405 protein-coding genes, 2 tRNA genes, 1 other RNA gene, 9 pseudogenes and 1 riboswitch (2 of these 418 only partly in view) are annotated in these 461,373 nt (G+C 43.3%); of the genes and pseudogenes, 278 read left to right on the top strand and 139 right to left on the bottom strand.

Annotation, left to right across the window (positions count from 1 at the left end):
• From ACRRS1_RS08365 to ACRRS1_RS08750, 78 genes are all read left to right on the top strand, one after another.
• Positions 1-1,052, top strand: the end of a protein-coding gene (locus ACRRS1_RS08365; protein WP_432468026.1) for a putative bifunctional diguanylate cyclase/phosphodiesterase. 1,198 nt of this gene lie to the left of the window's left edge; the window shows 1,052 of its 2,250 coding nt (coding positions 1,199-2,250); its start codon lies off the left edge, out of view; it ends in the stop codon at positions 1,050-1,052.
• Positions 1,053-1,123: 71 nt separating this feature from the next.
• Complete coding sequence (gene fliE / locus ACRRS1_RS08370; protein ID WP_432453625.1) at positions 1,124-1,468, top strand: flagellar hook-basal body complex protein FliE; 345 nt, start codon at positions 1,124-1,126, stop codon at positions 1,466-1,468.
• Positions 1,469-1,510: 42 nt separating this feature from the next.
• Positions 1,511-3,205 carry a flagellar basal-body MS-ring/collar protein FliF gene (fliF, locus tag ACRRS1_RS08375; protein ID WP_432468025.1) on the top strand — a complete coding sequence of 565 codons (1,695 nt, stop codon included), beginning with the start codon at positions 1,511-1,513 and terminating at the stop codon, positions 3,203-3,205.
• Entirely contained in the window at positions 3,195-4,235 is a 1,041-nt protein-coding gene (fliG, locus tag ACRRS1_RS08380; RefSeq protein ID WP_432453623.1) for a flagellar motor switch protein FliG, read from the top strand. The genes fliF and fliG overlap by 11 nt, the downstream gene beginning before the upstream one ends.
• Positions 4,236-4,238: 3 nt before the next feature.
• Entirely contained in the window at positions 4,239-5,207 is a 969-nt protein-coding gene (locus tag ACRRS1_RS08385) for a flagellar assembly protein FliH (protein WP_432468024.1), read from the top strand.
• Complete coding sequence (gene fliI / locus ACRRS1_RS08390; RefSeq protein ID WP_432459115.1) at positions 5,182-6,531, top strand: flagellar protein export ATPase FliI; 1,350 nt, start codon at positions 5,182-5,184, stop codon at positions 6,529-6,531. The genes ACRRS1_RS08385 and fliI overlap by 26 nt, the downstream gene beginning before the upstream one ends.
• Positions 6,532-6,560: 29 nt before the next feature.
• A complete protein-coding gene (fliJ, locus tag ACRRS1_RS08395; RefSeq protein WP_432453620.1) occupies positions 6,561-7,001 on the top strand; it encodes a flagellar export protein FliJ in 441 nt (146 codons plus the stop codon).
• Positions 7,002-7,121: 120 nt separating this feature from the next.
• On the top strand, positions 7,122-9,272 hold the full coding sequence (locus ACRRS1_RS08400) for a flagellar hook-length control protein FliK (RefSeq protein ID WP_432468023.1): 2,151 nt from the start codon (positions 7,122-7,124) through the stop codon (positions 9,270-9,272).
• Between the two features lie 84 nt (positions 9,273-9,356).
• Positions 9,357-9,866 (top strand): flagellar basal body-associated protein FliL, encoded by a 510-nt coding sequence (fliL, locus tag ACRRS1_RS08405; RefSeq protein ID WP_432453618.1) that lies wholly within the window; start codon positions 9,357-9,359, stop codon positions 9,864-9,866.
• Between the two features lie 9 nt (positions 9,867-9,875).
• Positions 9,876-10,904 carry a flagellar motor switch protein FliM gene (fliM, locus tag ACRRS1_RS08410; protein ID WP_432453617.1) on the top strand — a complete coding sequence of 343 codons (1,029 nt, stop codon included), beginning with the start codon at positions 9,876-9,878 and terminating at the stop codon, positions 10,902-10,904.
• Between the two features lie 18 nt (positions 10,905-10,922).
• A complete protein-coding gene (gene fliN, locus ACRRS1_RS08415) occupies positions 10,923-11,294 on the top strand; it encodes a flagellar motor switch protein FliN (protein WP_432453616.1) in 372 nt (123 codons plus the stop codon).
• Positions 11,294-11,701, top strand: a complete 408-nt coding sequence (fliO, locus tag ACRRS1_RS08420) for a flagellar biosynthetic protein FliO (protein WP_432453615.1) — start codon at positions 11,294-11,296, stop codon at positions 11,699-11,701. Before fliN ends, fliO begins: the two co-directional genes overlap by 1 nt.
• Positions 11,691-12,437, top strand: coding sequence for a flagellar type III secretion system pore protein FliP (gene fliP, locus ACRRS1_RS08425; protein WP_432453614.1), 747 nt, complete (start codon positions 11,691-11,693; stop codon positions 12,435-12,437). The genes fliO and fliP overlap by 11 nt, the downstream gene beginning before the upstream one ends.
• Before the next feature lie 22 nt (positions 12,438-12,459).
• Positions 12,460-12,729, top strand: coding sequence for a flagellar biosynthesis protein FliQ (gene fliQ / locus ACRRS1_RS08430; protein WP_432453613.1), 270 nt, complete (start codon positions 12,460-12,462; stop codon positions 12,727-12,729).
• Positions 12,729-13,508 (top strand): flagellar biosynthetic protein FliR, encoded by a 780-nt coding sequence (fliR, locus tag ACRRS1_RS08435; RefSeq protein ID WP_432453612.1) that lies wholly within the window; start codon positions 12,729-12,731, stop codon positions 13,506-13,508. Before fliQ ends, fliR begins: the two co-directional genes overlap by 1 nt.
• A gap of 19 nt (positions 13,509-13,527) precedes the next feature.
• A complete protein-coding gene (gene flhB, locus ACRRS1_RS08440; protein WP_432453611.1) occupies positions 13,528-14,655 on the top strand; it encodes a flagellar biosynthesis protein FlhB in 1,128 nt (375 codons plus the stop codon).
• A 97-nt stretch (positions 14,656-14,752) separates the two neighbouring features.
• Positions 14,753-16,864 (top strand): flagellar biosynthesis protein FlhA, encoded by a 2,112-nt coding sequence (gene flhA, locus ACRRS1_RS08445; protein WP_432468022.1) that lies wholly within the window; start codon positions 14,753-14,755, stop codon positions 16,862-16,864.
• A gap of 37 nt (positions 16,865-16,901) precedes the next feature.
• A complete protein-coding gene (flhF, locus tag ACRRS1_RS08450; RefSeq protein WP_432453609.1) occupies positions 16,902-18,311 on the top strand; it encodes a flagellar biosynthesis protein FlhF in 1,410 nt (469 codons plus the stop codon).
• Positions 18,301-19,194, top strand: a complete 894-nt coding sequence (locus tag ACRRS1_RS08455; protein WP_432453608.1) for a MinD/ParA family protein — start codon at positions 18,301-18,303, stop codon at positions 19,192-19,194. The genes flhF and ACRRS1_RS08455 overlap by 11 nt, the downstream gene beginning before the upstream one ends.
• On the top strand, positions 19,187-19,912 hold the full coding sequence (locus ACRRS1_RS08460) for an RNA polymerase sigma factor FliA (RefSeq protein WP_432453607.1): 726 nt from the start codon (positions 19,187-19,189) through the stop codon (positions 19,910-19,912). The genes ACRRS1_RS08455 and ACRRS1_RS08460 overlap by 8 nt, the downstream gene beginning before the upstream one ends.
• Positions 19,913-20,038: 126 nt before the next feature.
• A complete protein-coding gene (cheY, locus tag ACRRS1_RS08465; protein ID WP_055734955.1) occupies positions 20,039-20,422 on the top strand; it encodes a chemotaxis response regulator CheY in 384 nt (127 codons plus the stop codon).
• A gap of 11 nt (positions 20,423-20,433) precedes the next feature.
• Positions 20,434-21,174 (top strand): protein phosphatase CheZ, encoded by a 741-nt coding sequence (locus ACRRS1_RS08470; protein ID WP_432453606.1) that lies wholly within the window; start codon positions 20,434-20,436, stop codon positions 21,172-21,174.
• Between the two features lie 11 nt (positions 21,175-21,185).
• Entirely contained in the window at positions 21,186-23,276 is a 2,091-nt protein-coding gene (locus tag ACRRS1_RS08475) for a chemotaxis protein CheW (RefSeq protein WP_432468021.1), read from the top strand.
• A gap of 31 nt (positions 23,277-23,307) precedes the next feature.
• Entirely contained in the window at positions 23,308-24,441 is a 1,134-nt protein-coding gene (locus ACRRS1_RS08480) for a protein-glutamate methylesterase/protein-glutamine glutaminase (protein WP_432453604.1), read from the top strand.
• Positions 24,434-25,180, top strand: coding sequence for a flagellar motor protein (locus ACRRS1_RS08485; protein ID WP_432453603.1), 747 nt, complete (start codon positions 24,434-24,436; stop codon positions 25,178-25,180). Before ACRRS1_RS08480 ends, ACRRS1_RS08485 begins: the two co-directional genes overlap by 8 nt.
• 1 nt (position 25,181) lies before the next feature.
• On the top strand, positions 25,182-26,096 hold the full coding sequence (locus ACRRS1_RS08490) for a flagellar motor protein MotB (RefSeq protein ID WP_432459123.1): 915 nt from the start codon (positions 25,182-25,184) through the stop codon (positions 26,094-26,096).
• Positions 26,097-26,882 carry a ParA family protein gene (locus ACRRS1_RS08495; protein ID WP_432453601.1) on the top strand — a complete coding sequence of 262 codons (786 nt, stop codon included), beginning with the start codon at positions 26,097-26,099 and terminating at the stop codon, positions 26,880-26,882. It begins immediately after the preceding gene.
• Positions 26,879-27,670 (top strand): chemotaxis protein CheW, encoded by a 792-nt coding sequence (locus tag ACRRS1_RS08500; RefSeq protein ID WP_432453600.1) that lies wholly within the window; start codon positions 26,879-26,881, stop codon positions 27,668-27,670. Before ACRRS1_RS08495 ends, ACRRS1_RS08500 begins: the two co-directional genes overlap by 4 nt.
• 137 nt (positions 27,671-27,807) lie before the next feature.
• Positions 27,808-28,296 carry a chemotaxis protein CheW gene (locus ACRRS1_RS08505; protein ID WP_432453599.1) on the top strand — a complete coding sequence of 163 codons (489 nt, stop codon included), beginning with the start codon at positions 27,808-27,810 and terminating at the stop codon, positions 28,294-28,296.
• A complete protein-coding gene (locus tag ACRRS1_RS08510) occupies positions 28,297-28,722 on the top strand; it encodes a DUF2802 domain-containing protein (protein ID WP_432468020.1) in 426 nt (141 codons plus the stop codon).
• 49 nt (positions 28,723-28,771) lie between these two features.
• Positions 28,772-29,980, top strand: a complete 1,209-nt coding sequence (locus tag ACRRS1_RS08515) for an IS256 family transposase (protein ID WP_432467449.1) — start codon at positions 28,772-28,774, stop codon at positions 29,978-29,980.
• A gap of 680 nt (positions 29,981-30,660) precedes the next feature.
• Entirely contained in the window at positions 30,661-31,296 is a 636-nt protein-coding gene (ccmA, locus tag ACRRS1_RS08520) for a cytochrome c biogenesis heme-transporting ATPase CcmA (protein WP_432462950.1), read from the top strand.
• Positions 31,296-31,961 (top strand): heme exporter protein CcmB, encoded by a 666-nt coding sequence (ccmB, locus tag ACRRS1_RS08525; protein ID WP_432453596.1) that lies wholly within the window; start codon positions 31,296-31,298, stop codon positions 31,959-31,961. The genes ccmA and ccmB overlap by 1 nt, the downstream gene beginning before the upstream one ends.
• Before the next feature lie 38 nt (positions 31,962-31,999).
• A complete protein-coding gene (locus ACRRS1_RS08530; protein ID WP_432453595.1) occupies positions 32,000-32,752 on the top strand; it encodes a heme ABC transporter permease in 753 nt (250 codons plus the stop codon).
• 1 nt (position 32,753) lies between these two features.
• The gene (gene ccmD, locus ACRRS1_RS08535; protein ID WP_432453594.1) at positions 32,754-32,963 is read left to right on the top strand and encodes a heme exporter protein CcmD; all 210 of its coding nucleotides are present in this window, start codon (positions 32,754-32,756) and stop codon (positions 32,961-32,963) included.
• A complete protein-coding gene (gene ccmE / locus ACRRS1_RS08540) occupies positions 32,960-33,454 on the top strand; it encodes a cytochrome c maturation protein CcmE (protein WP_432462951.1) in 495 nt (164 codons plus the stop codon). The genes ccmD and ccmE overlap by 4 nt, the downstream gene beginning before the upstream one ends.
• 11 nt (positions 33,455-33,465) lie before the next feature.
• Positions 33,466-35,460: a heme lyase CcmF/NrfE family subunit gene (locus ACRRS1_RS08545; RefSeq protein WP_432468019.1), complete on the top strand. Its 1,995-nt coding sequence runs from the start codon at positions 33,466-33,468 to the stop codon at positions 35,458-35,460.
• Positions 35,461-35,991, top strand: coding sequence for a DsbE family thiol:disulfide interchange protein (locus ACRRS1_RS08550; protein WP_432468018.1), 531 nt, complete (start codon positions 35,461-35,463; stop codon positions 35,989-35,991). It begins immediately after the preceding gene.
• 5 nt (positions 35,992-35,996) lie between these two features.
• Positions 35,997-36,467: a cytochrome c-type biogenesis protein gene (locus tag ACRRS1_RS08555; protein ID WP_432462953.1), complete on the top strand. Its 471-nt coding sequence runs from the start codon at positions 35,997-35,999 to the stop codon at positions 36,465-36,467.
• Positions 36,464-37,723 carry a c-type cytochrome biogenesis protein CcmI gene (ccmI, locus tag ACRRS1_RS08560; RefSeq protein WP_432468017.1) on the top strand — a complete coding sequence of 420 codons (1,260 nt, stop codon included), beginning with the start codon at positions 36,464-36,466 and terminating at the stop codon, positions 37,721-37,723. Before ACRRS1_RS08555 ends, ccmI begins: the two co-directional genes overlap by 4 nt.
• A 176-nt stretch (positions 37,724-37,899) precedes the next feature.
• Positions 37,900-38,661, top strand: a complete 762-nt coding sequence (locus ACRRS1_RS08565; protein ID WP_432462955.1) for an MlaA family lipoprotein — start codon at positions 37,900-37,902, stop codon at positions 38,659-38,661.
• Positions 38,662-39,070: 409 nt separating this feature from the next.
• Positions 39,071-40,072 carry a response regulator gene (locus ACRRS1_RS08570; RefSeq protein ID WP_432468016.1) on the top strand — a complete coding sequence of 334 codons (1,002 nt, stop codon included), beginning with the start codon at positions 39,071-39,073 and terminating at the stop codon, positions 40,070-40,072.
• A gap of 420 nt (positions 40,073-40,492) precedes the next feature.
• Positions 40,493-41,365 (top strand): glucose-1-phosphate thymidylyltransferase RfbA, encoded by an 873-nt coding sequence (gene rfbA / locus ACRRS1_RS08575; protein ID WP_432453586.1) that lies wholly within the window; start codon positions 40,493-40,495, stop codon positions 41,363-41,365.
• 23 nt (positions 41,366-41,388) lie between these two features.
• Positions 41,389-41,934 (top strand): dTDP-4-dehydrorhamnose 3,5-epimerase, encoded by a 546-nt coding sequence (gene rfbC / locus ACRRS1_RS08580; protein WP_432468015.1) that lies wholly within the window; start codon positions 41,389-41,391, stop codon positions 41,932-41,934.
• 31 nt (positions 41,935-41,965) lie between these two features.
• Positions 41,966-42,880, top strand: a complete 915-nt coding sequence (rfbD, locus tag ACRRS1_RS08585) for a dTDP-4-dehydrorhamnose reductase (RefSeq protein ID WP_432468014.1) — start codon at positions 41,966-41,968, stop codon at positions 42,878-42,880.
• A 51-nt stretch (positions 42,881-42,931) separates the two neighbouring features.
• Positions 42,932-44,008: a dTDP-glucose 4,6-dehydratase gene (gene rfbB, locus ACRRS1_RS08590; RefSeq protein WP_432453583.1), complete on the top strand. Its 1,077-nt coding sequence runs from the start codon at positions 42,932-42,934 to the stop codon at positions 44,006-44,008.
• 466 nt (positions 44,009-44,474) lie between these two features.
• A complete protein-coding gene (gene cysD / locus ACRRS1_RS08595) occupies positions 44,475-45,380 on the top strand; it encodes a sulfate adenylyltransferase subunit CysD (protein ID WP_432453582.1) in 906 nt (301 codons plus the stop codon).
• Between the two features lie 150 nt (positions 45,381-45,530).
• Positions 45,531-46,952, top strand: coding sequence for a sulfate adenylyltransferase subunit CysN (cysN, locus tag ACRRS1_RS08600; RefSeq protein WP_432453581.1), 1,422 nt, complete (start codon positions 45,531-45,533; stop codon positions 46,950-46,952).
• Positions 46,952-48,682, top strand: a complete 1,731-nt coding sequence (locus ACRRS1_RS08605; protein ID WP_432453580.1) for an SLC13 family permease — start codon at positions 46,952-46,954, stop codon at positions 48,680-48,682. The genes cysN and ACRRS1_RS08605 overlap by 1 nt, the downstream gene beginning before the upstream one ends.
• Before the next feature lie 110 nt (positions 48,683-48,792).
• Positions 48,793-49,398, top strand: a complete 606-nt coding sequence (gene cysC, locus ACRRS1_RS08610) for an adenylyl-sulfate kinase (RefSeq protein ID WP_432453579.1) — start codon at positions 48,793-48,795, stop codon at positions 49,396-49,398.
• A gap of 88 nt (positions 49,399-49,486) precedes the next feature.
• Positions 49,487-50,461 carry a DHH family phosphoesterase gene (locus ACRRS1_RS08615; RefSeq protein WP_432468013.1) on the top strand — a complete coding sequence of 325 codons (975 nt, stop codon included), beginning with the start codon at positions 49,487-49,489 and terminating at the stop codon, positions 50,459-50,461.
• A 326-nt stretch (positions 50,462-50,787) separates the two neighbouring features.
• Entirely contained in the window at positions 50,788-51,243 is a 456-nt protein-coding gene (locus ACRRS1_RS08620) for an outer membrane beta-barrel protein (protein WP_432453577.1), read from the top strand.
• Between the two features lie 9 nt (positions 51,244-51,252).
• Positions 51,253-51,759 (top strand): transcription/translation regulatory transformer protein RfaH, encoded by a 507-nt coding sequence (gene rfaH / locus ACRRS1_RS08625; RefSeq protein WP_432453576.1) that lies wholly within the window; start codon positions 51,253-51,255, stop codon positions 51,757-51,759.
• Between the two features lie 259 nt (positions 51,760-52,018).
• The gene (locus ACRRS1_RS08630; RefSeq protein WP_432468012.1) at positions 52,019-54,679 is read left to right on the top strand and encodes an SLBB domain-containing protein; all 2,661 of its coding nucleotides are present in this window, start codon (positions 52,019-52,021) and stop codon (positions 54,677-54,679) included.
• A 73-nt stretch (positions 54,680-54,752) separates the two neighbouring features.
• The gene (locus ACRRS1_RS08635; RefSeq protein ID WP_432468011.1) at positions 54,753-55,748 is read left to right on the top strand and encodes a Wzz/FepE/Etk N-terminal domain-containing protein; all 996 of its coding nucleotides are present in this window, start codon (positions 54,753-54,755) and stop codon (positions 55,746-55,748) included.
• 45 nt (positions 55,749-55,793) lie between these two features.
• Complete coding sequence (gene wecA, locus ACRRS1_RS08640; protein ID WP_432468010.1) at positions 55,794-56,918, top strand: UDP-N-acetylglucosamine--undecaprenyl-phosphate N-acetylglucosaminephosphotransferase; 1,125 nt, start codon at positions 55,794-55,796, stop codon at positions 56,916-56,918.
• A gap of 178 nt (positions 56,919-57,096) precedes the next feature.
• A complete protein-coding gene (locus ACRRS1_RS08645; protein ID WP_432468009.1) occupies positions 57,097-57,567 on the top strand; it encodes a GDP-mannose mannosyl hydrolase in 471 nt (156 codons plus the stop codon).
• A gap of 70 nt (positions 57,568-57,637) precedes the next feature.
• Positions 57,638-59,038, top strand: a complete 1,401-nt coding sequence (locus tag ACRRS1_RS08650; RefSeq protein WP_432468008.1) for a mannose-1-phosphate guanylyltransferase/mannose-6-phosphate isomerase — start codon at positions 57,638-57,640, stop codon at positions 59,036-59,038.
• Positions 59,039-59,047: 9 nt separating this feature from the next.
• Positions 59,048-60,481 carry a phosphomannomutase gene (locus ACRRS1_RS08655; RefSeq protein WP_432468007.1) on the top strand — a complete coding sequence of 478 codons (1,434 nt, stop codon included), beginning with the start codon at positions 59,048-59,050 and terminating at the stop codon, positions 60,479-60,481.
• Between the two features lie 52 nt (positions 60,482-60,533).
• The gene (gmd, locus tag ACRRS1_RS08660; RefSeq protein ID WP_432468006.1) at positions 60,534-61,667 is read left to right on the top strand and encodes a GDP-mannose 4,6-dehydratase; all 1,134 of its coding nucleotides are present in this window, start codon (positions 60,534-60,536) and stop codon (positions 61,665-61,667) included.
• A gap of 3 nt (positions 61,668-61,670) precedes the next feature.
• Positions 61,671-62,645 (top strand): GDP-L-fucose synthase, encoded by a 975-nt coding sequence (gene fcl / locus ACRRS1_RS08665; protein WP_432468005.1) that lies wholly within the window; start codon positions 61,671-61,673, stop codon positions 62,643-62,645.
• Positions 62,646-62,719: 74 nt separating this feature from the next.
• Positions 62,720-63,691 (top strand): FAD-binding oxidoreductase, encoded by a 972-nt coding sequence (locus ACRRS1_RS08670; protein WP_432468003.1) that lies wholly within the window; start codon positions 62,720-62,722, stop codon positions 63,689-63,691.
• Between the two features lie 12 nt (positions 63,692-63,703).
• On the top strand, positions 63,704-64,477 hold the full coding sequence (rfbF, locus tag ACRRS1_RS08675) for a glucose-1-phosphate cytidylyltransferase (RefSeq protein ID WP_432468001.1): 774 nt from the start codon (positions 63,704-63,706) through the stop codon (positions 64,475-64,477).
• A gap of 4 nt (positions 64,478-64,481) precedes the next feature.
• Positions 64,482-65,564 (top strand): CDP-glucose 4,6-dehydratase, encoded by a 1,083-nt coding sequence (rfbG, locus tag ACRRS1_RS08680; protein ID WP_432467999.1) that lies wholly within the window; start codon positions 64,482-64,484, stop codon positions 65,562-65,564.
• Complete coding sequence (gene rfbH / locus ACRRS1_RS08685; protein WP_432467997.1) at positions 65,564-66,877, top strand: lipopolysaccharide biosynthesis protein RfbH; 1,314 nt, start codon at positions 65,564-65,566, stop codon at positions 66,875-66,877. Before rfbG ends, rfbH begins: the two co-directional genes overlap by 1 nt.
• Before the next feature lie 48 nt (positions 66,878-66,925).
• Complete coding sequence (locus ACRRS1_RS08690) at positions 66,926-67,717, top strand: hypothetical protein (RefSeq protein ID WP_432467996.1); 792 nt, start codon at positions 66,926-66,928, stop codon at positions 67,715-67,717.
• Positions 67,718-67,727: 10 nt separating this feature from the next.
• Positions 67,728-68,552, top strand: coding sequence for an NAD-dependent epimerase/dehydratase family protein (locus tag ACRRS1_RS08695; RefSeq protein WP_432467994.1), 825 nt, complete (start codon positions 67,728-67,730; stop codon positions 68,550-68,552).
• Between the two features lie 8 nt (positions 68,553-68,560).
• Complete coding sequence (locus ACRRS1_RS08700; RefSeq protein ID WP_432467993.1) at positions 68,561-69,133, top strand: acyltransferase; 573 nt, start codon at positions 68,561-68,563, stop codon at positions 69,131-69,133.
• Positions 69,126-70,013 carry a glycosyltransferase family 2 protein gene (locus ACRRS1_RS08705; RefSeq protein ID WP_432467992.1) on the top strand — a complete coding sequence of 296 codons (888 nt, stop codon included), beginning with the start codon at positions 69,126-69,128 and terminating at the stop codon, positions 70,011-70,013. The genes ACRRS1_RS08700 and ACRRS1_RS08705 overlap by 8 nt, the downstream gene beginning before the upstream one ends.
• A complete protein-coding gene (locus tag ACRRS1_RS08710; protein ID WP_432467991.1) occupies positions 70,006-71,271 on the top strand; it encodes a hypothetical protein in 1,266 nt (421 codons plus the stop codon). Before ACRRS1_RS08705 ends, ACRRS1_RS08710 begins: the two co-directional genes overlap by 8 nt.
• 21 nt (positions 71,272-71,292) lie before the next feature.
• Entirely contained in the window at positions 71,293-72,465 is a 1,173-nt protein-coding gene (locus tag ACRRS1_RS08715) for a hypothetical protein (RefSeq protein WP_432467989.1), read from the top strand.
• The gene (locus tag ACRRS1_RS08720; RefSeq protein ID WP_432467988.1) at positions 72,458-73,372 is read left to right on the top strand and encodes a sugar transferase; all 915 of its coding nucleotides are present in this window, start codon (positions 72,458-72,460) and stop codon (positions 73,370-73,372) included. Before ACRRS1_RS08715 ends, ACRRS1_RS08720 begins: the two co-directional genes overlap by 8 nt.
• A complete protein-coding gene (locus ACRRS1_RS08725) occupies positions 73,369-74,496 on the top strand; it encodes a glycosyltransferase (protein ID WP_432467987.1) in 1,128 nt (375 codons plus the stop codon). Before ACRRS1_RS08720 ends, ACRRS1_RS08725 begins: the two co-directional genes overlap by 4 nt.
• Positions 74,489-75,544: a hypothetical protein gene (locus ACRRS1_RS08730; RefSeq protein ID WP_432467986.1), complete on the top strand. Its 1,056-nt coding sequence runs from the start codon at positions 74,489-74,491 to the stop codon at positions 75,542-75,544. Before ACRRS1_RS08725 ends, ACRRS1_RS08730 begins: the two co-directional genes overlap by 8 nt.
• The gene (locus tag ACRRS1_RS08735) at positions 75,544-76,641 is read left to right on the top strand and encodes an EpsG family protein (RefSeq protein WP_432467985.1); all 1,098 of its coding nucleotides are present in this window, start codon (positions 75,544-75,546) and stop codon (positions 76,639-76,641) included. Before ACRRS1_RS08730 ends, ACRRS1_RS08735 begins: the two co-directional genes overlap by 1 nt.
• On the top strand, positions 76,638-77,363 hold the full coding sequence (locus tag ACRRS1_RS08740) for a glycosyltransferase (protein WP_432467984.1): 726 nt from the start codon (positions 76,638-76,640) through the stop codon (positions 77,361-77,363). The genes ACRRS1_RS08735 and ACRRS1_RS08740 overlap by 4 nt, the downstream gene beginning before the upstream one ends.
• A gap of 119 nt (positions 77,364-77,482) precedes the next feature.
• The gene (locus ACRRS1_RS08745; protein WP_432467983.1) at positions 77,483-78,649 is read left to right on the top strand and encodes a nucleotide sugar dehydrogenase; all 1,167 of its coding nucleotides are present in this window, start codon (positions 77,483-77,485) and stop codon (positions 78,647-78,649) included.
• A 239-nt stretch (positions 78,650-78,888) separates the two neighbouring features.
• Entirely contained in the window at positions 78,889-82,437 is a 3,549-nt protein-coding gene (locus ACRRS1_RS08750) for a hypothetical protein (protein WP_439036008.1), read from the top strand.
• Positions 82,438-82,995: 558 nt separating this feature from the next.
• On the opposite strand, the gene ACRRS1_RS08755 is transcribed toward ACRRS1_RS08750, so the two are convergent.
• Genes ACRRS1_RS08755 through ACRRS1_RS08765 form a run of 3 tightly spaced genes read right to left on the bottom strand, consistent with a single transcriptional unit; the run spans position 82,996 to position 86,755 of the window.
• The gene (locus tag ACRRS1_RS08755; protein ID WP_432467980.1) at positions 82,996-85,152 is read right to left on the bottom strand and encodes a YjbH domain-containing protein; all 2,157 of its coding nucleotides are present in this window, start codon (positions 85,150-85,152) and stop codon (positions 82,996-82,998) included.
• Positions 85,145-86,053, bottom strand: coding sequence for a capsule biosynthesis GfcC family protein (locus ACRRS1_RS08760; RefSeq protein ID WP_432467979.1), 909 nt, complete (start codon positions 86,051-86,053; stop codon positions 85,145-85,147). The genes ACRRS1_RS08755 and ACRRS1_RS08760 overlap by 8 nt, the downstream gene beginning before the upstream one ends.
• Positions 86,054-86,086: 33 nt before the next feature.
• Entirely contained in the window at positions 86,087-86,755 is a 669-nt protein-coding gene (locus tag ACRRS1_RS08765; RefSeq protein ID WP_432467978.1) for a YjbF family lipoprotein, read from the bottom strand.
• A 407-nt stretch (positions 86,756-87,162) separates the two neighbouring features.
• On the opposite strand from ACRRS1_RS08765, the gene ppiC reads away from it, so the two are divergent.
• Entirely contained in the window at positions 87,163-87,441 is a 279-nt protein-coding gene (gene ppiC / locus ACRRS1_RS08770; RefSeq protein WP_432453550.1) for a peptidylprolyl isomerase PpiC, read from the top strand.
• A gap of 92 nt (positions 87,442-87,533) precedes the next feature.
• The gene (locus ACRRS1_RS08775; protein WP_432467977.1) at positions 87,534-87,905 is read left to right on the top strand and encodes an ATP-binding protein; all 372 of its coding nucleotides are present in this window, start codon (positions 87,534-87,536) and stop codon (positions 87,903-87,905) included.
• Between the two features lie 73 nt (positions 87,906-87,978).
• Here ACRRS1_RS08775 and ACRRS1_RS08780 read toward each other — a convergent pair whose 3' ends face one another.
• Positions 87,979-89,760, bottom strand: coding sequence for an AMP-dependent synthetase/ligase (locus tag ACRRS1_RS08780; RefSeq protein ID WP_432467976.1), 1,782 nt, complete (start codon positions 89,758-89,760; stop codon positions 87,979-87,981).
• Positions 89,761-90,470: 710 nt separating this feature from the next.
• Here ACRRS1_RS08780 and galE (ACRRS1_RS08785) point away from each other — a divergent pair.
• From galE (ACRRS1_RS08785) to galK, 3 genes are read left to right on the top strand one after another with little or no spacing between them, the layout of a single operon-like run.
• Positions 90,471-91,490, top strand: coding sequence for a UDP-glucose 4-epimerase GalE (galE, locus tag ACRRS1_RS08785; protein ID WP_432467975.1), 1,020 nt, complete (start codon positions 90,471-90,473; stop codon positions 91,488-91,490).
• Between the two features lie 54 nt (positions 91,491-91,544).
• Entirely contained in the window at positions 91,545-92,627 is a 1,083-nt protein-coding gene (locus ACRRS1_RS08790; RefSeq protein WP_432467974.1) for a UDP-glucose--hexose-1-phosphate uridylyltransferase, read from the top strand.
• Entirely contained in the window at positions 92,620-93,789 is a 1,170-nt protein-coding gene (gene galK / locus ACRRS1_RS08795; RefSeq protein ID WP_432467973.1) for a galactokinase, read from the top strand. Before ACRRS1_RS08790 ends, galK begins: the two co-directional genes overlap by 8 nt.
• A 187-nt stretch (positions 93,790-93,976) precedes the next feature.
• Here galK and ACRRS1_RS08800 read toward each other — a convergent pair.
• A tRNA-Arg gene (locus ACRRS1_RS08800) sits at positions 93,977-94,052 on the bottom strand.
• A gap of 358 nt (positions 94,053-94,410) precedes the next feature.
• Complete coding sequence (locus tag ACRRS1_RS08805; RefSeq protein WP_432467972.1) at positions 94,411-95,553, bottom strand: flagellar assembly protein T N-terminal domain-containing protein; 1,143 nt, start codon at positions 95,551-95,553, stop codon at positions 94,411-94,413.
• A gap of 105 nt (positions 95,554-95,658) precedes the next feature.
• Here ACRRS1_RS08805 and ACRRS1_RS08810 point away from each other — a divergent pair, with 105 nt between their 5' ends.
• From ACRRS1_RS08810 to ACRRS1_RS08820, 3 genes are read left to right on the top strand one after another with little or no spacing between them, the layout of a single operon-like run.
• The gene (locus tag ACRRS1_RS08810) at positions 95,659-96,243 is read left to right on the top strand and encodes a FlgO family outer membrane protein (RefSeq protein WP_432453543.1); all 585 of its coding nucleotides are present in this window, start codon (positions 95,659-95,661) and stop codon (positions 96,241-96,243) included.
• Positions 96,224-96,700: an LPP20 family lipoprotein gene (locus ACRRS1_RS08815; protein ID WP_432453542.1), complete on the top strand. Its 477-nt coding sequence runs from the start codon at positions 96,224-96,226 to the stop codon at positions 96,698-96,700. The genes ACRRS1_RS08810 and ACRRS1_RS08815 overlap by 20 nt, the downstream gene beginning before the upstream one ends.
• Positions 96,701-96,758: 58 nt before the next feature.
• Positions 96,759-97,505, top strand: a complete 747-nt coding sequence (locus ACRRS1_RS08820; protein ID WP_432453541.1) for a FlgO family outer membrane protein — start codon at positions 96,759-96,761, stop codon at positions 97,503-97,505.
• A 721-nt stretch (positions 97,506-98,226) separates the two neighbouring features.
• Here ACRRS1_RS08820 and flgN read toward each other — a convergent pair.
• From flgN to flgA, 3 genes are all read right to left on the bottom strand, one after another.
• A complete protein-coding gene (gene flgN, locus ACRRS1_RS08825; protein WP_432453540.1) occupies positions 98,227-98,646 on the bottom strand; it encodes a flagellar export chaperone FlgN in 420 nt (139 codons plus the stop codon).
• 7 nt (positions 98,647-98,653) lie between these two features.
• On the bottom strand, positions 98,654-98,977 hold the full coding sequence (flgM, locus tag ACRRS1_RS08830) for a flagellar biosynthesis anti-sigma factor FlgM (RefSeq protein WP_432453539.1): 324 nt from the start codon (positions 98,975-98,977) through the stop codon (positions 98,654-98,656).
• 76 nt (positions 98,978-99,053) lie between these two features.
• Positions 99,054-99,734 carry a flagellar basal body P-ring formation chaperone FlgA gene (gene flgA, locus ACRRS1_RS08835; RefSeq protein ID WP_432462994.1) on the bottom strand — a complete coding sequence of 227 codons (681 nt, stop codon included), beginning with the start codon at positions 99,732-99,734 and terminating at the stop codon, positions 99,054-99,056.
• Positions 99,735-99,908: 174 nt separating this feature from the next.
• Between flgA and ACRRS1_RS08840 the strand changes: the two genes are divergently transcribed.
• The 20 genes from ACRRS1_RS08840 to ACRRS1_RS08935 all read left to right on the top strand — a co-directional run bounded on the left by ACRRS1_RS08840 (position 99,909) and on the right by ACRRS1_RS08935 (position 120,499).
• The gene (locus tag ACRRS1_RS08840; RefSeq protein ID WP_432462995.1) at positions 99,909-100,820 is read left to right on the top strand and encodes a chemotaxis protein CheV; all 912 of its coding nucleotides are present in this window, start codon (positions 99,909-99,911) and stop codon (positions 100,818-100,820) included.
• Between the two features lie 18 nt (positions 100,821-100,838).
• Entirely contained in the window at positions 100,839-101,663 is an 825-nt protein-coding gene (locus ACRRS1_RS08845; protein WP_432462996.1) for a CheR family methyltransferase, read from the top strand.
• A 182-nt stretch (positions 101,664-101,845) separates the two neighbouring features.
• Positions 101,846-102,244 (top strand): flagellar basal body rod protein FlgB, encoded by a 399-nt coding sequence (gene flgB / locus ACRRS1_RS08850; protein ID WP_432453535.1) that lies wholly within the window; start codon positions 101,846-101,848, stop codon positions 102,242-102,244.
• The gene (gene flgC, locus ACRRS1_RS08855) at positions 102,244-102,663 is read left to right on the top strand and encodes a flagellar basal body rod protein FlgC (RefSeq protein WP_432453534.1); all 420 of its coding nucleotides are present in this window, start codon (positions 102,244-102,246) and stop codon (positions 102,661-102,663) included. The genes flgB and flgC overlap by 1 nt, the downstream gene beginning before the upstream one ends.
• Positions 102,664-102,673: 10 nt before the next feature.
• Positions 102,674-103,345: a flagellar hook assembly protein FlgD gene (locus ACRRS1_RS08860; protein WP_432453533.1), complete on the top strand. Its 672-nt coding sequence runs from the start codon at positions 102,674-102,676 to the stop codon at positions 103,343-103,345.
• 30 nt (positions 103,346-103,375) lie between these two features.
• Positions 103,376-104,713 carry a flagellar hook protein FlgE gene (gene flgE / locus ACRRS1_RS08865; RefSeq protein ID WP_432453532.1) on the top strand — a complete coding sequence of 446 codons (1,338 nt, stop codon included), beginning with the start codon at positions 103,376-103,378 and terminating at the stop codon, positions 104,711-104,713.
• 156 nt (positions 104,714-104,869) lie between these two features.
• Positions 104,870-105,616, top strand: a complete 747-nt coding sequence (gene flgF / locus ACRRS1_RS08870) for a flagellar basal-body rod protein FlgF (protein WP_432462997.1) — start codon at positions 104,870-104,872, stop codon at positions 105,614-105,616.
• 16 nt (positions 105,617-105,632) lie between these two features.
• Positions 105,633-106,421 (top strand): flagellar basal-body rod protein FlgG, encoded by a 789-nt coding sequence (gene flgG, locus ACRRS1_RS08875; protein WP_432453530.1) that lies wholly within the window; start codon positions 105,633-105,635, stop codon positions 106,419-106,421.
• Between the two features lie 26 nt (positions 106,422-106,447).
• Positions 106,448-107,122 carry a flagellar basal body L-ring protein FlgH gene (gene flgH, locus ACRRS1_RS08880; RefSeq protein ID WP_432453529.1) on the top strand — a complete coding sequence of 225 codons (675 nt, stop codon included), beginning with the start codon at positions 106,448-106,450 and terminating at the stop codon, positions 107,120-107,122.
• Between the two features lie 26 nt (positions 107,123-107,148).
• The gene (locus ACRRS1_RS08885; protein WP_432462998.1) at positions 107,149-108,249 is read left to right on the top strand and encodes a flagellar basal body P-ring protein FlgI; all 1,101 of its coding nucleotides are present in this window, start codon (positions 107,149-107,151) and stop codon (positions 108,247-108,249) included.
• 2 nt (positions 108,250-108,251) lie between these two features.
• Entirely contained in the window at positions 108,252-109,262 is a 1,011-nt protein-coding gene (flgJ, locus tag ACRRS1_RS08890) for a flagellar assembly peptidoglycan hydrolase FlgJ (protein WP_432467970.1), read from the top strand.
• Positions 109,263-109,267: 5 nt separating this feature from the next.
• Positions 109,268-111,241 carry a flagellar hook-associated protein FlgK gene (flgK, locus tag ACRRS1_RS08895; protein ID WP_432467969.1) on the top strand — a complete coding sequence of 658 codons (1,974 nt, stop codon included), beginning with the start codon at positions 109,268-109,270 and terminating at the stop codon, positions 111,239-111,241.
• 6 nt (positions 111,242-111,247) lie between these two features.
• Complete coding sequence (gene flgL, locus ACRRS1_RS08900; RefSeq protein ID WP_432467968.1) at positions 111,248-112,462, top strand: flagellar hook-associated protein FlgL; 1,215 nt, start codon at positions 111,248-111,250, stop codon at positions 112,460-112,462.
• A 212-nt stretch (positions 112,463-112,674) separates the two neighbouring features.
• Positions 112,675-113,493, top strand: a complete 819-nt coding sequence (locus ACRRS1_RS08905; protein WP_432467967.1) for a flagellin N-terminal helical domain-containing protein — start codon at positions 112,675-112,677, stop codon at positions 113,491-113,493.
• Positions 113,494-114,056: 563 nt separating this feature from the next.
• The gene (locus ACRRS1_RS08910; protein WP_432467966.1) at positions 114,057-114,872 is read left to right on the top strand and encodes a flagellin N-terminal helical domain-containing protein; all 816 of its coding nucleotides are present in this window, start codon (positions 114,057-114,059) and stop codon (positions 114,870-114,872) included.
• Positions 114,873-114,950: 78 nt separating this feature from the next.
• Positions 114,951-115,373: a flagellar protein FlaG gene (locus ACRRS1_RS08915; protein WP_432467965.1), complete on the top strand. Its 423-nt coding sequence runs from the start codon at positions 114,951-114,953 to the stop codon at positions 115,371-115,373.
• Positions 115,374-115,393: 20 nt separating this feature from the next.
• Entirely contained in the window at positions 115,394-116,806 is a 1,413-nt protein-coding gene (fliD, locus tag ACRRS1_RS08920; RefSeq protein WP_432467964.1) for a flagellar filament capping protein FliD, read from the top strand.
• A 13-nt stretch (positions 116,807-116,819) separates the two neighbouring features.
• On the top strand, positions 116,820-117,227 hold the full coding sequence (gene fliS, locus ACRRS1_RS08925; protein WP_432467963.1) for a flagellar export chaperone FliS: 408 nt from the start codon (positions 116,820-116,822) through the stop codon (positions 117,225-117,227).
• A gap of 2 nt (positions 117,228-117,229) precedes the next feature.
• Positions 117,230-117,562, top strand: coding sequence for a hypothetical protein (locus tag ACRRS1_RS08930; protein ID WP_432467962.1), 333 nt, complete (start codon positions 117,230-117,232; stop codon positions 117,560-117,562).
• 21 nt (positions 117,563-117,583) lie between these two features.
• Entirely contained in the window at positions 117,584-120,499 is a 2,916-nt protein-coding gene (locus ACRRS1_RS08935) for a motility associated factor glycosyltransferase family protein (protein WP_432467961.1), read from the top strand.
• Between the two features lie 57 nt (positions 120,500-120,556).
• On the opposite strand, the gene ACRRS1_RS08940 is transcribed toward ACRRS1_RS08935, so the two are convergent.
• The 6 genes from ACRRS1_RS08940 to pseB form a co-directional block, all read right to left on the bottom strand.
• Entirely contained in the window at positions 120,557-120,946 is a 390-nt protein-coding gene (locus tag ACRRS1_RS08940) for a hypothetical protein (protein WP_432467960.1), read from the bottom strand.
• Positions 120,947-121,036: 90 nt separating this feature from the next.
• On the bottom strand, positions 121,037-122,092 hold the full coding sequence (gene pseI / locus ACRRS1_RS08945; RefSeq protein WP_432467959.1) for a pseudaminic acid synthase: 1,056 nt from the start codon (positions 122,090-122,092) through the stop codon (positions 121,037-121,039).
• A complete protein-coding gene (pseG, locus tag ACRRS1_RS08950) occupies positions 122,092-123,630 on the bottom strand; it encodes a UDP-2,4-diacetamido-2,4,6-trideoxy-beta-L-altropyranose hydrolase (RefSeq protein WP_432467958.1) in 1,539 nt (512 codons plus the stop codon). Before pseG ends, pseI begins: the two co-directional genes overlap by 1 nt.
• Positions 123,627-124,316, bottom strand: a complete 690-nt coding sequence (pseF, locus tag ACRRS1_RS08955; RefSeq protein WP_432467956.1) for a pseudaminic acid cytidylyltransferase — start codon at positions 124,314-124,316, stop codon at positions 123,627-123,629. Before pseF ends, pseG begins: the two co-directional genes overlap by 4 nt.
• Entirely contained in the window at positions 124,313-125,461 is a 1,149-nt protein-coding gene (gene pseC / locus ACRRS1_RS08960) for a UDP-4-amino-4,6-dideoxy-N-acetyl-beta-L-altrosamine transaminase (protein WP_432467955.1), read from the bottom strand. Before pseC ends, pseF begins: the two co-directional genes overlap by 4 nt.
• Positions 125,458-126,459, bottom strand: a complete 1,002-nt coding sequence (gene pseB, locus ACRRS1_RS08965) for a UDP-N-acetylglucosamine 4,6-dehydratase (inverting) (RefSeq protein ID WP_432467954.1) — start codon at positions 126,457-126,459, stop codon at positions 125,458-125,460. Before pseB ends, pseC begins: the two co-directional genes overlap by 4 nt.
• A gap of 371 nt (positions 126,460-126,830) precedes the next feature.
• Between pseB and ACRRS1_RS08970 the strand changes: the two genes are divergently transcribed.
• Positions 126,831-128,483: a hypothetical protein gene (locus ACRRS1_RS08970; protein ID WP_432467953.1), complete on the top strand. Its 1,653-nt coding sequence runs from the start codon at positions 126,831-126,833 to the stop codon at positions 128,481-128,483.
• A 293-nt stretch (positions 128,484-128,776) separates the two neighbouring features.
• Here the strand turns inward: ACRRS1_RS08970 and ACRRS1_RS08975 are convergent, their stop codons facing one another.
• The 5 genes and pseudogenes from ACRRS1_RS08975 to ACRRS1_RS08995 form a co-directional block, all read right to left on the bottom strand.
• Positions 128,777-129,457 carry a WbqC family protein gene (locus tag ACRRS1_RS08975; RefSeq protein ID WP_432467952.1) on the bottom strand — a complete coding sequence of 227 codons (681 nt, stop codon included), beginning with the start codon at positions 129,455-129,457 and terminating at the stop codon, positions 128,777-128,779.
• Positions 129,454-130,116, bottom strand: coding sequence for an acetyltransferase (locus ACRRS1_RS08980; protein WP_432467951.1), 663 nt, complete (start codon positions 130,114-130,116; stop codon positions 129,454-129,456). The genes ACRRS1_RS08975 and ACRRS1_RS08980 overlap by 4 nt, the downstream gene beginning before the upstream one ends.
• 10 nt (positions 130,117-130,126) lie before the next feature.
• A complete protein-coding gene (locus ACRRS1_RS08985) occupies positions 130,127-130,882 on the bottom strand; it encodes a phytanoyl-CoA dioxygenase family protein (protein WP_432467950.1) in 756 nt (251 codons plus the stop codon).
• Between the two features lie 10 nt (positions 130,883-130,892).
• Positions 130,893-131,732, bottom strand: a complete 840-nt coding sequence (locus ACRRS1_RS08990; protein ID WP_432467948.1) for a class I SAM-dependent methyltransferase — start codon at positions 131,730-131,732, stop codon at positions 130,893-130,895.
• Between the two features lie 271 nt (positions 131,733-132,003).
• Positions 132,004-132,298 (bottom strand): annotated as a pseudogene (locus tag ACRRS1_RS08995) (hypothetical protein); the annotation flags it as partial.
• Here ACRRS1_RS08995 and ACRRS1_RS09000 point away from each other — a divergent pair.
• The 4 genes and pseudogenes from ACRRS1_RS09000 to ACRRS1_RS09015 form a co-directional block, all read left to right on the top strand.
• A pseudogene (locus tag ACRRS1_RS09000) lies at positions 132,299-132,505 on the top strand (transposase); the annotation flags it as partial.
• Positions 132,506-132,697: 192 nt separating this feature from the next.
• Positions 132,698-134,176: a sigma-54 dependent transcriptional regulator gene (locus ACRRS1_RS09005; protein WP_432463033.1), complete on the top strand. Its 1,479-nt coding sequence runs from the start codon at positions 132,698-132,700 to the stop codon at positions 134,174-134,176.
• Between the two features lie 101 nt (positions 134,177-134,277).
• Positions 134,278-135,321 (top strand): sensor histidine kinase, encoded by a 1,044-nt coding sequence (locus ACRRS1_RS09010; RefSeq protein ID WP_432453506.1) that lies wholly within the window; start codon positions 134,278-134,280, stop codon positions 135,319-135,321.
• 1 nt (position 135,322) lies between these two features.
• A complete protein-coding gene (locus tag ACRRS1_RS09015) occupies positions 135,323-136,657 on the top strand; it encodes a sigma-54-dependent transcriptional regulator (RefSeq protein ID WP_432467947.1) in 1,335 nt (444 codons plus the stop codon).
• 65 nt (positions 136,658-136,722) lie between these two features.
• On the opposite strand, the gene ACRRS1_RS09020 is transcribed toward ACRRS1_RS09015, so the two are convergent.
• Positions 136,723-136,914 carry a PEP-CTERM sorting domain-containing protein gene (locus tag ACRRS1_RS09020; protein WP_432453504.1) on the bottom strand — a complete coding sequence of 64 codons (192 nt, stop codon included), beginning with the start codon at positions 136,912-136,914 and terminating at the stop codon, positions 136,723-136,725.
• Between the two features lie 663 nt (positions 136,915-137,577).
• On the opposite strand from ACRRS1_RS09020, the gene cmk reads away from it, so the two are divergent.
• From cmk to pyrF, 6 genes are all read left to right on the top strand, one after another.
• Positions 137,578-138,258: a (d)CMP kinase gene (cmk, locus tag ACRRS1_RS09025; RefSeq protein WP_432459177.1), complete on the top strand. Its 681-nt coding sequence runs from the start codon at positions 137,578-137,580 to the stop codon at positions 138,256-138,258.
• A 105-nt stretch (positions 138,259-138,363) separates the two neighbouring features.
• The gene (rpsA, locus tag ACRRS1_RS09030) at positions 138,364-140,037 is read left to right on the top strand and encodes a 30S ribosomal protein S1 (RefSeq protein ID WP_432456190.1); all 1,674 of its coding nucleotides are present in this window, start codon (positions 138,364-138,366) and stop codon (positions 140,035-140,037) included.
• 109 nt (positions 140,038-140,146) lie between these two features.
• On the top strand, positions 140,147-140,431 hold the full coding sequence (locus ACRRS1_RS09035) for an integration host factor subunit beta (protein ID WP_432453502.1): 285 nt from the start codon (positions 140,147-140,149) through the stop codon (positions 140,429-140,431).
• A gap of 93 nt (positions 140,432-140,524) precedes the next feature.
• The gene (locus ACRRS1_RS09040; protein WP_432453501.1) at positions 140,525-140,815 is read left to right on the top strand and encodes a LapA family protein; all 291 of its coding nucleotides are present in this window, start codon (positions 140,525-140,527) and stop codon (positions 140,813-140,815) included.
• On the top strand, positions 140,815-141,984 hold the full coding sequence (gene lapB / locus ACRRS1_RS09045; protein ID WP_432453500.1) for a lipopolysaccharide assembly protein LapB: 1,170 nt from the start codon (positions 140,815-140,817) through the stop codon (positions 141,982-141,984). Before ACRRS1_RS09040 ends, lapB begins: the two co-directional genes overlap by 1 nt.
• Before the next feature lie 5 nt (positions 141,985-141,989).
• Positions 141,990-142,688, top strand: a complete 699-nt coding sequence (gene pyrF / locus ACRRS1_RS09050; protein WP_432459178.1) for an orotidine-5'-phosphate decarboxylase — start codon at positions 141,990-141,992, stop codon at positions 142,686-142,688.
• Here pyrF and rrtA read toward each other — a convergent pair.
• Together rrtA and queC are read right to left on the bottom strand one after the other, a co-directional pair.
• On the bottom strand, positions 142,677-143,252 hold the full coding sequence (gene rrtA, locus ACRRS1_RS09055) for a rhombosortase (protein WP_432467946.1): 576 nt from the start codon (positions 143,250-143,252) through the stop codon (positions 142,677-142,679). The genes pyrF and rrtA overlap by 12 nt on opposite strands.
• Positions 143,253-143,291: 39 nt before the next feature.
• Positions 143,292-143,954: a 7-cyano-7-deazaguanine synthase QueC gene (queC, locus tag ACRRS1_RS09060; RefSeq protein ID WP_432459180.1), complete on the bottom strand. Its 663-nt coding sequence runs from the start codon at positions 143,952-143,954 to the stop codon at positions 143,292-143,294.
• A gap of 66 nt (positions 143,955-144,020) precedes the next feature.
• On the opposite strand from queC, the gene queE reads away from it, so the two are divergent.
• Together queE and galE (ACRRS1_RS09070) are read left to right on the top strand one after the other, a co-directional pair.
• Positions 144,021-144,695, top strand: a complete 675-nt coding sequence (queE, locus tag ACRRS1_RS09065) for a 7-carboxy-7-deazaguanine synthase QueE (RefSeq protein ID WP_432459182.1) — start codon at positions 144,021-144,023, stop codon at positions 144,693-144,695.
• 54 nt (positions 144,696-144,749) lie between these two features.
• On the top strand, positions 144,750-145,763 hold the full coding sequence (gene galE / locus ACRRS1_RS09070) for a UDP-glucose 4-epimerase GalE (protein WP_432453495.1): 1,014 nt from the start codon (positions 144,750-144,752) through the stop codon (positions 145,761-145,763).
• Positions 145,764-145,807: 44 nt separating this feature from the next.
• On the opposite strand, the gene ACRRS1_RS09075 is transcribed toward galE (ACRRS1_RS09070), so the two are convergent.
• Positions 145,808-146,215, bottom strand: coding sequence for an H-NS family histone-like protein (locus ACRRS1_RS09075; protein WP_432453494.1), 408 nt, complete (start codon positions 146,213-146,215; stop codon positions 145,808-145,810).
• 178 nt (positions 146,216-146,393) lie between these two features.
• Positions 146,394-146,565, top strand: a riboswitch (Lysine riboswitch).
• A gap of 59 nt (positions 146,566-146,624) precedes the next feature.
• Here ACRRS1_RS09075 and ACRRS1_RS09080 point away from each other — a divergent pair.
• Together ACRRS1_RS09080 and ACRRS1_RS09085 are read left to right on the top strand one after the other, a co-directional pair.
• The gene (locus ACRRS1_RS09080; RefSeq protein WP_432453493.1) at positions 146,625-148,193 is read left to right on the top strand and encodes a Na+/H+ antiporter NhaC family protein; all 1,569 of its coding nucleotides are present in this window, start codon (positions 146,625-146,627) and stop codon (positions 148,191-148,193) included.
• Positions 148,194-148,236: 43 nt separating this feature from the next.
• The gene (locus ACRRS1_RS09085; protein WP_432453492.1) at positions 148,237-148,821 is read left to right on the top strand and encodes a thymidine kinase; all 585 of its coding nucleotides are present in this window, start codon (positions 148,237-148,239) and stop codon (positions 148,819-148,821) included.
• A gap of 21 nt (positions 148,822-148,842) precedes the next feature.
• Here ACRRS1_RS09085 and ACRRS1_RS09090 read toward each other — a convergent pair whose 3' ends face one another.
• The 4 genes from ACRRS1_RS09090 to ACRRS1_RS09105 form a co-directional block, all read right to left on the bottom strand.
• Positions 148,843-149,223: a MerR family transcriptional regulator gene (locus ACRRS1_RS09090; protein ID WP_432453491.1), complete on the bottom strand. Its 381-nt coding sequence runs from the start codon at positions 149,221-149,223 to the stop codon at positions 148,843-148,845.
• 100 nt (positions 149,224-149,323) lie between these two features.
• Positions 149,324-150,580, bottom strand: coding sequence for an outer membrane protein transport protein (locus tag ACRRS1_RS09095; RefSeq protein WP_432467945.1), 1,257 nt, complete (start codon positions 150,578-150,580; stop codon positions 149,324-149,326).
• A gap of 442 nt (positions 150,581-151,022) precedes the next feature.
• A complete protein-coding gene (locus ACRRS1_RS09100) occupies positions 151,023-151,742 on the bottom strand; it encodes a DUF3379 domain-containing protein (RefSeq protein WP_432453489.1) in 720 nt (239 codons plus the stop codon).
• The gene (locus ACRRS1_RS09105; RefSeq protein WP_432467944.1) at positions 151,735-152,301 is read right to left on the bottom strand and encodes a sigma-70 family RNA polymerase sigma factor; all 567 of its coding nucleotides are present in this window, start codon (positions 152,299-152,301) and stop codon (positions 151,735-151,737) included. The genes ACRRS1_RS09100 and ACRRS1_RS09105 overlap by 8 nt, the downstream gene beginning before the upstream one ends.
• 142 nt (positions 152,302-152,443) lie before the next feature.
• On the opposite strand from ACRRS1_RS09105, the gene ACRRS1_RS09110 reads away from it, so the two are divergent.
• Complete coding sequence (locus tag ACRRS1_RS09110) at positions 152,444-152,728, top strand: YfcZ/YiiS family protein (RefSeq protein ID WP_432467942.1); 285 nt, start codon at positions 152,444-152,446, stop codon at positions 152,726-152,728.
• Positions 152,729-152,735: 7 nt separating this feature from the next.
• On the opposite strand, the gene ACRRS1_RS09115 is transcribed toward ACRRS1_RS09110, so the two are convergent.
• From ACRRS1_RS09115 to ACRRS1_RS09140, 6 genes are read right to left on the bottom strand one after another with little or no spacing between them, the layout of a single operon-like run.
• Positions 152,736-154,346 carry a BatD family protein gene (locus ACRRS1_RS09115; protein WP_432467940.1) on the bottom strand — a complete coding sequence of 537 codons (1,611 nt, stop codon included), beginning with the start codon at positions 154,344-154,346 and terminating at the stop codon, positions 152,736-152,738.
• Positions 154,347-156,185, bottom strand: a complete 1,839-nt coding sequence (locus ACRRS1_RS09120; RefSeq protein WP_432467939.1) for a vWA domain-containing protein — start codon at positions 156,183-156,185, stop codon at positions 154,347-154,349.
• The gene (locus ACRRS1_RS09125) at positions 156,185-157,189 is read right to left on the bottom strand and encodes a VWA domain-containing protein (protein WP_432453484.1); all 1,005 of its coding nucleotides are present in this window, start codon (positions 157,187-157,189) and stop codon (positions 156,185-156,187) included. Before ACRRS1_RS09125 ends, ACRRS1_RS09120 begins: the two co-directional genes overlap by 1 nt.
• On the bottom strand, positions 157,182-157,727 hold the full coding sequence (locus ACRRS1_RS09130) for a DUF4381 domain-containing protein (protein ID WP_432467938.1): 546 nt from the start codon (positions 157,725-157,727) through the stop codon (positions 157,182-157,184). Before ACRRS1_RS09130 ends, ACRRS1_RS09125 begins: the two co-directional genes overlap by 8 nt.
• The gene (locus ACRRS1_RS09135; protein ID WP_432459187.1) at positions 157,720-158,634 is read right to left on the bottom strand and encodes a DUF58 domain-containing protein; all 915 of its coding nucleotides are present in this window, start codon (positions 158,632-158,634) and stop codon (positions 157,720-157,722) included. The genes ACRRS1_RS09130 and ACRRS1_RS09135 overlap by 8 nt, the downstream gene beginning before the upstream one ends.
• A complete protein-coding gene (locus ACRRS1_RS09140) occupies positions 158,634-159,590 on the bottom strand; it encodes an AAA family ATPase (protein WP_432453481.1) in 957 nt (318 codons plus the stop codon). The genes ACRRS1_RS09135 and ACRRS1_RS09140 overlap by 1 nt, the downstream gene beginning before the upstream one ends.
• 178 nt (positions 159,591-159,768) lie before the next feature.
• Here ACRRS1_RS09140 and fadI point away from each other — a divergent pair, with 178 nt between their 5' ends.
• Positions 159,769-161,076: an acetyl-CoA C-acyltransferase FadI gene (fadI, locus tag ACRRS1_RS09145; protein WP_432467937.1), complete on the top strand. Its 1,308-nt coding sequence runs from the start codon at positions 159,769-159,771 to the stop codon at positions 161,074-161,076.
• Entirely contained in the window at positions 161,076-163,199 is a 2,124-nt protein-coding gene (gene fadJ, locus ACRRS1_RS09150) for a fatty acid oxidation complex subunit alpha FadJ (protein ID WP_432467936.1), read from the top strand. Before fadI ends, fadJ begins: the two co-directional genes overlap by 1 nt.
• A 54-nt stretch (positions 163,200-163,253) precedes the next feature.
• Here fadJ and ACRRS1_RS09155 read toward each other — a convergent pair whose 3' ends face one another.
• Positions 163,254-166,043, bottom strand: coding sequence for an insulinase family protein (locus tag ACRRS1_RS09155; protein WP_432467935.1), 2,790 nt, complete (start codon positions 166,041-166,043; stop codon positions 163,254-163,256).
• Between the two features lie 156 nt (positions 166,044-166,199).
• Between ACRRS1_RS09155 and sixA the strand changes: the two genes are divergently transcribed.
• Together sixA and ACRRS1_RS09165 are read left to right on the top strand one after the other, a co-directional pair.
• Complete coding sequence (gene sixA, locus ACRRS1_RS09160) at positions 166,200-166,664, top strand: phosphohistidine phosphatase SixA (RefSeq protein ID WP_432467934.1); 465 nt, start codon at positions 166,200-166,202, stop codon at positions 166,662-166,664.
• A gap of 186 nt (positions 166,665-166,850) precedes the next feature.
• The gene (locus ACRRS1_RS09165; RefSeq protein WP_432453476.1) at positions 166,851-167,060 is read left to right on the top strand and encodes a DUF1107 family protein; all 210 of its coding nucleotides are present in this window, start codon (positions 166,851-166,853) and stop codon (positions 167,058-167,060) included.
• A 30-nt stretch (positions 167,061-167,090) separates the two neighbouring features.
• On the opposite strand, the gene smrB is transcribed toward ACRRS1_RS09165, so the two are convergent.
• Complete coding sequence (gene smrB / locus ACRRS1_RS09170) at positions 167,091-167,630, bottom strand: endonuclease SmrB (protein ID WP_432453475.1); 540 nt, start codon at positions 167,628-167,630, stop codon at positions 167,091-167,093.
• Between the two features lie 62 nt (positions 167,631-167,692).
• On the opposite strand from smrB, the gene prmB reads away from it, so the two are divergent.
• The 5 genes from prmB (at position 167,693) to ACRRS1_RS09195 (ending at position 171,734) form a co-directional block, all read left to right on the top strand.
• Positions 167,693-168,616, top strand: a complete 924-nt coding sequence (gene prmB / locus ACRRS1_RS09175) for a 50S ribosomal protein L3 N(5)-glutamine methyltransferase (protein ID WP_432453474.1) — start codon at positions 167,693-167,695, stop codon at positions 168,614-168,616.
• Between the two features lie 11 nt (positions 168,617-168,627).
• Positions 168,628-169,716: a chorismate synthase gene (aroC, locus tag ACRRS1_RS09180; protein ID WP_432453473.1), complete on the top strand. Its 1,089-nt coding sequence runs from the start codon at positions 168,628-168,630 to the stop codon at positions 169,714-169,716.
• A 54-nt stretch (positions 169,717-169,770) separates the two neighbouring features.
• On the top strand, positions 169,771-170,298 hold the full coding sequence (locus tag ACRRS1_RS09185) for an elongation factor P hydroxylase (RefSeq protein ID WP_432453472.1): 528 nt from the start codon (positions 169,771-169,773) through the stop codon (positions 170,296-170,298).
• Positions 170,299-170,311: 13 nt separating this feature from the next.
• Entirely contained in the window at positions 170,312-171,475 is a 1,164-nt protein-coding gene (locus ACRRS1_RS09190; RefSeq protein ID WP_432467933.1) for an ATP-NAD kinase family protein, read from the top strand.
• Positions 171,476-171,545: 70 nt separating this feature from the next.
• Positions 171,546-171,734 (top strand): hypothetical protein, encoded by a 189-nt coding sequence (locus tag ACRRS1_RS09195; protein WP_432459192.1) that lies wholly within the window; start codon positions 171,546-171,548, stop codon positions 171,732-171,734.
• Between the two features lie 167 nt (positions 171,735-171,901).
• Here ACRRS1_RS09195 and ACRRS1_RS09200 read toward each other — a convergent pair whose 3' ends face one another.
• Complete coding sequence (locus ACRRS1_RS09200) at positions 171,902-172,864, bottom strand: diguanylate cyclase (protein WP_432453470.1); 963 nt, start codon at positions 172,862-172,864, stop codon at positions 171,902-171,904.
• Entirely contained in the window at positions 172,845-173,906 is a 1,062-nt protein-coding gene (locus ACRRS1_RS09205) for a response regulator (RefSeq protein ID WP_432453469.1), read from the bottom strand. The genes ACRRS1_RS09200 and ACRRS1_RS09205 overlap by 20 nt, the downstream gene beginning before the upstream one ends.
• A 287-nt stretch (positions 173,907-174,193) precedes the next feature.
• On the opposite strand from ACRRS1_RS09205, the gene ACRRS1_RS09210 reads away from it, so the two are divergent.
• Entirely contained in the window at positions 174,194-174,766 is a 573-nt protein-coding gene (locus ACRRS1_RS09210; RefSeq protein ID WP_432467932.1) for a DUF922 domain-containing protein, read from the top strand.
• Here ACRRS1_RS09210 and mnmC read toward each other — a convergent pair.
• Complete coding sequence (gene mnmC / locus ACRRS1_RS09215) at positions 174,752-176,779, bottom strand: bifunctional tRNA (5-methylaminomethyl-2-thiouridine)(34)-methyltransferase MnmD/FAD-dependent 5-carboxymethylaminomethyl-2-thiouridine(34) oxidoreductase MnmC (protein ID WP_432467931.1); 2,028 nt, start codon at positions 176,777-176,779, stop codon at positions 174,752-174,754. The two genes, ACRRS1_RS09210 and mnmC, sit on opposite strands and share 15 nt — an antisense overlap.
• Positions 176,780-176,893: 114 nt before the next feature.
• Here mnmC and fabB point away from each other — a divergent pair, with 114 nt between their 5' ends.
• From fabB to purF, 10 genes are all read left to right on the top strand, one after another.
• Positions 176,894-178,111, top strand: coding sequence for a beta-ketoacyl-ACP synthase I (gene fabB / locus ACRRS1_RS09220; RefSeq protein ID WP_432459195.1), 1,218 nt, complete (start codon positions 176,894-176,896; stop codon positions 178,109-178,111).
• 176 nt (positions 178,112-178,287) lie between these two features.
• Positions 178,288-179,400: a 4-phosphoerythronate dehydrogenase gene (locus ACRRS1_RS09225; protein WP_432467930.1), complete on the top strand. Its 1,113-nt coding sequence runs from the start codon at positions 178,288-178,290 to the stop codon at positions 179,398-179,400.
• Positions 179,401-179,412: 12 nt separating this feature from the next.
• The gene (locus ACRRS1_RS09230; RefSeq protein WP_432467929.1) at positions 179,413-180,423 is read left to right on the top strand and encodes an Asd/ArgC dimerization domain-containing protein; all 1,011 of its coding nucleotides are present in this window, start codon (positions 179,413-179,415) and stop codon (positions 180,421-180,423) included.
• A 184-nt stretch (positions 180,424-180,607) separates the two neighbouring features.
• Positions 180,608-182,863: a FimV/HubP family polar landmark protein gene (locus ACRRS1_RS09235; protein ID WP_432459197.1), complete on the top strand. Its 2,256-nt coding sequence runs from the start codon at positions 180,608-180,610 to the stop codon at positions 182,861-182,863.
• A gap of 170 nt (positions 182,864-183,033) precedes the next feature.
• A complete protein-coding gene (gene truA / locus ACRRS1_RS09240; protein WP_432453462.1) occupies positions 183,034-183,822 on the top strand; it encodes a tRNA pseudouridine(38-40) synthase TruA in 789 nt (262 codons plus the stop codon).
• A gap of 131 nt (positions 183,823-183,953) precedes the next feature.
• A complete protein-coding gene (accD, locus tag ACRRS1_RS09245) occupies positions 183,954-184,892 on the top strand; it encodes an acetyl-CoA carboxylase, carboxyltransferase subunit beta (protein WP_432459198.1) in 939 nt (312 codons plus the stop codon).
• A 1-nt stretch (position 184,893) separates the two neighbouring features.
• Positions 184,894-186,156 (top strand): bifunctional tetrahydrofolate synthase/dihydrofolate synthase, encoded by a 1,263-nt coding sequence (folC, locus tag ACRRS1_RS09250; RefSeq protein ID WP_432453460.1) that lies wholly within the window; start codon positions 184,894-184,896, stop codon positions 186,154-186,156.
• Between the two features lie 13 nt (positions 186,157-186,169).
• On the top strand, positions 186,170-186,703 hold the full coding sequence (locus ACRRS1_RS09255) for an SPOR domain-containing protein (protein WP_432453459.1): 534 nt from the start codon (positions 186,170-186,172) through the stop codon (positions 186,701-186,703).
• 76 nt (positions 186,704-186,779) lie between these two features.
• A complete protein-coding gene (locus ACRRS1_RS09260; RefSeq protein WP_432453458.1) occupies positions 186,780-187,271 on the top strand; it encodes a CvpA family protein in 492 nt (163 codons plus the stop codon).
• Between the two features lie 14 nt (positions 187,272-187,285).
• Complete coding sequence (gene purF / locus ACRRS1_RS09265; protein WP_432453457.1) at positions 187,286-188,809, top strand: amidophosphoribosyltransferase; 1,524 nt, start codon at positions 187,286-187,288, stop codon at positions 188,807-188,809.
• An 85-nt stretch (positions 188,810-188,894) separates the two neighbouring features.
• On the opposite strand, the gene ACRRS1_RS09270 is transcribed toward purF, so the two are convergent.
• From ACRRS1_RS09270 to ACRRS1_RS09290, 5 genes are all read right to left on the bottom strand, one after another.
• Complete coding sequence (locus ACRRS1_RS09270; RefSeq protein WP_432453456.1) at positions 188,895-189,851, bottom strand: alpha-L-glutamate ligase-like protein; 957 nt, start codon at positions 189,849-189,851, stop codon at positions 188,895-188,897.
• Complete coding sequence (locus ACRRS1_RS09275) at positions 189,851-191,374, bottom strand: inactive transglutaminase family protein (protein WP_432453455.1); 1,524 nt, start codon at positions 191,372-191,374, stop codon at positions 189,851-189,853. The genes ACRRS1_RS09270 and ACRRS1_RS09275 overlap by 1 nt, the downstream gene beginning before the upstream one ends.
• Before the next feature lie 5 nt (positions 191,375-191,379).
• The gene (locus ACRRS1_RS09280; protein ID WP_432453454.1) at positions 191,380-192,096 is read right to left on the bottom strand and encodes an ATP-dependent zinc protease family protein; all 717 of its coding nucleotides are present in this window, start codon (positions 192,094-192,096) and stop codon (positions 191,380-191,382) included.
• A 71-nt stretch (positions 192,097-192,167) separates the two neighbouring features.
• Positions 192,168-193,142, bottom strand: coding sequence for a tRNA 5-methoxyuridine(34)/uridine 5-oxyacetic acid(34) synthase CmoB (gene cmoB / locus ACRRS1_RS09285; RefSeq protein WP_432467928.1), 975 nt, complete (start codon positions 193,140-193,142; stop codon positions 192,168-192,170).
• A gap of 124 nt (positions 193,143-193,266) precedes the next feature.
• Complete coding sequence (locus tag ACRRS1_RS09290) at positions 193,267-194,034, bottom strand: hypothetical protein (protein WP_432467927.1); 768 nt, start codon at positions 194,032-194,034, stop codon at positions 193,267-193,269.
• Between the two features lie 78 nt (positions 194,035-194,112).
• On the opposite strand from ACRRS1_RS09290, the gene ACRRS1_RS09295 reads away from it, so the two are divergent.
• Positions 194,113-195,978 carry a methyl-accepting chemotaxis protein gene (locus tag ACRRS1_RS09295; protein ID WP_432453451.1) on the top strand — a complete coding sequence of 622 codons (1,866 nt, stop codon included), beginning with the start codon at positions 194,113-194,115 and terminating at the stop codon, positions 195,976-195,978.
• Between the two features lie 278 nt (positions 195,979-196,256).
• A complete protein-coding gene (locus ACRRS1_RS09300) occupies positions 196,257-196,676 on the top strand; it encodes an HIT family protein (protein ID WP_432453450.1) in 420 nt (139 codons plus the stop codon).
• A gap of 33 nt (positions 196,677-196,709) precedes the next feature.
• Here ACRRS1_RS09300 and cmoA read toward each other — a convergent pair whose 3' ends face one another.
• Positions 196,710-197,438 (bottom strand): carboxy-S-adenosyl-L-methionine synthase CmoA, encoded by a 729-nt coding sequence (gene cmoA, locus ACRRS1_RS09305; protein WP_432453449.1) that lies wholly within the window; start codon positions 197,436-197,438, stop codon positions 196,710-196,712.
• A gap of 251 nt (positions 197,439-197,689) precedes the next feature.
• On the opposite strand from cmoA, the gene aspS reads away from it, so the two are divergent.
• Positions 197,690-199,450, top strand: coding sequence for an aspartate--tRNA ligase (gene aspS / locus ACRRS1_RS09310; protein ID WP_432459203.1), 1,761 nt, complete (start codon positions 197,690-197,692; stop codon positions 199,448-199,450).
• Between the two features lie 67 nt (positions 199,451-199,517).
• Here the strand turns inward: aspS and ACRRS1_RS09315 are convergent, their stop codons facing one another.
• The 3 genes from ACRRS1_RS09315 to ACRRS1_RS09325 all read right to left on the bottom strand — a co-directional run bounded on the left by ACRRS1_RS09315 (position 199,518) and on the right by ACRRS1_RS09325 (position 203,835).
• Positions 199,518-202,016: a putative bifunctional diguanylate cyclase/phosphodiesterase gene (locus ACRRS1_RS09315; RefSeq protein ID WP_432459204.1), complete on the bottom strand. Its 2,499-nt coding sequence runs from the start codon at positions 202,014-202,016 to the stop codon at positions 199,518-199,520.
• A 78-nt stretch (positions 202,017-202,094) separates the two neighbouring features.
• On the bottom strand, positions 202,095-203,300 hold the full coding sequence (locus ACRRS1_RS09320; RefSeq protein WP_432453446.1) for a hypothetical protein: 1,206 nt from the start codon (positions 203,298-203,300) through the stop codon (positions 202,095-202,097).
• Positions 203,269-203,835: a hypothetical protein gene (locus tag ACRRS1_RS09325; protein ID WP_432467926.1), complete on the bottom strand. Its 567-nt coding sequence runs from the start codon at positions 203,833-203,835 to the stop codon at positions 203,269-203,271. Before ACRRS1_RS09325 ends, ACRRS1_RS09320 begins: the two co-directional genes overlap by 32 nt.
• Before the next feature lie 305 nt (positions 203,836-204,140).
• Between ACRRS1_RS09325 and ACRRS1_RS09330 the strand changes: the two genes are divergently transcribed.
• The 6 genes from ACRRS1_RS09330 (at position 204,141) to ACRRS1_RS09355 (ending at position 210,777) form a co-directional block, all read left to right on the top strand.
• The gene (locus tag ACRRS1_RS09330) at positions 204,141-204,884 is read left to right on the top strand and encodes a YebC/PmpR family DNA-binding transcriptional regulator (protein ID WP_432453444.1); all 744 of its coding nucleotides are present in this window, start codon (positions 204,141-204,143) and stop codon (positions 204,882-204,884) included.
• Positions 204,885-204,890: 6 nt separating this feature from the next.
• Positions 204,891-205,412 (top strand): crossover junction endodeoxyribonuclease RuvC, encoded by a 522-nt coding sequence (ruvC, locus tag ACRRS1_RS09335; protein ID WP_432453443.1) that lies wholly within the window; start codon positions 204,891-204,893, stop codon positions 205,410-205,412.
• Positions 205,413-205,536: 124 nt separating this feature from the next.
• Positions 205,537-207,885: an endopeptidase La gene (lon, locus tag ACRRS1_RS09340; protein WP_432453442.1), complete on the top strand. Its 2,349-nt coding sequence runs from the start codon at positions 205,537-205,539 to the stop codon at positions 207,883-207,885.
• Between the two features lie 212 nt (positions 207,886-208,097).
• Positions 208,098-208,370 (top strand): nucleoid-associated protein HU-beta, encoded by a 273-nt coding sequence (hupB, locus tag ACRRS1_RS09345; RefSeq protein ID WP_432453441.1) that lies wholly within the window; start codon positions 208,098-208,100, stop codon positions 208,368-208,370.
• 88 nt (positions 208,371-208,458) lie between these two features.
• Complete coding sequence (gene ppiD / locus ACRRS1_RS09350) at positions 208,459-210,348, top strand: peptidylprolyl isomerase (RefSeq protein WP_432467925.1); 1,890 nt, start codon at positions 208,459-208,461, stop codon at positions 210,346-210,348.
• A gap of 66 nt (positions 210,349-210,414) precedes the next feature.
• The gene (locus tag ACRRS1_RS09355) at positions 210,415-210,777 is read left to right on the top strand and encodes a hypothetical protein (protein ID WP_432453439.1); all 363 of its coding nucleotides are present in this window, start codon (positions 210,415-210,417) and stop codon (positions 210,775-210,777) included.
• Positions 210,778-210,899: 122 nt separating this feature from the next.
• Here the strand turns inward: ACRRS1_RS09355 and fabV are convergent, their stop codons facing one another.
• The 4 genes from fabV to ACRRS1_RS09375 form a co-directional block, all read right to left on the bottom strand.
• On the bottom strand, positions 210,900-212,105 hold the full coding sequence (gene fabV, locus ACRRS1_RS09360; RefSeq protein ID WP_432453438.1) for an enoyl-ACP reductase FabV: 1,206 nt from the start codon (positions 212,103-212,105) through the stop codon (positions 210,900-210,902).
• Positions 212,106-212,603: 498 nt separating this feature from the next.
• Positions 212,604-212,680: transfer RNA gene (locus ACRRS1_RS09365), tRNA-Pro, on the bottom strand.
• 87 nt (positions 212,681-212,767) lie between these two features.
• Positions 212,768-214,582 carry a DUF3413 domain-containing protein gene (locus ACRRS1_RS09370; RefSeq protein ID WP_432467924.1) on the bottom strand — a complete coding sequence of 605 codons (1,815 nt, stop codon included), beginning with the start codon at positions 214,580-214,582 and terminating at the stop codon, positions 212,768-212,770.
• Positions 214,583-214,610: 28 nt separating this feature from the next.
• Positions 214,611-214,829, bottom strand: coding sequence for a DUF1414 domain-containing protein (locus tag ACRRS1_RS09375; protein WP_432453436.1), 219 nt, complete (start codon positions 214,827-214,829; stop codon positions 214,611-214,613).
• A 74-nt stretch (positions 214,830-214,903) separates the two neighbouring features.
• Between ACRRS1_RS09375 and yejK the strand changes: the two genes are divergently transcribed.
• From yejK to ACRRS1_RS09400, 5 genes are all read left to right on the top strand, one after another.
• On the top strand, positions 214,904-215,908 hold the full coding sequence (yejK, locus tag ACRRS1_RS09380) for a nucleoid-associated protein YejK (protein WP_432467923.1): 1,005 nt from the start codon (positions 214,904-214,906) through the stop codon (positions 215,906-215,908).
• A gap of 283 nt (positions 215,909-216,191) precedes the next feature.
• Positions 216,192-217,373, top strand: coding sequence for a maltose/maltodextrin ABC transporter substrate-binding protein MalE (malE, locus tag ACRRS1_RS09385; protein ID WP_432467922.1), 1,182 nt, complete (start codon positions 216,192-216,194; stop codon positions 217,371-217,373).
• An 86-nt stretch (positions 217,374-217,459) separates the two neighbouring features.
• Positions 217,460-219,091 (top strand): maltose ABC transporter permease MalF, encoded by a 1,632-nt coding sequence (malF, locus tag ACRRS1_RS09390; protein WP_432453433.1) that lies wholly within the window; start codon positions 217,460-217,462, stop codon positions 219,089-219,091.
• A 12-nt stretch (positions 219,092-219,103) separates the two neighbouring features.
• Positions 219,104-219,994, top strand: coding sequence for a maltose ABC transporter permease MalG (gene malG / locus ACRRS1_RS09395; RefSeq protein WP_432453432.1), 891 nt, complete (start codon positions 219,104-219,106; stop codon positions 219,992-219,994).
• 89 nt (positions 219,995-220,083) lie between these two features.
• Positions 220,084-221,220 carry an ABC transporter ATP-binding protein gene (locus ACRRS1_RS09400; protein ID WP_432453431.1) on the top strand — a complete coding sequence of 379 codons (1,137 nt, stop codon included), beginning with the start codon at positions 220,084-220,086 and terminating at the stop codon, positions 221,218-221,220.
• A 231-nt stretch (positions 221,221-221,451) separates the two neighbouring features.
• On the opposite strand, the gene ACRRS1_RS09405 is transcribed toward ACRRS1_RS09400, so the two are convergent.
• Positions 221,452-222,147, bottom strand: coding sequence for a PilZ domain-containing protein (locus ACRRS1_RS09405; RefSeq protein WP_432453430.1), 696 nt, complete (start codon positions 222,145-222,147; stop codon positions 221,452-221,454).
• 147 nt (positions 222,148-222,294) lie between these two features.
• Here ACRRS1_RS09405 and ACRRS1_RS09410 point away from each other — a divergent pair, with 147 nt between their 5' ends.
• A complete protein-coding gene (locus ACRRS1_RS09410; protein WP_432453429.1) occupies positions 222,295-223,176 on the top strand; it encodes a 6-carboxytetrahydropterin synthase in 882 nt (293 codons plus the stop codon).
• Between the two features lie 46 nt (positions 223,177-223,222).
• Here ACRRS1_RS09410 and ACRRS1_RS09415 read toward each other — a convergent pair whose 3' ends face one another.
• Positions 223,223-225,259 (bottom strand): methyl-accepting chemotaxis protein, encoded by a 2,037-nt coding sequence (locus ACRRS1_RS09415; RefSeq protein ID WP_432467921.1) that lies wholly within the window; start codon positions 225,257-225,259, stop codon positions 223,223-223,225.
• A gap of 639 nt (positions 225,260-225,898) precedes the next feature.
• On the opposite strand from ACRRS1_RS09415, the gene ACRRS1_RS09420 reads away from it, so the two are divergent.
• The 6 genes from ACRRS1_RS09420 (at position 225,899) to ACRRS1_RS09445 (ending at position 231,467) form a co-directional block, all read left to right on the top strand.
• Positions 225,899-227,338 (top strand): COG3014 family protein, encoded by a 1,440-nt coding sequence (locus ACRRS1_RS09420; protein WP_432467920.1) that lies wholly within the window; start codon positions 225,899-225,901, stop codon positions 227,336-227,338.
• A 14-nt stretch (positions 227,339-227,352) separates the two neighbouring features.
• Entirely contained in the window at positions 227,353-227,745 is a 393-nt protein-coding gene (locus ACRRS1_RS09425) for a YcfL family protein (protein ID WP_432453426.1), read from the top strand.
• 14 nt (positions 227,746-227,759) lie between these two features.
• Entirely contained in the window at positions 227,760-228,350 is a 591-nt protein-coding gene (lpoB, locus tag ACRRS1_RS09430) for a penicillin-binding protein activator LpoB (RefSeq protein WP_432453425.1), read from the top strand.
• A 13-nt stretch (positions 228,351-228,363) separates the two neighbouring features.
• A complete protein-coding gene (nagZ, locus tag ACRRS1_RS09435; protein WP_432467919.1) occupies positions 228,364-229,395 on the top strand; it encodes a beta-N-acetylhexosaminidase in 1,032 nt (343 codons plus the stop codon).
• Positions 229,396-229,439: 44 nt separating this feature from the next.
• Positions 229,440-229,988 carry an alpha/beta hydrolase YcfP gene (gene ycfP, locus ACRRS1_RS09440; RefSeq protein WP_432453423.1) on the top strand — a complete coding sequence of 183 codons (549 nt, stop codon included), beginning with the start codon at positions 229,440-229,442 and terminating at the stop codon, positions 229,986-229,988.
• A 183-nt stretch (positions 229,989-230,171) separates the two neighbouring features.
• Positions 230,172-231,467, top strand: coding sequence for an NAD(P)/FAD-dependent oxidoreductase (locus tag ACRRS1_RS09445; RefSeq protein ID WP_432453422.1), 1,296 nt, complete (start codon positions 230,172-230,174; stop codon positions 231,465-231,467).
• Positions 231,468-231,509: 42 nt separating this feature from the next.
• Here ACRRS1_RS09445 and ACRRS1_RS09450 read toward each other — a convergent pair whose 3' ends face one another.
• Genes ACRRS1_RS09450 through ACRRS1_RS09465 form a run of 4 tightly spaced genes read right to left on the bottom strand, consistent with a single transcriptional unit; the run spans position 231,510 to position 237,078 of the window.
• Positions 231,510-231,893 (bottom strand): DUF2919 family protein, encoded by a 384-nt coding sequence (locus tag ACRRS1_RS09450; protein ID WP_432453421.1) that lies wholly within the window; start codon positions 231,891-231,893, stop codon positions 231,510-231,512.
• An 8-nt stretch (positions 231,894-231,901) separates the two neighbouring features.
• Positions 231,902-233,050 (bottom strand): peptidoglycan binding protein CsiV, encoded by a 1,149-nt coding sequence (locus ACRRS1_RS09455; protein WP_432467918.1) that lies wholly within the window; start codon positions 233,048-233,050, stop codon positions 231,902-231,904.
• Positions 233,034-236,489: a transcription-repair coupling factor gene (gene mfd, locus ACRRS1_RS09460; protein ID WP_432459213.1), complete on the bottom strand. Its 3,456-nt coding sequence runs from the start codon at positions 236,487-236,489 to the stop codon at positions 233,034-233,036. Before mfd ends, ACRRS1_RS09455 begins: the two co-directional genes overlap by 17 nt.
• A gap of 7 nt (positions 236,490-236,496) precedes the next feature.
• Positions 236,497-237,078 carry a PilZ domain-containing protein gene (locus tag ACRRS1_RS09465; RefSeq protein ID WP_432467917.1) on the bottom strand — a complete coding sequence of 194 codons (582 nt, stop codon included), beginning with the start codon at positions 237,076-237,078 and terminating at the stop codon, positions 236,497-236,499.
• A gap of 170 nt (positions 237,079-237,248) precedes the next feature.
• Between ACRRS1_RS09465 and ACRRS1_RS09470 the strand changes: the two genes are divergently transcribed.
• The 3 genes from ACRRS1_RS09470 to lolE are packed head-to-tail and all read left to right on the top strand — an operon-like array spanning position 237,249 to position 240,407.
• Positions 237,249-238,475 carry a lipoprotein-releasing ABC transporter permease subunit gene (locus ACRRS1_RS09470; RefSeq protein WP_432453417.1) on the top strand — a complete coding sequence of 409 codons (1,227 nt, stop codon included), beginning with the start codon at positions 237,249-237,251 and terminating at the stop codon, positions 238,473-238,475.
• Complete coding sequence (lolD, locus tag ACRRS1_RS09475; RefSeq protein WP_432453416.1) at positions 238,468-239,166, top strand: lipoprotein-releasing ABC transporter ATP-binding protein LolD; 699 nt, start codon at positions 238,468-238,470, stop codon at positions 239,164-239,166. The genes ACRRS1_RS09470 and lolD overlap by 8 nt, the downstream gene beginning before the upstream one ends.
• A gap of 2 nt (positions 239,167-239,168) precedes the next feature.
• Positions 239,169-240,407 carry a lipoprotein-releasing ABC transporter permease subunit LolE gene (gene lolE / locus ACRRS1_RS09480; RefSeq protein WP_432453415.1) on the top strand — a complete coding sequence of 413 codons (1,239 nt, stop codon included), beginning with the start codon at positions 239,169-239,171 and terminating at the stop codon, positions 240,405-240,407.
• Positions 240,408-240,613: 206 nt separating this feature from the next.
• On the opposite strand, the gene ACRRS1_RS09485 is transcribed toward lolE, so the two are convergent.
• Positions 240,614-241,117 (bottom strand): DUF2062 domain-containing protein, encoded by a 504-nt coding sequence (locus ACRRS1_RS09485; RefSeq protein WP_432453414.1) that lies wholly within the window; start codon positions 241,115-241,117, stop codon positions 240,614-240,616.
• 68 nt (positions 241,118-241,185) lie between these two features.
• Here ACRRS1_RS09485 and ACRRS1_RS09490 point away from each other — a divergent pair, with 68 nt between their 5' ends.
• From ACRRS1_RS09490 to ACRRS1_RS09515, 6 genes are read left to right on the top strand one after another with little or no spacing between them, the layout of a single operon-like run.
• A complete protein-coding gene (locus ACRRS1_RS09490) occupies positions 241,186-243,369 on the top strand; it encodes a DNA internalization-related competence protein ComEC/Rec2 (protein WP_432459214.1) in 2,184 nt (727 codons plus the stop codon).
• Positions 243,370-243,425: 56 nt separating this feature from the next.
• A complete protein-coding gene (gene msbA, locus ACRRS1_RS09495; protein WP_432459216.1) occupies positions 243,426-245,174 on the top strand; it encodes a lipid A export permease/ATP-binding protein MsbA in 1,749 nt (582 codons plus the stop codon).
• The gene (gene lpxK, locus ACRRS1_RS09500) at positions 245,174-246,160 is read left to right on the top strand and encodes a tetraacyldisaccharide 4'-kinase (RefSeq protein ID WP_432453411.1); all 987 of its coding nucleotides are present in this window, start codon (positions 245,174-245,176) and stop codon (positions 246,158-246,160) included. Before msbA ends, lpxK begins: the two co-directional genes overlap by 1 nt.
• Positions 246,144-246,332 (top strand): Trm112 family protein, encoded by a 189-nt coding sequence (locus ACRRS1_RS09505; protein WP_432453410.1) that lies wholly within the window; start codon positions 246,144-246,146, stop codon positions 246,330-246,332. The genes lpxK and ACRRS1_RS09505 overlap by 17 nt, the downstream gene beginning before the upstream one ends.
• The gene (kdsB, locus tag ACRRS1_RS09510) at positions 246,329-247,093 is read left to right on the top strand and encodes a 3-deoxy-manno-octulosonate cytidylyltransferase (RefSeq protein WP_432463058.1); all 765 of its coding nucleotides are present in this window, start codon (positions 246,329-246,331) and stop codon (positions 247,091-247,093) included. Before ACRRS1_RS09505 ends, kdsB begins: the two co-directional genes overlap by 4 nt.
• A gap of 32 nt (positions 247,094-247,125) precedes the next feature.
• A complete protein-coding gene (locus ACRRS1_RS09515; RefSeq protein WP_432453408.1) occupies positions 247,126-247,602 on the top strand; it encodes a DUF2947 family protein in 477 nt (158 codons plus the stop codon).
• A gap of 84 nt (positions 247,603-247,686) precedes the next feature.
• Here ACRRS1_RS09515 and gltA read toward each other — a convergent pair whose 3' ends face one another.
• Complete coding sequence (gene gltA, locus ACRRS1_RS09520; RefSeq protein ID WP_432453407.1) at positions 247,687-248,958, bottom strand: citrate synthase; 1,272 nt, start codon at positions 248,956-248,958, stop codon at positions 247,687-247,689.
• Between the two features lie 402 nt (positions 248,959-249,360).
• Between gltA and sdhC the strand changes: the two genes are divergently transcribed.
• From sdhC to ACRRS1_RS09565, 9 genes are all read left to right on the top strand, one after another.
• Positions 249,361-249,738, top strand: coding sequence for a succinate dehydrogenase cytochrome b556 subunit (gene sdhC / locus ACRRS1_RS09525; RefSeq protein WP_432453406.1), 378 nt, complete (start codon positions 249,361-249,363; stop codon positions 249,736-249,738).
• A complete protein-coding gene (sdhD, locus tag ACRRS1_RS09530) occupies positions 249,732-250,073 on the top strand; it encodes a succinate dehydrogenase, hydrophobic membrane anchor protein (protein ID WP_432453405.1) in 342 nt (113 codons plus the stop codon). Before sdhC ends, sdhD begins: the two co-directional genes overlap by 7 nt.
• 5 nt (positions 250,074-250,078) lie before the next feature.
• A complete protein-coding gene (sdhA, locus tag ACRRS1_RS09535) occupies positions 250,079-251,848 on the top strand; it encodes a succinate dehydrogenase flavoprotein subunit (RefSeq protein WP_432453404.1) in 1,770 nt (589 codons plus the stop codon).
• Positions 251,849-251,857: 9 nt separating this feature from the next.
• Entirely contained in the window at positions 251,858-252,571 is a 714-nt protein-coding gene (locus ACRRS1_RS09540; RefSeq protein WP_432453403.1) for a succinate dehydrogenase iron-sulfur subunit, read from the top strand.
• Positions 252,572-252,692: 121 nt separating this feature from the next.
• Positions 252,693-255,494 (top strand): 2-oxoglutarate dehydrogenase E1 component, encoded by a 2,802-nt coding sequence (sucA, locus tag ACRRS1_RS09545; protein ID WP_432453402.1) that lies wholly within the window; start codon positions 252,693-252,695, stop codon positions 255,492-255,494.
• A 22-nt stretch (positions 255,495-255,516) separates the two neighbouring features.
• Positions 255,517-256,707 carry a 2-oxoglutarate dehydrogenase complex dihydrolipoyllysine-residue succinyltransferase gene (gene odhB / locus ACRRS1_RS09550; RefSeq protein ID WP_432453401.1) on the top strand — a complete coding sequence of 397 codons (1,191 nt, stop codon included), beginning with the start codon at positions 255,517-255,519 and terminating at the stop codon, positions 256,705-256,707.
• A gap of 92 nt (positions 256,708-256,799) precedes the next feature.
• A complete protein-coding gene (sucC, locus tag ACRRS1_RS09555; RefSeq protein WP_432453400.1) occupies positions 256,800-257,966 on the top strand; it encodes an ADP-forming succinate--CoA ligase subunit beta in 1,167 nt (388 codons plus the stop codon).
• Positions 257,966-258,838 (top strand): succinate--CoA ligase subunit alpha, encoded by an 873-nt coding sequence (gene sucD / locus ACRRS1_RS09560; protein WP_432459220.1) that lies wholly within the window; start codon positions 257,966-257,968, stop codon positions 258,836-258,838. The genes sucC and sucD overlap by 1 nt, the downstream gene beginning before the upstream one ends.
• 403 nt (positions 258,839-259,241) lie before the next feature.
• Positions 259,242-261,329, top strand: a complete 2,088-nt coding sequence (locus ACRRS1_RS09565; RefSeq protein ID WP_432453398.1) for a hypothetical protein — start codon at positions 259,242-259,244, stop codon at positions 261,327-261,329.
• 54 nt (positions 261,330-261,383) lie between these two features.
• Here ACRRS1_RS09565 and ACRRS1_RS09570 read toward each other — a convergent pair whose 3' ends face one another.
• The gene (locus ACRRS1_RS09570; protein WP_432453397.1) at positions 261,384-261,524 is read right to left on the bottom strand and encodes a hypothetical protein; all 141 of its coding nucleotides are present in this window, start codon (positions 261,522-261,524) and stop codon (positions 261,384-261,386) included.
• Positions 261,525-261,980: 456 nt separating this feature from the next.
• Here ACRRS1_RS09570 and pfkA point away from each other — a divergent pair, with 456 nt between their 5' ends.
• Positions 261,981-262,943 carry a 6-phosphofructokinase gene (gene pfkA, locus ACRRS1_RS09575; RefSeq protein ID WP_432456189.1) on the top strand — a complete coding sequence of 321 codons (963 nt, stop codon included), beginning with the start codon at positions 261,981-261,983 and terminating at the stop codon, positions 262,941-262,943.
• Positions 262,944-262,995: 52 nt separating this feature from the next.
• Here pfkA and ACRRS1_RS09580 read toward each other — a convergent pair whose 3' ends face one another.
• A complete protein-coding gene (locus tag ACRRS1_RS09580) occupies positions 262,996-263,724 on the bottom strand; it encodes a DUF547 domain-containing protein (RefSeq protein ID WP_432463060.1) in 729 nt (242 codons plus the stop codon).
• A gap of 122 nt (positions 263,725-263,846) precedes the next feature.
• Between ACRRS1_RS09580 and ffs the strand changes: the two genes are divergently transcribed.
• Positions 263,847-263,943, top strand: an RNA gene (ffs, locus tag ACRRS1_RS09585) — signal recognition particle sRNA small type.
• A gap of 177 nt (positions 263,944-264,120) precedes the next feature.
• Here the strand turns inward: ffs and ACRRS1_RS09590 are convergent.
• Both ACRRS1_RS09590 and parS read right to left on the bottom strand, forming a co-directional pair.
• Positions 264,121-264,582: an RES family NAD+ phosphorylase gene (locus ACRRS1_RS09590; protein WP_432459222.1), complete on the bottom strand. Its 462-nt coding sequence runs from the start codon at positions 264,580-264,582 to the stop codon at positions 264,121-264,123.
• The gene (gene parS / locus ACRRS1_RS09595; protein ID WP_432459223.1) at positions 264,582-265,004 is read right to left on the bottom strand and encodes a type II RES/Xre toxin-antitoxin system antitoxin; all 423 of its coding nucleotides are present in this window, start codon (positions 265,002-265,004) and stop codon (positions 264,582-264,584) included. The genes ACRRS1_RS09590 and parS overlap by 1 nt, the downstream gene beginning before the upstream one ends.
• Before the next feature lie 806 nt (positions 265,005-265,810).
• On the opposite strand from parS, the gene ACRRS1_RS09600 reads away from it, so the two are divergent.
• The gene (locus ACRRS1_RS09600) at positions 265,811-269,068 is read left to right on the top strand and encodes a hypothetical protein (protein ID WP_432467916.1); all 3,258 of its coding nucleotides are present in this window, start codon (positions 265,811-265,813) and stop codon (positions 269,066-269,068) included.
• A gap of 115 nt (positions 269,069-269,183) precedes the next feature.
• A complete protein-coding gene (locus ACRRS1_RS09605) occupies positions 269,184-269,516 on the top strand; it encodes a mobilome CxxCx(11)CxxC protein (protein WP_432467915.1) in 333 nt (110 codons plus the stop codon).
• A gap of 34 nt (positions 269,517-269,550) precedes the next feature.
• Here ACRRS1_RS09605 and ACRRS1_RS09610 read toward each other — a convergent pair.
• Positions 269,551-269,691: pseudogene (locus tag ACRRS1_RS09610) on the bottom strand (integrase core domain-containing protein); the annotation flags it as partial.
• A 1,035-nt stretch (positions 269,692-270,726) separates the two neighbouring features.
• Between ACRRS1_RS09610 and ACRRS1_RS09615 the strand changes: the two are divergent.
• From ACRRS1_RS09615 to ACRRS1_RS09635, 5 genes are all read left to right on the top strand, one after another.
• Positions 270,727-271,215 carry a MarR family winged helix-turn-helix transcriptional regulator gene (locus ACRRS1_RS09615; RefSeq protein WP_432453395.1) on the top strand — a complete coding sequence of 163 codons (489 nt, stop codon included), beginning with the start codon at positions 270,727-270,729 and terminating at the stop codon, positions 271,213-271,215.
• Entirely contained in the window at positions 271,212-272,657 is a 1,446-nt protein-coding gene (locus ACRRS1_RS09620) for an efflux transporter outer membrane subunit (protein ID WP_432463061.1), read from the top strand. The genes ACRRS1_RS09615 and ACRRS1_RS09620 overlap by 4 nt, the downstream gene beginning before the upstream one ends.
• A 20-nt stretch (positions 272,658-272,677) precedes the next feature.
• Positions 272,678-273,871: an efflux RND transporter periplasmic adaptor subunit gene (locus ACRRS1_RS09625; RefSeq protein ID WP_432459233.1), complete on the top strand. Its 1,194-nt coding sequence runs from the start codon at positions 272,678-272,680 to the stop codon at positions 273,869-273,871.
• Between the two features lie 12 nt (positions 273,872-273,883).
• Positions 273,884-275,380, top strand: coding sequence for a DHA2 family efflux MFS transporter permease subunit (locus ACRRS1_RS09630; protein ID WP_432459234.1), 1,497 nt, complete (start codon positions 273,884-273,886; stop codon positions 275,378-275,380).
• Positions 275,381-275,658: 278 nt separating this feature from the next.
• Positions 275,659-276,438 (top strand): phosphotransferase, encoded by a 780-nt coding sequence (locus ACRRS1_RS09635; RefSeq protein ID WP_432467914.1) that lies wholly within the window; start codon positions 275,659-275,661, stop codon positions 276,436-276,438.
• 505 nt (positions 276,439-276,943) lie between these two features.
• Here ACRRS1_RS09635 and ACRRS1_RS09640 read toward each other — a convergent pair.
• Positions 276,944-277,408, bottom strand: coding sequence for a GNAT family N-acetyltransferase (locus ACRRS1_RS09640; protein WP_432467913.1), 465 nt, complete (start codon positions 277,406-277,408; stop codon positions 276,944-276,946).
• A 392-nt stretch (positions 277,409-277,800) separates the two neighbouring features.
• A complete protein-coding gene (locus tag ACRRS1_RS09645) occupies positions 277,801-278,793 on the bottom strand; it encodes a transposase (protein ID WP_432467912.1) in 993 nt (330 codons plus the stop codon).
• Positions 278,794-279,167: 374 nt separating this feature from the next.
• On the opposite strand from ACRRS1_RS09645, the gene ACRRS1_RS09650 reads away from it, so the two are divergent.
• Complete coding sequence (locus ACRRS1_RS09650) at positions 279,168-279,764, top strand: hypothetical protein (RefSeq protein ID WP_432467910.1); 597 nt, start codon at positions 279,168-279,170, stop codon at positions 279,762-279,764.
• Between the two features lie 429 nt (positions 279,765-280,193).
• Here ACRRS1_RS09650 and ACRRS1_RS09655 read toward each other — a convergent pair whose 3' ends face one another.
• On the bottom strand, positions 280,194-282,203 hold the full coding sequence (locus ACRRS1_RS09655; RefSeq protein ID WP_432453387.1) for a TonB-dependent receptor domain-containing protein: 2,010 nt from the start codon (positions 282,201-282,203) through the stop codon (positions 280,194-280,196).
• 142 nt (positions 282,204-282,345) lie between these two features.
• Entirely contained in the window at positions 282,346-283,290 is a 945-nt protein-coding gene (locus tag ACRRS1_RS09660; RefSeq protein ID WP_432459245.1) for a LysR substrate-binding domain-containing protein, read from the bottom strand.
• Positions 283,291-283,505: 215 nt separating this feature from the next.
• Between ACRRS1_RS09660 and ACRRS1_RS09665 the strand changes: the two genes are divergently transcribed.
• From ACRRS1_RS09665 to ACRRS1_RS09680, 4 genes are read left to right on the top strand one after another with little or no spacing between them, the layout of a single operon-like run.
• Positions 283,506-284,438 carry a siderophore ABC transporter substrate-binding protein gene (locus ACRRS1_RS09665; protein ID WP_432467908.1) on the top strand — a complete coding sequence of 311 codons (933 nt, stop codon included), beginning with the start codon at positions 283,506-283,508 and terminating at the stop codon, positions 284,436-284,438.
• A 34-nt stretch (positions 284,439-284,472) separates the two neighbouring features.
• Positions 284,473-285,432 carry an ABC transporter permease gene (locus ACRRS1_RS09670; protein ID WP_432453384.1) on the top strand — a complete coding sequence of 320 codons (960 nt, stop codon included), beginning with the start codon at positions 284,473-284,475 and terminating at the stop codon, positions 285,430-285,432.
• Positions 285,425-286,375, top strand: a complete 951-nt coding sequence (locus tag ACRRS1_RS09675) for an iron chelate uptake ABC transporter family permease subunit (RefSeq protein WP_432467907.1) — start codon at positions 285,425-285,427, stop codon at positions 286,373-286,375. The genes ACRRS1_RS09670 and ACRRS1_RS09675 overlap by 8 nt, the downstream gene beginning before the upstream one ends.
• Before the next feature lie 20 nt (positions 286,376-286,395).
• On the top strand, positions 286,396-287,163 hold the full coding sequence (locus ACRRS1_RS09680) for an iron ABC transporter ATP-binding protein (protein ID WP_432453382.1): 768 nt from the start codon (positions 286,396-286,398) through the stop codon (positions 287,161-287,163).
• Between the two features lie 48 nt (positions 287,164-287,211).
• Here ACRRS1_RS09680 and ACRRS1_RS09685 read toward each other — a convergent pair whose 3' ends face one another.
• Genes ACRRS1_RS09685 through ACRRS1_RS09695 form a run of 3 tightly spaced genes read right to left on the bottom strand, consistent with a single transcriptional unit; the run spans position 287,212 to position 289,884 of the window.
• On the bottom strand, positions 287,212-288,429 hold the full coding sequence (locus tag ACRRS1_RS09685) for a multidrug effflux MFS transporter (RefSeq protein ID WP_432467906.1): 1,218 nt from the start codon (positions 288,427-288,429) through the stop codon (positions 287,212-287,214).
• 4 nt (positions 288,430-288,433) lie between these two features.
• A complete protein-coding gene (locus ACRRS1_RS09690) occupies positions 288,434-289,234 on the bottom strand; it encodes a siderophore-interacting protein (protein ID WP_432467905.1) in 801 nt (266 codons plus the stop codon).
• A gap of 2 nt (positions 289,235-289,236) precedes the next feature.
• Entirely contained in the window at positions 289,237-289,884 is a 648-nt protein-coding gene (locus ACRRS1_RS09695; protein WP_432463070.1) for a recombinase family protein, read from the bottom strand.
• A 339-nt stretch (positions 289,885-290,223) separates the two neighbouring features.
• Between ACRRS1_RS09695 and acuI the strand changes: the two genes are divergently transcribed.
• Positions 290,224-291,204, top strand: a complete 981-nt coding sequence (gene acuI / locus ACRRS1_RS09700; RefSeq protein WP_432467904.1) for an acrylyl-CoA reductase (NADPH) — start codon at positions 290,224-290,226, stop codon at positions 291,202-291,204.
• A 57-nt stretch (positions 291,205-291,261) separates the two neighbouring features.
• Here acuI and ACRRS1_RS09705 read toward each other — a convergent pair whose 3' ends face one another.
• Positions 291,262-292,203: a LysR family transcriptional regulator gene (locus ACRRS1_RS09705; RefSeq protein WP_432453377.1), complete on the bottom strand. Its 942-nt coding sequence runs from the start codon at positions 292,201-292,203 to the stop codon at positions 291,262-291,264.
• A 439-nt stretch (positions 292,204-292,642) separates the two neighbouring features.
• On the opposite strand from ACRRS1_RS09705, the gene ACRRS1_RS09710 reads away from it, so the two are divergent.
• Entirely contained in the window at positions 292,643-293,365 is a 723-nt protein-coding gene (locus ACRRS1_RS09710) for a FadR/GntR family transcriptional regulator (RefSeq protein WP_432453376.1), read from the top strand.
• Between the two features lie 49 nt (positions 293,366-293,414).
• Here ACRRS1_RS09710 and ACRRS1_RS09715 read toward each other — a convergent pair whose 3' ends face one another.
• On the bottom strand, positions 293,415-295,070 hold the full coding sequence (locus ACRRS1_RS09715) for a phospholipase A (protein WP_432463072.1): 1,656 nt from the start codon (positions 295,068-295,070) through the stop codon (positions 293,415-293,417).
• Between the two features lie 492 nt (positions 295,071-295,562).
• On the opposite strand from ACRRS1_RS09715, the gene ACRRS1_RS09720 reads away from it, so the two are divergent.
• The 4 genes from ACRRS1_RS09720 to ACRRS1_RS09735 all read left to right on the top strand — a co-directional run bounded on the left by ACRRS1_RS09720 (position 295,563) and on the right by ACRRS1_RS09735 (position 300,497).
• Positions 295,563-296,705: a GNAT family N-acetyltransferase gene (locus tag ACRRS1_RS09720; protein WP_432463073.1), complete on the top strand. Its 1,143-nt coding sequence runs from the start codon at positions 295,563-295,565 to the stop codon at positions 296,703-296,705.
• 69 nt (positions 296,706-296,774) lie between these two features.
• Positions 296,775-297,356: a DUF6151 family protein gene (locus ACRRS1_RS09725; RefSeq protein WP_432463074.1), complete on the top strand. Its 582-nt coding sequence runs from the start codon at positions 296,775-296,777 to the stop codon at positions 297,354-297,356.
• Between the two features lie 396 nt (positions 297,357-297,752).
• On the top strand, positions 297,753-299,645 hold the full coding sequence (locus ACRRS1_RS09730; RefSeq protein ID WP_432461109.1) for a methyl-accepting chemotaxis protein: 1,893 nt from the start codon (positions 297,753-297,755) through the stop codon (positions 299,643-299,645).
• 522 nt (positions 299,646-300,167) lie between these two features.
• On the top strand, positions 300,168-300,497 hold the full coding sequence (locus ACRRS1_RS09735) for a hypothetical protein (RefSeq protein ID WP_432467903.1): 330 nt from the start codon (positions 300,168-300,170) through the stop codon (positions 300,495-300,497).
• A gap of 152 nt (positions 300,498-300,649) precedes the next feature.
• Here ACRRS1_RS09735 and ACRRS1_RS09740 read toward each other — a convergent pair whose 3' ends face one another.
• From ACRRS1_RS09740 to ACRRS1_RS09750, 3 genes are all read right to left on the bottom strand, one after another.
• A complete protein-coding gene (locus ACRRS1_RS09740) occupies positions 300,650-303,247 on the bottom strand; it encodes a M14 family zinc carboxypeptidase (protein ID WP_432467902.1) in 2,598 nt (865 codons plus the stop codon).
• Positions 303,248-303,393: 146 nt separating this feature from the next.
• The gene (locus ACRRS1_RS09745) at positions 303,394-304,596 is read right to left on the bottom strand and encodes an ATP-grasp domain-containing protein (RefSeq protein WP_432467901.1); all 1,203 of its coding nucleotides are present in this window, start codon (positions 304,594-304,596) and stop codon (positions 303,394-303,396) included.
• Positions 304,574-305,566, bottom strand: a complete 993-nt coding sequence (locus tag ACRRS1_RS09750) for an ATP-grasp domain-containing protein (protein ID WP_432463078.1) — start codon at positions 305,564-305,566, stop codon at positions 304,574-304,576. Before ACRRS1_RS09750 ends, ACRRS1_RS09745 begins: the two co-directional genes overlap by 23 nt.
• A 256-nt stretch (positions 305,567-305,822) precedes the next feature.
• On the opposite strand from ACRRS1_RS09750, the gene ACRRS1_RS09755 reads away from it, so the two are divergent.
• Positions 305,823-306,926, top strand: coding sequence for a M20 family metallopeptidase (locus ACRRS1_RS09755; RefSeq protein WP_432459254.1), 1,104 nt, complete (start codon positions 305,823-305,825; stop codon positions 306,924-306,926).
• A 364-nt stretch (positions 306,927-307,290) separates the two neighbouring features.
• Here ACRRS1_RS09755 and accD (ACRRS1_RS09760) read toward each other — a convergent pair whose 3' ends face one another.
• A complete protein-coding gene (gene accD, locus ACRRS1_RS09760; RefSeq protein WP_432453367.1) occupies positions 307,291-308,157 on the bottom strand; it encodes an acetyl-CoA carboxylase, carboxyltransferase subunit beta in 867 nt (288 codons plus the stop codon).
• Between the two features lie 107 nt (positions 308,158-308,264).
• On the opposite strand from accD (ACRRS1_RS09760), the gene ACRRS1_RS09765 reads away from it, so the two are divergent.
• A complete protein-coding gene (locus ACRRS1_RS09765; protein WP_432467900.1) occupies positions 308,265-309,164 on the top strand; it encodes a LysR family transcriptional regulator in 900 nt (299 codons plus the stop codon).
• A gap of 476 nt (positions 309,165-309,640) precedes the next feature.
• Here ACRRS1_RS09765 and ACRRS1_RS09770 read toward each other — a convergent pair whose 3' ends face one another.
• Positions 309,641-310,030 (bottom strand): plasmid fertility inhibition factor family protein, encoded by a 390-nt coding sequence (locus ACRRS1_RS09770; RefSeq protein ID WP_439036011.1) that lies wholly within the window; start codon positions 310,028-310,030, stop codon positions 309,641-309,643.
• A 33-nt stretch (positions 310,031-310,063) separates the two neighbouring features.
• Here ACRRS1_RS09770 and ACRRS1_RS09775 point away from each other — a divergent pair.
• Positions 310,064-310,174 (top strand): annotated as a pseudogene (locus tag ACRRS1_RS09775) (IS5/IS1182 family transposase); the annotation flags it as partial.
• A gap of 560 nt (positions 310,175-310,734) precedes the next feature.
• Here ACRRS1_RS09775 and ACRRS1_RS09780 read toward each other — a convergent pair.
• From ACRRS1_RS09780 to leuC, 4 genes are all read right to left on the bottom strand, one after another.
• The gene (locus tag ACRRS1_RS09780) at positions 310,735-311,952 is read right to left on the bottom strand and encodes a DUF3644 domain-containing protein (protein ID WP_432467899.1); all 1,218 of its coding nucleotides are present in this window, start codon (positions 311,950-311,952) and stop codon (positions 310,735-310,737) included.
• Between the two features lie 669 nt (positions 311,953-312,621).
• A complete protein-coding gene (locus tag ACRRS1_RS09785; protein ID WP_432453365.1) occupies positions 312,622-314,157 on the bottom strand; it encodes an alpha-isopropylmalate synthase regulatory domain-containing protein in 1,536 nt (511 codons plus the stop codon).
• Between the two features lie 99 nt (positions 314,158-314,256).
• Entirely contained in the window at positions 314,257-314,874 is a 618-nt protein-coding gene (gene leuD, locus ACRRS1_RS09790) for a 3-isopropylmalate dehydratase small subunit (protein ID WP_432456187.1), read from the bottom strand.
• 48 nt (positions 314,875-314,922) lie between these two features.
• Complete coding sequence (gene leuC / locus ACRRS1_RS09795; protein ID WP_432467898.1) at positions 314,923-316,326, bottom strand: 3-isopropylmalate dehydratase large subunit; 1,404 nt, start codon at positions 316,324-316,326, stop codon at positions 314,923-314,925.
• A gap of 385 nt (positions 316,327-316,711) precedes the next feature.
• On the opposite strand from leuC, the gene ACRRS1_RS09800 reads away from it, so the two are divergent.
• Positions 316,712-318,850, top strand: coding sequence for an alpha-amylase (locus ACRRS1_RS09800; RefSeq protein ID WP_432467897.1), 2,139 nt, complete (start codon positions 316,712-316,714; stop codon positions 318,848-318,850).
• Positions 318,851-319,850: 1,000 nt separating this feature from the next.
• On the top strand, positions 319,851-321,830 hold the full coding sequence (locus ACRRS1_RS09805; protein WP_432467896.1) for a methyl-accepting chemotaxis protein: 1,980 nt from the start codon (positions 319,851-319,853) through the stop codon (positions 321,828-321,830).
• A gap of 90 nt (positions 321,831-321,920) precedes the next feature.
• Here ACRRS1_RS09805 and ACRRS1_RS09810 read toward each other — a convergent pair.
• A pseudogene (locus tag ACRRS1_RS09810) lies at positions 321,921-322,052 on the bottom strand (IS256 family transposase); the annotation flags it as partial.
• A gap of 25 nt (positions 322,053-322,077) precedes the next feature.
• Positions 322,078-322,962 carry a mechanosensitive ion channel family protein gene (locus ACRRS1_RS09815; protein WP_432467895.1) on the bottom strand — a complete coding sequence of 295 codons (885 nt, stop codon included), beginning with the start codon at positions 322,960-322,962 and terminating at the stop codon, positions 322,078-322,080.
• Between the two features lie 163 nt (positions 322,963-323,125).
• On the opposite strand from ACRRS1_RS09815, the gene ACRRS1_RS09820 reads away from it, so the two are divergent.
• The 3 genes from ACRRS1_RS09820 (at position 323,126) to msrA (ending at position 326,604) form a co-directional block, all read left to right on the top strand.
• Positions 323,126-323,965, top strand: coding sequence for a mechanosensitive ion channel family protein (locus ACRRS1_RS09820; protein ID WP_432453360.1), 840 nt, complete (start codon positions 323,126-323,128; stop codon positions 323,963-323,965).
• 290 nt (positions 323,966-324,255) lie between these two features.
• A complete protein-coding gene (gene glnS, locus ACRRS1_RS09825; protein ID WP_432453359.1) occupies positions 324,256-325,920 on the top strand; it encodes a glutamine--tRNA ligase in 1,665 nt (554 codons plus the stop codon).
• 48 nt (positions 325,921-325,968) lie between these two features.
• Positions 325,969-326,604 carry a peptide-methionine (S)-S-oxide reductase MsrA gene (gene msrA, locus ACRRS1_RS09830; RefSeq protein ID WP_432459263.1) on the top strand — a complete coding sequence of 212 codons (636 nt, stop codon included), beginning with the start codon at positions 325,969-325,971 and terminating at the stop codon, positions 326,602-326,604.
• Positions 326,605-327,002: 398 nt separating this feature from the next.
• Here the strand turns inward: msrA and ACRRS1_RS09835 are convergent, their stop codons facing one another.
• Both ACRRS1_RS09835 and ACRRS1_RS09840 read right to left on the bottom strand, forming a co-directional pair.
• Positions 327,003-327,230: a hypothetical protein gene (locus tag ACRRS1_RS09835; RefSeq protein WP_432453357.1), complete on the bottom strand. Its 228-nt coding sequence runs from the start codon at positions 327,228-327,230 to the stop codon at positions 327,003-327,005.
• Between the two features lie 287 nt (positions 327,231-327,517).
• Positions 327,518-328,087, bottom strand: a complete 570-nt coding sequence (locus ACRRS1_RS09840; RefSeq protein ID WP_432459264.1) for an LON peptidase substrate-binding domain-containing protein — start codon at positions 328,085-328,087, stop codon at positions 327,518-327,520.
• Between the two features lie 552 nt (positions 328,088-328,639).
• Here ACRRS1_RS09840 and ACRRS1_RS09845 point away from each other — a divergent pair.
• Complete coding sequence (locus ACRRS1_RS09845; RefSeq protein ID WP_432453355.1) at positions 328,640-328,822, top strand: hypothetical protein; 183 nt, start codon at positions 328,640-328,642, stop codon at positions 328,820-328,822.
• On the opposite strand, the gene ACRRS1_RS09850 is transcribed toward ACRRS1_RS09845, so the two are convergent.
• On the bottom strand, positions 328,819-329,604 hold the full coding sequence (locus ACRRS1_RS09850; RefSeq protein WP_432459265.1) for a J domain-containing protein: 786 nt from the start codon (positions 329,602-329,604) through the stop codon (positions 328,819-328,821). The two genes, ACRRS1_RS09845 and ACRRS1_RS09850, sit on opposite strands and share 4 nt — an antisense overlap.
• Before the next feature lie 504 nt (positions 329,605-330,108).
• Between ACRRS1_RS09850 and ACRRS1_RS09855 the strand changes: the two genes are divergently transcribed.
• Positions 330,109-331,215: a phosphoribosylaminoimidazolesuccinocarboxamide synthase gene (locus ACRRS1_RS09855; RefSeq protein WP_432467894.1), complete on the top strand. Its 1,107-nt coding sequence runs from the start codon at positions 330,109-330,111 to the stop codon at positions 331,213-331,215.
• Positions 331,216-331,390: 175 nt separating this feature from the next.
• Here the strand turns inward: ACRRS1_RS09855 and ACRRS1_RS09860 are convergent, their stop codons facing one another.
• Positions 331,391-334,261, bottom strand: coding sequence for a hypothetical protein (locus ACRRS1_RS09860; RefSeq protein WP_432467893.1), 2,871 nt, complete (start codon positions 334,259-334,261; stop codon positions 331,391-331,393).
• 195 nt (positions 334,262-334,456) lie between these two features.
• Between ACRRS1_RS09860 and recR the strand changes: the two genes are divergently transcribed.
• The 5 genes from recR (at position 334,457) to ACRRS1_RS09885 (ending at position 341,235) form a co-directional block, all read left to right on the top strand.
• The gene (gene recR / locus ACRRS1_RS09865) at positions 334,457-335,059 is read left to right on the top strand and encodes a recombination mediator RecR (protein ID WP_432453351.1); all 603 of its coding nucleotides are present in this window, start codon (positions 334,457-334,459) and stop codon (positions 335,057-335,059) included.
• 265 nt (positions 335,060-335,324) lie between these two features.
• The gene (locus ACRRS1_RS09870; protein ID WP_432467892.1) at positions 335,325-337,379 is read left to right on the top strand and encodes a glycosyl hydrolase family 28 protein; all 2,055 of its coding nucleotides are present in this window, start codon (positions 335,325-335,327) and stop codon (positions 337,377-337,379) included.
• A gap of 477 nt (positions 337,380-337,856) precedes the next feature.
• Positions 337,857-338,513 carry a Qnr family pentapeptide repeat protein gene (locus tag ACRRS1_RS09875; RefSeq protein WP_432459268.1) on the top strand — a complete coding sequence of 219 codons (657 nt, stop codon included), beginning with the start codon at positions 337,857-337,859 and terminating at the stop codon, positions 338,511-338,513.
• A 718-nt stretch (positions 338,514-339,231) separates the two neighbouring features.
• A complete protein-coding gene (locus tag ACRRS1_RS09880) occupies positions 339,232-340,464 on the top strand; it encodes a pepsin-like aspartic protease (RefSeq protein WP_432467891.1) in 1,233 nt (410 codons plus the stop codon).
• Between the two features lie 3 nt (positions 340,465-340,467).
• The gene (locus tag ACRRS1_RS09885) at positions 340,468-341,235 is read left to right on the top strand and encodes an avidin/streptavidin family protein (protein ID WP_432467890.1); all 768 of its coding nucleotides are present in this window, start codon (positions 340,468-340,470) and stop codon (positions 341,233-341,235) included.
• 119 nt (positions 341,236-341,354) lie between these two features.
• On the opposite strand, the gene ACRRS1_RS09890 is transcribed toward ACRRS1_RS09885, so the two are convergent.
• From ACRRS1_RS09890 to rsxA, 11 genes are all read right to left on the bottom strand, one after another.
• Positions 341,355-342,338, bottom strand: coding sequence for a diguanylate cyclase (locus tag ACRRS1_RS09890; protein ID WP_432463089.1), 984 nt, complete (start codon positions 342,336-342,338; stop codon positions 341,355-341,357).
• Between the two features lie 643 nt (positions 342,339-342,981).
• The gene (locus ACRRS1_RS09895; protein ID WP_432467889.1) at positions 342,982-343,965 is read right to left on the bottom strand and encodes a diguanylate cyclase; all 984 of its coding nucleotides are present in this window, start codon (positions 343,963-343,965) and stop codon (positions 342,982-342,984) included.
• A gap of 283 nt (positions 343,966-344,248) precedes the next feature.
• Positions 344,249-344,719, bottom strand: a complete 471-nt coding sequence (locus ACRRS1_RS09900; protein WP_432463091.1) for a DUF2780 domain-containing protein — start codon at positions 344,717-344,719, stop codon at positions 344,249-344,251.
• A gap of 473 nt (positions 344,720-345,192) precedes the next feature.
• Positions 345,193-345,732 (bottom strand): flavodoxin, encoded by a 540-nt coding sequence (locus tag ACRRS1_RS09905; protein WP_432467888.1) that lies wholly within the window; start codon positions 345,730-345,732, stop codon positions 345,193-345,195.
• A gap of 150 nt (positions 345,733-345,882) precedes the next feature.
• Positions 345,883-346,149 carry an RnfH family protein gene (locus tag ACRRS1_RS09910; RefSeq protein WP_432453342.1) on the bottom strand — a complete coding sequence of 89 codons (267 nt, stop codon included), beginning with the start codon at positions 346,147-346,149 and terminating at the stop codon, positions 345,883-345,885.
• Positions 346,150-346,161: 12 nt separating this feature from the next.
• Positions 346,162-346,848: an electron transport complex subunit E gene (locus ACRRS1_RS09915; RefSeq protein ID WP_432453341.1), complete on the bottom strand. Its 687-nt coding sequence runs from the start codon at positions 346,846-346,848 to the stop codon at positions 346,162-346,164.
• Positions 346,845-347,465, bottom strand: a complete 621-nt coding sequence (gene rsxG, locus ACRRS1_RS09920; RefSeq protein WP_432467887.1) for an electron transport complex subunit RsxG — start codon at positions 347,463-347,465, stop codon at positions 346,845-346,847. Before rsxG ends, ACRRS1_RS09915 begins: the two co-directional genes overlap by 4 nt.
• A gap of 2 nt (positions 347,466-347,467) precedes the next feature.
• Complete coding sequence (locus tag ACRRS1_RS09925; RefSeq protein ID WP_432459274.1) at positions 347,468-348,472, bottom strand: RnfABCDGE type electron transport complex subunit D; 1,005 nt, start codon at positions 348,470-348,472, stop codon at positions 347,468-347,470.
• Positions 348,472-349,941 (bottom strand): electron transport complex subunit RsxC, encoded by a 1,470-nt coding sequence (gene rsxC, locus ACRRS1_RS09930; protein WP_432459275.1) that lies wholly within the window; start codon positions 349,939-349,941, stop codon positions 348,472-348,474. Before rsxC ends, ACRRS1_RS09925 begins: the two co-directional genes overlap by 1 nt.
• Positions 349,942-349,950: 9 nt before the next feature.
• Positions 349,951-350,475: an RnfABCDGE type electron transport complex subunit B gene (locus ACRRS1_RS09935; RefSeq protein ID WP_432459277.1), complete on the bottom strand. Its 525-nt coding sequence runs from the start codon at positions 350,473-350,475 to the stop codon at positions 349,951-349,953.
• Between the two features lie 13 nt (positions 350,476-350,488).
• Positions 350,489-351,067, bottom strand: coding sequence for an electron transport complex subunit RsxA (gene rsxA / locus ACRRS1_RS09940; RefSeq protein ID WP_432453336.1), 579 nt, complete (start codon positions 351,065-351,067; stop codon positions 350,489-350,491).
• Between the two features lie 305 nt (positions 351,068-351,372).
• Here rsxA and nifL point away from each other — a divergent pair, with 305 nt between their 5' ends.
• The 6 genes from nifL to ACRRS1_RS09970 all read left to right on the top strand — a co-directional run bounded on the left by nifL (position 351,373) and on the right by ACRRS1_RS09970 (position 357,457).
• Positions 351,373-352,920 carry a nitrogen fixation negative regulator NifL gene (gene nifL, locus ACRRS1_RS09945; RefSeq protein ID WP_432453335.1) on the top strand — a complete coding sequence of 516 codons (1,548 nt, stop codon included), beginning with the start codon at positions 351,373-351,375 and terminating at the stop codon, positions 352,918-352,920.
• A gap of 2 nt (positions 352,921-352,922) precedes the next feature.
• Entirely contained in the window at positions 352,923-354,476 is a 1,554-nt protein-coding gene (nifA, locus tag ACRRS1_RS09950) for a nif-specific transcriptional activator NifA (protein WP_432453334.1), read from the top strand.
• Positions 354,477-354,623: 147 nt separating this feature from the next.
• Complete coding sequence (gene nifB / locus ACRRS1_RS09955; protein ID WP_432459278.1) at positions 354,624-355,940, top strand: nitrogenase cofactor biosynthesis protein NifB; 1,317 nt, start codon at positions 354,624-354,626, stop codon at positions 355,938-355,940.
• Positions 355,940-356,206: a ferredoxin gene (locus ACRRS1_RS09960; RefSeq protein ID WP_432459279.1), complete on the top strand. Its 267-nt coding sequence runs from the start codon at positions 355,940-355,942 to the stop codon at positions 356,204-356,206. The genes nifB and ACRRS1_RS09960 overlap by 1 nt, the downstream gene beginning before the upstream one ends.
• Positions 356,207-356,216: 10 nt before the next feature.
• The gene (locus ACRRS1_RS09965) at positions 356,217-356,840 is read left to right on the top strand and encodes a nitrogen fixation protein NifQ (protein WP_432459280.1); all 624 of its coding nucleotides are present in this window, start codon (positions 356,217-356,219) and stop codon (positions 356,838-356,840) included.
• 218 nt (positions 356,841-357,058) lie between these two features.
• A complete protein-coding gene (locus ACRRS1_RS09970; RefSeq protein ID WP_432467886.1) occupies positions 357,059-357,457 on the top strand; it encodes a hypothetical protein in 399 nt (132 codons plus the stop codon).
• A gap of 47 nt (positions 357,458-357,504) precedes the next feature.
• On the opposite strand, the gene ACRRS1_RS09975 is transcribed toward ACRRS1_RS09970, so the two are convergent.
• Positions 357,505-358,224, bottom strand: coding sequence for a DUF554 domain-containing protein (locus ACRRS1_RS09975; protein WP_432453329.1), 720 nt, complete (start codon positions 358,222-358,224; stop codon positions 357,505-357,507).
• Between the two features lie 709 nt (positions 358,225-358,933).
• Complete coding sequence (locus ACRRS1_RS09980) at positions 358,934-359,899, bottom strand: integron integrase (protein ID WP_432467885.1); 966 nt, start codon at positions 359,897-359,899, stop codon at positions 358,934-358,936.
• 234 nt (positions 359,900-360,133) lie between these two features.
• Here ACRRS1_RS09980 and ACRRS1_RS09985 point away from each other — a divergent pair, with 234 nt between their 5' ends.
• Entirely contained in the window at positions 360,134-360,481 is a 348-nt protein-coding gene (locus ACRRS1_RS09985; RefSeq protein ID WP_432467884.1) for a hypothetical protein, read from the top strand.
• Between the two features lie 68 nt (positions 360,482-360,549).
• Here the strand turns inward: ACRRS1_RS09985 and ltrA are convergent, their stop codons facing one another.
• Positions 360,550-361,881, bottom strand: a complete 1,332-nt coding sequence (gene ltrA / locus ACRRS1_RS09990) for a group II intron reverse transcriptase/maturase (RefSeq protein WP_432467883.1) — start codon at positions 361,879-361,881, stop codon at positions 360,550-360,552.
• 635 nt (positions 361,882-362,516) lie between these two features.
• Here ltrA and ACRRS1_RS09995 point away from each other — a divergent pair.
• On the top strand, positions 362,517-363,119 hold the full coding sequence (locus ACRRS1_RS09995; protein WP_432467882.1) for a hypothetical protein: 603 nt from the start codon (positions 362,517-362,519) through the stop codon (positions 363,117-363,119).
• A 34-nt stretch (positions 363,120-363,153) separates the two neighbouring features.
• On the opposite strand, the gene ACRRS1_RS10000 is transcribed toward ACRRS1_RS09995, so the two are convergent.
• On the bottom strand, positions 363,154-364,104 hold the full coding sequence (locus ACRRS1_RS10000) for an IS110 family transposase (RefSeq protein ID WP_432467577.1): 951 nt from the start codon (positions 364,102-364,104) through the stop codon (positions 363,154-363,156).
• Positions 364,105-364,582: 478 nt separating this feature from the next.
• Here ACRRS1_RS10000 and ACRRS1_RS10005 point away from each other — a divergent pair, with 478 nt between their 5' ends.
• The 6 genes and pseudogenes from ACRRS1_RS10005 to ACRRS1_RS10030 form a co-directional block, all read left to right on the top strand.
• Positions 364,583-365,575 (top strand): transposase, encoded by a 993-nt coding sequence (locus ACRRS1_RS10005; RefSeq protein WP_432467881.1) that lies wholly within the window; start codon positions 364,583-364,585, stop codon positions 365,573-365,575.
• Positions 365,576-365,802: 227 nt separating this feature from the next.
• Positions 365,803-366,717: pseudogene (locus tag ACRRS1_RS10010) on the top strand (IS3 family transposase); the annotation flags it as partial.
• A 365-nt stretch (positions 366,718-367,082) separates the two neighbouring features.
• The gene (locus tag ACRRS1_RS10015; protein WP_432467880.1) at positions 367,083-367,421 is read left to right on the top strand and encodes a hypothetical protein; all 339 of its coding nucleotides are present in this window, start codon (positions 367,083-367,085) and stop codon (positions 367,419-367,421) included.
• A 44-nt stretch (positions 367,422-367,465) separates the two neighbouring features.
• Positions 367,466-368,566: an ISAs1 family transposase gene (locus tag ACRRS1_RS10020; protein ID WP_432452595.1), complete on the top strand. Its 1,101-nt coding sequence runs from the start codon at positions 367,466-367,468 to the stop codon at positions 368,564-368,566.
• 1,247 nt (positions 368,567-369,813) lie between these two features.
• Positions 369,814-370,602 (top strand): Cthe_2314 family HEPN domain-containing protein, encoded by a 789-nt coding sequence (locus tag ACRRS1_RS10025; protein WP_432467879.1) that lies wholly within the window; start codon positions 369,814-369,816, stop codon positions 370,600-370,602.
• 76 nt (positions 370,603-370,678) lie between these two features.
• Positions 370,679-371,007, top strand: a pseudogene (locus tag ACRRS1_RS10030) (transposase); the annotation flags it as partial.
• Between the two features lie 211 nt (positions 371,008-371,218).
• Here the strand turns inward: ACRRS1_RS10030 and ACRRS1_RS10035 are convergent.
• Complete coding sequence (locus ACRRS1_RS10035; RefSeq protein ID WP_432467878.1) at positions 371,219-372,211, bottom strand: transposase; 993 nt, start codon at positions 372,209-372,211, stop codon at positions 371,219-371,221.
• A 75-nt stretch (positions 372,212-372,286) separates the two neighbouring features.
• On the opposite strand from ACRRS1_RS10035, the gene ACRRS1_RS10040 reads away from it, so the two are divergent.
• The 5 genes from ACRRS1_RS10040 (at position 372,287) to ACRRS1_RS10060 (ending at position 374,632) form a co-directional block, all read left to right on the top strand.
• Positions 372,287-372,673: a DUF2975 domain-containing protein gene (locus ACRRS1_RS10040; protein ID WP_432463300.1), complete on the top strand. Its 387-nt coding sequence runs from the start codon at positions 372,287-372,289 to the stop codon at positions 372,671-372,673.
• 1 nt (position 372,674) lies between these two features.
• Positions 372,675-372,890, top strand: coding sequence for a helix-turn-helix domain-containing protein (locus ACRRS1_RS10045; protein WP_432453324.1), 216 nt, complete (start codon positions 372,675-372,677; stop codon positions 372,888-372,890).
• Between the two features lie 176 nt (positions 372,891-373,066).
• Positions 373,067-373,699 (top strand): LysE family translocator, encoded by a 633-nt coding sequence (locus ACRRS1_RS10050; protein WP_432453323.1) that lies wholly within the window; start codon positions 373,067-373,069, stop codon positions 373,697-373,699.
• Positions 373,700-373,768: 69 nt separating this feature from the next.
• Positions 373,769-374,239: an NUDIX domain-containing protein gene (locus tag ACRRS1_RS10055; protein ID WP_432453322.1), complete on the top strand. Its 471-nt coding sequence runs from the start codon at positions 373,769-373,771 to the stop codon at positions 374,237-374,239.
• Between the two features lie 168 nt (positions 374,240-374,407).
• Positions 374,408-374,632 carry a transposase family protein gene (locus tag ACRRS1_RS10060; RefSeq protein ID WP_439036012.1) on the top strand — a complete coding sequence of 75 codons (225 nt, stop codon included), beginning with the start codon at positions 374,408-374,410 and terminating at the stop codon, positions 374,630-374,632.
• An 888-nt stretch (positions 374,633-375,520) separates the two neighbouring features.
• Here ACRRS1_RS10060 and ACRRS1_RS10065 read toward each other — a convergent pair.
• Positions 375,521-376,465: a LysR substrate-binding domain-containing protein gene (locus ACRRS1_RS10065; protein ID WP_432467877.1), complete on the bottom strand. Its 945-nt coding sequence runs from the start codon at positions 376,463-376,465 to the stop codon at positions 375,521-375,523.
• Positions 376,466-376,581: 116 nt separating this feature from the next.
• Here ACRRS1_RS10065 and ACRRS1_RS10070 point away from each other — a divergent pair, with 116 nt between their 5' ends.
• On the top strand, positions 376,582-377,895 hold the full coding sequence (locus tag ACRRS1_RS10070) for a 6-phospho-beta-glucosidase (RefSeq protein WP_432459290.1): 1,314 nt from the start codon (positions 376,582-376,584) through the stop codon (positions 377,893-377,895).
• Between the two features lie 179 nt (positions 377,896-378,074).
• Here the strand turns inward: ACRRS1_RS10070 and ACRRS1_RS10075 are convergent, their stop codons facing one another.
• Positions 378,075-378,665: an AAA family ATPase gene (locus ACRRS1_RS10075; protein WP_432459291.1), complete on the bottom strand. Its 591-nt coding sequence runs from the start codon at positions 378,663-378,665 to the stop codon at positions 378,075-378,077.
• 313 nt (positions 378,666-378,978) lie between these two features.
• Here ACRRS1_RS10075 and ACRRS1_RS10080 point away from each other — a divergent pair, with 313 nt between their 5' ends.
• On the top strand, positions 378,979-379,362 hold the full coding sequence (locus ACRRS1_RS10080; protein ID WP_432453318.1) for a VOC family protein: 384 nt from the start codon (positions 378,979-378,981) through the stop codon (positions 379,360-379,362).
• A gap of 96 nt (positions 379,363-379,458) precedes the next feature.
• Here ACRRS1_RS10080 and ACRRS1_RS10085 read toward each other — a convergent pair whose 3' ends face one another.
• Positions 379,459-380,046 carry a LysE family translocator gene (locus ACRRS1_RS10085; protein ID WP_432459294.1) on the bottom strand — a complete coding sequence of 196 codons (588 nt, stop codon included), beginning with the start codon at positions 380,044-380,046 and terminating at the stop codon, positions 379,459-379,461.
• Positions 380,047-380,156: 110 nt separating this feature from the next.
• On the opposite strand from ACRRS1_RS10085, the gene ACRRS1_RS10090 reads away from it, so the two are divergent.
• A complete protein-coding gene (locus ACRRS1_RS10090; RefSeq protein WP_432453316.1) occupies positions 380,157-380,600 on the top strand; it encodes an Lrp/AsnC family transcriptional regulator in 444 nt (147 codons plus the stop codon).
• 60 nt (positions 380,601-380,660) lie between these two features.
• Here ACRRS1_RS10090 and katG read toward each other — a convergent pair whose 3' ends face one another.
• Positions 380,661-382,871, bottom strand: a complete 2,211-nt coding sequence (katG, locus tag ACRRS1_RS10095) for a catalase/peroxidase HPI (protein ID WP_432459295.1) — start codon at positions 382,869-382,871, stop codon at positions 380,661-380,663.
• Positions 382,872-383,039: 168 nt separating this feature from the next.
• Here katG and ACRRS1_RS10100 point away from each other — a divergent pair, with 168 nt between their 5' ends.
• The gene (locus ACRRS1_RS10100; RefSeq protein WP_432459296.1) at positions 383,040-383,351 is read left to right on the top strand and encodes a TfoX/Sxy family protein; all 312 of its coding nucleotides are present in this window, start codon (positions 383,040-383,042) and stop codon (positions 383,349-383,351) included.
• 81 nt (positions 383,352-383,432) lie between these two features.
• Positions 383,433-384,125, top strand: a complete 693-nt coding sequence (locus ACRRS1_RS10105; RefSeq protein WP_432453313.1) for a DUF4336 domain-containing protein — start codon at positions 383,433-383,435, stop codon at positions 384,123-384,125.
• Positions 384,126-384,366: 241 nt separating this feature from the next.
• On the opposite strand, the gene ACRRS1_RS10110 is transcribed toward ACRRS1_RS10105, so the two are convergent.
• The gene (locus ACRRS1_RS10110) at positions 384,367-385,263 is read right to left on the bottom strand and encodes an AraC family transcriptional regulator N-terminal domain-containing protein (RefSeq protein WP_432467876.1); all 897 of its coding nucleotides are present in this window, start codon (positions 385,261-385,263) and stop codon (positions 384,367-384,369) included.
• Between the two features lie 168 nt (positions 385,264-385,431).
• On the opposite strand from ACRRS1_RS10110, the gene ACRRS1_RS10115 reads away from it, so the two are divergent.
• Positions 385,432-386,274: an SDR family NAD(P)-dependent oxidoreductase gene (locus ACRRS1_RS10115; protein WP_432467875.1), complete on the top strand. Its 843-nt coding sequence runs from the start codon at positions 385,432-385,434 to the stop codon at positions 386,272-386,274.
• 455 nt (positions 386,275-386,729) lie between these two features.
• Here the strand turns inward: ACRRS1_RS10115 and ACRRS1_RS10120 are convergent, their stop codons facing one another.
• Both ACRRS1_RS10120 and ACRRS1_RS10125 read right to left on the bottom strand, forming a co-directional pair.
• Complete coding sequence (locus ACRRS1_RS10120) at positions 386,730-387,347, bottom strand: GyrI-like domain-containing protein (RefSeq protein ID WP_432459300.1); 618 nt, start codon at positions 387,345-387,347, stop codon at positions 386,730-386,732.
• 814 nt (positions 387,348-388,161) lie between these two features.
• Complete coding sequence (locus ACRRS1_RS10125) at positions 388,162-388,731, bottom strand: NAD(P)H-dependent oxidoreductase (protein ID WP_432459301.1); 570 nt, start codon at positions 388,729-388,731, stop codon at positions 388,162-388,164.
• A gap of 154 nt (positions 388,732-388,885) precedes the next feature.
• Between ACRRS1_RS10125 and ACRRS1_RS10130 the strand changes: the two genes are divergently transcribed.
• Together ACRRS1_RS10130 and ACRRS1_RS10135 are read left to right on the top strand one after the other, a co-directional pair.
• Positions 388,886-389,212 carry a winged helix-turn-helix transcriptional regulator gene (locus tag ACRRS1_RS10130; RefSeq protein WP_432453308.1) on the top strand — a complete coding sequence of 109 codons (327 nt, stop codon included), beginning with the start codon at positions 388,886-388,888 and terminating at the stop codon, positions 389,210-389,212.
• Positions 389,213-389,285: 73 nt separating this feature from the next.
• Positions 389,286-389,855: pseudogene (locus ACRRS1_RS10135) on the top strand (IS5 family transposase); the annotation flags it as partial.
• Between the two features lie 133 nt (positions 389,856-389,988).
• Here the strand turns inward: ACRRS1_RS10135 and ACRRS1_RS10140 are convergent.
• Positions 389,989-390,222 (bottom strand): annotated as a pseudogene (locus ACRRS1_RS10140) (transposase); the annotation flags it as partial.
• A gap of 521 nt (positions 390,223-390,743) precedes the next feature.
• On the opposite strand from ACRRS1_RS10140, the gene ACRRS1_RS10145 reads away from it, so the two are divergent.
• From ACRRS1_RS10145 to ACRRS1_RS10185, 9 genes are all read left to right on the top strand, one after another.
• The gene (locus ACRRS1_RS10145; RefSeq protein WP_432467874.1) at positions 390,744-391,193 is read left to right on the top strand and encodes a hypothetical protein; all 450 of its coding nucleotides are present in this window, start codon (positions 390,744-390,746) and stop codon (positions 391,191-391,193) included.
• On the top strand, positions 391,183-391,695 hold the full coding sequence (locus tag ACRRS1_RS10150) for a hypothetical protein (protein ID WP_432453306.1): 513 nt from the start codon (positions 391,183-391,185) through the stop codon (positions 391,693-391,695). Before ACRRS1_RS10145 ends, ACRRS1_RS10150 begins: the two co-directional genes overlap by 11 nt.
• 819 nt (positions 391,696-392,514) lie before the next feature.
• Entirely contained in the window at positions 392,515-393,600 is a 1,086-nt protein-coding gene (locus ACRRS1_RS10155; protein WP_432467873.1) for an ABC transporter substrate-binding protein, read from the top strand.
• 1,172 nt (positions 393,601-394,772) lie between these two features.
• A complete protein-coding gene (gene nifH, locus ACRRS1_RS10160) occupies positions 394,773-395,651 on the top strand; it encodes a nitrogenase iron protein (protein ID WP_432463287.1) in 879 nt (292 codons plus the stop codon).
• A gap of 45 nt (positions 395,652-395,696) precedes the next feature.
• Positions 395,697-397,154 (top strand): nitrogenase molybdenum-iron protein alpha chain, encoded by a 1,458-nt coding sequence (nifD, locus tag ACRRS1_RS10165; protein ID WP_432453303.1) that lies wholly within the window; start codon positions 395,697-395,699, stop codon positions 397,152-397,154.
• Positions 397,155-397,258: 104 nt separating this feature from the next.
• Positions 397,259-398,830, top strand: a complete 1,572-nt coding sequence (gene nifK / locus ACRRS1_RS10170) for a nitrogenase molybdenum-iron protein subunit beta (protein WP_432453302.1) — start codon at positions 397,259-397,261, stop codon at positions 398,828-398,830.
• A 63-nt stretch (positions 398,831-398,893) separates the two neighbouring features.
• Positions 398,894-399,106: a putative nitrogen fixation protein NifT gene (nifT, locus tag ACRRS1_RS10175; protein ID WP_432453301.1), complete on the top strand. Its 213-nt coding sequence runs from the start codon at positions 398,894-398,896 to the stop codon at positions 399,104-399,106.
• Positions 399,107-399,134: 28 nt separating this feature from the next.
• A complete protein-coding gene (locus ACRRS1_RS10180; RefSeq protein WP_432459304.1) occupies positions 399,135-399,824 on the top strand; it encodes a NifB/NifX family molybdenum-iron cluster-binding protein in 690 nt (229 codons plus the stop codon).
• Positions 399,812-400,243: a hypothetical protein gene (locus ACRRS1_RS10185; RefSeq protein ID WP_432467872.1), complete on the top strand. Its 432-nt coding sequence runs from the start codon at positions 399,812-399,814 to the stop codon at positions 400,241-400,243. The genes ACRRS1_RS10180 and ACRRS1_RS10185 overlap by 13 nt, the downstream gene beginning before the upstream one ends.
• A gap of 260 nt (positions 400,244-400,503) precedes the next feature.
• On the opposite strand, the gene ACRRS1_RS10190 is transcribed toward ACRRS1_RS10185, so the two are convergent.
• Complete coding sequence (locus ACRRS1_RS10190; RefSeq protein WP_432467871.1) at positions 400,504-401,148, bottom strand: hypothetical protein; 645 nt, start codon at positions 401,146-401,148, stop codon at positions 400,504-400,506.
• Between the two features lie 674 nt (positions 401,149-401,822).
• Between ACRRS1_RS10190 and proV the strand changes: the two genes are divergently transcribed.
• Genes proV through proX form a run of 3 tightly spaced genes read left to right on the top strand, consistent with a single transcriptional unit; the run spans position 401,823 to position 405,160 of the window.
• Complete coding sequence (gene proV, locus ACRRS1_RS10195; RefSeq protein ID WP_432453291.1) at positions 401,823-403,010, top strand: glycine betaine/L-proline ABC transporter ATP-binding protein ProV; 1,188 nt, start codon at positions 401,823-401,825, stop codon at positions 403,008-403,010.
• Between the two features lie 2 nt (positions 403,011-403,012).
• On the top strand, positions 403,013-404,122 hold the full coding sequence (gene proW / locus ACRRS1_RS10200; protein ID WP_432467870.1) for a glycine betaine/L-proline ABC transporter permease ProW: 1,110 nt from the start codon (positions 403,013-403,015) through the stop codon (positions 404,120-404,122).
• A gap of 27 nt (positions 404,123-404,149) precedes the next feature.
• Positions 404,150-405,160, top strand: a complete 1,011-nt coding sequence (proX, locus tag ACRRS1_RS10205) for a glycine betaine/L-proline ABC transporter substrate-binding protein ProX (RefSeq protein WP_432453289.1) — start codon at positions 404,150-404,152, stop codon at positions 405,158-405,160.
• Between the two features lie 158 nt (positions 405,161-405,318).
• Here the strand turns inward: proX and ACRRS1_RS10210 are convergent, their stop codons facing one another.
• Together ACRRS1_RS10210 and ACRRS1_RS10215 are read right to left on the bottom strand one after the other, a co-directional pair.
• Positions 405,319-405,924, bottom strand: coding sequence for a LysE family translocator (locus ACRRS1_RS10210; RefSeq protein ID WP_432463283.1), 606 nt, complete (start codon positions 405,922-405,924; stop codon positions 405,319-405,321).
• A gap of 19 nt (positions 405,925-405,943) precedes the next feature.
• Positions 405,944-406,774: an AraC family transcriptional regulator gene (locus tag ACRRS1_RS10215; protein WP_432459310.1), complete on the bottom strand. Its 831-nt coding sequence runs from the start codon at positions 406,772-406,774 to the stop codon at positions 405,944-405,946.
• Positions 406,775-407,300: 526 nt separating this feature from the next.
• On the opposite strand from ACRRS1_RS10215, the gene ACRRS1_RS10220 reads away from it, so the two are divergent.
• Positions 407,301-407,888 carry a phospholipid scramblase-related protein gene (locus tag ACRRS1_RS10220; protein WP_432453285.1) on the top strand — a complete coding sequence of 196 codons (588 nt, stop codon included), beginning with the start codon at positions 407,301-407,303 and terminating at the stop codon, positions 407,886-407,888.
• 813 nt (positions 407,889-408,701) lie between these two features.
• Here ACRRS1_RS10220 and ushA read toward each other — a convergent pair.
• The gene (gene ushA, locus ACRRS1_RS10225) at positions 408,702-410,417 is read right to left on the bottom strand and encodes a bifunctional UDP-sugar hydrolase/5'-nucleotidase UshA (RefSeq protein WP_432453284.1); all 1,716 of its coding nucleotides are present in this window, start codon (positions 410,415-410,417) and stop codon (positions 408,702-408,704) included.
• 453 nt (positions 410,418-410,870) lie between these two features.
• Between ushA and ACRRS1_RS10230 the strand changes: the two genes are divergently transcribed.
• Both ACRRS1_RS10230 and ACRRS1_RS10235 read left to right on the top strand, forming a co-directional pair.
• Positions 410,871-412,094: a cystathionine gamma-synthase family protein gene (locus tag ACRRS1_RS10230; protein ID WP_432467869.1), complete on the top strand. Its 1,224-nt coding sequence runs from the start codon at positions 410,871-410,873 to the stop codon at positions 412,092-412,094.
• A gap of 40 nt (positions 412,095-412,134) precedes the next feature.
• On the top strand, positions 412,135-412,944 hold the full coding sequence (locus tag ACRRS1_RS10235) for a transporter substrate-binding domain-containing protein (protein ID WP_432453282.1): 810 nt from the start codon (positions 412,135-412,137) through the stop codon (positions 412,942-412,944).
• Between the two features lie 207 nt (positions 412,945-413,151).
• Here the strand turns inward: ACRRS1_RS10235 and ACRRS1_RS10240 are convergent, their stop codons facing one another.
• The gene (locus ACRRS1_RS10240) at positions 413,152-414,660 is read right to left on the bottom strand and encodes a methyl-accepting chemotaxis protein (protein WP_432467868.1); all 1,509 of its coding nucleotides are present in this window, start codon (positions 414,658-414,660) and stop codon (positions 413,152-413,154) included.
• A gap of 58 nt (positions 414,661-414,718) precedes the next feature.
• Here ACRRS1_RS10240 and ACRRS1_RS10245 point away from each other — a divergent pair, with 58 nt between their 5' ends.
• Entirely contained in the window at positions 414,719-415,948 is a 1,230-nt protein-coding gene (locus ACRRS1_RS10245) for an ISL3 family transposase (protein ID WP_432467308.1), read from the top strand.
• On the opposite strand, the gene ACRRS1_RS10250 is transcribed toward ACRRS1_RS10245, so the two are convergent.
• The 6 genes from ACRRS1_RS10250 to hydA form a co-directional block, all read right to left on the bottom strand.
• On the bottom strand, positions 415,901-416,449 hold the full coding sequence (locus ACRRS1_RS10250; protein WP_432467867.1) for a PDC sensor domain-containing protein: 549 nt from the start codon (positions 416,447-416,449) through the stop codon (positions 415,901-415,903). The genes ACRRS1_RS10245 and ACRRS1_RS10250 overlap by 48 nt on opposite strands.
• A 148-nt stretch (positions 416,450-416,597) precedes the next feature.
• On the bottom strand, positions 416,598-417,602 hold the full coding sequence (locus tag ACRRS1_RS10255) for an ABC transporter substrate-binding protein (protein WP_432459313.1): 1,005 nt from the start codon (positions 417,600-417,602) through the stop codon (positions 416,598-416,600).
• Positions 417,603-417,660: 58 nt separating this feature from the next.
• Positions 417,661-418,623, bottom strand: coding sequence for an ABC transporter permease (locus tag ACRRS1_RS10260; RefSeq protein ID WP_432459314.1), 963 nt, complete (start codon positions 418,621-418,623; stop codon positions 417,661-417,663).
• On the bottom strand, positions 418,616-419,503 hold the full coding sequence (locus ACRRS1_RS10265; RefSeq protein WP_432467866.1) for an ABC transporter permease: 888 nt from the start codon (positions 419,501-419,503) through the stop codon (positions 418,616-418,618). Before ACRRS1_RS10265 ends, ACRRS1_RS10260 begins: the two co-directional genes overlap by 8 nt.
• Positions 419,504-419,522: 19 nt before the next feature.
• Positions 419,523-420,356: an ABC transporter ATP-binding protein gene (locus ACRRS1_RS10270; RefSeq protein ID WP_432453277.1), complete on the bottom strand. Its 834-nt coding sequence runs from the start codon at positions 420,354-420,356 to the stop codon at positions 419,523-419,525.
• Between the two features lie 54 nt (positions 420,357-420,410).
• Positions 420,411-421,850 (bottom strand): dihydropyrimidinase, encoded by a 1,440-nt coding sequence (gene hydA, locus ACRRS1_RS10275; protein ID WP_432467864.1) that lies wholly within the window; start codon positions 421,848-421,850, stop codon positions 420,411-420,413.
• A gap of 437 nt (positions 421,851-422,287) precedes the next feature.
• On the opposite strand from hydA, the gene ACRRS1_RS10280 reads away from it, so the two are divergent.
• Complete coding sequence (locus ACRRS1_RS10280) at positions 422,288-423,559, top strand: Zn-dependent hydrolase (protein WP_432453275.1); 1,272 nt, start codon at positions 422,288-422,290, stop codon at positions 423,557-423,559.
• Between the two features lie 173 nt (positions 423,560-423,732).
• Here ACRRS1_RS10280 and ACRRS1_RS10285 read toward each other — a convergent pair whose 3' ends face one another.
• Positions 423,733-424,383 carry a TetR family transcriptional regulator C-terminal domain-containing protein gene (locus ACRRS1_RS10285; protein WP_432467863.1) on the bottom strand — a complete coding sequence of 217 codons (651 nt, stop codon included), beginning with the start codon at positions 424,381-424,383 and terminating at the stop codon, positions 423,733-423,735.
• Positions 424,384-424,687: 304 nt separating this feature from the next.
• Between ACRRS1_RS10285 and ACRRS1_RS10290 the strand changes: the two genes are divergently transcribed.
• The 3 genes from ACRRS1_RS10290 (at position 424,688) to ACRRS1_RS10300 (ending at position 429,177) form a co-directional block, all read left to right on the top strand.
• Positions 424,688-426,031, top strand: a complete 1,344-nt coding sequence (locus tag ACRRS1_RS10290; RefSeq protein WP_432467862.1) for an NAD(P)-dependent oxidoreductase — start codon at positions 424,688-424,690, stop codon at positions 426,029-426,031.
• Between the two features lie 4 nt (positions 426,032-426,035).
• The gene (gene preA, locus ACRRS1_RS10295; protein ID WP_432467861.1) at positions 426,036-427,310 is read left to right on the top strand and encodes an NAD-dependent dihydropyrimidine dehydrogenase subunit PreA; all 1,275 of its coding nucleotides are present in this window, start codon (positions 426,036-426,038) and stop codon (positions 427,308-427,310) included.
• A 256-nt stretch (positions 427,311-427,566) separates the two neighbouring features.
• Complete coding sequence (locus tag ACRRS1_RS10300; protein ID WP_432467860.1) at positions 427,567-429,177, top strand: ankyrin repeat domain-containing protein; 1,611 nt, start codon at positions 427,567-427,569, stop codon at positions 429,175-429,177.
• A 254-nt stretch (positions 429,178-429,431) separates the two neighbouring features.
• Here ACRRS1_RS10300 and ACRRS1_RS10305 read toward each other — a convergent pair whose 3' ends face one another.
• Positions 429,432-430,532 (bottom strand): alkene reductase, encoded by a 1,101-nt coding sequence (locus ACRRS1_RS10305; RefSeq protein ID WP_432467859.1) that lies wholly within the window; start codon positions 430,530-430,532, stop codon positions 429,432-429,434.
• A 121-nt stretch (positions 430,533-430,653) separates the two neighbouring features.
• Entirely contained in the window at positions 430,654-431,532 is an 879-nt protein-coding gene (locus ACRRS1_RS10310; RefSeq protein ID WP_432464717.1) for a LysR substrate-binding domain-containing protein, read from the bottom strand.
• Between the two features lie 247 nt (positions 431,533-431,779).
• Here ACRRS1_RS10310 and ACRRS1_RS10315 point away from each other — a divergent pair, with 247 nt between their 5' ends.
• Positions 431,780-432,256 carry a hypothetical protein gene (locus ACRRS1_RS10315; RefSeq protein ID WP_432453269.1) on the top strand — a complete coding sequence of 159 codons (477 nt, stop codon included), beginning with the start codon at positions 431,780-431,782 and terminating at the stop codon, positions 432,254-432,256.
• Positions 432,257-432,292: 36 nt separating this feature from the next.
• On the opposite strand, the gene ACRRS1_RS10320 is transcribed toward ACRRS1_RS10315, so the two are convergent.
• The gene (locus tag ACRRS1_RS10320; protein WP_432456183.1) at positions 432,293-432,922 is read right to left on the bottom strand and encodes an MBL fold metallo-hydrolase; all 630 of its coding nucleotides are present in this window, start codon (positions 432,920-432,922) and stop codon (positions 432,293-432,295) included.
• Between the two features lie 138 nt (positions 432,923-433,060).
• Here ACRRS1_RS10320 and ACRRS1_RS10325 point away from each other — a divergent pair, with 138 nt between their 5' ends.
• The 3 genes from ACRRS1_RS10325 (at position 433,061) to ACRRS1_RS10335 (ending at position 434,905) form a co-directional block, all read left to right on the top strand.
• The gene (locus tag ACRRS1_RS10325; RefSeq protein WP_432459322.1) at positions 433,061-433,480 is read left to right on the top strand and encodes a CBS domain-containing protein; all 420 of its coding nucleotides are present in this window, start codon (positions 433,061-433,063) and stop codon (positions 433,478-433,480) included.
• Positions 433,481-433,837: 357 nt separating this feature from the next.
• Positions 433,838-433,996: a hypothetical protein gene (locus ACRRS1_RS10330; protein ID WP_432459323.1), complete on the top strand. Its 159-nt coding sequence runs from the start codon at positions 433,838-433,840 to the stop codon at positions 433,994-433,996.
• Between the two features lie 78 nt (positions 433,997-434,074).
• A complete protein-coding gene (locus tag ACRRS1_RS10335) occupies positions 434,075-434,905 on the top strand; it encodes a hypothetical protein (protein WP_432459324.1) in 831 nt (276 codons plus the stop codon).
• 22 nt (positions 434,906-434,927) lie between these two features.
• On the opposite strand, the gene ACRRS1_RS10340 is transcribed toward ACRRS1_RS10335, so the two are convergent.
• Positions 434,928-435,890 (bottom strand): TAXI family TRAP transporter solute-binding subunit, encoded by a 963-nt coding sequence (locus tag ACRRS1_RS10340; RefSeq protein ID WP_432459325.1) that lies wholly within the window; start codon positions 435,888-435,890, stop codon positions 434,928-434,930.
• A gap of 451 nt (positions 435,891-436,341) precedes the next feature.
• On the opposite strand from ACRRS1_RS10340, the gene ACRRS1_RS10345 reads away from it, so the two are divergent.
• Positions 436,342-437,109 carry a copper homeostasis protein CutC gene (locus ACRRS1_RS10345; RefSeq protein ID WP_432453263.1) on the top strand — a complete coding sequence of 256 codons (768 nt, stop codon included), beginning with the start codon at positions 436,342-436,344 and terminating at the stop codon, positions 437,107-437,109.
• 4 nt (positions 437,110-437,113) lie between these two features.
• Entirely contained in the window at positions 437,114-438,958 is a 1,845-nt protein-coding gene (locus tag ACRRS1_RS10350; RefSeq protein ID WP_432453262.1) for a glycerophosphodiester phosphodiesterase family protein, read from the top strand.
• Here ACRRS1_RS10350 and ACRRS1_RS10355 read toward each other — a convergent pair.
• The 5 genes from ACRRS1_RS10355 to ACRRS1_RS10375 are packed head-to-tail and all read right to left on the bottom strand — an operon-like array spanning position 438,947 to position 443,019.
• Positions 438,947-439,900, bottom strand: coding sequence for a biotin-dependent carboxyltransferase family protein (locus ACRRS1_RS10355; protein WP_432467858.1), 954 nt, complete (start codon positions 439,898-439,900; stop codon positions 438,947-438,949). The genes ACRRS1_RS10350 and ACRRS1_RS10355 overlap by 12 nt on opposite strands.
• On the bottom strand, positions 439,888-440,553 hold the full coding sequence (locus ACRRS1_RS10360; protein ID WP_432467857.1) for a 5-oxoprolinase subunit B family protein: 666 nt from the start codon (positions 440,551-440,553) through the stop codon (positions 439,888-439,890). Before ACRRS1_RS10360 ends, ACRRS1_RS10355 begins: the two co-directional genes overlap by 13 nt.
• A gap of 3 nt (positions 440,554-440,556) precedes the next feature.
• Positions 440,557-441,300 carry a 5-oxoprolinase subunit PxpA gene (locus ACRRS1_RS10365; RefSeq protein ID WP_432467856.1) on the bottom strand — a complete coding sequence of 248 codons (744 nt, stop codon included), beginning with the start codon at positions 441,298-441,300 and terminating at the stop codon, positions 440,557-440,559.
• Between the two features lie 37 nt (positions 441,301-441,337).
• Positions 441,338-442,237 (bottom strand): LysR family transcriptional regulator, encoded by a 900-nt coding sequence (locus ACRRS1_RS10370; protein WP_432467855.1) that lies wholly within the window; start codon positions 442,235-442,237, stop codon positions 441,338-441,340.
• Between the two features lie 20 nt (positions 442,238-442,257).
• Positions 442,258-443,019: a YciK family oxidoreductase gene (locus ACRRS1_RS10375; protein ID WP_432453257.1), complete on the bottom strand. Its 762-nt coding sequence runs from the start codon at positions 443,017-443,019 to the stop codon at positions 442,258-442,260.
• A 148-nt stretch (positions 443,020-443,167) separates the two neighbouring features.
• Between ACRRS1_RS10375 and ACRRS1_RS10380 the strand changes: the two genes are divergently transcribed.
• Positions 443,168-445,624, top strand: a complete 2,457-nt coding sequence (locus tag ACRRS1_RS10380) for a VolA/Pla-1 family phospholipase (RefSeq protein WP_432463272.1) — start codon at positions 443,168-443,170, stop codon at positions 445,622-445,624.
• A 157-nt stretch (positions 445,625-445,781) separates the two neighbouring features.
• Here ACRRS1_RS10380 and ACRRS1_RS10385 read toward each other — a convergent pair whose 3' ends face one another.
• Positions 445,782-446,480 carry a GntR family transcriptional regulator gene (locus tag ACRRS1_RS10385; RefSeq protein WP_432463271.1) on the bottom strand — a complete coding sequence of 233 codons (699 nt, stop codon included), beginning with the start codon at positions 446,478-446,480 and terminating at the stop codon, positions 445,782-445,784.
• A 268-nt stretch (positions 446,481-446,748) separates the two neighbouring features.
• On the opposite strand from ACRRS1_RS10385, the gene ACRRS1_RS10390 reads away from it, so the two are divergent.
• The 3 genes from ACRRS1_RS10390 (at position 446,749) to sohB (ending at position 451,025) form a co-directional block, all read left to right on the top strand.
• The gene (locus tag ACRRS1_RS10390) at positions 446,749-448,284 is read left to right on the top strand and encodes a PTS transporter subunit EIIC (RefSeq protein ID WP_432463270.1); all 1,536 of its coding nucleotides are present in this window, start codon (positions 446,749-446,751) and stop codon (positions 448,282-448,284) included.
• A gap of 10 nt (positions 448,285-448,294) precedes the next feature.
• Positions 448,295-449,623, top strand: coding sequence for a 6-phospho-alpha-glucosidase (locus tag ACRRS1_RS10395; RefSeq protein ID WP_432463269.1), 1,329 nt, complete (start codon positions 448,295-448,297; stop codon positions 449,621-449,623).
• Between the two features lie 376 nt (positions 449,624-449,999).
• Positions 450,000-451,025, top strand: coding sequence for a protease SohB (sohB, locus tag ACRRS1_RS10400; protein ID WP_432463268.1), 1,026 nt, complete (start codon positions 450,000-450,002; stop codon positions 451,023-451,025).
• A gap of 131 nt (positions 451,026-451,156) precedes the next feature.
• Here sohB and astB read toward each other — a convergent pair whose 3' ends face one another.
• Positions 451,157-452,497, bottom strand: a complete 1,341-nt coding sequence (gene astB / locus ACRRS1_RS10405; protein WP_432467854.1) for an N-succinylarginine dihydrolase — start codon at positions 452,495-452,497, stop codon at positions 451,157-451,159.
• A gap of 300 nt (positions 452,498-452,797) precedes the next feature.
• Between astB and topA the strand changes: the two genes are divergently transcribed.
• Positions 452,798-455,440, top strand: a complete 2,643-nt coding sequence (gene topA / locus ACRRS1_RS10410; RefSeq protein ID WP_432453253.1) for a type I DNA topoisomerase — start codon at positions 452,798-452,800, stop codon at positions 455,438-455,440.
• Between the two features lie 72 nt (positions 455,441-455,512).
• Here the strand turns inward: topA and ACRRS1_RS10415 are convergent, their stop codons facing one another.
• The 3 genes from ACRRS1_RS10415 to ACRRS1_RS10425 all read right to left on the bottom strand — a co-directional run bounded on the left by ACRRS1_RS10415 (position 455,513) and on the right by ACRRS1_RS10425 (position 458,061).
• On the bottom strand, positions 455,513-456,469 hold the full coding sequence (locus tag ACRRS1_RS10415; protein ID WP_432459328.1) for a methylenetetrahydrofolate reductase: 957 nt from the start codon (positions 456,467-456,469) through the stop codon (positions 455,513-455,515).
• A 98-nt stretch (positions 456,470-456,567) separates the two neighbouring features.
• Positions 456,568-457,335 carry a DNA repair protein gene (locus ACRRS1_RS10420; RefSeq protein ID WP_432453251.1) on the bottom strand — a complete coding sequence of 256 codons (768 nt, stop codon included), beginning with the start codon at positions 457,333-457,335 and terminating at the stop codon, positions 456,568-456,570.
• A gap of 33 nt (positions 457,336-457,368) precedes the next feature.
• On the bottom strand, positions 457,369-458,061 hold the full coding sequence (locus ACRRS1_RS10425) for a sensor histidine kinase (protein WP_432453250.1): 693 nt from the start codon (positions 458,059-458,061) through the stop codon (positions 457,369-457,371).
• 250 nt (positions 458,062-458,311) lie between these two features.
• On the opposite strand from ACRRS1_RS10425, the gene ACRRS1_RS10430 reads away from it, so the two are divergent.
• The 4 genes from ACRRS1_RS10430 to ACRRS1_RS10445 form a co-directional block, all read left to right on the top strand.
• Complete coding sequence (locus ACRRS1_RS10430; protein ID WP_432463265.1) at positions 458,312-459,322, top strand: DUF2817 domain-containing protein; 1,011 nt, start codon at positions 458,312-458,314, stop codon at positions 459,320-459,322.
• Between the two features lie 44 nt (positions 459,323-459,366).
• Positions 459,367-460,110 (top strand): alpha/beta fold hydrolase, encoded by a 744-nt coding sequence (locus tag ACRRS1_RS10435; RefSeq protein WP_432467853.1) that lies wholly within the window; start codon positions 459,367-459,369, stop codon positions 460,108-460,110.
• A 57-nt stretch (positions 460,111-460,167) separates the two neighbouring features.
• Positions 460,168-460,728 (top strand): hypothetical protein, encoded by a 561-nt coding sequence (locus ACRRS1_RS10440; protein WP_439036009.1) that lies wholly within the window; start codon positions 460,168-460,170, stop codon positions 460,726-460,728.
• Between the two features lie 90 nt (positions 460,729-460,818).
• Positions 460,819-461,373, top strand: partial view of a lipase family protein gene (locus ACRRS1_RS10445; RefSeq protein WP_432453246.1) — the 5' portion only. Its footprint extends 267 nt past the window's final position; the window shows 555 of its 822 coding nt (coding positions 1-555); its start codon is at positions 460,819-460,821; its stop codon lies beyond the right edge, outside the window.

Here is a 461,373-nt window from a genome sequence, read left to right on the forward strand (position 1 = left end):
CAACGGTGAATCGTGATAAAGAAGTCATTGCGATCGCCAAACAGATCATTCAAAGCTGTCGAGGTTGGTTGCGTTTAGAGCAATTACAGTTGTTAACTCGCTGTCATGTTGGCTATAGCTGTTTTCATCCTGGTCGAGATGCGATCCACAGCGATGCTTTACTGGCAAATGCATTTACCGCTTTAAATCATGCGGTAAAAGATGGCAGTAGTATCTGCCGTTATCATCCCGACTTTAGTCAGGCAAGCCTCGTTAAACTGACCCTTGAATCTAAATTACGTAAAGCGATTGCCAATGATGAATTGGAGTTATTTTATCAACCTCAGTATTGCTTGCTTTCGAACCAAGTGATCGGCGCTGAAGTATTATTGCGCTGGTTTACCGATGGGGGGGCGATTTCTCCTGATGAATTTGTGCCTGTCGCTGAAGAAACAGGCTTAGTGCTGCAATTAGATAAATGGGTGTTTGAGAATGCGATGCGGTTCATGGCGCGCTACGCAAGTCAATTGGCGAAAGACTTCAAATTATCCGTTAACTTTTCCGCTGCAACGGTGTCTTTAGGTCACGCGGAGAAAATCGCGATTAGTTATGCCCAGCAATGGCAGGTGAATCCGCAACGGATCTGTATTGAAATTACTGAATCTGCCATGATGGAACAACCAGATGAAGCGAAGGCAAGCATTCAACGAATGCGAGATGCGGGTTTTGGAATTGCGATTGACGATTTTGGGACCGGTTACTCGTCTATGGCCTATCTGAAACACCTACCAGTCACCTTGTTGAAAATTGACCGTGCCTTTGTGAGTGGTTTGGAAGATAACCTGTCCGATCAACATATTGTTAAAGCGATGGTTATGGTTGCACGTAGCATGAAATTCCAAGTATTAATCGAAGGTATTGAAACGCAGAATCAAGCCAATATTGCGTCGGTGATGGGTTGTGAGCAAGCCCAAGGTTTCTTTTTTGCCAGACCGCAAGCTGAGGTTGATTTTGTACAACATTACTTACCTAAACCCCACGTGAAGGAGCCGCTTCGTTTAGTGGGTAGTTAATCTTGGCTCGCCTTTTGCTTTCCCTTGAGTAACAACGATAAATGCCATTAATCTGGCGGGAGAGGGAAATCATGAGAGTTGAGTCAGCAAATCTATTTAGCGAACTCCAATCAATGGCCGGTGAAATGAAAACTGGCGGTATTGCTCAGGATATAAATCAAGCTAACGCACCGCTAGGCCTCTCAAAAGTTAATAGTGACTTTGGCAGTTTATTAAGTGACGCCATTAATAATGTGAATGGCTTACAGTCGAATGCCAATGATTTACGAACCCGTTTCGATTTAGGCGATCGTAACGTTGGTATTGGTGATGTGATGATTGCTAGTCAAAAATCCAGTATTGCTTTCGACGCAACGGTGCAGGTGAGAAATAAATTAGTTGATGCTTACAAACAAATTATGTCTATGCCCGTTTAATGGGACTAGGAGTATATTGTGGCGAGCGAAGGGAGTAACGCAATGAGTCAAGAACAAGCACTACTAGGCTCCGATAGCGATAGTGATAATTTAGAAGCAACGGAACAACAGAGTTCTGCACTATCATTTTTGAGTAACGGTGATGTTCTGCGCCAAATTATTATGATTTTGGCCCTCGCAATATGTTTGGCAATGGCGGTGTTTTTGCTGATGTGGGCGAAAGAACCAGAGATGCGACCACTGGGGACCATGACCACCAATGAACTGGTTGAGACCCTTGATTTTCTCGATCAGGCAAAAATACCTTATACCATTGAAGGTAACTCGGTATTAGTCAATGCTGAACAATACCAAGATATTAAGTTAAAACTTCGTCGCTCAGGGTTGAGTGAGGCTGCGCCAGCTGGAGAGCAAATTCTGCTCAATGATATGGGCTTTGGTGTCAGTCAGCGTTTAGAAGGCGAGCGTTTAAAACTGAGTCGCGAACGTCAGTTGGCGACAGCCATTGAACAAATGAAGTCGGTGAATAAAGCTCAAGTTCTATTGGCCATTCCCAAAAGTAATGTATTTGCCCGTCAGGAGCAAAAACCTTCTGCCACCGTGGTTCTCAGCCTGCGTAATAATAATGGTCTGGTGCAAGAAGAAATCGATTCGATTGTTGATATTGTCGCCTCAGCGGTACAGGGTCTTATTCCAAGCCGAGTGACGGTGACCGATCATAATGGCCGTTTGTTAAATTCTGGCAGTCAAGATCCGTTATCTTCGCGTACTCGTAAAGAATTTGAAATGGAGCGTAAGCGAGAATCTGAATATAAAAACAAGATTGACGCTATTTTGATCCCCGTTGTAGGCTTAGGTAATTATACAGCTGAAGTTGATGTGACCTTAGACTTCACTGCTGTAGAGCAAACGCAGAAGCGCTATAACCCCGATTTACCGGCAGTTCGTAGTGAATTCACGGTTGAAAATAGTAATGTTGGTGCTGGCGCGATAGGGATCCCTGGAGCCTTAACCAATCAACCACCAGTCGCTGCACAGATCCCAGAACAAGCAGGTGGCGCAAATGCACAAACTCAGTCTGGAAGTAGTCACAAAGAGGCCACGCGTAACTATGAACTGGATACAACAATTAGTCATACCCGTTCTCAAGTGGGGGTGGTGAGGCGAGTGAGTGTTTCGGTGGCATTGGACTATAATAGTCAAGTTTCTGACAGTGGTGAAACGACACGTGAGCCACGTTCTGCAGAACAGCTCGCTAGCATTCGCCGTTTGTTGCAAGGTGGCGTGGGTTTCAATTTAAGCCGTGGTGATACACTCGAGGTTGTGAGCGTACCATTTACTCGACCTGAAATATTAAGCGAAGCTGACTTGCCGTTATGGGAGCAGGCATGGTTTTGGCGCGCAATGCGGATTGCGGGCAGTGTATTAGTTCTGATTGTATTGATTGTGGCCGTGGTTCGTCCGATGTTAAATCGTATTCTTTCTAGCGGTGAAGAGAGTGAGCATGCTGAAACTGATTTAGATGCGGCACTTGCAGCTTATGAAAATGATGATGATTTACAATTGATTTCGGCCGACAATACCGAAACAGATTTTGGGATCCGTGATGGACAGCTTAAACTACCGGACCTACATAAAGATGAAGACATGTTAAAAGCGGTGCGAGCCTTGGTCGCGAATGAACCTGACTTAGCCGCGATGGTAATCAAAGACTGGGTAATTAACGATGCCAAATGAAAATGAAAATGATATGGATCCAGAAGTCGTTCTGGAAGGAATGAGCGGCATTGAGCGAGCCGCGATTCTGATGCTGAGTTTAAATGAAGATGACGCAGCGACCATATTCCGCCATTTAGAACCCAAACAAGTACAACGTTTGGGGATGGCAATGGCATCGCTCGAGGATTTTTCCCATGAGCGAGTGGTTGCGGTGCATCGTTTATTTATCGACGACATTCAGAAATACACCAATATTGGAATTGGCAGTCAAGACTTTGTACGTAAGGCGCTTACAGCAGCCTTAGGTGAAGATCGCGCCTCCAGTCTGGTTGACCAAATTATTATGGGCAGTGGTGCTAAGGGCTTGGACTCTCTGAAATGGATGGATGCGCGTCAAGTGGCGAATATCATTCAAAATGAACACCCACAAATTCAAACCATTGTTCTCTCTTATCTTGAAGCTGAGCAGTCGGCTGAGATTATGTCGCAATTTGCCGAGAAAGTACGGCTTGATTTAATGATGCGGATTGCCAACTTGGAAGAAGTTCAACCCGCTGCCTTAACCGAATTAAACGAAATCATGGAAAAACAGTTTGCAGGGCAAGCTGGAGCTCAAGCGGCCAAAATGGGCGGCTTGAAGGCGGCAGCCAATATTATGAACTTCCTCGATACCAACATGGAAGGCATGCTCATGGATTCGATCCGCGACAGCGACGAAGAGATGGCGCAGCAAATACAAGATCTGATGTTTGTTTTCGAGAACTTGGTCGATATCGACGATCGTGGTATTCAAACCTTGCTGCGTGATGTTCCTGGTGAGTTACTACAAAAAGCATTGAAAGGTGCCGATGATGGGCTGAAAGAGAAAATCTTTAATAACATGTCGAAACGTGCCGCTGAAATGCTAAAAGATGATTTGGAAGCGATGGGCCCAATTAAAGTCAGTGAAGTTGAAACCGCGCAGAAAGAAATCCTTGGTATTGCTCGCCGCTTATCCGAAGCTGGCGAAATTATGATTGGTGGTGGCGGTGGTGATGAGTTCCTATAATCGATGACAGAACAAGATAAAAGTGAATCAACAGACGAGCATGACTCTGAAGTAAAACAAGACGCCAGCCAATCATCTATGGATGATGACGAGATTGCGGCTTTATTGGCTGAGACTCAAGGTTCACCAGTTGAAGTTGCCGACCAAGAATCACAGGCGATGATTGATGATGTTCTGGCAGATACTTCCGTCGGCCCTGAGCCTGACGATATCGTCTGGCCTTTGCCCAATTTTTCAGACGCAGAGCACCGCCAGCATGGGCAATCGAGTAACGCATATGGTGTTAAGCCGTCTTGGGTTGATCAGCCAGAACCAGAAGTAGAGCCTGAAATTCAGTTCGAGCCGATGACCATCGAAGAGTTAGAAGCGCTTCGCCAATCGGCTTACGATGAAGGTTTTGCTGAAGGCAAATTGGCGGGCCATGAGGCCGGTTTACTTAGTGGCCATGAAGAAGGGCTTGCAAAGGGGCTTGAGGCCGGACAACAACAAGGTTTAAGCCAAGGCTTAACTGAAGGCCAACAACAGATCGATGAATTAAGTGCCCATTGGGCTGGTTTGGTGGGGCAGTTACATCAGCCAAAGGCGCAAATAGATGCGGAGGTTGAGCAACAAATAGTTGATCTTGCGATGAAGTTAGCGGCAGAAATCGTTCAAGTGGAATTGCAGACAAACCCTGAGATTATTGTTAAAACAGTGAAACAAGCAGTGGCCGCTTTACCGTTACAACAGCAGAGTATTCAAATCCACCTTCACCCTCTAGATTTAGCTATTGTTGAGCAGGTCTTTCCTCCCGAAACCCAACAGAAGAAAGGTTGGCAGCTATTGACTGATGGTAGCCTTACTCAAGGTGATTGCCTGATTGAAAATGACTTATCTTCGGTGACTGTAGAGATGAGTGAAGTGATTCAGCAGAGCTTACGCTCATTTATTCGTCAAAATGGTCAAGATGATGACTCTGATCCAACGGCTTAAACGTTATCAAACAAGCCACGTGCGCAATAACCCAACAGTGGCGGGTAAGTTAACTCGTGTGGTGGGGCTGACTCTTGAAGCCATTGGCTGCCGTGCTCCGCTCGGATCTTTATGTGCAGTCGAGACCTTAGATGGATTTTTAGAAGCCGAGGTGGTTGGTTTTTCTGGCGATAAACTATTTCTTATGCCTAGTGAGCAGTTAACCGGTGTATTACCAGGGGCTCGGGTGATCCCTTTACATGAACACCATGGTATTCCGGTTGGTATGGAGCTATTAGGTCGGGTGATCGACGGGGTAGGTAAACCCCTCGACGGTTTAGGCGAAATTCATTGCAAGCAAGTGGATAATTTAAGTTCAGTCCGTTTAAATCCCATGGCACGAAAGCCAATTAAGCAACCACTTGATGTCGGTGTGCGTTCAATAAACGCGGTGCTTACCGTGGGGCAGGGTCAACGAATGGGATTGTTTGCCGGATCGGGGGTCGGTAAAAGTGTCTTGATGGGCATGATGACTCGAGGCACCACGGCCGATGTTGTCGTGGTGGGTTTGATTGGTGAACGTGGTCGAGAAGTGAAAGAGTTTATCGATGAAATCTTGGGAGAGGAAGGGCGTCAACGCGCGGTTGTCATCGCCGCCCCTGCCGATGCTTCGCCGTTAATGCGATTGAAGGGCTGTGATACAACCTTAACTATTGCTGAGTATTTTCGAGATCAGGGTTTGAATGTTTTACTGTTAATGGATTCATTGACTCGTTATGCTCAAGCGCAGCGCGAAATTGCTTTGGCCATTGGCGAGCCGCCAGCGACCAAGGGCTATCCGCCTTCGGTATTTGCCAAGTTGCCACGTTTGGTGGAGCGGGCAGGTAATGGCGGGGAAGGCCAAGGGTCGATTACTGCATTTTTCACGGTACTCACCGAAGGGGACGACTTACAAGATCCTATTGCTGATGCCGCCCGTGCTATTTTAGATGGCCATATCGTTTTGTCGCGTGAACTCGCCGATGCTGGCCACTATCCTGCGGTCGATATAGAAAAATCGATTAGTCGCGTTATGCCAGCCGTGACCAGTGATAACCATCAATTATTGGCCCGCCAATTGAAGTCCTTAAATTCTTCTTACCAACAAAATCAAGATCTTATCGCAATTGGTGCCTATCAGCGAGGCGCCGATAAACGAATTGATTTAGCCATTGCCATGAAGCCTCATTTGGATCAGTTCTTGCAACAAGAAATGAAAGAAGTTGTAGCTTATGACGAAAGTCTGACGCGGATGCAGCGTACCATGCAAATGGCTAACATCAACGCCCAAGGTCCGCTCAACTAGCTACCAATAGAACCGACTAGGAGAGTACCATGGCGAGGCGAGCGTTATATTTAATGGTTGAGCGTTTGCAGGAACAAGAGCAAGATGCGGCGACTGAAATGGCTCAAGCTCAACAACAACTCAATGAATTTGAGACTCAACTGGCGCACTTACAGCAATACCGTCGTTCTTATCTTGAGCAAGCTTTAGCGAAGGGAGTTGATGGTTTGCACGCCGATAGTTTCCATCAATATCAATTGTTTATTCAAAAGTTGGAACAGGCGAGTGTTCAACAAGGTAAGAGCATTGAACAAATTAAAAAAAATGTGATGTTGAAACGCAAGCAATGGTTGGATCTGCAGGCTAAAAGAAAGGCGATGGAGTTGCTGATTGATAAACAGCTGAAATTGAAACAACAGCAGCAAATGCGCGAAGAGCAAAAGTTGCTTGATGAATATGCTTTATATGCCCATTTACGTGGTCAAGCATAATTGGCGTATTTTTTGCCTAATACTTATATGTGCTATCGCTTTGCCGCTTTGCTCGATGGAGACTCTGTGTTTCTTTGCTCGCATGGTAAATAAAGATAATTTTTAAGGGTAAGCAACAATATGGAATTATTGTTAACAGATACCGCCGGGGCTAATCAATTCTCGGCCTTAAGCAGCGCTTCGCTAAGCCCTTCTGCTGGAGCTGGCGAGTTTGCAAAAATGGTTAGTGAGTTGGATAACTTACCTAAGGCTGAAAATGCCCTTGGTTCTTTAGTTAAAGAGCAGTTTGTTAAACCGCAAACCGAGCAGAATGCCTCTCAGTCATCGCTTGAGTCGCAAAGCCCTTCAGATTTACTGAAACAGTTGACTGACGCAAAACAAGTTGTAGTTGATTTAAATCAGACTGGTGCTGTGGAAGGAGAGGCTGAATCTGAAGAGCCTCAGTCGACAGCTAAACTTACGGATTTAACCACTTTATCTGAGAAAGAGGATACCGATGTGAAGGCAAGCGGCAGGGATCTGCCGCTCGATATCGAAACTGATGACGTGGACCTTTCTCTTGAAGACTCGAACAGCGCCGTTGAAGCTCATGCAAAGGCTAGCTTTGACAGTGAAGAATTGTTGAACCTCGACGAAAAAGTAACTGAGGATAAAACAGCAGCGGACTCTGATGAGACCGATCCCGACAGCGATCTCATCGCGATGCTAACTAAGGATAGCTCGTTGGCAGAAGTGACGGCTTCGAGTAAGTCGCAATCATCGGATCAAGTTGACAGTGAAAGTGTTGAAACTGCAAACACGAAACTCAGTAATGGAACTCCAACTCAGCTGGAAAAACAAAATGTCACCGAGGGCTCTAGTGTTCCCAAACAAGCCGTCAGCACGGTCGTTGATGATGCTGCGGCTAAGGATGTAACTACTCAGGCCAGCGATCGTCCTCAGCAAAAAGTAGCGAGTGATTTGAGCAAGGCTGAAGTATCAAGCAGTGGTACACCGCCAGAGAACAAAACTGATGATAAACAATCAGTTAATGCCCAATCAACGCCACTCAGTGGGCATGGTAAGCTCGAGCAAGTTGAGTTAGCAAAAAATCAGTCAACTCATGCGACTGGTAGGCTTGAACAAACCGATATAACTAAGGCGCAGAATAGTAAGCTTGAACAAGCCGAGTTAGCCAAGTCTCAATCAGCTCAATCTGCCCAAGCCAACAGCATTGCTGATAAGTCGGCAGGTTCGGATACGGTGAAAGCCGATCCTGGTCAGCAAGCTGCGACTGTGACTTCAAAAGTCGAGTCGAATTTGAATGCTGTCGCAACAAGCGGCGAACGCCGCTCTGTGAATCAAACCTCAACGTCTAGCGGTGATACAGTGGTTGCGGCGCAGCAGAGTGGGACGACTAACGACACTAAATTAAACGCCAATCTTAGCCAAGCGAAAGAAATCACGCCTGAGCAACAGCAGCCAACACCACATCGGGTTGTCGATGCAAAAGTTCAGAGCTTTAGTCAAGTTGCAGAATCAGCGAATAAAACTCAAAGTGGGACTGCTGAATCAGGTGCCCAAGCTGATAAGTTCGCAAGTTCAGCGTTTGCAGATGGGCGTGCCACGAGCGAAGGTAAGCATAGTGATGATCATCAACAACAAGGGCAGGCTCAACAGCATACGGCAGCTCAACTTGGCTTAACTGAATCGGCTAGAGCACAGCAGACGAATCATCACTTTAATGGTGTCTCTGGAGCAGAGTCCGTTAATCGAACTGAGCAAAATGGCGAGATAAGCCTGAAGCAAGCTCAACAAGCGAATCAACTCAATGACAAAAATGGGCTGATGAATCAACGTTTAAATCCTAGTCAATATCAAGCGCCTGCAGAATTAAATCAACGCGTGCAATATATGCTAAGCCAAGGCATGCATAAAGCTGAAATCCGTTTAGATCCTGCAGAGCTAGGTAGTATGCATGTGCGCTTGCAAATGAATCATGAGCAACAAGTATCGGTACATATTCAGGTGCAAAACCCGCAAGCACGAGAAGCCTTAGAGCAAACCATGCCTCGGTTGCGTGAAATGCTTCAACAACAAGGCATAGAGCTTGGTCAAAGTTCGGTCAATCAGCAGCATCAAGGGAGTTCTTCTAATCAAGGCCAAGGTCAATCTTTAGCGGGTGGTGGGACAGAGAGTCTGCGTCGCGGTATTGAGGGCGGTGTTGAACAAGAGCTAGACAGTTCGCAGATAAATCAATCAAGTCGTGACGGAATCGACTTCTACGCATAGTTTATTTGCTGCTAAGGCTGTTGTCGTCCATCCTAACTATGTAATAATCAAATCAGTTTTAGTTATTAATTCATGGAAGCATAAATGGCTGAAGAAACAGAACTAAAAGTAGAGGAAGAGGGCTCAGGGAGTAAGAAGAAGCTAATCATCATTGTTGCCATTGTTGCCGTATTGGTGATCGGAGGTGTGGTTGGCTTTCTGTTAATGAGCGGCGGTGGGGATGAAGCACCAGCTGCAGCCACGCCTTCAGAAGAAGCCACGTCGAGCGTTACCCATAGTGCCTTATATGTTGGTATGCCTCGGCCATTTGTATTTAATATTGTCGGCGATAGTCGGGACCGTTTGGTACAGATCAAGGTGCAGTTATTAGTGAGAGGCACGGTCAACGAAGAGTTAGCGAAGCTACATATCCCATTGATTGAAGGCACCTTGTTGAATGTGTTTAGTTCCGCGTCGGTTGACGATTTGTCGACGCAACAAGGGAAAGATGCTTTGCGAGAGAATTCGCTCGTTGAAACACAAAAAGCATTAAAAGAAATTACTGGTAAAGTAGTGGTTGAGAAAATTCTCTTCACCGGTTTTGTGATGCAATAAAGGAATACCGTGAGCGATTTATTAAGCCAAGACGAAATTGATGCGCTGTTACATGGTGTCGATGACATAGAAGAGGACATTATTGAGCCAGAAATGTCTGGCAGTGTGGTTGAGTTTGACTTCTCTTCCCAAGATAGGATTGTGCGTGGTCGGATGCCAACGCTTGAGTTGGTGAATGAACGCTTTGCTCGACATATGCGGATTAGTTTATTTAACATGATGCGCCGCACCGCAGAGGTGTCGATTAATGGCGTACAAATGATTAAGTTTGGTGAATACGTCCATACCTTGTTTGTTCCTACGAGTTTGAATATGGTTCGTTTCCGTCCATTGAAGGGGACGGCCTTGATCACCATGGAAGCTCGCTTGGTGTTTATTTTAGTGGAAAACTTTTTTGGCGGTGATGGCCGTTATCATGCCAAAATTGAAGGTCGAGAATTTACACCCACCGAGCGCCGCATCATCCAGATGCTGCTGAAGTTAATTTTTGAAGATTATGTTGAAGCTTGGGCGCCAGTTATGGATGTGGGCTTTGATTATCTGGATTCTGAAGTGAATCCAGCGATGGCCAATATTGTTAGCCCTACCGAAGTGATCGTTGTCAGTTCATTTCATATTGAGTTAGATGGCGGTGGCGGAGATTTTCATATTGCCATGCCATACTCGATGTTGGAACCGATTCGTGAACTACTCGACGCGGGTGTGCAAAGTGACAAACAAGATACCGATCAACGCTGGAGTTCGGCGCTTAGAGACGAAATAATGGATGTTCCGGTTGGTTTACACACCAAGTTATTAGAGACCGATGTCACTTTACGACAGTTGATGCATTTAAAAGTGGGGGATGTTATTCCGGTCGTGATGCCCGAAACCGCAATGTTATTTGTAGAAGACTTACCAAGTTACCGAGTCAAAATTGGCCAAAGCAACGAGAAAATGGCACTGAAAATTGAAACTCAATTAAAACGTCCGGACACTGTGAAGAGTGATTTGGAATTGGTCGTCAGTAGCAGCCGTCGACTTACTAGCGATGATTGAGATAAATGAGGAAAAACAATGAGTGATCAAGATGATATGGCTGATGAGTGGGCAGCAGCAATGGCCGAAGCAGAGCCAGCTCCGTTAGAAGAGTTTGTCGATGAATCTAAGCCTATCTCAGAGGAAGAACAACGTAAACTCGATTCAATCATGGATATTCCGGTCACGATTTCCATGGAAGTTGGTCGTAGTAATATTAGTATTCGTAATTTGTTACAACTTAACCAAGGCTCGGTGGTTGAGCTGGATAGGGTGGCAGGCGAACCCCTCGATGTATTAGTGAATGGTACTTTAATCGCACATGGCGAAGTGGTGGTGGTAAATGATAAGTTTGGTATCCGTCTCACCGATGTGATTAGCCAAACCGAACGGATTAAAAAGCTCAAGTGATGCAATTGCGCAAATTAGCTTATTTATTGGCTTGTAGCATGGTATTACCTGTATATGCAGAGCAGACGACGGCAAGTACCTCTAACAGTCAGGTGGAATTGGTCTCTTGGCTGATGTCTTTTGCTTTGGTCTTGGTGACTATTTTTGTTTGTGCTTGGGTTTTAAAGAAAACCCGTTTGAGTCAATTTGCTGGCGGTCAAGCGAAGGTTGTCGCAAATTTGGCTCTGGGAACACGAGAGCGAGTAATGGTCGTGGAGATTGGCCAGCAACAATATCTGTTAGGGGTAACTGCACAATCAATTAACCTGTTGGATAAATTAGAACAACCTCTAGAGGTCAAGAATAATTCTGCCAACGGAAACTTCGCAAAACAGCTGCAAGGAATGTTATTTAAAAATGAAAAGTAAGTGGCTGTTATGGCTTTTGGGTATTGGTTTAGTTTTTAGCTTACCCAGTTACGCCCAGAATGGGATCCTGCCAGCGATTACTATGACGACCAGTCCCGATGGCGGGCAAGAGTATTCAGTCACACTACAAGTTTTAGCCTTAATGACTGCATTGTCATTTTTGCCAGCTTTGGTGATTATGATGACCTCTTTCACCCGTATCGTCGTGGTGATGTCTATCTTACGTCAAGCCATGGGGTTGCAGCAAAGCCCGTCGAATCAAGTCATCATTGGCATTGCGCTATTTTTGACTTTTTTCATTATGTCACCCGTGATTGATAAGGTGAATGAGAACGCGGTACAGCCCTATCTCAATGAGCAGCTAAGTTCAACCGAAGCTTTTGAGCAGGCCAAGCAGCCGCTGAAAGAGTTTATGTTGGCGCAAACGCGTTTGACTGATTTAGATACTTTTATCCGGATCTCAAAAATTGAAGTCGGCTCTCCTGAAGAAGTTCCGATGACGGTGCTTATACCAGCCTTTATTACTTCAGAACTGAAAACCGCTTTTCAAATTGGCTTTATGTTATTTATTCCTTTTTTGGTGATTGATTTGGTTGTCGCTAGTATTTTGATGGCGATGGGAATGATGATGTTATCGCCGATGATTGTATCCTTGCCTTTTAAGTTAATGTTGTTTGTATTAGTGGACGGTTGGAGCTTAGTGATGGGCACTCTCGCCAATAGCTTTGGTGTGTGATAGATAAGCAAGGAGTAAGGTAATGCAACCAGAAGTCTTTGTTGATGTATTCCGGATGGCACTTGGGCAGGTGGTTATTTTGGTTTCAGCGGCGATTATCCCTAGCTTATTAGTTGGTTTAGTGGTCTCTATTTTTCAAGCGGCAACCTCCATTAATGAACAAACCTTAAGTTTTCTGCCTCGCTTACTGGTTACTTTGGCATCGCTGATGTTTGCGGGTCATTGGTTTACAGAAAAGCTCATGGAATTATTTTTTACCATGGTTGATATGATCCCGCAGGTTGTTGGCTGATGGAATTTTCTGCCGAGTTGATCATGGCTTGGATTGGACAATATTTATGGGCCTTTACGCGTATTGCGGCGATGTTGATGGTGCTAGCCAGTTTTGGCGGAAAGACGGTCCCAACTCGAGTCCGGATATTGTTGGCTTTAGCGATTACTTTTGCTTTGGTACCAGTATTACCCGATGTGCAAGGTATAGAGTTATTCTCGTTACAATCTTTTATTGTGGTATTGCAGCAAATATTAATTGGGGTCGCGATAGGTTTTATTTCTCAATTACTGATGCAAACGTTTGTCGTGGGCGGACAAATTATTGCGATGCAAACCAGTTTGGGTTTTGCTTCTATGGTTGACCCCAATAATGGTCAGAGCACTCCGGTAGTGGGACAGTTTTATCTATTGCTGGCAACGTTATTGTTTTTGGCGATTGACGGTCATTTACAGTTAATTAGCTTAATTGCGATGAGTTTCGAAACGCTGCCGATCGGTATGCATGGTTTAAGTAGTATCGATTATCAGCAACTGGCCGGCTGGTATTCGCAACTATTTCTTGCAGCTTTAGCCTTGTCGATTTCTTCAGTTGTGGCAATGTTGTTGATCAACTTCTCTTTTGGCATCATGACTCGGGCTGCGCCGCAGTTGAATATTTTTAGTATTGGCTTTGCGGTAAGCATGCTATTTGGTTTATTTATTTTATGGTTAACCATTGGTGGCTTCCTGGCTCATTTTCAACGACAGTGGGAGGTAGGCCGAAGCATGGCATGTACCATGCTTCGTATTGGTTGTTGACCAATAAGGCTAAGATACGATGGCTGATGATGATCAAGAACGTACCGAAGAACCCACGGCGAAAAAGCTTGATGAAGCTCGTAACAAGGGGCAAATTGCTCGCTCTAAGGAGTTGGGTACTGCGGCAGTTTTGATTACGGCTGCAATCGCAATTATGGCTTTTGGTGGCATGCTAGCCGAGTCAATGGTGAAAGTCTTTGAAGTTGCTTTTACTCTGAGTCGTGAGCAAGTATTCGATGTTCACCTATTGTTTAAAAATATTGGCTCGATTGCTTGGCTGTTGTTTAAGCCGATGTTGTGGATCATGGGGTTTATTGCTTTGGCAGCCCTGCTCGGAAATACCTTATTAGGTGGTATATCGTTTAGCTGGGAAGCTGCGATGCCCAAGGCGAATAAGTTATCTCCCTTGCAAGGGTTTAAAAGAATGGTTGGCGTACAAGCTTTGGTAGAGTTTGTTAAAAGTGTTGCCAAAGTGATAGTGATAGCTGGTGTTGTTTGGATTGTATTACGCTGGAAATTTGCCGATATCTTGTCTTTAAGCCTACAGTCAATTCCGGGCTCTATTGTCAATGCTTTAGATATGTTGCAATGGATGTTGTTAGCGCTGGTTTGTAGTTTAATTATTATTGTTATCATTGATGTCCCTTACCAGATATGGAATCACAATAACCAGCTCAAAATGTCTAAGCAGGAAGTGAAAGACGAGCACAAAAATATGGAAGGAAGCCCTGAAGTTAAGGGGCGGATCCGTCGTTTGCAAATGGAAATGGCTGCTCGTCGTATGATGGCAGATGTGCCGCAAGCGGATGTGGTTGTCACCAACCCGACTCATTTTTCGGTTGCGCTTCAGTATGACAGCAAGGCGGGTGGGGCGCCGAAAGTGGTGGCTAAGGGTGTGGATGAGGTGGCGATGAAAATCAGAGAGATCGCTCGTCATTACGAAGTCCCTATTTTAGAAGCGCCAGCCTTAACGCGTTCTCTGTACCATACCACGAAGCTCGGTCAGGATATTCCTGATGGGCTATATGTCGCAGTGGCTCAAGTATTAGCCTTTGTGTTCCAGTTGGAACAGTATCGTAAAGGCCGAGGACAACGACCTAAACCTGTGGCTGATGATTTACCTATCCCCGACGAATTGCGATACTAAGTTCAATTCTATGATTTCTCTAGGTGTACCTTTGTTGTTGGCTTAGTTATTGCTTTTCTAGATTATCTCTTGCTCTACAGTCAGTATTTCGTCATTTATGGAAATCATTAATCGTCTCACTAGCTTGAAGCTTCAAGACTTCAAAAAGATAGATGCCAGTCTCATCAAAGGTTTTGGTACGCCAATGGTGGTATTGGCTACCCTTGGCATGGTGGTTCTGCCAATGGCGGCATGGCTACTGGATATCTTGTTTGCATTTAATATTTCCTTAGCCTTGGTGGTGCTTTTGGTTGCAGTCTATACCAAGCGACCCTTGGATTTTGCGGTATTTCCTACGGTGCTGCTGGTTGCCACTTTATTGCGTTTAGCCCTAAACGTTGCATCTACTCGAGTGGTCCTTTTGGAAGGACACAATGGCGGAAATGCTGCGGGTAATGTGATTGAAGCCTTTGGTTCGGTAGTGATTGGTGGAAACTATGCTGTCGGCTTGGTGGTCTTTCTTATCTTGATGATCATTAACTTTGTTGTGGTGACCAAAGGTGCGGGTCGGATTGCCGAGGTGAGCGCGCGTTTTACTTTGGATGCGATGCCGGGTAAGCAAATGGCGATTGATGCGGATCTTAATGCTGGCATTATCGACCAAGAGCAGGCACGTGTTCGTCGTAGTGAAGTGACTGGCGAAGCCGATTTTTATGGATCGATGGATGGCGCGAGTAAATTTGTAAAGGGCGATGCGATTGCTGGGATCCTGATTCTTTTTATTAATATTTTAGGTGGTTTCATTATTGGTGTGGCCCAACACGATCTGAGTTTTTCGCAAGCGGCAGAAGTTTACACTCTGTTAACCATCGGTGATGGTTTAGTCGCGCAAATTCCATCGTTACTACTATCTATCGCTGCTGCTCTGATCGTGACTCGTCAAAATACCGAAGCCGATATGGGCGAGCAAGTTAGCTTGCAGCTGTTTAAAGATCCACGGGTTATGATTATCTGTGGTTCTATTTTATTGGTGATGGGGATTGTTCCGGGAATGCCGCATTTGGCATTCTTAAGTTGTGCTGCGGTGTGTTTGGTGACCGCGTGGTTACGGCATAAAGCCGATGTTAAAAAAGCTGCAGATACAGCCTTACAGCCAGCCAGCTCTCATCCTCGTAATAGTAATGAGCCTAAAGAGTTGGGGTGGGATGATGTACAACCAGTTGATGTGATTGGTCTGGAAGTTGGTTATCGATTAATCCCGCTAGTTGATAAGACTCAAGGCGGAGAATTGCTTGCTCGGATTAAAGGTGTACGTAAAAAGTTATCTCAAGATTTAGGCTTTTTGGTGCCAGCGGTACATATTCGTGACAATCTGGATTTAGGTCCGAATCAATATCGAATTACCTTGATGGGGGTTACTTATGGTGAATCTGAAGTATTCCATGATCGAGAAATGGCGATAAATCCGGGCCAAGTATTTGGTAAAATTGAAGGCCAGCCAACCACCGATCCTGCATTTGGTTTAGAGGCGGCTTGGGTTGCAACCGAGCAGCGTGAACACGCCCAAACCCTTGGCTATACGGTTGTTGATTCGGCGACAGTGGTTGCCACCCACCTTAGTCAATTGTTAACCAATAATGCAGCTAATTTATTGGGACATGAAGAAGTACAAAATTTGTTAGACATGTTAGGGAATAGTTTACCTAAGCTTGTTGAAGGTTTAATCCCAGATACCCTGAACTTATCTACTGTTGTTAAAGTGCTGCAAAATTTACTGAGTGAAGGGGTGCCAATTAGGGATGTACGGAGTATCGTTCAGACCTTGGTGGAATACGGACCGAAGAGCCAGGATGCCGATATTCTGACCGCAGCTTGTCGTATTTCTTTAAAACGTTTAATCGTTCAAGAGCTAATTGGTAGTGAAGCAGAGTTACCGGTCATTACTTTGTCACCAGACTTGGAGCAAATATTGCATCAATCTATGCAGGCAGGTGGTAACGATGGTGCAGGAATGGAACCAGGTTTGGCCGAAAAACTGCAAGTATCTTTAACTGAAGCATGCCAAAATCAAGAATTAGCAGGCCAACCAGCGATATTATTGACATCCGGTATATTGCGTTCGAGTATGTCGAGGTTCGTTAAAACAGCAATGCCTGCATTACGTGTACTGTCGTATCAAGAAGTGCCGGAAGATAAACAAATACGTATTGTGAGTTCAGTTGGGCAATAGGTCCAATGGGTAAGCAAAAGGAAGGTGACCAGTGAAAATGAAACGCTTTTTTGCAAAAGACATGCGGACCGCGTTAGCCGAGGTGAAAGAGACTCTTGGTAGTGATGCCGTGATCATGTCCAACAAAAAGGTGACCGGAGGCATAGAGATTGTTGCTGCGGTGGAGCCTTCCAAGACTAATGCTAAGGGAGAAAACTCATCACGAGAGTTAGCCGATGATAGCGTCAATTTATCGTCCGTCAAACCTAAGCACAGTTCTAAAACGTCAACAAACCAACAGCTTGGTCATGATTTTGACGAAAATGCGAGCCTCAAAGATAATTTGACTAATTTTATGCAGCGCCATCAAAAGCGTCAGCAAGAAAATTTGCAACAATCCAGCTTAAATAAATCGCAACGGCCTCGAACCGTTCAGGCTCCTCGCTCCTTGGCTCAGCAGCAAGGGTGGATACAGCAAGGTTCAGCAGCCAAACCTGCGGCAAGCCGTATTGCAACGCCAAGCGCAGAGGCGAATCACAGTGAAGTGGGTGAATTAAAGAAAGAAATGGCGGCGATGCGAAAGTTGTTGGAACATCAAGTGTCGGGATTAATGTGGCAGGAAGTTGAGCGGCAAGAGCCTGTTCGAGCGATGTTAATCAAACAGTTACAGTTGGTTGGTTTTGATGAGGATATGGCCGATCAGGTGGCTGGTTATATCCCCGAAGAGCTAGGCGTACAAGAAGGCTGGCAGCATTTACGGGAATTACTGGCAAATCAGCTCCCTGTCGGCCAAGATGAAATATTGTTAAAAGGTGGAGCGGTTGCCTTATTGGGCCCGACGGGGGTCGGTAAAACAACCACTATCGCCAAATTAGCTGCGCAGTTTGCTATGCGCCATGGCCCCGATAGCGTGGCGATGATTACCACAGATACTTATCGTATTGGTGCTCATGAGCAACTGGCAACTTATGGTAAAATTATGGGCTGTGCAGTTCGAGTGGCGAATGATGAAGCTGAGTTGTCCCAGCTTTTATACCAGTTTAAAGATAAAAAGTTAGTCTTAATCGATACCGCTGGTATGAGCCAAAGAGATATCCGTCTACATGAACAATTAGACAAGTTAGTCAAAAATAGCCAAGTTAATATCCGTAATTATTTGGTGATGTCAGCCAATGCTCAGCGACGGGTAATTGAAGAAACTGTAAATCAATTTAAGCGAATTCCTTTGGCTGGTACCATACTTACTAAATTAGATGAAAGTTTAGCGTTAGGTGAAGTGTTAAATGTAACCTTGCGTCATGCTATACCAATCAGTTACGTTACTCATGGTCAGCAAGTACCAGAAGATATTGCAGTGGCGGTGCCTAGCGAATTAGTTGAGCAAGCTTTGTCGGTGATAGATAAGCATTCTCAGCAACACTTTTGGTTTAGTGAAACCGAACAACAGAAGGTTTCGGATGTATTCTAAACATAATGATTTTGATCAAGCTAGCGGCTTACGAATGATGCAACAAAAAAATAATGTGAAAGTAATCGCAGTGACTGGTGGAAAGGGTGGGGTTGGTAAAACCAACGTGACGCTTAACATGGGAATTGCAATGGCGGGTCAAGGCAAGCGAGTCATGGTCCTTGATGCGGACTTAGGTTTGGCGAATGTTGATGTGCTACTTGGGCTGCGCGTGACTAAAAATCTGTCGCATGTGCTATCGGGAGAGTGCACTCTTGACGAAGTATTAGTTGAGGGACCAAATGGGATTCTGATTGCGCCAGCAACTTCAGGAACTCAATCCATGGTTGAATTAAGCCCTGCGGAACATGCAGGTTTAATTCGCGCTTTTAGTAGTATGAAAACACCGATAGATGTTTTGCTGGTTGATACCGCAGCGGGCATCTCTGATATGGTGTTGAGTTTTGCAAAAGCGTCGCAAGATATTTTAGTCGTCGTGTGTGACGAACCAACGTCAATTACCGATGCTTATGCCCTGATTAAACTACTCTCTAATAATCATGGGGTGTATAAATTTAAAGTAGTTGCCAATATGGTTCGTAGTTTAAGAGAAGGTCAGGAGTTATTTACCAAGCTGACTCGGGTGACGGAACGATTTTTAGATGCCACTCTCGAGTTAGTGTCTTGTATTCCCTATGATAACAATGTCCGATTGGCCGTTCGCAAACAACGTGTTGTGGTTGAAGCCTATCCTAAGTCACCAGCGTCTCTGGCATTTCGTTCTTTAGCCAGCAAAGCGGCTACTTGGCCGATACCTGAGCAAGCGGGAGGACATTTAGAATTTTTCATCGAGAATCTTCTCGAATTTGGACAACGCAAGAATAGAGAGCAGCTTAGTGAATAAAGTTGCCGCCTACGCCAATACCAGCGTTAACGACACTAATGCGTTAGTGGAGCGTCACGCCATTTTGGTTAAACGGATTGCCCATCACTTAATGGCTAGGTTACCGGCTAGTGTTATTGTGGATGATTTAATCCAATCTGGAATGATCGGGCTGATAGAAGCCGCTCGTAATTTTGATGGCTCTAAAGGTGCTAGCTTTGAAACCTATGCAGGGATCCGAATTCGCGGCGCGATGCTTGATGAAATACGCCGTGGCGATTGGGTTCCGCGTTCTGTACATAAAAATAGTCGCGCGATTAGTGACGCTATAGCTGCTGTTGAAAGAGAAAAAAATGGTGACGCTAAAGACGCTGAAGTTGCTGAAAAACTCGGGGTTTCTCTTCGCGAATACCATACGATGCTAGCGGATGTTAATTGCGGGCGAATTTTAGGCATTGAGGACCTTGGGGTAAACGAGGATGTCATTTCTAACGAAGAAAGTCGCGAGCAAAATCGTCCTTTCGAAGGTTTTGCAAATCAACGATTTCAACAATCTTTGGCGGAGTGCATCAAAGGGCTACCTGAACGAGAAGCCTTAGTATTATCGCTTTATTACGATGAAGAGCTTAATCTTAAAGAAATTGGTGAAGTATTAAGCGTTAGTGAGTCGAGAGTGAGTCAAATTCATAGTCAAGCGCTTGCCAGAGTGAAAACTCGAATGCGAGATTGGACACAATAGAGAAATTCATCCTTACAAAACTTATAAAAGATGGACTAAAATTGTGTTTATTAAGGCATAATAATGTATTACATAAATTTGTGACCCGTTTGTGGGCTAGTAAAACATCCAGCTGGGGGACGTACCTTGGATAAAAATATGAAAATTCTGGTTGTTGATGATTTTTCAACAATGAGAAGGATTATTAAGAACTTGTTGAGAGATTTAGGTTTCAACAATACACATGAGGCCGATGACGGTAACACCGCGCTACCAATGCTTAAGGGTGGCGATTTTGAGTTTGTAGTGACTGATTGGAATATGCCTGGTATGGAAGGTATCGATTTGTTGAAAAACATTCGTGCCGATGAGAGTTTAGCTCACCTGCCTGTATTGATGGTCACCGCGGAAGCGAAACGTGAACAGATTATTGAAGCCGCACAAGCCGGAGTAAATGGTTATATTGTAAAACCTTTTACAGCAGCTACTTTAAAAGAGAAGCTCGATAAGATTTTCGAAAGATTACAATAAAAGGAAGACGCGTGAGCACCGATACTCCGATTATTTCATTAGCGGATGCGCAACAACTGGTGATGCTACTTGAAATGGGAAAGGTCGCCGAGGCGAACCAACTAGTCAGTGAGCTATGTGCTCCAAAAGCTAACTTGCTGTTTGATAAAGTTGGCCAGCTCACTCGTCAACTTCACGATTCATTAAATGATTTCAAATTGGATATTCGGATCAATGAACTCGCGAACCAAGAAATCCCCGATGCCAAAGAACGTTTAAATTATGTCATCGAAATGACCGATCAAGCTGCTAATAAAACGATGGATGCAGTCGAGTCGGGTTTGCCGATTGCTGATAAATTAACCAATGATATCAATGATATTATGCCTGTATGGCAAAATTTGATGGATCGGAAAATTGAGTTAGGCCAATTTAAAGCGCTGTGTCACCAAATCGATATTTTTCTGACTAGTTCTTCATCTGATGCCGATAAACTACGTAACATGCTTACTGAAATTTTAATGGCACAGGATTTTCAGGATCTTACCGGGCAAATGATTCGAAAGGTGATCACTTTAGTTCAGGAGGTTGAAGAGAATTTAGTTGAGATGCTCACCTTGTTTGGCACTGACATGGTGGATGTCGCTCCTGGTCAAGATGATAAAAAATCGGGTGTTGAAGCAGAAGGCCCTATAATTAATAAAGAACAAAGGGATGACGTTGTTAACGATCAAGACGATGTTGATGACTTGTTGTCTAGTTTAGGATTTTAAGGGAGTAGCGCATGTCGTTTGATGTAGATGAAGACATCTTACAAGACTTTCTGGTAGAAGCGGCAGAGATCCTAGAGCAGCTTTCTGAACAGCTTGTTGATCTAGAAAAACGTCCTGATGATAGTAACTTATTGAATGCTATATTTAGGGGTTTTCATACCGTTAAAGGTGGTGCTGGTTTCTTATCATTAACTGAACTCGTTGACGTTTGTCATGGTGCGGAAAATGTGTTTGACACATTACGTAACGGTGGCCGCGGGGTGTCATCAGAGTTAATGGATGTCATACTTGAAGCACTTGATTCCGTGAATGATATGTTTGCTAAGGTGCAAGCAAGAGAACCTTTAACACCAGCTTCGCCAGAGCTTATTGAGCGATTGCATCAATTATCTCGGCCTGCTTCAGAAGATCAGGTGGTGGTTGAGCCGGAATCTGAGCCCGAGCCCGAGCAAATTCCAGAGAGTAAATCAGCTACTGGCACTGGTATTGATGATATTTCTGATGACGAATTTGAAAGCTTACTCGATGAGTTGCATGGCTCTGGTGCTCCAAAAGCGGCTTCTCAAGCGAGTCCGGTAAGTGCTGCAGCCCCTAGCGAAACTGCGAGTGGTGGCGATATTTCTGATGATGAGTTTGAAAAGCTACTCGACGAGCTACATGGCTCTAAAGCACCAAGTGCTAAACCTGCCGCTGTTACGCCAGTGGAAACGGCGACGAACAGTGACGAAATTGGCGATGATGAATTCGAAAAGTTATTAGATCAGCTGCATGGTGCCGGTAAAGCGCCTGAGGTTAAGGCGGCAGCCAAGCCCGAAGTCACCCCGAAGGTCGAGCCGAAGAAAGTTGCACCAACAAAAGTTGCAGCTACTCCGAAAGCTGCTGCTCCAGCCAAGTCTGAGCCGGCAAAAGCAGCGCCCAAACAAGCCCCTCAGGGGGAAACGACGGTTCGCGTCGATACCCGTACTCTCGACGAAATCATGAATATGGTTGGGGAATTAGTTTTAGTCCGTAATCGTTTGGTTAGTCTTGGTTTAACCAGTAATGATGAGGATATGGCTAAGGCGACCTCTAACCTTGACGTTGTGACCGCTGATTTACAGGGTGCAGTGATGAAAACTCGAATGCAGCCTATTAAGAAGGTGTTCGGTCGTTTTCCTCGAGTCGTTCGTGATTTAGCTCGTAGTTTGAAGAAAGATATTAACTTGGAATTGGTCGGTGAAGATACCGATTTAGACAAAAACCTAGTGGAAGCGTTAGCCGATCCACTGGTGCATTTAGTGCGAAACTCGGTTGATCACGGCATTGAAATGCCAGACCAACGTGAAGCGGCAGGAAAACCGCGTACTGGTGTCATTCGTTTGTCAGCCTCGCAAGAGGGTGATCATATCTTGCTGATGATCGAAGATGACGGCGCGGGGATGAATGCAGATAAGCTTAAATCTATCGCTATAGAGCGCGGTGTTTTAGATGCCGATGCGGCGGCAAGAATGCCAGACAAAGATGCTTATAGTTTGATTTTTGCACCAGGTTTTTCGACAAAAACTGAGATTTCTGATATTTCGGGGCGTGGTGTTGGCATGGATGTGGTCAAAACCAGTATCACCCAGCTGAACGGTTCTGTGGATATTGATTCTAAGCTTGGAGGCGGTACTACTTTACAAATCAAAGTACCATTAACGTTAGCTATTCTACCCACTTTGATGGTTGATGTAGGTAAACAGACTTTTGCTTTACCACTCACCAGTGTAAATGAAATCTTTCATCTGGATTTAACCAAAACCAATGTTGTTGACGGTCAGGAAACCGTTATTGTCCGTAATAAAGCTATACCTCTATTTTATTTGCAAGATTGGTTGATCCGTAATAGTCAATCTGGACAGAGAAGTTCTCAAGGACATGTGGTTATCGTACAGATAGGCCAACAACAGGTGGGATTTGTCGTTGACAACCTCATTGGGCAGGAAGAAGTTGTGATAAAAGCGCTTGACCAGTTATTGCAAGGTACCCCTGGAATGGCCGGGGCGACGATTACCAGTGATGGTCGTATCGCACTCATACTCGATATTCCTAGTTTACTAAAACGCTACGCTCGTAAGTTATAACGCCGAGCACAGCCCTTAAAAAGAATTGAGTATGGCAATAAAAGTATTAGTTGTTGATGATTCTAGTTTTTTCAGACGTCGAGTCAGCGAGATTATTAACGCTGACCCAAGCCTTGAGGTGATAGGTGCAGCTAAGAATGGCCGCGAGGCCATTGAAATGGTTGCAAGTTTAAAACCTGACGTGATTACCATGGATATTGAAATGCCAGTTATGGATGGCATTACGGCTGTAAAAGAAATTATGGCCAAACATCCCACGCCAGTGCTGATGTTTTCATCGTTAACCCACGATGGTGCTAAAGCGACCTTAGATGCTCTAGATGCTGGTGCACTTGATTTTATCCCCAAAAAATTTGAAGACATTGCTCGTGATCGTGAAGAAGCCGTCAGCTTGTTACAACAACGAGTAAAGGCCATTGCCAGACGCCGAGTGATAGCGCGTCGAGCGCCATCGAGTCTGACTCCCCGAGCCGACAAACCTTTGACGCCAAGCGCCCGGACGCCACTAAGGCCGACGACCGCGGCAAGCAGCCAACCTTCGGTAGAGCGCAAGGTTCGTACGTCTGGTGTGTTTAAACCTTCAGGAAAACGCTATAAATTAGTCGCGATAGGGACCTCTACCGGTGGTCCGGTGGCTTTGCAAACAATTTTAACGCAGTTGCCGGCTGGGTTTCCTAAGCCCATTTTATTAGTTCAGCATATGCCAGCTACATTTACAGCTGCATTTGCTCAACGCTTAAATACACTGTCACGGGTTAATGTGAAGCAGGCCGAGGATGGAGATGAATTGCGACCGGGTTGTGCTTATCTCGCACCCGGTGGCAAACAGATGTTAGTTGAGCCTCGCGGTCAGTATGGTCGCTTACGAATTATTGATGGCAATGACAAAGTCAACTATAAACCTTGTGTCGATATTACTTTTGCTTCTTTGGCGAAAAGTCATCAGGGCGACGTTTTAGCCATGATTTTGACTGGTATGGGGGCTGATGGGCGAGATGGTTGCCGTTTATTGAAAGATAAAGGCTCAACGATCTGGGCTCAGGATGAAGCCAGTTGTGTTGTTTATGGTATGCCACAGGCCGTCGCAAGTGCTGGACTCGCCTCCAATCAAATGCCTCTCGATCGTTTTTCTGAAGCGATAGTTATGGAAATTGGTAATGGATAAACTTAGCATCTTTGGCGTTATTTTAGCGTTCTCAGCTGTTGGGTTTGGTCATGTTTTTGCTGGTGGGTCGTTAGACGATTTAGTCAATGTACATGCATTAACAATTGTATTGGGGGGGACTATCGGCGCGGTGATGTTACAAACGCCGAGCAAACAATTTGTGCAAGCTCTGAAAGTGATACCGAAGGTTTGGTTTCAGTCGCAAGATAATGTACAGAACCAAATTCAATTGATATTGAATTGGTCTCATATTGTTCGTAAAGATGGTTATTTGGGCCTAGAACAACAGCAAAAACATGCAGATTCGTTTACTTTACGCGGTTTACAAATGCTGATAGACGGTGCCGAAGCTCAACAATTACAACAATCCTTAGAAGATGTCATCGACTTAGAACAAAGTCGTTTGGAACGTCAGGCGGGGGTGTTTGAAGCCATGGGGGGGTACTGCCCTACGGTGGGTATTATCGGTGCAGTACTTGGTTTGATTCAGGCTATGGATTTTTTAAGCAGTCCTGAGTTACTTGGAAAGGGAATTGCGGTTGCATTTGTCGCGACCATTTATGGTGTTGGTTTCGCCAATTTTATTTTCTTGCCTTTTGCCAATAAACTTCGCTCGCAAGCGGGGGATCGCGCTATTTATCAGGAAATGACTTTAGCTGGATTGGTTTCAATCGCTGAAGGTGCCAGTAGTATTGAAGTAAAGCGTCGCTTACATAGCTTCGTTGTGGATATCGACTAGTATGCGTCATCGCTATGCTGCAGCTGCTAAGCGAAATGCAAACACAGAGCGTTGGTTAGTCTCCTACGCTGATTATATGACATTGATGTTTGCGTTGTTTGTAGTACTTTACGCGATGGCGATTACCAATGAAAAAGATTACCCCGAATTGCAACAACGCTTACAACAGGCGATTGCCTTATTTGAAGTTTCTGATGGGCAAGCTGAACGGAATGAAACGGTCTCGTCAACGGAATTGCTGATGGAATATGGTCACTCGATTTTGGATGGTCAAGTTATCATGCCTAACGTGCCGCCAACGACTTCAAACTCAGTTGCTCAGTCTAATCTAACCGAACTCGCAAGCCAATTGGCTATTGAACTTAAAGATATTTTCAAAACTGACGACATAGTAATAAATAGTGATGAAGACTGGCTAACCATTGAGTTAGATAGTCGACTTTTTTTTGCTAGTGGTAGTGCTTACTTGCTTAAGCCTGCTGAACAGTTGGTTTTACGTTTGTCCGAAAAGCTTAAAATGGTCGATAATTATATACGAGTGCGTGGTTATACCGACGAGCAAAGTATTGATAGTGAACTCTATCCAAGCAATTGGGAGTTGTCAGCCGCTCGGGCCACAAGAGTTGTTCGGGAATTGCAGTCAGATGGGATTCAACCGCAGCGAATGGCTATCGAAGCCTACGCTCAATATGCCCCGTTATCCGTGAACGGAAAACTGCAAAGCGATAAACAAAATCGAAGGGTGGTCATTGCACTCTCTAAATACATTTGGGACTCTTCAATTGCCCAATCGTCAGTTGTCGAACAAGCGCCAGCGGGAGATGAGCAGAAAGTTGTTAAGCCAGATAGTGAGACAATGTTAGCGGTGCCATTGGAAGGTGGTGGGGTGCGATTTACGACAAGGCAGGAAGAATAGGTGAAAGTTTGGACGGTTGCTAATCAAAAAGGCGGTGTCGGTAAAACTACAACGGTGATATCTCTGGCTGGTCTACTAGCGCAACAAGGAAAACGTGTCCTATTACTCGACACTGATCCCCATGCGTCGCTCACCAGTTATTTGGGATTTGATGTTGATAGTGTTCAGGGCACTCTTTATGAACTTTATCAAAACAGTCAACTCGATGATGCGATGGTGACTCATAGTATTCAAGCGACTTCGTTTGATAATTTAGATTTAATTCCTGCAAGTATGGCTTTAGCTACTTTGGATAAAGTGTTGGGGCAGCGTGAGGGAATGGGCTTGATTTTAAAGCGCATTTTGGCGCGTATTGAACATAAGTATGATTATGTGTTAGTTGATTGCCCACCAGTTCTGGGGGTGATGATGGTTAATGCTTTAGCTGCGAGTGAGCGAGTATTAGTGCCTGTTCAAACAGAGTTTTTAGCCATTAAAGGTTTGGAGCGCATGGTTAAAACCTTGAGTATTATGCAACGCTCTTGTCCTAACCGCTTACGCTATACAGTTGTTCCAACGATGTATGACAAGCGAACTCGTGCTTCATTAGCGGCCTTAAAGGAACTACAAGAAACTTATCCGAACAACATTTGGAATTCAGTGATACCCATCGACACCAAATTTAGAGATGCTAGCCTACGGCATGCGCCACCTTCCTATCATATAAAAAATTGCCGCGGGGTATTTGCTTATCAAACCTTACTCGCTCATCTTCTGCAGATGACCGATGAGCAGGGGCTATTATGAATAGCGATACCTTGATGGAGCAGGCTTTAGGGAGTTATTTTGATTCTTTATTGAAAGAACCTGAAAGTGTGCCTCTCAGCCCTGTTAGTGAAACCTTGAATCAGTCTTCGTTTGCCCCTGAACCTCAAGTGAAGCCGCTTGCGACTTTGTTCGCAGAAGCCGAGCAACGAGTTGCCGCTGTTGCGGAGGCTAAGCCGGTATTACTCCCTATTAAAGAGTTACCAGAACAGCCTGCACCAAAAGTTGAACCCGAGCATATAGCGCCTGCTGATGAGTCTTTGCCAGCAACGAGTATTCAAGTAGAAGAGCAGCTTGTTGAAGCGCCTTTACCGGAAGAATGGCACAATATCGAAACCGATAATGAGTTTCAGGTTCTATTTTTTGAAGTTGCAGGCGTTACTTTTGGAGTGCCCTTGACTGAGTTGGGCGGAATTCATCGTATTAGTGAAGTTAGCCCACTCTTTGGTAAGCCAGATTGGTTCGCTGGCATTATGATCGAGCGTGAACAAAAGTTAACGGTTGTCGATACCGCTAAGTGGGTGATGCCGAATCAGCCTTTTGAACCTGACTATAAATACCTGGTTATGCTTGGTGAAAGTAGTTGGGGTTTGAGCTGCGAGAAGCTATTTGGTACCGAGCGGTTGAATAAAGATGATGTAAAGTGGCGTGTTGATCCCGGTAAACGTCGTTGGTTAGCGGGAATGGTCAAACAAAGGATGTGTGCTTTATTGCATGTTGAAGAGCTACAACGAATGCTTTCTCAGGGGGTAAATATAGATGGATGTTAGAACTGTGAGGTAGAGCGAGCTCTGTTTAATTGAAAGACTAGGTAAATCCGCCGTTTAGTTTTATAACTTATGATATATACTTGAATAGATAAGAGTTGCGAGATCCAATTGGACTCATGAATAAAAAGGACATGCAGATGAGCGAGCAGCGTAACGTCGCAGAAAATATTGCCGAGGATGAAGTTCTACAATGGGTAACTTTTCAGTTGGAAAGTGAGACCTATGGTATTAACGTGATGCAGGTACAAGAAGTATTACGTTATACAGAAATAGCGCCGGTGCCAGGAGCGCCAAACTATGTTTTAGGCATTATCAACTTGCGTGGTAATGTGGTCACGGTGATCGATACGCGTTCCCGGTTTGGTTTGCCTTCATCAGATATTACCGAAAATTCACGGATCGTGATTATAGAAGCTGAATCACAAGTCATCGGGATTTTAGTGGATAGTGTTGCTGAGGTGGTTTACTTACGTTCTTCTGAAATAGATGCCGCACCAAACGTGGGTACTGAAGAGAGCGCGAAGTTCATTCAAGGTGTTAGTAATCGGGATGGACAGTTATTAATTTTGGTTGATCTCAATAAGCTGCTTTCTGATGAAGAGTGGGATGAAGTAAGCTCAATATAAATGGATTGGATTAATCTTGTTGCGTTATTGGTTATGTTGCTTGGCCTTGTGGGTGTTTACTGGTTAACACACAAGGCTAATCGACATATAGATTCCAGTGAAGCCAAAATGGCGAGTTTGGAACTGGTTATTAAAAATTTGTTAAGTAAGCATCGAGCCGCTGAAAAAGAGCTGCAAGAGTTACACGTAGCCAATGCTTCTTTAGTTCAAGAATTAGAACGTCAGGCTGAGCAAGTCGAGCAAGCGTTTATTCGTAGCGCTCAAATTGAGTCACAAGATCCTGACAGCAAGTTGTACACCCGTGCCGTCAAATTGGTCGAGTTAGGCGCTGATTTAGAAGAGGTGATGCGCGAATGTGAATTACCTAAAGCCGAGGCTGAACTTCTATTAAGTCTACGGAATAAAATGAAAGAGCCTGTAAATTAAATTGTGTAATTGCTTATAATTAGGCCTGAACAGGCTAAGGATAAGCAACATGGATAAGAAAGCTCTCGAAGCATTTGCTCGTGAAGCCGCTAAGTCAATCAAGACCCCTTCAGATCTAGATGACTTTCGTAAAATGTTAACCAAGGTGACTGTTGAGACAGCGTTAAATGCTGAGCTTGATGACCACCTCGGTTATCAGAAACACGCTGAAAAGCCCGATAAGAATAGTCGTAATGGTTATTCATCCAAGACCTTGATCACCGACGATGGTGAGATTGAACTGGATGTACCTCGAGACCGAGATGCCTCGTTTGAACCGAAGCTTGTTCGTAAGCATCAAACTCGATTTCAATCGATGGATGACAAGATATTAAGCCTTTACGCCAAAGGCATGACAACTCGTGAAATCGTCGCTACGTTCAAAGAAATGTACGATGCTGATGTCTCTGCAAGCCTCATATCTAAAGTTACCGACTCAGTTCTAGAGCAGGTTGTTGAATGGCAATCACGGCCACTGGATGTAGTCTATCCCATCGTCTACCTTGATTGCATCGTGGTGAAAATCCGCCAAAACAAACAGGTCGTCAATAAGGCGATTTACTTGGCTCTGGGCGTAAATATCGAAGGTCAGAAAGAACTTTTGGGGATGTGGATATCTGAAACGGAAGGTGCGAAGTTCTGGCTCAGCGTTCTCACTGAACTCCAGACTCGAGGTATCAACGACATTCTTATCGCTTGTGTTGATGGCTTGAAGGGCTTTCCAGATGCTATTAACGCCGTATTCCCAAAAACCCAAATACAGCTCTGTATCGTCCACATGGTGCGCAATTCAATGAAGTATGTCCCTTGGAAAGACTACAAGGCTGTAACGGCAGATCTCAAAGGTATTTACCAGTCGAATACCGAGGAAGAAGCGCTTCTGGCCCTCGAACAATTTGGTGACCAGTGGGATGATAAATACCCACAGATAAGCCGCTCTTGGACAGCGCATTGGGATAATTTAAATACATTGTTCAGCTACCCTCAGGACATTCGTAAAGCCATTTACACGACGAATGCGATAGAGTCCTTGAACAGTGTGATACGCAAAGCGACAAAGAAGCGTAAGCTATTCCCCACGGATGAATCAGCGAGGAAAGTTGTCTATCTTGCAATTATGGATGCATCGAAACGCTGGTCGATGCCAATAAGAAACTGGCGACAGGCTCTCAATCGCTTTATGATTATGTTTGAAGACCGACTTACTGATTACTTGTAACCCAAAGCAGTTACACAGAATTATTTACAGGGTCAAATGAAAGGGCAAGCAAGCTAGCCTTGCCTTCTCTTCTCTCTGAACCACTGCACTTGCCAAGCCCCGTTTGCTGTTTGTTCCACAAAATCCTATTATCATGATTGAGTCAGAGTCGCTACAATGCTCGTTTAAAGTAGACTAAATGGTAGGTCTTCGGAACTGAATTGAGTGGTATTTGATTCAGCTAAATTAATTGTTCAGGGCAAGGTTGTTGTATTGTCCTGCGTTGTTGCTGCATGAATCTGCTATTTTATATGTTCTTATTGTAATCGGTAGGGGGGCTGCTGTAGTTGTTTTAGCTTGATTGGTTTTTCTTTGTATTTTGGACTGTTATCTCGATCTGCTTATCTTTTACATCTATTTTCTGAGTCAGTTGTCAGTTGTTCTTAATTACAGCCTTATGCGCTCGAGCTCCTAGTCGGCGGCCATGATCTATACACGAACGGCCGACCATATTCGATTGCTTCTGTATTTTGCGGAATGGTGTTTATTTCATCGTTGCTGGTCCGACTGAATATCTATTTTTATTTGGCTTTACTTTGATGGAACATCTCCTTAACATATTCGTTATTTCAATTGCTTGCCTAGATTTACGATCTAGCTGTGATACCATCCCGACACTTATTATATCAAGACACATTTGAATGCTGGAAGCTATTGGACTTTGCTGTGTTAGAGAAGAGCGCGTTCTTTTTGACAATTTATCGTTTACCTTAAACGCTGGCGATATCCTGCAGGTAGCGGGTCCCAACGGTGCGGGGAAAACTAGTTTATTACGTTTGCTTGCAGGTTTGTCTCGTCCTGAGCAGGGAGAGATCCATTGGCAAGGGCAGAGCATTAATCAAATCTCTGATAGCTTTCATCAACACTGCCTGTATCTGGGGCATCATGTTGGGGTAAAGGCAGAGTTAAGTGCCGTAGAAAACCTACAGTTTTATTTGGGGTTGGCGGGTCAGTCCATGTCATTGGGGCAGCTATACGACTTGTTGGCTCGAGTCGGTTTAGCGGGTTTGGAAGATGAACCAACAGCACACTTGTCGGCTGGACAGCAGCGCCGAGTTGGATTGGCTAGGTTATGGCTTGTGGAACGTCAATTATGGATCCTAGATGAGCCCTTTACCGCAATCGATAAGCAAGGTGTTACTTATTTAGAAGCCGTACTGAAGCAACATGCAGAGGCCGGCGGAATGATATTGCTCACGACGCATCAAACTTTAAATATCGATAGTGCCCATTATCGCGTGTTAAACATTGAGCCTGCTTATGAGGAAATTGTTTAATGCGGGTTTTTGTGAGTGTTGTTAAACGTGAGTTGTTAGCTGCATTTAGACAAAAGTCAGAAGTTGTCAATCCGTTATGGTTTATTTTGATTGTGATAACTTTGTTTCCTATTGCCGTTGGGCCAGAGCCGCAGTTATTGGCGAAAATTGCGCCTGGAATTTTATGGGTAGCGGCTTTACTCTCCTCATTATTGTCTTTAGAGCGCTTATTTCGAGATGATTATGCCGATGGCTCATTAGAACAGATGTTGTTGAGTGGCTCGTCTTTAGCGTTGATCGCTTTAGCAAAAACAGTGGCGCATTGGATGATTACAGGCTTACCTATTTTACTGCTATCACCGCTGCTTGCAGTTTTGTTATCCCTAGAATGGCAAAGTTTTAAGGCTACATTCTATACCTTATTATTAGGAACCCCTGTACTGAGTTTAATTGGTGCAGTGGGTGTAGCCTTAACAGTGGGCTTGCGTAAAGGTGGTGTATTGCTGAGCCTATTAGTTTTACCTTTGTATATTCCTATATTGATTTTTGCGACTTCTGCGATTGAAGCCGCATCATTAAACTTGCCCTATACGGGCCATTTAGCGATTATGGGTGCGATTAGCTTATTGGCGCTCACTTTGGCTCCCTTCGCTACCGCCGCGGCATTAAGAGTTAGCGTTAACTAAATATAATAATAAATTATTGTCAGAGAGTACTTACCCTAATGTGGAAATGGTTACATCCTTATGCAAAACCGCAAGCCAGCTATGAACTTGCTGGAAAATTTGTACCTTGGTTGAGTGTATTGGCCCTTATTAGTTTTGTGGTGGGCTTAATTTGGGGCTTGGCCTTTGCGCCCGCCGACTATCAGCAAGGCGATAGTTTCAGAATTATTTATATTCATGTTCCTTCGGCAATATTATCGATGGCGGCTTATTCGTCGATGGCAATTGCCGCTTTTATCGGCTTGGTGTGGCAAATTAAACAAGCTGATATTTATGTGGCTGCAGTCGCTCCTGTTGGCGCTGTCCTTACCTTTGTTGCTCTATTTACTGGGGCTGCTTGGGGGAAACCAATGTGGGGGGCATGGTGGGTATGGGACGCTCGTTTAACCTCTGAGTTGATTTTGTTGTTTTTGTACTTAGGTGTCATCGCCCTATACAACGCATTTTCGGATAAAGTTATGGCTGGCAGAGCCGCTGGGATCTTGAGTCTAGTGGGCGTTATTAATTTGCCAATCATTCACTATTCTGTGGAATGGTGGAATACCCTACATCAAGGGGCCACGATTACCAAGTTCGCGAAACCGTCGATTGATTCTCAAATGTTATGGCCCTTATTGCTGAACATATTTGCTTTTGGGTTTTTCTTGGTTGCGGTCAGTTTGGTTCGCTTTAGAACCGAGCTGTTAAGGCGAGAACGCCGCCGCCCTTGGGTACAACAACTTCTTATCAAGCCAGATCAACGGGAGGGTTAATATGATGCAATTTGATTCAGTCGCTGATTTTTTTGCGATGGGTGGTTACGCGTATTACGTATGGCTGGCCTATGGCGTGAGTGCTCTCGCCATGGGAGCGTTGGTCATCGATAGTTTGATTAAACGAAGAGCGATTATTAAATCGGTGACGCATTATTCGGTGCGGCGAAAACGGGTACAAGCAGCGAAAGAGATGAGCGAGCACTTATGAATCCTAGACGTAAAAAACGCTTAACCATTGTTATCTCTATTGTGTTGGGTTTAGGGGCATCCATTGGTTTGTTGCTTTATGCACTGGCGCAAAATATCGACTTGTTTTATACCCCCACAGAATTAGTTAAGGGGAAAGGTCCACAGGCACTTAAACCGGAACTGGGTCAGAGATTGCGGATTGGTGGTTTGGTATTGCCTGGCACTGTTGAGCGTTCTGCAACAAGTTTACAAGTGAGCTTTAAACTGAGTGATGCCGGCGGTGAGATTGTGATTGTTAATTACGAAGGTATTTTGCCGGATCTATTTCGCGAGGGGCAGGGAATTGTCGCGCAAGGTGTATTGACCGCAGCTAACACCGTGTCGGCCTTCGAAGTATTGGCTAAACATGATGAAGAATACATGCCGCCCGAGGTTGCCGAATCTTTGATTGGAATGGAACATTTTAAACCTGAATATACTGAAGCCCAATTGCAGGGCTCTGCTCACTAGAGATATCTATTATGATTCCAGAACTTGGACATTATGCGTTGATCCTAGCGGTCACATTGGCCATTTTACAAAGTGTTTACCCTTTGTGGGGGGCTAGTAAAAATAGTGTTTTGCTGATGCAGTCGGCAAGACCTTTAGCTTTGGCCCAATTTGCTTTTGTTGGATTGTCGTTTGCGATTTTGAGTTATGCCTTCGCGGTCAATGATTTTTCAGTCGCTTATGTCGCGAATAACTCAAATAGCCATTTACCTCTATATTTTCGTTTATCTGCGGTTTGGGGAGCTCACGAAGGCTCCCTATTGCTTTGGGCACTCATTTTATCTGCTTGGGGAGCAGCGGTTGCATTATTTAGTCGAAGCTTGCCGCTAGATGCTGTGGCGCGAGTGGTCGCGGTGATGGGGATGATATCGGTCGGTTTCTATTTATTCATTTTACTTACTTCAAATCCCTTCGAGCGCACGCTGCCGTTTTTCCCAGTTGATGGTCACGATCTTAATCCATTGTTGCAAGATGTCGGATTAATCTTCCATCCCCCGCTATTGTATATGGGGTATGTGGGCTTCTCGGTGGCCTTTGCTTTCGCTATTGCGGCCTTAATCTCAGGACGTTTAGATTCAACTTGGGCTCGTTGGTCTCGTCCTTGGACAATGGCTGCTTGGGTATTTCTTACTGTCGGTATTGCGCTCGGTAGCTGGTGGGCGTATTACGAGTTAGGTTGGGGTGGTTGGTGGTTCTGGGATCCAGTTGAAAATGCTTCTTTTATGCCGTGGTTGGTAGGAACTGCTTTGTTGCATTCTTTGGCGGCAAGTGAAAAGCGTGGGGTGTTTAAAGCGTGGACGGTGCTATTAGCGATTTCAGCTTTTTCTTTAAGTTTACTGGGCACCTTTCTGGTTCGCTCCGGTGTATTGGTGTCGGTACATGCATTTGCTAGCGATCCGGCCAGAGGACTATTTATTTTGGCCTTTCTGCTGGTGGTTGTGGGCGGTTCGCTATTGCTGTTCGCGCTGCGTGCTTCAAAGGTTAAGAGCCGTGGATCTTATCGTCTGTTCTCGCGAGAAACTTTTCTGCTGGTCAACAATGTATTGTTGGTGGCTGGCTTGGTTGTCGTGTTACTTGGCACTTTATTGCCGTTGATCCATAAGGAAATTGGCTTAGGAAGCATTTCGATTGGTGCCGCTTTCTTTAACCGAATGTTTAGCTGGATGATCGTTCCCTTTGCCGTTGCTTTGGGGATTGGCCCATTGCTGCGTTGGAAGCATCAAGATCCTCGGTCATTAAAAAAGCCCTTAGTTTGGCTTGCTCTGGTGAGCCTGTTATTGCCAGCCATACTGATGTTCATTATGGCACCGCAGTTCTATGCGCTGGCATACATGGCCTTAGTACTGGCGATTTGGATCATCACATGTACCGCTTTAGAAGTCTATTTACGGGCAACCCATCGTCATCGTTTTTCTAAGGGCTTGAGTACCTTAAGTCGCTCTCATTGGGCGATGGTATTAGGACATATAGGCTTAGCTGTATCGATCATTGGTATTTCGATGACCAGTCATTACAGTATTGAGCGAGATTTGCGTTTAGAGGCAGGGGACTCGGTGACTTTTGCCGCTTATCGTTTTCACTTCAAGCGTGTGGAACCCTTACAGGGGCCGAATTATCAGGGGCATGTGGCAATTATTGACGTTTATAAAGGCGCTGACTTGAGTACCACCTTACGTGCCGAGAAACGCTTTTATCGAGTACAGCGAAATATGATGACCGAGGCAGCTATCGACGCTGGTTTATGGCGTGATTTATACGCAGCCATGGGCGAGCAATTACCCGGTGGCGCTTGGGCGGTCCGTTTATACTATAAGCCATTTATTCGCTGGATATGGTTTGGAGCGCTGATTATGGCGATCGGTGGATTGTTTGCCATGAGCGATAAACGTTATCGTTTTAAGGTGAAGCGAACACACCACAAAGATACGCTTGCTCATGAAACAAAAGCTTATGTGGAAGGTGTTTAAATGAATAAGCGATTATTTTATTTTCTACTGCCTTTGTTACTTTTTTTGTTAGTCACCATATTTTTATATCGTGGCTTATATAGTGATGCAACAAAATTGGAATCGGTATTGGTGGGGAAACCTGTGCCAGTTTTTACCCTACAAGATCTTTATCAACAAGATAAGCAGCATAGTGCTGATATTTTTAAAGGACAACCGTTGCTACTCAATGTGTGGGCGACTTGGTGTCCGACTTGTCGCGCTGAACATGCTTTTCTGAATAGCTTATCCGAACAAGGGGTGAAAATCGTAGGTCTTAATTATAAAGATGACCAACAAAAAGCCATTGATTGGTTAACTCAGCTTGGTAATCCCTATCAAATTAATCTATTTGATGGAAAAGGACTACTTGCCTTAGATTTGGGCGTATATGGGGCTCCCGAAACTTATTTCATCGATAGTCAAGGTATCATTCGGTATCGCCATGTTGGTGATGTAAATGCTCGTAACTGGCAGCAGGAATTAGGCGCTATATACAGTCGCTTGGAGTAATGACGATGAGATTAAGGCAAGCCTTTCATCTTATATTATTGGTAATGCTGCCGCAGTTTGCGATGGCGGCGATTGAGGTCCATGAGTTTGACTCTGTACAGCAAGAAACCTTGTTTAGAGAGTTGACTCAAGAGCTTCGTTGTCCAAAGTGTCAGAATAACAATATTGCTGATTCAAATGCGGGCTTGGCGCAAGATCTGCGAGAGAAAACCTACCAGATGGTCAAAGCGGGTCGCTCTAAACAACAAGTCTTGGATTATATGGTGGCCCGTTATGGTAATTTTGTGCGTTATGATCCTCCGTTGACTCCCGCGGTTCTGCTGTTATGGTTGGCACCAGCTTTTATTATTATTTTTGGCTGTTTCACTATATGGCGTTTAGCTAGGCGCAAACCAGCCCCAGTCGTTGATTTAGATGAACAAGAACAAAAGCGATTAGCTGAGCTAATTAAACAAACGGAGCGAGAGTCAGAATGATAGTTTTTTGGTTAGCTGTAGTGGCTTTAACCTTACTTGCCTTGGCCGCAGTGGTTTTACCACTCTGGTTGCGCCGCCAGCAAGCATCACTTACCCAAACCGATTTAAATAAAGCATTGTATAAAGATCGGCTGTTAGAAATCGAGCAAGAAAATCAGCAGGGCTTAGCGGATGATCGTGAACAGCTGGTGACGGAGCTACAACACAATCTGTTAGACGATATTCCTGAAAGTTCGCTTAAAGCAGAAACTCGTTATTCAGCTTGGGTATTGTTAGTCAGTTTGGTCTTCGTTGCCACAGTTCCTGTGGGACTCTATTATTATTTGGGGAGTGCGAAACAAGTTCAACATTGGCAATCGATCATCCAGCAAATGCCAGAATTGAGTAATAAGGTGTTGTTAGCTCAAGGTGGACCGGTTAGTGAGCAGGAACTCACCGATTTTGCTTTGGGTTTACGAACCAAGCTTTATCAAGATCCGAATGATAGCCGAGGTTGGTTTTTATTGGCGAAGGTAGGCCAAGCAATGAATCGTTTGGATGTGATGACCGATGCGGCTGAAAAAGCCTACGCGCTAGATGCCGATAGTCCCAATGTGTTAGTCGTTTATCTTCAGTCATTGTTTTATAGTGGTGATGCGATGGCAAAGGCTCGAGCCCAGCGTTTGTTGGTGGCGGCTTTACAGAAAATGCCAAATCAACTGGAATTGTGGTCATTATATTCTTTTTTAGCAGTCGAGCAGCAACAGTACTCATTGGCGATCGAGCGTTGGCAAAAAATGCTAAGCCTCGTTGATTCTGGTTCAGAACGCGCTCAAATGTTGAATAAAAATATTCAATTTGCCCAAGCGCAAATTGCTCAGCAGAGCCAAGCGCAAGCGCAACAGCAATCATCTTTATCAATAGAAACTCCCACCTCAGAGCCAAACTACAGCGTGACGGTGAACCTGCAAGATGGTTTAGTCGCACCAGAATCGAGTTTCTTATTTGTGTTCGCAAAGGCTGTGAATGGGCCGCCAATGCCATTAGCCGCCAAGAGAATTGCCCACCCTAAGTTCCCATTAACCGTTACACTTTCAGATAAAGATAGTATGATGGAAGGCTTGAAATTATCACAACAAGCTGAATTCTATATAACCGCTAGATTGTCTTACGATAATAATGCACAGACAACCACTGGTGATTGGGAAGGGAAGTCGTCAACGATTTCCCAAGGCAGTGATTTACCTATTTCTTTATTAATTAATACTCCCTTGTAGTTTTGTAGGTGTATTGTCAGTATTTAAAGTTTGCGCTATTAAGCGATTGAACTTAATGACATAATAAATGGCTGCTGAAAGGCAGCTTTAATTTTTGTATGATTGGATTGCGTTAAACAAGAGCACTTTGTTTGTTAAGTTCTATAGTTGTAACGTTACCAAGGAAGGAGCATTCAGTGCTACGTCATGTTGTATTTGCGTTTTTGACGTTTACCGCGATTTTTTCAACTGCTTTATCGGCAGCGGAACAAGGTGAGCCAGTTACCGGTTTTTCTGATCCTTTTGAAGGGTTTAATCGCAGCATGTGGGAGTTTAACTACAATTATCTAGATAAACCCATCTATCGCCCGGTCACTCATGTGTATGCTGATTATGTGCCCTTTGGTTTGCGTGAAGCCTTAAACAATGTGATCCGAAATTTGGAAGAGCCCGCTAGTTTTGCAAACAATTTATTGCAAGGAAAAGTTGAGCGTGCCTCGAATAATTTAGTTCGATTTTTGTTTAATTCCAGTTTTGGGATATTTGGAATTTTTGATCTGATGGGACGTTCAGGAGCCAAGCGAGACATCGAAGAGTTTGGTGATGTAATGGGCTTTTATGGCGTCCCTGAAGGGCCATTTGTCATGATACCGGTATTAGGACCGACGACCGTGCGTAAAGAGGTGGGGGACTGGGTTGATGCCTTTGCTTCTCCGTTGTCTAACTTAAGTTATGCGGAGCAAGCGGTAAAATGGGGTTTAGATGGACTGTATAAACGGGCTTCAGTGATTGAACAAGAACCGCTACTAGACAACTCTCTTGATAGTTACACCTTTATCAAAGACGCTTATCTACAATACCGACTATATCGTTTTTATAATGGTAAGCCTCCGACTCAGTCGAAACAGGATATCGATTCCGCCCTTGAAGGCTATTTAGATGAAATCGAAGGTTACTAAAAGCGATTGGATTTTTGTTGGAATGGCCTTTGCTCGGCCCTTGGTCTAGGTTCATTTTGATCTGAATTGTGAGCGTTTTGCTCACAATTTAGGGCGATATAAGAGCTTTTATTGCTATAAAAATAAAGCCTGATAAATAAATTTACCTATAACATTAATCGCGATGATTATGCCTAATGGAGTCACAGTTCTCATTTTACTGAGCTATGCTTATTGAAGCAAAGCTCGGTTCTGCTGTATCGCAAACCCTCAATCTCCTCGCTTAAGGTTATGTTTCAGTTAGTTTTTGGTTGTTTTTATTTTTTGTAAGCAAGCTAGCGTTCTCGAGTTATTACTTATATAGTCAAGCTGTTAAGCCTTAAAATACGTTATTAACTTATTAATAAATAAGGAAAAAGGTTGTCGATTAATGCCTCAGCATGATGAGAATCCACTTTATGGAATTTCTATATTAGTTGTAGAGGACGAACCTGTGTTTCGTCAGCAACTGCTTGCCTTCTTGACTCAGCAGGGTGCTTTAGTATGCACTGTTGAAGATGGTTATGAGGCCTTGCAAGCGATTGCTCAGCAGTCTTATCAACTGATATTGATGGATCTACAAATGCCGAGGATGAACGGGCTTGAGTTGTTGGAACATCTTGATAGTTTTCCGGGAATTATTATTGTTATTTCTGGAAAAAGTAGCATGGCCGATTTACGTAAAGTATTACAACTCGGTGCCAGTGATTTTTTGGTGAAACCATTAATCGACTTTAGAGAATTAACGCATACGATTCTTTCTAGTTTATCGATGCTGGAGCAACAAGATTCACAAATGGAATTTGCTGAATTTAGTGAGCATAAGGCACATTTTAAGGCGAATGATTCGCAAGCAAGCTTGGTTTTAAGAGAAATGTTGCCCAAAACCACGCAAGAAATTGTGGGTTTCTTTTGTCATTATCGTCTAAAAGGACAAACTTTATTTCCGCTTATCAAGCAAATCGATCAACATCATGTTGGTTTTTTAGTGGTAGATATTTGTTTGTTGGGCGACGAAGGGGTTATTGCTGCAGTCATTATTAACGGTTTCTTTCAAGATATGTGGAACCGTTTCTTAGTGAATGATCGCTCAGCTCTGCAACCCAGTATGGCATTAAGTACTTTAAATAAGATTATTAAAGCTGCCGATTTAAGAGCTTCTGTGGGCTGCTTGTACGGCATTATCGCCCATGATAATGTGCACTTTGCTAATGCTGGTCTACTTGATGCCCCCTCGCCATTTGATGCTGCTCATCCAGGTTTGGCTTTAGGCTTGAATGTTGATGCGCATTATCAAGAAGGGGCGGCAAAGCTGTCAGATATTGGGTTTAGCCTACGATTTAGAAACCTAGCCGAAGACCATATTAATTTAAAATTATTTCCGGTGACTTAATTTACCTTGGACGATCTTATAAGGGGGCTCGAACCGCAATCTAGACCGAGCTTGACGGTTAAATAGTCTTTTGAAACATCCAGTATTGAAACTAACCCAAATTGCTTGATCTCCTCTTTTGTAACGCGCCATGCGGTCGTATTGCACTTCTCGGCAAGGATTCAGTTTTTATTTAGTCTATAATTTTTGCTTTCAATGAAAGGTTACAGCGCAAATGCTGTCTCTAAGGGCATGGCAAAATAAATGAATACATTGCTTGTGAAAGAGGTTAATTAGACGTCATAACAACGAACCGGCATCCTTCATGCCATCATCACTATTTCAGTATGTGCTTCTGCTATTCTTTGTTTGTTGCTGTACTCAATCTGTCAAAATCAGTAGTATTGCAGCCATTTAGACGAATCAGGGTAAAGGCGTAGCATGAACAGAAAAGGTATTATCTTAGCGGGAGGCTCGGGAACTCGACTTCACCCGCTTACCAAAGTGATTAGTAAGCAATTAATGCCTGTTTATGATAAACCCATGATCTATTATCCGGTCTCAACACTATTGCTTGCGGGGATACGAGATATATTGATTATTTCAACGCCGGAAGAGTTACCTCGCTTTAAAGAATTGCTGGGTAGTGGTCGTCAGTGGGGCGTGCGGTTTGAATATGTCGAGCAGCCTTCACCGGATGGCTTGGCACAAGCATTTATTTTAGCGGAAGATTTTCTCGATGGCGCTCCCGCTTGTTTAGTGCTGGGTGACAATATATTTTATGGGCATGACTTAATTAAGTCTTTGAGAAAAGCTAATCAGCATAAAACTGGTGCAAGTGTATTTGGTTATCATGTTACCGATCCTGAGCGTTACGGTGTGGTTGAGTTCGATGATTCGGGGAAAGCGATTTCTATCGAAGAGAAACCAAGCACTCCTAAATCTAATTATGCGGTCACAGGTCTATATTTTTATGATGAGAAAGTGGTTGAGTTGGCAAAGACCATTCAGCCTTCTGCTCGTGGCGAACTAGAAATTACCGACTTAAATAATCTCTATCTTCAACGAAATGAGTTGAGCGTTGAATTAATGGGGCGTGGCAGTGCTTGGTTAGATACTGGTACACACGACTCTTTACTGGAAGCGTCTCAGTTCATTTCGGTGTTAGAAAAGCGCCAAGGATTAAAGGTTTGCTGCCCTGAAGAAATAGCCTATCGGCAGGGTTTTATTGATATTCAGCAATTAAAAGCGCTCGCCGAACCGATGTTAAAAAATGGTTATGGGCAATACTTGATGAACCTAGCAAACGACTAAGCATGTAGCCAAGAGATGGTCAAATGAAATTTATTGAAACAGTAATCCCTGATGTGAAAATTATAGAACCAAGTGTATTTGGTGATGAACGTGGTTTTTTTATGGAAACTTTTCGTCAAACGCTTTTTTCTGAATTTTGTACTCAGCAAGCTTTAGTGCAAGACAATCACTCCAAATCTAAACAAGGAATATTGCGGGGTTTACATTATCAAACCGAACATACCCAAGGAAAGTTAGTGCGGGTGGTCAGCGGTGAAGTGTTTGATGTAGCCGTTGATATGCGAGCCAATTCAGCTACGCTTGGTCAATGGATTGGCGTGATATTATCCGCCGAGAATAAACGCCAGTTATGGGTTCCCGAAGGATTTTCCCACGGCTTTTATGTGGTGAGTGCGGAAGCAGAGTTTGTTTACAAATGTACTGATTATTATGATCCCAGCTCTGAAGTGTCAGTGGCTTGGGATGACCCTGATATTGGTATACAGTGGCCTCTCGTGAATGGTTTAGCGCCATCTTTATCAGCGAAGGACCAACAGGCCATTCAATTTGTCGATGCGCCTCGTTTATAAATCAATTTACATGTCGTTTTGTGAGTAAATAATGAAAGTACTAGTTACCGGGAAAGGTGGCCAATTAGCTTGGGAATTACAGCAAGCTAAGCCTGAAGGCGTAGAGTTATTTAGCCTTGGCATTGATGAGCTGGACATTACTGATCAGTCAGCGGTTGAGCTGGCATTCGCAACAATTAAACCTAATGTTGTGATCAATGCTGCGGCTTATACCGCAGTTGACTTGGCCGAGTCACATCAAGATATTGCTTACGCAGTTAACCAACAGGGGCCTCGATTTATTGCCCAAAGTTGTAAGAAAACAAACGCTTATTTACTACATGTTTCAACCGACTTTGTTTTTTCGGGTGATAAGGCGACGCCTTACTCGGTGGACGCTGTGGCTAAACCTCTTAATGTATATGGCGCATCTAAGTTAGCGGGTGATTTAGCTGTGGCAGAGGTGCTTGCGGATCAGGCCTTGATCGTACGCACTGCATGGGTGTACTCAGTGCATGGTAATAATTTTGTGAAAGGCATGATCAAGCTGATGGAAAGCAAGTCAGAACTAGGGATTATTTACGATCAAGTCGGCACGCCAACTTGGGCCAAGGGACTTGCCTTGTGGTTATGGACCATGGTAGCGAAATTGAATAAAGATGAAAACACTGCTGGAGCTTATCAGTTGGCGGGTACAGCTAAAGGGCAAGTTTCTACTTTTCATTGGACTGATGCCGGGCTTGCGTCTTGGTATGATTTTGCGATCGCGATTCAGGAGTTAGGGCTTGAAAAAGGTTTACTTAGTCAGGCGATCCCCATTAAGGCGATCCCCGCCAGTGCTTATCCTTTACCCGCAGTTCGCCCCTCATTTACGGTACTCAACAAAATCACAGCCGAGCAGGCTTCAGGTATAGAGACCATACATTGGCGTAAGCAATTAAGCCTCATGATGGATCAATTAGTTTAAGTATCAGAAGTATTAATCATAGATTTAGAGAAACGATTACAGTTGGATATTATGAATTCAAGAAAAATGTTGGTGACGGGTGGCGCTGGTTTTATTGGTGCTAACTTTGTGCACTATTGGTTGGTAAATCATCCTGGCGACAAAATCGTCGTATTAGATGCACTTACCTATGCAGGTAATCGCGCTAGCCTTAAACCAGTTGAAACGGATCCGAATTTTAACTTTGTACAGGGTGATATTTGCGATACGGCATTGGTTGAGTCGTTGTTGAAAGAGCATCAATTAAATACAATTGTGCATTTTGCGGCTGAATCACACGTCGATCGCTCAATTACTGGGCCGGATGCCTTTATCGAAACCAATATTATTGGCAGTTATAGTTTGCTTAAAGCCGCAAAAAAGGTATGGATAGATGAGCCTAAAAGCCAAGGTTTAGAGACCATCCCACATCGTTTTCACCATGTCAGCACTGATGAAGTATATGGCACTCTTGGGCCCAGCGATCCAGCTTTTACTGAAGAGACTCAATACGCACCAAATTCCCCTTATTCAGCCAGTAAGGCAGCTAGCGACCATTTGGTACGCGCTTATCACCATACTTACGGTTTACAGGTAACCACCTCAAACTGCTCAAATAATTATGGCCCTTATCATTTTCCTGAGAAATTAATTCCGCTAATCATTACCAATATCTTAAACAATAAGCCTTTACCTGTTTATGGCGATGGCCAGCAGATCCGTGACTGGTTGTATGTCGAAGATCATGCCAGAGGTATCGATTTGGTGTTGAACAAAGGGCGAGTAGGCGAAAACTATAACATCGGGGGCCACAACGAATGGGCTAATATAGAGATCGTGAAGTTGGTGTGCCAATTGTTAAATCAACGATTTAGCCAAAACCCAATTTTAGCTGTTCAATATCCGCAGGCTACGGCAGCCATCGCAAACAAGGCAGAAAGTTTAATTACTTTTGTTGAAGACCGAGCAGGGCATGATCAGCGCTATGCTATCGACGCTAAGAAAACTCAACAAGAATTAGCTTATGTACCTCAAGTTTCTTTTGAACAAGGAATCGATCTAACCATTGATTGGTATCTCAATGCTCAAGATTGGCTAAAGACATTGTAGTTATCTTTATTGAACCGAGAGTTCTGAATGAAATGGAACTCTCATTTGCAATTTCTGTTAGAGACAAATTTGATTTATTACGGTGATGGTATTTGCTTTGTGGTGAGAGTAAATACCGTATATGTTGCTCATCAATGAGTTAGACCTAACACACTTAACTCGGTTTCTTTATCGCCACTTCCTATCACGAATTTCTAGCTTCAGTCACCAATACTCAGTTTTAGTCTTAATTTTTAAGCGATTGCGGCACTATAAACCAGAAAGAACTCCACCGATTGTATTTATTTGCTCTAAACTAAAAAGCAATCGACAGTATGTAAAATAACCTGTCGATTGCTTAGAATTCGAAGTTATTAAAAGTAGCATAATGTTATAGCAGCGTTGCTAGTAGTTGTTAGTCACATAAGTTAATCTGATTCTGTTTTATATTCTATAACGATATAACGAACTAAGAGCTAAAGACTAAATGGAAAATTATAACTTAACTCATCTAAAAGCATTAGAAGCTGAGAGCATCCATATCATTCGCGAAGTCGCGGCTGAATTTGATAAGCCGGTGATGCTTTATTCTGTGGGTAAAGACTCTGCGGTAATGCTTCATTTAGCGCGCAAAGCTTTCTTCCCAGGCAAAATTCCCTTTCCTTTATTACATGTCGATACTAACTGGAAATTCAAAGAAATGATCCAGTTTAGAGACCAAATGGCCAAAAAATATGGCTTTGAGTTATTGGTTTTCAAAAATCCCGAAGGGCTAGAAATGGGGATCAACCCATTTGTGCATGGCAGCGCGGTTCATACCGATATCATGAAAACTCAGGGACTTAAAAAAGCCTTAGATCAATATCAGTTTGATGCCGCTTTTGGTGGTGCGCGTCGCGACGAAGAAAAATCTCGGGCAAAAGAGCGGGTTTATTCTTTCCGCGATAAAAATCACCGTTGGGATCCTAAGTCACAACGCCCCGAGTTATGGAATAGCTATAACTCAAAAGTAAATAAAGGGGAGAGTATTCGAGTATTTCCTTTATCTAACTGGACAGAGTTAGATATTTGGCAATATATCTACCTCGAAAATATCGATATCGTTCCGCTTTATTTAGCGGCTAAACGTCCGGTAGTGGAACGTGACGGTACCCTGATTATGGTTGATGATGAGCGTATGCCTGTCGAAGAGGGTGATATTCAACATAAGATGGTGCGTTTTAGAACGCTAGGCTGTTACCCCTTAACTGGTGCAGTAGAGTCAGAGGCCGATACCTTGCAAGATGTGATTCAAGAGATGCTGTTAACTAAAACTTCCGAGCGTCAGGGCAGAGTGATCGATCATGACAGCGCGGGCTCAATGGAAAAGAAAAAGATGGAAGGTTATTTTTAGCACTTGGAGACCAACCAAGCGTGATAGAAAAACTAAACCAAACAGTAGCTTGCGAGCATCGAACGACGAATATCAGAGTATTCCGTTAATATATAAATATTTTTTTGAGCTGTAAGATGCCCCGTGCTGACAGCTCGAAGTGAGGGAACCATGTCACACCAGTCAGATTTAATTGCTTCAGATATTGAAGAATATTTACAACAACATGAACAAAAGCAACTACTACGCTTATTAACTTGCGGCAGTGTAGATGACGGTAAGAGTACCTTGATTGGGCGCTTGTTACATGATTCAAAAATGATTTTTGAAGATCAATTGGCCAGTATTAAAAATGACTCGAAACGATTTAATACCACCGATGGAGAGTTTGATTTAGCACTACTGGTTGATGGTTTGCAATCAGAGCGAGAGCAAGGCATTACAATTGATGTTGCCTATCGTTATTTCTCAACGGATAAACGTAAGTTTATTATTGCCGATACCCCAGGGCATGAACAATATACCCGCAATATGGCCACTGGCGCCTCGAATTGTGAATTGGCGATCGTGATGATTGACGCACGCTACGGCGTGCAGGTTCAAACGCGGCGCCATAGTTTTATCGTTTCGTCTTTAGGTATTAAACAGGTTGTTGTTGCAATTAATAAAATGGATCTGGTTGATTTTTCTGAACAGCGATATGAAGAAATTAAAGCAGAGTATCAACAATTCGCTGAAAATCTAAAAATCGAGAACATTAAGTTTGTGCCAATTTCGGCGCTCAATGGAGACAACGTTGTCGAGCGCAGCGAGCAAAGTGCTTGGTATCATGGTGAAACTTTAATGGGCATGCTAGAAAGTGCGCCGATTAGCTCTGGTTTAAATTTCGACGATTTCCGTTTTCCCGTGCAATATGTCAATCGGCCAAATTTAGATTTTCGTGGCTTTTGCGGCACCATTAGTTCCGGTGTTGTGCGTAAGGGGGATGAAGTTACGTCATTGCCTTCGGGGAAAGTTTCCAAAGTGAAGAGCATCGTTACCTTTGATGGTGAGCTAGATGAAGCATACGCGCCGATGGCGGTAACGCTCACTTTAGAGGATGAAATTGATGCCAGCCGTGGAAATATGCTGGTTCATAGCAATAACAAGCCATGGGTTGCAAGCAGTGCCGAAGCAATGATCGTTTGGATGGCAGACGATCCTTTAATTGCCAATAAGCAATATGATTTTAAACTAGCAAGCAAAACGACCTCGGGTTCAATTGCGCAAATTGAGCACCAAATTGATGTGAATACACTGGAAGAAAAACCCGCAGTGCGCTTAGCTTTAAACGAGATCGGTGTTTGCCAAGTGCAGTTTAGTCAGCAGGTCGCATTTGACGCTTACAGTCGCGCGCATGGTACTGGTTCATTTATTATCATTGACCGAATTAGCAATGTGACCGTAGGCGCGGGGATGATCCAAGCCAAGGGCAAGCTTGAAGAACAAACGGTAAACAGTGAGTTTTCAGCTTTTGAAATCGAACTTAATGCGCTGGTTCGTAAGCATTTCCCTCATTGGGATGCGAAAGACCTTCGCGAATTGTTAAAATAATGTCGATACAAGCAATTCTAGTGCTAGTTATTTTTACTGGCACTATTGCTGCTCTGATTCGGTATCAGCAATATCCGGCTAAAATATTTGGCGGGGTTATGTTGATATTGTTTATATTAAACTTAGTTAGTTCTGAGCAAATATTGGCCAATATCGCAAATCAAGGATTGATGACGCTGGTATTGCTGATGCTTTGTTCGATCGCCTTAGAAAAAACCCGCTTATTACGCTTATTAGCGGCCTCGATTATTAAGCCTTCGTTGCGGGCAACTTGGTTGCGTCTTTTTGCAAGCACTGTGCTGTCGTCGGCTGCGCTCAATAATACTGCTGTGGTGGCTACGTTGTTGGCGCCGATCCGTAATAACCCGTACCATAGCGCTAGTAAGTTGCTGTTGCCTCTGTCTTATGCGGCGATATTAGGTGGAACTTTGACCCTCATCGGTACCTCTACCAATTTAATCGTGAACAGCTTATTACTTGAAAGCACCGGCCAAGAACTCGGATTTTTTGATTTTACATTGATTGGCCTCGCGGCTGTGGTTTGTTGCGGACTTACCTTGGCATTTTTCTCTCGTTATTTACCCGATCATCAGCGTGAGGTCGATAGTTATCAAAGCTATTTTATCGATGCCAAGATCCAACAGGACTCGGGTCTCATTGGTAAAAGTGTCGAAGATAACGGCTTAAGGCACCTCGAATCATTATTTTTGGTGGAAATCGTCCGTCAAGGGAAGTTGATTAGCCCCGTTTCTCCCAGTGAAGTGCTTAGTCAAAATGATCGTTTAATATTTAGTGGTGATGTCACCAAAGTCATGCAATTAAATCAATTCTCGGGATTACAAACTTTCGCGGATTCAAATGGTTTGTTGGGGACCAATTTAACCGAAGTCGTGATTCGGCCTGAAAGTATTTTGGTGGGTAAAAGCCTTAAAAGAATGGGGTTTCGGGCGCTATTTGATGCAGCTGTCGTGGCAATCAAGCGTGACGGCGAACAAGTGTCTGGAAAGCTTGGAGAGTTAGTCTTGCAAGCGGGTGATTTTTTAGTACTTGCTGTAGGAGACGATTTTAAATCTCGGAGCAACTTAACTAAGAATTTTATTGTAGTTAGCGGTGTTGAACCAGATACACGGCTTAATGGTTGGTCTGAGCTGATCGCGATTGCTGGCTTTGCTATCGCCGTCATCTCCGCGGCAGTTGGTGTACTGAGCCTATTTAAGGCGATGGTATTGCTGCTGGGTGGTTTATTGTTTTTTCGTTGCTTAACCCCAAGTGAGATAGTTCGACGTTTTCCTAAAGACATCTGGCTGATCGTCGCTTCTGCGCTTACTTTGTCACAAGCTTTATATAATGTTGGTCTGGTCTCTTTACTTACCGAAAGTTTTGGTCAAATCTTAAGCCCTCAGTGGGTGATGGTGACCTTAATCATTATGTACTTATTAACCTGGTTGTTTACGGAATTAGTCACCAATAATGCAGCTGCTGCTTTGATGTTTCCGGTGGCCTATGGTGTAGCAAATGCAATTGGTGCAAATCCAATGACCTTTATTATGACCGTTGCCTTTGCCGCCAGCGCTAGCTTTGTGAGCCCTTATGGTTATCAAACGAATCTCATGGTATATAACGCCGGGCGATACAACTTAAAAGATTTTGTAAAACTGGGCTTACCGGTGGCGATTGTATACGCAGTCGTGGTGATTGGCTTAGTTCCATTATTGTTTCCTTTACACTAGCAGAAGAGTGCAAAGAACTTTAGTGGATAATAAGTCATCCAAATTACAAGCTATCGCTGACTTGAGCTATTTACAGTTCGAATTTTTATTTAATATTTTTTGAGGTTGTTATGAACAATAAAAGTGAAAATGTAGTTTGGCATCATCACAGTGTAAGCCGAGATTTACGGATCACTCAAAAGGGACATAAGCCTTGTGTGCTTTGGTTTACCGGTTTAAGTGGCTCGGGTAAATCTACAGTTGCAAATGAGGTCGATTATTTATTACATCAGCGAGGTGTTCATACTTATGTGCTCGATGGTGATAATGTTCGCCATGGACTAAATGGTGACTTAGGGTTTTCAGATAAAGACCGTGTAGAAAATATTCGCCGTATTGGTGAAGTTGCCAAGCTTTTTGTCGATGCAGGGATGGTGGTTTCAACTGCGTTCATTTCGCCGTTTAAAGCAGACCGAAGTATGGTTCGTAAGCAGCTAACGGAAGGTGAGTTTTTTGAAGTGTTTATTGATACACCTATCGAAGTCTGTGAGACGCGTGATCCAAAAGGTTTATATAAGAAGGCTCGTGCAGGAGAGATAAAAAACTTTACTGGAATTAGTTCTGCCTATGAGGCTCCGGAACAAGCCGATGTACATGTGAAAACCGAGGGTAAAACGGTTGAAGAATGTGCCGCGGTGGTCATCCAAGCCTTGCTAAAAGCAGGTATCATCGACTAGGGCGTTGAATTTGCTTGAACTCCAAATAAGCAATTAATGAACTATATTTTGTTCGCGTGTCGAAGTGCTGACTCAAGTAGAGGTTGTTGTGCGATATATCGATATTTTTAACGGTGATGCCGATGGTATCTTGGCTTTGTTGCAATTGCGCTTAGCCGAGCCTCGGCAAAGTTTGTTAGTCACAGGGGTGAAGCGAGATAACCAGTTAGCTGTGAAACCACAATATGAAGAAGGGGATGTGGTCACCGTTCTTGACTTATCTTTAGAAAAAAATATTGATGGGGTGAATCGTGCACTTAAGGCCGGTGCGAGAGTGCATTACGTTGACCACCATCGGCCTGGAAATATTCCGGAGCATGAGTTGTTAACCACCCAAATAGATACTAGCGTTGATGTCTGTACTGCGTTATTAATCGACAAGCAGCTCAATGGTCGTTTTCATTTGTGGGCGATTACTGCTGCCTATGGAGATAATTTACTTGAGGTGGCTGAGGGCTTGGCTGTCGCCCAAGGTTTAAGTCTTCAACAGAGAACGCAATTAAAAGACTTAGGTGTACTGATTAATTATAATAGTTACGGGCACTCTATTGCTGATTTGCATATTGCACCAGCAGCGCTGTATCAAGCTTTATTGGCTTATTACTCTCCTTTTGATGCGATAGCTGACCTAAGCTCGCCATATCATCGTCTAAGAATTGCCTATGCTGAGGATATGCAAAAAGCACAACTCGCCGAAGTTTATTATAAGAGTGATATCTTAAAAGTCGTTAAATTGCCTGACCAAGCATGGGCGAGACGGGTAAGTGGTGTGTTAGGAAATGATTTGGCCAACAGTGACCCTGAGCGGGCTCATATCGTACTCAGTCAGAGCTGCAGCGGTGATTTTATGGTGAGCCTACGGGCACCCAAAAATAATAAACAGGGTGCAAGTCAAATATGTAGCACATTTAAAACAGGTGGCGGCAGAGAAGCCGCTGCGGGTATTAATTGCTTACCAGCTGACAATATAGAGGCGTTACTTTCCGTGACGGAACAGTTTTATGCTAGCTCAAGCGGTGAATAATTAGGCGAATTACTTATTTGTTATTCACACATTCACTAAAAATAAGTTTGAGGCTTAAATATATTTAATGAATTTGTAAATAGTAAGTTTGCCTTTAAAAATACTGAGGCTCCATAACTATTTGATTTAATTGTCTATATCTGTTTTCTTTAGGCATTAGCTCAGCTTTTATTGATATTTATCGACGGTCTGCTTTACTTTATCCCTCAATTCAGTGTGATATACTTCCCGCGATTTCAATTTGAGTTTAGGGAACGTTCTCTGTGATGTGTTTTAAAAAAACGCTTTGTTTAGTTGTTGTTAGTGTTAGCTTTTTTTGTAGCTCAATGGCAAATGCTAGCTACTATGGCGGCGCGATATTGAGTTATTCTTCGGCTGAATATACTGCCTCAGCAGGGGCGGAGAATGCAGACGGTAACCCGTTTGTTTTACAAGCTCAAGTTGGACGATTTTTTAATGATTATATCGCCTTAGAAGGTCGTTATGGTTTATCTACTGGGCGTTCTGATGGTATATCAATCGATAGTTTAGCTTCTATATTGGTAAGAGCGAATCTGCCAGTATCAGAGCAAACGGCCATGTATGCACTGGTGGGGGCTTCCTCGGCTAAACTAAACCAGCAAAATGTTGGCAGTAGTACCGAAAGCGGTACCAGTTTTGGCTTAGGCGTGCATTACGCGTTTGACTCTTCGCGCGCGATGACGATTGAGTATCTCAGTAGTTTGAATAAAGATAAAACTAAGGTCGCAGGGCTAAGCTTAGCCTTTCAGTACCGCTTCTAAACTTTCGATATGAATCAGCTACAAGCTACTTGGTACCTACTTTATTGCAAAGCGGGTCAAGAGGCTCGCGCACAATTGCACCTCGCTAATCAAGCTTACGTTTCCTATTGTCCTTATATCTGTGTAGAGCGAATTAATAAAGGAAAACTTAGACACAAACAAGAAGCGCTATTTCCTAACTATTTGTTTGTGCAACTGAATGAAGAAAGCAATTTTAACGCTGTACGCTCAACTCGAGGCGTGATTGATTTTGTTAAGGTTGGCCGAAACTATCAAGTGGTTGCTGATGACATAATTGCTCAAATAAAAAGTAGTGAGCACGCCCACAGTCAGCCAACGATTGAGCAGGTATATCAGCCAGGGATGAAAGTAGCTGTTCAGCAAGGTGCTTTTCAATCACTTGAGGCAATTTATCAGCGAGCCGATGGTTTAGAGCGCTCGGTAATTTTGGTTCGTTTATTGAATCAGCAAGCGTCCTTAGTTGTTAACAATAGAGATATTTGTCTCACCTGTTAATTTTATGTTGCAAAAGTATAACCAAGCATGGATGGCGAATTGGGGGCCGAAACCTAAGGGCGGTAGCGTTTTTAATTTGATGTTCTATCTAAAGTACTATATTTCAACAAATCAATTTATCTACTTAGAAAATGAGCGTATTAATCACTTTGTAAGTTTACGTAAGCAACGTAGTTGAAGTAATATGTAGCCAGTTATTATTAACGTTTTAATTTGATTGAAACTCCGCAACCTAGTTTGAGAAAGAGAATATAACGGAATGAAATTTGGACTAAAAAGTCTTATCGCGATCTGCTTGGTAGCTTGTTCACAGAATGTTTTCGCTGTAAATGTAAGCCCAGAACAGATGCAGATGCTTAAGGCGCTTCCCGCAGAGCAACAGGCGGCACTTGCGAAGCAATATGGCGTGGATGTTTCTCAACTTAATTCGTCAAATGCATCTCAGGAGGAAGTTTTGGCTGCTCCAAAACTTCCCGAAAAACGCAATACTCAGGAAGACGAAGAGCAAAATATAGCAAAAAAGAATAGTGCGGGGCAGGTTGAAGAACTACAGCGCTTTGGTTTAGACGTATTTGCGACCCAACCGGCAACTTTTGCTCCCTTAAGCAATGTGCCAGTAACCGATAATTATCGACTAGGGCCTGGTGACACCTTAGTTGTTCAATTATTTGGTAAAGAAAACAGTAAATTTGAATTTCGGGTGAATCGTTATGGCTCGATTAGTTTTCCCGAATTGGGTCCGGTTAATGTCGCGGGCTTAAGTTTTTCAGAAGTAAAAGAGTTACTCACTAAGACGATTTCGGAGAAGAAAATTGGAGTGCGCAGCAGTATCACCATGGGTGAACTGCGCAGCATCGAAGTTTTTGTGCTTGGCGAAGCCTATCAGCCGGGTAAATATTTAGTCAGTTCTTTGTCGACGATGACACATGCCTTATACGCCAGTGGAGGGGTCAATGGTAAGGGCAGCTTAAGAGATATTCGTTTACTTCGAGACGGTAAGTTAGTGAATCGTTTGGATGTGTATGATTTGCTGATTAATGGAGATACTTCTGATGACTTGCAGCTACGTTCTGGCGATGTGATTTTCATTGCCCCTTTGGGACCGACTGCGAGCATAGATGGAGAAGTCGTCCGCCCTGCAATTTATGAGCTAAATGACCATGAAACGGTAAAAGACCTTGTCTCTATGGCTGGTGGATATACAACCAAAGCTTATAAAAATTCAGTCAGTTTTGAGCGGATTACTAAAGAAGGTTTAATTGATTTAAATACCCTCGATTTAAACAACAAAACAGATTTATCTAAAAGACTGAATAATGGCGATTTTTTAACTATAGACGCTATCGTCAAACATACCAAAAATTATGTTTCAGTGAAAGGTAACGTGGTTCGCGAAGGCCGTTTTCAGTGGCGAGCAGGTATCAAAGTGTCAGACCTGTTTCCGAGCATTCATCGCAGTTTGTATCAAAGTAGTGACCTCAATTATGCCTTGGTCGTGAGGCGTAAACCGGATCAAACGATTAAAGTTCTACAAATCAATTTAGGTCTGGCGATTAGTAATAAACAATCACAAAGCAATATTGAATTAAACGCCGAAGATGAGATATTAGTCTTCACCAAATATGACCTCGCTAAGTTTGACGATGCTTTTTCCATCGCGACTAACGAAAAGGATGTATTGTCAGTTGATGCTGCCGAAATTAATGCCAAGGTAGAAGAGACTGAACACGCGCAGAATAAAACCGTTGGTAACATCCAAGGTGATGACGGTTATGACTTTGAGCGTGCATCTCAGTTAACTCGTATACCCGTGGAGCAAATTAAAAAAGCATTCGCATCCACCCGAGAAAAGTTACTTGCACCAGTGTTAACGCTGCTGCAGGGTCAGTCATCTATTCATGATGATGCCCATCTCGTAGAAATATTTGGTGAAGTGAAATTTCCAGGTGTTTATCCCATCACTGATAAAAACACCATTAAAGACTTAATTACGGCAGCTGGCGGACTAAATAATGGTGCTTATGCGCAACATAGCGAACTTTCGCGCACTGTTGTTCGGGATGGCCATGCGAAAGTTAACGTATTGCGTTTAAATCTTAATGATGCCTTGCAAAATAATCCGGCGGATAATTTGGTGTTGCAGTCGCGTGACCGACTCAATGTATTGGCGGTTCCTAATTTACGTAAACAACGTACCGTGAATATACAAGGGGAAGTGCGTTTTCCTGGAACATACGTGATTAAACGCGGCGAGACTTTGGGGGCGGTGATTAAGCGTGCGGGTGGCTTAACCGACTACGCTCACGAAGACGGTGCGGTATTTACGCGTGAGGCGTTGCGTTTACGAGAACAAAAACAGATTGACTCCTATGCTGAGGCGATCCGCCAAGAGGTAGCGAAGAAGAGTTTACGGCAAACCGGACCCGGCAGTTTTTCTTCATCGGCATCGCCTTCCGAGCAGTTGGCTCTAATTGAAGAGATGAGTTCAACCAAGGCTTTGGGGCGAATGGTGGTTGATTTACCGGCTATTTTGGCACATGACGATTCCAAAGATTTTATGTTGGAAGATCAAGATTTACTTTATGTGCCGCAATATCGCAATACAGTCACGATTATGGGTGAAGTACAAATCTCGACATCTTATTTGTTAGACGAGAAGTATAGCTATAAAGATTATATTAATTTTGCTGGTGGGACTAAAAAACAAGCCGATGAAGATCGGGTGTTTGTGGTTAAAGCAAATGGAGCAGTCTATAAACCCGAATCAGGATTTTGGTTTAAAAACAACTCTCAAGATTTACAACCGGGTGACACAATTGTAGTCCCTATTGATACCGACTACCGTGATGCGTTAAGTATGTGGACGGCGGTAACTCAAATTATGTATCAAATAGGTGTTGCGGTTAACGTTATTAAGTAACTGTACATTATTTCGGGCCTTGGTTTGCGCTAAGGCTATTGCTTTATCTAACTTATCGGTATTTGACTTAACTATGAACAGCAGTACGCCACAGCAACATCAGCAGCGGTTTCAAGATTATCCGCCTCAGTTTCAGCAGCAAGAGGATGAAATTGACTTACGTGAGTTATTTGCTGTTATTTGGCGTGGTAAATGGCTAATTTTAGCCTGTACCACGCTTTTTGCAGTGGCAGCGGTTTTTTTTGCAATTAGCCAACCCAATATTTACCGTGCAAACGCCTTGTTGGCGGCGACTAATCAAGACAATAATAAACTCAATAGTATGGCTTCGCAGTTTGGTGGTTTGGCATCTTTGGCGGGGATTAACCTTGGCAGCGGAGGCGGAACCGATCAAACAACGCTGGCCATCGAAGTACTCAAATCCAGGCAGTTCTTTAGTGAATTTGTTAATAAATACCATATAAAACCACAGTTGATGGCTGCCTTATCATGGGATCCGATTAGTGGAAAATTGGATTTAAATCCGGAATTATATGATGCAGACTCAAAGGTCTGGGTGCGCGAGGCCAAACCGCCACAACAGCCAGAACCCTCCATGCAAGTTAGCCATGAGTTCTTCTTGAACGGAATTCTGAGCGTCTCTACGAACAAAGAAACTGGTTTAATCACTCTAGCAGTGCAGCATATTTCGCCAGTGGTTGCCCAACAGTGGGTGAGTTGGTTGATTGAAGATATTAACCAAGTGATGAAACAACGTGCTCGTTTAGAAACCATGGCAAATATTAATTATTTAAAACAGCAGCTGGAAAAAACTTCGGTTGCGCAGATGCAGAGTGTTTTCTATCAATTGATTGAAGAGCAGACCAAAACGTTAATGTTAGCCGAGGCCAATGAGGACTTTGTGTTTAAAGTGATTGATCCACCAGTTGTTGCAGAAAAAAAAGTAAAACCTAAACGAGCGTTAATCTGTGTATTAGGGACCTTGTTGGGTGGAATGCTTGGTGTGATGCTGGTACTTATTCGCCATTTTTCTCGAAGCGAACAACAAAGTACAGAAAACAATGAGTAAAATACTCGTGATAGCTTTAAGCTTAAATTTCAAAGGTTGGCAGGGATGAGCATCTTCGTTTTGTCTTTATTTGTAGCATTTGGTGGTACTTTTAGTGCCATTAAATTGTTAAAACCGATTGCGGTGAAACACCAGCTAGTAGATAAACCAAATGAGCGAAAATTGCACGTAGGTGCCATTCCGTTGATTGGTGGGATTGCGGTATATGTGGGTTTTGTATTGTCACTGATGGTGATCGCTCACGGTTATGATGTATCTTTTAAGTATTTTTTACTGGCTTCTGGTGGGATCTTGTTAGTCGGAATGTTGGATGATAAATACGATTTAAGTGTACGCCTCCGGATGTTTTGTCAAGCCGTGGCTGCTAGTGTCATGATGTTTGCCAGTGGAGATAGAATTGAAAATTTAGGTAACTTACTTGCTTTTGGTGATATTCATTTAGGATGGATTTCTATCCCCTTTACTTTGTTAGCGGTTATGGGCGCGATTAATGCCTATAACATGGTGGATGGTATCGATGGTCTTGTGGGCGGCGTAACTTTTAGTAGTATGTTGTCGTTGTCTTTGCTGTTTATATTGGAAGGCTATCTAATCGAATCATGGATAGCAATGTGTTTGGTAGTATCGCTGATCCCTTATCTTATTTTTAACCTCACACGTGCCGATAACCCCAACCGTACAAAGATTTTCATGGGGGACGCGGGTTCAATGTTTGTAGGCCTGAGTGTGGTTTGGTTACTAGCCATTGGCTCTCAAGGGGAATCAGCAGCATTTAATCCAGTGACTTCACTATGGGTTATTGCGATTCCTCTGATGGATATGGCCGGAGTGATGATCCGTCGCAAACGTAAAGGCTGCTCTCCTTTTAAGCCTGACCGAGATCATCTTCACCACATTTTCATGCGTGCAGGCTTTAACTCCAAACAAACACTTATTTGTATTACTAGTTTAAGTTTTACTATTTCTATGTTTGGCGTGCTACTCAATCACTTCAACGTCCCTGATTGGTTCTCCTTTGGGCTGTTTCTCGCGGTTTTTGCTGGGTACTTGACGGCTTTACGATATATTTGGCGTTTGCTAAAAGCATTTCGAAAAATCGAAGCATTTCGGCGAATGCGACGTGTGAATCAAATAAAGCTATCGAGAAGTTATAAGCACAAAAGCGTTTAGAATAAGACAGTGCATATGGTGGTCAGCTGTTGCGGGCGAAAATCCTAAATTCGAAGACATCAGAATATTACAAGGGCTGGCAATAAATAACCTGCCTTAAAACGAATAAAGTGTGCCGTGGCAAGCAGGCTATGTCTAGGTCGGCTTTATCAAATATGATTAATAAGATAGTGTAGCAATGCTTGAAGTAGAAACATTTAAAACCGTTATTCAATCGACACCTTTGGTGTCGATTGATCTTATTGTGCGTAATGCGAGCGGTCAAATACTATTAGGTAAACGCAACAATCGCCCAGCCAAAGGTTATTGGTTTGTGCCAGGCGGTCGCGTATTGAAAGACGAGCCCTTGGATACAGCATTCCCACGCTTGATGAGGCAAGAGCTTGGCTTAGATAACGCACCTTCAAGCTTTAAAGGTGTTTACCAGCATTTTTATGAAGATAACTTTTTATCTGATGATTTTAGCACGCACTATGTGGCGCTCGCTTACGAAATAGTGGTCGACGGCGAATTGCCTAAGTTACCTGAAGAACAGCATTGCGAATATCATTGGTTCGATGAAGCTGACTTATTAAGCAATGAGTTGGTACATCGTCATACTCAGTGGTACTTTCAAGCAGATAAACGCGCCGATCAATTTTTTATGTAACGAATTTAGCGTAGGCATAGTTGTTTGTATTTAGCTTAAACGAATTAATTTAGTAAATAAGGTTTATTCTATGATTACTCCAGTGATTATGGCTGGTGGCACAGGTTCGCGCTTGTGGCCATTAAGTCGTGCTCTATATCCAAAACAGTTTTTGGCCTTAACCAGTGAACATTCGATGCTCCAAGAAACGCTGGCGCGTATGGCGGGTGTAGAGACCAATAAGCCGTTGATTATTTGTAATGAAGAGCACCGTTTTATTGTAGCTGAGCAGTTAAGAGCGATGGAGCAGCCAGCATCAATAATTCTCGAACCGGTTGGTCGAAATACCGCTCCTGCGGTTGCTATCGCTGCTGAGGCTGTGGAGGGTGATGATCCTATATTATTAGTATTGGCTGCGGATCACGTTATTCAAGACCCTGCTGCTTTTCGTGAGGTTATCAATAATGCTATTCCCTTAGCAGAAGCTGGTAAATTGGTCACTTTTGGCATTGTAGCCGATAAAGCGCACACTGGTTATGGCTATATTCAACGCGGTGAGTCTATCGCGGATACAACTGGTTATGTAGTTGAACATTTTATTGAAAAACCTGATGCGGACACTGCGGCTGAGTACGTAAAAAGTGGTGAGTTTTATTGGAACAGCGGCATGTTTTTATTTAAAGCTAGTCGCTATTTGGAAGAGCTTACAGCGTTTAGGCCCGATATAGCCCAAGCTTGCACTCAAGCTATGAATAATACCGTGCAAGACCAAGACTTTATCCGCCTAGATAGCGAAGCATTTGCTTTGTGCCCCGATGAATCTATTGATTATGCGGTGATGGAGCAGACTAAAGATGCAGTCGTGGTGCCTTTAGATGCAGGTTGGAATGATATCGGTTCGTGGTCTTCCTTATGGGAAGTGAACGCAAAAGATGAAAATGAAAATGTATGTTCGGGGGATGCGTTGCTGCACGATACAAGCAACTGCTTGGTGCATGGCGGTGACCGTCTTATTGCTACCATTGGGCTAAACGATGTGGTAGTTATAGATACTAAAGACGCATTACTAGTAGCCGAAAAATCCCGAGTACAAGAAGTTAAAACGATCGTTGAGCGACTTAAGTTGGATAAACGCTGTGAGTTTGAAAACCATCGTGAAGTTTACCGACCTTGGGGAAAATATGACTCTATTGGTATTGGTGCCCGCGATCAAGTTAAACGTATTACGGTAAAGCCGGGTGGTAAGTTGTCGATTCAAAAACATTATCACCGTGCCGAGCATTGGATTGTGGTATCGGGAACTGCGAGTGTACTGCGAGGCGAAGAAACGCAATTAGTTACTGAAAACCAATCTATTTATATTCCCTTGGGTACCGTTCATGCCTTAGAAAACCCAGGAAAGATCCCCTTAGAAATGATTGAAGTGCAAACTGGTAGTTATCTTGGAGAAGATGACATTGTTCGCTTCGAAGATAAGTATGGTCGAGTATAAGGAGCGAGCATGTCAACGGTAAGTAATTTAACCAGCAGTAAAATAATTGAAGATAGTGGTGTTGCCTTTGGTACTAGTGGTGCGAGGGGCTTAGTGACGCAGTTGACAGCGAATGTATGTGCTGCATTTACACATGCGTTTATCGAGAGTATGCGTGCTAATTTTAGCTTTGATATGGTCGGCATAGCGATAGATAATCGCCCTAGCAGCTATGCCATGGCACAGGCTTGTGTTATAGCCCTTAAGCAGCAAGGTATCCAGTTTGTCTATTATGGGGTGGTGCCAACACCTGCGCTTGCATATGTGGCGCAAGAAGACAACATGCCGGCTATTATGGTCACCGGTAGCCATATCCCTTTTGATAGAAATGGCCTTAAATTTTATCGTCCGGATGGCGAGATCTCAAAAGTTGACGAACAGACCATTATTAAAGCATCTGTATCCTTTGGACCGCTTGAGTGCCTACCAGAACTAGAGGTGAATAGCCGCGCTGCAGATGAATACATCACACGTTATACCTCGCTGTTTCATGAACCGTTTTTAACTGGTAAGCGAATTGGTGTTTACGAACATTCGAGTGCGGGTAGAGACTTATATTATCGAATTTTTGAAGCCTTAGGTGCAGAGGTGGTGGCTATCGAACGTAGCGACAGTTTTGTACCTATTGATACTGAGGCAGTATCGCAAGAGGATAAGCAAAAAGCGAGAGAGTGGGCGCAACAGTACAGCCTTGATTTAGTGTTCTCTACGGATGGCGATGGTGATAGACCGTTAGTAGCAGATGAGAATGGTGATTGGTTACGCGGCGATATTTTGGGGCTGCTATGTGCAGAAGCACTAAATATTAGTGCCTTGGCCATTCCGGTGAGCTGTAATACTTCAATTGAATTAAGTCAAAAATTTGAATGTGTTAAGCGCACTAAAATTGGTTCGCCTTATGTTATCGGAGAATTCGAGCCATTGAGCAAGCAGTACAGATCCGTCGCGGGCTTTGAAGCTAATGGTGGTTTTTTACTAGGCAGCGATACACTAGTCTACGGTAAGGTGTTAAAAGCCCTACCAACCAGAGACGCGGTATTACCAGCAATCATGTTGTTAGTGGCAGCGCAAAACACGAGTATTAGCGCGTTGGTCGCAGGCTTACCCCAACGGTTTACCGATAGTGACCGGATCCAAAATTTTGCGACAGCAAAAAGCCAGCAAATCGTCGCAGATGGCGTAAAAGATCCGCAGTTATTAATACAACAGTTGGGTTTTGGCGACTTCGATGTAGTATCTGTGGATACTACTGACGGCTTGAGAATTGAGCTTGCCAATCAGCTGTTTGTACATTTACGCCCGTCAGGCAATGCCCCTGAATTACGCTGTTATGCCGAGGCTGCTACTGCTGAGCAAGCTATTGAGTGTGTACAAAGAAGTTTAACTAATATTAGGTCTCTATAAACCTACTATTAGAAAGTTTAATTGATTAAAAATGTCGAGTTGGAATTAAGTAATGTCTAAAAATAAAGTTGCCTTAATTACGGGTGTGACCGGTCAAGATGGTTCTTACTTAGCAGAGCTGTTGTTAGAAAAAGGCTATGAAGTTCATGGTATTAAGCGACGTGCATCCTCACTGAATACCGAGCGTGTTGACCATATTTATCAAGATAATCATGAACAGAATCAAAAGTTCTTTTTGCATTATGGTGATTTAACGGATTCGTCTAACCTTACGCGTATTATCAAGGATGTGCAGCCTGATGAAGTCTATAACTTAGGTGCTCAGTCACATGTTGCTGTTTCGTTTGAGTGCCCAGAGTACACTGCAGATGTTGATGCAATGGGAACATTGCGTTTATTAGAAGCAATACGTTTTTTAGGCTTGGAAAAGAAAACTAAATTTTACCAAGCCTCGACTTCAGAACTTTACGGTGAAGTTCAAGAAATCCCACAAAAAGAAACCACGCCTTTTCATCCTCGTTCACCGTATGCGGTAGCCAAAATGTATGCTTACTGGATCGTGGTGAACTACCGTGAGTCCTACGGTATGTATGCCTGTAACGGCATTTTGTTTAATCATGAATCGCCTCGCCGTGGTGAAACATTTGTGACCCGTAAGATTACACGTGCCATCTCGAATATTGCTCAGGGTTTAGAAAAATGTTTGTACTTAGGTAATATGGATGCGCTACGTGACTGGGGCCATGCAAAAGATTATGTGCGTATGCAATGGATGATGTTGCAACAAGATAACGCAGATGATTTTGTTATCGCTACAGGTAAACAAATTAGTGTACGTGAGTTTGTTTCCTTAGCGGCCAAAGAAGCTGGCATTGAACTTGAATTCTCAGGCGAGGGTATAGAAGAAATCGCTAGGGTTAAATCAATTACCGGTGATAACGCCCCAGCGTTAAAAGCCGGTGATGTTATAGTACGCGTTGATCCGCGTTACTTCCGACCCGCCGAGGTTGAGACTCTTTTAGGTGATCCGTCTAAAGCTAAAGATAAGTTAGGGTGGGTACCGCAAATTACCGTAGAGCAAATGTGTGCTGAAATGGTTCAATATGACTTAGGTAAAGCAAAGCAATACGCTTTGTTGAAAGCGCATGGCCACAAAGTATCAATTGCTATTGAAAATCAAGGTTAGTTTATGACGGGTCTGAATAATAAAATCTATGTGGCCGGACACCGAGGTATGGTGGGCTCGGCGTTAGTGCGACAACTTAAAGCAAACGGTTATACTCATATCGTCACGCGTACGCGAAGTGAGTTGGATTTAACCAATCAGCAAGCGGTTGCTGATTTTTTTAAGAGCGAGAAGATAGACCAAGTCTACTTAGCGGCTGCTAAGGTGGGAGGGATTGTGGCGAACAATATTTACCCGGCTGATTTCATCTATGAAAACTTGATGATTCAATCCAATATCATTCATAGCGCTCATGCCAACGATATTCAAAAGCTACTCTTCTTAGGCTCGTCTTGTATTTACCCCAAGTTAGCACCGCAGCCAATGAAAGAATCGGCATTGTTGACAGGTTATCTTGAAGAAACCAATGAACCTTATGCTATAGCCAAAATCGCTGGCATCAAGCTGTGTGAAAGTTATAATCGCCAATATGGTCGTGATTACCGTAGCGTAATGCCGACTAATTTGTACGGGCCTAATGATAATTTTCACCCAGAGAATAGTCATGTTATCCCCGCCCTCATTCGACGTTTCCATGAAGCAAAAATAAATGGAGACAAAGAAGTGATTGCTTGGGGTAGTGGTAAACCGATGCGTGAGTTTTTATATGTGGATGACATGGCTGCAGCTTCTATTCATGTTATGAACTTGGATTCAACTATTTATGCCGAAAATACTAAGCCAATGTTAAGCCATATCAATGTGGGCACTGGTGTTGATTGTACTATACGGGAGCTGGTTCAAACCGTAGCTAGAGTTGTTGGTTATAAAGGAACTATCGGCTTTGATGCTAGCAAACCTGATGGAACACCTAGAAAACTAATGAATGTGGATAGATTGAATAGTATGGGATGGTGCTCGTCAATCCATTTAGAAGCGGGACTAAATATGACTTACCAGTGGTTTATTAATAATGAACTCGAGATGAGAAGCGCGTGAAAAGTAATTATCCGATTAATGGTTGTCAAAAATAATTGGTTTTTAGTTTTTTTTATAAAACAGTAATATTTTAAATGTCATATAAAATAGAAGTACTACCATCTGGTGTTAGTTTTAAGTCTGATAAAAATTTATTAGATGATGCTATTTCTCAATCTACACCTCTAGAGCACAGTTGTAAAACAGGTGAGTGCGGGGTGTGTAGTGCGGAGCTAGTGACGGGTTCCGTCCAAAATGAACATGGTGATATTGTCACGGAAGGCAGAGTGCTAACTTGTCAGTCCAAAGCACTTTCTGATGTGACTCTAAAGGCTAATTATTATCCCGAATTAGCCCATATTAAAGCATGTACATTGCCTTGTAAGGTATCGGACGTAGTGTATCCAACCGATGATATTGTAGTCTTGACTTTGCGGGTCCCTCCTACGGCTAAGTTTGATTATTTGCCTGGTCAGTATATTGATTTGAGCTTTAAGGGGGTAAAGCGCAGTTATTCAATAGCAAATGCAATGGCTGGCACTAAAGAACTTGAACTTCACATTCGTCAGGTTCCCGATGGGAAAATGTCGGAACTGCTATTTGGTCAAGTTAAAGAAAATCAATTGATGCGTTTAGAAGGACCAAAAGGAACATTTTTTCTTCGCGGCAATAATAAGCCCATAATCATGTTGGCTACGGGGACAGGTATTGCACCTATAAAAGCGATGGTAGAGCAGCTGGTTATTGCAGAGAATAGGCGTGAGGTTTTCATCTATTGGGGAATGCGATTCGAAAATGAGTTGTATTGTAGAGAGTTAGAAAACATGAGTGCGTGCTATCAACATATACATTTCTTTCCTGTGTTGTCACGGGAAACAAATTGGGGTGGGCGAAAAGGATATGTTCAAGATGTTGTTTGTAATCAATTCCCTTCGTTAGAGCATTACGAGGTCTACGCATGTGGTGCGTTAGACATGATTAATGATGCTAAAAACAAATTTTTAAATCGAAATTTGCCAAAAGATGCATTTCATTCTGATGCATTTACTCCGGCAAAAACTAATTAGTTGGAGATACCAATGAAAGCAGTAATCCTAGCCGGTGGTTTAGGTACGCGCCTTAGTGAAGAAACTTCGGTAAAGCCTAAGCCTATGGTTGAAATTGGCGGTAAGCCGATACTGTGGCATATCATGAAACAGTATTCTGCCCATGGAATCAATGATTTTGTTATCTGTTGTGGTTACAAGGGCTACGTGATCAAGGAATATTTTGCTAATTATTTCTTACACATGTCAGACGTTACTTTTGATATGAAACAAAATGAAATGGTTGTACATCGTAAGCGCGCGGAACCATGGTCTGTCACTTTAGTTGACACCGGTGATAACTCTATGACTGGAGGGCGCTTAGCGAGAGTAGCTGAGCATGTTAAAGAAGAAGATGCTTTTTGTTTTACTTATGGTGATGGTGTTGGAGATATGGACATATCTGCAACTATCGATTTTCATAAAACCCACGGTAAGAAAGCGACCTTAACCGCGACTTATCCCCCCGGCCGATTTGGTGCTTTAGATATCAGCGGTGGTAAAGTTAATAGCTTTAAAGAAAAACCTAAAGGCGATGGTGCCATGATTAACGGTGGTTTCTTCGTGCTGTCCCCAGAAGTACTTGATTACATCGATGGTGATGCGTGTGTGTGGGAGCAGGAACCGTTAAATAAGTTAGCCGCTAGTGGAGAGTTAATGGCTTATGAACATCAAGGTTTTTGGCAACCGATGGATACGCTTAGAGATAAGGTTTTGTTAGAAGAATTGTGGCAAGCCAAGAAAGCTCCGTGGAAAATTTGGAAATAATTTAATGAACCCAAAATTTTGGAAAGGGAAAAAGGTATTTGTTACCGGCCATACCGGGTTTAAGGGTGGTTGGTTATGCCTATGGCTTCAAGAAATGGGCGCTGTGGTTAAGGGTTACGCGTTAGCGGCGCCAACGACACCTAGTCTATTTATAGAAGCTAACGTCGCTGAAGGTATGGAGTCAGAAGAAGGTGATATCCGAGATTTTTATCAGCTATTGAAATCAATCTCAGATTTTAAGCCTGAAATTGTAATCCATATGGCAGCGCAACCGCTTGTGCGATTATCATATGATGCACCGATAGATACATACTCGACTAACGTAATGGGAACGGTACACTTACTGGAAGCTGTAAGGCAAGTTGGTGGGATTAAAGCCGTAGTGAATGTCACTTCAGACAAGTGTTATGAAAATCGTGAGTGGGTATGGGGTTACCGAGAAGATGAAGCAATGGGCGGTTATGACCCTTATAGCAACAGTAAAGGGTGCGCTGAATTAGTAGCATCCTCATATCGGCAATCCTTTTTTAATAAGGCTAATTACCACGAACATGGTTGTGCTTTGGCTTCAGCTAGGGCTGGCAATGTGATTGGAGGGGGAGATTGGGCTGAGGATCGTTTAATCCCTGATATGCTAAATGCCTTTTCTGATAATAAATCAGTAGAAATTCGTAGTCCGTATGCAATTCGACCTTGGCAGCACGTCCTAGAGCCGCTGTCGGGTTATTTGAGTGTGGCTGAGCATTTATATGCTCAAGGCTGTGAATTTGCAGAAGGCTGGAACTTTGGCCCTAGAGATGAAGATGCCAAGCCTGTGGAATGGATTGTTGATAAATTGGTATCTAACTGGGGAGAAGGCGCGAGCTGGACTCTGAGTGATGGTAAACACCCTCATGAAGCTCATTACCTCAAATTAGATTGTTCAAAGGCAAAAATGCGTCTGAATTGGCAAGCTGTCTGGAGTTTAGAGTATACACTAACCAAAATTGTTGGTTGGCAGAAAGCATGGTTAAACGCAGGTGATATGAAACAATACACCGTTAATGAAATTAAAGAATATATGGCAGCAAGAGTAGGAACTAAATAATGTCTAAAGAACAACTAAGAACTCAAATCGCAGATCTCGTAGAGCAATACGCTGCCTTAGAATACGCGCCTAAAGCTTTTGTTGGCGGGGAGTCAGTCGTGCCGCCATCGGGCAAGGTGTTAGGCGCTAACGAGCTAAAAATGATGGTTGAGGCTTCTTTAGATGGTTGGTTAACTACCGGGCGTTTTAATGACGCTTTTGAGAAGCGTTTAGGCGAATACCTTGGCGTTCCGTATGTGTTAACCACCACATCGGGTTCATCGGCAAATTTGCTTGCGATGACTGCTTTAACATCGCCTACATTAGGTGAGCGCCAGTTAAAGCCGGGAGATGAAGTAATTACTGTAGCCGCAGGTTTTCCAACAACAGTGAACCCTGCAATTCAAAACGGCTTAGTTCCTGTATTTGTAGATGTAGATATTCCAACGTATCAAATATTGCCAGAGATGATTGAAGCGGCTGTTTCTGATAAAACCAAAGCAATTATGGTCGCTCACACTTTAGGTAATACCTTCGACCTAACCGAAGCGCGTAGAGTTGCTGATAAATATAACTTGTGGTTAATCGAAGATTGTTGCGATGCGCTAGGCTCTACCTACGATGGTAAAATGGTGGGTACTTTTGGTGATATCGCTACAGTTAGCTTCTATCCTGCACACCATATTACTATGGGTGAAGGCGGTGCTGTATTTACTAAAAATAAAGAACTTCGCAAGTTAATTGAATCATTCAGAGATTGGGGACGTGACTGCTATTGTGCCCCTGGTTGTGATAACACTTGTGGTAAACGTTTTGACCAACAACTTGGCACATTACCAGAAGGTTATGACCATAAATACACTTATTCGCACCTTGGGTACAATTTAAAAATTACTGATATGCAAGCTGCATGTGGTTTAGCTCAAATGGATAGGGTTGAGGATTTAGTTCAGGCTCGTAAAGATAATTTTGTTTATCTTAAAGAAGGACTAGCCTCATGTGGAGAGTTTATCATTTTACCGGAAGCGACCGAAAAGTCTGAGCCATCATGGTTTGGTTTCCCCATTACCATAAAGCCTGATAGTGGAATAGATCGTGTAGAGCTATTAAAGTTTATGGATCAGGTTAAAATTGGTACTCGTTTGTTATTTGCAGGTAACTTGACTCGCCAACCATACTTCGAAAATGTGGAATACCGTGTCGTAGGGGCTTTGACTAATACTGATCTTATTATGAACAATACATTTTGGATTGGGGTATTCCCAGGGTTAACTAAGCAACATTTAGATTTTGTTATTGAAAAATTCGAAGAGTTTTTTGGCGTTAACTTTTAGTCATACCTGAATTCCCATTAGTTGATAAGGTCTTTCTCTATGAACTCTATGTTTGAATTAAGTTATCATCGTGAGGCTAGAAAAAAAAATAATTTCAAAGTTGTAAAGGGTAGTTTAACTAATGGGAAATGTTTAGTTTGCTTTTCTAGTAATGCTATATTTTTTCCTCATACTAATGAAAATTTACACAAACTAATACTGAGTGATTATTATGAGTGGGAGCGAGTAGTAGATAAAGCTAAGTTCGAGAAGTTAATTTTTATTCGCGATATTTATAAACAATGGTATTTAAATGGTATTAATGAAAGTGTTGCCTCGGTTGAAGCTTTAGGTAAGTTAATTAAATATCATACCCAAGGTTTAGAATGCACATATGTCGGGTCTAGTGCGGGAGGGTATGCTGCTGTCATGTTTGGTGAGATTTGTGGCGCGGATAAAATCTTTTCTTTTTCCGGCCAGTTTGAATTAAGCCGAGAAGCTTCAATGGTGAAAAACCCGATTTTGGCTAGTGCTTATACCAATGATTTCGATTACGTTTCGGTTAGTAAAGAGGTTTTTTACTTTTACCCAGCTCATAGTGAAGATGATAAATATCAAGCTAAAAGTGTCGAGAAAAACGGAAAAGTGATTACTGTTAAAATTAATGACGATTTTCATGGTATTCCAATATACCCATTTTCTTTAAAAAAAATACTCCAGTTGGAGTTAAAGGATGTAAGACGGTTATCGGAGAGGCAGCATAATAAATTAATAATATCCCTGAGTTTTATTACTTGGCGAGATTTATTTATCTTTTCTTATAAACGTATTCAAAAGTTAATTAGAACTATTAAGGACTAAATATATAGTTATGAAAATCTTGACTACAGGGGGAACAGGCTTTCTTGGTAGAGAGATAATTACACAACTTTTGGTAGCCAAGCATTCCGTCGTTAATATTGGCAGGCGGTCATTTGGTGATTCAAGAGTGGTAGATTTAAATGTATATGATAATTATGAAGAGTCTGTACGCGAATTTAAGCCTGACTATATTATTCATCTCGCCGCTGCTTTTGATAATACAAATGTTGATGAAATTCTAGATGTAAATATTAAATTCCCACTAAAGCTGCTTGAGTTAGCGAGTCACGTCGGTAGCAATTTTGTATATATCAATACTTATTGGCAACTAGGTTGTGATAATAAAATTCATGCACCTATCGATCTGTATTCAGCTTCAAAGAAGTCAATGACGTCGTTTATGGAATTATACAGTGGATATAAAAGAGTACACTGCAAAGAAATGATGATCTATGGGACCTATGGTTCGACTGATAATCGTGGCAAGTTATTAGACATTTTGATCAACGCTGCTATGTCACAGCAGGCAGTAAAACTATCTCCTGGGGAACAAAAACTTAACTTATTAAATGTGAGAACACTCGCAGCGGAGATCATTAATCATTTAATAATGGAAAATGATTGTATGTATGAGAAGTTGGCTTTTTTCTCAGAACAGAATTATAGCCCGATCGAGTTGGTGGAACTAATTAGAAAAAATAGAGATATAGATGTTGAGTTTGGTGCTATAAAATATCGTGAAACAGAAGTTATGAAACCTGTCTTTGACCCAACATTTAGGTTTGTTATTATGCGTGATGATATTCCAGATTACATTAAGCGATCTTTAAAATGAGAATTACTATGAAAATACTGCATAAATTGCAGTTTTTTATAAATTTTTATTTCAATTTATTTATTCTTAAAGCTAAAAGAGTTCAATATGAAAGCTTCCCCAAAATAAATGGAAGACTATTTGTTATTAATGGTGGGAATATTGTGCTTGGTCGAGATGTTAGAATTAATTCAGGCATGAAGGCCAATCCAATCGGCGGTGACAATATATGCTTATTGAAAACATTTACTGGAGGGCGTATCTCTATTGGTGATAACTGCGGCTTATCAAATTGTACTATTGTAGCAATGAATGCTGTTTTTATTGGAGAGCATACAAAAATTGGAGGAGGCGTGAAAATGTATGATTCTGATTTTCATAGTCTTAATTATTTTCACCGTCGAGATTCTTTGACTGATAAGCCTTTATCAAACACTATAAATATTGGTAAAGACGTTTTTATAGGCGCGCACTCCATAATTCTTAAAGGCGTTTGTATTGGTGATAGAGTTATTGTAGGAGCTGGTAGCGTAGTCACAAAAAATATACCTAACGGTCAAGTTTGGGCTGGTAATCCAGCTAAAAGGATAGGCGATGTGTAGTTTAACTATCTATATTCCTAGTTATAATAGAAGTGAGTATTTAACTAGAACATTAAATCATTTATGTACAAGTATCGAAAGATTTGGCTTGGAATCCGAAGTTTGTATAGTTGTTAGTGATAATTGTTCTGAAGATTCTGGTTATTCGGAAATAGTCGAAAATTACTCAAGTAAAAAGTATTTTTCATATGTCAGGCAAACTGTAAATATTGGGCTGGCAGCAAATATTACTTTCGGTTTCTCAAATTTAGATTTTGAATATATATGGGTGTTATCAGATGACGATACGTTAGATCTTTCGTTTATTCCTAAGTTGATGTCATATATTCAAAATGAAACGTTCGATCATTTTTACATTCGTAGTTCGATAACAGGTGATTCCCGTTGTGACGAGATTCATGGTGGAGAGTTAAATAACAGTAAGAATATACTAGAGACATATTCATGTTTTGCTATGCTGGGTCTGATATCGGCTAATATATATTCAAAACGTATTTGTAAGTATTGTTACGTAGGTTACGATCTTTGTTGGACGCTGTTCCCACACGTTGCAATGTTTTTGGAAATGGTAGATAAAAACACTGATATCAAATCTAGGATTCTTGGAGGTAATGAGAATAAACTGGTGTGGGATGGCCGTCGAAGAAGTTATTCCCCTAGAAATGCATACGCAGGGATGATGCGATTAGGAGGAGAGTTGAGCCCTGCTAACAGGACAGTTTTTTTAAACACAATGCTGAATGATTTTGGTAGGAGTCATATTTTTAATCTTTTCTTCTCTGACAGATTATTTCGCTTTTATTATATTAATAGTTTCGGTTACTTGGCGTTGTGGAAGTTACTTGTAAAAGTTTTTCATGGGAAGCTTAAGATTGGTTAATCGATGGGATCTTCCTTTGTCATGGGGAGCGAGATTTTTTGGACTGTTTGTTTCTATCTTTACCATACCCTATATCATAGAAAATGTTGGTGTTGAGGGATATTCAAGTATAGCTTTGATTCAGGCTCTACTACCTTGGTTATTGTTGCTTGATATGGGGAGTGGTAACTATCTAAAAAATATATTAACGATTAGGAGACGTTCTTTTTTATTGAAGAAAATTGTTGTTAGTGTTTCCTTTTTTTTATTCATCTTAATGTTATTGTTTTTTCTTATATTGTGTTTTTCTTGGGGGGTCGTCGATAAAATATATTTATCTGGGGATGGGGGGTATGTCTTTTTTTATCCATTTTTACTATTATCGCTCGTAGCACTATTGGAATTGTATACTAAGTTTTTATATTCCTTTTTCAAATCAAGCGTTGCTAACCTAACAAACATCTTGAGTCTTATTGTTGTTTTTTTACTCGTTACTCAATCGAAATCTACTAATCCAGCTGATTATTTATTGATGATGCTGTTGCCAGTGTTGTTTTCTAAGTTGTTTCTTATGTTTTACTTTTTCGTTGAGCTAGATGTCGGCTCTTCTTGTTTTAAACTCCCTGTACGTAGATATGTAAGACTTGCTTGTCTTAGCTTAAAAAAATCTAATGGATTTTGGATTCTTGCTATTATGGGTACATTCATAGTTAGTACTGATGTTTTTATTGCGTCACAATTGTTGGGCGCTAGAGAAATAGCAGTATATCTTATTGTATTGAGGTTATATTTAACGGGTTATACAGTAATTTCTAGCTTTATACATATATATTGGCCAAAGATTACAATTATTATTACCGAAAGGCAGAAGGGGGATTTCTATCGGCTTATATCTAAAGTCTTCGTTTTTTTTTCGATTGGGATAGTGGGTTCAACTACTCTTCTTGATTTTTCAATATTTCATTTCGATGATATAAATATAATGCAAGAATTGAAGGGTAGTGACATTGATATAACTAATCTTTTATTTGGTTTTGCTTTGCTATTCATTGTAAGGCTTTGGGTTGATTTGTTTTCTACGGCAATGCAAAGTGTCGGAGATACAAGATTAATTATAAAGTTACTGCCTTTACAATTGGTTTGTAGTTTGGTTTTTCAAGTTTTATTGGCTAAGCTATTTGGTGCTGTAGGTCTAGTGTTAGGTTTAGCTTTTTCTTATTTATTAATAATGGCTTACCCCCTTCCTAGGGAAGTGTATCTTAAATTGACTAGAGTGTAGTACTATTTCATAGGAGTTACTTTGAAAATTGTAATTGTTTCAGGTATGGCTGTAGGGAAATCAGGTGTCGGCCAATTTTTAGAAGCGTTTAAAGGTGATGGCCGATTTGAATTGATTTGTAGGCGGAATAGAAAATCATTACGGAACCTTATTATAAATAAAAAATACATACAAATTTTCCAAGAAATCACAACTCGTCTCTTTAATGACTTGTATTTTTATTTTCAGTTGAGAACTATTAAAAATCAAACCGTAATTATTGTACACCCTCAAACACTAGGATACGCAAATTTCAGATTTTTGAGTAAAAATAATTTCTCATATTTGTATTTGTTAGATTCATGGTATTTTTGTATACGTTCGTATAATTATATTGAAGGAAATAAGGAATGTTTGAAATGTATCGAGTGTACCGCTAGTGATCGTTCTAAAGTGATTTCAAAAATTGGCTGCCGTTCTTTTCCTACGGCTATGTCTCGTAGAAAGTATTTGCTTTACTCTCAATATGTTAAAGAAACTATTGAGTCAGATAACTTGAGATTGCTCTATCAAAATGACTCTCAGAAGCAATTGGCGAGTAGATACTTTAAGACTAATCGGGCGGCAGTAGTTGGTATGCCCGCAGTTAAAGACCTAGAAGGTAGTTCTTATGTTAGCTTAGAGTTTGGTGATTTTGATTTTGTTTATCACGGTTCAAAGGAGGCTGCGAAAGGTGTTGACTATTTTTTGTCGATCGCAGCTCTGATTCCTGAAAAGACTTTTTTTGTTCCGATTGAGCGTTCTTTGGTATTTGATAATCATAAATCTAATCAAAAAAAGTTAAGCTCTTTAGATAACGTTACTTTTTTTGACTGTACCTGGGAGTCTGGGTTAGCTGATATTGTCACACGAGCTGGTTTGGTAATTAATCCGACATTGTGGTCAGCGCCTGTTGAGGGAGCACTGATTAAATCTATGTTGATGAATGATAATGTTGCTACCGTCGTGTCTAGTTACTCTTTTAGCTCTGAAATTCCGAAAAGGGCTATTGTTGTTTTGCCTAGATGTGAAAGAACAGCAGCTGAGCAGTTAAGAAATTTAGATGGTGATTGGAAGCTCGATAAAGAAATAAAAGATAAATGGATCTCTAGCTTTATGCTTAAACACAATGTTAATAGTATATTCGAGGCAGTATGGAATGACTACCATGAATGATGAATGCGCGCCAGTCGTAATTTTTGTATTTAATCGCCCTCTTCATACTCAAAAAGTATTAAAGGCTTTGTCTCAATGTATATTAGCCGAGTCTACAGAGCTTTATATATACGCTGATGGTCCTCGAACTAATGAAGACTCCAAACTTGTGCAGTTAACCCGCGAGTGTATTCGAAAGGTAAACGGTTTCAAAAAAGTAAATATTATTGAGTCGAGTACCAATCGAGGTTTGGCTGAAAGTATAATTAGTGGGGTCACTGAAATTGTGCTTAAGCAAGGGAAAATCATAGTGCTTGAGGATGACATTGTTGTTGCCCAAAACTTCTTACTCTACATGAATCAGAGTCTTAATTACTATCGTGATAACAATAGAGTGTGGCAAGTTTCTTCGTACAGCTTTGCTCCCTTGGCTAAGATGGCTGAAAGTAAATGTTTGTTACCACTAACTAATTGTTGGGGGTGGGCTACATGGGCTGACAGGTGGGCACATTTCGAGCGTAATCCTACAAAGTTAATAAAATCGTATGACAAGCAACAGCGTTATGAGTTCGATTTGCAAGGTCGCTTTAACTTTTGGGAACAAGTTAAAGCTAACTATGCCGGTCGTACTAAAACATGGGCTGTATTCTGGTATGCAACAGTATATGAAAAAGGAGGACTTACTGTTTACCCAAGAGAAGTTTATTCTGAGAATATCGGGCTTGATGGTTCGGGTGTCCATTGTGAAGACCTAAATTTCATACCTAGGGAACTTAGTAAGCTTCCTGTAGATAGTTTTTATCCTAAGGTTGTTGATTACAACGTTTACGATGAAGTTTGTGCGCATTTAGCTAAAGATGTGCTTGGATTATATGAACGAATGTACAGAAAAATTAATCGTTTATTCAAGAGATATTTAAGTTTATGATTTTGCATTTAAGTAAGTTCTATCATCCTTATTTTGGTGGTTTAGAAAAGGTTGTTCAAGATTTAGCTGAGAGTTCAACTCAAGATGATTCTGTAACTGTTATTTGTAACAGTTATGAGGCGAAAAAGACTGAAGTAGAAAATATTAACGGGGTTAAAGTTGTAAAATGTCCGATAAATTTCACTTTAATGTCTAGTCAGTTTTCTGTCGCTTATTTTTCTGAGTTGGGAAAAAGAATCGAAAATAGTATTTTGCATATACATTTGCCAAATCCATTTTCAACTTTTTTTGTCTTGTTTTATCTATTTTTGAGAAAAAAATGTAAAGGGGTTGTTGTACATTGGCATAGTGATGTGGTTTCTCAAAAGGTAGGATGGTTTTTTTTAAGACCTTTTGTAAATAAACTTTTAGAACTGAGTGATAAGATAGTAGTTACTAGCCCTCCTTATCTAGATTCTTCAAAACAACTAATGAAATTTAAACATAAATGTGAAGTAATTCCTATTGGCATTGAATCTATTGAATCGAAGGTAAACTCAAAGATAGTAGAGGACATCAGAGAAAGATATAAAGGAAAAAAAGTAATTTTCTCTGTGGGGCGGCATACATACTATAAAGGGTTTGAAATATTGATCGAAGCTGTCCGCTCTGGTTTTGAGGATTGCGTTTTTTTGATCGGGGGGGTTGGCGAATTGACGGCCAGTTATCAGAAATTGATTGATAAGTATGGTTTGTCAGAGCAAGTTTTTCTAATTGGGAAATTGACAGAAAAAGATCTTGCTTCTTATTTTTTTTCCGCTGAAGTGTTTTGTTTTCCTTCTTGTGAAAGAAGCGAGGCATACGGCCTTGTGCAATTGGAAGCAATGTCTGTAGGTACACCTGTGATTAGTGCTAACATCTTGGGTAGTGGCGTGCCTTGGGTAAATAAGCATCTAGAGTCAGGGCTTATTTTTAAAAATGGCTCTGTTAGTGAACTTAAAGACGCATTGTTACTCATTTTAAATGATTCAGATTTGCGTCATCAACTGTCTTTAGGTGCAAAGAATCGATTTGAAAATAACTTTACAATAAGAGATATGAATAATAAAACAGCTCAGCTGTACTTGGATGTGATTAATGGTTAGTGTTAATAAAAAAGTCTATATAATGGACTTCGGAAATCATTATAAACAGATAATGCACTCTGCTAGACTCTATAATTTTGATGGCGAAGTTAGAGTCGTCTGTACAAAAAACCAAAAGGCTAAGTATTGTAGCTTTTTAAGCTCAGATCGTATTGATGTAGTTGATAGTATCCCCTCCGTTTTTAGTTTGTTTTTTAAGTTTTTTTTTGCTAGTAAATTTGTTTTGCTTACAGGACCTTTTTATGGGAGTAAGCTTAAAAATACATTTTCCTCCATTTTTCTTTTTCTTGTGTTTCTAGGGCGGCACGTACTTAATAAGTACAGTGTTATCTATGTAAAGGACATTCGTTGTTACACGAAAGGGGGGGGGGTAAATAAAGCGAGTTTGCATTTAGTTGATAATGTTTTTTTTGAATCAGAGTCTCTCACGAACCTTGCGCTAACTATAGGGGTTGGAAGTGAGTCTAAAAATAGAACATCTTATGTGTATTTTTCCGATACGCTATCAGAGCAAGCTAGATGTAGTAATGTTGATATCTCTCTTATACGCGCGGCTAAGCAAAAAGGATACTCAGTAGTTGGGGTAATCGGACAATTTGATTCAGTCAAAAGAGACTACTCATGGCTAAAAAAATCTGAATTAAAGAAGGTGTTTTTTGTACAGGTTGGTCGTTTTGTAGACTCTACAGATAATCAGGTATGCGCAAAGCAGTTGCAAGGTGTTTTGCACTTTCTTCAAGCTGATTTTTCAAATGACGATTTGGATTGTGTTTTACTGCAATGTGATGTTTTATTGAGTCTAAACACTAGTGATTTGGGTTACGATAAATATAAGGGGACTGCAGCTTTTGGAGAAGCTATCTCTGTCAGTAAGCCCTTGGTTATCCCTAGTTTTTGTGATTTGAACCTCGAGTTTGAAGAGTTTAGCTTTTATTATGATAGTGAGCAGTCTTTTGATTCTTCTCTAGCTGCCGCAATAGACTTCGGGAGCTCAACCGCTTTTGACTACTTTACTGTTGAAGAAGTTAGAAAGAGGCTTTTCGAATAATGAAGTTATTTTTAATTCTGGCTTTTTTTTTATTTTTTCTTATTTTCTATATTAAGAAACCTAAACATCTCGCAACAAGCTTTCTTTGTTTTTGTTTAGTTATTTTATTTTCGTTTTTGGCAAGCTCAAGGGAATTTGGGGTTGTTAGTTCTGACGATGCCGTCGAGTATTTCTGGTATTATAAATACTTGAGAGAAGGCGGCGTTGAAAATTTTTTTAGGGAGGTTACTTTCGAACCTGTCTTTTCTTTGTTTTATATTGTAAGCTCTCACTTTGTTTCTACAGAGCGAGAAATGTTGTTTTTTTTCTCGCTGTTGTGTAATTTTATCCTATGTCTTTGTTTTTATAATTATAAAGGCAAGTATGAGTCTGTTTTTATTTGTTTTTTACTCTTTTCTAACACTTCTTTGTTGTTTTATGAGACGCAACTTATTAGGCAAACTTTGTCATTAGCACTTTTTTTATGTTTTCTCTCATCTAGACGATATCGGCGAGCTTTTTTGTTTCTTTCATTTTTTACGCATTTTTCAGTTTTATTTTTTTACTTGTTTTTTATTTTGGGGGGCAAAGTATTAGATTGTAAGAAAACAGTAAGGTTGCCTCTTTTTTTTATGGCGACTTTTTTTACTTATACGCTGGTTACTATAGTGTTTAGTTACATTTTGTCGTTTATGGGAGGTTTAGCTCCAGTTCTAGCAAATAAAGCTGATTATTATAATGTCGTTTCATCAAGTCACTTTAATTATAAGTTGGTTGTGGTTGTGGGTTTACCATCTTTGATTTTCTTGTTTTTTGGGAAAAAAGGGGATGAATTTCAAAAGAATGTTGTTTCATTTTATACTGGTTGTGTTTTGTTTACTTTGGGGGGAAGTGCGGTCCCTCAATTGTCCGAACGTTTTTTTGTAGCATGTTTGATTCTTTTCCCATTGGCTGTGTTTTATTGTATTAAAAGTTATGTCAAATTAGCGGTTTACGCTCGCTACTCATTATATGTAGGGATGTTTATTTTGTTCTTTTATAAGTTGTTTTTTTCAATTACATCGTCGCAAAGTGGCTTCAGTTTACTTAATGGTGATTTAGCAGGTAAAGTGTTTTGATTCTTTCAGTAGTCGTTCCAACTTATGGTAATTTCTCTTCTGTTCAAAAATTTTGTTTCGAATTGAATCAGTCAGATTTCGACAGTGTCGAAGTTGTAGTCGTAGATGGCGCGTGTTGTCCAGAAATGTTGATGTTAGCAGATGTATTTTCTAATGTTAGTGTTGTTTCGGAGGAAGATCGCGGGATTTACGATGCTATGAATAAGGGGATTGAGCGTGCGAGAGGCGATTGGATTACTTTTTTCGGGGATGATGACAGGTTTTTTAGTCATCATCTTTTGAATTCCATTTTCGAACGCAATCTAGATGGTTATGATTTAGTTTTGGGGGATGCGGTATATGACAATGGTCGCTATTTTTCAAGTTGCTTTAATCATAGGATGTTATTCAAGCATACGTTGTGCCATCAATCAGTACTTTATAGAAGAACTGTCTTCGAAACGTTAAGATATAGCTTAGATTATAGGTTAGCGGGCGATTATCACCTAAATTTGCGTCTGCTGAAGCTTAAGGCAAACGCGTTATACTTGAAAGAGCCTTTTTCAATTTGCGGCTCCGATGGGTTATCTAGTAAGGGCCTGTATGTGGGGTATTTTGAAGAGTATTCTGCAGTTAAGACAATTTATGGGTGGCCAGCCAGTATGGTTGCACTTCTCTCTGGAACTATGCGTTTCTTAATTAAGAAAATTAGAAGTTTGCTTAGGTTTAAGGGTCATGGATAATGGAGTAAATGTAATATAGCTGTGTGCTAGGCTGGAGATGAAACGGGCAGATTACCCAAGGATTTTATTATTTATCAATGTAGTGAAGCCGTTTAAATATTGAAAGAAAGGACATGTTAATGAAAATTGCTGTTGCCGGGACCGGCTACGTAGGTTTATCTAACGCGATGCTGATTTCTCAACATCATGAGGTGGTTGCTGTCGATATTGTTCCTGAGAAAGTAGAAATGCTTAACAATCATCGCTCGCCAATTGTAGACGTAGAGATAGAAGCATTTTTGGCCAAGGAATCGTTAAGTTTTACCGCCACGTTAGATAAGCAACAGGCCTATAAAGACGCTGATTATGTCATTATTTCTACACCGACTGATTACGATCCCGAGACTAATTACTTTAATACCCAGTCGGTTGAAGCGGTGATTAAAGATGTACTTGAGATTAACCCTTCAGCGGTGATGGTGATTAAATCAACGGTGCCAGTTGGTTACACCAAGTCCGTTCGCGAAAAATTTGCTGTAGATAATATTATTTTCTCACCTGAGTTTTTACGAGAAGGGCGGGCTCTTTACGACAACTTGCATCCTTCTCGGATTGTGGTGGGCGAGGTCTCGGAGCGCGCGGAAACTTTTGCCAACTTGTTGGTCGAAGGAGCAATAAAAGAAAACATCGATGTATTATTGACCGACTCAACTGAGGCAGAAGCGATTAAATTATTTGCCAATACTTATTTGGCGCTGCGCGTGGCTTATTTTAACGAGTTAGACACCTATGCTGAGACACATGGTCTGAGTAGTCGTCATATTATACAAGGTGTCGGTCTAGACCCACGTATTGGCAGTCATTATAACAATCCTTCTTTTGGTTACGGGGGTTATTGTTTACCTAAAGATACCAAACAGCTATTGGCCAACTATAAAAACGTACCTAATAATATTATTGGCGCAATCGTGGATGCCAATACTACCCGTAAAAATTTTATCGCTGAGTCGATTGTGAAGCGTAACCCTCAACGAGTAGGGGTATATCGCCTGATCATGAAGTCGGGGTCGGATAATTTCCGGGCTTCGAGTATTCAAGGCATTATGAAACGAATTAAAGCCAAAGGTATTGAAGTGGTGATTTATGAACCGGTAATGGCGCAAAATGAGTTTTATCGCTCTAAGGTTATACGTGACCTAAATGAGTTTAAACAAAGCTGCGACGTGATTATCGCCAATCGGATGGTGGATGAAATTAAAGACGTAGCCGATAAAGTCTATACCCGCGATTTGTTTGGTAGCGATTAGTGCCACCTTAAAAAATATTAGGGCTCGGTATTTTTAATTCTCTGGGTTATTACAAATAGCTGCCGAGCCATTTTTGAATAAAAAATAAGATAATTAAGCTCCCTCTCATATAAAACTAACTAGTCTAGCCTTTCTTACTCTTGTTTCTGCGTCGCCATTACGTTGTATTTTGTTATTGATCACTAGAATAGCATTAGTATTTTGTTACTATCTTTTTATTATTTATTCACGGATGAACTATGAAACACATTGGGCGAATTTTGCTGCTTAGCTGCAGCGCTGTATACATAGTTGCCTGTGGAGGGGGCGGTTCGGAATCTACCACCCCACCGGCTAACACTTCATCAAGCGATATGATTAAGAATCCATTGGCCTACTCTGTTAAGCAGTTAAATCAAGCAGCAGAAAGCTTGGTGGATTTGCGTTATACCGGGGCGCAGGTTAATGCGCCAATGGATGTTGCGCTCGCACAACAGCTGTTCACAAACCTATTTGGTGACTCGGTAAATGCTTTGCCCAGCTTACTCAGTTATCGGCTTATAGAGCAGGTGGTGGAAGCTAAAGGCGAGGTTAATTCCATCGCGCAGTGTACTAATGGTGGAACGCTAACTTATAAAGGTTATATGGACTCGAACTACCAAGGCACGATATCTCTTGACTACGATGCCTGTATAGATGACGCCGGGGCTCAGTTAGACGGGCAAGCAGCCTTTAGAATGGTTCAGCTAAATGAAAATATAGTCGACTATGTGCTTTATTACGATAACCTTAACTGGCAGCGTTCAGAACTGTTTACCGTGATAACAGGTTACTCGCGACAAGTCGAGGATTCTGATTCATTAACTCAAAGCCAACGGTTATTGTTTTCCTCAAATGACCATGCACCAGTAATGCTTCATTCTGCATACAACGAAGACAGTGGCGGTAGTTGGTCGGTCAGCGGTGATCTGTTTATCGCCGACAAAGGAAAAGTAGCCTTTTCCTCTGATGAGCTCTCTGGAAGCATATCTGATTTCGGTGAGGGGAGCTTGTTGTTAGTGGGTGACAAAGCCACGGCACTACAGTTTGATAATAAGTACATTCGTTACGTTGAAGATATAAACAGCGATAAGCTCTATGACGTGGGTACCTATTTTAGCAACGTGCAAGAGCTACTCGTTGGTGACGTCAGTGCTAAGCAATTAGTTGCCCTCTCTGAGCTTTCTCTTCCGCCTTTGGTGTCTGAACCTTATTGGAATATGTATGGTGGTGATGAAGTTGACACCACAACGCCAATTACGGTTGAGCAGGGCTACTATGAAGACCCCGATACTTCCGATGAACTGCTCAATATAAGCTATCACTGGTATGTGAATGGTACACGTTTAGCTGAAACCAGCAGTACTTTGGCTCCTTATCAAGCGATATATGGCGATCTGTTGGAAGTGAGTATGGTGGTGTTTGATGGCGTCAATAGTGTTGAAGGGCCGCGCTTGACCATTGAATTAAGCGACTCTCCCGTACAGGTGGCTATTTCTAATCTACCAGAAAACGTTGTTCGCGGTGAGTTGGTTAGTTTTTCTGTAAATATGGTTGACCCTGACCTGCAAGGAGTGCAAGCCCCAGTCGTAATGGCTTCAGGCCCATCTGGGGCCACAATGGATGAGCAAGGAGAAGTAAATTGGCAAGTTCCTGATAATCTACTCTTTCCGGTTCAACAGTACACTTTCAGTTTCTCTTTGCCCGGTTCTGATGACGTTGAGCTGGTGACTGTAGAAGCGCACAGTAACGATAATTTCCCCATTGTACGCACTGGCACAGAAGTACCTTACCATGACCATTCGACTTGGATCGGGAACTTTGATCAGTTTGAAGGTAACGAAATTCTCACCGTTGGCCATAATTCAACGGTATATTTGATGGAATACGTTAACGAGGGCTATCAGCAAAAGTGGGTTTATCCCTTTGCGCTGCCAGCAGCGGGCAAGATAAAACAAGCGATACCTGCTGATATTGATAATGATGGCCAACAAGAAATTATCGTTGTATCAGACCATGGCATTAGCCTTATTAGTGATTTAACGAGTATGGCAACATTATTATTGTATAGTGATAAATACTTGCAACATGCCCGTATTGTTGAGACAGAGAGTGGTTGGTTACTGGGCTATTTAGAAGCGAATAGCGAGTATTCTTATGATCATGTTGTGCTTAAAGTAGTGAATATTGAACAGCCTAATACGCTTTTATTTAGTCGTGATTTGTTAAGCGCAAAACAGTTTGTTTTTGCCAATGTTGATGGTGATGCTCAGCTTGAAATAGTCACCAATAACGGTTTTGTGTATGACACCGAAACCTGGGAAAACCAATGGTTTTATAGTGATGGATTTGGCAGGTCTTTGGTTGCTGCTGGTGATATTGATGGCGATGGAATCGCCGAAATTATCGGGGATACGGTCAATCATCTATCTATTTATTCTGCGATTGATAAATCACAACGCTATCAATACTCGGGTAATGGCTATTGTGATTTAATCACTGCTGACGTATCAAAAGATGGTGTTGATGAAGTGATATTAGGTGGATGCCAATGGGGAAATATAGAGGTTCTTCAATGGGATGGTGCTAGTTTGTTAGCTCTATCACAGGTGTCAAGTCAAGGGTATGGCATTGCGTCTCTTGCCGTGGGAGATTCTGACAACGATGGCCTGTTAGAGATGCACTGGGCCTCAGATGTAGGGAGCTCTGGAGAAGACCTCTTTATAATCGCCGACCTCACTGAAGGTGCTGCAACTATTAAACCCCGTACTCGTGTTCAGCTTGATAACTACAGTACTGCAGGGTGGTCAACCATTACTGATAATATCGAAAAGGCGGTCTTCTTTGTTCCTTCTTCTGAGAGTGGTTATGGTGGAGGGCGAATATTTACTCTGGATAAGCAAGGTCACACAACAGTGAGTGACGAGCTATCTTCCAATTGGGACAAGAGTAAATACGCCATTACCAGCGACTTTAACCATGATGGCTTTGGTGATATGTTTGTGCCAATTACGGAAACCTATTATGGAGGTATTGCTGCGCTGCAGCTATTTGATAATAGTGTGCATTGGCAGTTAGCTGGAGATTATGACACTGATATAGGAGTTATTGAGGCTAGCGATCTTAATGGCGATGGTAAAGATGATTTGATTTATGACGAAGGTTCTGCAATTCGTGTCATCGATATTGATAATCAAACCATACTGGGTTCGTATCGTTTCGATCAATACGTCAAGGATATTACTAGTTATAGCTCAAATGACGGTAACTATGTGATTGTGGGGTTATCTGAGAATGTATCGCTATTAAAAGTACAAAATGGTGTGATTACGCTTTTAAGTAGCCAACAGCAGGCTTGTCGTCGTGTAGAAATGTTTAATTATGATAATGATGATGCTCTGGAGCTGATGTGTTTTGATGAAGGTACGTTTTATGACCAAACGTCGACTTTTATCGTGTATGAGATAAACAATGAAACCTTGATTGAAGTATCTCGTGTTAGGCTGTTAGATAACGTGTTAGATATTGCGATAGATCCTTCCTCTCGCTCGCAACAAAATGTGTTTGCAGCAATAAAAGTACCAGAGGATTATCAATATGATATTGAAGAAAAATATTATATTCAAAAGATGAGCGCTAAAGGACTGGCTATTTGGTCTAGTCCGTATATTGTGGGGGAGCCTCAGCATCGAGGTATTAATTTGAGATATTCGCAAGGGGCGCTTGAAATGCTAATATCGACCAACAAGGCCGCTTATTGGCTCCATTAAGTCAAATTGTTTGTCCTGAAAGCCCGCGAAAGCGGGTTTTTGTTAAAAGTGATTGTTGTATCCGACATTTCGCAGCTAATTTCAGAATAAAAAGCCTCATATAGTTGACTAAGGAGCCAGAGCAGTTGGGTTTGATAGTCGCGGACTCCGGTGATAAATCGTTGGTCAACCAGTGACCTGAATATCCCTAGCCAATCTTAGTCAACAGCTCTGGCTGCAACGCAAGGGCGGTTCGAAAACGGTCACTGATCACATTATTATTCCTGAAATAGTTGTGGAATGACGGTGTATACGCCAGTTAAAGTGTTAACTATGGCAGCTGATTTAATCTGTGAACTGCTCTGTCTTGCGATAAAACTATGTTGTATACGCAGTGTTATATACCTAATAATTCAAATAGTGAAACTATAGCGGCATAGTAAATCTGGCGATCAGTTTAGTCGTCATTAAGTCGGCCAAACTACACTGGTTTTAACTAAAAAAACGGCGCTAATTAGCGCCGTTTTTTTAGTAGGTGATTAACGCTTACTTATTTGTAGCTGCGGGCTTTGCACACAGTTATTCAAAGTGAGTCCCAACGCTGTTTCTTCCTTTGGCTTTGGTGAGGTCGTACAAGCTGTACTTGCGTATTAGTTTTTGACCACCGTCACGCGTTAAGGGAACCCAGCTAAAGGCTGCATACTTGGTGCTGGAGCGAGTAAGCATCATGTCGAAAGGAATTTTAATGTAAAAGCCTTTGTTAAAGCTGCCTTCACCATAGTCTTTCGCGCTTACATCTGTTTTGGTGAAAAATATACCTGCGATGGTGCCATTGTCGAATTCTCTTGATAAATTAACGGTAAAACCGCGATCTCCAGAGAGGTATTGACCCGCAGATAGCTCGGTATGGATGTTGTACCAGGGAGTCTGCCAATAGAGTGCCGCATGGCCTGTGGTTACTTCGTAATCTCTGAAGCCGAAACCGCGGTTAAAATCACGCTGTTTCACTCGGTTCATATCCACCCCAAAGGCAAAAGCGCTATTATAGGGCCGATACAGCCATTCACCACCAATTCCACCATACATAAATTCAAGGTAACCGCCATAATATTGGGCATAAAGGTTTTTACCATAACTATCGAACCAAGTGAGTTGTAAGTTAGATAAACCTACATCACTGTCGGTGAGGTATTCGCGAATATAGGTGCGAGAGCGGGGGATTGCGCCAGTGGTTTGATCAACTTTGTAATTGAATTTGTCGTAGTTATCGGCAACCGTCCATGAGGTGATTCCGTCAGCTTTAAGCTTATCAGTCAGTTGGTACTCACCGGCTAAATGTAGCGATAAGGCATAAAAGTAGAAAGTTTCGGGGCTACCGAGGCTTTGGGTTAAACCGGGATATAAGGATACATTCCAAGGTTTATGTTTGACCTCGGTGATAGAGCGTTTGTCGTTCGCTTGATGCGTATCTTCAAGCGCTTGTGTTTCGGCATACTTTAATGTTTGTAGCGGATCGAGTTGGTTGTTGGCCACTTGTAAAAATTTGTCCCGCTGGATGGTGGTTTGATAAAGCGGTAAATTTTGAGCATTTTCTATGATGTTAAATTCAGTGACAGACTCTGGCAGTCGATTACTGAGTACTCGGGCGATCCGCTGATCCGCTTCGCTACGGTCACGATATTTTATTTGCTCCCCAGTAATATCGGCTTGCTTTTCTGTGACGACCACTTGTTTTGCTAGTAGGCCCGCATTATCTGCAAGCGCCTCGACCAGTTCATCATAATCGGTGGTTGTGTGATTTGGTACTGTTTGGGCCTTAATCGGCTCTGGTGGTGCATCAAGTTTAATTTGATTGGGGACAGTTTGATAATTGGTGCGTAGTGTAAAACCAGCCATCACGGTATTGCCGCGCTCGTAACCGAGGCTGAATTGTACATAGTCTCCCCAAGAATATACCGCGCCAACATTGATCGGCAAGCTTTGAGTAAATTGGTTGCTTAAGCCTTCGTTTTGATAGTCATTCGAGTCATATTCGAGCTTGAGACTCAAACCCTGAATCGGCGTTTGATACTCTAGGCCAGCAAATAGGCCCACTTGCTCACCGCGGAAAAAATTACCAAAACCGACTTTGCCGCCCCGGTCATCATCACTAGCGGTCCAGGCTGGTCGATTACAAGCCCCTTCTTTAAGCTTACAGAAGGGATTGCTGATGCTGCTGCCATGGGCTAAGTAGCCCCAGCCCATGCCGAGAGTAAAATCAACTTTACCCCAGCGTTTACTCGCGGCGAGATATTCACTAGAGAATAAGCCTGTTCCACCAATATCTCGGAATCCAACGGCGACTTCAGGTAAATAATAGGATTCTTGCCAAAGCCTAAACTTGGCATCGAAGCCCTTATCTTTATAGCTTTGATCGCCACTATAGCCAGGGTAGGGGCTATATAAACGGTTTTCTACCGAGGTGTAGCGAATTACCCCTTCGAACCAAGGCACTGGCGTGACTGCTACGGCGCCTCGAATGTAAGGGTCAACGTAATTAATATTAAACGCAAACTCGCCCTCCGGACTCATTCTTGCCGACGGCATTTGCATCAAGCCTGCGCCACCATAGTCTGATTGGCTGGGGGCTGCCAAGCTAATATTGCTGCAGAGCGCGCAACTGATGGCGATGCTGACCAAGGAGATAGTATTGTTGCTTGTTATTGCGTTTATTCTGGGACGGTTGAATTTATTCACCTTGAGCGCTTCCTATGTATTGGTTCTGTAAAAGCTCAAGGTAGAGCTGGTTGATTTGTTGGTATTGCTTTGAAAACAGCTGAGACTTGGCTGGCACATAAATGATGCTACCTGGCGCAATTGGCTGGCTTTGCTGTTTGTTCCAATAAGCGATTGGCAGTTGTTGAATACTGCTATCGGGTTTAATCAGCAAAACATAGCTATTGTCCGCAAGATCGAAGGGCTGGTAAGTACTTAGGTACTTGGTGATATCTTGTTTGGGCTGGTGTGCCAGTTGTTGTGTCGGAATAAATCCAGTCATGCGGACAGTGCTTGGTCGAGTTGGAATGACCAATTGGTCATGCGCCTTAAGCAAGTAGTTTTGCTCTGGTGCCGCAAACACGCGATCGGGGTGCACAGGTACCGTATAGCGATTAGTGGGAATTATTGCAGAAACTTGTTGTTTGACTAAGCGCCATTGGTCGGCATATTTATCTTGCTCCATTTGTTGCTCAATTAATGCCAACAATTGCGTTTTTTTATCTTGGTAAATGGCTTGGTTGGTCGGACGTAGCCAAGCCATGGCATACCAATAATCATTGTCGCTGAGTTCAACTTGCATCATCACTTGGCTTAAACGTGAGTCAAGGGGGAGAGTATAGTCTTGAGTTGCTTGGCCTTGTTGAACGCTAACCACCATCGATGCGGCTGTTTGCTCATTTGCTGGCGCTTGACTTAAAGTTTCGGCGTCGCTTGTTACTATATGAAGGCTGGCAAGGGCTAGGCCTACATAAAGCAATTGGTTGGCGGCTTGAAAGGCTTTGTTATAAACCCGACGGCTCAGCGGTAAGTCCTTTGGTTGAGATGAAATAGCCAGATTTGGAGAGCTGCTCTCCTGTCGTTGGTTACGCAATAAGCGCATAAAATTCTTCCTTGTTAGCTCTGCAATGACGAATTAAATATCATCGTAATAAGGCATTAGCGTTTCTAAAAATATGATTGGTTGGTCGGGGCCAAGCTGTTGTTCGCTGCGCCAAACCACTTGTTTGTGATTGCTTTGTTCGACCCAGTACTGATTCGTGGTGTGAAAGTTGAGGCTGGGCACCGCTAATTGTTCGCTGATCCGTTGTACTCTTCGCTCGCTACCCGCGATCATTTGTGTGCTGGTTTCATGTGCTGTGAACGTGGAACGACTTGGTACGCTAAATAAACCTTCAGAAATAAAATCTCGGGTGGCTGAGAACGTGGCTTGTTTGCTTGCCGAGATTAATCCTAAAGTGAATGGATTTTGCCCTTGGTAGCGTACCCCGCTATTTGCAAAAGGGAGGCCGTCACTGCGAATGATTTGTCCGTTGCGAGTTACCAGGGTTATCCCGTCGGTGGCCGCCCAAACTCTTTCATCTTGATTGGCTTTGGCAAGGGCGATATAGGTTCGAGGATGCTCGCCGTATTTAATATAGAGGGCAGCGAAGCCCAAATCGAGACGTTGTTGTTCAGTGAGTTGCGCTTCGGGGAGGCCGTTGATGGCGATATCGACTAGTTCTTGACCACTTTTATAGTCTTGAGTACACCCTAACATGGTGCTTGAAAACAGGGCTGAAATTAATAATTTGCTTAAACGCATTTCCATTGCCTAAGGCTGTAAATATCGGCTTAGCTTAGCATTAGATGACAGCCGCTAAAAGAGTATGCTGCTGATTATCTTGACTCTTTAGTTATTTTGTTGATTGTTTACGCAATGCTTGTTGGTCTTGGGGGCAGATTTGAGTTGTAAGGGGGGCGCGGGACTATTGATCGCCAAGCTGCTAAACTTTGTCGATAGTTTATCGTAATAACTGAACTTGGGATAAGCCTTAGCGCCAATACGGCTTTTAAACTCTTATTTGCCTTAAATTGGTTTGCAATCTCGGTATTGTGAGCCAATTTATCTTGCTGAGAGCTTTAAGTTTGGTATTCGCTCACAGCCTTCAACAACGCGATTGCTATCGCTTTGTTGACGCTCATTATTCTAAGTGATGGATAGGAACATAGATGGCAAGTACCGCAGCTGCTTTACATATTTTGGTAAAGCACAAACAACAAGCAGAAGACATTATTCAGCAACTAAAAAAAGGGGCAAAGTTTCAGAGCTTAGCGAAGAAATATTCATCTTGTCCTTCGGGGAAAAAGGGCGGTGATTTAGGTGAGTTTCGTCGCGGCCAAATGGTGCCTCAGTTTGATAAGGTGTGTTTTAGTGGCGAGCTATTGGTGCCTCATTTGGTGAAAACCAAGTTTGGCTGGCATGTGGTTAAAGTGCTTTATCGAACCTAATTCGTTTATTTGGGCGCATGGTTTAAGATGAAGGGAGCGAACCATGGCGGTTTTTATCTAGGTTGGTCGAGCTAGCCTGAGGTTTCTCTGATATGCAGACTTTAACATTGATCCGCGGCTTACCCGGTAGCGGAAAATCAAGCCTTGCTGCTAGCTTAGCTGCGGTGCATCTCGAAGCCGATATGTACTTTGTCGATGCGCTGGGAAACTATCATTATCGGGGCGAAGAAATTGCACAGGCCCACCAGTGGTGTCAGCAGCAAACCGCAGCTTATTTAGCTTTAGCTAAGGATGTGGTAGTGGCTAATACCTTTGTTCGGCAATGGGAAATGGCGCCTTATCGGGCGTTGGCTAAACAATACGGTGCAACGCTCAAGATTATTTGCTGCACCGCAAATTATTCGAATATTCATGGCGTGAGTCTAGATACCATTGAAAAAATGCGTCAGCAATGGGAAGCCTAGTTTATCTCATTCTTCACAAATGAATCGACTGATAAAAAAGACGCCATTCGCGTCTTTTTTATCGCTTGTATATTTATGCTGGAGCCCTCTCTGCATACATGGCATTAATTTGTTCGGCAAAGCGATTCTCGATCACGGCACGGCGTAGTTTTAGGGTAGGGGTTAATTCACCTTGCTTCATACAGAATTCTCGAGGTAACAGGGTAAATTGTTTCACTTGCTCAAAGCGAGCGAGGTTGGTTTGTACCTGCTTGAGTTTGCTGGATATGAGGGCTTTGATTTCAGCATGTTCTAATAACTCGCTACGATGTTGCCATTTTATCCCGAGCTGTTTGGCGTGTAACTCCAAGGCTTCAAACGCGGGGACGATTAGCGCCGAGACAAAATGTCGTGCATCGGCAATAATTGCCACTTGTTCAAATAAGGGTTCACGGATCAGTGCGCCTTCTACCCGTTGCGGTGCTATATACTTACCACCCGAGGTTTTCATTAATTCTTTGATTCGCTCGGTCAATACCAGATTACCTTGCGCATCGATGGTTCCCGCATCGCCAGTATGCAACCAACCCCCAACAATCGTTTCGGCGGTGGCTTCTGGTTTATTAAAGTAGCCGCGCATGACGGTAGGGCCTTTGAGTAAAATTTCTCCTTGCTGGGAAATTTTAACTTGTAAGCCTTCGAGTGCTTGGCCAATCGAGCCCAGCTTTTGATGTCCTTCAGTGTAACAGGCGATGGTTGCGGTGGATTCGGTCATACCATATCCATAAACAATGGGAACTTCTATGCTTTGAAAGAACCGATTGATGTCATCGGCCAAACGCGCACCCGAGCAGGGGAGGATCCGCGCGGGTCCAAAGAAGCCGCGAATTTTGCTTAATACTAATCGGTCGGCGATTTGGTAGCGAAGCCTTAACCAAGGCGACTGCTTAGTTTGGTTTTGCTTGGCCTGCAGGCGGCTTTGGGCCACCGACATCGCCCAATAGAACAGGGTTTGGCGTGGTTTGGATGCCGTCGCGACTTTTTGCAAAATAGCTGCGTGAATTTTTTCGTATAAACGCGGTACGCTGCACATCAGTGTGGGTTGGGTTCTTGGTAAGGCTTGTTGTACCAGTGAAGGGTCTTCCAAATAGACGTTGGTTGCACCTTGAGATAGAACGTAATAGGTCCAGGCGCGTTCAAAAACATGACTAAGTGGTAAAAAACTTAATGAGGTATCGTTGCTTGTGACTTTGATCCGTTGTTGATGCATGGCAAAGGCTGCGGAAAAATTCGCATGATCGAGCATCACGCCTTTGGGATCGCCTGTTGTGCCAGAGGTGTAGATCAGCGTTGCCAAATCATCTGTTCGAAGGTTTTTTTGGCGAGCGTTAAACGGTTGTTCATCGGCGCTGTTGGCTAGGCTTAGTAGCTGTTGCCAGCTAAGAATGTTGGGCTGTTCCGTATATTCGCTGTCTTCAAAACAAATTACGGTTTCGATGTGTCCAGCTGCAAGTAACGCCACACCAGATTCAACTTGTTCGGCTTGCCCTACAAACAAGATCTTACAATTGGCATCAGCTAAGATGTATTGGCTTTGTTCTAGGGTATTGGTGGGGTAGATGGGTACCACGCAGCCGCCAGCCGCCAAAATACCGACATCCGCAATGGTCCATTCTGGCATGTTGGGCGACATAATCGCCACCCGTTCACCCTGCTGGTGACCTAAGTGAATTAAACCTTTGGCAATTTGAGTCCATTGCTGAGAAAAATCTTTCCATGAAAAACATTGCCAAGCTTGGTCCCGCCAGATCTTGAGCGCGACTTGTTGCGCTTGTAATTGCGCTTGCTGGCTGAGCAAGGTAACGATGTGTTGCATGTGTTCTTACCTGTAAATCGATGAAGGCAAACTGCCCAAATGTGGCTGCATTTTAGTGAGATTTAGTTCGGCGAACAAGTGTAAGCTAAAGTTATTTTGGAATAATGTTTCATTTAGTGAAATAGCAGCATAAAAGCTTCGCTATTTTAGTTGAGTTTGGGGGCTTGAGCGATGAGGCTTATTCTGAGCGCCATCCATTCACGGGCTAAATTTACAGAGTTGTTCAATCGAATTTTTCGAAACTGAGCCTGCTCCCAGTCTTGTGACTAGTGAATACATGCCATCACTGTTTTGAGTCCATGCTCTGCATATGTTGAGTGAGTTTGTTTCACGATTCTTCAATAGATGAGGCACTTAAGGTAAACGTTAACATTGCTGGGCTTGTTTGTTTTGTTTTGGGATTGGGCGTGGCAGAGAGTTAGTTGTGTTAAATATGCCTGATGAGCTAGCTCTATAGTTCTCGCTTTAATGCTCATTTGTAACAACTTCATCATTACATGCCCTTTGTTGTAGCAAAAATGTTTCGCTATCTTTAATTATTATCTCCAACTTTTAGGAAAGGATGACCGAGATCTCAACTCTTGAATGAATGGAGTGGAAACGTTTACCCTTTCATGTTTCAATAACGCAATTGGTAAGCTGAGTTATGTATTCTACTCAAGTTGAGTCGATCTACCTTCAGCTGCAGCGCATTGTAAATGGAGTATGTGATGAAAAAGATCTTGGTGACTGGCGGTATGGGCTACATTGGCAGTCATACTTGCGTGCAGATGATAGAGGCTGGCTTTACGCCGATCATCTTGGACAACCTAGCGAATAGTAAGCCAGAAGTACTCCTACGGATTGCCCGTCTTAGTGGTCATAAACCGATGTTTTACGAAGGTGATGTACGCGATCGTCGCTTATTAGACCAAATTTTCAGTGAACATCAAATTGAGTCCGTGATCCATTTTGCGGGACTAAAGGCGGTGGGAGAGTCGGTGCTAAAACCGTTTGAATACTATGATAACAATGTTTATGGCTCGTTAGTTTTAGCGGATGTGATGCGCCAGTCTGGTGTAAAAAGCCTGATTTTTAGCTCTTCTGCGACAGTTTATGGCGAACCGGAACATATGCCTATTGATGAAAGTTTTACGACCGGCGCGGTAACAAATCCCTATGGTCGAAGTAAATACATGGTGGAAGAATGCTTGCGAGATATTCAGCAAGCCGCGCCTGATTTGAGTATTGCCTTGCTACGTTACTTTAATCCAGTTGGTGCTCATCCGAGTGGTTTAATCGGGGAAGACCCTCAGGGGATCCCTAATAATTTAATGCCATTTATTGCGCAAGTGGCGGTAGGACGCCGGGAAAGTTTGTCTATATTTGGTGATGATTACCTTACCGCCGATGGTACCGGGGTGCGTGATTACATTCATGTGATGGACTTAGCCGATGGGCATATCGCGACCTTAAAGGCGGTAGCTCAAACGGCCGGCTTGCATATCTTCAATTTGGGCACAGGAAAGGGAAGTTCGGTCTTGGAAATGGTGAAAGCATTTGAGGAAGCCTGTGGACATCCAATTCCCTATCAAATTTGCCCTCGTCGCGGCGGTGATATTAGTGAATGTTGGGCCGCGACCGATAAGGCGGCACAGTTATTGGGCTGGAAAGCTAGTCGAAGTATTGAGCAGATGAGTGCTGACACATGGCACTGGCAATCGAAGAATCCTAATGGTTATGAGCAATAAACATTTATTTAGAGTGCGTCTAGATCGACGCCTTTAACGGAGTAGAGAACAATTATGTTAGATCAGGTATTTGACCCAACTGAACATCCGCATCGTCGGTATAACCCCTTAAGTGGCCAGTGGATTTTAGTTTCGCCGCATCGGGCTAAGCGCCCATGGAGCGGTCAAGATGAAACGCCCTCAAAGGAAGCACTGGCCAGTTATGATGCGGGTTGCTTCTTGTGCCCTACTAATACGCGTATCTCTGGGGACAAAAATCCAGACTACCAAGGCACTTATGTTTTTAGTAACGATTTCGCTGCTTTGATGACCGATTCTCCTGATGTTCCAAAATCAGACAACCCTTTATTTGTGAGTCAACAAGCACGGGGTTTAAGTCGAGTGATTTGTTTCTCGCCAGATCACAGTAAAACCTTACCTGAGTTGCCAGTGAGCGCGATCCGTAGCGTTATCGATACATGGAATGAGCAGATTGAAGCGCTGGGTAAGGACTATTTATGGGTACAAGCCTTCGAAAATAAAGGCGAAACCATGGGTTGTTCTCAACCACATCCGCATGGGCAAATTTGGGCGAACAGTTTTTTACCCAATGAAATTGAGCGCAAAGACCAACATTTGCGAGCCTACTATCAGCAGCATGGTCGCAATTTACTCTTGGATTATGTGACTCAGGAGCAAGCCAAAGGGATCCGCATCGTGGTTGAGACTGAACATTGGTTAGCGTTGGTACCTTACTGGGCGGCTTGGCCATTTGAAACCATGTTGTTACCCAAAACTCATATTCGCCGGATGAGTGAGTTGTCGAACGAACAGCGTGATGATTTGGCTCTTGCCATTAAAAAATTGACCAGCCGTTATGACAATTTGTTTCAGTGTTCCTTCCCATATTCGATGGGCTGGCACTACGCCCCTTTCTTTAAAGACGGGGATACCTCAACAGAACATTGGCAGTTGCATGCTTTGTTCTATCCACCTTTGCTGCGTTCTGCCAGTGTTCGCAAGTTTATGGTGGGTTATGAAATGTTGGCGGAAAGCCAACGAGATTTGACTGCGGAACAAGCCGCCGCTCGTTTACGAGATCTAAGTGACGTGCATTATAAACAACAAGATCAACCACAAGGGGTTAACCATGACTAATCGCACTCAACGATTGATTGACAAAGTCTCCGCGGCTTTTATGGAAATGACCGGGGCCTCTGCGAGTTATTTTATTCAGGCGCCAGGGCGAGTGAATCTAATTGGTGAGCATACCGATTATAACGATGGTTTTGTATTGCCCTGTGCCATTGATTATCAAGCCGTCGTCGCGGCAGCACCGCGTAGTGATAGCATGGTACGAGTGATATCGGTAGATTATAATAATCAAATTAATGAGTTTGATATTACTCAGGCCTTGCTGTTTGATCAAAACTGTATGTGGGTGAACTATGTTAGAGGCGTGATTAGCTGTCTATTAAATAAAGGCTATCAATTGGGTGGTGCCGATATTGCCGTGAGTGGCAATGTCCCACAAGGCGCGGGTTTAAGTTCATCGGCTGCTTTAGAAGTGGTTATTGGACAAACCTTTAAGACTCTATTTGATTTAGCTATTACTCAGCAAGAAATCGCTTTAATTGGTCAGGCCGCGGAGAATAACTTCGTCGGTTGTAATTGCGGCATTATGGATCAGCTGATTTCGGCAGAGGGACAGGCCAATCATGCATTATTAATTGATTGCCGCTCTTTAGAGACTACCGCAGTCGCCATGCCCGAAGAAATGGCGGTGGTGATTATTAACTCCAATAAAAAACGCGGCCTGGTTGACAGTGAATACAATACTCGCCGCGAGCAGTGTGAAGCAGCGGCACGCGGTTTGGGGGTAAGCGCTTTACGGGATGTGAGCGAAACCTTATTTAACGAGAAAGCAGCGACGCTTGAGCCGATAGTAGCCAAACGAGCTAGACACGTCATTACTGAAAATGCCCGTACTTTGGCCGCAGCCGAGGCCCTAAAAGCCAATGATATGGCTAAGCTGAGTGTGTTAATGGAGCAATCACATGCCTCGATGCGTGATGATTTTGAAATTACCGTGCCTGAGGTGGACGCGCTGGTGGATATTGTGAAGCAACAAATTGGCGCGCAAGGCGGAGTAAGAATGACTGGTGGTGGCTTTGGTGGTTGCGTTGTTGCTCTTATGCCACCGTCTTTGGTCGATGGTGTATGCCAAGCGGTCGAGCAATATTATCAGGCTCAAACTGGTTTAAAAGAAACTATTTACGTGTGTAAAGCGATGACGGGCGCGGGAACTATCGTGTCATAGCTGTTCATTCGTTGACTGCTCTATTTGGCGCAGGGTTAGCGATGAGCCGTTGTTATCATTTACTTGGTGTTTTTCAACATAAACCTCGACGTCGTTCGAGGTTTTTGATTTTCTAAGTTGTTATACATCTACGAGTCTCGGCAAAATTTTAGTTTGCGCCGAAGATCTTGAGGAAAGTAAAACGAAATGGCGTCCCCTGCGAGATTCGAACTCACGTCTAAGACTTAGGAGGTCCTTGTTCTATCCAACTGAACTAAGGGGACGGGATGGTTCTGCAAACCCTATATTACAGTACTTGGTGTTGCGGCGTTCATTATACCCAGCTTTAAACGTATGAAAAGCTTCGGCTAACTGTTTGATTACTTCATCGCCAAGTTAAAAGCTAGGGATTTTACGTTTCCCAGAGCATTAGCATAAGTTGAACTACAAGTATGTCACTTGGTTTTATAAGCCAAGTACGCTCAAGCTTTCTTTCAAGGAAAAAGGACCGGGATCTTTGGCTCCTTCGGAGCGGGTCGAATATTTAGTTAAGTCATTTTTTCATCGTTCGTGGCTTAGCCTCTGTTCAATGGATCTAAAGCGATTGGTATGGCAATCATCAAAGACAGACAGCGCTAACTTTTATTGTTTACTCACCAAATCGCCAAGTTGGATGTTAGCAGTCATGGTTGGATCGACGGCGACCACAATGGCACTTTGTTGGTAAATCTGCTCAATGCGTACCATGCTATCGGCAATATGTTGTTCTTGTCTGGGAATCTCCCATTGTCCCCAATGATAATTTTGATGGATCAGACTTAATAACATCCCCGGATTTAGTTGATTGGCATGACCTAGGTTAATTTGCCAGCGGTCCGGTCCGAGAACCTTCACGATACTCCCCTGTAAAGGCTGGCAGGCGAGTAAGGCATCCACCTCCGAAATCACCGTTTGCAGGGTATCATTCACCGTTTGCCCATAAGCTGAGCGCCAAAATTTAGCCGAGTGAGGTGAGACAATTTCACGCGCGTCAAATTCCCAAGGGGCATTCACCGAAAAACGTTTGTTGTAAATCTCTTCTAGGTCGATGGCGTTATAGACTCGCACATTAATAATGAAATAGCGTTGGGGGTAACTAAAGTTAAAGTGTTTGGGAGCGTAGTCTTGATCTAGTGAAATATTTTCCAGCTCGATCCCTAAAAGGTATTGGGCACCATAACGATGAGCAATATCTTTAATCGCAATAAAGTCATGCACTCCCGGTTGATGGTAGTTTAATGGTAATTTGGGAGGGTGCTTAATATTAAACTGACTCCCTAACTGGCGGGCAATATCATAGGTCCGTTGCTCCACGGCGGGTGATATTTCGTGAATTTGTCCTACTCGTACTTGATTCTGTTGTTTTAAGTAAGGAGGGAGTAACAACAGGTTTTTACTAAAGCCACTGGCTTTACATTGGCCTGTGGCCGGGAAAACATCGGCCTGTAAGACCACAAAGTACTGCTGTCCCCGACGGCCTTCATCTAATACTTTTAAGTTATGCAACGAGCCTTTCGAGACAACTTCCAATTGATCAAGGGTGAGTCTGCCTTCGGTCACCTGACTAATACTGGTTACCGAGGCGCCAGAATACAGAAGTAGCTGTTTGACCGCTTCTTGGGTGGCATTGCTGCGTGCCTGCTCAACATCTTGGCTGATGATGGTCGCGTGACCTTTTGCCTCGTACCACACTGCTTGACTGGGAATGCTAACTAGCATCGCGATCATTAAAATTAATAGTTTCATAAGGCCCTCCTCGTCACTAACTAGCAATAACTGTACCTAAAAAAAGCGTTATTTTTTTGACTGGAATGGTTATTGCTTAATAGTGTTTAGTCGGAGGAGATTACTATGCGTTATACGACTTTACTACTGGCGGTGCTTGCGTTACAAGGATGCAATACCAGCTTACACCATATTACTAATTATCCTTATGTTGAACCAAGGGAACAACAAGATGCAGTATTGTACGCACATGTCGATAATCTTTCTAAGCAGTTAACCGATGATTTAGAGTTGAGTGCTACAGATACGGTCGCGATTAGTTCAGTGGTTGATTTGGACAACTTGCAATCCAGTGATGGATTTGGGCGGCAAATTGCAGAGGCAATGTTTGCCGCTTTATCCCGAGAGGGGATCCATACGGTTGAGGCAAGACTCACCGGACGTTTACAGATGGACCCCGGCTACGGTGAATTTTCTTTATCGCGCGATGCCGAACTTTTACGCGAACAAATGCAAATAAGCTATGTGGTAGTTGGTAGTTTTCAACGAACAACCTCTGGGCGGCATGTGAATTTGCGGCTAGTAAATTTAGCCAGTCAACAAGTGGTGTCGGCCGCTTATCAATTTATTCCAAATAGCGCAGGAGCAAGCTCTCCTCGAGTCACAAGCATGAATGGGAGCTTACAACGCCATGAACAAACTGTACTTTAAAATATGGTCTTTTAGCTTAGCACTATTGTTATTGCTATCTTGTACTCCGACGACTCAGGTCAAGCAGGTTGAATGGACTTATCAGCCTCCTGGCGATTTTACGGTAGTGAATGCGGTTGGTTATGCGCCAATTAGTCAACAAAGGGGAGCCGATAAATCAACCAAGCAATTACGGGCGATGAAAGCCTCTAAGCTGGATGCTTACCGTGAATTATCCGAGCAAGTTTATGGGCAACACATTGATAGTACCGCTACTGTGAGTGATTTGGTGTTAGGCAATGAACGTTTAGCGGCTTCGGTGGCTGGGGTAATTCGAGGTGCGAAGGTGATTAATGCCTATGCTGTTGATGATGTGTATGTGACCGAATTACAACTTGATTTTAGGGAGGTATATCGGGTTACTATGTCAATGGCTCCAACTCGGCACCTAGAGAGTCAAAAAACCATACAATTTTAGTAAAGAATTTCGCTTTCATGCCGATATCTTAAGCGTAATGGACGATTAAGGACGTGACATGAAAGGTATTATACTGGTTGCCATGACCACCTCGATGTTGTTGGGGTGCTCCAATAGCTCTTCGATGCAGAAAGTGATGGTGGTGGATCCTTCGAATAACGTAAGTCCGGCTAAAAATGCGCGTTATCTAGAGGGACTGGTGGATGAAGATGGCCAACTGTTTTTAAGCAGTGCACCGAGCCGCTTAGCAAATCCGCCAGAGACTATGAAGAGTGACCCTGATGCTAAAAAAACATTGACCGATTATGTCAATATGATGTCACAGCGTTTGGTTTCTAGCTCTCAATTTGTAAACGCAGACACACCAATCGGGGTTGCCTCATTTGTGCCTCTTGATAACCTACGTACCACCGACCTGTTTGGTATGCAAATTGCCGAAAGTTTTGTGTATGAGATGCAGCAAAGTGGCTTTTCTGTGATTGACTATAAAACCACTGGCTTTATTCGTATTACGCCTGAAGGTGATTTTGTTTACAGCCGAAATGTGAAAGAGTTAGCTAAACGTTTACCAATAGAATACCTGTTAGTGGGCACTTTTAGTAAGTCTAACGATGGGATCTTAGTGAACGCGAGAATTGTTGGTGCTCAATCTAAAGTGGTGGTTGCATCGGCGCAAGAATGGATCCCCAATGAAGTTTACCAAAGTAAAGTGCCAACTCCAGTGAAGCGCGATGGTGTGATGATCATCGAAGCGCGTAAACAAGCTGCGAGTAAACCGATGGCTCCAATGGGGGAGCGGGGGTAGCGTTTCTCGTCTATTACATTCATGGAAAACCGCACCTTGCAGTGCGGTTTTTTGTTTTTAAAGTCTGCCTATCTTTTTCGATTGATTTTTGTCTAATATAAAAAGTGTTTTAACTAAGCCTGAAATATGAAATTCAGTCAGTGAAGCTCTCTTCATAGAGCGAATGTTGCATTTTACTGGGTGATACTTTTTGCGGTGACTTTCGATATATTTGCCCTCTGTTCCGTTCGTCTGACAGCTTTTGATTTAACAGTCAATAATCAGTAATCATGGTCATACTCCTATTTTTAACGGCATTAAAATCTAGCGCTTAAGTTGCTATCAATGGTGGCTTACCATTGATGGTTTATCGCTGACAAAGCTCGCAGTACATCTGAAGTAGTGAAGCTGATTATATGACTAGGTCCTTTAGGGGATACCTTTAACACCATGAACTTGCCGTCAAAAGTAAGACCATGAACTTGATGATATCTCCTATTTTATTCAGCGAATGGAGATCTCACGGTGAAGAGATAATATATCGTAGAACAATTAGGCCTTATGGATTAGATGGTATGGTCGATGATATTTGTTTGCCGTAAAACCTCTGGTATTTTTTATTATTGGCGGAGTATATTTGTGGGATTTGAAGTCAATGAAGCTAAGCTAGCGATTTAATTTAGGGGGAGCTTTTCTTGTGGGAGTAAGGGGTCTAATTACATGGCTGTTCGAGCAATCACAGCTAGGCTTTAAAGCCTTTTCCCATACGCTGTGAGCTATGTTTCTTGCCTAATTTATCGTAAGTTGTGGCATTTTGGTTTTGTAGCTGGTCAATCACCGCGCTCAGTTGGCGAACTTTTTCGTTGCTTGCTTGAATAATTTCGCCATTAATGGTGTTTAACTCTTGGCACTGCTTGAGTAATTGTTGGATCCGCTCAACTTGCTCGGCTAACTCAGGAACGTCAATTAATTGTTGAGTTTGTTCCGACGATTCTAAATCATGATCAGCCTGAGTGATTGCAGTTAAAGCTTGTTCTTTTTGTGAAGCGATTGCGTATAAGGCAATTGTATCATCACCAGCTAAGGCGTGCTTTTCTTGTTCTAAAAGAGAAAGCAGCAAATTAAGTTGCTGCTCTTGAGTATTCAGTAGGGCTACGATCATTGGCTAATTATCCAAAAGCTTTATTAAACTCACTTTCAAAGTCACCCATTTTTTGGGCTACCTTATTGGCATCAATTTGATAAGTACCATCGGTCACAGCTTGCTTGATTGATTCTAACTTAGAACTTCTGCTGTCAGAATCGTTGAGCAAATTCTGCTGAATACGGTTGAGTTGTTGTGCTTCGTTGGTAAGCATAACTGAATCCTGGGCTGCAGCAGAACTAGCAGTTGAACGTTGTTCAGTGCTTTCTTTCGTCCCTTTGTCGGTGACTCGGTTAGAGTCAAGCTGACTTGGACGGCTTCCACCTAAGTTATTAATGTTTAAAGCCATAATGGCGCCCCACAGTTAATCAATTTTCGTATTCAATATAGCTATCGGCTTTCAATGTCAAAACTTGAGAAAAAATTTAAAGTTTTATCTCAACTAAACCTAAGGCCTTTATCCGACCAGTGACTAGGCGTTGTGACTTATTGTTTCTCACTTTTATGGTATCACCGATACTACCACTAGACAAAGCCGTTCCCTGAGTGCTAACACTTAAACCGCCTGCACCGGCAGAAATTATCACAGCATCTCCTTTACATACTAAGCAAATATCGCGCCCATTTATTATTTGGTCTTTTCTTAAACTCCGTTTAAGCTTAGCACCTAATAGCGAGCTAAGTTCGGTAAAGTAGCTTCCGCGTAAGCGATTTTCCGGTAAATAAGATAGACTTAAGTGTTGTTTAGTTAATACGGCTCCTTCTTGAAGAGGACCGTTGGCAATCACAACCAATAATAATACTTGTTTTCTGACAGGGATGTATAATCGCCAATTGGTTTCGTCTGTGCAACTGACGAGAACACTAGTATTACGCCTTATCTCACCGTTTGCTAAGCTGTAGCTAAAGCCACTAGGGCAGTTAGGTATAGCGATGCGTTCATCCAATTGATTAGCGGTTAACTCAATTTTTTGATCGGGCTTGTGAGTGATGTGAGAGTCGACAAAATCGATAGCTGATTGTTCCAGCTGCTGGTGTAACTCGCTAGTGTGAGCTATAAGACTAAAGAAAATTAATAGTAACGCGGTGATAAATTTTTTTAGCATTTCTTATATGATACCGATTAAAGCAAAGTAACAATTGGCTTTTTTGTCTATGCTTAACAAGTTGGCACTAGGTTAAACGGCGTCAAAAAAACGGCTATTAAGTAAGATTAAGTATTAGTATACAGGGGTAAGCAAAGTTAATGCCCTTTTCTAGGTCTAAGGAGTGACAAACGTATGGCGGGTATTTTAGATTCGGTAAACCAACGGACTCAGTTGGTTGGGCAAAATCGCCTAGAATTGTTGTTGTTTAGGTTAAATGGTTCTCAGCGCTACGGTATTAATGTTTTTAAAGTGAAAGAGGTATTACAATGTCCTCCGCTAACTGCATTACCTAAGCTTAATCCTGTGATCCGCGGTGTGGCGCATATTCGAGGTCAAACCATCTCCGTTATCGACTTAAGTTCAGCGACTGGCGGCCGACCTATCGAAGATCTTTCTAAGTGTTTTATTATTATTTCTGAGTATAACCGTTCGGTCCAAGGCTTTTTAGTGGGCTCAGTTGAAAGAATTGTTAATATGAATTGGGAAGATATTCTGCCACCACCAAAAGGAGCTGGTAAATTTAACTATCTGACAGCGGTTACCGAAGTAGAAAAAGAATTGGTTTCTATTTTGGATGTAGAAAAAATCTTAGACGAAATTTCTCCTGTAAGCACTACCGTGAGTCAGACGATTGTCGATGAAGCAACCGAAAATGTTAAAAACGACAAAAAAGTATTGGTGGTTGATGATTCATCGGTTGCGCGTAATCAGGTTAAAAGAGCGGTGACGTCTTTGGGTGTTGAGACGATCCTTTGCCAAGATGGGCGTGAAGCTTATGAATTATTGGTGAACATGGCAAAAGATGGGCCGATTACTGATCAAATAGCTTTAGTTATTTCAGATATAGAAATGCCAGAGATGGATGGTTATACATTGACCGCAGAGGTGCGCTCTCATCCAGACTTAAAGAATTTACATATAATCTTACATACTTCGCTCAGTGGAGTATTCAATCAGGCGATGGTAAATAAAGTTGGTGCTAATGCCTTCGTTGCTAAATTTAATCCTGACGAGTTGGCTGCGGCTGTTCGTCAATCGTTATAGAAGAGTGTGGACGCATTTGTGAGAACAATCACTGACGATGTATATAAACAGTTCTGTGGCTTTTTAGAGAAGCAATGTGGAATTGTATTAGGCGATAACAAACAGTATTTAGTGAAAAGTCGTCTGTCTCCGCTAATGGCTCAGTACTCTATCGCAAGTTTAACCGAGTTGGTTCAAAAAGCGATGAGTTTACGCGAGCGAGATCTCCGTGCTTCGGTGGTCGATGCGATGACAACCAACGAAACCTTATGGTTTCGTGATACTTATCCTTTTCAGTTATTGGGTGATAAGCTTTTTCCTGAATTTCAAAAACTCACTCGGCCAGTTAAAATTTGGTCGGCGGCTAGTTCATCGGGACAAGAGCCTTATTCAATCATGATGACCGCTCTTGAATATCAAGCGAGAAAACCTGGTGCTTTATCGATGGGCGTTCAAGTGGTAGGGACCGATATTTCGCCGTCAATGTTGGAACATTGTAAGCGTGGAGAATACGATTCTTTAGCTTTAGCGCGTGGTTTATCGCCTGAACGTAAACGTCAATTTTTTGAAGCCACCAGTGATGGTCGTTTTCGAGTGAATGACAAAGTTAGAAAGAATGTCAATTTTCGCCCCCTAAATTTACTCGATAGTTATTCATTAATGGGTAAGTTTGACATTATTTTCTGTCGAAATGTGCTTATCTATTTTAACGCTGAAGTAAAATCTAAGATTTTGAATCAATTTGCTCAGGCTTTAAATCCTAATGGCTATTTGATGCTGGGCGCTTCCGAGTCAATTACTGGTTTAACCGATCGATTTAATATGTTGCGATGTAATCCCGGCATTGTATATCAACTGAAATAATTTCAACGATAGAGCGGCAGAATAGGCAACTCTTGCCGCTTTTTGCCGCTAAAGGTCCTTAAGTATTCAGTGCTTCGCCTTACTCAGGCTTTACTTTCCTATTTACTCTGTATTCCCAACGTCAAAAAAACACTGGCACAGCTTTTGCATTTTTCCATTTGTAATTGTGTGAAGAGGTGTGTATGGCAATAACTTTCGATAAAGCATTAGGTGTTCATCAGTATACGGTTGGGGTAAGAGCTCGGCGGTCTGAGGTTCTCGCGAGTAATATCGCTAATGCCGATACACCTAATTATAAAGCACAGGATATTGACTTTAATAAGGCTTTTGCAGCCGCTAAGGCTGGACAGCACAGTGGCATGCAGCTTACCAATGATCGTCATATGGGCGGTGGTAGCAGCCAATTTTCAGAATTGGGTTTTCGCATCCCCAACCAGCCCGACACGGGCGATGGTAACACCGTCGATATACAGCAGGAAAAAGCAGATTTTATGCAAAATGGTCTGGAATACCAAGCTGGTATCGGCTTTTTGTCTAGTAAATTTTCTGGTTTACGTAATGCGATTAAAGGAGGTCAATAATGAGTTTCTTCAACGTGTTTGATATCTCGGCTTCAGCGATGAAGGCCCAGTCGGTGAGATTGAATACTACCGCCAGTAATTTGGCGAATGCTGACAGCATCAGCTCTAGTATTGACCAAACCTATCGTGCTCGAAAGCCAGTGTTTGCTGCAGAGTTAGAACGTGCGGGTAACGCTCAAGGCGAGTCGGCAAAAGTTAAAGTTGCTGGTATTGTCGAGTCGGATGCCCCTTTGCGTAAAGAGTATTACCCAGAACATCCCATGGCGAATGAAGATGGTTATATCTTTAAACCAAATGTTAATGTGATTGAAGAAATGGCCGATATGATGAGTGCCTCGCGCTCCTATCAAGCGAATGTGCAGGTCACTGAAGCTGCGAAGCAAATGCTAAATAGCACTCTCAATCTGGGTAAAAGTTAAGGAGTAGGTCGTGTCTACTATTGATCCACTACAAGGTAACCGTTGGCAACCTGAGTCGATTGTTCCGGAAAGTAATAATAATCAGTCATTAGGGCAGGAAGACTTTTTCGCGCTATTGACCACCCAGTTGCAATATCAAGATCCGAGTAAGCCAGTTGATAACGCTGAAATGATCGCGCAAATGGCTTCCTTCCAGACTTCTGAAGGTATCGCCGAGCTGGGAACCAAATTTGACACGATGAACTCGATTATGAATTCGTCTGCAGCTTTGCAAGCCTCAACGCTAGTGGGGCAAAAAGTATTGGTACCCTTGGACTATGCCCACAATACGGGCAGTGGTTTTGAAGGGGTAGCGGTGACAGGCGCTGCAACGACCAATGTTAAAGTGACGATTGAAAATGAAGCTGGAGAAGTCGTTACAGTTATCGATTTAGGTGAGGGGAGTGGCAATATGAACTTCTCTTGGGACGGTACTGATTCCAACGGGAATCAAATGCCAGATGGAAAATATAACGTCAAAGTAAATGGCGTTCAGGGCGGTAAAGAGATCAGTTTACCCACCGCAACTTTCGCGAATGTAAGTAGTGTAAGTTTGGCTGGTGGTACATCTGGCGTAGTCGTCAATTTAGAAGGTTTGGGTGGTATCGCGATGAGCGATGTCCTTGAAGTTGCCAAAGCCTAGTAAAGTATATAAACGATAGGAGATTGAGAGATGTCATTTAATATCGCGTTGAGCGGCATCAATGCCTCGCAAAAGGATCTTGACGTAACCGCGAATAACATTGCGAACGTCAATACCGTTGGTTTTAAAGAGTCGCGGGCAGAGTTTGCCGATGTGTATGCAACATCGATTTTCTCAAATGCTCGTACTGCAGTGGGTAACGGAACCAAAACGGTGGATGTTGCACAGCAGTTCCACCAGGGAAGTTTGAACTTTACCCAGAATGCTTTGGATTTAGCGATTAGTGGAGAAGGTTTTTTTGTTACGGCTGCTGATTTGACTACCCAGACTCGCGAATTTACGCGTGCTGGAGCCTTCAAATTAAATGCGGATAACTTTATTGTGAATTCGCAAGGCCAGTATTTACAGGGATATACGGTTAATAATAGTGGTACTCCTTCGGCAGTGAGTATGGCGGCGACAAACGCCATTCAGATCAGCGCTGAAGTTGGTACACCGACCCAAACCAGTGAAGTCAATATGAGCTTTAACTTGCCCTCTAGTGGCACGACTCATGATATTGGTGACTTCGATCCTTCTGATAGTAATACTTATACCTCAGCAACTTCGGTGACTGTGTATGATTCTCAGGGTGGTTCTCATGTTGCGGAAACCTTCTTTGTAAAAGATTCCTCTGTGGCAAATACTTGGCATAAGTTGATCTATGTTGATGGTGAACCGACCGACGTGAGTGGAGGCACTGCTCATGTGCCAAACGCGGGTAATACCAACGCGACGATTCCGGCTTCGGCTACTTTAACATTTGATAGTACGGGGGCCTTAGCATCAACAGTGCCTGCGGTTATTGAAACGGTCGCTTTAGGAACTGCGCCACCAAATGGCCCAGGTGGGGTTTGGGATGCGGCGACGGGTTCGGTAGATTCTACGCAAACGCTTATCTTTAATTTGAACGGACCGACTCAGTATAACGCAGCTTTCGAAGTGTCTAGTCTTTCGCAGGATGGATCGACAGTTGGTAAATTAACTGGGATTGATATTGGGCCTGACGGTTTAGTGGTTGCGTCTTATAGTAATGGTCAAACTTCGAATATTGCTAAAGTTTCAGTGGCTAAGTTTGCGAACAATCAGGGCTTATCACAAATCGGTGATACATCCTGGCAACAAACACAATTAAGTGGTGAAGCGATTGCAGGTGAAGGTAACTCTGGCACTTTTGGTAAAATTAACTCTGCTTCCTTAGAACAAGCCAACGTGAACCTCACTGAACAGTTAGTTAACTTAATTAGTGCGCAACGAAACTTCCAAGCGAACTCTCGAGCACTGGAAGTGAATTCAACTCTACAGCAAACTATTATTCAAATTCGATAATCATATCGGATGACATAATAATAAAAAGGCAGCCTTTGCTGCCTTTTTATTTACTTGATTTATATGGTTTTTTATTGGTTTTGTCATAAGTTTTTATTGTTTGGCACCATAATTGCTCTATTTCTCATGAGTCAGCTATTTGACGAAGGGAATAAGATGGACCAATTACTTTATATATCGATGACCGGCGCAAAACAAAATATGCAGTCGCTCGCGGTGCGAGGCAATAATCTAGCGAATGCAAACACGACTGGCTTTAAAGCCGATCTAGAAAACGCACGAGCGATGCAGGCATTTGGCCCTGGTTTACCGTCGCGAGTATTTGCCATGACTGAGACCCCTAGTCAAAATTTTGCCAACGGTATGTTAAAAACCACGGGTCGTGATTTAGATGTTGCGATTAAGGGAGAAGGTTGGATTTCGGTTCAAGATAAAGATGGTCAAGAAGCATTGTCTAGAAATGGCAACTTTACGATTTCGGCGGCAGGGGTTCTACAAACCATGCAAGGTCAGCCAGTGTTGGGTAATCAAAATGCACCGATTATTATCCCTTTACCTGTTGAAAAGCTTGAAATTAGTGAAGATGGCACCATCGAAATACGACCTGAAGGTGCGCCAGGTGATGCCCTGGAAGAAGTTAACCGAATCAAATTGAGTAAGCCTTTTGCTGGAGATTTAAGCAAAGGCGGTGATGGTTTATTTAGAAGTACCACAGGTGCTGTATACCAACCAGACGCTACGGTTGAACTGACTAAAGGTGCATTAGAAGGCAGTAATGTAAATCCAGTCCAAGAGATGACTCATATGATTAGCATGCAACGCCAATTCGAAATGCAAATAAAAATGATGAAAACTGCTGAAGAAAACGAAAAAGCGACTAACAGTTTGTTGCGCTTAAGCTAGCAATAAGGAGTGTACTATGCATCCCGCATTATGGATCAGTAAAACTGGCTTAGATGCCCAGCAAACCAATGTATCGGTTATTTCTAATAACCTCGCTAACGCTAGTACTATTGGTTATAAAAAAAGCCGAGCGGTGTTTGAAGATTTACTTTATCAAACTGTGAATCAGCCTGGCGGGCGTTCTTCACAAAACACCAAAATGCCTTCCGGTCTAATGATTGGCGCCGGCGCAAAGGTGATTGCCACCCAAAAGAATCACGATCAAGGTAATGTGCAAACCACGGACAATTCCTTTGACATGATGATCGACGGTCGTGGCTTTTTCGAAGTATTAATGCCTGATGGCACGACTGCTTACACTCGTAATGGTCAATTTAGTTTGAATGACGAAGGCACGATAGTGACTCCGGGATCTGGTTATCCGCTGCAACCCGAAATCCAAGTACCAGCCGATGCACAAAGTTTTACGGTGGGTGAAGATGGTGAAGTGAGTGTTCGCTTGCCCGGTCAAACCGATAGTCAGGTAATTGGCCAAATTACCCTGAGTGACTTTGTGAATCCTTCGGGCTTAGAGCCTCAAGGTCAGAACTTATATTTAGAAACTGGTGCCAGTGGTGCACCGCAAAATGGGATTGCTTCCGAAAATGGCCTTGGTTCTATTCGCCAAGGAGCCTTAGAAACATCCAATGTTAATGTTACCGAAGAGTTGGTGAATTTGATTGAAGCACAGCGTGTTTATGAGATGAACTCAAAGGTTATATCTACCGTCGATCAAATGTTAAGTTTTGCAACTCAACAATTGTAAACACAGATCAGAGAGAGGGATGACTGATGTATAGATTAGTCGTAGCGTTGATGAGTATAACGATGGTGGGATGTGCAAGCGTCAATCATGCCGTGGTTCCCGATGACCCGACTTATGCACCTGTTTATCCAGAAGAAGTTGCAATAGAAGCGCGCGTGACTGGTTCGTTATTCGCTGAAGCTGTTGCAAATAACCTATATGCAGACAAAAAAGCCCATCGCGTTGGTGATATTATTGTGGTTAACCTTGCAGAACGAACTCAAGCAAGTAAGTCGGCTAGTAATGATTTAGCCAAAGATAAAAATTTCAATCTCAATCCAATTACCGTACCGGGCGGGGTGGCAACCATTGGTGGCAACCCAATTGAGCTTGGCTTAACTCAAAATAGTGCCTTTACTGGGGAAGCTGATGCCGCTCAGAGCAACAGTTTAGCAGGTAATATTTCAGTGAATGTGGTCAAAGTATTGGCCAATGGCAACATGCTCATTAGTGGTGAGAAGTGGCTGATGCTTAATAATGGCAATGAATATATTCGCTTAACCGGGATTATTCGTTCCGATGATGTGTCACCAGACAATACCATTCCTTCATTACGTATTGCCAATGCGAGAATTCAATATGGTGGTACTGGTGATTTTGCCAATACGACCGAACAAGGTTGGTTGTCTAAGTTCTTTAATAGTCCTGTATGGCCGTTTTAAGCGTCGTTAGCTCGAGGAGTCGTCCCATGTTTAAACGCAGCATTATGATGTTCAGTATCGCTTTGTGTTTGTTGGCAAACACCGTGAGTGCTGCGCGAGTAAAAGATGTCGCCGATGTCGCAGGTGTGCGAGCCAACCAACTCACGGGCTATGGCTTGGTGGTTGGTTTACCTGGCACTGGTGAAAAGAATAGTGAATTTGCTAAGCAATCATTTGCGACGATGTTACGCAACTTTGGCATTGTATTGCCTGCGGGCACAAATTTAAAAATTAAAAATGTCGCGCCAGTTGCTGTATATGCAGAGCTTCCCGCTTTTGTGAAACCGGGGCAGACCATTGATATCACGGTATCTGCGATTGGTGAAGCGAAGAGCTTACGTGGCGGCGCATTGATTCAGACTTTTTTAAAGGGGGCCGATGGTGAAGTGTATGCCTTGGCTCAAGGCAGTCTTATTGTTGGTGGTTTTGGTGCTGAAGGTGCGGATGGTTCCAAGGTGATCTCTAATACTCCTACGGTTGGGCGTATTCCCAATGGTGCGATTGTTGAACGAGCAGTGCCTTCGCCATTTATGAGTGGTGATACCATCACTTTTAACCTAAAACGTTCTGATTTTACTAGCGCGAAACGTCTTGCCGATACCATTAATAGTTTGGTTGGGCCTAATACGGCGACACCGATGGATGCATCTTCGGTACAGGTTTTCGCGCCTCGAGATCCTGGGCAACGAGTCGCCTATTTATCAACCTTAGAAAATCTTACTTTTGAACCTGCATCAGAGTCAGCCAAAATTATTGTCAATTCACGTACTGGTACCATTGTAATTGGTAAAGATGTGCGCTTATTACCGGCTGCCATCACTCATGGCGGGCTGACGGTGAAAATATCTGAGACCCCGGTTATTTCGCAGCCAAATGCGTTGTCTGATGGCGAAACGGTAGAAACGACAGCGAGTACCATTGAGGTGACTCAAGAAGATTCTCGGATGTTTAACTTTGACACCGGTGCATCTTTAGATGATTTAGTTCGAGCGGTTAATCGGGTGGGGGTTGCGCCTGGTGATTTGGTCTCCATTCTGGAGGCGCTGAAGCAAGCTGGTGCCATTCAAGGCGAGTTATTGGTGATTTAATCATGGCAATGGACGCAGTCAAACAAAGTGCAAACTACAATGACTTGGCCAGTTTGGATGAGCTCAGAAGTGCAGCTCAGAAGGATCCGAACAAGGCCTTAAAACAGGTTGCAAACCAGTTTGAAGCATTGTTTATGCAGATGCTGTTAAAACAGATGCGTAAAAGTAATGCCGCGTTTGAAAGCGATTCACCACTGAATAATCGACATACCCAAACCTACCGAGACATGCATGATAGCCAAATGGCCTTGGAATTATCGTCTTCTGGCGCTCTAGGTTTAGCGGATCTTATCGTTGCGCAACTTAATCCCTCGGCCGCAAATATTACGCCTGCCTCGGTATTACGAGGGGGCCAGGAGATTGATTTAACGGCTCGCTCGCTTGAGCAGCCTTCAGCACTTGGCAAGGATATTGCTGTATCGACTCATGTAACGGCAGCAAGTAGTGAAACTTTAGAGAAAACTCACGCTAATCTGGATATAGACTCGAATCAAACGGGTTCGGAGTCATCGGAACGGCAAACATTTGCCACGCCGAAAGAATTTATTGAAACCCTATTGCCGCTTGCTAAAAAGCTGGCTGTGGATAAAGGGGTGGAGCCAATGGCGATTGTTGCACAGGCGGCTTTAGAATCTGGCTGGGGCAAAAAAGTGATCACCAATCATGATGGAACAAGTAGCTATAACCTATTTGGAATTAAAGCAGATAGGCGCTGGCAGGGAGATAAGGCAATGGTAAACACTTTGGAGTTTAGGGGTGGGCAAGCTAGACAAGAGCGCGCTGCGTTTCGTGCTTATGATTCCTATGAAGCCAGTGTGAAAGATTATTTATCTTTTATCGATGGCCCTCGTTATCAGCAAGCCTTGGCGAATGGTATGGATGCTAAGCAGTATGCGCGTGAGTTACAAGCCGCTGGTTATGCGACCGACCCTCAATATGCGAGTAAAATTAGTCAAATTTTGGATGGTCAGCATTTTGATGATTATCGTAACACCTTGGTTGAAGGGGAGTAGATAGCATGGCAATGAATGACTTACTCACCATTGGTTCGTCTGGGCTTGCTGCCCATCAGCGTTTGCTGATGACCACCGGTAGTAATATTGCCAATGTGAATACCCCAGGCTATAGCCTACAGCGAACTTTTTTTACCGCTGATACCTTGGGAGGTGTGAGAGATGGAAATACTTCTCGGGTACTCAATGGTTTTGCTCAGGCACAAATGTTCCGCGATACCTCAACCTTGGCAAACCGCAATGCCTATTTAGATTCGGTGAGTCAAATTGATGCCATTGTGAGTGATGATGCCTTATCTCTTAGTTCGAAATTTGATGATATGTTTACTCAATTGCATGCGACCACCGATAATCCGACGGCGTTATCAACCCGAGAACTAGCCCTAGCTCAGTTTGACGCACTCACCGATCGTTATCGAACGCTAAATGAGCAATACCAGCTTCAAGAAAAAAATATTAGTCAAGATTTGATCGAAAAAGCCAATGAATCGAATGCTTTGATTGTGAATATTGCCGACATCAATAAAGAAATTGTAGCATCTGGCGGAAACCCGCTAGACGGTGATGTTGCGGTGTTATCTGATAAACGAGATCAAGCGATTAATGATTTAGCCGAATTGATTGATATTAATACGATTGTGCAAGATGACGGTTCAACGTTGGTATTTATGCGTACTGGTCAGGCTTTGGTGCTGCAAGATGATTATACCACATTGAGCATGGTTGACGGTGACCCCGATAGTACCCAAAAAGAGATGACTATTTCTCTTGCTGGTTCGAGTCGAATTATAGGCCATGAAGAAATCGGTAGTACGATTGGCGGCTTGATGGAGTACCGGAAAACAACGTTGGATGTGAGCCGTAATCAGCTTGGTCAGTTGTCTATTTCGATGGCCGATGCTTTTAATGCCCAAAATAAATTGGGCATGGATTTAAACGGTGACATTGGGGCGGACATATTTACTTTGCCCACTTTTGCGGGAAAAGAATTTTCAACAAATACTGCTGCGGGGTCGATCTCAGGCTCCTTTATCTCTGGAAAAGGCAGCGAAGTCACGCCTTACGATTATCGAATAAGCTTTCTTTCGGCAAGCACTTTTGAAGTACAGCGTTATGATGGTGATAGTACGGTGGGTTCAGTGGTTAATGGCTCCATTCCGCCAACAGCTTTCGAGCTTGATGGGATGGAGTGGGATTTTTCTTCGGGGCCCTTTGCCGCCGGTGATAAGCATTTAATTCAGCCGACGCGTGACGTGGCCGCACAAATGACGGTGAGTATGAGTCAACCTGAGAAGTTGGCCCTCGCGGCTCCTATCAGGGTTGAACGTGACTTAGTTAATCGTGGCAACGCCACAATAAGTATTCAATCTGTTTATGATACTGACCCGACCACTTCCGATTTCACAGTACCTGGTGGCTATGATCCAGCGGCTCCCCATCAAGTTGTGATTAATGCTGGTGGTGACTATGAAATTTATGACGATAGCGGCACGTTGTTGGCAACCGCCGCCGCTGCAACCGCTGGTCAGCAACTGTTTGCTAATGCCGTTCCGCCTTTAACGCCGGGTTATGACATTAATATTGATGGTGATGTGCAAGAAGGTGATGTATTCACCATGGACTACAACACCGATGGTTTCAACGATAATTACAATGCCTTACGCTTAGTTGATTTACAGCAGAAAGACTTGGTTAGAAAGAGCTTGGCCAGTACTGGTGACAACAAAATGACCATGAATGATGCCTATGCTAGCTTGGTGAGTTTTATTGGTGGTAAAACCAGTGAGGCTCGAGTGTCGGCGTCAGCAGCTACATCTTTGTTGGAGCAGAGTACCCAGCGGCATAATTCTATCTCGGGGGTCAACCTTGATGAAGAAGCATCTAACTTGATCCGCTTTCAGCAAGCTTATGCTGCATCGGCACGTGTCATCAGTACAGCCCAAGAAACCTTTCAAACACTATTAAGTTCATTGAGGTAATTTGTTATGCGTGTATCGAGTATGAACTTGTATCAAAATTCTTTGAATGGCGTGCTTAATTCTCAGCAACAAGTTGAGAAAATGAATGAGCACTTAATTACCAATAAAAAGTTGCTGACTTCTGCAGATGGCCCTTCAGATATGAGTAAGTCAATGTTTTTGAGCACCGAAATCACTCTGACTGAACAGCATTTAAAGAATGGGACCTTATTGGAAAATGCTCTTAATTTTGAAGAAACGACACTCGACGGGGTCATGAACTCGATGCAGCGAGCGAGAGTATTGGGCGTTCAGGCTGGAGATGGTTTAAATGGTGATACTGAACGAACGTCTCTCGCCCAAGAGTTGAGACAGATCCGAGACCAGTTGGTTGATTTTATGAATAGCCAAAATGCGGATGGTAGTTATGTGTTTTCGGGTTTTCAAACTCAAAAACAACCCTATGTTTATGATGGGAGTAATTACAATTATCAAGGTGATACAGGTATTAATGAATTAAAAGTATCATCTTCGGTTTATATTCAAACTAATGATACCGGCCAGGAAATTTTTGATAATGTATTTAAACGTCTCGAGACCAATGACTTAAGTGCGAATATTACGACTGCTATTAATGACCAAAAAGCTTATGATTCATTCCATAAGCTTAATTATGACCCAATTACACCAGCTAATAATACTTATCAAGTACAAACGGTCGCTGGAGTACCGGATACCTATGAAGTACTCGATAGTGTTGGTGCTTCGTTAGTTCCACCAGTGACTGGTAATTATGTTCCAGGCGAGTCTTTTAATTTTAATGGTGTGGACATTAGAGTGGCATCTGTTGCGGGGAGTCCAAACGAGCAGTTTGAGTTGGCTCCGCCAGATAAAGATAACGTGCTCAACATGTTATCTGATTTTATTGTTGCATTAGAAGATCCTAGTTTAGTTGGTAGTTCTTTTACGGAAAAGCAATCAGACTTTATGGTGGGTCTGGATAACTCAATGGAAAGTGTTAATTTAACCTTAGGTTCTATTGGTGCGCGAGGGAACTCGTTGGAGTCAGTAAGAACGGCGGCTTCATCTATGGATATCATCAATCAGAAATCTAGAGCGTCTCTGAGTGAAGTTGATTTCGCAGAAGCGGTCAGTAACTTGCAGAAGGCAGAGCTTGCGTTGAATACCTCCTATTCATCTTATAGCCGAATAAGCCAATTATCTTTGTTTAATTATCTATAAAACGCTAAAGAATACTTTTTTACTGCCGTTATAAAGGTTGCTTCGATATTGAAGCAACCTTTTTTGTTTTGATGGTTTTATTTAAAGTAGAAAATAAAAATAAGTGCTAAAGATAATTGAAGCGTTGCCGTTATATAGGGTAAGTCAGGCGAACATAATAACTGACAAAAAATAAAACCTATAAATGGTTAAATATAGATAGGAGAAATATCATGGCTTTATACGTAAATACAAATGTGTCATCTTTAAATGCTCAACGTCAGCTAACGCAATCAGGCTGGTCATTAGATACTTCATTTCAACGTTTATCATCGGGTTTGCGTATTAATAGTGCAAAGGATGATGCGGCAGGTCTACAAATTTCTAATCGAATGACTTCGCAAATTCAGGGCTTAGATCGCGCAGTGATGAATGCCCAAGATGGTATTTCATTAGCGCAAACCGCTGAAGGCGCGATGGATGAAGTAACAAATATGTTACAACGTATGCGTACCTTAGCTATTCAGTCACAAGATGGTGTGAATAACACAGATGATAGAATCGCTCTTCAATCCGAGGTTTCGCAACTAAAATCTGAAATTAGTCGTGTAGGTACGACCACTAAGTTTGGTAATATTGCTCTATTAGATGGGCAATATAGTGCTAACTTTTTGGTTGGCGCAAATGCTGGCGAAAACATTTTGTTAACCATCGCAACCACGGTTAGCCAAGCGGGCTTGGGTATTAACGGTTTATCAGTATCCAGTCCGACAGGTGCCAGTGCGGCAATGGCCAAGATTGACTCAGCGGTTAAAATTATTGATAGTCAGCGAGCTGAGTTAGGTGCGGTACAAAACCGTTTTCAATCGACGATCCGTAATTTATCAAGTATTTCTGAAAATGTAACAGCGGCCCGTTCGCGAATTAAGGATACTGATTTTGCAAAAGAAACTGCAGAATTAACGCGTAATCAGATTATTCAACAAACCTCCACAACCATTTTGGCTCAGGCAAATCAACGTCCTCAGGCTGCTCTATCTCTCCTTGGATAAGAAAAAGAAAAGGACGGTGGGGGTTCAATCCACCGTCCTCAGGCTGTAACCGCGCAATTAGTACTCTTAGGAGGCTCAATTCCATACCAATAATAAGTTGCGCTTTAGTTTCGCTCTCAATCTCCTATCGTTTCGAGCGATACGGCCAAGTGATGCATTCTCACTTGGCCTTTTTTCGCAGCAGTTCAGGCTGCGTAAATAATAAAGCAATACCTATGCCAATTTGAAATGTCGAATAATTGACGGCTAAATGATCTCAAATTTCTATAAATATAGCTGATTGATACTTATCGAGGAGTTTTATCTTCCTTTATTTTCGCCTCTGAAGTCGCTGATAGTATGGATTGCCGTAGTAGGCGGCAAAGTTTTTCCGCTTTTCTTGTTTTTTCCTCTAAAGTTATTTTTATTCTTGCCGCTAACAGTTATGAAGTTAATAAAACTTTGGTCCATTTTAAAGTTGTCTTGATTTAGGGTTCATAGATCAAGGGTTCAACAACTAAAGGTGGTTTGGTCGTCCTGACATAGTTCAATCAGGTCGAACAATTTCTTAGGAGGCTCAAAATATGGCATTAGTTGTCAACTCAAATGTGTCGTCATTGAACGCACAACGTCAGTTATATAATTCTGGCAGCACACTAGATACTGCATATCAACGTTTAAGCTCTGGTTTCCGAATTAACAGTGCGAAAGATGATGCAGCAGGTCTACAAATCTCAAACCGTATGACATCACAAATTCAAGGTCTAGACCGAGCAGTAATGAATGCCCAAGATGGTATTTCTGTGGCGCAAACGGCGGAAGGTGCAATGGATGAAGTGACCAATATGCTTCAGCGTATGCGTACCCTCGCAGTTCAGTCACAAGATGGTATTAATAACACTGATGATCGAATTGCACTTCAATCGGAAGTTTCGCAACTTAAATCTGAAATTAGCCGCGTTGGCACCACCACCAAATTTGGTGGAACAAAGCTGTTAGATGGTTCATATAGTGCTAACTTCTTAGTAGGCGCTAATGCTGGAGAGAACATTCTTTTAAGTATTGACCAAACCATTTCTCAAGCTGGTTTAGGCATTAATGGCTTATCGGTATCAAGTCCTGGTGGTGCGAGTGCGGCAATGGCCAAGATTGATTCTGCAATTAAAGCTGTTGATTCAGAACGTGCTGGCCTTGGTGCTATTCAGAATCGATTCCAGTCTACTATCCGCAATTTATCTAGTATTTCGGAAAACGTAACAAGTGCTCGTTCTCGAATTAAAGATACTGATTTTGCAAAAGAAACGGCTGATTTAACCAAAGCTCAGATCTTGCAACAAACCAGTACGTCGATTTTAGCGCAAGCGAATACACGACCACAGGCTGCATTGTCGTTGGTTTAATAGCCAAAAATGTAATGAAGAAAGATGCAGCCACGCTTATACTGTAAGCGTGGCTTGCTTTTTTGAGGAGACTCGAAAATGGAAAATAATATTGGTTCAGTACTTTCTTCTGTCATCGTTCCCAGTATTGTGAAGGAGCAAGAGGCAGAAGTCATTCAAGGTTCTTCAGTAGAAGTGGCACAGTTATCGCTTCAGAAGCAACAACAAGAAGTTAAAGAGCAGCAAAGCACTGAGAAAGAACAGCGACAAGTTGACGATAAAGAGCAAGTTGAAGAAGTGGTGGCTTCTATTAATCAGTTACTCGAGGTGCAAAATCGCGATGTTAAGTTTGTTGTTGATGAACGTGATGGGCAATTTTTTACTTCGGTGTTAAATAAAAATACCGACGAGTTAATTCGAGAAATTCCCAGTGAAGAATATCGGCAATTACAAGAAAGGTTAAGAAATTTTCAAGAAGCAATTGGTGAAACAACCGGATTGTTTGTCGATCAATTGGTTTAGGGCAGATACGGTAGGTTATTATGACAGGAATTACAGCAGCCGGTATTGGTAGTGGTTTGGATTTGGAAGCTCTTATTGACGTTTCTGTACAGGCAGAGCGTGCAGGGAAAGATGATCGTTTAAAACAAACCAAAGCAACTTTGGATGTCACCCTATCTGCTGTTGGTTCGGTAAAATCAGCTTTGAGCTCCTTCCTCGCTATTCTCGAAAAAGCCAAAGAACCGTCAACATTTATCCCTCGAGTTGCGACAACTGGTGAAGCAGAAGGAAACGAGTCACTGATAGTTGATTTGGGGAGCGACGCTACAAATGGTAATTACTCGATACAGGTTCAGCAGCTTGCTAAAGGATCGACTTTGACATCTATTGATGCGACCGCGAATGGCGGTACGGCTTTGTATTCATCTCAAGATGATGTCATTGCTACCAGTGATGGGCAGTTAACCTTTAGTACTGCAAATGGCGAATCTATGGTTTTGGATGTTGCCGCAGGAACAACACTCAAAGAATTACGCGAGCAAATTAACAGTCATGAAAATAATTTTGGTATTTCAGCTAATTTAATTGATACCGGAACTGAGATCCGTTTAGCCATTTCATCCGAAGAAACCGGTGACGGCAATACGCTTACATTAACGAATACAGGCGCTAATTCAGAGTTAGATAACTTTACTAATGCGTCGGGTAAAATGGATGTGGTTGACGCAACTTCCGCATCAATTACTATTGACGGCATTGAAGCAACAAGTAGTACCAACGATTTCAAAGATGTTATATCTGGTATCAGTATTAATGTCAAAAAAGTGACTAGCTCTCCGGTCTCGGTTGGTATTGCGCCTAGTGAAGACAAAGCAATTGAGAATATGAAAGCTTTTGTTGACGCTTATAATAAGGTTGTTTCTGAGATTGATAAATATTCAAAACCGGAAGCCGTTGTTGAAGGAGAAGATGGAGCATCTTCTCGTAAAGAGTTAAGCGGTGATGCGATGTTCCGTTCACTTCGTTACACATTAGGCAGAATCGCAAGTAATGGCTATGATGATGCAGCACCAGGCATGAGAACTCTTTATGGTATTGGTGTGGAAATGGATAAGGATGGGGTGCTCTCGCTTAATGAAACCACTTTTAAAGAACATTTAGCTGATAACATGGACGGTGTTGGCGAGGTTTTTGCAATGTCTGGTGGTATTGCTGAATCTTTTTCCAGCACTGTCAAAAGTTACGAAAAATCTGACGGTGTTCTCGCTTCTAGAGAGGATAGTATTAAGAGTCAGCTTAGAGATTATGAGCAGGAAAAGTTAGATTTCGAAGAACGAATGACTTCTTACGAAAAGACTATGCGGGATAAATATACTGCTTTTGATGTTGCTATGGGTAATTTAAATAGCCAGATGTCTTATATTACAGGACAACTCGCTCAACTGAATAAATAACGGGACAGAATTCATGTATCAAAAAGGCATTAATCAATATCGTCAAGTTGGTGTGAAAGATCAAATAGCAACGGCAGACCCGCATGGCGTCACTCAAATATTAATGCAGACGGCATTGGAAAATTTAGCGGTTGCTAAGGGGTGCTTAGAACGTAACGATATGGCAAATAAAGGTAAATCAATTGGTAAAGCAACCTCAATTATTGCTTCTCTAAAAGATAGTTTGGATCATGAACGTGGTGGAGAGATCGCTGCAAATTTAGATAACTTATATGCTTATATGCTTGAATTACTCTCTGAAGCATCAGTATCTAATAAAGCTGAATTAGTCGCTGATGTAATGGATATATTTCTCCCAATAAAATCAGCGTGGGACCAAATACCAGAATCAGCAAAGCAAGACGCTTACCAACGGAGCTAGTGGTGGTCGAGTTCATTTCTGATTTCGAAGAACAATTGGCTAAAGCAAAAGAGTTGTTGGTGCTATTACGTGCCGCGCTGGATGAAGATAAAGTTGATTTACAGCTTGTCCAAGCATTAACTCAACAGCATAGCACTTTGCTATCTTCTATTTTTGAACTAGTTACCAATAGTAATTTTTCTACATCTGAAAAAATACAACAAATCAATACTCATTTGAAATCAATGTCTATGTTGTATGATTACTGTGAGCAACGACGCTCGGATATTAATTCTAAACTTGGTTCTCTTAAGCAAGGTAAAAAAGTTATTAATGCTTATTTTCAAAATATCTAAATATTTGCTTAGGAATATTTAATGCTAAAAAATATTGATTATCAGATATCATCTGATGAAGAAATTCAAAAGCAATATGAATCTCAACTTGCACCATATATTCAGAAACGATTTACTAATAACTTAAAAGCATTCGCAAGTTTTGATTCTGAATTAGCACAAACCTTATCAACTCATCATTCGGTTACGTTTTCTCCTTTTGTTACTCATAAAAAACGTTTGAGTATCATGAACGTTTTAAAGGGTAGAGCTCTCTATGAGTTAATTCCTGAACGACAAGTGAATGAACAGGTTGAGCACTTTCGTGGAAAAGCATTAATTTTTGATAGCTCTCAACCATCAATCAAAAGCTCTATAAATAAGCAATATGGAGCAACTTTAAATTCTATCTTACCTGGCGTTATCTCTAATTATCAGCCGATTAATGAGCAAAGTGAAAATTTAGTCATTTTGGGGTGTGGTTTAGGCTTACACCTCAAGCAGCTTGCTACTTTATCTCATTGGAAAAACATTTTAATTGTTGAACCAGAGTTGGATTTATTACATGTTTCTTTATTAAGTGCTCCATGGCGGGAGTTATTAGGACATGTTTCCGAAAATGACATTAAGTTAAATATCGTATCAGGTGTGAAAGGGCGGAGCTCGATAGAGTCAATAAAAGAGTGGAAAAATAAACTTGATATTTCAAAGTTTCATGTTTATCGACACTATAATTATGTAGAGTTCAATTACTTTGAGTATGATTTAGCTCTTGGTCTGGATCCTTTTTCGAGTGATATCCTTGAAAAGAGAGCTCCTCAAAATGGAGAACAAAACTTTGAATTTAGTCATTCATTAAGCTACTACTATTTTGACCGTCAGGCTGTTGTTGAGCAAGTTGAAGCAGAAAACTCTTTATTGATTAAGAATAAATTTAATCATAACCTCCAATCGTTTAAGCGCTATTTCCCCGATATTTTTGAATTCGCTTCTGGCTATGAAAGTGTTCGCTGGCAGTTGATCAGTACAGATATTGGAAAGTTTAATCTATTTGACTTGGAACAAGGTGTTGTTTTCAGTACCGATGATCCACAAAATGCTAGTAAGTGTTACTTCGAGCATTATTCAGGTCATCCTAGAATAGAGGCCTTAGATGCAAGACAGACTTTTCACAAACCCAGTCCTTTTATCCATTATGAAAAGTCGGCCCAATTAAAAAGCCTAGTTCAAGCTATTCCTGACTCTAAAAGAAACAAACTGCCCTATAAGCTTCCCTCATTTATAATGTACGGTGCAGGCCTCGCTTATCAAATCGAGTTATTATTGAATAACCATATGATTGATAACTTTATTCTTTATGAACCGAACATTGACTTCTTTTTTTCATCTTTATCAACTATTGATTGGTCGAATATTTTGGAAAAGTATGATGAGCGCGGAGCGAAGTTATACTTAAATATAGGTGACGACGGTACTCATATGTTTGATGATATACACCTTCGTTTACAGAGTTATGGAATTCATATCCTTTCTTATACTTTTTTCTATGTGAGTTATTTTCAGCATGAAATGGATAAAAACATTAAACTTACTCGCGAGCAGTTTAAAGTTTTGCTTAATGTTAGCGAATTTTATGATCATGCTTTTTATAATTTGAACCATACCCGTGATTCCTTTATGAAGAATTGCCGTTATATGCTTCGGAATAAACCTAAGTCGCTAGCTAAAACTTTAGCTGACACTCCGGTTTTTATCATTGGTAACGGCCCCTCTTTAGATGTTAGTGCTGAGGTTATTCGTCATTATCAAGATAAAGTGATTATTATTTCTGTTGGAACTAGTCTTAAGGCACTATATCAGTTAGGTATTAAACCTGATTATCATGCAGAAGTTGAACAAACTAGAGCGACTTTACACTGGGTTTGCCAAGTGCCTGATCCCGATTGGTTAAAGCAAATAGATATTATTAGTGTCAATGGACTACATCCAGAAGTTGCCGATATGTTCGGAGATGCTCTTTATTGTTTAAAAACTGGTGAGGCCGGCTCGCTTAGTTATTTAGAGGTTGCTGACGAAGTTAATAATTTGGATTCTATTCTATATTCTTATCCTACAGTTTCTAATTGTGCATTATCTTACGCTCTTCGATTGGGTTTTCGGCAGATATATTTGTTTGGTGTTGATTTAGGTTTTATTAATCCGGCTCAGCATCACAGTAAGCATTCAGCTTATTTTAATGCAAAAGCGGGAGGAGGGGAGTTATATGATTATAACACTCATGGTACAGGGCTTAGGGTTAAAGGTAATTTTGAGAACTACGTGTTCACAAAGCATGAATTTAAATATTCGGCTGAGATATTGAGCAAATCGATTGCTGAATTTGGAGATGCTGAAGTTTACAATACAGCAAATGGTGCATTTATCGATGGTACTACCCCGCTAAAACTTGAACAAGTTTTAATCCTTGGGGATGATATAGATAAGTTAGGTTTAAAGAATAAGATAAAAGATGAAGCTTATTTCGATAATACAGCTGGTTTTGTTGATTTATTTGATAAAAAATATCTCCCTACACATCTTGAGAAGCACTGTGATCAGTTGCTGGAAATTATTAGGGAGGAGGCTCATAGTTGGGATGATGTTTTAAGTATTTTAGATAGGCAAGTTGTCTTGGTTAAGTCATCTGCTAGGGATCCCCACTCGCTATTTTATTATTTAATGAGAGGAAGTGCTTCATTCTGCTTAACTTACCTGACCCGTTTAGCTTACTCGTCAGACGATGAAAAAGATTGTATGCAACGTTTCAAAGAGGGGAAAGAAGTTTGGGAGCAGTATATTATCGAAATGAAGAATAAATCACTCTATAGCCTGGGTGAATTTGATCAAACCCCGCGTCCAGTGCCAGATAACGACTTTGAGTCTATGCCTGCACTTGATATTTTAAATAAAAGAAAATAATTTTTAAAAATAAGTAAGATTAAGAGTTAAGTGCTTTGTTGCGCTTAACTCTCATTATTAAGATTCAAGTAGCTGCTGTATATACTCGGATATTGTCACATCTTCCTGTCCCAATAACGCGTGATAAATTTTCCCAGGAAATGCAATAGACCTTTCGCCGTTCTTAAAAAATGTTTGAGGCGGCTCGTTTTCACTTCCGTCAATGAATACCCACTCTCCGCCAGCTTCTTTTTTATACACCTCCCCCGCATACGCTCCCAGCATATATGAGTATGTGAACAACTCTTTTTCATTTAGGTGCTGTTGATTCAGTGAGTTGATGAGTTGGTCTACCAAAGTGAGACTGTTCAATGAATAATCGGGATGCTGGGGACCCGTACTTTCAATGAAAGAAATCGCGTCTTTAGCAGTATCCATCATTAACTGTGAGAATTGTTCATTGTCCATTGTTTAGTGGTCCTCTATCCGTAAGTAAATATTCGCGATGAAATGTTAACGTTTTGAATGTGTAATTATGTTATCCGCGTAGTCATATTATCATCTTTTACTGATCACTTCCCAAGAAAGTGGACTAGCAAAATCTAAATCAGCTAATGCGGTTTTGCCTATGATTTTATCAAGGTATTTAGGGGGTAAGCCATACCCAGGCCGCACGCTCCGAATGTTGTTGGTGGTGAACATTTCACCTTTCTTTATTGCTTGAGTAACATAGAGTGAGCGTCTAAATTGAACATTTTGTTGTTCGCTACTCGTTCTAGCGTAGGAGATTTCTCCTAACGCAGACCAAGCGACGTAGCTTGCTTGGCATAGCTGTTTAAGTTCTTGAGGCTCCAGAGAAAAACTATCGTCTGGCCCTCCTCCGAGTCGATTTAATGTAATATGTTTTTCAATTATTGATGCTCCTAAAGATACTGCCGCTATTGCCGTTGTATTATCAATCGTATGGTCAGATAAACCCGTAACGACGTTAAATCGCTGGCGCATATCGTGTAACGTTCGCAGGTTATATTCTTCGGGGAGAGCTGGATAAGCGCTGACACAATGTAGAATTGCAAGCTGTTTGCAGCCAGAAGAATAGGCCGTTTCAATTGCTTCTTCGATCTCCTGTGCGTTAGCCATTCCTGTTGAAATAATCATGGGTTTGCCAGTTGAAGCAACGTACTTTATCAACGGTAAATCTATCGCCTCAAAAGATGCGATTTTGTAGGCTGGCGCATTTAGATCCTCTAAAAGATCTACAGCGGTATTATCAAAGGGTGAGCTAAATAGGGTTATATCGATAGTTCTGGCATACTCGAATAGTTGTGGATGCCAATCCCACGGCGTGTAGGCTGATTCATAGAGTTGATAAAGTGTATTCCCATCCCATAATCCGCCACTTATCATAAAATCTTCTTTATTGCTATTTAACGTAATTGTATCGGCGCGATAGGTTTGAATTTTCACCGCGTTAGCACCTGCAGATTTTGCTACTTTGATGAGAGACAATGCATCATGAATACTGCCGTTATGATTGGCGGATAGTTCTGCAATGATATAGGGTGGCAGATTCTTTCCAATACGTTTTTTGTCAATCATTATTTCTTGGGTCATCAATGGCTCCCATCCGCTTTTTGTCGGTAGCGGTTGCTTTGGATATGGTGGTAATTTTGTTTTTGAAACAATTGGTTAGAGGCTTTATTTTCGGGTAGAACCGTGGCGTAAAAATCGGCTTTTGGAAAACAGTCTCTTGCTAATTGTAAGGCCGCTTTTGCTACACCTGTTCGTCTAACATTAGGGGCTGTAATTATTGATATCTCGTATTGGGATTGATCGGCTAATTGGTCTAGCCGAAGCATACCTAAAGGTTCTCCGGTACTTACGAGCATATATAAATAACTATTAGTTTTAGACAATTGATTATAGAACCACTGTTTATGTTCGACCCAGCTAGGAGCGTGTGGGTTTAATGCATATTGCCGTGTTGATGGCTCGCATTGCCACTGATAAAGCAGTTTACAATCAGTTGTGCTGGCTAATTTTAAGTGAGCAAGTCGCCCATCTAATAGTGGTCGTCGATATAAACTTAGTGTTGTTCTAGTAACGCCTTTTCCATCAATTAAATCTAAAGCACTATTCACCATTTCTGAGTAATGTTCTTGGCAATATTGTATTGCTTGCTCTAATGTTTCAGAGTTAATATGTTGAGGTTCTCCTAACGATAGGGCGGCACCTTGCTTAGCAAGTACAGCGCATATTTCTTTTTGGTTACTTGCTAGTTCAATATTTATACTCGGTAGGCCCAGAGAACAGCGTTCCCAAGCACTAGCTCCACTGGCACCTATCGCCAAGTCATAATGGCTTAATATTTCAGCCATGTTGCTGATAGAATTTAATACTGTACATTGTTGAAATCGTGATTGAGCGGTTGCGTTTATTAGCGATCGATGGTTAGGATTATTTGGGCCCACAATAATTGCAATTTTTATATCGTTTGCTATTGATGAGTGGTTGAGGAGTTTTAGTAAAAATTCACTCACATTGGTTCGGTCGGTCCCTCCAAGATTTATTAATATTTTTTTTATTTGAGTACATAAAGATCTATTCGTTAATGCTGAAGGCTTAGCGATTAAGAATTCATCTCTTATGAGTGCATAGTCGCTACCCAACAGTAATTCAGTCTCTGGGCTCACTAGTGAGTGGTAATTTTGCTTAATTCGCCCATAGGTTTGATCTATTAATATATCGCAGTTGTGGCTTCTATTGGCGAGGTCATCTATCACTAATATATTTTTTACGCTATCTCGCAACCGTGTCTCCCAGCGGCTATTTATCCCATAGTGATCGATGATCAAGTAATCAATTTGCGTAACTTGATTAAGATATCTGATTGTTTCATTAGCGTCTACTTGGAGATCACGTCCCAACCAACTATTGGAGTTTTCGGGATCGATACTTAACATAGGTTCCGAAATGGTGAAAACTGAGAATCCAGCACGAGTGATTAAGGCGTTTAAGTGGCCTGGTTGTTCAGCTGAAATAAAGTAAACTTGATGGCCATTTTTTTTAAGCTGATGGGCTAATGACAAACATCGGTATACATGGCCACTGCCAATGATGAAAGAAGCATCAACGCGAAATGCAACATTCATGCACGTTGCCTATAATCATATAGAAACTCTGCTAATGCCCAGTCTTGTATGTCATCGATGTCTACGCAGCTATTTTTAGCCACCACCAAACCAATTGATTTTTCGCTATATATAGGCGTATGGTTTAAAAACGCGCCAGCTCTTCCCCAGTAAAATTGGCCAGTGTCATAAAATGCTTCACTTAAGTCTTGGCTGCGAGTATTTAAATGCTCTGCTTGTCTCATTGATATAAAACCGCTTGTATTTAGATGTAATGCGCGTTGGATAGGGGCGGGGTATCGTGAAACAGGAAGCAGGTAGTCGGCATTTTGTTGTATGAGTAGCTTTTTGCCTTCAATTAATTGTGTTGATGTTACAAAAGGTGCCGTTGCGTAAATACAACAAACATTGTCAATTTTCGAATTGTTATTTAATGTTGCTATGGCATGCTGGATCACATCAATTGTTGTTGCATAGTCGTTAGCTAATTCCGAAGGCCTAATAAATGGCACTTCTGCCCCATATTTTATGGCGATATCTGCAATTTCTTTATCATCCGTTGACACAATCACTCGTTCAAAGCATTCACTTGCCAAAGCGGCTTCAATACTATAGGCAATAATCGGTTTACCATGAAACAATTTGATGTTTTTTCTAGGGATCCGTTTGCTTCCACCGCGAGCTGGAATTATTGCAATATTTGTCATGTTAATGCCTTGGCTAGCGTTGCGACTATAAAATCTTGTTGTTGATTAGTTAGTGCTGGGAAAAGCGGTAAACTTAAGGCTGCTTGGTAATACTTTTCAGCATTTGGGTAATCCCCCAATCGATGACCTAGTGCCTGATAATAGGGTTGAGTATGAACTGGGATATAATGTATGTTCACGCCAATCCCCGCGGCTTGCATCGCCAGATATACAGACAATCGTTGTTCTGGCTGCTGTAGTTGAATAACGTATAGGTGTCTGGCTGATATCCCATCAGGGTGTTGTTTTGGTGCTGTGACTGCGAGTGGCATTAACAGTTTATCGTAGTGATTGGCTAGTTCGTTTCTCCGTGTGACCCATTGATCAATACGTTGAAGTTGTGATAAGCCCAAAGCGCCTTGTAGCTCAGTCATTCGATAATTAAAGCCCAAGTCCAATTGCTGATAAAACCAGGGACCGTCGGGTTCTTGGGTCATTTTGTTGGGGTCACGGGTTACCCCATGGCTTCTTAATAACGCGATTTTTTGCGCTAAAGTATCTGAGTTTGTTAAGGTCGCACCGCCTTCACCGGTGGTGATTATTTTTACAGGGTGAAAACTAAACACCGTAATATCACTAAACTCACAACGACCGATTGGCTGATTTAAATATCGAGCGCCAATGGCATGTGAAGCATCTTCAATGATCTTGAATTTGTATTGCAGACTTAAACGATGAATAGCCTTTATATCACAAGGTTGACCACACATATGAACGATAATAAGCGCTTTTGGCAAACAATTATTTAGCGCCGCTTGCTCGAGTTTATTTTTGAGCTTGTTAGGGCAAATGTTGAATGACCTAGGGTCAATGTCAACAAAATCTACTTGAGCACCGCAGTAAAGAACACAATTGGCGGATGCGACAAAGGTAATTGGGCTGGTCCAAACTATGTCACCGACACTAATATCGAGGGCACGGCAAGCCAGATGCAGAGCACTGGTTGCCGAGTTAACCGCTAGTGCATACTTTGCTCCGGTATAAGCACATAAGGCCTGTTCAAATTCAGGAACTTTAGGTCCTTGGGTTAGGTAGTCAGATCGCAATATATCTACAACGGCATCAATATCCTGCTGAGATATCTGCTGTTTACCATAAGGAATCATGATTCTGCCAATTGATCGAAAGCTAAAATTTGTTCTGAATCGAGAAAATTTGGATTAGTTTGTGAGTGGTATTCAAAGCCTTGCGGGACAGGGGTTCCTGTCTCATCAATTAGATTTCGAGAATAGTTGTGGTCATCATTATAAAATTTAATACTGGGGCAAATTACGAAATGGTCTTCAAATTCCAAAGTGAGATGAGAGTCATCACCGGGACACATAATCTCATGCAGTTTTTCTCCGGGTCGAATACCGATAATCTTGATCGGCAAATCAGAAGCATAGGTTTTGGCTAAGTCGACAATTTTCACCGAAGGAATTTTGGGAATAAAAATTTCACCGCCATACATACGGCTAAAGTTTTTTAGAACAAAGTCCACGCCTTGCTGTAAGGTAATCCAAAATCGAGTCATATCTTGATGTGTAATGGGTAAGTGGTCACTTCCATTTGCGATTAATTGCTTGAAAAATGGTACAACTGAACCGCGAGAGCCGACTACGTTGCCATATCTCACAACAGCGAACCGTGTGTTACCTTGACCGACCATATTATTAGCAGCTACAAATAATTTGTCAGAGGCTAGTTTTGTGGCACCGTAGAGGTTTATCGGCGCCGCCGCTTTATCTGTAGATAATGCAATTACTTTGGTCACGTTGTTTTCTATGGCCGCTTTTATTACATTTTCGGCCCCATGAATATTGGTTTTAATACATTCCATTGGATTGTATTCGGCGGCAGGTACTTGTTTGAGTGCGGCAGCATGAATCACATAATCAACCCCATTCATTGCTTGGATTAAGCGTTCTCTATCTCGAACATCGCCAATAAAATAGCGCATACACGGGGCATTAAACTGTTGTTGCATTTCGTATTGTTTAAGCTCGTCACGAGAATAAATGATTAAACGCTTTGGGTTGTAACGCTCTAAGATGGTTTTTGTGTATTTTTTACCAAAAGAACCCGTTCCACCAGTAATCAAAATCGATTTATTATCAAACATAAGCACCCTTAATTTTCGAACACAAGTATTTTAAGCATAAATTAAGCCAAAGAATAGGTTGTAGGCATTTTTACGCGTCGGTGCAAAAAATATCGCAAATATAATCATGAGATCGGATATTGAGCCTTAAGTCGTTCATTGCACCTTGCTCTGACTCTGGCAAAACAATAACTTCTGGTTCTATTATGCATTGCGTCAAAAAAATGGCAATCGGTTCGTGATTACTTAGCTAGTTAAACTTGAAATAGTGACTTATTTGTTAACACTAATCAAATTAGATAGAAAAAGATAGCGTGTGACTGGGTGGCATTAAATTTGCTTTTGAATTATAGGATGGGTAAATTGAAACACTGTATTTGTATGGATAAATAATGATGACAGAGTTGGTTGACTGGAAAGGAAGTAAAGTCCTAGAAGAAGTTTTTTCTCAAGATGAGAACCTAAGCTCCCTCAGAGGTAAATCAAATCAATTGACATTATTTCTGCAGGAGCTAGAGCGTAATAGTGATTGTGATAGTGAAGCAAGTAATCGCGTGTTTCATATGTTACTTCAAGATTTAGAACAGTTGGCAAAGAAAGATCAAAAATGGTTGATTTGTTTGCTGTCTATACATTTGGTGTACGGTGAAAAAAAAGATGCGATTGGCCAGCTGGTTCATATCTTATGCCATAGCAATTTAAACTTTGATATTAAATGGTTCGTGTATTGGGCTCTTGTCAGGCATTTCTTCCTTAATAATTTAGATTATGATGAGAGTTTTAGATTTAAAACGTTATCTGAATCTTACAAAGCTATATTTAATGACTTCTATATTGGGTTAGGTAAGGCTGTAAATAAAGTTGATAGTATTGTAAGTGTCCTAATGGAACCTGAATATTTATCCAAGAAATCATTAAAAAATAAAATAGTTTTGGTTACAAATCAGTTTTTAACAGAAAGTCATGCTCCAACTTCTTTGTGCTTGAATATGGCGAGAGAATATATTGAGCTTGGTTTTCATGTTTCAATAATAAATTTAGCTATGTTACCTTCTGATTTCCCTGTTATATTTGTAGGAGGAAACACGTTTAATAACATTTTGCAATATAATTTACCTCAAAATAAAATATACATTGATGGTGGTGATGTGAATTTAAGAGCTACATCTGATTCTCAGACTACTATTTGTTATTGTGGGATTGATATACCGTTTTGTCAGTTGGAAAATGTTGAGCAGATGGCGGTTGTAGTTTCTAATTTGTTGATTGAAAAGCCCAAATTGGTTGTTTCCATATCCGATAATAATTTACTGGCAGATGCTCTCGCAAAGATCGGAGGAAATGAATTTCCAGTAGTTACTCATCCTACCTCTTCTGGGTTGCCTATACAGCTTGATACAATACCTATGTATCTAAATCATCCAGTGGCGGGGATGAGTGAACTAGAGAAGGATAACTCACTCACTTTGACTCGTTCATATTCAACTCGTCACTTTTCATCTGGATTAACTAGAGCTGAATTAAAGCTGCCTAGCGATAAGTTTTTAATATCAGTTGTGGGTAATCGTTTGAAGAGTGAATTAAGTGAAGAATGGATTGATAGTGCGAAAAAAATATTGAATGATTTTGATGATATTGTTTTCGTATTTATTGGTTCGCTTGAACATGAGATATGCCATTTTTTTGAAAAAGAAATAGACCAAGTTGTATTTTTGAATTATCAGCCAGATCTATATTCGGTTATTAATCTAACTAATCTATATTATAACCCGGATCGCTCTGGCGGGGGGATTAGTGCATTAATGGCCCTCGGTGCTGGGATTCCAGTTGCTACACTCTCTCGTATATATAGCGATGTGGCTTGGTGGGTTCAAGAACGATTTTCTTTTAATACTTATGATGATATTTTTTCGTATATTGTCAATTGCAAAGTTGACCTGAATTTTTATGAAAAAGAGTGTAAAGAAGCACGGATAGAATATAATAGTATACTTAACGCGCCATCTTCATTTAAAACGATTCTCGTTGATTGCGGCTTGATTTGACAACTGTATTGTTGATCAATTCCTAGCTTAGGACGCAAGTATCCTAAGCTATTTCGCTATTTAGTCGGTGAGCCAAGCTTAGCCATTTTGTTCATCGCCCCCGTGCTTGTCATCACTCTTGCCACTTGTGCATTGTACTTAGTCGTGTGTCTAGAAGTAGTTCTAGGGTCAACTAAGATTAGAATATTGATGAAACAGAACGCGCAGCATAATGAACTCCGCTTTCTTGTGGCTGGATTTAGGTCCGCGTAAATTATAACTACTGATGCGGATACCCTGGGGACCCTCCAGATTTAAATGTAATCTCTTGAATTTGGTCCAACATTGAAAATTAAATCTATAATTGATAGGTTTTCATCATCGATTTTATTTACTTGTGGGTAGTTAGAATAATGAGAGTAATCCATCCATTGTACCTCTATTGATTTTTCTGCAAATAGCCTATTGTTTATATACCCCTTGGCTGCAGGACCACTAAGATATATGTCTGCCTCTAATATTTTACACATGTCTACAATTTTTTGGTTTCTATCTGTGTTTGGTGGGATTTGTAATTCATTCGAATTTAGTATTTTTGTTTTAATGTTTAAGCATTTGTTTATTTCTAAGATTAATGCATAATTTAGCTCTGACAAATATTTCCAATCTTGCTGATATATAGGCTTGAATCTAGAATGATATTCATCGAAGTGTGGGTGGTTTTTATAATTTTGCTCAAGTGTTTTCCAGTGTTTTTTGTTCCATTTATCGTTATGTATTTCTATTGAGTAAATGCTTTGATTTAAATGTTTGTGTTTAACAGGAATGGTTAACCATTGAGAGCCTTGTTTTGTTGATATTTTATTTCTGTTACGCCAGTCATTTTTAGTGTATTGAGCTGTATCGTATATAACAAATATATCTGAACGAGCAATAATATCAAAATAACCACGCCATGGAATATAATTAGATTGTGAAATAGATATAACTTTCATATCATTATTCCTGATGATATATGCTTTTCAATAGGCTTTGCTGGTACCCCATAGTATTTGGTGTTTGGTTCGGTTGAGCTAACAACTACAGAACCTGCGCCAATTAGTGTTTCATCGGTAATTTCGAGTTGTTGAATAATTGTTGCGTTGAATCCAATAAAGCAGCTGTTACCTAAGTAAGTTTTTCCTCCTAGAGTAGCATTGGCAGCAATAAAGTTGTGATCTCCAATTATGCAATCATGACAGATTGTTGCTCCCGACCATAAGATATTATTATCTCCTATATTACAAAATGGTTCTATTATCGTTCCAGGAAATATAATGCTATTCTCTCCTAACTTAACTGATGAATCGATATGTGCACTTTCACTAACATAACTTGCCATTGAATAGCCTTTTGATTTTATAATATCAAAAGCTTCTTTCCTGATTCTCATGTTTTTATACCCTATCGCTAGTAATATTTTTGTGTTGCTGGTCGAGATTATGGATGACAAATCATTAAATGGTATTAGGGGCTTTCCATATGCACTATTTTTAATACAGTATTTTTTATCGGCGGTATATGCTATTATACTATTATGCTTTGAATTTGAATTATTGATATATTGTGTGAGTAACTTGGCTAAGTCTCCTATTCCATAGATGACAATGTCCATTTTATATCCTCTATCCTTGACCAGACTTATAAAGTCGAATTTCTTCAGGTAAATAAAATTCTTTCAGTGAGGTAGGTACTCTAACATTCATACCTAAGAATTGCTTTCCTATATTACCTAATTGGCTTATCATTTCTTCTGGTACTAGTCTTGGAAAATCAAATCGTTGTCGCATATATGAGCGGCAAAAATTGATCGTTAGTGCATATCTTCCTTGGTTGGTTATGTTTTCTCCCGCAGCATGAACGAGCCTAGCATTAAAAATGATCATATCCCCTTTTTTACATACGACTTGTTTAGCATTTTTATAGAATGTATTTTCATCTGGAATGTTTTTCTTTAGGTGAGAACCAGGAAGGTAAAGTGTTGCACCATTGTCGATATTGAAGTCATCTAAAGGAAAAATCACCCCGATGTTAGTTATATAGTTTTCAATGAACCTAGGGCAATCTACATGTATTCGGCTTCCATAGTTTTTGCTTTTAGGGAAAAGGGTGGATGACTGATAAGCATAAACAATACTCGAATTATCTAAAAAGATAGAAACATATTTATACAAAATAGGATGATCTAGTAGTTTAAGAAGGTTTTCACCATGTATCATACAATTGTGAACCATACCTTTATCAAAACGATCACTATTTGAACGAAGGTTTTTTTCTGTCGCTTGTAGTAATTCACATTTTAGTTTTGAAATTAAATCAATTGACAAAACTGAAGGGATTATTGAAATTCCATTTTTCATAAAATCTTCGTTTGTTTTCATGTTTACATTCCTATTTAACCAAAATTATTCTTAAATATTTATACAGAGAGGATGACATGGGTAAAAGTGACGTTAGGTATTGATTTATTTTTTCTGCTTCTTCAGGACTATTATTATGAAATATTGAACCTTGGTTTATGTACCATTCATATTCGATATGACATTCCTTGAATCCGATTTTCGTTGCTATATGTCGCACTTCACTTTCGAGAAATCCCTTTTTATAAGTTTTTATAGGTTCTGCTTTAGCTAACAGTTCTGGGTCAATGCCGAATTTCTTTTCATAATGAGAACCATTATGAAGCCCTGCCTGGATTTCTCGGGTTATAATTGAATTGTGCGTTATATCTTTTTTCTCAGCGCGTTCTAGTGCTTGAATGAACATTCTATTTGGATTTAAATCTGTATAAAATACGCCATTGCTGGCTAATACTCTATAAACTTCCTCCAGAAATATTTCATAGTTAGCTAAGTGGTCCATAAATGAATAAGCTGTTGCAAAAGTAAAACTATTATCTGGGTAAGGCGTTGCTTCAGCAATACTGTTAGTTAAAGTGATGTTGCCATTTGATATATCAACCTCATCCATCATTTCTTGAGTTATGTCTACACCATGAACTTCATCAAACAAGTCTTTGGTTAAGTTTATGATGAAACCTGTTCCACAACCAAAGTCTATTAAGCGTTTTGTCCCCGCTCCATTCTTTATCAATGCCATAATGATGTTTCTTACCTTATCTTGATTTTCCTGTCTAAAATGTGGACTTCTTTGATAGTCACCATTTTTAAGAAGTAGAGTATGGATTTCTCTATTAGAATTTAGAGTTTGATTATGAGTAGCTTCTGACATTGAGCACCTGTGATGTGAATCATAAATAGCTATTTATTTAATATATGAGCGATAGACTCGCGAATCAAGTCGGGTTAGTCGTATTTTTTGAGTAGATATAAGTTTGTTTGACGGGTAGTACTAATAGTATTCAGGGGCGTTGTTGCTCAAATAAGATTGAACCTTCTAGCCTTTTCGCGATCTGATCGTTAAACCGAAACAGTCTGGTCGCATCATGGGCGAAGCAAAAGGTAACATCGTTAACTGGAAACAATACAACACAGTGTTCTGGTTAACTTAAATTGGACACTTTTAATTTAGTATTTTCAAGCTCTACGGATAACTGATCACCGTTGGCTGAATGAAGCCACTCTAAGTTGTAATATTTCGTGTAAGTAACCACATCCTGCAAGGCAAGCTCGCGAACGTTCTGAACACTTATGAATGATCGATTTGAAGATCATATTTAGCAGTGTTCATATATTCTTTTTTAAAGAAAGAGATTAACCCAAATCGAGCTTTAAACTGCTAAATAATCGTTCGGCTACCGCATTGTTCCAGCATGCGCCTATGTCTCCCATGTTTGAGATAGAGCAATGCTCTCTAAGCGTTTCATTATTGAAACGATTAACGCTCAATTGAAAAATATTGCTCAAATATAGCATTCTCGTTATCGAAGTTTACACGGATTTATGCTCAATCTTTTGGGTGGCTTGATTGCCTATTGCTTAAAGCCAGAAAAGTCATCACTAAATCCCCCTGTTGAAAAAACGGGTCTAACGGCAATGGCTTAAACCGATCTCAGATTAACTATGCAATGATGGGGATGTTATTGCTCTATAATTTTCTAGTTTAAGCGAGCGTCATATTTTTGTCGGTTTTGTGGCTTATGGCTTGCGAATTTTTGACGCCTGTTTACAATAGTTGCAATCGATATAGAAAATGTGATGTCGCAAGGTAGCTGAGATTATATGCAGAGATTAGGGATGCAAGCATCCAAAATGGTTTTAGTGTTGGATGGAGAGCCGACGCGAGCAAAAGAGCTTGAAACGGTGCTGGGTTTTATTGGTCAACAGTTTAGCATTTGTGAGCGTAGCAGTATTGAACAGCAACTCAACGGCATTGAAACGGTTATTGTTATCAGTAATGAGACCCCTCAGGCATTTGATATTATCAGCCAGTTTCCTCAGTGCCCTTTTATTAGTGTTGGTGATGGTGACGCGATTGATACAGTACCAAACTTAATTGGCCATTTAGACCGTCCTTTCAGTTATGAGCAGCTGACTCAGCTATTACATCATTGCGATGCTTATCTGACTCATTTACCCGGTAAAGTCTCGCCAGCGAAAAGCGAAAGGTTAAAGCAAAACTTGATTGGTAAAGGGATAGCTATTCAAGAGATCCGCCATCTAATTGAACAGGTAGCAAGTAAAGAAGCCAATGTACTGATCCTTGGTGAATCAGGTACCGGTAAAGAGGTGGTTGCGAAGGCGATTCATGACCATTCACCGCGTAGTGGTGGTCCGTTTGTTCCAATTAATTGCGGGGCGATCCCTCCTGATCTGCTCGAGAGTGAGTTGTTTGGGCATGAAAAAGGCGCATTTACTGGCGCCTTTGCTATGCGTAAGGGGCGTTTTGAATTAGCCGAAGGGGGGACGCTGTTCCTCGATGAAATTGGTGATATGCCAATGCCAATGCAGGTTAAATTACTGCGAGTATTACAGGAGCGCCAGTTTGAGCGAGTTGGTGGTAGTAAAGAGATTCACGCTAATGTCAGAGTCGTGGCGGCTACTCACCGTAAATTAGAACGAATGATCGAGCAAGAGAAGTTTCGAGAAGACTTATATTATCGTTTGAATGTTTTTCCTATTGAAATGCCTTCGTTACGGGAACGCCAAGATGATATTCCACTATTATTGCAGGAATTAGTCAATCGCCATGAGGAAGAACATGCTGCCGTAGTGCGTTTTACGCAACGAGCGGTGGAGTCCTTGATGCAACATCAGTGGCCGGGTAATGTTCGTGAGCTATCGAATTTAGTCGAACGCTTGTTGATTTTGCATCCAAATCAGATCGTTGATGTGAATGATTTACCACCTAAGTATCGGCATATTGAGGCTGATGTTTACGAACCCAATTATAGTCCTGAGTTAGCCGAACGAGATGCCTTGCTCGCGATATTTAGTGATGAAGATGCTTCGGTATTTTCAGAGCCAAACCCAGAACTGTTATTTCCGGTCGAAGATGAGGTCGAATTGGCGGACGATGGCTGGGGAGGAGGGCAGCAATTACCAGATGAAGGTGTCAACTTGAAAGAGTTATTGGCTGAATTGGAAGTCGACCTGATCCGTCAAGCACTTGAGCAGCAAGATGGGGTTGTGGCTCGCGCCGCCGAGCAACTAGGGATGCGCCGAACCACCCTCGTAGAAAAGATGCGAAAATACGGTTTAAATAAAGACGGTTGAGTTATTTCCCATGTAATGCACTGAATAATAGTCTTTTTTTTGTGGCATGATATTTGATTGTACAAGTACTGATAACGGTTTTATGACGCGGAGCAATTGTCATGCCTTCAGTACTTATACAACAGCAACCAGCTAGTCTTTCTGAGCATAATCTCGCTCAAATTTTTGATGTAATGCCCTCTGGCTTGATCTTGCTAGACAATAAAGGTTTTGTCTCTCGCGCTAATCCAGTCGCTAAACAACTGCTGGGAGATGATATTGAGCAGCGGCGATGGGCAGAAGCCGTTCCCAAATTATTTGCACCGAAAGCCGATGATGGTCACGAGTTATCTCTGGTTGATGGGCGGCGAGTTAAGTTGAGCTTGTCCCCATTACAAGATACGCAAGGCCAACTCATTGTTCTCACTGATATGACTCATACTCGGCAATTGCAGGCGAATGTTGCAAAGCTCCAGCGAATGTCAGCACTTGGTAATATGGTTGCGTCATTAGCCCATCAAATTCGAACCCCACTCTCCGCAGCAATGCTATATGGCTCAAATCTTTCTAATAAAACCTTATCCGATGCGTCTCGAGAAAGCTTTCAAATCAAAATGATGGCCCGTTTAAATGATTTAGAAACGCAGGTCAATGACATGTTGTTATTTGCTAAAAGCGGCCAAAAAATGGTTGTGAGTACGGTGTCCGTTCAACAACTATTGGAGCAGTTGCAGGCGGCAACTGATGCTTGTGTTCGCCAATATAAAGTGCGGTTGAGTATCGTTTGTTGTCCGCAAGAGATCGATATTCTGGTGAATGCGAACGCTTTGGTGTCGGCGCTCGCGAATCTTATTGAAAATGCAGCGCAACTTAGTGAAGAAGGTCAAGAGATCCGAGTCTCGGCTGGATTGAGGGAGCATATGTTGGTGATTGCAGTAGAAGATCAAGCCGGAGGGATAGCTATGGACCAAGCGGATAAGATTTTTGAACCCTTTTATACGACCAAGCAAAATGGTACAGGTTTAGGTCTCGCCGTTGTGAAATCGGTGGTTAAGGCTCATCAAGGCGATATTTGTTTAGAGGATACTCCATTAGGGACTCGTTTTTTGGTGAGCTTACCACTTGCTGAACCTTATCATCATGAGCTTGCTGTGGGAGGGCAATAATATGAGTCAATCTAGAATTCTCATCGTAGAAGATGATTCTGGTCTTCGTGAAGCTTTGGTGGATACTCTGTCTTTGGCGGGTTATTTATGTGAACAGGCGAATAGTGCTGAGGCGGCCTTACTCACGCTCGCTGATGAACCGATTGATCTGGTGATTAGTGATGTGCAAATGGGCGGTATGGATGGTTTGAATTTATTAAAAAATATCAAACAGAAATGGCCACAACTCCCAGTATTGCTGATGACTGCTTATGCAAAAATTGATGATGCGGTTTCGGCGATGCGTGATGGCGCGATCGACTACTTATCAAAGCCCTTTGCACCTGAAGTTTTACTCAATCAGGTTGGGCGTTACGCGCCATCAATTAAGGTTGAAAAGCGGGAGCCTATCTACGGTGATCCATCTACCGAAGCCTTATTAGAGTTGAGCAAAAAGGTGGCTGCATCAGAAGCCTCTGTCTTGATTAGTGGCCCTAGTGGTGCAGGTAAAGAAGTACTGTCACGTTATATTCACGATAGCTCGGCACGCGCCGAGCAGCCCTTTGTTGCGATTAACTGCGCGGCTATTCCGGAAAATATGTTGGAAGCCACGTTATTTGGTTATGAAAAAGGCGCTTTTACCGGGGCGATTAAAGCCTGTCCTGGCAAGTTTGAGCAGGCGCAGGGCGGGACTATTTTGTTGGATGAAATCAGCGAGATGGATCTTGCTTTGCAAGCCAAGTTACTGCGGGTGTTGCAAGAGAAAGAAGTAGAGCGTTTAGGCAGCCGCAAGATGATCCAACTTGATGTACGTGTTATCGCAACCAGCAACCGAGATATGCGTGAGATTGTTAGTCAAGGACGATTTAGAGAAGACTTGTATTATCGTTTAAACGTGTTTCCATTATCGTGGCGGCCTCTGAATCAGCGTCCCGGCGACATATTACCTCTGGCGCAGCATTTGCTGTTTCGTCATAGTAAACGTCACTGTGAGCTGAGTTTAAGTGCCCAACATAAGTTATTAAACCATAGCTGGCCGGGCAATGTACGAGAACTGGACAATGTAATGCAAAGGGCGCTTATCTTGGCTAATGCCGAAATAATTGATAGTGACTGCTTGGTGATCGAGAACCAATTAGAACCCAGTCAAATACAATCGGTACTGGCTGAATCAACCGCCAATAGCGAGCCTTTAGGTAATGAATTGCGTCAGCAGGAGCAACAGATTATTTTAGAGACGCTAAAATCCTGCAAAGGAAAGCGTAAAGATGTGGCCGAAAAGTTAGGAATTAGCCCAAGAACCTTACGTTATAAACTGGCTCGAATTAAAGACTCGGGGATTGAGTTGCCAGCTTAACTTTAAGTGCATCGGCCTACCGGTGTTGGTAGGTTGAAGACTTAAGCACCAACATCATGCATGCGCTAGGCTGTTTGCTTAAGCCTAAAACCGCCAAGGAAAATCAAAGCAAGTGCCATAAGCAGGATTGTTTGTGGCTCAGGAACTGAGCTTGTGCCTATGCTGAGAGTATAAAGTTGGAAATACTCGTTGCTGTGGGTTGCGCCGTCTTGTTCTCTGACTTGAATTTTGTTGAAGGGGGCGTTGATAAAACCCATAAATAACTCAATATTGAAGAAGCGGTGGTGAACATCGTTTGGCCGATATTGCTCTCATCATTGAAAAAGTTGATGGTGAAGGTACTGGCTTTCGAGTCGTCTTCATCGCCAGAGGCAAGCGCCTGAAATAGTATGTCAAAGTTTTCATCGTCATTAACGCCCTAGGATAAGCCATCTCAGACCCTCGTTGAGGTGTAAAGATATGTGGACTGGTTGCGGGGTTACCAACAGCAATTGGCATTGTTGATAGTGATGTTGCCACTTTGACTAACAAGATATTGATTGGTTAAGCCAGAACCTCTTGCGAATTGCTCCTGCTGCCACGTATTGCCGCCAGAGGCTGTGGTGGTAATATTGGCAGAAAGGGGGTGTGAAACAAGTAACAAAACTGTCGCGATCAAAGGAAATTTTTCATCGAAAATTAATCATCTTTATTGAATTTTTATATAAGCTTTTTAATTTATAGTTTCTTTTGTTTTTACGTGTTATCTAAATCAAAATCATTGATGTATAAGGTTTTTATTCTGGCTGGCTCGTAACTTTTTATTAAAATGTGCTTGTTATCAAAAAAGCTGAAGCGAAATATTTCCATTTCACGTACAATGAGGCGCATTTTTAGCTGGGGCCTTTTAGGCTCATGTTGTTTCATGTTGAGGGGGACTGATGACTCAAAACGTTCCGGTAGTGACTATCGATGGTCCAAGTGGGGCAGGTAAGGGAACTCTATGCCAACGTTTAGCGAAGCATTATCAATGGCAATTGTTAGATAGCGGTGCCATTTATCGGGTATTGGCGCTTGCGGCCATTCATCATAACGTAGAATTAGACAATGAAGAGGCCTTGAGTTTATTAGCCGCACATTTAGATGTCCGTTTTGAAGCGCAGGATGGTCAAACCATCGTGATTTTAGAAGGTGAAGATGTCTCTTTGGAAATTCGCCAGGAAACCGCGGGGAATGCAGCATCTAAAGTGGCCGCTTTTCCGCGAGTAAGGGAAGCGTTGCTGCGGCGTCAACGTGGCTTTAAAGCTGCACCCGGTTTGATTGCCGATGGTCGCGATATGGGAACAGTGGTATTTGTTGATGCTCCCGCTAAGATTTTTTTGGACGCTAGTGCGGCAGAACGCGCGCAACGACGTTATAATCAGTTGCAAGATAAAGGCTTTGATGTTAGTTTTGACCACCTTTTGAGCGAAATTGAAGAACGAGACCAACGAGATAGAAACCGTTCGGTTGCTCCTTTAGTTCCTGCTCAAGATGCGTTAGTCATTGATTCTACGTCACTTTCTATTGATGACGTCGTTTCAATGTCGATAGATTTTATCGACAAACAATTAACCCAGTAATCACTGGGACTTGGTGCGCCTATAACATGGATGAAATAGGTGTTTATTATTAACCCCATTTAGCGGGATTGCTGAGTGGCCGTTTCTATATGTGTAAATTATAAAATGACTGAATCTTTTGCTCAACTCTTTGAAGAGTCTCTACAGAATTTGGAATTTCGTTCTGGTTCTATTGTTAAAGGTACTGTAGTAGGTATCGAAAACGGTATGGTATTAGTAGACGCTGGCCTGAAGTCAGAATCTGCAATTCCTGCCGAGCAGTTTAAAAATGCTGCTGGTGAATTAGAAATTGAAGTCGGCGCGGAAGTTGATGTAGCCCTTGACGCAGTAGAAGATGGTTTCGGTGAAACTGTTCTTTCTCGCGAAAAAGCGAAACGTCATGAATCGTGGATCCAACTTGAGAGTGCTTACGAAGAGCAAGCAACGGTTGTTGGTATCATCAATGGCAAAGTTAAAGGCGGCTTTACAGTTGAAGTTAACACCATCCGTGCATTCTTGCCTGGTTCACTAGTTGACGTTCGCCCAGTTCGCGATACCGCTCACCTAGAAGGCAAAGAGCTTGAATTTAAAGTTATCAAGCTTGACCAGAAACGTAACAACGTTGTGGTATCTCGTCGTGCTGTTATCGAAACTGAAAACAGTGTTGAACGTGATCAACTTCTTGAGAACCTACAAGAAGGTCAAGAAGTTAAAGGTATCGTTAAGAACCTTACTGACTACGGTGCATTCGTTGATCTTGGCGGTGTTGACGGTCTTCTACACATCACTGACATGGCTTGGAAACGCGTTAAGCACCCAAGCGAAATTGTTAATGTTGGTGATGAAATCAACGTTAAAGTACTTAAGTTTGACCGTGAGCGCACACGTGTATCTCTAGGTCTTAAACAGTTGGGTGAAGATCCATGGGTAGCAATTGCTAACCGTTACCCAGAAGGTGCTCGTCTTGAAGGTCGCGTAACTAACTTAACTGACTACGGTTGTTTCGTTGAAATCGAAGACGGTGTTGAAGGTCTAGTTCACGTTTCTGAAATGGATTGGACTAACAAAAACATCCACCCATCTAAAGTTGTTAACGTGGGTGACCTTGTTGAAGTTATGGTACTTGATATTGACGAAGAACGTCGTCGTATCTCGCTTGGTTTGAAACAGTGTAAAGTTAATCCATGGGAGCTATTCGCTAGCACTCATGATAAAAACGACAAAGTTTCAGGTAAGATCAAGTCTATCACTGACTTTGGTATCTTCATCGGCCTTGACGGCGGTATTGACGGCCTTGTTCACTTATCTGACATCTCTTGGGATGCTCAAGGTGAAGAAGCGGTTCGCGACTTTAAGAAAGGCGACGAAATCGAAGCTGTTGTACTACAAGTTGATGCAGAACGTGAGCGTATTAGCCTAGGTGTTAAGCAGCTTGCTGAAGACCCATTCAACAACTACCTTGCAGATCTTAAGAAAGGTGCTCTAGTTAACGGTACCGTGACTGAAGTTGATGCGAAAGGTGCAACTGTTGAACTAGCTGGTGGTGTTGAAGGTTACTTACGTGCTGGTGATGTAAGCCGAGACCGTGTTGAAGATGCTTCACTGGTTCTTTCTGTTGGCGACAAGCTTGAAGCCAAGTTTGTTGGTGTTGACCGTAAGAATCGCGTAATCAGCCTTTCTATCCGTGCTAAAGATGAAGCGGATGAGAAAGAAGCAATGGCTACTCTGAACAAGAAAGAAGATGCTCAGATTGGTAACGCAATGGCTGACGCGTTCAAATCAGCGCTTAAAGGCGAATAATCAACAAATCTTATAGATTTAATTGATTGAATATTGGGGGGGACTTGTCCCCCCCAAGTTCTTTATCTACACTGGTATAAGTTCCCTTTATCAATAGCTTGGAGAATCCATGACTAAATCTGATTTGATTGAAATACTCGCGAGTAAACATATTCAATTTACCAGTAAAGAAATTGAGTCGGCGATTAAAGAAATTCTAGAGCAAATGACTAGCTCTTTGCAGGAAGGCGATCGGATTGAGATCCGTGGTTTTGGTAGTTTTTCTCTGCATTTTAGAGCACCACGGGTTGGGCGAAATCCTAAAACGGGTGAAAAAGTCGAACTCTCTGGAAAGCACGTGCCTCACTTTAAACCCGGTAAAGAATTAAGAGAACGAGTAAATATAGGTCTATAGTATTGTTTGTTGTACAAATAGACGATCTTGGCTGGTTAAATTAAGGTGATTACTGCATAATTTCCCTAGCTTTTATTTGGCTTAGGAGGTTGTGTGAAGGCGATATTTTCTACCTTACTTTTAGTTGTATTGTTTGTGCTTGCTTTAGCGCTTGGCGCTCAAAACGAACAGATCGTGAGCGTAAATTATCTTATTGCAGAATCAAGTATACGGCTATCATGGTTAATGGCTGGCCTCTTTATTAGTGGCTTCGTTTGTTGCTTGTTGTTCTTGTTAGCTTTTTATACCCGTATTCGGATAGAAAAAGTCAGCTTGAAGCGACGTTTAGTTAAGCAGCAGAAACAGTTGAATAAGTTGCAGAACGAGACGGTCAAGGATAATTAATGCTTGGCTTGTTGTTTTTGCTATTACCTGTTGCTGCGGCCTACGGCTGGTATATGGGCCAGCGCAGTGTTCGACAAAATCAACAACAACAAGCCAATCATGTTTCTAAACAATATGTTGAAGGTTTAAATCTACTCTTAGCCAATCAGTCTGACAAAGCGGTCGATTTATTTATTGACTTGCTTCAGGTTGATGCCGAAACCATCGATACTCACCTCGCCTTAGGTAACCTTTTTCGACAACGCGGAGAAGTTGACCGAGCTATTCGCATTCATCAGAATCTTATCGCCCGAGAAGGGATCGATATTGAACAGCGTAACTTAGCCCTACAACAACTTGCGAAAGACTATCTTGCCGCAGGTTTATTCGACCGCGCAGAAGCCTTATTGTTGGAATTGCAAGACGAGCCTGACTATCGGCAGTTGGCACTTAAGCAGTTGTTGAATATTTACCAGCAAACCCGAGAGTGGCAGCAAGCCATCGATATTGCGAAGAAACTTAGCCCTAAAGATCTTTCAGATGTGGCCCAACAAATCGCTCATTTTTATTGTGAACAAGCTCAAGAGTATGAAACGGCAGGCAAAACCTCCAAGAGTTTAGCCTTGCTTAAGAAAGCTTTATCTAGCGATAAAAATTGTGTTCGTGCAAGTCTCCATTTGGCGCAAATTCAAGCCAGCCAAGGGGATTATAAGACTGCGTTAAAATATCTTAATCAGATCCCAGAACAAGATATTGATTTTGCTCCTGATGCTTTAGCCATTTATAAGCGATGTAGTGAGCAGTTAGCAAAGCCTGAATATTACCGGGAATTTTTGGAATATAGCCTTGCGATTAAAGGGAGTGCTAGTGTGGTCGTTGAGCTTTCCGCGTTATATCAAGAAATGAATGGTGCTGAACAAGCTCAAGATTTCTTGGTTGACGAATTAAAGCGCCACCCTACTATGAAAGGATTTCATCATTTAATGGGGCTTCATCTTGATTCTGCTGAAGAAGGCCAAGCCAAGCAGAGCTTACAGGTACTAAGAAGCCTCGTGACCCAACAGTTAAAAATTAAACCTCATTATCAATGTCGACGTTGTGGATTTTCGTCGCATTCTATTTATTGGCACTGTCCCTCGTGTAAAAGCTGGGGCACAGTGAAACCGATAGTCGGGTTAGATGGAGAATAGAGTTAATGCAAGATCCGAAAGTATTAGTCGCCTTAGATTATGCCGATCTAAAGCAATGTATGGCCTTTGTTGAACAATTAGAGCCCGGCTCTTGTCGACTCAAGGTGGGTAAAGAAATGTTTACCTTGTTTGGTCCGCATTTAGTGAAAGAGCTTCATCAACGAGGGTTTGAGGTGTTTCTTGACCTTAAATTTCATGACATCCCCAATACAGTGGCTAAGGCTGTTGCAGCAGCGGCTGAGCTCGGGGTGTGGATGGTGAATGTTCATGCTAGCGGTGGCCGCAGAATGATGGAAGCAGCCAAAGCGGCATTAGTGCCATTTGGTGACAAAAAACCTAAGCTAATAGCGGTTACGGTGTTAACCAGTATGGAGCAAGCCGATTTAGCTGAGATAGGGATTGATTTAGATCCGCAGCAGCAAGTTGAGCGCCTTGCGACCTTAGCCAAGCAGTGTGGTCTTGATGGGGTGGTCTGTTCTGCGCAAGAAGCCGCTGCATTGAAGGCGATGTTAGGTAATGATTTTTCACTGGTTACGCCTGGTATTCGACCAGAGGGGAGCGCTCCAGGCGATCAACGACGAATCATGACACCTTCGCAAGCGATGGCTGTCGGTTCCGACTATTTAGTAATTGGCCGACCGATAACTCAAGCAGAATCGCCGGCACAAGTGTTGTCGTCAATTAACCAGCAGCTATTGGACTGAACGGTTTCGCCATAAAGGCAGCCATGATAGTGGTGCTAGGCTAAGGCCAATTAAGGTATAGATGAGATGAGCATCAATAGCGATATCGATGCCTATCATTTGTTTTATCCATGGGTCAGCACCATAGATTTGTTCGAATAATAGTTTCATCGCTAAGCCTAGCACAACAACCATCCCAATTTTTGCTCTGCCCTTGATGATATCAATACAGGCCGCATAGGCGATTAAGCCATGGATGAGAGCTGACAAACCAACATACTCGCTGTAAGGTCCATAAAGTAGGGCATAGCCCCCTAAACCAGAAATAATTAAACTTAATTGTAAAAACTGCCGGTTAGAGAGGCGATCATTGTAACAAAAATAAATGAGGATGAGGGCCGCAATATTCATCAGCCAATGGGTAAAATTGTTATGGCAAAAGTTACCACTTAGTAGGCGCCAATAGTGACCACCTAAAATGGCGCTACGTTGCCAACTGGCGGTATCGGCATGGGGTAACAATAACCACGAAACACTTAACATGAGCCATAAGAACCAATGTTGCTTTAGGATTAGTTTAAACATTAAAGTCCATAGTTTGCAGGGTTAAAGCGCGCAATTGGATTATCCCATCTCATAGTCTATCGGATCGGTGACTTGATTTAAGTGAAAGGCTTCTAGTCTTTCCTGACAGGCGCCACACTTACCGCAGGCTTGCTCTCTGCCATTATAGCAAGTCCATGTTTTGCTATAATCTAGTTTCATCGCTAAGCCATCTGCTAGGATTTCTACTTTGGATAGTTCTAGGTAGGGGCTTATTACCTCAACTGCCTGATAGTTGGCGATAAGACTAACATCATTCATTTTTTTGACGAATTCTGGACGGCAGTCAGGGTAGATGGCATGGTCTCCAGAATGCGCGCCGTAAAAGACTTTTTTCGCACCGATTGAAACGGCATAAGCTATTGCTAACGACAGTAAAATCATGTTGCGGTTAGGGACCACTGTCGATTTCATGGATTCTTCTTGATAATTGCCTTCCGGTATATCGATGTCTGAAGTGAGCGAAGAGCCAGCAAGTAACTGATTGATACTACTAATATCGACAATCTTATGGTCAATTGCTAAGTCTGAGCAAACATTTTTGGCAAAGTCGAGCTCTTTGAGATGGCGTTGTCCATAATTAAAGCTTAAGGCATAAGCTTGTAAGCCTTGCTGTAAAGTTTTATGCAGCACGGTATAAGAATCCATTCCACCAGAATAGATAACAACGGCTTTTTCTTTCATTGTTTGCTCTTTAAAATGTGTTTTAATACAGAGTTAGATTCTCGCTTATTATCTATTAGGATACAAATGTCGCAACGCTATTTACCGATCAATGAAATTTTTGAAACCATTCAAGGAGAAGGTTACTACACTGGCGTTCCCGCTATATTTATTCGTTTGCAAGGATGCGATGTTGGTTGTTCGTGGTGCGATACAAAGCATACTTGGGGGTTTGAACCCTCACAACAGTGCGAGTTTGGTGAGATTATCGGTGTGTCTGGGGATAAGCCGCGTTGGGCCAATGCTTCTGTAGAGAACTTAGTGGCACAATTACAAACGTATTCGGCAACGCATGTGGTGCTTACTGGTGGTGAGCCCTGTATTTATGATTTGAGAGACCTTTGTGAACGCTTGTTACAACGTTCTTATACGGTGCAAGTTGAAACCAGTGGCACTTACCCTATTTTAGTTAGTAGCAAGGCTTGGGTCACTGTATCTCCCAAAGTGGCGATGCAAGGAGGCAAGCCTATCCTTGAGCAAGCTTTGTTGCGGGCTGATGAAATAAAGCATCCCGTGGCCAGAGAAAAAGATATTGAGAATTTGCATGAATTGTTGTCTGGCGTGTCTGGTGATAAAGATTTGACGATTTGTTTGCAACCTATAAGCCAACAAGCTCGTGCCACTCAATTATGCATTCAAACTTGTATTAAGAATAACTGGCGTTTGTCATTACAAACCCATAAATATCTGGGAATAGATTAATCTGTCTATTGTTACTTTCTAATTAAATAAATTTCAGCGTAATTAAGGATTATTATGGCTATATTGGTTACTGGTGGTGCCGGATATATTGGCAGTCATACTGTCGTTGAGTTATTGACCCAAGGTGAAGAGGTTATTGTGGTCGATAATTTGTGTAACTCACATCTTGCCGCACTCGACCGAGTGGAGCAAATAACAACAAAAAGACCTATTTTCTATCAACTTGATGTTATGGATAAATCGGCATTAGATGCCGTTTTTAGTAAGCATGATATTAGTGCGGTTATTCATTTTGCAGGCTTAAAAGCAGTGGGGGAATCGACAACGATACCCTTGCATTATTATCAAAATAATGTATCAGGAACCTTAACTTTATGTGAAGTGATGGCAAAGTATCAGGTTAAAAATTTAGTATTTAGTTCTTCTGCGACGGTATATGGCGACCCACACGAGGTTCCCATCTTAGAAAGTTTTCCGACTGGTGCGACAAATCCTTATGGTCGTTCTAAATTGATAGTAGAGCAAATGTTAGGGGATTTATATGCGTCAGACAATAGTTGGAATATTGCTTTGTTACGCTATTTTAATCCAGTTGGTGCACATCCATCGGGTTTAATCGGTGAGGATCCAAATGGTATCCCTAATAATTTGGTGCCTTATATTACGCAGGTTGCAGTGGGTCGCCTAGCACAATTGAGTGTCTTTGGTGATGATTATGATACCGTTGATGGTACTGGGGTGCGTGATTATATTCATGTGGTTGATTTGGCCAAGGGGCACTTGAAGGCGCTTACGAAGTTAGCAACTAAACCTGGGTTAGTCACCTATAATTTGGGCACGGGACAAGGCTATAGCGTGCTGGAAATGATTAAAGCTTTTGAAGCAGTCTCAGGTGTGACGATCAACTATCAAATTTCAGCTCGTCGTCCCGGAGATATTGCGAAGTGTTACTCTGATCCGAGTCTGGCCAAACAACAGTTGGATTGGCAAGCAGAATTAACCTTGGATAATATGGCTGAAGATTCTTGGCGCTGGCAGCAAGCAAATCCGCAAGGATTTAGTGCTTAACTATAATAAATAAAAGCGAGCTTTAAAGCTCGCTTTTCAATTACTTAAATAAGGAAATCCGCTTTGGTTTTGCCTTCATTTTTAATCGCTTTTTGAATCGGTGAAGGTGTGCGGCCTTGTCCGGTCCAAGTTTTCTCTTCGCCATTTTCGTCTACGAATTTATATTTTGCAGGTAATGGCTCGCGTTTTTTTCTTTCTTTAACGGGAGCTTGTTCAATCATCGATAATAATTCATTCGGATCGATGCCATCTTGTTCTAGTAAGGCTTTGTATTTTTCTAATTTTTCTTGTTTTTCTCGTTGTTGCTGTTCTTCTTCAGCGCGAACTTGGTAACGTTCATCTAAAATAGATTTAAGCTTGTTGTAGCTTTCTTCTATCTGTTCAATTGATAATTCTTTAGTCGCCGCTTTCAGGCTTCTAGCATTTAAAAATACTTTGATAAAATCGGTCATGTTTGTCCCGCTTATATTAATTAGCTTTATTTAATCGACATCTAAATTTTAATTAGATCTATGCGCTTGTCAATTATGTCTTTATAAATAATGAAATGAATATTTAAATAGGTCGCTTTTTCCTTTTAAAGTTTAGGTTGAAAATTCTGTATATAAGGGTAAAATCCAGCTCCTAACGCTAGTATGTAGAGGTGCTCTGACCAAAAGTAGTGCAAAATGGGGTGATGCCATTGGTTTTGTACAAAAGGGGTCAGTGCCGAAGTAATAGGTGCTATCAACGCCGATTGCTGGTGCAGTATTTAATAGATGCTGCATTGTCATAGTAAAAACTATGGAGAGCTACAGGGTTTTTAGCTGCATCAAGTGCGGCGGGCTCGGTTTGCTCTCAGAAATAATAGACCGAGAAGCCATGCAAACACTTTCTTATTCAGATTCTTTATTGTCAATTTTGCCGCCAACTATTGCCTTATTAGTGGCGCTAATAACCCGTCGCGTTATTACCGCCCTATGCTGTGGTATTTTAAGTGGTGCATATTTGCTCAGTGACTACTCCATTAATGATAGTTTTGTTTATCTATCTCAACTAGCTGTAGGCTTGGTTTGGGATGAGGGCGAAGCTAATTTCTGGAATTTGCAAATCATTCTGTTTTTATTATTGCTGGGGGGGATGACCAGTTTAATGAGTGCAGCTGGCTCCACTCAAGCCTTTGCCGAATGGGCAAAACGAAGAATTAAAACTCAGCGCCATGCCACCATCGCCACTGCTTTATTAAGCTTTGTGGTATTTGTGGATGACTACTTTCATAGTTTGGCGGTTGGCAGTGTCGCTCGTCCGCTCACCGATCAGGCGGGCGTCTCGCGCGCCAAGCTTGCTTATTTATTGGATTCTACTGCGGCGCCGGTATGTGTATTGATGCCTTTATCGAGTTGGGGCGCTTATATCATTGCTTTGGTTGGAGGCTTGTTAGTCAGTCATGGAATCACCAATATTACGCCCTTAGCGGCTTTTGCTACCATGATTCCCTTAAATTTTTATGCAGTTTTTGCTTTACTAATGGCCCTAACTGTCGCCTATTTTAATCTGAATATTGGTCCCATGAAGCAACATGAAGATGCGGCCGCGGCGGGGCAGTTATTTGACCCAGCCAAGGGCACGCCACCAGGCAGCATAAACCATGACTTTCAAGCGAGTAATGGCTCACCTTTAGGCTTGGTATTACCGATCATCATATTAACGTTGGTCACTTTTAGCTGTTTTGTTGTAACTGGTGCAGCAACGATTGAATCGCAGGTCTCCTTTAGCCTGTTACTGGCATTGGAAAATACAGATGTTACTTTATCGCTGGTGATTGGAGGTGCTGCCGCATTGTTGCTAAGTATGGGCTTTGCTGCCAAACAGAGTTTAAGCCTGCAGCAGATTATTAATGCTCTCTGGCTTGGTATTAAAGCGATGAGCCCGGCGATTGCTATTCTGTTGTTTGCTTGGTCAATTAGTGGTGTGATTGGTGATATTGAGACGGGTAAATACTTGGCCTCGAGACTCACTGGTTCGATAGATCCAAGCATGTTACCAGTGTTGCTGTTTATTCTTGCTGGTGTGATGGCTTTTGCTACGGGTACCAGCTGGGGGACATTTGGTATTATGCTGCCCATTGCTGCAGACATGGCGGTGGCCAGTGATGTGAGTCTCATATTGCCGATGTTGTCGGCGGTGTTAGCTGGGGCGGTTTTTGGTGATCATTGCTCGCCGATTTCGGATACCACTATTTTGTCATCGACAGGTGCTGCCTGTCATCATTTAGACCATGTGGCGACTCAACTTCCCTATGCTTTATTAGTTGCATTGATCAGCATTGCTAGTTACATCGTGATGGGAATCACCGGAAATGTGATGGCGGCCTTATCGATTGGTCTAGGCTTATTTGCTATCTCCACCGCGGGTTTATATTATCTGCAGCAAACACCTGTCAAAGCTTAAAGGCTAGGCAGATCGAACAATAATTTTAGGGACTTTGTTGTAGATGGCTTCATTACATTTTAAATATGCGGCAATGAATTCGGGAAAATCGACTCAATTAATTCAGGCTCATTTTAATTATCAGGAGCGAGGCATGAACCCATTGGCTTTGCTTCCTGCAATGGATACAAGAGATGGTGAAGGGATCATCAAGGCTCGAGTCGGCTTGTCACTGCGTGCCGAAACTTTTTGCACACAACAAGATCTGTTTGAATTAGTACTGACTAAACAGCGCCAACAGTCTTTAGATGTGGTGATAGTTGACGAAGGGCAGTTTTTAAGTCGCGCTCAAGTCTACCAACTTGCAAACGTTGTTGATGAGCTAAATATACCAGTCATGGTTTATGGTTTGAAAACGGACTTTTTAGGGGAGTTGTTTGAGGGGGCTTATCATCTGTTATGCTTGGCAGATAAACTTGAGGAACTGAAAAGTATTTGTTGGTGCGGCAACAAAGGGCATTTCAACGCCAGAATAGATCTCAATGGACAGGTGGTTCATGAAGGTAAACAGATCGAAATTGGTGGTAATGAGCGTTATGTCTCTTTATGTCGTAAGCATTTTATTCAAGGGAATGCGGGAGAGCATTAAGGCTTATTGATCTTTGGTGGGTCATTTAGAGAGTGCGTCGTGGCAACGGCGCTCAGCAGATTTAAGTTCCATTAATACAACTTGAATATCTTCTAATTGCTGCAATAAGCTGTGTTTTCTCGATTTTATTTTTTCGATCAATTGCAATACCTCATCACTGTTATTTAGTTTGGCATCGTAAAGATTAAATAATTCTCTGATTTCACTTAGCGAAAATCCTAAACGTTTACCTCTTAAAGTGAGTTTGAGTCTTAATTTGTCATGTTTGTTATAGAGACGTTTGTTGCCAAGGCGCTGTGGCTCAAGCAATCCTTGGTCTTCATAATAACGAATACTGCGGGTACTAATGGCAAATTCTTTGGCAAGTTCACTTATGGTAAATAATGTTGAGCTACGACTCATGTTTCCTCTGTTAACGGTTACTTTTCGAGGGGAATTAACGGGCTTGCTCAAGCCTCAGTAAAAGGTAGCCAGACTTAACTGACTACCTAAATTTAAATGTCTAGAAGCTATGGTTATATTGCATCGCAAAGATGTAAGCATCGCCTTTTGAGATAAATTCTACACCTTCTTCGTTAAAGCCACCTTCTTTACCTTGTATATAAGTAAACCCGGTATCGAAGCTACTGTACTCACTTAAGCTATAGGTAAATCCTAGTCCGTAATTGTAGCGATCATTATCGGGGATGCTGATGGTTTTATGAGTGCGCGAAGGACTTTGGTCGTAAGCCATTCCTGCGCGTAACTGCCATTGTGGGTTCAGGTACCAAGTGCCACCCAGTGCAAGTCGATAAGAGTTACTAAACTTCTCGTCTTTTTGCAACATCGTCGTGCCTTCAGAGTTGGTTGCTCTGATCTCCTGAAAGGTGCTCCAACCGGTCCATAAGTAGCTGTAATGAATTGCAAAGGCCTGATTTAATCGGTGATATCCAGAGAATTCAAAAATGTCGGGCAGGTTCAGGGTGAGCTCTCCCGGGATCACTTGTCCCCCAGTACCATAGGGGTTACTACTTAAGCCTTCAGGGATCTCTGAAAAGTAATCCCCGTCAAAGTCCAAGTCGACTTTAGAACGATAACTCACTCCAAAACGGTGGTCTTGATTAATTTCCCACATTGCACCAATGTTCCAGCCATACCCCCAACCATCACCCTCTACTGAGGCTGCGGTACCCGTCGCGGGAAAGGGACTACTACTACTGCCAAAGTTACGGATCAGCTTGGCGGTACCGTAAACAGCATTTACGCCGGCGCCAATGCTAAGCTGGGAATTAATTCGATAAGACACATTTGGGTTAAAGCTCATTGTCACCAGTTCGGTGTTACCACCGATCTTACCTGCAGCATAGTCACTGGGGTATTCGGTTGAAAGCCCAAAATTGGTAAATAGGCCAACTCCCCAAGCCCACTTGTCATTCAAGGGTTGAATGAAATATCCAGCAGGGACCAGTGCACTAGGAGCGACATCTTGATTGCTTAAGGCATTATCAAGACTAGCTACGCCATTGTTACCTTTTACATAAACGTCGGGCGAGATGTAGCTGAGCGCTCCAGATACGGCAATGCTGTCAAACATCGACATGGCTGCTGGATTACGAGCGAGAACTGCAGCATTGTCGGCGATTGCAGCTTCTCCGGCAAAAGCGCGGCCTAAACCGCTTGCGGAGTGTTCAACTAACTGAAAACCTGCCGCGTGTATCTGTGTTGCGGTTAGTGCACTTGATGCGGTGATAAGCGCGAGTGGCAATATCCTTATCTTCATCGTTTCCCTCTCTAATACGGCAAAAGTTTATCGTTATGGGTCTTGGTTAAGCTTTGCTTATCTATATTGCTCCATTTTTTCAGGCTAAAAACGGTTTAGCTGAACTTTTAAAGCAAACAAACACCGTGAATGATTGTTTGCTTAAGTCGCATTCTTCGACCCTACTTGCTCTGTTTTGTATCAAGCGCTGACAAACAGTTGCAAATAATCTCGAAAGATAAGCAGGCCTCTAGTGAGCTGACCTCTGACCAGATTAAGAGAAAATGAACAAAATGTTAAGCTGATGTTAATTGAGAATGTTAAAAGTTGGAGCTAACGCACAAAGTTAAACAAGTGTTTGATAATGATATTGGCCGATGTGGAGTGCTTGAGCTTGCCTCAATAAAAGAAATACTTCTAATAAAATAGTAAGTTAAGCTGAGTTCTCAGCTTAACTTGATGACTAAATCGATTGATTAAGGTCTTGAGTTAAAATTTCTACCGATTTTTCTATTGGTTCGTTGCGCTCACCAACCACGACTAAGCTGGCGTTTTGTAAGCGGGTGACGGTGCCGCGCATCTTTTTGTCAGCAAAATTTTCTTCCATCGCTAACTCTGTGGATTGAGGAACCACAAAGACATTAATGTTCGAGCCCATCTTGCCTTTCATCACCATATGAAAGGCTGGGCTGCCACCATAGGAGCAATGATTCACATAAACCACTTCACCGGGCAGTTGTTTAAAACTGGCTCCGTAGCGTTCAAGCTTGGCATTTACGGTTTGCAGGGATGGCTGCTCATCGACCCCGTTAATAAAGGGCATTTCTTCGTAAACATGGTTCAGGGCTATTTGCCCAATGTCTCCGGGAGCGGTTGTGTGCCAGTTTATCAAGCTAAAACTTAAACCCAGAACAAAGGCGACAGAGGCGGCCATTGCCATATGAAAGCGGGTTTTACGGCGGTAACGCGATTGTGAATCGTCAAAACTCTGGCGTAAAATGAGCCGTTCAGCAAGCCCTTCTGGAACCTCCACGTTGAAAGCTTGTTCCAGTTTATTTTCGAAGTGCTGCATTTCGTCATAAAGTTTTTTGTTTTTAGCCGTTTGATTGGCTTCCTGAATGAACGCTTCATCACGCTCACGAGGATTGGTATACAGCTGGCGGCGGAATTCTAGCTCATCCATTACTTTGTCCTCGATTTTGGTTATCTTCTAAGGCGTCTTTTAACTGATTACGCGCACGGAATAAGCGAGTCATAACGGTGTTCTTATTTAGCTCTAACATCTCGGCGATTTCATCTCCATTAAACCCGCCGATAAGTTGTAGTAGCAAAGGCTCTTTATATTCCGGTGCGAGTTTATCAATTTGTCGCCTTAACCACTCATTTTCAATTTGTTGCTCACTCGAAAGTGAGTGGGCATCAGCGACCGAATGGTCTTCAATATCCACTAAGTTCAATTGCTTACGTTCAAATCGGCGTGCATTTTCACGTCGCAATATAGTGATCAACCATGATTTAGCGGCCTTTTCATCCTTTAAACTATCGAGCGAACGCCATGCTCGGAGAAAAGTCTCTTGCACAATGTCTTCAGCGATATGTTTGTCACGAACTAACCAGTAGGCGTAACGGTATACATCTCGATTGTATGCCTGAACGAGGGCTTCATAACGTTTTTGTTTTGTTTGCATACCCGATACGACCGAGGTACTAGGATTTTTCTTTCGAAAAAAATTAATTTGCATGTAAATTCCTAGATAATACCTTACCTACTAATCTGTTATGATGACTCACAATAAAACATCCGAGGCTCATGTTATCGTCGCTCCAGTTTCCATGTAGATGGAGTGTTATAACTAAGGCTGACCGTAAAATAAAGGAAAATAGATGAAAACTAAGTTAGAAGAATCTAAAACTTGCTGTTGTGTCGATGTTGGCGCAGTGATTGATGGTGAAGACTGTAGTGTTGTGTTAGAAGAATTATTCGCCGATAAAGCTCAGGCAGAAAGTCGTTTAAATCTGCTGATTGAAAAGGCGCGTAAGGCAGAGTCAGATCCTTGTGAGATAACGAGTGAATTCACAGAAGTAGAAGGTGGTGTTCAACTTAATGCATCATTTACCTTCTGTTGTCAGGCAGAAAGCCTAATTTTTCAATTAGGCTTAAACCGCTAATTGTGATTCATGGATTGAGCGAGGCAAGTGATTGATGGGCTTGCTTTGCTTGATTTTCTAGCGTGTTTTTCATGGCTAAGCAACGCTGATAGTAGTCCTTTAAATCTAAGTCTGGTTGATTCTCTTTGCCCCAGTTGATCGCGCTTAGCTCTGCTTGTAGATCCGAAAACTGTTTTGTAAGCTGCTGTTGGCTTACCCAGCGATTTAACATCTGTTCGGCTAGTTGTGTTTGATTTTGTTGGCAGTACGAGCTAAAGCTTGACCATGAGTCTGAGGGCTGCTCTTTGGCTTGAGTGTGTCGGTCTTTAGAGACCTTATGCTTATGACTCTGTGGTTGATAACGCCACCAAATGAAAATGAGCGCAGCGAGGGTGCTTAACCACGCCAAGGCAAAGAACCAAGTCCATAATGATGTCTTACTCGCTCGCTCGTCGCCCTGCGCTGTGGTGATGGCGCTGGTCGTGCTTGCGGGTGGCATCGAGTTAAGTTGGCTACTCATTGGTGCTGGACTCACTTTAATTTCTCGTTTCTCAATTTCAGCATAGGCGAGCTTATCTTTACTTAGGTCCCACCACGGCAGCTTCCATGCGGGTAGCGTTAATTGGCCACTATTGATGGGGATGAGCGCTACGTGCAGGGTACGCTGCGCAAAAACGATGCCGTCTTTAACGATGGTTCTATCTTGATAGGGTTCGGGGTATACCCGAAAATTATCACCATAATCGAGTTCAATCTCTGGGAGTTGTTTTTCGGTGATACCAGCGACGGTGAGATTAATGATCCGAGTAAAGGCCTGGCCTTGTTGGTAGTCACTTTGTAGCGGCTGAACTTCTTCGCTGAGTAGCAAATCGCTGGACGGTAGCCAAGTTCCAGGAAAGTTAGCTGGCGGCGGGTTTACCTTGAGTGACAGGTTTTGCGCTGCAATATCAATAGGTCTGGTACGATAGTTTCCATCATTAACCAAGCCGCTTAAATGTGCCCCTTTGATGTCAAATTGACCTGCCTTTTCTGGGGTGATCAGCCATTGGCGGATCAAGGTTCGATAGCGTTTTCCATCGACGATTTCTAAGTCTTGTTTGTCATCCCCTAGTTTGTCTATTTTAGCGTTTAGCATGTTAGGGGCAATAATGTTGGCTTGGTCTAAACTATTCGCGACCCAAATTTTACTGGTGTAGCGAACCGGTTGTCCTAAGTAGACTTGGTGTTGGTCGATGCTGACCTCCATGCGCACTTGGTCGTTACTGGGGTCTAGTTTGTCGATAACTTTAGCTTTTAACTTAATTGGGATGGTCGCTTGTCCGCCAATCGTAAAGGAAGGGATCAAATAACTACCTTCTTCACGCACCAACAGGGTGGTAGTCCAGCGGGTTTGGGTGGAAGACTTACCGTTAATACTGGTGTGTTGGCGGCCAGTTGCGGTGCTACCTACCACAAAGTTTTGTCTGAGCAAGACCGACGGGTCAAACTCGTTAACTGGCAGAGTATCATCGGCAACAACCTCTAAAGTAAAGGCTTGGCCAACTGCCACTGGGTTTTGACTGACTGAGGCGGTGACTTTAGTGGTGGCATAACTGCTAAAGCTAAGTAAAAGAGTGAATAGTAAACTGAGCGCTTTCACTTACCAATTCTCCTGATTGTTGCTGGGTTGGCGACGACGTTTTTGATATTCGAGGTACATTTTGTTTCGTAGCAGCAAACTGGGATCATTGGGGAGTGTATTGAGCCATTGCTGTAACTCTTTTTGGTCGAGCGTTGCTTGGTCTTGGGCATTTGTCGGATGAGCCTGCTGCGCTGTTGATGTTTCTGTTGGTTGTTCTTCACTGGCTGGTTGCTCTGCTGCGGACTGTTGGGGCGAGTCTTGGTCCGCCTGTTGTGGTTCTTGTTCTGTTTGTTGCGCGGCAGTTTGTTGTTCGGTCGATTCTGATTCTGAGGAAGACGAGGACTGTTGCGGCGTTTGTTCAGACGACTGCTGCTGGGCCCGCTCTGAGTCTTGAGCTTGCTGGTCTGAGTGTTGTGCCGATTGTTGCTGTGGCGACGGTTTAGATTGCTCAGAATCTTGCTGTTGCTGTTGCTGTTGCTGTTGCTGTTGCTGTTGCTGTTGCTGTTGCTGTTGCTGTTGCTGTTGCTTTAATTTTTCTATTAAAGCCTTATTTTCGGCCGCTTCAGGGAATTTAGGCTGCAAACTTAAGGCTTGCTGATAGGCGTTAATGGCTTGTTGATAATCACCCAATTGGGCAAGCGCATTACCTTGATTAAACCAGCCTGTGGCGCTATGGTCTTGCGCAAATAGCTGTTGGGCTTGCTGATATTTCCCGGCTTTGTAGAGTGCCGAAGCTTGCCATTGTGGATCGCGAAATTGTTCTGCGGCTTGCTGATAGTCACCTTGCTCGAAAGCCTGTTGTGCTTGTTGAGCTTGATTTTGCCATAATTCGATAGCGAAACTGGTTTTGGGCACGCCCAAGCAGGTGATGAATAAACAAACCAAAAGTAGGTCTGCGCGCCGGAGGTTGAGCAACAGCAATAACATGATTAACGGCAATAGCAGATAGCCAATATCTTTGCGGCCTTGCGTTTGTTGCTTAGCACTTTGCTGTGAGTTCGCTTCTCGGTGACGTAAGGATGCTAAATGTTCAATGTCGCTATTATCGGCACTGATAAATTGGCAAATACCGCCAGTTTGCTGGCATAAGGGGAGGAAGTTTTCGGCCTTTATTTCTGGGATCACAATGCTGCCGTATTGATCCTTAAGCATGCTGCCGTCTTCTAAGGGAATGGGGGCGCCTTGTTCGGTGCCTACCGCCAACATCGAAAAACGCAAGTGCTGTTTTTTTAGTATGTTCAGACTATTTTGTATTTGCTGTTCACTTAGACCATCGCCAACTACCACCACATCACCTTGGTCATATCCCGCTTGCTGGATCAATTCGGCAGCTTTACTTAAAGCAAGGGGCAGCATGGAGCCATGCACTGGCATTAATTCTGGTTTTAAATGTGGCACCAAGTTGGCTAAGGTATTGCTATCACTACTCAAGGGGCTCAGCACAAAAGCATCGCCAGCGTAGGCGATTAAAGCGGTCTCGCCGTCTCGCCATTGTTTGAGTAGATCGAGGGCTTTAAACTTCGCTAGTTCGACCCGGTCGGGTTTTACGTCACGGGCGCGCATCGAGTAGGACATATCCATAATTAATACCCGGGCGCTGCCATCTCGATAGAGCGGGATATTATCTGTCACGATACTGGGTCCAGAGAGACTGATAATAATGCAGCCCAATAGACTCGCTAAATGCCATTGTGAGTGTTTTGTATGGCTGGGTTTACTGAGTAAGTATTTCGCCATACCGGGGCTCAGTAGTTGTCCCCAAGCCGATGATTCTCGACGTTGTTTGTTGATTAACAATCCCAGTAATATGGGACTAAGCAGTAACCACTCGGGGCGTAAAAAGCTAAGTGACCACACTAATTTGGCTCCTTGAAGTGAAAGCGGCGATTGAATATTGGACGGGCCAGCATTGCCAACAATAGGATGATCACAAAGGCAAGCGGCCAATAATATAACTCGTACTGTGGCCGGTAATATTGCTGAGCTTCAGAGATTGGATTGAGTGCGCCAATGGTTTGATAAATTTTCGCCAAATCTTCGCTGCTGCGTGCGCGATAGTATTTACCGCCAGTGAGTTTGGCGATTTGTTGCAGGGTGGCTTCGTCTAAGTCATGCGAAGGATTGACTTTACGTGTTCCAAACAAAGTTTGTTGGTAGAGTTCGTCGGCACCAATACCAATGGTATAAATCACCACTTTGTTTTTTGCTGCAATTTCAGCCGCTTGTATAGGCTCAACGGTGCCTGAAGTATTTTGGCCATCGGTTAGCAAAATTAATATCCGCTGTTCCGCGGGATGATCCATGAGTTGCTTGATGCCTTGACCAATCCCCTCGCCGATGGCGGTTCTATCACCCACTAAACCATGAACTAGCTCATCGACTTGAGTAAGTAAGGAATCTAAATCGAAGCTTAAGGGGGAGGCGAGGTAGGCGTGGTCTGCGAATAAAATCATGCCAATTCGGTCACCATGGCGCTGATCAATGAATTCTTTTAATAGGTGTTTTACGACCGTTAAACGGTCTACGCTTTGCCCCTGTAATTGCATATCTTGTACTTGCATGCTTCCCGACATGTCTACCGACAATAGTAGGTCTCGACCTTGTTCGTTAATCCCTTGCGTTTGTTCATCTAACCAAACCGGACGGGCGAGGGCGACCACTAAGCAGCACCATACCAGCCATTTAACGCCTCGCTTTAAGCGGGAGATTTGCGGCTGGAATACCACTTGTGTTTGGGCATATGGAAGGCTGGTATTGAGCAGCTGTTCCACTTGACCTTGTTGCTGGGCTGGTCGATTTCGCTCGATCAGCCATAACAGTGGTAAACATAGGAAGGCATAGGGCCACAGGAATTCAAACATTACTCGCCTCTTTACGACTGGCTTGGTTGGTGATTCCCAAAGGGGGTGAGATTTTACCTGTCAATAAAGTTGCCCAACTGAGCGGAGGAGCAACGTGTTTTAACCAGTACTCACATAAGTGCAGGGTTGCAGGTTCCAAAGCGATGGTTTCTGCGGTATAGAGTTGTCGCTGCCATTCAGCCTCTAAGGCGGTAAACTTACCGGGGGCGCGGGTGAGTTTGCTATCTAAGAAAGCTAACCAAGCCTGGCCAGTGAGAGAGGCGACCTGATGTCGTGGAAAATAACTAAGGGCCACCCGCTTCATTAGGATATTTAGCTGGACCAAATCGATGCTGGGATAGCTTTTTAATTCACGCAGCGCGGTTCGGCGCGTGCTGGTGAGTGTCCAATAGCGCCAGCTAATGAATAATAGGAGCGCTAAAACTACCAGACTTAAGCCTGCGACCAACCACCAACCAACAGCGGGTAAACCGGTTTCCAATTGGCTGGGCAAAATAATATCTTTGAGTGCGGCGAGGGGATTGTATTGCTCAGGCATAGTCTTGCCACTCTAAGGCTGTTGAAAAGTGCTGATGAGGAATTCGAGCTTGCTGTAACATGGCTTGAATGTGTTGCTGGCGTTGACTCGCTCGCTGTTGATATTGCTCCCGAAAGGCTTTGTTATTTGGCTGCAGGTAAGCACTCGAAAGCCCTCGGTTCACTTTTAATTGTTGAGCGCCAGATGTGCTGGGTAGGGCTTGCTCCAGTGGATCGCTGATTTGCCAGGCAAATACTTGATTGTGGTTAGACAAACGTTGGAGTTGCAGCGCGGCGTCTTGGTCAAAGTGATAAAAGTCGCTGATAAGATGCACCTGATAACCAGTTTTAACTAGCTGGCATAGGGTGTCTAGGCTCGTATTCGGTTCCGACGGCGCTAATTGGGCGTGATTGAGCTGTTCAAATTGATGATTGTGTTGCTGGCAGATCACTTGCAATTGATTCAACCAGTGGCTTTTACTGGCGGCGGGTTTTTCATTGTGGCTGTGTTGCCCAAGATGCAACATCATGGCTACTCGCTCACCTAGGCCTTGGGCATACCAGCCCAAACAGGCAGCCAGTTCACTGGCAAATACTGACTTTAATTTATTGCCGCTGCCAAAATACATTGAATGCGATAGATCTAAGAAAATAAACACCGGATGTTCACGATCTTCCCTAAACAGCTTGGTATGAGTCTTCCCCGTTCGTGCAGTCACTCGCCAGTCGATACAGCGAATATCATCGCCCGGTTGATAATGCCGAACTTCATCAAACTCCATGCCTCGTCCGCGAACCTTGCTTAAGCGGTTGCCATGGCGATGACTGGTAATCTGCCGCCATGGCGGCAGGTTGAGATGCAGGGCGCGGGCCTCAATTAACTGCTCAATTGCCAATGTCACCGGTGACTGACGATTGATTTTATTCATTAAGCAAAGGCCACCAATTCGAGTAAACGAGCAATGACAGTATCGGCTTGGATCCCTTTTGCCTGTGCTTGATAGCTGAGTAATAAGCGATGTCTAAGCACTGGGTAGGCGAGTTGTTGGATATCTTCTGGGCTGACAAAATCTCTTCCGTGTAACCAAGCTCGTGCTCTGGCGGCTCTGGCGAGGGCAATACTGGCTCGCGGACTGGCACCAAATTCCAACCATTGACTAAATTCGTCGGTATAGCGTTCTGGTTGGCGAGTTGCGACCACTAAGTCAACAATATATTGAGTGAGGGAGGGGGCGATATGCACTTCGAGAATAGCACGACGCAGGGCAAATAGTTTTTGCTGGGTGAGTGCTTCTGGTTGACGCAGATGAACCTGCTTGGCTTCACGCTCGGTGAGCTGCAAAATTTTCAATTCTGTTTCTGCATCAGGATAGCTCAAGCATAACTTAAACATAAAACGGTCGAGTTGCGCTTCGGGAAGCGGGTAGGTCCCTTCTTGCTCAATCGGGTTTTGGGTGGCCATCACCATGAATAACTTCGGTAGCGCATAGCTTTTACTGCCTACGGTGATTTGTTGTTCAGCCATGGCTTCTAACAATGCCGATTGCACCTTAGCAGGGGCCCGGTTAATTTCATCGGCGAGCACTAAATTATGGAAAATAGGCCCTTTTTGAAAACTGAAGCTCGCGGTTTCTGGATGAAAAATGTCGGTACCAGTTAAATCTGCGGGTAATAAATCAGGAGTAAATTGAACCCGGTGAAAGTCACCTTCAATACACTCCGATAAGGCTTTGACAGCTCGGGTCTTTGCCAGTCCTGGAGGGCCTTCAACCAGTATGTGACCATCGGCGAGTAGGGCGATAAGTAGTTGATCAATAAACTCTGTTTGGCCAACAATGCTTTGATTAAGATAATCGCGAATGGCTGATAAATTGTTATTGCTCATTGCATCCTCTAAATTGTCTGTCGCTTGCGGATAATAAAGCACTCTTGCTTAGGTCTCAAAAAATTTCCTTTAAATTTGGTAATTTAATATCAGTTTTAAGCGCTTGTTTGAAATTTGTAAATAAAAGGTTAATATACTGTCGTGAGGTCTGACCTCTTCATCGATGAAGGATACTTGAATGCACCAACAACAATCTTTAAGCACGGCCAATGGCGCTCGTATCGCCGTAGTCGCCGGTTTGCGCACCCCTTTTGCTCGTCAAGCGACAGCCTACCATGGTGTTCCTGCAGTTGACCTAGGAAAAATGGTGGTGAATGAATTAATTAAACGCGTTGATCTGGATGTGAAGCAGATCCAGCAGCTGGTGTTTGGTCAGGTGGTGCAAATGCCCGAAGCACCAAATATCGCTCGTGAGATTGTGTTAGGTACTCAATTGGATGTCTCAACCGATGCTTATAGCGTGTCGCGCGCCTGTGCCACCAGCTTTCAGGCAGCGGTTAATGTGGCGGAATCGATTATGGCCGGAACCATTGATTGTGGCATTGCAGGGGGCGCTGATTCTTCCTCGGTATTACCCATAGGGGTGAGTAAAACCCTGGCCAGAAGTTTGTTGGATTTGTCGAAGGCTCGCAGCGTTGCCCAGCGCTGGCGTATTATAAAGAAGCTGCGTTTTAAAGACATGTTGCCGGTTCCGCCAGCCGTCGCAGAGTACTCGACTGGAATGTCTATGGGGCAAACGGCGGAACAAATGGCCAAAAAACACGGTATTGCACGTGCCGCTCAAGATCAATTAGCCGTACGTTCCCATCGTTTCGCCCATCAAGCTTGGCAAGAAGGCAAACTTGATGGAGAGGTGATGACCGCCTATTCAGAGCCATATCGTAGCTTTCTGAGTCGGGATAATAATGTGCGTGGTGATTCCAATGAGGAGAAATTGGCTCAGTTAAAGCCGGTCTTTGACCGTAAACATGGTTCCGTTACTGCGGCCAATGCCAGTCCGCTGACTGATGGTGCTGCGGCGGTACTGTTGATGCGCGAAGATAAGGCCAAACAAATGGGTTTGCCTATTTTAGGATATATTCGTAGTTATGCCTTCTCTGCTATTGACGTCCATGAAGACATGTTGATGGGCCCCTCCTATGCAACCCCTATCGCCTTAGATAGAGCTGGAATTAGCTTACAAGATCTGGACTTGATTGAAATGCATGAGGCTTTTTCGGCGCAAACTCTGGCCAATATTAAAATGTTTGCCAGCGATGAGTTTGCCAAGTCGATCGGCCGTGAGAGAGCCTTAGGTGAAATCGATATGGATAAATTTAATGTACTGGGTAGCTCTATTGCCTATGGGCATCCCTTTGCAGCGACAGGGGCTAGAATGATCACCCAGATGTTAAATGAATTGGGCCGCAGAGGGGGGGGGTTAGGCTTAACCACTGCCTGCGCCGCGGGTGGTTTAGGGCTTGCAATGGTATTGGAGGTTGAATAATGGAAGCGGCAAATTTTAGTTTAAGCATCGAAGCGCAGCTTGGGCTGTTAAAAATTGATGTTCAAGGCGATAGCATGAATACCCTTAAAGCTGAGTTTGGCCCTCAGTTAGATGTCATCTTGGCTGAATTGGAAGGGCAAAGCCAGTTAAGAGCTTTGGTTATTTATAGTGGAAAACCGGATTCTTTCATTGCTGGCGCTGATATTAGTATGCTCGACGCCTGCGCGACTGAGCAAGCCGCGCAGGCTCTCTCTCAGGCTGGCCATCAAGTATTCGCGCGTTTAGCTGGCTTACCTTTTCCGGTGATTGCGGCAATTCATGGTCCTTGTTTGGGAGGCGGTTTAGAGCTGGCGCTTGCTTGTGATTATCGTGTTTGTAGTACCGCAGAAAAAACTAACCTTGGCCTACCAGAAGTACAGCTAGGCTTGCTTCCTGGTGGTGGTGGTACTCAGCGTTTACCTAAATTAATTGGTTTACAGCGGGCTTTGGAAATGATGTTAACCGGTAAGCAGCTTCGCCCTAAACAAGCCTTGAAAAGTGGATTGGTGGATGACATTGTGCCGCAGAGCATTTTGCTGGAAGCGGCCAAGAAGTATGTGGGCAAGCCAAAACGGAAGCCGAAGGCTAAGTTGAGTTTGTTATCACGATTGTTGGAAGGTAATCCCTTGGGCCGTCAATTGTTATTCTCGCAAGTGAGCAAACAAACCTTGAATAAAACACGGGGCAATTATCCGGCACCGCCGCAGATTATCGCCTGTGTACGATCGAGTGTTGAGCAAAGCGCTGAGCGGGCTTATCAACAGGAAGCTGAACGTTTTGCAAGTTTAGTGATGAGCCCAGAATCGGCCGCTTTACGTCGTTTATTTTTTGCCGTCAATGCGCTAAAGAAAGATCAGCTGTTTGCTGGGGTTTCTCCCCATCCAGTTGAGCGAGTCGCGGTGCTAGGCGGCGGCTTAATGGGAGCCGGAATTGCCTTTGTCTCTGCCACTAAAGCTAAGGCTCAGGTTCGGATTAAAGATGTCAGTGAACAAGGCGTGGCGGGGGCTTTAAATTATGCCTATCGATTGCTCGATAAAAAGCGGCGACGTCGCTTCATTAGTCATGCTCAATTGCAAAAACAAATGAGTGCGCTGAGTGGAACCACTGATTTTAGTGGTATGAGCAATGCTCAAATGGTTGTTGAGGCGGTATTTGAAGATTTGCCGTTGAAGCAGCAGATGGTTGCTGATATCGAGCAACATTGTCAGCCGAAGACTATTTTTGCCAGTAATACTTCATCCTTACCGATTGCTCAAATCGCGGTAAATGCGGCTCGCCCAGCGCAGGTGATTGGTTTGCATTATTTCAGCCCGGTAGAAAAAATGCCCTTGGTCGAGATTATTCCGCATCAAGGCACCAGCGAGCAAACCATTGTAGATACCTTGCAGTTTGCTCGTCAGCAGGGGAAAACGGCGATCGTGGTGAAAGATGTGGCAGGTTTTTATGTGAACCGTATTTTGGCCCCTTATATCAATGAAGCGGCCCGCTTGTTATTAGAGGGACAAGCGGTTGAACACATCGATAAGACTATGCTTGATTATGGTTTTCCTGTGGGGCCGATGAGCTTGCTCGATGAAGTTGGGATTGATGTTGGCTCGAAGATTGCGCCGATCTTGGAAGCCGAATTTGGCGCTCGATTTAAAGCCCCAGAGGCTTTTGCAAAATTGATTGAAGATAAGCGTTTAGGCAAGAAAAATGGCCGTGGCTTTTACTTATACAGCAAGCATAAAAAATCCAAAGCGAAATCGGTCGACCACGCGGTGTATAAGCTGCTTGGGGTGACGCCACAGCCGGCGATTGAAGCCTCACAGGTGAGTGAGCGTTGTGTTTATATGATGTTAAATGAAGCGGCTCGCTGTTTGGACGAAGGAGTGATCCGCAGTGCTCGCGACGGTGACTTAGGCGCCATATTTGGCATTGGATTTCCGCCTTTCTTAGGAGGGCCATTTCGCGCCATGGACCAGATCGGTATTACAAGATTAGTCGATCAGCTCAGAGCGATGGAAGCGAACTATGGGGAACGATTTAGGCCCTGTGAGTCTTTGCTGAAGATGGCAGAGCAAGAGTTACGCTATTATCCGTAAAGAGCGGTCCAGAGCCCAAGCGAAGGCTTGGGCTCTGCAGCGTTTGGATTTCGCCTAGTTATAACTATACAACTTAGATGCTTGCTGAAATTTGACCCGACTGGTAATTGTATCACCGGTTTCTAAACGATGGGTATTCAGGGCATCCTGATTGTGATTTCCTCCACCATGACTATAAACCACCACCCGGTCACGCTTTTTACTCTTTAAGCTCATCATAAAGCGGACTAAATCCCGTCGTTCTAGTTTTTCAATACAAGCGGCCGCTGCTTGGCGCTGATTAAAGCTGAGATCTTTATTACCAATGCTGACCCAAAAGCGCTGGGCGCGGGTGCGCATGTTACTTTCCCGCTCTAGTATTTGAGCAATTAAACCCTGTTTACTATGACGCCATTGGGCATCACTTAGTTCAAACATCAGTACAGGGAAATCATCGAGAAAATCGTTGATGGCATCAAGCAAGGTTTGTGGGCGGCCATGCGGGGATTGCACATAAAAAATAATCCCAGGGTGGCGATTTAGGGGAAGATTACCGGTGCCAACGATGTAGCCCAATTGCTGTTTGGTTCGTAATTCGTTGAAGAAGGTAGAAGTCATTATATGATTACTGAGGGTATATAGGGCGATATTTTCAGAGCTTAGATCATCACTTTGGTAATAAATCATTAAGGCAGAGTCACTTTGTTGGCAATCAACCTCATATAGCAGTGTACCTTGACCTTGAATACTAATCAGTTTTCGCGGTGTTTCTTTTGAGGGGATGGTATTTGGAGAGACCTCTTGTAGGATAAATGTGCCTAACTCAAGGATTTCTGATTGCGGCCAATTTCCATAGGCAAGCATTTCTATATGAATGTTTTGGTAGAGCGTTTTCACAAAATCAGGCAAGTGTTCTAACTCGACGTCGTTAAGTGCAGCTAATAATTCGCTGGGTGGCGGATTGTTTGGTTGTAGTAAAGATGTGAGCTGACTGAACAGTTGTGAGATTGGTTTTATTTGAGTTTGATTTTGCCAATGCTTACGCAATTGCTGCTTAATGATGTCAAAACGGGCGCGTTCAAAGTGACCAAACTTGCGATTATTTAAGATCATTTTAAGCAATAGAATTTGTTTATCGCTGAAACCGGATAAATGTAAAGTATAGCCCCCCTGATGAGCATAAAGCTGATAAGACATTCCAGCTATCTCTGCCTGATAAGTCATTTCGCTGAGATGATCGAGCATCAACTCAACCATCAGCCGAGTACAAACAATATTTCGTACCGAGGCGACAGCATAACTCGAGTCAACCGATAAATAGAGATGGCCCTTAGGTACTTTAAACTCGGGTTCATTGCTGAACCATAAACGAAAACCAGCTTGATCGATTAACAGTTGTGGTTTTGCTTCGTGACCATCAACTTTGGTGAGTGGGGCCTTATTGTAGCTGAGAAAAGGGTTGCTGCTGGGGAGTTGCAAACCATTCAGTAATTTTGGGCTATTCCAGCGCGCTAAACGCTCAGCTTCGATGCTTTTTACCGCATAAGGGGTGAAGTACCATTTTGCTACTTTGTCACATTGTTGATTGGGGGATACCACATTGATCCGCATATTGTGTGGTTCTAATTTACTTAGGCAGTGCTTGATTAAATCGTGATCATAAGACTCCATAGCATAGTCTGCGTATATCACGTCTTCTGCGGGGTAGTGCTGGAGATTAATTGCAAGATGTGAGACGAAGTCGATTGCTCTCGATTTTTCTTGATATAAAAAAGCACGTTCAAAAACTTGTTGTTTTTCTTGATAGCGCCAAGCTTGCAAACCTTGTTGGTTAATGAGCTTTAAATAACTAAAAGTGGCATCAACAATTTGATCAATACATTCGACACCTTGATCGGTAAGACTATAGCTAATCGAAAAATCTTTAAAATTATGACCGCTAATCCCCCCTCCGGCAGCCATCGAATTAATTAGGCCTGCGTGACGTAATAAGGCCACTAAGCTGCCTGGTCCTTCATAGCCGAGTAAATGGGCGATATAGGTGAGCGGTTTAGTGCGATAGAACTTATCCATATTGCTAAAAGCAAAACTTAAGCTTAATTTTTTTACTTCTTTGACCGCTTGAATATGGCTTTCTATGCCGAGTTGTTCAGCCAAATATAAAGGGGGGAAGCTCAGTGGTGAGACATTTAAGCGTTGGATTGGACTAAATAATTGTTCTACGTAGAGTTCCAAGGTATCTAAAGTTTGAGGGCTAATTAATGCAAGAGTCATTAAATCGGCGGAATAGTGGCTTTGATAAAAGTTAATTAAATCATCGCGAATCGAAGACTCGGCATTGTCGCTTAAGGTATCAAGGTTACCTACCGAGAATTGACTAAAGGGGTGCGCTGGATTAACCGTTTCTTTGTGTACTTGGTAAATTCGACGTACATCATCTTTGAGTTTGAGCTGGTATTCAGAATTTACCGCCTGGCGTTCACGTTCCACTAAATCGGGATTAAAACAGGGGCAAATGAAAAATTGACTAAAGCGGTCTAATGCTTCATCGAACCATTGATGTTCAATATCGAAATAGTAGTTAGTATGTTCGGTCCCTGTCCATGCGTTGTTGCTGCCACCATGACGATTAATGAAATTTTGATATTCGCCAGCCACAGGGTAAGAATCCGTACCCAAAAATAACATATGTTCGAGGAAGTGAGCCAAGCCCTCTCGTCCCTTTGGATCGTTAAAATGACCAATGTTTACCGCCAGAGAAGCGGCTGACTTTTGCACGCTTTCATCTTGAATTAACAGCACCTTAAGACCATTGTCGAGGGTGATTGAACGATAATTTTTCGGATCATTGGGGCTGATACGCAAGGCAAGTGTCCTTGTTGAAGTGAGTCATATGATTATCAGTCTCTTGCGAGGAGCTTGCAAACTCTGATGGATGTTTTGTGGCATTTCAATTAAATTAGCAGCCGAAGAATCAAATATACGCGTTTATTCACCCTTATTAAAAAGAAGAATCATTCTATGCAAGTTTTTATTATGCGCCATGGCGAAGCAGAGATGTTTGCTAACACGGACAGCGAACGGGCGCTTAATCAAGCAGGCTTACAAGAAGTTGGCAAAATGGCGGCGTACCTAGCATCTAAACTGACCAAGCTTGACTATGTCTTGCTCAGTCCTTATTTGCGCGCGCAACAAACATGGCAGTGTTTGGCTGAATACTTACCTGAGCCATCTAGATTAATTGAAATGGAAGAGTTGACGCCTTCAGGAGATGAAGCTGCAGTGATTGGTTTAATTCATGAGCTCGGGATTGAACAACCGACAGCAACCGTGCTTGTCGTATCACATTTACCCCTGGTGGGTTATCTGGTGGGGGGGCTGGCTGCGGAAGCTGGTGCACCTTTGTTTAGTACCGCGGCCGTGGCTGAATTGAGCCTTACGGATAGTCATGATTTAGTTTCCTTACAACATCCAATTAGCTTGTGATATTCGGTTTTATATACTATGACAGTGTTGTTTGACCAGTTTATTGTTTAAAATCACAAAGGTTCCTAGTTTTTTGTACTTTTGGGATCTGGCTCGCGGAACCATTAATTAAGCTGCGAAAGTCTTAGAACAAGCTAAACTCTACTTGTATCATGATTGTGTTGAAACAAGTAGTGGACGCCTCAAATGAAAATATTTTCACGTTATTCGCCAGTTAAAATAGCTCGTTATGTTAAAGCATTTTTTAAAGGACGCTTGTATATCCGAGGACGCGGAGCTTATCAATTTCAAAATGGCAAGTTAGCCACACTACCGAATTATAAAACAGGCAAGCATCGGCAAACCGTGGCTGAAGTCAATCAACAAATTGATGACTTCAGAAAAAAAGCGGCTTAAAGCCGATCTGTATTTGATGAAAAAACCACTCTAAAGAGTGGTTTTTTCATATCCGGACTGAACCAATATGAGTAAGGCACTGGAGCCGCCGTGGTCTTTCGGCGCTTGATGAAAGGCTAATACCGCAGGATGCTGAGCAAGCCACTGCGGCACCTTGGTTTTCAGTATCTGTTGTCCATGACCATGCATTACCGAGGCAACATGGTAATGTTGTTGTTGGCATTCCACCAGCAGAGCGGCGATTTCTTGTTTGGCCTGACGCTGTGTGAGTCCGTGTAAATCTAACAAAATTTCAGGTTCGTAATCGCCCCGGCGTAATTTTTTTAGCTCATAGGGATCACAATCTGTACTTTGCCAGCGCATTGGTCCTTCGTCGGGCAGTAGCGGATGGTATTCATCAGAAAAGAAGAATTGCGCATTATTTAACAGAGCGCGTTGCTGTTTTTCCCTTTGTTGGCTTTTTTGCTTGATTCGTGTGGGCTCAAGACTTATTTTATCTTGTTTTATCTGGCGAACCCCTTTGAGGGCTTCCTTGAAGGCTAAAAAATCTTCGTCAGTTGGTTTTTTCATTTATTAATATCAGTTGTGCCTGAAGCCATTTATGGGTGATTGTACTTAATCTGGAGGCCAAATTGGAAAAGATATTTATCGAAGAAGCAATCGATGACTTACACACTATTCAAGATATGATCCGCTGGGCGGTGAGTCGATTTAATGCTTCAGGCGTTTTCTATGGTCATGGAACAGATAATGCCTGGGATGAAGCTGTGCAATTGGTGTTACCAAGCCTTCACTTACCCTTAGATGTTGATCCCGAAGTGCGACATGCTCGATTGACTCGTCAAGAACGTGGCCTGCTGGTGGAATTAGTGGTGAAGCGAGTTCAAGAGCGTTTACCCGTTGCTTATTTAACCAACAAAGCATGGTTTGCTGGACTCGAGTTTTATGTGGATGAGCGGGTATTAGTGCCTCGCTCGCCCTTTGCTGAATTGATTGAGACCCAATTTTCTCCTTGGTTAATTGAGTCTCCGCAGCGAATTTTAGACTTATGTACGGGGAGTGGTTGTATTGCGATTGGTTGTGCTTATGCCTTTGCAGAGGCTGAAGTCGATGCAGTGGATATATCTGAAGATGCGCTTGCAGTTGCAGAAATTAATATTCAAAACCATGGATTAGAGCAGCAAGTTACGCCAATCTTGTCGGATGGTTTTAAGGCACTACAAGGCTTAACTTATGATTTGATTGTGAGTAACCCGCCTTATGTTGACGCCGAAGATATGGGCAATTTGCCTGAAGAGTTTAAACATGAGCCCGAGTTAGGCTTAGCTTCTGGGTTTGATGGTTTACAATTAACTAAACAAATCTTGGCTGAAGCAGCAGCACATTTAAACCCGAACGGCTTATTGATTGTTGAGATCGGTAATAGTCAAGTTCATATGCAGCAGCAATTCCCAGAAGTTCCTTTTACTTGGATCGAATTTAGTAATGGCGGGCATGGGGTTTTCATTATTAGTCGTGAGCAATTGTTAGACTGCGGCTCGCTATTTAAACAGTAAGGATAGAGTGAATGGCAGGAAATAGCATCGGCCAACTTTTTAGGGTGACGACTTTTGGTGAAAGTCATGGTGCAGCATTGGGCTGTATTATTGACGGTTGTCCTCCAGGCTTAGAAATCAGTGAAGCGATTATTCAGCAAGATCTGGATCGTCGTAAACCAGGTACCTCTCGTTACACCACCCAACGTCGTGAAGCGGATCAAGTAAAGATATTAGCAGGTGTTTTTGAAGGCAAAACTACTGGTACTTCAATTGGTTTAATGATTGAAAATACCGATCAGCGTTCGAAAGATTATTCGAACATTAAAGATATGTTTCGACCGGGGCATGCCGATTATACCTACCATCAAAAATATGGTACTCGTGATTATCGGGGTGGTGGTCGTTCTTCGGCACGAGAAACTGCAATGCGGGTTGCTGCTGGGGTGATTGCGAAACAATATCTTAAGCAACAGTTTGGCGTGGAAATCCATGCTTACTTGAGCGAATTGGGTCCAATTAAAGCCGAAATTATTGATTTTGAACAAATCGAGCAAAATCCATTTTTCTTTCCCGATGTGAGTAAGCTCGATCAATTAGATGAGTTTATGCGAGACCTTAAAAAAGAAGGTAATTCTATTGGCGCCCGTTTAAGTGTGGTGGCTACGCAAGTACCTGTAGGACTTGGTGAACCCGTGTTTGATCGATTGGATGCCGATATTGCGCATGCATTAATGGGCATTAATGCGGTTAAAGCGGTAGAAATTGGTGATGGTTTTGCCGTCGTCAATCAAAGAGGCAGCGAACATCGAGATGAAATGACTCCCGAGGGCTTCAGTTCGAATCATGCTGGCGGAATTCTGGGGGGGATATCTTCGGGTCAAGATGTGATCGCCCATATTGCGTTAAAACCAACCTCCAGCATTACCGTTCCGGGTAAAACTATTGATAAATATGGTCAGCCGATCGAAGTTGTCACCAAGGGGCGTCATGATCCTTGTGTGGGGATCCGTGCAGTGCCAATTGCCGAAGCGATGTTAGCGATTGTATTAATGGATCATTGCTTGCGTCAAAGAGGGCAAAATGGCACGGTAAACACCGAAACGCCCATTTTGCGCTAAGTTAAATTTTGACGCGATATAGAGCCCTTAAGTTATCGACTTAGGGGCTTTATTTTGCCTAAACTGAGAGGCTCAGTGATGATTCTTGATGATGTCGAACAGTTGATTGGTTTGTTTAATCAAACTTTTGTGTCTTTTAATACGATTTTGGTCGAAGGCGACGAAGAACCAATTTACTTACCCGCCGATCAACGCTTTAGTCAACATCGGGTGGTATTTGCGCATGGCTTTTACGCCAGTGCCTTACACGAAATTGCTCACTGGTGTATTGCTGGTAATGCTCGACGTCAACTGGAAGATTATGGTTACTGGTATCATCCTGATGGTCGTGATCAATCGTTGCAGCAAAAGTTTGAACGAGTTGAGGTAAAACCACAAGCTATCGAATGTGCATTTTCTAAAGTGGCGGGTCGTACTTTTCAAGTGAGTGTAGACAACTTATCGGGTTATCAAAGCGATCGGCAAGCTTTTAGCCAAGCGGTACAGCAGCAGTTTTTAGATTTTCAAAAACAAGGTTTTCCATCTCGTGCTCAACAGTTTATTGAGGCTTTAGCAAAGCTACGAGCATCATTAAGCGGGTAACTCTGAGGGACTCATGATTAAAATTGGTTTGTTGATTAATCCGGTGGCTGGCATTGGTGGTAGTGTTGCTTTGAAGGGATCCGACGAAGTGGTTGAGCGCGCTTTAGCGATGGGAGCAGAAAAGAAAGCGATGCAGCGTGCGGTTCAGGCTTTGCAATGTTTAGTACCTTTGGCGGAGCGTTTTTGTGTCTTGACCGCATCGGGTGAAATGGGCGAACAAGTATGTCAGCAATTGGATTTTAATCATCGCGTACTCTATCAAGCCAATTCGCCAAGCAGCGCTGTGGATACCAAGGAGGCTGCTGCCCTGCTCAGCGAACAACGACTGGATCTACTGGTTTTTGTTGGTGGAGATGGCACCGCCCGCGATGTGCTTAGTGTTGTTGGATCGCAACAAAACTGTTTGGGTATTCCTGCCGGATGTAAGATCCACTCTGCCGTATATGGGGTCACGCCAAAGGCGACCGGGATGGTGATTGCAAAGTTGCTACGTGGTGAGATCTTGAGTTTGAAAGTTGCTGAGGTGATGGATATCGATGAACAGGCTTTTCGTCAGGGGCGGGTGCGAGCTAAGTGTTTTGGTGAAATGCGAGTGCCTGATGAGCTTCATTATGTACAAGCGACTAAACAGGGCGGCATGGAAGTCGAAGACCTTGTGTTACAAGATATTGCCGCAGAAGTTATCGAATTAATGGACGACCAGCAGTTTATTGCAGGATCGGGGTCGACTGTTGCCGCAATAATGCAGGAGTTATCACTAGCTAATACGCTTCTGGGAGTAGATTTGGTTAAAGATCGTCAAATCCTTCAACAGGATTTGACCGAAGCGGAGTTGATAAATAGAATAGCCTCCGTAAAAACGCAGTTATTACTAACAATTATTGGTGGCCAAGGTCATTTGTTTGGTCGAGGCAATCAGCAACTCAGCCCTCGGGTGTTGCGATTGATTGGCCGAGAAAATATTGTTGTGGTAGCGACTAAAACTAAACTTAAATCTTTGCATGGACGCCCGTTGATAGTTGATACTGGCGATACAGAACTAGATAAATATTTATCTGGAAGCATCAAGGTAATTACTGGTTACCGCGATTATATTATGTATCGAGTATCGAACCCTGAAAATGAGGTTACCGATGCTCAAAAATTATGTCTCCCTACTTCAGTTGTTCCTGAATAGTTACGAAAATAATCTTAATGCGCCGCCAAAAAATGTGGTGCAGTATTTGAACGATCACTTGGGAGTCGCTGTGACTCAAACAGAGTTAAGTCGCTGTCCGATGATCCATAGTTTAAAGTCTCACATGCATATGGCCTTACTTGATGCTTACTTTAATGGTGAGACTGATGAGACCATGCAGCTGCAAGCAGAAGCATTGTGGCGTGATATGATTCAATTTGCCGACAAACAACAGCAAGACATTACTGCGGTTGCTTAAAAATGGATTCAAGTCGATTTTAGTGTCTGGGTAGGATTATCGTTATACTAAACTCATTACTGATTGATTTTGCTTGCTCAGGTCCACTATGACTAGGTTTAAGTCGATAATTTAATGAGTCGAATGGCTAAAAAAGCAAAGCCTTGGCTTTGCTTTTTTTATTTGTTTTACTCTGGTTGATGGACGCTGGTTTGATTACGGCCTTGATCTTTACTTCGGTACAAGGCTTGGTCGGTATTGCTTAGCCATTCTTTCTCACTCGCTGTCTGTTTGTCTAGTTGGGCGATGCCTAAACTAATCGTAAAGGGGACTTCTACACCTTTAACTAACGGGTTCATCTGAGCTACTTCCAGACGTAACCGTTCAGCAAAAACTAAAGCATGTTTGGCGTCAGTATTGGTGAGGATGATTGCAAACTCTTCTCCGCCATAACGCCCCGCAATATCGGTTTTACGCATAATGTTGCGTAATGTCTCTCCAAGTAAGCTGAGGATTTTGTCTCCCGTGGGGTGGCCATAGTTATCGTTGATATGTTTAAAATGGTCAATATCAAACATCAGCAGCGATGTTGGTTGAGCCGTTCTGACATAGCGCTCATATTCTTGTTCCAAGCGATCTTGCCAGTAGCCACGATTGTAAAGTTGAGTGAGCTTGTCGGTACGACTGAGCACCTTAAGTTTTTCGTTTACTTTTATGGTTTCGAGTCTGTTGACTGCGCTATCGGTAACATCATAAATAATTAAACTAATATGAGTTACCACGCCGGTTAGAGAGGTGAGCGGGATAATGGTGATATTTTGATACATAAAATCTACCGTACCAGTGATTGGCCGATAGTTTTTAAATGGAAATACATGAGGACGTTGCTCCCAGGTTGTGAAAGCGCGGTTTTTTAAAAAAAATACCGAATCGATCTTATGTTTTAACCAGTCTTCGGGAAGCTCTGGAAATAAGCTAAATATGCTTTGGCGCTGGGCTTGGTCGGCGCGAAGACCACTATGCGCCTCCATAAAATTGTTCCAAATTTGAACATTATAGTCTTTGTCTAGTACGACCAAACCGACATCGATGGTTTGTATCATGTCTAGCATCCAGTGGAACTCGTTCATTTCATTTTGATGTTGGTTCATGATGATCAAATAAGTAAGAGATTTTATTGTTAAGTGTTGGCAAGGAATCTTCGGTAATCAACAGTAACAAGTCACATTGAATATTGTGCTTTTCAATGGTGTAGTTGATCTCAATAGCTAAAGTTTTTTGCCAGCGATGGGTATTGTTTGCGATTAGTTCACTAAGATTACAATGTTGACCTAATACAACGGGGTGTCCTTGTGAAAAGCCAAGGTCGAGTTGATCAGAGACGCCTTGTAAACATGCCCCAATCAGAATATTGGCGATGTCCATCAGCACTTCCAGTTGACCGTTATCGTCAAGTTGTCCTTTATATTTCATTAATTTAGACATATCGGTGAAGCTTGAATCATGAAATAGCAGTAACGCCTCTCCGGCAATACCTGCACCAATGAAACCTTGGCATACAGCTGACATTTGTTCATTTTCTTCAACCGAGCTCAGTGCCATATGTAGTTCACTGGTTTCCAAAATGTTGACATTGGGGATGGGTAATACAATAAATGTATCGAGCAAGCGAGCGAGTAAATCAGCGGCTCTGCCCATGGCAACGTTGGCTATTTCCTGATAATGGTCTCGATAATCAACGATTTTGGGTGACAAAGTGTCTTTTGCAGGCGCGGGCATTTGGTCTAAAGCCGCTAAATCGCTCTCTAACTCGAGTAATTGCTGGGACTCAACGATGCCATAAGCCAATAGTATTTCGTCAATTTTGGCTTTGTTTGTCGGTTTTTTTATAAAATCTAAGGCGCCGAGTTGTTTTACGCGAGAGTAGGCTTCTGGCTGAATATCTCCAGAGACTACAATGATCAGTGCTGGTAAATCATTGCTTTGAACTTGCTGTAGTACTTCGTAGCCATCCATGATTGGCATGTTTAGGTCGAGAAACACCACATCGCCTTTTCCTTGGCGAATTAAGTCTAAGCCTTCTTGTCCATTTGTGGCAAAGCTGATCTCGACATCCCAGCCTGGCGGTAGACTACGTGCCATTTGTTTTCTAGCGAGATTGGAATCATCGCAGATTAAAATAGGTAACGACATAATATATTATCAACTCTCCCTGTCTTTTTACAGTATGAGACGAAATGCCTTGTTTGCTAAGGCGGAAGCGGTAAAAGTTTACATTGAGGGGCTGCGCTTTGACGTTCTTCACAAAAACAGCCTTGGTTTTATATCTAAAGATAAGTTTAGTCGAGAAGTATTTGATTATTCGTTAAAGTTTTATGCTTAACTAAAACAGCTGATATGCTGAAAGCTCAAGTATTTAATATGTCCAATGACTTAAATCTCGATTTCGTGCCGATAATCGATTATCTAGAGGACCAAATGTGAGACGAGCGAAATGGAATGGTAGAGTTATCCTATTGGTTTTTATATTATTTTATCCAGTAGTCCATGCTGCGTCGGTACAAAGCGAGATCGAATATTATGATGTTAATGCGGGGGATTTAAAGCAACTTCGCGCTCAACTTATGTCTGAAGGCCCGCTGAAAAGAGGGCATCATTATAGTATTTCTGGACAATATTTGTTTAATTGGACTCCGAAAGTTGCGCGTAGAAATGCGCGTTGTGAGTCTTTAAGTCCCGAACTATTGTTACGCGCCGAGTTAATTATGCCGCGCTGGATAAGCCAAAGTAAAGCTGACTTTGCGACTCAACAATCATGGATAAGCTATATTGCTGCGGCCCAGCAATATCATCAAAAAATTGCTTGGCTCATTGAACAAAGTGCAGAACGTTTTGTTCAACAAACCAAAGGCTTGTCGGCTGCTGGTTGCCAACAACTAGAAGCGCTTATCAATGCTAAAGGGCGAGCTGCTTTAGCGAATGCGCGGCAAAAAATCCGAACCTACCAACGTCAAACTGCCTATGGTGAATCATTAGGTTTAACGATACCTTAATTCTAAGGGGCGATTTTTAAGTAGGCGTCGATTCCAAAATCGGTGTGGATGCAGATTATTTAAGGTGGATAGCTTCACAGGGATCGGTTCTTCACAAAGCTGAGCAGCTAACAATTCACCAGCAAAAGGCGCACTACAAATACCACGTGAACCAAAGCCTGTGGCAACAAAACAGCGAGGATAGGCGGGAGGACTTTGCTTCTGCCAGTTCAGTAAATAGTCGGGGTGATAGATCCGTTCTAGATCTGGTAATTGTCCTAATAGCGGGAAGTGGTCTCGCACTACACAGCGTATCGCGGCTCGGCCTTTTAGGTCCGCAAATTCAAGTTGTGTATTCCAACTTTGGGCTTGGCAATCGCGCAACGACTGTAAGTTCTCTTGGCCTTCTTGCTCATTGAGCTGGGTCTCTAAGTTGTTTCTTTTATAGCTCGCGCCAATGCAGTGTTGTTGATGATTGGCTGGCGTGAGGTAACCCTCATAACATAAGATTTTCTTTAGTTTAGAAAGCTGCGGGCTGCTCTGAATATGGCTCACTTGGCCACGCACTGGAGTGAGTGGTAATTGACGGCCTTGCTCTAACGCTAACAATTGGTGCGCATTGCAAAAAACTAGATTGTCATGCTCAATAGTGGCGTTTTCGAAGTGCAGTTGAACGCCTTGCTCTGCAATATCGAGTTTTTTAAGCTGATGCTGATATTGAATATTTAGTAGACCGCTATTTTGTGCCGCAATTAATAGCGCCTCAACACATTGCTTGGCATTGATCCAGCCAGCTTTAGGATAATATAAGGCTTCACTGGATAATTTTAAGCCCGCCAATTCACTCGCTAGTTCGGCAGAAACTATATCGACCAGCTCCTTAGGATAACCTGCTTGCACAATATTTTGATTTTTTTTGGCTGATTTACTATCGTGGCTTAATTGCAGTAGCCCACAATACTGATGTTCGATACTCAAGTTCTGTTGTGTTAACTGGGCAATGATTTGCCGTTGGTAGTTGAAGGCGTGTTGAAAAAAGTCACTCACATGTGGCTGATTAGGACTGAGCAGGGGGTAAACCGCACCTTGTCGATTCCCCGACGCTTCGGCTGCAGCTTGTGTCGCTTGTTCGTAAATGGTGACTTTGATGCCCCGCTTAACTAGCGCATAGGCGAGGCTGGCACCTGCAATGCCAGCTCCGATAATCGCAACATCGTCCTTTGCCTGGATGCCTTTACGATGATATAAACCTTGCGCTAGGCTAGGCAGCTCTTGAGCTGCCTGATATTGGCCGATTAGCATTTCTCGCTTTCGACCATAGCCTTTGGTTTTTCTTGCCTCAAAGCCTGCACTGATTAAGCCTCGTCTGACAAAACCTGCGGCGGTGAAGGTGGCGAAATTAGCTTCAGGAACGGACAATTTTGCCATACCATTAAATAAATCCTGCGACCACATGTCGGGATTTTTACTGGGAGCGAAGCCGTCGAGAAACCAGCTATGAACTAAACCTTCGTCAGGGCACGGTATTTCGGGAAGGTGCTGATGCACATCGCCGACCCAAATATCTAAGGTGATCGCAACCGGGCGGCTAAAATTTATGCGATGACATCCTGGTGTCATAATCTCTGGATAATATTTCACTAGCTGGCTGGCAAATTCATTTAATTCGGGCCACTGAGCTAAGGCTTGGCTTAGATCTTTTACTGCTAAAGGATGTTTTTCAAAGCTAATAAAATGCAGTCGTTTGACAGCCGTTGATGGCTGCTGAACTAAAAATTGTTGGTAGTGTTGCCAGGTGGCTAGAAAATTAAGGCCAGTTCCAAACCCAGTCTCGGCAATGACATAGCTGGTTTTATTGTGGTTAAGCCAACGTTCAGTAAGTTGATTTTGTTCAATAAATACATAACGACTTTCGGCTAATCCATCATCGATAGAGAAATAGACATCGTCGTAGTCGGTCGCCACTGGTGTGCCTTCGGGACTCCAATGGATGGTTGCAATGGTGCTGTTGTTCTCATTATTTGTCGAAGACAAAATTTAACCTCGATTTTTACTAGAAAGTTTAAGCGTACACGTGTACTCTCATCCGACCAGATTAAGCTGCAAAATGGGTAACATAGCAGCAAATACAATCCGTGAGACCATCTGATGAAAAGAGCAGTTATCACCGGGCTAGGTATTATATCTAGTATCGGTAACAATAAAGAAGAAGTATTAGCATCATTGCAGGCTGGTAAGTCAGGCATTACTCATTCAGCTGAATTTGAAGAAATGAAGTTGCGTAGCCAAGTATGGGGTGATTTAAAAATTAATCCTGCGGAGCATATTGATCGTAAGGTCATGCGTTTTATGGGCGATGCTGCTGCGTTTTCATATATGTCTATGGAGCAGGCGATAGCCGATGCGGGTTTAGGCGAAGCTCATGTATCTAACGAGCGCACCGGTTTAGTGGTGGGTTCCGGTGGTGCGTCTTCGAAAAACCAAACTGAAGCTGCCGATATCTTACGGACTAAAGGTGTTCGTCGTATCGGCCCCTACATGGTGCCGAGAACGATGTCGAGCACCACCTCAGCCTGTTTAGCAACACCTTTTAAAATAAAAGGTGTGAACTATTCAATTAGTAGTGCTTGTGCAACCAGTGCTCACTGTATCGGTCATGCTCTTGAGTTAATTCAATTAGGTAAGCAAGACGTGGTATTTGCGGGCGGTGGGGAAGAGTTGCATTGGAGCCTGGCTATGGAATTTGACGCCATGGGCGCTTTATCAACCAAGTTTAATGAGACACCAGAACTTGCTTCTCGTACCTATGATACAGACCGTGATGGTTTTGTCATTTCAGGTGGTGGCGGTATGGTGGTGGTTGAAGAGCTTGAACATGCACTGGCTCGGGGCGCTAAAATTTACGCTGAAATCGTCGGTTATGGCGCAACTTCTGATGGTTATGACATGGTTGCGCCTTCGGGCGAGGGCGCAGTACGCTGTATGCGTCAAGCCATGCAGAATCTGACGGGTGATATTGATTATGTGAATACTCATGGTACCTCTACTCCTGTCGGTGATGTGAAAGAGTTAGGGGCGATTCAAGAAGTGTTTGCTGGTAATAGCCCTCTGATTAGTGCAACTAAAGCGATGACGGGTCATGCGCTAGGGGCCGCCGGTGTACATGAAGCAATATATTCTTTATTGATGATGGAAAATGACTTTGTTGCACCGAGCATCAACATCAATACCTTGGACGATCAAGCCGAAGGTCTGAATATTGTGGCCAATCAAGCTCAACCGGCCAAATTAAATCGTGTGATGTCGAACAGTTTTGGTTTTGGTGGCACAAATGCCACTTTAGTGATGGAACGCTTTCAAGACTAAAAACCTAGTGCTAGGTGAATGAGCCGCCAGCAGGCGGCTTTTTTGTTTTTTAGATCTCTGAACTGGTATTTTTCACTAAAAAATAACGCCGTGTATCTGCAAGCTTAAAGTTCACCGAACTCTCGCTTGTGTTATATTGCTGCTATTGAAAATCGTGGATTGCAGTTGAACGCGAAATGAAAATAGTTGTAGATGAAAATATCCCCTTCGCCCAGCAAATATTAAGTCAACATGGCAAAGTTGTGCCAGTCGATGGACGGACGATGCGGGCTGAGCAGTTGCTTGATGCGGATGCGCTGCTGGTGCGCTCGGTAACCCAAGTAAATCGAGCATTGCTTGCGCAGGCGCAACATCTGAAGTTTGTTGGCACCGCAACCATTGGTACCGAACATGTCGATCAATGCTATTTGGCGCAGCAAGGGATTGCCTTTGCTAGCGCGCCGGGCTGTAATGCCGTTGCGGTTGGTGAATATGTTATTACTGCTTTGCTGGCTGCGGCTGATTTTCGTCAGCAGCCTTTACAAGGTCAAACGATAGCGATTGTTGGCGCAGGTAATACCGGGAGCCAAGTTGCGAAATGTGCAGCTGCAGTTGGCATGCAAGTGTTGTTGTATGATCCACCTCTGGCCGACCTGGGACAGCTAAGTCACTCGGTAAGCTTTGAACAAGTGCTCGCTGCAGATATCATTAGCTTACACGTACCTTCGACTAAAACTGGCGAATATCCAAGCTACCATTTGTTTAATCAAACGGTGTTAAGTCAGCTGCAGCCTCGGCAAATTTTAGTCAATGCTTGTCGTGGAGAAGTCATCGATAACCAAGCGTTATTAGCTTTGGCCGAGCAGCAATTGGCACCATTACTTATTTTAGATGTTTGGGAAGGAGAACCAGCGGTGCTGACTCCTTTGGTTAAGCATGCATTTATCGCTACACCACATATTGCTGGCTATAGCCTTGAAGGAAAAATGCGTGGCACTAGTATGGTTTATCAGGCCATGTGTCAAGCTTTAGGCTTAAAGGTGAATGATATTAGTGACCAGCTATTGCCGTTGGCCGAGTTTAATGAGATCCGTGTTGCGGCATTATCTAGTGAGGCACAACTGACCAAACTGAGTCAGTTGGTGTACGATATTTTTGCCGACGATCGACGCTTTCGAAGCCATGGTTTAAGCCCAGAAGGCTTTGACCAATTAAGAAAACATTACCCGCAGCGCCGCGAATTTAGTGTATTGCGGGTGGTTAATCAAGAGAAGCAAGCTGAGTTAGCTCAACTTGGTTTTAATCGTTAAGAGAAAAAATAGATGCAACAGTTTCATAATGTCGCCATTATTGGCGCCGAAAGTGAGTTAAGCCAACATTTGTTGAGTGAGCTTGAACAACGTGAGTTTCCTCTGGCGCAGCTTTTTCCCATCAATGTAGAAGCTGAGGTCGAAGAAGATCGCCAGTTAAAGTGGCAAGGGCAGTCAATAGATGCGGCTGATCCGCAATTAGTGAATTGGTCAGAATTGAGTATTGCTTGGTTAATGTCTAATCAGGAATCCGCTCTCGATCTGGCTGAACAAGCCTGTCAGCTGGGTTGTATCGTGATTGATATGGTTGACGCGAAACCTGAGACTGCGACTTGGGTTCATGCAGACCTTAACCCCGAACATATTGCTGAGGGGGTCACCGAGCGTTGGTTGTCTTGTCCTTCTAGTTTGGCCGGACAGCTGTCTTTGTTGTTGCATATCATTCAGCAAGATGTCGAGCTTGAGCGGGTCGAAGTGAACGCGCTGCTTAGTGCGGCCAACAAAGGCAAAGCGGGGGTTGATGAGTTAGCGGGACAAACAGCGCGTTTGTTAAATGGTCTTCCTGTAGAAGCCAAGCTTTTCCCTCAGCAATTAGCCTTTAATATGCTACCTGAACAGGGAAATGAGCTGCTACAGGGGAGCAGTGAGTTTGAAGCTGAGTTAAGTTTGCAATGTCGCTATCTGTTGCAAGCCCCTGAATTAAGTATCAATGTTAGTGCTATGCATGTTCCAGTATTTTATGGTGATAGCTTGTCTGTGCATCTACATGCGACTTATGCTTTAGATAGGCTGACTATTTGTGAATACTTGGAGCAACACTCCGCTTTTGAATTGATAGAAAACGAATTGGTGACCCCCGTTAGCAATATTGCGAATAGCGATACCATCTCGATTAGCCGTTTAAGGCAGAATTTGAGTGATGAACGTGGCTTGAATCTTTGCTTGATGGCTAATAATCCATTAGCGGGGGTGGTGAAGAATGCTGCGCAGATCGGCGAAACCTTGATAAAACAATATATTTAATTGAGTAAGCGGTTTAGATTATTGACACTGCGCCGATAACTCTAGTTGAGGAAAAGCGCAGTAAAATGGGATCTAGGCGTAAACTGTTAGCTGTTTAGCTAGATCAGCTTTTGTTAGCTGGTTATATTAAAGAGATAACAAGGATTGAGTTATTCAGTCTAAAGGATGAACACAAGGAAATACTATGGGGCGGAAGATTTCCCTCGTTGCATTGTCAGCCGTTTTATCACTGATGGTATTAAGACCTGCCATTGCCGAAGACAATGGAACCTTTTATGTCGAGTTAGTTGGCCCCGACGAAGTCGTTGGAGAGCCTGAGCCGCAAATTTATGGCCCAGTACGCAGCAACGATACCTTATGGGCGATTGCCAGCCTAAATCGGCCCTCCCGCTCAGTCAGCGTATATCAGATGATGTACGCAATCTTGAAAAAAAACCCACAAGCCTTCAATAACGGTAATATAGATTCGATTATTAATGGTAGCTTCTTAACCTTGCCTGTTGCGGCAGAGGTGGAGTCTGTTAACCATCAAATGGCGGTGAATGCATTAGCGCCAAAACCTAAACCGAAACCTGTCAAAAAGACTGTTGTTACCAATCCTACAGCTAGTTCAGCGGTTGAAAAACCAGTAATGGCCGAGTCAGTAAAGGTTAATGCAGCGGCTTTAGAGCAAACAGAGCACAATTTAGATTCCTTGCGTGACAAGTTAGAAACTCGTATCGACGAGTTAGAACAACTGAAACGTCAAGAATTTGATGTATTAAAACAGCAAATGGATGAGTCTAGCCAACAAATGATGGGTTTGGCTGAAGTCAATCATCGGATGAAGATGCGCATCCAAGAGTTAAGCGATGAATTGGCTGGTATCCGTGAAGAATTAAATGAAAACCGTAAGAATCAGACGCAAATATTACAATTATTAGAAAAGCCCAAAGTTGATGTTCTCGAGAACCAACCGGAAACCTCCTGGATGTCTGAGTTTTTCTCCTCGCCGCTGAATATTGGCTTAGTTGTCTTTATTCCTATTTTGCTCATTGCTTTAGTGATCACCTTAGTGCTTCGGCGTAAGGCTAAACGAGAGTTGGAAGAGCAAGATAAAGAAATGGCTGAGTCGACGATTTCGTTAATGGATGAAGAAGATGAATTTTCTAAGTTATTTAGTGAAAATCTAGATCCTGAAGATGAATCCTCAGATGAATTTGCGAGTGACTTTGCTGAAGAACCCGATTTAAGTGTTGAAGACGCAGCATTGGTCGCCGACGAAGACTCGGATGATTTAGAGCCAGAAACAGAGGAAGCTAGTTTTGAAGATTTTGCATCCACTCAGCAGAATTTAGAAGATGAGATAGCGCTTGATGAAAGCGAAATGTCAGCTTTAGATGATTTTGAGATGGATGATTTGGTGCCTGATGATACTGATGCCCCGCTAAATACATCAGAGCCAGAGGAGGACTCCGATTCGATCATTAGTGCCGATGATTTAGCCGCGGCTTTAGCTTTGGACGATGATGAAGATCTATTTGATGTTGCCAAAAGCGAACCACTCGATGAATCTGAAGAGATATCTTTTGAAGATGCGTTAAAGCAGCAGCAAGCAATGGAGGCGGAACTTTCAGAGGTTAGCGATCAAGATAAAATAGACCTCGATAATATTGATTTATCAGAAGACTTGGTTAATGACGAGCTAACCGAGCAGGCGAGTACTGCAGCGCCTGAAATTCAGGAAGAGTCTCCGGAAGCTGAAGTTGGATCGGAAGATGAGTTTGAAACTGAAACTGAAACTGAAACGCCGCTCGCTACAGAGCTGGAATCTGAGTTGGTCGACTTTGATTTAGATGATGATCAAGTCGACTTGGCAGATATAGAATTAGCAGATCCGACTATCGAAGATGAGAGCGATAGTAACCAGTTTGCTGAAGCAAGCCAACCAGAAGCGCCATTAGACGTCGATTTAGCTAACTTAGAGCTTGAGAACAACGTCGTTGACATTGCTGCGGAGCCAGAGGTTTCAGCTGAGCAGGCTATGGATGCTGATGACGATATCGATGGGATGTTTGCTGATTTTGGTGAAGATATCTTTAAGCAAGATGCGGAACCAACGGATAGTGAGCTTCCCTCCCGTAGCGAAATCGAAGCACGCGAGTTTGTGGATATCGACATGTTGCTAAATGATGCCGATGAGCAGGAGGGTGATGATAATGATCCCTACGATAAGCCAAGTTTAGATCTGGAATTAGACTCTTTCCCAGACGTCTTACCGCAGGATGATAAGACTGATGTTGATATTAATGCAGAACTTGCTTCGAAGTTAGATTTGGCGAGAGCCTATTTAGAAATTGATGATCAAGATGGTGCGAAAAAGATTTTACAGGAAGTCATGGTCAGTGATGATCAGTCACTGAAAAAGGAAGCCGAAGACTTACTCGCTCGTTTTAGTTAGCATTAAGACCAACAATGGTTTTATACCATTGTTGGTTCAATTCTGTTCCGACCCGTCCGGCTCGATATTTACAGCATATTGTCGCTATCCCCCTTAACGTTGAATAAGCGGTGACTTTATTCAGTCATTTTTTTATTATATGCGGCTAAAGTTATTACTAGTGGAAAATTATGCGCATTGCTCTGGGCATCGAATATGATGGTGCCGGTTATTTTGGTTGGCAGCGCCAACGAGAAGTAAAATCAATTCAACAAGAATTGGAAGCCAGCTTATCGGTCGTGGCAAATACGAGTATTGGAGTACAGTGTGCAGGACGTACCGATGCTGGCGTGCATGCCACGGGGCAGGTGGTTCACTTTGATTCGCCTGTTGAGCGAAAGATGGCTGCATGGACCCTAGGTGTTAATGCCAATTTACCTAAAAATATTGCGGTACGTTGGGCCCAGCCTGTGAGTGATGAATTTCATGCTCGCTTTAGCGCAACGGCTAGGCGTTATCGGTATGTTATTTATAATAGTCGTTATCGCCCTGCGGTGTTGTCCCAAGGGTTGAGTTTCTACCATCATCCTTTAGATGTAGAATTAATGGAGCAGGCTGGACAAGCATTATTGGGTGAGCAAGACTTTACTTCATTTCGTGCGCTACAATGTCAAAGTCGTAGCCCCTGTCGTCGCTTGGAGCACTTGAAGGTGACCCGGTATAACGATTATGTTGTCGTAGACATTAAAGCGAATGCCTTTGTGCATCATATGGTGCGCAATATCGTGGGTAGCTTACTCAAAGTCGGGCAAAAAGAACGTCCCATTGAATGGATCGCTGAATTGTTGGCCCTGAAGGATCGAGCACAAGCTGCTGCAACCGCGAAAGCTGCGGGCCTATACCTGGTAAAGGTTGATTATCCGCAGCAATTTAATTTACCGGAACAAGCAATGGGGCCGTTGTTTTTGCCAGCAAGTTAAAAAAAATGTAACGTGATGAAGGGTTAGACCAGTTTTAAGTAAAACATTGTGGCTAATTGTGGTTTAATTGCGGCCATTCGATGCATTCTGTATTTTCGGCGTTTAGCGCCTATTGAGAAGTAAGGTTCCCGATGAGTTGGTTAGAGAAAATTCTTCCTAAGAGTAAAAGTGCTTCTGGTAAGCGACGTAACATACCAGAAGGTGTATGGACAAAGTGTGCTTCATGTGAGCAAACTTTGTACCGTGCAGAGGTTGAACGTAACCATAATGTATGCCCTAAATGTGATCATCACATGCGGATTGGGGCGCGTGAGCGTCTAGACGCATTCTTAGATAAAGATGGTCGCGAAGAATTAGCGGCTGATTTAGAGCCGCGTGATAAATTAAAGTTTAGAGATAGCAAAAAGTATAAAGACCGCTTAGTTGCCGCACAGCGTAATACTGATGAAACAGATGCTTTGGTGGTTATCAAGGGTGAACTAAAAGGTTTACCGGTCGTGGCCTGTGCATTTGAATTTGCATTTATGGGCGGTTCTATGGGTTCTGTGGTGGGCGCTCGCTTTGTTGCCGCGGTAGATAAATGTTTAGCGGAAAACCGCGCTTTAATTTGCTTTTCAGCAAGCGGTGGCGCTAGGATGCAAGAAGCGTTGTTTTCGCTGATGCAAATGGCAAAAACTGCAGCTGCCTTAGCAAAAATGAGAGAACAAGGTTTACCTTATTTTTCGGTGCTCACCGACCCTACCATGGGCGGCGTCTCAGCAAGTTTTGCGATGTTAGGTGATATTAACATTGCTGAGCCTAAAGCCTTAATTGGCTTTGCTGGGCCTCGAGTGATTGAACAAACTGTTCGAGAAAAATTACCCGAAGGTTTCCAACGCAGTGAGTTCCTGCTCGAGAAAGGAGCCATCGATATTATTATTGATCGGCGGAATATGCGGGACCGAATCGCGAGCATGGCTTCTAAAATGATGGGGATCGTAGAAAATGAGGTGGCTGTTGAAGTGGTCATCGACACCATCGAAGCCAATGAAGACGCCGTGTTTGCCGAACCGGCCAACGAAAAAGATTAATATGCCAGTTACAACTGAACCATCAAGCCGGTCTCTTGCAGACTGGCTTTGTTATTTGGAAAATCAGCACCATAGTGCCATTGACTTGGGCTTGGAGCGAGTTGAAAAAGTCGCTAAACAGGGTGGTTTGTGTCACGTCAATGCGACGGTTATCACAGTTGCGGGGACGAATGGGAAAGGCTCCAGTTGTGCGTTGTTAGAACAAATATTGTTGTCTCAGGGTTTTCGAGTTGGGGTTTATAGTTCTCCACATATTATTGATTATCGAGAACGGGTTCGAATTAATGGCAACTCACCCGAGGCCGAAGTATTTTGTCGCTCCTTCGCTGCCATTGAGCAGTTACGAGGTGATACTAGTTTAAGTTATTTTGAATTTGGTACCTTGGCCGCAGTGTGGTTATTGGCTCAGTCTCAACTCGATTATTTGATCCTAGAGGTTGGATTGGGAGGGCGTTTAGATGCGACGAATATTGTTGAGCCCGATGTGAGTGTTGTAACCACAGTGGCAATGGATCATATTGATTGGCTAGGTGATGATTTAGCCCAAATTGGTCGAGAAAAGGCTGGGATCTTCCGCCCAAAAGGGAAGGTGGTGATCGGTGATGAAGATATCGTCAGTAGTGTATTGCAATGTTCTGAATCGCTCAACTGCCAGCAGTTGGCTGCGGGTCGAGAATATCATGTCGTGAAGTCCGCTAATAGTTGGAGTTATCAAGGAGAGACACTTTGTTATCAGGAGCTACCTTATCCATTGCTACCTTTAAGCAATGCGGCGACGGTGTTGGCAGTTCTTGAACAGCTGGGCTTAAATATCGACCCCTTGCTTATTCAGCAGGCGATTAGTGAGTGGCGTTTAGCGGGGCGTTTACAAACGATTTCGCAACAGCCTCTGATTGTTGCAGATGTCGCCCATAATCCCCAGTCGGCCACTTATTTAGCATCACAGTTACCTAAATTGGCGCAGGGTCGTAAGGTGTTCGCTTTATGCGCGATGCTTTCTGATAAGGATATTGCTGCATCGGTAGCACCTTTGTTAAGTTTGGTTGAATGCTGGTATATCAGTGGTCTGGAAGGTGCTCGAGGCGATGATGGTACGAGTTTGGCAGCATGCTTAGCGCCTCCAATTAAGCAGCAGCGCTTTACATCGCTGACCGAAGCTTACCAGTCTGCTCGGCGCAGTTTGGATGAACACTCAATGTTAATTGTATTTGGTTCTTTTTTTACGGTTGCAGAGGTATTAGAATTCTCTTCAGCCCCTACTTAGCAGAGAGTCTATTTTGACTGCACAGTTTAAGAATCGCCTCGTGGGCACCATTATTTTGGTAGCTTTGGGGGTGATCATAATTCCTGATATTCTTGATGGGAAAAAAACGAGGGTAGAGGAAGAGTTTAATGCGATCCCCTTTGCGCCGACCGTAAACTCTTTGCCGCCGTTGCTTATTGAACTCGAGAATGAGCAAACCTTAGTCGAATCGTCTGACCAGATAGAGGCTAAATCTAGGGAACAACAAGTCACAGATAAACCTTCTGTTAGTGAAGTTGTCCCTAAGGTTAAATTTGAAAAACCAGCCTATATTGTTCAGCTAGGTACTTTTAAGAATGCCCAAAACGTGCTGCGTTTAGTGACTAAGTTACGCGATGCAGGTTTTCAGGCTCATTCTTTCCCGGAGCCAGCGGTTGAAGGGGAGTTGAATCGGGTATTTGTTGGACCCAACGTGTCGAAACCGACCTTGGCGCAGCAACAAAAAAAATTGAAAGAGCTGACGGGCTTGAGTGGTTCAATTCGCCAGTTTGACCCTTTATTTAAATGAAGATAAAAAAATACATAGACGCATTTGTTTTTGTTTCTGGTAGAATTCGCAGCGTTTTTCAACAAGTAGAAAATTTATGACTTGGGTAGACTACGTCATTCTTGGCGTAATAGTATTATCAGCATTAATCAGCTTGGTTCGTGGCTTTATCAAGGAAGCGCTTTCCTTAGTTTCTTGGGTCGCTGCGTTTTTTATCGCCAGTCAGTTTTATCATGATTTATCTAGTTATTTCACGCTTATCGAAAACCCCTATTATCGCAGTGGTTTAGCCATTGTTTTGCTATTCGTGGCCACCTTAGTGCTTGGCGCATTAGTGAATTACTTATTCAGTCATCTCGTCACTTCCACCGGACTAACTGGGACCGATAGGGTCTTGGGTATTTGTTTTGGTGCAATTCGCGGTGTTTTGGTGGTAAGCGCTTTGCTCTTTGTGTTGTCGTTTACCGGATTTCCAGAATCACTTTGGTGGAAGGGCTCAATATTGATCCCTGAGTTCACCGTGATTGTTCAATGGTTTTTTGAATTTTTAAAAGATTCTTCTAGTTTTTTGCATAACTACCAATCTTAATAAGGAAAAGCTTCATGTGTGGTATTGTCGGTATTGTCGGTGCTAGTCCCGTTAACCAAGCCATTTACGATGCACTAACCGTGTTACAACATCGAGGTCAAGACGCCGCGGGGATTGTGACGATTACCGAAGGAATGTTTAAGCAACGTAAAGCCAACGGATTGGTCAGAGATGTGTTTGAAGTCAAACATATGCAGCGTTTACGCGGTAATTTGGGTATTGGTCACGTGCGTTATCCAACTGCGGGTAGTTCTAGTGCTGCAGAAGCTCAGCCATTTTATGTGAACTCTCCTTTTGGCTTAGCCTTAGCGCATAATGGTAATTTAACCAACGCCAAAGAGTTACGAGAAGAAATGGCACAAAGTGCGCGTCGCCATATTAATACGACTTCGGATTCTGAAGTATTGTTAAATGTGTTGGCCCATGAGTTAGACAACATCGTTCAAGACGAACTTTGTGAAAAACAAGTTTTTCGAGCCATTAGTGCAGTACACAAGAAAGTCCGTGGTGCATATGCGGTTGCGGCCTTAATTATCGGTCAGGGTATGGTCGCTTTTCGTGATCCTCATGGGATCCGCCCTTTGGTCTTGGGTCAAAAAGTTAGTGATGTTGATGCAAATAAGATGGAATATATGGTTGCATCTGAGAGTGTTGCTCTAGATGCCGTGGGTTTTGAGTTTGTCCGTAGTGTCGCTCCTGGTGAAGCGCTGTATGTAACCGAAGCGGGTCAACTCTATACTCAGCAATGTGCAGAGAACCCTAGCTACAATCCTTGTATTTTTGAATATGTCTATTTTGCGCGACCAGATTCGACGATTGATAAAATCTCAGTTTATGGTGCTCGAGTGAACATGGGAACTAAGTTGGGAGAAAAAATTAGCAGAGAGTGGGACGATTTGGATATCGATGTGGTGATCCCAATCCCTGAAACTTCTTGTGATACCGCCTTGCAGATTGCGATGCATTTAAATCTCCCTTATCGTCAAGGTTTTGTAAAAAACCGCTATATTGGTCGTACTTTTATTATGCCAGGCCAAGTTCAGCGTCGTAAATCGGTACGTCGCAAGCTCAACGCAATTGACGTGGAATTTAAAGGTAAAAACGTATTGTTGGTTGATGACTCGATCGTGCGTGGTACAACCTCGGAGCAAATTATCGAAATGGCCCGAGAAGCTGGCGCGAATAAGGTGTATTTTGCATCAGCCTCACCAGAGATCCGCTTCCCTAACGTATATGGGATTGATATGCCTTCGGCTAATGAGTTGGTGGCCCATGGACGTGAAGTTGATGAAATTTGTCAGCTAATAGGGGCTGATGGGCTCATCTTCCAAGATCTCGATGACTTAATTGAAGCCTGTCGACAAAGTAATCCTGAAATTCATAATTTTGAGACCTCGGTATTTAATGGTAAGTACGTCACCAATGATATTGACCAAGACTATTTGAATTACCTCGATCAGCTACGAAATAACGACTCTAAAGCGTTACAAGCAGAAGAAGATGTCGTTAGCTTAGAAATCCATAACGAAGATAGTTAAGCAGACTGGAAACAGCTGTTGATTGCTACTGTGATAAAAAAGCACCTTGTTTGGTGCTTTTTTTAAGTACAGGTATTAAATAAACTTAGCGCGAGAAATGCTGTTTACTAAATTCAACACGTTCTATGGCGGAACGTTTGAGACCTTGTTTGGCTTGTTCTTCAACCAGCTTCAAACGAGGTAAAATGCCTTCACCGTTGGCGATTTGGATGGCTAAGCCTGGGCGAGCATTCAGCTCGAGCAACATCGGTCCATCAGACTTATCTAGAACCATATCCGTTCCCAAGTAACCCATTCCAGACATTTCGTAGCAGCTGGATGCCAGTTCTAGCAAGCGTTGCCAATGAGGAACTATCAGCTCTTTTAAGGGCCGATCGGTATCGGGGTGGACTTCGACTGGGCGATCAAACTGTACTGCGTGCAAGGCGCGACCGCTGCCTATATCGATACCGACGCCTACGGCACCTTGGTGTAAGTTGGCTTTGCCATCGGAAGCGGCAGTTGATAGGCGCATCATCGCCATCACAGGGTAGCCCTGAAAAACGATGACTCGTACATCGGGGACGCCTTCAAAACTAAAGCCTTCAAAACAGGAATCAAACTCGATTAAGGCTTCAATTACCGCTACATCTGGGCTACCTCCTAAGGAAAATAAGCCTGCCAGGATGTTTGAGCAGTGTCGTTTTATATCTTCATCATGGCTAGGAGCTCCACTGGGCTTATAAAACACCCCAGATTTTTGTTTGGTGATCACCAAAATACCTTTGCCACCAGAGCCTTTAGCAGGCTTGATGACAAATCCTGAGTGTTTGCGTAACATCGGAATAATGGAGCGAATATCATGTTGGGTACGTACTACACCAATCAGAGCAGGGATGGTGACGTTATCCCGCTGAGCGATAATTTTGGTCTTAAGTTTGTTGTCCACCAGCGGAAAAAGTTTACGTGGATTATAACGGCTAATATATCCGGTATTTCGCTGGTTCATGCCCATAATACCTTTACGAGCAAGGGCAAATGGACTGCAAAATTGATTAAACATCAGTCCTCCCTATCAGCCAATGGTTTGAAGCGACGTAATTCCAATAAGCGATATCCGGTGTAATTTCCTAAAATGAGGATAATGCCAAGAACGATAAATTGAATACCCATGAAGTTAAAGGTTAAGTGGCGTACATATTCGTTGTTCATTGCTAGGAACGCGAGTACCGCAACTAATAAGCTCCCACCGCCTTGTAGTACAACTTCTTTAGGACCTTCTTCTTCCCATAACACCGACATCCGTTCAATCGTCCAAGATAAAATAATCATTGGGAAGAAGGTGATTTTTAAACCTTCGGTCAATCCAACTTTAAAACTAATCACACTAAATATTGAAATAATACCAATCACGGTAATAATGACCGCCGATATTCGCGAGACCAGCAGTAGGTTAAGGTGAGATAAATACCCGCGGATGATTAAACCAGTCCCAACTACCAATAAAAAGCCGATTAAACCGGTGATTAATGAGGTTTGCATAAAGGCCATTGCAATCAGTACGGGCATAAAAGTACCCGAGGTCTTTAAACCGACTAAAACTCGAAGCAATACCACAATCAGCACCCCAATTGGGATTAATAAAATCCCCTTAAATAGGGCTTGTTCTTCCAAGGGTAAGCTGTCGATAGAGAAATTAAGGAAATCAGCCTCGCTAATTTTCGGTGCAACTGCAGATTGAGCGCTTTGTTCCACCAGCAACATCGAAAAGCTGACCCGCGAATTTTGCGCTCCGATGACTTCTAGTAAGCTGTTACCGTTATACTCCCACAATAAAGTATTCTCGGGACGACCTTGGGTCCCAGTGTTTAAGTCGAATATTTGCCAATTATTTTCGTCTTTAAATACCTGGATGTATTCGGTAATTGTTTGCCTGCGTCGGCCATCTTCGAGATGCAAGCCCCTTACAATTCGTGCTGGGACATCGGCATTATTTAACAAATCTACAATTAGGCGATTTTTGGGTTTGTAATCTAAGATGAGGCCAGTATTTTGGTTGCTACTGGCTGCGTCGATAGTCAGCGCTTTGATGAGTTCTCGCGCAAAGCTATAAGCATCTGCAGAGACTTCTTTTGCCTGCTTTGCTAAATGGTTAGCCGCGGTAAAGTAGGGTTCGGGATACTCGGTAAATAGAGTCTCGGGCATTTGACTTTGGTAGGTATCACCAGCCTTTGGATCCACTAAGAAGTCTACTTTGTAATACATTTCTTGATGACCGTTGGCTTGTCGCTTGGTCCAGATCGCGCGAGGGTTGTTTTGCTCATTCACAAAAGACAAGCCGTAAGCTAATGAAGCCGTTGATTCATGGATCCGAGTGTAACCTTGCTGAGTTTGAGGTAGGGCTAGTACGGCTTCAACGCTATCGCCTTTAGCATCAAACTCAACCTTTGCTTCAATTGACCATATTTGGCGTTTTTCTCCTGGAAACCAAGGTACTTCAAAGCTGATATGTCGATAGAAGGTCATGCTGATCCCTAGCAGCATACACAGAGTGACGATGAGGTAAAAAATATGACGAGAACTCATGTAAGTTAATCCTTAAAAGTCGGCTTTGGCTGGCTAAACTTGTGACTGATATCAACGACAGAAATGTCTTTCAAGAAGCTTCGTCCAAGTAATACCGGATAACTTAGATGAGAGCGATCGCTTAGGGTAAACTGCACTTTTTCGGAAATTGGCCCCAGTTTGACTAACATCGATACAACGGGGCGTTTCTCAGCACTATTGCTGGACGATTGAATCACTTCTGCAGTTCTAATTACTGGACGCTCAATCATGATATCTTGTTTAATTGTGTCATGGCGAAGGTTGAAACGAACCCAGTTCTTGCCATCACGTTCAAATTTTACGATATCGACAGCATTGAGAGAGGAGGTTGCTGCGCCAGTGTCGATCCGCGCTTGAAAGGCCATTTTTTGATGCTCGAGGCTGACCCATTCTGTTTCACCGATTACAGTTTTATTACCCAGTTGGTAGCGACTGATATTGCTGCAACTTGGTTTTGTTTGGGGTTCGCTGATAATTACTGGAGCGGGGGTGATCTCGGAAACTTTTTGTTCGAGTTGTTTAAAATGTTGCTCTTGCTTCAACAATTGACCATTGATGGCTTCACATTGACTTAATATCGTGGTTTGTTGCTGACTGAGCTGGCTTAACTGTTGTGTTAGTTGTTCAGCTTGTTGGTTCGGTTGCTGAATCGCACAAGCGGTGAGAGCGAGTGAAAATGAAATTACGGAAAGCTTTTTCATAGTTTGAATCCGTCGAATAAAGTAAAAATGACAGTCTAATTATTGCTTTTAGCATAGTCTAACAGCAGTTATTAGTCTGGATTAATGGCAATTAAAACAGCACGTTTGGGGGCTGGTAAGCCTTCCACTGTTCTCGTTTTGTCGCTTGGATCTAGGTAGTCGTTTAAAGACTCATGAGTCATCCAAGGTGTGCTGCGTTGCTCATCGGTGGAGGTGATGTCGATATCGACAATACGCACGTCGACAAAGCCGACTTTTTCCAACCAAAGTTTTAATGCAGCAGTACTCGGTAAAAACCAAACATTCGGCATCTTGCCATAACGACCGGCGGGAACTAGCACTTGTTGTTCATCACCATCGATCACCAAGGTTTCAAGAACTAACTCTCCTCCAGGTTGGAGTTGTTCTTTCAGCTGGATTAGATGATCCATTGGCGAACGGCGGTGGTAGAGTACTCCCATCGAGAATACAGTATCGAAGGCCTTTAATTTAGGTAGCTCTTGGATCCCCAATGGCAGCAGGTGAATGCGTTGATCGCGGTTGGCAAAATTACGAATGGCTTCAAATTGCATCAAAAATAAAGTCGAAGGGTCGATCCCAACGACAAATTCAGCGCCATCCCCCAACATTCGCCACATGTGGTAGCCACTGCCGCAGCCTACATCGAGAACATAGCGGTGCTGAAGCGGGGATATGTGCTTGCGCAGACGTTCCCATTTCCAGTCGGAGCGCCATTCGGTGTCAATATGAATACCGTAGATATTGAAGGGTCCTTTGCGCCAAGGATGAAAGTGGCGTAATAGACTCTCAATTTTTTTTCGTTCGCCCGGTTGGATATCTTCTGCTTTACCTATACTGACTTGGCTTGTTAGATCAATATCAGAGCTGGTTAATCTCGGGAGCTTATTGAGTACTCGCTGCCAGCGAGGAAAATCGCCGTGGGCATGTTCATTTTGCCAATCACCTAACTGGGCTGGGAGCGTATATAACCAATGCTTGAGGCGGTTTTTAGCGATAATTTGGTAGAAGTCAGAAAAATCTATCATGGAGGACAAAGGCTTGATACTGCTTAATTATTTAGTCGGTAATTATAGCAAGTTTTAGCTCAATTGGGCGAGAATTGAGCCTATAAAAGTCGATGATTTATGGTTTTTATCAATCTTTGTTTGTTTATTGCGCTAAGTCTATTTTAATCCAAGCCAATCGATTTGATTTTTGATCTCCGATATAGCCGCTATCACACACTGGGATATTCTTACTCGCAATCAGCTGTTGTCCAAATTGATGTACTTTAAAGTGCTGGGCTTTGAGCCGAGCCAAGTCGGATTGCCTAAATGCTTGTTCACTGGACACAAATAACAAGAGCGGACTGCGTTGTTGAATAAAATCATCCATCAATAGGGTTGTGAGCTGTTGTGGATGACTTAACAAGGCGCTCGCACTAGCCCAAGTTTGTTTATTAATTCGCATTAAAGCCAGGTAAGGACGAGGAGATAATGAACTCTGATTGGAGCGATAGGCTGTAAACCATTCAAAATCGCTAGTTTGCCAAAAATAACTGAGTCTGGTATTCGGTGATTTTGTATTGTTTTGGCTGATGTTTTTATTTGGTAATAAGAAATCGTTATAGGTTTTGCTTTGTCCGTCGATACTTAGCTGGGGAAAACGATTGACCAAGGTGCTGTCATCGATTAACGCTTTTGTTTCGGTATTTTCATTTCTCAATTGTTGTAACTGCGACTCGTAAGTACTACTGATTGTTATGGCGGCACGAGAGCAGTCATTTGTCAGTAACGAGTCGTAGTCTAAGTGACTTATTTCTACGGCCGCTCCAACAGGAGAAATACAGCAAATCAGGGCTGTTAAAAGTAGTTTTCTGCTAAAGTTATTCATAAATCGAGATAATTTGTAAACGTAAGTAAAGACCAACATTAACATAAATTTGCCTCTTGGTTGTTGGCTTTATATGTTCATTCTATAGATAAGACTGCTAGGTTCGTAAAAGGAAAAACAATAATGGGTAATTTGTCAATTAAGCAGCGCCTGATATTAACGGTGCTGATATTACTAGCGGTATTAAGTGGTTTTCAAGCTTGGTTTCAGGCTAGAAATTTATCAGAGGAAACTCGAGCCGATATTGCGAGTGATGCCAAGCAGTTGGCTCAGGCTGCCAGTGACCAAGTGAGCTTATGGTTTGACTCTAAATTGGCGGTTGCGAAAGCGATGTCGGTCAAACCGAGTTCTAAAGAGTTTTTGTCCTATTTGGTTCAAGCGAAGCAAAGTGGTGATTTCCTATATTTTTACTTTGGCAGTGAGCAAGGTGAAATGACGATGAATGACCCGAATGACACTTTACCCGAGGGTTACGATCCTCGTACCAGACCTTGGTATAAAGGTGCGCAGAGTAACGGATCATATATTTCTGAACCTTATGTTGATGTCACTTCGGGGACGATGGTGATCTCGGTTGCTCAGAGAGTCGCTGGGGGGGTATATGCGGGCGACTTGAGTTTAGATGTGGTCACTCAGCGAGTGCTTAATTTAGCTAATAAACAAGTTTATCCGGTCATTGTGAATACCCAAGGCTCAATCATTATTCATTCGGATAAAAACTTGGTTCTTAAGAATGTCTCAGAACTTTCTGCAGATATGAATGCGAACTTTTTGGCTCAGGAAGCACGTAATGCGCACATGAGCGAGTTGCAGGTTAATGGGAAAGACAGTTTTGTTAGTGTGACGACAATTAGTGGCACCGATTGGTACTTATTATTTGTTTATGATAAACAGCAAGCGATGGCGCCAGTTGTCGATATGGTGAAAAGTTCGGTCATATTTGCAGTGGTTTTATTTGTCCTTGTGGCTTTGGTTATGTTTAAGGTAATTACCGTCATGTTGAAGCCAATCCAAGTCCTCGGGGACGCTATCCAAGATCTTTCTTCTGGCGATGGTGATTTAACCAAGCGTATTAACTTACAACGCAGTGATGAAATTGGTGCACTTGCCGAGGGCGTTGATCGGTTCATTGAGCAGTTACATGACTTAATGATAGAGATTTCTGAGGACGCTGATCATCTGCAACGAGCAGCGGCCTTAACCAGTAAGTCAACCGCTGAGTCGAATACCCAAATTGAGCGTCAGCAGGGTGAGGTGACCCAAGTGGCTACTGCGGTCAACGAGATGGCTGCGACGGCCAATGAAGTGGCAAATAATGCGGAGCAAACGGCCGAAGCGGCTCGACAATCAGCCGATTCTTGTGCACAAGGTAAAGTTTTGATCGGTCGTAATCAGCAGCAAGTCAATAGTTTGGCTGGGCAGTTGGATGGTGCTGCAGATACCGTTCAAGAGTTGGAACGAAACACCAAAGAAATTAGTGATATTTTAACCACGATCCAAGGTATTGCCGAGCAAACCAACTTACTTGCGTTGAATGCTGCTATCGAAGCCGCGCGAGCCGGTGAGCAAGGTCGAGGATTTGCGGTTGTTGCTGATGAAGTTCGTCATCTATCTCAACGAACTCAAAGCTCTACTGAAGAAATTAAAGCGATGTTGGAGCGTTTACAAAGTAACACCCAAAGCACCGTACAAACCATGGACGAAAGTCAGCAGTTAGTCAGAATTAGTGTTGAGGAAGCAACCAAAGCTGCAGAAATGCTAGAAAATATCACCAGCTCGATTACTCATATTAGTGATATGGCGACCCAGATTTCTAGTGCTGCCGAAGAGCAGCGGGCGGTTACTGAAGAAGTTGGGCGAAATACTCAAGGGATCCAAGATGCTTCCCTTGAGTTAGCCGAACAAGCTTCCGGAAGCTCTAAACGTGCGACAGAGTTGGATGCTATTGCCGACAAGTTGCACAAAGAAGTGAGTGCTTTCAAAATCTAAGCTTATAGTGGCTTATTGAGTATGAATGCTGATGAAAAACCGATCAATGCATCGGTTTTTTTATTGATCATGTGACCCTTTGCGTCTGTAGAACGTTGATGGTCAATTGTTGTCATTCTTCCTTGCGTTAAAGGCCAAACCAGCTGTGGTGCGAATATTTTTTACTCGTTGAAATGAATTGTTCACTGATGAATTTGGTATTGCTCTTAGTGGCTGTGTCATAATGCACTTGCTAGCAAGCAGTAATAATGTGACCAAAATTTTAAGGAATCGAGTTGATGAGTTACGACGATAATAATATTTTTGCGAAAATAATTCGCGGAGAAATGGATTGTTTAAAAGTCTACGAAGACCAACATACTTTGGCATTTATGGATATCATGCCACAAGCCGACGGACACACATTAGTATTACCTAAAGAGTCCGCAGAAACACTGTTTGAGCTTTCAGATGAAGGCGCTGCTGCGACCATCAAAACAGTTAAAAAAGTAGCCTCGGCGGTTAAGCAAGTGATGCAGGCTGAAGGCATCAGCCTCGTCCAGTTTAATGGAGAGGCAGCAGGGCAGACTGTGCCGCATTTACATTTTCATATTATTCCTGGCTCACTCTCGGCGGCACGTAGTCACGCACGAACGGTGGTTGATAGTGACACGCTTAAACCTATTGCGGAAAAAATTGCGGCTTTGCTCGCCAATTAATAGTATGAGAGGGAGCGGGCGGGTGACGCTCGCCTATTTAATCGCGACTAAAGAACCAAAGTTAAAACATTGGAACCACAACTCACTGGCACTAAAGCCTGCGTCTTTAAAGCGTTGTTTGTGTTGAGCAATGGTATCAGGGACTAAGACATTGTCTAAAGAACTGCGCTTTTGGCTAATTTCTAACTCGCTGTAGCCATTTGCGCGTTTAAAATCTATGTGTAATTCGCTAATTAGTTCTTGTACTGCTGGCTCCGCAAAAAGAAACTTTTCACTCAGTACCAATAAACCACCTTTCAGCATACCTTGATAAATTTTTTTGAGCAGCGTTAAACGTTGCTCGGGCGCAATAAATTGCAGGGTGAAGTTAAGCACTACCATTGATGCGTTGCTGATCTCAACATCGTTGATGTCTTCACAGATGACACTGACCGAAGTCTCGGCGCGAAATGCATCTAAGTGTTTCTGGCAGCGTTCGACCATTGCTGGTGAGTTGTCTACTGCGATAATATTTACATTTTTTTGCGTCACGGCACGCCGCATCGCCAGGCTAGCCGCCCCCAACGAACAGCCTAGATCATAGATATTGCTATTGGCTTGATGAAATTGACCACAGAGGTGGCCTATGGTTGAGATAATGTTGCTGTAACCCGGTACCGAGCGTTGGATCATATCAGGGAAAACTTCAGCGACTTGTTCGTCGAAGCGAAATTCTCCAAGTTGGGTTATGGGTTGTGAAAATAGTTTATCTTTGCCTTGCATTGCGGCTTCTCGTACCAGTAATAATGAAAAGATGGCTTAAAGCATCACTTGGCGCGCATTGTAACCAGCTAATCGTGGCTTGTCTTTGTCAAATATAGCTTTTAGTAAAGATTTATTACGGTCTATCTATTCTTATTTACGGCAGATTTCCTTTATACTATCGCCTTTTCTCTCGGTGACAGTTAATTTTGTAGCTGTTATTGGAGTAGAATACTCGCTGAATTTTTAAAACGTAAAACGGGAAAGGCCAAATGCGCACTGTTTACTGTGGACAAGTCACCAAAGAGTTAGTTGATCAAGAAATAAATTTAGTCGGTTGGGTTAACCGTCGTCGTGATTTGGGTGGTGTTATCTTTATTGATTTGCGCGACCGAGAAGGCATTGTACAAGTCGTCTTTGATCCAGATCGTGCTGCGGTGTTCGATACAGCGAATAGCTTGCGGAATGAGTTTTGTGTGCGTTTAAAAGGTCGTGTTCGTGCTCGCCCTAATAGCCAAATTAATCCAGATATGACAACTGGTGAAATAGAATTGTTAGGTTTGGAGTTAGAAGTATTAAACCGTTCTGCGCCATTACCTCTGGATAGTAATCAAGATAATTCAGAAGAACAACGTCTTAAATATCGTTACTTGGATTTACGTCGTCCAGAGATGACTCAACGGATGATGTTCCGTGCAAAAGTCACCGGTTTTGTGCGTCGCTTCATGGAAGAGCATGGCTTCTTAGACATTGAAACCCCTATTTTGACTAAAGCTACGCCTGAAGGTGCGCGTGATTACTTGGTTCCCAGTCGAACTCATAAAGGACAGTTTTTTGCGTTGCCTCAGTCTCCGCAAATCTTTAAGCAATTACTGATGATGTCCGGCATGGATCGTTATTATCAAATCGTTAAATGTTTCCGTGATGAAGATTTACGTGCTGACCGCCAACCTGAATTCACCCAGATTGATATCGAGACTTCATTTATGACTTCGGATGAAGTTATGGCGGTTACGGAGCAAATGGTCCGTGAATTATTTATTGCGATGTTAGGTGTCGATCTCGGTAAGTTTCCAAAGATGACCTATGCCGAAGCGATGCGTTTATACGGCTCAGATAAACCTGATTTACGTAATCCGATGCAACTGGTTGATGTAGCTGACTTACTACAAGAGGTTGAGTTTAAAGTATTTTCTGGCCCCGCAAATGATGAAAAAGGTCGAGTAGCGGTATTACGAGTCCCGGGAGGCGCTTCGCTCTCACGTAAGCAAATTGATGATTATGGTAAGTATGTTGGGATCTACGGCGCGAAAGGCTTAGCGTGGATGAAGGTTAATGATCTTGCTGCTGGTATCGGGGGTTTGCAATCACCGATCCTTAAGTTTTTAACGGAAGATGTTGCCAAGGCCATTGTTGAGCGCTGTAAGGCACAAGATGGCGATTTAATCTTATTTGGTGCTGATAAGGCAACCATTGTTTCCGAGGCGATGGGGGCTTTGCGTCTTAAAGTTGGCGAAGATTTAGGTCTAGTCAGTGATCAATGGAAACCGCTATGGGTGGTCGATTTCCCAATGTTTGAAGAAGTTGACGGTCAATTCCATGCGATTCATCACCCGTTTACCGCGCCTGTTGTAGGCGTGAGTGCTGAACAGCTGGCCCAAAGCCCAGCGGGTGTATTATCGAACGCTTATGATATGGTGCTCAATGGTTGTGAACTTGGCGGCGGTAGTGTTCGTATTCATAAACAGGATATGCAAGCAGCGGCCTTCAAGGTGTTAGGCATAAGCGATGAAGAGGCCCAAGAAAAATTTGGCTTCTTATTAGAAGCGTTACAATACGGCGCTCCACCGCATGCTGGTTTAGCTTTTGGTTTGGATCGTTTGTTGATGTTGATGACAGGAGCCAGTTCGATCCGTGATGTGATGGCATTTCCAAAGACCACGACTGCGGCATGCCCTCTCACGAGTGCTCCGAGTGCCGCTAACCCATTGGCTTTGGCTGAGTTGGCTTTGAGTATCAACAAACCCGCTTAGCAGAGTGGTGCGGTTTTATGTATCAACGGCGAGCTAAGCTCGTCGTTTTTTTATCAGTATTTATTTTTCAGCTTTTGTTGATTGATGATGGTGATTGGTTTCTTTGCGGTGGGTCAGCTGGCTTCGGTAGTTCAATTACGGGGTAAAGCTTTATCAGTTTACCGTCTTTATCTAACAGGCCGCCTTTATCGCAGCAAGCTTGATAAAAGGCAAGGGCTGCCTCCTTGGTTTGCGGTCGACCAAATAAATAGCCTTGAACTTTGTCAAAACCATTCTTGATTAGCCAATTGGCATGCTCTATGGTTTCCACTCCTTCCACTAATATCTCGTAATTTAAGGTGTACATTAATTTACGCATACTGAGTACGATATTCTGAGTCGGTATGGAAGTGATCGCATTATGACCAAATTCTCGGTCGAATTTTATTTTGTCACAGGCTAGATTACTTAAATAACTGAGTGAGGTGAAGCCTTTACCAAAATCATCGAAGGCAACTCTAATGCCAGCGCCTCGAATTTCCTTGAGTTGATTTTTTACTTGGGGATAGTTTTGTACCGCGACACTCTCGGTAATTTCCAGTTCTAGTAAGTTATTTCCAGGACTAATGGTCCTATATTTACTAATTAGTTTTTGAGCAAAGAGTTTGTCTTCAAACTGGTGGCCGCTAATGTTAAAAGCAACGGTGAGGCCTTGGTAACCAAGAGCATTGAATTCTTCTAACAGTGCCAAAGATTTATCGATGACCCAATAGCCCAGAGGCAGGATGTGACGGCCGGATTCGACAATATCTAAGAACTGGCCTGGGTTCATTAAACCTTGGGTCGGGTGATTCCAGCGAAGTAGTAATTCAAAACCAGTTATTTTCTGTTGTTGCATCGATACTTGAGGCTGCAAGAACAGTTCCAGTTCATTGTTACTCATTGCATTTTGAAATTGGTTTTCAATGGTGAACACCATGTCGTTGTTGCGTGCTAATTCGATATCAAAGTGAGTACAGCAATTGCGACCCTTTCGTTTGGAAGAGTACATGGCTAGGTCAGCATATTTTACCAACAACTGTGGCTCATACTCGGCCTGTTTCGCAGTCGCGATCCCAATACTGAGGGTGACCCGCATCGACACTCCGGAAATTGTAATATCCCGAGATATTTCTCGCGCCAAGCTATAGGCGTAACCTAATACACTGTCTTTATCCTGTTGATTGACTAAGAGGGTGAATTCATCACCACCAAGGCGAAAGGTGTTGGAGGCAAATTGACTTAAACGTAAGATCCGTTTAGCGACTTGAATTAAAAGCAAATCGCCAAAGTCGTGGCCGAGTGTGTCGTTAATTGTTTTAAAGTTGTCGAGGTCTATATAGATGAGGCAGAGCTCTTCGTCTTTTTGTTCAGCGTTTTTTAGGGCCTTGGTTAAGTGTTGTAAGAAGGCACTGCGATTCGGTAATTCGGTCAATGGATCTTCCATTGCCATTTTTTCGAGCACTTTTGTATTCGCAGCAATGTTGGTTCGCATTTCAGTAAAGCTATTGGCTAGCTGAATAGAGATCGAATCTAAGGCATCAAACTCATCATTGAATAGGTGGATATGCTTTTGTGGCTGGTATCCCTTGCCTTCCAATATGCTCGGTAAGTGAGTGGTATGGTAACGTAAACTTTTGACGGGACGGCGCATCAGCAGTAAGCCTATGGAGATACTTAAAAGCATGGTAAACAGCAATAGCAGTGCGAGTTTATTGCGGAAGTCGGTGAGCTGAGAGACTTGCTCACTCCAATCTTTAAGTACCACTAGTTTTAGACTATTCGAAGCACTGTCTTGGATTGAGTAAAGTTTGCCGACAATGGTTTTGTCTTCAACCATAAAGGTTAAATCATCGTGGTTACGGTATTCTATTGCACTGTCAAACCATTTTTGACTCAGTACTTGAGTATTGGTTGCGAGTAGCACGCTTTTGTAGATCGGTCGGTCAACATCAACGATCGCCAATTCTATGTCATCGAGTTGAGTTACATTGATGAGTGCATCGGCCAATTCTAATTGAAATGCCAGAACCCCTAGTTCAGCACTGCGAGTGCGCACCGGGAGTGAAACCCAGAGAAAACATCGTTCTTCACATTCGAGTAATTTCATCGGTTTCGTGTGTATTGTGACCTGTTCGAGTAAGCTTTTAGGTGGCATTATTTCTGGCAAGCTACAAGAATAATTGTCGAGATCGTATACGGTGCAACCATTTACAATGGGAAGTAGCCACTGTAATTCAGGTAATTGTTGGCTTAAATAGTGATCCAACTGAACCATATTCTCAGCCTTGCTAAACAAGGTTTGGGTTTCAAAAATGTAGGTGATGCTGTCACTTAAGCGGTCAATTTGGTCTTTAAATTCCAATGCATAGTTATCAAGATAACTTTGTTTTAATTGAGTTTGTTGATGTTTGTTGTGCTCCATGGCTGTCAAGCCAAAGATAGAGACGACTACGCCAGCAGCTAATACCCATATCAAGGTTAGTTTCAGTCTTACACTGATATAGCGATTTTTAATATCAATTAATGGGAATTTACGGAGCTTCATTGACCATCCCGATGTTTATTATTTTTACTGCGTGGTAAAACAGTCGCCACTTTAATTTATTAAGCATAGAGTTAATTGTCAAAAACGATAACTAAGTTGTATCGCGAATAAGCGCCAATAACGTTCTGGGTTGTTGACTGCGTTTGAATTTAGATCGTTAACTGGGGGGATCATGGAGGTTCCCGTGAGCCAGTGGTGTTCTATTTTTAGTTGGAAATGCTGATGAAAATTCCAGCTAGCTCCGAGGGCTAAATCATCGATATCCCTTAGGTTAGGAGTGATATCCGCATCAACAAAATGGCTATTATCGTAGCGTGCAAACAGGCTCCATTGAGGAGTCAACATGTAAATACCTTGAAGATAATAGGTATTCATGTCGATACTGCCGTCAAAATTAGACGCTAAGCCTTGGGCCATAGCATTTTTCCCTTTTGCATAGGTACCACCTCGACGTAGGCTGTATTCAGCCGTGAGCTCATATTTTTTTTGAGCATACTGTAAAGAGAGTATGTACTGGTCAAGGTCGATAAAAAAATCAAAGGGTGCATAAACTAATTCACCATTAGGAGGAATTGGGATGGCAAGGTTAATCGCATCGATAAGTTGAGTTTTTAAGCGTCGATAGTCGAAGGCCACGGACCAATTGGCATTAGGTTGGATGGATAAATGCAGTGATGTGTTCCAATCGGCGGTGAATTTACCTTCTTGACTTCGCCCAAAAAAACGTCGGCTAAAGCTTTCATCGAAGGCTTCTTTGCCAATTGATGCAGCAAAATTGTATTGTTGCCCAGAAGGGCTGAAATAATCGATATCCATACGGAGTCCATCTGCACGTAAGCTTTGTTCTTTAAAAACATGCGGATAAACAGAAAATGGCAAGATAATACTTGGTCGGGTAAACGGAACATCGCGAGTTGCACCGTAAATGCCATTGGCGAGCTTAAAGCGTCCTAACTTAAATGCCAGAGCCCAGTCTTCGCTGGTTTGTGGTTGATAGTTTAGGCTAAGGTAATCGATTGCAAGGCCTGTTTCAAACCAATCGCCACTCTCACGAGCAATCAATAAACCTGACAGCGACCAACGAGGATCGATGTACCAATAGCCATGTAAACCGGCCTCATATAGAGGGCCACTATCACCGGAATTATAGCCATAGTAATTATTTGCACTTACATCGATATAACTGGCAGAGATAAACCCTCCCCAGTATATTTTCGCTTGTGCGAAAGAAACAGGAAGTAAGGTTAGTAAGCTAGTCAAGATTAAAAGAATGAAGTTCTTCATTTTCCACCTCTTGGCTGGCATACCCAATGGCATTAGGATTTAGCTTAATCATATTTAACATGTCATGCTCGGTAGATACAACGATGGGGGCGATGGCGGTACCTGTATAAATTTGTCTCTCCCAGATACGGCTTAATTGATAAGGAAATAATTTAAGGGCATCTAAACAAAAGTCTTTGTGTAATTCGCTGTTGTTTTCCATAACCACGACTTGAATAGCTCGTCCATTGGACCAATTTTTTTGACGTAAGGAGAAAATTGAACGAATGCTCTTAGGCGTCACTTCTGTTTGATGACTGGGATTACTTACAATCCAAGTTTGGGCATCAATGGCGAAGCTTAAACTGAATAAGCTACAGAACACCATTGTTCTTGTTGCTACCCATATATGTCTCATGAGCAGACTGATAAGTGGCCAACAAATTGCTGTCATAACCTTCCATGGAATACTATTGATAATTTCTTCATCTATACAAATATAGGCTGATTTTATCAGCTCGTTAACTTTAGTGATAAATAGTTGTTTATGGCTCACAAATGAACAGTAGAACCGAGACTATCAAAGGTTATTTATCGATGGGTATCAAAAATAATAATAATAATAGAGTTACTATATTAACTATCTAGTCAGTATTTGACTTGGTGCAAGGTGTAAAGTCAATGCTATGACTAGGATTAAGATCCATGTTATGTAAAGATTGCTTTGCTCTTGTAGCCTATTATCACCTTAATTATCAGTATGATAAGGCGCTTTAAGTTCGATGGAGAGGAAGATAATGCTAGGCTTGTCGCGTTTATCGAGTTTATCATTGCAATGTATATTACTTTATAGGGATAACGATGGCCGGTCATAGTAAATGGGCAAATATAAAACACCGCAAAGCTGCTCAAGATGCTAAACGCGGGAAAATTTTTACAAAATTTATTCGAGAACTTACGGTCGCAGCCAGAGAAGGGGGCTCCGATCCCGATGCGAACCCTCGATTAAGAGCCGCAATTGATAAAGCGCTATCTAATAATATGACTCGGGACACTGTGAATCGGGCGGTACAACGTGGAGCTGGTGAGCTTGATGGACAACAACTGGAAACGGTTATCTATGAAGGTTATGGGCCAGGAGGTACTGCGGTCCTAGTGGAAACGATGACCGATAATCGAAATCGTACTGTATCAAGTGTGAGACATGCTTTTAGTAAGAGTGGTGGGAACTTAGGTACTGACGGAAGTGTTGCATATTTATTCGAGAAAAAAGGTATTATTTGTTTTACGGCAGGCAGCGACGAAGAACGGATTATTGAGGTCGCGTTAGACAGTGGTGCGGAAGATATTCAGAGTCACGATGACGGAAGCATTGACGTTATCACTTCCCCCAATGAGTTTGGGACAGTGAAAGATGCGTTCGATGCGATTGGATTTATCGCAGAAAATGCCGAAGTGACAATGATCGCTTCTGTTCAAGCTGAATTAGATGCGACCACCGCGCCTAAACTATTACGTTTAATTGACATGTTAGAAGACGACGACGATGTTCAAGAGGTTTATCATAATGGGGATATTTCTGATGATGTTGCGGCACAGTTATAAGTTATTGTGAGTATAATTTTAGGCATCGATCCAGGCTCTCGGATTACGGGTTATGGTTTAGTTCAGCAAGTTCATGGGAAAATAACTTACTTGGGCAGTGGTTGTATTCGTATTAAAGCGGAGGCATTACCATTACGATTAAAGCAAATTCATGCGGGTGTGAGCGAAATAATTGAACAATTCACTCCTGACGAGTTTGCGATTGAACAAGTATTTATGGCCAAAAATGCCGATTCGGCATTGAAGCTTGGTCAAGCGCGAGGGGCTGCAATTGTTGCAGCAGTTTCTCGTGACATCCCAGTATCGGAATACTCGGCTCGGCAAATCAAGCAAGCCGTAGTGGGTACTGGTGCGGCAGATAAATCACAGGTTCAACATATGGTAACCCAGCTATTAAGTTTGTCGGCTAGCCCTCAAGCCGATGCAGCAGATGCTTTGGCAGTCGCTTTGTGTCATTGTCATACTCGGCAAAGTTTAATTAGTATGGCTGGTAAAGTAACTGGTACTGTTCGGCGCCGTTTACGGTAAGTGATTGATTAAAAAAGCAGCGGCCTGCAGTTTTTTTGTTAAAAATACTCCAGGTCGAATTGAAACACGAAAAATTGACCCAATATAGCTGATAGAGTCTATTAGCTAAGGTAAAGAGGACGACATGACCTTAGAGCGTTCAGAACGATTTGAAATTCCTGTATTGCCGCTACGTGATGTAGTGGTATATCCACACATGGTTATTCCACTATTTGTTGGTCGTGAAAAGTCTATTCGTTGCTTAGAAAGCGCGATGAACCAAGACAAACAAGTCTTATTAGTGGCGCAAAAAGATGCAAGCAATGATAATCCACAAGTGGAAGATTTATACACTGTAGGCACGGTGGCTAATATTCTGCAGCTCTTAAAACTGCCTGACGGCACTGTAAAAGTGTTGGTTGAAGGTAGCCAACGGGCTAAGTTAGAAGAAATTATTCAGGAAGACGAGTACTATGTGGCCTCTGCTGAGTATGTTGTCTCTGTGCTGCCTGATGAGAAAGAGCAAGAAGTTATGGTTCGTTCAGCGATTAGCCAATTTGAAGGTTACATCAAGCTGAACAAAAAAATTCCACCTGAAGTATTAACCTCAGTCTCTGGAATTGATGACGCTGCACGTCTAGCGGATACCATGGCTGCGCATATGCCGTTGAAGCTTGAAGATAAGCAATCAGTATTGGAGCTCTCTAGTATCCCCGAGCGACTCGAATATTTGATGGCCATGATGGAGTCAGAGATTGATTTGTTGCAGGTTGAGAAAAAAATTCGAGGCCGTGTTAAGAAGCAAATGGAAAAGAGCCAGCGCGAATATTATTTGAATGAGCAAATGAAGGCGATTCAAAAAGAGCTGGGTGAATCTGAAGATGGTCAAGATGAATTTGAACAGCTTTCTTTGCGGATTGACGAAGCTCGCATGCCCAAGGAAGCCAAAGAAAAAACTTTGGCCGAATTAAATAAGTTGAAAATGATGTCGCCCATGTCAGCTGAAGCGACCGTGGTGCGTGGTTATGTTGATTGGATGCTCAGTGTTCCTTGGGTAAAACGCTCCAAAGTTAAACGTGATTTAGCCAAAGCTGAGGAAGTACTGAATCAAGACCACTATGGTTTAGAAAAAGTTAAAGAGCGCATTTTGGAATACTTGGCGGTGCAAAGCCGAGTGAACAAATTGAAAGGACCCATTTTATGCTTAGTGGGGCCTCCTGGCGTAGGTAAGACCTCCTTAGGACAATCGATTGCTAAGTCCACCGGGCGTAAGTACGTTCGTATGGCTTTAGGTGGCGTTCGCGATGAAGCCGAAATTCGTGGGCATCGTAGAACTTATATTGGTTCTATGCCGGGTAAGTTGATTCAAAAAATGTCGAAGGTTGCGGTGAAAAACCCACTTTTCTTGTTGGATGAAATCGACAAAATGGCCTCTGATATGCGTGGCGATCCTGCTTCTGCGCTACTCGAAGTTCTCGATCCGGAGCAAAACAATAGTTTTAACGATCACTATCTAGAAGTTGACTACGACCTTTCTGATGTCATGTTTGTGGCAACTTCAAACTCAATGAATATTCCGGGTCCTTTGCTCGATCGAATGGAAGTGATTCGGCTATCGGGTTATACCGAGGATGAAAAGCTTAATATTGCCAAACAGCACCTCATTAGTAAGCAAATTAAGCGCAATGGTTTGAAAGAGCATGAGATCGTCATTGACGATAGTGCCATTATTGGCATTATCCGTTATTACACCCGAGAAGCTGGGGTTCGTAACTTAGAACGCGAGATTTCTAAGTTATGCCGTAAAGCGGTAAAAGAAATTTTGTTGGATAAATCGATCAAGAAAGTCGAAATTAGCCAAAAGAATCTCAGTCAGTATTTAGGTGTGCAACGCTGCGATTATGGTAAAGCCGATGAGAATAACCGTGTGGGTATGGTCACAGGCCTTGCATGGACTGAAGTTGGTGGGGATCTACTTACCATCGAAACCGCCTCTGTTCCGGGTAAAGGCAAGTTAACTTATACCGGTTCCTTGGGTGACGTGATGCAGGAGTCAATTCAAGCTGCGATGACAGTGGTTCGTTCGAGAGCCGATAAATGGCGGATCAATAGTGATTTTTATGAGAAGCGCGATATCCATGTGCATGTTCCTGAAGGTGCAACTCCAAAGGATGGACCAAGTGCGGGTGTCGCAATGTGTACTGCTTTGGTGTCTAGTTTAACGGGAAATCCAGTGAAAGCCGAAGTTGCGATGACTGGCGAAATTACCTTACGCGGAGAAGTATTGCCGATTGGTGGTTTAAAAGAGAAACTGTTGGCAGCTCACCGTGGTGGAATTAAAACGGTGCTTATTCCAAAGGAAAATGAACGAGATCTGGAAGAAATACCACAAAATGTCATTGGAGACTTAAAAATCATCCCAGTGCGCTGGATTGAGCAGGTGTTAGAAGCTGCTTTAGAGCAAAATCCTGAAGCCTTTGAGGTAAAAGCTTGAGTCAATGCAAATAAACGCAATTCAATCGTAAAATAATTCTTGCCAGCCTTGTTTAAGGGCTATAGCCTAAGGCTGGCATATAAGCCGTTATGACAAATTAATAGTATATAAATTAACTAACTGTAGACTGACTAGCCTGGTTCTGAGCCGCAAATAATAGGGAACTTTTCCCGCGGTAAAATGAAAAGGAATAACAACAAGGGGAACCCATTGTGAATAAAGCTCAACTCGTAGACAAAATCGCTGAAGGTGCAGATATTTCTAAGGCCGCTGCCGGTCGTGCTCTTGATTCTTTTATCGAAGCTATTTCTGATTCGTTGAAAGAAGGCGATAATGTTGCCTTAGTAGGTTTTGGTACTTTTCAAGTGAAAGAACGTTCGGCTCGTACTGGCCGTAACCCACAAACCGGTGCAGAAATTCAAATTGCCGCTGCTAACGTACCTTCGTTTAAAGCCGGCAAAGCGTTGAAAGACGCAGTAAACTAATTGTCAGCTGTAGATTGATTTGCGGTCTGTCAAAGGCGCATCCTACGATGCGCTTTTTCATTATTTATGTGGTAAAGAGTAACTAAGCATGTTGGAAAAGCTCCGTGAAGGAAGCCAAGGTCCGGTAGCCAAGATCATCCTCGGTCTGGTCATTTTATCTTTTGCACTGGCTGGTGTTGGTAGTTATATTGCGAGTCCAAGCGAACAATTAGCAGCAACCGTGAATGGCGAATCAATTAGTCGTGCCGAATTTGATAAAGCCTATCAAAATGAACGGGCGCGATTAGAAAATCAATTTGGTGACGCCTTTAATCAATTAGCCGCTGACCCAAGCTATATGGCCCAATTTAGAAATAACGTGTTAGACCGTATGGTGTCAGAACGTTTACTTGATCAAGCCGCTGAACAGTATGGACTCAGAATCAGTGATGCACAGCTTAAGTCGCAAATTCTCAAAATGCCAGAGTTCCAAGTTGACGGGCGTTTTGATAATGACCGCTATTTAGCGGTACTTTCTCGAGCACATTTTCAGCCGAGTCAATTTCGCGATATGATGCGTAATGACTTGACTCGTCAACAGTTGCAAAACGCTTTATTAGGCAGTGAGTTTGCGTTACCGAGTGAAGCAGAGCTACTGGCGAAGTTAAATCAACAAACTCGTGATGTTCGCTATGTGACGATCCCAACTGCAAATTTCGTTGCGGCAGAGAAGCCTTCAAGCGAAGATTTAAAGGCTTATTATCAAGCACATAAAGATAGCTTCAAAACAGAAGAGTCGGTTGATGTTGAGTATATTTTAGTTGATGCTGATGAATTGGCTAAAACTATCGCAGTAAGTCCTGAGGAAATAGATCAATTCTATAAGGCAAATAGTCAAACTTATACTCAGCCAGAAAAGCGTAAAGTTGCCCATATTTTGGTTAATTTTGGTGACGACGAAACCGCTGCGCTAACAAAAGCAGAACAGTTATTAGCCAAACTCAATCAAGGTGAAGATTTTGCGGCCTTAGCTGCAGAGTCATCCGACGATAGCTTTAGTGGTGAAAAAGGCGGTGAGCTTGATTGGTTCGAAAGTGGAGTGATGGACCCAGCATTTGATGAGGCCGCCTTCGCGCTTGCACAGAAAGGCGATGTGAGTCCAATTGTTAAATCCGCTTTTGGTTACCATTTAATTAAGTTGCTTGATGTACAAACTGCACAAGTGAAGCCGCTCGACCAAGTGAGTGAGCAAATCAGCCAACAATTACGACATGAAAAGGCACAAACAGCGTTTTATGAACAAGCGCAAAAAGTGGCTGAGCTGTCTTTTGAAGTTCCTGATTCTTTAGTTGAAGTGGCTAGCGAGACAGGCCTTAAGCTTGAAACGGTTAAGGGTTTAAGTCGTACTAATGCAAATGCAGTTTTAGGGCAAGCGCAGGTGATAAGTAAGCTATTCGACCCAGAATTTATTGCTGAAGGTTTAAATAGTGATGTTATTCAACTGGCGGATAATAGCTCTGTAGTGGTTCGTGTTACTGGGCATTCGGCGGCGACCGTGAAACCTTTCGAAGTCGTTGAATCGCAAATTGCCAGTAATTTAACCCAAACTAGAGCGACTCAAGCAGCCCAAGCATATGCAGACAAGTTGATTGCTGCGCTAAAATCTGGTGAAGGCTTAGATGATTTGCTTTATCAGCAACACTTACAGTTTACGACTAAGACTCAATTGACTCGGGATAGCCAAGAGTTAGAGCCGCAAGTTATTCGGCATTTATTTATGATGGCTAAGCCGTTAGCGCAGAAAGTTGCCGGGCGAATAAGCACAATGAATGGTGATCAGCTAGTATTACAGCTTACCGCTGTCAATGAGGTGGAAACCGTAGAAAGCACAGAGACTCAACGTTGGTTACAACAGCTGGCCAGCATTAAAACAGAAGCGAGTTACCAAACCTTGATTGACTTATTAAAGAGTAAAGCAGAGATTAAAACTTTGCTGTAAACCTTATGTTGAGTTAACAAGCGAATAGAAGGGCGGTTTCGCCCTTTTTATTTATCGGAGACGTTGGTGAAAAAATCCTTAGTATTAATTTCGGCTTTGGTGGTTATCGCCCTAGGGGTGTTAGCATTTTTGTATTTTTCTTATCCTGAGTTAGTTGGAGCAAAGCGAAGAGTGACGATTAATCCTTTAATCGGAACTTGGGAATCTGAGCAGGCATTTTATGGCAAGAAAGATCGCTTGGTATTTGATCAAATAGGACAGCTAAAGTCTGGGAGTCGGGTCGCCACTCAATACGAAATCAAAGGTGAACGCGTGATCGTCACTTCGGCAGACAAAGTGGTAGAGTATAAAATCGCAAAAGACGGTTTATATCTTGATGCTTATTTACCGAGAGCGGGTCGAGTGAGATATAACAAGGTGAATAAATAACATAAATTGAACTCGGGATAATCAATCGCTTGATGACGTTGGTATTACTCTTTCTATATTCCGAATTCTGTTTAAAGTGAAAGAATAAAGAGCCGCTCAATTGTTGGGCGGCTCTTTTGTCATTAGGCGACTTCAATCACGTTGAAAGGAACCAAGGTATTGACGTCTGCTTCATAGTCAATTCCGGCAATACCAAAACCAAATAGTTTCAAAAACTCGGCTTTATAGTAGTCGTAATCCGTATGTTGACGCAGGTTTTCGGTGGTGATTTGTGGCCATAAATCAACACAAGCTTGTTGAATATCTTCGGCTAACTCCCAATCATCAAGACGTAAGCGATTGCTCTCATCAAGCTCTGGAGCATTGCCGTCTGTACGATAGAGGCGTTGACTAAACATCCGATAGATTTGTTCCATACAGCCTTCATGAACGCCTTTTTGTTTCATGATCTTAAACACCATTGAGATGTAAAGTGGCATCACAGGGATCGCTGAGCTAGCTTGAGTCACGACACTCTTCAGTACCGCAACGTTGGCGCTGCCATCACGTGTGGCTAATTTTTCATTTAAAGATACGGCGGCACGATCTAAATCCATTTTGGCTTTACCCAAAGCGCCATCCCAGTAAATTGGCCAAGTTAATGCGGTGCCAATATAACTATAGGCAACGGTTTTACAGCCTTGGGCGAGTACGCCCGCTTCATCCAGCGCTTTAATCCAAAGCTCCCAGTCTTCGCCACCCATTACCGTGATTGTATCTGCTATCTCTTGTTCTGTCGCAGGCTCAACACTGGTTTCAATAATGGTATCTTTATTGGTATCTACGGCGGTTGCGCTGTAGGTTTCACCAATAGGTTTTAGGCTGGAGCGTATTAGTTCTCCGGTATCTGGGAGCTTCCTTACTGGAGACGCTAAGGAATAAACTACTAAGTCAATTTGTCCTAGATCTTGCTTAATCAAGTCAACAGCTGCCTGCTTGGCTTGATGTGAGAAGGCATCACCATTAATGCTTTTGGCATATAAACCAGCTTCGTGAGCTTTTTGATCGAAGGCCGCAGCATTATACCAACCAGCAGTTCCTGGTTTCTTTTCGGTTGCTGCTTTCTCAAAGAAAACACCAATGGTTGCGGCGCCATTGCCGAAGGCCGCTGCGATACGTGAAGATAAACCATAACCGCTGGATGACCCGACAACCAATACTCTTTTTGGCCCATTTTTTATTGGGCCTTGCTGTTTGGTGTAGTCAATTTGCTCTTGGACATTGGCAGCACAACCAAGCGGATGGGTGGTTGTACAAATAAAACCACGGATCTTAGGTTTGATAATCATATTCGTTCCTTAAAGTCACCCAAAGAGGGGGAAGTAGTTTGTTTCATCACTATTTTTTATGCGCCGATTTTAGCACGTTTGTTTATAAAGTGGCATGGCAGCGGGCTGATCAGAGCAGTTGCCTAAAATATTCTGAAGAAAGGTAGATTTGGTTTATTTAAGGTGCTCTTACTGATTATTACAATGCGTCACGCTGGCTTATTGAGTACCAATTACGCGCGTGTACTATCGTCTATTATTATGACATTTATGACTTTAAACTTTGGGTTGGTAGGTAATAGAATTTCTCAATTTATATACTTTGATTTTACTCATGGCAGCGGGTCGTTTTGCAGTTACGCATACAAAGATATGAGTGGTGGACTTATAGCCGCTATTGGTGAGTTCAAGCAAACTTAAAACGATGGCCGACGATTCATAGGCAAAGGGCTTAAACAGCCGAAGATAATAGCCTTTGAAAAGCGAAAGCCCGTCGCGATTAGGCGACGGGCTTTAATGTGGTCGGTACGAGAGGATTTGAACCTCCGACCCCTGACACCCCATGACAGTGCGCTACCAAGCTGCGCTACGTACCGATTTGAGCTGTGAATTTACTTAGGTATCGCTCCGCTGTCAATACACGGCCTACTAATTTGTGTTCGATTGCTCAGTGAATAGGCAAATTAGGGCTGTGGCTGATAAAAACGTTTTAAATCGTTCAATACTTGTACCAACATCGGGACTGAAACAGGGGCATTACTCGGCTCTAGTTCCCGATTAAATACCCGATAACTTCCGGATTTATTAAACAAGGTAATTTGATTTTGCTGAACAACGGCTTGTTGTTCCTGGTTGCCAATTAATATCCAATCACGCTTGCGTTTTTTGAAGATATTTTGCCCACTGCTATAGCCATTTGGGTTTGAGTTTACGCCGAGCAAACCTTCTAATAGGGTGGGTGCTAGATCGTTATGACTGGTATCACCATGTTGTAGCGTTGGTGTTTGCTTGGGCCAAGATATAAATAACGGAACTTGCGTTTGATAGCGGCTAAAGTTGCTACCATTACCCCAGTAGTTGCTGTTGTTATCGCCTAATTCGTTACCATAATCAGAGGTGAAGATGAGTATGGTTTTCTCTAGTTGGCCACTTTGGCTTAGTTGTTCATAAACTTTTGCAAGTTGTCGATCGAGCAGCTGGGCTGCTTGTTGATAGCCGCTACGTAATGAGTCGGGGGTGACGACTTGGATGGCGTCACCGTTACCATTATCAAACGCAGCAACGCCATTTAAATAAAGAAAGTTAAACCAAGGTAATTGGGAGAACTTGCTTTGCTGCCAGATTAACCATTTTTGAATCGCTTGTTTATCGCCTTTCGCCCCGCTTGGCCATTCGGTCATGTCGAGGTTTTTAACACCGGCGAAGCTGGTTCCGGCGAGTTCAGGGTGGTTTACTCCACGGCTACTGAAGAGCTCGATTTGGTAGTTATGTGCTTGCAGTGCGGATATGAGTACTGGGCTTTGATGTTGCTTGATAATATTAGACCAATAGCTGCTTGGGATGCCATAGAACAAGCTAAATAAGCCTTCTTGTGCTCGATTACCACCGCTATAGTGACTAAAAAACTGACTAGAACGTTTGGCCTGTTTCCAGCTGTTGGGCATTGTTTGTTGATTGAGGGCGTCCCAGCGTAGGCCTTCTACGACAATCAGCATCACATTGTAGTGTTGTGCCGTAGGTGCATATTTCAGTGAAGAAATAGGGTAGCGCAATCCGCCTAGCTTTGCTGTCTCGCGTTTACTGACTTGTTGGTAATATGCATCAACATCGAAAATCCCTTGTTCTTGTAAAAAACTACGAGCAGTGAGTGGGTAGAACAATGGGTAGTTGTTTTTTTGTTGAGTAATCGAGCGATAATCGGTTGCGTCTGCCCAAGCGTGCACCAGATGAGTAAGCAAAAAACAAATAAATAGTAATACTGCGATAGGTACGCCTAAATGAGCATGCTCTAAACGTCGTAAATATTTCCAACAGAGTCGGGCCAGCCATAACTCTAGCAAGAAGATGAACGGTACCGCGACAAATAGTAAGTTAAGGGTGTTTGCTTGGCTATTTTGCTCTTTATCGACTAAGAGTTCCAGTAAGACTGGATTAAGATGAAGATTAAAGGAGGCGAATACCTCGGTATCAACAATCAGTAGACTAACCCCTAAAGTGGCAAAGAGCGCGCCAACAAAACGAAGGGTGCGATTGCTGGGGAATACAAAACTGAGGGGGAATAGGGTCACCAAAAAAAGTACAAAGCCAATAAATGAAAATTGGCCCAACCAACTGATCAGTAAATAACTCTGGCCTAAAAATGTCTCTGGCGCTGCGGCCAACACTAAATAACGTAAGCCTACAATTAATGAAAGAATGATATTAGACAAACAAAACCAATGTCCCCAGCTGATTAACTGTGACACCTTGTCTCGGTACTGCTTTGAGTTATTTACCATTGATTGTTCTTAAGTCCTTCAGGGTAGCCTATGATTCACTGATTGAACTTTTCAGTGCTTTTGAGAAACCTTCGGCAAGAGTCTTCCTTTGCTCTGGAGCAACACGTTGATTAATCAGGCAAGTCGTTGCATTACCTAACACCATTAATGCTAAATCGGTGGTTACATTATGGTTGTTGACTACTTTGAGTACATCATTTAGTAATTGTTCCACTTGCTCTGTGGAATATTTTGAAACTATTGCCATTTCTTCTCTGCAAAATTAACGATAAAGACGCGTATAATACCCCACCTTGTCAGTAAACACTAACAGCAAAAACTATGAGTATTTCATTAAAACATCTTATTTTACATTCATTAGAATTGGCAGCCGACGGCCAAATCGCCTTACAAGCCCGCAGCGAAGAAATGCTGCATAGCGAGCAGGCGCTCAGTCTCATTGAGAGCTTACACTTGAACTTTAGTGGCCGTGCAGCCAAAGGCTTTGGCTACTACCCGCCAGAAAACACCAGTACCTTTAAAGAGAAGCTCGATCTGTTATTGAGTCGCGAGTTGGATTTTCATCGATTTAGTGTTGATAGCGGCTCAGTACTGGTTGAAGAACTCAAAAAATATGAGTTTATAGAGCAGGGGGTTTTGTTACTGGCTCATTATGAACATGTCGCTGGCGAGTATTTATTAATTATGTTGCTCGAAAATAAAACTTCACCGGCGGTTGATGAAAGTCTAGAGCTGACCGCGAGTCGTTATTTGGAAACCAGTGCAATTCAATTAGCAGCCCGGATCGATATTACCGATATGCAGCGTAACGCTGAATCGAGACGTTATGTTTCTTATGTGAAAGGTCGGGCTGGGCGTAAAATTGCAGATTTTTTTGTTGAGTTTCTTGGTTGTGATGATGGTCTTGATGTGAAGTTGCAAAATACCGTATTGATGCAAGCGGTCGATGATTATTGCCAAGCGACGCAGTTAGATAAAGAAGAGAAACAAGCTTATAAAGCTGAAGTGAAAAGTTATTGTGAGCAGCAGCTTAAAGATGGTGAAGAAATCGTTGTGGGTGAACTTGCTAAGGCCTTACCGACCGACGATGAAAATGTCGATTTTTATCAGTTTGCGGCCGAAAACTATCCTTTGGAAGAGCAGTTTCCAGCAGACCGCAGCACTTTGAAAAAACTTGCTAAGTGTTTTGGTCAAGGGAAAGGCGTTTCTATTAGCTTCGAGCAAAAGCTGTTAGGAGAGCGGGTATTTTATGATGAGGCGAGCGATACTTTGACAATTGTTGGTATCCCGCCTAATTTGAGAGAACAACTTAAAAATAACAATTAAGTCAGTAGCTATGTTTGAAAAGGTTGTCAGTTTCATTGTTGTTGTAAAATTACCACATGCAAAGGTTTTCAAGTGCTAATGTAGTTAATTTTGTTGTTTTATTACCAACTTATTGAGATTGGATTGCCTTTAAGGCCCCGTCTTTCCTTGCTTTTTCGTTATGTAGTATAGTTTCAAAATTGCGAGCTGAGTCATGTGAGTTTCAGTTCTGTTGAGCTAGAATCAAGTTCAGCAAGTTACTCTTGCGACTACAATAATCATAACGACAGTTAAGGAAAGGCTAATGAAAAAGACAATTCTTGCATCTGCTATTGCGGTTGCTTCTTTGGGCATGGTATCGAATGCTTTTGCTGCAATTGAGGAAGGTCAGCTCACTATTTGGATTAATGGTGATAAAGGCTATAACGGCTTAGCAGAAGTAGGCAAACGCTTTGAAGCCGATACCGGCATTAAAGTGAGTGTTGCTCACCCAGACGACGCCCCTGGTAAATTTCAACAGGCTGCTTCAACTGGTTCAGGCCCAGATATCTTCTTATGGCCACATGACCGTTTCGGCGATTGGGTTGATGCCGGTCTATTAGCAGAACTGAAACCGAGCGCCGAGAAAAAAGCGGCTATAGAGGACTTTGCTTGGAATGCGGTCACGATTAATGGCAAAGTTTATGGTTACCCTATCTCGATTGAATCAATTGGTCTTATTTATAATAAAGATTTAGTACCGACTCCCCCAAAAACTTGGGAAGAAATTCCAGCCTTAGATGCTCAACTACAAAAAGATGGTAAACACGCTATTTTATGGGATTACAACAACACTTATTTTTCATGGCCGATATTGGCAGCCAATGGTGGCTACATCTTCAAATTTGAGAATGGTGCTTACGACGTAAAAGATACCGGTGTAGCGAATGCTGGCGCGAAAATGGGCGCGAAAGTGATTAAAGACCTGATCGATGGTGGTCAAATGCCGAAGGGAGCTGATTACGGGGTGATGGATTCAGCCTTCAATAAAGGCGAAGTGGCGATGATGATTAATGGTCCCTGGGCTTGGGATAACCTCGATAAAAGTGGCATTAATTACGGTGTAACTTACATCCCAACGGTTAATGGACAAAAAGCTAAGCCAATGGTTGGTGTATTGGCTGGTGCAATTAACGCGGCCTCACCCAATGCTGATTTAGCGGTAGAGTTTTTAGAAAACTATCTGGTCACCGATGAAGGTTTGAAAACGGTAAACGATGATGTGCCGTTAGGTGCTGTTGCTCTTAAATCATTTATGAAACAGTTAGCGGGTGATCCTCGTATTGCAGCGACCTTTGCGAATGCTGAGGATGGCGAGCCAATGCCTAATGTTGCGGCCATGGGTAAATTTTGGTCGGCGATGGCAACATCTCTCACCAACATTACCAGCGGTCGTCAGCCGATTGATAAAGCATTAGACGCCGCTGCGCGTCGTATAGCGAAATAATACGGTCATATTATTTCGATTAGGGGGAGGGGCTTGGTCTACCCTCCTCTTGTTAATTTCGGTCTAACTCAAAGGTTGTACATAAGATGGGTCATTCTGCGTCTCCAGGTTTTATGCAGGGCAAGTATGCTTGGCTAAAACTGCTACTGGTTTCAGCGATTGTGTTGCTCAACGGCTACGCAATTGTGCTGATGTATGCAGGTGGTGAGTATGCATTTGCATTGCTCACCCTTGTTGTTGTTTCTACTGGTGTGTATGTTTTTGTGAATAAAAAAATGTATGCACATCGCTATATTTTCCCCGGCATTGCCGGCATGGTTGTGTTTATTATTTTCCCTTTGGCCTATACCATTGGTATTGCGTTTACCAATTACAGCGGAACAAATTTGTTATCGTTGGAGCGGGTAGAACAATTACATACACAGAAAATATATATGGCGAAAGGTGGCTCGTTTGGCTTTCAATTGCATCGAGCTGAGGATGGGAAGTATATTCTTGCGCTGAAGCAAGATGAAGTGATGTTTATTACACGTCCCATTGACGCTATTTCTAATGCGGACATTAAGGCTAAAAAGCTTAGTTTGGAAACGTCACGACTTAAATTGAAAGTTGTTGATAGTTTGCCAAATTCTCCCGTAACCCCAATTAAGGACATTATTACTCATCGGCAGTTTTTAGGTAGTTTAATTCTTGTGACTCCGAATGGTGATGAGTTAGTGATGAATGGCTTGCGTAAATTTTCTGCGATGAAGCCTTTATACTCTCGTTTACAAGACGGCGTGGTACTGAAAGATAGTGGTGTTATTCTGCCTGGCCCTTCGATCTTACGGAATAACCAGACGGGTCAACTGATGTTACCGAATATGGAAACTGGTTATTTTCAGTATATTGATGGTGATGGTGAGTTCGTTGGTGAGCGTTTAGCCCCTGGTTTTACTGTGAAAGTGGGTTGGAAGAATTTTGATCGAGTGATGACCGATAAGGGGATTAAAGAACCTTTTATTGAGATCTTTATTTGGACGGTTATTTTTGCGGCTGCTTCCGTTGCCTTCACTCTGGCGATCGGTATGGTTCTCGCCTGCCTCATTCAATGGGAAGAGCTCAAAGGTCGAGCGATTTATCGCGTGGTGCTCATTCTGCCTTATGCTATCCCTGCATTTATCTCTATCTTGGTGTTTAAAGGTTTATTTAATCAAAACTTTGGGGAAATAAACGGCATTTTGGAATCTTTGTTTGGCATCAAGCCGGATTGGTTCACCGATCCCCTTATGGCCAAGTCGATGATTCTGATCGTGAATACCTGGCTAGGCTACCCATACATGATGATCTTATGTTTAGGGATGCTTAAGTCTATTCCTGAAGATCTTTATGAAGCCTCTGCAATGGATGGTGCAGGCCCTATCAGTAATTTTTTAAATATTACTGTGCCGCTGCTGATGAAACCATTGACGCCTTTGTTAGTCGCTTCATTTGCCTTTAACTTTAATAACTTCGTGTTGATTCAGTTACTCACCAATGGTGGGCCCGATATTATCGGCGCCTCAACCCCAGCGGGTACCACCGATTTACTTGTAAGTTATACCTACCGCATTGCCTTCCAAGGCGATGGTGGACAAGACTATGGACTTGCCAGTGCGATTGCCACCCTGATCTTCTTGGTGGTTGGCGCGTTAGCCTTAGTCAATTTGAAATTAACAAAAGCTGATAAAACGGCATAAGGAGGAGTTGTTATGGCAATGGTTCAAGCTAAGTCTTTGAAGTATAGAAAACTAGCAACTCACGTTAGCTTATGTTTATTTCTATGTTTAATAATTTTTCCATTATTGATGGTAATCACTATTTCTTTTCGTACTGGTAACTTTGCTGTTGGAGAGTTGATTCCGTCAAATCCCACGCTCGATCACTGGCGTTTGGCTTTAGGTATTTCGGTTTTGAATCCGGATGGTTCAACCACGCCACCACCATTTCCGGTACTGATTTGGTTATGGAACTCGATTAAAGTTGCGGGCATTTCAGCATTACTGATTGTAGCCCTATCGACGACCAGTGCTTATGCCTTTGCGCGGATGCGCTTTAAAGGCAAGGCAACCATTTTAAATGGGATGTTGATCTTTCAAATGTTCCCCTCGGTATTGGCCTTGGTCGCGATTTATGCCTTGTTCAATAAGATTGGTGAGTATGTCCCATGGTTAGGTTTAAATACTCACGGTGGTTTGATATTGGCTTATCTTGGGGGGATTGCACTACACGTCTGGACGATTAAAGGTTACTTCGAAACTATCGACCCGGCCTTAGAGGAATCTGCAGCAATTGATGGCGCAACACCTTGGCAGGCATTTAGGTTGGTCTTGTTGCCGCTGTCTGTGCCAATTTTAGCGGTCGTGTTTATCCTTGCATTTATTGGTGTGATTACCGAAGTGCCTATGGCTTCTGTATTGATGCAAGATGTCGATAAGCTCACCCTTGCTGTTGGTGCTCAGCAATACTTATACCCGCAAAACTACTTATGGGGTGATTTCGCCGCAGCGGCAGTATTGTCAGGTTTCCCTATTACCTTGGTATTCCTCATGGCGCAACGATGGTTGGTTGGAGGTTTAACTGCGGGTGGTGTGAAAGGTTAAATTATTTGGGCGTAGTTGCAGGTGTAACGACGCAATACAAAATCGATTGATGAATAAAGCAAAGCGCTTTATTCAGTTTGGAGCTGATAATGGCTGATGTAATTTTAAACAATGTACGTAAAAACTATGATCCGAGTATTCACCAAGACACTTTGCGTGATATTAACTTAGATATCAAAGATGGTGAGTTTGTGGTGTTTGTGGGTCCGTCAGGTTGTGGCAAATCAACTTTATTACGAATGATTGCCGGACTTGAAGATATCACTAGCGGCGAGTTAAAGATTGGCGGCAACTACATGAACGACGTACCGCCAGTAGAACGTAATGTTGGTATGGTGTTCCAGTCTTATGCTTTATACCCACATATGGATTTACGTGAGAATATGTCTTTCGGTCTGAAATTGAAGAAAGTCGATAAGGCGATTATTGAAAAACGTGTCTCTAATGCCTCAGATATCTTGGGTTTAGACCCTTTACTTGACCGTAAACCTAAAGAATTAAGTGGTGGTCAACGCCAACGTGTTGCCATTGGTCGTTGTATTGTCCAACAGCCAGGAGTGTTCCTATTTGATGAGCCTTTGTCAAACTTAGATGCAGCGCTTCGAGTGAAAATGCGCATCGAGATAGCGAAGTTACACAAAGAACTTCAATCTACCATTATTTACGTGACTCATGATCAAGTGGAAGCGATGACGTTAGCGGATAAGATTGTGGTCCTTAGCCCTCTAGAGCCAAATGCCTCCAGTAATTTGGAGCAATATGGTTCGCCATTAGAGCTATATCATAATCCGACCAATAAATTTGTTGCTGGCTTTATTGGTTCACCTAAAATGAATTTTATCGAAGGCAAGCTGATTGAAGTCGGTGAGCAAGAAAGCAAAATAAAATTGGTGACAGGTGACATCATTAGTGCTGCAATTGACACCACCCGAGCTAAAATGGGCGATACGGTTGAGTTAGGTTGTCGTCCCGAGCACTTGGTAGAAGATACCCATGCTCATGCAGAGAACTTCATTACAGGTACGGTTGTAGTTGCCGAGCATTTAGGTTCCGAGTCTTACGTTTATATGGACGTGAAAGGCTTTGATTTCACCTTTAAAGCACGTAGCGAATTTCCATCTAACAATGGTGATGATCTTCGTGTTGGCTTGCCAACTAAAGCATGTTACTTGTTTGATAGTAAAGGCAATGCGTTCCCACGTACTGCTAAGTACAACAAAGACTAGAAGTTGACCAGTAATAGCAAAGCGGCCCTTCGGTCGCTTTTTTTATAAGCGTTTAATTATAGCCAATCTAACTCATTATCTGTTGATTCTTGCGGGCCTAAATCATCGCTAACTGGCTTACGTATTTTGTAATTAAAGCCACGAGTTACTGCACTTCATGCCTCGTTATCGGCAGGTTTATTCTGCGCAACAAGTTGAGCATATCATTAATCAGATTGCTATTATTTGGCTTTATGGGTTGGTTTTATTCTCACGTTGCATCATTTCCAGTAATGCCATTTGAACAAAATTTTTCTTTTCGGCGTTCTTGGCGTTAAAGGTTAAGCCGTAGTGCAGACGTTCCGGTGTTCTTTGCTCTAAGTGCTGATTACAAATACTCGCATCAATACTGATGCTTGGATTATTATCGAGGTTTAGTTGTAATTTAAAAGGCAATGAACTCAAAGGTAATGGGATTGGCTCACAAACAAAACCGCCTCCATTAAGTGATAAATCTTTTAAGACCCCATGAAACGACGTCTGTGCTTGGTGCTGACAAAGTAGTGTGCTAGCTAAGGCAATGGGCATGCGGCTATGCTGACGCAAACTTATTTTTTGGATCCGACGAGGGTAATCCACCACCAACCATCGGCCAACACTACTCATCAGTTTTGATATATTGCCTCGATAAGCAAAAATGGTCGCGTTAGGATCGCCTTGATTAACTAGGCGAATCACAATCGACTGACCTTCTCGAATTTTCTCTTTAGCGGCTTCCCACTGTTGATCTATTCCCCTCGAAAGGATCAAACACATACCAGGTTCAATTCCGATTAAACGACTACGTAAACGCAAGGGTTTTGTGGCCGTCGGAATTTGTAAATGGACCTCGGTTTGACAGGGCAGGGCATTGAATTCAGCTAATAAATCTGGGGAAATCGGTTCCACGGCTGGTTCTGTATCTTTTGATAATCTTATAACAATATCATATAAATCGTGTTTGTGTTTTAGTGCTGATGAGAAATGTGTAACAAACGGACTATTAGGGCAGCTTACGGTTATAATTAGCGACCTTGGTTAATATGGAAAGTTCTGATGAAATTGTTTGTAAAAGATTTGACCGTAATCGACTCCACCTACCTGTGCCCAGACCGTGGTTTAGTGGGAGAAAGTTGGTTAGTAGACATAGAATTAGCTGGCGCTTTGAATGATATGGATATGTTGTTAGATTTTGGCCAAGTGAAGAAACTAATCAAGCAACTCATTGATCAGGAAGTCGATCATAAGTTGTTAGTGCCTCAGCGGTCACCTTTATGCAAAACCGAAACCCTTAATGGTTATACTCATATTGATTTTGCGCGGCCAAATGGTGGAAGCATCCAGCTGCGTTGTCCTACTCAAGCGTTTGCGTTTATTGACACTCTAGAAGTGACCAACGATGCTTTGACTACTTATGTACAGCGGATCATTTTACAAAAGCTACCTTCGAATATTCAAGATTTAAAAGTTAAATTACGCCATGAAGCGATCGATGGACCTTATTATCATTATTCTCATGGCTTAAAAAAGCATGACGGTAATTGTCAACGGATCGCTCATGGGCACCGTTCGACTCTCGAAATTATGGTTGACGGTGAGCAAGATTTGGACTTAGCAACAAGTTGGGCGATGAAGTGGCGAAATATATATTTGGCGAGCAAAGCTGACCAAATTGAGCCAAGCAATATAAGCTTTTATCAGGCTCAAAATTGGCAAAAGCACTATGCTTTTGCATATCAATCTCCACAGGGTTTTTTTGAGTTGGTATTACCCCAACATGAGACTGATATTCTTCCCTGCGAGACAACTGTTGAGAACTTGGCCGCTTATATTGCAAGTACTTTGTCTGCCGCGATGCCAGAACACTCAATTGAAGTAATTGCTTATGAAGGAGTTGGGAAAGGCGCTATTTCAGAGGTTCATGGTTCGTCATGGTAAATAAAAAGCGCCTGTTGATAGGCGCTTTGAGTGTCATTGAGCGGCGTTATAAAGTAAATCGTTTGACTAACGCATCTTGCTCTTGAGCTAATCCACCTAGTTCTTCACTGGTGCTCGCCACGATTTCAATACTTTCATAGTTTTCGTCACTAATGTCTGAAATTCTATTGAGGTTCGCAGAAATTTCAGCTCCGGTGGCTTGTTGTTGTTCGGCGGCGGCGGCGATCTGACTACTCATATCTGAAATTTGAGTAATAATCCCTTGGATCTCTTCCATTGCTCCATTTGCATCAGAAGTTTGATCAATACTGGCTTGCATTTCTGAAGAACATTCAGACATGACTGTGACTGCGCGTTGTGCACTTTTTTGTAAGTTCTCAATCATGGTTTGAATCTCGGTGGTTGAATTCGTCGTTTTTTGGGCCAGAACTCTAACCTCATCGGCGACGACAGCGAAACCGCGCCCTTGTTCCCCAGCTCTTGCTGCTTCGATAGCTGCATTTAACGCTAGCAAGTTGGTTTGATCGGCGATACCTCGGATCACATCTAAGATTGAACCAATATTGTTGCTCATTGCATCTACCTCACCAATTACCGCGCTACTATCGTCGAGTCGCTCTGATAACTGATGGGTGGTGGTTATATTGTTACTCATTACAGAGCGCCCTGAATTGGCCGCGGCCTCTACTTCCATCACTTTTTCAAGGGTCATATTGGCACTCTGGGCAACTTCACGAACCGATTGTTCCATTTCAGTCATTGCGGCTGCGACCGACGCAGTTTCTTGCCGTTGATTGTTGAGTTCGGTGGTCGCGGTATGCAACGTCACTGAGTTTCCTTGGGATACATTGGATAAGCTTTCGGCAGCTTCGCTAATATCGTGCAGTACTGATCGCATCTGTTTCATCATGCTATTCGCTGAATCCGCAAGTTGACCAAATTCGTTACTACTTTGATAATCGACGGTTTCAGTCATATTACCTGCAGCCGCAGATTTCAAGGTTTTAAGTAGTAGTTGCAAGGGTACTTTAATCGCACTTGCTACATTCCAGGCAACCAAGAAGGCTAAAGGGATAACGATTGCCATTGCGATATATAATCGTAGCCGACTGGTCGCTAGCATTGTATTCGCATTGGCCGACGCTTCGTCAACCAATTTATTGGCGATTTGATTAATGTTGGTGAGTTGTTCGATGGCTTCGGTAATCAGCAACGCTGTTTCGTCGGTTCGGCGTGAAATTGCCTCTTTGTCTTGTGAGACTTTTAAGTGCTGGGCTAATACACCATCCTTTGCAGTGGTATCTTTAATAAATTGATCGATTTGATGGCCCATGTCGTTGCGCAAGTCTGGGATTTCATCCTCAAGATCGGCATTGGCTGAGTTGAAGTTTTTAAGCAACTTTTGATTACGTTGCAAAATCACTGCAATTTTTTCTGATTCGCTGGTATTGAGTCCATCGAGGGTATTCAATTCGATCACTACCATCGCATTGAGAAAGCTTTCAGAGGCCCAGCGAATATAATCGTCATCTAATTCAACGACTTTATCTGACAAATTTTTCTTCAATTGAGGCAGCATGACTGATAGCTGATTGGTACTGCGTTTTACTGTTTGTAAATCAGCTAGATATTTAATGTTATCTGCCATGACCTGCTTGGCAACTTGAAAGTAACGTTCATCCAGATTGCTTAAGGAATCTAAATGAGAGCCTAATTCGCTATTCCCCTGAGCCATCTTGCGTAAGGTTGCGAGTGAAGAAACGAACTCTTGTTCGCTCTGTTCAAAGGCTTTGCTACTGACTTTAATCGCATCAGGTTTAGTCGATGTTAATGCATCTTTAAAAAACTTATCCGCGGTGAGTAAATCAACAGCAAAGTCGCTGCTCTGCAGTACCAGTGGTGTTGCTTCTTCGGTAACAACATTTAACTGTAGTTTGAATTGATTCCCCGTTTGTAGGGAAAGGACATTTGTTAGCACCATCATGAGTACTAAAAAACCGAAACCTATATTGACTCGGTGAACAATAGATATGTGTTTATAAAACTGGAGCGATACGCCTAAGCGAGTTGACTTTTTATTCATAATTCCTCGACAAATTTTTTGCTAGCTATTTATAGTTATTATGTTTTTTTATTTATTAAAATTATGCCTTTACTCGTGCTGATATACTAGGTATTAGATCACAACTCTACTCGGATAAACCCTTTGTTTATCAGCTTCGATATAGAAAGCTTCGATAATTGAGTGTTTGCTATCGTTAGGCGAAAAAATTGTCTGAATATTCACCGGTTAGATGTTTAGAGGTGGTAAATTGGCGCGAAGGTTAGGCGTGGACCGAAAAATGGTTTATAAATAGGCTTTGGACTGCTTATCAATTTGTCGTCTGTTAATTTATGCTAGCTTGATAAGCGAGTTATATGTAGATGTGTTTTACTACATATTGCGACAAACTTAAAATCCAAGTGATCTGGTTCCTCTGTATTAATTAGTCATTATTGCTTTTTGTTTCAATAGGATAGATGGGCGATTGCTCAGCTAGAGGCTTTCTCTCAGTAGTTTGTCTGTCTTCGTTCTTTGGAACATAAATGCATAGCGAAAGACGAACAGTTTAGGGTTTATTCTCGAGAATGCTTATATTGATTGAATCATAGACTTGTTGTTCCATCATGATTAATTCTATGTTGCGAGCATTTGTATTTGGGTATTTTGGGATAGTAAATAATGCATCAATTTTGGCGTGTCGATAGCAACATTGGGGACCGCCGTAGCCAGTTGCGGTGTACTTGGCCGAAAATTGCAATATTTGTTATTGCGGCGCTCGTTACTGGTTGTTCAACAGCAGTGTTCAGTGATCTTTTTACCACTTATTCTGAACAGTTAAGAGCGAGTCGTTATCAATTGACCGCAGGACAATTTGAACACGCGGCCGAGTTACTGGCAGAGGGAAAGGTAACGGACAATAGCTATTATTTAAAGCAGTTGGAACTTGGTCGAATGTTGTTTTTAGCGGGAGACTTTGAGGCGAGTCAGCAACACTTTAGTCGCGTCGATCAACAGTTAAAATGGTTATCGAGTCAAGCCGAATATCGCCTTTCGACAGGCTTACAACAGTTTTCTACCTTAGCGACCAACGATAATTTTATTCGCTACCATATTCCAGTGTATGAACAAGTCATGTTGCACCATTACCAAGCGATCAATTACTTGCATAGCGGTGGTTTGGAGTCCGCATTGGTTGAAATTCGCCGCGCAGGACAACTACAACAGTTGGCGATGGAAGAACAGCCAGTGAGCTTAGAGACGCAATTGCAAGACTATCAACAGCAATACGATGAACTGTTGAAGCAATATCCCAGTCCCGATACAAAGCTTCCAAATGCTTATCAGAACGGCCTTAGTTATGCTTTGTCTGCAGTTTTGTATTTGGCGGCGGGTCAAGATAATGATGCCTATATTGATTATCGTAAAGCCTTAGCTTTAGCGCCTAATAATCATTATTTGCAGGCTGAAGTTGCTCGATTGGGGCAAAAACTGGCGATGAGTGATTATCAGCAATATACCCCATTGAAAGCTCAGCCGCTGACTGAAGATCAAGGCTTACTCGTTGTTTTACATGAACAATCTATAGTGGCTGCAAGGCAAGAAGTACGCTTTACTTTACCTCTCTATCACCAGCAGCGTTGGCAAACTTATACCTTGGCACTTCCGGTTATTTCTACCAAACCTCAACTGGCGATCCCGTTAGCTTTGTCTTTGGAAGGACACGATTTTGCAACGCAACAATTAGTTCAAATCGATGCTTTAGCTGCCAAGCAACTACAACAAGATTTACCTGCAGTATTGGTGCGGCAAATTTTACGAGTGCTGGCTAAAGACCAGCTGCGTCGAGAAGTGAACCAAGGCGACGCAAAGAAAGGGGAGAATTGGGCGAATGTTTTCGCAAATGTATACAATATAGTGTCTGAGCGAGCGGATACTCGAAGTTGGCAAAGCTTACCAGCATTGGCGCAAATAGCGATTAAACCGTTTGCTGTGGGAAAACATAAATTGACGATGTCTGGTCTGGGTGAATCAGAAGTTTCGGTTAACATAAGGCCAGGTCGAGTGACCTTGGTGTTGACCAACGATCTTGGTTCTACAGTTCAGTTATTTAACTTATAAAAGAGGAGTTGGTTATGAAATATATACTGATAATGCTGTCGTTATTGCTGGTGGCTTGTACTGCCGATACATCTGGTATGATAGCCAATTCACAAAAGCCAGAGGGGAAACAATGGCTGATTGTTGATAACTTAAATTTAGGACGAAAGTTAACCATCACAGAGGCGAGGAGTACTCAAAGTGCCGATCGACTACTGGGTATCGCAACGCTTCAATCTTTATTTAAAGGCGACTTGAGTTTGCAATATCGATTCAACTGGTATGATAGCGATAATATTCAAATCAATGATGCGAGATCCGCATGGACACCGCTCACTCTACATGGTCGTGAACAGGTTCAGATTCAGTCGGTCGCGTTAGTTGCTAATGCCCACCATTTCAAAGTTTATGTTAGAGAAGTTCAATAACAGAGAGATAAGTTATGAAAACATATGTTTTAGCCGTTTCGATGGCAGCCCTTATGCTAAGTGGTTGTTCTAGCCAGGTAAGTTATGGTGATCCGCAAGCCGTAGAAACGGTGGATGTGGCCTTTGGCTCTACGGATTTACAGACAATTGCAGGTCAAATGACAGACTCAATGGTTGCGTCGCCCTTATTAACGGAACTAACTCGTAACAAACGGCCAATCGTATTTGTTGATAAAATAAAAAATAAAACGAGTGAGCATATCGATACTGAATCTGTTAGCGATACTATCAGTACCCGCTTGTTACAGTCAGGTAAGTTTCGATTTGTAGATATGACCACGGTGAACCAAGTGCGTGAACAGTTGAACTTTCAAAATGACGGTGGTTTAGTTGATCCCGCTAAAGCAATTGCGTTCGGTCAACAAGTCGGGGCAGAGTATATGCTGTATGGCAACTTAGCGAGTATTGTTAAAACCAACAAAAAGACCAAAGATGTTTATTATAAGATGACGATGCGTTTACTTGATCTTAAAACTGGTTTAGTAGAATGGGCCGATGAAACCGAGATCCGTAAGGCTGAAACTAAATCTACCTTTGGCTGGTAGGAGTATCGAGCCGATGGGACCGCTGTTTTTAGATTTATTGGGCGCCGAGCTGAGTGCTGAAGAGCGAGATATGTTACAGCATCCCCTTGTGGGAGGTGTCATTTTATTTAGTCGTAATTATCAGGAGCGTGCCCAGTTAATTGAACTGGTTCGCTCAATAAGAGCTGCGAGTAAACAGTATTTATTGATTGCTGTGGATCAAGAAGGAGGACGTGTACAACGTTTTCGGCATCAGTTTTCTTGCATACCTGCGATGGGGGATATTGATGCATGGGCAAGGCAACTGAGGATGGCTAGTGTCGATCTGGCTGAACAGTTGGGTTGGTTAATGGCCGTTGAGCTCAGAGCTTGCGATATTGATATTAGTTTCGCTCCGGTGCTGGATATCAACGGTTGTAGTGATGTGATTGGTACTCGTGCTTTTAGTTCTAACCCTGAACAGATCGTTAGTGATGCGGGTGGTTTTATCTCTGGAATGCATCACGCAGGGATGAAGGCAACTGGCAAGCACTTTCCCGGACATGGGAATGTTAAAGCAGACACTCATCACTTTGAAGCCACTGACTCGCGCTCATTTGATGAGATTAAACGTTATGATTTAAGTGTATTTAGGCGTTTAATTAGTCAAAATAAATTGGACGCAGTGATGCCCGCACACGTAATTTATAGTGATGTTGACGATAAACCCGCAGGATTTTCTAAGCGGTGGTTACAACAAGTATTGCGTAAAGATTTAGGTTTCAAGGGGGTTATATTTAGTGATGATTTGTCGATGCAGGGCGCAGCCCTTGCTGGTGATCATGTGCAACGAGCCGAGCAAGCCTTGACCGCGGGCTGTGATTACCTTTTGGCCTGCAACGATCGAGATGCCAGTATTCGCTTATTAGATGGCTTACCACATACTCAGGTTGCACACCCCGATGCCTTGCGAGCAAAAGCTTATCCTATGACTTGGTCGGAGCTCACAGCATTGACTCAATATCGACAAATCGCTGCGCGCGCCCTAGAAATTCAGCAAATTAGTAGTGAACTGAGTGAGAACTAAATACACTTAGTATTCATGCGGGAATATAAACAAGGAATCGCATCATGATTATTTATTTACACGGCTTTGATTCTACAAGTCCGGGTAACCATGAAAAAGTACTACAGCTTCAGTTTGTCGATAGCGATGTGCGTCAAATCAGTTACAGTACCATTCATCCTCGACACGATATGAGTCACTTACTCAAAGAAGTCCACAAACAGTTAATGTTGAGTGCTGAAGAGGAAGTGGTGATTTGTGGTGTTGGTTTAGGCGGGTATTGGAGTGAGCGGATTGGTTATCTATGTGGAATTCCCTCCGTTTTGTTTAACCCGAATTTGCACCCAGAGCGGAACATGCAGGGCAAAATAGAGCGGCCCGAGGAGTATTTAGATATTGCGACTAAATGTGTTGCAGAGTTTAGAGACAAAAATCGTGGTAATTGTACGGTTGTGTTGTCTGAAAATGATGGTGTGTTAGATAGCCAACTTTCAGCTGAAGAGTTACAAGATTATTATCCGATTATTTGGGATAGCCAGCAAGCACATAAATTTCAAGATATTAGTCGTCATTTACAATTAATTAAGTCATTGCGGAGTCTACCTCGTCTATGAAATGATTGAGATCAGCGAATAGAGGCATTTCCCCCTCGTTTTTATAAGCCTTTTTTTTGTGATCCTACTCTCATTACGTATAATATGACGCAGCAGAGCGATTATTCAAAGGCGTAGTACATAATGATAAAGCCTTTTAAAAAGCGCTAAACACTTCAAGTTGTGAGAAGGAAATAAGCAAGAATGACTAAAATTGTTGTTGTAGGTGGTGGCGCAGGTGGCTTAGAACTCGCGACGAGTTTGGGTCACAAACTTGGCAAACGAGGTAAAGCCAAGATAGTTCTCATTGATAAAAATAGAACGCATTTGTGGAAACCATTACTACATGAAGTCGCGACGGGGTCGCTAGATGCCGGAATCGATGCCTTAAGCTATCGTTCTCATGCGGCCAATCACGGTTTTGAGTTTCAATTAGGTGAAGTTGCTGATATTGATCGCGAAGAGCAGTTGGTGACGCTAAAAGCCATGGTCGAAGAGGAGCAGGAAGTATTACCAGCTCGGCAGATCGACTATGACTATTTAGTGATGGCAATCGGTTCCGTGTCCAATGACTTTAATACGAAGGGTGTCAAAGAGCATTGCATTTTCTTAGATAATCCGAGTCGCGCCAATTTATTCCACTCTCGAATGTTAAATCGATTCTTGCAGTATTCTCAAGGCGATGAATCACAACAGGGAGAAAAGGTCAGAATTTCCATTGTTGGGGCTGGTGCCACAGGTGTTGAGTTATCGGCGGAGTTATACAACGCGCTTGATCAACTGCGGGCTTATGGTGTACCAAATCTTAGCAGTTCAAGTTTGGCGGTTACGCTGGTTGAAGCGGGTGATAAAATTTTGCCAGCATTACCGGTTAGAATTTCTTCGTCAGCGCATTCAGAATTGCAAAAAATGGGCGTTGATGTTCGCACCAGCACCATGATTACCGAAGCCACTGCGGAAGGGTTAACGACAAAAGATGGCGAGTTAATTAAAGCCGATTTGATGGTGTGGGCGGCTGGCATTAAGTGCCCTGAATTTATGAAAGAAATCGGTGGGCTAGAAACCAACCGGATTAATCAGTTAGTGGTTAGGCCTACGCTACAAAGTTCACGTGACAGTAATGTTTATGCGATAGGTGATTGTGCCAGTTGTGCCTTGGGTGAGAAAGGCTTTGTTCCTCCGAGGGCTCAATCTGCACATCAGATGGCTTCCTTAGTTTACAAAAACATCCTACGTCAGCTTGAAGAAAAACCGTTACTTGAATTTGAGTACAAAGATCATGGTTCGTTGGTGTCTTTAAGTCGTTATTCTACCGTTGGGTCACTGATGGGTAACTTGATGCAAGGCTCTATGATGATTGAAGGGCGGATTGCTAGAATGGTCTATATCTCTTTATACCGGATGCACCAAATTGCTTTACATGGTTATTTTAAAACAGGATTAATGATGCTCGTTGGGCGAATTAATCAGGTATTAAGACCGAAGTTAAAGCTCCACTAAATACAGGCTTTAAGATTCTATTAGAAAGGCAATAACTACTGGTTATTGCCTTTCTAATCCGGCTTTTACTACGATAAAAGCGAACATCAAACTCAACCACAGTGTGAGCGCACTCAGCGCTTCAAATCGCCAATGATGTAAATTCATTAAATAGGCCTGGCTGAGAATATCGGCCAGCAATAACACGAATACCCCCCATAACTGAAACGTTAAAGAGACCGTCTGCCACAGCTTGGGCAAGAGAAGACGAGATAGCGGAAGTGCGCCTAAAGCTAAGCCGACATAAAACCAATGATGGTCGGGATATAGTAAGCTGAGCAGCTTTTCTCCCATTTGACGAGAGCTAGCCGCGATTGCTAGCAATAGCCAGGTGCGACTTAATAAGGCGCAGCTGAATAGCACACTTGGTTGGTTCGCAACGACCACTGCAGCGCTTACGAAGCCGTTTGGCTCGCGGGAGCCGTGAATACTGCTTCAGTAGTGGCTGACTCGGCTGAGTTGCCCTCGAGTGATTTCTGTTCTGGTGCAATAATCTCTGCCATGTCGTTGTCCTGACCATCCGCTATGGATGTTGGTGAAAGTGCACTTTGATTTTCTGGACTACGACGAATTTGGATCAGCATGCCCATTAGTGGATGGTCGAAATAATGTATTTCTCCGGAACGGACACGACGTTTTTGATCAAACTTAAAGCTATGTAGCTCCTCTTCTGTTTGATAATTCGCAATTAAACTGCCATCTTCAACTCCCTTTTGTTCTCCACTTAATATCACCACTTGCTGCGGTTCATTATTTGGCAGGGGATTGGGGGGGGTGAGCTGTGTTTGGCGATCAGAGGGAAGAACCTCTCTTTCAACTTCAACAGGACGTTTTAGGATCAGTTGACTCTCGATATACAAGTAGTGTTGCAAGTAAATTCTAATCCCACCGTTTAGCTCCCAAATTTCGGCCGGTACCTGAGCAACGGCGTCGCTGCTAGTTTCACCATTTAGCGGCGTTGCTTGCTCAAACAAGCTGGTTTCACCAAGCTTATTCTGCTCATTGCTCTTGGCGTTAACGATTGCGTCATTATGAGCTGCAAAGTTAATCAGGTGGCCATCGGCTTGAAAGCGTTGCGAAAAGTCTTGGCCTGCTTGCAACTGATAAAATTTGGCTCGATGACGGGGTGCAACGACTTCCCGCCAAGCTAGATGTATGAGCGGTGTAAAGGCTGCGTGCTGATTTAATTTGGCAAATTGTTCACCTAACTCTAGTTGGTCGGCATTCAGCATCTGTCGATGGGTCGCACCAGTGATAGGCCAACCGCGTCCGTCAATGGTTACAGGTAACTGTTCAAATCGAGGCCGAATGCAGGGCTCGGTGTTACAAGCAAACAACGGTGCGAGCAACGGTTCACTGGTATTTACGCTGAACGTTTGTGGTTGCGGCCAATATTCTTGACTGCTTTCGACACTAACATTACGTTTAAAAACGATGACTTCAATGTCAAACCAACGCGGTCCATCTGCCATGCTAGGCGCGCTGGTCGTAACGATTGCGGCCAAGCCAAGAAGCTGTATAGCCTGTTTAAGAGTTGCTCGCATTGGCGTTAAATTGCTCCAATATAGATTCTATGAGGGTGAGGCGCTGTTCGGGACCGTCGCTTGGAACCGCAAATTTTAGCTTGTTGGCGCCTTCCATTCGATAAATAGCTGGCTGAGATTGTAGCAGGCTTACCAGAAAAGCGGCATTAACTTTTGTTGATTCGGCAAACTCGATAACGCCGCCTTTCGGTCCGGCCTCTAAGCGCTTAATACCGAGGTGGTCGGCTTCAATTTTAAGCCTTTGCACGTTGAACAAGTTTTGAGCAGGTTCCGGTAATAAGCCAAAACGGTCAATCAGCTCGACTTGTAATTCGCGCATTTCTGCAGAATTCCCGCAATTAGCAATGCGTTTGTACATAGTGAGTCGAGTTGTGACATCAAAAATATAATCGTCAGGCAGTAGTGCTGGTAAGCGTAATTCAATCTCACATTGTTCGCTTTGACTGAGATCCCAATTGAGATCTTGACCATTTTTGAGGGCTGTTACCGCTCGGTCTAACATTTCCATATATAGGGTAAAGCCAACGGCTTCTATTTGTCCACTTTGGTCATCTCCTAAGAGTTCACCAGCTCCGCGAATTTCCAGGTCGTGGGTAGCTAAGGTAAAGCCTGCGCCTAAGTCCTCTAGTTGAGCGATCGCCTCTAAACGTTTACGTGCGTCTTTACTCAATAGTTTTGGTGGTGGAGTGAGTAAATAGGCATAGGCTTGGTGATGAGAACGGCCAACTCGACCGCGTAATTGGTGTAACTGAGCCAAGCCAAAATTATCAGCACGATTGATAATAATGGTATTAGCACTGGCGATATCAATCCCAGTCTCGATAATGGTAGTACAAACCAGAACGTTAAAACGTTGATGGTGAAAGTCTCCCATAATGCGCTCTAGCTCACGTTCGCGCATTTGTCCGTGGGCCACAGTAATACGTGCCTGTGGCAGCGATTCAGAGAGTTCTTGGGCGACTCGCTCAATGGTTTCAACCTTATTGTGTAGAAAGTAAACCTGCCCCCCGCGCATTATTTCGCGACTAATCGCTTCCTTAATTAGTGCATTATCATATTGGCGCACAAAGGTTTTTACCGCTAAGCGTTTTGCCGGAGGGGTCGCAATGATCGATAGATCACGCATGCCACTCATTGCCATATTCAGGGTTCTAGGTATTGGTGTTGCGGTGAGTGTGAGAATATCAACATTCGCCCGCATCGCTTTTATTTGCTCTTTTTGACGCACTCCAAAGCGGTGTTCTTCATCAATAACCAGCAGCCCTAAATCAGAAAATTTCACATCCTTGCTTAATAACTTATGGGTTCCGATTACGATATCGACACGACCATCAGCCAGTTTTGTGAGTACTTGATTTTGTTCTTTGGTGGTGTTGAAGCGTGATAAAGAAGCGACTTCAATCGGCCAATTGGCAAAGCGGTCACTAAAGTTGTCAAAGTGTTGCTGGGCAAGCAGGGTGGTCGGGACGAGCACGGCCACCTGTTTTCCGCTGTTCACGGCGACAAATGCGGCACGCATCGCCACCTCTGTCTTACCAAAACCAACATCGCCACAAACCAGCCGGTCCATTGCGTTTGGCGTCTGCATGTCTTGTAACATCGCAGTAATAGCTTGCTGTTGGTCGTCGGTTTCTTCAAAGGGGAAATCGGCGCTAAATTGTTGATAGGCCGCTTCGTCAAGTTGATATCCATACCCAGGTTTAGCGGCGCGTTTGGCATATACTTCTAGCAGCTCTGCGGCGACATCACGGATTTTCTCGGCCGCTTTTTGCTTGGCTTTTTGCCATTGTTCATTGCCTAGCTTGTGCAGTGGCGCCGTTTCGTCGTTGGCTCCAGAGTAACGGCTAATTAAATGGAGTGCATTTACAGGTACATATAATTTTGCCTGATTGGCATATTCAAGGCTTAAAAATTCAGTTTTTATGCCGCCGTTTTCAAAGCTGGTTAAGCCCAGATAACGGCCCACGCCGTGTTCTAGGTGCACCACTGGTTGACCAATCGATAGTTCTGCTAAATTGCGGATCAGAACATCGGGATTGAGCGTTTTACTTGAGGCCTTGCGCTGTTTAGCGCGAACTTTGTCACCGAGTAAGTCGGTTTCAGTAATCAACTGCAAAGTTGGTGTGTTTAGTTCAAAGCCTTTTTCGATAGGCGCGACCACAATCGCCAGACTATCGTTACTCGCAACAAAGTTAAAAATGCTTTGATGATTTTTAAGCTTTAACTTGAGGGGGCGAAGTAAATTCTTGAGTGCTTCTCTGCGTCCCTCGGTTTCGGCAATAAAGCAGGTTTTAGGATGCGGGTGATGCTCTAGGTAATGGCTTAGGGCCTGCAATGGTAAATTGAGTCGATGATTGACGCTGAGGTCTGGTAATGCATGAGCGGCTAAATTGAGCCGTCCTTGGGCATTTTTGGCCGGTCCGCTACGCAGCTTAATGCCAGCAAAACTTTTTAATTCCTTAAAACACTGATCAACATTTAAATAGAGTTCATCTGGCGGCAAAATGGGCCGAGAGCGGTCATGGCGACGGTTTTGATAGCGTTCTTCGAGATCTTGCCAAAACTGTTTTCCAGCATGCTCTAAGTCGCCAATTTTTAAGATGATGGTATTGGCCGATAGTTGGTCACTCAGGCTTTCTGTATGTGAGTGAAATAGCGGCAGGTAGTATTCGATACCCGCTGGCATGATCCCTTTTGATACCTGCTGGTAGATTGATTCCGCCTCTCGGCTTGGCTCGAATCGATCACGCCATTGTTGGCGAAAGGTTTCGATGCCGGCTTGATCAGTGGGGAACTCATGAGCTGGCAGCAAGGTAATTTGTTGCTGCGTTTGCTCACTGCGTTGGGTGTCGGGATCAAACTGACGAATGGTGTCTAGCTCATCATCGAAAAAGTCTAAACGAAATGGTTGGCGACTGCCCATGGGGTAAAGATCGAGTAAGCTTCCGCGTAGCGCAAATTCGCCATGTTCCATGACTTGGTCGACATGTTGATAACCCGCGCTAACCAAGCGTTCTTTAAAAGCCGTGATGTTGAGCTGCTGGCCAACCTTAAGTTGCAAACTATGTTTGGCTAAAAATTCGGCCGGAGCACAGCGCTGTAACCAGGTTGCAATCGGTGCGATGACGACACTGTTCTTGTCCTGACTAAGCTGATTAAGACTGAGGATCCGCTGGGAAATGATATCTTGGTGTGGTGAGAAGGTATCGTAAGGAAGCGTTTCCCAATCTGGAAGTAAGTGCACTGCGCGTTGCGGTTGTAAGCCATTCACTTCTCGTTCTATTTGCAGCGCGCTGCGGGTATCTTCCGTTAAAATAACTAAGGGCGCATCTAAGGTGGTTACATATTGATGGACCACCAAGGCCAACGCACTGCCCGGTAAATTAGTGACTTGTTTATTGTCGCCCGCATGCTCAGGGCAAGGTAGATTTAATAACACGACTGACTCATTTTTTTTCGGCTAATAGGCGAGCGTCGGCTCGCGCTTTTAATTGTTGGCTTTGCACATGAAGACTGGCACGGACCAAGGTTTCAATATCTTCATCACGGATCCAGTGGTAATTGATATGCAGTAATTGTTGCTGGCTGTGGGCCACCGATTGTGAACCTTGAACTTGACCATAACAAAATACCGCGCTGGATTCTTCAGGTAAGAATATTTTTAATCTCACCATTTGTCCGGCCTTTAAGGGGCTATCCCAAAAACAGTGGATTTCTGAGCCTCCAAACTGATGGCTGGTGGTGCGATGTTCACTACTATCTTGCTGGACTAAGACATAGCTTAAAACCCGATTCAGTTTCTGTTCTTGAGCTTGTAGATAAGCGAGTAGTTGTTCGCCAGCTTCGCCGAGTTGTTTTAGCGCACGTAAACCAAGCAAACCATGGTGGTGGCTACTATTAGCGAGGGTGAATGGCTCTGGAATTAGGGCCTCAAACTCGCTGTACGAAGAGGGTAAGTTATCATCTTCAATGAGCTCTAAATTCACATTAAGCTGATGAGTCACACTAAAGTAATGTTGATCTTGCATATTTTCCTACAAGTGCCACGCGGCGAAGTTATTCCATAAAAGCATGCATAAAGCCTAGTTGAGGTAGAAATTACAACAAGTTGTGTCATGGAATGCAAATAAACTAATTATCTTTATGTTTTACCGGATTAAGCTTGGGCTGTCACTTGTTGACGGATCATGGGCGCGGTATGATGACCGCGTTTTTTCGCCTACGGATGACCTTAGCCTCGATGAATTTGATTGGCTTTATAGCATGGCGCTTCTCTCGAGGAGCCAAACAGCAACGTTTTGCATCATTTGTGAGTTGGTTTTCAACGCTAGGAATTACGCTTGGCGTGGCGGCATTGATCACCGTCATTTCAGTGATGAACGGTTTTGAGAATCAACTCAAACAACGTATTTTAAACTTGGTCCCTCATCTTACGTTTAGCCAGCAAGTTGAACTACCGCCGTTTTTAGCTAAGTTCCCTCATTCGCCCTTAGTGCTAAGTGAAGTTGTTTTGCAAAGCAGTCATCAACTGACGGCGGTAACGTTGCAAGGAATTGATCCTAAGCAACAGGCCGACATTGATTTATTGCGACAACATTTGTTAATCGGCGAGCTGGATAGTCTTAAGCCAGGTTCTTACAAGGTGGTCATCGGGATTGGTGTCGCAAATGCGCTTGGCGTTCGTTTAGGCGATAGCATTCGTTTGATGGCAACCGACCGGGTGCTATTCACGCCACTTGGTGAAATGCCTTCACAACGTAATTTTGTGGTCTCCGGTATTTTTGAGTTTGCAGCAGAAGTTGATAAGCAGTTTGTTCTGGTGAATATCGATGATAGTGCTCGGCTGTTGCGAAGTTCTGTGGCAGCGGTGAGCCAACAGCGACTCTTCCTCGATGACCCTTTCCAGATCGAGTCTCTCAGTGTTGCCTTGGATCAACAAGGTATTCAATATCAAGATTGGCGGCGTTTTTATGGTGAATTATTTGCTGCGGTTAAGATGGAAAAAAACATGATGGGGATGTTGTTTTGTTTAATTATTGCGGTGGCTGCCTTCAATATCTTATCTAGTCTGGTGATGATGGTTGGAGAAAAACGCAGTGACGTTGCGATCTTACAAACTCTAGGTTTGACGCAACAGAAAGTCGTTTTGGTATTTATGGTTCAAGGTGCCTGGAGCGGTTGTATTGGTGCGGGGGTTGGTGCTTTCGCAGGCTGGCTTTTAAGTCATCATATTAACGGCGTGATGTCTGCCATTGGCTTGAATTTCGCCGCGAGTCTCGGTGGTGCAGGTTTACCAGTATTGCAACGTAGTGAGCAAATCATCTTTATTACGGTGGTTGCAATGTTATTAAGTATTTTAGCAACCATTTATCCTGCTTGGCGCGCCAGCAAAATTTTACCCGCAGAGGCACTTCGTTATGAGTGAGCAAACAGCTCAGCCCGTTTTAGTGGCAACAAATATTGTTAAAACTTATCAAGATGGTAGCCAATTTACTGAAGTATTACATGGCGTCGATTTCACTGTATATCCCGGTGAAGCGGTGGCTATTGTGGGAAGTTCCGGTTCCGGTAAAAGTACTTTGTTGCATATTTTGGGCGGCCTGGATGATGCTAATCAGGGCGAAGTTAGTATTGATAATCAAGCGCTTAACCAAATGAATTCCAAACAGCTTGCTAAGTTGCGTAATCAAAAACTAGGGTTTATTTATCAATTTCATCACCTATTAGGAGAATTTTCAGCCTTAGAGAATGTGGCAATGCCGCTATTGATCGCCGGTGAGACAAAAAAAGTTGCGATGGCTAAGGCCCAAAAGTTATTAGACAGAGTGGGTTTGGGGCATCGATTAGCACATCGACCCGCCGAGTTATCGGGAGGGGAGCGTCAACGAACGGCGATTGCACGAGCTCTGGTGAACCAGCCTCGTTTGGTGTTGGCAGATGAGCCTACGGGGAATTTGGATAGCCATAGCTCCGACGCAATTTACCAATTAATCTTGGAGCTCAACCAAGATTTGGGCACCGCCTTCGTGGTTGTGACTCATGATTTAGCTTTAGCTGCCAAATTTAATCGTCAAGCCTTTATGCAAGATGGCAACTTTAGTGAAGAGGCGCAGTAACGATGCGGCTTCCTTTATCGATTTTAATTGGTTTGCGTTACCACCGCGCTAAACATAGTAATGGGTTTATTTCCTTTATCTCCCGTTCTTCCACTTTAGGGATTGTACTGGGTGTCGCAGTACTCATTATCGGTTTATCGGTGATGAACGGCTTCGAGCGGGAACTTCGGGATCGGTTTTTGGGCATCGTGAGTCATGGCGAATTAGAAGCCGTTAATCCGCCGCTGGTTGATCATCAAGATTTGCTGACCCAAGCAACCAGACACTCCGAAGTTTTAGGTGCAGCACCTTACGTGACGCTGAGCGCCTTAGCGCAAAAAGGGAGGAAGATGAAAGCGATTGCCTTGAAAGGGATCGATCCCGCTATTGAACGCACGGTGACGGACTTACATCAGTATATTGGAGACGATGCGTGGCAAGCGTTACAGTCGGATCTGCCACAAGTTGTGTTGGGTGCCGGTATTGCCCGTTTACTCGAGGTTAGCGTAGGTGATCCGGTGACGCTATTATTACCTAAAGCTGGAACCCGTCAGCATTTGAGCGCGCCCCAGCGAGTTAGAGTTAAGGTGGTTGGCTTAATGAATGCTGGTGGTCAGTTAGATAATCAGCTGGCTTTCATTAACTTAGCTTATGCCCAAAAGTTGATGCAATGGCAAGATGGGGTATCTGGCATCAGTTTGCGCTTAGTGGATCCGCTTGATGCAGACCGCGTGGTTCGCTTAGTCGCCAAAGGGTTTCCCCAACTAGTGTATATTAAAAGTTGGACTCGCCAGCATGGCTATTTATATCAAGATATTCAGTTGGTTAGAACAATCATGTATGCAATTATGTTGCTGATTGTTGCAGTGGCAAGTTTTAATATCATTTCCACACTGATCTTGGCGGTGAGTGAAAAAAGAGGGGATATCGCCATTTTGAAAACAATGGGGGCCACCGATGCAAGTTTGGTGAGAAGCTTTATTGTTTATGGTTCATACAATGGCGTGATCGGCTGTTGTTGGGGGGCAATATTGGGGATCTTAGGCAGTTTAGGACTTCCTAAGTTGGCTGCTGTTGTCGAAAGTATACTGGGTCACAGTCTGTTGTCGGCAGATATCTACTTTATTGATTTTTTACCCACTCAGTTACTATGGCGTGATGTCATTGCAGTGGTGTGCGCAGCTTTGCTACTGAGTATTTTTGCCACGATTTGGCCTGCATGGCAGGCGGCTCGAGTTAAACCAGCGCAAGAACTTGCTTAAGGCTGAAGCACTGTGAACGATTTGAGGTGAGGAGACCCTATGCTATAAGTCTTTTCATTGTGTTTCGTGAGCAACCGTATAAATTACTTTTTGTGACTTCTTCGGGTCCCGAGGTAGCTCTTTTTCATACACAAAAGTGTTCGCATATCCAACAAGTGACACAAGCGCTTCAAAGTTCAATTCACCTTCACCGCATCAAGGTTTGTTTATCGACGTTTTTTATAGCGTCGTCTGACCGAGTAACGCCAAGCAGCATTAATTGAAAAATAGCCGAGTGCTGAAAAGAAGATTGAACAAACAAGACAACCTAACAAAAATGCCGGGCCAATAGTGGCTATCAAATGCTCGATACTATGCCATGAAAATTTAAAATGATAGTACTCAATAGGTTGCTGCAATATGCTTGCGCCCACTAAATAGCAAAGATAAAAGATCGGTGGGATGGTTAAGGGGTTGGATACCCATACTAAGGCAACCGATAAAGGTAAATTCACCCGAAACATGATTGCCAATGCAGCCGCAATCACCATTTGTGATGGTAAAGGGACAAACGCAACAAATAAACCGACTGCAAATGCGCCAGCCGCAGAGCGACGATTGAGATGCCATAGGTTTGGGTTATGAAGCCACTGACCAAAAAACTTGAGATGTTTACTGGATTTTAAATCTTCAGTTTTTGGAATAAATCGTTGTAAGGTTTTTTTTGGCATATAGTTTGTTATTGACAATAAACTTTTTATCGCACATGAATGCATTTTTACTAGCAAGTTTGCTAGCTATGACATCATCGTTATTATGGGCTAATTTACTTAGCATACCATCGTTGTATAGTTGCTACATCGCTCTATTTGCTTTGTTTTGGCGGCGAAGATATTTTTTAGCAGGCCTCGTATTCGGGATCTGCTGGATAACTAGCCATGCGCTATATTATCAATCTTGGATTGAGAGCATCCATCAAAAAGCGCACAACTCTAGCATAATTGGTCAGGTGTTGGCAGTTCAAAATAACGTTTATGGTCAAAAAATTACTTTAGAAATACATCAGTTAGATGGACGCTCTAGTTGGCTGTGGTGGCGGCCTAAGTTGGTATTGTATCAGTCTAAGCTTAGTGACCGATCGCAGATCGTGCTTGCTGGGCAGACCATTGATGTTGGGGCGCGTTTAAAACCAGCGTTTGCTAGTTTAAATCCTGCGGGTTTTAATTATGCCCGTTGGTTGGTTTCCCAGTCGATTATCGCCCGAGGTTCGGTATTGTCGCTTCGCATTGCGCAGGCGGAAAGCTCTAGTCGGGAGCGATGGCTTGGCTTTCTCAACCAGCAATTACAAGGCCTTGAATACGGCGGCGAGATCCTCGCGTTGATGGTAGGGGATAAGCGCAGCTTGAATCACCAGCATATGCAGTTGTATCGCCAATCGGGTCTGAGTCATCTATTTGTATTATCCGGCTTACACCTTGGCATCGTGGCGTTGTGGTCATGGTATATGGCTAATTTGTTGTTTTTGCTGATGCGTCGGCAGGAACGGTTGTGGTCCTTGACGCTGAGTTTAATGTGTTGCGGGTTTTATTGTTGGTTAGCCAATTGGCAACTGCCGATGTTACGTGCGTTGTTGATGTACAGCTGCGTTATTATAAGTATTGGATTGTTCAATCGGCGGCGAGCTTGGCACGGGGTGCTGATCAGTTTATTTATTATTTTAACGCTATGGCCATTTAGTATGTATGGCAACAGTCTGTGGTTGTCGTTTGCCGCCGTTGTGGTGGTATTACTGGCACTGTGGTGCGGTCCCAGTCACAAACTAATGATGTTGGTATTTATTCAGTTGATGGTTGGTATCATCTTGATGCCGCTTCAAGTCTTGATGTTTGGTGTGATTCCGAGTTGTGCGCTGTTGGTCAATCTTATTGCGGTACCACTGTTTAGCGTGCTTTTGGTACCTGCGGTCATGGCATTATTTGTTCTATATATCGTCGGTTTACCATTGGCTGACTGGTGGGCCGATTTACTCAATGATGTTTTTGGTCTCTTCCATCAAAGTTTGATGGCTTTAAATCAGTGGCAGTTACTTAGCTTTCATTTACCGCGTTTTACTATTGCTATGCTGTTATTGTTTGCTGCTTATGTTTGGGCCTTTGGTTTGTTTAGGAGGCAAGTCCATCTGGCTTGGCTAAGCTTGCTCATGTTCGTACCTGTTTGGCCGTCATCTCTTGCTCCAGACGACTCGTGGCAAATCATAGTATTAGATGTTGGACAAGGCCTATCGGTGGTGGTTATTCAGCAAGATGAAGCGCTGATTTATGACAGTGGTCCTCGCTACCGAAGTGGCTTTAGTTATGCGCAAAGTGTCACCATTCCTTTGTTGGTTGACCAATCGGTGAATCGACTTCCTTGGTTGGTGTTTAGTCATGGAGATAACGATCATGCCGGTGGGCGATTTGTTCTGGAACAGCATTATCCGGAAGCGAAGCGCTATTATGGTAGAGATCCGCGTTTGCCTGAGGCGAATTGTATGGGGGTTCATCAATGGAAAAAACTGCGACTTCAGTTTTGGTTGGCTGAGCGAGGGGAGGGTAATAATGGTTCTTGTGTGCTGAGAATCGATGATGGACATTATAGTTTATTACTTCCTGGAGACATTGAACAAGTGATTGAAGTTGAATTACTGAGCCAGTTTACGGCGCCCGTCACCATGTTGCTTAGCCCTCATCATGGCAGCAATAGTTCTTCTTCTGAGGCATTTGTTCAGCAATTTAAACCCGAAATAGTCATTCACAGCAGTGCTGCTTTTAACCGTTTTGGTTTCCCCAAACCTCAAGTGACACAACGATATGCGGCAAGCCAGCAATTCATAACCGGCAAGGTGGGCGCGATAAACATTAAAATCGATGACCGTTCATATCAAATTAGCTCGCAGCGAGATAAATTATTTAGCCCTTGGTACCAAAAAATCATCAGTTGGTGATTTGTCTATAAACCGCTAAACTAAGGCAATTTTTCCGATGGAATAACTCTGTTCTTATGATTCCAGATACAGCTACTGATACAAAAGCTAACTTTATCCGTTTATTAGGCTATGTGAAAGACCGCAAAATTGGCTTGATTGTTGCCGTTATTGGCATGATTGGTTACGGCGCGGTAGATACTATGTTTGTTTATTCAATTAAACCGTTAATCGATGAGGGATTGTCTGGCAGTAACCCTGCAGTATTAACCTATATGCCGATTTTTGTTCTCGGTATTGTGTTATTGCGGGGAATATGTGGTTTTGCTAGCGGTTACGGTATGTCTTGGGTGGGTGGCCATTTGGTGATGAAAATCCAGCGACAGATTTTTAATCATCTGATGCTCATGCCAGTGTCATTTTTTGATAAAAACCCAACGGGGAGCTTACTCTCAAAAATTACTTATGATTCGAACCAAGTGAGTACTGCTGCCACCGCTAGTTTGGTGAATCTAGTTCGAGAAGGCGCTACCATTATCGGTTTGCTGTGCTTAATGTTTTATAACAGCTGGCAGTTATCCCTGATCTTTTTCTTGATTGGTCCACCAGTTGGTTTTGCAATTAATCTCGTTAGTCGTCGTTTTCGTAAAATTAGCACTCATTTACAACACGCTGTCGGTAATGTGACCACCACTACCGAACAAATGTTGAATGGCCATCGTGAAATTTTGTCTTTTGGTGGCCAGAACAAAGAAGCACAGCGCTTTGATCATGCCAGTAATATGATCCGTCGCCAGCAAATGAAAATGGCAACGGTCAGCGCCATTGCCAACCCTGCTATTCAATTTATTGCCTCGATTGGTTTATCCGTTGTGCTATATGTGGCGTCATTTCCTGAGTTAGTTGACAAATTAACGCCGGGTACGTTTACGATTATTGTCACCTCGATGATGATGTTGTTAAAGCCGTTAAGGGTGGTGACTCAGTTGAACAATGATGTGCAACGTGCGATGGCGGCTTGTACTAGTCTGTTTACGGTCATGGATATGAATACTGAATCCGATACAGGCAGCTACAAAACCAAACGGGCGCAAGGCGACATTTGTTTAAAGCAAGTGAACTTTAAGTACCCGACTAAAAACGAATTAGTACTCAAAGGGATCGATTTAACGATTCAAGCGGGCCAAACCGTTGCTTTGGTCGGGCGTTCGGGCAGTGGTAAAAGCACCATTGCCAGTTTGTTACCCAAGTTTTATGAAGTTACGGCTGGTGAAATCACTTTAGATGGACGTTTATTGCAAGACTATGAGTTGAAGAATTTACGTGACCAGTTTTCTCAAGTGTCTCAAATGGTTCACTTATTTAGTGGTACTATCGCCGAAAATATTGGTTACGCCAAAGATGATGCTACTCGAGAAGAAATAGAGCGGGTGGCCGAGATGGCTAACGTAAGCGCCTTTGTTGATCAATTTGAAGAAGGTTACGATACCATCATTGGCGAAAAAGGGGTGATGTTATCTGGTGGACAACGACAGCGCATTGCCATTGCTCGTGCCTTGTTAAAAGATGCCCCGGTGCTGATCCTCGATGAGGCCACCTCAGCTTTAGATACTGAATCAGAACGTAAAATCCAACAAGCCATCGATCGCGTATGCTCTGACAGGACTGCGATTGTGATTGCGCATCGCCTTTCCACCATTGAGAATGCCGACATCATTGTGGTGATTGATGAGGGATGTATTGTAGAACAAGGTAGTCACTCCGAGCTTATGGCTTTAAAAGGGACCTATTATCAGTTACATCAAATTCAATTTGGCCAAAAATAGTGAAGTTTTGGTACCAAAGCGCTAAGCAGCACTGGTTTAAAATTGTCCCATTGCTGCTATTCAGTTATCTATTTCGCTTCATTGCGAGGCTGCGTCGTTTGGCTTATCAGCAAGGATGGCTGGGTCAATATGTTTGTCCCGTACCGGTGGTGGTCGTGGGGAATATTAGCGTTGGAGGGAATGGCAAAACACCGGTTGTACTGGCCTTAGTGGAAGCTGCAAAAAAGCATGGCTTCAAACCTGGTGTGGTGAGCCGAGGGTATGGGGCCAAGGCTCCACATTATCCTTTTCAAGTCGATGCCTCAAGCGACAGCGAACATTGTGGTGATGAGCCTTTACTGATTTATTTGCGTAGTCGATGTCCGGTGATGGTGGACCCAAACCGAAGTCGTGCTTGCCATGCTATTTTGCAAGCTGGCGTTGACCTTATTATTTGTGATGATGGCATGCAACATTATGCCTTAGCGCGAGATATTGAAATTGCCGTAATTGATGCGCAACGTGGTTTGGGGAATGGCTTGTGTTTACCGGCAGGTCCGTTACGAGAACCAGCTTCGCGTTTAGCTCGCACCGATATTGTGATTAGCAATGGGGAGCCAGCATTCTCGGCGGAGAGTTACATTTTAAGCTTGCAGGCTTCTGCAATTCGAAAAGTAATGGATGATTCGGTGGTGCAAAACTTATCTACGGTAGATCTTGCGCTCGCGGGGATTGGTAATCCCCAACGCTTTTTTTCATCGCTTATCCCTTTAGGGATTCATGCAATAGAGCATATGGCTTTAGATGACCACCGACCCTTAACTTTGCAACAACAACGTGAACTGTTTAATAAAACACTGATTATGACGGAAAAAGATGCGATAAAATATCGCCATACGGCAGGTACTGATTGGTATTATTTGCCTGTAGATAGTGTGCTGCCAGCTGCATTTTATCAGCACTTTTTCTCTTTATTACAGGAAAAAACCAATGTCAGTCGAACATAATTTACTTGAAATAGTCGCTTGCCCTTTGTGTAAAGGTAAGCTTCATTATGATAAACCAAACAACGAATTAGTCTGTAAGTTTGATCGCCTTGCTTATCCCATAAAAGACGCTATTCCGGTGTTATTAACCAGTGAAGCCCGTGAGATGTCTTTAAATGAGTTACCGCAATGAAGTTTGTCGTGGTGATTCCGGCGCGTTATCAGTCAACTCGACTACCAGCTAAACCTTTGCAAGATATTGCTGGTAAAACCATGATCGAGCGAGTTTATCAGCAAGCTTTATTGTCAGGTGCCGAACGAGTCGTGATTGCTACTGATGACCAACGAATTGTTGATGTCGCAGAGTCCTTTCAAGCCGAGGTCGTACTCACGGCCCAGAGCCATGAGTCGGGCACTGAACGTTTAGCCGAAGTATGTCAGCGTTTAGCGTTTGCCGCCGATACTATCGTGGTTAATGTTCAGGGGGATGAGCCAATGATCCCACCGAAGGTGATTGCTCAGGTAGCTGGCTTATTAGAAGACGCACCAGCAGTAAAAATGGCTAGCCTTTCAGTGCCTATTCTTGAAGACACTGACATTCATGATCCAAACGTGGTCAAGGTGGTGTGTGACAAGGATAATCACGCTCTCTATTTTAGCCGCGCCCCGATCCCTTTTGAACGGGATGGTCAGTGGCAAGCTGATCTTTATTCAAGGCATATTGGAATTTATGCTTATCGGGCTCATTTCGTGGATGAATATATACAGCTGTCGCCTTCTCCTCTGGAAAAAATGGAAAAGTTAGAACAGTTGCGAGTATTGTGGCATGGCTACAAGATAAAAATGGCAAGGGCTTTAGAAACGCCGGCACACGGGGTTGATACTCCGGAAGATCTTGAAAAAGTCAGAGCCTTATTTAAGCTAAAGTGCTCTTCAATTAAGTCTTTAGACTGATTGAGTGATTTCATTTATTAATTAGAATTATTATGAATTACATTTCTTTAACTGAACATAAAAAATCGTGGATCTTTAGTCGAGCCGATATGCCGATTAGCGAGCAAGATGCTATTGCGATAAAACCAATGACTGAAACTAGGGCGAGTATGCTGTGGAAAGAGTTAGTCAGTAAGCAAGTTGATCATCCTGATTTTTTTCGTAAGGGAGATTGGGCTTTCAGTATCGAAACTTGGCAAGGACAAGGGAACTGGGAGAATGTTTGGGACAGTGAACAAGCGAGTCTTCCTGAAGAATTAGTCACGCATTTACAATGGCAAGACAACACTGTGGTTTATTACTGTAACGATCAACGTCATATTATTGAAACGACATGGAGCACATTTCAACGTTGTTGGAAAAACTTCTTATTTATGGATGATGGCGCTCTGTTGATAGGAAAAAAGCGTAACGAGGTGGTTCAGTTCTTGGCGAACGGTAGTTTTCAGTGGGGAAGTAAGGCCAGCTAAACATATTTGGTCTTTGATTCGAATAAAAAATCCGAGAACTGGGTCTCGGATTTTTGTGTATATTGATTAGACTAAAATAACAACTTACTTAAACGGTCGTTGAGGCTCACCAGTATAAAGCTGGCGAGGTCGACCAATCCGTTGAGTATCTTCTTCCATCATTTCTTTCCAATGGGCGATCCAACCCACGGTACGAGAAAGTGCGAAAATCACGGTAAACATGCTCACAGGAATACCAATCGCTTTCAGTACGATGCCTGAGTAAAAGTCGACGTTGGGGAACAACTTCTTCTCTTTAAAGTAAGGGTCGGATAGTGCAATACGTTCCAACTCCATCGCCACATCTAATAGTGGATCATCAATGTTTAATTCATTGAGAACTTCATGGCAGCTTTCGCGCATTACGGTGGCTCGAGGATCGTAGTTTTTGTAGACGCGATGACCGAAGCCCATCAGGCGGAATGGATCATTTTTGTCTTTCGCGCGTTTAAGAAACTCTGGAATGCGATCAACCGAACCGATTTCTTCTAGCATATTGAGACAGGCTTCGTTAGCACCGCCATGAGCGGGACCCCATAAACAGGCAATACCTGCTGCGATGCAAGCAAATGGATTGGCCCCAGAAGAACCTGCCAAACGGACCGTTGAAGTCGAGGCATTTTGTTCATGATCGGCATGCAGCGTAAATATCCGATCCATCGCACGTTCTACCACTGGACTCACTTTATATTCTTCAGTTGGTACCGAGAACATCATATTGAGAAAGTTTGCAGCGTAGCTCAAATCGTTACGAGGATAGACAAAAGGTTGGCCTGCTGAATATTTGTAGCTCATTGCCGCGAGGGTTGGCATTTTAGAGATCAAACGGTAGGCCGCAATTTCACGGTGACGCACATTCGTGATATCCATAGAATCATGATAAAACGCAGATAGCGCACCAACAACACCGACCATGATTGCCATGGGATGAGAGTCACGACGAAATCCTTGGAAAAAGTGGATTAATTGTTCATGCACCATGGTATGGCGGGTAACAGTTGTCTTAAATCTTTCGTATTGCTCAACGTTTGGTCGTTCACCGAACAATAAAATGTAACAAACTTCAAGGTAATCGGCATGTTTTGCTAATTCTTCTATCGAGTAACCCCGATGTAACAAAATGCCTTTTTCACCGTCGATATAGGTGATTTTTGACTCGCATGAAGCAGTCGCTAAAAAGCCTGGATCGAAAGTAAAATAACCTTTCGAACCTAGAGTTCGAACATCTATTACGTCGTGTCCTGCGGTACCTGACATGATGGGCATTTCGTATGCATCTTGTCCTGGCAGCTTGAGGGTGGCTTTCTTATCAGCCATAGCATGTCTCCCTTGCTTATTCTAATTGTATTAATTTTTTTGGATACAAAGCGAGGTACATTCTGACCTAGAATGACTTCAATTGTCAATTGGCTGTTGTTATGATTTGTGGTTGTTTGTGTCGGATGTGTTAATATTTAGCTTTAATTCGGCTGTTTAGTTGCATTGAAATAGCTAAATGAAGGAAATGTTAATTGTATTTGTGTTATGTGGGCGTTATAATTCTTGCGAAGTATGGCGCTGGCACGAGCATTTTTTGCACAATGGAAATGTATTTTTTAGACTTTAGTCTAGTTTTAGAGCTTAAGTTCACAAAATTAACATTATCGCAACTCAATGCCCTATACTGAGCCTAACTTTATCATCATAATAAAACTCTAGGAACTGAGTGGGCAGAGAACCGTGAAAACAAAACAAAGACCAGTAAACCTCGACCTACAAACCATCCAACTTCCCATCACTGCCATTGCATCTATTTTGCATCGTGTTTCCGGTGTGATTACCTTTTTCGCCTTAGCTATTTTGTTAGGCCTGCTTGCCGAATCCCTTCAATCGGCAGAAGGTTTTGCGAATGTTTTGTCCATCATTGACAATTTCTTTGTGAAATTGATTCTATGGGCGAGCCTAAGTGCGTTGATGTATCACATTGTTGGTGGAATACGTCATTTCATTATGGATATGGGCTATTGGGAAGAGCTAGATACAGCATCTTCTAGCGCTAAAGTCTCATTCATCATCACCGCTGTATTGGCGTTGTTAATGGGAGTAATTGTATGGTAACTAATGCTGCAACATTTGGCCGGAGCGGAGTACATGATTTTATACTCATTCGCGCAACCGCCATCATCTTAACTTTATATACCCTCTATATGCTTGGTTTCATTGCGTGTACCGACGTGACTTACCAATCATGGAGTGGTTTTTTTGCTTGGCTCCCAACTAAGGTATTCACTTTGCTAGCACTCATTTCCATGCTGATACATGCTTGGATTGGTTTATGGCAAGTTTTGACCGATTACGTGAAATTTACAGCATTACGAATGGGTCTGCAGTTTTCTTTAACAGTACTAGCGCTTATTTATGTTGCTAGTGGCTTGTTCATTATTTGGGGGTAGGTCGAGTGGCCATTTCTATCAGAGAATTCGACGCCGTAGTGGTCGGCGCAGGCGGCGCGGGTATGCGCGCAGCTTTACAAATTTCTAAAGAGGGCAAGTCTTGCGCTCTTATTTCTAAGGTATTTCCGACACGTTCTCATACTGTATCAGCTCAGGGTGGAATTACAGTTGCTTTAGGCAATTCGCATAAAGATAACTGGCAATGGCATATGTACGACACCGTAAAGGGCTCTGATTATATCGGTGACCAAGATGCGATCGAATATATGTGTAATGTCGGACCGGAAGTGGTCATTGAACTAGAGAAGATGGGCTTACCGTTTTCTCGTTTTGATGATGGCTCCATTTATCAACGTCCTTTTGGTGGTCAGTCGAAAGAGTTTGGTGGTGAGCAAGCTGCACGGACAGCCGCTGCCGCAGACCGAACTGGTCATGCTTTATTACACACGCTTTACCAACAGAATGTAAAAAATAAGACGACGATTTTTTCCGAATGGTACGCATTGGATTTAGTGAAGAATGCTGATGGCGATGTGGTGGGTTGTACAGCCATGGATATCGAAAGTGGTGAAGTCGTTTATTTCAAAGCGAAAGCAACCGTATTAGCGACTGGTGGGGCTGGACGAATTTTTGCCTCAACGACCAATGCACATATTAATACCGGTGATGGTGTGGGTATGGCGCTACGAGCAGGCGTACCAATTCAAGATATGGAAATGTGGCAATTCCATCCCACAGGCATTGCTGGCGCGGGGGTTTTGGTTACAGAAGGTTGCCGTGGTGAAGGCGGTTACCTGCTCAATAAAGACGGCGAACGTTTTATGGAGCGTTACGCGCCTAACGCGAAAGACTTGGCTGGTCGAGATGTGGTTGCTCGTTCAATGATGACCGAAATTCGTGAAGGCCGTGGCTGTGATGGCCCCTGGGGTCCACATCTTAAGTTGAAGTTGGATCATTTGGGTGAGCAAGTCTTAGAAAGTCGTTTGCCAGGGATCTGTGAATTGTCTCGTACATTTGCACACGTAGATCCTGTGAAGGAACCCATTCCAGTGATCCCAACCTGTCATTATCAGATGGGTGGCATTCCTTGTAACGTGAATGGTCAAGCGATTAGGCAAAATGACAAAGGTGAAGATCAAATCGTAAATGGTTTATTTGCGGTTGGCGAAATCGCCTGTGTATCGGTTCACGGTGCAAACCGCCTCGGAGGTAACTCTTTACTCGACTTAGTGGTATTTGGCCGCGCTGCGGGTAAATTCTTGGGTGAATACCTGAGCCGAGATATCGATATGGCTGATGCTTCAGAAGCAGATCTGGAAGCGGCAATGCAGCGTTATAATCGCTGGGAAAATTCGAGCCATGATGGTGAAGATCCAGTGCAAATTCGTAAAGACTTGCAGCAATGCATGCAACTTAATTTTTCGGTGTTCCGTGAAGGCGAGTCAATGGCCGAAGGTTTAAAAGAGCTGCAAGAGATCCGTAAACGTTTGGAAAACGCTCGCCTCGATGATAAATCGGTAGACTTCAATACCCAGCGGGTTGAGTGCTTAGAGTTAGATAATTTGATGGCAACCGCTATTGCGACTGCTCATGCGGCTAATTTCCGTACCGAGAGTCGTGGTGCTCATAGCCGGTTCGATTACCCCGAGCGTGATGACGCACAATGGTTATGCCACTCTATATTTGAACCGAGCACTGAAACTATGGGACGTAGAGAGGTGAATATGTCACCCAATCTACGTGAAGCTTTTGAACCTAAAATTCGCACTTATTAGGAGGCGGCAATGAACGTTAACTTTTCTTTGTACCGCTATAATCCAGAAACAGATACAAAACCCCATATGAAGTCATATCATCTTGAGGTCCCTGAAGGCTCTGATATGATGGTGCTGGATGCATTAATTCAGCTGAAAGAACAAGATCCTAGCATTGCATTTCGACGTTCTTGTCGAGAAGGCGTGTGTGGTTCAGATGGGCTTAACATGAACGGCAAAAATGGTTTAGCCTGCATCACGCCTTTGTCAGATTTATTAGGTAAAGGTGATATTGTGATACGCCCGTTACCTGGCTTGCCTGTTGTTCGTGACTTAGTTGTCGATATGGGACAGTTTTATGATAATTATGCCCGTATTAAACCCTATTTAATCAGCGAACAGAAAATGCCTCCGGCTCGCGAAAATTTGCAGAGCCCTGAAGAACGTGAAAAATTGGATGGTATGTATGAGTGTATTCTCTGTGCTTGCTGTTCTACGGCTTGTCCTTCATTTTGGTGGAACCCTGATAAGTTTGTTGGTCCAGCGGGTTTGCTTGCCGCTTATCGTTGGTTGGCAGACAGTCGAGATACGGCGACTGATGAACGTTTATCAGAATTAGATGATGCTTTTAGCGTTTTTCGTTGCCATGGCATTATGAATTGTGTAAGTGTTTGTCCTAAGGGATTAAACCCTACAAAAGCGATTGGTCACATTAAGTCGATGCTGATCAAACGGGCTGTTTAGTAATATAGTTAATTTTTAATTAACTGGTTCTAAATAGCCATTTTACCTCGGTAGAATGGCTATTTTTTTATCAAACCCTACAAAGTCTAATATGACGCAAAAAGAAAGGGATAGCGTTTAAATGCAAAATGGCGTAATGAAAGCCTGGCTAGATTCCTCGCATTTAGCTGGTGCTAATTCGACCTATGTCGAAGATCTTTATGAGGCATTTTTAGAAGACCCTTCATCTGTATCTGAACAATGGCAGGCAGTATTTTCAGAGCTCCCTGCAGTCAACGGTGCAGTCGAAGACACCCCCCACGCTCCAATCCGTGATTATTTCCGCCGTTTAGCTAAAGATAATTCACGCTTTAGCTCACCGGTTGAAGACCCTCAGCATAGTGCCAAGCAAGTTAAAGTACTGCAATTGATTAACGCCTATCGTTTTCGTGGCCATCAGCATGCTCAACTTGATCCACTCGGTTTATGGCAGCAAGAGCGTGTAGCCGATTTATCTCCAGAGTTTCATGCCCTAGATAGCGCTGATTTTGAAGAAACCTTCAATGTTGGTTCTTATGCTATTGGTAAAGAAACGATGGCATTAAAAGACCTGCACAAATCTTTACTCAAAACCTATTGTGGTTCGATTGGTGCGGAATACATGCACATTACCGACACTGAAGAAAAACGATGGATCCAAAGTCGTTTAGAATCTGTTGAAGGTCAGGGTGAATTCACTCAAGAGGATCGGTTGCGCTTATTAAAAAGCTTAACTGCCGCTGAAGGTTTAGAGAAATATCTTGGTGCGAAATTTCCCGGAGCTAAACGATTTTCTCTTGAAGGTGGCGATAGCCTATTAGTGATGCTCAAGGAAATTGTTCGTTCTGCTGGGATCCAAGGTACTAAAGAAGTGGTTGTGGGCATGGCTCACCGAGGGCGCTTGAACGTTCTAGTTAATGTTCTAGGCAAAAACCCTTCAGAATTGTTTGATGAATTCGCCGGTAAGCATGATGAAAGTTGGGGCACCGGGGATGTTAAATATCACCAAGGTTTTAGCTCCGATTTTGAAACCCCCGGTGGTAAAGTTCATATGTCTTTGGCATTTAACCCTTCGCATCTGGAAATTGTTAATCCGGTGGTGATGGGGTCAGTTCGAGCTCGACAGGATCGTCGGGAAGGCGAGAACTGCTTACCAATTACCATTCATGGTGACTCGGCTATTGCTGGGCAAGGTGTGGTGCAAGAAACCTTTAATATGTCGCAAGCGCGTGGCTTTAAGGTGGGAGGGACAGTGCGTATTGTGGTAAACAACCAAGTCGGTTTTACCACCTCGAATCCTCGAGATACGCGTTCTACCCAATATTGTACCGATATTGCAAAAATGGTTCAGGCGCCTATTTTCCATGTTAATGGTGACGACCCTGAGGCCGTTGCCTTTGTTAGCCGTATGGCTTTGGACTACCGTAATACTTTTAAACGTGATGTGGTGATTGATTTAGTTTGTTACCGTCGTCATGGTCACAATGAAGCGGATGAACCGAACGCAACTCAACCTTTGATGTATCAACAAATCAAAAAACATCCGACGCCGCGTAAAGTTTATGCTGATTTGTTAATACAGCGTGGACAGCTTGAAAGCACCGATGCGACAGCGCTAGTCAATGGATACCGTGACCAATTGGATAACGGCGATTGCGTGGTTGAAGAATGGCGTCCGATGACACAGCACAGTGTGGATTGGCGGCCATATCTTGGGCATGAATGGGATATGGCTTACGATTCTAGTTTACCCATCGAGGATATTTATAGCTTGGGTGAGCGATTAACCACTGTACCAGAAACGCACAAGTTGCATCCGCGGGTTAAGAAAATTAATGATGACCGGATCTTAATGAGCCGTGGTGAGAAGGCGGTTGATTGGGGCTTTGCTGAAAACTTGGCATATGCCAGTTTATTAGACGCTAAGCAGAATATTCGATTTACTGGACAAGATTCTGGTCGTGGTACTTTCTTCCATCGCCATGCGGTGTTGCATAGCCAAAATGACGCTTCTACCTATATCCCACTCAAGCACCTATCTGAGCAGCAAGGGCACCTGGCCTTATTTGACTCGGTATTATCGGAAGAGGCTGTGCTCGCATTTGAGTATGGTTATACCACTGCAGAGCCCTCAACCTTAGTTATTTGGGAAGCTCAATTTGGTGATTTTGCCAATGGTGCACAAGTGGTGATCGATCAGTTCTTGTCTTCTGGTGAGCAAAAGTGGGGTCGGATGTGTGGTTTAGTGATGTTATTACCTCATGGTTATGAGGGGCAGGGTCCTGAACACTCATCTGCGCGTTTAGAACGTTACTTACAGTTGTGTGCTGAACATAACATGCAGGTGTGTGTGCCTTCTACTCCCGCTCAGGTTTATCATATGTTGCGTCGTCAGCAAATCAGACCGATGCGTCGACCTTTAGTCGTGATGTCTCCTAAATCGTTACTGCGTCACCCTCTGGCGGTGTCTTCTCTGGATGAGCTCGCCAATGGTCAGTTCTGCAACGCGATTGATGAGGTGGATGAACTGGATCCGAGCCAAGTTCGTCAAATTGTCATGTGTTCAGGTAAAGTTTACTATGATTTGCTCGAGCAGCGTCGTAAAAATGAACAGACAGATGTTGCGTTAATACGGATTGAGCAATTGTACCCATTCCCAGAGCAAGATGTGAAACAGATTTTTGAGCAATATCAGCATGTTGAACGTTTTGTTTGGTGTCAGGAAGAGCCGCTTAATCAAGGTGCTTGGTATAGCAGCCAGCATAATTTCAAATCGGTTATCCCAGCAGGTGCAAATTTACGTTACGCTGGACGACCAGCCTCGGCGTCGCCAGCAGTGGGTTACATGTCCCTTCACTTGAAACAACAACGCGCCCTAGTTACTGATGCGTTGACCGTTGAATAATTAAGAATTAAAGGAAGCCTTAATGAGCATTGAAATAAAAGTGCCAGACCTACCCGAATCAGTAGCTGACGCAACCATCGCAGTTTGGCATAAGCAACCCGGTGATGCCGTCGCGCGTGATGAAGTGATTGTGGATATCGAGACCGACAAAGTTGTACTTGAAGTTCCAGCAATGGAAGACGGTGTACTTGAAGAAATTATCGAAGCCGAAGGGGCCACGGTATTAGGTCAACAATTAATTGGTAAAATGAAAGCGGGCGCGGTCGCAGGTGAAGAAGCGAAACCTGCAGAAACGGTCGTAGAGAATAAACAAAGTAACGAAGAGCTTTCTCCTTCAGTTCGCCGTTTGGTGGCAGAAAAAGGCCTCGATGCCTCTGCAATTAAAGGAACGGGCCCGAGTGGGAGAATTACTAAAGAAGATGTTGAAGCGCATGTCGCTAAGCCAGCAGCTGCATCAGCCCCTCAAGCTGTTAAAGCTCAAGCTCCGGCTGTCGCTCAACCACCATTATCCTCGCGCAGCCAAAAACGCGTGCCAATGACACGTTTACGTAAACGTGTGGCAGAACGTTTATTAGAAGCTAAAAACACCACTGCGATGTTAACGACGTTTAATGAAGTGAACATGAAACCGATCATGAAGTTGCGCAAGCAATATCAAGAGGTGTTTGAAAAACGTCATGATATTCGACTTGGATTTATGTCGTTTTATGTGAAAGCCGTGGTTGAGGCTCTAAAACGTTTTCCAGAAGTCAATGCATCAATCGATGGGGACGAGATTGTCTATCATAATTATTTTGATGTGAGCATTGCCGTTTCAACGCCACGTGGTTTGGTTACTCCAGTCCTTCGTGACTGTGACTTGCTGAGTGTTGCAGATATCGAAAAAGGGATCCGTGAACTAGCGATTAAAGGCCGTGACGGTAAGTTAACCGTTGATGAGCTGATGGGTGGAAATTTCACAATTACCAATGGCGGGGTGTTTGGTTCATTGATGTCTACACCAATTATTAACCCACCTCAAAGCGCTATTTTAGGGATGCATAAAATTCAAGATCGGCCAATGGCGGTGAATGGGCAAGTGGAAATTTTGCCAATGATGTACCTCGCATTGTCTTATGATCATCGTTTGGTGGATGGAAAAGAGTCGGTTGGGTTTTTAGTCACCATTAAAGAGTTACTCGAAGACCCAACTCGCCTGTTGCTAGACGTTTAACACAAGTTTGTTTTGGGCCTGATCTTCAGGCCCTATTTCGGAAAGGTGTATTACACCTCTAATGTATCCCCTAACACTATGGATAGAACATCATGAATTTGCATGAATATCAGGCCAAGCAATTATTTGCCGATTATGGCTTGCCAGTGCCAGAAGGTTACGCCTGCGATACCCCACAAGAAGCAGCTGAAGCTGCAGGTAAAATCCCTGGTTCAACTTGGGTTGTAAAATGTCAGGTTCACGCGGGTGGACGTGGTAAAGCAGGGGGCGTAAAAGTCACTTCTGATAAAGAAGAGATCAAAGCTTTCGCGCAGCAGTGGTTAGGCAAAAACTTAGTCACTTATCAAACGGATGCGAATGGTCAACCAGTCTCTAAAATTTTGGTTGAAGAAGCTTCCGATATCGCCAATGAGCTATATTTAGGTGCTGTTGTCGATCGCGCTTCTCGTCGAGTGGTTTTTATGGCTTCAACAGAAGGTGGTATGGAGATTGAAAAAGTCGCCGAAGAAACGCCTGAGTTGATCCATCAAATGGCAATAGACCCATTGGTCGGGCCTCAGCCATATCAAGCCCGCGAGCTTGCATTTAAATTAGGTTTAGTTGGGAATCAAATTCGCCAATTTACTAAAATCTTTATTGGTTTGGCTGACATGTTTACCGATCACGATTTAGCCTTACTAGAAATTAACCCGTTAGTGGTCACTGGTAGTGGCGACTTAATTTGTCTCGATGGAAAAATTAATATCGATTCAAACGCGATGTACCGTCAGCCTAAACTGCGTGAAATGCACGATGCTTCGCAAGAAGACGAGCGTGAGGCGCATGCTGCTCAATGGGAGCTTAATTATGTCGCTCTTGATGGTAGCATTGGTTGTATGGTGAATGGTGCTGGTCTTGCGATGGGAACCATGGATATCGTGCAATTGCATGGCGGCTCACCCGCTAACTTCTTAGATGTTGGCGGCGGTGCGACCAAAGAGCGGGTTACTGAGGCGTTCAAGATTATTTTGTCTGATGACAAAGTGAAAGCGGTACTGGTAAACATCTTCGGTGGCATTGTTCGTTGTGATTTAATTGCCGATGGTATTATTGGTGCGGTTGAAGAAGTTGGCGTGAATGTTCCGGTGGTCGTTCGCCTTGAGGGCAACAACGCTGAATTAGGAACCCAACGTTTGGCTGAGTCTGGCCTTAACATTATTGCAGCGACCAGCTTAACGGATGCTGCAGAGCAAGTCGTTAAAGCTGCGGAGGCCAAATAATGAGCATTTTAATCGACAAAAATACCAAAGTAATCTGTCAAGGTTTCACTGGTGGACAAGGTACTTTCCACTCAGAGCAAGCGATAGAGTACGGAACCCAAATGGTTGGCGGAGTATCACCAGGTAAAGGCGGTCAAACGCATTTAGGCCTACCGGTATTTAATACTGTAAGTGAAGCCGTACAAGCAACAGGCGCCGATGCAACTGTTATCTATGTACCAGCCCCATTTTGTAAAGACGCTATCTTAGAAGCGATTGCTGCTGGCATTAAAATCATCATTACGATTACCGAAGGTATTCCAACCTTGGATATGCTTGAAGTAAAAGTGAAGTTAGATGAAGCTGGGGCGCGTATGATTGGCCCTAACTGTCCGGGTGTAATTACGCCTGATGAATGTAAAATAGGTATTATGCCTGGCCATATTCATAAAGCGGGTAAAGTGGGGATTGTATCGCGCTCTGGTACGCTCACTTACGAAGCGGTTAAGCAAACTACCGATGAGGGCTTTGGCCAGTCAACTTGTGTTGGTATTGGCGGAGACCCCATCCCAGGTTCAAACTTTATCGACATTCTAGAAATGTTTCAGAATGATGCTAAAACGGAAGCCATCGTGATGATCGGTGAAATTGGTGGTAGCGCGGAAGAAGAAGCTGCCGCATACATTAAAGCGAATGTCACCAAGCCCGTTGTTTCTTATATTGCGGGTGTTACTGCGCCTCCTGGTAAACGTATGGGCCACGCCGGTGCGATTATTGCCGGTGGTAAAGGAACGGCAGCGGATAAATTTGCTGCTCTTGAAGATGCAGGTGTAAAAACAGTGCGAAGTTTAGCTGATATTGGCAAAGCCTTACGTGAAGTCACCGGCTGGTAATTTCTATTAATCTTATAAAGCGCCTAAGGGCGCTTTTTTTATGTCTCGAATCGTATGACTGACCAGTCATACCAATCTAATTCATTATATGATCAACTTATTGCGCAGAATAAATCTGCCGATAACGAGGCATTAAGTGCAGTAACTAGTGGCTCTAATGACTCGATACATCACGCAGTTAGTGGTTATTTAGGTCAGCAAGAATGAAGCGATAATAAGTTAGATGGGTATCACGAAGAGGTTTATGCGAGTCATTCAGTTTCAAATGTCACATCACTTATTCTTAATATCACAATAAGTGATGTTAGCGAGCTGAATCACTTGATTTTATCAAGCGGATCAACAACGATGGGGTACACGGATGCAAATATAATAATCAATAGACTAACGACAAGGAGGCATCATGAAGGATTCTCTGCCTATAGAACATTTGTATTACACGGAAAGTAGCTTAGAAAAGATTTTGAGCAACTTGGATAAGGTGAGACAAAATATCTTTCCCAATTTATCCGAAGAAAAAGACATATTGGAGCAAAGCTTCCCCTCGGTTTGCTTGATTGGCCTCGGCCGATGTGGCTCAAATATCGCGTTGGATGTAGCCACTTTAGTATACAACTCTCGAACGCATTATCTTAAAGAAATTGAGTATCAAGACCAGTTGGCGCAGGAGCGAGAGTTTAAGCCGATGCGCTGGATTAAAAATCATTTACCGATTGATTCTGGTAATGAAGACAATCCTGTTTTCTTAATTGAACCAGTAGTATTAGTCGGAGATTTAGACAAGGATATCGCGGGCCGAATCAAGTATTCCTCACAGTCAGGTCGTCAACAGTTTTTAGACGAATATAAAAAGCTGCAGTTAATGGATTTGTCGGAGGTGCACGCGGGTGGTGCCGGTAATGCACCGATCCTAGGGCAATATCTTGCGAAAATCATTTTAAACAAAGACACCGGAAGCTTTAGAAACGAAGATTGGCGGCATATTCATTCTTATTTGGTTGATTCTTGTGGGATAAAAGCTAATCAGTCACGCTTGTATTTTTATATTTTTAGTGCGGGAGGTGGCACAGGCTCAGGCATGGCTTCTGAGTTTGGTTTAGCCCAACAATTTTCCTACCTTAGTAAAACGTTTGATTATCAAGTCAATCCATCAAATCAACCAGACAAGCGCGACTCATTTGTATTTGAGCCTATTTTTACTTCCGGTATCTGTATTTTGCCAAACATCTCAGGTAATAGTATTGAGGTATCCGAAGCCTTACATATTAATGCTGGACGTCTGCTTTGTAAGTATCTATCGGAAGAGTGGGATTTTTCTTATAACGTTGAACGAGAGAGCATTGATACGCCAGACGATGTCATGCGGCGGATCCGTCCATGGAACTCAATGATGTTGATTTCTAACGATATTATGCGCTATGTCGAACAGGACGAGAGTGACATTGCTAAAGATATTGATGTCAATACGATGGAGAAACACGCCAACCAATATATCTCTCAGCAGATCTTTAATATTCTAACTGCGCAAGCTGTTACAACCGATTATGATGAAAATTACTTTAGGCGAGCGGGGATTGATATTTCAGAAACCGTTCGTTTAGACGCCAATGATCTATTTATGAGTATGGCGGGTCCCGTGGCCGTTGCCTATGCTGAGAGTGTGGTGAACAAAGCAGTACATGATGATATAGATATTGATGAATTATTCTTTCGGTCTATTGATCTTCCTCATTTCAATCAAGATACGCAAGCCATCGAAGGCATTAGTATTTTGCCGATTGAGTCGCAACGTTATAAGCAGTCATTAAAGAAATATCAAGATAGCCACTACGATGCAGAACAGTTAAATCAATTACACTTCTTCAAGCATTGTTCGTCGGTGATTTCCATTATTTCTCTACCGAAAGACTATAAATTGTCATTCATGGACCTAAATAAATTAAAAGTACATATCAATAAGTTGTTTCCAAATACTACTTTAAAGCGTTATGCCTTGGTGATTGGGGCTTCAGCGAATTTGTCCTTAACGACACTGGTTGCGAAAAGCCCATGTTTGAGTGATGACTTTTTAACCTTGGTTGTCGCTTATATTAAGCGCTGCTTTGCGAAAGATGAGTTCCGTTATAATGACGACATTGATCAAGCTATATTGCGCTTTATTATGGAAGATGAGTTTAAGCCCGAAGAGTTACATGCATTTTTGTGGGAGTTTGAAAATCCGGCTAAAATTCTTGATACGAATTGGTATGCGATTAAGCCTATGTATGAAAAAAAATATCGAGAGCTGATTGGAGACTCAAATAAGTTTGTGTCAATTAACGATATTCGTCTTGGCTTTAAAAATGTGGAGAATGCGGTGAAATATCTACGCGAGATATATCGTCATCGAATTAGTAAGACAAATATTCTTTCCTTGGATACTCAAGCCGATGGCGTGATTCATTTATCACCAACGTTACATGCAATAGATCCGGTCATTAAAGCTAAGTAAATACAAATACCAGAGGGGGCTGCAAAGCCTCCTTTTTGGTATCTGTGCGCTTGCTTATGCAGAGGTTGTGGTGGCTGCTGTTTGGGACTCGGGCGTAGTATCTTGCTGTTGTTGTTTTAGTAAATTGTAATTCATCACGGCTTTGCGGTTAGTTGCGATGTTTCGTTCAATAATATAGTGAAGTTCAGACTTCATGTGATCTCCTTTTAAAGCATAAAAACTGAAAAATCATTTGTATGACATTCAGTATGTGGGCGCCATGCTACATAAATGTGAATCAAAAATGAACTATTTACTTCGTTTTGTGGTTTAAATTGATGTTTAACTAAATAAATGCGCTGTATGCCTGAATCAATTGGCGATTGCTAATGAGGCTCAGATTAACTTTGGACAAGTATGAGAATTTGTTCCAAAATGTCGGCGTTATCTGATTAGGGTCATAAAAGGTTAACCTTGTGCATGGCACAATGCCGACACAAAAAAGAGTCTCTAATGGCGATGTATATCGCAATAACTCTATTATTTTAAAGATTTTTTGTTCTGATAGATCTGTTTATCACGGTATATCTTTGGTTTAGAAATGATCCTATCGGACATATTTGTTGAATTATTTTTGTAAATTTGGTCAATTCAGCTTTTAGTGAGGGAATGATGGTTAAAAAAATTGGTGTTTTAACTAGTGGTGGTGATGCCCCTGGTATGAATGCAGCCGTACGAGCAGTGGTACGTAGTGCCTTGTCTCAAGGCATTGAAGTTTATGGTATTTATGATGGTTATATGGGCCTGCATGAAGACAATATTAAAAAATTGGATCGCTTCAGTGTTTCCGATGTTATTAACCGTGGTGGTACTTTTCTAGGCTCCGCTCGTTTTCCTGAGTTTAAAGAACTCGCGGTTCGGGAAGTTGCCGTTAAAAACTTAGAAAAACACGGTATTGAAGCTTTAGTTGTCATCGGTGGTGATGGTTCATACATGGGCGCCAAAAAGTTAACTGAAATGGGTTTTCCATGTATTGGTTTGCCAGGTACCATCGATAATGATATTGCAGGGACTGACTATACGATTGGTTTTGATACGGCACTCAATGTTGTGATTGATGCGATTGACCGTATTCGGGATACTTCTTCTTCACATAATCGTATTTCGGTGATCGAGATCATGGGACGTTACTGTGGCGATCTTGCGATGCAGGCGAGTATTGCAGGTGGTGCAGAGTATGTGATTATTCCTGAAAAGGGCTTTAGTCGCGAAGAGTTGCTCAAAAGCTTAAAAGATGGCCAGAAAAAAGGTAAAAAACATGCGATTATTGCCATCACCGAACATATCACTAATGTGAATGAGTTGGCGGCAGGTATTGAAATGGCGACGGGTCGGGAAACTCGAGCGACGATTCTGGGCCATATTCAGCGTGGTGGTACACCAACCGGTCGTGACCGAGTGATGGCCAGTCGTATGGGGGCTTACGCGGTCGACTTGCTACTTGAAGGCGAGGGTGGTCGTTGCATTGGTATTCAAAATAATAAAATGGTCCATCACGATATTATTGATTGTATCGAAAATATGAAACGTCCATTTAATGAAGACTTATACGAACTATCTCGTCGTTTGTTTTAAGCTTTTATTCTAACAAAAACCTGCGGATGCAGGTTTTTTTATGTTTATTGCCTTACTCATAAGCATTGAGTGACCAATCATAATCCAGATAAACAATTGAGGCGGCTTGGAGCTCCCGCGGTTCAGCCTTTAATTCTTTCGAATAATGACTTAAGTAACGTTTTAAGTCAGCACCAAAATCTTCTTTGTACCACTTAAATATCGATGATAACTGTAGCTGGTTATTTGTTGCATGGTAAGTATTTTTGTCACTGTTTAAGAAAGCTCGAAACGCGCGCTCTAGTTGTTGTTGCAGATGCTCCGCACGATAGGCTGTGCTTTGTAAGGGCGGGCAGCTTTTTGCGGCACAAACGACTGCGCTATGGATCCATGGATTATTGTAAACAGGCCTAATCAATTCATGTTCTATATCATCAAGGCTGACCTTTTCCCCAAATAGATCAAAGCGCTTTTTCTTCCAGGGCGATTGAAACCACGATCCTAAGTCTCGAATAGAAGTAATGTTTGGGTAGGCACTTAAGACGAATTGCACTGTATAAGCGTTATAAGCATTAATTAGAAAGGCCAGTTGTTGATCTTGAGTCCAGGCATTAAATTGGACTTGGCTTACCTTCGCAACGGATACCAAGTAACGCTGCAATTTAGCTTGATCAAAATTGCTGTAATCAACTCGACTTTCATTATTAGCAACTGGCCAATGCACATATTCTTGTAGTAATTCATCCCATAGTTGTTGATCAAAGGGCTGGGCAACCGCCATAGGTTGACTAAATAGACTCATAAGGATTAAAACTTGAGCAAACAGACCGATTCTAGGGTGGAAAAGTACTTTTAGCGTTTGCAATAAGGGAAGGCTTAAGCGAGAATAGCCTCGCTTCTTCGGAAGCTCATCTATGGTGGCCCTGTTGGTCCTCCCGCATTGATACTCTGTGAACTCGGCCAGGCCCGGAAGGGAGCAACCGCAGCAGACGACTCGAGTGCCGGGATGTGGCTGATAGGGTTGCCACCCAATTCCATATATTTGTTGTTTGCAATTGAAGTTGACATAAATTGCAACATAACATGACATAGCCTATCCTTAAGTTGTAAATTTACAATATATGAGTGCTGGTTATGAAGTCTAGAGTTATTGGCCCTTCTACCCACAAAAGTATTTTTAAGTTTTTGCTAGATTATTTTATCGAATCATTTTCTGAAGTCTTGCATCGTAAAAGTAATCTCTTGTCTCAACGACTTTGATCTTACCTGAATCTTTGTGCCGAGGATTAATAATGTAGTTGTACTCCTCAGAAATTATGGCGCTTGGTACTTGCATCAGAAGAGATTCACCCCTTGAAAAGAAATCCTGCCCGATTGACCGGCCCTCTCCTGAATCTGGAATGCTGTCCCAACCTTCTGGGAGTTGCTTACTTGAATAGCGTTCTATGCTTACATCATCTGGGATCCATAGAGTCAACATAACCAAGCTTGGTAGGTCTTCTAATGCCTCGTGCACCATTCGTTCTAAAACACATAGAGCTCTTGCTGAAGCCGTATAGCAAGCAAGAACCCCTTTTTCATGCCAGCGACCAGAGCCATATAAGCCACCAGCACCAGATAAGTCAGGGAAATCTGCATGTGACAATCTGAACATTTCCATTATGCAGTAAACCCATATTTCATTTTGTTGATTTCTTCCATCGCCACATTAATGCCTGTAACAGTGTCACAGACAGACAATGGTGAATAATGACCGAAAGCCAATGAAGGGCGGTTAAGCCAGCGTAAAGTGGCATCTCTGTCCTTAAAGTATTCGTCGGCAAGCCGAACTAACTCAGCAAGCATCAACGCATGCTCGCTGGATGCGGGACTTAGCTTTCCACTTGTTTGTTGCTTACGCTGAATGCTTCGAAGGTTTGCTCCTATCAATTGAGCGTATTCGGTTTTATTTACGCCAAGCAAATCGGTGCCACTATCAAGAATAGATACAGGTAGACCCGTTCGAATAATCGTAAGTATCTCTGGCACTGAACCAATTTTAACTTTTGTACCGCTCAGCATTTGATAAGCACTTTCATACATAATCTAATCCTCATTTAGAATTTACACGACAAGTATAGGCGACAGATGTCGCCATATCAAGCGACATTGTACGGAGTGGTCTAAGCATCGCTCTCAAACAGCTGCTTAAACATACAATCGGACAATAGGCGGAACTTTCCATTCCCAAGTCGAATGATGTATGACCCGTTGATATCGCAGAGTTCCTAGTGAATCGGCGGGGTCTCAAATAAAAAAGGACTTCCACCGAAATGATAGATGAGTTCCTGATCAATGCCATGACCGGGAATGCCACAGAATGGTAAGGCCTGAGGACTCTCGACACTTTCCGGGTTCTAAGAAACGATTAACCGTAACTCAAAATTGCCCCAAAGCTTGTTACGCCTTCTTATGAAAAACACAATCTCCCATGGCTCTTTCCATAGCAAAACTAATGGTTTTAAATCTCGACTTTACTAGTTGTTAACGAGAAAATTTTGAATTAGTTGAGCTTCCAAGGTTTGCACACTTTTTAACTGTGTATTTGCACAGTATTTCTGGTTTTGTTTGCGTCATTTGTCAAAGCAATCAATGAAAGAAATGGATCGACGATTGATTGATGCCGAGTAAAAAACTATGGTAGACAATGGGTTAATATCAAATCACTAATTGATGAGCGAATGTGATGAAGGTCATGTTTTTTGTGATAGGCCGCGCGCTCATTGAATGGGATAGACCGCACGTGCGGCCTACTTAGCGTTATAGGGCTTATTGATGGTTTAAAGGCTCACTAAACGTTGAACCTTTAAGAGAATGGCTTTAAATATTCACAGTAAAAAGGGTGAAAAATGGAAGCAAAGATAGCAAGTATTTCACCAAAATCATTTCTAAAAGCTAGAAGACCAGAGCGTTTTTCCGATTCAATAACAAAGGATGTAGGTAAACTAGATCGTTCTGTTTTGGAATTTCAGTTGTCTACGCTTAATAGAAGAAATATGGAGTTGGCATTCGAAGATTTCGCTAAAAGACTCTGTGAAAAAGTCATTTGTCCAAATCTGCTAGAGCAAACAGGTCCGGTTGCGGGTGGTGATGGAAAGGTAGATACACAAACCTTTCCCGTATCAGAGCAATCTAAAGTTCTTTGGTATATTGGAGTTGATGAAAATTCCAACAACGAACGATGGGCTTTTGCAGTAAGCACACAAGAAGCTTGGAAAGCTAAGTGTAGGAAAGATGTTCGAAAAATAAAAGCCACTGACCGAGATTACAAAAAAGCATTTTGTGTAACAAATATGTATGCAAAAGCTAATCAGCGAAGTGAGTTGGAAGACTCGTTAAGGGAAGAAACTGGAATTGATGTAAGAATTTTAGATATCTCTTGGATACTAGATCAAATCTTTTCCAATGGCTACGAACAATTGGCGATTGATTGTTTGTCGATTGACATAGACTGGCGCCGAGAAATAGAAATCGGAGTTAATGACTACGCTAGAAATGTAAGGCTAAATGAGCTCGAAGAATTAATTAAAAATAAAATAGACACTGGTAAAGTGCTCCCTCACCAATTGGATTGGTTATTAGAGGTCGCGGTATTGTCAAAGGAACTTGAAAAGCCTTCAATTGAAACACAGGGTCTTTTTCTAAGAGCTATTAAAGCGGCTGAAAAATTTGGCACTAATTTCCATCGATTTAATGCTCATTATCAGTATGCTTGGGCTGCCTATTGGTGGTTTGAAGACATTGCTATATTTGGCGAGCAGCTATCGTTATGTTTGCAGATAGCGAAAGGAATTGAGCAATCGGCTCAATGGGGAGATACAGTATCGCTTCTTGGTCTCTATTCGAGCTACTATCGAGGTAGTGAAGGTGAAAGTGATTTGGATATCGAATCGCTTCTGTTAGAGGCAAACGGCGAACTCAATAAGCTTGCAAAAAAGGATGAACGCCCCAGTAATTCTCTGATGTCTCGGATCTATATTGAATTGCTAAATTTGCATTCCATCAAGAATATAGACCAAGCTTCAGCCATATTTTCATCAATGCACGAAATTATAAAAGAAGGTGAGAAGTTAGTAGGCTTCTCATTTAATGAAGTATCCGATTTGGTTACCGAGTTGGATAGTTTGTTTGGTGAATTAGAAAGTTATGAAAATTTACTTGACTATATCACAGAGTGCACTTCACGTCGTGAGGGCGAGGTTAGGGGAGCTGTTCTCTGGCTAAAAAGGGGTGCAAGGCGCCTAGAATCTAATGAACCATATCAATCAATAAAGTTAATTGGTAAATCTCTTGCGGCGCTATACAAAAAGGAGTCCAAGAAAGACCTTTATGCTGCATTAAATATTCTTTCAGCGGCTTACAGGAAAGTTGGTTTGCTTTGGGCATCGCGTGCGAATTTATTGCTCGCTGCATCAATAGCTACAGATGAATTTTGGCGTAGCGGTGACATTCTATCTGCTCAAGTATATGCATATGTACGGCTTGCTAAAGTTGAACTTCAGTTAGGCCGCGTAAATTACGCTCTCGCATGGTGGGAGCTGGCATATGCTGTCTCGTCTCAAGTTGAAGAAGAAACCATATCAGAAACGGAATACCTTTCTTTCGATGCATATTTGTCTCAATGCATACTCAATACCCCTATCGATGGGCCACGTTCTATTCAACGATTACCCGATCTTTTGGATAAGGCGCAATTATTCGTTAGCAGATCTATGTTGTTATATTCACTGGGTCATGAAGATCTTGTAAAAAAAGAGTATGAACTGAATATAGACAACGAGTATATAGATTATCTAAAAATGGTTAGAGATACAGATTTAGGTGCGCCTGTGCCAGAAATAATTAATTGTGAAGAAAGATATGGTCACTTGAAAAGTTATGTTATGGGTTGTGAAATTGGAGTTTCTTTTCCGTTTAGAAGTCCTTTGGTGGAACTAGCGGAAACACTACTTTCTGTTATAGAAGGTTTTTTATCAACAGGAATGGTTGATCAAGTATTTGTATACGAGCCTCGCCTTGAAATTGAAATTACAGCCGATGATGATGACGAAATTGAGATATCACATGAAGTAGATGATGCAAGTGGAACTCTGAAAATGAATGTTCTGTGTTCATCATTCACCTCTGATATGTTGAACGTTTCTGGGCAAAGAATTATTCAAGAATGGCTTCATGATTTTGTAATTGATGTATTCTCACGCATGGTTAGGCCCAAAGATACTGAGAGGACTATGGAATCTATGCTTGGTGAAGACAGGGCTCTAGAGCGTTCCGTATCATTTGGGTCATGCTTTGTTGGTTTACAAAACATAATGGGTAATGATGCAGTTAGTCGTATTAAGTCCCTACTGCGTGATCCTGAATACAAAAATTACGACATGCTCCGTACTTTGCCATGGGATTCTAGCTTTCCAAAGCCTAAACCGGCGATCAAACCATTGATCGATTTGAAGCCTGGTAAGGGAGAACCACCCGAAGGCTTGATTGATGGTGAAAGCTTGACTCATAAAGATACGAAGGTACAGGGTCTTATCAAAATAAGGTTGTGGGATAGAACTGTATGGCGTGGAACTGGATATGCTCTTTATCCCAATGGAGATATTGAATTAACTTTACTTTATGAAGATGGACAAGCTGCAGAAGCGATTTTCGCAGATTTGGAAAATGAAATTGGTAATGAAGACAGAGAAGATCGTTTAAGAATATCAATTATTAGAAATATTGACCGAAAAAAACCTGCACATTACAGAGTTTGTATTAGTGAAAACTTCAGTTTTGACTCTAACAAAACTGTACAGATGATTGCCAGAATAAACACAATGACCCCTTCGACACCTGAAAACCTTGATAGATTTCTATCTGCATTTGACGAGCGAAAAAGCTATATGTTGAGCTATTCAGTAGTTAAGAATGAACGGATTATAGAGAACTCATCAGCGAAGAAAAAATCAATCCGAAAGTTTGACATTAATGTTTTGGAAGCATGGAAGATAGGGCCAAATGATATAGAAGTGATGGCCATTCAATCAGATGATGACCCTTTAATTCCAGAAGGGGTAAGTAATGCTCCAATAATTGAGACTCTAAAAAGGAAGTTTGGTCTGTGAAGCCCTATAACAAGTCAAAGCACGCGGACTTACCAAAGCTGTCACCTTTTTTGTTCCAAAAAAGCCGCCATCTCCGCCAAGCCGGTGTTTGAGGCGTTAGCTTATAGGAGAAATCGTGTCAGATTTAGATCTAAAAAAGAGTATCAAAGATTATGAATTTTATTGCTTTGGTACGACTAGAATATTCGAGAAAAGAGCTAATCAATTAAAGCAGTTGAGGACTTGGATTACTTTTTTAGGGCTTGTAACACCTGTTATTGTAGGCGGTATCGTATTATCGTTTGGTGTTAATGAAAAGGTAATGCCATATCTTATACTTGTAGCAGGTATTGTCGGCACTTTTCAATTAGTATTGTCCGCATGGTCAATAGTAGCTAGATGGGATGAACGTTATGAGTACTCGGTAGAGTCTTTGAGGGCTAATACTGAACTGTATAATTCATGGTGATCCTCCCATTATTAACCGCATTTATTCGTAGAATTCATGCTGCCGTTTTTAGTGGTGGGAACCCTCCATTTGCAAGGTGTGGTCGTTGATGATTGTAGAACCATAACCATTGGGTCGCCCGATCTTGAACCTCTTCAAGTGTGTCAAACAAATACTTACTCACTAAGCCAAACCTCATAGTACGGTTCTTAGGAGGGCGGCACTTGGTAACAAGTGTCGCCTATCCGACAAAAACGTGCTTCAGCGGTTGAACTAGGCGATTCATAAATACCTAATTATTAGTGCGGTGCAAGCGTTAGGAGAATTACATTTACCCTTACCAAAATACCTTTTTGGCAGGGCGGTGGGTTCATACAATAAAGTAATCTCTGATAAGTTGTAAGTTAATTTCTTTCATTCGTTTTAATCTAAATTGATGAAAGCAGAATTATGTCATCTTTTACTGCAATTCTATGCCAATATCATATGCAAAATGTTGGCTAATCGCTTGATTCTTAGCTACCCCATATGTCAACTTCAATTGCAAGCCACATATTCTATTACATTCCATAAATTTCAATTGAATCAGTCGATTGCTTATATCACTTAGCTTAGTCTTTTTTGCGGCGTAGGCTATATCAATAGCGTTTTGGAGTTTGGGCTGGCCTAATGCCAATCGAACTCATTAATTGTTCATTCTTGTTAACCTAAATCAGCGCTAAATGTATGATGTATATTGTAATTAGAGTCACTAGTTACTGCACTTCATGGCTGGTTATCGGCAGATTTACTCGGCGCAATAAGTTGATCATATAATGAATCAGATTGGTATAAGCTTGCCTCACTAGCACTATTTGAACGTCTATTTATTTGAATAGCGGTCCAAACTTAGTTTTTCTTAGCTTCAATCCGATAGATACGCCTTCGCTAAATGCTTTCTACTTATCATTTAAATTAATGCCTTCATCGAGCTTAAAACTTAGTTTAACACCTGATAAATAACACATTCTATTTTGTGTGAAAGTGATGCTCGTGTTTTATCAGCCTCATTCAGATATAGCGCAGCTTCAGCAATCGTGAAGGTTTTTACAGGCATTTTCCCAATGAGTTATAGCCGGTTTTATCCTCAAATGAGATATATCGATTGACATCACATTTTTTGCAATTATCATTGCAGTAACAATAATTGCATAGGCAACTAGTGCAGTGGCAATCATTTTGTGAGTGAGTGATGACCGTAACCAAAGAACAAAAAGATTTTATGCTAGATAATATCGGCTTTTTGCTAGGTAAAAGCTGTTACATCAAAGATAGGCTTTTAGACCAACATCTTATCCCCGAGGACATTACGTCTACCCAGGCAAAGGTCTTGTTTCAGATTTATCATTTTCGCCTGAATAGGCCTTCAGAAATAGGAAAATCGCTCAATGTTGATAATAGTGCGATTACTCGAATGTTGGATAGACTTGAAAAAAAATCACTTATAGAACGAGTCCCAGACCCGACGGATCGTCGTTCGCAGATCATCCATTTAACCCCGACAGGGAGTTCGGTGGTCGAACGTTCGCTACCGCTTGCGAAAAGTGCTATCGATGAGTTAACTCAAGCGCTATCGAAGCAAGAAATCGAGCAATTTCGTCATTGTCTGATAAAGATTGTCACTTCTAAAATTCCTGAGAATTGCCAGAAAAAATATTTGAAAGGTACAGACCCTGAATGAGAAAATATACAAAGTTAACGCCAGTGATGGTGACGCTGCTGTTATATGGTTGTGCTGCGCCGAAAAATATCCAGCCCCACAATCAATTGGCCGAAAAATCGATAATTGAGCACAGTGAAGTTCTTAATGCACAGCATTTATCACCTGCACTATGGCCAGCCGAAAATTGGTGGCTACCACTTGATGACCCTCAATTAGAGCGTTTGATTAAAACAGCTTTAAAAAATAGCCCAGATATTCAGTTAGCAAATGCAGCTTTAGTCAATGCGTCGTCGATGGTGATGGCGGCAGACGCTCAATTTGATCCGGTGATTACCGCCGACGCCGGTGTATCAAGAGCGCGTTTATCCCGTTCCCAAGATTATAGTTTGCAGGGGAATCGCTATGGCACTGTTTATAACCTTGGTTTGAATGGCTATTACTCATTTGATTTGTGGGGGGGAGAGCGCGATAGCTGGGAAGCTGCGGTGAATAATCAGCGGGCGGCTGAAGTTGATCATCAGGCCGCGAAAATTACCCTGTCGACAGCGATTGTTCATCGCTATGTTCAACTCTCGAATGCCTACGCTTTGCAAGATTTGGCGCAGAAAGATTTAGATCGTACTGTGGGGATTGTTGATATTACATCACGCCTGTTTAAACACGGTTTAACTTCTGAAGATCGACTCTACACTGCACAAAGCGGTGCTGCGTCGGCTAAGCAAACCCTAAAGAAACGCACACTGGCGGTGAAGCAACTTAAAAATGTCTTAGCGACTTTAGTTGGCCAAGGTCCTGATATTGCTACGAGCATTCATCGTCCAAGCGTCCATATGGATACTCACTTAGCGTTACCGCGCGAGGTGCCTGCAAACTTACTTTCTCACCGTCCCGATATTGTGGCTGCGAAGTGGCGGGTAGAAGCCATGAGTAAAGAAATTGATTCTGCAAAAACGCGTTTTTATCCAAATGTGAATCTTAGTGCGACCGCTGGATTTAAAGCCATGCTTGGTGATGCAGTGTTTGAAGATGCGAGTCGTGCTTGGAGCGTGCAACCTGCGATTTCTCTGCCGCTATTCACCACTGGCTTAAAAGCAACATTAATCGAAAAAACAGCGGGTTACGATACTGCTGTCGCGCAGTACAACAAAACCTTGGTGAATGCGCTGGGTGAAGTCAGTGATAGCATTTTGTCCCTCCAGTCTATTCAGACTCAGCTCAAAGATGCTCACGAAAGTATGCACTTGGCAGACAAGAGTTACGTGATCACCGAAAAACGTTACGAAGCTGGGATGGGAAGCCAGCTTGAAGTTCTTATGGCGGAGCAGCAACTTATTTTGGCTGAATCGTCGTTTACATTGTTAAAAAATCAGCAGCAAGAACAGCAAGTGCTACTGGTGCGGGCTTTAGGCGGTGGCTTTCGCCAAGAGCAATCAGTTCCCTCTACTCGTGCTGATAACTAGTCGTTATTAAGGTTATAAGAATGCAAGATACACATATTGAAAATGTAGCGTCTCCCCAAAAAGGTAAGCGTAAAAAAAGTTTCACTATTTTTGCAGCAGTGCTGTTGCTTGCGGGTGTAGGCGTGAGTTATTACTACACAAATTATGTCGTAGACAATGAAGAAACCGAAGATGCTTATGTGAATGGTAACGTGGTTCAAATCACCCCAGAAATCAGCGGGACTGTGACTAAAATTGTGGCCGACGACGGTGATTATGTTGAAAAAGGCCAAGAATTGGTTCGTCTTGATGATGCCGATGCCGAAGTCGCTTTTGAAAGTTCGATGGCAAACCTAGCACAAACGGTTCGCCAAGTTCGTGGTTTGTTTAACAATGTTGCACAAGCAAAAGCCGTGGTTGATGAGAAGACCATCGCTTTAAATAAAGCTAAAAGTGATTTAAAACGTCGCGCAGATATGGTGAAAGCGGGTGGCCTTTCTCAAGAAGATTTAAGCCATGCCAAAGACATGGTGAATTCAGCCAAGAAAACACTGGCAGTTGCAGAGCAGCAGTTGAAATCCCACCAAGCGATGATCCATAACACCACTGTTGAAACCCATCCCTTGGTCAAAACTGCAATCACTAAAGTGAAACAAGCTTATTTGGCGAAGCAACGTACTCGTTTGGTTGCTCCGGTTTCAGGTTATGTCGCACAGCGCAATGTGCAAGTGGGTCAACGGATTAATCAAAGTTCAACCTTAATGGCTGTGGTTCCATTGGATGAAGTATGGATTGATGCCAACTTCAAAGAGACGCAACTCAATGATATGCGGATTGGTCAGCCAGTGACTCTCACCTCTGATTTGTATGGTGATGAGGTGGAGTTTCACGGGTCGGTTGAGAGTTTAGGGATTGGTACTGGTAGTGCCTTTTCTATCCTCCCGGCGCAAAACGCCACTGGTAACTGGATTAAAGTGGTACAGCGCTTACCGGTGCGAATTGCCTTAGATAAACGCGAAATTGAAAAATCGCCACTGCGGATCGGTTTATCGATGATGGTACACGTTGATACCAAAGACACCAGTGGTCAGTTATTGGCGCAAAAGAACTCAAAGGCGGTAGCGCGTTACCAAACCGATGTATACGCACAATCGTTGCAAGGCGTTGATGATTTGATCGTTCACATTATTTCTGAAAACGATATTTTGGGCGAGTTATACGTTGCCCAGAAATAGAAAGGTAGTGAAATGAGTGAACAACAGGGGTTTCGACCCGCCAATATGGGCCTGTGTGTATTTGCAATTGCGCTTGGTGTGTTCATGCAAGTACTCGACACTACGATCGCCAACGTATCACTACCGACAATTGCGGGGAATATGGGCGTGAGTCTCAATCAAGGGACTTGGGTCATTACCTCCTTCACCGTGAGTAATGCCATTGGTTTGCCGATTACCGCGTGGTTGAGTCGTAGAGTGGGGGAAGTACAGTTGTATGTTGGTGCGCTAATCGCCTTTAGTGTCACTTCCTTCCTCTGCGGTATTTCGCAAAGTATGGGCGAGCTGGTGTTATTCCGTACTTTGCAAGGTTTTGCCGCTGCACCGCTGTTTCCGATGAGTCAAGTCTTGCTGTTGTCTATCTTTCCCAAAGAAAAACGCAGTATGGCTTTGGCATTGCTGGGGATGGTGGCGGTAGTGGGTCCGATTGTTGGGCCTATCTTAGGTGGGTGGTTAACCTACGACTATAGTTGGCCATGGATCTTCTTAATCAATATTCCTATCGGTATATTTACCGTGATGGTTATTTTGACCCAGCTCAAAGACCGTCCACATAAGCCGGTTAAGTCAAGACTGGATATTATTGGTTTAGCAACCATGGCTTTAGGGGTTGGTGCCTTACAAATTGTACTGGATAAAGGAAATGAGCTGGATTGGTTTGCAAACCCATGGATCATTGGCGGCACCGTATTTGCGGTGATTATGCTGGTATTTATGGTGATTTGGGAGCTCACCGATGAGAATCCAATCATCAACCTGCGCCTTTTTGCCAATCGTAATTTTTGCATTGGTACTATTTTATTGACCTTGGGGTATTCTGGCTTTTTTAGTATTAACTTGATCCTGCCGCAGTGGTTACAAAGTCAAATGGGCTATACAGCTTTATGGGCTGGGTTTGCAGCGGCACCATTGGGCGTGATACCGCTATTTATGACTCCTATTCTGGGACGGTTTGGTAGTCATCTTGATATGCGGAAATTAGCCGCGACATCATTTCTGGTCATTGGGATCAGTTGTTACGCGCGTGCTAAATTCAATATCGAGATTGATTTTGCGAGCATCGCGGCGGTTCAACTGTTTATGGGGATCGGTATTTCGTTGTTCTTTATGCCGATGACAACTATTTTGTTGTCAGATCTTAGTGGGCCCGATGTCTCTGATGCCGCCTCATTGTCGACCTTTATACGCACCATTGGCGCTAGCTTTGCTTCGTCGTTGACCACTTGGATTTGGTCGAGAAATGCTAGCTTACACCATTCGGTTATGGCGGAGCATATCTCTCCGTATAATCCTTTGATTGCGCCTTCGCTACAGAGACATTCTGAAACTACCTTAGCCATTTTAAATGGTTCAATTACGACGCAATCATTCATGATGTCGACGATTGACTTGTTTACCATTTTGATGGTGTTATTTATCGCCTTAGTTCCGTTTATCTTCTTGACCAGGAAGGCGGTGAAACATGCTTAAATACTGTTGCTGAGTAAGCTTTCAATCGCTCTTTTAAGTGTAGAGCCAGTCAATTGAAATGACTGGCTTTTCTTTATATTTGGGGGTTTTCTGTTTTGCAGGTGAGTACTATTTTAACTGTGATTTTTACTTGGTTCTTAATGTTGTTCTTCCATCGACAATAACCCTTTTTAGCGTAACTTAGTTGTAGATTTATGATTGATGCTACTGAAATCGATATGAAGTCGTGATACCACACCTAGTAGTCAATGCATCAAATATGAGACAGCAGGAGCCTTATGGAAGAACTTCAAGGTGGCCGAAAAGGCTCGGTTTTTCGTTTAGCAGACAAGGTTTATCGTCCCTGTGGATTTTGGTCGCAATCGATTCATCAATTACTCAGGCACTTAAAACGTGAGCAGTTTTACGGCGCTCCAGAATCATTTGGTTTCGATGAGCAGGGACATGAGATCCTATCTTATATACTTGGTGATGTTTACAACTACCCATTGGTCGGTGCTATCGCAACGAAAGCTGCATTATGTTCTGCAGCCGCTGTTTTACGTCTATATCACGATGCCACCGTTTCATTTGTTCAGTGTGGACAAAGCAATCAATTAAAGTGGTTGCTACCGGCAAGAGAACCACAAGAAGTCATCTGCCACGGTGATTATGCACCGTACAATGTGGCATTAAATGGAAATACAGTGGTTGGTATTTTTGATTTTGATACCGCGCATCCAGCTCCAAGAATTTGGGATGTAGCTTACGCTGTTTATTGCTGGGCACCATTTAAGACTAAACCGAATGATGCCTTGGGGGATTTAAGGCTGCAATCCATTCGTGCAAAGCAATTTTGTGATTCATATGGCTTGCCATATTCCGAGCGTGTCCAGTTAGTTGATGTGATGATATCGAGGATACAAGCCTTACTTGATTTTATGCACGACCAAGCAGCCCAAAGGAATGAGGCATTTATTGCTAATCTCAAGGATGACCATCATTTGGCTTATATAGCAGACATTGAATATTTAAAGCTGCATAAAAAAATAATTACGGACAGTCTAAATGGTGATTAGTTCGGCCAATTGTTGGCGTACAATAAAGTCTGATTAATTTTTGCTATAAGTGAATAGTTCAGCATTCATGATTTATCTCATTGTTGTCGTATTACTTGTTACGACAAGCCAAAGCAATACTCCTGAAAAACCAGCTTACGCTTAGCTTTTCTTTTTTTATGGGTAAACTACTGTGATGGTATACAGCTTGGTTGGTTCCCATCTTTTTGCAAATACATGACCACCTTTCACGCATGGTCAAAATGCTGATAGGTTGGTATGCTGTTGATAAATTTTAATATTAAAGAGTGTTTGAATTTCTGTGGTGCGTGATAGGTGGTAACTTCGCATGCGTGAAAGATGGGAATTTGCATATTAATATACTGTTAGCTATCCAAGTCATGAGGTACAAATAAGTTTGGAATCGGAATTCAATATAAGAGAAGCGACATTAGACGATCGGGCTTGTTCAACATCCGAATAAAGTGTTGGCTGCGTGACACCTATTCTAATTTGTATGGATTTTCTAATCAAGGGCGATTCTCATTTCAAGTAGGCTACTTTCAAAACCTGCTTTTTCGTAAGCTCGAATTGCAGCTTGATTGTCAGCATATACATCTAGATATAAATGATGAACATTTTTAGTTTTACTCCAGCGCTTAAGGGAGTTAAGAATCAACTTATTGATACCTTTGCCTCGATAAGCAGGGGCTACATACATAAAACCAAGATAAGAATGATATTCATGTTCCACATATGGCTTTGACTCTTTAATATCCGCGTATCCTGAACCTACAATATTATTATCCATTTCAGCTACAATAACTTTAGCATTTTCAGACAAAATTAATTCTTTTAAATCATAATATGAAATAGGTTCATCTTTTAAATGTTTATCAAATGAGCGCTCTACAGAAATTATATATTGCTCAAATTCAAGCAGCGTATTCATATCATTTAAATTTGCAGTTCTGATAATAACATCAGTCATATATTACTCCGTGATGGTTAGGAGGATAAACTAACACATAACGTCCACTTCTAGCGACCCCCTGTATCACCAGGGCGGGAGCATACTTTGATGGATTTATAACCCAAAGAAGACTCGTGCCCGATAATCGTCGCTCCATCCCGCTTTCTTCAACTTCACTTTGTGGTGTTAAAGTGGACATCCATATTAAAAACCATAAATACAGTAACAACGTTAGTGAAGTGAACACCACTACAATCATTTAGTTCTGAGGCGATTGTCATGCCGATTAACGGCTAAATTCACAGTAGGTGACTCAGTTTGGTGATTTCTGGGCCAATGTGCGCCTCAGCAAGGTATCACCACCGATACAATACTGATGATTAAGACATAGTTCGAAAGTAAGCTCGCGCTTAAGCGCGATTTAGCAAACGTTTGCAGCAACTTAAACCGGCCGTTCGTTTATGTCCCATATGCTGATGGTATTGCCTGAGCAAGCGCTCTTGACCGACTGCGCCAGAAAAGTGCCGTTCAAACTCACCGCTTAAAGTCAGCCACTGCGCTTCATTTATCCCTAAGCGTTGGATGATGGAACTTTCTCCACTGTCGATGTAACCCCGTTTATCTTCTCTTACCATGCGTCCGGTCATATCGACTAACTCAAGGTAGTCTTTCAGCTCAAAGGGTAAGCCTTGGGGCATCGGCTCTCTTGGGTTACCCACAAAGGGAAACAGGTTTGTTGCCTGGGCTTGTTTTAGCTGAGCTGCTTTTGCTCGTCGCTGTACGCTGGTATGGGCCGAGTCCTCTGGTGTACTTGCCATCTTGGCTCTGATGGGGTTTAAGTCTACGTAAGCCATACACGCCATGAGGGCGGCTTCATCCAAAAGCGCTTGGGATTTAAAGCGTCCTTCCCAAAATCGACCGGTACATTGGTCTTCTTGATTGGCGGCTCGCGCAATGTGTTCGTTTAAATGGCGCATAAACCAGCTTAAGTCATACAGGCGAGTCCGATACACTTCGGCGGTGGCGCGAATGGCTTGTAGTTGCACCTCACTCAACTGCGGACGTAATTCAAGGTTGAGATACATCTGAGTCAGTAAGGTGCCCTGATGCAAGCTATGCCAGCGTTCTAACACTTCATCCATTGACCAGGCTTCTGCTTGTTGCGGATTAACATGTAGCACGAGGTGGGTATGATTACTCATGACGGCATAAGCACAAACATCAATGGCGAACACTGACGCTAATTTGAGTAGATAATCCTCGACCCACTGGCGGCGGTGCTCATAGCTTTTGCCGGTTTGTTGGTCTTCGCCACACAGAAACGCCCGTCGAACACAACGGGAAACACAATGATAGTAGGGGGTATCCGATAAGCTCACTTGCGAGCGTCTTGGCCGAGGCATAATGATAACTCCCCAAATAAATCACTATTGACAGTTTAGACTGTAATGAGCATTTCGTTAGTTGGGGTGGGTGTCTTCTTTGACGTTTTTTCTTTGACGACTTCGACGGTTCTTTGACCACCATCTAATAGTAACAACTCTCGGAGAGTTAAGGCATTTTTTATAAATATTATGACGTAGCTCAATAAGTATTTGGTGTAGAATTTGAATTTCGCGCATCCCGACTGCCTCTGTGTAGGGTTTGATAGAAAAGGTTTTTGGCGAAATTAATGAGATTAAACAACGGGGGGCGCGTCTACTTATATGAATTTCCTAGGGATTATGAGGGGACTCGCTAGATATAGGCGTTATATGAATATACAAGGTAGATAGATATGGATTTTTTTGACAATAAGATTGTGCAATATGTAACGTTTTCAATCCCATTTATAGCTTTACTTGTTTCTTTGATTGCACGTAAATTTTTAGTTGCGCAATTAGACGAACCAGCGCGGTCTTTATATAAAAAACTATCTAAAGATGCTTTAGTAAAAACATTTTTAATGTTTTCAGGAGCCTTGATGTTTGGTTTTTTTAGTTATTTAAAGAGTGCTGATTTAACAGAGTCAATTATGTCTAGTTTATTTTCATTGACTTTATTTACAGGAATAAATCTTTTGTGGGTTAATCGGAAAAATTCAGAGTTAATCCAAGAGGCAAAGAAAACGTCCTCTCAAGGTGAAAGAGCAAAGCGTATTAGTTTAATAGAAAAAATGCACTTACAGAAAGTATTTAAAAACACGATTATTTCAATTGTTTGGGGCGGTGTTGGGGTTATCTATACATGGTTCTTCGTCATTGACTATCCATTGAATTTTATGTGGTTAATTGCATTTATGGGAACATCTCCTGCAATTACTGCTTCTAGGTATGCTGATAATGTAACTTTCGCCGCATCAAAATTTGTAAACGACAAAGACTTATGCGTTTAAATTCACATACAATAAGAATAGGTGTCGCGCAGCCGCCACCTTATTCGGGTGTTGAACAAAAAGAGCATGGACATCCATGATAAAAATCACAGGTGCAGTAACAGTGTTAGCGAAGTGAAGACCACCCATACAGACTGATGATTAAAACATCGTTCGAAAGCAAGCTCGCGCTTAAGCGCGATTTAGCAAATGTCTGCAGCAACTTAAACTAAAGATAACAAGACATCCATCTTAACTAGCGAAATGTTAGTCAATATCTAAAATTATCATTGCGTTTCCCGCAGCGTTCGTTGGACTTTTTTGTGTGGCGAAGACTAACATGCTGGTAAACGCTATGGTAATTCATCCGCAGTGATGACCTTGATTGATGACATTTGATAGGCGCTTCGCCTCTTTTAAGTAGGGCGAAGCCGCTTATTAAACTTTCTCCTAGAAATTAGCAGACATACCAACATAATAAGTGCGTGGCGATTCCACATGACCTAAGGCAATAATATCGTCGCTTAGCTTTTGGTTACTTAGGTTGTCGATCCCTGCGCGAAACTTAAAGCTGTCGTTTAGCTGATAATTTAAGCCGATGTTGATGAGGGTATAGGGTGCTTGGATTAGTTCTTCCCCATTGTCATTTTGTTCGATTATTTTTCGACCGCGATAGTTGGCACTGGTGAATGCTGATAAGTGCTCGCTTGGCTTCCAGTTGAGTTGCAACAGTGAAGAATGCTTATAGCGATTGGTGAGCTGTTGATTGGTAGTCGCATCGCGAGCATCGGTAAAGCTATAGTTTGCTTTAATACTCAACTGTGCTGAAAGCTCAACACTGCTTTCGAGTTCTAAGCCTTGAAATAGGGCTTGCTCTACATTTTCATAGTATTCATAGGGTCTATCGTATTGGCCATCATCGATTTGAGTACCACTACGTTGGATCAGGTTATCGACTTCATTTCTAAATATTGTGGCGGCGAGTGACCACGAGTGCTGATGATATAAAGCCGAGAGTTCGTAGTTGACACTGGTTTCTGGCTGGAGATCTGGGGTACCAACCACATAACAATGGCCGCCACAGCTAGAGAGCGTAAAATCTGGATTCAGCTGTACCATGGTTGGTGCCTTAAAGGCTTTGCCCACACCGCCTTTAATCACTAGATTTGGATTAACTTGGTTAACCAAATAGGCGCGAGGGCTTAGCTCGGTCCCAAAGTCTTGGTGATGGTCGACACGAGCACCTAGCGTGGCGGTCCAGTCTCTCGCAAAGGCCCATTCATCTTGCACAAATAGCGCTTGCTGCTGAACACTAGTTTGTTTGCTATTCGGTAAGTTATTGGGGTCGTCAAGGGAACTATAACGGGCATCACCACCAAAGGTTAAGCTGTGGGTAGCCAGATAAGTGGTGGCTGAAGATTCGAAAATATGATTGGTTTCTAGCGCGTCTTCGCTAGTGGCTTGGCCTTCAACTTTGACTTGTTCGTGAGAATAGCGCGTTTGGCTATCTCCCCAGCGCCAAAAACCGCTGTGAGTCAGTGCTTGACTATGGCGTATTACTTTCTGTTCACTGGCGGTAATCGACGGTTGGCCGCCTTTATTCCCTTCGATTAGGGAGTCTCGAAAGTCATCGCTATAGCTGAGATCCAAATCGATAATTTGCTGATCGTTAAGATACCAAGACAGCGCTCCTTGCATACTTAGAGTATCGCGTTTCTCGATAGCGGTTACATCGGCTCGGTCGTAGGAGCCGTTGCTGGTATTGCCAGTGCCTGTGTAGGGGTTCCAAGAATTTCGATAGCTTTCGTTGAGCGCAAAGCGAGCATATAGCTTGTCGTTGATTAATGCGCCGCCAGTATTTAAGCCAAGTAAGTATTGCTCGCCACCGTTGCCATCGGCTGGGCTTGATAAATTGCCGTTGAGGGTAGATTGCCAAGCATTTTGTGGTGTTTTGGTGATGATATTAATGGTACCGCCCATCCCATCCGAGCCATAGAGCGCCGACATTGGCCCGCGAATAATTTCGATGCGTTCGATGCTGTCGACCGGAATTGTGGAAAGGTCGAAGTCATTTCCTCGCACAATCGCACTGCTAGAGCTCATTCGTCGACCATTCACTAGTACTAAGGTATATTTAGCATCCATACCACGAATACTGACTTGCTCACGCCCAGCTCGGCCACTTTCTTTGATGGATTCTACGCCCACCGCTTCTTTAACTATATCTGCCAAGTTGATGTTGGGTTTACTTTGAATTTGTTCGGCGCTAATCACTGAAATAGAGGCAGGGGCTTTTGCCACGCTCGCTTGGGTACGCGATGCCGTGATAACTATCTGTTCAAATTTCTCAGTGGTTTGCTCGCCCTCGTTGGCCAATATGCTGGGGCTACTAAGTGTTGTAAGTGCAGCGACGAAGTAAGTCGGAGCAGTGCGTAAGCGAGCGTTTCCTGACAATGTCATTGGTATATCCATAATGCTAATGAGAATAATTTGCGCTAAAGTCGGTGAATTTCCCGATGAAGTCAACGCGAGTGCCATTGTAAATTTGTATGGTAACTATTCATCTATTGCATACTGGCTCTGATAAGACTAAGCAAAACGTTTAGTTGAGCGGCTTGTCAGCTTTGTTATTGTAAAGTGCTTTAAACTGTTCCCTTACCCAACAACACATTGCGTCGTTATGATGGCGCTTATGCCAGTACAAATAGATGATTGGGTTATTGATTTTTAGTGCTTTTAGGTTTGAGCGGGCCACCAAATTTCGTCCTTGGCAAATGCTGTCGGCAAAGTGGGCAGGCAGCTGGAAAATAATATCACTCACCTCGGCTAGGCAGGCGGCTGCGTTAAAGTTGGTCAGTGTCAGCGGAACTCGAAGCTGTTGCTGCTTTGTTAGTAAGCCGTTATTTCGGAGTTGTTGTTCTAAGGTAAAGCGTTTATCACCTTGAATGGAAATTGCCCCAAAATTGCACTCAAGTAGGTTGTCCAAGTTGATCACTTGCTTGGCTAAGGGGTGATCCTGATTCATCACCAATTTAAATTCCAATTGAGCGATGGGCATGCGATAGAGCTCTTGTTGGCTAGAACTAGGTGTAAATGCAGAGAGTACAAAGTGGGTGTCACCATTTTCCAGGGGACTAAAATGATCTTGCGGGATAGTGTCAACGTCTAGCGTCATATTGGGGGCTTGTTGACGCAGCAGTTTAAAAAAGGGCGGTAGTAGATAGTTGATATCTGGCAGTAGACCGAACATTTTGATGGTTTTTCTACTGTTGGCTGGCTCAAATTGTTGGCCGTCAAACAGGGTTTCCATCTCCGCAATCAGACGCTCTAAATCCTTGAGTAAAACTTTAGCACGGTTAGTTAAATCGTAACCTTGATTGGTTCTGACCAGTAGTTCATCTTTAAAAATGACTCTGAGCTTTTGTAGTGCGCGACTCACCGAGGGTTGACTGATGTTGAGAGACCGAGCGGTTTTGGAGACATGCTTTTGATTTAACAGTTGCTGCAATATCAGCAGTAGGTTGAGATCGATACTTCGTAAATTCATAAGATGGATAGCTACTATTAACAATATTCAGTTGACGGATGAAGTCTATTTGTTACTGTTGATGTCAACAAGAATGATTTGCATTTAAATTTAACTTTAAGTTGATCTAGCGCGTGGCTTTGCGATTATTTTTTAGTTTAACTATTTGGATGCTTTATTTTGAACGTGTAATCACGTTGCATATTTTTTGATCTTATAGAGAGTTTGAGTTGAACATGTCTGTCAAAAATCGGTTGTTAGTTTGGGGTAAAGCAGTGCTGGTTACTGCGCTATGTTTGGTGTCTGGCGCAGTATTGGCAGAAAGTCTCACGGTACGTCACCACATGGGGGAACTAACCCTTGAGAGTTCACCTAAAAGAGTGGTGGTTTTGGGGCATGCCAGCTTAGATTTGGTGGATGCGCTAGGAATTAAGCCCGTGGGTGTTGTTAAAAGCTTGTTACCCGATTACCTAAAGCAATATCAAACTGAGCAATATGGTAGCGCAGGAAGTAACACCGAGGCAGATTTTGAAGCGATATATTCGCTTAAGCCAGACCTGATTATTGCAGAAGCGCGAATGATGAAGGTTTATCAAGAGCTCTCAGCGATTGCACCCACCTATATGTTTTATGTGGAGCCCGGCCACTATTGGCGAGACACCCAAACTAACTGGCGTAATTTAGCCAAGTTGTTCGGTAAGTCAGCTGAAGCAGAAACTTTAATTCAAGGTTTCTCTCAACAATTCACCGCGCAACATCACTTGAGTGAGCAACAACAATTAACAGCGCTCACGGTGATGAATAATGGAAACAATTTAGCCAGTTTCGGAGATAACAGTCGTTTTTCTTTGGTATATCAAGAATTGGGTTTTTTGTCTTCGTTAGCTAAAAATGTTGAATCGACAGTGGGTCCTCACGGAAATCTCATTTCTTTCGAATATATTGCCGATGCAGCGCCCGATGTTTTATTGGTACTAGACCGCGAACAAGCAATAGGACGCAGCTCTGGACGTGCTAAATCACTATTTAATAATCCGTTGGTGGCGAGTACGCCTGCCGCCAAACATCAGCGGATTGTGTTTGTTGATCCCGCAGCTTGGTATTTAAGCGCCGGAGGGCCAAGGGCTACTCAAATCATGTTGGATGATGTTCATAAGGCATTCAATTAATTTAAGGTAGTCCCCTGTCTGGGCAATTTTTACTATGAAAATAAATCGCGTATTGTGCGCGCTGCTTGCTTTGTTTAGCTTAGCAAGCTGTTCGCTATTTGTCGGGGTGGCGAGCATTAGCCCGCAAGCCTTATTGCAAGGTGATCACCAAGCTTGGCTTATCTTTATAACAAGCCGCATCCCAAGACTATTGGCCGTTTGTTTGGCGGGTGCTGGTTTAAGCATCGCTGGTTTAATCATGCAGCAAATCGTACAAAATCGTTTTGCTGCACCGTCGACCACTGGAACCATCGATTGCGCGATGTTGGGTTATGTGTTGAGCATTATGCTGTTTAGTGATGCGAACAGTTTAGTTCAGCTTGGGGTGATCCTATTATTCTCGCTGCTGGGCACTTTAATCTTTGTACGTTTCCTGCAGCGCTTAAAGTTCAAGAATACGGTGCTGGTTCCGCTCATTGGGATTATGTATGGCAATGTTATTTCTTCGTTAAGCACCTTCATCGCTTATAAATACGATTTAATGCAAACCTTGTCTTCATGGACCGTTGCAAACTTCGCTTCGGTGCTACAGGGGAATTACGAAATTCTCTACTTAGCCTTACCTGTATCACTAGTCGCCTACTATTACGCAAGTCAATTTAGTGCCGCTAGCATTGGTGAAAGCTTCGCTAAAAATATAGGTTTGGATTACCAGAAAATCATCTTGATAGGCGTCATGATTGTTGCATTGTTGGCATCGTCGGTGGTGATGATTGTTGGTGTTATTCCATTTTTAGGTTTAATTGTTCCCAATTTGGTCTCGCTATTCATGGGCGATAATATGAAGCGAAATTTACCTTGGACGGCTTTTTGGGGAGTGGTTTTAGTTCTAATTTGTGATGTACTTGGCCGAGTCATATTGTTTCCCTATGAAGTTCCTATTTCAATGATTATTAGCATTTTGGGTGGGATAACTTTTATTGGATTAGTGTTAAAGGATAAGTCCAATGGCTAATTCGATGAAGGTGACATTACTGGCAATAGCGGCCGCGATTATTATTGCATTTTTTTTGTCAAAGGGATTAACCCTCGATAATTATCAATTCTTTTTGTCACGGCGGATCCCTAAAGTACTTGCAATGATGCTGGCTGCAGCCGCGATTGGAGCCTCTTCGTTGGCTTTTCAAACCATTACTCATAATAGAATTTTAACGCCTTCTATCCTAGGCTTTGACTCCCTTTACGTGCTGATACAAGTGCTGATTTTACTGCTATTTGGCAGTGCCAGCAGCTTGATGCTGAATAGCAAACTTAACTTTTTAATTGCGACCTTGAGCATGGTGGTTTTAGCCATGGGCCTGTTTACACTTTATTTTCGGCGTAAAAGCAACGATGTGTTTACTTTATTGCTAATTGGCATTGTGTGTAGCAGCTTATTTAGCAGTATGACTAACTTTTTTACGCTGGTGGTGGATCCGAGTGAATTTTCGCTCATTCAGGGGTCGATGTTCGCCAGCTTTAATAATGTGAACGGTGAGTTGGTCTATTGGTGTATCGCTCCCTTACTTTTGGCGCTTAGCTACTTGTATCGACTGTCTGGTCAATTGGATGTATTGCTCTTGGGCGCAGATAACGCCAAAAGCTTAGGGATTGATACACAGCGGCTTACCATGAAAGTGATGTTTGTGGTCACAATATTAGTTTCAATCTCTACCGCACTGGTGGGACCGATCTTGTTTTTTGGATTGATTGTGGTGAGTTTGACACATCAATTATTTACGACTTTCAACCATCGTTTCCTGCTGATCGCCTGCTCGTTGTTAGCAACCGTATTGTTGGTTGGTGGACAGTGGTTGGTGGAAAACCTCCTGAGTTTTGAAACCACTCTCAGTGTGATCATTAATTTTATCGGTGGCAGCTACTTTTTGCTGTTGCTGATGCGTAACAAATTTAACTAACGGCTCTCAAGACTAGTCCTATGATAAAACTAACCAGCTTGTCAAAAATCTACAGTAATCACTATGTGGTAAACAACGCCAGTGCACTATTTCCCTTGGGGGAAGTGAGTGCAATCATCGGCCCCAATGGCGCGGGTAAAAGTACCTTGTTGTCGATGGCTAGTCGCTTAACGGACTGTGATGCAGGGGAGGTGCTCATTGCTGGTAAAGAACTGGCGCAGTGGGATAGTGAAGCGCTGGCAAAGCGTTTAGCAGTCTTAAGGCAAGCCAACAATATTCATATGCGTTTTACCGTGCGAGAGTTAGTGGCTTTTGGCCGTTTTCCTCACTCGAAGGGGCGGTTAAACCAGCAAGATCAGCAAATTATTGATCAAGCTTTAGAACATTTAGATATCGAGCATATTCAACAGAGTTATTTAGATCAGCTTAGTGGCGGTCAGCGACAAATGGCTTTTATTGCTATGGTGGTGGCACAAGATACCGATTACATTTTTTTAGATGAACCCCTAAATAATCTGGATATTAAACATTCGGTCGAGATCATGAGTACGCTGCGTCGCTTGGCTCATCAGATGAATAAGGCGGTGGTGATTGTGATCCACGATATTAACTTCGCCTCTTGTTATGCCGATAACATCGTCGCAATGAAAAAGGGCGAGGTGATTAAAAGTGGACCGGTGGCGGAAGTCATCGATGAACAAGTGCTCTCTCAAATTTATGAGATTCCCTTTAAGATCCGGGAAATCGATGGTGAGCGGATCTGCATGTATTATGGAACGGCTATTTAATCGCCTTAAGGCACTGTAATAAAAAGAGTTTAACTCGTATTCCACTCGTTAAACTGAACTCGATAATACCGTTGCCTCGGACTTTGATTTTGGAGGCGAGGCCTTAAAGCCGTAATAAATATTAAAGCTGCTTAGTAAGGCAAATAGTCCGATAACTAATCCTAAATGCCAGGCGTAATGCATGCCCATTTTGAGCAATAGCATACTCGCCAGGGCGGCAAACAGCATCTGGCAGCCACCGGCTAAAGCGGCGACAGTACCAGCCTTATCTTTAAAAGGTAATAGTAATAATGTCATGGCGCAGGGCAGGGCAATTCCATTGCCAAGAGCCATTAAAAATTGGCCGCTCATCATCGCCAGCGGTGTTAATGGAGCCATAATCAACCAGATTGCAGCGCAAAGATGAACCACTGGTGAGCAGAACAACATTGCTTTGGTTCCTATTTTTGGCCGAACTCGATTACAAATGAGGCTGCCAGTGAGTAGACCACTGGCCGGTATTAAGGCCCATAAAGCGTATTCTTCCGAAGTCATCCCAATCTGGACTTGCATGATGAAAGGCATCAGTGATACTGAGATCACCACCAAACTGAAGTTAAGCCAATTAATTGCCGCAAAACTGACAAAGTAGCGCGAACGAAACAGTTCAACATAGTCACACACTATTTTTTGTGGCTTAGCCAAAGCAGACTTGGTTTGTAGGGTCTCTGTGAATAAGAAATACAGCAAAACCCAAACTAGCGAAATGTAGCAAAGCAAGCAGATAAACACGCTAAGCCAGCCTAAATTATGATTGATAAACCCACCAATGACAGGCGCGACAATTGGCGTGAATGAGGCGACAACGGTAATCCACGATAGCGCGTTAGGAAGCTCATCCTTAGAATAACTATCTCTTAGCGAGGCTCGTCCTAAAACGGCGCAGCAACCTGCCCCCAAGCCTTGGATAAAGCGGCCTAGCACCAGTAGTTCGAAGTGTTGGCTACCGACCACCGCTACACTTAAACCAAACAAGGCAAGTAACAGTCCAAATAACAACACCTTACGTCTACCAATTGCATCTGATACCGGGCCATAAATAAATTGTGATGGACCAAAGCCTAGTAGATAAATGGCTATCAGTTGTTGTGCTTCATCGACGCTAATCGAAAAATCTTTGGCTATCCAAGGCAGCGAAGGAAAAACTAAACCCATGCTGAGTTGACCAATACTTACGACTAAGCTGGCCAACAGAACGGGTTTCCAGTTAAATGAGCTGTTTGTCATCGCGTTACTTCATGTTGTGAGAGAAGGCGTCTGAGTCTTCTTTTTTCAATACTTTGTGACCATCTTCGGTCATCCCTTGTTTCCAATAACTACTGAAATAAGAATTTGAGCGCGGGACTTTTAGCTGGCTAATATACGCCCGTATCTTGCGCATGTCAGTAAATTCGCAAGCACACCAAACAGCAACACTGCCTTGAGGCCATGGATGATTGATCACTACATCTGCTAGCGTTTGCCTGTTGTCTTCTTCAATCAGCCAGTGAATTTGAATGCCTTCAGGTGTTTGGATTGACTGCTTATCGGCTTGATGCTTGAGCAATACGAAGGCTGTTCCTTGGGTGTTGCTCGGCAGTTGAGCTAGTTTTGCTTGCATTGCGGGCAAAGCAGTCATGTCGGCGATCAGCAATACGCTATCGGTATTCATGTCAATCGCTGCATTTGAGTTAGGGCCTGCCAGCTGAATGCTATCACCTACTTTGCAGTGCTGCGCCCAATGGTTGGCATAGCCGCCATTTTCTGGGCTCGGCTGGGCATCGCCATGACGCACAAAATCGATGCTCAAGATTTGTGTGCTTTGATCTAAGGCTTGTACCGTGTAGGTACGTACCACTGGGCGTTGTTCTTCGCTTAACGAACTCAGATCACTGCCACCTTGCGGATGAAATAATAGTTTTAGGTATTGACCTGCGCTATCTTCAGCAAACGATTTGATTGCTTCTCCACTGAGAGTGACCCGCTGCATATTCGGCGATATGGTCTCACTTTTGACCACGGTGAGTTGTTTTAACTGTAATTTTCTTTTCATGATTATTCACTTTGATTCTGTTTGTTGGATTTACGTTTGAGCCGCATATCGCCTAAGTTGCCTTGTTCCGCAATTTTGGCTTTTACGCGCTTCACCGTCGACAGACTGGCGCCACTCTCATCGGCAGCCTGTTGTAAGGTTTTCCCCTCAATTAAGGCTGCTGCGATTTTTTGATGCTTTTCTTGGTCACATTTGCGACCTTGATATTTCTTATTCCATTCGCTTGGATTTTGTCGCAATGCTTCACGGCTCAGTGCTGCTGCTGCGAGTCTGCGACAGCGCTGGTTATTGGCAAAGCCAGTCAATAAAGCATTTATTAAGGATAATTGTTTGCTGTCGGCATGGATGCTGAGTTGTTGGTCATAGGTTTTAATTGTGACCCCTTGTGTCAGCAGTTGGCTTATGGTGCTATGAATATCAGTAAAACTACTACCTAAGCAGTTAATCCACCAAACAATCAGCGTATCTCCAGTTTTGAGTTGCGCCATTAGGGTGCTTAATACCGGACGCTCAAGGGCTGGCACATTACCGCGGATCCCTGTTTCTAACTTCAGTTCGGCTTCCGGGTACTGGCTTTGAATGGTTTGATTTTGTGCTGCCTGCTGTATAAATTTGGGTGACATGCGCGCATAAATATAACTGCGTTCCATGTTTACTCCTCGAGCGTTCGCTGGGTTCTTTTGGTTGAATGGCTCACAATGTACTCCGGTTCATATGGAGTGTAAAGTTAATTTTGAACCCATTTGTTTTTCACTGTTCTATTTCGGTGGTTGTTTGACGACGAAGCTATCCGTTACTTAGCCTGTGATAAGGTATAAGCTAGACCCTGAAAATCGTGTGTATACCCAGCAAAACAATTTCGCTCATGTTGGCTAAGTTATGCGTTATGTACATCTATTAAATGATAAAAATTCATTTAATACATTATTCAACAAGGATTACACTTCACCTTTGTTTTGTTATTTCAGTCATTTATTCGGAGCATATTTATGTTTAAGGCACTCGTACTCGATCTTGCTGATAAGAAAACCTGCGCTAGCATTTGTCAACTGGAAGACTCGGCGCTTCCAGAGGGAGACGTGGTGGTTAAAGTTGATTATTCCTCGTTGAATTATAAAGACGGCCTCGCAATTACCGGCAAAGGCAGAATTGTTCGTAATTTTCCAATGGTCCCTGGAATTGATTTAACAGGCACCGTAGAAAACTCTTTAGATCCGCGTTATGCCGAAGGTGATAAAGTGGTATTAACTGGTTGGGGCGTCGGTGAAGGGCATTGGGGTGGAATGGCAGAGAAGGCCAGTTTAAAAGCAGACTGGCTGGTGCCTTTACCCAAAGGATTTGATGGTAAACAAGCCATGATGGTTGGTACGGCTGGTTTCACCGCGATGTTATGTGTACAAGCCTTAATTGATGCGGGGGTCACGCCTGAATCTGGTGAAATACTGGTGACGGGTGCTAGCGGTGGCGTAGGCTCGGTGGCCGTTTGTCTATTGGCCCAACTTGGATATAGCGTGGCTGCTGTTACTGGGCGTGTTGAACAAAACGGCGAGTTATTGCGTTCTTTAGGTGCCTCTCGGATTATTGATCGAGATGAATTTGCCGAAGCTGCGCGTCCCTTAGAAAAGCAATTGTGGGCAGGTGCGGTAGACACGGTTGGTAGCAACGTATTGGCAAAAGTGTTGGCGCAAATTGATTACAATGGTGCGGTGGCAGCCTGTGGTCTGGCGGGTGGTTTTGACTTACCAACCACCGTGATGCCATTTATTTTGCGTAGTGTGAGCTTATTAGGTATTGATTCAGTGAGTTGTCCGACGGCCAAGCGCATTAAAGCTTGGCAACGTTTAGCTGAATTACTTCCACAAAGCTATTTCCAGCAAGCATGTACCGAAATTGAACTACCGGAAGTTGCTGCATATGCAGAAGCCATTACCCTCGGTCAGGTAACTGGTCGAGTGGTGATTAAGTTATAAGAATTGAGAGCCCTGCGATTGAATACGCCGACAAAGATCGGCGTATTGATTGACGCTTTAGACCAAGCCCATGTCTTGAACTCGTTTACTGATCAGCCGGCTGCACTCTTGTTTAATCAGATTTCGTAGCCACTGCTGTGGCGCAGCATGTTCACAGCGTAAAGGCCAAATTAGTGAATAATCGAAGGGTTCAAATTTAAAGGGTAAAGGTTTAATGAGTAGCTGATGTTTGTCTGCTTGCAAATAAGCTAAATCTGCGGGAACGGTAATGATGATGGGTTGCTTATCGGCAATGGCGATGGCGGCATCTAGGTGATAAGCACGTAATAATAATTTAGGTTTAGGGTGTCCAATCAGGGCTTCGTCAATCAACTGTTTTACGCCGTCACTGATTGCAATCATCGCATGTGGGTAATGGAGATAATTTTGTAAACTGAGTGCTTGCTTGGCTAAAGGATGATGCTTTGAGAGTAAGCAAAATACACTGACTAAGCCTAAGCTTTCACTGAGCAAAGGTGCAACAGGCTTTGTTGGTCGACTTATCGCCATGTCGTAGCCATCACTGGTTAACTGTTTGTTTAATTGGTCGTGTTGTAGCGGAACAAACTCGAGAGTGATGTTAGGCGCTTCTTGATAAATTCGTGGCAAGGCAAAGGGAAGGATCGTTTGCATCGCATAGTCGGTGGTGGCGATCGTGAAGTGTTGTTGGCATTCACTGGGATTAAAATCACTAGGGCTTAAAATTTGCCTTAGCTCTTCTAGGGGATGCTGTAAATGTTGATTCAGCTCGATGGCTCTTTGGGTTGGCACTAAGCCCTGACCTTGACGAATAAACAAGGGATCGTTGAGTAACTCACGTAGACGAGTTAATACTCGACTCATGGCAGATTGGCTTAAATTTAACCTTTGAGCCGCACCGCTTACGCTGCCTTCTTCTAAAAGTATTTTTAATCCGATCAGAAGATTCAGATCGCGTCGATAAATGTCTTCTAATTCCATAGACTAATTTTTCACTGTTGCTTTACTTGCTCCGTGACACCCTCAAGCGAGACATTTGTATGAATGACTCTGCATGGTCATTGAATGGAGAGGCCAATGACTAGGCTCGTACATGGGTTTCACTATTATTCGCCCAACACTATGCAATTCGAGCCATCACCACTCGGTTTTTGGATTGTAAGTTTAGTCCTGAATAATAAGTATTATCTTAGGCTCTGCTTATCGGCAAGAGATCATCATACTAAACGAGTTATTATTTGGCTATTGGCCTCAATATGGTAATAAATTTGTCGCTTATCTCTGTGTTTAAGTATTTTTTATGTATGTTGCTCGATATATTGGTTACTATTAGTCATACTAAAGCCGAATAGTTAATAGCAGTAAAGTGAGTGATAGTTCAGGTCGCTTTATTACTATTAATTTTTATAAAGGTTGTTACATGTCTAACGAATTCAATCAAATAGAAGGGGCATCACGAAGTCTGCATTTACAAGTAGCTAGAGAAATCGCGAGAGGGATCTTATCCGGCGCTTTGGCTCAAGGAAGTATTATTCCTGGAGAAATAGCCCTTTGTGAACAATTTGGCGTTAGCCGAACGGCTTTGCGTGAAGCGATTAAATTGCTCAATTCTAAAGGTTTATTGGAATCTAGGCCGAAGATAGGCACGCGTGTTCGTGATCGGGAACATTGGAACTTCCTCGATGCACAGTTACTCGACTGGATGATGGGTTTGAGTAATACCGAGAGCGCTTATCATGAATTTTTGACACTACGTTGTGCTATTGAGCCTGAAGCAGCGGCTTTAGCCGCGCGTAATGCAAGTGCAGAACAGCGGATGCAGTTATCTGCGGTATTTCAGCAAATGTCGAATGTTGCGAGTGGAGTTGACTCGGAGACAAAATGGACCGATGTAGATATGGAATTCCATCGCTTGGTCTTTTTATCAACCGGAAATAGTTTTTATATTCCTTTTGCAAATGTATTGCGTACGATGTTTGTTGGTTTTATTGATCATGCCTCTCAAGAAGGGGATAAAACTTGTATCGAAGAGCATAAAGCGGTTTACGATGCGATTATGGCGGGTAATGCCGAAAAGGCACGTCAGGCGAATATCGATTTGCTGAACATTAGTAAGGCACAGCTGGCAAGCGGTGTAGCTTAGTGTTAAGGCCGAGTTTATGAATATAAACTCGGCCATTTTATTGGTTTGCTTAGTGGTTAATGGCAAAACCTAAACCCAAACTTTGGTTGTGTTTATTGTAATCAATCAGTGATTCCCCATAACCGTTAAAATACTTTAGGTATATCGACAGTTCAGAGCTGATTGGATAAGACCAGCGCACATCGATGGCACCTTTGTTATCTCGTTTTAGATTGTTACGGGCGAGTAGGTTTAAACGATGATACTTACTAAATTCTAAATCTACGCTTAGCTCGCCATAACCGTAATAGTCCTCCATATTAGGGTTATCATCATCCTCAGCCTCTTCTTTAAATCGATACCAAGGTTTGATTGCCAGATTGAGTTTGCCAATATCTAATGGTTCTCCTAAATCGAAATTAAACTCAGTGTAGATCCGGTTCCAAGAGCGTGAACGTAGCTGTGCCTGTCCGTTTGATTCGTGCACCAAACCTAGCCTTACCCAGCTTGGCGACCATGCGGTTTGACTTAAATCGTTGTCTGGTTGATTCCATTGATAGAATATCTCTGGCTCATAGTTGGTTTCTCTGATTGAATCGCCAGAGCGTTTGTAGGGTTGCCAGAACGTTTGCTGGCTATAAGCAATGTTTATATTGTCGTTGTCGGTGAACAGCTTGAAGGGTAGCATGATCCCAAAGCTAATTTGAAACTCAACTTCCATGTTCTCGGGCTGTTCGCCGCTGAGCCCACCTTTTAAATCGGGAATACTGGGCGAGGGATTGTATTTGACAGGAAGAATGTAGTTATCGCGGAAAAGACTCATTCCTGCATATTGCCATATTTCGTGATTTTGGATGAGGTCATCACTGGCTGGGATACGGTTTAGACTGAGCCCTAATCCAAAGGATTGATTGTGGAAATTGTAGTCGAGTAAAGATTCACCATAACCATTAAAGTATTTAGCATATAGGGAAAAAGACTGAGAGACGCAGTAGGATAAACGTAAGTCAAATGCGCCTTTGTTATTTGATTTTAGGTTGTTTCGCCCCATGACACTGACTTTATTTGGGCAGGTCGGCTCTCCAAATAGATAGGCCATTGATAATTCACCGTAACCATAATAATCAGTAAACTCTTCGCCTTGATTCGTTTCTGGTCCAACTGGTAGCCAAGGTTTGAAACTGAGTTGAAAATTGTTATATGCGGCATCAAATTGTGCATAGACACGTTCCCAAGAGCGAGATAATTCGTCTTGAGAGCCGTTGGCTTGATGACTAAATCCTAGACTAACAGCTTTCAGTTGCCAGCGATTATTGACGATGCTTTTGTCATTTGGTAACCAAGTGTAGATGAGTTCTGGTTCGTAGTTGGTATCACGGAAGGGCGCAGATACCGGCTTGTTGTAGACTTGCCAGAAGCTTTGTTGCGTATAGGCAATACTCAGGTAATCTCGATTGTTGAATAGTGTACTCTTAAGAATTAATTTGCCGCTGATCTGAAACTCGGACTCCAATTTGTCAATCACCTGTTCATCTGTTGAGAGTTCGCTGGCCAGACGGGTTGAGTAATCTGCTAAGGCGGGCGGATTCGGATTGTATTTGGCAAATAGAATGTAAGTATCTCTATAAGCGACCAATCTGGGGGGGGGATCCGCATTATTCGCTTTTGCTATTGTTACGTTAAAAATGATAACCAACATAAGCGAGGTAATCGTTAATTTAGCCATATCTTCCCTGATGGTTAATCGTGTGAGCTGAAAGGTTCACTTATTTTTGGTGTTTAAATTTTGTTCAATTTAAAGGCGTTTTGGCTACGGAGTAGACATAAATTGACTCATTATTTTTCGATGGTAGCGGTAAATGGGGAAAGATGCGAGTTAAGGTAAAGTAATTTTTTGGGGTTTTGGGGCGGATTTTAGACACTAATATTTAAGTTATTCTGATTTCATACGCTAGATTTGGATATTGATGCTGCGATGAGTCATCGTGCAGCGAAAATATCAGCTTGCGTATAGGCTTGCTCAAGTTTGAGTCCATACCTTCCAATGTAAATTGGGGCAAACCTCTCCTTCAAAGTAAACTTACCCGCAGGATCTTGCTATCCATCTTGTTATGCTGATATTTGCTTGACTAGCTTTTGCTGCACAGCAGTGGTATCAATAAACCGAGAACAATAAATTAGCTTGTGTGAGTTGATTGAAGAAAAACTGGGCAAGTAAATGAAAGATAAGGTTTTAGCGTTTAGTCAAATGTCTCCGGATTACTTAGTGCATCAACAATTCCCGACAGCTTATCAAGCTGGCTGTTCGTTATTTAATTCACCTATATTTCTACAAGCACTGGAACAACAGCGTTGTGTTGGCGATAACAGCGGTTGGTTGCCGCGTCATATAGAATTGTGTGACGCTCAAATACTTATTCCAAGTTATATCAAACAACACAGTTATGGGGAGTATGTATTTGATTGGAGCTGGGCCGATGCTTACCATCGTTATGGCTTGCAGTATTACCCAAAGTTGGTCTCGGCAATTCCCTTTACGCCAATCACTAGCGAAAAGCATCTGGGTCAGCGATTGTCTGAGGCCGCAGTTAAAGATTGGGTGCAAGTGGTGATAAGTATTTGCCAAGAGCAACAACTCAGTTCGTGGCACTGTAACTTTATTGATGTTGATTTAGCTGAGCAATTGGCAGCGCTTGGCTTAATGATTCGTCATGGAGTGCAGTTTGAGTGGTTCAATCACCAGTATCATCATTTCGATGATTTTTTACAGACTTTTACGTCGCGAAAACGGAAAAACACCAATAAGGAGCGGCGCACTGCACAAGGTAGTGTTGAGCATATAAATCGTTTAGTCGGTCAACAAATTAGTCAAACAGCACTCGAAGCCTTTTATCGATGTTATCAAAGTACTTATTTAAAACGTGGACAACAAGGCTACCTTTCTTTTAGCTTCTTTCAGCAGTTGCTCGAACAACTGGGCGATTCTATGTTGCTCGTGACTGCAGAAAATAATCAGCAAATTGTTGCTTCGGCACTATTCTTTTTTGATGCTGATAACTTGTATGGACGATACTGGGGTTGCCTTGAAGAATACCCCTGCTTACATTTCGAACTGTGCTTTTATCAAGGGATCGAGTTTGCAATAGAGCGAGGTTTAAAACGTTTTAACCCCGGTACCCAAGGCGAGCATAAACTGTTACGGGGCTTCGAACCGGTCACAACTTACTCGGCGCATTATATTAAACAAGCTGACTTTGCGCAGGTTATCGCCGACTTTTGTGCCCAAGAACGCCAACAAATGGTTGAATATAGCCGCCAATGCCAACAACTGTTACCCTTCAAAACAAAACCCGAAATGTAGCTTTATGCTATCTTTAGGCTCGCAAGGATAGTGATTGCCGCAGATGGTCCATATACTAAGGAAGCGAAGATGGCACAATTAGAACTAAAATGTAAATGTGGTCAAGTGAGGGGGCTTGTACAACAGCTTAAGCCCAATCAAGGCACTCATTTATGCTGTTATTGTAAAGATTGCCAAGCTTTTGCCGCTCAGTTGCAAGCTGAAACGGCCACCCTCAATGAGTTTGGGGGAACCGCTTTATTTCAGATCTATCCCGCTGCAGTTCAAATTATACAGGGCCAAGAGCATTTGGCTTGTCTTCGTTTACATAAAAAAGGCTTATATCGCTGGTATACCAGTTGTTGTGACACGCCCGTGGCTAATACTGTTGGTTTGAATGTCCCCTTTGTTGGACTTATCCATAGCTTTATTGCACCAGAGCAAGATATTCAAGAGATTATTGGCCCGTTATATGGTTCAGCTTACCAGCAACAGGCAACCAGTCATTTACCTGAGTCCTTATGGGGTAATAAGTCTCGAGCTCGGATCATTTTTCGGATAATCAGTAAAATGTTACTGTGGAAACTAATGCGCAGGGGGAAACCAAACCCATTTTTTAATGCCAATGGACAGGCGCGAGTTAAACCTAAAATTATTAGCGATGGTCATTAATACCAATCAGATCCATAACCCAGTTAGCGGTGATTTAAGCCCGCAAAAATTAACCGATAAGCAGTTAGATTGGTATAAAAACCTGTAATTTAAGTTGTGATAGCGCTATTTCAAAGCTGCGTATTTATTTATGCGTTCTTTGTTCACGGTATTTTTTCTGGTATCTGTTTTTCGCCACCCAGTATCTGATTTGTTCAATTCAATTTCATCTTCATGTCATTAAGGTCAGCCATGATCTTCTAGTGCGGGTTCATGGTTTGAGGGGTTTTAGATCTTAGAACGAGTCTCTAATGTTAGTTTTGTTTGCTTAAAGGCTCATTTTTATCGTTTGAAATACGCCAATTTTATTATTGTTACTATACTGAAAAAGCTTAATATTTTAATAAGGAAGTGATGATGCGAACAACACTTAAGACTCGCCTACTGTTAAGTAGTCTGTTTGCAGTATTGATCACTGTGGCGGTATTGGTGAGTATTTCCAGTTACTTCATTCGTAGCAATGCTCTCACCAATACTCAGCTCGAAATTGAACATTTGGCGACTACCTTTACTCAAGGAATAGGCCATTGGATTTATGATCGCAAAAAAGCCATTACGGGCCTTAAATCAACCATTGAGGCGCAACCAGATCTCGATCCTGTTCCTTATTTATTGCAAGCGCATAATAGTATCGGTTTTGCTTTAACCTATTTTGGTGATGAGCAAGGCAATATGTATCGTCAAGATCCTCGCTTGAATAAGCCAAATTACGATCCTAGAGTCAGACCCTGGTATAAGAGTGCAAAGGCTGCTGGCAGCATGATTATGACGGCGCCTTATGTGAGTGTGACCTTGCAGAAGCAAGTGGTGACGATTGCCGAGCCGGTGATGGTGGCTGGCCGATTTTACGGGGTTGCAGCGGCTAATTTAACACTTGATCAATTAACGGACGCAGTTCGACAACTAAAGGTCCCTGGAGAAGGTTACTCTATTTTGGTCGATAGCGCTGGTTTGATTATTAGTCACCCAGATAGTGAATTGAATAATCAACAACTAAGCACGATTGATGGTGAGATGAATCAAAACTGGGTTAAAGCGCGCGCCAATACCAATCTCATAGAAAATCGCATTTTGGATGATACAGCTAAGCTGGTATATGTAGAAGCGGTACCAGAAAGTGATTGGTCTTTAATATTCATCATGGGCAAACAGCAAATTATGTCACAGGCTGCTAGCCTCGCATGGTGGATGTCGGCGATGGGCTTTATTTTATTGATTCTATTCGGGTTGGTTTTAGTCGCGATTTTCAAATTTCAATTTAGAGGTCTCGAGCGAGTCGCTCAGGCGCTGAATGATATTGCCGAAGGTGAAGGGGACTTAACAGTACGTATTCAAACAACGAATAGTTACGATGAAATCGGCCAGTTGGCTGGCGGTTTTAACCGTTTTGTTGAACGGGTTCACGGTATGATCTCTCGGATGCATGAAATTGCGGGTCAATTGGGAGGACAAGCCACAACAACCAGTGCATCAGCCACCGATAATAGTCAGCGAATCGCGGTTCAACAAGATGAAGTGACCATGGTTGCCACCGCAGTGACTGAGATGGCCAGCGCAACCGAAGAAATTGCTAGCCATGCAGAGCTTACGGCGAATACCGCACAAGAAGCGGTGACTCTCTCTAGTCATGGTCAAACTCAAGTGATGCAGAGCCAGCAGTCGATTCGCAGTTTGGCGGACGAAGTGGCGACCGCTGGACAGATTATTGGTGAGTTGAACGAGCACTCACAGAAAATTAATAGTATCTTGTTAACGATTAGTGGTATTGCTGAGCAAACCAACTTGCTGGCTCTAAATGCCGCCATTGAAGCAGCTCGAGCTGGCGAACAAGGTCGTGGATTTGCTGTTGTGGCAGATGAGGTCCGAGTATTGTCGCAACGTACCCATTCATCGACCCAAGAAATTCAGGCGATGATCGAGACCTTACAACAGACGGCTGGTAAAGCAGTCACCTCGATGACCCAGAGTCATGATATGGCCGAAACTAGCGTTACCGATGCAAATTCTGCTAGCGAAAGCTTGTCTCAAATTAGTAAGGCGATCAACGATATCTCTGATATGGCGACGCAGATCGCGACGGCAGCAGAAGAACAAACTTCTGTGACCAGTGAAATCAATCGAAATACCGAATCGATTCGTGAAGTGTCGGAAAACTTATCTCAAGAGGCGCAAACCTCGATGACACAAGCCCAGGAACTGGCAAATTTAGCCGAATCGCTACAACAAGAAGTGAGCCGATTTAAATTATAGATTATTGTCGCAATTTCTTAATCCCGTTGAAGGTTGCTATTTAACGGGATTTTTTATGGTTGGCTTGTGATGGTTCTCAAATCAAATGAGCATAAATGCTAAATTACTTCATGCCATTCTCCTTTGTACCGCGATTCAATATACCGTTTTGAATTCGAATCGAAAACACTCAAAGCTGACAATCTCGATATAATGTTTTATTAAACAAATGCTTAAAAATAGGTTCTAAGAGATTCATAGCGTATTATTTTTTTGTCGTAAGTATTACATCCCTTTTCATTTCACTGACTGAACGTTTGCTCGTGGATGCGTTTCGTTATGAGGTGAGCTGACAGGCACGCTTAGACCTTTCTATAGCTTTGGAAAAATTTTTATAACTTAATTAAGGATTATTAAATGAAAATATCGACGATTTTTGTCATGTTACTGGCTTTTTTATCCTCCGCAAGCTTTGCTGAGAGCATGGGGTCGGCATACATTCCTTAAAACTTGTCAGCAACTTCAAAGGCCAGTGAGATGGGGGTGACGATTTCAAATATTACTGACGAAACCGTTAGTGTTGAACTTGAAATGTACGATCTTAATGGCAGTTTAATTAGCAGCCCTTCGGCATTTACGAATTTAAACGGGGTTGCGATAAACATCAGTACTTCACCGGCTGATGCGACGATTAGTTTTGATATTCCAGCTAACGCGACCGCTGCGTTTACCTATGGCAACTGGAATGGTCATGGTTATGGCAAAATCACTTGGAAACAAGACAGTAACAGGCGTACCGCATTATTAGCCCATGCCTTGAGAAATAATAATGAATCATTTTCAATACCAATTAATGCCGGATTACCATTCTGAAGTTAACTCTAGGAACTGTTTAAGCTAAATATTAGCGCCAAGCCAGCGAAAACAGTGGTATTTCGCTGGGTCGGCACTAGCAGTTTAAGGATTATCTAAACTTTGAAAATACTCATCTTGTTGAGGCTCCCAGTCTTCAGGGTCAAGTTCGACTACCGGGACGCCTGATTTGCACTGAAATAAATACAAGCGGGAGCGGAATATAAGGGGACACCATCGTAAGAAAATATCGAGTAGTACTTAGGAATATTGGGATTACCAAAATCATCAAAAGTGTATTCATCCTTACCGCCATAAATTTTTACGCCATCTTGAGGTGATTTGGGAGGATGAAAGCGATTCCGCACCACAAAGGCACCCACAAAATCGTCATTGTCAGGGTTTTTCCAGGTGAGTTTCGCTAAGTTTTTTTCAAGCGTGACCGTGAAGTTTGTCGGGGCAGCTAAAGGGGTCTTCGGACGTTCGATATACTCGATGATTAATTTTGGTTGTTGCTGATTACTCGGATCATTAAGCCAATTTATCAGATCATCTTGGCCTTTTTTGCTGGCAGAGGTGGAGCGGATCACAAAACAAATGGGGCTATGTTCACTATATAAACGCTCCAGTTCTCCACGACTAAAGCTATCAAAATTGAAGAAGTGTGGCTTTTTATCGCGTAGCTCAGTATGACTGACTTCGTATCCAATATATTGAATTCGTTGACGTTCTTTAACTGATTGGTAGCTCAAGTTGTCCACTTCGGCCAATTCGACCGTGAATCGAATATCTTTTTTGGGGCCCAAGAAGTTGGTGTTTTGAATGACGAGATAGGCATCGGTAATCACGGTTCGTTGCGGGTCGGGCATCGCCTGCATAGCGAAGGCCAGTTGCCCATAAACTTTTTCACCTTCAGGGTCATAACCCGAAGCTAATTTGCCATTTTCAATTCCTTGTCGATAGATACTATTGACCATTGTAGGGTAGAGTTCTACACGCTGTGGTCGACGTGTATAGGTGAGTTCAATACTGGGTCGATAGTGAATGCCTGAACCAAAGCGACCAAAGCCAATATCAAACTGCATCATCTGCGATTCGTGCCCTCGGGGAAGCGTCGTGGGGCCGTCGATACGGATCACCAGACTGCCTTGTTCGATAAACTGTTCAAGTAATTTGCGCTCTGCACCGTTAAACGACCAATGACTCCAGACCCCTTGGGTTAACTTATCTGATTCGATGGCTTGACCGGTGTGTAGTACTTTGGCGTTTTTGATGGCTTCAAAGTCGCGAATATCGGAAATACTCGCGGGATCGAGTATTGAAATCCCCCATTCTCCGTAGTTTTCTATTTTTGCACCAACACGGTTGAGAGGGTAAAGCGAGAATGATGCGGCTTCAATTTGAGCATCGTCGGGGACTCTATCTAGTTTAAATTCAATGACGCCGTAGCAAACGCCTCGAGATTTATTCACTCCAATAAATAACGAGTTGTTCCCAAAATGTTCTCGATTTTTTTCTTGAGTGTATTGCCCTAGATAGCCAATATCGTTGCGCAGCGGAAATAAGGTTCGGCTAAATTGATGTTGCGCGAGGTCGGTTTTTAATTTCACTTCTGGCGCATAGGGGCCGCAGATCTGCTGTTTTGCATGAACCGCCCTAATTTTGTAGTAATAGTAGCTGCCGCTTTGCAGTTGAACATCGGTAAAGCTGGTGGATTTGGTGATGCCCACTAAGTTGTCATCTGTACAGGGACTTTTATGTTGCTGGTTGCGATAAATTTCGAAATAAACATCCTCGTCACCGGAATATTCCCACTCTAAAGTGGCTTCATTGGCGGCAAGTGCGTTAATCGTGAAGTTGCTCACTCGCTGCGGCGCGAGGGACGAGTAACTGATTGCTGAGTTAAGTGCGAGTACCAGCGCGGGAATGTTTTCGTTCACGCTTTGGGTCATGTTTTCCATGTAATCGGGAATATTACGAGTGCCTACCTCAACAACGGTGGCAATGATGCCTTTGTCGTAATAGTACTCTCGGCCGCTACCATTAATTAAATTGGTGGGGGGCTTGCCACGATGTATCCCATATTGGGTACCCGAGACTTTTTGGATTTCATGTGCCATGTTGGCGCATAGGGTATTTAAGTCAGTGGTATCGACTTCGGCTTCATGATTAAATTTATGCGCAGGGAAAAATACGTTGCCTTGCGAGTGGTAATCTAGCTCGATCGTAATATTGTGATGGTTGTCGACAAAGTCTCTAATCGCTCGAGTTTCTGGTTCAGAAAAGGCTTCAGGACCACCATAGGTGGTGGCATTGGTATCGTTACGGTGTTTGAAACGAGTGCCAAAATTGCGGTTTAGATCGACGCCAAAGCTACCATCGCCGTTATCTCTGCGGTTTTTTCGCCAAAAAGAAAAATGAGTGCGAGAAAATTCAAAACCATCGGGGTTAAGGCAGGGCACAATATATAGGGTATTGCGACTCAAGGCTTGCTGAAGCTTTGGGTTAAACTGATGATTGTCGATAATGTATTTGATGAAGCTATTGGCCAGTTCGATACCAATCCATTCTCGGGCATGAATGGTTCCCGTATATAACAGTGCAGGCTTGGTGTTGGCATTGGCTAAACCTAAGGAGAGAGTGGCTAGAACAATAGGGCGATTTTCCCAAGTATTCCCAATGCTTTGCACGTGGATTAAGTCTGGGTAGTCAGCCATTGCTTGTTCAAGAAAAGCCATCGTATCTTTATAAGAAGTATATTGTTTTTTCATATTTGGCCTATTGCCAGGTTTTTTGCAAAGCCTGCATTTCTTCCTTGAGAGTGTACTTTAGTTACTGTTGTGGTGTTCAATCATCATACGAAGCAAGCTCCGTTCCCCCTTAGTTTACAGAATAAGGGGGATGGTTCGTCAATCATTTAGTCTGGTTGTTGTTGCGGGCTTGATTCGTCTGCTTCTTCTGCAGAGGGAACGTCGCCTTGGCTTTGCGTATCAGCACTTTGCATGGTCGCTTGCCGGGGACTTGTGGATGATTGATTTCGCGGGTAGTTATCCTGACGATTCCAAACTTCGCTTGGCCACTCTTCTGCACCGGGGATCGGATTTGTTGACACAATCGGGTAATTATCCTCGCTAAGTGCGGTAAAGGTTTCACCACTGTCACAGCTGGGAAAGTACTTTCGGCCAAAGGTGATATACCGCATCGTTCGCAGGATCGAAGCGCTCATTTTGCCTAGCTCTTCCCAGTTGTATAGTGGAATATTAGGCAATTTAAATTGCCCGTCGGATAAGTGCCACATCAGGTATTGGCCTATCCAGTCTCGAATATAGGGGAAGGCGGCAAAGGCGGTGGCGCATTCTAGAATGCGCAATTTACCATCGATACCAACAGCGATGTCACAGGCCCAATACTCGGCCTTGGCGGCTTTGGAGACTTGCACCGCCAAATCTAACACCTCTTTGGGGACATCCTGATAATCCATGCTGCCGCCTTGGCTGGTATTGGTTAGCCAATCGCCTTCGGGAGGACGGCGCCAAAATGCGCATACCGGTTTATGGCCAATCAGCATCACCCGTATATCGGCGCTCATGGGGACAAAGTTTTGCAGGTAAACCGGATAGTATTTTTTTTCGGCGAGTAAGGCTTTGGCTTCTTGAAAGTTGTCTACCTTATGGACAAAGTAACCACCGTAGTTTGATGGCCCGTAAGATTTTTTGATGATCTTGGGGTAAGTAGTGGTCTTTAAGAATGCTTCGGCTTCGGCATATTCATAAAAAATATCGGTGGGCGGAATGGGGATTTGGTATTTTTCACAAAAATGAGTGACATTTTCTTTCGATTTATTGCTGAATTGAGTATCTAGTGAGGGAATAAATCGAACCTCTGGCAATTCGCGTGCAATTTGTCGAAAAGTTTCGTAGGCCGTTGCGGGAATATTACCAATGAGTACTTCGATTTTTTTTTGCTTCACTTCTTCGATAAAGCGATTTTTATCGTGTCCCCAATGGTAAACCACGGTTTCAATTGTATTTGGCCAGCCTTTAAAATTAGATTTGTCGAAAAATCTTAAGACGTGGTCTAGATAAAGTAGGCCTAGTTTAGGCAGTCTGCTGTTGCTCATATATGCTGTCTTCTATTCGGTCAACTAAGGGGAGAGGTTGGGTGTTGGTAAATATAGTGCGCTCTACTAATTCAACAATGGCATCAATTTTTCTCGAGTTAAAATCGATCCCCAGTTTTTCTTGTTCCGGTGTGGCAAAGGCAGGAATGCCGTTGACTTCCAACACTACATATTCTTCGGTATCTAAGTCATAAAGTAGGTCGACGCCAGCAATCTCTAAGCCGGTAACCTTAGCTGCCTGTATGGCGAGTTCAATTACTTCATCTGAGGGATGGCGGGTAATCACGCTGCCACCACTGGTGATGTTGGTCTTCCAGCTATCGGTGGGCGCTTTACGGCCGTAACAACCGATGTACTTACCGTCGACAACGTCGACACGATAATCAGTTTTATCGTAATTGATGTATTTTTCTAAGTAAAAGTGCGGGACATCGAGTCGATTTAAAAACGGTACCAGCACATCTAAAGAACGCTCGTCTTCGATCTTAACGATCCCTGTTCCGCCCCAGCCATCGGTTGGTTTGTATACAACTCGGCCATTCCATTCACGAACCGTGTCGCGTAGCCCAGAAAAATCTTCACGATTAAATAAGCGATAATCGGCACTGCGTATGCCGGCTTGATTGAGCGCGTAAGCGGTTAAAAATTTATCTTCGGACAGAGAAAAGGCTTCAAAATTATTGATAGTTGGCACCAATTTATTGATCGCTTGATATAAATACATTTGGAAAGGTGTTTGTTGGCCTGCATTATAAGAGAAGAATAAATCGAGTTGCTCCATGGCAATACCATTACAGATAATCTCGCCATTTTGCGCTGAGGCTTGTGCTAAATCTAAGCCGGTAATTACGTTAATCCCACGCTGTGCTAATTGCTTGATAATGTTGTTCTGGATGGTGTCCCCACCACTGTTTTGATACATCCACATCCCTATGGTAGGGCCATTTTTATCTACTAGATTCTTACCCATAAAAGCCCCTTAAGACCAGAATTCATCACGTTCAAGGTTTATTTCCATTAAACCTATGGTCTAAATCAGCAATATTAATGCCATTAGATGTCGTTACCATTTCAATGGTTCACTTTTTGCAGTAGACAAATGGCTTCGAATGATATGGGGGCTTAGGGGCGCTTAAGGTTTGCGAGCGTTAGCGACCTATAAGGGCCGCTCCTTAAGGGAATATAGCGATTTTTAAGGCTTTAAAAATAATGAGGAACAAAGCGAGATGCTGAACTTTGCCCAATTGAAAAGTATTATCGATTTAAACTCTTATACAAAAAATAAAGCGGGGGTTGACCAAAATGGTGCAGTGTTTCGCGCTTGGATGGAGCAACTCGGCTATATCACCGAAGTTTTTCGGCGAGAGCATATTGGGGATCATTTGCTATTTACCAGTCGATATAACTCGGCATTACCACGGGTATTGCTATTAGGCCATCTTGATACCGTATTTCCTCCCAATAGCTTTGAAGGGTTTCGTGAAGACTCCGATTGGGTGTATGGGCCCGGCGTATGTGATATGAAAGGCGGTAATATTGTTGCTTTAGAATCGCTTAAGGCTGTGCGCTTGGCTCACGGCGGACTGGCTAATATTGATATGTTGTTGGTTAGTGATGAAGAAAGCGGCAGTGATGACAGCAAATACCTGAGTGCGGAATTGGCTAAAAATTATGACATTTGCTTGGTATTTGAAGCTGCTGGGGCCGAGCATGAAGTGGTGACTGAGCGTAAAGGTGTCGGCACGTTTACCATTCACTTTGAAGGCAAGGCTGCTCATGCGGGGAATCATTACGCCGATGGTTGCAATGCTAATTTGGCGGCGGCACAGATGCTGATTGCCTTGACCGATTTAACGGATCTGGCTGCTGGTAGCACCGTAAATGTTGGAAAAATTTCGGGAGGGATAGGTGCCAATACGATTTCACCGAAAGCTTCAATTGTTGTTGAGCTGCGCTATACCCAAATCAAGGAACGAGACCGTTTACTTGCCGGACTTGAACGCATTGTCGCCGAGCCAAAGGTTGCCGGTGTAATCGCTTCGCTGGAAGGGGGGATCCAACGCGATGTGATGCAGGCATCCGCTGAGCAAGCTGAATTACTATCAACGATAGCCGAAATTTTAGATTATCCATTAAAAACCGAGAAGCGAGGTGGGGTGAGTGATGCTAACATCGTGTCGTCAGCCGGGGTGGCGACTCTGGATGGTTTTGGGCCGTATGGTGATGGTGACCACACGGTTCATGAACGCGCCAGTAAACAGAGTTTTGTGCGACGGATCGACGAGGTCACTAAAATCTTGTTAGCTTTTAATGCGAATGCTTCGCTATAGGTGCCGGAAGATAACAGTGTTTTTAGCATTGTAAATGCTAAAAACAGATCAGTGACGGGGCTATTGTTCTAATACTCACGATTGGCCAAAACGAGTTTGAGCGGCCACTTATGCAACGGTGTTTGGAATTAGCGTTAGTATGGAATCGTTGACGGTGACGCGCTTAGCATGGGGGCTGGAAGCGAGTTCAGCCCTCGCTTTTTGTGGGTGGTTTTGAGTTCTGTATTCATGTTTTTTAGTACTTGGGTATTTGACGCCAGTTTACCAGGGAGTGGCATAATAATTTGGACACTGATGGGTGACACGAGGATTTGAGAGGTTTTAATTCAGTGAACTCAATCTGTTTTGTTACCGCATTGACAAGCTATACATCCTGCTGAATCGTTGTATTTGTCATTTTAGCGATGAGTCCACCAACTCGTTTGCGCATCTCACGTCTATCCACAATCATATCTAGAGCACCATGCTCTAAGAGGAACTCACTCTGCTGAAAACTCTCGGGTAATTTTTCTCGAACGGTTTGCTCGATAACACGACGCCCCGCGAATCCGATCCTTGCTTTAGGCTCGCCAATGTTAATGTCACCCAACATAGCTAAGCTAGCTGAGACACCACCAAAAGTTTGATCTGTTAGTACCGATATGTAGGGGAGTTTAGCCATTGATAATTGATTCAAGGCAGCGCTGGTTTTGGCCATTTGCATCAGAGCCATTAGCGACTCTTGCATTCGAGCACCGCCACAAGCAGAAAAGCATACGAACCCACAATTTGCATCAATGGCAGCGTCAACTGCCTGAACGAAACGAGCCCCTACAACTGACCCCATCGACCCTGCCATAAATGAGAACTCGAATGCGCAGGTCACAACAGGTATCCCCATTAGTTTTCCTTTCATCACCACGAGCGCATCTTTTTCTCCGGTGCTTTTTTGAGCTAGAGCAAGGCGTTCCTTATATCGCTTCAGATCCTTAAAATTTAGCAAATCTTTCGGTTCATGTTCACTGCCAATTTCAGTTCGTTCCCCTTTATCCAGAAAACTTTCTATTCGTTGGCGTGCAGCCATCCGCATGTGGTGTTCACATTTTGGACACACCGCCAGATTCTTTTCAAGAGCTATACGGTATAAGATCTGATCACAAGAAGGGCATTTAGTCCATACTCCCTCAGGAATCGACGCTTTACGTGTACGAATGATGTTCTTCTTCTCTAGTAGCTTTTCTAGCCAACTCATGGGAAACCTTATTCAGATACCTTTAGTGAAGGGTATTGTATTAGCCTGTATTTGGTAATAAAGTGGCAATTATTGGTTTAATAATCCCACTTTATGGGACAAATGAGATGTTAGACAAGATTGAACAGCAGTGGTTAAAAAGCTTTCACTGTGTCTATGAGAACAATAGCTTTAAACGGGCTGCAGAATTTCTAGGTTTGCCGACATCAAATGTTAGTCGCCACATCGCTTTGCTGGAAGATCGACTGGATACACGACTATTTGACCGAACGACCCGCAGAATCGCTCCAACAGATGCGGGAGAACATCTTTATTTACGCACACAGCCATTGCTGGACAAGCTTAATGATGCTCTTGAGGAAGTGACTCAGCACTCTCATCAGGTTATGGGTCAGCTGAAAGTCTTAATGCCTGATTCGCCTGCTTTAGCCCAAGCATTGGTTTCTTTTTGTATCCAGCATCCCTCGGTTTCATTATGTTGTGATACCAGCATCAGTCCGAAAGAAGATTTACTTGATGGATTTGACATCGTTCTAAGTTTTCATCGTGGGAAGCTCGAAGACAATAATTGGGTAGCGAAGGAGATTCAATGCTGGCCAAGTGCTGTAGTGGCATCCCCCAAAATCTTACAAAGCTTTCCTAGGCCTTTTCAGATTACCGATTTGAAACATGTTCCGTGTATCAGTAGCTTTACCGCGATAAATGGAACTCCGTGGATATTCAAAAACGCTAAAGGTGAGCTTATCACTCAAAAGGTACAGTCTTCCTTTAAAGTGAACAGCGGGCACCTTGCCAAAACAGGGGCAATATCTGGTTTAGGGTTTGCGATCCTACCTATCGAATTTTGCCAGACTGAGATATGCTCGGGCGCTTTGGAGGTGGTTGAGATGGAGTATCAGCCTGATAATTTAGTGCTGTATGCTTTTTATTCTTCTCGAAAGCACTTGGCTAAAAAAATTCCGATGTTCATTGAGCATCTCAAATACCACGCAAATATAGCCAATTGAACCTAAAGTACAATCCTAAAGGCTAGGGTTAGAGCACGCTGACAATCCTTAGTATGTTCTTTTTCTAGCTTAGTATGGGCCGAAACGTGTTTTTATGTCCTAGCCAGCTTGCTGGCGAATTGATGCAGAGCTCATCGATCTAACTACCGGTAAGCTTTGATAGTCCTATGCACTTTCTAAATACTCCAAACACTGTGCTTGTTCGCGTCATTATTAGTATGTAAGCTCTTAGCCTACCCATTGAATAGAGATTGTGACCGCGAGATTCTAATTGACCCTTTGTTCACTTAATTAGCATTTGAGTGCTACGTCCCGAAATGGTTCCGACTGACTCGTTTTTTGGACAATGGTGAGCTAGTGAAAGCGGCAACTTAAGAGTGAGCCTGATTACCTAGAGTATTGAAAAATATCTAATCTGACGACTAAGTTCAGCATGAATAGTCTCTTCCATGATTATCCTGATAATCTCGTAATACTTATGCTACTGATATAATCTTTGTACCATCAGCCCCTGCAATTTCAAACAATAGCTTTGCAATGCTGTTTAGACATAATACTGGGTATTTTGACGCTTCATTAGCTAACAGCCAGATGGTTCTTGTTATCCCATTAATAAAACCAACATAATTTCCCAGTTCGCATTTACCGAATGCAATTGTAGCTAAAGGAACTGGTTTGTCTTTCCCAAAAATGACCCCCTTTTCAGCTTCGCCATATTTGTAGTCATCTTTCCAAGCACTTTTTCCTCCATAAGCCAATTTGGGTTCGGGGTGATATGGCTCAGATTGCCAAAGTTTTAATAATTTTTGTGCCTCTACAAGGCGTTGTTGCTTAAATAGGATTGAACCTTTCAGCCTCTCTGCGATCTGATCGTTAAACCACTATAGTCAGGTCGTATCATGGGTAAAGCAAAAGGCAACATCGTCAACTGGAAGCAATACAACAAGGCCTTAACCCAGCGAGGCTCAATAACTTTTTGGCTGGATGACGCTGCGATAACACACTGGCACGAATAAACTAGACACCCATTCTAAAAAAAACCTTTCACACTCTCGATAGCCAAGATTACGCTTTTAAATCCCATCACCTTCGCCGAGTAGCGCAAATGAACAAGGGAGCAAAGTTGAAGTTTGTTTGAGCGTAGTGTTTACTTCAACGCCCTTGAGAATAAGCAACGCAGGGTTTAAGAAGATGCAGGGCGAGCTTTCTTTTTGCTTAGCTAAGCTTTTCTCGTTGAAGCTTAATGACGTCGCCGTAGGCGAAAGCTTTTACCCCGTTGCTAACACAGGGCGGGGCAGCGATGAGATAACTCATGGGTACAGAACGATTCATTCACGGCTAAAGAATAAACTAGACATCCATTCTAAAAACAATATCTAGAATCGAACGAACCCAGTTGTAACGTGAAATATTCCCAAGAGGAGGTTCGACCGGAAGATTCGCTAGTGACAATAGTTGGTAGATAGTTTCGAGTGACTGGAATGTATCGTTCAGGGCATTTGCCCTGTGATGGGCGTGCAGTACATCGCTCACGTTGGGAGGCTCACTATCAAACTTTATATCTGACATATCAGCGCTTGTTCCTAAGTTGGCTGCGCCTAAATTCCTTAGCGGATTCCAGCCATTTGGGTTGCTTTAAGTTGTATACAAACCATCTGATGAATTTTTCAGAATAACGAGGTCTTCCATCAATAACCCAACGCATATCGGACTTTGTCTGATTATTAATTTTGTGTTTATTCAGCACGGCCTGAAAAGCGCCACTCTTAATTGAAATGGTTGCTTGCCGTTTGTTTATTTCATCAAGAGCCTCGTTCATATGGTAGGGGTGAGTAGCATCTGGGTCCTTAGTCTTCGTGATGATAACAGCTCCTTCACCGACATCTCCAACACTAAGCGACAGATCACTTTCATCTTCCCGCTTAACGAGAGCAAGCCTGTAATCAATAGGAATTGAGAACTCTGTAGAATCAATTTTTTTCGATGTTTCGTCAAAACGTTGAATGAATTTAGCTACTGATTGAGCAGCATATTTACCATACAACTTTTGAATTAATGCTACTTCTGGAGCGGGGCCATCTACTACCAAACTCAGCATACCCACACTTTGTCCAGCAAGAGGTGCATTCCCCATTTCGTTCCTATAACGTGTTTGATAGTTCAGAACGGTTGCTTGAAAAAGTCGGGATAATTGTGGCTGTAACTCTGGTATCAGCAAATGGATGGCGTGGTCACGTAAATCAATAATCGTCTCTAAATTTATTCTGACGGGATCTTTTTCTTGCAGCCTCCGTTTAACCGCATCTGAAATGGATATACTTTTATCCCCATCGTAAAAGATTCTTTCATACCCTTCAGCCTTGAGGACCTCTGCTTTAAGTAGCAGCTCCCAAGCATTGACCATCATGATTGCAAAGGCTTCAACGCGATTTTTCATACTAGGTCGGTTATATACCTCCAGCGCCAAAGTGAAAGCATCGAGGCTCCGACTAACCAGTTTGTCGTGAAACTGCTCTTCAGGTGTTTTCTGCTTAACCTTTGCTGACTGACTCATTACCGCAAGGAATGCGTCATTTGATAAGGCGCTTATCCCTTCAATACGGTATTTGGTACGCGAACCAGCATGATAAACGTACTTATCAAGCAACTTCTCATTAATGTACTTGTTGATGGAGTTTTTACTATACGTGGTGCGTTGGGCTACCATCTCAGCGGTAAAGGTAGTGCCGTTGTCTTCATACTCCCTTAAAACATCAGCCAACGCGATCTGGTTATTATTCCTTGCCAATTAATTCACATCCTTCTGTAGGTTTTGATAGAAGTGTACTGGTCAACCCAAACTGGACTAAGTCAACAGGCAAGTACCTACCAAAGCTAGTTCAGTCATGCGATAAAATAAACTGATAAAATAAACTAGATACCCATTCTAAAAACAAAACTAACAATAACACCTTTTCGCGACACTTACCTAGGCTAAAGCTCAAAAAACTAAGCAATTTAACGACATAAGTTTAATTGCGTGCTGAAAATAAAAATAAACTAGACACCCATTCTAAAAACAAAAACATTTCACACTCTCGATAGCTAAGATTACGCTTTTAAATCCCATCATCTTCGCCGAGTAGCGCAAATGAACAAGGGAGCAAAGTTGAAGTCTGTTTGAGCGTAGTGTTTACTTCAACGCCCTTGTGAGTGAGCAACGCAGGGTTTAAGAAGATGCAGGGCGAGTTTTCTTTTTGCTTAGCTAAGCTTTGCTCGTTGAAGCTTAATGACGTCGCCGTAGGCGAAAGCTTTTACCCCGTTGCTAACCCAGAGCGGGGCAGCGATGAGTTAGCCCATGGGTACGGAAATGGCTAAAAGACGGTCGAAATTTAATCTATTGTGCAAACTTTGTTGTTTGCCGACAATAAGAGCCTTTGTGATTAAACGATAACGGCAAGCGATGCTTGCCGTTGATTTAGTTTGACTGACGTTGGTGTAAACGTACGTTCAGCATTCGCAAGGTTGCTTGAATACCCGCAAATACCTGGTTTGAGTTGATTCCGCGCGTATGGAACTGTTTGTTTTCATCGCGCCATTGAATCACACATTCGGTTAAAGCGTTGGCTTGACCGCCCGGTGGGATGCGTACTTCATAATCAAGCAGCTCAGGCATGCTCAACTTAGCTTCTGATAAAGGATAAGTTAAGGCCTTCATAAAGGCATCAAAGCCACCATTACCATGGCCAGAGCTTTTATAGATCTCATCTCCAATTCGCAGACGGATGTTGGCCGAAGACTCGAGATCTAAACCACTGGTAATTGAACAGTTAAGCAACTCAATGTGAGCAAAATCGTTACTCTCCATGATGTCTGCAATAATAAAGGGTAGGTCGTCGGGCGTAATGGTCGCCTTCTGGTCACCAAGTTGAACAATCTTTTGGAGTAGTTTCTTTTGATTTTCGGGAGACAGCTCGATCTCCATCGCTTCTAAATTCTTCACGATAGAAGCTTTGCCGGCCATCTTGCCCAGCGCATATTTTCGCTCGCGGCCAAAACGTTCGGGGCTTAATTCGGTAATATATAAGCCCCCTTTATGATCGCCATCGGCATGGATCCCAGCGGTTTGGGTAAACACATCGGCTCCTACAATAGGCGTATTGGCAGCTAAACGTTTACCGGAAAAGCTCTCAACTAATTTAGCAATATTGTGGATCTCTTTCTCATCAATATTAAGTTGAAAGCCGAGTTTATCTTTAAGGACCACCGAGACTTCGGCCAGCGAAGCATTACCGGCGCGTTCGCCCAAACAATTCATGGTGCAGTGCAGGGCTGCGACCCCCGCCTCGGCGGCGGCCATACTATTGGCTGTTGCCAGACCATAGTCATTGTGGGGGTGAAAATTAAATTTGATTTGTGGGAAGCGAGTAATCATCTCTGAGATACTGATATACACTTCTTTGGGTGCCATCACACCTAAGGTGTCTGGCAGCATGAAGTGCTCAATGTCGAGGTTGCTGAGCGCTTCTACCAATTGAAAAACATAGTCGGGGCTATCGGCGTAGCCATTTGACCAATCCTCTAAGTAAACATTGACCGATAAACCTTGGCTTTTGGCATAGTCTACGGTTTGTTTGATATCGATAATATGTTGTTCAAGGCTTTTACCTAACTGATTGGTACAGTGGTTTAAGCTGCCTTTGGTAAGCAAGTTGATGATTTTTGCACCTGAGTCTACGATCCAGTCGACACTCTTAGTGTGGTCAACAAAGCCCAGAATTTCGATTTGCTGTAAATAGCCAGTGGTTTTTGCCCAAGCGGTGAGTTGTTGTACCGCTGCCTTTTCGCCTTCTGAGACACGTGCCGAAGCGACTTCGATGCGGTCAACTTTTAGTGATTGGAGTAAGGCTTTGCCAATACTGACTTTTTCTTGTGGAAAATAAGATACACCTTGAGTTTGCTCGCCATCGCGTAGCGTGGTATCCATGAGTTGAATTGAGCGGTTTTGCTCCATAAAGCCGATCTCTCAGTAAAGAATTAGCTTAAAGAAGTAGGCGCAACCTGAGCTGCGCCTGCTAGATAACGATTGATGTACAAAACGGTACATCGTTGATTAGGCGTTAGGCCATAACCAAGGAAGTTGTTGTTTGTGTTTGGCTTCAAATTCAGAGATCTTGTCTTCGAATTTTAAAGTCCAGCCAATGTCGTCTAGACCTTTAGATAAAGTCTCTTTACGGAATGGGTCCACATCAAATGCTATTTCTTTACCGGCAGGGGTTTGAATGACTTGATTCTCTAAATCAATGGTAATTGAAATCCCAGGGGCCGCTTCGACTTCATCCATTAATGCTTGTAATGTTTCAGCATCAACGATGATTGGCAATATGCCATTTTTAAAGCAGTTACTAAAGAAAATGTCAGCGTAGCTAGTTGAAATAATAGTATTAAAACCGTAATCGGCAATTGACCAAGGTGCGTGCTCACGTGAGCTACCACAACCAAAGTTATCCCCGGCGATTAGGATTTTTGAACCTTTAAACTCGGGTCGGTTTAATTCAAACTCTGGGTTGTCAGAGCCATCTTCTAGGTAGCGCCAATCGTGGAAAAGGTGAACGCCAAAACCGGTACGCTCCACTTTTTTCAAAAATTGCTTGGCAATGATTTGGTCTGTATCTACGTTGCTACGATTCATTACCGCAGCAACAGAGCTGTGTTTTTTATATGCTTGCATCATAAACTCCAAAAATTTCACTCACATTGATTAATCAACGTGTTTACATTATTTCCAAGTACGTAAATCGACGAACTTACCTTCAATGGCCGCTGCTGCTGCCATTGCGGGTGATACAAGGTGGGTTCGCCCCCCTTTACCTTGTCGTCCTTCGAAGTTTCTGTTTGAAGTTGATGCGCAACGCTGTTCAGGTTGAAGATAATCACCATTCATCGCGAGACACATTGAGCAGCCTGGCTCACGCCATTCCCAGCCAGCTTCGATAAGCACTTTATCAATGCCTTCTTTTTCAGCTTGTTCTTTCACAGGGTAAGAACCTGGTACCGCAATCGCTTGCACACCTGATGCTACTTTTTTACCTTTAGATACAGCGGCAATGGCACGGAAGTCTTCGATACGGCCATTGGTGCATGAACCCACAAATACAACATCTACCGGAAAGTCGGTCATTTTCTTACCGGCTTCTAAACCCATGTAGCTAAGCGCACTTTTAGCCGCTAAAGATTTAATTGAATCTTCGATTTGAGTCGGATCTGGAATTGGTTGATCCACTGGTAGTACTTGCTCTGGTGAAGTACCCCAAGTCACTTGTGGCGCAATTTCTGCTGCGTTTAATTCTACTACAGCGTCGTACTCGGCACCTTCGTCGGTGGTCAATGACTGCCAATAGGCAACTGCTTGATCCCAGTATTCAGCTTTAGGAGCGAACTCTTTGCCCTTGAGGAAATCAAAGGTTTTTTGGTCTGGTGCAATCAAACCCGCTCGTGCTCCACCTTCAATGGCCATATTACAAACGGTCATGCGGCCTTCCATCGAAAGAGCTTCAATTGCAGAGCCTGCAAATTCGATGACGTAACCGGTGCCTCCGGCAGTACCAATTTTACCGATAATGGCCAACACAATGTCTTTGGCGGTGACAAACTCGGGTAACTCACCATCCACTTTCACCAGCATAGTTTTTGATTTGCCTTGTTGGATGGTCTGAGTTGCCATAATGTGTTCAACTTCAGAAGTACCAATACCGAAGGCGAGGGCGCCAAAGGCTCCGTGAGTTGCGGTGTGACTATCACCACAACAAACCACCATGCCGGGATGAACAAATCCGTGCTCTGGTACAACGATATGAATTACACCGTTGTTAGCATTGTTCATGTCGTACAGATTAATGCTGTTATCGGCACAGTTTTGCGCCATCACTTGAATTTGTTTCTTGCCAATCGGATCAGGGAGCGTTGCTCGGTCGGCTGCTTTGGTTGGAACACAGTGATCCATTGTTGCCAGAATGCTGTGGGGATTACGAACTGGGCGATTCGAGATGCGTAAACCTTCGAAGGCTTGCGGGCTTGTTACTTCGTGCATGAGGTGACGATCAACAAAAAGGATAGATGCGCTACCTTTAGGTTCGTGGACTACATGCGCGTCCCAGATCTTTTCGTACATTGTTTTTTTCATTGCTTCCTTTACACCCTGTCTGTTGCTCTCACTCGCGCTGTTTTTATTCTTTGTCAAGCTTTAAGCGACTACTAGTAAACTTAAACTGTCTATTTTTTCTGTCTGCAAATTATGCTCATTAGGTAAATTAGACGACCAAATCAGCATAATTAAGACTGTTCATCATAAAACAACATGCTAGGTGCAGCAAGGGGCTGCACCGAATCAATGCGTGATTATTCGCGAACTTGCTGTTTTGCCAAATGAAAGCGCTGTCAGTCATAAAATTAGCAAATAATCGTGCTTTGTTAGTGAAAACTTAACTAGCTTTTGTTTTCATCACTGTTATTGACGGAAAATAGGCCTTTGCAGCTTGTTTTTAGTGCTAAAACGCCAAGGAGTTTGGATGAAAGGTTTTAAATTAGGTCTAATCAGCGCTGCCTTAGTCATGTCCGCAGGTTCGGCGAACGTATCAGCGGCAATGATTAAAAGTCCCCTTTACTTGAATTACGCTGACAGTGGTGTGAATGCCGCACAACGTTTAAAGTTTTCAGGTAAAAGTCGCTATAAGATCACGCTACCGTTTGAAAAAGGCATTTACAAAATTCAAGTTTCAGACCAAGGGCAAAGTTGTGGACTTCGTTTTGGGCCAGAAGATGGTAGCAAGTTTGCTTTTTCTAAGCCTCTAGCGCTGAACGCATGCGCTAATGACCGTTATTTTGAGTTGAATATTCGCTTCGCGGGAAATTATGAACTGATTTTAGATAACTCACAAAGCGATAAACCAACGCTACAAGTGGCACGTAAGGCCAAGGCCTCAAGTTTTAAACGTAGCCCCCCTGCAGTTGACTGCATTCAGTGGGACGGGCAGCCAATTACGGTTGATGTAAGTTCTACTTTTAATAACGGTCAATTGGTGAAAGATTTTTATTCGGGCCAAACTCAGACGGTGACGAATGGTCAAGTGAGTATGCAGCCCGACCCCGCCAGCGGGGGACTGCTGTTATTAGAAGCTGCTGATGGCAAAGCCAGTGAGTTTTCTTGGGACAATGCTAGCGTTTATTTCATTATGACCGATCGTTTCAATAATGGGGATACGAGTAACGACTTTCCTTTTCATCGTAAAGCAGACGGCAAGCAAGAAGCCGGTACTTTTCAAGGTGGAGACTTTAGCGGCATCACTGCCAAACTGGATTACATCAAAGATCTTGGCATGAACGCAATTTGGGTCACTCCCATTGTTGAGCAAATTCATGGCTTTATTGGTGGAGGCGATCACGGTCGTTTTCCATTTTATGGCTACCATGGTTATTGGGCCTTAGATTTTACCAAGATAGATCCGAACCTCGGCAGCGAACAAGATTTTGGACGTTTCGTTGATGAAGCTCATAAACGAGGTATTCGCGTGCTGGTTGATGTCGTCATGAATCATGTTGGCTACCCAACGCTGGATGATATGCAAACTATGGGCATTGATGCCTTAGCGCCCCATGCGCCAGTACCTAAGCAATGGACCGATTGGCAGCCAGATTTGAGCAAGGGCCAAAATTGGTATCGCTACACTAATTTTATTCGTTGGAGCTCTAGTGAATGGGTCGATAAATGGTGGGGCCCGGATTGGGTTCGTAGCGGTATGGCGGGTTATACGGCGCCAGGGGGGGATGATATCATGATGAACTTGTCAGGGCTGCCGGATTTAATCACCGAAGGAACCAAGTCGGTGAGTTTGCCACCATTTCTTAAACATAAAAAAGATACCAAAGCCGTCGAACGTGAAGGTTATACGGTGTCGGACTACTTGATTGAATGGCATACCAATTGGGTTCGTGACTATGGTGTTGATGGCTTTAGAGCGGATACAGTGAAGCATGTTGAGCCTGAGGTTTGGGGTAAACTCAAGCAAGCTGGAGTTGAAGCTTTGGCTGATTGGAAAGCCAAACACCCGGATAAAAAATTAGACGACAAACCCTTTTGGATGGTCGGTGAAGTTTGGCATCATGGAGCCTATAAAGATTTTTATTTTGATAATGGCATGGATAGTTTAATTAACTTCGAATATGGCGGTGGTAAAGCGGCGCTGAAAGGGGCGCAATGTCTTCCCCAAAACGAAGGTATCTATGCTAGTTACGCGAAAGAGATTAATCGAGACCCTGACTATAACTTGCTCACCTATATCAGTTCACATGATACCAAGTTGTTCTATTCCAATTATGAAGATTTAACGCTACAGGCTGGGGCCGGAACGGCCTTGATGATGATGCCCGGTGGTATACAGCTTTACTATGGAGATGAGAGTGCCCGCCCACGAGGGACTCAATCCGATGCCTTTGATGCGCCTACGCGCTCATTTATGAACTGGCAGCAAATTACTAAAGAAGCGGATCGACAAGCGTTACTGAAACACTGGCAAACGCTGGGGCAATTCAGGAAACGTCACGTAGCCATTGGTGCAGGAGAACACCATAAGATAAGTGATAAACCCTATGCATTTAGCCGCAGCAAGGGTAATGATAAGGTTGTAGTGGTGTTTGCGGGGCTTCAGTAGTCACTCTCACTTAAATTTGAAAAAAGCGGCTTAATTGAGCCGCTTTTTTATTTGAAATAACTCATTAATTGCGCAGCCATTGCTTGACTGGAAATACGTATGCTAACGAGTTGTTGTTGGCGCTGGACTGGTTGTTACCTCTTAAAAAGATATCATTTCACAGTCGCAATCTCGTTTGTAAGAGGATGCGCTGCTTGCGACTCCGACGAAAATTATGATGCTGCTAAGCACGATGCTTGGGTTTAGCGAAGTCTATTGCTTGTCTTTCTTTCAGAAGGAGACTGGAGCGTTTACATGGCAGTAGAAAAGCCTGATAAATAGTTAAGGAGTATTTATTGTTGGCTATCATTCAATAAAGTTTGGATATCTTCAAATTTCAGTTTCTTCTTCTCGTTCGTCATAAGTGAACTTATATCAATTGTTTTGCTTATCCAGTCATTTTTTCCAGTTATTAATTCGTTTGACAATGAAGATACATTTTTTTTGGCAAGAGTTGATTATGCAAACTACGCTTTAGGTTTTACACCTACTAAGACAAGCGCTTGAATATTATTTGAATACGAATAGTTCAATAATTAAACAGGTGAAGCATTGGTTTTATATCCGCACCGCTTTAAATGGAGTCAATATGTTTATATTTTTTAAAAATGTACTCGTGTCATCGCTCTGGTATTAACCACTGTATTTTGTATGAGTATGTTTGCTCGCTCTTAATGTCAGAGTGAAATTGTGAATATTTTCGCTCAAATTTCGCTTAAACATTACTCATTTTTTACTCTCAAAATCAGTGAGTTAACCGCGCATCTTTGAATAACGGATGACTATAGAGTTGTGCCGTTCGATGAATAAGCACTCATGCTTTTGTCCTGCCATTCATGTGCTGCTGGGGGAAATGCTACTTATTGTTAATTACGGTGTGAATTTTTATTTAATGACCAAATGATTATTAAAAGGGATGAGAGTTTATTACTCTATATGTCAATAAAAGTGGAGTTATATCGTGTTTGGATTTTCTAAAAAATTATATTTAGGTTTTTCGGTGGTGCTTATTCTTCTCTGTGTCGTGGGAAGCAGTGCTTATTTTGCCCTAATAAATGCGTCATCGGGATTTGAAGATTACCGATCTTTGGCTCGAGCCACTAATGCTGTCAGCCGTATTCAGGCTAATATGCTGATGGTGCGAATGAATGTGAAAGATTTTATTACGACCTCGGCCCAAAAAGATAAAGATGAGTTTGAATCGTATTGGCAGAAAACTCAAAACTATATGAATGAGGCAAAAGGAATTATTTCTGACTCTAAACGTATTGGGGTTATTAAGGATATTGATGGTTTGCTTAATGAATATAAAGCAGGTTTTTCACAGGTTGTTGTTCTTAAGGAACAAAGAAATGCACTGGTCAAAAATGTTTTAGATATCAATGGTCCTTCAATTGAAAAAACACTGACTAAAATACTAATGTCAGCAGCAGCTGAAGAAGATATGCATGTTGCACATAAAACTGCATTAGCGACTCGCAGTTTATTATTGGCTCGATTATATGTTGTAAAATTTTTGATTTCTAATGAGCAATCTGATGTTGATCGAATACATAAAGAGTTTTCTGATATAGATATGGAAATCAATAAGTTGGCTGATTCTTTGCAGGGTCAAGTACAGGCGGAATTGCTCAAGGATGCACAAAAAAGTATCAGCGAATATGAGACAGTGTTTGATGAGGTTGTTCAGGCAATAGCTGATCGTAATGTAATTATTAATGGCACACTAAATCGAATTGGTCCATCGGTTGCAAAAATGACAGAAGATCTAAAACTGTCGATTAAGAAAGATCAAGACATCCTTGGTCCTCAATTGCAAGAAAGTAATCATAGTGCAGTCGTTATTATCGAGAGCATTGTGGCTGTTGCTTTAATCTTTGGTATTGCTATTGCCTTCTTTATTACTCGTTCGACAATGAATAGTTTAGGCGGTGATCCGTTATTGGTCACAAATATTGTTAGGCGTGTTGCCGAGGGGGATTTAGCGGTTGATTTACCCAGTCATAATGAACTCGATACTAGCTTGTATGCTGGTGTACGTATCATGGTTAAAAGTTTGCAAGATAAAGCAGTTCTTGCTCAGAAAATAGCTGATGGGGACCTCTCTTCTAAGATTGTGTTAGCGTCTGATAAAGATGTATTAGGCCTTGCTTTGCAAGAAATGGTACAGAACTTAAATGATATCTTAAGTGAGATCCAAAGCTCGGGAGATCAAATTGCAGCTGGCAGTGCAGAGGTCTCAAGTGTAAGCCAGTCACTTGCACAGGGGGCTACAATACAAAAAGATAGCTTACAAACCATTTCTGTAGCATTAGAGCAGTTGTCAACACAAACAGGCTTAAACGCAAATGGCGCCAATGATGCTCGAAAATTAGCTGAGACGGCTCAGCAAGCGGTATCTGATGGGCAGAATCATATGAAAGAGATGGTTGAAGCGATGAGTGAGATTAAGGAAGCGGGTGAAAGTATCGCCGTGTTTATTCAAACTATTGATGGCATCGCAGAGCAAACAAATCTACTCGCTTTAAATGCAGCGATAGAAGCGGCACGAGCAGGAGAGCAAGGTCGAGGGTTCGCAGTTGTTGCCGATGAAGTGAGGGGGTTAGCTTCGAGAAGTACCCAAGCGGCATCAGAAACCGCTAAATTGATACAGTTGTCATCAACTAAAACACTCAACGGTGTTGTGATTGCAGAAAAAACAGAGAAAGCACTGCTCGCTGTGTTTAGCGGTATTAACGAGACCACTGATTTGGTGGCGGGCATTGCTGCGGCCAGCAATGAACAAGCACTTGCGGTTGATGAAGTAACCCAATCAATTGCATCGGTTGGAGATGTTGTTGATCAAAATGCAGCAGCTTCGGTTGAAGGAGCCGCAGCAGCCGAAGAGTTAAGCGGTCAAAGTATTGCGATGAAAGAGGCATTGGCTCATTTCACCTTATAATAAATGATGGGAATAAAACGAATAGAATAAAATGGGTGCTCTTCTTAGTAGGTTTGAGAGCACTCATCATTCTTTGTTCGCTAATTTTGATTAGATGTTTAGGATATCATCCAGACGTCTATCAAAGTGAATTGCCAGTTGAGGCAATGTTATATTTCAATTCGGAATTGGCATTGTCCATTTACTGCAATTTACTATGCCTGCATAAAGAAGCTTAAGAACCTGCTTTAATCAGGTAACTCCGCTTTTATATGACATGATTATCGATACTTTTTTTACGATTTAATGTTAGCTCGCCATCGATGTGGATGTCTCGCTGTGGGAAAGCAATTACAATATTTTGTTCTGCAAATAGTTCATCGATCCGAAAGCGGATTTCACTGCTTACCTGTCTAAGTTGCCCTTCCATGTTGGCGTCCATCCAGAAGTACACGATAAACGCTAAAGCATTGTCACCAAAATCATTAAATATCACCGTTGGTGCGGGGGTCGTCAGCACTGAAGTTTGTTCTTTTACTGCTTGTTCTATCAGTTGAGCGACTTTTCGGCAAGGAGAGCGATAGGCTACGCCAATGCTAATTGAAGTGCGAGTTTTGTTGTCAATGAGAGTCCAATTAACCACGGTATTTTCAAGTAATTTACTATTCGGAATGAGCAAGTGGACGCCATCAGTGCGTCGGATCCGAGTGGAGCGGGTATTGATGGCCTCTACATTCCCTTTTACATTATCGACTTCCAAAAAATCACCAATTTTAATCGGTCTCTCCCACATTAATATCCAACCGCTTATAAAGTTATTGATGATATTCTGAGCACCAAAACCGACGCCAATTGCAACCGCACCAGAGAGAAAGGCAAAAGCAGTAATCGGGACATTGATCAAATCTAGAGTGGTGATCCCCATGACTAATATACCGAGTACATAGGTGATGCGCGTGACTAAATGAATTAAATCAGGGGCGACTTTTTGCCGAGTCATGCGATTTGTGAGTAGCTTTACAATGGTTCTAAGGGATAAATACCCAACGAATAACAAACAAGGAATGATGAGCAAGTCACCAGCACTAATTGCTTTGTCTTGAATGTGGAATATAGGTGTCTTCAGTAAGCTTGCTAAACTGTCAATGGTCACGGACTATCCTTGTGAAAAATTTGTAGCCGCGTCGGGACGGCCTTTGCCTGTATCTAGCAGCATCTATAAATCAAAGTTAACTTGTAATCAATTGTGTCTAGTTTAAATAAGATGCTAGAGTTGTGAATTAATTTTTACTGCGTGAATGAGTCAGTATTGTGTTATGAACTATTTAAGTCAATTTGTCCAAAATAAACTAGTGCTAACCGTTGGGGTGATTCTTTTTACCTTCCTGGTCAAATTTGTTGCTGTTAAATTGATAGATAAACAGCAAAAAAATAATGGTAAGGACCATCGAGACCTGATTAGTAACGTTAAAAATTTTCTTATTTTCATATTAGTCTTATTGCTATTCAATTTATGGGCTGGCGAATTGCAAAAATTTGCATTTTCTTTAGCGGCATTTGCAGTTGCGATAGTGCTAGCAACCAAAGAGTTTATTCAATGCATCATTGGTTTTTTCTATCTGATGTCAACTCGTCCCTTTCGGGCGGGGGAGTGGATCCAAGTTGATAACACTGTAGGGGAGGTTTCCCAATTGGATTGGATAAAAACCACAGTATTGGAAATTAATATCAATACTTATCAATACACAGGTAAAACCCTGTTTATTCCCAATAATAAATTAATTACCAGCACAATCAAAAACTTAAACTTTATGAAGCGTTATGCGGTGCATCATTTTGTGCTGGTGCGAGATACCATGATTAACCCTTTTAGTTTTGTTGCTCAATTGGCTGAAAATGCTGAAAGCTACTGTAATGACTTTGAAGACGTCGCAGCTCGTTACAACCAGTCTATCGAGCGAAAAATGGGGGGCGCAATCGTTGGGCCGAAACCGCAATTGGAAGTTGGCACCACTGAACTTGGTTATATGAAAATAGAGTTTACAGTGTTTTGTCCGACCGAAAAGGCAATGGAAATAGAGCAACAACTAACTGCTGATTTCATGCGTTTATGTTTGGCTGAGCAACAAAAACTAGGAGAAGTTTTGGCTAAATAAGAGGCCGCTTTTATAAAGCCTATTGAGATAGCGGGTCTTACTATCGATTGAAAGCCCTTTGTTGGGCTTTTTGTCTATGTGTGGTCGAGCACATCATAAGGGATGTGTTTATGCAGGGGGCTCTGCGGAGTCAAAACACTCAAAACAGACACATAGCGGTAAATCGTCGCTTTTATTCGCGCTTTGCGATGATCTTTTCAACGCTTAGTTGATGGTCGCTTGTACTAAGTTAAAGAATCAGGGATTATACGGAATTATTTTGTATGAACTGTTTTTATAGGTAGGCTGGTATGAGTGAGGCGGAAAATCGCCCTAGCAATTTCATTCGTCATATTATTGATGAAGATCTTAAGTCAGGAAAACACACTAGCGTTCATACGCGTTTTCCTCCAGAGCCAAATGGCTATTTACACATCGGCCATGCGAAGTCGATCTGTTTAAATTTTGGAATTGCTCAGGATTACCATGGCGCGTGTAATCTACGTTTTGACGACACGAACCCAGAAAAAGAAGATATCGATTACGTTAACTCGATCCAGCAAGACGTTAAGTGGCTAGGATTCGACTGGGATGGCGAGGTTCGTTATTCATCAAATTACTTTGACCAGTTGTATGGCTATGCGCTAGAGCTGATTGAAAAAGGCTTGGCTTATGTTTGTTTCTTAAACGGAGATGAAGCTCGGGAATATCGTGGCACCTTGAACAAGCCAGGGAAGAACAGCCCATATCGTGATACTTCGGTTGAAGAAAATTTAAGTCTGTTCGAAAAAATGCGCGCTGGTGGATTTAAAGAAGGCGAGTGTTCATTGCGAGCCAAGATCGATATGAGTTCATCGTTCATGTGTATGCGAGATCCGATCATTTATCGAATTCGTTTTGCTCACCACCATCAAACGGCAGATAAATGGTGCATCTACCCGATGTACGATTTTACGCATTGTATTTCTGATGCTATCGAAGGCATCACTCATTCGCTATGTACCTTAGAATTTCAAGACAATCGTCGTTTATACGATTGGGTATTAGAGAATATTACGATTGATAGCATTCCACATCAGTATGAATTTTCACGTTTAAATCTCGAATATACCGTGATGTCTAAGCGCAAGCTAAATACCTTGGTGACAGACCATCATGTAAATGGTTGGAATGACCCTCGTATGTTAACTATTGCTGGCTTACGTCGCCGTGGTTATACCTCAGCTTCTATTGTCGAGTTCTGTAAACGGATTGGTGTCACTAAGATGGAAAACATGGTTGAGATGCCAATGTTGGAAGCTTGTATTCGTGAAGACCTCAATACCAATGCACCTCGAGCGATGGCAGTATTGGATCCGATTAAAGTGGTGATTGAAAATTACCCAGAAAATCAAACTGAGAATTTGCTTGCACCAATTCATCCAAGCGAAGATCGGGGAGAGCGAGTCGTTCCATTTAGTCGAGAACTATATATTGAAGCGGAAGATTTCCGCGAAGAAGCCAATAAGAAATTTAAACGTTTAGTCTTGGGTAAAGAAGTTCGCTTACGTAACGCTTATATGATCAAAGCAGAGCGTTGTGACAAAGACGCAGACGGCAAAGTGACCACGGTTTATTGTAGTTACGATGACACGACGTTAGGTAAAAATCCGGCTGATGGACGCAAGCCTAAAGGGGTGATCCATTGGGTTTCTGCAAAACATGCTAAACCGGCTGAGATCCGTCTTTATGATCGTTTATTCACGGTGCCAAATCCTGCTGCGGAAGAGGATTTCACCAAAGTACTAAATCCTGAGTCCTTGGTCGTTAAAAAGGCTTTTGTAGAACCGAGTTTAATTGATGCGGTTGCCGAACAAGCCTACCAATTTGAACGTCAAGGTTATTTTTGTGCTGATAATGTTGATTCCAGTCGCGAGCATTTAGTGTTTAATCGCACCGTGGGTTTGCGGGATACTTGGGCTAAAACCGGTGAGTAATGCTTTTTGTCAGCTTACAACTCTCAATGATTTGAAGGAATTCTGTCGATGGGCAAGAACCAAATAGTTAGCCAAGCGGATGCCTTAAAAGGCCGAGAGGAGGCGATTTGCTTAGATGGCATTCATGCAGTAAACGGGAGTGATTACCTTGCTGGCGTTTCTAATGGCTTGAGCGAAGCCTATTTTGCTTTGGGTTGTTTTTGGGGCGCCGAGCGTTTGTTTTGGCAACAGCAGGGGGTGGTGTCCACAGCGGTTGGTTACGCGGGGGGCTACACGCCTAATCCTAGCTATGACGAAGTCTGTACTGGGTTAACTGCGCATGCTGAAGCCGTGCGAGTCATTTATGACCCAACGGTGATTACTTATCAAGCGCTGTTAACTTGTTTTTTTGAGCAGCATGATCCCACTCAGGGAATGCGCCAAGGTGGTGATGTTGGCAGCCAATATCGTTCGATGATTTTTACTTTGAGTCGCGAACAGGCAGCACTTGCGGAGCAAGCGCAACGAAGCTACCAGCAGGCATTGAACAGCGAGGGCTTGGCGAAGGCAATTAGTACTGAAATTGTTGAGTTTGATAAATTTTATTATGCTGAGTCAGAACATCAGCAGTATTTGCACAAGAACCCTAATGGCTATTGTGGTTTGGGTGGTTTAGGGGTTTGCCTACCGCCTTGGCTGCAATAAGACTTTGTTGGTTTAAAAAAGCAGCGTATACGCTGCTTTTTTTATTAGCGATGAGGTTAATACCAATCTGATTACTTATATGTATATGATTAATTTATTGCGCAGAATAAATCTGTCGATAACAAGGCATGCAACGCAGTAACTGGTGGCTCTAATTACAAGATACATTACGCAGTTAGCGCTGATTTAGATCCGCAAGAATGAACCGATAATGAGTTAGATTGGTATCAATCGAACTGTCGGAGAGTTATTTATTTTTAGTGGATATTCGCGACGTTATTCAGCTGATTCACCGAGAAATTTAATTTATGAGTGAGAGTACAAGGCGAGCTTTCGGGCTTAAGGCGACCAAATAAAACGATAGACAAAGGGGAGTAAGAACTCCCCTTTGCTTTGGACTAGCCGCGCAGTTTTAAGATACTAATTTGGTGGTTAATACCAAACTGTTCGGCTGCCTGTTTAAATCCGAGCTCCAAGCTTTCAAAACTCAAGCTTGATGTAAACTCCATACACAAAATGTCGCGTTCTTGCTCGATATTCCATAATACGGCTTCATCGGCAGTGGCACTTTGGAGTAATGGTAGAGCTTGGGTAATTGCTGCGCAAATTTTTGCTTTATATCTCATGAATCACCTTTAGGAAAGTAAACTTCGCAGACGGTCTACTTTCTAACATCTAGATATTAATCATTCCAAGGGTAATAGGGTGTAAGCAAATCAGGACTTTTGCCCTGATAACAGACTTCCGCAAACACGCCTGTCATCATCCATGACTGAATTATAATAAAGCAATTTGCCATTTAAGGCTGTGTAAAAGTTCGCAAATTATAATCAAAATGACACGATTGACTATTTCTTGAGCGTGATGACCTTTTTTTGTGACTGTAGGTCGATGATGTAGAACTGAAACTAAGCTAATCTTCGTCGATGTCAATTTCTGGAAGTAAGTGTAAAACTAAATTACTCAGAGTAGGAAAGCTATTTTCTTTTAAAATTTGGTTCTTTGCGGTGGTTGAAAATGGTAATAGTTCTAGCCAGCGTAATACCACCCAGCGTGGATCTTCATAGTCGAGATAATCTGGATGTTGTTTGTAGATTGGATGACGTTCAAGCACTTCTTTGAGTTTGCTTGTCATTTGTTGATTGTTTATTGCCTCCGAGCTGTCTTCCCACTCGGGGATTTTTAGAATGAGTCCACTAAGAAGGTTATCGTCAGCTTGGCTGATATCGGTGATAGAAACACGTTCGATAGCCTGAATGGAAATGCCTAACATCCCATCTTTTAACTGTTCAAAATCTTCGATAAGACAGAGTACACCGATGTCATTATCGGTGTTGTTGTGAGTTGGTTGGCATAATACAAATCCCTGTTGATTTTCACTTGCTAAGGCGACTAAGCGGAGATAACGAGGTTCAAAAATCCGCAGTTTACTTCGTCCGCCGGGCAGCATAAAAAGAGCTAAAGGGAATAAGGGTAGTCGCATAGTTCACCTAAATGGGGCTTGGCTTATTTGGTGCCTGTTGAGCTTTATGTTTTGGGTCAGGGGCAACGCGCGGTTGTCGCGATGCATATCGTTTAATCAGTTAAGCACACATATTGTAACTTTTCCTTGAAAGAATAAGAAACGAGTTTTCTACCGTACCGTTATTACTTGGATGTTTCCTCGGTGAAAAAACGATGAAATCCTTGTATCAACTAGGTTCACCGAGATATTTGGAATAAAATGAGTGATAAAGGAGTCATGTTGGCAAGGCTATTTTTGTTCAGGCATTGCAAATAGTCTGCCGGCTAATAAGTAGGGATTCCTCCCAAGTTCGCAGTAAAGGTGATTTGGTATGTTTTACAATGAGAGTTTTACGCCATAGCTAATGTCTGGTTGTCGAGATGAAGTCTAACTTGGGATGCGAGTATGTCATTGACTAAGAAATTGTATTTATGGGTATTATGAGATTTAAATAGTGTTTTGAGTATTTGTTTGTTCAATTTAATAATTCTTAGAGTTATTATTCTAAGGTCTATTGAGAGAGAGCCAATTATGCAACAGATCCATCGAGAGTTTGATCAGTTACTATCTCCGCTCGAACAACTTCAATCGCTGTGTGATAGATTACCTGATGCAGAACTAAGATCGCAGTTAATCAAACAAATTGCTTCAATCAGAGAGCAAAATGAACAAGCTAAACAAGAGCTATGTTCGCTGTTAAATCGTAATTCCTAGTGGTTGATATCTATCTGCATATCAATGTCCATAAATGGATCTTCTACTATAAATAGGTCTTCTAGTAGTACGTTATCCATGTTTATCGTTCCCTCGTAGAGGCTTGCCATTGACTGTATTTGATGCTGGGTTAAAAACTGGCGTTGTTCCTGAGTTAAACGACCAAGTTGGTCGGCGGTTAATAATTGGCTGATAAGCTGTTTGCTCTGTTCAAAATCTGTTTGTAAATATTGTTGGCGGGCTGAGCTAAGGCGCAGTTTCTGCTTCAGCTCCCATAGCTTGTAAGAGTTGTCCAAGGCATTGTCGGTCTGTGCTAGGGGTGGCATTGCTTGCTTGCTTGGGGAGATATCTGCCAAGGAGGGGGGCGTTTGGGGAACATCAGCTGCTTGACTGGTGTACCAAGCCCACGCCAAAGCAACATTCATCAGAATTAATAATGCTGCTAATAGTGGCATGGTGACTCTTTTTAAAGCCTTGTTTTCTTTTTCTTGTTGCCGTTTAGCGATGGCAATACTGAGCTTTTGAATCGCAAACTGCTGTTGATGAATCGTTTTTTTTAAACTCTGGATCAGTTGTTTATCTTGTTGATTGACCGCTAGGCTTAATTGCAGAGCCCCTTCACCTAAGATCAATTTGTGATAACTATTTTGGATCATCACCATTAGCGCCGCCGAACCACCTTTATCGGGGTGGCAACGCATCGCCAATTGCTTATATCGCGTTTTAATTTGTTGCTCGTCGGCATCTTCATTTAAAGCAAAAAGCTGGAAGTGAGTAGTCATTTAGCGTGTAACAATTCCATTTATACAGGCTATTAGAATACAAAGTTTTGTTGTGCTTGTCTTAATATTTAAATGTGTTGTTACTGAGGATTGATTTGTCGATATTCTCATATTTATGACGAATGACTGGCGGAACTGGTGTTTATCATTTATTGCTGAAGCCATGAACCAATGGGCGATGCTGGTTGTGTTCACGTCAAACTTTGTGCTTTGGCTTAATGCTCACTGATGTTGACAGATCCTTCGTCGGGGAGGAGAGGCGAGCCAGTTAGTGCTGATTTATTCGGCGTTGCTGGTGATTTATTTTGGTTGGCACACGTCAACGAGCCTGCCTTGTCTAAATATACAACAGCTCGCCGCAAAAACACGGATCAAAGTTTAACAGGCTCTAGTAGTTGCCACACTTTCTGGTAAAATCTTTGCGCAAATAATCGTTCCCTGTAAAACGCTCATCCTAATTACGGTTAGCGTCGCGTTTTCACTTTCTAAATAGGACTGTTTACCATGAGCCTCGCTGATAAAGTATTAGCAGTGAATAACGATCTTCCCATACGCACCGATAGCCCCGTTCACAGCGGTAAAGTTCGCTCGGTTTATTGGTTGACTGACGCCGATAGCAAACGGTTAATTTTAGAGAAGGGCTATGATGTTGCGCCTGACACTCCATTAGCGATTATGGTGATCAGTGATCGCATTTCTGCTTTCGACTGCATATGGCATGGCGAAGAGGGCCTCAAGGGCGTACCTGGCAAAGGGGCTGCTTTAAACGCTATTTCTAATTATTGGTTTAAGTTATTTAAACAACAGGGATTGGCCGATAGTCATATTTTGGATATTCCGCATCCCTTTGTTTGGATAGTGCAAAAAGCACGTCCAGTGATGATCGAAGCGATCTGTCGCCAATACATTACCGGGTCAATGTGGCGAGCCTACGAAAAAGGTGAACGAAACTTCTGTGGTATCAAATTACCCGAAGGCTTAAAACGCGATCAGAAGTTGCCAGAATTGCTGATTACCCCTTCGACTAAAGGCATTCTTAAAGGGATCCTTGGGGTGCCTGAAGCGGATGATGTGAATGTAACACGGCAAAATATTGCAGATAATTTTAGCGCCTTTAAGTTTCAATCGGCCGATGACATTAGTGTTTATGAAAACTTATTAAAACAAGGGTTTCAGCTGATTAGTCAAGCATTAAGCGAGGTTGATCAAGTGTTTGTTGATACCAAGTTTGAGTTTGGTTATGTGACGGATGCTGATGGAAACGATAAGTTGATCTATATGGATGAGGTTGGGACGCCAGATTCATCGCGGATCTGGGATGGCCCAGAATATCGCCAAGGAAAGGTTGTAGAAAATTCGAAAGAAGACTTCCGTCAAACGCTGTTAAATTATTTCCCCGACCCCGACATTTTGTTAAATAAAAATCGCATGGATGAACGTGAAGCCTTAGCGCGAGATAATAGTTTGCCTGTAGAGGTATTAATGAAGATCTCTAGTACTTATATTGGTATTGCTGAAAAAATTACCGGAAGTGAGATTGTGATAGGCGATAATCCTAAACAAGAGGTGATTGATATTTTGCGTAAAGAATATGACTTGATTGTCGATTAACTTTCTCTTCTCCTTCGACGCCAAATTATACTGGTGTTGTGCGCTGTTATGACCAGCTGAAGTTGGTCATAACAGCATATCGATTTAGCTCCCGCTTGTATGCATCACCTTAAAGCCGCCGTGGCTTTGCGCAGTTGGCAGCGGTAGACTGATAGCGTTAAGCTAAACCGCGCTTTTACAAATATTCACTCAAATTTGCTTGGCAAAGCTCTAGGGCGTGGCTGTCTTTGTTTAAACTTGCCTGAAGCATTTCGCCTAACAATGTGCTTAGTTTTACATCATCAAATTTTTGAGCACTGAGGATAATTTCTTGAACTTGTTTTTGCACTTCAGGCCATTGTTGTGCTTGCAATTGCCGATTGATCTGCGATAGCCGTTGCCGAGCTTCGCTGCTAAAGATGGGGTATAAGGCCTTTAGGTAACTCGCTGGTGTGCTAGCAGTGACTTGGTTCTCTATCTCTTCTGGGGGGGCTTGTTCTGTTGATGTACAGAGTTGATTAATTATCTGGCTATATTGCTGCTCGGTTTGGTTCAGAGTATCGAGTAGTTGTTCATCTTGAAATAACTGTTCGAAGAGCGATGATTTAAGTTGTTGCTGACTAATCACAGTGTATAGCTGCTCAGCAGTAACGGGTAATTCAATCTGTTGATAGCTTAGTTTTGCAAGGTATTTCGGCAGCTCTTGGAAAGACGAATCCTGAAGAATAATCAAATTTTGCAGTTTATGTTTTAAGGCTAATTGTGCGAGTTGAGGAGAGTGCACTTGGCTGGCATTGATGATTACACTTTCGATAGAGGCCAGATTAGCCAGCCGTTGCTGAGCTTGGTTAATGGTGCAATATTCAGCTTTTAAACCATAGCTTTCATTGAGAACGGCTATATAGTCTGGCGCTTGCGACTCGGTTCCTAGTGAGAAAACCAACCGTGCTTTTTCATTCGATTGGGCCAGCCCTTCTGCTGCGATAGCGGCCAAAGATGAGGCTTTTACTTCACGTTGTTGCTGTTGTTCGCTTTCAGGATTGCTAGTTATGAGTTGTTCATAAAGAAAACTACTCAGTCGTGGCCGTAAACAGTAACGGTGTTCCGATTCTAGTTGTGCCAATGGCGGCGGGGTGTCGACATAGATGAAGTGTTTTAACGATGTCGCAGCTAATTTAGTTATAAATTCAGGCAGCTCCGCTCGCTCACTGACATACCATAATGTTTGTGTGGTATCGATTTGCTCGAGTTGCTCTTGGGTGAGTAGTTGTAAACCAAATAATTGTAGCTGTAGATTAAGACACTGCTGGGCAAAACCGGGTTCTATATCGATAAGTACTTGGATTTGTTTTGCTTGAGTTTTTACCTGCTCGAGCATTGATGTTTTAGCGGTACTCTCTAGAGACATCGTTAAACACAAAGAGTCTTGGTGTTGCTGTTGCTCGCCACCAATCTGTTCCAACAAGACTGAACTACAAGCTAACAGGGATTGTTGTATTGGCTGTAAGTGGTTGGCTTGTTCAACATCAATATTCAACTGTATTTGCTGTTGTTGTAAATCGAATTGAAATAGTACCTGAGTTCCCTCTGGATATAAGGAAATTAAATACAGCTGTAGGTCAAATATTGCCTGAGTGAGCGCAAGGTTTAACTGGTAGTAGGGCTTCATTTCAGGGTTAATAACTAAGCCCCAGTCAATATTTTTACAGGCTAACAGAGGGGCAAATGTGCTGAGGCGCTGTTCAAATAGGTGAATCACAGAATAGGCATCGGTATTGAGTGTTACTGCTTTGTTTTGTACCCAAGGTAAACAGCGTAGCAAGCTCGATAAGCGCAAGCTGCTATCGAGCGCTAGACCTTTGTTGAGGTGATCCGCCAGTAAGGTGTTATTTAACTGGTGCAAGGTGCTGAAACATGCGGCTTTTAGTGGTGAATAAAGCTCAGCTAACTGTAACTGCTGGACGCTACTAGCCAAGCTTGTTTGGCTTGGTTTGGCTTTCGTTATTGTTGGTATTGGCACTAAACGAACTAAATACAAGGCATCGTCATGAAAGTTCAGCGTGATGTGAGTCGCATAGAATTGTTGATCGGAATGTTTACCACGGACTAACAAACAAAATTGTTCTGGGTAGGAGACTAAGAGCTCGATAAAATCAGCTGAATTTTCTGTATCTTGTTGGGCTTTAGGCTGAAAGTGCTCGTTTAAATTAGTGCGCGTTAGTTGCTCTGCAGCGATCCCCAAATAGCTTAAAGCGGATGGGCTCGCTTCGATCACATGATTATGTTCGTCGACCACATAGTAAGCTTGATTCAGCTGTTCTAAGAGGGCTTTTTTTAGACTATTGGCTCGACTTGATAGTGCAACTAATTGTTTGAGCTTTTGCTGATTTTGCAGTTGTTCACTATTAGCTTTACTGAGTTGTTGCTTAAGTTCTTGATATTGTTGTTCTACGGAAGCCGCTGATTGCTGATTTGTCTGTTGCGGTGCTTTTGTTGCATTTGATGTGGTTAAGGGCTTTGCTTGGGAAGTAACTTTGGGCCTGAGTATTCGTGCTGCGATTAAACTAAGTATTAATTGTAGAAAGGCGAGCAGAATAATTGGACGAGCTAATGGTTGTTGATTGGATTTCAACCAATCGACTAGCCTCGTTGGACTACTGAATTCAATTTCAACCCAAGCTAAAGGGTTGATCTGCTTGGCTGGGATCTGCTGATTATTAAATTTTTGGGCTAATTTATGGGCCTTCAGATAATTTTCACGGCCCTGTTGCAAGGGTTTTCCGGCCTCCACCATTAGCTGCTGGCTGCTCTCATCTGTCACTTTCACGTAGTTGATACTAGGTGAAAGCAACAGTTGTTGAGCTAACGCTTCCAGCTGGGCTTTATTTTGACTATTTACCGCTTTTCTGGCACTGATTTCAAATAAACTTAAGGCCGTTTTCACTTCATTGACGCTAGCGTTACGTTGTTGTTCAAATAAGACCGGCAGACAAACAAAGCCTAGGCTGGTAATAATGACAAAGCTAACTAAGTTGATGATCAATACAGTTCTAAAAAAGTTATTCACAGTCGTCCTTGCAGTGAAAATATGCGTTTAGGCAAAGCGTTATTTGTGGATCATGATAACTCAAATTCATTGTCTCAGCAGTAATCTTGGCTCGCTTGTTGTTATCGCGGATAATAATAAAATTGTTGAGCTAGGTGAATTTTGCCAAACACACTGTTACATTAGCCTCGCAAAAACCAGTTTAGCGGAATGCCAATGAAATATAGTCCGAGTATCGATCATCTAATCAAATCATTACAAGTCTTACCTGGCGTGGGCCCACGCAGTGCTCAGCGGATGGCTTTTCATTTGCTAGAGCGCAAACGCCAAGATGGTTTGCAATTAGCCGCCAGTATTAATCAAGCCATGGAAGTCGTTGGGCATTGTGAATGTTGTCGTAATTTTGCTGAGGATGATTTATGTCCGATATGCCAGTCGACAAAGCGGATGAACAAGGGGCAGATCTGTGTGGTTGAAACCCCGGCAGACGTTGCCGCGATAGAACAAACGGCGCAGTTTTATGGTAGCTATTTTGTATTGATGGGCCATTTATCTCCCTTAGATGGGATCGGACCAAGTGAGTTAAACTTGGATAAATTGGAGAATCGGCTGCAAAACGAACCTATATCGGAACTGATCCTCGCCACTAATCCGACGGTTGAGGGCGAAGCAACCGCCTATTATATCTCTGATATGGCAAAACGTTACCAGGTAAAAGTGTCGCGTATTGCTCATGGCGTACCGTTGGGGGGAGAGTTAGACAGTGTTGATGGGACAACTTTGTCTCATTCTTTTATTGGTCGTCAGTCTTTCGATTAATTGCTGCCAGCCCCCGTGATCTTTAGACTCCTGCTTCGGCAGCTGTGTTTGTTTATAAGTCTATGTTTTTACAAAATATCTCTTGCGAATTTGGAATTAACTTGCAGATATTTCGAGTCGCCTCACATAATCAAAAATAATTAGTGACCAGAAACAGTGATTACTGATAAATAGTACTTCATATTTGAAACGCTATTTTATTTTTAAGAGGACTGTTATGGGCTCTGCAAAATGTATGCTCGCTGTTTTGGTTTTAGGCCAGACGATGTTGTTAACAGCTTGTCAATCTCTGGATGTGGGATCGGTACAAGGTTCCGAGAAGATGGAGCCTCAGCTGAGTCACCAGACTGTAGAGCCTTCGGTCAGTCCGTTGCTTTTGAGTCGACCGATGGTCCCTACCTTAGCCTATGATGACCGCTCCTTGGTATTGGCTTGGAACAAACCCGATAATGGACAACAGATTGTTGATTATCGGGTTTATCAAAATGGGCAGCCATTGGGCTTGTCGAGTCAAAATAACACTACTCACAATCCAGCAAAGCCTTATATGGACAAGTTTTTTGCCGAAGATAAGGCTGGTTTTCACCAACGCAGTGTTTATCTAAACTTCAAGGTAAAGCATTTACAGCCAGCCACTGAATATCATTTCTCGGTTGCTGCTATCTATGCCGATGGTCGTGAATCGCCTCGCAGCCCGGTTCTCACAACCGAAACGGCAGCCCCCTTTAGCAGAGTGGTTGATATCCGAGACTTTGGTGCAATTGCAGATGGCCTAACGGTGAATACAAAAGCTATTCAGGCGGCAATTGACACTTGCTCGGTGGCCTCGACCAGTGCTTATGGATGTAAGGTGCTTATTCCATCAACAAACAGTGGCAAGGCTTTTGTGAGTGGGGCATTGTTCTTAAAAAGTAATATGACTCTGGAGATTGCAGCAGGGGCTGTTTTGAAGGGCTCGGAAAATGCCGATGACTATCCTTTAGGCCAGGGTTATCAACTGTATAGCTATCGAACCAATACGACCGATGCACGCCGTCCTCCATCATTACTGAACGCCCTCAACCCGCATCAGATGAATGCTGAAAATCACAGCCAACATGGTTACGATTATCGTCGCGGTCGCTTTAACAATATCCGAATTGTTGGTGAAGGAACCATCGATGGTGGCGGCTGGTTAAGGGGGAAGGACACTCAAGATGAACTAGGTCGATCGCTGGCATATTATCCGGCAGGGAGTCGGGCGAAAGTATATCGCTTGGGATTATTGGCAAAAGACCAAATGCAAAAAGCTTATCGACAATTTAACCCCGCTTGGGATGGTGATACCGATGAGATTGACTATCAGGCGCAGTTACATCGTGACTTGTACTCGAATCGGCGCTCTAGCCTGGCAACCTTTCGTGGGGTGCGAGATATTTACTTTGCGGGTTTAACGCTACTCAACCCGGCCTATCACGGGGTGATGTTTCTAGAAGCCGAAAACACGGTGTTTGCTTATAATTCGGTTCAAACCTTTGATATTAACAATGCCGATGGGGTGGAGTTTGGTAATAGTGAAAACTCTCTGATCTTTGCTAATTTTATCGATAGTGGTGACGACTGTATAAACTTCGCTGCTGGTCAGGGGGCGGATTATCATTTGGGCTCTGCACATGTACAGGCCACCGACGGCGCTTGGATTTTTAATAACTATACCCGCGAAGGGCATGGCATGGTGGTTGCTGGCAGTCATACTGGTGCCTGGATCCAAAACATTCTGGCAGAAGAGAATGTTGCCTTTATGACCGATAATGGATTGCGAATGAAGAGCACCCCGGCTACTGGCGGGGGAGCGCGCAATATTACTTTTCGCAATAACGCGATGAAAGATATTGGTACCCAAAATTCCCATCAGATTGATGGCCTGATCATTGAAAATCGTGGCCGAGTCGGGAATCCATTTGTATTTACCTTGGCCTATAAAATGGGGGATAACGTATTTGAATCGGCACCCAAGGCTGCTCAATTTCGCGATATTGTGGTGCAGGATGTGAGCTTAGATAATGTTGATAGTGAAAGCCCGGCAAATTATTGGCTCAAAATCGATGGTTACGACGGTGCCGATCAAAGTTTGGTTTATCCAGAAACCTTTCAACAAAACTTTTTGTTTGAACATGTGCGAGTAAAAAATACTAAAGTTAGCCATATCAGTCGTCTGAAAGATGCAGTCTTTCGTGATGTGACGATTGAAAGTTGGGAAAATGCCGCGACTTCCCCATGGCAGCTCAGTGACTCAGAAAACATTCAGTTTATTGACGTCACGCCACCAATCAACCACTAATCATGCACTCATCAGGCAAGCGATCTTGAATGGCTTGCCTTGTTGTTCGCTTTAACGAGCATCGGAACGTTTAACCCTATATGTTTTAGCCATTCAAAACATATATTCAGATTGACGACTAGCGCTTATACCCATCTGATTCATCATATGATTAATTTATTACGCAGAATAAATCTGCCGATAACCAGGCATTAAGTGCAGCAACTCGTGGTCCTAGTAACAAGATACATCACGCAGTTAGCGGTAATTTAGGCCCCCAAGAACGGCCAGATAATTAGTTCTATTGGATTAGTTAGCCATAAACATTTCACGCGATGCTGGCCTTACTGACCGTCCAAACCTTGTTCTAGGTGTCGGTTTGGTAGCCAATATTAGCCATTTGAGCACCTTTAAAGGGTTGTTTTTAAAAGCTTTGTTTTTGTTGCGATTTCGGGGGTAGCTGTTAGTCTTCAGGCTCGTGTGGCGCAAGGGCTAGTTATGAACGAAGAATATGAAGTGTTTAATCAAGTTGATTTTTCTCACCAGGATTTGGGTGATGCCCTTTTTAAACGTTGTAAGTTTTATCAATGTGATTTTAGTCGTACAAATCTAAGGGATGCGCAGTTTGTCGATTGTATGTTTATAGAACAAGGTGCGATTGAAGGTTGCGATTTTAATTATAGTGACCTTCGTGACAGTTCTTTTAAAAACTGCCAGCTATCCATGGCTAATTTCACTGGGGCGAAATGCTTCGGCATTGAATTTAGGGGCTGTGATTTGAAGGGGGCTAATTTCATCCAAGCGAGTTTCTCAAATCAAGTGAGTCATCGTATGTACTTTTGTGCTGCGTATATCACGGGATGTAATTTATCCTATGCTAACTTGGAACGCCAATGTATAGAGAAATGTGACTTATTTGAAAATAACTGGATTGGAGCTAATCTACAAGGCGCCTCTTTCAAAGAGTCGGACTTAAGCCGAGGTTTATTTTCTGAAGATTGTTGGACCCATTTTCAGCTGCAAGGTTGTAATTTGAGTCATTCAGAATTGAATGGTTTGGACCCTAGAAAAGTCGACCTTAGTGGTGTAAAAATTTGCGCTTGGCAGCAAGAGCAGTTACTTGAGCAACTTGGGTTGATTGTTTTACCTGATTAGTTGCACTGATATAGTGGCATAGTACATCACAGAATTTATCATTTGGATCCGTCACAATTCCGGTCGTCAGTTCTCATGCGTCGTTGTGACAGGAACTGTCTGCTTATCCTAAGCAGGTTTAGCTTCAACAACTTCGCTCAGAGCGCTGTGGTGAATCTTCTAAGGCGACACCCATGACGGGTGAGCCGCGTCGTATTTGCGAGTCAGAGAGGCGAGTTAAGCGCCTTGAAATGGAAAAAGACATTCTAAAAACGGCTTCTGTCAATGTCTTTCTCCATGCGTAATTCTTTGTTTTATTAACGTCATCATTTAAGTTCATCCCGCTCAGACTCTTCCAAGGTAATACCTAGTTGTTGAGCTTCATCTCTAAATTCCTGCGGATAGCTCTTGTGTGATTTTTCAAACTCATATAGGTCTCTTAACGGATTAACAATACGGTCTCAAAATTAAGTGTCCGATGGCATTAGACCAAAACAGGCTTGTTTTAATCTGAATTGATCTACGGAATTTATGAATAAATGTGTTCATTTCATCTTCAACGGTCTTGCCAGTCATTTAAGTTTCACTGGCCATTTTTGCTCTTCAACTCACAAATTAAGCCTTTGAGATGTTGAGTGAATATAGTTTTGACTATTTATTGATTTTTGGTGTAGATAATTTTATCAAATTATGATTGATTTATATGTCATTACAAACAACTATTTAAAAAGGATTGGCGATGTCTGAACAACTGAGTGAAACATGCTGTGGAATTAGCTTGCCGTTATCGAAAGGGCCATTTCAAAATAATGGCGCTTCGCCTTGGTATGCGACACTGACTCTGGGGACCGCAAAACCGGGAACCGAAATTCAGCAATTAAAATTTAGTGTTGATACTGGCAGTAACTTTGTTTGGGTGAGCTCTTCGCTATGTGTAGAGAATGAGTGTAAAGAAAATAAATGCCAACATTATGGCGGTGATTTGTTTAATTACCATAATTCAAGCTCTTTTCAGTTCATCTCTCAGCAACCACAAATGGTCGATTTTGGCCCATGGGGGGAGATGCAGGTAGAGCTGGGTGAAGATGTATTCCATTTTATCGATAACCAGCCAACACAAAGTGAGCTTTATCTATCTCGAGCATTTGTTGATAAAGATAGTCAATTTAAGGAGTTAGATTGGGATGGTGGCATCGGTATGCCAAGTTATACTATTCCGACTGACGGGAAATCGGAACACCAAGCGAAGGCTGGTCATTATGGTCTTCGTGCGGTCAATAAATTAGAACCTTCATTTCACATCATGGCTAGCCTGATAGAGCAGCAGCTAGTGGAAGCGCATATGCCGTATGTCGCCTTTGAAACGGATGGGCCAAGCGGGGAAGGAAGTGTTAGTTTGGGCCGACTCGAACGGAGTTATCAAACCAGTAGAGAGTATTTATTTTTGCCATGGAAAGAATCTTTGATCCCAAGCGTTTCCTACTTATGGTCGACGCAGCTGGAAAGCTTTGCACTGGGTGATCAGATCTTAGCCAAGGATGCAGATTTTATACTCGATTCTGGTTCCTCTCAATATAAAGGCGATGTAGAAGTGATGAATGCGGCGCTTAAAGCCGTGGCTAAAAGTCCAGAAGAGTTAATTATTACTTTCGGTGATACGGGTGAAACGCCTAATGGTGAGCTACGCATTCCTGCCAGTACATATTTGGTGAAGATAGAGGCCGGTCAAGATGAAGGGCAAGTTCAACCTCAATTTAAGCCAATGGAAGGGATCCCTGGGCTAATCTTAACCGGGTCAGTTCTGATGGATTATCTATACACCGTTTATGAATATCGAGTCAGACATATTGCCGGCAAGGTTGCTTTGTTTCCGGTGGGGACTTGGATATTTAATAAACCTGGCGGCTTAAACATTATTCAAAACCGTCAATCTTCTCCCGCAAGAATATTTACCCAAAACGAAGAGAACTAATTTATGACTCACGCAATCGATGGAATGTGGCAAAACAGTTATGGCTCTCAGATGAGACTGAGCGTTCAAAAAGATGGTTTATTATTGGGAGATTACAGTTCTACGACTGGTTCTTCAGGACGTTATTTAATTATTGGCTATGTGAGTGGTCATGAACCAAATCCTTCGCTGGGCCAAGGCGTCGTGATCTCTATTTATTGGCGATCTGTGGAACGCTCTGCTCCTGACGCTAGTTGGCATTGGGTGTCAACTTATTGTGGTCAGCTTCAAGCGAATCAGCAGATGGAAGTGATTAATTCGCTGGTTGCATCAACCCAGTTTGAACAAATTATCGTTGGGGACTACATTGATAAACTTGGTTTTCATAAGGTTGAATCAAATGTTAACTTGCAACCCTTCGAGCTAAGTATTAAGGGAGAGCATCCGGATTTGATTAATGGTACTTGGAGTGATCCAAGTAACGCTCTTAGTATCCAATTGGCTGTGACAAACCCTGAGTTAGGTATTGTGAGTGGGTCAGCAAGCTTCCAGCAACAGTGCTTTCCAATTTATGGTTTTACCGATACGCATCGGGCCGATCTTGATTTACAAAGTTTATCGATTAGTGGTTTGATACCTAATGATAAGCAGCCCATCTCGATTAGTGGGACTCTCGATGTCGTGAGCCAACAGTTAAATGTGTCGGCCTGGTTAGGTAATGGCACCGCGCCAGAAGAGAGTTACTTGCAGGCGAGTATGTCTGCTTGGGTTTTAAATAAGAGCTCTAAGTAGCAAGCTATAAGCTGCAGTGTAGTAAAACTACTGCTCTGCAGTTTGGCTTTAGCGCATATTTTCCTACTGATGAGGGGATTAGATAAATGTTCATTCAGAACACGAAGCTTCGATTCAAATTAAGGTTTAGTGCGATAAATATGGTTATTTTCCGCTAATTCAATCTCATTATCGTGCATGTCTTCATTGAAGATGCTCACTCTATCTCTGCCTTGTTTTTTTGAGAAATACATTGCTTCATCCGCTCTAGAAATGATCTGCTCCGAGCTATCATCTTGCACTTCTATTTGGGACAAACCAATACTCACAGTGACATGAACGGTATAGTTTTCGACGACACAAGGGCTATTTGATATTTTTCGCCTTAAGCGTTCGGCCATTTCAAGTGCTTGTTGTAGGCTGGTATTACTCAATATGATGGCGAACTCCTCACCGCCGAGCCGGCCAATATAATCCACAGTTCTTATTTCTTTAGAACAGATATCAGTGACATGCTTAATCGCTTGATCTCCTGATTTATGTCCAAGTAAATCATTGATGCTTTTGAATTTATCGATATCAAGCATTAGTAAACAAGTGTCATTCTTGTAGCGTTGATAGCGATGTAATTCGCCAGCCAGTTTTTCCATGAAAGCACGGCGATTTAAAATGCCTGTTAGTTCATCTGTTTCAGATAATTTCTTTAGTTGCTCTTGCAGGTGATGCCGTAAGGTGATGTTTCTTGCTGTCCATACTACCCGTTTCAATCCATTTACGAGTGTTGGAAGTGGTTTGATGGTGCTTTCTATCCATAAGGTATCAGGAACAATAAAGCTGTCAGGTAGTTTTAACATGGTCTCATTGGCAAAGTGATAGCGTACTACCAATGTTGTGTCACTTTGGATTGTTTTCTTAATATAACCCAGAAATTCAGTCGCTCTATCGTGCGAGAGCACGTCATGTAAGGTTTTACCAATATAGTCTTTAAAATCAAAACCTGTCTCGTTTTCTTCGCCTCCAAATACTTCCAAATATTCACCTGCTTCTGAAAATACGAATACATGGTCGGGTAAGGCATCTAATATTTGGTAATAGTTTTTAGATAATGAGTATTTTTCATCCATAATATGACTTATTTTCTAACTGGTTAGACATCTGTTTGATACATTATCATTAGTGATGTATTTATTCTCTATACACTGAGCTCGGTATGAATAATGCGGTTTTTTTTCAGTAAAAATGAAGCTAAATCATAGATTTTTAGACTTCAATGATCAGATCCTATCTGATGAAAAAATATTCATAAGTGTACATTTTTAAGTGAATATTCGATTAATAGTAGACCTATTTTTTATTACATGCGAAATACAGAGCTGCATATTTAGAAATAGATCAATAAAGTGAAATGAAATTTTGTCCGTTTTTTCAAATGATTACCTTGATGTGAATCGATGATGTTAGTCGTGGATGTGTGTCGTTTGCATATTTTGATACCCGCTGTTTCACCAACGGAGCCATAGCACTTGGTATAGACAATGGTATGTACCCACTAGGAGTCAGCCGTTTTTAATTGAAAATGATGACTTGGCGCTTAGCCGTCGCAATCAGTGAGCAGCTAAGCTTGGGAAGAGGATTATCATCAGACTTGACTCGCGAGCTTATCAAGCATTGGTTTTTAGGGCGAAAGTTTATAAGTTTTCCACGGTGAATGGCTAGCTTAATGAATGGGAATAACGCGATGAAGGTATCGATAAACGCTCGAGTTCATTAAGCTTTATTTTTACGAATATGGCTATGCTGAGTTAATTCAATCTCATGATTGCAAAGCTCGTCGTGGAAAATTCTAACTTGGTCTCGGCCTTGTTTTTTGGCGTGATACATAGCTTTATCGGCTCTCGATATCAGATATTCTGAGCTATCAGCTTCGGTTTCTATTTGAGACAAGCCAATACTCACGGTGATATGAATGGTATAGTCTTCAACGACACACGGAGAACGCGCTATTTTTTGCCTTAAACGTTCAGCCATTTCAATAGCTTGTAGTAGATTGGCATTGCTGAGTAGGATCGCGAACTCTTCACCACCGAGCCGACCAATATAATCGACTTCTCGGATTTCTTTGGAGCAAATATCTGTGACATGTTTAATCACCCGATCACCGGATTGATGGCCTAGTAGATCATTGATACTTTTAAACCTGTCAATATCCAGCATCAATAAGCTGGTATTTTGCTTGTAGCGTTGGTAGCGGTGTAGTTCGATGGTCAATTTTGCCATGAAAGCGCGACGATTTAGAATGCCTGTTAGTTCATCGGTTTCAGACAACTTTTTTAGCTGTTCTTCCAGGTTATGTCGCAGAGTGATATTTCTTGCTGTCCATACGACTCGTTTTTGTCCGTCTTCGAGTAATGGTAGTGGTTTAATAATACCTTCAAACCATAGCTCGTTGGGTACAGAGATACCGTCAGGCAGCGTTAGCATATTCTCATTGGCAAAATGGTAGTGCACCACCAGTGTTTTATTGGTTGCTAGTGTTTTCTTAATATAGCCATGAAATTCTTCAGCCATATCTTGGGAGGTAACATCGTATAAACTCTTACCAATAAACGGCTTGCAATCAAAGCCGGCATCATTGTCTTCGCCACCAAAAACATCTAAGTACACCCCTGATTCCGAAAAAATAAATACATGATCCGGCAAGGCGTCCAATATCTGGTAATAGTTGCGAGATAATGAGTGTTGATCATCCATAATTCTACTCATTTTATAGCGTTTTAGTTATCCAATTTGTACATTAACATTGACATTATTATTATTCACCCTGCATTTTTCCATTCTTTGAGCAGGGGAGGTTTTATAAGATGTAGTTGTGTGATATTGAATCGAAATGCTGGGTGGCTATTTTATGGTTAATATCACTAGTTATATATATATTTATTGATTGAAAAGCCGTCTTATGTGGCGCTTGGTTAAATGTTGAACCAAAATATATGCCAAATATTATTGATGCGGTCAATATTACTTCGCTTCATCATTAAGACCAAATTTTACTCAAGCCATCCACTAAGCTTGAGCCGCCGTTATTACCAACATATTGTAAAATAATGGGTGCAAACTGTTCTATCATACTTGCGTCTAAGCCCAATGCTGAAAAAGCACTTTTAACACTGTCCATGCTGCTAATTTTCTGGAGTAGTTGAGCGCTGAGTGAAGCGCTGTTTCCACTTGGAATAATGTCGTTCAACAAAGAGCTTTCGCTACCAGATAGCTGTTGTTGGGCAAGCGCCAGCAAGGCTGCTGTACCACCAGTAGCTTGAGTGTCACTCACGCCTAGCTGGCTAGTTAAATTGTTTAGTAGCTCACTGTTTATGGTGCTTTCTTGGTTACCGGTTAGCGCGGATGCTGAATCAAGCAGTGAACCCAAACCGGCGCTGTGTAGCTGAGGGCTCATGGTAAATAGCCAAGCGCAGATCACTAATCGCGCATATTTTATTTGCTTATTCATTATTATTCCCTCGTTAATGGCTGGATAAACAGGGTTGCTTAGCAAGAGCAACGATCATGCATTGTGCTATGAAATAGTGATATTGGGAACAATTTCACGAAATTATTGTATGGATTAACTGCAAATAAAAATGAACATTGACCAGATAAGCCATGATGCTTATTCAATATTTTGTTTTTTTTGCACTACTTTTGTTTACTAAAGCTTGGAATGGGACGGTATATATTGATTCGTTTAGCTTGCGAGAAATAGATTGGTCTGAAATGGTGGTTTGAGTGGCTGGAACTATTGCCCGCTCATATATAATAGTTGGAAGATTAACGTTGTCATGAACGCGGATGATCGATTAACCGTTGGCGATCCGAGTCTGTAGCGCTGAGAAGCTAGAAGTCGACCAAAACTGTTCTATTCACTTACTCTTCGGATCTTGAAAGAGGCTTTAATACGAGCAAAGCCCGTATTAAAGCCTGCGCTTACAAATTAAATTCAGATTTTATTTGCTCTAACCAACCGCTAATGCGTTCGGGGTGTAATTCACTTTGATTATCGTTATCTAAGACTAATCCGGCAAATTTACCATTTTCTAACAGAGCTGCTGAATCGTCGAAAGTATAGCCATCAGCGGGCCATTCTCCGATCAATTCTGCACCAGTCTCGGCCATCGCGTCGTATAGCTCGCCAAGACCATCGACAAACTCACTGGCGTAGTTCACTTGATCGCCTAGCCCGTATAAAGCAACTTTAATACTGGCAAAATCAGCGTCTTCTAGCTGGGGTAAAAACTCATCCCAGCTTTCTGCCTGGCAGTCAGAAGCCAAGCCTGGGAGCTGTCCTTCGCCTAGGGTTGGGGTACCTAGGATCAGCATCTTATAGCTGGTGAGGGTATCTACGTCTACTCGGTTAATATTGAGGGGTTTGTCGCATAAATCCGCTCCGAGTTGTTGCTGGATCATTTTTGCGATTTTGCGGGTTGTACCGGTATCAGTACCAAAAAAAATGCCTATATCTGCCATGGTTAACTCCTTAAAGATCAGACCAATTAGTGTTTTGCAATATTTAAACCAAATAAAAATACCTATATTACAAGGGGTTATTAATATATAGGATGAAGGTTTCTCACAATGTCACCAACACTGATGTCGTAAAGCTCACAAAGTGTTGATTTATTCGTCATCGTCATCATCATCTAGGTCTTCAGGTTGCCAAGTAATCGGTCGATAAATTTCTATTCGGTCACCTTCTACCAATTGGTTTTCTAAGGTGACAAACCTGCCAAAAATGCCTACTTTTTGTTTATCTAAAGCGATTTCTGGACATAGGTCTAAGATCCCCGATTGATGCAGCGCGTTTATTACGCTGCTGTCTTGCACCACATCAACATTGATACATAGTTGCTGGTGAGGGGTGGCATAAGCAATAGAGACTAACATCTTGGTAAGCTCCTAATTTGAGGCCGAAGGATCGACGCAGCAAGCGGCTTGAGTGGTTTGTTTTTGCGCTAAAATTCTTTGGACCTGTCGATGAATGCTAAGCAAACCGCCCAGTACCAAGAAGCCTCCAGGCGGTAGAATTACCAATAGCAAGCCGTGATAGTCGGGAATAACCGTGAGCTCAATCGCACTAAAGGCTGGGCCCAATAAAATATGGGCGTTCGCAAATAGGGTGCCGGAGCCAATAATTTCGCGGATCCCACCGAGTAATACCAAGACCCAAGTAAAGCCGATCCCCATGGCCAAACCATCCACGATGGCTGGCATTACTTTTTGTCGACTGGCGAAGGATTCGACTCGGCCTAAGATAGCGCAGTTGGTCACAATCAGCGGAATAAACAGGCCGAGCACCTTATGCAGTGGGTGAACCCAAGCGTTGAGTACCAGATCGGTGATCGTCACCAGAGTCGCAATCATTAAAATGTTAATTGGGATCCGAACTGCGCGGCTCACATAGTTTTTAATTAGTGCACTAACCGCGTTAGAACTGACCATTACCGCGAGAGTCGCTAAACCTAAACCTAAACCATTGGTGGCGCTAGAGGTTACGGCTAACAACGGACACAGGGCTAAACATTGCCCCAAAACCACGTTGTTATTCCAAAGACCGTCGGCAATAATTTGAGAATAGCGGCTCATTGTTGGCCTCCTTGCTGAGTTTGGATCTGTAAATCGAGTAGTGCTTGGTGTACGGTGTTCACCACTGCACGAGGCGTGATGGTAGCACCGGTAAATTGGTCAAATTCACCACCATCTTTTTTTACTGCCCAGGCTTTTTGGCTGGTATTGTCTAAACTTTTGCCATTAAAACTGAGCACCCAAGGGGTTTTCTCAAATTCAATTTTGTCGCCCAGCCCTGGCGTTTCGCTGTGGCTTAATACTCGTACGCCCAAAATCGCAAGATCGGCGTCGACCCCAACTAGAAGGTCAATCGGCCCGGCATAACCATTGGCTTGAGTTTGTACCACATAACCGCTAATTTGCTGTTGCTGATTTAAAGCGGTATATAGGGTGTATTGTTGTTTGCCAATGGTAAATGTTTGTTCGGTAGATAACATCGGGTTTTGATAGAGCTGTTTTGGCATAACTAAGTCAATTGCCGCGAGTTTGTCTTCGTTGAGTCGTTCTGCGATAGCGGGGGCAGTGAAGCTATTTAAGGTTAGTAGTAAGATACTGGCGATAGCGACAGCAGCAGCCAACGAGAGCGATTGATACACGGTACTATCGATATGTTTTTCAATACTGGGAAGGGTCATGTTTAGGCTCCTTTTGATCGGCTAAAAGGCTTGGCCATACCAAATATGGTGGGACGTAAATAATGGTCGATGACTGGTGTACAGGCATTCATGATGAGTATGGCAAAGGCGACACCTTCCGGGTAGCTGCCAAAGCAGCGAATTAACCAAATTAATAGGCCGCAAGTTAAACCAAATAACCATTGTCCGCGGGGGCTAGTGGGTGAGGTCACCATGTCGGTGGCAATAAAAAATGCGGCTAACATCGCTCCGCCACTAAATACATGTAATATTGGCGAGGCGAATTGATTTGGGTCGATGAGGTGAGCGATGCTGGCTGGAAGCACCAAGCCACAAATTAAGGCCGTTGGTATATAGGGGCGGATCACTCCCCGCCAAATCAGAAACAAACCGCCAATGGCGATTAAAATTGCACTGGTTTCTCCCATGCTGCCCGCGTGTTGTCCTGTGATCAGCATGCTCAAATCGTGTATTTGACCGAGATCGGCCAGTGGGGTTGCCGCACTGCTACCGTCGATACCAGTCCATTGTGAGTTAAATATTAGGCCGGTTTCGCTTAAAGTTGGTGGAGCAATCGCGCGCCAGTCGGTGAGTTCTACTGGAAAACAAATCAATAACATGACCCGACCCAACATCGCTGGGTTAAAGGGATTGTGCCCCAATCCGCCGTAAACATGCTTGCCTAAGAAAATTGCAAAGCCACAACCTAAGGCGGCGACCCACCAAGGGGTTGCCGGCGGTAAACTCATTGCCAGTAGTAGTGCGGTTAATAAAGCCGAACCATCGAAACTGTGTTGCCAGTTTTTGTTTTGTAGCAGTAAGCAGATTAGCTCACATAACCAGGCGGTGAGGCAACAGCTCACTATCACACTAAGCGCTGGCAGGCCAAACAGCCATACGCCATAAATAGCGGCGGGACTTAGGGCCAAAATCACTAAATACATGATGTTGGTCGTTGAGGTACCGGAGTGGGTATGTGGGGCGGCAACCGGATTGTATTGGGCCATTAGCTTTCTCCTTGAGTACGGCGGGCTCTGGCTGGGCGTTTACGTTTAGATGCCTTGGCTGCTTTTTTCGCTGCGGCTTCTTTAGCCAAGCGTAACTGACGAGCTTCAGTCAACTGGCGAGCTTGATTAGATTTTTGTAGCATGCTGCGCTGCGCATTGACGTTAGATTTAGCGTGTTGAAAATATTGCACCAAGGGAATGCTAGAGGGACAAATATAGCTACAGGCACCGCATAGTAAGCAGGCGTCTAAACCAAATTGTTGAGCGCTTGCAAAATCACCATGATTACTATGAGCCGCCATTTGGAAGGGCATTAAACCCATCGGGCAAACTTTGACGCAGTTTCCACAGCGCACGCAATCTTGGCGTTCACGTTGGTTAATTTGAGAATCGCTAAGCGCTAATAGTCCACCAATACTTTTGTCGATAGGCACGAAGGGAGAGGGCAGTACTTGGCCCATCATCGGCCCTCCAGCGATCATTCGGTTCGCTTCAACTTTTAGGCCTCCACATTCGGCTAATACCTGCGATACCAAACTACCAATGGGAACCAGCAAATTGGTTGGGTGTTCAATGGCATCTCCCGACACTGTGAGTACTCGTTCAATTAAAGGACGCTGAAAACGTACTGCTTGGAAAACCGCCTTAGCGGTCGCTACGTTATGCACCAATATGCCTTTGGCGGTACTCAGTTGTCCGGGGGGAATGGCCAGTCCGGTCACAGCTTTGATTAGATGGCGCTCCGATCCCATCGGGTAGAGACTCGGAACCATCTTTATTTCCAGCTTGGGCTGTTCCGCACACGCCGATGCCATGGCCGCGATCGCATCAGGCTTGTTATCTTCGATGGCAATAATTGCTTTATTGGCCCCAATTGCTTTGAGCATCATGTTGATACCGCCAATAATCTCGGCAGCGTGTTCTTGCATCAAACGGTCATCACAGGTGAGGTAGGGTTCACACTCGCCGCCATTAATGAGCAGGGTGTGTACCTTGGCTTGTCGGGCGAGCCTGAGCTTGATGCCGCTGGGGAAACCTGCGCCACCTAGACCGACGACGCCAGCATCTAATACGCGCTGGACAATTTGTTCCGGCTCTAGCTTTGTATAGTCAGAGGGAGGGTGAGCGTCTCCCCAACAATTGTCGCCATTATTAACTATCACCAAGGTTTGACATTTGATCCCCGCTGGATGGCTACTTAAATAGGGCTTAATTTCAAGTACTTGACCGTTCACTGGTGAATGCAGCGGTACGGTCATGTCGTTACTTCCTTTGGCGATTAATTGTCCTTTGAAAACCATGTCTCCAGCGGCAACTAAACACTGTAACATTGAGCCATTCCGCTGCTGCATGCCAAGGTAAACCCGATCAGGGCGAAAGCCTTTGGCAATGCTTTGCTGTTCAGTGAGTTCTTTAAAACCTTTGGGATGGACGCCGCCACTAAATGGTCTGGGTTTGAATGCAAACATACTGTCTCCTTAGGCAACTTGGGGTTTTGGCCATTGCCAGGTATTGAGTTTGACGGCGGGAGCTTGCATTGTTAAACAACCTTGACTACAAGCCTTTTCGCAGAGGCGGCAACCAGTACAAACATCGCTAATCACGGTATGCATTTGTTTACTGGCTCCAACGATGGCATCGAAGGGGCAGGCTTTAAAGCAACGAGTACAACCGCTGCAGTTGCTTTCATCGATATAAGCGACTAAAGGCCCACTGCCTTGCTCGGCGCTTAGTTCCACACCAAGCAATGCCGCAATGCTGCTGGCTAAGCCCGCGCCCCCAGGAGGGCAGCTCTGAGCCGACAAACGCCCAGCGACCATGGCTTCCGCGGCTTGTCGACAACCAGGCTCACCACACTGACCACATTGTCCTCCGGGCAGCATTGCTTCCAATTCATCGACTCTTGGATCCCCCTCAACTTTTAAGGCTTTTGATGCCCAACCTAGCAGTCCGCCTAAACAGCCACCCACTAGCATTAGCAAAAAAATGGATAAGTAGATCATTGCTCGTCTCCTGTTATTTGACCATGCCGCTAAAACCAAGAAAGGCCATCGATAATAGTCCAGCGGTTATAAACGCGATCGGTAGGCCTGCAAATGCTGCGGGTACTTTGGCCAGCTTGATCCGCTGGCGTAATCCGGCAAACAGCACGATCACCAGACTAAATCCCAATGCCGAGCCAAAGGCATAACATAGGGTTGCTAAAAAATTCATGTTGTTTTGTACAACTAACAAAGCCACTCCCAATACCGCGCAGTTGGTGGTAATTAAAGGCAGAAAAATACCAAGCGCTTGGTATAAGTCGGGACTATTTTTTTGGATGAGTAGCTCGGTCAGTTGCACCACTGCTGCAATCACAATAATCAAGACCAGAATACGCATCACTTGCAAGCCTAGTGGTGCCAATAATAAGACTTCGATTAACCAGGCGGCGACGGCGGCTAAACATAGTACAAAGGTGGTTGCTAGCCCCATGCCTAAGGCGCTGTCGATGCGATTGGATACGCCCATGAATGGACATAAGCCAAGAAATTTACCCAGCACCACATTATTCACGACCGCGGTGCTAATAAAGATTAAGAGATATTCAGCCATTTGTTTGTTCCAAGGATCACCATGCTTAGTTAATTGCAGGTGTTGTACCAATATGGGGAGTTGAACCAAATTAGGGAGAAAAGCCTTGTGACAGAGCGGATTAGTTCGCTAGGTGGACTGATTATGGCACTTGAATTTTGGTGTTAAAGCTAACAATTTTTACTGATAAATATCTTATTTTTGTTGTAAATCAAACAATGAATGGTTAATGGAGGCTGAATTTAGGGGCTTTGGCACATGGGAATACCCTTTGCATTGAACAAGGTTAGTCACAACAAGCAGCAATGCAAAAGGTAACAATGACGATGAGCGAACTTCAATCTAAGTTAGAGCAGGCCTTGGCCGTTGTGGGGGATGGCACAATGAGCGATGTCTCTGAGCAGTATTTGCAAGTGGTAGAGCAAGCCCCCATGGCCATATCGATTAGCGACCTAAGTGCTAACATTCTCTACGTAAACCGATATTTTACTGAAATTACCGGATATTCAGTGGAAGAGTTGGAGGGGAAAAAACATTCGGTTTTGAGTTATAAAACCACTCCCATCGAGGTCTACCAACAATTATGGGGGTGTATTTCAGCTGGAAAAAATTGGCAAGGGACCTTGATTAATCGTAAGAAGAATGGTCAGCGTTACTTAGCCGAAGTTTCAATCAAAGGGCTGTATAACCGAGCTGGGGAAATTACTCATTACGTTGGAATGCATCGTGATATTAGCCAACGGCATGATAATCAAACCAAGGTTGCCAATCAAAAAGCGATGGTGGAAGCGGTGTTAAACACGGCACCAGTTGCGATTGCCTTAATTGATGAACATCAATCCGTATTACTCGACAATCTTTCTTATAAAACTCTGGCCTCTGATTTTGGCCGAGAGCCGGTTGATATTGTGTTGCAACAATTAAAACAATCGGCGGGGGATGATGATGAAGGATTATTACACCTCGCCGAAGGGCAGCAATTTAATGTTGAGGTCGGTAGTGGAGGGCACAAACGTTGGTTTTCTTGTTGCTTATCCAGTGTGGAACTTAATGATGGCAATGTTGATGATTATTTTACGCCAACGGTGAGTCGCTTCTTAGTGCTCACACTGAGCGAATTTACTCGGGAGCGACGTCGCCAGGAACGTCAGCGGCTGATTGAATTACAACGCTCAACTGAAGAATCGGAAGCTTTGCACGTGATGCAAGAGGTATTACATGCTGCGATTCACCAGATCCAGGGGCCGATTAATATGATTGATTCGGCCTTAAATATGTTCTGTGGCGGTGCGACCCAATGCGCTCGGATTGATGCCATGCAAGCCGGTTTAAAGGCTGGGCATGCAGCGGTTGATCAATTACAGAATGCTTTACCTGAGCGCCCTCATGAGCCGATGCAGTCGGTCAATATCAACCAGTTAGTTCATGAAGTCACCGAAATGAGTAATCAGCGGCTGCTGGCTCGTAGTATCAGCATGCAACTTAGTTTAAACGGTACGCTACCCGCGTTTACCGGTCAGCCTTCGCGGATCCGAGTGGCCTTAAAGCAATTATTAGATAATGCCATCGATGCCATCGATTACGCCAAAATGCCACGTAGAGAAATTATCTGTTGCACCCAGCGAGTAGATGACGATATTGAAATCACCTTCGAAGATAGTGGCCCAGGGCTTAAAAAGGAATTACAGCTGAAGATATTTGAACCATTTTATAGCACCAAGCCCTTGTCTAGTAACAGTTGCCGTGGCGTGGGTTTAAGCATCGTTCAACAGGTGGTGAGTGAACACAATGGTACGGTGCAATATCAATCAACGTCGTTGGGTGGATGTAAAGCCAAGTTAGTGCTTCCTCTACGAGTTACAAAAAGGGCTTAATCATGGAATATTCAACCGCGAGAGAATCAAAAATAGCCGAACAACACTTGTTGGCGCTCTACGAGGTGAGTAGCGTACTTACCGACAGTTTAGACTACAAACAAAGTGTCACTAAGGTGCTACAGGTGCTGCACGAAAAGGCCATGCTTCAGCATGCGATGTTGGCGCTTATTGCCGAAAATGACCAAATGTTGACCATCGATACGGTACACACACCGAGTCATATTAGTGACAGCATTACTAAAAATGTGCGCTATCGTCCCGGTGAAGGCATTGTCGGAACGGTGTTAACCCAAAAACAGCCGATCGTGCTGAGTCGTGTTTCCAATGATCTACGTTTTGCCGACAAGTTAGACTTATACGCCCTAGATCTGCCTTTTATAGCGGTGCCAATAAAGAAATCAAGTGAAGTGCTCGGGGTACTTGCTGCTCAGCCGCAACTGGATGATCCTCAAAAATTGGCATCCTTTACCCGTTTTTTAGAAATGACCGCTAACCTTATTGCTAAAAGTGTATTGTTGGCAAAAGACGTGGCAGTGCAAACGACTCAGTTAGAAGCAGAGCGCGATCGACTGCGACGGAAAGTGAGAAGTAATTACAGCTTAGACAACATCGTTGGTCATAGTCAGGTGATGCGTAAGGTCTTTGAACAAATTCGTTTAGTGTCAAAATGGGATAGCACAGTATTAATTCGTGGAGAGTCGGGTACCGGTAAAGAGTTGATTGCCAACGCGATCCATTATAATTCCCCGCGAGCTACTGGGCCTTTCATTAAGCTCAATTGCGCAGCCTTACCAGATAACTTATTAGAATCGGAGTTATTTGGTCATGAAAAAGGAGCTTTCACTGGGGCAGTGAAGCAGCGTAAAGGTCGTTTTGAAATGGCCGACGGTGGTACTTTGTTCTTGGATGAAATCGGTGAAATATCAGCGGCCTTTCAGGCGAAGCTATTAAGAGTCTTACAAGAAGGTGAATTTGAGCGTATTGGTAGTACTCAAACTCTGCATGTTGATGTACGGATCTTAGCTGCAACCAATCGCAATCTAGAAGAAGAAGTAAAACAAGAACGCTTTAGGGAAGATTTGTATTATCGACTGAATGTGATGCCGATGTTCCCACCACCACTACGAGATCGGATTGAAGATTTACCTGAACTCGCTGATTTTTTAATCGAAAAATTGAGTAAGCAGCAGCGTCGAAAGTTGTCATTAACCGATAGTGCCATCCGAATGATGATGGCTTACGATTGGCCGGGTAATGTGCGCCAACTAGAAAATTTATTGGAGCGCGCCTCGGTGATGAGTGAAAGCGGTATGATTGATCAGGATCTCATCGTGATTGATGGTCTTGAAGGCCAAAGTTTTACTCGCCGACCGAGTATCGGTGCAGACAAAGCGCTGTTAGACGATTCAGAGATGGACGAACGGGAACGAGTGATAGCGGCCTTGGAGCAAGCGGGTTGGGTACAAGCGAAGGCGGCTCGCTTACTAAACATGACTCCTCGGCAAATTGCTTACCGGATCCAAGTGATGAATATTAATATGCGTCAGCTTTGACAAAAATGTACTGTCGCATTTGTGACAAATGCGACAGTTGTTAGTTTTTTACCTGAATGATTTTGCTTAACCTGTTGTTTTTAATGATTATATTTTCTGGAATGCGCTTTGCAGACTCTAAGTTAAGTCAATTTAGGGAAGCTCTTTATGAAAATCCAGCAACTTAATCATGGCGCGACGGCCAGTTCTTCCCAATCAAAAGCCGATATTCAAACGGCTTTGGTTGCCACCCATCCGTGTTTTTCAAAAGAGGGACATCAATACGCGAGGATGCACCTTCCGGTTGCGCCCGCTTGTAATATTCAATGCAACTATTGCAACAGAAAATTTGATTGTAGCAATGAAACGCGTCCCGGAGTGGTGTCTAAACTACTCTCGCCAGCGATGGCGGCGAAGCGCTTTGCGAAGGTAAAGCAACACGTCCCAGAAACCAGAGTTGTAGGTATTGCAGGGCCGGGAGATCCATTGGCAAATCCCAAGGCGACCATTGCGAGTTTAAAAGCAATTGCCGCGGTCGATCCCGATGTGCACTTATGTATTTCGACCAATGGTCTCGCCTTGATTGACCATTTGGACAAGTTACTTGCTGTCGGGGTGAAACACCTCACTATCACCATTAACTGTATCGATGCCGCAATTGGAGAAAAGATTTACCCTTGGGTCTATTTCAAGCAGCAGCGTTTGCGTGGGCGGGCAGGCGCGCAGGCCTTAATCGACCAGCAGCTACTGGGTTTAGAAGCCGCCATAAATGCCGGTATGTTAGTGAAGGTGAATACGGTATTGATCCCCGGCATCAATGACCAGCACATCGAGGCATTGGCCATGGAGCTGGGGCGTTATGGCGCGTTTATTCACAATATTATGCCGCTGATTTCGGATCCTGCTCATGGCACTTATTTTGGATTAAAGGGCCAAGCCGAACCCAACAAAGAACAGTTAAATCAGGCGCGTACTTTGGCCGGGCAAAGTATGCAGCAAATGACTCATTGTCAGCAGTGTCGTGCTGATGCAGTGGGTAAGCTGGGGCAAGATCTCGATCTCGAAGCTCTTGGCTCGAAAGTGGCGCAACCTGTGCAACAAATTCGGGTGGCGGTGGCGAGTCAAAGTCAGCAACTGGTCGATCAACACTTTGGCCATGCCAATCAGTTTCAACATTATGTAATTACGCCAGACGGTATCACTCAGCAAGCGGCGTTTAGTTGGCAACAATATTGCGAAGGCAGTAGCAGCTGCGATGAAGCGCTAGAAGACAACCGCCGAGAGCTGAGTCTATTAAGTGAGTTTGATGTGTTGCTCTGTAGCCGGATCGGTTTAAGCCCTCGTCAGGAACTAGAAGAATTAGGCATCACGGTAAATACGCAATTTGCCCTTCGTGATATCCAGCCAAGTTTGCAGCAGTTGCAGGCGGACTTGCTTGCAAGTTTGGCTGGGTCTTCGGCTTGCAATTCGAAGGAGTGTGGCTAATGGCTTTAACCATCACTCAAGCCTGTATTGGCTGTTTCGCCTGTAAAGAGGTTTGCCCCAACAACGCCGTGAAGGCTAGTGAACAGGGTTTTAGTATTGTGGCGCATCGCTGTAACGAATGCGCGAACAATGTTCATGGACCGCAGTGCGCACAAATTTGTCCGGTGGAAACGGCGATCACCGATAGCGAAGGGGTGGCGCTGAACCCTCCCGGTTCGCTGTGTGGTTTGCCACCGCAGAGTCGTATTATTACCATTGCGAAGTAGGAGTGTTGATATGAGTAGTGCAAACACCCATCTACAAACCCCGTTTATTGGGGCAAGTTGGTTAGAAGCATTATCTAACATCTGTAAGCCTTTGTCGGTGGCAAACCGACATTGGTTTCGCCAAATCATCTTAGCGCAACTCAAGGGCGATACTGCTTTACCGCATGGTCTGGGTTTAGACAATGCGAGTTATTTGGAGCTTAAGCGCGCAATTTGTAGCGGTACGGTTGATAAGCAAGAACGTGCTTGGCTTAAACCAGTGCATAGCCTCTTACGTAAACGCGCCGATACCTTAGATGAACTCATTGATTTGCGTGCTAAGGAGCGTAATGAGCTGATAGCGTTATTGTTTCAGTACGCTAACCAAGATGAGCCCTTTGCTTTAGAAATGGCAATCGTGCTGGCCAGTGCCAGTTTGTCTGCATCCCATCTTTGGCGGAGTTTGGGTCTTAAGCAGCGTAGCGATCTAAGTGCTTTGATTAAGCATAATTTTCCTCAGTTACATGCCTTAAACCACGAAAATATGCGCTGGAAACGCTTCTTTTATCGCAGCTTATGTGAACAGGGAGGGGATTATATTTGCCGTGCTCCCAGTTGTGGCGAGTGTAGTAGCTACGACGAGTGTTTTGTGTAGGGCTAACGGCTTTTTGAAACGGTGTTAGTCGTATTACGGTGAAGCGAGCGCTGAGGCGGATTGTTTAAGTATTACGGGTATAAACCGGCAGTTAAACGGCTAAATCGTTGTTGTGTGCTTGGTTCAGGGGGAAAACAGTTGGCAGCTGCCTCTAAGTTAGTTATTTTAGTCTCCGATTTTAGCCTCAGTTAGGGGTGATAACGTTTAAGGGGACTAAGTTGCTTAAGTGGAAAGTTATTTTTTGGTTGTTAGCTGGATTAACAACCTCTGATTTTTTTAGCGTCCCAACTTCTGATTCGGTTGATTTACTTGGTGTATTGGGGCTAGTGGCGAGTGCGGTAATGTTAGTACCGTTTTTTGGCTATGCCTACAACGCGATCATTGGCGCTAAGAAAATTTGGCAAGTCGCATTTTGTATTGCGATGCCGATTTTAGCCTGTCAGTTTGTGGTTGAAATTTCGTTTATGTCGGATTTGTTTGTTGCGAATCCCTCTGGCCCTGCAGTTTTTGGCGCGGTGTTTGGTGGCTTGGCTTATTTATTATTATTGCTTCCTGCTTATCGTTACGCTTTCAAATCGAATGAGTTTTGGCTTCAGGCTGAAAAAACAGAGTCTTAAAGGCTATCCGTTAGGGTAGTCGTCGACTACCCGTCGCTTTATTGCTGTTACGTTGGGAAAAATTCACGCCATAAATAGGTAAATGGTAATACTAAGATCAGCGCAGGTAAAAAGTTTACCACTGCAAAGTGCATGATTTTTGCGATACGTAATCCAACTGCGAGCATGATAATACCGCCCACCGCCGAGAAATCTGCATAAGCAATAGCGTCCATGTAAGGCATAATCGATTGAGCTAGCAAGAATAGTGAGGCTTGAACAACAAACTGTACGACCGCGAGTAATACCACTCCAGGCCCCAACGTGACCGCAAAGATCATCGCGGTGACGAAATCCATCAATGATTTCACTAATAACAGTTGGTAGTTGCCATTGAGACCTTCGGTCATGGCCCCGATGACCCCCAATCCACTGGCCCCAAACAATACAATCAGCGCGGTAAACTGATGGGAAAACTCTTGTTTGCTTAAGCCTCTAGGCAGTGGCAAAAAACCTTCGCATTTACGCTGGATAAAACTAGCCGCTTTGCTTACGCCTGATTCAAGGTAAATTAATTCGCCTAAAGCGGTGCCTAAGATTAAGGCCATCACGACCACGGTGAGATTATTGACTTTAACAATCATCGAAATACCAATTGCGATAGCCGACAGAGCAAATGTGGCAGGTAAACCTTTTTGGAGCCGTTTGGGAATATAACGAGCCAAAGACGCGCCACCTAAGCCGCCTAAAATAATCGCGCAACTGTTCATAATTGGACCAATCATCATTGGTTAATTTCTCCTTGAATAAAGCAATATCAGTTTGCGTAAAGATAGGTTTCGACCGCAGGTTCAATTCATAAGCCGCATAGCGAGAGCGCTAATTAGCTTTGCTAAGTAGCGAAAAGGGCCCGCGTTGAAAGTAAACTGATAGTTCAGTAAGACCATGTATCGGAGGAGCGAACAGATTTGTAGGACAAGCTCCGATAGAAAGTGGTGATTCTATCATAGGCTATGTCATGTATTTTGATTTAGCTTGGGTAAATTGATTATTCCCTTTGTTTTTACAGAGAATTATTTAATCTTAGTTTAATTTTACTCATCAGGGGGGCGTAGAATATTCAAACAGACAGTATTTATCATGGTGTCTTCCTAGATGACGATCCCAATGTAGGTAGAACGTTTCTGTGGGTTGGGGCGCTGTTGCTCAAATAAGATTGACCCTTCTAGTTTCTGCTAGACTCGATCGTGAAGTCTAAATAGTCTGTATAACAGGCAAAGTAAAAGGAAATATCGCCTCTTCAAGGCCCAGTCTGGATGATGGTGCTTAGGAGGATAGCCATCATGTGATTCTCTTAGCACAGCTACCACCCAAAATTTGGGGACAATTTGTGTGATAAACTGTCAATAGGGGCACAAATGTAAGTTTTTTCCGCCTTAGGTAGGCGCTCGTTTTTGTGGCCAAGTAAAAAGTTATTTATCGCTTATGCCACGCGTCTTAGGTTAAACGATCTAAGGGGCTGGTGACGCCATCAGCGCCCATATTCAAAACATGAGTATAAATTTGCGTCGTACGAATATCACTATGCCCTAGTTGGGCCTGGATAGTGCGAATATCGGCACCTGCTTGTAATAGGTGGGTAGCAAAAGAGTGGCGAAGGGTATGGCAAGTAATTGCTTTGCTTATTTTTGCTTGGTGTTTTGCCTGTTTTATAGCTCGGCTAATGTTAGAGGGATCGAGGTAGTGGCGGCGCAAGTGCCTAGCACCGTGCTCGTAACTTAAGCGACTAGAAGGGAAAAGGTAATGCCAGCTTAATTCAAAAGCAGCCTTGGGGTACTTTTTGGATAATGAGTAGGGCAAATATACTCCTGCATATTCCAGATTGGTTTTATCACTAAGGTAATACTGTTCACTGATTGATATTTGTTGCTTTAAGGCGGGGAGTAAATTTCTGGCTAGGGTTACTCTTCTATGCTTACCGCCTTTCCCATCCCAAATAGTGAGGCCAAGGTAATCAAAATCAATATCTTTTACTCGTAGCCTTAGAGCTTCCATTTTGCGTAAGCCACTACCGTACATTAGTTGAGCTAATAAAAGATTGGGAGGTGATAATGCCGCTAAAAGACGTTCAATTTCTGCCTGTGTTAAAACGACTGGTAACTTAGTTTGCTGGTGGCTTGGCTGAAAATTTAACGCGAGTGATAAGGGGTGGTTGATGATGTCTTGGTAAAGAAAAACCAATGCATTTAATGCAATCGCTTGGGTCTTTGGCGCTAAATGCTGTGCACTCGCCATGTGAGATAGGAAGGCCTCGACCTGTTGGTTATGCAATTCGCTAGGATGCCGCTTATGATTGAAAATGATGAAACGTTTGATCCTCAGCAAATAGGTTTTGATAGTTGCCTCACGATAGTGGCGCGTACGCATATGTTCGCTGATATAAGTCAAAAATGGAGATGACATAAATAGCACCCGACACTGTTTTTTTATATACAGTTCAATGGGTTCCCATCTTTCTGCAAATGCATTACCATTTTTCACGCATGGTCAAAATGGTGATTCACTGATATGCTGTTGATAAATTTAAATATTAAAGGGTGCGTGAATTTCTGTGGTGCGTGATAGGTGGTAACTTCGCATGCGTGAAAGGTGGGAATTTGCATATTAATATACTGTTAGCTGCCATAAGGAGGCAAAATGTTAAAAATTCGTCATTTAATTGCAATTGCACTATTAAGCTTTTCTTCAACTTCAATTGCTGAAAGTTACTCTGACCCATCTGTTATTACGGCATTAACTTTTGGAACTGATGGAGTACGAGTAAGACTGGAAAGCATGAAGGCAGCCGAATCATGCGAAACACAAAATTATTATTTTCTGCATACCCCTGACGAAAGTCACGATAAGCTTATATCAGTTTTACTGAGTGCTAAGGTTGCTCAGCAGAAAGTTTCTTTACAACTTGCAGGTTGCCATCAATTAGGTGCAAATAATTACCCTAAAATTAGTCATATATATTTTTGTGACACGTCGTTTTGCAGCTAATCGGGTAGCCGAAGGTATCTAGCCTCCAGCCCCCACAACACCCTGCATGCGGCTCCGCACAGGGCGTTTCACTTAGAATGGTGAAGCTTAATCCATCCATCTCGAAGCGCAAATAGACCTTGGGATGCTAAATAAGCATTCGATAATGCTTGTTGGATCCCCGGTGTTTTCGAGCTTCTCCATGGGCCTTTACTGGTTATGCCACAGGCTACCGCGGCTTGAACATGTACTCCTCTACGCATCAGATTTCTTACTTTGGTTCTCGGTTTTCGCCACTGTCGCCAGTAGGCCATTCGCACTCTGCGCCTTATCCAGTGATCTAGATCTACGCACAGTTGATAGCAATTCGCGATCCCAAAGTAGTTTATCCATCCTCGCAAGTATTGGCTTACTTTAAATAGCTGATAGCCCATCGACACGCCCCAGTTACGGTTTGTTAGACGCCTAATTTGTTGTTTAAAACGGTGTAACGTTTTGGCGTGAATTTGCAGCCGTCCCGCTTTAAAGGTAAACCCTAAGAACTTACTCTTCGCCGTTTTAACCACCTGACTTTTGGCTGTATTAACCACAAGTTTTAAGCGCCGTTGCAAGAAGCTACTAATGCTCGTAAGCACTCGTTCACCCGCACGCTGACTTCTCAGCAAAATGGTAAAATCATCGGCGTAACGAGCAAACTTGTGCCCTCGCTTTTCCAGCTCTTTGTCCAATGGATCGAGCATGATATTGGCCAGCAAGGGCGATAATGGTCCCCCTTGCGGTACACCTTCTCGACTTTCCTGATAGCACTGGTTATGGATAAAACCCGCTCTCAGGTATTTTCCAATCAGTGTAAGTAGCCGTTTATCTTGAACTCGATTTCCCAGCTGACTCATGAGCAGATCATGGTTAACTCGGTCAAAGAATTTAGATAAGTCCACATCAACCGCAAAACGTCGGCCTTGCTTGATGATGCCTTGAACTTGCTTCACCGCTTGCTGCCCATTCTTGTTTGGCCTAAATCCAAAGCTATTAGCTGAGAAACTAGGGTCAAAAATGGGCGTAAGCACTTGAGCTATGGCCTGTTGAATAACACGGTCTAGCACCGTTGGGATCCCCAGTTGGCGTTTACCGCCATCGGGTTTGTCAATCTCCACACGGCGAACCGGTTTAGGCTGATACTGGCCATTACGCAGCGCAGCAGCAACCTGCTTCCAGTGTAGTTTTGCCCAAGAAGGAAATGCATCAATGGACATGTTATCCACTCCAGCAGCCCCTTTATTGGCTCGAACACCTTGCCACGCGAGCTGAATATTCTGCCGCGTTAGCATATGTTCGAATAGATGTTGGCTAAAGGTTGGCTGCGAGTTATTACGCTGAATCGCATCTACGCCGGCCGGCGAATGGGTGTTCAAGTTTAACAAGGCTCCTCCTTTATTCTAAGTGTTCAGGCCTTCACCGTGTCCCAACCATTACGATGGGCGTTGGGCTACTATGCCGTCTGCTGACTTCTGCTTAATCACCGTTTGAGTTACCCCAAATAGCGCTATCGTTGTTCATCGTATTTGCTCACTTAAGTTGATGAGAATTAAGTGCCAGGCCTGTTGAACTAGCGGCCAAGCTAGTCAGTTTAACGATCGCCTGTTAAGCAGATCTCCCCAGATAAGAACATGCACTGTCTCTGCACTGCTGCATCATTTACGGTGGCCGTTAGATCACATGGCTTCGTTGTCTTGTGCCAACTCGCCTCCAGCCTACGCCTCATATGATGTTTTTGTTCATCAGCTCGCAGATTTGCGTCCGGCTTCCTTCAGACATTCCCTCACGGTAACGCCCTTGCCATTCGCTAGTAGTTAGCGTTTAATAATCAAAGTGTTATTAAACGGTGACCTTCCTACAGAGGACTTTCACCTCATTAGTTCATGCCCATGCTGGGCGTACACAAGCAGCTCAATCGGATTCCGCAAAGTCAGCACATTTTTTGCGAAGCAAAAATATGCGCCCACTTTGCTTCACCGTTTAGCTGAGCGTTATAGCTATTCAAATTAGGAAGTATTAAATGACAATGGAAGAGATTAGGTTTTATGGGGTTATCGTCGCGGCAATAGGATCACTGCTAAGCTTTTTGGGAGTTGTGTACGTAGCTAGAGTTAACCGTCAGCACACATTGAGCCTACAACAATATTCTCAAGAAAATGAGAGGCGCTTTGAAGACATTAAGCATTCCAATGCTGAAAAACTTGCCTCATTGCAAGCAGAACTTTCTGCCCAATCACATCGCTCACAAAAGAACTACGAAAAAAAGTTGGAAGTGTTGAGCGGTGCCTTCGATAAACTTGGTAAAATTCAGTCCTTGGTTGAAAGCTATGTAGTGCCTTATACCGTACATACTCAATCACGAGATCCACAGAAACTAGTCGAAGCTTCAAAGGTATTCGAAGAACTTAGAGAGTATCATTTAAGGAATGCAATTTTCTTTGATAAAGATGACAAGCTCGGGTCTTCGATGAGTGAAATCATGGGTCAATTAAACTACCTCAATAATCTTTCTGATTCAGACGGTATGGATGTAGTGGCGGAGAGACAGAAAGCATTTAGTCAAAAGATCAATCCTGCCATTTATTCTGTTAAAGAGCAGTACCAAAGAGCTACGGCAGCATAGCTATAACAAACGACTATGGTGTCAATAAGTTAGATTAAATTATTTTTGCATCCCATAAGGCGCCATCTCGTAGCATTGAGTTTAGGATGGTTACCATCTTTCTTACGCATGCAATGATGGCTACTTTTTTAGGTTTCCCTTCAGCTAAAAGCCTCTGATATGTGCTCTTAAAAATGGGGTTACATTGGATGGCTGACATCATGGCCATGTATAAAACGGTTCTTACTTGAGCTCGTCCCCCTTGAATTTTTCTGAGCCCTTTATAGCGGCCACTTTCTCGGTTCATTGGGGCCACTCCGACGAGAGATGAGGCTTGTTTATTGGTTATTAACCCTAACTCTGGAAGGTTACTAATGATAGACGCCGCTGCAATTTTCCCTATTCCTGGCATGCTTTGTAATATCTCATTCTTGGCTTGATACTCAGGGTTACTTTCAATTAGCTTGATAATCTTGCTTTCAATTTTCTCTATCTGATTTTTAAACGCAGTTAAAATAGGTTTAATCGTCAGAATGAGTTGCGAGGGCATAATTTTCATGCGATTTTTTTCCATTGTTTGCATCGAAAGAAGCTGGTTTCTTCGGATGACTAAATCTGCCATGAGTCGCATAGAATCTGGCTTTAGTGTAGTTAAATTGGGCTTTATAGCTTCGGCGTAGTGCGCGATAAGTTTTGCGTCAAGTTTGTCTGTTTTAGCCCTCTGCCCGATAGCGCCTGCAAAACGTCTTACATGAACAGGGTTGGCTATTACATAAGGTAGTTTGCCATTGTGACAAGCTATAATAAAAGGCATTTCTAATCGACCTGTAGCTTCAATCACGACTCGTAATGGCGTGTGTTTTTGAATGATTTTTATTGCTTGCTTGATACCTTTATCATCGTTGGAGACAGTGAAGAAAATGTCGAGGGGTCTAATATAAACATCAAGTTGTTCTTTACCTGTATCGACACCGACGTTAATACATTTATTTGTTACTGTATTCATAATAAGCTGACTCTATATTGCGTAATACGGGTTCTAGACCCTGTAGACTATTCGAGTGTGGTGCTTGGAGTTCCACTTAATGCTCACGTTTGTTATCGGCCTTTGAAAGGAGCCTTAAGAATATCGAGCTATTAAATAGAAGCTTAAGTTGCTGCTTAAGCCTGAGTCTCACTTTACTCATATTTCTTAATAATTATCCATACAACAAGAATAGGTGTCGCGCAGCCGACACCTTATTCGGGTGTTGAACAAGCCCGATGCTCCCTTCTATAGTAAATAACGGTGTTTATGTTGGCGGGGCCAAGGTCCTGTTACTTTTCCCAAGGCGAGTTTGGCTAAGACAGGTTGAACGGCGCGAAACCCTTCCCCGTCTTGTGTGGTGCTAAGCTATGTAGAATTATATTAGACACCCATGATTGTGGCGAAATATTCGCCACGCTTCTACGCTTAAGTAAAGCCTTCGCGTCGAGTGGTTGTTATGCCTCAGCCTAGAAAATCGCAAGTAAGCTTGGATGATACGCCTTATTACCACTGTGTTTCCCGCTGTGTACGTCGGGCTTATTTGTGTGGTGAGGATAAGCAAACAGGCAACAGTTATGACCATCGTCGCCAATGGGTAGAAGACTATTTGCTAAAGTTGGCGGAGGTGTTCGCCATTGATGTGTGCGCCTATGCGGTGATGAGCAATCACACGCATATCGTACTGCATGTGAATCAACAACAAGCTGAGGTTTGGTCAATACAAGAGGTGCTTGAACGCTGGCATCGCTTGCACAAGGGCACCTTACTGACTCAAATGTATTTAAACCGGGAACGGCGTCGTCAACTAGATGCAAGCCAGCTTCAATGCATTTATGATACCGCCGAAGTTTACCGCCAGCGTCTCTATGACTTAAGTTGGTTTATGCGCCAGCTCAATGAACATATTGCTAGAGACGCCAATAAAGAAGACCAATGCACGGGCAGGTTTTGGGAGGGACGTTTTAAATCTCAAGCCTTGCTGGATGAAGCTGCGCTAATGGCCTGTATGGCTTATGTCGATTTAAACCCAGTCAGGGCGAAAATGGCAAAAACGCCCGAATCCTCTCAACACACCAGTGTTAGGTTAAGAGCTAAAGCAGTACAACAACACAAAGCCCAACCGAAAGCGCTGTTTCCCTTTGTGGGTAACCCAAGAAACAACATGCCACAAGGCTTACCTTTTCAACTGCACCATTATTTGGAATTGGTTGATAGCACTGGTCGTATGGTTCGAGAAGACAAACGAGGCCACCTCAAGCTAGAGGCCAGCCCCATGATGCAACGCTTAGGCATAGCCGCAGAGCAATGGCTGAGTCTAAGTTGCGAGTTTGAACAGCACTTTTCAGGAGCGGTGGGTAAAGAGCACCGATTACGGAAATACCACCAACACCTCGGCCATAAGCGCACAACGGGTTTAGCTCGAAGTCGCTGCTTGCTAAACAGCGCTTAATTTCCTTCATTGGTTTTTTTATCTAATCATCAGCCATGTTGAGACTTTGGCTCGCCTAGCTTATGGTGAGGGCTAAGTTCATCCACGCACTTAAACTTATCTCGTTAAATTGCTTAGTTTTTTGAGCTTTAGCCTAGGTTAAGTGTCGCGAAAGATGTTATTTTTGGTTTTGTTTTTAGAATGGGTGTCTAGTTTATTCTGTTGTTTTTAGAATGGGTGTCTAGTTTATTCCTAAAAAAGGCAAGCGCCTTCTTTGCGAAAGAAATGAAGTAAAATGTCGCTTCATTAAAAAACACTCAAATCAGTTCCCTGTTGCGCTGCAATGTCGAGTCATGTGCGTGAGTAAGTCAGGTTATTACGATTGGCTTAAACGCCCTGCGAACGTGATAAGCCTTGATACTTTGAAGCTTTATCGCCGTATTCGCCAGTTATTCAAGAAAAGCCGAGGTAGCCTGGGAAATCGTGAGATGGTGAAGAAATTGCGCAAAGAAGGCTACCAAGTAGGCCGCTATGCTGTCCGTACAATGATGCAACGCTTGCGGTTGAAAGTGACCCAACGACAAGCTTATAAAGTGACAACGCAGCGTAAACACTCTGACGCAGTCGCTGATAACTTACTAAATATGAACTTTAACCCAAGCGCTGCTAACCAGGTTTGGGCTGGTGATGTGACCTACCTAAAAACAGGCGAGGGTTGGATGTATTTAGCCGTCGTGATGGATTTATATTCTCGCAGAATTGTTGGCTGGCATATTGATAAACGGATGACCACAGACTTAATATCCAAAGCACTCATTAAAGCCTACAACTTACGTCAACCGCCTAAAGGCCTAGTCTTTCACAGTGATAGGGGCTCACAATACACCAGTAAACAATACCGTAAGTTATTAGTTGGCTTTGGCATTCGAGCCAGTATGGGTGATGTAGGAGCGTGTTGGGATAATGCCGTCGTTGAACGATTCTTCGGAAGTTTAAAACACGATTGGCTGTTTAAAGTTAATCAGCCAACACGAGAATTTATGAAGCAAGATGTGGCTGCTTATATGAAGTATTACAACTTAGAGCGGCTTCATTCGGCCAATGGTGATTTATCACCAGTGGCGTTTGAGAATTCTCAACTAAAAGTGTCCAGTTTGGGTTGACCAGTACACCGTTAGAGCACATGGCTTCGTTGTCTTGTGCCAACTCGCCTCCAGCCTACGCCTCATATGATGTTCTTGTTCATCAGCTCGCCCTCTCTTTAGATAAAAAGGCGTCCGGCTTCCTTCAGACATTCCCTCGCGGCAATGCCCTTGCCATTCGCTAGTAGTTAGCGTTTAATAACCAAAATGTTATTAAACGGTGACCTTCCTACAGAGGACTTTCACCTCATTAGTTCATGCCCATGCTGGGCGTACACAAGGCAATTAAATGGAACTAAAACAGTGGGTTACGTTTCGCTTCGCTCTACATTATAACCAACTATTTTAGTCCGCTTATTGCGGCGTTAGCTTTCAAGGATAGTTCGATGTTAATACCAAGTAAAAAACAATTTCTAAAGTGGACAATGCTCTCAAAAATAGGATATTTGAGTGGTGTTCTAGGCTTTATAATGGCTTCAATCCAGATAACTTTATGGTTACTACCAGATAAAGTAGGATATTCAGACAGGTTAATACAGGAACAAAATAAACCAGAAGTGAAAATAGCACGTGTTGAGTTTCAAAACTTTTACCAAGAGCCTGAGCCATATATCGTAGTTATACTCGAAAACACCTCGCACGTAACAGCAAGAAACATCAATATAAAAATGCTTGGTGAAAACAGAGTTTTTGACTTACCCCAGGGCGGGATCGCACTTTGTTAACAGATATGATCTAATACCTCTAAACCCTAAGCTACATAGTTATTTTGAACATAATTGAACATTTATCAGTCGTCGAGGATACTCGATCTGACATCAATCAAAAGCATGACCTTATTGACGTGATTTTCCTTGTTATCAGTGCTATCGCATCAGGATGTGAAGGCTGGCAAGACATTGAATATTATGGAGAAGAGAAGTTGGGCTGGCTGAGGAAATATAGACCATTTGAACACGGGATCCCAAGACGACACACGATTGCACGCATTTTGCGTTCTGTTGTCGCGGAGTCTTTGCTTGAGGCATTAGCTCTGTGGATTAACGAGCAGCGAACGAGTCAAAACAGAGCCATCATCGCATTTGACGGAAAAGTACTGCGTGGCTCGTACCGAAATAACAAGAAAACAGCATTACAATTGGTTACAGCCTATGATACTGAACGAGGTCTCGTTCTGAGTCAGAAACCGACAGCGAACAAGAACGGCGAGATTAGCGTTGTGCGCCAAATGCTTGATGTTATTAACGTAAAAGGCAGTGTTGTCACCGTTGATGCTCTACATTGTCAGCGCGATACACTAGAGAAAATCGCAGAAAAGAAGGCTCATGTTGTCGTTCAAGTAAAAAACAACCAACCAAAGTTGAGAGCGGCTGTTGTTGAGCAGTTTCAAGCCGTCTTTGATGCTGGTAAAGAGAAGGTCGTCACTGAAATTAAAGAAAAACACCATGGTCGTAGCGAAGAGCGATACGTCTTTCAACTAAAGGCCAAGTTGCCCGAAGAGTTAGCAAAGAAATGGCCAACGGTAAGAAGCATCATAGCAGTGGAACGCCACCGCGTGATAAATGGGAAAGGCACTGTAGATACCTCGTATTACATAAGCTCAATGTCACCGAATCACAAATTGTTAGGCCACTATATTCGTCAGCATTGGCGAATTGAAAACAGCCAGCATTACGTATTAGATGTTGTTTTTAAAGAGGATAACTCTCGCATTACTTTAGACGGAGCGGTGGAAAACATAGCTCTATTTAGACGTTTTGTGATGAACATGCTCAAACAATGCGATTGTGGAGCGCCAAGTCACAAAGTGAAGTTGAAGAAAGCGGGATGGAGCGACGATTATCGGGCACGAGTCTTCTTTGGGTTATAAATCCATCAAAGTATGCTCCCGCCCTGTGACTTACCCAAAGACTCAATTAGAGAAAAATATACTCCTAAAAACTTAGCAATAGCTCCGAATAAAGAAACAGCGATACCAATTTTACCATTGTCAAAGTATAACGCTTTGATTAATCCTAGCGCGCCACTTCAAAAGCTTATTGATTTAAGGACCACGGTAAATAACCCAAACCCTTTTGCTTTTCGAGAAAAAATTTGTGGTGAAGTAAAACCTAAATATACTTCTTGTGCTTTTAATAGTTCACAAATGTCCACGGCTCTGCAGATAAACTTTGAATCCCCATACGAGCAGCAATTCAAACTTAACACTCAATTTTATAATGTTTATTTGGATGGCAAAATTAGAGCCATTTAAAAGCTAATCGGGTAGCCGGAGGAATTTAACCTCCAGCCCCCACAACACCCTGCATGCGGCTCCGCACAGGGCGTTTCCTGAAAACGGTTAAAATACAACGGCCGATTAGCTCCTTTGCATTCCAATGATGGCTTCTGTTTTTGCGCCATGACTCCTCAGTCCGGTCGGATACGGAGACAATGAGCTGCACAGGCTCCTCATTGATTTTCAGGTTCAGGCCTTCACCATGTCCCAACCATTACGATGGGCGTTGGGCTACTATGCCGTCTGCGGACTTCTGCTTAATCACCGTTTGAGTTACCCCAAATAGCGCTATCGTTGTTCATCGTATTTGCTCACTTAAGTTGATGAGACTTAAGTGCCAGGCCTGTTTGAGCTAGCGGCCAAGCTAGTGAGTTTAACGATCGCCTGTTAAGCAGAGCTCCCCACTCTTTGTTTATAAGAAGTAGAACATGTACTTTCTCTTTTCTCTGCACTGCTGCATCATTTACGGTGGCCGTTAGATCACATGGCTTCGTTGTCTTGTGCCAACTCGCCTCCAGCCTACGCCTCATATGATGTTTTTGTTCATCAGCTCGCCCTCTCTTTAGATAAAAAGGCGTCCGGCTTCCTTCAGACATTCCCTCGCGGTAATGCCCTTGCCATTCGCGATTCCTTAGAGTCTAATAACCAAAGTGTTATTAATCGGTGACCTTCCTACAGAGGACTTTCACCTCATTAGTTCATGCCCATGCTGGGCGTACATAAGTTGCTTAAACGGACAAAAAACAGCTGGCTTTTGCTCGTTCCTCGCTAATTTTAGCCACCTATTTTATTGCCGCTTAGCAAAGCGTTAGCTATCTTCGTTACCTTCTGGGAGTGTTATGAACAACGAGTATCATTGGTGGGGATTAGAAGAATCAACTTTTAAAGGTGTACTTTATGACTCCATAAATATGTATTTTCTTCATGATCACCCGTATAAAAATTGGGATGAGTTTGCTGAAGCAGACCCTCACATGGCTTATGCTCATCTAACTAGCATTCGCTTTGATGCTCTAGAGCAACAATTTGTAGATTTGAGAGTTATTCCTCAAATGCTTGGCGTTGAGAGTCTTCCGTTAAAATCTACAGTACAGGATATTAATAGACACGATTGGCTTAAATCTATCGTTGATTTAACATTGTTTAGATTTTCAAGTCTGCGTGATATTGCTTTTCATTTTGTTAATGAGGTTTTGGAGCTTGAGCTTCCAGATCATAAACTCAATATAAAACAGCTAAGTAAATTACTTAAAGAAAACCACTCAGATATTCTAGAAAATTTAAAAACACTAGATAGAACTGGTATTCCTCTTCGTTTAGATCGTAATGAGAGGGCGCATAAAGGATTTTGTGATTTATACACCGAAGATGACCAACTATTCAAAAGTATGTCATGGGCAGAAGCACATAAATCTCAGATTAATGGTTATGATCTAATAAGTGTTTATGAAAAATCCAGAGATAAAATTTGTAGCATTGTAATTAAAGAAGTTGAGGAAGCAATGCAGGCTTGTATAGAGTTAGTTGATGAGTTGTACGTACATTACCGAGATAGGCATGATGAACTTTCTATAAATTCTAAAAGTGGAGTTTCTCATCACTTTCATAATTACCACAGAGAAAAATAGCTAATGGTAATCCCCCCGAAAATTAATCCCATGCAAAAGTAGAATTTTCTCGTATAGTAAATACAGGAGATTCAACATGAAAAAGTCACGTTACACGGACAGTCAGATCTTATCTATTCTCAAGCAGGCTGAGGCTGGTACACCTGTTCCTGAGCTCTGTCGTGAGCATGGAATGAGCAACGCAACCTTTTACAAGTGGCGTTCGAAATACGGCGGTATGGACGCATCCCTTATGGCGCGGATGAAAGAACTCGAAGATGAAAATCGACGGCTTAAAAAGATGTATGCGGAAGAACGCCTTAAAGCAGAGGTGATCTCAGAGGCGATGGCAAAAAAGTGGTGAAGCCCTGTGAGCGTCGATTGATGGCTCAGCGTTCGGTGGCGAACTATCACATCAGCATTAAAAGAAAAAGAGCATGGACATCCATCATAAGAACCATGGAGACAGCAACACCGTTTGTGAAAGTAATTCGACTGTAATTATTTAGTTCTGAGGCTGTTGTCATGCTGATTGGTGGCTGAATTCATCATTAATCACTCATCTTGATGATTTCTGAGGCAATTCACGCCTCAGCAAAGCTGATGATTAAGATATTGTTCGAAAGTAAGCTCGCGCTTAAGCGCGATTTAGCAAACGTTTGCTGCAACTTAAACCGGCCGTTCGTTGATGCCCCATATGCCGATGATATTGTCTGAGCAAGCGCTCTTGACCAACAGCCCCAGAAAAGTGCCGTTCAAACTCACCGCTTAAAGTCAGCCACTGTGCTTCATTTATCCCTAAGCGTTGGATGATGGAACTTTCGCCACTGTCGATGTCACCCCGTTTATCTTCTCTTACCATGCGTCCGGTCATATCGACTAACTCAAGGTAGTCTTTCAGCTCAAAGGGTAAGCCTTGGGGCATCGGCTCTCTTGGGTTACCCACAAAGGGAAACAGGTTTGTTGCCTGGGCTTGTTTTAGCTGAGCGGCTTTTGCTCGTCGCTGTACGCTGGTATGGGCCGAGTCCTCTGGTGTGCTCGCCATCTTGGCTCTGATGGGGTTTAGGTCTACGTAAGCCATACACGCCATGAGTGCGGCTTCATCCAAAAGCGCTTGGGATTTAAAGCGTCCTTCCCAAAATCGACCGGTACATTGGTCTTCTTGATTGGCGGCTCGCGCAATGTGTTCGTTTAAATGGCGCATAAACCAGCTTAAGTCATACAGGCGAGTGCGATACACTTCGGCGGTGGCGCGAATGGCTTGTAGTTGCACCTCACTCAACTGCGGACGTAACTCAAGGTTGAGATACATCTGAGTCAGTAAGGTGCCCTGATGCAAGCTATGCCAGCGTTCTAACACTTCATCCATTGACCAGGCTTCTGCTTGCTGCGGATTAACATGTAGCACGAGGTGGGTATGATTACTCATGACAGCATAAGCACAAACATCAATGGCGAACACTGACGCTAATTTGAGTAAATAATCTTCGACCCACTGGCGACGGTGCTCATAGCTTTTACCGGTTTGTTGGTCTTCGCCACACAGAAACGCCCGTCGAACACAACGGGAAACACAATGATAGTAGGGGGTATCCGATAAGCTCACTTGCGAGCGTCTTGACCGAGGCATAATGATAACTCCTCAAATAAATCACTATTGATAGTTTAGCCTATTAAAGTCGTTTCGTTAGTTGGAGTGGGTGTCTTGTTTTCTGTTAGCATTGATTTAACCACTCGCCTGCTGGCGTTTTTAGTCTGTTTATTGCCTATCAGTGTGCTGTTATATGGTGTTATCCATTTAAGAAAACTGTTTACCCTCTACCAGCATGGCATCATCTTCTCCTATGAGAATGTCACCTGTTTTAAACGAATGGGATTTGCTTTACTAGCTTGGACTGCAGTAGGCATAGTATCGAATACCTTACTCGGTTTAGTTCTCACCTTTCAAAACCCTGTTGGGGAGCGATTAGTGACCATAGGATTTGGCTCTTCTGATATGATTAACTTAATTATTGGCTCTGTGGTATTACTGATTTCTTGGGTACTGAAAGAAGCTGTCGAAATGAAATACGAACAAGAATATACCGTTTAACATGGCGATTATTATTAACGTAGATGTAATGTTGGCCAAACGTAAGATGAAATCAAACGAGCTGGCTAAACACATCGGAATTTCTGAACAAAACCTTTCTATACTAAAAACAGGTAAAGCAAAGGCAATTCGTTTATCAACACTGGACGCTATTTGCACAGCACTCAACTGTCAACCTGGTGACTTGCTGGAATACCAATCCGAAGAGGATAAATGAAACAAGGGTGAACCTTTAATAAAATAGATTGAAATTGTTGATGACATACTTTTCAAAAAATCTAATCATTTTAAAAATAATAATTCTATTCATGTTAAATATGTAATAAAAATCGAAAGTCAAAAAGTAGCTGACTGTTATTTAAAACCTTAGGTACAGAAAGAGGTGACGAAGAAATGATACCAATAGAATCATTAGCAGTTTTTGTGATTGCATCAGCATTGCTGAGCATAGTCCCTGGGCCTGACAATATATTTGTGCTTATGCAATCAGCACTGTACGGAAAAAAGTCTGGTGTGCTCGTTACGTTTGGCCTATGTACAGGGCTTATCGTTCATACAACGGCTGTGGCATTTGGTGTAGCTGCAATTTTTCAAACCTCTGCCGTTGCATTTACGGTTCTGAAAATATTAGGTGCCATTTACTTGGCATTCCTAGCATGGCAGGCATTCCGTGCATCTACTAGCGCACTTCAAGTACCTGGCTCCAATTTGCAGTCGATTGGTGCCCTTTATCGTCGGGGCATCATCATGAATATCACTAACCCAAAAGTTACGATATTTTTCTTGGCGTTTTTACCTCAGTTTGCATCTCTAGAAGAAGGTGCTCTTGCACCTCAAATCTTCTTTCTCGGAGGCGTGTTCATGTGTGTGGCACTGGTAATTTTTTGTGCAATAGCCATAGCAGCAGGACATTTAGGCGGTTGGCTACAAAAGTCACCGAAAGCTCAAGTGTATTTAAACCGTATCGCAGGCACTGTATTCGCAGCATTGGCTTTAAAATTAGCCACAGTTACAAATAATGCTTAGAAGCGCCTAACAAGGCAAACATGCTCGGACTGCCAAATAGCGGCAGCCCTTTATTTAAAGGTTATTGCAATGAAACATAGAATAAGAGCAGGTGGAGTTATTTTAAATAAAAATAATGAAATATTGTTGGTTCGACATGTGGATCATACAGGAGAATGGTGGGTTCCACCTGGTGGAGGGTTTGATGATCAAGATTATTCAACTATAGATACTGTGAAAAGAGAAGTGTTCGAAGAGACTGGTTTAACGGTTCAAGTGGGCCCATTAATATATGTAAGGGAGTATTCAGAGACAAGCACCAGTATTCACCATTTGGAGGTTTTCTATTTAGTCACAGAATATTTTGGAAAGGAGACAATTGATAACCTTAAAGGCTTGGGCGGAGACGAGTTTCTGATCAAAGAATTAAAATGGTTTGCTCAAGATGACTTTGATAATGTAACTGTATGGCCGGAGGAACTAAAAGATGAGTTTTGGCAAGATATCTCAATATCAAATCCTTCTGTAAAATACCTTGGAGTTCATGCAGAACCTTTATAATCAGGGCAAGAGTATGAACGTTTCAGCCCTATTTTAGGTTAAAATTAACCTGCCGAGCTGATTGTGATTTTATGCTCCTCATTTGAGGAGTGGCCATGAATATCGATAGCATCCAAGCATTTCAGTATTATTCATGACTGCCGACAAAGCGCAAAAGTAGACTATCCACTGTTTGATATTTTGTTTGGCTCAGTCTGCGCCGAGATAGCCGAGGGTCAAAGCCGGATCGACATTCGTGAATATGCGCTCTGTCATTATGAGTGGTTCTTTAAACAGGGTCTGTTTGAAAACGGTGCGTCAGTTGATGATAGCTTCGCTCGACTGATTGCGAGTATCAAGCCTGCTGAGTTTCGCGACTGTTTTTTGGCTTGGATGAAAGGGGACACAAGTTGACCTTTGGTTAAGTGGTTGCCATTGATGGTCAGTCCTTGCGTGGCTCTTATGGCTGGGAGGACGGACAAAGCACCACCGCTATGGTAAGTGAGTAGGCCAGCGCCAACCAACTGGTATTGGGTCAACTCAAAACCGACCGTAAGAGTTATGAATTCACCGCGTTACCAGCACCGATCCAGATGCTCGATTTGCGAGGTGCCATAGTGACGATTGATGGCTGTCCAAAATTGCCAAGCCAATCACCAGCAAGGGCAAAGATTAGGTATTAGCAGTTCAAAGGTAAGCAGGGTAAGTTAGCAACCGCTGTACAGACCGTCTTCGCCTCGTACCGCCGAGCCCCGATAGACAAAACCACTTGTCAAATCGAGAAACAGAAAAGCCGTGTTGAAGCATGTTCTTGCCATGTATTGAATGCGAGTGAGTTAGAGGGGGATTTTTCCACTTGGAGCGGTTCGGTTTGACCAGCATTGTGATGGTCGAAAACTACTCAGTGGTTGCTGTTAAACCTAAATAATGGGTTCGTTGGAGGTATTGAGCTTCCAGTTTCGCACAATATCTTACCTGTGGTTCCGCACAGGGCGTTTCACCTAGAATGTTGAAGCTTTATCTACCCATCTCGAATCGATAAATCTCTGATATCTCAGGTTCGCATTAGATAATAGTATGGTGATTTTTAAGCGTTTCATAAGCGTTTTATTACTGGCGGCTTAAGCTTGTTTGAAACTATGCTTACCCCGTAGCATGATGTAACAAACACAAGATTAGCTTCTTTCTGTGTTGTTCAAAATGGAAATATTACCGCCGGACTCTCGTCGAAGGCGGTTTACTGTTTGTTCCATTGATTTGATCGCATCGGATTGACTTGAGTGATAGCAATTATCTGCTATATCAAAGCACGGTGTCTGCGCGACTCTGTTGTTTGAGCCAGTCAATAAAGGCGGCGATTCGTGGGCGATGCTCTTGCCCGTTAAGGCAAATTAAATCGTAGCCTCGACCAGCATGGACTCGTTGAAATGGTGCAATTAATTCACCCGTTTGCAGGCTCTTAGTGACCAATGATTCCCGAGCCATGGCAATCCCCATTTCATTCTTGGCGGCAGTCATTGCCATCTCCGAGTGATTAAAAATATAAGTTCGCTCTAATACCTTTAGGGTTTGCAGTGAGTCTTCAGGTTGCGCTTTGAGCCATAATCGCCATTCACGATTCGGTTCATCTGCTTCTAAAGATTCAGAACAATGTATGAACGTGGCTTTGGTCAACTGAGAGGCGATCGTTGAGCTTTGATGTCCGTGTTCGCCAAATAGTTTTCGGTAGTATGTAGGGCTGCATACCGGTGTGAGCATTTCTTCAAATAGTCGGCAGCTATAAAATTCAGGGTAGCTTTTTTCACCGTAATAGATCGCTAGATCGACGGGTTCATGTTGAAAATCTAAACGACTGGCTTTCACTCTAATTTTGACATTGAGATTGGGATACAGGTTTTGAAACTTCGCGAGACGCGGGAGTAACCAGCTTTGAGCAAAGGTAGGCGCAACGCCAACATATAGTTCACCTCTTAACTCATTAAATTTAATGTCTTCAATTTCTGAAAATATGACATCAAAGGATTGGCTGAGAGCGTGTAACAAACGACCGCCTTCTTCGGTGAGTTCTAGGCGGCGGGTCAGTCGTACAAATAGGCTAAATCCTAATTGTTGTTCTAGTGACTTGATCCGTTGACTCACGGCTCCTTGAGTAATAAATAGCTCTTCTGCAGCCTTGGTAAAGCTTAAAAATTTAGCGGCAATACTAAATGTATACATATTGGTGAGTAATAATTGTTTGCGATCCATCGATGCGATCTCCACTACACATTAGTGATTCTAATACATGATGGATTATATCTGGTTTGTTTCACTTGAAAACCAATGCTTTAATTAATTTAACTTGCCTATAGGGGGACGAAAAGATGAAATCGACTCTTAAGATATGCATTATTGGAGCGGGTTCAAGTTACACGCCCGAGTTGATGGAAGGTCTCATCAAGCTTAAAGATGAGCTAGCGATTGCTGAGTTATGGCTGGTAGATATCGAAGCTGGCAGAGAGAAAGTCGCCATCATTGGTGATTTAACTCGGCGTATGTTAGCTAAGAATGGTATGGACCACATTGCGGTGCATGTCACCTTGGATCGCATTGCGGCTTTGCAGGGGGCTGATTTTGTTTGTTCTCAATTTAGGGCTGGCTGCTTAGAAGGGCGGATCCGTGATGAACGTATCGCCTTGAAGTATGGCATGATTGGTCAGGAAACTAATGGCTTAGGTGGTTTTGCCAATGCTTGTCGTACGATTCCGATTGCTTTGGCGATCTGCCATGAAATGGAGCAATATTGTCCTGATGCATGGCTGCTAAATTTTACTAATCCCTCTGGTATGGTCACCGAAGCGATTCTTAAATACTCTCGAGTGAAAGCTGTGGGTTTATGTAATGTGCCGGTGATCATGCAAAAGGGTGTGGCACAATTACTGGGTGCCGACGAAAAAGATATTGTTTTACAATTAGCTGGGCTGAACCACCTGATTTGGGCGCGGCAAATTCTTTATCAGGGGCAAGATAAGTTAGCGGAAGTGGTGGAACACATTTTGGCTGGCAATGATCCCTTGGTGCCAAAAAACATTCCGCCATTCGCTTGGCCTGCAGAGCTACTGCGTCATATGGGCATGATCCCTTGCGCCTATTTACGCTACTACTACAGCAGCCAAGATATTATGGCGCAGGAACTTACAGAGGCAAATTCTGAAGGGACGCGGGGCGAAGTGGTCAAAGCGATGGAGAAGCGCCTGTTTGACATTTACCGCAACCCAGCGTTAAGCGAGAAGCCTAAAGAACTTGAAAAACGGGGTGGGCAATACTATTCACAAGCTGCTTGTGAGCTGATGAGTGCAATTTACAACGATAAACGGACTATTATGCATGTGAATACGCGTAATCATGGTGCTATAGCAGGGCTTGCCAATGATTGCGTTGTAGAAGTCAGTAGTGTGATAACCAAGTCTGGACCATTACCGCTCAACGTCGCGCCTTTTCCAAGTGATACTTTACGTTTAATCCAGTTGATGAAAGAATTTGAATCGTTGACTGTCGAAGCGGCGGTTACTGGTAATCGTAACGCTGCACATCGAGCCTTGATCCTCAACCCGCTGGTGAATACAGGCTCGGTTTTAGAGCAAGCGCTGCAAGAGACGATTCAGCAAAATTTAGACTTTATGCCGCAATTTCGTTAAGTTTCGACACCTGCTTGGCGAAACAAGGATGCCGAGTCGCAAACGGTTTTGATGTGGTTGTTCCAGATTTTTATCGGGAAGTTATCGCCACGATTCGACAAAATTTATATACACTTTTTTGATGGTGGAGGTTTTGCTCTTTAAATAAGCCTTTCGAAATCATATTTTTCAATCTGGTTTTACGGCTTGGCTTCTAAAATAGCCAGTATTTCTTGCATCGACTGGCGGTACTGCTCTTCATTTGAGTTACGAAATAGCAATAAATCGTCAATGATCTCTGGGTTGTCGATGCTACGGGGAATTGAAAAATCAAGGCCTTGAAGATACTCATCCCAATTATTTAATTTCCAAGTATCTCTAGACGAGTTTCTTTGAATCATCCGTTGTTTAACCACCTCAATATCCGTTTCAACCCAAACCACCGTGAGCCGCGCTTTTTTTTCAATGAGCTTATTCTTTAAGTTATCGATATATGCGGTATCTCTTATTTCACGGGTAAATGGGGCATTGATTAACACAATATCGTCATAGTCCAATGCCTCCATGGCCAGTGCTAAAGTTGCTTCATATTCGTAGTTGCGAATATGCTCTTCAAAGAAATCTGAACTTCGATTTATTTCTTGGTTCGCTAGCTTGAAAATTTGATGAGATAGTACAATCAAGGTGTCTTTGTCTAAATACACCACATGTTTGAGCGCTTTGGCTAATTGTTTTGAAATATAGGTTTTACCACTGGCCGGTGGCGATGTAACTAAGATCAGACGTTTCATGATTGTTCCATATTTGACAAAGCAATGATAAAAAATGCTCGCATTTACTGGTGGCTAATTAAGTTGAAATAAATATTGTCGCGATCAACTTAAATCGTTGGTTTTTGAGAAGGAGGCTTCCTTACAGCTTTGTTGCTAAGCTAGCTTAACACTGGTTTGGTATGCTTGGCTCAGGACGTTTGTTTCTCGTCTTGGCTGCTATCATAAGGTTAGTTTTCGGCTCATGTCCTTAAAGTTAATATAGTTTTAATTTGTCGTTGATAATTTGTCAATGATTCGGTTAAATCGAAACTCATTCGCCGAAGGAGTCGCAATGCAAAACCTAGACATAATTGAAATAAAGTCTTTTGTGCCAGCTAAAAATTTCGAGGATTCTAAACGTTTTTATCAGGCCATAGGATTTGAGCTCGCTTCGGATTTCGATGGGATTGCTTATTTTAGAAAAGGCGCATGCTCTTTTTTGCTTCAAGATTTTTATGAGAGTGCTCATTGCCAAAATTTTATGATGCATTTGTTAGTAGAAGATGCTGCGAGTTGGCGTGAACATATAATTAAATCGGAGGTAAGCTCAGCATTTAGCGTGAGCTTGTCTGAATTAGTGAGCCAACCTTGGGGCATGTTGGAGTTTTGTCTGACGGATCCAAGTGGTGTGTTGTGGCGAATCGCTCAGAATCAATCAGTGAGAGATATTGCTTGATACTTTTTAGCAATATCTCTCTTGATTAGCTCAATTCTGAGCGGCAATTTGCTTGAAGAATGAGCAAGTTTACCCTCGTCATCAATTAAGCGGGTATTAAACCATTGGGATCACTGATATGACTAACAAACCTGCCATGCAGTAATTAAAAGCTCTTATCTTATTAGGTGCAGTTAAAAAAGTTTGTAATTGTTTCCCCGCAGCGGCCCAAATGCCGACCGAAGGGAGGTTAATTAAGCTAAAGATCAATGAAACAAGGAGCACACTATTTAGTTCGCTGCTTGGTGCATACACACTAATGGCGCTGAGTGCCATAGACCAAGCTTTGGGGTTGACCCATTGAAACGCAGCTGCAGATAAAAAGCTCATTGCTTGATATTGCTGATGCGTCGCGTTCACTGGCTTACTGCGAGCAATTTTAAACGCTAGAAAGAGCAGATAAAGTATGCAGGCAATCTGTAATAGCTGATGAATAAAGGGGTAACGAGTAAACAGCCCCGTTAAACCGAAACCTAACAAGATCACCATCAAGCTGAAACCAAATACCACGCCTAACATGTGGGGGATGGTGCGAATGAAACCGACACTCGCTCCCGAGCTCATTAGCATAATATTGTTTGGACCGGGTGTGACCGTTGAAACAAAAGCAAAGCTAACTAGTGCTATAAGTTGTTGATATTCCATGTCTGTTTCTTATTTCAATTGTATTGGGTACTTGTATATTAATTAGATATGCCGTAAATTTTGTGCCTATATTTGTTTAGATCAGCATTAATGCACAACTATTGGTGGTTATGGATAGGTTCGACGAAAGAATATTGCGAGAGCTAAAATTGAACGGTCGCTTAACTAATGTGGAGTTGGCAGAACGCATCGGTTTGTCACCTTCGGCGACTTTACGTCGAGTGCAAGAGCTGGAGCGCAGCCAAGTGATTCAAGGTTATCGAGCGGTGCTTAACCCAATCAAATTAGGGATAGGATTCATCGCCTATGTCACGATTGGGCTGTCGAATCATAGCAAACAATCGCAGCTCGATTTTGAAGCGCACATTATGGATGCCAAACAAGTCACCGAATGTCATAACATCACTGGGGCGAATGAGTACCTGTTACGGATCGAGACTGCCGATCTTGCCGCCTATAAACGTTTTCATTCTGACGTGCTGGGTGAGATCCCTCAAGTTAATTCGATTTCAACTCTGGTGGTGATGGAAACGCCGAAAGACCAACGAAGCTAAAGCGCAAAAAAAACCATCGGATTGGCTCCGATGGTTGCTATCATTTTTAGCACTGGTTATTTAAGCGAGATCGAAGCGATCGGCGTTCATCACCTTATTCCACGCGGCTACAAAGTCGTGTAAGAACTTGGTTTGTGCATCACTTTGGGCATACACTTCGGCAAGTGCCCGCAACTGCGAGTTGGAACCAAATACCAAATCAACTCGGGTGGCGGTCCATTTTAATGCGCCATTCGTTCGCTCACGTCCTTCAAATACGCCTTTTTCTGTGGCACTTGGTTTCCACTCGGTTGCCATATCTAGCAGATTCACAAAGAAGTCATTACTCAACTGCTCTGGTCGCTGGGTCAATACCCCATGTTGCGTTTGCTGATAGTTGGCATTGAGGACTCGCATGCCGCCGATCAGTACCGTCATTTCAGGAGCACTTAAACCAAGTAGTTGTGCCTTATCAAGTAATAGTTCTTCCGACGACACGCTGTAGCTCGCTTTTAGATAATTGCGGAATCCGTCTGCGATAGGCTCTAAGGGTTCGAACGCTGTGACGTCAGTTTGTTGCTGCGAGGCATCATTGCGCCCGGCACTAAACGGAACTTCAAGCTTTTGTCCGGCTGCTAGCGCTGCTTGTTCAATGGCAGCGTTACCGCCCAGTACGATTAGATCAGCGAGCGAGACCTGTTTGTTATTGCTCTGGGCTTGATTAAACTCGCTTTGAATGGCTTCTAGTACCGCTAATACCTTGGCTAACTGAGCGGGTTGATTGGCCTGCCAGTCTTTTTGTGGTGCAAGGCGGATCCGAGCCCCATTGGCGCCACCGCGTAGATCCGAACCGCGGAAGGTCGAGGCCGAAGCCCAAGCCGTTGCAACTAGCTCAGATACCGATAGTCCAGAATTTAACAATTTTACTTTGAGCGCCTTAATATCGGCGTCGTCGATGATTGCATGCTCTACCGCTGGAATAGGATCTTGCCAAATTAATTCTTCGGCAGGGACTTCTGGGCCGAGGTAGCGTTGAACGGGTCCCATGTCGCGGTGAGTTAGTTTGAACCAGGCGCGAGCGAAGGCGTCGGCAAATTCTTCAGGATTTTGATGAAAATGCTGAGATATTTTGCGATAGGCGGGATCTTCGCGAAGTGCAATGTCTGAGGTTGCCATCATTGGCGCATGGCTTCTCGACGGATCGTGAGCATCGGGGACGCTATTTTTGGCGCTATTGCCTGTTGGTGTCCACTGTTGGGCACCGGCTGGGCTTTTGGTGAGTTGCCACTCGTTACCAAATAGGGTTTCAAAGAAGCTGTTATCCCATTGCGTTGGCGTGGCAGTCCAAGCGCCTTCTAAACCGCTAGAAATAGTGTCCACACCCTTGCCTGATCCCATACTATTGTGCCAACCTAAACCTTGTTGCTCGATGGACGCGGCTTCTGGTTCGGCACCGACCTGCGCGGCATCACCTGCGCCGTGTGTTTTACCAAAGGTATGACCGCCAGCGATCAGCGCCACCGTTTCATAGTCATCCATGGCCATGCGGGCAAAGGTTTCACGAATATCCTTGGCTGAGGCGAGGGGATCGGGGTCGCCATTGGGCCCTTCTGGATTCACGTAAATTAAGCCCATTTGTACTGCGGCTAAAGGATTTTCTAGATCTCGTTCTCCGTTGTAACGTTTGTCATCTAACCATTCTCGCTCTGTTCCCCAATAGATGTCTTCTTCGGGTTGCCATATATCGACGCGCCCGCCAGCAAAACCAAAGGTTTTTAGGCCCATCGATTCTAATGCGACATTACCGGTTAAGATCATCAAGTCTGCCCAAGAAATTTTGTTTCCGTATTTCTGTTTAATTGGCCAGAGTAAGCGGCGAGCCTTGTCTAAGTTCACGTTGTCAGGCCAACTATTAAGGGGAGCAAAACGTTGACTACCGCTGCCAGCACCGCCACGGCCATCACCGGTGCGATAGGTGCCTGCACTGTGCCATGCCATGCGAATAAAAAACGGTCCATAATGGCCGTAATCGGCTGGCCACCAATCTTGTGAATCGGTCATTAAGGCTTGAAGATCATGTTTAAGTGCTGCGAAGTCGAGGCTTTTAAATGCTTGCGCATAGTCAAAGTTTTCACCGAGCGGGTTTGATTCTTTACTGTGTTGGTGAAGAATATTGAGGTTGAGTTGATTCGGCCACCAATCTTGATTGGCGGTGCCCTTATCAGCAACTTTAGTTCGAGAGCCGTGCATCACTGGGCATTTGCCGGCGCTTACCGCATTATTTTTATCCATTATTCTCTCCACTTTGGTTTATGGTATTGCTTGGTTGTAGGGGTGACCCTTACTGTTCGTAAACATCATAGTTTAATATATCGTAATTGGTGTAACCGTTTGTTTTTATTGCTGTGATAGTTTTTATCTATGGTTTGAATTGGTATTCATGAAGAAGTACATACTCAGATGAAAAGCCTAACAGATTTACCAGGATTGGGGCCAAAATCAGCTCAAATGCTTGAGCAAGCGGGAATTATTTCGCTAGAAGACCTACGTGAGTTAGGCGCAATCCGAGCTTTTATCAAGGTGAAGCAGTTCGGTGCAACTCAGCCTAGTTTAAATCTATTGTATGCTTTGGTAGGAGCCTTAGAGGGAAAACATTGGTTAAGCATCGCCAAACAACAAAAAGCAGAGCTGATTATGGTTTTAGAAGGCTACCAAGAGCTGGAAAAATTATTTACAGAGCAGGGCAAGCCTTTAAGCCTAATATCATCATAGGGTCTGGTCTGCATTTTACTCGTGTTGCCAAGCTGTTGAGTATTTATGGAGCCATTATTGTGAGTGAACAAGGAAGTAGCCATGATTCAAATTTCCAATAGTGTTTGGGTCGGTGAGGGCGAAACGGTGCCATTTTTTGGCTTGCCTTATAGTACCCGCATGACTGTGATCCGTTTATCGTGCGGTTCATTGTGGCTACACAGCCCGATTCGTTGGACAAGTCAGTTGCAACAACAATTGGATCAACTTGGTCCGGTTAAGTATTTAGTGGCGCCAAATAAATTACATCATTTGTTTATTAGTGAGTGGCAACAGCAGCACCCTCAGGCTCAGATTTTTGCTACTAAAGCTTTACAAACGAAGCGCAAAGATATTCGTTTTGACGGATTATTTACGCCAAATATCCCCGGCCCTTGGCAAGCTGATATCGCGCAATTGTTATTTACTGGTTCTGTCGCGATGGAAGAATGTGTGTTTTTTCATAAGCCCTCTCAGGTGTTGATTGTGACCGATCTGGTCGAGAATTTTTCACCCGAGGTTTTTACGCCAATTCAGCGCCATGTCGCAAAAGCCACCGGGATCCTTGCGCCCCATGGCAAAATGCCCATCGATTGGCGCCTTAGTTTTATCTTTGGTAAAAGTGAGGCCAGGCAACACCTACAGCAGATCTTGAGCTGGCAGCCGAAAGTTCTGATCATGGCCCACGGCCTGATCGTTAACCATGAAGTTGACAAGTTTTTACGTCGCTCGTTTGCTTGGCTCGGGTTGACTTAGCGGCTTAGGGGCTCTGTTCGCAGGGAGAGGTCACGATGAACATTGGGCGCACAGGGTATCGCTTGATTTGTTGTGGCTTCTACTGGTTAAGTTTTAGCTGAAATACAAGCCCTGGAGAGATGAGAGCGAGATACCTTCAGCTACCCGATTAAGTTTCTCTGGCAAGTTAAATAACAAACCTACCAGAGCATGTTCGGAGATATTTTACTTATTAGAATTACAACAAAGGTCAAACTTGTTATCAAAGCACCGACTGAAAATTACCTTTGAGGCGCATAGAGTCATGTTTGGGCGGTAACCCAAATTGTTTCGAATACTCACGACTGAATTGTGAGGGTTCTTTGTAGCCGACTTCAAACCCCGCTTCTGCGGCGGCATATCCCTCCACCAACATAAGCCGTCTTGCTGCCATCAATCGCAAATGACTTCTGAACCGAATCGGACTTGTCCCAGTGACGTCTTTAAAATGTTTATAAAAACCTGACTGTCCCATATTTGCGATGCTGGCCAGTTTATTGATGGATATCGATTCGGTGAAATGGGTTTCTAACCATGTTATCGCTTTTTTTATACGACGCAGTCGGCTGTTTGCTGTCGCCATCTGAACAAGGACTGTATGAGATTGCGGGTTCTGAAGTAGCCTCCAAATCAGCTCTCTTTCAATTAATGGTGACAACACCGCGATATTTTGTGGGCATTGCAGCGTCTCGGTCAGCCTTACTACAGTATCGACCAATTGATCATCCATTGATCCCAGATTTAATCCGTAAGTCGTGCCTTCACTATCGCTTGTTTTGGTACATAGCTCGGTCAATTCTGCGATGAGTGCAGAATCCAGATCCAGTCGCAGGCAAAGATACGGACTACTTTTTGTAGCTTCTGTGACTGCGCCCAAAACGGGTAGCTGTACAGAGCCTAACAGGTAGTGCGCGGAGTCGTAATGGTAAATCTGATTGTTGAGTCTAGCCTCTTTCCTCCCTTGTGCAACCACACATATTGCTGGTTCGTAAAGAACAAGCTCAGGCGTGGTGGGTATGGAGGATCTCATAATCGAAACCCGTGGAATTGGTGTCTGAAAAATACCATCATCGTTCGAGAAATCGAGTAATAGCTTTGCCAGATCGCATATCGTACGCATATATCAGCACTCCATTCCTGTATTACTAAATTCAGAACACTAATTAGAATATGGAGGATAATACAAGAATTATGGGAAAGAGTCATACCGACTACTTGTGCTTTTCATCCACGATAACTACCAGTGAGCCTTGAGGCTCCAATTTCAAAATTAGCACAAAGGTTACTTATGAAGAAAACATGGTTCATTACGGGCGCATCTCGCGGTATCGGCTTCGAAATTGCACAAGCGGCACTGGTCTCTGGTGACAATGTCGTCGCAACAGCACGTAACGTAAGAAGGCTTCGGGAGCAATTGGGCTCAGAAATCCAACCACAGCTAGAATGTATTGAGCTAGACGTGAATAATTATATTCAGGCGAAAGAGGCGGTCAGCTGGTCAATTGAGCGATTTGGTAGTATTGATGTTTTGGTTAACAATGCTGGTTTCGGTCAGCTCGGTCACTTTGAAACCGTTGAGCAGCGCGCTATAGAGCAACAATTCTCTACTAATGTTTTTGGCCTGATGCACGTGACCCGTGCAGTATTGCCAGCTATGCGCAGGCAGCAACGCGGGCACATTCTGAATTTGTCATCTATTGGTGGTGCTCTGGGCTTTGACGGCGCTGCCATCTATTGTGCTGCAAAATTTGCTGTAGAAGGATTCTCAGAAAGCCTCGCGTTGGAAGTGGCCCGCTTTGGCATCGATGTCACTATTGTTGAACCAGGCTTTTTTCGAACAGACTTTTTGGATGACTCTTCTGTACGTTATGGCCAAATTGAATTACAAGACTATACGGATGTCGCAAATACTCAAAAATCACAATACGATGAATATAGCCATGCGCAACTCGGTGACCCTAAAAGGCTTGCTCAACTCATTGTGAAAACTGCGGGTATAAGCCCGGCACCACTTCGACTAGTCGCAGGTAGCGATGCTCTTTCTATGTCACGGGACATCCTAAATAATCGTATGAAAGAACTAGAACTATGGGCCGATATTTCAGTAACAACAGATCATCAGGAGGAGTAATTCTAGTTGGGACTTGAAAATAAACTAGCTCCATAGCTCCATAGCTCCATAGCTCCAATGCTGCTTGGCCTTATGTACGCGCAGATCTTCTGTAGGAAGATCAGCGTTTAATCACACGATGATGAATAAACGCTAAGGACTCGCGAATGGCAAGGGCATTACCGTGAGGGAATGTCTGAAGCAAGCGGACGTTTTTTAGATAAAGACTCCCAATGCCGCTTTATTTTGTAATGGTTGGGACACGGTGAAGGCCCAAACCTGAAAATCAATGAGGAGCCTGTGCAGCTCATTCGTTCTATATCCGATCGGACTTAGAAACAGTGGCGCAAAATCAGAAGCCGTCATTGGAATGCAAAGGTGCGAATCGGCCGTTGTATTTTAAACATTTTCAGGAAACGCCCTGTGCGGTGCCGCATGCAGGGTGTTGTGGAGGCTAGATACCTGCGGCTACCCGATTAGCCATTTTCTATGGGTTGCCGTATTACTGTTTTCCAATTTTCAGGGGCAGCTTTACGAATATCACTCAAGTAAATCTCATGGTGCTTACCGGCTTGCGTGTATTCGTTGGCATGGATAAATTCATGGACACGCTCAACCGTTGGTCCCTCTTCTGAAAAAAGTCCAATGTGCATAGTCTGTGCTGATATACCTTCACAAAATAACTCAAAACGAACCTTTGGCAATGCCTCTAAATTCTTTTTTTCCTTTACCTGCTTGTAGGCTTCTAAGAACAGATCTTGTGTCACATGTTTCGGTTGCATAATCATAGACGTCCATTTCCATTTGCTCTTGTCGTTGATGTCAAATAGAGACATGTCATCAACCCACCAAAGCCCTTCCAATGGCATGACGCCGTAGTCAATTTCTAATTCGCCTTTCTTGACCATGAATTTGAGAGCATACGACAAGGCGTAGAGAGCCTCGATTGCGTCACTGTAGTCTTTCGCTGTATTCGGATCACCCTGGCCATCAATCATCAGGAAATTCATTTCTGGGACATCAACAATCTCAACGCTCTTCGGGGAAGGTTTGTATAGGTGTTTCAACTCTTTCTTATAGTCAATTTTCTTCATTATTTATCCTTGGCTAAGGCCTTACTAAGTTGCAGCTAACCGCTATAGAACTCAAGCAAAGCCACCTTAACCATAGACTAAACCTAAAATGCCGAGCGTTCGCTGTCGACTTGAGTAATTTGTGTACGCCCGGCAGGGGCATGAACGAATGATGTGAAAGTCCTCTGTAGGAAGGTCACCGTTTAGTAACTCTTTCGTTATTAAACGCTAAGGACTCGCGAATGGCAAGGGCATTACCGTGAGGGAATGTTTGAAGCAAGCCGGACGACTTTTTATTTAAAGAGAGGGCGAGCTGATGAACAAGAACATTATACGAGGCGCAGGCTGGAGGCGAGTTGGCACAAGACAACGTAGCTAAGTGATCTAACGGTCACCGTAAATAATGCAGCAGTGCAGAAAAAAGAGAAAGTGCATGTTCTACTTCTTATAAATAAAGAGTGGGGGAGCTGTAGTGGCATAGTGAATGATTAACTGACTCCATGGCGATTTAAGCAGACGGTATTTTTAGATAAAGAGTCCCAATACCGTTTTATTGTGTAGTGGTTGGGACATAGTGAAGACCTGAACCTGAAAATCAATGAGGAGCCTGTGCTGCTCACTCGTTCTATATCCGATCGGACTTAGAAACAGTGGCACAAAATCAAAAGCCGTCATTGGAATGCAAAGGCGCGAATCGACCGTTGTATTTTAAACATTTTCAGGAAACGCCCTGTGCGGAGCCGCATGCCGGGTGTAGTGGGGGCTGGAGGCTAGATACCTACGGCTACCCGATTCGGTTTTTGCATACATATAATACTACAAAAACTAAATATGATTAGTTACACTGACGAAAATCTAAACTATTTATAAACTCCACCAGTTTGTTCGCATGAGCAACGGCACGTTGTTCAACTTCCAATTTATCACCGTAACTATCTGGAATGTAAACCATGTTGTGGGAAACAATTGGTGGGTGATATATCATTCCGCAACGCTTAGCTATCTGTTGTAATGGCTTTAGAAACTCTTCAACAGTAAAGCTATTGAGCCCCCCCTCTGAGTAACTCTGATCAGGACCACCAATTGTCGTCGAGATCATAAACGATTTTCCTTTTAATTTATCACCAGTATCTCCGTGAGCAAAACCATGCAAAAATACTCTATCTAACCACTCTTTCAGCATTCCAGGCATGCTATACCAATGAAATGGGTATTGAAAAATAACTATGTCAGCTCCTAACAGTGCTTTTTGCTCCGCATCGACGTTAATGTTAAAGTCAGGATACATTCTATAAAGATCTCTTACTTCAATATTATCTCTATCAACCAGCCTCTCTATAATAATTTTATTAGCGATTGATTGTTCATTTACATCCGGATGCGCAAGTGCAATTAAAACCTTCATAACTTATCCCTTAATTTATTAAACATATACGTAGCATCTCATTGCTACCAATATTGTTGCTCAGACACCAGAAGAGTAAACTAAGTAGAAATTCAAAGTAAGTACGCACATTTTTGGTATGTAGTATCATTTTGTATACTAAGGGAGAGTTATCATGAGTCACAGCGACTATGACTGCAATAATGGTTGTCCAGTTGAAGCCACGTTAGAAGTTATTGGCGGAAAATGGAAAGGGATAGTACTTTACCATCTACTTTCAGAAACGATCCGTTTTAATGAATTACGCCGTTTAATGCCAGAAATTACACAACGAATGCTAACAAAACAGCTAAGAGAACTAGAAGCCGACAATCTGATTTCGAGAAAGATATACGCAGAAGTTCCCCCAAAAGTTGAATACTCAATAACGACCTACGGAAAATCCCTGACTCCCATAATAGAAGCGCTACATGCATGGGGCGTTCAACATTTGAAGAAATAAACTAGACACCCATTCTAAAAACAAAATCAATAATAACACCTTTTCGCGGCACTTAACCTATATAACCTTTAGGCACATCGTGATTGATTCAATGGGTTTAAAGGTGTTTGGTGAAGGAGAATGGAAGGTGCGTAAGCACGGCAAAGAAAAGCGCCGAGTATGGCGTAAACTCCACCTTGCCGTTGATACTGATACGCATGAAATAGTGAGCATGGTGGCATCACTCGATTCAGTGCATGAGTGCGAAGCCTTACCCACACAGCTAAACCCACTTCGTCGCAAAATTCGAAAAGTCTCGGCGGATGGGGATTATGACACTAAACGCTGCTATGGGGTATTGGAACGAAAAAGAATAGCCCCGGTGATCCCACCGAGGCAAAACGCCGCTTACTGGGAGGAAGGCCATCCTCGCAACCAAGCCGTTGAAGCCCTGCAAAATGACCAACTAGAAGAATGGAAAACCCAATCGGGTTATCACGAGTGTTCACTGTCAGAGACGGCCATGTACCGTTACAAACAGCTGACGAGTGATAAGTTGAGCTTACGTCATTACAACGCCCAAGCGGGTGAAATGATGGTAAGTGTCAGTGCATTAAACAAAATGACTAGGCTAGGTATGCCTGTTTGTCAGGTAACTGGCTAAATAAAGTAAGAGCCTAGAATAACTGCACCTTGAGTTTGGATTTGATCAACAAGGCCCATAACAAGCACTCGACGCGAAGACTTTACTTAAGCGTTGATGGGGGGCGAATACTTCGCCACAATCATGGGTGTCTAATATAATTTACGATATGCGTATGATTGCTCATGACCGCATAGGCGCACACATTAATGGCGAACACCTCCGCTAGCTTTAGCAAATAGTCTTCTACCCATTGGCGGCGATGGTCATAACTCTTGCCTGTTTGCTTATCCTCACCACACAAATAAGCCCGACGTACACAGCGGGAAACACAGTGGTAATAAGGCGTATCATCCAAGCTTACTTGCGATTTTCTAGGCTGAGGCATAATGATAACTCCCCCAAATAAACCACTGTTGATAGTTTAGACTATAATAAGCGTTTCGTTAGTTGGGGTATCTTGTCTGACGCGTTGTTTGACGCGATACCGTGCTTAACTAAATGACGATAAAGCCAAAACCCACAAGGCCCAGCTTCATAAACTACACAAAGATGACTAGCCAAGTATTTATGTTTTTGATAGAATTATCGATAAATTTTTTGATAGAGTAAATATTGGTGGGGATGGTGCCATGGAACACGGGCTCATCTCTCGAATTATCAATACAATAAGCGACATCTGTGGTTTCTTTGTGAACGTCTAGTCCAATGAAAAACGTGCTAGATTTAGACGTGTCGATCTCCTGTTCTGTTATGACTTCCATCTAACAGTGTGGCTCTAGTTTGACGAATCCACGATAAACGCAGGAGGTCGACACTTTCACCAGGGGATCATTATGTCTGGGGTGTAAAGGGTTGCATCACGTATATTTATTCACATTAAACTTTACAATTATTAAAGGATTAAAATTGAAAGAGTGTCCAATCATTATTGATTTAAAATTAGATGAAAAAAGCCTAAAAGCTATTGAGGAAATAAAACAAATATACAACTTGAAAAAGATTGGTAGATACGCTCTATTCATGGGCCATATTTATTCTATTTTTGGAGGTAGTGTAAAAAGGGTAGCGTCTAGTTCAGGTGTTTCCACTGTTATGAATGCTATTCCTAATGGCACAGCCAAGGAAGTACTAAATGGTGCAGGTAAAGTTGTTATTTCTGAGGCGAATCAAACAAGCTATAATATTTATATGGCTAATTGGGAGTATTTTTACCAATCCTTTGATGCTTTTGATAAAATAGCACAAGAAAGAATTGAATTTATTGCATTTAATCAAGGTCAAGCTCATATCTCTAAGCCTAAAGAATATAAATTTTGGAAGGCTATATATTTAGGTTGTAAATATAATGCTAAATAAAATTATTTTCACATTGTTACTGACACTTCCATTCTATTCTATAGCTGAAATTTCAGAGGAAGCTAAATATGCTTCTTTTTTGGTCCAGGTTAACTTAACTAAATATAGTGAGAAAAGTGAGCGCTGTCGTAATAAAATGAGATCTTTTACGTTGTCATCAACTGACAGAGCCCGCCTAAAAAAATTACCTAAAGAGGCCTCAAAAGGTTTAACGAAGTTACTTGATGACGCGCTTCTACAATGTACTCAGCCTGAAATATTTAATTTAGCTAATTCATTACTTATTCTTGAGGAACAAAATGCTTTAGAAAAATCTTCTGTTATTAAGGAGCAGGTACATTTAATTAGGAAGCTTGTTTTTTCTAAAACTTCTATTCAACCAAATATAGAGTACTCACAATTATCACCAGGATTACAGTCTAAGTTAAATAAAATTGATTTTTTAAAGTATCCTTTTGATATGTTTGTCGTTATTGAAGGTGCTTGGGGCCTCCCTCATTAATGCACCATAACAGGGCGAGCGCATGAGTATTTTTTAAGCATAAAGTGGTTATAGGTTGAATAACATCTTACTAAGCCACAATTAAACTGCCTGCGCTTTTACTCTCTATCCTTTACGCCGTGCTCAATTTGAGCAAAAAGAAGAGCATAGACATCCATGTTAAAAACTACAGGGACAGTAACAACGTTAGTGAAGTGAACACCACTGAAATCATTTAGTCCTCAGGTTATTGTCATGCCGATTAACGGCTAAATTCACAGTAGGTGACTCAGTTTGATGCAATTAACCAGACAGTCATCCCAACGAGCTGCTTTAGAATGACAATCTTGTTATTTCTTGCCATGCCTAGCTAGAATATATAAGGGCTCGCCATATTGTTGTGAAGTCATGTCCGCATCTCTGCTATTCCAACTCCCAACTCCCAACTCCCAACTCCCAACTCCCAACTCCCAACTCCCAACTCTTAGTTCTTAGCTCCTAACACGCCACCTATAACTGCAGTTAATATCGCCATCGGTAAACGTAAGTGAATAACCATGATTTGAACTGAATCTTCACCAGAAATGGAAAGCCAAATAAAGTTAAAGATCGCTTTCAGCCCCCTTGTTGCATCAAGTATAGAGTGTCCAGAAGCAGTACTTTTTATTTTTTCTTAATATTCAATTGCTTAATGTTAATTTCTTGTCAATATATTGCCTGTTTTGTATCAAATGAAAATGATGTTTATTTGCATTATCGTTAGCGAGTGGATAGTGTGACGCAGTCTTCAAGGCAGTTCAGTATTAATCGGTTAGCAAAATAGATAAGGATTCATATAAAATGTACAAAATATTACTTGGCTTAATCGCTGCTATTTTTAGTCAGGTTTCGTTTGCAAAACTCACCACTGTCACGGATGTTATTGATCGTGAAGTCACTTTTGATGCCCCTGCGCAACGTGTAGTTGTTGGCTTTTATCCAGAAGACTATATGGCAATAGGTACTGAGGCGGCATTTGATAATGTTGTTGGGATGGCAAAATACATGTGGGAAACTCGCACTGAAAACTGGGAGTTATATGTAAAACACCGTCCTTCTTTAAAAAATATTCCTGACATGGGTCGAGTGGATACCAACTCTTTCTCTGTTGAAAAGGTCATAGCACTAAATCCTGATCTATTGATGCTAGCCGAGTGGCAATATAAAGCGCTGGGGAGTGAAGTATCACGCTTCGAGTCTGTAGGGATCCCGATTATCGTTGTTGATTACAATGCCCAAACCGTAGAGCGTCATGTTAAGAGTACTGAGCTAATAGGTGTTATTACTGGCCAGGAAGAGCGCGCAGCCAAAATTTCGAGTGAGTACCAGCAAAGTGTAGAGATGATCAACGCTAGGTTAAAAGAAGCCAACCTGCCTAAACCGAAGGTTTATACTGAATACGGAGGTGCCGGTGTGGAAGAAATTGGTTATACGTTTGGTAAAAACATGTGGGGTGCTATTTCCACAATGGCTGGCGCAGATAATATCGCAGCTCCTTATGTCGAATGGTGGGGAAAACTCAATCCTGAACAAATTATTGCCGCTAACCCAGACATTGTCGTTATCACTGGTTATGAATCTGGTCGAGCAAATAAAACAGCGATGGTTATGGGACAAGGAGTTGATGAAGAGTTAGCGAAGCAACGTCTTCTCGGCTATAAAAATCGCGATGACTGGACAACGTTAGCAGCTGTGAAAAACAATCGAATCTATGGTGCATATCACGGTGCGGTTCGGACGATTTTGGATGGTGCTATGATCCAATATTACGCCAAGATAATGTATCCGGAAGTTTTTAAAGATTTAGACCCAGTTGAGTATTACCAAAATTTCTATAAAAAATACCTACCTGTTCGACCGAAAGGCACGTTTATGACTCACTTATAGTTGATTACTTACAAGTAACAATACGGGAGTCAGTGACTCCCTAACAAGATAGCTAGACAGCGATTCCTGTTTTAAAATGTCTTCTTATTTTTCCAGCGTAGAGCTTGTATTGAGAAAACGATCTAGCTTGGTGAGCGCAGCACCACAAAGAACACTCTTGGTTGCAAGTCCCAGAGTGTGAAGACGTTTTTGAGGAATCGAGGGGCGATTCAACATTGCAACGCGATGAAAACTATAACTCAATATGCTTAAACAAAAAGTTGGGAGAGACGCATATTCTAGGACAAGCAATGCTTGACCAGCCACCATGTTATAGGCCAAATTAAGAGTGTGTATTCCCCTCTAACGCTTATTTAAGTAAGAGCTCTACAGACACATTACTTTTATAAAAACTGATACACATACAATCAATCTAATATCAAATTTAGCCGTATTATCTTCATTGATAAAGATGGAATTGCTTACTGGCTAGTGATGTGAAAAGGTTGATCATGGTAACAAATAGCTAGACTGTCATCCTAACTCCCCAAACACATGTTTGCGCTATTGTGAGCAATGATACAGCAAGCCATTTATAGGATTTAGTCGTGATTTGTCAGAACGTGGGCAAAATCGAGTATGAGCGCCTATCCGTTACTGGTTGAGGATACCACCCCTTATATTAGGCGCTAGCGGTTTATATTGCGGTTAATGCTGTCGCCTATCGTGAGTGGGATGTGCCTGCGCATATCATTGAGTTAAGCCATAACCACGATAAACCGAGAACCACAGCCCTAAGTTTACTGTTGCAAGCATTGCACAATCTGTTGTGGTGTTCACTTAAGCAGCTGACGCTGCTGGTTAGGTTCGATAATGACATTTAGCCCAGTGGCATGATCGAGCTGCATTTTATATTACTTGTCCTGAACATTTTCTCAATATTGAGTGATTTAATTGTATCTAAGTCATTTATTCATTTGTTGGGGGGCGCTCCGCAAGCACAATCATTCTTACAATGATTGTTGTGTAAGCGACATTGATGAGGGCTTTGTGGCACGAACTTGCGACAAAAACTTCTTGGTGATGATTTATTCTTGTTTTTATTCAATGACTTATGGTTTTTATTCCAGTTGGCTCGGTATTCGCAATAGTTACTGCGGGAACCGTTTATCAAGCTAAAGGAAGAAAATATTATGGCTATTCGTCAATGTGCAATTTACGGAAAAGGTGGTATTGGTAAATCAACTACTACCCAAAACTTAGTAGGTGCTTTAGCAGAAGCTGGCAAGAAAGTAATGATTATCGGCTGTGATCCTAAAGCGGATTCAACCCGCCTTATTTTACATGCAAAAGCGCAAAACACCATTATGGAAATGGCTGCTGATGCGGGTTCTGTAGAAGATATCGAATTAGAAGATGTACTTAAAGTCGGTTACGGCGGTGTTCGTTGTGTTGAGTCTGGCGGTCCTGAGCCAGGTGTAGGTTGTGCGGGTCGTGGTGTGATTACTGCGATTAACTTCTTAGAAGAAGAAGGCGCCTATGAAGAAGATCTCGATTTCGTATTCTACGACGTATTGGGTGACGTGGTTTGTGGTGGTTTCGCTATGCCTATTCGCGAAAACAAAGCGCAAGAAATCTACATCGTGGTATCGGGTGAGATGATGGCGATGTATGCCGCAAACAACATCTCTAAAGGGATTTGTAAATATGCTGCCACCGGTAGTGTTCGTTTAGCGGGTCTGATTTGTAACTCACGTAAATGTGACCGTGAAGATGAACTGATTGAAGCGCTTGCGGCCAAAATTGGTACTCAAATGATCCATTTCGTACCGCGTGACAACGTTGTACAACAAGCTGAAATTCGTCGTATGACCGTGATTGAGTACAACCCTAAATGTAATCAAGCCGATGAATATCGCGCCCTCGCCAATAAAATCATCAACAACGAGTTATTTGTCGTTCCGACTCCTGTGACTATGGATGAGTTAGAAGAGTTGCTTATGGAATTCGGCATCATGGACGCAGAAGACGAGTCGATCATTGGTCAAGTTGCTGAAGAAGTGACCGCCTAATCATTCACCAACCAAGTGATCTTATTGATGCTATAGGAGGCAGCAATGTCTAACAATAAAGCAGAAACTCAAGCGCTGATTGATGAAGTGCTAGAAGTTTATCCAGAAAAAGCCAAAGCGGATCGTAAAAAGCACCTCGATGCCAACGACAGTGGAACGGGTAGTTGTATTACCGCTAACCGTAAGTCGTTGCCAGGGGTGATGACCGCGCGGGGCTGTGCTTACGCGGGTTCGAAAGGGGTTGTGTGGGGACCAATTAAAGATATGGTGCATATCTCTCATGGTCCTGTGGGGTGTGGCCAATACTCACGCGCTGGCCGTCGTAACTATTATACCGGTTATACCGGGGTAAACAGCTTCGGCACCATGAACTTTACCTCTGATTTCCAAGAGCGCGACATTGTGTTTGGGGGCGATAAAAAACTTGCCACCATGATCGACGAAGTGGAAATGTTGTTTCCATTAGCGAGCGGGATTTCTATTCAATCAGAATGTCCTGTCGGGCTGATCGGTGATGATATCGAAGCGGTTGCTAAAACCAAAGGTGCAGAAATCGGTAAAACCATCGTGCCAGTGCGTTGTGAAGGTTTCCGTGGGGTGAGTCAGTCGCTGGGTCACCACATCGCCAACGATACTTTACGAGATTACGTCTTGGATAAGTCGGAAGGTAAAGAAGTCGCGACCACCGATTACGATGTGGCCATCATTGGTGATTACAACATTGGTGGTGATGCCTGGTCTTCACGGATCTTATTGGAAGAAATTGGTTTACGGGTCGTGGCGCAGTGGTCGGGTGACGGTACCTTACCAGAGCTTGAAAATACCCCTTCGGTGAAGCTTAACCTAGTTCACTGTTATCGTTCGATGAACTACATCTGTCGCCACATGGAAGAAAAATACGGTGTGCCATGGATGGAATACAACTTATTTGGTCCCACTAAGTGTGAAGAATCCTTACGCGCTATTGCGGCCAAGTTCGATGAGAAAATTCAGGCCAAGGCTGAAGAAGTGATTGCTGGTTACAAAGCGCAATGGCAAGCCGTTGTCGACAAGTATCGTCCTCGCTTGGAAGGCAAGAAAGTCATGTTATATGTGGGTGGGTTGCGTCCGCGTCACGTGATTGGTGCCTATGAAGATTTAGGTATGGAAATTGTTGGTGCGGGTTATGAATTTGGTCATAACGATGATTACAGCAAAACCGTCCCTGAAGTGAAAGATGCCACCTTGATTTACGATGACGTAACAGGTTACGAGTTAGAAGCATTTGCCGACAAACTGAAACCCGATCTGATTGGTGCCGGTGTGAAAGAAAAATACATCTTCCAAAAAATGGGGATCCCATTCCGTCAAATGCACAGCTGGGATTATTCCGGTCCTTATCATGGCTTCGATGGGTTTGCCATCTTCGCCCGCGACATGGACATGACGCTGAACAACCCTTGCTGGAATAAGTTAACGCCACCATGGAAGGCGGATAAGACAGAAAATCAAGCAGCTGCTTAAGCGCAGTCTAGTTTGCTTAGCAAGGTCAGGATGAGTGCAACCGCACTTGAGTGTTTAACTCAATCCGTTAGTTCACAGATGAGTGGCGCGGAAGGAGATATAAAATGAGTCAATCAGTAGACGATATCAAAGCTGGCTACCCGCTGTTTCAGCAGCCAGAATATCAAGACATGATGGCGCGCAAACGTGCCGATCATGAAGAAGGCGTGAGTGACGAGAAGATCAAAGAAGTCTTTGAGTGGACCACCACCGAAGCGTACCAAGAGCTTAACTTTTCACGCAAAACCTTAACCATCGATCCCGCAAAGGCCTGCCAACCACTTGGTTCGGTATTATGTGCCTTGGGTTTCGAAAAAACCCTCCCTTATGTACATGGTTCGCAAGGATGTGTGGCTTATTTCCGCACTTACTTTAACCGTCACTTTAAAGAGCCAGTGGCTTGTGTGTCAGATTCGATGACCGAAGATGCAGCGGTATTTGGCGGCCAAAAAAATATGTACGACGGTCTTCAAAACTCCTTGGCATTGTACAAGCCAGAGGTGATTGCTGTTTCTACTACCTGTATGGCGGAAGTTATTGGTGATGACTTGAATGCCTTCATTGGTAATGCCAAGAAAGAGGGTTACATCCCAGAAGACTTGCCAACCCCATTTGCCCATACACCGAGTTTTGTGGGCAGTCATGTCACCGGTTGGGATGGCATGTTTGAGGGCTTTGCCAAGTATTTCACGGGCAAAAACATGGACGATAAGGTGGTCGCTAGTAATGGCAAAATCAACCTTATTCCCGGCTTTGAAACCTACTTAGGAAACTACCGAGTCATCCATAGCATGCTGCAGCAGATGGATGTTAATTACAGTCTATTGAGTGATCCTTCGGAAGTACTCGATACGCCAGCTGATGGCGAATATCGTATGTACGCAGGCGGTACACCGCTGGCTGAGCTAGAAGATGCACCAAACGCGATTACCACCATTTTGCTGCAACCCGATCAGTTGGTAAAAACCAAGAAGTTTGTGGAAGGCGTTTGGAAGCATGAAGTGCCTACGCTCAATATTCCAATGGGCTTAGATTGGACCGATGAATTCTTAATGAAGATTTCTGAACTCACTGGCAAAGCGATCCCTGAATCACTGGCGACCCAGCGTGGCCGTTTAGTAGACATGATGACAGACTCGCATACTTGGCTACATGGCGTAAGCTTCTCTATCTATGGCGACCCAGATTACTTAATGGGTTTAACTAAATTCCTGATGGAATTGGGCTGTGAAATTAAACACATCTTATGTAATAACGCCGCTAAACGCTGGCGTAAGAAGATGGAAGCCTTGATTGCGCAATCGCCAACTACGGCCAATGCTGAAATTCACGTCGGTAAAGATCTATGGCATTTCCGTTCATTGGTGTTCACTAATAAACCTGACTTTATGATTGGTAACTCATACGCCAAATTCATCCAACGCGATACCAAAGCCAAGGGTGAAGAGTTTGAAGTACCCCTGATTCGACTGGGTTTCCCTATTTTTGATCGCCACCATCTGCATCGTAACACCACTTTAGGCTACGAAGGCGGCATGTATATGCTGACCACGCTGGTCAACGAAGTGTTGGCAAAACTCGATGAAGACACTTCAGAGCTGGGTAAAACAGACTACGGTTTCGATCTGGTTCGTTAAACCTCGTTATCTGTATGAAGCAATGGCCGGTGCACTGCTCCGGCCATCTTAAGGAATCTAAGTATGCCAAATCTTATTATTAGCCGTGAAGCTTCCGGTGCGCTGCAGGCTTATATCGCCAAGAAAGACCTGGAACTGCCCATTCAAAATTTACAGTTTGAGCAAAGCGACCAGTGGGGCGGAGAAATCGAACTCAGTGATGGGAGTAAATATTACATTGAACCCGTTAATCCTGAGCCTACCTTGCCTAAAACCTTTCGTGCCCGTCGAGCCTAATGTTTAGTTTTATCATCAGGAGATAGTTATGAGCGTTTCAATGAGTGACCAGTTAGCCTTAAGGTTAGCCATGGCGTCGAAAGCGATGCCTGATATCGAATTAAAACAATTTGTCGATATCTTGGTGAAACACTGTGGTGAGCCGCTGACCGAGAAAAAGCTTCGTGCTTTAAGTCCCAAGGCTTTACGCGAAGTACTTCAGTCTTCAAGCGCTCATCTTGAACGCGGTCAAGTGAATCAAGTACATGCCATTTTTAGTTCGACTCAGATCAGTGCTATGCAACCACCTGAAGTGCCTGTGAGTCGCGAACTATCGGGATCGGTGCTGCAATTAGCCGTGAGCTCGAACAATTTGGAAGATATAGACGGCCATTTTGGCTCGTGCTTGCGATTTCTGATTTATCAGGTGAACTCACAGGGCTATCAATTAGTCGATGTGCGCCCTGTGGTGGAAAATAAAACTGGGGACGAACGGACCAGCTATTTGATCGAACTAATTGGTGATTGCCAATTGCTCGCGACCCTATCGATTGGTGGGCCTGCGGCGGCACGAGTTAGTCGTGCCGACATTTTGCCGCTGAAACAATTAACCCCGCAGCCCAGCCAGATTATTTTAGAGCGTTTGCAAGAGGTGATGCAGGCCCCTCCACGATGGTTACAACGCTTGCTCGATAAACAACAAGCAATACCTACAGAGGACTGTTTATGCACACTGTAACAAACAAAGACATGAAACAATGCGGCTGTAAGGGTGAAGCGCACGACCATCAACCCGAACATCAGCATGAGTGTCAGTGCCAGCAAGAAGGGGGAGAGCATACAGCCGAACATCAATGTGGTTGTACTTCAGATCAAGGCGAAACCCAATTTGAAGCGCTGGATATGGCGATGCTCGGTAATTTAGTTCATCGCCTCGCGGACCCAGCCACTTTTGAGCAAAAGTTGAGTTGTTTTACCAAGCATCATCCTGGCGTTCGGGTGATCGTGTGTAGTGAGGACGACATGGCAGAACGTGAATCGTTTCTGGCCTGCGAACACTTTGACATATTTTTAATGGCTAACGGTATGGGCTGCGCCCGTATTACCGACAGTATTGAACTGGCCATCGGTGTAATTATTGCGATGCACGAAGAGTAGACCCAAGTATGTGATAATTTTATTGCAAAGGTGTGGCTTCTATTTGAGCAATGCGGCATTTCGAGAAAATTTGTCGATTCGCGATTCTCAGTGGTTGATATTCAACAATGATTCACAGCCGCCTTGAGTGAGTGGTGCGCTTGTTTTTACTTAATTATACCTATGTAGCGGAAGTTATTGTTTACTATAAAAATATTAGCTTATTGACATCAAGCCACCAAATAGGTGGCTTGGATTCTAACCGTTTCCTACTTCATCGCTTAGAGACGTTCTATGGAATAAATTGCGCCGGAATCTTTCATTAATTTGAGTTGTTTGATGTCGAAGGATAAAGGTTCATCATCATAGTAAGAATCAGCTAAAGCCTTATTCTCTTCGATGTCTTTACGCGCACCAGCGGCCTTGTTGTAGGCAATTTGGCTCACTTGAAACTGAATTTTGTTTTCTGAAACCTGTTTGATCCGGATCAGCCCGTATTTGTATTTGCTGTCTGCTTGGGGAAATATTTTTGTGAAATTAACAATATATATATCGTTAATCGCGGGTTGCTCGATATAAGCCACTTCTTGAAGGCTATTTTGCTGTAAGGAGTAACTTAGCGTTAAGGCCAAACAGGCAATGATAATCAGCCCGGAAAACATCGGTAGAGTGTTTTTTAGATTATAAACAGTCTTCTTGATTTGCTTCGCTAAGTCGCTTGGTAATTCTTTGCCGATGAGTGTTTTTTTGCAATGAGTACATTCGATACCAACCTTTTTGGAGGTAACAAATGTGGGGATCCAATATAGGTGAAAGTATCGAAGTAAGCCGAAAGTAATAAACTGTTCATTTTCACAACTTGGGCACTGGAGTCCTTCTATGACCTGCCCTGATATGGATTTACCCTTTGAGCCAAAAAATATCATTCCTTTCTCCGTTTTTGCTTCAGTTGTTATTACTTTGTGGTTGCTTATGACGACAAAGTCATCAGCTGATCACGATTTCAGCATTAAATAATAGTTTACTTATTAAACGTCTGTCGTTATTCAAAATCAAGAATAAATATCTAATTTAAAGCGGCATATGAATAGCGAATAACTTGGTGAATTTTGGTTTAACTTAAATCTGTATTTATCGCTACGTTTTTGTGACTGATACCGTACATAGTTTTTACAGCTGCCATGCAAAAGCCAATACGAGTCACTCAGTATGAGAGCGATAAAACATCTGGCTCAAGACGTTTCAACTTTTCGCTTGAAGTCATATTGAACGGTATTGACTTGGTTTACGCTCGTCTTTTGGCAAAATTAATAGGTTTTTCTGTGGCACAAACACCGACCTAAAATCAGTCATGGCGAATAAGATCTATTTATCTGTTTGTAATCATCGGTGAAAATACATTCAGTACGAAGTATTGTGCCGCTTGGGAACACTTTATACAGAAACAAGAATGTGTACATAACGCTATGATAACATTGTATTTTATTCGGTTTTAATTACGCCGTTATCAAACTGAATACTTGAAGTTCGTCACAAAAATGTTTAGAGTACATAATAAATATGAATGATTTAGTTTCATACAAAATCAAGGATGTAATTAATGCGAAGCATACTAGAAGTGAAAAGCTTGTATAAAGTGTTCGGTGAAACACCCGAACTCGCTTTTCCTCTAATAGACAAAGGTCTCGATAAAGATCAAATATTCGAGAAAACAGGACTCACCGTTGGTGTGAAAGATGTTTCACTAAGTATTCAAGAAGGTGAAATTTTCGTCATCATGGGCCTATCGGGTTCAGGAAAGTCCACCCTTGTGCGTCTGCTAAATCGATTGATTGAGCCTACTCGAGGTAGCGTATTACTGAATGGAAGAGATATCGCTAAAATATCCGAAGCAGAATTAAGGGAAGTTCGTCGACAAAACGTTTCTATGGTGTTCCAAAATTTTGCGCTGATGCCACATATGTCAGTGATTGAGAACGCAGCCTTTGGTTTGGAACTGGCAGGTATTGAACTCAATCAACGCAATGCCAGTGCGAAAGCCGCCTTGGATAGGGTTGGCTTAGATGCCTACTGTGACTCATATCCAGATGAACTTTCTGGTGGTATGAAGCAGCGTGTTGGTCTTGCAAGGGCTCTGGCGAACGACCCAGATATTTTGTTGATGGACGAGGCTTTTTCCGCTCTCGACCCGCTGATCCGCACCGAAATGCAAGATGAGTTAATCCGCTTACAAAATGATGATAAACGAACGATTGTATTTATCTCTCATGACCTCGATGAAGCCATGCGTATTGGTGATCGAATTGCTATTATGCAAGATGGGATCGTCGTTCAAGTGGGAACTCCTGATGAGATCTTACAAAAGCCAGCTAACGATTATGTGCGGTCATTTTTCCGTGGGGTAAATACGGCGACTATTTTCACAGCCAAAGATATCGCACTTAAAAATCCTGCGGCAGTATTTAAGAAGCATGATAATGACGGTCCGGCGACCGCAATTCAATTGCTGGTAGATAATGATCGAGAGTTTGGCATCGTCGTTGACCGGGCCAACAAATTCTCGGGTATTGTCTCCTTAGATTCACTAAAGGCTGCCAAGAAAGATAATGCATCTTTAAGCAGCGCTTTACTTCCTGACACCATCACTATTGACCCAGAACTATCCGTTAGCGAGCTGATTGGCCCAGTTGCTCAAGTTCCTTATTCGGTGCCAGTTGTCGACCAACATGGTAAGTATTTTGGCGTGATTACTAAATCACGACTGTTAAAAGTATTAGATAGAGAATAGACATGACAACGGAAACAACGCCTGCGACAGAGATAGTAGACCCTTGGGCGACCGCAACTTCAGCGCCGGTTGCCGATCCTTGGGCAACCGCCACGCCTGTAACATCTGCTGCTGATCCTTGGTCCAGTGGTGCCGCAGACACCGCCAGTGCAGCCAATGATTGGCTAACGACCAATGCTGCACCAGAGTCATTTGATTGGCTTCATCCTTTTAAGGAAGCAGTTATTCCTTTCGATCACTGGGTCGAAACCGCTTTAAACTGGTTAGTCGCCCATGGTCGGCCGTTATTTCAAGCCATTCGGGTCCCAATTGACATTATTCTACAATCTTTTGAAACGACCCTAGTGTCAACACCAGCACCGATAATGCTGTTTATCTTATTTTTGATTTCTTGGCAGTTAGCTGGGCGCAAAATGGGCATTGCATCTTTGCTGTCACTGACCATTATTGGTTTAATTGGCGCATGGTCTGAAGCCATGGTGACCTTGGCATTGGTGCTAACCTCAGTATTTTTCTGCTTATTAATTGGGCTCCCCATGGGGATTTGGCTGGCGCGAAGTCAGCGGGCTGCACGCATTATTCGACCTATGCTAGATGCCATGCAAACAACCCCCGCTTTTGTTTATTTAGTCCCCATTGTGATGTTATTTGGTATTGGTAATGTGCCCGGTGTGGTGGTGACGATTATTTTTGCCTTACCACCAATTGTTCGGCTCACTATTTTAGGGATCCAGCAGGTTCCAGAGGAGCTTATTGAAGCGGGACACGCCTTTGGCGCAAGTTCGAAGCAAATGCTTTATCGGATTCAACTTCCTTTAGCGATGCCCACGATTATGGCCGGAGTCAATCAAACCTTAATGCTGTCTTTATCGATGGTGGTTATTGCGTCGATGATCGCTGTGGGTGGCCTTGGTCAAATGGTACTGCGTGGTATTGGCCGTTTAGATATGGGGATGGCCTCGGTTGGCGGTCTCGGTATCGTTATTTTAGCTATTTTACTCGATCGGCTGACTCAAACCATTGGTGTTGAATCGCGTGATCAGAAATCACGCTGGTATCACAGTGGCCCAGCAGCTTTTATTCACTCTATCTATCGTAAAGTTAAATCCTAATTAGACTTGAAACTCAAGGAGAGAAATATGAATACAACATGGAAAAGCTTGCTTACTGCAACGACCATGCTTACGGCGACACTTTCAACTACGGTCTTAGCCGAAAAACTTCCAGGTGAAGGTATTACGGTTCAACCCGTTCAGTCAACTGTGGCAGAAGAGACATTTCAGACTCTGATTGTAAATAAGGCGATGGAAGCTTTAGGTTACACCGTGAGTCCAACTAAAGAAGTGGACTATAACGTTGCTTATACTTCAATTGCTGAAGGTGATGCAACGTATCTAACCGTTGGCTGGTTTCCATTGCATGCCGATAAATATGCAAAAGCGGGCGCTGATAAAAAATTCTTTCGCTCGGGCGAGTATATTTCTGGTGCCGCTCAAGGTTACTTAATCGACAAAAAGACCGCGACTAAATACGGTATTACCAATATTGCTCAATTAAAAGATCCAAAAATCGCTAAGTTATTTGATGCTAATGGTGATGGCAAAGCTGACTTAACGGGCTGCAACCCTGGTTGGGGATGTGAAGGTGTGATTGAACATCAACTTTCCGCTTTCGGCTTAGAAAATACAGTTACGCATAACCAAGGTAATTACTCAGCGATCATTGCCGATACTATTTCTCGTTATAAAAATGGCGGTTCGATCTTGTATTACACCTGGACCCCTTATTGGGTGAGCGGTGTATTGGTCCCAGGTAAAGATGTCGTTTGGTTGGAAGTCCCGTTCTCGTCGCTCCCTGGCGAACGAACAGATGTTGATACCACTTTACCGAACGGTAAGAATTATGGTTTCCAAATGAACTCAATGAATATTGTTGCGAATAAAAAGTTTGCCGCAGAAAACCCAGCCGCAGAGAAGCTATTTTCTATCATAAAACTGAACATTAACGATGTTAGTGCTCAAAACATGATGATGAGTCAAGGGAAAAACAAAAGTAAGGATATTGAAGCCCACGCAAATGGATGGATTAAAGCCCATCAAAAACAATTTGATGCTTGGATAGCGGAAGCGAAAGCCGCTCTCGTGAAATAAGCAACGCTGGTTTTAGTTATCGGTGAACTCTAAAAGTTCTGAGAATTTGACGCTTAAAAGGGTCACAGGCTCAGAACTTTTTTATTGGAAACTAAACACGCATTGGACAGAAAGGTGACTTGTACCATATCGAGCTAAGTTAATTATTGCTGAGTTTACTATTTTATAATTTCTAGATATGCGTATTCATGAGCGATGCTGAACGCCACTAATACCAGTAGTCCTGACATGGATCGATTAAATATTTTGAAGTAAACCGGATTATTTAGCTTTTTTCCAAGTTGCATGCCGATGATCGAGTAGCTAGTCGGCGCGCCAAAAGCAAGCATCGATAAACCCACAGACCAAAGAATCATACTCATTCCATAAATATCTTCTGCCGGGAACTGAATGGTTGCGATAGGCAGCGTTGCAACTAATCCTTTGGGGTTTAATAGTTGTATAAGAAAACCATCCCAAAATGACAAGGTTTTTTTATCATTGGACGAGGGCTTAATATCCACACTCGTTTTCATGATCTTCCATGCGACATATAAAATGTAGCAGCACCCCAATAAACTGAGGTAAGGTAATAAGACAGGGTTTACCAAGGTCGCACCAAGCAAGCCAAGGCTAATAAAAAGTAGTAACATCGCGAACGCCACACCAGCAAAGAAGCCGATGTGACCACGAGTGTTTCTATTGATACCGCTATGCATGCCTAGTAGATTGACTGGCCCAGGCGAGTACATAATACTAAAAGCATAGATTAGAATGCTTAACATATTGAAACCTCGAATAAATTTATGCAGAAAGTTGGCGTTGGAAGGTTTTTGGCGTCATTCCATATACACGTTTAAAATGGCGGATCAGATGACTGCTATCGGCAAATCCAGCCATGAAAGCCGCTTCATTTAGTGATTGTCCTGACTCGATAATTTTTCGCGCAACATTGACTCGGCAGCTCAATACGTACTGGTGAGGTGTAATCCCAAATTGCTGACGAAATAGCCGAATAAAGTGAAATTTAGACATGTTGGCGGCCATGGCTATATCGTCAATTGATAAATCTTGCGCGAGGCTGGCCAAAATATAATCCTTTGCCCTAAGCAGCAATTTATCGCTTGGTTTATTATTTGGTTTCTCAATGCTTAAAACCCCAGACATTGATACCAGTGATTGTGCAATTCGAAATAAGCAAGATTCAAACTCGATTTTTGAATAGTGGGCTTGGTCGATGATGGATGAAAATTGGAGGATCTGGTGGCGAAGCATCCGGTTTTCGATCAAGGGTTGCTCAAACCTTGGGATCGAATGTTGTGGGTAACCGAGGGCTCGGAATAAGGGATGAAGTTCCTTTGGATGAATATAAAGCATTACATACTTAAGATGTTGCTCTCCTCCGGAATGTCCGTCATGAACTTGTTCAGGGTTGAACAGCAACACTCCACCCTGAGGACTCTTGTGATAAGCATTTTGGCAGAAAAAATCTTGGCGGCCCTGTAAAGTCACACCCAAAGAATATTCTTCATGGGCATGTTTAGAATAGGAAAAATCACTCATGGTGGCATTTAGCGCGGTGATATTTTTCCAGCTGCTGCTATTGATGAACTGGAATTGATTCTCTTGCGCCATTGGCTTGCCCTTCTCGATTACTCTCCGTTGATCTTGAATATCAGTATAGGGAGACTTGCGGCGAAAAGATTGAACAAAATTGCGAAACTAAGTGCTGAATATTTACGGCATTAGCTTTGTATTTATACCAATGTCACTCATTATCTGCTCATTCTTGTTGGCCTAAATCAGCGCTGACTGTGTCGTGAATCTTATCATTGAGCCTTTAGTTAACGCATTTTATGCTTGGTTATCGGCAGATTTATTCGGCACCATTAGTTTGCAAGATTGGTTTTGCCTGAAAATAACCAAATGGTGATGGTTCGAATTGCGATAAGTTGAGCTTATAGAATCAGACGAGTGATGATCAGCTTTAAATGTGTGAAGGGGTCATATGGCGGGACATGTTGAATGATAATTCCGTTCTGATTTATGTTTACTCCTTTAAATATTAATATTTATCAGTTGCTTAAGAGAAGGATAAAGAGTCTAATTTATCTTTAATAAAGCGTGTACTGCTTGTTACCCCAATGGAGAAAAACTGAGAATGAGCGATGTCATCAATAGTAATTTGTTTTTAGTAAAAGAGCATGTCGGCTTATTCAAAGCTGCCAATAACTTCGATATTTATGACCCTTCTACCGGGGACGTAATCATGCAGTGTAGAGAACCTTCTTTAGGTTTTTTTACCAAGATGCTGCGGTTTACTGACTATAAACGAATGACACCGTTCGACATTCAAATAACCACACCTGATGGGCAGCGCATCGTTCGCCTTCAGCGGGGGATTTCACTGTTTTTATCAAAAGTTACCGTGAGTGATCAAAATAACCAAACGATTGGTGGTTTTGCGCAGAAGTTTTTTTCAATTGGTGGGAAGTTTGATGTGCTTGATAAGCATGATCAAATGATCTGTCAACTGGAAGGAAAATGGACGGGGTGGGATTTCTACTTTAAAAAAGATGGGAAAGAGTTTGCTCACGTCTCTAAGAAATGGGCCGGATTAGGTAAAGAACTATTTACCAGTGCGGATAACTATATTCTTGAAATATCAAATGATGTACCAGAGAACGATGATGTTCGAAAACTCATTTTAGCCGCGGTGATGTGTATTGATATGGTTTTGAAGGAGTAGACGACCGTCCATCAACTGATAGAAGGGCGATGATTGCCTGCGCACTAGCGCTATGTTTCTTCCGGGACTTGGTGCGCTGATCGTTATTTTTTTGAGATAGGTTTTCACAATAAATGGTTAGCGGTAGGGTGAGAGCGTGAGTGTTCGTATTGCAGGTGATCTTAATATAATGGTTTGGATCTGAACTGAACTAATACGGCGTCTGGCGCTCTATGCCTTATGACAACATTGCTAGGTTATAAATATAAAACTGTCAGCAAAATTTTTGATAATAATGCGATTATTGCTAGTAGTTTGATATGAGGAAAGGAAGATCGATATGAGTAAATTTAGCTTTTTTCGTTGTATATGGTTTTTTCTTTTGTGTACTCAATCATACCTTTATATTTAGCAGGAGGGGCTTTTATATTTCTAACTTTTATGTTTAGGTCATATATGCTCTTTGATTTTAAAACCTTTTATCATTTTTATCAAAAAGAAACGAGTATATATGCGTTTGTAAATGTTGTATTTAGTTCATTTTCATTTTTTATTATCTTTTCTCTTTCATATTGGTTTTTGTATGTGGTTAGTCCAGGGGATGTTGTACATGTCATAAAAAACCACAGAACGAGTGTGGCTTTAATCAGAATATAGGTGATTTAGAGGTCGGCATTCCATGTAGACGTATAAAAGATGCAAGATATATTGAAATTAAAAAATTTACCGGTGGGTATCTTTTAAAGATTATTTAGGCTGCAGTGGTCAAAGGATTTAAATTCAAATAAAAAGGTAGCTTGAATAGCTACCTTTTTAAATCAGACTTTGTTTTAGCTAAGGGGTAATTAAACAACCATCGCTACTGTCTGAATTGGTATAAACAATATCACCCACCGGATTGTAGTCTGAGGCGACAATACTGCCCTGTTTTTTGAAGAAATCGTATAACACATCGGCGTCAACATAACCGGTTTGCTGTGGTTCTATCACTGGGTAACCATCACCGCCAGCGGCGCTGAAACTCGGCACGGTTAAGGTGTAGTTATTGCTTGCACTGAATGTTTTACCGTTAATCTCATTAATGTTTACGGTTTGAGCCGTGCAATCAACACTCATTTTAACGCCTGTGATTTGAGCATAACCACCAGAGCCGATTTGGATGCTAGCGACTGGGCCTAAGTAGTCAGTGATTTGTTGACCGGTCATGGTACTGAGCGTTACGGTATTACCGAAGGGTTGCACGGTAAGCACGTCGCGATAACTTATTTCACCTGCCGCAATGGAGGCTCGAACACCACCAGAATTCATTACGCCAATATCTGCGACAACTTTACTACGTTGAGCTTCGGCAACTAGGCGGCCTAAGTTAGTTTGTTTATAACGCACGTTGCTGCGTTCGCCATCGAGTAAGCCATCACTTGTGGCTATCACTTCCCCAAGTTTTTCTTGTCCTTGCTCTTGGTAGTAAGACAGAAGTTGCTCTAAGGCCGCATCGGGCTCGATTTTTTCTCCAGCAAGTACTTCGGCTCCGGTTTCGTTACCTTGTGCATCAGTTTCTTTTTTCAATAGGTTCACTGGGATTAATTTGTAGCTAGATAAATGCAGTTCATGATTAAAGTATTCAAAGTCGGCGCGACCGACGTACTTGCCCCATTCATAGGCTTGCATGATGTAGGTGCCGTTTTGTTTATCGGGCACACAGTCGTCTCCGGGCTTGAAGTCGGCGTAAGCACTGCCTTCCATACACACCGGATTTTGTGAGTGACCACCAATAATGGCTTGTAACGCACCGGTTTCTAGATAGTTAGCAAGCGTTACATCTCCCGGGGCGTTGCTGCCGTGAAGGCTTCTTGCGTAGTGGCCCATATGAGTTGATGCCAAAATGACATCAGCGGTTTTTGCCGCTTGAATTTCTTTAATGACCTTGGCAGCTTCTACTTTAGGATCGGTAAATGTGAGTTCTGAAATAAACTCAGGATTGCCAATTTTTACTGTGTCTTCAGTGGTTAATCCAATCACTGCGACTTTAAGACCGTTTACATCGAAAATCTTGTAGGGGTCAAAATAACGAGTCCCATCGGCTTTATAGATGTTAGCGGCGAGCATTGGAAAGTTGGCGATGGAGCGTTGTGAATCGAGGATCTCCAAAGGATTATCGAACTCGTGGTTACCGACTGCCATCGCGTCATAGCCAATTTGATTCATCCCGATGAAATCAGGTACAGCATCTTGTAAATCTGATTCGGGGACGCCAGTGTTAATGTCTCCTCCAGATAGCAACAGTGTCTCTCCGCCATTTGCTTCTACTTCGGCACGGATCTGATCCACCAAGGTTTTACGTGCTGCCATTCCGTATTCATTTTTACTGTTTTTCCAAAAACGGCCGTGATGGTCATTGGTATGCAAAATGGTAAATCGGGTACAAGCATCGCCTGCTTCAGCGCAGCTGTTTGCCTTTGCGATAGCGGCGTCATTATCACTATTATTACATCCTGCTAGTGAAGCTAAAATTGCGCTAGCCACTAGTCCTTTAGTTAATGCGTTTGACATCAAGTTGGATCCTTACTCTATTGTTGTTTGTTAGGTGTGCTTGTATTTTTAGACAAAAGCTCACGACCGCTGCAGTTACGAACGGTTTTAAACACCTTAATCCACTTAGTTTACAAATACATGTCAGTCCATAACTTTATACTGGCCTTGGTTTCTGCCGCAAAACTGATGCGGGGCTTTTTGCTGGTGTTCAGGGTGCTTTTTTATCTCTCGAAGCATGTGTTTTGATGGCTTAAACCGTGCTTTCAATGATGTTATTAGAGTGATTGTGATTTTTGTAAAATATTTGTCAAATGAAGGGGATGACTTTCTCTCTAGGCTCATTTAGGCTTGCCTGAATAATAAAGGGCGCTTTTCCTCGGCTGTCGGCGTATATGCAACTTCGCTTTTGCCTGAATTGGCGTCATAATCCCGACGATGCGCTATTGTCATTGTTTAATTGAAGGCGAATAAATGGAACAAGCTAAAGTAGATAAGAGCTTAATCGGTGTGGGCTCTGCAACCCTAAGTGTATGGGCTGGTGAGCAATCGGGTCACCCCTATGGCGCGACGCAAACGCCTATCGTGGCCAGTGCGGCGCATGCCTATTCTGATATTGATCAATGGTATGAGGTGGCGCTAGGTCAACAACCGGGTTTTATCTACAGTCGTATGAGTAATCCAACGGTTGCGGTTTTGGAAGCGAAGCTTAGTGTTTTAGAGCAGGCCGAAGCGGCGGTGGCATTTAGCAGTGGCATGGGGGTGATCAGCAGTGTGCTGTATACGTTTTTGAGTCATGGAAAGCGGGTTGTATCGACTAAAGACAGTTATGGCGGGACTAATAAAATTTTTGAAGAATTTTTGCCGCGTATGGGCGTTGATGTGTGCCTGTGTGACACTTTGGATCATCAGCAAATTGAAGCTCAGATTGCTCAAGGTTGTGATCTCTTGTATTTAGAAACACCCACCAATCCAAGCTTAAAAATATTGGATATTAAACGTTTAGTTGCCGCAGCTAAAAAAGTTGGTGCCTTAGTGGTGGCCGATAATACCTTCGCGACGCCCATCAACCAAAATCCGCTCTCTCTGGGGGTTGATGTGGTGGTACATAGTGCGACCAAATATTTGAGTGGTCATGGTGATGTGATGGGCGGAATTGCCTGTGGTTCTAAGGTCTTGATGGAGCAAGTGCGACATTATCGTGAGATTAATGGTGCTGCGCTCGATCCCTTTGCTGCGTATTTGATTATTCGTGGGATCAAAACACTAGCCTTACGTTTTCGCCAGCAACAGGCGAGTGCTAAAGCCATGGCAGATTTTTTGCTGACACAAACCTTGGTTGAATCGGTCAATTATCCTGGTCTTGAGCAACATCCAAACCACCTAATCGCCAAGCAACAGATGCGGGGTTTTGGGGCAATAGTGAGTTTTGTGCTGAAAGGTGGAATGGATGCCGTGAAGCTACTATTACCAAAGTTGAAGTATGCCCACTGCGCTGGAAATTTGGGCGCTGTAGAGACAATTTATGGGCCGGCACGTACCACAAGTCATGTAGAAAATACTTTAGAGGAGCGTCAAGCGCTGGGTATTTCTGAAGGATTAGTCCGCATTTCTGTCGGGATTGAAGATACCGACGATCTGCTGGCTGATCTAAAACAAGCACTGGCTGCGACAGCAACCGAATTAGAAAATAAATAATTTATCAATGCAAACAACACCATTTAGTTCAAGGATATACATGAATCCCTTTGTTAAAAACACATTTGCGGGCATTGCCTTTGCAAGTTTGTCACTGATGCATACCACAGCCTCTGCTGCGGAGCCTACCATTGAAACTATTCTGTCCAACGGCGAGTTAAAGGTCTGCTTTGAAGCTGGCTATATTCCCTTCGAGATGAAGAGTAAAGATGGCCGTTATATCGGTTTTGATATTGATATTGCCAAGCTCATGGCGCGTGCTATGAAAGTAAATTTTGTCCCCGTAAATACCGCATGGGATGGTATTATTCCAGCTCTGCAAACGGGCAAGTGTGACATCATTATTGGCGGCATTGCTATCACTCCTGAACGTAATCTCAAGGTTATGTTTTCCAATACCTACATTGAAATTGGTCAAACAGTCTTGTTATCACCAAAGTTGAAAGATAGCGTGAAAAGTTACCGTGATTTAAATGATCCGAAATACACAGTGGTTTCACAAGTCGGCACTACCGGTGCGATTGCGGCGAAGAAGTACCTACCAAAAGCCAATATTGATTTGTTTGAAACTTCGGCGGATGCCGTGTTGCAGGTGAGTAATGGCAAAGCGGATGCGTTTGTATACGACTTACCTTACAACGCTCTATACGCTTCGCAACACCAAGATAAGGTTTATCACTTAGATAGTTCCTTCACCTATGAACCCTTGGGTTGGGCAATTCGTAAACATGACTACCATTTTCTGAATTTCTTAAATAATTATCTTGTTCAAATTAAAAAAGATGGTTCTTACCAGCGGATTTATGACAAGTGGTTTAAGTCGGACGCTTGGCTTAGCAGCATTCAGTAGCCTTCGTTAGGGGGAATGCTTCTTGATAAAAAAGAGCCAGTTTTCGCTGGCTTTTTTTAGGTAACGACTCTCGAGCTTGGTGTCGCGGTATTGATTGGTACCGCAACTCAAGGCTACTAGCTTGTATCTGCGAGTTTGATTCTCGCGGTCACTCTCGTTCGCACAAGCATTATCTCTGGTACCTCATAGGCAATGGTCAGAGTCTTGCTATTGGCGACTCAGTTCATAAAGACGTTGTGCTTGTCGTGTCGCTTCGCTACTCACCTGTCTAAATTCGTCGGCATCACTAACATTTTGATTTGAGATTTCGCGGATCCGTTCTGCAAGCATCTCTACGTTATCAGTGACCTTCGATTGCTCGTTGGTGGCCACGGCAATGTTGTTGGCGCGCTCTTTAATATCATTAAAGGCGCTGACAATTTGCTCGTATTGGCTACGGGTGGTGGTAGAGCGTTGATTCACCGTTTCAGAGTACCCGCGACATTCTTCTATCACCGTAATGCCTTGTTGTGAGGCTTGTTGCAGTTGATTGATCATGGTTTCTATTTCGCCTGCTGATTGCTGGGTTTTTTGGGCGAGAGTTCGTACTTCATCGGCAACCACGGCAAAACCACGTCCAGAATCACCAGCGCGAGCCGCCTCAATCGCGGCATTCAGTGCTAGCAAATTGGTTTGCTCAGAAATACTCATGATGACATCCAATACCTTACTGACCGACTGCGAGTCTTGTGAAAGTTTCTCTATAACAGTGACCGATTCCGCCAATTTATCAAATAGTAAGGAAATGGATTCTGAGTTTTGCTCGATTACGGTAAAGCCTTGATTCACTCGGTCGGAAGAGTCGGTGGTGATCTCCGCCACTGACGCTACATCCTGTGATACCGATGAGGCCGTTGCAGACATCTCATTAATCGCGGTAGCAAGAGTATTATTTTCATCCATTAGTTGTTGCGCTCGCTGTTGGCTTGCCTCGCTCAGGCCATCCATTGAGCTTGCATTATTCTTTACGTTTTCGGCTTCTTGCTTCACACGTTTGAGGATGCCGAGTAAATGATCGCCGTAGTCATTAATCGCTTGCGCTAACTCACTCATCTCATCTTTGCCGTTGATCTTGAGTTTTGTATCGAGCCGACCTTGAATTAATGAGCGAACTTGGTTGGTGGTTAAATTAATGTTGGTAATTAAGCGCTTAGCTGACACCAGTAAGGCAATAATAAACACAAGGATCAAGCCTGCAAAGGCAAGATAGAGGGTGGTGGTTAATGAGCGCATATCTTTTAGTGCCACTTGAGCGGGTAAGATTACCGCCGCAGTCCAGCCTTGATCGGGTAGGGTAAAGCGCACTAGCATCGATGCGTCATTACGAACCACGCCTTGTTTAAACTCAACCATATCCTTATTGTTCGCTTGCAGAGCCGCCGCTAAAGGGGCTAGAGAAGCGTCTTGCTGGCTTAAATCATTTAAGCTGAGCATCGTAATATTTTGTTTACGTAATAAGGGCAGTGAAACAATTTGCCCAGTTTGATCGACAATTAGACTGTAGGTTCCGGTTTCATTGTTTTCAGTGATTAAGCTTTGTTCAATATTAGCTAATTCCACATCGATGGTAGCCACCCCCCAAAATTGGCCATCACGTTGAATCTTGACCGAACAGGTGACCATTGACTCATTGGATACTGGATCAACATGGCTCTTCACCGAATGTAGTGGAAACACTTTCAACAAACATTAATGAGCGAGATAATAAGTAAACGTTCATGAATACCTCGCGACCATGCAAGACACGACGCTTTATCAATCTATTCTTGGATTAACTCATCCTTGGGCTGTTTCATCTGTTGAACTCAATGAGTCAACCCAAACCATCACCGTACGCGTTGACTATGACCGAGGTTCATTAACGGCTTGCCCCTCTTGCGGTAAGGCTGTTCGTCGACACGATACTCGGCGGCGGGTTTGGCGACATTTAGATACCTGTCAGTTTGAAACACGTATTGAGGCTGAAGTACCTAGGGCTGATTGCCCCGAGCATGGGGTACAAACACTTCAAGTGCCTTGGGCCACGAGTAAGAGCCGCTACACAGAGCTGTTTGAGGCTCGCGTTATAGAGATGCTTAAAGTCAGTTCATTATACGCGGTGAGTAAAACCTATCGGCTTAGCTGGGGAGCCATTGACCGGATGATGACTCGGGCCGTTCAACGTGGTCTGACAGCCAGAACCACCATCAACTACCAAGACCTGTTGGTCGATGAAACGGCATTTAAGAAAGGCCATGACTATGTCACGGTATTATCCAATCGTGATGGTCAGGTGATATCGGTTGAAGACGGTCGAACAGGCCTGAGCTTATCTGCTTGCTTTAAGGCATTGCCCCCTGAGTCAACAATGGTTACACGTTCCATATCGATGGACATGAGCAGAGCATATATAAACGCAGCATATGACTACTTCGGTGAGCGGGCTAAGCAAATGATAGCCATAGACCATTTTCATATCGCAAAGGTCCTCACTAAAGCGGTTAATGAAGTGAGAAAAAGCGAACTCATGGCGTTGCCCCAGCATTTAAAAAGAGAGTGCCACCAAACACGGTATGGATGGTTAAAACGAAACAGCCACCTACATGGGACATTGAGAGAAAGAGTGAGTGCGCTGGCCAAAATGATGCAAAACACAGGCTTGAGCTGGATATTTAAAGAGCAAGCAAGAGCCATTTGGTATGGCGATGCAGCTAACGCCAAAGCGGCTTGGAATGATTGGTTAGCACTCATAAAGGTCAGTCAAATCAGGCCGATGATGACAGCAGCAGAAACCGTGAAAACGCACTTAAAGGGCATCATCAATGCGATGCGTTATAAGGTATCAAATGGCTTAGCGGAAGCGATAAATGGAAACATTCAGCGCCTAAAAATACGTTCGATGGGTTTTAGAAATAAAGAACGCTTTAAGCGAGCTATTTTATTTCACTTTGGAGGGCTTGATATGACTTTCCACCAAGAACGGTGAAGAGCCATCAACATACACTTCAGACCAAACACATTGCCCTTGTGTGGCTTGTTTGGCATTGGTGTACCATGATTCCTGCTGGTATGGACTGCTATTTGGCTTATTATAGTCATCTAGGAGGGAGAGCTGGTTTGGCCCTGTTTTGGCCCAAAATAACGAAGCCTTTTGGCTATCTGGGTTAAATTTATTGGGTTCAGGCCAAATGCCACCGCCCACAACGCCTTCACCGCTCTTAATGAGTGGTTCAATGTGGGTAATAAATGTCGCTTTCTCTAGTGGAAGGCCCCCAGCTAGAGCGGCTAAGTTTCGGGTAAGAACGGCGTTTTCGCTGAGATCTTCGGCAATCGCTTTGCCGATGACCTTGGCTTGGAATGTCGCCGTGGTTACGGCTTGGTTCTTAATGACTGGTATAACGACGGTTTGCACGATAGTAAATAACAAAAGTAATGATGCAATCAGCAAAATAGCGCTACTGATATAAAACTTATGTTTAATGGACATGGCGGATACCCTTGTGAAAAATAGAATATTCTTGTATTTGGTTGAGCTTTCTGTTGGTTGAACTTATCGGGAGGTGCTGACCGCAGTTCAAATAAAAAGAGCTACCATTGGCAGCTCTTTTTTATATCAAATGATCATAACTAAATAATTACAGTTTAGCGGCTTCGTCAAATACTTTATGGGTGTAGGCACCTTCGGGCATTTTGGTGATAACCGGTGTTGAATCACTATCGAGTAAGATTTTAACGGTACGGTCAAAGGCTGCGGGTTCGAGGTAACCAATGCCTTTATCGCTATTACTTAACAATTTTGCAACCTCAGTGGCCATGCGAATTTGATGTGCTTCAGTTTGCGCGCCAGTATCATCGTAGTCTAATACAATGAGAGCCGCTTCTTTGGGATGTGCTGCTGCCCATTCCCAGCCTTCAATCGATGCTTTGAGGAATTTGGCATAGGTAGTGACTTTTTTACTGTCTTTTAGACTGTCTTCTAGAACGTACAGGCCATCCTCTAGCGTTGCAACGCCTTCATCTTCATACTTGAATAGCACTAGTTCGTCGTTGCTTAAACCGCCATCAAGCACTTGACCGTATTCGTTGTAGGTCATGGTGGAGACACAATCAGCTTGACCTTGGAAGATCGGATCAACATTAAAGCCTTGTTTCAATACTGTCACGCCATCTTTGCCGCCGGTGGTGGCGTAACCGAGTTTAGACATCCAACTTAGGAAAGGGTATTCGTTGCCGAAGAACCAAACCCCTAAGGTTTTACCTTTAAAATCTGCCGGGCTGCTAATGCCACTCGACTTAAGGCAAGTGAGCATCATGCCTGACTTACCGTAGATTTGACCTATATTGACCAGTGGCAGGCCTTTTTCTCGGGTAGCAAGTGCAGAAGGCATCCAGTCTACAATTACATCGGCACCGCCGCCTGCCAGTACTTGGGCTGGCGCAATATCGGGTCCACCAGGCTTAATGGTTAAATCGATCCCTTGGTCTTTGTAAAAACCTTTATTGAGCGCGACGTAGTAACCGGCAAATTGGGCTTGAGTGACCCATTTTAGTTGTAAGGTTAGTTTTTCAGCTGCGCTTGCGCTGAGGCTAGCGGCCATTAAAGCGACGCCAGATGCTAGTGAAATCAGAGATCGATTCATAGTTAATTCCCTTTATTGCTACAAGTGTTTGAAGTAATTGCCTAGGGGTCTGATGTCCCTAGTGTTTATTCCCACCTCGAAACGAGGGGTGCCAAAATAGCAGTGATTTTTCTAACAAGGCTAAAGCCCCGTAACTTAAAGAGCCGGCAATTGCTGCTACCACAATCGTGGCCCATACCATGTCCATGTTCATTCGGCCAACCTCGGTTGAAATTCGAAATCCCATGCCAACAATCGGGGTACCAAAAAACTCGGCCACAATAGCGCCAATTAAGGCCAACGTTGAGTTGAGTTTTAAGGCGTTAAATATAAAAGGCAGTGCTTGCGGCAGCTGACTTTTGATGAAGATTTGGGTTTTACTGGCGGCATAGGTATGCATCAAATCTCTGTGGATCGCATCTGTTGCCTGTAGGCCGGTTAGAGTATTAATAAACATGGGGAAGAAAGTCATGACCACGATCACTGCGGCCTTGGATTGCCAATCGAAGCCAAACCACATCACCATAATCGGCGCGATCCCCACAATCGGAATGGCCGACATAAAATTACCCAATGGCACCAAACCATTACGTAAAAACGCACTTTTTACCGCCCATTGCGCGACCACAAAACCCGAGGCGCAACCTAGCAAATAACCCGCGAGAACTGCTTTTAAGTAAGTCTGCTTAAAGTCTCCCCATAACATCGGCAGATTATTGATTAAGGCTGTGAAAATTTTAGAAGGGGCGGGTAATAACACTGCAGAAATAGCGTAACCAGTGACGATGCTTTGCCAAGCAAGGATCAGCATAAAAGCAAATAAGCTAGGGATCAGTGGTTTAATATAGCGAGCAAATGCCGGGCGTGAAGTACTCAAATGAGTGAGCTGACTTAACAGCGCCGCAGTGGCGTAAGTCGCTAACAATAAAAGGATAATCAAGCTTGGTGCTCGTTGGTAAAAGCCTGCTTCCACTTTCATCGTCAAAGCCAGTTGCAGTAGCAGCAAGCCAAGATATAAGGCATTAGAAAAATAGTTAAGCATTGCTCAATCCCCCGCGTCGTTTTAATAGCGACTTTTCAGCCAAACCGACAAGCCATACTAAGAGTGAGCCAAGCAGTGCAGCCATGATTAATGCAGCCCAAATTTGCTGGGTTTGTCCATAATAGGAGCCACTGAGTAAGCGAGAACCTAAGCCACCTTGAGCCCCGGTTGGCAGCTCGGCAACAATGGCGCCAACTAAGGCTGCGGCAATCGCAACTTTTAAACTGGCAAACAGGTAGGGTTGGGCAGAGTACCAGCGTAGTTTCCAGAATACTTGCAGGGTGCTGGCACTATAGGTATACATTAATTCTTCGTGAATGGTGTCGGAGGCGCGTAAACCTTTAACCATACCGATGGTCACCGGGAAGAACGACAAATACATCGAGATCACGGCTTTGGGGACCACGCCCGTAATATTGAGTGCGCCGAGTACCACCACAATGATTGGCGCGATGGCCAAAATGGGAATGGTTTGTGAGGCGATCACCCAGGGCATTAAGCTTGCTTCTAAGGTTTTGTTATGCACAATACCGATGGCAATTAGCATGCCTAATAAGGAGCCAAAAACGAAGCCTAAAAGGGTTGAGTTAAGGGTAATTAGGCTGTGAAATACCAAGGAACGCTTAGAAGTTACCGAGGTATCAAAGACCGATTTTTTAAGTTCTAAAGCCACCTGATGGGGGGCTGGTAACATCGGCCTTTTAACTTGATACGCTTGGCTGATGACCTGGCTATAGCTCCAGTCTTGTTTCTTACGTTCAAGGTTATGGATCAGTTGGTTGCCATTCATGATCAATGCGGCCAAATACCAAATGGCGAGTAGCGCGATGATTAAGCTGGCTAAAGACAGCCACTGACGGTCCTTCGTAGTGCTTTGCATAGTTTACTCTCTGCTGTGCTTAGTCAATGGCATGATCGGTGGCCAGTGCGGTACGAATTTCCGCGGCCAGTTCATGAAAAGCCGCTTCATCTCGCAGTGCTAAGGTTTTCAAACGAGGTAAGGGGCTTTCGATGACTTTCACGATCCGTCCAGGGCGCGGTGACATCACCACAATATGGGTCGACAACAGTACTGCTTCGGCAATGGAGTGCGTCACAAAGACCACGGTTTTTTGAGTCTCTTGCCAAATTCTCAATAGTTCTATGTTCATATGGTCACGGGTAATTTCATCCAAAGCGCCAAAGGGCTCGTCCATCAACAACAGGTCGGGATTGAGGCACAGCGCCCGAGCAATGGAGGCGCGCTGTTGCATACCGCCAGATAACTGCCAGGGAAATTTATTATGGAAGTCTTGTAGGCCTACCATCTTCAAATACTTATCGATTTGCTTTTGTTGATGGGTGCCAGTTTGTCCGGAGATTTCCATCGGCAGTGCGCAGTTTTGTTGAATGGTACGCCAGGGTAATAAACCTGGGGCCTGAAACACATAGCCATAAAGTCGATTTAAGCGAGCGTCTCTGGGTGAAGTTCCATCAACCTTTATTTTCCCTGCTGTGGCCTGCTCTAAATCGGCGATCACTCGTAACAAGGTGGTTTTACCGCAACCTGAGGGGCCGATAAATGAAACAAAATCCCCTTCGTTAATATTGAGCTGGATATTCGACAAGGCATTGACCGGTCCATCGTTGGTATTAAACACCAAAGACAAGTCTTCAATGGCAATCATCGAACGATGACTCGGCGCTTTATCGGCAGTGGTTTGTTCAGTGGTCTGTTGTGCTACTGCTAACATAGTCTCTCTCTCATATTTTTATTGTTTTTGGGCGGCTCATTTGAGGCGGCAGCGTTATCGTTCTATTCCAACAGGTGCATGGCTTTGGTTATATTTTTGAACCGCTTCGAAAATCGAGGGAAAGGCTGGACGTTTAATGTAACGTCCGGCACCTTCAACCACGTTTAACTGACCGTTTTTAAAGACGACATTGCCTTGGCTGATGGTGATGTGCGGAGCACCTTGTACTGTTCGGCCTTCGAAAATATTAAAATCTATTTTTTGATGATGGGTTTTGGCCGAAAGGGTATGTGTTTTTGTTGGATCCCAAATCACGATATCGGCATCAGAACCCACAGCAATACAGCCTTTCTGAGGGTAAAGATTGAATATTTTGGCACTGTTGGTGGACGTCACTGCCACAAACTCGCTCTCGCTTAAACGACCTTTATTCACTCCAGAATCCCACAGCACCATCATTCGATCTTCGACGCCAGCAGTGCCATTGGGGATTTTAGTGAAATCGTCTTTCCCATTCGCTTTTTGGTCAGCGCAGAAGCAGCAGTGATCAGTGGCGGTGGTTTGCAGGGTGCCGCCTTGTAGCGCCTTCCATAGAACTTCCTGATGTCCTTTCGGTCTGAACGGCGGGCTCATTACATGCGCAGCGGCACTGGCCCAGTTACTTTGTCGATAGACACTGTCGTCCAACTCAAGATGACCAGCTAAACATTCACCGTAAACTCGTTGGCCTTCATGGCGCGCCCGAGCGATTTCATCCACCGCTTCTTTACAAGAAACATGCACTAAATAGAGTGGCACACCGAGCGATTGCGCAATCCGAATTGCGCGGTTGGCGGCTTCGCCTTCCACCTCGGTTGGGCGCGATAGGGGATGCGCTTCGGGGCCGGTTAAGCCGGCTTTGAGTAATTTCTTTTGTAGGTGATCGACCAACTCGCCATTTTCGGCGTGTACCGTTGGCATTGCGCCTAATTCTAAACAGCGATTGAAGCTATTTACCAGTGTTTCATCTTCGGCCATGATGGCATTTTTATAGGCCATGAAATGCTTGAAACTGTTTACCCCTTCTTGGTTCACGAGTGTGCCCATATCTTGATAAACGCTGTCGTCCCACCAGGTGATGGCGACATGAAAGGAATAATCGCAAACTGAGCGAGCCGCCCAGTCCTTCCAGGTTTGGTAGGCTTCCATCAGTGGTTGCTGGGGGTTGGGGATCACAAAATCGATAATCATGGTGGTACCACCGGCGAGTCCTGCGGCGGTGCCACTATAGAAATCTTCGCTGGCGACGGTTCCCATAAAAGGTAATTGCATGTGGGTATGGGGGTCAATACCGCCGGGCATTACCAGCTTACCGCTGGCATCAATCACTTCAGCGTCACTGGGAACATCTAGATCTTGGCCGATGGCTTTGATTAAACCGCCTTCACAGTAAACGTCGGCAAAGATGCTTTGGTCAGCGTTGACCACTTTGCCACCCTTAATTAGTACACTCATTGCTAACTACCTCGTTAATTGATTCAAAGGGGCATCAAGTTGTCTATTGTGATGCAAAACCCTTACCTTAATTAGGTGTTATGCAATAGATTGACCAATTGGACAGTTTGTTGGTTATTGTTAATGCTAAGCCGCATGAACACTGGTTTTATTCGGATAGCCACTGGTTTGCATAGTGAGTCGGATAGACTCGCTTACGCGCCATTGCAGGGCGTATATTCCCACTTTTAGTGCATAAAATTTGAACGAAAATACCGGGTCGTGCTACTGAAAATTAGAATCGAAAAAATAATGCACCATTTAATCCTTAATTATCAGTAGTTTAGCTTTTACCGTCTAACTTCTTGTCCGCTTGGTCAATACTTTGCATGGTTGAGTGCAACGCCGAGGGCGGATTTAACACAAAAATGAAACAGTTTGGTTGAGTGGAGGCCAGTATGAGTAGCTACAAAATTAATAGTGATCGTTTGTGGGACAGTTTGATGCAAATGGCAAAAATCGGAGCCACCGAAAAAGGCGGTTGCCGACGATTAGCATTAACTGATTTAGATAAACAAGGTCGAGAGCTTTACATTAAATGGGCTGAAGAGGCGGGTTGTAGTGTAAAAATTGATGCTATTGGTAACATTATGTGTACTCGCCCCGGTGAAGATATGAGCCTGCCGCCTGTGGGAACGGGCAGTCATTTAGATACTCAGCCTTCGGGAGGAAAATTTGATGGTGTATTTGGCGTATTATCGGGTTTAGAAGTGGTCCGTTCGCTCAATGATCGTGGCATTAAAACCAAACATCCCATTGAGATTTCGGTCTGGACCAATGAAGAAGGCTCGCGCTTCGCCCCCGCGATGATGGGCTCTGGCGTAGTCTCTGGGCGTTTTAGTTTACAAGAAATTTTAGACAGTTTGGATGTAGACGGTTTGCGTTTGGGCGATGAGTTAGAGCGGATCGGCTTTGCTGGCGAAACGCCAGTGACGGGTCGAAAATTTCATGCTTTCTTCGAAACTCATATCGAGCAGGGCCCTTATTTAGAAGCTGAAGAGAAACAGATAGGCGTGGTCACTGGTGGGCAGGGGCAACGTTGGTTTAATGCCACGATTACCGGTCGAGAGTCTCATGCTGGGACGACCCCGATGCACCTGCGAAAAGATGCGTTGCTGGCCAGTGCGCAATTGATGCAACAAGTGGAGCAAATCGCTAAAGCACATCCACCGGGGTGTGGTACGGTAGGTTTTGTGCAGGTGTTGCCAAATTCGCGCAATACCATCCCCGGTAAAATTGAAATGAGTATTGATTTACGCCACCCCATCGACGAAGAACTCAGCGCCATGGATCAAGAACTCAAAGCCGCGGTGGCGGAGCTTGAGCAACAAACTGGTGTTGAAGTTGCGCTCGATCCATTCTGGTATTACGAACCTATCCATTTTGATTCGGCCTGTGTTGATGCAGTGCGAAATGCTACGGTCAGTTTAGGTTATAGTCACATGGATATTATTGCTGGAGCAGGTCACGATGCCTGTTATGTCTCTGATTTTGCGCCAACCAGCATGATTTTCACGCCTTGCTTAAATGGTATTAGTCATAACGAGATAGAAAGCACCACTCAGGAAGAATGTGAAGCGGGTTGCTCGGTGCTGTTAAATGCCATGCTTAGTATGGCTGAACAAGTCACAGAAGCTACAACGGTTGAAGATCTTGCGTTGAGTAAATAGCTGCTTATTCTGCGGTGAAATCTAGCTTTCACCGCAACAAAGGATTAGAAATTATTCTAATCCTTTGTTTTTATGCCTAGTATGCGTCTCTATTCCCTGTTCATTGTTGGCTCAAACCAATTTGCTCAATTTTAATGAAGCATCGATTCGTGGTCGTTGCGAGCATTATTTCGCTAAAGTAACTTGATGCCGCAACCTTTAAGCACCAAGCGAGCAATTAATTCCATACCTTCTTCAAAATCACTATCATCCAGGGCATCTTTGTTTAACATCAGGCTACTTTGAATGGCGTAGTCGGCATAGGCTTGGGTTGAGGCCCAAATCATGAACATTAAATGTTCTGGATTAATCGGTTCCATCCACTGCTTGGCGATCCAATCTCGAAATACCTGGCAGGTTTTATCAAATTGCTGTTTTAACTCGGTGGCTAACTGTTCTCGCAGGTAGGGGGCTCCGTGTAAGATCTCGGCAGCGAAAATCCGTGAAGCGTTGGGGTGTTGTTTGGATTGCTGCATCTTCTGCAAAATGTAATGGCGTAGCGCCACACTGGGATGTTGCTCGGGCGTCATTTGATCCATGTGGCTCATCCATATGACGAGTTGCTGGCTGAGTACCCCCTTATATAAAGCCTCTTTAGTTTTGAAATAATAAAGGACATTGGCTTTGGGTAATTCAGCTTTTGCCGCAATGGCTGCAATGGTGGTTCCCGAGTAACCGTTTTCGGCAAATAACTGCTCGGCAACTAATAGAATTTGCGCGAGATTGTCTTTACGAATATCTGCTAGCTTACGGCGTTTGGTATTCGTGGTGGTGGTTTTGCTCATGGGCTGATTGCTCTCTGCACTAATATGAAGCTATTTGCCTTGATACTGGGCATGCTTAGTTCTACCCACTGACTGACAGCATAACTCTAATCAAGACTTATTGTTAACTATCTGTTTTTTTCATTCAATGACTATTTATTTTTAGCCTTATTAAACAGATGGTTATATTACTAGCCCCGAACCAAAAATCACATCTCCTGACCGTTTGGTCAGAACATGGTATAGGCTTTGCTTTGTTTTTGTACAAGCAGAGAGTTTTATCTCGGCATTATAAAAAAAATAGGGAGATCCCATGGTGATGAGTATGGAAAAGCCTGAGGGCTATTCACAACAGCAGCTAGCCCTTGATCAGATGTTCAAGGATATCAATCCAGCCTTAAGTGCCCGCAAAGCTGGCATCGAAAGTTCGCGTTGTTACTATTGTTACGACGCGCCTTGTATTACCGCCTGTCCTTCAAAAATTAATATTCCGAGTTTTATTGCCAGTATTCATACTGACGATTTAACTGGAGCGGCTAAAACCATCTATCAGGAAAACATCATGGGTGGCAGTTGCGCCCGGGTGTGTCCAACCGAAATTTTGTGTGAACAAGCCTGTGTGCGCAATAAAGAGCAGGAACAGTCACCGGTTAAAATTGGTTTATTACAACGGCATGCCACCGACAATGCGGTGTTTGAGGGACATCCTTTCGAACGAGCCGCGCCGACCGGTAAAACTATCGCGGTAGTGGGCGCAGGCCCCGCTGGCTTAAGTTGTGCACACCGCTTGGCGATGCTGGGCAATGAGGTGGAGATCTTCGAAGCGGCAGCAAAAGCGGGTGGCTTGAATGAATACGGCATTGCCAAGTACAAACTTACCGACAATTTTGCTCAGAAAGAAGTTGATTTCATCTTAGGGATCGGTGGCATCACCCTGCATACCGATACCGCCTTAGGCCAAGATGTCAGCTTGAGCGAGTTGAAGCAGCGCTTTGATGCGGTGTTTTTAGCCATTGGCTTACAGGACGTTCAGTCCTTGATGTTGCTCAACGAAAGCCATCCGCAAGTACTCAATGCCGTGGATTACATTAAAGAGCTACGCCAGGCTAAAGATCTCGAGGACTTGGCGGTCCCGCTGGACAGCGCGGTGGTGATTGGTGCCGGTAATACCGCCATCGACATGGCCTGCCAACTCAAACGTTTGGGTACAGAAGAGGTGACGCTGGTTTATCGTCGCGGCGAAGCGCAAATGAGCGCCACCGAGCACGAACAGCAAATTGCCAAAAACCATCAGGTCAGAATAAAAACCTGGGCCAAACCAGAGCAAATTAATCTGGACCAAGATGGGGTATTACGCAGTATGACCTTCCGTAAAACCTATAGTGAAGATGGCCAGCTTAAAGATACTGAGCAAACCTTTGATGTTGCTTGTTCGGCAATATTTAAAGCGGTCGGCCAGAAGTTTGCTTACCCCAACGCAGAGCAGCTGATCCCCACCGTAAGCAATGGAAAAATTGCCACCTTTGGTAAGCAAATCACCAGTATTGACGGCGTGTTTGCCGGTGGGGACTGTACCAGTGAAGGACAAGACCTCACCGTAGAAGCGGTGCAGCAGGGCAAGTTGGCAGCTATCGCCATTCATCAACAACTTAACTCAGTGGAGGCTTAATACCATGGCCGATTTATCAATTGAATTTGCAGGGATCAAATCTCCCAATCCATTTTGGTTGGCCTCTGCGCCACCGACGGATAAAGCCTATAACGTCGAACGCGCTTTTGAAGCGGGCTGGGGTGGAGTGGTTTGGAAAACCTTGGGCGAAGATCCAGCGGCGGTGAATGTGTCCTCTCGCTATTCAGCAATCTATGATCATAATGGTGAAGTTTCGGGCTTTAACAATATCGAATTGATCACCGATCGCAGTTTGGAAATCAACCTGCGTGAAATCGAGGCGGTGAAAAAAAGCTGGCCCGACCGAGCCTTAGTGGTTTCCTTAATGGTGCCTTGTGAGGAAGAATCATGGAAAACCATCGTGAAACAAGTGGAACAAACCGGCGCTGATGGCCTCGAACTTAACTTTGGCTGCCCGCACGGGATGCCAGAGCGCGGGATGGGGGCTGCGGTAGGCCAGGTTCCAGAATATGTGGAGATGGTGACTCGTTGGTGTAAAACCTATAGCAAGTTGCCAGTGATCGTGAAACTCACCCCGAACATCACTGATATTCGTTTCTCGGCGCGCGCTGCCAAAAATGGCGGTGCTGACGCGGTTTCATTAATCAATACCATTAACTCAATTACTGGGATCGATTTGGATCAGATGGCTGCGCGGCCCTTGGTGGATGGCAAGAGTACCCACGGTGGTTATTGTGGCCCCGCGGTGAAACCGATTGCCCTAAACATGGTCAGTGAAATCGCGCGTGATCCGGAAACTGCAGGCCTACCTATTTCAGGGATCGGTGGCATTGGTAACTGGCGCGATGCAGCGGAGTTTATCTCCTTGGGCTCAGGTTGCGTGCAGGTGTGTACCGCTGCGATGATCTACGGATTCAGAATTGTCAGCGAAATGCAGCAAGGCCTGTCGAATTGGATGGACAGTAAAGGCTACAAGAAAATCTCCGATTTCCAGGGGCTCGCAGTACCCAATACCACCGATTGGAAATACCTCAATATGAACTATAAGGTGGTGGCCGATATTGATGAAGATAAATGTATCGGCTGTGGCCGTTGTTACATCGCCTGCGAAGATACCTCGCATCAGGCAATTAGCAAGACCGCTCGTCCCGATGGCAGCGTCGCTTTCGAAGTGATCGAAGATAAGTGTGTTGGCTGTAATCTGTGCCAGATCACCTGTCCGGTGGATAGCTGTATCAAGATGGAGCAAAAAGAGGCCGATAAACCCTATATGAACTGGACTCAGGATCCGCGCAACCCTTACCGGGACGTTTCTTAGGCTCTTTATCTTAGGTGCTTGCTCTGCTGCATTGGCGGAGCAAGCGTTGCATCAACAAGATCACCGTTTTCATTCTATTTATTTGTTTTTAAAGCTAGAACAAATAAGTCCCAAACTACTGGGTCCACTTTATTTCATGCTTCAACCCAAATTATATGTAATCACAAAAGTTAATTATGACTCTGTTGTGTATTTTTGACTTTTTGTTGGCTCTGCGCTGCAATGGCGATCTGTTCTAGCAAGGATAAGCGATTAAATGAATTTGGAACGAGTAGTACTTGGGGTGGCGTTGGCCGGTCTATTAATTTCATGTAGTCAGCGACAGTCGGCTCCGACAGCATCTCAGCAGACTGTTGTTTGCTGTCAGGTAAACGTTCCATATAATCGTTTTATGACTTACGGGGGCTTAAGCGACGATATCAGCGCGTTGATGAAGGCCGCTAATACTGCTAGTGTTTTCTCCGTAAAGCAGCTGCTAGAAGTTGAGAAAGTTGATGTTAATCAACTAGATAATAATGGTCAAAATGCTTTGCACCATGTTTCATCCTATTCCATTGCAGGGGGCGAGCCTTACCTGAAAAAAATAGCGGTGTTGTTGATTGAAAATGGTATCAATATTGATCAACAAAATCGGCTAGGGGTCAGCCCCTTAATGGCTGCGATTCGACAGCATAACTCAAAGATTGCGATAGAGCTGATAAAGCGTGGGGCAAATGTCAATCTGGTCGATGAAAAGGCGATAAGCCCCTTGATGTTAGCTGCTTATTATGGACAAATCGCAGTGGTTGATGCGCTGCTTGGTGCCGGGGCTAATATCAACGCCCAAGATCAGCAAGGCAGAAATACACTGCATTACTTGGCGACTAGGTATTTGCCTCGTCAATATGCCGATTCAGAAAAAATTGTCCGGATTTTGAAAACAGCGGGTATAGATAGCGCTGGCACTGCAAGTGATGGTCGCTCAGCCTATCAATGGGCGATTGAAAATCAACTCAATAAATTGGCCTTTGTCATCCGAACGTCACCTGCTCAGGGCAGTCGTGAGGAGCAAATAAAGCGAGCGATTGAGCATTTAGAGCTGCCATTTATCGCGAGCTTAACGGAGACAAATGATGGTCAGCAGCGTTTAAGTTCTGCGTTAGCGGGGTGGCTACCGTTACAGGTACAGATGAATCGCTACGACGGTGAACAATTAGATACTAAACAAGCAAAAATGTTGCAATTAATTGGTCCTTATATGGATATTAATCTGCGGAATTCCCGTGGGCAGACCGCTTTGCATATTGCTTCCACCAATTTGCAAATTGAAAGCATGCGCAGCTTGCTAAAATTTAATCCAGATCTGTCGCTGATTGATCATCGTGGACTTACTGCGCTTGATGTCGCAGCCTTGAGCGGAGAAGAGCGTGTTTTTAATGTGTTTTTTCAGCCGACTCAATTGTCGTTGTCATTCACTTTGTTTAAAGCGGATATCCTCAGTCGCGTCGCAGGGTTAGAGAGTCGAGGAGACTACGGTCCTTCGCAGATCACTGATACGCTTTTGCGTTTAGGGATGGATCCAAACGCCATGAACCAAAAGGGACAAACTGCCTTATGTCTCGCGGTTAAGTTTAATAAACCTAGGACTGCGCGGATCTTATTGGACCATGCTGCAGATGTCGATTTTGCTGATAATCAAGGATTGACACCGGTGATGTACGCGGTGAAATTTGGGCGACTCTCCATGCTTAGGCAGTTGCTTCGCCATGATCCCGATTTGACCTTTCGCAATAATCAGGGTTTAAGCGCCATCGAGATGACTAAACAAGTGAGTAGTGTGGGCGGTCAAGGCGTTCAGGAGATTATGTTTTCTTTGTTAGAGCGTTAATCATATGCGCCGAATCTCACGGCTGCAACAGGGTGTTCGCGCTTGATTCACAGCAAGTCGCCAGATAAGCACAAGTCCGTTTTATGTAGGTTTTTACTTACCGTGCAACTTTATTGTGTGGTATGTATTTGCTTCATCAGCTATCACGATTTTTGAGTGCCAAGCTGGTTCGTTGTTTGATGGGTAAGCTTTGCCATTCTTTGATGGCGGTAAAGTTGTTCAAGACTTTACCGCTAGTCGATTAAACTTATATTTTACTGTTGTTCAAAACGAGGGTAATCAGTTAGACCATGATGGTTACCTCCGAATAGGGTGTTGGGATCATGACTCGCCCAGGCTTGATGGTGTTTAATTCGAGAGGGTAAATCGGGATTCGCAATAAATGGGCGGCCAAAAGCTATCATATCGGCGAGGCCGTCTTCTATGGCTTGGCTGGCGCTTGCTGCCGTGTATTTTCCGGCGTAGATAATGGTCCCTGCGTAGGTTTTGCGTAGTGCCTGTTTAAAATGAAGCGGCATTGGCGGCGCATCGTCCCAATCGGCTTCGGCAATGTGCATATAGACTACTTGATGTTGATTGAGCAACTCGGCCACCGCAGTGTAGGTTTGCTCGGGGTAGGCGTCTACGGTGCCATTTAAGGTGGTGAGCGGAGCTAGTCGCACGGCGACTTTGTCTGCACCAATAGCACCCACTAAGGCTGTAAGTACTTCATCAAGAAAACGTAAACGATTGCTAAGGCTACCGCCATAGGCATCGGTTCGCTGATTAGATTCAGAGTCGATAAATTGATTGATTAAGTACCCATTGGCGGCGTGTAACTCTACCCCATCAAAACCAGCTTGTTGTGCATTGAGGGCCGCTTGGCGAAACTGCTCAATCACTAGATTAATTTCTTTTTGGCTCATTTGTTTGGGCGTGACCACATCTATAAACCCCGGTTGCTGACTACCGTTATCCACAAATACTTTCACGTTTTCGGCTTTAAGTGGCGAAGCGGACCAAGGCTGAGCACCGTTAATATTATCCGGGTGAGTGACTCGTCCTACATGCCATAGTTGCGCAAATATCACACCTGCCTGCTGGTGAACCGCATCGGTCACTAAACGCCAGCCGTCAATTTGTGCTTGAGAATAGATCCCGGGAGTCCAAGCGTAACCTTTAGCCCGTTCTGATATTTGAGTCCCTTCACCAATGATGAGTCCTGCTTCACAGCGCTGCATATAGTACTCGGCCATCATTTGATTGGCGGTGTCTCCAGGCTGAGTAGCACGCGAGCGTGTCATCGGCGGCATGACGATGCGGTTTTTTAATCTAAATTTACCAAGTTGAATGGCTTGAAAGAGTGTGGCTGTCATGTGTGAGATCCTCGAAAAACTAGAGCATCAGTGTAGCAGTTGAGTGCGCTTGCAATCAGTCCGTAGATGACAAATTATTTTTGTGAATTTCACAATAATTAGTTTTAAGTGAAGCTTTATTTTATAGGCTGAGTCGTGGTTGGATAAAGTCGATAAAAGAAGAGATCCGCCGTGCTAATGAGGAAGACTTGTAATACACCGCGTGTATTTGTTCACGGCCCGTATCGTAAACGGCTTCTGAGCCAAATAAGCGGATCATCGTTCCATGAGCGATATCTTGTTTAACCATATAACCGGACAAACAGGCAATGCCGTTACCGCTTAATACCAATTGGCGAACGGTTTCGCCGTTACTAGCAATCAGTGAGGGAGCCTCTAAACTAAAACCCTTAAGTGGCCATAAATTGAGGTTTTTGCTGGTGAAACCTAATAAATCATGCTGTTGCAAGTCGGTAATATGCAGCGGCACACCACGGCGTGCCAGATAGTCGGGAGAGGCGACCACGTAAAGTGGGCTTTTACCTAAAGGGCGAGCGTGCAGAGTTGAATCACTTAGGCGACCGATACGGATCGCAACATCAACTCGTTTCTCGAGTAAATCAACATAGCCTTCGTTGGAACTCAGTTCTAAGTCAATGTTGGGATAGGCTTGCTTAAAGTCATGTATTAACGGCACCAGTTGATGCAACACAAATGGACTGGCGGCATCGACGCGTAGCTTGCCTTTGGGAAATGCATCGTTTGCTAACAGCTCTTCTTCTGCATGTTGTAGTTGGAGTAGGCCGAGTCGAACGGCTTCGATAAATCGACGCCCCTCATCGGTCTGGTGGATCCGCCGAGTGGTTCGATTGAGCAGTGTCACACCGATCTGTTGTTCAATCTTCGAGACTGCCCGCGAGACTCGCGCGACTTGAATATTGAGCTGCTCGGCAGCAGCAGAAAAGCCACCGCAATCAACGACAGCAATTAATATTTCAAGATCGTCTGAACGGTTTCTCAAATTTAACATATGGGCTCCAGAGCGAGAATGATTTGATGATGCTATTGGTTGTTACATTCACAATATTTCTTGTGTAACTTATCTTATTTTGACAAATATTATTAACTATTTTATCCCAGTATCTGGCCTTTGTTGGGGTCGGTTCATCAGCGATATCAGTTTCCGGTGAAATATAAGTTCGCTTGCTAAGGTCTTGTTTGGAACTTACTTAGAACGATTCATTTTTTTGGCATATGGGATCTGTACCTTGAATAAATACATTCCGCTTATTTTGGCGATTTACGTCGCTTTTGTATTCTTACAATCGCTGTTTTTTAAATTTGCAGGTTGGTTTGGCCATCCCGCTGACATTACAGTTTATATTTTTCAAACCGTGGGAACTTGGCTCAGCAGTGGTTTAGGGCTGGAGTCGGTTGGCTCGCTGTTTGCTCAGTATGGTGAAACGCTAATTGGTTTGGTGGAATTGGTTGCCAGCATTCTCATTTTACGTAAAGCGACTCGGTTTTATGGGGCAGCGCTTGCGTTCGTGGTGATGTCTGGGGCGATATTTTTCCATCTTTTCACGCCTTTGGGCTTATTTCCGTTTACTGATCTGAGCTGTTTAAGCGACGGTTGTCCACGTGAATATCCGCTGTTTTTTATGGCCGTGGGTGTTTGGTTGAGTAGTGTTTATTTACTTTACGCAAAAGTGAAGAGAGATCGACTCGGCGCTGATAAACGATAAGGACTCGCCGAGCGAGCCCTTTGTTGTTTTTTAGATTTACCGAGTATAGCCGTTAAATTTCTTCTCGTGACCAATACTCGACATTGGCCCATGTCCAGGTAAGAACTGGTAATCATCATCTAGGCTATAGAGCTGAGTTTTAATGGCATTGATCAGCGTGGGGTGATCGCCCTGAGGAAAATCGGTTCGGCCAATCGAACCATTAAATAAAACATCACCTACGATAGCGAGTTTGGCAGCGTGATCGATAAACACCACATGGCCTGGAGTGTGGCCGGGACAATGTCTGACCTCAAGTTCTATTTCTCCTAGAGCGATGATGTCGCCATGCTCTAACCATTGATCTGGGCTGAAACTTGCAACTTCTGGAAAACCAAACATTTGGCACTGCATTGCCATTTTACTAAGCCAAAAATCGTCGTCTTGATGAGGCCCTACAATGGGAACTTGATAGCGCTGTTTGATTAAGCTGCTGGCTCCTACGTGGTCAAGATGACCGTGGGTTAACAATATTTTAGTCACTTTCACACCCGCTTTGTCGACGGCGGCTTGAATGAGCTGCGGGTCGCCTCCGGGATCGACAATTGCCGCTTCTAAGGTTTGCTCACACCAAATGAGGCTACAGTTTTGTTGAAAAGGGGTCACAGGGATAATTTGATAGGCCATTTTACTCATACTCTGAATTGTCTCCCACTTAGTGTACGGATGCGGCTGAATATTTCTACAGTTGTGTGCAACTAAAACGCGACTTGTGGGTGCTTATGTTTATAATACTAATATCTCACCCAATCGAAGGAGATTCCCTTGATAATCAAAGATATTATGCAGACTAGAGTAGTCAGTGTTGATATGGATCAGCGGCTATTCGATATTAAAGACATTTTTGACAACGTGAGCTTTCATCACTTGGTGGTACTCGATGACGATGATCAAGTGGTTGGCGTATTAACTGAAGCGGATGTGCTGGCGGCTTTAAGTCCTTTTCTTGGTAAGGCTGCGGAGAATCAGCGAGATATTAAAACCTTAACCCAACGGGTTCACCAATTGATGACGCGCGATCCACAGTGCTGCTTTGCCATCACCAGTGTGACGGATGCGGGGCGTTTAATGATTGAACAAGGTTTGAGTTGCTTGCCAGTGATTGATGAACATCAGCATCTGCAGGGTATTGTGACCTGGAAGGACATCTTAGCCTTTTTGTTGGTTAGTAATAATAATTCATGAGTTCTTCATTGAGCATTAAGACCCCAATCATGTTTATGGCTTGCCCCAATGATGCGGGTAAATCTTTTGTGTGCGCCCTGATTTGCCGTTACTTGAGTACTTAAGGGCTTGATGTGGTTCCTTTTAAGGTACAAAACATGAGTCACAATGCGGCCGTCACCGACCAGGGAGGTGAAATTGGTCGTGCTTAATACCTGCAGGCTTTAGCCGCTCGGCAACGGCCTTGTATTGATATGAATCCGGTATGATTGAAACCGCATAGCGAACTCGGCGCACCGCTAGTGATTCATGGTGAGGTGAGCCATCAGCTATGCCATCGACTGGCATCAGCGTAAAGCCGTTCTTTGGCTTGCGGTTTTGGCAAGTGTTCAGCGTTTACCACTGCAACATCAATGTCTCGTGATTGAAGGAGCAGGCAGTCCTGCGGAAGTTAATCTACCTAAAAGCGCTATCGTTAACATGGAACTCGCCTTAGCGTTGCAGGCTTCGGTTTATTTGATTGTGGATATCGACTGAGCTGGTGCTTACGCCCATTTGCTTGGGACATGGATGTGCCTTAGCCAAGTAGAGCAAGCTCGTGTTAAAGGTTTTGTCTTGAACAAGTTTCGCGGTGAACAGACGCTATTCGCGGATGCTAATCAGTGGGTTTTGCAACAAACAGGAATTCCTATCGTAGCGGTGCTCCCTTGGACAGCCCACCAACTGTCGGAAGAAGATAATTTCTTTCATCGAAATCAATGGCAGCTGGGCACCACCAACATTGCCTTAATGGTTTATCCCTTTGCCAGCAATCTGGATGAATTTGACCGATTAATTTATCAAGCAGGTGTTAATCTGGTGCCACTACGCGATGCTCAAGATTCAAGTTATTACGATGCGATTATTTTATCCGGTTCGAAAAATGTTTCAGCTAGCCGAATGCATTTGGCGCAGAGTGGTTTAGATCAGGCGATTATTCACGCGGCGAAACAAGGGGTGAGAGTGACTGGGATTTGTGGTGGCTTGCAAATACTAGGCGAGCAAACTCTAGATCCTTTGGGGCTTGAAGGGCAAGGTTTTGAGGGTTTGGTTTTACTACCAATCATCACCGAATATGCCGATGCTAAGGTGACCACGCAACGCGACGTTGAGTGGCAAGAGCAGCACTTAGCTTGTTACGAAATTCATCACGCTGCAAGCCCTTGCGTTGAAGCGCTAAAGCCCTTTGTTGAACAAGTTACCGGCTGGCAATTAGGTGTGGTGCAGGGGAGTTATTTACATGATTTATTTATCAATCGTAGTTTTCGTCAACACTGGCTCGAAAGTTTAGCTTGGCAGGGAAAATGTGAAGATTGGCAGCAGGTGATTGGTCGGGAGTTGGATCCTTTATGTGAGCACTTGGATTTACCCCTAAGTCAAATAAGCCAGCATGCTGGCTTATCCTGAGTTTAAGTTGATTGTTGCGGCATTATTTCATCCACCCTTGTTCTTGATAATATCGTAGGGCACCTGGGTGCAGTGGCGCCGTGAGATTTGTATGGATCATTTGCTGCACTTTTAAATCGGCTAATGCCGGATGTAAGGCGCGTAAAGTGTCGAGGTTTTCAAAAATTGCCGCGACAAAATCATGTGCCGTTTGCTCCGATAGTTGTTTGTCTGCAACTAAGGTTGCGCTGACGCCAATCGATTGCACATCTTTCGGGTTACCATGATAGGTTCCCCCTTTAATGCTTACCGGAGAAAAATATGGGTATTTTTGGGCTAAGGCGGCGATTGTCGTGGTTGACAGACTCAGCAAATTGGATTCACACATTGTGGTCGCGCGGGTAATCGAGGTATTGGGGTGGCCAACCACATAAACGATAGCCTCGGTTTTATTGCCACATAGCGCGCGGCTTTGTTCGTCTGGTTTTAGATGACCTAGCTGGGTAAAATCGCCATCTTGCCAATGCAGCTGTTGCATGATGAGTTTCATCGTCGAATATTGGCCAGAACCAAGTGGCCCAACATTGACCGAATGTCCTTTCAATTGTTCAACTTGGTTAATCTTTAGCTGGGCCTTCGCTAATACAGTAAAGGCCTCTGGATAAAGGGCTAACAGAGAGCGCATCTCCTTATAGGCTCCTTGTTTGGCAAACTCACCGCTGCCTTTGTAGGCTTGCCAATGCACATCCGACTGAACGATCGCTAAATCGATATCGCCACTTCGTAGTGCTTGGATATTGTCACTGGAGCCCCCGGAACTTTCTGCGGTGCAACTGAGTTTTCTATGGTCACTATTTTGTTCTAGTTGTCGACACAAGGCGTTGCCAGTCGGGTAATAGACCCCGCTTACGTTACCAGTACCCAAAAATAAGTACTCGTTCGCCCCGGTGAAGTTGCTGCTTAAACTCAATATAATCAGCAATAAAAAATTGGAAAATCGTTTCATTTTTTCACCTAAGTTTGCTCTTTATCCATAGTGCAAGTTGGTTAATATACACTCTTATGCTAAAAAACGCTTGTTTGAGAGACTAAGTTTGGTTAGGGAAAACAACAGCTTTTTTAGTCATGAAGTGTTTATTGATGGATCCCGCGAAGGTGCCTAATGCCAGTTTAATTGAAAGTCGAATTGCGATATGTGGCCAATGAAGGGACTTAACTTGTATTTATGTCTTATGTCAATAGCGGTTTCCATGCATTTAGTATCCTTACCTGATGCTCCAAAGATATGAATTTTTAAGAAGTGAGCTTGTTTAGCGGTGCAAGGATTGGAAGTGTTTGGCAGCTGTTCAGCTTATCTCATGCGCTTACTTTGTCTTAATCTGAATCACTAAACCACGATGACCTCGCAGGATAATGGTTTATACTAGGCGTAAATAAAGCCCTATATTGATTGTATTTTGTTAAATAACTCAGTTGTATCATTTCCTTTGTTAGAAGTTTGCTGTTATAGCGTTGCAGATATCGAAAAAGCAATTGCGGGCGGGGCCCATCGTATTGAATTCTGTGCCGGCCAAAGTGATGGGGGGACTACGCCAAGTTATGGCGCATTGCTGCAGGTTCAGCACTATCTCACTCAGATCCCTATCGTGGTTATGGTGAGACCTAGAGGCGGGGATTTTTGTTATCAGCCTCAGGAACTGATGCAGATGGAATCCGATATTTTACTGATTAAAGAACTCGGTTTTCATGGCGTGGTTAGTGGCGCCCTCAATCCCGACGCGAGTGTTGATGTGAGTGCCTGTCAGCGGCTTGCTAAGGCAGCGCAAGGCATCGATTTTGTGTTTCATCGCGCCTTCGATTGTGTGGCCGAGCCGAGTTTTGCGGCGAAATGTTTAGCCGATATCGGCGTAACTCGAATATTGAGCTCTGGCCAGCAAGATAAGATAGAACAGGGCGTGGAGCTAGTGTTAGCATTACAGCAACAATTTCCCCAGCTAGAATGGCTAGCGGCGGGAGGCGTGAGAGCTCATAATATTGGTGAGTTACTTGAGCGTGGTATTCAGCAGCTACATAGTGCCGCGGCAGAAGACCTACCGAGCGTTTTTGCCACCCAATATGCCAAGGCAATGGCGTCGGCGAAGGATGTATCAAGTGAACTGACCCGCCAAACAGTATCGCAGTCTTTGGTTCAGTTGATGGTGAAACAGATGGAGCGAGGGCGCTAAGTTAATGTTGCTCGCTCTATGGCATCGCTGTCAGCATTTTTTTTTCTACCTAGCGAATACTCTTAAACACCGCGGTTTGGCAATGTTTGCAGCCTATTTGTTGGTGCAAGCATGTTGGCTCGCGGCCTTCGCACCACTCACCATTGTGGTCAGTGAATCACTGATGTCGTTGTATGGCCTACAGGGCGTTGCAAATCAGCAGTTACTCGGTTTTTTCCTCTCCCCCAGTGGTTATTTGTTTGCGATTTGGCTGGTTGCGATGGCTTTGTTTAACTTCTTTTTGCAACAGGGGGTACTCACCTTATTGTTGGCTCAGCATGAAGTTAATCGGCGTTCAATTTCTCAAGCGATTCATCTATTGCTACGTCGCGCTTGGTCGATTGCGGGTTTAGCTTTTTTGCAATCAGTATTACTGATTAGCATTTGTTGTAGCTTGTTATTTGTTGGTCGTTGGCTGTTTGGACTGATGCTGGCCGATTGGGACATTAATTACTATCTCACCATGCAGCGAAGTCAGCTGTGGTTCTTTCTCAGTGTATTATGTTTAGGCGGTTTGCCGGTCACTTTTTGGCTGGCGAATCAATGGCTGAAGTGGTGGTTTACTTTGCCATTTTGCATGTTACAAAGGCGAACTCTGCTTGGCCAGTTGCGAGATTCTACCGATTTAGCTCAGGGCCAGCGTAAGTGGATTGTACTTATTACAGTAATTTGGTTAGCGCTAAGAACCTTGGTATTTGTGGTGCTGGTTGCTGCATTTATTTGGTTGTTGCATGTGACTATTGATTGGTGGGATCCACAGCAGTTATCCAACTTAGCTTTAGTGCTATTTAGTTTTGCATTGTTGGCGGGGGGATCAGTTTTAAGCTTCTTGGATACTTGGCTCTATGCCTGTATTCAGTTTTATATGTTTAAAGTGTTGGTTAAGCAGACAAGGGGAAAATTAGCCAATGAACATCAAGCGGTATTAAAAGAAAATCATCGCTTACATTTAGGTTTTAGATTGCTATTGCTGGCGAGTCTATTACTTGCGGCGAATGAGTTCGCTGATGAAGTGGACAGTTTTACCCAACGTTTTGCTCAGAGTAGTCAATTCTCGGTTATGGGCCATCGCGCTGGTGGTTATTTGGCTGAAGAAAATAGCTTAGCGGGTTTGCAAAAGTCTATTGAACTGGGTTTAAGCATGACCGAAATTGATATTCAACTCACTGCCGATGGACAAATAGTGGTCGTTCATGACCGTGATCTAGGACGTTTAACTGGCGATCCGAGTGTGGTGCATCTGAGTAATTTTGCTCAGGTTCAGCAGGCTTTTGTTGCTGCCGGGCTCCCGTCTCCTCAGCCTTTATCTGTGTGGTTAGCTAAAAGTGCTGCTCAGATCACGCTGAACCTAGAATTAAAACGTTATGACGATTCTCTAGATTTAGTACCTGCACTCCTGACTCAACTCAAGCGTTACCCATATCCGGTGGTCGTCAGTAGCTTAGATGCGGAGTTACTCAATTATCTTAAGCAATTGATTAAAGGTACCCCGTTGGCGGCAAGAGTCAAAACTGCATTTATTGCGGCTGCCAGCTTTGGTGAATCGAGTTTGCTTCAGAACGCAGATATGTTAATGGTGAATCAACAGTGGGTTAGTCCTTGGCGCTTACTCAGTGCTCAGCAGCGCGAGCAGAAAATCTACGTTTGGACGGTGAACCGAGTCAGTGAGGTTGAACGAATGTACTATCTAGGGGTTGATGGCGTAATTACCGATGAGCCGATCATGGCACTGCAGACTATTCAGCGGCTTGAGCAATTGAGCGAAGTGGAGCACTTGCTGAATGGTTTTCGATATTGGCTAAACTTTTAGTTGTTCATTATTAAAAAAATGCTGAAATTGCAACCAGTATTGACGCTGTTGTTGCCAAGAGCTGAGCTGAAACTTGAGGGTTTGCTTGGCTCGACGTTGGTTGAGCGCATAAAGACTTAAGCGAGAAATACAACCTAACTTTGGATATCCACCGATGGTTTGTTTGTCGATCGATAATACAATGGGGTGTCCGCTGGGAGGCACTTGCACGGCGCCAAGTGCGATAGGTTCTGATTCGCCACTGGCGGGGACGCTATCAAGGGATACTCCATCTAAACGAATGCCCATTCGGTCACTCAGAGCACTCACTCGGTAGGTTTGGTGACATAGGGTTTGGATAGCATGCCTTGAAAACTGATGAAATTGATAGCCGGGGATCAAATTTAAACATAAGGCTTGGTTATAGTCTGGGATGAAACGGTTCGGTGTTTGTTTTCTGGGCTCGATTGCAGAACTTAGATAGTTGAGTTGATCCCCTTGACTTAACCAGCGGCCCATAAAAGGACCTAAACCTTGTCGCATTGAGCTACTAGCACTCCCTAACTGTTTTTTCACTTGTAAACCACCTTTAATGGCGAGGTATGATCGTAATCCAGAGCGTGCGGTGCCAAGATTCAAGCTTTGGCCAGCCAAAACCGTAAAGCTCTGCCAAGGGGCGGGTTGGGGATTGCGACTTGCGCCGCTCACCTTGAGTGGCATATCTGCACCGCAAACCGCGACTTGGCATGTTTGGTTAAATTGGAAAGTTGCGCCTCCAATGGCAATTTCTAGGGCTGCAGCTCCTGGTGCATTACCGAGTAGTCGATTAGCCCAAAGAAAGGCATGTAAATCCGCAGCGCCACCTGGACTGATCCCGATGTCTTGATAACCGGTACGGCCCTGGTCAACTACGCTGGTTTGTGGGCCACTTCTTAATACGCTTAATTGACCTACCGGAGACATGCTTTCGCCTGTAATTGTTGAAATTGCTGAAAATTGATTTGGTAAAAGCGGATCTGATCGCCGACTTTTACCGGACACATATCTTGACTTGAGGGGTCAAAAAAACGCATTGGGCTTTGACCGATGACATGCCAACCGCCGGGACTCGCTGCCGGGTACACAGCACTCATGTCTTCAGCAATCGCGATGCTGCCCGCTGCTACATGGCTTGCAGGGGTAGATTTTCTGGGGAGTTGTAGGGATTTAGTTAAACCTGATAAGTAAGCGAAACCGGGCATAAAGCCGATCGCCTTGACTTGATAGTGACCAGCCAAATGCAACTCGACTAATTGTTTTACATTGAGCTGTAAATGTGCGGCGGTTGCCTCTTGGTCGGGGCCTAAACGCGGATCATAACAAGCTGGAACGTGTATCGTTTTCACGGGTTTTGAGTGACGAGTCAACTGAAAACGGCTTAACAGCGACTCCAGATCATTTAACTCAGTTTGATAATCGAAAATGCAGAGTAGGCTGTCAGACGCAACGATAACATCGTTTACGCCCTTGATATTTTGCTTAAGTTGCTCCGCTAGACTCGGTAACGCGGCCTGAAATTGGGGGGACTTACAGCTGAGTAAGAGACTGTCTTCATTCACCCAATCGATACAAAACATGTTTTAGAGGCTCTTTGTTTGTGGATCTAGGATTTGTTTAATCAATTTTATTTGCGCAACTGCCGCTGCGTTGTCGCCATGTACGCAGAGGGTGTCTGCGCTAATATTTAGGCGACTGCCATCACTACAGATGACTTGTTGTTGCTGCAGTAAGTTCACTTGAGCCAATAAGTCATTGGGCTGGCTGAGCACCGCACCGTCTAGTTCTCGAGACTGCAGCTGACCATTGGCCAAATAGCGGCGGTCACAAAAAGCCTCTTTGATTAAGCCAACTTGATATTGCTCCGCTAAACGGCTGACAAAACCAGTGCTTAAACTGGCCGATACCATGAGTTTAATTTCGCCTTCTAAACTAGCGACAGCCTTGAGCACCGCCTCAAATATCTGGGCTGAACAATGCATGTCGTTATACAGCGCGCCGTGAGGTTTCACATAGTGGATCTGAGTTGCTTGGTAACGGCATAGCGCTTGTAAACCTCCTATCTGAGCGAGAATGATTTGGCTTAATTGCTCGGGTTGGTAGGCGATGGTTCGACGACCAAACCCAGCGATATCGGCATAACTCGGATGCGCACCAATTTGTACTTGATGCTGTTTAGCTAAAGCAATGGTTTGACTCATGACATGAGGGTCTGAAGCATGTCCGCCACAAGCAATGTTTGCCATGTCGATAAAGGGCATGGCTAGCTCATCGGCGCCCATTTTCCATACACCATAGCTCTCACCCATATCGCAGTTTAATCGCATCTTGACTCCATATTGAGGTTTAAGAGCTGGTTCATCTCTAACGCTGTTTGCTGCATTGTAATAGTATCTTCGCAAAGTGTTGTCCAGCTGGGCCCAATTGCTCTGGTCGACATATCACCAAATAGGTCACTAAGGTTTTGGCTGCGCCTCCTAAGATATTAAGTTCTACTAAACTTTCATTTTCCAAGTAAGGCGCGACGATATGATCGGGTAACCAAGCGAAACCTAAGCCTTGGTTGAGAACTTCCAGTACTTGGCTAAATCCGCTAAAGGTCCAGCGTTGTTCGGCGCGTAACCAACCACGATCGAGGTGAGGATGACTTCCTGTATCTCTAACCACCAATTGCAGGTGCTGTACTACTTCGTTAATGGATACCGATGCCGCTATTTTTGCCAGTGGATGATTACGTTGTACCACTGGCAGCATCGTGACTGTACCAAATTTCTCGCCAAGTACTCCTTGCGGGAGGATCGGAGTAATCACCATGTCGACAGAATGATCATAAATGGCTTCGTCCGAACCACCTAATACGTTATCCAGCAATTCGATACGAGTGCCTCGACTGTCAGGCAGAAATGCCTTCAGGGCTTTGATCACTGGTGCTTTAGATTGCACGGCGTCGCAGCTTACACTTAGTTTAGGTTCCCAGCCTTGCTCTAGGCTTGCCGCCAGAACTTCCAGCTCTTGAATGTTTTGGCTGAGCAACTTACTACGTCGCAGCATGACTTCACCAATAGGGGTTAAGTAGGCTTTGCGACCTTTTACTTCGAGTAACTGTACGCCTAATAAACCTTGCAGTTTACTCACCGCATGATTGAGCGAAGATTGACTTTTATTCAATTGACTCGCAGCTTGGGCATAACCGCCATAGTCAACAACAGCTTGGAAGATCCGCCATTGTTCCAAGGTGCTTTTTGCGCGAAAAGGAGGAGTCATAGGCAATCCGTTGCTATCAATTACTTGGCTTGGGCATCGATACTTTTGCCAGTAACACCGATGCTGGCGTCACTTAATAAGTATAAATAACTCGGCATGATATCGAGTGGCGTTTTTAAGCTTTTTGGATCTTCTCCGGGATAAGCGCTGGCCCGCATCAGGGTGCGAGTGGCTCCTGGATTGATGCAGTTGCAGCGCAAAGCGCTTTGTTCGAACTCATCGGCAATGACTTGCGACATCCCTTCAATGGCGAACTTTGAGATACTATAAGCCCCCCAGTAAGCACGGCCTTTTTTACCAACACCGGATGATGTAAATACCAAGGACGCATTTTGACTTTTCAGCATCAATGGGATCAACGCTTGACTCAGTAAAAATTGCGATTTTAGATTGACTTGCATTAGTTGATCCCAAAGATCTTCATCAATTTGTAGATATTGGCTTAATACCCCAAGATTGGCGGCGTTAAGCAATGCACCGTCTAAACGGCCAAATTGTGATTCTATGGTGGCAACCATATCGAGGTAATTCTGTTGGCTTGCACCTTTCAGATCTAAAGGAATAATCGCTGGCTGCGGACCGCCTAAAGCTTCGATTTCGTCATAAACCGCTTCTAGTTTTTTTACTGTTCGCCCGAGCAAAATTACGGTCGCGCCATGTTCGGCAAAACTTAAGGCTGCTTGGCGGCCAATCCCGTCTCCGGCACCGGTGACGAGAATGACTTTGTCATTCAATTCATGCTGACTCGCCTGAAATTGTTGAGGAAAGATTTCCTTGCTCATGTTTGATTCCTGTAGATGTGCGACAGCGCACAAATATTACTCAATAGTTAAACAACTGTTTGTTCATCTGGTTAGACCTGTTGCAAAAATGTTAAGCGGTGTTTATGGTGCTGTTGTGAACCATTACTATTAAAAGGAATTTGCGAATATGCGTTTGTCCCGAATAGCAACAACGATTACTTTATTTGCGTCAGTATCTCTGGCGGGCTGCGGTGGCAACTCGCCATTAGATTTTGCAGATGATAGCACGGCCCAAGTCCCCAACTCAGTAAAAATTCGCTTCAATCCTCTGACCGGCGATGTCTCAACGCCCAATAACTTACTATTTAGCGGCAGCTTAGATGGGACCATTAATTTACCGAGTGAAGCTGAAATTGTGAGTACTTCAGAATACCGAGATATTACTCAGGTGTTAGGCGCATTAGACGGTTGGCAAACCAGCGTACCATTTAGGATCCCGCTGGGTTACGGTGACAATGAGGATGATTATAACGACAAAATTGATGTACAACTTGATAATGCCAGTTTTGCCGATGGGCTGTTGTTATTTAAAGTGAGGGCTTCAGGTTTTGCCGATGATTGTAGTGATGTGAGCGAAAATGGTGGCAGTTTTGTGGCTGGTCAAACTTGTCGCATCGACCAGCAGTTGGTTTACGGGGAAGACTATACCGTTAATTTTGCTGATGGTGAACTGGTAGTCGTACCACTGAAACCTTTCGCCCCCGCGAGTTCTTATATGGTGGTGGTGAGCGAGCAATTGCATGATGAGAATGGACGTTCTGTGGAAGCTGGGACGGGTTATTCCTTGTTAAGTGAAGTACCAAAGGCTGAAGATAGTGCTACCGTTCAGTCGCTGAAAAGCTTAACCAATTGGAATAATGCTTTGCTCGCTGCGCGAGGCGTTGAAGGTACAATCAGTTATACGGCAGTATTTACCACCCAGTCTGTAAACCCGGTATTAAGTAGTTTGCAACAGGTATATGGCGGCATGGCGCTGATGGGGCAATTATCATTGTCATCCTTAGTGGATACTGGCAGTACCGCGCAAGATGTTGCCAACACGGTATTAGGGGCCAGCCAGCCAAGTTTTGCAGCTGCAAAATATTACACATCAAGTTTGACGGTGCCTTATTACTTATCCGATTTAGATCATCCCGATCTTGCGGGTGGCGATGTTAATCAGTGGGCACAAGCCAAAACTGACAGCCCAGTAGCCATACTACAACTGCTGCAAACCAATAGTGACTTTGCCAATCAAGGTAGTACCACAAGTTTTTGGGCGCAAGCTGCCGCTAAAGGTTTTGATGTTACTACTTTTGGGACTTTGGTTGGTGCGGGTGATACGACTCGCGCGGCACAAATGTTAGCGCAAGCTGATTTGTCGGGACTGACTTATATCGAAAATGGGAATACGAAGTTGGTTGACGTTCATCATCATCTAACCGCCTATAACCCTTTACCGAAAACTCGTAGCATGGCCAACCTTAAGGTTGATGTATATCTGCCCGATACCAAGCTATTGACTAACCTAACTATGCCTGCCAATGGTTGGCCGGTGGTCATGTTCCAACATGGCATTACCACTTTGAAAGAAACGGCGGCAGGTATTGCTGCTGGGTATGCGGCACAAGGCTATGCTGTGGTGGCGATTGATTTGCCATATCATGGTAGCCGAGCCATTGATTTAGATGGGGATGGTCAGCCAGACCTAAGTGCTAATCTTGATGCTCAAGTGTTTGCCAATCTCAGTAGTTTTTTGAGTATTAGGGAAAACTTGCGTCAGTCGAGTGCCGATATTTTTGCATTGAGGGCCGCTTTACAAGCCACTACCGCGCCTGCTGAATTAGATGGCAGTAAGGTGCATTTTGTAGGGCAATCTTTGGGTTCGGTTGTTGGGATCCCAGTTGCTGCATTGGCGAAAATAGTGACCGTGAATGGAATGGATGTTGATTATCGCTTAGACAGTGCCGCACTTAGTGTACCGGGTGGAGGACTTGCTGGAGTGTTTTTGTATTCCCCTAGTTTTGGACCAGCAGTGGAAGCTGGTTTGAAAGCGAACACTGGTTATCTAGCTCTGGTTGCTGCGGGTTTAGGTTTTGTTGACAACGACAGTGGCACAGCATTAGAGCAATTTGCCGTTTATCAAGCTCGTTACCCTGAGGCGGCGGCACTAGTGATTAATGCCAATTACCCAGCCTTTGCCTCGGTGTTTAGTTCCTTGGCACAAACGGTTGTAGATGGCGCAGATCCGTTAAACTTTAGTCAGAATGGTTTTGCTATGCCAGTGTTACTGCACGAAGTGGTGGGGGATGGCAGTAGCGAAAGTGGTGACCAAACCATTCCCAATCGCGTAGCTGGACTACCGTTAATTGGTACCGAGCCGTTAATTTCAGCGATGGGTTTAGAGGGGACAGAGGTGACCTCCGCAGGCAGTTATGCAGTTCGATTTAGTCAAGGCGCGCATGCTTCCTTAATTAGTCCCAGCGCTAGCATAGTCACTACTTTGGAGATGCAAACTCAGTTTGTTAGCTATGCGGTAAGCGCTGATGCCGGGAATGCCACGGTGGTCGTGAATGATAGCTCAGTGATTGCTGCAACCCAATAGGTCAGTTTATTTGCTACTAGGCCTGCATTGCGCAGGCCTTTTTTGTTTGAATGAGTTGTTATAAAGATGGATACATCATTGTTTAACAATAGATTGATGGAGGTTCACAAATGTTTTTGAAGTTGTGCTCATATTTCCCAACAAAGCGCGCTACGAGTTATCGATGGACAACATGTTTCACCATATATTTATTGGTATTTTGATAAGTATCCGAGAAATCGACGACTTTGTTATCCTGTGAGTAGCTTAATGATTGTACGCGTAACAGCAGACTGTTAGGCGGTATCTGTAATAGTTCTGCTTGTTCTCGAGTTGTCAGTGTGGGGGTATAACTGCGGTGACTCTCAAGAATAGTGATATCACACTCTTTCTTGAAGTAGTTAAATTTCGACTGTTGCATATTCCCGATGCTTAACCAAGGAAAAAGAGCAACTGGAATATAGCTGTCTTCAATCAGGATCGGCACCTCATCGATGATGCGTAATCGCCTGACGTAGTAAACTTTTTGTCTTGGCTCTATTTTAAGTTGTTGGGCTATAGCTGGTGGTGCGTCGATCATAATGAATTCAATTACTTTGTTGACGTAGTTTTTCTTGCCAGCAATATTCATTTGATAATTAAAGCCGTCTAGTTCGCCCCCGATATAATTAATTTTACGGGAAACGTATGACCCACTGCCATGGCGTTTGACGATAAGCCTTTCATTTTCTAATAAGGCCAGTGCCTTTCTAATTGTCATCACAGAAACCCCCAAATCTTGTGCCAGCGCTTTTTCACTGGGCAAGGGGTCGCCGATTTCATATTGATCACTATTGATGCGAATTTTTATTTCATTCGCGATTTTTAGGTAGATCACTTTTAGATCTCTTTATTGAGGCTCGAGCCAGCAATTAATTATTTAACTCTATGTATTAGAATAAAATTTTAAATTTTAAAAAAATTGATTTAGATCACTTATCTATATATTTGTCTAAATACATATATATCCAATCATTGTGACTATATGACTTTAGTCACAATTGGCATTTTTATGACTCCGATTCACTCTGACTCCAACATAAGATCATTCAAATACAGAGATTTATCTTCAATGAATCTAAAAATAATAATTAGGGGAGCATTAAATGGTGGTATTAAAAAAACTACAAGGCTTTTCAAAAGCCATGATCGGGCCAGTCCTGTACCTTCCAGTGATCGGCTTGCTCATTGCGTTGTTCAGTATTGTCACCAATAAATTGTGGGTAGAGGAAGGGAGCTACCTCTACATTTTTGGTAAATACGCTTCCAGCATGCTGTGGGCATTTATGAATAATTTGGGTTTTTTCTTTTGTATAGGGCTAGCCAGCGGCTTAGCAAAAAACCGAAAGTCGGATGCATCTTTCGTAGCAGCTGTGTCTTATTTTATGTACTTGGCTGCCAATAATAGCTGGTTAACACTTACCCATCGACTGGTAGAGGGGACAACGAATGCGCAACTCTATGGTAGCGGACAGATATTCACCTTTGGTTTTAAAGTCGTCAATATGGGGGTTTTTCTAGGCATTATTCTTGGGCTGCTGGTTGCATTTATTCATAATAGATTTTCGAATAGGGAGTTTCGGGGAGCTTTCTCTATTTATGGTAACAGTAAACTTGTGCTGATTATCATGATCCCAGTGATTGCCTTATTTGCCATCGCCACGGTCTATATTTGGCCAATGGCTGAGCAAGGCATCTCTGCGTTGACCACGATGATGAAGACCTTTGGCTCTCCTGGGGTCTTTTTATATGGCTTCCTGAATCGGTTTTTGATCCCAACTGGCCTACATCATCTTGTTTGGTCTCCATTTCTTTTCACTTCTATTGGTGGCCAGTTATTAATTGAAGGGCAGACAGTAATAGGGGCGAAGCCGATTTTCTTGGCAGAAATAGCAAATGCCACGGGTGGGTCGTTGAGCGACTCATCGCGGTTTTTGGTCTTTGGAATGGTGAAGATTTTTGGTACGGCTGGTTTAGCCTTGGCATTTTATAAAACTGCTAAACCAGAATATAAAGAAAAATTAAAACTTACGTTAATCCCAGTCATTCTTACTTCTTTTTTAGTCGGTATTACCGAACCATTTGAATTTCTGTTCCTTTTTACCGCGCCCTTGTTGTGGTTGGTTTATTCCTTGTTGGACGGTTTTTTTCAAATGCTCGCTTGGATATTCGATGTCAGAATATGTGCAACAAACGGCATTATTGACTTTATTGCCTATAACATTCCCACTGGGGTCGCTAGAACTCAATGGCCTGTATTCGTCATCTTAGGGCTCTTGGAAACACTCACCATGTATATGGCGGGTAAGTTCTTTATTACCAAATTTAATATGGCTACGCCTGGTAGAAAAGCAGAAGAAGAGCAGCAAGAAAACGTACGAGATAAAGCATTGGTACCAAATCATGTTGGTGAGAGCGTTGTTCGTGGGCTTGGCGGTAAGCAAAACATTAGCTCAGTTGATAATTGCTTCACACGCCTACGTGTAGATGTACGCGATGCGGCATTGATTAACGAGGCATTGTTAAAAAGTAGCGGAGGCACAGGTGTAATTATTAAGGAAAATCATGTTCAGGTTATTTACGGACTAAATGTGAACAAGGTAAGAAATAATGTAAATGAGACTTTGGGTGTAATTGAATAAAAGGTGAAATATGAAAGACAAATTTGTTGTAACAATTGCTGGTGGTGGTAGTACTTATACGCCTGGTATTGTATTAATGCTACTTGATAATATGGACCGTTTTCCGCTCAAAGAAATTCGTTTATATGACAATAACGCAGAAAGGCAAGGTCTACTTGGAGAAGCTTGTCAGATTATGGTGAGAGAGCGCCACCCAGAAGTTGGATTTAGTTATACGACGGACCCACAAAGTGCCTTTACCGGAGTTGATTTTGTGATGGCTCATATTCGCGTTGGTCTGTATGAGATGCGGGAAAAGGATGAAAAAATTCCGCTTCGGCACGGTGTGCTCGGGCAAGAGACTTGTGGGCCTGGTGGTATTGCTTATGGGATGCGTTCGATTTCCGGTGTTCTTGAACTGATTGATTATATGGAGCAATACTCCCCAAATGCTTGGATGCTTAATTATTCGAATCCCGCGGCGATTGTCGCAGAGGCGACACGACGCCTACGGCCCGATTCTAAAATTATCAATATCTGCGATATGCCCGTCGCAATTGAAGGTATTTTTGCGGATATTCTTGGGCTGGCATCGCGCAGAGAGATGAATGTTCGTTATTACGGTCTGAATCATTTTGGCTGGTGGACAAGTATTACCGATAAAATGGGCCATGATTTAATGCCTGCATTGAAAAAGCATGTGGCTGAATTTGGCTATTGCAGCCAAACCGAAGATTTCCAACATAAAGCACCGAGCTGGATAGAGACCTTCACAAAAGCTAAAGATATTTTTGCGCTCGATCCCCAGACCTTGCCCAATACCTATCTGCAGTATTATTTTTATCCGGATTATATTGTGGGTCATTCTGATCCGCAGTTCACTCGGGCGAATGAAATTGTGATTGGCCGGGAAAAAGAAGTGTTCGATATGGCGCGAGTGATTGTCGAGCAGAATAGCGCTAAAGGGTCGAATTTCCATGCTGGCGCCCATGCGACTTTTATCGTTGATCTAGCCTGTGCAATTGCATTCAATACCCAAGAAAGAATGTTGCTAATTGTGGAGAATAATGGGGCTATCGCCAATTTTGATGAAACAGCGATGGTTGAAGTGCCCTGCTTAGTGGGCGCAAACGGCCCAGAACCGCTGGCGATGGGAAAAATCCCGGTATTCCAAAAAGGTTTAATGGAGCAGCAAGTCGCGGTGGAGAAGTTGGTGGTTGAGGCTTGGATTGAGGGGAGCTATCAGAAACTTTGGCAGGCGATCTCGTTGTCGAAAACTGTTCCAAGCGCTTCAGTAGCAAGAGCAATTCTGGATGATTTGATTGAGGCGAACAAGGAATACTGGCCAGTGCTGCATTGAGCTAAGAAACTCATATCCTGAGGATGCTAGTTTCATATATCCAGCGCACTCACGCGCTGGAAAAAGTCGCGAGAGGGACTTAATGAGCTAGCTACTGGTATTTAGAAAATTGTAACCAATTAGCTTAATCTGATGTTCACGCTATTTAAACAACTGGCGGTTTGTTCATGTCGCCGTTTTTATGACTCACCGGGGATGTGTCATCAAAGCTCAGATCAAAATACCGATAATCAACTGAATGGGTTTGGAGTGAGTCGAAGTGATCCCAATGACTCTAATTTGCTACTAGGCCTGCATTGCGCAGGTCTTTTTTGTTACTTGGCTCGTGATTCAAGCTATGGTACTAATAGCTGCTTGAATTGATGAGGGTAAAAGTTTGGATTTCTTGATTGAATTTGGTTTGTTTTTTGCGAAGGCGATAACTATTGTTATCGCCATTGTTGCGGTTGTTGTGGTTATTGTGGCGGCTTCCGTTAAGAATAAGCATAAGAGTGGTGAGTTAGAGCTGAAAGATCTGAGTGAGCGTCATCATCAGATCGAGGATCATTTGAATGACTCGCTAATGAATAAAGAACAGCTTAAACAGTATAAAAAACAGCAGAAACAGCAACAAAAAGCCGATAAAAAAAATACCGCAGAGCAGTCAAAACCACGCTTATTTGTGATTGACTTTAAAGGCAGTATCGATGCGAAGGAGGTTGCTAGCCTCCGCGAAGAAGTCACCGCAGTGTTAATTACCGCCAAGCAAGACGATGAAGTGTTGGTTCGGCTTGAAAGTGGTGGTGGTATGGTGCATGGCTATGGCTTAGCGGCATCTCAGCTGAAGCGACTCAAGGCGAAAGGGATTAAACTGACCATTGCCGTTGATAAGGTTGCGGCGAGTGGAGGATATATGATGGCTTGTATTGCCGACCAGATCATCGCTGCTCCGTTTGCGATTGTCGGCTCTATTGGGGTTATCGCTCAAATTCCTAACTTTAATAAAGTCTTAAAAAACCATGACATTGAATTTGAACAACTGACTGCCGGTGAGTTCAAGCGCACCTTGACCATGTTTGGTGAAAATACCGATGAGGCTCGTGCTAAATTTAAAGCGGAGTTGGAAGAAACTCACATCCTATTTAAAGATTTTGTACAAGAGTTTCGTCCACAACTTGATATTGCCAAGGTTGCGACGGGTGAACATTGGTATGGTACTCAAGCCTATGGTTTGAAGCTTATCGATCAGGTGAGCACCAGTGATGACTACTTGATGCAACACTATGCCGACAAGCAAGTCGTTCAGTTTAAATATCACGGCAAGAAAAAGTTGGCGGAAAAATTAAGTCAAGCAGCTAGTCTCGGGGTAGAGCGAGGCGTGATGAAACTGCTGCAATCGCAATCTTGGGATTGGACGAAATAAATTAAGAGGATGTAAAATATTAAGCCTGATTATGCTCATCAGGCTTTTTTGTGTCTTAATTAATCAGTAAGCTAGCTCAGCTAGCTTACGGTTGTAATCACTGTATTAACGTATTGTTTTATAGGTTCTTTTTAGGCTTGTTGGAAAGGATAAATGGATCCAAGCTGAAGAATTTGGGTGAGTTCATCCAGGGCGGTGTTCACCTCGGTGATCAGTTGTGGATCTCGTAGATCATCAAATCTTAAGCTATCTCGGTAGTGTTTATCAATCCAGCAGTTAAGCGTGTTAAACAGTTGCTCATTGAGCAGAGTATGCTGATTCACCGCCGCTAGTTCCATGTCATTAAGGGCGACCCTTAAGCGTAAACAGGCTGGGCCGCCACCGTTACTCATACTCTGTTTTACATCGAAATAATGCACCTGCTTGATCGGCGTGTTGCGAGTCACTAAGTTCTCAAGGTAACGACGAACCGAATCGGATTCTTGGCAGTTTGTTGGGGCGATAATTGCCATTTCTCCAGGCGCAGTGGTAATAATTTGAGTATTAAATAAGTAACTCTTTATCGCCTCACTCACAGAGACTTCTTGATCGTTAACTTCAATAAAATGGAGCTTATCTTCGCCGAAATAATGCTGAATACGCTGAATTTCTTGTTGTGAGTTTAAAAATGCCTGTTGATGATAAAACAGTACATTTTGGTTCCCGACGGCAATCACATCATTATGAAATACGCCTTGATCTATCACCGCTGGATTTTGCTGAATAAACATTGCGGTATCGTTATCTAAACCATGTAAACGGGCGACAGCCTGACTGGCCTCAAGAGTTTGTCGAGCAGGGAATTTACTTGGTGCCACTTGCTGACTATTGGCGGCACTGCGCCCATAGACAAATAGCTCAAGACCTGCCTTACCGTAATTGCTACACAGGCGAGTGTGGTTTGCTGCACCTTCGTCGCCATAGTAATCATTTTCTGGTAGATGTTGGTGATGTTCGAAGTATTTAGGATTCGCAAATACTGCTTTTAAGATGTTGCCTGTCACTCCGGGCTCAATAGAACGGTGTAGTTTATTGGTTAAGTTTGCGGGGGTGAAATGTACTTTACCATTGCCAGTATCGGCGCTTGGTGAAACCGTGGCTGCATTGGCGGTCCACATGCTGGAGGCTGAATAGCTGGCGAGTAGGGCATCTGGTGCTTTCGCAGCGGCTTGCTGCAACAGTTGGCTGTCGTTACCAGTAAATCCGATCCGACGAAGTAAGTTAAGATCGGGGCGTTGTTGTGGCGCGAGTACGCCTTGGTACAGTCCTAGGTCATTCAAAGCTTTCATTTTTAATAAGCCTTGCTTGGCTGCTTGCTGCGGGTTCGATGCATTTTGAGCATTAGAAAGGGAGGCCACGTTACCGAATGACAGTCCTGCATAGTTGTGGGTAGGGCCCACTAAACCGTCAAAATTAACTTCGAAGTGTTTCATAATATTCCTTGCAGTACGCTCATCAAAAATGAGTTATCTTTTATTGAAAATTTTTATAGTAATGGTTATTTATATTGGCATATAAAGAAAATCAAGCGTATAACTCTACGCGATTACGAGACTTTCAGATGTTATCAGTTTGTTTTTAGCTGGTCGAGTGCTTAATTATTCACCCAATAAACCAAAGAATTAAAAAAGTTATTGACCTATGCTGAGTCTCGAGCAATTTTAAAAAGAACACACTGTCTGCTACTCTCCGTACAAAGATAATTGACGGACTTAATCGGTAATAAGAAGAATATGAGTAAATCACTGGTCATCGTGGAATCACCAGCCAAAGCAAAAACGATTAATAAATACTTAGGCCGCCAATACGTGGTGAAGTCGAGTGTCGGCCACATTCGTGATTTGCCCAGTAGCGGCAGTAACACCAATAAAAAGAAGGCGGCACCGATTTCTACCAAAGGCTTAAGCGCAGAAGAAAAAGCCAAATTAAAGCAAGCAAAAGACAAAAAGGCTTTAGTGTCTAGGATGGGCGTTGACCCGGAGAAAGATTGGCAAGCTAATTACCAAATTCTTCCTGGCAAAGAAAAAGTTGTTAATGAGCTTAAAACCCTCGCCGAAAATGCCGACACCATCTATCTCGCGACCGATTTAGACCGCGAAGGAGAGGCGATTGCTTGGCACTTAAAAGAAATTATTGGGGGTGACGACAGCCGCTTTAAGCGAGTTGTATTTAACGAAATCACCAAGTCTGCGATTCAAGATGCCTTCTCTCAGCCCAGTGAACTGAATATGGATCGAGTGAATGCCCAACAAGCCCGCCGTTTTCTTGACCGAGTGGTTGGCTATATGGTTTCTCCATTGTTGTGGAAAAAGATTGCTCGTGGCTTATCGGCGGGTCGAGTGCAGTCAGTCGCGGTTCGGCTTGTGGTGGAGAAGGAGCGTGAAATTAAAGCTTTTGTCCCAGAAGAGTATTGGGACATTCATGCTGACTTAGCCACCCAACAAGCGAAAAACTTTCGTCTTGAAGTTGTCAAAGAAAATGGCCAGCCCTTTAAGCCTGTTACTCAACAACAAGCCTCTACGGCAGTAAGTAGTTTAAAAACAGCGGCTTATAAAGTTGCTAAGCGTGAAGATAAACCGACTCGTTCTAAGCCAAAAGCTCCCTACATAACCTCGACCTTGCAGCAGGCAGCGAGTACTCGCCTTGGATTTGGTGTGAAAAGAACGATGATGTTGGCTCAGCGGCTCTATGAAGCGGGTTACATCACCTATATGCGTACTGACTCAACAAACTTGAGCAACGACGCTGTGGAGGCTGGTAGGGCCTATATCGTCGATAATTACGGGGCAGATTATCTTCCTGAAAATCCTTTGCGTTATTCTAGCAAGCAAGGAGCCCAGGAAGCACACGAAGCGATTAGACCTTCGGATGTGAACGTCTTAGGGAACCATATCGATGGTGTGGATGCTGATGCGAAGAAACTTTACGATCTTATATGGCGTCAATTTGTCGCTTGTCAGATGACCGATGCGCAATATGACGCAACCACTGTTACAGTGAGTGCGGGTCAGTTTGAGTTGCGAGCGAAGGGTAAAATATTACGTTTTGACGGTTGGACGCGAGTACAACCGGTAGGCAAAGCTAAAAAAGATGAAGACGGTGTATTACCAGCGGTTAGCCAAGGTGATGTATTAAACTTGGTTGAGCTTGATTCTAAGCAGCACTTTACTAAACCACCGGCTCGTTTTAACGAAGCTTCCTTAGTCCGTGAGTTGGAAAAACGTGGTATTGGACGGCCCTCAACTTATGCATCGATTATTTCCACAATTCAAGATCGGGGCTACGTGCGTACCGAAAGTCGTCGTTTTTATGCGGAGAAAATGGGCGAAATTGTTTCTGAACGGCTATGTGAAAGCTTTGAAAATCTGATGAGCTACGACTTTACCGCTGAAATGGAAGAGCGCTTGGATGAAGTTGCGGATGGTAGCTTTGAATGGAAGCAGGTTCTCAATGAATTTTATAAGAACTTTAAAGGCCAATTAAGCAAGGCTGATGATGATGAGCATGGGATGCGTAGCAATACCCCCGTCATCACTGACATTAGTTGTCCTGATTGTGGACGTCCCATGGGGATCCGTACTGCCAGTACCGGGGTCTTTTTAGGATGCTCTGGTTATGCGCTCCCTCCCAAAGAGCGCTGTAAATGCACCATTAATCTTATCCCCGGAGAAGAAGCGGTCGCGGCGAATGTAGAAGAGCAAGAAACAGAAGCTCTGCGTGCGAAAGAACGTTGTCCAATTTGTGCGACCGCGATGGATAGTTACCTCATCGATGAAACTCGTAAGTTGCATGTCTGTGGTAATAATCCAGATTGTGACGGGTACGTGGTTGAGCAAGGTAGCTTTAAAATCAAAGGTTACGATGGGCCGATTGTTGAGTGTGAGAAATGCGGCAATGATATGCAGTTACGCACCGGCCGTTTTGGTAAGTATATGGCTTGTACCGGTGAAGATTGTAGTAATACTCGTAAGATATTAAAAAGTGGCGAGGTTGCACCTCCACGCGAAGATCCGGTGCATTTGCCTGAGTTACCTTGTGTGAATAGCGATGCCTATTTTGTATTGCGTGACGGGGCTTCAGGGATATTTATGGCGGCGAGTAACTTTCCACGCTCGCGTGAAACTCGAGCGCCGTTGGTTGAAGAGTTGAAACGCTTTAAAGATCGTTTACCCGAGAAGTTTTACTATTTGGCCGATGGCCCAACGGAAGATCCCGATGGGGTCAAAACTTTGGTGCGTTATAGTCGTAAAACCAAAGAGCAATATTTAAGTTCTGAGGTGGAAGGTAAACCAACTGGTTGGCGGGCCTATTTTACCGATAATAAATGGGTGATTGAAGATAAACGTAAGAAGCCAAAAGCGGCGAAGGCGGATTAAATAAAAAAGGAAGCGAGAGCTTCCTTTTTTAATGTTTATTATTGCTGTTTTCGCTCAGAATAACTGCTTATTTCATCGTAATTGTTGTTGTGCTAGCTTCTTATCCATAGTGGCTTTTAGTAATTTGTAGAGCAGGATCGAAGCATCAATTTCTTCTTTGCGGTTGGTGAGACTCTCGATATTTAAACCCAAGGGGATCCCTAAGGGCAAGCAGGTTTCTAAGATCTGCACCAGATTGTTGTAGCAAATTAAAATTGATTCGTTTAGCGGTTTTTCTGCATTGAGAATACGCAAACTAGTGGCTTCTGGAACCGAAATCCCTAACCATTCAATAAACTCAAGGGTTTTAGCACTACCGCAAGGTGAAAAGGTGAGTATGATCCGCTGTGGCTGCTGCTGGTTTTCACGACATTGATGGGCATAGCGGCTTAACATATCGATGGTTGCTTGAGCGTTATACACTGCTTGTGAGACAAAATAGCGGCAGCCTTGTTCCATTTTGTGCAGTAACCTAAGGTGTTCATCCCCTTTCTTCGCATGACGCTCTGCAATGGTCACGCCGCCTAGGTAAAACTCTGGGGCTTGGTTGGCTAAAGCTTGATAAGCGTCCGCTAAGCTCAGCTTTATTTCCGAATTAGCTGCCGGGCTACCTACTAATACTAAGTCACGAATTCCATATTGGTGCCAGGCCTGTTTTAGCCAGTTTACAAACTCAGCTTCATTTCGTTGTGAGACACTCTTATAAGTGATTACCGAACGTTGGCTTTTTTGCATTAATAATTGTGCATATAGCCTTGGGTCATGGGTTTGCATGTAAGGAAAGGGTCTAGGCTTATCAATTCGACTACTCTCATCTTGAATGTCATAAACAATCAAACCGTCATAATCCAGTTCATCAAGACGAGATAATAATTTGTCTGCAATCGCGCTGACTTTTTCTATATCGGTGTTTTTTTTGGGCGGCGTCGTACCAATAAAGTAGACGCCATGGGAGCTATCACTAGAGATTTGTTGCAGTGTTTTGCGCATGATATGTAAAGCTTATAGGAATAATTGGGTTCATTTTCGCATAGCGAAAGCTAAAAATCCCCAGTTGCGAAAGAGATCGCGTTAAAAATCCGCCCGAACTACCATTTTTTCTTGGGCTGGAATAAGACGTCAAGCTCGTCCGTTTCTTTTTCGGCTAAGTCTTGTACTTGTTGTTGACTGGCCGATTTGAGCTTCTCACTCATTTCCGAATTCATCCGTTTCATGTCGGTGAGCTTTTGTTCTAAGTAGGCGTCGCGATCAGAAATGTTACTCAGTGCGGAAATACTTTTGTTGAGTAATTGGCGAGCGCTGCCCCATTGGCGTAGTGCTTGAGCTTCAATGGCGCGTTTTAAGGCGTTCTCGATATTAATTTTTAGTTGCATTAACTCTAATCGGCGATCTTCTAAGACGAATACTTGAGTATTTAAACGGCCCTTGGCGTGTTCTGAGCGAACCACTGCACGAATTTTTTTAACAATTTGAAGCATTTGTAAAGCATCTTTATCGGTATCTGGGGCTCGGAAGGCACTATCGCTGACCTCGCCACCTGAACCTTTGATTTGGCTTAATTGCCCTTTGGTGGCGCGAATACGATTGTTCAAGCCCTTGACTGTTGGATCGGTAGTACGGATATGGTTTAAGGCTTGTAAAATACGAGAGTGTAGGGTTTCCACCAATTCTTTACTGTAGGGAAGAATGGAAGAATGTAATAATAATTCTTCGGTTTCATTGATGATCGCTTTTTGCTTCGCAATGGCTAAGCGACGTTCTGTTTCTTGTTTTTGTTTAAACTGCTGCACCATGTTATAGCCGATGACTAAAAATAGTAGGGTGCCGACGCCGAGCAATATTAAGGTAAATACCATAATTTAACCGAAAAAATATCCTAAATGTTTGTTCTACGGGAGATATAAGCTAAAACGGCTGCCTTCAAGTAAGCCTCCATTATTTAGTTCAATTCTACCTTCTTTACCTGAATTTATGTGTGCTTTAGCGATCAATTTCGCAAAAAACAAACCTAAGCCACTACGATTATTTAAAAAGTCTAAACTTGGTGCTAATTCAGCGTGGGCCAAATCGATAATCTCTTGGGGAAATCCATCGCCGTCATCATCAATTTGAATACATAAGTAGCTATCGGCTTGTTTCGCTGAAATTTTAATTTGTTTTTTAGAGTAGCGTAGTGCGTTTACTACAATATCATTAAGTAGGTAATCTACCAATACGCCGTCGAGATACCAACTTAAACCTTCTTCTACTTCGATTTGCACGCTCATATTAGCCTGCTCGATAAAGGTTTGGTTTTTGTAATAAATGTCATTGAGTAGATCTTCGATATAACACTCCTCAATGGTCATTGGCATTTGTTCTTTTTCGAAGCGATATAAAGCCAACAACTGCATCAAACTACCATTTAAACGCGATACTTCATAATGAAGTCGCGATAGCTCTTCACTATCTTCGCGACCCAACTGTTTGGAACGAAGAGCGATCGCTTCGGTGGATTGGGTTAACATACACAATGAATTTTTCATATCGTGTACGGCAGTGGCTAACACGGTCGAAAAATCTAGCTGGTTGTGTAGCGGCATCGTCGCTCCTTTTTTATGCTGTCAATACAAGTGTAACTGAAACCAAGCCGCATCCCAAAATGAATCCATGTGAGGGAGAGATTGTCTATTTAAGCTGGGTCTCTTCATTAAACGTTTTACTCTGGATGTATTAGTTCTGAACAGTTTGTGGCTAAATAATTTAGAAAGTTAGGTTTCATGGATGATTGTCATCTTGCTGTCATCACCGTTGGTTAAGTGTAATTCACAAGCCTTCGTGATAGAGATAAAGATGCTAAATCGAGTTCTTTTTCCAGAGATGGAGCAACTACAAGCGTTGTTGGCTCAACATCAACGTATGTTACGGGTGGAGACGATTAGCTCGATAACGTACCAAGGTTTTAATTATCCAGTACAGGCGATTCGTTTAGGGAGCGAAAATAAACGCGACCCTGCGATTTGTTTTGTGGCTGGGGTACATGGTGTGGAGCGTATTGGCAGCCAAGTGGTGTTGTCTTTTATGCATAATTTGTTCACTCGCTTGGCTTGGGATCAGCAGTTGCAAAATTTGCTGTTACATATGCAATTGTTATTTATTCCCATCGTAAATCCAGTGGGGATGTTATTACAGCGGCGAGCCAACGCAGAGGGCGTGGACTTAATGCGAAACTCTCCGGCAGTCGCCGAGTGTGGCGCCACTTGGATGGTTGGTGGGCAGCGTTTAAGTGCTCGCCTGCCTTGGTATCGTGGTGCTGTTAATCAACCGATGCAGCAAGAGGCTGCGGCCTTGTGTCAATTTGTTCAGCAGCACTTATATGGACGGCCTTTTAGCTTAGTGCTCGATTGCCATAGTGGTTTTGGTCATGCGGATAGGATCTGGTTTCCCTATGCAAAATCAGCTGCTGAGCCTATCGATGATATTGCTTGGGTTTATCGCCTAAGGGAAATTTTTTTTGCCAGTTACCCACATCAGAATTACTTGTTTGAGCCGCAGACCAAACATTATCGGTGCCACGGTGATCTCTGGGATTATTGCTATCAGCAATCTTTATCATGGCCCGGCATATTTCTTCCTCTTACTTTAGAAATGGGATCTTGGCGATGGCTCAAGAAAAACCCTTTGCAGGTTTTTAGTGGTTTAGGTTTGTATCATCCAATGAAGCCGCATCGGGTGCAAAGAGTCATGCGGCGACACTTGGTACTGATGGAGTTTTTAATTAATGTGAGTTATTCATGGCAAAGCTTCGATCAGGTCGACGGCTTGGCGTCGGCGAAACATGCAGCGAGGAAACTGTGGTACTAGTATCATCAAACCATCTTGTAAGTCGGTCGGGTAGGGTTATATTATTGCTACGAGGCTTGATCAGAGAACGTCGTCACTGGGGGGATTTTGCGGAACAATTGCAAGCCCAGTTTCCAAACCGGACGGTGTTGAGTTTTAATCTTCCGGGGAATGGTCATTTAGTCCACTTGCGCAGCCCTCGCTCTATTACGGCGATGCGTCAAAGTTTGCGTATACAGTTACGTTTAAGCTCGCTCAATACCGACAAAATTGATGTTGTCGCCATCTCTTTAGGTGGGATGGTTGCCGTTGACTGGCAAGCCCATTTCCCTGAAGAAATAAATTCAATAACTTTGATTAATTCTAGCAACGCCAGCTTTTCTCCTTTTTATCAACGTTTGCGTTGGCAAAGCTTGGGCAAGATTTTGTCGATACTTTTCACGGTTAATCGCTTCCAGCGTCAGCTCAAAATTTTACAGTTAACCAGTTGTGCCCCTATGCAACATTTAGGTGTATTAGTGCGTTGGTTGAGTTGGTCAGAGCAGTATCCGGTGACTTGGCAAAATAGTTTGCGGCAGCTTTGGGCAGCCGCTCGGTTTCGTTGTACCGATAAACCTAAAGTGGCTACTTTGCTCCTCAGTAGTCGCCAAGATAAGCTGGTTGATTGCCGTTGTAGTGAGGTATTGGCGACTCATTGGCAATGTGAGCATAAGCAGCATCCAAGTGCTGGTCATGATTTACCGCTAGATGACGCGGAGTGGACGGTGAATCAATTGAGCTCTTGGTTAAGTTTGGTTGACCCAAGCTAGCGGCTCAACTAGCTTGTACTAAGATGCCTTGTGAATATCAACGCCTAAGGAATGATGATGTTGAAATGGATGATTGCTTTTTTGTTGTTTAGTCCTTTTGGTTTCGCGAATCAGCTATCGCTAAAGGTAATCGAAGGTGCTTATCCTTTATTAAGTTTGACAATTGATCAGGCTCAGTCAGTTCAGCTCTCCGCAGATGGTCGCTATAAGATCACCTTACCAACTAGTTCAAGTTGTTTGTCTGATACGTTTCAGCAGTTAAGCGGTCGTTTAGTGGCAGTGCAATTGACCCTAGATCAAATCATTACTCAGCAGTTGCAACAGCTTAGTCAAACTCAGAACTGGCTTGAGTTGTCTTATATGGTTGATTTTCCAAGCTCAGAGCTCGCTTGTTCGACAGCTGAGCTACAGATGATATTTCCGCCATTAACGACTTTTGCTTCGGCCTGGGGAAAATTTGAAGTCAATCAGGGCCGCGGCAGTCAAGCGCTCAGTTTTTTTGTGTTGCATAAATTTGCCAATGATTATCGCTGGCAAGCTGTGTTACCCGAACCCCAGCGAGCACAGCAGTTTTGGCTTGATTATTATGCTCAAATGTCTCGAGACGAGCATAAATAGGCCCTTTTATTAAGGGCTTCATCTAACTGTCATATTGTAGACCGAGAGCTGTGGTTCAATAAGGCGAACCATTTTATCGGGATTTACTGTTTGGACTCTTCACTTGCACTTGAAACGAACTTTAAGCTTAAAAAACTAAAGCGTTATCAGTATGAACGTTATGCGGTGCTTTGCCGTCTGGCTTATCCTTCGGCGCTAGGTAAGATGCAAGATCAGTTGGATAATTATCGTTACCAAGAGATATTTGACCGTTGGGGACGCTCAACCACGCGGGTATTGTGGAAACCCGATAAGAGTGAAGTGATTGTGGTATTTCGTGGTTCTACCAATCTATTAGATTGGCTGGTTAATTTGGCTTTTATCCCCAGACGTTATCAGTTTGAGCATGTTTACTACCATGTGCATTGGGGCTATTTACAGTTATTGGAGCAAATGAGTTGTGATCCAAACCGAGGGAAACAGAAGTGCAGTGTCTACCAGCGTCTGGAGTCAGTATTATTGCCACTGATGACACAAGGGAAAAAAATCACTTTGACGGGACATTCCTCTGGCGGTGCAATGGCGGTTTTAGTCGCCGATCGCTTAGAGCGTAAATATCCCAAAAAAGTGAAGCGGGTGGTAACTTTCGGTCAGCCAGCCACCGGA

The organism is Agarivorans sp. Z349TD_8, from assembly GCF_050870825.2.
Classification (GTDB): Bacteria; Pseudomonadota; Gammaproteobacteria; order Enterobacterales; family Celerinatantimonadaceae; genus Agarivorans.

Bases quoted from the DNA above. Each gene is read 5' to 3' on its own strand.
- ACRRS1_RS08605 (WP_432453580.1), top strand. From the start codon at position 46,952: ATGTCGATACAAGCAATTCTAGTGCTAGTTATTTTTACTGGCACTATT.
- ACRRS1_RS10080 (WP_432453318.1), top strand. From the start codon at position 378,979: ATGCAAAACCTAGACATAATTGAAATAAAGTCTTTTGTGCCAGCTAAA.
- rfaH (WP_432453576.1), top strand. From the start codon at position 51,253: ATGAATCAGCTACAAGCTACTTGGTACCTACTTTATTGCAAAGCGGGT.
- preA (WP_432467861.1), top strand. From the start codon at position 426,036: ATGGCCGATTTATCAATTGAATTTGCAGGGATCAAATCTCCCAATCCA.
- ACRRS1_RS09710 (WP_432453376.1), top strand. From the start codon at position 292,643: ATGTCTAACGAATTCAATCAAATAGAAGGGGCATCACGAAGTCTGCAT.
- ACRRS1_RS08735 (WP_432467985.1), top strand. From the start codon at position 75,544: ATGAAGTTATTTTTAATTCTGGCTTTTTTTTTATTTTTTCTTATTTTC.
- ACRRS1_RS09260 (WP_432453458.1), top strand. From the start codon at position 186,780: ATGACTTGGGTAGACTACGTCATTCTTGGCGTAATAGTATTATCAGCA.
- ACRRS1_RS09570 (WP_432453397.1), bottom strand. From the start codon at position 261,524: ATGAAGTCTGAACTTCACTATATTATTGAACGAAACATCGCAACTAAC.
- cmoA (WP_432453449.1), bottom strand. From the start codon at position 197,438: ATGCAAGGCAAAGATAAACTATTTTCACAACCCATAACCCAACTTGGA.
- flgH (WP_432453529.1), top strand. From the start codon at position 106,448: ATGTATAGATTAGTCGTAGCGTTGATGAGTATAACGATGGTGGGATGT.
- ACRRS1_RS08725 (WP_432467987.1), top strand. From the start codon at position 73,369: ATGATTTTGCATTTAAGTAAGTTCTATCATCCTTATTTTGGTGGTTTA.
- rrtA (WP_432467946.1), bottom strand. From the start codon at position 143,252: ATGTTTAAACTAATCCTAAAGCAACATTGGTTCTTATGGCTCATGTTA.
- ACRRS1_RS09470 (WP_432453417.1), top strand. From the start codon at position 237,249: ATGATGACCGCGTTTTTTCGCCTACGGATGACCTTAGCCTCGATGAAT.
- ACRRS1_RS10210 (WP_432463283.1), bottom strand. From the start codon at position 405,924: ATGTTAAGCATTCTAATCTATGCTTTTAGTATTATGTACTCGCCTGGG.
- ACRRS1_RS10280 (WP_432453275.1), top strand. From the start codon at position 422,288: ATGAGTAGCTACAAAATTAATAGTGATCGTTTGTGGGACAGTTTGATG.
- ACRRS1_RS10105 (WP_432453313.1), top strand. From the start codon at position 383,433: ATGATTCAAATTTCCAATAGTGTTTGGGTCGGTGAGGGCGAAACGGTG.
- rsxG (WP_432467887.1), bottom strand. From the start codon at position 347,465: ATGACCCTTCCCAGTATTGAAAAACATATCGATAGTACCGTGTATCAA.
- sucD (WP_432459220.1), top strand. From the start codon at position 257,966: ATGAGCATTTTAATCGACAAAAATACCAAAGTAATCTGTCAAGGTTTC.
- ACRRS1_RS09600 (WP_432467916.1), top strand. From the start codon at position 265,811: ATGGAAGCAAAGATAGCAAGTATTTCACCAAAATCATTTCTAAAAGCT.
- ACRRS1_RS10260 (WP_432459314.1), bottom strand. From the start codon at position 418,623: ATGCTTAACTATTTTTCTAATGCCTTATATCTTGGCTTGCTGCTACTG.
- cmoB (WP_432467928.1), bottom strand. From the start codon at position 193,142: ATGATAGATTTTTCTGACTTCTACCAAATTATCGCTAAAAACCGCCTC.
- flgE (WP_432453532.1), top strand. From the start codon at position 103,376: ATGTCATTTAATATCGCGTTGAGCGGCATCAATGCCTCGCAAAAGGAT.
- queC (WP_432459180.1), bottom strand. From the start codon at position 143,954: ATGAAAGAAAAAGCCGTTGTTATCTATTCTGGTGGAATGGATTCTTAT.
- pyrF (WP_432459178.1), top strand. From the start codon at position 141,990: ATGCAAGATCCGAAAGTATTAGTCGCCTTAGATTATGCCGATCTAAAG.
- ccmE (WP_432462951.1), top strand. From the start codon at position 32,960: ATGAATCCTAGACGTAAAAAACGCTTAACCATTGTTATCTCTATTGTG.
- ACRRS1_RS09465 (WP_432467917.1), bottom strand. From the start codon at position 237,078: ATGCAAGATCAACATTACTTTAGTGTGACTCATCAGCTTAATGTGAAT.
- ACRRS1_RS10290 (WP_432467862.1), top strand. From the start codon at position 424,688: ATGGAAAAGCCTGAGGGCTATTCACAACAGCAGCTAGCCCTTGATCAG.
- ACRRS1_RS09275 (WP_432453455.1), bottom strand. From the start codon at position 191,374: ATGAGTTCTCGTCATATTTTTTACCTCATCGTCACTCTGTGTATGCTG.
- leuD (WP_432456187.1), bottom strand. From the start codon at position 314,874: ATGCAAGCATATAAAAAACACAGCTCTGTTGCTGCGGTAATGAATCGT.
- fliJ (WP_432453620.1), top strand. From the start codon at position 6,561: ATGGCGAGGCGAGCGTTATATTTAATGGTTGAGCGTTTGCAGGAACAA.
- cmk (WP_432459177.1), top strand. From the start codon at position 137,578: ATGACTCAAAACGTTCCGGTAGTGACTATCGATGGTCCAAGTGGGGCA.
- ACRRS1_RS08810 (WP_432453543.1), top strand. From the start codon at position 95,659: ATGCGTTATACGACTTTACTACTGGCGGTGCTTGCGTTACAAGGATGC.
- ACRRS1_RS10370 (WP_432467855.1), bottom strand. From the start codon at position 442,237: ATGACTCCTCCTTTTCGCGCAAAAAGCACCTTGGAACAATGGCGGATC.
- nifH (WP_432463287.1), top strand. From the start codon at position 394,773: ATGGCTATTCGTCAATGTGCAATTTACGGAAAAGGTGGTATTGGTAAA.
- proX (WP_432453289.1), top strand. From the start codon at position 404,150: ATGAATACAACATGGAAAAGCTTGCTTACTGCAACGACCATGCTTACG.
- ACRRS1_RS09485 (WP_432453414.1), bottom strand. From the start codon at position 241,117: ATGCCAAAAAAAACCTTACAACGATTTATTCCAAAAACTGAAGATTTA.
- kdsB (WP_432463058.1), top strand. From the start codon at position 246,329: ATGAAGTTTGTCGTGGTGATTCCGGCGCGTTATCAGTCAACTCGACTA.
- ACRRS1_RS10340 (WP_432459325.1), bottom strand. From the start codon at position 435,890: ATGAAACGATTTTCCAATTTTTTATTGCTGATTATATTGAGTTTAAGC.
- ACRRS1_RS09270 (WP_432453456.1), bottom strand. From the start codon at position 189,851: ATGTTTAATCAATTTTGCAGTCCATTTGCCCTTGCTCGTAAAGGTATT.
- topA (WP_432453253.1), top strand. From the start codon at position 452,798: ATGAGTAAATCACTGGTCATCGTGGAATCACCAGCCAAAGCAAAAACG.
- ACRRS1_RS09035 (WP_432453502.1), top strand. From the start codon at position 140,147: ATGACTAAATCTGATTTGATTGAAATACTCGCGAGTAAACATATTCAA.
- ACRRS1_RS09660 (WP_432459245.1), bottom strand. From the start codon at position 283,290: ATGAATTTACGAAGTATCGATCTCAACCTACTGCTGATATTGCAGCAA.
- ACRRS1_RS09730 (WP_432461109.1), top strand. From the start codon at position 297,753: ATGCGAACAACACTTAAGACTCGCCTACTGTTAAGTAGTCTGTTTGCA.
- ACRRS1_RS08975 (WP_432467952.1), bottom strand. From the start codon at position 129,457: ATGAAAGTTATATCTATTTCACAATCTAATTATATTCCATGGCGTGGT.
- ushA (WP_432453284.1), bottom strand. From the start codon at position 410,417: ATGTCAAACGCATTAACTAAAGGACTAGTGGCTAGCGCAATTTTAGCT.
- ACRRS1_RS09740 (WP_432467902.1), bottom strand. From the start codon at position 303,247: ATGAAAAAACAATATACTTCTTATAAAGATACGATGGCTTTTCTTGAA.
- ACRRS1_RS09110 (WP_432467942.1), top strand. From the start codon at position 152,444: ATGAAAACTAAGTTAGAAGAATCTAAAACTTGCTGTTGTGTCGATGTT.
- ACRRS1_RS10245 (WP_432467308.1), top strand. From the start codon at position 414,719: ATGCAAGACACGACGCTTTATCAATCTATTCTTGGATTAACTCATCCT.
- ACRRS1_RS08505 (WP_432453599.1), top strand. From the start codon at position 27,808: ATGAGCGAGCAGCGTAACGTCGCAGAAAATATTGCCGAGGATGAAGTT.
- ACRRS1_RS08760 (WP_432467979.1), bottom strand. From the start codon at position 86,053: ATGCGCTTATTGCGTAACCAACGACAGGAGAGCAGCTCTCCAAATCTG.
- ACRRS1_RS09725 (WP_432463074.1), top strand. From the start codon at position 296,775: ATGGCACAATTAGAACTAAAATGTAAATGTGGTCAAGTGAGGGGGCTT.
- ccmB (WP_432453596.1), top strand. From the start codon at position 31,296: ATGCGGGTTTTTGTGAGTGTTGTTAAACGTGAGTTGTTAGCTGCATTT.
- pseG (WP_432467958.1), bottom strand. From the start codon at position 123,630: ATGAATGTTGCATTTCGCGTTGATGCTTCTTTCATCATTGGCAGTGGC.
- hydA (WP_432467864.1), bottom strand. From the start codon at position 421,850: ATGAGTGTACTAATTAAGGGTGGCAAAGTGGTCAACGCTGACCAAAGC.
- rfbB (WP_432453583.1), top strand. From the start codon at position 42,932: ATGAATTCAAGAAAAATGTTGGTGACGGGTGGCGCTGGTTTTATTGGT.
- ACRRS1_RS10380 (WP_432463272.1), top strand. From the start codon at position 443,168: ATGCGTTTGTCCCGAATAGCAACAACGATTACTTTATTTGCGTCAGTA.
- nifD (WP_432453303.1), top strand. From the start codon at position 395,697: ATGTCTAACAATAAAGCAGAAACTCAAGCGCTGATTGATGAAGTGCTA.
- flgG (WP_432453530.1), top strand. From the start codon at position 105,633: ATGCATCCCGCATTATGGATCAGTAAAACTGGCTTAGATGCCCAGCAA.
- msrA (WP_432459263.1), top strand. From the start codon at position 325,969: ATGGGCAAGAACCAAATAGTTAGCCAAGCGGATGCCTTAAAAGGCCGA.
- galE (WP_432467975.1), top strand. From the start codon at position 90,471: ATGAAAAAGATCTTGGTGACTGGCGGTATGGGCTACATTGGCAGTCAT.
- ACRRS1_RS08500 (WP_432453600.1), top strand. From the start codon at position 26,879: ATGAATAGCGATACCTTGATGGAGCAGGCTTTAGGGAGTTATTTTGAT.
- ACRRS1_RS09635 (WP_432467914.1), top strand. From the start codon at position 275,659: ATGGAAGAACTTCAAGGTGGCCGAAAAGGCTCGGTTTTTCGTTTAGCA.
- ACRRS1_RS09505 (WP_432453410.1), top strand. From the start codon at position 246,144: ATGTCAGTCGAACATAATTTACTTGAAATAGTCGCTTGCCCTTTGTGT.
- ACRRS1_RS09935 (WP_432459277.1), bottom strand. From the start codon at position 350,475: ATGATCTACTTATCCATTTTTTTGCTAATGCTAGTGGGTGGCTGTTTA.
- ACRRS1_RS08700 (WP_432467993.1), top strand. From the start codon at position 68,561: ATGAAAATACTGCATAAATTGCAGTTTTTTATAAATTTTTATTTCAAT.
- cysN (WP_432453581.1), top strand. From the start codon at position 45,531: ATGTCACACCAGTCAGATTTAATTGCTTCAGATATTGAAGAATATTTA.
- ACRRS1_RS09205 (WP_432453469.1), bottom strand. From the start codon at position 173,906: ATGTCGTTACCTATTTTAATCTGCGATGATTCCAATCTCGCTAGAAAA.
- ACRRS1_RS09075 (WP_432453494.1), bottom strand. From the start codon at position 146,215: ATGACCGATTTTATCAAAGTATTTTTAAATGCTAGAAGCCTGAAAGCG.
- ACRRS1_RS09625 (WP_432459233.1), top strand. From the start codon at position 272,678: ATGCAAGATACACATATTGAAAATGTAGCGTCTCCCCAAAAAGGTAAG.
- rpsA (WP_432456190.1), top strand. From the start codon at position 138,364: ATGACTGAATCTTTTGCTCAACTCTTTGAAGAGTCTCTACAGAATTTG.
- ACRRS1_RS08840 (WP_432462995.1), top strand. From the start codon at position 99,909: ATGGCGGGTATTTTAGATTCGGTAAACCAACGGACTCAGTTGGTTGGG.
- astB (WP_432467854.1), bottom strand. From the start codon at position 452,497: ATGAAACACTTCGAAGTTAATTTTGACGGTTTAGTGGGCCCTACCCAC.
- ACRRS1_RS09090 (WP_432453491.1), bottom strand. From the start codon at position 149,223: ATGAGTCGTAGCTCAACATTATTTACCATAAGTGAACTTGCCAAAGAA.
- ACRRS1_RS09315 (WP_432459204.1), bottom strand. From the start codon at position 202,016: ATGAAGCTCCGTAAATTCCCATTAATTGATATTAAAAATCGCTATATC.
- ACRRS1_RS08630 (WP_432468012.1), top strand. From the start codon at position 52,019: ATGAAATTTGGACTAAAAAGTCTTATCGCGATCTGCTTGGTAGCTTGT.
- ACRRS1_RS08650 (WP_432468008.1), top strand. From the start codon at position 57,638: ATGATTACTCCAGTGATTATGGCTGGTGGCACAGGTTCGCGCTTGTGG.
- flhA (WP_432468022.1), top strand. From the start codon at position 14,753: ATGGAAATCATTAATCGTCTCACTAGCTTGAAGCTTCAAGACTTCAAA.
- queE (WP_432459182.1), top strand. From the start codon at position 144,021: ATGTCGCAACGCTATTTACCGATCAATGAAATTTTTGAAACCATTCAA.
- lolE (WP_432453415.1), top strand. From the start codon at position 239,169: ATGCGGCTTCCTTTATCGATTTTAATTGGTTTGCGTTACCACCGCGCT.
- fliN (WP_432453616.1), top strand. From the start codon at position 10,923: ATGAGTGATCAAGATGATATGGCTGATGAGTGGGCAGCAGCAATGGCC.
- ACRRS1_RS09785 (WP_432453365.1), bottom strand. From the start codon at position 314,157: ATGGAGCAAAACCGCTCAATTCAACTCATGGATACCACGCTACGCGAT.
- ACRRS1_RS08385 (WP_432468024.1), top strand. From the start codon at position 4,239: ATGACAGAACAAGATAAAAGTGAATCAACAGACGAGCATGACTCTGAA.
- ACRRS1_RS09980 (WP_432467885.1), bottom strand. From the start codon at position 359,899: ATGTCATCTCCATTTTTGACTTATATCAGCGAACATATGCGTACGCGC.
- ACRRS1_RS09580 (WP_432463060.1), bottom strand. From the start codon at position 263,724: ATGAGTCTATTTAGTCAACCTATGGCGGTTGCCCAGCCCTTTGATCAA.
- ACRRS1_RS08655 (WP_432468007.1), top strand. From the start codon at position 59,048: ATGTCAACGGTAAGTAATTTAACCAGCAGTAAAATAATTGAAGATAGT.
- lolD (WP_432453416.1), top strand. From the start codon at position 238,468: ATGAGTGAGCAAACAGCTCAGCCCGTTTTAGTGGCAACAAATATTGTT.
- ACRRS1_RS08475 (WP_432468021.1), top strand. From the start codon at position 21,186: ATGTCGTTTGATGTAGATGAAGACATCTTACAAGACTTTCTGGTAGAA.
- fliO (WP_432453615.1), top strand. From the start codon at position 11,294: ATGCAATTGCGCAAATTAGCTTATTTATTGGCTTGTAGCATGGTATTA.
- ACRRS1_RS08730 (WP_432467986.1), top strand. From the start codon at position 74,489: ATGGTTAGTGTTAATAAAAAAGTCTATATAATGGACTTCGGAAATCAT.
- ACRRS1_RS10150 (WP_432453306.1), top strand. From the start codon at position 391,183: ATGCTAAATAAAATTATTTTCACATTGTTACTGACACTTCCATTCTAT.
- nifB (WP_432459278.1), top strand. From the start codon at position 354,624: ATGAAAATCCAGCAACTTAATCATGGCGCGACGGCCAGTTCTTCCCAA.
- ACRRS1_RS09010 (WP_432453506.1), top strand. From the start codon at position 134,278: ATGCCTTCAGTACTTATACAACAGCAACCAGCTAGTCTTTCTGAGCAT.
- fliI (WP_432459115.1), top strand. From the start codon at position 5,182: ATGATGACTCTGATCCAACGGCTTAAACGTTATCAAACAAGCCACGTG.
- flhB (WP_432453611.1), top strand. From the start codon at position 13,528: ATGGCTGATGATGATCAAGAACGTACCGAAGAACCCACGGCGAAAAAG.
- ACRRS1_RS08490 (WP_432459123.1), top strand. From the start codon at position 25,182: ATGCGTCATCGCTATGCTGCAGCTGCTAAGCGAAATGCAAACACAGAG.
- malE (WP_432467922.1), top strand. From the start codon at position 216,192: ATGAAAAAGACAATTCTTGCATCTGCTATTGCGGTTGCTTCTTTGGGC.
- fliQ (WP_432453613.1), top strand. From the start codon at position 12,460: ATGCAACCAGAAGTCTTTGTTGATGTATTCCGGATGGCACTTGGGCAG.
- ACRRS1_RS09995 (WP_432467882.1), top strand. From the start codon at position 362,517: ATGACAATGGAAGAGATTAGGTTTTATGGGGTTATCGTCGCGGCAATA.
- nagZ (WP_432467919.1), top strand. From the start codon at position 228,364: ATGGGACCGCTGTTTTTAGATTTATTGGGCGCCGAGCTGAGTGCTGAA.
- rfbC (WP_432468015.1), top strand. From the start codon at position 41,389: ATGAAATTTATTGAAACAGTAATCCCTGATGTGAAAATTATAGAACCA.
- ACRRS1_RS10065 (WP_432467877.1), bottom strand. From the start codon at position 376,465: ATGGATCGCAAACAATTATTACTCACCAATATGTATACATTTAGTATT.
- ACRRS1_RS09890 (WP_432463089.1), bottom strand. From the start codon at position 342,338: ATGGATGAAAAATACTCATTATCTAAAAACTATTACCAAATATTAGAT.
- aspS (WP_432459203.1), top strand. From the start codon at position 197,690: ATGCGCACTGTTTACTGTGGACAAGTCACCAAAGAGTTAGTTGATCAA.
- ACRRS1_RS10230 (WP_432467869.1), top strand. From the start codon at position 410,871: ATGGAACAAGCTAAAGTAGATAAGAGCTTAATCGGTGTGGGCTCTGCA.
- ACRRS1_RS09300 (WP_432453450.1), top strand. From the start codon at position 196,257: ATGAGTTACGACGATAATAATATTTTTGCGAAAATAATTCGCGGAGAA.
- lapB (WP_432453500.1), top strand. From the start codon at position 140,815: ATGCTTGGCTTGTTGTTTTTGCTATTACCTGTTGCTGCGGCCTACGGC.
- ACRRS1_RS09905 (WP_432467888.1), bottom strand. From the start codon at position 345,732: ATGGCAGATATAGGCATTTTTTTTGGTACTGATACCGGTACAACCCGC.
- flgL (WP_432467968.1), top strand. From the start codon at position 111,248: ATGCGTGTATCGAGTATGAACTTGTATCAAAATTCTTTGAATGGCGTG.
- fadI (WP_432467937.1), top strand. From the start codon at position 159,769: ATGCACCAACAACAATCTTTAAGCACGGCCAATGGCGCTCGTATCGCC.
- fcl (WP_432468005.1), top strand. From the start codon at position 61,671: ATGACGGGTCTGAATAATAAAATCTATGTGGCCGGACACCGAGGTATG.
- sixA (WP_432467934.1), top strand. From the start codon at position 166,200: ATGCAAGTTTTTATTATGCGCCATGGCGAAGCAGAGATGTTTGCTAAC.
- ccmI (WP_432468017.1), top strand. From the start codon at position 36,464: ATGATAGTTTTTTGGTTAGCTGTAGTGGCTTTAACCTTACTTGCCTTG.
- truA (WP_432453462.1), top strand. From the start codon at position 183,034: ATGCGCATTGCTCTGGGCATCGAATATGATGGTGCCGGTTATTTTGGT.
- accD (WP_432459198.1), top strand. From the start codon at position 183,954: ATGAGTTGGTTAGAGAAAATTCTTCCTAAGAGTAAAAGTGCTTCTGGT.
- yejK (WP_432467923.1), top strand. From the start codon at position 214,904: ATGAGTATTTCATTAAAACATCTTATTTTACATTCATTAGAATTGGCA.
- ACRRS1_RS09420 (WP_432467920.1), top strand. From the start codon at position 225,899: ATGCATCAATTTTGGCGTGTCGATAGCAACATTGGGGACCGCCGTAGC.
- flgN (WP_432453540.1), bottom strand. From the start codon at position 98,646: ATGATCGTAGCCCTACTGAATACTCAAGAGCAGCAACTTAATTTGCTG.
- fadJ (WP_432467936.1), top strand. From the start codon at position 161,076: ATGGAAGCGGCAAATTTTAGTTTAAGCATCGAAGCGCAGCTTGGGCTG.
- ACRRS1_RS09900 (WP_432463091.1), bottom strand. From the start codon at position 344,719: ATGAATAAGCAAATAAAATATGCGCGATTAGTGATCTGCGCTTGGCTA.
- ACRRS1_RS10090 (WP_432453316.1), top strand. From the start codon at position 380,157: ATGGATAGGTTCGACGAAAGAATATTGCGAGAGCTAAAATTGAACGGT.
- purF (WP_432453457.1), top strand. From the start codon at position 187,286: ATGTGTGGTATTGTCGGTATTGTCGGTGCTAGTCCCGTTAACCAAGCC.
- ACRRS1_RS08550 (WP_432468018.1), top strand. From the start codon at position 35,461: ATGAATAAGCGATTATTTTATTTTCTACTGCCTTTGTTACTTTTTTTG.
- ACRRS1_RS09915 (WP_432453341.1), bottom strand. From the start codon at position 346,848: ATGAGCCGCTATTCTCAAATTATTGCCGACGGTCTTTGGAATAACAAC.
- ACRRS1_RS08670 (WP_432468003.1), top strand. From the start codon at position 62,720: ATGTCATATAAAATAGAAGTACTACCATCTGGTGTTAGTTTTAAGTCT.
- ACRRS1_RS10025 (WP_432467879.1), top strand. From the start codon at position 369,814: ATGAACAACGAGTATCATTGGTGGGGATTAGAAGAATCAACTTTTAAA.
- ACRRS1_RS09190 (WP_432467933.1), top strand. From the start codon at position 170,312: ATGATTAAAATTGGTTTGTTGATTAATCCGGTGGCTGGCATTGGTGGT.
- ACRRS1_RS10035 (WP_432467878.1), bottom strand. From the start codon at position 372,211: ATGCCTCGGTCAAGACGCTCGCAAGTGAGCTTATCGGATACCCCCTAC.
- ACRRS1_RS10365 (WP_432467856.1), bottom strand. From the start codon at position 441,300: ATGCGATTAAACTGCGATATGGGTGAGAGCTATGGTGTATGGAAAATG.
- ACRRS1_RS10250 (WP_432467867.1), bottom strand. From the start codon at position 416,449: ATGTCCATTAAACATAAGTTTTATATCAGTAGCGCTATTTTGCTGATT.
- ACRRS1_RS10305 (WP_432467859.1), bottom strand. From the start codon at position 430,532: ATGACAGCCACACTCTTTCAAGCCATTCAACTTGGTAAATTTAGATTA.
- malG (WP_432453432.1), top strand. From the start codon at position 219,104: ATGGCAATGGTTCAAGCTAAGTCTTTGAAGTATAGAAAACTAGCAACT.
- fabB (WP_432459195.1), top strand. From the start codon at position 176,894: ATGAAAAGAGCAGTTATCACCGGGCTAGGTATTATATCTAGTATCGGT.
- ACRRS1_RS09410 (WP_432453429.1), top strand. From the start codon at position 222,295: ATGAAATTGTTTGTAAAAGATTTGACCGTAATCGACTCCACCTACCTG.
- ACRRS1_RS10430 (WP_432463265.1), top strand. From the start codon at position 458,312: ATGCTAAATCGAGTTCTTTTTCCAGAGATGGAGCAACTACAAGCGTTG.
- ACRRS1_RS09885 (WP_432467890.1), top strand. From the start codon at position 340,468: ATGACTCACGCAATCGATGGAATGTGGCAAAACAGTTATGGCTCTCAG.
- ACRRS1_RS09985 (WP_432467884.1), top strand. From the start codon at position 360,134: ATGTTAAAAATTCGTCATTTAATTGCAATTGCACTATTAAGCTTTTCT.
- ACRRS1_RS09820 (WP_432453360.1), top strand. From the start codon at position 323,126: ATGAACTATTTAAGTCAATTTGTCCAAAATAAACTAGTGCTAACCGTT.
- fliP (WP_432453614.1), top strand. From the start codon at position 11,691: ATGAAAAGTAAGTGGCTGTTATGGCTTTTGGGTATTGGTTTAGTTTTT.
- ACRRS1_RS09655 (WP_432453387.1), bottom strand. From the start codon at position 282,203: ATGACATTGTCAGGAAACGCTCGCTTACGCACTGCTCCGACTTACTTC.
- ACRRS1_RS08545 (WP_432468019.1), top strand. From the start codon at position 33,466: ATGATTCCAGAACTTGGACATTATGCGTTGATCCTAGCGGTCACATTG.
- ACRRS1_RS09590 (WP_432459222.1), bottom strand. From the start codon at position 264,582: ATGGAAATGTTCAGATTGTCACATGCAGATTTCCCTGACTTATCTGGT.
- ACRRS1_RS09615 (WP_432453395.1), top strand. From the start codon at position 270,727: ATGACCGTAACCAAAGAACAAAAAGATTTTATGCTAGATAATATCGGC.
- ACRRS1_RS10375 (WP_432453257.1), bottom strand. From the start codon at position 443,019: ATGAGCAAGGAAATCTTTCCTCAACAATTTCAGGCGAGTCAGCATGAA.
- ACRRS1_RS10420 (WP_432453251.1), bottom strand. From the start codon at position 457,335: ATGGTATTTACCTTAATATTGCTCGGCGTCGGCACCCTACTATTTTTA.
- ACRRS1_RS09400 (WP_432453431.1), top strand. From the start codon at position 220,084: ATGGCTGATGTAATTTTAAACAATGTACGTAAAAACTATGATCCGAGT.
- ACRRS1_RS08690 (WP_432467996.1), top strand. From the start codon at position 66,926: ATGTTTGAATTAAGTTATCATCGTGAGGCTAGAAAAAAAAATAATTTC.
- leuC (WP_432467898.1), bottom strand. From the start codon at position 316,326: ATGAAAAAAACAATGTACGAAAAGATCTGGGACGCGCATGTAGTCCAC.
- katG (WP_432459295.1), bottom strand. From the start codon at position 382,871: ATGGATAAAAATAATGCGGTAAGCGCCGGCAAATGCCCAGTGATGCAC.
- ACRRS1_RS09755 (WP_432459254.1), top strand. From the start codon at position 305,823: ATGCTGAACTTTGCCCAATTGAAAAGTATTATCGATTTAAACTCTTAT.
- ACRRS1_RS10070 (WP_432459290.1), top strand. From the start codon at position 376,582: ATGAAATCGACTCTTAAGATATGCATTATTGGAGCGGGTTCAAGTTAC.
- pfkA (WP_432456189.1), top strand. From the start codon at position 261,981: ATGGTTAAAAAAATTGGTGTTTTAACTAGTGGTGGTGATGCCCCTGGT.
- ACRRS1_RS08780 (WP_432467976.1), bottom strand. From the start codon at position 89,760: ATGCAACACATCGTTACCTTGCTCAGCCAGCAAGCGCAATTACAAGCG.
- ACRRS1_RS08775 (WP_432467977.1), top strand. From the start codon at position 87,534: ATGCAGACTTTAACATTGATCCGCGGCTTACCCGGTAGCGGAAAATCA.
- galE (WP_432453495.1), top strand. From the start codon at position 144,750: ATGGCTATATTGGTTACTGGTGGTGCCGGATATATTGGCAGTCATACT.
- malF (WP_432453433.1), top strand. From the start codon at position 217,460: ATGGGTCATTCTGCGTCTCCAGGTTTTATGCAGGGCAAGTATGCTTGG.
- ACRRS1_RS09690 (WP_432467905.1), bottom strand. From the start codon at position 289,234: ATGAAAAGAAAATTACAGTTAAAACAACTCACCGTGGTCAAAAGTGAG.
- ACRRS1_RS10120 (WP_432459300.1), bottom strand. From the start codon at position 387,347: ATGAAGAAAATTGACTATAAGAAAGAGTTGAAACACCTATACAAACCT.
- ACRRS1_RS10360 (WP_432467857.1), bottom strand. From the start codon at position 440,553: ATGTTTTGTATCGATTGGGTGAATGAAGACAGTCTCTTACTCAGCTGT.
- ACRRS1_RS08510 (WP_432468020.1), top strand. From the start codon at position 28,297: ATGGATTGGATTAATCTTGTTGCGTTATTGGTTATGTTGCTTGGCCTT.
- pseB (WP_432467954.1), bottom strand. From the start codon at position 126,459: ATGTTTGATAATAAATCGATTTTGATTACTGGTGGAACGGGTTCTTTT.
- ACRRS1_RS10000 (WP_432467577.1), bottom strand. From the start codon at position 364,104: ATGAATACAGTAACAAATAAATGTATTAACGTCGGTGTCGATACAGGT.
- glnS (WP_432453359.1), top strand. From the start codon at position 324,256: ATGAGTGAGGCGGAAAATCGCCCTAGCAATTTCATTCGTCATATTATT.
- ACRRS1_RS09230 (WP_432467929.1), top strand. From the start codon at position 179,413: ATGCAACAGTTTCATAATGTCGCCATTATTGGCGCCGAAAGTGAGTTA.
- ACRRS1_RS09540 (WP_432453403.1), top strand. From the start codon at position 251,858: ATGAACGTTAACTTTTCTTTGTACCGCTATAATCCAGAAACAGATACA.
- ACRRS1_RS09415 (WP_432467921.1), bottom strand. From the start codon at position 225,259: ATGAATAAAAAGTCAACTCGCTTAGGCGTATCGCTCCAGTTTTATAAA.
- flgC (WP_432453534.1), top strand. From the start codon at position 102,244: ATGAGTTTCTTCAACGTGTTTGATATCTCGGCTTCAGCGATGAAGGCC.
- fliR (WP_432453612.1), top strand. From the start codon at position 12,729: ATGGAATTTTCTGCCGAGTTGATCATGGCTTGGATTGGACAATATTTA.
- cysD (WP_432453582.1), top strand. From the start codon at position 44,475: ATGGAAAATTATAACTTAACTCATCTAAAAGCATTAGAAGCTGAGAGC.
- ACRRS1_RS09845 (WP_432453355.1), top strand. From the start codon at position 328,640: ATGCAACAGATCCATCGAGAGTTTGATCAGTTACTATCTCCGCTCGAA.
- ACRRS1_RS10130 (WP_432453308.1), top strand. From the start codon at position 388,886: ATGAGTCACAGCGACTATGACTGCAATAATGGTTGTCCAGTTGAAGCC.
- ACRRS1_RS09850 (WP_432459265.1), bottom strand. From the start codon at position 329,604: ATGACTACTCACTTCCAGCTTTTTGCTTTAAATGAAGATGCCGACGAG.
- ACRRS1_RS08480 (WP_432453604.1), top strand. From the start codon at position 23,308: ATGGCAATAAAAGTATTAGTTGTTGATGATTCTAGTTTTTTCAGACGT.
- pseC (WP_432467955.1), bottom strand. From the start codon at position 125,461: ATGATTCCTTATGGTAAACAGCAGATATCTCAGCAGGATATTGATGCC.
- ACRRS1_RS08815 (WP_432453542.1), top strand. From the start codon at position 96,224: ATGAACAAACTGTACTTTAAAATATGGTCTTTTAGCTTAGCACTATTG.
- ACRRS1_RS09715 (WP_432463072.1), bottom strand. From the start codon at position 295,070: ATGGCTAAATTAACGATTACCTCGCTTATGTTGGTTATCATTTTTAAC.
- ACRRS1_RS09105 (WP_432467944.1), bottom strand. From the start codon at position 152,301: ATGCAAATTAATTTTTTTCGAAAGAAAAATCCTAGTACCTCGGTCGTA.
- ACRRS1_RS10180 (WP_432459304.1), top strand. From the start codon at position 399,135: ATGAGCGTTTCAATGAGTGACCAGTTAGCCTTAAGGTTAGCCATGGCG.
- ACRRS1_RS08485 (WP_432453603.1), top strand. From the start codon at position 24,434: ATGGATAAACTTAGCATCTTTGGCGTTATTTTAGCGTTCTCAGCTGTT.
- ppiC (WP_432453550.1), top strand. From the start codon at position 87,163: ATGGCAAGTACCGCAGCTGCTTTACATATTTTGGTAAAGCACAAACAA.
- rfbD (WP_432468014.1), top strand. From the start codon at position 41,966: ATGAAAGTACTAGTTACCGGGAAAGGTGGCCAATTAGCTTGGGAATTA.
- ACRRS1_RS10425 (WP_432453250.1), bottom strand. From the start codon at position 458,061: ATGCCGCTACACAACCAGCTAGATTTTTCGACCGTGTTAGCCACTGCC.
- ACRRS1_RS08990 (WP_432467948.1), bottom strand. From the start codon at position 131,732: ATGTCAGAAGCTACTCATAATCAAACTCTAAATTCTAATAGAGAAATC.
- ACRRS1_RS08720 (WP_432467988.1), top strand. From the start codon at position 72,458: ATGAATGATGAATGCGCGCCAGTCGTAATTTTTGTATTTAATCGCCCT.
- ACRRS1_RS09020 (WP_432453504.1), bottom strand. From the start codon at position 136,914: ATGGGTTTTATCAACGCCCCCTTCAACAAAATTCAAGTCAGAGAACAA.
- ACRRS1_RS08805 (WP_432467972.1), bottom strand. From the start codon at position 95,553: ATGAAACTATTAATTTTAATGATCGCGATGCTAGTTAGCATTCCCAGT.
- ACRRS1_RS09960 (WP_432459279.1), top strand. From the start codon at position 355,940: ATGGCTTTAACCATCACTCAAGCCTGTATTGGCTGTTTCGCCTGTAAA.
- ACRRS1_RS08555 (WP_432462953.1), top strand. From the start codon at position 35,997: ATGAGATTAAGGCAAGCCTTTCATCTTATATTATTGGTAATGCTGCCG.
- ACRRS1_RS09235 (WP_432459197.1), top strand. From the start codon at position 180,608: ATGGGGCGGAAGATTTCCCTCGTTGCATTGTCAGCCGTTTTATCACTG.
- ACRRS1_RS09630 (WP_432459234.1), top strand. From the start codon at position 273,884: ATGAGTGAACAACAGGGGTTTCGACCCGCCAATATGGGCCTGTGTGTA.
- lon (WP_432453442.1), top strand. From the start codon at position 205,537: ATGACCTTAGAGCGTTCAGAACGATTTGAAATTCCTGTATTGCCGCTA.
- ACRRS1_RS10005 (WP_432467881.1), top strand. From the start codon at position 364,583: ATGCCTCAGCCTAGAAAATCGCAAGTAAGCTTGGATGATACGCCTTAT.
- ACRRS1_RS10075 (WP_432459291.1), bottom strand. From the start codon at position 378,665: ATGAAACGTCTGATCTTAGTTACATCGCCACCGGCCAGTGGTAAAACC.
- ACRRS1_RS09645 (WP_432467912.1), bottom strand. From the start codon at position 278,793: ATGCCTCGGCCAAGACGCTCGCAAGTGAGCTTATCGGATACCCCCTAC.
- recR (WP_432453351.1), top strand. From the start codon at position 334,457: ATGAAATATAGTCCGAGTATCGATCATCTAATCAAATCATTACAAGTC.
- ACRRS1_RS10285 (WP_432467863.1), bottom strand. From the start codon at position 424,383: ATGAGCAAAACCACCACCACGAATACCAAACGCCGTAAGCTAGCAGAT.
- aroC (WP_432453473.1), top strand. From the start codon at position 168,628: ATGGCAGGAAATAGCATCGGCCAACTTTTTAGGGTGACGACTTTTGGT.
- ACRRS1_RS09840 (WP_432459264.1), bottom strand. From the start codon at position 328,087: ATGCGACTACCCTTATTCCCTTTAGCTCTTTTTATGCTGCCCGGCGGA.
- ACRRS1_RS10045 (WP_432453324.1), top strand. From the start codon at position 372,675: ATGGCGATTATTATTAACGTAGATGTAATGTTGGCCAAACGTAAGATG.
- proW (WP_432467870.1), top strand. From the start codon at position 403,013: ATGACAACGGAAACAACGCCTGCGACAGAGATAGTAGACCCTTGGGCG.
- fliS (WP_432467963.1), top strand. From the start codon at position 116,820: ATGTATCAAAAAGGCATTAATCAATATCGTCAAGTTGGTGTGAAAGAT.
- ACRRS1_RS09925 (WP_432459274.1), bottom strand. From the start codon at position 348,472: ATGGCCCAATACAATCCGGTTGCCGCCCCACATACCCACTCCGGTACC.
- gmd (WP_432468006.1), top strand. From the start codon at position 60,534: ATGTCTAAAAATAAAGTTGCCTTAATTACGGGTGTGACCGGTCAAGAT.
- ACRRS1_RS09080 (WP_432453493.1), top strand. From the start codon at position 146,625: ATGCAAACACTTTCTTATTCAGATTCTTTATTGTCAATTTTGCCGCCA.
- folC (WP_432453460.1), top strand. From the start codon at position 184,894: ATGCCAGTTACAACTGAACCATCAAGCCGGTCTCTTGCAGACTGGCTT.
- ACRRS1_RS08765 (WP_432467978.1), bottom strand. From the start codon at position 86,755: ATGCGTTTAAGCAAATTATTAATTTCAGCCCTGTTTTCAAGCACCATG.
- ACRRS1_RS10255 (WP_432459313.1), bottom strand. From the start codon at position 417,602: ATGAATCGATCTCTGATTTCACTAGCATCTGGCGTCGCTTTAATGGCC.
- flhF (WP_432453609.1), top strand. From the start codon at position 16,902: ATGAAACGCTTTTTTGCAAAAGACATGCGGACCGCGTTAGCCGAGGTG.
- ACRRS1_RS09490 (WP_432459214.1), top strand. From the start codon at position 241,186: ATGACATCATCGTTATTATGGGCTAATTTACTTAGCATACCATCGTTG.
- fliL (WP_432453618.1), top strand. From the start codon at position 9,357: ATGGCTGAAGAAACAGAACTAAAAGTAGAGGAAGAGGGCTCAGGGAGT.
- ACRRS1_RS08970 (WP_432467953.1), top strand. From the start codon at position 126,831: ATGATGACAGAGTTGGTTGACTGGAAAGGAAGTAAAGTCCTAGAAGAA.
- ACRRS1_RS10190 (WP_432467871.1), bottom strand. From the start codon at position 401,148: ATGATATTTTTTGGCTCAAAGGGTAAATCCATATCAGGGCAGGTCATA.
- ACRRS1_RS08530 (WP_432453595.1), top strand. From the start codon at position 32,000: ATGTGGAAATGGTTACATCCTTATGCAAAACCGCAAGCCAGCTATGAA.
- pseF (WP_432467956.1), bottom strand. From the start codon at position 124,316: ATGACAAATATTGCAATAATTCCAGCTCGCGGTGGAAGCAAACGGATC.
- ACRRS1_RS09685 (WP_432467906.1), bottom strand. From the start codon at position 288,429: ATGACAAACAGCTCATTTAACTGGAAACCCGTTCTGTTGGCCAGCTTA.
- nifT (WP_432453301.1), top strand. From the start codon at position 398,894: ATGCCAAATCTTATTATTAGCCGTGAAGCTTCCGGTGCGCTGCAGGCT.
- ACRRS1_RS08515 (WP_432467449.1), top strand. From the start codon at position 28,772: ATGGATAAGAAAGCTCTCGAAGCATTTGCTCGTGAAGCCGCTAAGTCA.
- ACRRS1_RS10355 (WP_432467858.1), bottom strand. From the start codon at position 439,900: ATGTCTCCGGTAGGTCAATTAAGCGTATTAAGAAGTGGCCCACAAACC.
- galK (WP_432467973.1), top strand. From the start codon at position 92,620: ATGACTAATCGCACTCAACGATTGATTGACAAAGTCTCCGCGGCTTTT.
- ACRRS1_RS09835 (WP_432453357.1), bottom strand. From the start codon at position 327,230: ATGAGATATAAAGCAAAAATTTGCGCAGCAATTACCCAAGCTCTACCA.
- ACRRS1_RS09135 (WP_432459187.1), bottom strand. From the start codon at position 158,634: ATGAATAAAATCAATCGTCAGTCACCGGTGACATTGGCAATTGAGCAG.
- ACRRS1_RS10395 (WP_432463269.1), top strand. From the start codon at position 448,295: ATGAAAGACAAATTTGTTGTAACAATTGCTGGTGGTGGTAGTACTTAT.
- ACRRS1_RS10235 (WP_432453282.1), top strand. From the start codon at position 412,135: ATGAATCCCTTTGTTAAAAACACATTTGCGGGCATTGCCTTTGCAAGT.
- ACRRS1_RS08935 (WP_432467961.1), top strand. From the start codon at position 117,584: ATGCTAAAAAATATTGATTATCAGATATCATCTGATGAAGAAATTCAA.
- gltA (WP_432453407.1), bottom strand. From the start codon at position 248,958: ATGGCTGATAAGAAAGCCACCCTCAAGCTGCCAGGACAAGATGCATAC.
- ACRRS1_RS09280 (WP_432453454.1), bottom strand. From the start codon at position 192,096: ATGAAAAAGCTTTCCGTAATTTCATTTTCACTCGCTCTCACCGCTTGT.
- ACRRS1_RS09765 (WP_432467900.1), top strand. From the start codon at position 308,265: ATGTTAGACAAGATTGAACAGCAGTGGTTAAAAAGCTTTCACTGTGTC.
- flgB (WP_432453535.1), top strand. From the start codon at position 101,846: ATGGCAATAACTTTCGATAAAGCATTAGGTGTTCATCAGTATACGGTT.
- ACRRS1_RS08570 (WP_432468016.1), top strand. From the start codon at position 39,071: ATGCCTCAGCATGATGAGAATCCACTTTATGGAATTTCTATATTAGTT.
- ACRRS1_RS10440 (WP_439036009.1), top strand. From the start codon at position 460,168: ATGTTGAAATGGATGATTGCTTTTTTGTTGTTTAGTCCTTTTGGTTTC.
- ccmD (WP_432453594.1), top strand. From the start codon at position 32,754: ATGATGCAATTTGATTCAGTCGCTGATTTTTTTGCGATGGGTGGTTAC.
- lpoB (WP_432453425.1), top strand. From the start codon at position 227,760: ATGAAAACATATGTTTTAGCCGTTTCGATGGCAGCCCTTATGCTAAGT.
- ACRRS1_RS10155 (WP_432467873.1), top strand. From the start codon at position 392,515: ATGTACAAAATATTACTTGGCTTAATCGCTGCTATTTTTAGTCAGGTT.
- ACRRS1_RS09855 (WP_432467894.1), top strand. From the start codon at position 330,109: ATGAGCCTCGCTGATAAAGTATTAGCAGTGAATAACGATCTTCCCATA.
- fabV (WP_432453438.1), bottom strand. From the start codon at position 212,105: ATGATTATCAAACCTAAGATCCGTGGTTTTATTTGTACAACCACCCAT.
- ACRRS1_RS08645 (WP_432468009.1), top strand. From the start codon at position 57,097: ATGCTTGAAGTAGAAACATTTAAAACCGTTATTCAATCGACACCTTTG.
- ACRRS1_RS09140 (WP_432453481.1), bottom strand. From the start codon at position 159,590: ATGAGCAATAACAATTTATCAGCCATTCGCGATTATCTTAATCAAAGC.
- ACRRS1_RS10390 (WP_432463270.1), top strand. From the start codon at position 446,749: ATGGTGGTATTAAAAAAACTACAAGGCTTTTCAAAAGCCATGATCGGG.
- ACRRS1_RS08820 (WP_432453541.1), top strand. From the start codon at position 96,759: ATGAAAGGTATTATACTGGTTGCCATGACCACCTCGATGTTGTTGGGG.
- ACRRS1_RS08745 (WP_432467983.1), top strand. From the start codon at position 77,483: ATGAAAATTGCTGTTGCCGGGACCGGCTACGTAGGTTTATCTAACGCG.
- ACRRS1_RS09750 (WP_432463078.1), bottom strand. From the start codon at position 305,566: ATGGGTAAGAATCTAGTAGATAAAAATGGCCCTACCATAGGGATGTGG.
- ACRRS1_RS08620 (WP_432453577.1), top strand. From the start codon at position 50,788: ATGGCAAATGCTAGCTACTATGGCGGCGCGATATTGAGTTATTCTTCG.
- ACRRS1_RS08885 (WP_432462998.1), top strand. From the start codon at position 107,149: ATGTTTAAACGCAGCATTATGATGTTCAGTATCGCTTTGTGTTTGTTG.
- ACRRS1_RS08910 (WP_432467966.1), top strand. From the start codon at position 114,057: ATGGCATTAGTTGTCAACTCAAATGTGTCGTCATTGAACGCACAACGT.
- ACRRS1_RS08940 (WP_432467960.1), bottom strand. From the start codon at position 120,946: ATGGACAATGAACAATTCTCACAGTTAATGATGGATACTGCTAAAGAC.
- ACRRS1_RS10215 (WP_432459310.1), bottom strand. From the start codon at position 406,774: ATGGCGCAAGAGAATCAATTCCAGTTCATCAATAGCAGCAGCTGGAAA.
- ACRRS1_RS09290 (WP_432467927.1), bottom strand. From the start codon at position 194,034: ATGTTAATGTTGGTCTTTACTTACGTTTACAAATTATCTCGATTTATG.
- wecA (WP_432468010.1), top strand. From the start codon at position 55,794: ATGAGCATCTTCGTTTTGTCTTTATTTGTAGCATTTGGTGGTACTTTT.
- rsxC (WP_432459275.1), bottom strand. From the start codon at position 349,941: ATGTTTGCATTCAAACCCAGACCATTTAGTGGCGGCGTCCATCCCAAA.
- ACRRS1_RS09665 (WP_432467908.1), top strand. From the start codon at position 283,506: ATGTCTGTCAAAAATCGGTTGTTAGTTTGGGGTAAAGCAGTGCTGGTT.
- ccmA (WP_432462950.1), top strand. From the start codon at position 30,661: ATGCTGGAAGCTATTGGACTTTGCTGTGTTAGAGAAGAGCGCGTTCTT.
- ACRRS1_RS09370 (WP_432467924.1), bottom strand. From the start codon at position 214,582: ATGGTAAATAACTCAAAGCAGTACCGAGACAAGGTGTCACAGTTAATC.
- ACRRS1_RS10115 (WP_432467875.1), top strand. From the start codon at position 385,432: ATGAAGAAAACATGGTTCATTACGGGCGCATCTCGCGGTATCGGCTTC.
- ACRRS1_RS09295 (WP_432453451.1), top strand. From the start codon at position 194,113: ATGGGTAATTTGTCAATTAAGCAGCGCCTGATATTAACGGTGCTGATA.
- ACRRS1_RS09675 (WP_432467907.1), top strand. From the start codon at position 285,425: ATGGCTAATTCGATGAAGGTGACATTACTGGCAATAGCGGCCGCGATT.
- ACRRS1_RS08635 (WP_432468011.1), top strand. From the start codon at position 54,753: ATGAACAGCAGTACGCCACAGCAACATCAGCAGCGGTTTCAAGATTAT.
- ACRRS1_RS09455 (WP_432467918.1), bottom strand. From the start codon at position 233,050: ATGCGAGCAACTCTTAAACAGGCTATACAGCTTCTTGGCTTGGCCGCA.
- ACRRS1_RS09165 (WP_432453476.1), top strand. From the start codon at position 166,851: ATGAAAATATTTTCACGTTATTCGCCAGTTAAAATAGCTCGTTATGTT.
- fliF (WP_432468025.1), top strand. From the start codon at position 1,511: ATGAGTCAAGAACAAGCACTACTAGGCTCCGATAGCGATAGTGATAAT.
- ACRRS1_RS09680 (WP_432453382.1), top strand. From the start codon at position 286,396: ATGATAAAACTAACCAGCTTGTCAAAAATCTACAGTAATCACTATGTG.
- ACRRS1_RS08400 (WP_432468023.1), top strand. From the start codon at position 7,122: ATGGAATTATTGTTAACAGATACCGCCGGGGCTAATCAATTCTCGGCC.
- ACRRS1_RS10050 (WP_432453323.1), top strand. From the start codon at position 373,067: ATGATACCAATAGAATCATTAGCAGTTTTTGTGATTGCATCAGCATTG.
- ACRRS1_RS09620 (WP_432463061.1), top strand. From the start codon at position 271,212: ATGAGAAAATATACAAAGTTAACGCCAGTGATGGTGACGCTGCTGTTA.
- ACRRS1_RS09445 (WP_432453422.1), top strand. From the start codon at position 230,172: ATGACTAAAATTGTTGTTGTAGGTGGTGGCGCAGGTGGCTTAGAACTC.
- odhB (WP_432453401.1), top strand. From the start codon at position 255,517: ATGAGCATTGAAATAAAAGTGCCAGACCTACCCGAATCAGTAGCTGAC.
- ACRRS1_RS09375 (WP_432453436.1), bottom strand. From the start codon at position 214,829: ATGGCAATAGTTTCAAAATATTCCACAGAGCAAGTGGAACAATTACTA.
- acuI (WP_432467904.1), top strand. From the start codon at position 290,224: ATGTTTAAGGCACTCGTACTCGATCTTGCTGATAAGAAAACCTGCGCT.
- ACRRS1_RS09095 (WP_432467945.1), bottom strand. From the start codon at position 150,580: ATGAAGATAAGGATATTGCCACTCGCGCTTATCACCGCATCAAGTGCA.
- ACRRS1_RS10185 (WP_432467872.1), top strand. From the start codon at position 399,812: ATGCACACTGTAACAAACAAAGACATGAAACAATGCGGCTGTAAGGGT.
- ACRRS1_RS09650 (WP_432467910.1), top strand. From the start codon at position 279,168: ATGGATTTTTTTGACAATAAGATTGTGCAATATGTAACGTTTTCAATC.
- ACRRS1_RS09330 (WP_432453444.1), top strand. From the start codon at position 204,141: ATGGCCGGTCATAGTAAATGGGCAAATATAAAACACCGCAAAGCTGCT.
- ACRRS1_RS10110 (WP_432467876.1), bottom strand. From the start codon at position 385,263: ATGCGTACGATATGCGATCTGGCAAAGCTATTACTCGATTTCTCGAAC.
- ACRRS1_RS08905 (WP_432467967.1), top strand. From the start codon at position 112,675: ATGGCTTTATACGTAAATACAAATGTGTCATCTTTAAATGCTCAACGT.
- ACRRS1_RS09870 (WP_432467892.1), top strand. From the start codon at position 335,325: ATGTTGTTAACAGCTTGTCAATCTCTGGATGTGGGATCGGTACAAGGT.
- flgM (WP_432453539.1), bottom strand. From the start codon at position 98,977: ATGGCTTTAAACATTAATAACTTAGGTGGAAGCCGTCCAAGTCAGCTT.
- smrB (WP_432453475.1), bottom strand. From the start codon at position 167,630: ATGAAAAAACCAACTGACGAAGATTTTTTAGCCTTCAAGGAAGCCCTC.
- ACRRS1_RS08915 (WP_432467965.1), top strand. From the start codon at position 114,951: ATGGAAAATAATATTGGTTCAGTACTTTCTTCTGTCATCGTTCCCAGT.
- ACRRS1_RS10415 (WP_432459328.1), bottom strand. From the start codon at position 456,469: ATGCGCAAAACACTGCAACAAATCTCTAGTGATAGCTCCCATGGCGTC.
- nifL (WP_432453335.1), top strand. From the start codon at position 351,373: ATGAGCGAACTTCAATCTAAGTTAGAGCAGGCCTTGGCCGTTGTGGGG.
- fliG (WP_432453623.1), top strand. From the start codon at position 3,195: ATGCCAAATGAAAATGAAAATGATATGGATCCAGAAGTCGTTCTGGAA.
- ACRRS1_RS09695 (WP_432463070.1), bottom strand. From the start codon at position 289,884: ATGGAACGCAGTTATATTTATGCGCGCATGTCACCCAAATTTATACAG.
- ACRRS1_RS08980 (WP_432467951.1), bottom strand. From the start codon at position 130,116: ATGGACATTGTCATCTATGGAATAGGAGACTTAGCCAAGTTACTCACA.
- ACRRS1_RS09745 (WP_432467901.1), bottom strand. From the start codon at position 304,596: ATGAGCAACAGCAGACTGCCTAAACTAGGCCTACTTTATCTAGACCAC.
- flgK (WP_432467969.1), top strand. From the start codon at position 109,268: ATGGCAATGAATGACTTACTCACCATTGGTTCGTCTGGGCTTGCTGCC.
- ACRRS1_RS08790 (WP_432467974.1), top strand. From the start codon at position 91,545: ATGTTAGATCAGGTATTTGACCCAACTGAACATCCGCATCGTCGGTAT.
- ACRRS1_RS09800 (WP_432467897.1), top strand. From the start codon at position 316,712: ATGAAAGGTTTTAAATTAGGTCTAATCAGCGCTGCCTTAGTCATGTCC.
- ACRRS1_RS09320 (WP_432453446.1), bottom strand. From the start codon at position 203,300: ATGAAGAACTTCATTCTTTTAATCTTGACTAGCTTACTAACCTTACTT.
- ACRRS1_RS09125 (WP_432453484.1), bottom strand. From the start codon at position 157,189: ATGTTTGAATTCCTGTGGCCCTATGCCTTCCTATGTTTACCACTGTTA.
- ACRRS1_RS09130 (WP_432467938.1), bottom strand. From the start codon at position 157,727: ATGCCTGAGCAATACAATCCCCTCGCCGCACTCAAAGATATTATTTTG.
- cysC (WP_432453579.1), top strand. From the start codon at position 48,793: ATGAACAATAAAAGTGAAAATGTAGTTTGGCATCATCACAGTGTAAGC.
- rfbF (WP_432468001.1), top strand. From the start codon at position 63,704: ATGAAAGCAGTAATCCTAGCCGGTGGTTTAGGTACGCGCCTTAGTGAA.
- rfbA (WP_432453586.1), top strand. From the start codon at position 40,493: ATGAACAGAAAAGGTATTATCTTAGCGGGAGGCTCGGGAACTCGACTT.
- ACRRS1_RS10350 (WP_432453262.1), top strand. From the start codon at position 437,114: ATGTTGCTCGCTCTATGGCATCGCTGTCAGCATTTTTTTTTCTACCTA.
- rfbG (WP_432467999.1), top strand. From the start codon at position 64,482: ATGAACCCAAAATTTTGGAAAGGGAAAAAGGTATTTGTTACCGGCCAT.
- sucA (WP_432453402.1), top strand. From the start codon at position 252,693: ATGCAAAATGGCGTAATGAAAGCCTGGCTAGATTCCTCGCATTTAGCT.
- flgF (WP_432462997.1), top strand. From the start codon at position 104,870: ATGGACCAATTACTTTATATATCGATGACCGGCGCAAAACAAAATATG.
- ACRRS1_RS08695 (WP_432467994.1), top strand. From the start codon at position 67,728: ATGAAAATCTTGACTACAGGGGGAACAGGCTTTCTTGGTAGAGAGATA.
- ACRRS1_RS10220 (WP_432453285.1), top strand. From the start codon at position 407,301: ATGAGCGATGTCATCAATAGTAATTTGTTTTTAGTAAAAGAGCATGTC.
- ACRRS1_RS09225 (WP_432467930.1), top strand. From the start codon at position 178,288: ATGAAAATAGTTGTAGATGAAAATATCCCCTTCGCCCAGCAAATATTA.
- ACRRS1_RS09425 (WP_432453426.1), top strand. From the start codon at position 227,353: ATGAAATATATACTGATAATGCTGTCGTTATTGCTGGTGGCTTGTACT.
- ACRRS1_RS10085 (WP_432459294.1), bottom strand. From the start codon at position 380,046: ATGGAATATCAACAACTTATAGCACTAGTTAGCTTTGCTTTTGTTTCA.
- ACRRS1_RS08750 (WP_439036008.1), top strand. From the start codon at position 78,889: ATGAAACACATTGGGCGAATTTTGCTGCTTAGCTGCAGCGCTGTATAC.
- ppiD (WP_432467925.1), top strand. From the start codon at position 208,459: ATGTTGGAAAAGCTCCGTGAAGGAAGCCAAGGTCCGGTAGCCAAGATC.
- ACRRS1_RS10270 (WP_432453277.1), bottom strand. From the start codon at position 420,356: ATGTTAGCAGTAGCACAACAGACCACTGAACAAACCACTGCCGATAAA.
- ACRRS1_RS10125 (WP_432459301.1), bottom strand. From the start codon at position 388,731: ATGAAGGTTTTAATTGCACTTGCGCATCCGGATGTAAATGAACAATCA.
- ACRRS1_RS09975 (WP_432453329.1), bottom strand. From the start codon at position 358,224: ATGATGATTGGTCCAATTATGAACAGTTGCGCGATTATTTTAGGCGGC.
- ACRRS1_RS09565 (WP_432453398.1), top strand. From the start codon at position 259,242: ATGAAGGATTCTCTGCCTATAGAACATTTGTATTACACGGAAAGTAGC.
- flgJ (WP_432467970.1), top strand. From the start codon at position 108,252: ATGGCAATGGACGCAGTCAAACAAAGTGCAAACTACAATGACTTGGCC.
- accD (WP_432453367.1), bottom strand. From the start codon at position 308,157: ATGAGTTGGCTAGAAAAGCTACTAGAGAAGAAGAACATCATTCGTACA.
- rfbH (WP_432467997.1), top strand. From the start codon at position 65,564: ATGTCTAAAGAACAACTAAGAACTCAAATCGCAGATCTCGTAGAGCAA.
- rsxA (WP_432453336.1), bottom strand. From the start codon at position 351,067: ATGGCTGAATATCTCTTAATCTTTATTAGCACCGCGGTCGTGAATAAT.
- sucC (WP_432453400.1), top strand. From the start codon at position 256,800: ATGAATTTGCATGAATATCAGGCCAAGCAATTATTTGCCGATTATGGC.
- ACRRS1_RS08985 (WP_432467950.1), bottom strand. From the start codon at position 130,882: ATGAAAACAAACGAAGATTTTATGAAAAATGGAATTTCAATAATCCCT.
- msbA (WP_432459216.1), top strand. From the start codon at position 243,426: ATGATTCCAGATACAGCTACTGATACAAAAGCTAACTTTATCCGTTTA.
- fliD (WP_432467964.1), top strand. From the start codon at position 115,394: ATGACAGGAATTACAGCAGCCGGTATTGGTAGTGGTTTGGATTTGGAA.
- ACRRS1_RS08455 (WP_432453608.1), top strand. From the start codon at position 18,301: ATGTATTCTAAACATAATGATTTTGATCAAGCTAGCGGCTTACGAATG.
- ACRRS1_RS10055 (WP_432453322.1), top strand. From the start codon at position 373,769: ATGAAACATAGAATAAGAGCAGGTGGAGTTATTTTAAATAAAAATAAT.
- pseI (WP_432467959.1), bottom strand. From the start codon at position 122,092: ATGACCCAAGAAATAATGATTGACAAAAAACGTATTGGAAAGAATCTG.
- ycfP (WP_432453423.1), top strand. From the start codon at position 229,440: ATGATTATTTATTTACACGGCTTTGATTCTACAAGTCCGGGTAACCAT.
- ACRRS1_RS10320 (WP_432456183.1), bottom strand. From the start codon at position 432,922: ATGGCCTATCAAATTATCCCTGTGACCCCTTTTCAACAAAACTGTAGC.
- ACRRS1_RS09705 (WP_432453377.1), bottom strand. From the start codon at position 292,203: ATGGAATTAGAAGACATTTATCGACGCGATCTGAATCTTCTGATCGGA.
- ACRRS1_RS09005 (WP_432463033.1), top strand. From the start codon at position 132,698: ATGCAAGCATCCAAAATGGTTTTAGTGTTGGATGGAGAGCCGACGCGA.
- ACRRS1_RS09640 (WP_432467913.1), bottom strand. From the start codon at position 277,408: ATGACTGATGTTATTATCAGAACTGCAAATTTAAATGATATGAATACG.
- ACRRS1_RS10300 (WP_432467860.1), top strand. From the start codon at position 427,567: ATGAATTTGGAACGAGTAGTACTTGGGGTGGCGTTGGCCGGTCTATTA.
- fliE (WP_432453625.1), top strand. From the start codon at position 1,124: ATGAGAGTTGAGTCAGCAAATCTATTTAGCGAACTCCAATCAATGGCC.
- parS (WP_432459223.1), bottom strand. From the start codon at position 265,004: ATGTATGAAAGTGCTTATCAAATGCTGAGCGGTACAAAAGTTAAAATT.
- ACRRS1_RS09895 (WP_432467889.1), bottom strand. From the start codon at position 343,965: ATGGATGATCAACACTCATTATCTCGCAACTATTACCAGATATTGGAC.
- ACRRS1_RS08705 (WP_432467992.1), top strand. From the start codon at position 69,126: ATGTGTAGTTTAACTATCTATATTCCTAGTTATAATAGAAGTGAGTAT.
- nifK (WP_432453302.1), top strand. From the start codon at position 397,259: ATGAGTCAATCAGTAGACGATATCAAAGCTGGCTACCCGCTGTTTCAG.
- ACRRS1_RS09875 (WP_432459268.1), top strand. From the start codon at position 337,857: ATGAACGAAGAATATGAAGTGTTTAATCAAGTTGATTTTTCTCACCAG.
- ACRRS1_RS10015 (WP_432467880.1), top strand. From the start codon at position 367,083: ATGTTAATACCAAGTAAAAAACAATTTCTAAAGTGGACAATGCTCTCA.
- sdhD (WP_432453405.1), top strand. From the start codon at position 249,732: ATGGTAACTAATGCTGCAACATTTGGCCGGAGCGGAGTACATGATTTT.
- ACRRS1_RS09015 (WP_432467947.1), top strand. From the start codon at position 135,323: ATGAGTCAATCTAGAATTCTCATCGTAGAAGATGATTCTGGTCTTCGT.
- ACRRS1_RS09670 (WP_432453384.1), top strand. From the start codon at position 284,473: ATGAAAATAAATCGCGTATTGTGCGCGCTGCTTGCTTTGTTTAGCTTA.
- nifA (WP_432453334.1), top strand. From the start codon at position 352,923: ATGGAATATTCAACCGCGAGAGAATCAAAAATAGCCGAACAACACTTG.
- ACRRS1_RS09085 (WP_432453492.1), top strand. From the start codon at position 148,237: ATGGCTTCATTACATTTTAAATATGCGGCAATGAATTCGGGAAAATCG.
- flgA (WP_432462994.1), bottom strand. From the start codon at position 99,734: ATGCTAAAAAAATTTATCACCGCGTTACTATTAATTTTCTTTAGTCTT.
- ACRRS1_RS09200 (WP_432453470.1), bottom strand. From the start codon at position 172,864: ATGAACCAACATCAAAATGAAATGAACGAGTTCCACTGGATGCTAGAC.
- ACRRS1_RS09910 (WP_432453342.1), bottom strand. From the start codon at position 346,149: ATGTTAGTCTCTATTGCTTATGCCACCCCTCACCAGCAACTATGTATC.
- ACRRS1_RS09880 (WP_432467891.1), top strand. From the start codon at position 339,232: ATGTCTGAACAACTGAGTGAAACATGCTGTGGAATTAGCTTGCCGTTA.
- ACRRS1_RS09100 (WP_432453489.1), bottom strand. From the start codon at position 151,742: ATGGATGAGCTAGAATTCCGCCGCCAGCTGTATACCAATCCTCGTGAG.
- ACRRS1_RS10265 (WP_432467866.1), bottom strand. From the start codon at position 419,503: ATGCAAAGCACTACGAAGGACCGTCAGTGGCTGTCTTTAGCCAGCTTA.
- ACRRS1_RS09965 (WP_432459280.1), top strand. From the start codon at position 356,217: ATGAGTAGTGCAAACACCCATCTACAAACCCCGTTTATTGGGGCAAGT.
- ACRRS1_RS09515 (WP_432453408.1), top strand. From the start codon at position 247,126: ATGAATTACATTTCTTTAACTGAACATAAAAAATCGTGGATCTTTAGT.
- proV (WP_432453291.1), top strand. From the start codon at position 401,823: ATGCGAAGCATACTAGAAGTGAAAAGCTTGTATAAAGTGTTCGGTGAA.
- ACRRS1_RS09720 (WP_432463073.1), top strand. From the start codon at position 295,563: ATGAAAGATAAGGTTTTAGCGTTTAGTCAAATGTCTCCGGATTACTTA.
- ACRRS1_RS10100 (WP_432459296.1), top strand. From the start codon at position 383,040: ATGAAAAGCCTAACAGATTTACCAGGATTGGGGCCAAAATCAGCTCAA.